This window comes from Citrobacter sp. KTE30 (assembly GCF_000398825.1).
Classification (GTDB): domain Bacteria; phylum Pseudomonadota; class Gammaproteobacteria; order Enterobacterales; family Enterobacteriaceae; genus Citrobacter; species Citrobacter freundii.
In genome coordinates this window covers 938,387-1,399,759 of sequence record NZ_KB976055.1, presented here as the reverse complement: position 1 = coordinate 1,399,759, position 461,373 = coordinate 938,387, and the positions used below count along the sequence as shown (strand labels likewise).

The 461,373-nt window shown below is 52.2% G+C and carries 414 protein-coding genes, 14 tRNA genes, 1 other RNA gene, 4 pseudogenes, 1 riboswitch and 1 other annotated feature (2 of these 435 only partly in view); of the genes and pseudogenes, 226 read left to right on the top strand and 207 right to left on the bottom strand.

Going from position 1 to position 461,373, the window contains the following annotated elements; translation table 11 throughout:
* The 3 genes from WC1_RS16290 to WC1_RS16300 form a co-directional block, all read left to right on the top strand.
* Positions 1–337, top strand: partial view of a pirin family protein gene (locus tag WC1_RS16290; RefSeq protein ID WP_003847027.1) — the end only. 524 nt of this gene lie to the left of the window's left edge; only the last 337 of its 861 coding nucleotides appear in the window; the start codon falls outside the window, past its left edge; the stop codon is at positions 335–337.
* 16 nt (positions 338–353) lie between these two features.
* On the top strand, positions 354–1,031 hold the full coding sequence (locus WC1_RS16295) for an isochorismatase family protein (protein ID WP_016149852.1): 678 nt from the start codon (positions 354–356) through the stop codon (positions 1,029–1,031).
* 149 nt (positions 1,032–1,180) lie between these two features.
* Positions 1,181–1,268 (top strand) — tRNA-Ser (locus WC1_RS16300).
* A 321-nt stretch (positions 1,269–1,589) separates the two neighbouring features.
* On the opposite strand, the gene rlmC is transcribed toward WC1_RS16300, so the two are convergent.
* The 10 genes from rlmC to WC1_RS16350 form a co-directional block, all read right to left on the bottom strand.
* Entirely contained in the window at positions 1,590–2,717 is a 1,128-nt protein-coding gene (gene rlmC / locus WC1_RS16305; RefSeq protein ID WP_016149851.1) for a 23S rRNA (uracil(747)-C(5))-methyltransferase RlmC, read from the bottom strand.
* 41 nt (positions 2,718–2,758) lie between these two features.
* Positions 2,759–3,247, bottom strand: a complete 489-nt coding sequence (locus WC1_RS16310; RefSeq protein WP_003035378.1) for a YbjO family protein — start codon at positions 3,245–3,247, stop codon at positions 2,759–2,761.
* Between the two features lie 59 nt (positions 3,248–3,306).
* Entirely contained in the window at positions 3,307–4,152 is an 846-nt protein-coding gene (gene potI / locus WC1_RS16315) for a putrescine ABC transporter permease PotI (protein WP_003035376.1), read from the bottom strand.
* Positions 4,149–5,102 (bottom strand): putrescine ABC transporter permease PotH, encoded by a 954-nt coding sequence (potH, locus tag WC1_RS16320; RefSeq protein WP_003035374.1) that lies wholly within the window; start codon positions 5,100–5,102, stop codon positions 4,149–4,151. Before potH ends, potI begins: the two co-directional genes overlap by 4 nt.
* A gap of 9 nt (positions 5,103–5,111) precedes the next feature.
* On the bottom strand, positions 5,112–6,245 hold the full coding sequence (gene potG / locus WC1_RS16325; RefSeq protein WP_016149850.1) for a putrescine ABC transporter ATP-binding subunit PotG: 1,134 nt from the start codon (positions 6,243–6,245) through the stop codon (positions 5,112–5,114).
* A gap of 138 nt (positions 6,246–6,383) precedes the next feature.
* The gene (potF, locus tag WC1_RS16330) at positions 6,384–7,496 is read right to left on the bottom strand and encodes a spermidine/putrescine ABC transporter substrate-binding protein PotF (RefSeq protein WP_003035370.1); all 1,113 of its coding nucleotides are present in this window, start codon (positions 7,494–7,496) and stop codon (positions 6,384–6,386) included.
* Positions 7,497–7,929: 433 nt separating this feature from the next.
* Positions 7,930–8,406, bottom strand: a complete 477-nt coding sequence (locus WC1_RS16335) for a type III secretion system chaperone family protein (protein ID WP_003035368.1) — start codon at positions 8,404–8,406, stop codon at positions 7,930–7,932.
* Positions 8,407–8,496: 90 nt separating this feature from the next.
* Positions 8,497–9,399, bottom strand: coding sequence for a 30S ribosomal protein S6--L-glutamate ligase (rimK, locus tag WC1_RS16340; protein WP_003836932.1), 903 nt, complete (start codon positions 9,397–9,399; stop codon positions 8,497–8,499).
* A 59-nt stretch (positions 9,400–9,458) separates the two neighbouring features.
* Entirely contained in the window at positions 9,459–10,181 is a 723-nt protein-coding gene (gene nfsA, locus WC1_RS16345; protein WP_003836934.1) for a nitroreductase NfsA, read from the bottom strand.
* Positions 10,165–10,455 carry a YbjC family protein gene (locus WC1_RS16350; protein WP_003845523.1) on the bottom strand — a complete coding sequence of 97 codons (291 nt, stop codon included), beginning with the start codon at positions 10,453–10,455 and terminating at the stop codon, positions 10,165–10,167. The genes nfsA and WC1_RS16350 overlap by 17 nt, the downstream gene beginning before the upstream one ends.
* Positions 10,456–10,627: 172 nt before the next feature.
* On the opposite strand from WC1_RS16350, the gene WC1_RS16355 reads away from it, so the two are divergent.
* Positions 10,628–10,891: a GrxA family glutaredoxin gene (locus WC1_RS16355; RefSeq protein ID WP_003035358.1), complete on the top strand. Its 264-nt coding sequence runs from the start codon at positions 10,628–10,630 to the stop codon at positions 10,889–10,891.
* A 34-nt stretch (positions 10,892–10,925) separates the two neighbouring features.
* Here WC1_RS16355 and WC1_RS0122645 read toward each other — a convergent pair whose 3' ends face one another.
* Positions 10,926–11,306 carry an inner membrane protein YbjM gene (locus WC1_RS0122645; protein ID WP_003035356.1) on the bottom strand — a complete coding sequence of 127 codons (381 nt, stop codon included), beginning with the start codon at positions 11,304–11,306 and terminating at the stop codon, positions 10,926–10,928.
* A gap of 269 nt (positions 11,307–11,575) precedes the next feature.
* On the opposite strand from WC1_RS0122645, the gene WC1_RS16360 reads away from it, so the two are divergent.
* The 3 genes from WC1_RS16360 to WC1_RS16370 all read left to right on the top strand — a co-directional run bounded on the left by WC1_RS16360 (position 11,576) and on the right by WC1_RS16370 (position 15,944).
* Positions 11,576–13,261 (top strand): aspartate:alanine antiporter, encoded by a 1,686-nt coding sequence (locus WC1_RS16360; protein ID WP_003035354.1) that lies wholly within the window; start codon positions 11,576–11,578, stop codon positions 13,259–13,261.
* A 508-nt stretch (positions 13,262–13,769) separates the two neighbouring features.
* Positions 13,770–14,981, top strand: coding sequence for a multidrug effflux MFS transporter (locus WC1_RS16365; RefSeq protein WP_003845517.1), 1,212 nt, complete (start codon positions 13,770–13,772; stop codon positions 14,979–14,981).
* Between the two features lie 165 nt (positions 14,982–15,146).
* Positions 15,147–15,944 carry an SDR family NAD(P)-dependent oxidoreductase gene (locus WC1_RS16370; protein WP_003845515.1) on the top strand — a complete coding sequence of 266 codons (798 nt, stop codon included), beginning with the start codon at positions 15,147–15,149 and terminating at the stop codon, positions 15,942–15,944.
* 12 nt (positions 15,945–15,956) lie between these two features.
* Here WC1_RS16370 and WC1_RS16375 read toward each other — a convergent pair whose 3' ends face one another.
* Positions 15,957–16,871 (bottom strand): DMT family transporter, encoded by a 915-nt coding sequence (locus WC1_RS16375; RefSeq protein ID WP_016149848.1) that lies wholly within the window; start codon positions 16,869–16,871, stop codon positions 15,957–15,959.
* Positions 16,872–16,973: 102 nt separating this feature from the next.
* On the opposite strand from WC1_RS16375, the gene WC1_RS16380 reads away from it, so the two are divergent.
* Positions 16,974–17,888: a LysR family transcriptional regulator gene (locus tag WC1_RS16380; protein ID WP_003836947.1), complete on the top strand. Its 915-nt coding sequence runs from the start codon at positions 16,974–16,976 to the stop codon at positions 17,886–17,888.
* Between the two features lie 5 nt (positions 17,889–17,893).
* Here WC1_RS16380 and WC1_RS16385 read toward each other — a convergent pair whose 3' ends face one another.
* On the bottom strand, positions 17,894–18,442 hold the full coding sequence (locus WC1_RS16385; protein WP_003035341.1) for a TetR/AcrR family transcriptional regulator: 549 nt from the start codon (positions 18,440–18,442) through the stop codon (positions 17,894–17,896).
* Between the two features lie 85 nt (positions 18,443–18,527).
* Between WC1_RS16385 and WC1_RS16390 the strand changes: the two genes are divergently transcribed.
* The 3 genes from WC1_RS16390 (at position 18,528) to WC1_RS16400 (ending at position 20,940) form a co-directional block, all read left to right on the top strand.
* Positions 18,528–19,736 (top strand): MFS transporter, encoded by a 1,209-nt coding sequence (locus WC1_RS16390; protein WP_032947928.1) that lies wholly within the window; start codon positions 18,528–18,530, stop codon positions 19,734–19,736.
* Positions 19,736–20,551 (top strand): Cof-type HAD-IIB family hydrolase, encoded by an 816-nt coding sequence (locus tag WC1_RS16395; RefSeq protein ID WP_016149846.1) that lies wholly within the window; start codon positions 19,736–19,738, stop codon positions 20,549–20,551. The genes WC1_RS16390 and WC1_RS16395 overlap by 1 nt, the downstream gene beginning before the upstream one ends.
* A gap of 107 nt (positions 20,552–20,658) precedes the next feature.
* The gene (locus tag WC1_RS16400) at positions 20,659–20,940 is read left to right on the top strand and encodes a hypothetical protein (RefSeq protein ID WP_016149845.1); all 282 of its coding nucleotides are present in this window, start codon (positions 20,659–20,661) and stop codon (positions 20,938–20,940) included.
* Between the two features lie 28 nt (positions 20,941–20,968).
* On the opposite strand, the gene WC1_RS16405 is transcribed toward WC1_RS16400, so the two are convergent.
* Positions 20,969–22,201: an MFS transporter gene (locus WC1_RS16405; protein WP_003836956.1), complete on the bottom strand. Its 1,233-nt coding sequence runs from the start codon at positions 22,199–22,201 to the stop codon at positions 20,969–20,971.
* Between the two features lie 298 nt (positions 22,202–22,499).
* Here WC1_RS16405 and ybjG point away from each other — a divergent pair, with 298 nt between their 5' ends.
* Positions 22,500–23,108: an undecaprenyl-diphosphate phosphatase gene (gene ybjG / locus WC1_RS16410; protein ID WP_016149844.1), complete on the top strand. Its 609-nt coding sequence runs from the start codon at positions 22,500–22,502 to the stop codon at positions 23,106–23,108.
* A gap of 64 nt (positions 23,109–23,172) precedes the next feature.
* Entirely contained in the window at positions 23,173–23,931 is a 759-nt protein-coding gene (gene deoR / locus WC1_RS16415) for a DNA-binding transcriptional repressor DeoR (RefSeq protein WP_003836960.1), read from the top strand.
* 44 nt (positions 23,932–23,975) lie between these two features.
* Here deoR and dacC read toward each other — a convergent pair whose 3' ends face one another.
* Positions 23,976–25,178 (bottom strand): serine-type D-Ala-D-Ala carboxypeptidase, encoded by a 1,203-nt coding sequence (gene dacC / locus WC1_RS16420; protein WP_003035316.1) that lies wholly within the window; start codon positions 25,176–25,178, stop codon positions 23,976–23,978.
* Positions 25,179–25,506: 328 nt separating this feature from the next.
* Between dacC and WC1_RS16425 the strand changes: the two genes are divergently transcribed.
* Complete coding sequence (locus WC1_RS16425) at positions 25,507–26,133, top strand: glutathione S-transferase family protein (protein ID WP_016149843.1); 627 nt, start codon at positions 25,507–25,509, stop codon at positions 26,131–26,133.
* Between the two features lie 5 nt (positions 26,134–26,138).
* Here the strand turns inward: WC1_RS16425 and WC1_RS16430 are convergent, their stop codons facing one another.
* Together WC1_RS16430 and bssR are read right to left on the bottom strand one after the other, a co-directional pair.
* A complete protein-coding gene (locus WC1_RS16430; protein ID WP_016149842.1) occupies positions 26,139–27,236 on the bottom strand; it encodes a PQQ-dependent sugar dehydrogenase in 1,098 nt (365 codons plus the stop codon).
* 102 nt (positions 27,237–27,338) lie between these two features.
* Entirely contained in the window at positions 27,339–27,722 is a 384-nt protein-coding gene (bssR, locus tag WC1_RS16435; protein WP_003845496.1) for a biofilm formation regulator BssR, read from the bottom strand.
* Positions 27,723–27,951: 229 nt separating this feature from the next.
* Between bssR and rimO the strand changes: the two genes are divergently transcribed.
* Positions 27,952–29,277 (top strand): 30S ribosomal protein S12 methylthiotransferase RimO, encoded by a 1,326-nt coding sequence (gene rimO / locus WC1_RS16440; protein ID WP_003035305.1) that lies wholly within the window; start codon positions 27,952–27,954, stop codon positions 29,275–29,277.
* A 55-nt stretch (positions 29,278–29,332) separates the two neighbouring features.
* Here rimO and gsiD read toward each other — a convergent pair whose 3' ends face one another.
* From gsiD to WC1_RS16470, 6 genes are all read right to left on the bottom strand, one after another.
* Positions 29,333–30,244, bottom strand: coding sequence for a glutathione ABC transporter permease GsiD (gene gsiD, locus WC1_RS16445; RefSeq protein ID WP_003035302.1), 912 nt, complete (start codon positions 30,242–30,244; stop codon positions 29,333–29,335).
* A 2-nt stretch (positions 30,245–30,246) separates the two neighbouring features.
* Positions 30,247–31,167: a glutathione ABC transporter permease GsiC gene (gene gsiC, locus WC1_RS16450; RefSeq protein WP_003836970.1), complete on the bottom strand. Its 921-nt coding sequence runs from the start codon at positions 31,165–31,167 to the stop codon at positions 30,247–30,249.
* A 46-nt stretch (positions 31,168–31,213) separates the two neighbouring features.
* A complete protein-coding gene (gene gsiB, locus WC1_RS16455) occupies positions 31,214–32,752 on the bottom strand; it encodes a glutathione ABC transporter substrate-binding protein GsiB (protein WP_016149841.1) in 1,539 nt (512 codons plus the stop codon).
* A 28-nt stretch (positions 32,753–32,780) separates the two neighbouring features.
* On the bottom strand, positions 32,781–34,652 hold the full coding sequence (gene gsiA, locus WC1_RS16460; RefSeq protein WP_016149840.1) for a glutathione ABC transporter ATP-binding protein GsiA: 1,872 nt from the start codon (positions 34,650–34,652) through the stop codon (positions 32,781–32,783).
* Positions 34,639–35,604 carry a beta-aspartyl-peptidase gene (gene iaaA / locus WC1_RS16465; protein ID WP_003836974.1) on the bottom strand — a complete coding sequence of 322 codons (966 nt, stop codon included), beginning with the start codon at positions 35,602–35,604 and terminating at the stop codon, positions 34,639–34,641. Before iaaA ends, gsiA begins: the two co-directional genes overlap by 14 nt.
* A 191-nt stretch (positions 35,605–35,795) precedes the next feature.
* Positions 35,796–36,584, bottom strand: coding sequence for an aminoglycoside nucleotidyltransferase ANT9 (locus WC1_RS16470; protein ID WP_016149839.1), 789 nt, complete (start codon positions 36,582–36,584; stop codon positions 35,796–35,798).
* A gap of 175 nt (positions 36,585–36,759) precedes the next feature.
* On the opposite strand from WC1_RS16470, the gene moeA reads away from it, so the two are divergent.
* Positions 36,760–37,995: a molybdopterin molybdotransferase MoeA gene (moeA, locus tag WC1_RS16475; protein WP_003845452.1), complete on the top strand. Its 1,236-nt coding sequence runs from the start codon at positions 36,760–36,762 to the stop codon at positions 37,993–37,995.
* Complete coding sequence (gene moeB, locus WC1_RS16480; RefSeq protein ID WP_016149838.1) at positions 37,995–38,744, top strand: molybdopterin-synthase adenylyltransferase MoeB; 750 nt, start codon at positions 37,995–37,997, stop codon at positions 38,742–38,744. The genes moeA and moeB overlap by 1 nt, the downstream gene beginning before the upstream one ends.
* An 86-nt stretch (positions 38,745–38,830) precedes the next feature.
* On the opposite strand, the gene fsa is transcribed toward moeB, so the two are convergent.
* Complete coding sequence (gene fsa, locus WC1_RS16485) at positions 38,831–39,493, bottom strand: fructose-6-phosphate aldolase (RefSeq protein ID WP_016149837.1); 663 nt, start codon at positions 39,491–39,493, stop codon at positions 38,831–38,833.
* A gap of 132 nt (positions 39,494–39,625) precedes the next feature.
* On the opposite strand from fsa, the gene WC1_RS16490 reads away from it, so the two are divergent.
* The 4 genes from WC1_RS16490 to WC1_RS16505 all read left to right on the top strand — a co-directional run bounded on the left by WC1_RS16490 (position 39,626) and on the right by WC1_RS16505 (position 45,361).
* Positions 39,626–40,525 (top strand): glycyl-radical enzyme activating protein, encoded by a 900-nt coding sequence (locus WC1_RS16490; protein WP_016149836.1) that lies wholly within the window; start codon positions 39,626–39,628, stop codon positions 40,523–40,525.
* 5 nt (positions 40,526–40,530) lie between these two features.
* The gene (locus WC1_RS16495) at positions 40,531–42,963 is read left to right on the top strand and encodes a glycyl radical protein (RefSeq protein WP_003035277.1); all 2,433 of its coding nucleotides are present in this window, start codon (positions 40,531–40,533) and stop codon (positions 42,961–42,963) included.
* 166 nt (positions 42,964–43,129) lie between these two features.
* Positions 43,130–43,945 carry a Cof-type HAD-IIB family hydrolase gene (locus WC1_RS16500; protein WP_003836989.1) on the top strand — a complete coding sequence of 272 codons (816 nt, stop codon included), beginning with the start codon at positions 43,130–43,132 and terminating at the stop codon, positions 43,943–43,945.
* Between the two features lie 153 nt (positions 43,946–44,098).
* Entirely contained in the window at positions 44,099–45,361 is a 1,263-nt protein-coding gene (locus tag WC1_RS16505) for a DUF1479 domain-containing protein (protein WP_016149835.1), read from the top strand.
* A 143-nt stretch (positions 45,362–45,504) separates the two neighbouring features.
* On the opposite strand, the gene WC1_RS16510 is transcribed toward WC1_RS16505, so the two are convergent.
* Positions 45,505–47,100, bottom strand: coding sequence for an ABC-F family ATPase (locus WC1_RS16510; protein ID WP_003035269.1), 1,596 nt, complete (start codon positions 47,098–47,100; stop codon positions 45,505–45,507).
* Between the two features lie 232 nt (positions 47,101–47,332).
* Here WC1_RS16510 and ldtB point away from each other — a divergent pair, with 232 nt between their 5' ends.
* Positions 47,333–48,253 (top strand): L,D-transpeptidase, encoded by a 921-nt coding sequence (gene ldtB, locus WC1_RS16515; protein ID WP_003845438.1) that lies wholly within the window; start codon positions 47,333–47,335, stop codon positions 48,251–48,253.
* Positions 48,254–48,347: 94 nt separating this feature from the next.
* Here ldtB and WC1_RS16520 read toward each other — a convergent pair whose 3' ends face one another.
* Complete coding sequence (locus WC1_RS16520) at positions 48,348–49,457, bottom strand: anion transporter (protein WP_016149833.1); 1,110 nt, start codon at positions 49,455–49,457, stop codon at positions 48,348–48,350.
* The gene (gene mntR / locus WC1_RS16525) at positions 49,454–49,927 is read right to left on the bottom strand and encodes a manganese-binding transcriptional regulator MntR (protein WP_003035264.1); all 474 of its coding nucleotides are present in this window, start codon (positions 49,925–49,927) and stop codon (positions 49,454–49,456) included. Before mntR ends, WC1_RS16520 begins: the two co-directional genes overlap by 4 nt.
* Before the next feature lie 186 nt (positions 49,928–50,113).
* Here mntR and mntS point away from each other — a divergent pair, with 186 nt between their 5' ends.
* Together mntS and WC1_RS16535 are read left to right on the top strand one after the other, a co-directional pair.
* Positions 50,114–50,242, top strand: a complete 129-nt coding sequence (mntS, locus tag WC1_RS16530) for a manganase accumulation protein MntS (RefSeq protein ID WP_003035262.1) — start codon at positions 50,114–50,116, stop codon at positions 50,240–50,242.
* Positions 50,243–50,518: 276 nt separating this feature from the next.
* Complete coding sequence (locus WC1_RS16535; RefSeq protein WP_016149832.1) at positions 50,519–52,105, top strand: phosphoethanolamine transferase; 1,587 nt, start codon at positions 50,519–50,521, stop codon at positions 52,103–52,105.
* Between the two features lie 64 nt (positions 52,106–52,169).
* Here the strand turns inward: WC1_RS16535 and ompX are convergent, their stop codons facing one another.
* Positions 52,170–52,685 carry an outer membrane protein OmpX gene (gene ompX, locus WC1_RS16540; protein ID WP_003035257.1) on the bottom strand — a complete coding sequence of 172 codons (516 nt, stop codon included), beginning with the start codon at positions 52,683–52,685 and terminating at the stop codon, positions 52,170–52,172.
* A gap of 353 nt (positions 52,686–53,038) precedes the next feature.
* Here ompX and rhtA point away from each other — a divergent pair, with 353 nt between their 5' ends.
* The 6 genes from rhtA (at position 53,039) to ybiO (ending at position 59,718) form a co-directional block, all read left to right on the top strand.
* Positions 53,039–53,926 (top strand): threonine/homoserine exporter RhtA, encoded by an 888-nt coding sequence (gene rhtA / locus WC1_RS16545; protein ID WP_003035255.1) that lies wholly within the window; start codon positions 53,039–53,041, stop codon positions 53,924–53,926.
* Between the two features lie 304 nt (positions 53,927–54,230).
* Positions 54,231–54,734, top strand: a complete 504-nt coding sequence (gene dps, locus WC1_RS16550; protein ID WP_003035253.1) for a DNA starvation/stationary phase protection protein Dps — start codon at positions 54,231–54,233, stop codon at positions 54,732–54,734.
* 365 nt (positions 54,735–55,099) lie between these two features.
* The gene (gene glnH, locus WC1_RS16555) at positions 55,100–55,846 is read left to right on the top strand and encodes a glutamine ABC transporter substrate-binding protein GlnH (protein WP_003837002.1); all 747 of its coding nucleotides are present in this window, start codon (positions 55,100–55,102) and stop codon (positions 55,844–55,846) included.
* A gap of 137 nt (positions 55,847–55,983) precedes the next feature.
* Positions 55,984–56,643 (top strand): glutamine ABC transporter permease GlnP, encoded by a 660-nt coding sequence (gene glnP, locus WC1_RS16560; RefSeq protein ID WP_003035248.1) that lies wholly within the window; start codon positions 55,984–55,986, stop codon positions 56,641–56,643.
* Positions 56,640–57,362: a glutamine ABC transporter ATP-binding protein GlnQ gene (glnQ, locus tag WC1_RS16565; RefSeq protein WP_003035246.1), complete on the top strand. Its 723-nt coding sequence runs from the start codon at positions 56,640–56,642 to the stop codon at positions 57,360–57,362. The genes glnP and glnQ overlap by 4 nt, the downstream gene beginning before the upstream one ends.
* A 118-nt stretch (positions 57,363–57,480) precedes the next feature.
* Positions 57,481–59,718: a mechanosensitive channel protein gene (gene ybiO, locus WC1_RS16570; protein ID WP_016149831.1), complete on the top strand. Its 2,238-nt coding sequence runs from the start codon at positions 57,481–57,483 to the stop codon at positions 59,716–59,718.
* Here ybiO and rlmF read toward each other — a convergent pair.
* Positions 59,715–60,641, bottom strand: coding sequence for a 23S rRNA (adenine(1618)-N(6))-methyltransferase RlmF (gene rlmF / locus WC1_RS16575; protein WP_003035241.1), 927 nt, complete (start codon positions 60,639–60,641; stop codon positions 59,715–59,717). The genes ybiO and rlmF overlap by 4 nt on opposite strands.
* Before the next feature lie 210 nt (positions 60,642–60,851).
* Here rlmF and mcbA point away from each other — a divergent pair, with 210 nt between their 5' ends.
* From mcbA to ybiJ, 5 genes are all read left to right on the top strand, one after another.
* On the top strand, positions 60,852–61,112 hold the full coding sequence (mcbA, locus tag WC1_RS16580; RefSeq protein WP_003035239.1) for a DUF1471 family periplasmic protein McbA: 261 nt from the start codon (positions 60,852–60,854) through the stop codon (positions 61,110–61,112).
* A 292-nt stretch (positions 61,113–61,404) separates the two neighbouring features.
* Positions 61,405–63,690, top strand: coding sequence for a catecholate siderophore receptor Fiu (locus WC1_RS16585; protein ID WP_032948053.1), 2,286 nt, complete (start codon positions 61,405–61,407; stop codon positions 63,688–63,690).
* 43 nt (positions 63,691–63,733) lie between these two features.
* The gene (ybiX, locus tag WC1_RS16590; protein WP_003837014.1) at positions 63,734–64,411 is read left to right on the top strand and encodes a PKHD-type hydroxylase YbiX; all 678 of its coding nucleotides are present in this window, start codon (positions 63,734–63,736) and stop codon (positions 64,409–64,411) included.
* 75 nt (positions 64,412–64,486) lie between these two features.
* Positions 64,487–64,753, top strand: coding sequence for a DksA/TraR family C4-type zinc finger protein (locus tag WC1_RS16595; protein ID WP_003035233.1), 267 nt, complete (start codon positions 64,487–64,489; stop codon positions 64,751–64,753).
* 303 nt (positions 64,754–65,056) lie between these two features.
* Positions 65,057–65,317 (top strand): DUF1471 family protein YbiJ, encoded by a 261-nt coding sequence (gene ybiJ / locus WC1_RS16600; RefSeq protein ID WP_003035231.1) that lies wholly within the window; start codon positions 65,057–65,059, stop codon positions 65,315–65,317.
* A gap of 97 nt (positions 65,318–65,414) precedes the next feature.
* Here the strand turns inward: ybiJ and WC1_RS16605 are convergent, their stop codons facing one another.
* The 5 genes from WC1_RS16605 to WC1_RS16625 form a co-directional block, all read right to left on the bottom strand.
* Positions 65,415–66,500 (bottom strand): malate/lactate/ureidoglycolate dehydrogenase, encoded by a 1,086-nt coding sequence (locus WC1_RS16605; RefSeq protein WP_003845417.1) that lies wholly within the window; start codon positions 66,498–66,500, stop codon positions 65,415–65,417.
* A gap of 162 nt (positions 66,501–66,662) precedes the next feature.
* Positions 66,663–67,631 (bottom strand): DNA-binding protein YbiB, encoded by a 969-nt coding sequence (gene ybiB, locus WC1_RS16610; protein WP_003035227.1) that lies wholly within the window; start codon positions 67,629–67,631, stop codon positions 66,663–66,665.
* A gap of 29 nt (positions 67,632–67,660) precedes the next feature.
* A complete protein-coding gene (gene dinG, locus WC1_RS16615) occupies positions 67,661–69,811 on the bottom strand; it encodes an ATP-dependent DNA helicase DinG (RefSeq protein ID WP_003837021.1) in 2,151 nt (716 codons plus the stop codon).
* Between the two features lie 154 nt (positions 69,812–69,965).
* Entirely contained in the window at positions 69,966–71,387 is a 1,422-nt protein-coding gene (locus WC1_RS16620; RefSeq protein WP_003837022.1) for a DASS family sodium-coupled anion symporter, read from the bottom strand.
* A gap of 33 nt (positions 71,388–71,420) precedes the next feature.
* On the bottom strand, positions 71,421–72,773 hold the full coding sequence (locus WC1_RS16625; RefSeq protein WP_016149829.1) for a class-II fumarase/aspartase family protein: 1,353 nt from the start codon (positions 72,771–72,773) through the stop codon (positions 71,421–71,423).
* A 202-nt stretch (positions 72,774–72,975) separates the two neighbouring features.
* On the opposite strand from WC1_RS16625, the gene WC1_RS16630 reads away from it, so the two are divergent.
* The gene (locus WC1_RS16630) at positions 72,976–73,710 is read left to right on the top strand and encodes a GntR family transcriptional regulator (protein WP_016149828.1); all 735 of its coding nucleotides are present in this window, start codon (positions 72,976–72,978) and stop codon (positions 73,708–73,710) included.
* Between the two features lie 68 nt (positions 73,711–73,778).
* On the opposite strand, the gene rhlE is transcribed toward WC1_RS16630, so the two are convergent.
* Positions 73,779–75,122 carry an ATP-dependent RNA helicase RhlE gene (gene rhlE / locus WC1_RS16635; protein WP_016149827.1) on the bottom strand — a complete coding sequence of 448 codons (1,344 nt, stop codon included), beginning with the start codon at positions 75,120–75,122 and terminating at the stop codon, positions 73,779–73,781.
* Between the two features lie 221 nt (positions 75,123–75,343).
* Here rhlE and cecR point away from each other — a divergent pair, with 221 nt between their 5' ends.
* From cecR to WC1_RS16660, 5 genes are read left to right on the top strand one after another with little or no spacing between them, the layout of a single operon-like run.
* The gene (cecR, locus tag WC1_RS16640; RefSeq protein WP_003837027.1) at positions 75,344–76,021 is read left to right on the top strand and encodes a transcriptional regulator CecR; all 678 of its coding nucleotides are present in this window, start codon (positions 75,344–75,346) and stop codon (positions 76,019–76,021) included.
* Positions 76,018–77,013 (top strand): secretion protein HlyD, encoded by a 996-nt coding sequence (hlyD, locus tag WC1_RS16645; RefSeq protein ID WP_016149826.1) that lies wholly within the window; start codon positions 76,018–76,020, stop codon positions 77,011–77,013. The genes cecR and hlyD overlap by 4 nt, the downstream gene beginning before the upstream one ends.
* The gene (locus WC1_RS16650) at positions 77,006–78,742 is read left to right on the top strand and encodes an ATP-binding cassette domain-containing protein (protein WP_016149825.1); all 1,737 of its coding nucleotides are present in this window, start codon (positions 77,006–77,008) and stop codon (positions 78,740–78,742) included. Before hlyD ends, WC1_RS16650 begins: the two co-directional genes overlap by 8 nt.
* Positions 78,735–79,868 (top strand): ABC transporter permease, encoded by a 1,134-nt coding sequence (locus tag WC1_RS16655; protein WP_003035208.1) that lies wholly within the window; start codon positions 78,735–78,737, stop codon positions 79,866–79,868. Before WC1_RS16650 ends, WC1_RS16655 begins: the two co-directional genes overlap by 8 nt.
* A gap of 10 nt (positions 79,869–79,878) precedes the next feature.
* Complete coding sequence (locus WC1_RS16660) at positions 79,879–80,985, top strand: ABC transporter permease (RefSeq protein ID WP_003837035.1); 1,107 nt, start codon at positions 79,879–79,881, stop codon at positions 80,983–80,985.
* On the opposite strand, the gene WC1_RS16665 is transcribed toward WC1_RS16660, so the two are convergent.
* On the bottom strand, positions 80,947–81,357 hold the full coding sequence (locus WC1_RS16665) for a YbhQ family protein (protein WP_003035203.1): 411 nt from the start codon (positions 81,355–81,357) through the stop codon (positions 80,947–80,949). The genes WC1_RS16660 and WC1_RS16665 overlap by 39 nt on opposite strands.
* Positions 81,358–81,488: 131 nt before the next feature.
* Here WC1_RS16665 and WC1_RS16670 point away from each other — a divergent pair, with 131 nt between their 5' ends.
* From WC1_RS16670 to WC1_RS16680, 3 genes are read left to right on the top strand one after another with little or no spacing between them, the layout of a single operon-like run.
* A complete protein-coding gene (locus tag WC1_RS16670) occupies positions 81,489–82,250 on the top strand; it encodes an endonuclease/exonuclease/phosphatase family protein (RefSeq protein WP_003035201.1) in 762 nt (253 codons plus the stop codon).
* A complete protein-coding gene (clsB, locus tag WC1_RS16675) occupies positions 82,247–83,488 on the top strand; it encodes a cardiolipin synthase ClsB (protein WP_003837040.1) in 1,242 nt (413 codons plus the stop codon). The genes WC1_RS16670 and clsB overlap by 4 nt, the downstream gene beginning before the upstream one ends.
* Positions 83,488–84,450 (top strand): lysylphosphatidylglycerol synthase domain-containing protein, encoded by a 963-nt coding sequence (locus WC1_RS16680; RefSeq protein ID WP_016149824.1) that lies wholly within the window; start codon positions 83,488–83,490, stop codon positions 84,448–84,450. Before clsB ends, WC1_RS16680 begins: the two co-directional genes overlap by 1 nt.
* Positions 84,451–84,550: 100 nt before the next feature.
* Here the strand turns inward: WC1_RS16680 and WC1_RS16685 are convergent, their stop codons facing one another.
* The 6 genes from WC1_RS16685 to moaA all read right to left on the bottom strand — a co-directional run bounded on the left by WC1_RS16685 (position 84,551) and on the right by moaA (position 87,998).
* Complete coding sequence (locus WC1_RS16685) at positions 84,551–85,255, bottom strand: Bax inhibitor-1/YccA family protein (RefSeq protein WP_003831536.1); 705 nt, start codon at positions 85,253–85,255, stop codon at positions 84,551–84,553.
* Positions 85,256–85,296: 41 nt separating this feature from the next.
* On the bottom strand, positions 85,297–85,749 hold the full coding sequence (gene moaE, locus WC1_RS16690; RefSeq protein ID WP_003035193.1) for a molybdopterin synthase catalytic subunit MoaE: 453 nt from the start codon (positions 85,747–85,749) through the stop codon (positions 85,297–85,299).
* A 1-nt stretch (position 85,750) separates the two neighbouring features.
* A complete protein-coding gene (gene moaD / locus WC1_RS16695) occupies positions 85,751–85,996 on the bottom strand; it encodes a molybdopterin synthase sulfur carrier subunit (protein ID WP_003837047.1) in 246 nt (81 codons plus the stop codon).
* Positions 85,989–86,474, bottom strand: coding sequence for a cyclic pyranopterin monophosphate synthase MoaC (moaC, locus tag WC1_RS16700; RefSeq protein WP_003035188.1), 486 nt, complete (start codon positions 86,472–86,474; stop codon positions 85,989–85,991). The genes moaD and moaC overlap by 8 nt, the downstream gene beginning before the upstream one ends.
* Before the next feature lie 2 nt (positions 86,475–86,476).
* The gene (gene moaB, locus WC1_RS16705; RefSeq protein WP_003035187.1) at positions 86,477–86,989 is read right to left on the bottom strand and encodes a molybdenum cofactor biosynthesis protein B; all 513 of its coding nucleotides are present in this window, start codon (positions 86,987–86,989) and stop codon (positions 86,477–86,479) included.
* Positions 86,990–87,008: 19 nt separating this feature from the next.
* Positions 87,009–87,998 (bottom strand): GTP 3',8-cyclase MoaA, encoded by a 990-nt coding sequence (moaA, locus tag WC1_RS16710; protein ID WP_032934386.1) that lies wholly within the window; start codon positions 87,996–87,998, stop codon positions 87,009–87,011.
* Positions 87,986–88,131, bottom strand: a riboswitch (molybdenum cofactor riboswitch). It overlaps the preceding gene by 13 nt.
* Positions 88,132–88,460: 329 nt before the next feature.
* Between moaA and yvcK the strand changes: the two genes are divergently transcribed.
* Positions 88,461–89,369: a uridine diphosphate-N-acetylglucosamine-binding protein YvcK gene (yvcK, locus tag WC1_RS16715; protein ID WP_003837052.1), complete on the top strand. Its 909-nt coding sequence runs from the start codon at positions 88,461–88,463 to the stop codon at positions 89,367–89,369.
* Between the two features lie 122 nt (positions 89,370–89,491).
* Here yvcK and uvrB read toward each other — a convergent pair whose 3' ends face one another.
* Positions 89,492–91,513: an excinuclease ABC subunit UvrB gene (uvrB, locus tag WC1_RS16720; RefSeq protein WP_003837055.1), complete on the bottom strand. Its 2,022-nt coding sequence runs from the start codon at positions 91,511–91,513 to the stop codon at positions 89,492–89,494.
* Positions 91,514–91,923: 410 nt separating this feature from the next.
* Between uvrB and WC1_RS24625 the strand changes: the two genes are divergently transcribed.
* A complete protein-coding gene (locus WC1_RS24625; protein WP_136345716.1) occupies positions 91,924–92,271 on the top strand; it encodes a hypothetical protein in 348 nt (115 codons plus the stop codon).
* Positions 92,272–92,282: 11 nt separating this feature from the next.
* The gene (locus tag WC1_RS16725) at positions 92,283–93,005 is read left to right on the top strand and encodes an ABC transporter ATP-binding protein (RefSeq protein WP_003035181.1); all 723 of its coding nucleotides are present in this window, start codon (positions 92,283–92,285) and stop codon (positions 93,003–93,005) included.
* Here the strand turns inward: WC1_RS16725 and bioD are convergent.
* From bioD to bioB, 4 genes are read right to left on the bottom strand one after another with little or no spacing between them, the layout of a single operon-like run.
* Entirely contained in the window at positions 92,971–93,669 is a 699-nt protein-coding gene (gene bioD / locus WC1_RS16730; RefSeq protein ID WP_016149822.1) for a dethiobiotin synthase, read from the bottom strand. The two genes, WC1_RS16725 and bioD, sit on opposite strands and share 35 nt — an antisense overlap.
* Positions 93,662–94,417 (bottom strand): malonyl-ACP O-methyltransferase BioC, encoded by a 756-nt coding sequence (gene bioC / locus WC1_RS16735; protein ID WP_003035177.1) that lies wholly within the window; start codon positions 94,415–94,417, stop codon positions 93,662–93,664. The genes bioD and bioC overlap by 8 nt, the downstream gene beginning before the upstream one ends.
* Entirely contained in the window at positions 94,401–95,558 is a 1,158-nt protein-coding gene (bioF, locus tag WC1_RS16740; protein ID WP_016149821.1) for an 8-amino-7-oxononanoate synthase, read from the bottom strand. The genes bioC and bioF overlap by 17 nt, the downstream gene beginning before the upstream one ends.
* A complete protein-coding gene (gene bioB, locus WC1_RS16745; protein ID WP_003837062.1) occupies positions 95,555–96,595 on the bottom strand; it encodes a biotin synthase BioB in 1,041 nt (346 codons plus the stop codon). Before bioB ends, bioF begins: the two co-directional genes overlap by 4 nt.
* Positions 96,596–96,671: 76 nt before the next feature.
* Here bioB and bioA point away from each other — a divergent pair, with 76 nt between their 5' ends.
* Positions 96,672–97,961, top strand: coding sequence for an adenosylmethionine--8-amino-7-oxononanoate transaminase (gene bioA / locus WC1_RS16750; RefSeq protein WP_016149819.1), 1,290 nt, complete (start codon positions 96,672–96,674; stop codon positions 97,959–97,961).
* Between the two features lie 57 nt (positions 97,962–98,018).
* Entirely contained in the window at positions 98,019–98,495 is a 477-nt protein-coding gene (locus WC1_RS16755; RefSeq protein WP_003845384.1) for a kinase inhibitor, read from the top strand.
* 95 nt (positions 98,496–98,590) lie between these two features.
* On the opposite strand, the gene hutH is transcribed toward WC1_RS16755, so the two are convergent.
* The 5 genes from hutH to hutI form a co-directional block, all read right to left on the bottom strand.
* Positions 98,591–100,111, bottom strand: coding sequence for a histidine ammonia-lyase (gene hutH, locus WC1_RS16760; protein ID WP_016149818.1), 1,521 nt, complete (start codon positions 100,109–100,111; stop codon positions 98,591–98,593).
* 1 nt (position 100,112) lies between these two features.
* Positions 100,113–101,798 (bottom strand): urocanate hydratase, encoded by a 1,686-nt coding sequence (hutU, locus tag WC1_RS16765; protein ID WP_016149817.1) that lies wholly within the window; start codon positions 101,796–101,798, stop codon positions 100,113–100,115.
* Between the two features lie 136 nt (positions 101,799–101,934).
* Positions 101,935–102,654: a histidine utilization repressor gene (locus tag WC1_RS16770; protein WP_003023059.1), complete on the bottom strand. Its 720-nt coding sequence runs from the start codon at positions 102,652–102,654 to the stop codon at positions 101,935–101,937.
* A gap of 87 nt (positions 102,655–102,741) precedes the next feature.
* A complete protein-coding gene (gene hutG, locus WC1_RS16775) occupies positions 102,742–103,683 on the bottom strand; it encodes a formimidoylglutamase (protein ID WP_003837074.1) in 942 nt (313 codons plus the stop codon).
* On the bottom strand, positions 103,680–104,903 hold the full coding sequence (hutI, locus tag WC1_RS16780; protein WP_016149816.1) for an imidazolonepropionase: 1,224 nt from the start codon (positions 104,901–104,903) through the stop codon (positions 103,680–103,682). Before hutI ends, hutG begins: the two co-directional genes overlap by 4 nt.
* Before the next feature lie 224 nt (positions 104,904–105,127).
* On the opposite strand from hutI, the gene WC1_RS16785 reads away from it, so the two are divergent.
* Positions 105,128–106,411, top strand: a complete 1,284-nt coding sequence (locus WC1_RS16785; RefSeq protein WP_032948052.1) for a putative acyl-CoA thioester hydrolase — start codon at positions 105,128–105,130, stop codon at positions 106,409–106,411.
* Between the two features lie 47 nt (positions 106,412–106,458).
* Here WC1_RS16785 and WC1_RS24830 read toward each other — a convergent pair whose 3' ends face one another.
* Together WC1_RS24830 and pgl are read right to left on the bottom strand one after the other, a co-directional pair.
* Positions 106,459–112,164 (bottom strand): hypothetical protein, encoded by a 5,706-nt coding sequence (locus WC1_RS24830; protein WP_196809692.1) that lies wholly within the window; start codon positions 112,162–112,164, stop codon positions 106,459–106,461.
* 317 nt (positions 112,165–112,481) lie between these two features.
* Positions 112,482–113,477 (bottom strand): 6-phosphogluconolactonase, encoded by a 996-nt coding sequence (pgl, locus tag WC1_RS16795; RefSeq protein WP_003023041.1) that lies wholly within the window; start codon positions 113,475–113,477, stop codon positions 112,482–112,484.
* Positions 113,478–113,642: 165 nt separating this feature from the next.
* Between pgl and WC1_RS16800 the strand changes: the two genes are divergently transcribed.
* Positions 113,643–114,461 (top strand): pyridoxal phosphatase, encoded by an 819-nt coding sequence (locus WC1_RS16800; RefSeq protein ID WP_016149813.1) that lies wholly within the window; start codon positions 113,643–113,645, stop codon positions 114,459–114,461.
* Here the strand turns inward: WC1_RS16800 and modC are convergent, their stop codons facing one another.
* From modC to WC1_RS23395, 4 genes are all read right to left on the bottom strand, one after another.
* Positions 114,462–115,520 carry a molybdenum ABC transporter ATP-binding protein ModC gene (gene modC / locus WC1_RS16805; RefSeq protein WP_003837092.1) on the bottom strand — a complete coding sequence of 353 codons (1,059 nt, stop codon included), beginning with the start codon at positions 115,518–115,520 and terminating at the stop codon, positions 114,462–114,464. It lies immediately after the preceding gene.
* A 2-nt stretch (positions 115,521–115,522) separates the two neighbouring features.
* Positions 115,523–116,212, bottom strand: coding sequence for a molybdate ABC transporter permease subunit (gene modB, locus WC1_RS16810; RefSeq protein ID WP_003023032.1), 690 nt, complete (start codon positions 116,210–116,212; stop codon positions 115,523–115,525).
* Positions 116,212–116,985 (bottom strand): molybdate ABC transporter substrate-binding protein, encoded by a 774-nt coding sequence (gene modA, locus WC1_RS16815; RefSeq protein WP_003023029.1) that lies wholly within the window; start codon positions 116,983–116,985, stop codon positions 116,212–116,214. The genes modB and modA overlap by 1 nt, the downstream gene beginning before the upstream one ends.
* Before the next feature lie 199 nt (positions 116,986–117,184).
* Positions 117,185–117,334 carry an AcrZ family multidrug efflux pump-associated protein gene (locus tag WC1_RS23395; RefSeq protein WP_003023026.1) on the bottom strand — a complete coding sequence of 50 codons (150 nt, stop codon included), beginning with the start codon at positions 117,332–117,334 and terminating at the stop codon, positions 117,185–117,187.
* Between the two features lie 130 nt (positions 117,335–117,464).
* On the opposite strand from WC1_RS23395, the gene modE reads away from it, so the two are divergent.
* The 7 genes from modE to gpmA all read left to right on the top strand — a co-directional run bounded on the left by modE (position 117,465) and on the right by gpmA (position 125,254).
* Positions 117,465–118,253, top strand: coding sequence for a molybdenum-dependent transcriptional regulator (gene modE, locus WC1_RS16825; RefSeq protein WP_003023018.1), 789 nt, complete (start codon positions 117,465–117,467; stop codon positions 118,251–118,253).
* Positions 118,254–118,320: 67 nt separating this feature from the next.
* Positions 118,321–119,793 (top strand): molybdate ABC transporter ATP-binding protein ModF, encoded by a 1,473-nt coding sequence (modF, locus tag WC1_RS16830; RefSeq protein WP_016149812.1) that lies wholly within the window; start codon positions 118,321–118,323, stop codon positions 119,791–119,793.
* Positions 119,794–120,010: 217 nt separating this feature from the next.
* Positions 120,011–121,027 carry a UDP-glucose 4-epimerase GalE gene (galE, locus tag WC1_RS16835; protein WP_016149811.1) on the top strand — a complete coding sequence of 339 codons (1,017 nt, stop codon included), beginning with the start codon at positions 120,011–120,013 and terminating at the stop codon, positions 121,025–121,027.
* Positions 121,028–121,036: 9 nt separating this feature from the next.
* Positions 121,037–122,083 carry a galactose-1-phosphate uridylyltransferase gene (gene galT, locus WC1_RS16840; RefSeq protein ID WP_003837102.1) on the top strand — a complete coding sequence of 349 codons (1,047 nt, stop codon included), beginning with the start codon at positions 121,037–121,039 and terminating at the stop codon, positions 122,081–122,083.
* A gap of 3 nt (positions 122,084–122,086) precedes the next feature.
* On the top strand, positions 122,087–123,235 hold the full coding sequence (gene galK / locus WC1_RS16845) for a galactokinase (protein ID WP_016149810.1): 1,149 nt from the start codon (positions 122,087–122,089) through the stop codon (positions 123,233–123,235).
* Positions 123,229–124,269: a galactose-1-epimerase gene (gene galM / locus WC1_RS16850; RefSeq protein WP_016149809.1), complete on the top strand. Its 1,041-nt coding sequence runs from the start codon at positions 123,229–123,231 to the stop codon at positions 124,267–124,269. The genes galK and galM overlap by 7 nt, the downstream gene beginning before the upstream one ends.
* Positions 124,270–124,501: 232 nt before the next feature.
* Positions 124,502–125,254, top strand: coding sequence for a 2,3-diphosphoglycerate-dependent phosphoglycerate mutase (gene gpmA / locus WC1_RS16855; RefSeq protein WP_003022999.1), 753 nt, complete (start codon positions 124,502–124,504; stop codon positions 125,252–125,254).
* 67 nt (positions 125,255–125,321) lie between these two features.
* Here the strand turns inward: gpmA and aroG are convergent, their stop codons facing one another.
* Entirely contained in the window at positions 125,322–126,374 is a 1,053-nt protein-coding gene (gene aroG, locus WC1_RS16860) for a 3-deoxy-7-phosphoheptulonate synthase AroG (RefSeq protein WP_003837108.1), read from the bottom strand.
* Positions 126,375–126,691: 317 nt separating this feature from the next.
* Here aroG and WC1_RS16865 point away from each other — a divergent pair, with 317 nt between their 5' ends.
* Both WC1_RS16865 and zitB read left to right on the top strand, forming a co-directional pair.
* The gene (locus WC1_RS16865) at positions 126,692–127,066 is read left to right on the top strand and encodes a YbgS-like family protein (RefSeq protein ID WP_003022994.1); all 375 of its coding nucleotides are present in this window, start codon (positions 126,692–126,694) and stop codon (positions 127,064–127,066) included.
* Between the two features lie 113 nt (positions 127,067–127,179).
* Positions 127,180–128,121 carry a CDF family zinc transporter ZitB gene (zitB, locus tag WC1_RS16870; RefSeq protein ID WP_003022992.1) on the top strand — a complete coding sequence of 314 codons (942 nt, stop codon included), beginning with the start codon at positions 127,180–127,182 and terminating at the stop codon, positions 128,119–128,121.
* Here the strand turns inward: zitB and pnuC are convergent.
* The 18 genes from pnuC to cydA all read right to left on the bottom strand — a co-directional run bounded on the left by pnuC (position 128,118) and on the right by cydA (position 139,867).
* Positions 128,118–128,837 (bottom strand): nicotinamide riboside transporter PnuC, encoded by a 720-nt coding sequence (gene pnuC / locus WC1_RS16875; RefSeq protein ID WP_003022990.1) that lies wholly within the window; start codon positions 128,835–128,837, stop codon positions 128,118–128,120. The two genes, zitB and pnuC, sit on opposite strands and share 4 nt — an antisense overlap.
* 26 nt (positions 128,838–128,863) lie before the next feature.
* Positions 128,864–129,907, bottom strand: a complete 1,044-nt coding sequence (gene nadA / locus WC1_RS16880) for a quinolinate synthase NadA (RefSeq protein WP_016149808.1) — start codon at positions 129,905–129,907, stop codon at positions 128,864–128,866.
* 281 nt (positions 129,908–130,188) lie between these two features.
* Positions 130,189–130,264, bottom strand: a tRNA-Lys gene (locus tag WC1_RS16885).
* Positions 130,265–130,296: 32 nt separating this feature from the next.
* Positions 130,297–130,372, bottom strand: a tRNA-Lys gene (locus tag WC1_RS16890).
* A gap of 45 nt (positions 130,373–130,417) precedes the next feature.
* Positions 130,418–130,493, bottom strand: a tRNA-Lys gene (locus WC1_RS16895).
* A 3-nt stretch (positions 130,494–130,496) separates the two neighbouring features.
* Positions 130,497–130,572 (bottom strand) — tRNA-Val (locus WC1_RS16900).
* Positions 130,573–130,709: 137 nt separating this feature from the next.
* Positions 130,710–130,785 (bottom strand) — tRNA-Lys (locus WC1_RS16905).
* 165 nt (positions 130,786–130,950) lie between these two features.
* Positions 130,951–131,742: a cell division protein CpoB gene (gene cpoB, locus WC1_RS16910; RefSeq protein ID WP_003847309.1), complete on the bottom strand. Its 792-nt coding sequence runs from the start codon at positions 131,740–131,742 to the stop codon at positions 130,951–130,953.
* 9 nt (positions 131,743–131,751) lie between these two features.
* The gene (gene pal / locus WC1_RS16915; RefSeq protein WP_003022983.1) at positions 131,752–132,270 is read right to left on the bottom strand and encodes a peptidoglycan-associated lipoprotein Pal; all 519 of its coding nucleotides are present in this window, start codon (positions 132,268–132,270) and stop codon (positions 131,752–131,754) included.
* 34 nt (positions 132,271–132,304) lie between these two features.
* Positions 132,305–133,597: a Tol-Pal system beta propeller repeat protein TolB gene (tolB, locus tag WC1_RS16920; protein WP_003022981.1), complete on the bottom strand. Its 1,293-nt coding sequence runs from the start codon at positions 133,595–133,597 to the stop codon at positions 132,305–132,307.
* Between the two features lie 128 nt (positions 133,598–133,725).
* Entirely contained in the window at positions 133,726–134,982 is a 1,257-nt protein-coding gene (gene tolA / locus WC1_RS16925) for a cell envelope integrity protein TolA (protein WP_016149807.1), read from the bottom strand.
* Between the two features lie 64 nt (positions 134,983–135,046).
* Positions 135,047–135,475, bottom strand: coding sequence for a colicin uptake protein TolR (tolR, locus tag WC1_RS16930; protein WP_003022978.1), 429 nt, complete (start codon positions 135,473–135,475; stop codon positions 135,047–135,049).
* A gap of 3 nt (positions 135,476–135,478) precedes the next feature.
* Positions 135,479–136,171 carry a Tol-Pal system protein TolQ gene (gene tolQ / locus WC1_RS16935; RefSeq protein ID WP_003022976.1) on the bottom strand — a complete coding sequence of 231 codons (693 nt, stop codon included), beginning with the start codon at positions 136,169–136,171 and terminating at the stop codon, positions 135,479–135,481.
* On the bottom strand, positions 136,168–136,572 hold the full coding sequence (ybgC, locus tag WC1_RS16940; RefSeq protein ID WP_003835413.1) for a tol-pal system-associated acyl-CoA thioesterase: 405 nt from the start codon (positions 136,570–136,572) through the stop codon (positions 136,168–136,170). Before ybgC ends, tolQ begins: the two co-directional genes overlap by 4 nt.
* 150 nt (positions 136,573–136,722) lie before the next feature.
* A complete protein-coding gene (ybgE, locus tag WC1_RS16945) occupies positions 136,723–137,016 on the bottom strand; it encodes a cyd operon protein YbgE (RefSeq protein WP_003022971.1) in 294 nt (97 codons plus the stop codon).
* Positions 137,016–137,129: a cytochrome bd-I oxidase subunit CydX gene (gene cydX / locus WC1_RS23385; protein WP_003022970.1), complete on the bottom strand. Its 114-nt coding sequence runs from the start codon at positions 137,127–137,129 to the stop codon at positions 137,016–137,018. The genes ybgE and cydX overlap by 1 nt, the downstream gene beginning before the upstream one ends.
* Positions 137,130–137,143: 14 nt before the next feature.
* A complete protein-coding gene (cydB, locus tag WC1_RS16950; protein WP_003022968.1) occupies positions 137,144–138,283 on the bottom strand; it encodes a cytochrome d ubiquinol oxidase subunit II in 1,140 nt (379 codons plus the stop codon).
* A 15-nt stretch (positions 138,284–138,298) separates the two neighbouring features.
* Positions 138,299–139,867: a cytochrome ubiquinol oxidase subunit I gene (gene cydA, locus WC1_RS16955; protein WP_003022965.1), complete on the bottom strand. Its 1,569-nt coding sequence runs from the start codon at positions 139,865–139,867 to the stop codon at positions 138,299–138,301.
* 1,217 nt (positions 139,868–141,084) lie between these two features.
* Here cydA and glmS point away from each other — a divergent pair.
* The 10 genes from glmS (at position 141,085) to cobO (ending at position 152,240) form a co-directional block, all read left to right on the top strand.
* Positions 141,085–141,534, top strand: coding sequence for a methylaspartate mutase subunit S (gene glmS, locus WC1_RS16960; RefSeq protein ID WP_003022963.1), 450 nt, complete (start codon positions 141,085–141,087; stop codon positions 141,532–141,534).
* Positions 141,534–142,922: a methylaspartate mutase accessory protein GlmL gene (gene glmL / locus WC1_RS16965; RefSeq protein ID WP_003835417.1), complete on the top strand. Its 1,389-nt coding sequence runs from the start codon at positions 141,534–141,536 to the stop codon at positions 142,920–142,922. The genes glmS and glmL overlap by 1 nt, the downstream gene beginning before the upstream one ends.
* 18 nt (positions 142,923–142,940) lie before the next feature.
* Positions 142,941–144,386 carry a methylaspartate mutase subunit E gene (locus WC1_RS16970; protein ID WP_003022957.1) on the top strand — a complete coding sequence of 482 codons (1,446 nt, stop codon included), beginning with the start codon at positions 142,941–142,943 and terminating at the stop codon, positions 144,384–144,386.
* Positions 144,386–145,627: a methylaspartate ammonia-lyase gene (locus tag WC1_RS16975; RefSeq protein ID WP_003022953.1), complete on the top strand. Its 1,242-nt coding sequence runs from the start codon at positions 144,386–144,388 to the stop codon at positions 145,625–145,627. Before WC1_RS16970 ends, WC1_RS16975 begins: the two co-directional genes overlap by 1 nt.
* A 3-nt stretch (positions 145,628–145,630) precedes the next feature.
* Positions 145,631–147,001: an acyclic terpene utilization AtuA family protein gene (locus WC1_RS16980; protein WP_003022951.1), complete on the top strand. Its 1,371-nt coding sequence runs from the start codon at positions 145,631–145,633 to the stop codon at positions 146,999–147,001.
* Entirely contained in the window at positions 146,998–147,315 is a 318-nt protein-coding gene (locus WC1_RS16985) for a DUF4387 domain-containing protein (RefSeq protein WP_008320068.1), read from the top strand. Before WC1_RS16980 ends, WC1_RS16985 begins: the two co-directional genes overlap by 4 nt.
* 168 nt (positions 147,316–147,483) lie before the next feature.
* Positions 147,484–148,788, top strand: coding sequence for a dicarboxylate/amino acid:cation symporter (locus WC1_RS16990; RefSeq protein WP_016149806.1), 1,305 nt, complete (start codon positions 147,484–147,486; stop codon positions 148,786–148,788).
* Positions 148,789–148,913: 125 nt separating this feature from the next.
* Complete coding sequence (gene glsA, locus WC1_RS16995) at positions 148,914–149,915, top strand: glutaminase A (protein WP_016149805.1); 1,002 nt, start codon at positions 148,914–148,916, stop codon at positions 149,913–149,915.
* A 60-nt stretch (positions 149,916–149,975) separates the two neighbouring features.
* A complete protein-coding gene (locus WC1_RS17000) occupies positions 149,976–151,628 on the top strand; it encodes a class I fumarate hydratase (protein WP_003835428.1) in 1,653 nt (550 codons plus the stop codon).
* Positions 151,629–151,637: 9 nt separating this feature from the next.
* Positions 151,638–152,240, top strand: a complete 603-nt coding sequence (cobO, locus tag WC1_RS17005; RefSeq protein ID WP_003847316.1) for a cob(I)yrinic acid a,c-diamide adenosyltransferase — start codon at positions 151,638–151,640, stop codon at positions 152,238–152,240.
* A gap of 82 nt (positions 152,241–152,322) precedes the next feature.
* Here the strand turns inward: cobO and WC1_RS17010 are convergent, their stop codons facing one another.
* The gene (locus tag WC1_RS17010) at positions 152,323–153,225 is read right to left on the bottom strand and encodes a LysR substrate-binding domain-containing protein (protein ID WP_003022936.1); all 903 of its coding nucleotides are present in this window, start codon (positions 153,223–153,225) and stop codon (positions 152,323–152,325) included.
* 405 nt (positions 153,226–153,630) lie between these two features.
* Here WC1_RS17010 and cobA point away from each other — a divergent pair, with 405 nt between their 5' ends.
* Positions 153,631–154,419, top strand: coding sequence for a uroporphyrinogen-III C-methyltransferase (gene cobA, locus WC1_RS17015; RefSeq protein ID WP_016149804.1), 789 nt, complete (start codon positions 153,631–153,633; stop codon positions 154,417–154,419).
* On the opposite strand, the gene WC1_RS17020 is transcribed toward cobA, so the two are convergent.
* The 9 genes from WC1_RS17020 to sdhC all read right to left on the bottom strand — a co-directional run bounded on the left by WC1_RS17020 (position 154,398) and on the right by sdhC (position 165,325).
* Entirely contained in the window at positions 154,398–155,291 is an 894-nt protein-coding gene (locus WC1_RS17020) for a PocR ligand-binding domain-containing protein (RefSeq protein ID WP_016149803.1), read from the bottom strand. The genes cobA and WC1_RS17020 overlap by 22 nt on opposite strands.
* 221 nt (positions 155,292–155,512) lie before the next feature.
* Complete coding sequence (gene sucD / locus WC1_RS17025) at positions 155,513–156,382, bottom strand: succinate--CoA ligase subunit alpha (protein WP_003022929.1); 870 nt, start codon at positions 156,380–156,382, stop codon at positions 155,513–155,515.
* On the bottom strand, positions 156,382–157,548 hold the full coding sequence (gene sucC / locus WC1_RS17030; RefSeq protein WP_003022927.1) for an ADP-forming succinate--CoA ligase subunit beta: 1,167 nt from the start codon (positions 157,546–157,548) through the stop codon (positions 156,382–156,384). The genes sucD and sucC overlap by 1 nt, the downstream gene beginning before the upstream one ends.
* Before the next feature lie 90 nt (positions 157,549–157,638).
* Positions 157,639–158,862 (bottom strand): 2-oxoglutarate dehydrogenase complex dihydrolipoyllysine-residue succinyltransferase, encoded by a 1,224-nt coding sequence (gene odhB / locus WC1_RS17035; protein ID WP_003022925.1) that lies wholly within the window; start codon positions 158,860–158,862, stop codon positions 157,639–157,641.
* Between the two features lie 14 nt (positions 158,863–158,876).
* Positions 158,877–161,678, bottom strand: a complete 2,802-nt coding sequence (gene sucA, locus WC1_RS17040; protein ID WP_003847318.1) for a 2-oxoglutarate dehydrogenase E1 component — start codon at positions 161,676–161,678, stop codon at positions 158,877–158,879.
* A gap of 403 nt (positions 161,679–162,081) precedes the next feature.
* A complete protein-coding gene (sdhB, locus tag WC1_RS17045) occupies positions 162,082–162,798 on the bottom strand; it encodes a succinate dehydrogenase iron-sulfur subunit SdhB (protein ID WP_003022921.1) in 717 nt (238 codons plus the stop codon).
* 15 nt (positions 162,799–162,813) lie between these two features.
* Positions 162,814–164,580: a succinate dehydrogenase flavoprotein subunit gene (gene sdhA / locus WC1_RS17050; RefSeq protein WP_003022919.1), complete on the bottom strand. Its 1,767-nt coding sequence runs from the start codon at positions 164,578–164,580 to the stop codon at positions 162,814–162,816.
* Positions 164,580–164,927 (bottom strand): succinate dehydrogenase membrane anchor subunit, encoded by a 348-nt coding sequence (gene sdhD, locus WC1_RS17055; RefSeq protein WP_003022916.1) that lies wholly within the window; start codon positions 164,925–164,927, stop codon positions 164,580–164,582. Before sdhD ends, sdhA begins: the two co-directional genes overlap by 1 nt.
* Complete coding sequence (gene sdhC / locus WC1_RS17060) at positions 164,921–165,325, bottom strand: succinate dehydrogenase cytochrome b556 subunit (protein ID WP_003831406.1); 405 nt, start codon at positions 165,323–165,325, stop codon at positions 164,921–164,923. Before sdhC ends, sdhD begins: the two co-directional genes overlap by 7 nt.
* Before the next feature lie 383 nt (positions 165,326–165,708).
* Between sdhC and WC1_RS24825 the strand changes: the two are divergent.
* The 7 genes and pseudogenes from WC1_RS24825 to WC1_RS17080 all read left to right on the top strand — a co-directional run bounded on the left by WC1_RS24825 (position 165,709) and on the right by WC1_RS17080 (position 171,491).
* Positions 165,709–165,819, top strand: a pseudogene (locus WC1_RS24825) (hypothetical protein).
* Between the two features lie 203 nt (positions 165,820–166,022).
* Positions 166,023–167,306 (top strand): citrate synthase, encoded by a 1,284-nt coding sequence (locus WC1_RS17065; protein WP_003831404.1) that lies wholly within the window; start codon positions 166,023–166,025, stop codon positions 167,304–167,306.
* Positions 167,307–167,526: 220 nt separating this feature from the next.
* On the top strand, positions 167,527–169,266 hold the full coding sequence (gene tssD / locus WC1_RS17070) for a type VI secretion system tube protein TssD (RefSeq protein WP_016149802.1): 1,740 nt from the start codon (positions 167,527–167,529) through the stop codon (positions 169,264–169,266).
* Positions 169,253–169,537 (top strand): bacteriocin immunity protein, encoded by a 285-nt coding sequence (locus tag WC1_RS17075; RefSeq protein WP_016149801.1) that lies wholly within the window; start codon positions 169,253–169,255, stop codon positions 169,535–169,537. The genes tssD and WC1_RS17075 overlap by 14 nt, the downstream gene beginning before the upstream one ends.
* Positions 169,538–169,707: 170 nt before the next feature.
* Positions 169,708–169,842, top strand: coding sequence for a bacteriocin immunity protein (locus tag WC1_RS24905; RefSeq protein WP_231385704.1), 135 nt, complete (start codon positions 169,708–169,710; stop codon positions 169,840–169,842).
* Positions 169,843–169,918: 76 nt separating this feature from the next.
* Positions 169,919–170,322, top strand: a pseudogene (locus tag WC1_RS0122630) (DUF2251 domain-containing protein).
* A 122-nt stretch (positions 170,323–170,444) separates the two neighbouring features.
* Positions 170,445–171,491, top strand: coding sequence for an AbrB family transcriptional regulator (locus tag WC1_RS17080; RefSeq protein ID WP_016149800.1), 1,047 nt, complete (start codon positions 170,445–170,447; stop codon positions 171,489–171,491).
* On the opposite strand, the gene nei is transcribed toward WC1_RS17080, so the two are convergent.
* Genes nei through ybgI form a run of 8 tightly spaced genes read right to left on the bottom strand, consistent with a single transcriptional unit; the run spans position 171,488 to position 177,781 of the window.
* Positions 171,488–172,279, bottom strand: coding sequence for an endonuclease VIII (nei, locus tag WC1_RS17085; RefSeq protein ID WP_016149799.1), 792 nt, complete (start codon positions 172,277–172,279; stop codon positions 171,488–171,490). The two genes, WC1_RS17080 and nei, sit on opposite strands and share 4 nt — an antisense overlap.
* Before the next feature lie 14 nt (positions 172,280–172,293).
* The gene (pcp, locus tag WC1_RS17090) at positions 172,294–172,938 is read right to left on the bottom strand and encodes a pyroglutamyl-peptidase I (protein WP_016149798.1); all 645 of its coding nucleotides are present in this window, start codon (positions 172,936–172,938) and stop codon (positions 172,294–172,296) included.
* 9 nt (positions 172,939–172,947) lie between these two features.
* Positions 172,948–173,943, bottom strand: coding sequence for a DUF979 domain-containing protein (locus tag WC1_RS17095; protein ID WP_003847337.1), 996 nt, complete (start codon positions 173,941–173,943; stop codon positions 172,948–172,950).
* Positions 173,940–174,662, bottom strand: a complete 723-nt coding sequence (locus WC1_RS17100; protein ID WP_003835449.1) for a DUF969 domain-containing protein — start codon at positions 174,660–174,662, stop codon at positions 173,940–173,942. Before WC1_RS17100 ends, WC1_RS17095 begins: the two co-directional genes overlap by 4 nt.
* Positions 174,663–174,715: 53 nt before the next feature.
* A complete protein-coding gene (gene pxpA / locus WC1_RS17105) occupies positions 174,716–175,450 on the bottom strand; it encodes a 5-oxoprolinase subunit PxpA (RefSeq protein WP_016149797.1) in 735 nt (244 codons plus the stop codon).
* Positions 175,440–176,372: a 5-oxoprolinase subunit PxpC gene (gene pxpC, locus WC1_RS17110; protein ID WP_016149796.1), complete on the bottom strand. Its 933-nt coding sequence runs from the start codon at positions 176,370–176,372 to the stop codon at positions 175,440–175,442. Before pxpC ends, pxpA begins: the two co-directional genes overlap by 11 nt.
* On the bottom strand, positions 176,366–177,022 hold the full coding sequence (pxpB, locus tag WC1_RS17115; protein WP_003835457.1) for a 5-oxoprolinase subunit PxpB: 657 nt from the start codon (positions 177,020–177,022) through the stop codon (positions 176,366–176,368). The genes pxpC and pxpB overlap by 7 nt, the downstream gene beginning before the upstream one ends.
* 15 nt (positions 177,023–177,037) lie before the next feature.
* Positions 177,038–177,781, bottom strand: a complete 744-nt coding sequence (gene ybgI / locus WC1_RS17120) for a radiation resistance protein YbgI (protein ID WP_003022887.1) — start codon at positions 177,779–177,781, stop codon at positions 177,038–177,040.
* 289 nt (positions 177,782–178,070) lie between these two features.
* On the opposite strand from ybgI, the gene dtpD reads away from it, so the two are divergent.
* Positions 178,071–179,552, top strand: a complete 1,482-nt coding sequence (gene dtpD, locus WC1_RS17125; RefSeq protein ID WP_003835460.1) for a dipeptide permease DtpD — start codon at positions 178,071–178,073, stop codon at positions 179,550–179,552.
* Positions 179,553–179,602: 50 nt separating this feature from the next.
* On the opposite strand, the gene WC1_RS17130 is transcribed toward dtpD, so the two are convergent.
* The 4 genes from WC1_RS17130 to WC1_RS17145 form a co-directional block, all read right to left on the bottom strand.
* A complete protein-coding gene (locus WC1_RS17130) occupies positions 179,603–180,517 on the bottom strand; it encodes an Rpn family recombination-promoting nuclease/putative transposase (RefSeq protein ID WP_016149795.1) in 915 nt (304 codons plus the stop codon).
* A 160-nt stretch (positions 180,518–180,677) separates the two neighbouring features.
* Positions 180,678–182,096, bottom strand: coding sequence for a deoxyribodipyrimidine photo-lyase (phrB, locus tag WC1_RS17135; RefSeq protein WP_016149794.1), 1,419 nt, complete (start codon positions 182,094–182,096; stop codon positions 180,678–180,680).
* 20 nt (positions 182,097–182,116) lie between these two features.
* Complete coding sequence (locus tag WC1_RS17140) at positions 182,117–183,070, bottom strand: YbgA family protein (RefSeq protein ID WP_003847351.1); 954 nt, start codon at positions 183,068–183,070, stop codon at positions 182,117–182,119.
* Between the two features lie 89 nt (positions 183,071–183,159).
* The gene (locus WC1_RS17145) at positions 183,160–183,366 is read right to left on the bottom strand and encodes a YbfA family protein (RefSeq protein ID WP_003022870.1); all 207 of its coding nucleotides are present in this window, start codon (positions 183,364–183,366) and stop codon (positions 183,160–183,162) included.
* Positions 183,367–183,674: 308 nt separating this feature from the next.
* Here WC1_RS17145 and kdpF point away from each other — a divergent pair, with 308 nt between their 5' ends.
* The 6 genes from kdpF to kdpE are packed head-to-tail and all read left to right on the top strand — an operon-like array spanning position 183,675 to position 191,456.
* The gene (gene kdpF, locus WC1_RS0122625; protein ID WP_001670793.1) at positions 183,675–183,764 is read left to right on the top strand and encodes a K(+)-transporting ATPase subunit F; all 90 of its coding nucleotides are present in this window, start codon (positions 183,675–183,677) and stop codon (positions 183,762–183,764) included.
* The gene (gene kdpA, locus WC1_RS17150; protein ID WP_016149793.1) at positions 183,764–185,443 is read left to right on the top strand and encodes a potassium-transporting ATPase subunit KdpA; all 1,680 of its coding nucleotides are present in this window, start codon (positions 183,764–183,766) and stop codon (positions 185,441–185,443) included. Before kdpF ends, kdpA begins: the two co-directional genes overlap by 1 nt.
* A 20-nt stretch (positions 185,444–185,463) precedes the next feature.
* Positions 185,464–187,512, top strand: coding sequence for a potassium-transporting ATPase subunit KdpB (gene kdpB / locus WC1_RS17155; RefSeq protein ID WP_003022864.1), 2,049 nt, complete (start codon positions 185,464–185,466; stop codon positions 187,510–187,512).
* A gap of 8 nt (positions 187,513–187,520) precedes the next feature.
* Positions 187,521–188,087, top strand: a complete 567-nt coding sequence (gene kdpC / locus WC1_RS17160) for a potassium-transporting ATPase subunit KdpC (protein WP_016149792.1) — start codon at positions 187,521–187,523, stop codon at positions 188,085–188,087.
* A gap of 10 nt (positions 188,088–188,097) precedes the next feature.
* Positions 188,098–190,782 (top strand): two-component system sensor histidine kinase KdpD, encoded by a 2,685-nt coding sequence (gene kdpD / locus WC1_RS17165; RefSeq protein WP_016149791.1) that lies wholly within the window; start codon positions 188,098–188,100, stop codon positions 190,780–190,782.
* Complete coding sequence (gene kdpE, locus WC1_RS17170) at positions 190,779–191,456, top strand: two-component system response regulator KdpE (protein WP_003022856.1); 678 nt, start codon at positions 190,779–190,781, stop codon at positions 191,454–191,456. Before kdpD ends, kdpE begins: the two co-directional genes overlap by 4 nt.
* 100 nt (positions 191,457–191,556) lie before the next feature.
* On the opposite strand, the gene pgm is transcribed toward kdpE, so the two are convergent.
* Both pgm and seqA read right to left on the bottom strand, forming a co-directional pair.
* Complete coding sequence (pgm, locus tag WC1_RS17175; RefSeq protein ID WP_003022854.1) at positions 191,557–193,197, bottom strand: phosphoglucomutase (alpha-D-glucose-1,6-bisphosphate-dependent); 1,641 nt, start codon at positions 193,195–193,197, stop codon at positions 191,557–191,559.
* Between the two features lie 24 nt (positions 193,198–193,221).
* Entirely contained in the window at positions 193,222–193,764 is a 543-nt protein-coding gene (gene seqA, locus WC1_RS17180) for a replication initiation negative regulator SeqA (RefSeq protein ID WP_003022848.1), read from the bottom strand.
* A gap of 194 nt (positions 193,765–193,958) precedes the next feature.
* On the opposite strand from seqA, the gene ybfF reads away from it, so the two are divergent.
* The 9 genes from ybfF (at position 193,959) to WC1_RS17220 (ending at position 201,601) form a co-directional block, all read left to right on the top strand.
* On the top strand, positions 193,959–194,732 hold the full coding sequence (ybfF, locus tag WC1_RS17185) for an esterase (RefSeq protein WP_049014690.1): 774 nt from the start codon (positions 193,959–193,961) through the stop codon (positions 194,730–194,732).
* 128 nt (positions 194,733–194,860) lie between these two features.
* Entirely contained in the window at positions 194,861–195,148 is a 288-nt protein-coding gene (ybfE, locus tag WC1_RS17190; RefSeq protein WP_003022842.1) for a LexA regulated protein, read from the top strand.
* A 155-nt stretch (positions 195,149–195,303) separates the two neighbouring features.
* Positions 195,304–195,834, top strand: a complete 531-nt coding sequence (gene fldA / locus WC1_RS17195) for a flavodoxin FldA (protein ID WP_003022839.1) — start codon at positions 195,304–195,306, stop codon at positions 195,832–195,834.
* Between the two features lie 210 nt (positions 195,835–196,044).
* On the top strand, positions 196,045–196,131 hold the full coding sequence (locus WC1_RS24620) for a ryhB-regulated fur leader peptide (protein WP_049259739.1): 87 nt from the start codon (positions 196,045–196,047) through the stop codon (positions 196,129–196,131).
* Entirely contained in the window at positions 196,124–196,570 is a 447-nt protein-coding gene (fur, locus tag WC1_RS17200) for a ferric iron uptake transcriptional regulator (RefSeq protein ID WP_003022836.1), read from the top strand. The genes WC1_RS24620 and fur overlap by 8 nt, the downstream gene beginning before the upstream one ends.
* Positions 196,571–196,698: 128 nt before the next feature.
* A complete protein-coding gene (tcuR, locus tag WC1_RS17205) occupies positions 196,699–197,625 on the top strand; it encodes a tricarballylate utilization LysR family transcriptional regulator TcuR (protein WP_016149789.1) in 927 nt (308 codons plus the stop codon).
* A gap of 97 nt (positions 197,626–197,722) precedes the next feature.
* Positions 197,723–199,126, top strand: coding sequence for an FAD-dependent tricarballylate dehydrogenase TcuA (gene tcuA / locus WC1_RS17210; RefSeq protein WP_016149788.1), 1,404 nt, complete (start codon positions 197,723–197,725; stop codon positions 199,124–199,126).
* Positions 199,113–200,252, top strand: coding sequence for a tricarballylate utilization 4Fe-4S protein TcuB (gene tcuB / locus WC1_RS17215; protein WP_016149787.1), 1,140 nt, complete (start codon positions 199,113–199,115; stop codon positions 200,250–200,252). The genes tcuA and tcuB overlap by 14 nt, the downstream gene beginning before the upstream one ends.
* 53 nt (positions 200,253–200,305) lie before the next feature.
* Positions 200,306–201,601, top strand: a complete 1,296-nt coding sequence (locus WC1_RS17220; protein WP_003847370.1) for an MFS transporter — start codon at positions 200,306–200,308, stop codon at positions 201,599–201,601.
* A 51-nt stretch (positions 201,602–201,652) separates the two neighbouring features.
* Here the strand turns inward: WC1_RS17220 and chiQ are convergent, their stop codons facing one another.
* The 4 genes from chiQ to nagE form a co-directional block, all read right to left on the bottom strand.
* Positions 201,653–201,985: a ChiQ/YbfN family lipoprotein gene (gene chiQ / locus WC1_RS17225; RefSeq protein ID WP_003022817.1), complete on the bottom strand. Its 333-nt coding sequence runs from the start codon at positions 201,983–201,985 to the stop codon at positions 201,653–201,655.
* Positions 201,986–202,034: 49 nt separating this feature from the next.
* Positions 202,035–203,441 (bottom strand): chitoporin ChiP, encoded by a 1,407-nt coding sequence (chiP, locus tag WC1_RS17230; RefSeq protein WP_003022813.1) that lies wholly within the window; start codon positions 203,439–203,441, stop codon positions 202,035–202,037.
* Between the two features lie 436 nt (positions 203,442–203,877).
* The gene (gene glnS, locus WC1_RS17235; protein ID WP_003022809.1) at positions 203,878–205,545 is read right to left on the bottom strand and encodes a glutamine--tRNA ligase; all 1,668 of its coding nucleotides are present in this window, start codon (positions 205,543–205,545) and stop codon (positions 203,878–203,880) included.
* A gap of 186 nt (positions 205,546–205,731) precedes the next feature.
* A complete protein-coding gene (gene nagE, locus WC1_RS17240; protein ID WP_016149786.1) occupies positions 205,732–207,681 on the bottom strand; it encodes a PTS N-acetyl glucosamine transporter subunit IIABC in 1,950 nt (649 codons plus the stop codon).
* Positions 207,682–208,023: 342 nt separating this feature from the next.
* On the opposite strand from nagE, the gene nagB reads away from it, so the two are divergent.
* The 13 genes from nagB to WC1_RS17305 all read left to right on the top strand — a co-directional run bounded on the left by nagB (position 208,024) and on the right by WC1_RS17305 (position 215,772).
* On the top strand, positions 208,024–208,824 hold the full coding sequence (gene nagB / locus WC1_RS17245) for a glucosamine-6-phosphate deaminase (RefSeq protein WP_003022803.1): 801 nt from the start codon (positions 208,024–208,026) through the stop codon (positions 208,822–208,824).
* Between the two features lie 60 nt (positions 208,825–208,884).
* Positions 208,885–210,033, top strand: a complete 1,149-nt coding sequence (gene nagA, locus WC1_RS17250; RefSeq protein ID WP_003022800.1) for an N-acetylglucosamine-6-phosphate deacetylase — start codon at positions 208,885–208,887, stop codon at positions 210,031–210,033.
* Positions 210,034–210,041: 8 nt separating this feature from the next.
* Complete coding sequence (locus tag WC1_RS17255; RefSeq protein WP_003022796.1) at positions 210,042–211,262, top strand: DNA-binding transcriptional regulator NagC; 1,221 nt, start codon at positions 210,042–210,044, stop codon at positions 211,260–211,262.
* Between the two features lie 167 nt (positions 211,263–211,429).
* Positions 211,430–212,182 carry a ribonucleotide monophosphatase NagD gene (gene nagD / locus WC1_RS17260; RefSeq protein ID WP_003022792.1) on the top strand — a complete coding sequence of 251 codons (753 nt, stop codon included), beginning with the start codon at positions 211,430–211,432 and terminating at the stop codon, positions 212,180–212,182.
* Positions 212,183–212,481: 299 nt separating this feature from the next.
* Positions 212,482–214,146, top strand: coding sequence for an asparagine synthase B (gene asnB / locus WC1_RS17265; protein ID WP_003835552.1), 1,665 nt, complete (start codon positions 212,482–212,484; stop codon positions 214,144–214,146).
* A 224-nt stretch (positions 214,147–214,370) separates the two neighbouring features.
* Positions 214,371–214,447, top strand: a tRNA-Met gene (locus WC1_RS17270).
* Between the two features lie 9 nt (positions 214,448–214,456).
* Positions 214,457–214,541, top strand: a tRNA-Leu gene (locus tag WC1_RS17275).
* A gap of 23 nt (positions 214,542–214,564) precedes the next feature.
* Positions 214,565–214,639, top strand: a tRNA-Gln gene (locus WC1_RS17280).
* A gap of 37 nt (positions 214,640–214,676) precedes the next feature.
* Positions 214,677–214,751: transfer RNA gene (locus tag WC1_RS17285), tRNA-Gln, on the top strand.
* A gap of 21 nt (positions 214,752–214,772) precedes the next feature.
* Positions 214,773–214,849: transfer RNA gene (locus tag WC1_RS17290), tRNA-Met, on the top strand.
* A gap of 43 nt (positions 214,850–214,892) precedes the next feature.
* Positions 214,893–214,967, top strand: a tRNA-Gln gene (locus WC1_RS17295).
* 36 nt (positions 214,968–215,003) lie between these two features.
* A tRNA-Gln gene (locus tag WC1_RS17300) sits at positions 215,004–215,078 on the top strand.
* Positions 215,079–215,199: 121 nt separating this feature from the next.
* Positions 215,200–215,772: a hypothetical protein gene (locus WC1_RS17305; protein ID WP_003835554.1), complete on the top strand. Its 573-nt coding sequence runs from the start codon at positions 215,200–215,202 to the stop codon at positions 215,770–215,772.
* Between the two features lie 5 nt (positions 215,773–215,777).
* Here the strand turns inward: WC1_RS17305 and ubiF are convergent, their stop codons facing one another.
* A complete protein-coding gene (gene ubiF, locus WC1_RS17310) occupies positions 215,778–216,953 on the bottom strand; it encodes a 3-demethoxyubiquinol 3-hydroxylase (protein WP_016149785.1) in 1,176 nt (391 codons plus the stop codon).
* A 145-nt stretch (positions 216,954–217,098) separates the two neighbouring features.
* Here ubiF and miaB point away from each other — a divergent pair, with 145 nt between their 5' ends.
* The 10 genes from miaB to rihA all read left to right on the top strand — a co-directional run bounded on the left by miaB (position 217,099) and on the right by rihA (position 227,520).
* Entirely contained in the window at positions 217,099–218,529 is a 1,431-nt protein-coding gene (miaB, locus tag WC1_RS17315; RefSeq protein ID WP_003022779.1) for a tRNA (N6-isopentenyl adenosine(37)-C2)-methylthiotransferase MiaB, read from the top strand.
* Between the two features lie 206 nt (positions 218,530–218,735).
* Positions 218,736–219,782: a PhoH family protein gene (locus WC1_RS17320; protein WP_003022776.1), complete on the top strand. Its 1,047-nt coding sequence runs from the start codon at positions 218,736–218,738 to the stop codon at positions 219,780–219,782.
* Positions 219,779–220,252: an rRNA maturation RNase YbeY gene (ybeY, locus tag WC1_RS17325; protein ID WP_016149784.1), complete on the top strand. Its 474-nt coding sequence runs from the start codon at positions 219,779–219,781 to the stop codon at positions 220,250–220,252. Before WC1_RS17320 ends, ybeY begins: the two co-directional genes overlap by 4 nt.
* Before the next feature lie 157 nt (positions 220,253–220,409).
* Entirely contained in the window at positions 220,410–221,288 is an 879-nt protein-coding gene (gene corC, locus WC1_RS17330; RefSeq protein ID WP_003847383.1) for a CNNM family magnesium/cobalt transport protein CorC, read from the top strand.
* A 24-nt stretch (positions 221,289–221,312) separates the two neighbouring features.
* Positions 221,313–222,851 (top strand): apolipoprotein N-acyltransferase, encoded by a 1,539-nt coding sequence (lnt, locus tag WC1_RS17335; RefSeq protein ID WP_016149783.1) that lies wholly within the window; start codon positions 221,313–221,315, stop codon positions 222,849–222,851.
* A 409-nt stretch (positions 222,852–223,260) separates the two neighbouring features.
* A complete protein-coding gene (gltI, locus tag WC1_RS17340) occupies positions 223,261–224,169 on the top strand; it encodes a glutamate/aspartate ABC transporter substrate-binding protein GltI (RefSeq protein WP_003022762.1) in 909 nt (302 codons plus the stop codon).
* A 159-nt stretch (positions 224,170–224,328) separates the two neighbouring features.
* Positions 224,329–225,069: a glutamate/aspartate ABC transporter permease GltJ gene (gene gltJ / locus WC1_RS17345; protein WP_003022759.1), complete on the top strand. Its 741-nt coding sequence runs from the start codon at positions 224,329–224,331 to the stop codon at positions 225,067–225,069.
* Positions 225,069–225,743: a glutamate/aspartate ABC transporter permease GltK gene (gltK, locus tag WC1_RS17350; protein ID WP_003022757.1), complete on the top strand. Its 675-nt coding sequence runs from the start codon at positions 225,069–225,071 to the stop codon at positions 225,741–225,743. The genes gltJ and gltK overlap by 1 nt, the downstream gene beginning before the upstream one ends.
* Positions 225,743–226,468 (top strand): glutamate/aspartate ABC transporter ATP-binding protein GltL, encoded by a 726-nt coding sequence (gltL, locus tag WC1_RS17355; RefSeq protein ID WP_003022754.1) that lies wholly within the window; start codon positions 225,743–225,745, stop codon positions 226,466–226,468. The genes gltK and gltL overlap by 1 nt, the downstream gene beginning before the upstream one ends.
* Before the next feature lie 116 nt (positions 226,469–226,584).
* The gene (gene rihA / locus WC1_RS17360) at positions 226,585–227,520 is read left to right on the top strand and encodes a pyrimidine-specific ribonucleoside hydrolase RihA (protein WP_016149782.1); all 936 of its coding nucleotides are present in this window, start codon (positions 226,585–226,587) and stop codon (positions 227,518–227,520) included.
* A gap of 96 nt (positions 227,521–227,616) precedes the next feature.
* Here the strand turns inward: rihA and WC1_RS17365 are convergent, their stop codons facing one another.
* Positions 227,617–228,099, bottom strand: a complete 483-nt coding sequence (locus WC1_RS17365; RefSeq protein ID WP_003022748.1) for a zinc ribbon-containing protein — start codon at positions 228,097–228,099, stop codon at positions 227,617–227,619.
* A gap of 235 nt (positions 228,100–228,334) precedes the next feature.
* On the opposite strand from WC1_RS17365, the gene leuS reads away from it, so the two are divergent.
* The 4 genes from leuS to nadD are packed head-to-tail and all read left to right on the top strand — an operon-like array spanning position 228,335 to position 233,205.
* Positions 228,335–230,917: a leucine--tRNA ligase gene (gene leuS, locus WC1_RS17370; RefSeq protein ID WP_016149781.1), complete on the top strand. Its 2,583-nt coding sequence runs from the start codon at positions 228,335–228,337 to the stop codon at positions 230,915–230,917.
* 14 nt (positions 230,918–230,931) lie between these two features.
* Entirely contained in the window at positions 230,932–231,531 is a 600-nt protein-coding gene (gene lptE, locus WC1_RS17375; RefSeq protein ID WP_016149780.1) for an LPS assembly lipoprotein LptE, read from the top strand.
* Positions 231,531–232,562 (top strand): DNA polymerase III subunit delta, encoded by a 1,032-nt coding sequence (gene holA, locus WC1_RS17380; RefSeq protein WP_003022740.1) that lies wholly within the window; start codon positions 231,531–231,533, stop codon positions 232,560–232,562. The genes lptE and holA overlap by 1 nt, the downstream gene beginning before the upstream one ends.
* A gap of 1 nt (position 232,563) precedes the next feature.
* Positions 232,564–233,205: a nicotinate-nucleotide adenylyltransferase gene (nadD, locus tag WC1_RS17385; protein WP_155849115.1), complete on the top strand. Its 642-nt coding sequence runs from the start codon at positions 232,564–232,566 to the stop codon at positions 233,203–233,205.
* On the opposite strand, the gene cobD is transcribed toward nadD, so the two are convergent.
* Positions 233,180–234,274, bottom strand: a complete 1,095-nt coding sequence (gene cobD, locus WC1_RS17390; protein ID WP_016149778.1) for a threonine-phosphate decarboxylase CobD — start codon at positions 234,272–234,274, stop codon at positions 233,180–233,182. The genes nadD and cobD overlap by 26 nt on opposite strands.
* A 96-nt stretch (positions 234,275–234,370) precedes the next feature.
* On the opposite strand from cobD, the gene WC1_RS17395 reads away from it, so the two are divergent.
* The 10 genes from WC1_RS17395 (at position 234,371) to lipA (ending at position 243,844) form a co-directional block, all read left to right on the top strand.
* Positions 234,371–234,982 (top strand): adenosylcobalamin/alpha-ribazole phosphatase, encoded by a 612-nt coding sequence (locus WC1_RS17395; RefSeq protein ID WP_016149777.1) that lies wholly within the window; start codon positions 234,371–234,373, stop codon positions 234,980–234,982.
* A 254-nt stretch (positions 234,983–235,236) separates the two neighbouring features.
* Entirely contained in the window at positions 235,237–235,554 is a 318-nt protein-coding gene (rsfS, locus tag WC1_RS17400) for a ribosome silencing factor (protein WP_003022728.1), read from the top strand.
* Positions 235,555–235,557: 3 nt separating this feature from the next.
* Positions 235,558–236,025, top strand: a complete 468-nt coding sequence (gene rlmH, locus WC1_RS17405) for a 23S rRNA (pseudouridine(1915)-N(3))-methyltransferase RlmH (RefSeq protein ID WP_003022725.1) — start codon at positions 235,558–235,560, stop codon at positions 236,023–236,025.
* A gap of 30 nt (positions 236,026–236,055) precedes the next feature.
* Complete coding sequence (gene mrdA / locus WC1_RS17410) at positions 236,056–237,957, top strand: peptidoglycan DD-transpeptidase MrdA (RefSeq protein ID WP_003022722.1); 1,902 nt, start codon at positions 236,056–236,058, stop codon at positions 237,955–237,957.
* A 2-nt stretch (positions 237,958–237,959) separates the two neighbouring features.
* A complete protein-coding gene (gene mrdB / locus WC1_RS17415; protein ID WP_003022718.1) occupies positions 237,960–239,072 on the top strand; it encodes a peptidoglycan glycosyltransferase MrdB in 1,113 nt (370 codons plus the stop codon).
* A 10-nt stretch (positions 239,073–239,082) separates the two neighbouring features.
* Positions 239,083–240,192 (top strand): endolytic peptidoglycan transglycosylase RlpA, encoded by a 1,110-nt coding sequence (rlpA, locus tag WC1_RS17420; protein WP_003022715.1) that lies wholly within the window; start codon positions 239,083–239,085, stop codon positions 240,190–240,192.
* A 142-nt stretch (positions 240,193–240,334) separates the two neighbouring features.
* Positions 240,335–241,546, top strand: coding sequence for a D-alanyl-D-alanine carboxypeptidase DacA (gene dacA, locus WC1_RS17425; RefSeq protein WP_003022711.1), 1,212 nt, complete (start codon positions 240,335–240,337; stop codon positions 241,544–241,546).
* A 106-nt stretch (positions 241,547–241,652) separates the two neighbouring features.
* Positions 241,653–241,916: a DUF493 family protein YbeD gene (gene ybeD / locus WC1_RS17430; RefSeq protein WP_003022706.1), complete on the top strand. Its 264-nt coding sequence runs from the start codon at positions 241,653–241,655 to the stop codon at positions 241,914–241,916.
* Positions 241,917–242,030: 114 nt separating this feature from the next.
* A complete protein-coding gene (gene lipB / locus WC1_RS17435) occupies positions 242,031–242,672 on the top strand; it encodes a lipoyl(octanoyl) transferase LipB (RefSeq protein ID WP_003022703.1) in 642 nt (213 codons plus the stop codon).
* A 206-nt stretch (positions 242,673–242,878) separates the two neighbouring features.
* Positions 242,879–243,844: a lipoyl synthase gene (gene lipA / locus WC1_RS17440; protein WP_003022702.1), complete on the top strand. Its 966-nt coding sequence runs from the start codon at positions 242,879–242,881 to the stop codon at positions 243,842–243,844.
* Between the two features lie 98 nt (positions 243,845–243,942).
* On the opposite strand, the gene tatE is transcribed toward lipA, so the two are convergent.
* Positions 243,943–244,146: a twin-arginine translocase subunit TatE gene (tatE, locus tag WC1_RS17445; protein WP_003022699.1), complete on the bottom strand. Its 204-nt coding sequence runs from the start codon at positions 244,144–244,146 to the stop codon at positions 243,943–243,945.
* 128 nt (positions 244,147–244,274) lie between these two features.
* Positions 244,275–245,063: a deaminated glutathione amidase gene (locus tag WC1_RS17450; RefSeq protein ID WP_016149776.1), complete on the bottom strand. Its 789-nt coding sequence runs from the start codon at positions 245,061–245,063 to the stop codon at positions 244,275–244,277.
* A gap of 90 nt (positions 245,064–245,153) precedes the next feature.
* Between WC1_RS17450 and crcB the strand changes: the two genes are divergently transcribed.
* A complete protein-coding gene (crcB, locus tag WC1_RS17455; protein WP_016149775.1) occupies positions 245,154–245,537 on the top strand; it encodes a fluoride efflux transporter CrcB in 384 nt (127 codons plus the stop codon).
* A 52-nt stretch (positions 245,538–245,589) separates the two neighbouring features.
* Here crcB and cspE read toward each other — a convergent pair whose 3' ends face one another.
* Complete coding sequence (gene cspE / locus WC1_RS17460; RefSeq protein ID WP_000034825.1) at positions 245,590–245,799, bottom strand: transcription antiterminator/RNA stability regulator CspE; 210 nt, start codon at positions 245,797–245,799, stop codon at positions 245,590–245,592.
* Between the two features lie 189 nt (positions 245,800–245,988).
* Positions 245,989–246,552, bottom strand: coding sequence for a lipid IV(A) palmitoyltransferase PagP (gene pagP, locus WC1_RS17465; RefSeq protein WP_003835590.1), 564 nt, complete (start codon positions 246,550–246,552; stop codon positions 245,989–245,991).
* Between the two features lie 462 nt (positions 246,553–247,014).
* On the opposite strand from pagP, the gene dcuC reads away from it, so the two are divergent.
* The gene (gene dcuC, locus WC1_RS17470) at positions 247,015–248,400 is read left to right on the top strand and encodes an anaerobic C4-dicarboxylate transporter DcuC (RefSeq protein ID WP_003022136.1); all 1,386 of its coding nucleotides are present in this window, start codon (positions 247,015–247,017) and stop codon (positions 248,398–248,400) included.
* A 116-nt stretch (positions 248,401–248,516) separates the two neighbouring features.
* On the opposite strand, the gene dpiA is transcribed toward dcuC, so the two are convergent.
* Together dpiA and dpiB are read right to left on the bottom strand one after the other, a co-directional pair.
* Positions 248,517–249,197, bottom strand: a complete 681-nt coding sequence (gene dpiA, locus WC1_RS17475) for a two-component response regulator DpiA (protein WP_003022133.1) — start codon at positions 249,195–249,197, stop codon at positions 248,517–248,519.
* Entirely contained in the window at positions 249,166–250,827 is a 1,662-nt protein-coding gene (gene dpiB, locus WC1_RS17480; protein WP_003847410.1) for a sensor histidine kinase DpiB, read from the bottom strand. Before dpiB ends, dpiA begins: the two co-directional genes overlap by 32 nt.
* 389 nt (positions 250,828–251,216) lie before the next feature.
* On the opposite strand from dpiB, the gene citC reads away from it, so the two are divergent.
* The 8 genes from citC (at position 251,217) to rna (ending at position 258,871) form a co-directional block, all read left to right on the top strand.
* Positions 251,217–252,293, top strand: a complete 1,077-nt coding sequence (citC, locus tag WC1_RS17485; protein ID WP_003022129.1) for a [citrate (pro-3S)-lyase] ligase — start codon at positions 251,217–251,219, stop codon at positions 252,291–252,293.
* Positions 252,290–252,586 carry a citrate lyase acyl carrier protein gene (citD, locus tag WC1_RS17490; protein WP_003022125.1) on the top strand — a complete coding sequence of 99 codons (297 nt, stop codon included), beginning with the start codon at positions 252,290–252,292 and terminating at the stop codon, positions 252,584–252,586. The genes citC and citD overlap by 4 nt, the downstream gene beginning before the upstream one ends.
* The gene (locus WC1_RS17495; protein WP_003022123.1) at positions 252,583–253,491 is read left to right on the top strand and encodes an aldolase/citrate lyase family protein; all 909 of its coding nucleotides are present in this window, start codon (positions 252,583–252,585) and stop codon (positions 253,489–253,491) included. The genes citD and WC1_RS17495 overlap by 4 nt, the downstream gene beginning before the upstream one ends.
* 9 nt (positions 253,492–253,500) lie before the next feature.
* Positions 253,501–255,033 carry a citrate lyase subunit alpha gene (gene citF / locus WC1_RS17500; protein WP_003022120.1) on the top strand — a complete coding sequence of 511 codons (1,533 nt, stop codon included), beginning with the start codon at positions 253,501–253,503 and terminating at the stop codon, positions 255,031–255,033.
* Positions 255,034–255,036: 3 nt separating this feature from the next.
* Complete coding sequence (gene citX, locus WC1_RS17505; protein ID WP_016149774.1) at positions 255,037–255,591, top strand: citrate lyase holo-[acyl-carrier protein] synthase; 555 nt, start codon at positions 255,037–255,039, stop codon at positions 255,589–255,591.
* The gene (citG, locus tag WC1_RS17510; RefSeq protein ID WP_003835603.1) at positions 255,560–256,465 is read left to right on the top strand and encodes a triphosphoribosyl-dephospho-CoA synthase CitG; all 906 of its coding nucleotides are present in this window, start codon (positions 255,560–255,562) and stop codon (positions 256,463–256,465) included. The genes citX and citG overlap by 32 nt, the downstream gene beginning before the upstream one ends.
* Positions 256,466–256,490: 25 nt before the next feature.
* Positions 256,491–257,954 carry a citrate/succinate antiporter CitT gene (gene citT / locus WC1_RS17515; protein WP_003022114.1) on the top strand — a complete coding sequence of 488 codons (1,464 nt, stop codon included), beginning with the start codon at positions 256,491–256,493 and terminating at the stop codon, positions 257,952–257,954.
* Positions 257,955–258,064: 110 nt separating this feature from the next.
* The gene (gene rna / locus WC1_RS17520; protein ID WP_016149773.1) at positions 258,065–258,871 is read left to right on the top strand and encodes a ribonuclease I; all 807 of its coding nucleotides are present in this window, start codon (positions 258,065–258,067) and stop codon (positions 258,869–258,871) included.
* Positions 258,872–258,912: 41 nt separating this feature from the next.
* Here the strand turns inward: rna and WC1_RS17525 are convergent, their stop codons facing one another.
* The gene (locus WC1_RS17525; protein WP_003022109.1) at positions 258,913–259,536 is read right to left on the bottom strand and encodes a flavin reductase family protein; all 624 of its coding nucleotides are present in this window, start codon (positions 259,534–259,536) and stop codon (positions 258,913–258,915) included.
* Positions 259,537–259,632: 96 nt separating this feature from the next.
* The gene (locus tag WC1_RS17530) at positions 259,633–260,463 is read right to left on the bottom strand and encodes an alpha/beta fold hydrolase (RefSeq protein ID WP_016149772.1); all 831 of its coding nucleotides are present in this window, start codon (positions 260,461–260,463) and stop codon (positions 259,633–259,635) included.
* 975 nt (positions 260,464–261,438) lie between these two features.
* Between WC1_RS17530 and rnk the strand changes: the two genes are divergently transcribed.
* A complete protein-coding gene (rnk, locus tag WC1_RS17535; protein ID WP_003022104.1) occupies positions 261,439–261,849 on the top strand; it encodes a nucleoside diphosphate kinase regulator in 411 nt (136 codons plus the stop codon).
* A gap of 183 nt (positions 261,850–262,032) precedes the next feature.
* Positions 262,033–262,461 (top strand): universal stress protein UspG, encoded by a 429-nt coding sequence (uspG, locus tag WC1_RS17540; protein WP_003022101.1) that lies wholly within the window; start codon positions 262,033–262,035, stop codon positions 262,459–262,461.
* 69 nt (positions 262,462–262,530) lie between these two features.
* Here the strand turns inward: uspG and WC1_RS17545 are convergent, their stop codons facing one another.
* The 6 genes from WC1_RS17545 to ahpC all read right to left on the bottom strand — a co-directional run bounded on the left by WC1_RS17545 (position 262,531) and on the right by ahpC (position 269,180).
* Positions 262,531–263,298, bottom strand: coding sequence for a dimethyl sulfoxide reductase anchor subunit family protein (locus tag WC1_RS17545; protein WP_016149771.1), 768 nt, complete (start codon positions 263,296–263,298; stop codon positions 262,531–262,533).
* Entirely contained in the window at positions 263,298–263,855 is a 558-nt protein-coding gene (locus WC1_RS17550; protein WP_016149770.1) for a 4Fe-4S dicluster domain-containing protein, read from the bottom strand. The genes WC1_RS17545 and WC1_RS17550 overlap by 1 nt, the downstream gene beginning before the upstream one ends.
* Positions 263,852–266,122 (bottom strand): molybdopterin-dependent oxidoreductase, encoded by a 2,271-nt coding sequence (locus WC1_RS17555; protein ID WP_003835615.1) that lies wholly within the window; start codon positions 266,120–266,122, stop codon positions 263,852–263,854. Before WC1_RS17555 ends, WC1_RS17550 begins: the two co-directional genes overlap by 4 nt.
* Complete coding sequence (locus WC1_RS17560) at positions 266,119–266,673, bottom strand: TorD/DmsD family molecular chaperone (RefSeq protein ID WP_016149769.1); 555 nt, start codon at positions 266,671–266,673, stop codon at positions 266,119–266,121. The genes WC1_RS17555 and WC1_RS17560 overlap by 4 nt, the downstream gene beginning before the upstream one ends.
* A gap of 223 nt (positions 266,674–266,896) precedes the next feature.
* A complete protein-coding gene (gene ahpF, locus WC1_RS17565; RefSeq protein WP_016149768.1) occupies positions 266,897–268,462 on the bottom strand; it encodes an alkyl hydroperoxide reductase subunit F in 1,566 nt (521 codons plus the stop codon).
* 154 nt (positions 268,463–268,616) lie between these two features.
* On the bottom strand, positions 268,617–269,180 hold the full coding sequence (gene ahpC / locus WC1_RS17570; RefSeq protein WP_002894394.1) for an alkyl hydroperoxide reductase subunit C: 564 nt from the start codon (positions 269,178–269,180) through the stop codon (positions 268,617–268,619).
* Positions 269,181–269,546: 366 nt separating this feature from the next.
* Here ahpC and dsbG point away from each other — a divergent pair, with 366 nt between their 5' ends.
* The 4 genes from dsbG to WC1_RS17590 all read left to right on the top strand — a co-directional run bounded on the left by dsbG (position 269,547) and on the right by WC1_RS17590 (position 273,400).
* On the top strand, positions 269,547–270,293 hold the full coding sequence (gene dsbG / locus WC1_RS17575) for a thiol:disulfide interchange protein DsbG (protein WP_016149767.1): 747 nt from the start codon (positions 269,547–269,549) through the stop codon (positions 270,291–270,293).
* Between the two features lie 204 nt (positions 270,294–270,497).
* On the top strand, positions 270,498–271,403 hold the full coding sequence (locus tag WC1_RS17580; RefSeq protein ID WP_016149766.1) for a DNA-binding transcriptional repressor CitR: 906 nt from the start codon (positions 270,498–270,500) through the stop codon (positions 271,401–271,403).
* A 171-nt stretch (positions 271,404–271,574) separates the two neighbouring features.
* Entirely contained in the window at positions 271,575–272,798 is a 1,224-nt protein-coding gene (locus WC1_RS17585; protein ID WP_016149765.1) for a phosphoadenosine phosphosulfate reductase, read from the top strand.
* Entirely contained in the window at positions 272,783–273,400 is a 618-nt protein-coding gene (locus tag WC1_RS17590; protein ID WP_003847426.1) for an IbrB-like domain-containing protein, read from the top strand. The genes WC1_RS17585 and WC1_RS17590 overlap by 16 nt, the downstream gene beginning before the upstream one ends.
* On the opposite strand, the gene WC1_RS17595 is transcribed toward WC1_RS17590, so the two are convergent.
* Complete coding sequence (locus WC1_RS17595) at positions 273,401–274,561, bottom strand: pyridoxal phosphate-dependent aminotransferase (protein WP_016149764.1); 1,161 nt, start codon at positions 274,559–274,561, stop codon at positions 273,401–273,403.
* 131 nt (positions 274,562–274,692) lie between these two features.
* Between WC1_RS17595 and WC1_RS17600 the strand changes: the two genes are divergently transcribed.
* Positions 274,693–275,781 carry an oxidoreductase gene (locus tag WC1_RS17600; protein ID WP_003835631.1) on the top strand — a complete coding sequence of 363 codons (1,089 nt, stop codon included), beginning with the start codon at positions 274,693–274,695 and terminating at the stop codon, positions 275,779–275,781.
* Positions 275,782–275,895: 114 nt separating this feature from the next.
* Here the strand turns inward: WC1_RS17600 and WC1_RS17605 are convergent, their stop codons facing one another.
* The 7 genes from WC1_RS17605 to entC all read right to left on the bottom strand — a co-directional run bounded on the left by WC1_RS17605 (position 275,896) and on the right by entC (position 283,307).
* Complete coding sequence (locus WC1_RS17605) at positions 275,896–276,093, bottom strand: YbdD/YjiX family protein (protein WP_003022064.1); 198 nt, start codon at positions 276,091–276,093, stop codon at positions 275,896–275,898.
* 63 nt (positions 276,094–276,156) lie between these two features.
* The gene (cstA, locus tag WC1_RS17610) at positions 276,157–278,262 is read right to left on the bottom strand and encodes a pyruvate/proton symporter CstA (RefSeq protein WP_003022061.1); all 2,106 of its coding nucleotides are present in this window, start codon (positions 278,260–278,262) and stop codon (positions 276,157–276,159) included.
* Between the two features lie 185 nt (positions 278,263–278,447).
* Positions 278,448–278,861: a proofreading thioesterase EntH gene (gene entH / locus WC1_RS17615; RefSeq protein ID WP_003022055.1), complete on the bottom strand. Its 414-nt coding sequence runs from the start codon at positions 278,859–278,861 to the stop codon at positions 278,448–278,450.
* 2 nt (positions 278,862–278,863) lie between these two features.
* Positions 278,864–279,619 (bottom strand): 2,3-dihydro-2,3-dihydroxybenzoate dehydrogenase EntA, encoded by a 756-nt coding sequence (gene entA / locus WC1_RS17620; RefSeq protein WP_003022049.1) that lies wholly within the window; start codon positions 279,617–279,619, stop codon positions 278,864–278,866.
* Complete coding sequence (locus WC1_RS17625; RefSeq protein WP_003847431.1) at positions 279,619–280,476, bottom strand: isochorismatase; 858 nt, start codon at positions 280,474–280,476, stop codon at positions 279,619–279,621. The genes entA and WC1_RS17625 overlap by 1 nt, the downstream gene beginning before the upstream one ends.
* 13 nt (positions 280,477–280,489) lie before the next feature.
* Entirely contained in the window at positions 280,490–282,100 is a 1,611-nt protein-coding gene (entE, locus tag WC1_RS17630) for a (2,3-dihydroxybenzoyl)adenylate synthase EntE (RefSeq protein WP_003847432.1), read from the bottom strand.
* A 31-nt stretch (positions 282,101–282,131) separates the two neighbouring features.
* Positions 282,132–283,307 (bottom strand): isochorismate synthase EntC, encoded by a 1,176-nt coding sequence (gene entC, locus WC1_RS17635; protein WP_003847433.1) that lies wholly within the window; start codon positions 283,305–283,307, stop codon positions 282,132–282,134.
* 187 nt (positions 283,308–283,494) lie between these two features.
* Here entC and fepB point away from each other — a divergent pair, with 187 nt between their 5' ends.
* Positions 283,495–284,451 carry a Fe2+-enterobactin ABC transporter substrate-binding protein gene (gene fepB / locus WC1_RS17640; RefSeq protein WP_003835643.1) on the top strand — a complete coding sequence of 319 codons (957 nt, stop codon included), beginning with the start codon at positions 283,495–283,497 and terminating at the stop codon, positions 284,449–284,451.
* A gap of 61 nt (positions 284,452–284,512) precedes the next feature.
* On the opposite strand, the gene entS is transcribed toward fepB, so the two are convergent.
* Complete coding sequence (gene entS, locus WC1_RS17645) at positions 284,513–285,748, bottom strand: enterobactin transporter EntS (RefSeq protein ID WP_003847435.1); 1,236 nt, start codon at positions 285,746–285,748, stop codon at positions 284,513–284,515.
* 109 nt (positions 285,749–285,857) lie between these two features.
* Here entS and fepD point away from each other — a divergent pair, with 109 nt between their 5' ends.
* From fepD to fepC, 3 genes are read left to right on the top strand one after another with little or no spacing between them, the layout of a single operon-like run.
* The gene (fepD, locus tag WC1_RS17650; protein ID WP_003835646.1) at positions 285,858–286,865 is read left to right on the top strand and encodes a Fe(3+)-siderophore ABC transporter permease; all 1,008 of its coding nucleotides are present in this window, start codon (positions 285,858–285,860) and stop codon (positions 286,863–286,865) included.
* A complete protein-coding gene (gene fepG, locus WC1_RS17655; RefSeq protein ID WP_003847437.1) occupies positions 286,862–287,854 on the top strand; it encodes an iron-enterobactin ABC transporter permease in 993 nt (330 codons plus the stop codon). The genes fepD and fepG overlap by 4 nt, the downstream gene beginning before the upstream one ends.
* Positions 287,851–288,648: an iron-enterobactin ABC transporter ATP-binding protein gene (fepC, locus tag WC1_RS17660; protein WP_003847439.1), complete on the top strand. Its 798-nt coding sequence runs from the start codon at positions 287,851–287,853 to the stop codon at positions 288,646–288,648. The genes fepG and fepC overlap by 4 nt, the downstream gene beginning before the upstream one ends.
* 46 nt (positions 288,649–288,694) lie before the next feature.
* Here fepC and wzz(fepE) read toward each other — a convergent pair whose 3' ends face one another.
* The 4 genes from wzz(fepE) to fes all read right to left on the bottom strand — a co-directional run bounded on the left by wzz(fepE) (position 288,695) and on the right by fes (position 295,410).
* Entirely contained in the window at positions 288,695–289,828 is a 1,134-nt protein-coding gene (gene wzz(fepE), locus WC1_RS17665) for an LPS O-antigen length regulator Wzz(fepE) (protein WP_003847441.1), read from the bottom strand.
* A gap of 228 nt (positions 289,829–290,056) precedes the next feature.
* Complete coding sequence (gene entF, locus WC1_RS17670) at positions 290,057–293,947, bottom strand: enterobactin non-ribosomal peptide synthetase EntF (RefSeq protein ID WP_016149762.1); 3,891 nt, start codon at positions 293,945–293,947, stop codon at positions 290,057–290,059.
* Positions 293,944–294,162 carry an MbtH family protein gene (locus WC1_RS17675; RefSeq protein WP_016149761.1) on the bottom strand — a complete coding sequence of 73 codons (219 nt, stop codon included), beginning with the start codon at positions 294,160–294,162 and terminating at the stop codon, positions 293,944–293,946. Before WC1_RS17675 ends, entF begins: the two co-directional genes overlap by 4 nt.
* 30 nt (positions 294,163–294,192) lie before the next feature.
* On the bottom strand, positions 294,193–295,410 hold the full coding sequence (gene fes, locus WC1_RS17680; RefSeq protein WP_016149760.1) for an enterochelin esterase: 1,218 nt from the start codon (positions 295,408–295,410) through the stop codon (positions 294,193–294,195).
* A 253-nt stretch (positions 295,411–295,663) separates the two neighbouring features.
* On the opposite strand from fes, the gene WC1_RS17685 reads away from it, so the two are divergent.
* Both WC1_RS17685 and entD read left to right on the top strand, forming a co-directional pair.
* Positions 295,664–297,937: a TonB-dependent siderophore receptor gene (locus WC1_RS17685; protein WP_003835658.1), complete on the top strand. Its 2,274-nt coding sequence runs from the start codon at positions 295,664–295,666 to the stop codon at positions 297,935–297,937.
* A 49-nt stretch (positions 297,938–297,986) separates the two neighbouring features.
* Positions 297,987–298,640 carry an enterobactin synthase subunit EntD gene (gene entD, locus WC1_RS17690; RefSeq protein WP_016149759.1) on the top strand — a complete coding sequence of 218 codons (654 nt, stop codon included), beginning with the start codon at positions 297,987–297,989 and terminating at the stop codon, positions 298,638–298,640.
* Here the strand turns inward: entD and WC1_RS17695 are convergent.
* The gene (locus WC1_RS17695; RefSeq protein WP_016149758.1) at positions 298,615–299,334 is read right to left on the bottom strand and encodes a GNAT family N-acetyltransferase; all 720 of its coding nucleotides are present in this window, start codon (positions 299,332–299,334) and stop codon (positions 298,615–298,617) included. The genes entD and WC1_RS17695 overlap by 26 nt on opposite strands.
* A gap of 142 nt (positions 299,335–299,476) precedes the next feature.
* On the opposite strand from WC1_RS17695, the gene WC1_RS17700 reads away from it, so the two are divergent.
* The gene (locus WC1_RS17700) at positions 299,477–300,595 is read left to right on the top strand and encodes a YbdK family carboxylate-amine ligase (RefSeq protein ID WP_016149757.1); all 1,119 of its coding nucleotides are present in this window, start codon (positions 299,477–299,479) and stop codon (positions 300,593–300,595) included.
* Between the two features lie 66 nt (positions 300,596–300,661).
* Positions 300,662–300,910 carry a DUF1158 domain-containing protein gene (locus WC1_RS17705; RefSeq protein ID WP_016149756.1) on the top strand — a complete coding sequence of 83 codons (249 nt, stop codon included), beginning with the start codon at positions 300,662–300,664 and terminating at the stop codon, positions 300,908–300,910.
* A 21-nt stretch (positions 300,911–300,931) separates the two neighbouring features.
* Here WC1_RS17705 and WC1_RS17710 read toward each other — a convergent pair whose 3' ends face one another.
* Together WC1_RS17710 and WC1_RS17715 are read right to left on the bottom strand one after the other, a co-directional pair.
* Positions 300,932–301,273, bottom strand: coding sequence for a RamA family antibiotic efflux transcriptional regulator (locus WC1_RS17710; protein WP_003021996.1), 342 nt, complete (start codon positions 301,271–301,273; stop codon positions 300,932–300,934).
* Positions 301,274–301,290: 17 nt separating this feature from the next.
* Positions 301,291–302,403, bottom strand: a complete 1,113-nt coding sequence (locus tag WC1_RS17715) for an MBL fold metallo-hydrolase (protein WP_003835671.1) — start codon at positions 302,401–302,403, stop codon at positions 301,291–301,293.
* A gap of 189 nt (positions 302,404–302,592) precedes the next feature.
* Here WC1_RS17715 and WC1_RS17720 point away from each other — a divergent pair, with 189 nt between their 5' ends.
* The 4 genes from WC1_RS17720 to WC1_RS17735 all read left to right on the top strand — a co-directional run bounded on the left by WC1_RS17720 (position 302,593) and on the right by WC1_RS17735 (position 305,624).
* Complete coding sequence (locus WC1_RS17720; protein WP_003835677.1) at positions 302,593–303,174, top strand: TetR/AcrR family transcriptional regulator; 582 nt, start codon at positions 302,593–302,595, stop codon at positions 303,172–303,174.
* On the top strand, positions 303,174–303,542 hold the full coding sequence (locus WC1_RS17725) for an MmcQ/YjbR family DNA-binding protein (RefSeq protein ID WP_016149755.1): 369 nt from the start codon (positions 303,174–303,176) through the stop codon (positions 303,540–303,542). Before WC1_RS17720 ends, WC1_RS17725 begins: the two co-directional genes overlap by 1 nt.
* A 119-nt stretch (positions 303,543–303,661) precedes the next feature.
* Positions 303,662–304,315 (top strand): oxygen-insensitive NAD(P)H nitroreductase, encoded by a 654-nt coding sequence (gene nfsB / locus WC1_RS17730; RefSeq protein WP_003021982.1) that lies wholly within the window; start codon positions 303,662–303,664, stop codon positions 304,313–304,315.
* Positions 304,316–304,379: 64 nt separating this feature from the next.
* Positions 304,380–305,624 (top strand): mechanosensitive ion channel family protein, encoded by a 1,245-nt coding sequence (locus tag WC1_RS17735; protein ID WP_016149754.1) that lies wholly within the window; start codon positions 304,380–304,382, stop codon positions 305,622–305,624.
* A gap of 54 nt (positions 305,625–305,678) precedes the next feature.
* Here the strand turns inward: WC1_RS17735 and pheP are convergent, their stop codons facing one another.
* A complete protein-coding gene (gene pheP, locus WC1_RS17740) occupies positions 305,679–307,073 on the bottom strand; it encodes a phenylalanine transporter (RefSeq protein WP_032947920.1) in 1,395 nt (464 codons plus the stop codon).
* Positions 307,074–307,319: 246 nt separating this feature from the next.
* On the opposite strand from pheP, the gene WC1_RS17745 reads away from it, so the two are divergent.
* From WC1_RS17745 to WC1_RS17755, 3 genes are all read left to right on the top strand, one after another.
* Entirely contained in the window at positions 307,320–308,495 is a 1,176-nt protein-coding gene (locus tag WC1_RS17745) for a coiled-coil domain-containing protein (protein WP_016149752.1), read from the top strand.
* Positions 308,496–309,111: 616 nt separating this feature from the next.
* The gene (locus WC1_RS17750) at positions 309,112–309,690 is read left to right on the top strand and encodes a LuxR C-terminal-related transcriptional regulator (RefSeq protein WP_003835695.1); all 579 of its coding nucleotides are present in this window, start codon (positions 309,112–309,114) and stop codon (positions 309,688–309,690) included.
* A gap of 196 nt (positions 309,691–309,886) precedes the next feature.
* Complete coding sequence (locus tag WC1_RS17755) at positions 309,887–319,225, top strand: autotransporter outer membrane beta-barrel domain-containing protein (protein WP_016149751.1); 9,339 nt, start codon at positions 309,887–309,889, stop codon at positions 319,223–319,225.
* 151 nt (positions 319,226–319,376) lie between these two features.
* Here WC1_RS17755 and WC1_RS17760 read toward each other — a convergent pair whose 3' ends face one another.
* The 6 genes from WC1_RS17760 to rclA form a co-directional block, all read right to left on the bottom strand.
* A complete protein-coding gene (locus WC1_RS17760; protein ID WP_016149750.1) occupies positions 319,377–320,144 on the bottom strand; it encodes a putative bifunctional diguanylate cyclase/phosphodiesterase in 768 nt (255 codons plus the stop codon).
* 100 nt (positions 320,145–320,244) lie between these two features.
* Positions 320,245–320,826, bottom strand: coding sequence for a helix-turn-helix domain-containing protein (locus tag WC1_RS17765; RefSeq protein WP_008319941.1), 582 nt, complete (start codon positions 320,824–320,826; stop codon positions 320,245–320,247).
* Between the two features lie 21 nt (positions 320,827–320,847).
* Complete coding sequence (locus tag WC1_RS17770) at positions 320,848–321,543, bottom strand: flagellar brake protein (RefSeq protein ID WP_003021965.1); 696 nt, start codon at positions 321,541–321,543, stop codon at positions 320,848–320,850.
* A 578-nt stretch (positions 321,544–322,121) separates the two neighbouring features.
* Complete coding sequence (rclC, locus tag WC1_RS17775) at positions 322,122–322,682, bottom strand: reactive chlorine resistance membrane protein RclC (RefSeq protein ID WP_016149749.1); 561 nt, start codon at positions 322,680–322,682, stop codon at positions 322,122–322,124.
* An 11-nt stretch (positions 322,683–322,693) separates the two neighbouring features.
* Positions 322,694–322,924 carry a reactive chlorine resistance periplasmic protein RclB gene (rclB, locus tag WC1_RS17780; RefSeq protein WP_003021959.1) on the bottom strand — a complete coding sequence of 77 codons (231 nt, stop codon included), beginning with the start codon at positions 322,922–322,924 and terminating at the stop codon, positions 322,694–322,696.
* Between the two features lie 170 nt (positions 322,925–323,094).
* Complete coding sequence (gene rclA, locus WC1_RS17785; protein ID WP_003847475.1) at positions 323,095–324,420, bottom strand: reactive chlorine resistance oxidoreductase RclA; 1,326 nt, start codon at positions 324,418–324,420, stop codon at positions 323,095–323,097.
* A 236-nt stretch (positions 324,421–324,656) separates the two neighbouring features.
* Here rclA and rclR point away from each other — a divergent pair, with 236 nt between their 5' ends.
* On the top strand, positions 324,657–325,511 hold the full coding sequence (rclR, locus tag WC1_RS17790) for a reactive chlorine-specific transcriptional regulator RclR (RefSeq protein ID WP_003021953.1): 855 nt from the start codon (positions 324,657–324,659) through the stop codon (positions 325,509–325,511).
* 51 nt (positions 325,512–325,562) lie between these two features.
* Here rclR and WC1_RS17795 read toward each other — a convergent pair whose 3' ends face one another.
* The 4 genes from WC1_RS17795 to WC1_RS17810 all read right to left on the bottom strand — a co-directional run bounded on the left by WC1_RS17795 (position 325,563) and on the right by WC1_RS17810 (position 331,848).
* A complete protein-coding gene (locus WC1_RS17795) occupies positions 325,563–328,706 on the bottom strand; it encodes a CusA/CzcA family heavy metal efflux RND transporter (RefSeq protein ID WP_003835712.1) in 3,144 nt (1,047 codons plus the stop codon).
* Between the two features lie 11 nt (positions 328,707–328,717).
* Positions 328,718–330,010: an efflux RND transporter periplasmic adaptor subunit gene (locus WC1_RS17800; RefSeq protein WP_016149748.1), complete on the bottom strand. Its 1,293-nt coding sequence runs from the start codon at positions 330,008–330,010 to the stop codon at positions 328,718–328,720.
* Between the two features lie 75 nt (positions 330,011–330,085).
* A complete protein-coding gene (gene cusF / locus WC1_RS17805; RefSeq protein ID WP_016149747.1) occupies positions 330,086–330,433 on the bottom strand; it encodes a cation efflux system protein CusF in 348 nt (115 codons plus the stop codon).
* Positions 330,434–330,465: 32 nt separating this feature from the next.
* Positions 330,466–331,848, bottom strand: coding sequence for an efflux transporter outer membrane subunit (locus WC1_RS17810; protein ID WP_016149746.1), 1,383 nt, complete (start codon positions 331,846–331,848; stop codon positions 330,466–330,468).
* 194 nt (positions 331,849–332,042) lie between these two features.
* Between WC1_RS17810 and cusR the strand changes: the two genes are divergently transcribed.
* From cusR to WC1_RS17835, 5 genes are all read left to right on the top strand, one after another.
* Complete coding sequence (gene cusR, locus WC1_RS17815; protein WP_003021940.1) at positions 332,043–332,726, top strand: copper response regulator transcription factor CusR; 684 nt, start codon at positions 332,043–332,045, stop codon at positions 332,724–332,726.
* On the top strand, positions 332,716–334,167 hold the full coding sequence (locus WC1_RS17820; protein ID WP_016149745.1) for a Cu(+)/Ag(+) sensor histidine kinase: 1,452 nt from the start codon (positions 332,716–332,718) through the stop codon (positions 334,165–334,167). The genes cusR and WC1_RS17820 overlap by 11 nt, the downstream gene beginning before the upstream one ends.
* Positions 334,168–334,292: 125 nt before the next feature.
* Positions 334,293–334,619: a hypothetical protein gene (locus WC1_RS17825; protein WP_003835724.1), complete on the top strand. Its 327-nt coding sequence runs from the start codon at positions 334,293–334,295 to the stop codon at positions 334,617–334,619.
* Between the two features lie 372 nt (positions 334,620–334,991).
* A complete protein-coding gene (locus tag WC1_RS17830) occupies positions 334,992–335,498 on the top strand; it encodes a hypothetical protein (protein ID WP_016149744.1) in 507 nt (168 codons plus the stop codon).
* An 83-nt stretch (positions 335,499–335,581) separates the two neighbouring features.
* Positions 335,582–336,385, top strand: a complete 804-nt coding sequence (locus tag WC1_RS17835; RefSeq protein ID WP_016149743.1) for an MBL fold metallo-hydrolase — start codon at positions 335,582–335,584, stop codon at positions 336,383–336,385.
* A gap of 72 nt (positions 336,386–336,457) precedes the next feature.
* On the opposite strand, the gene WC1_RS17840 is transcribed toward WC1_RS17835, so the two are convergent.
* Both WC1_RS17840 and WC1_RS17845 read right to left on the bottom strand, forming a co-directional pair.
* Complete coding sequence (locus tag WC1_RS17840; protein ID WP_016149742.1) at positions 336,458–338,902, bottom strand: trimethylamine-N-oxide reductase 2; 2,445 nt, start codon at positions 338,900–338,902, stop codon at positions 336,458–336,460.
* A 20-nt stretch (positions 338,903–338,922) separates the two neighbouring features.
* Positions 338,923–340,017, bottom strand: coding sequence for a NapC/NirT family cytochrome c (locus tag WC1_RS17845; protein ID WP_016149741.1), 1,095 nt, complete (start codon positions 340,015–340,017; stop codon positions 338,923–338,925).
* 528 nt (positions 340,018–340,545) lie between these two features.
* Between WC1_RS17845 and uspF the strand changes: the two genes are divergently transcribed.
* Complete coding sequence (gene uspF, locus WC1_RS17850) at positions 340,546–340,974, top strand: universal stress protein UspF (RefSeq protein WP_003021923.1); 429 nt, start codon at positions 340,546–340,548, stop codon at positions 340,972–340,974.
* A 478-nt stretch (positions 340,975–341,452) separates the two neighbouring features.
* Here uspF and torD read toward each other — a convergent pair whose 3' ends face one another.
* From torD to torC, 3 genes are read right to left on the bottom strand one after another with little or no spacing between them, the layout of a single operon-like run.
* The gene (gene torD / locus WC1_RS17855; RefSeq protein ID WP_016149740.1) at positions 341,453–342,067 is read right to left on the bottom strand and encodes a molecular chaperone TorD; all 615 of its coding nucleotides are present in this window, start codon (positions 342,065–342,067) and stop codon (positions 341,453–341,455) included.
* Positions 342,064–344,604 carry a trimethylamine-N-oxide reductase TorA gene (gene torA, locus WC1_RS17860; protein ID WP_016149739.1) on the bottom strand — a complete coding sequence of 847 codons (2,541 nt, stop codon included), beginning with the start codon at positions 344,602–344,604 and terminating at the stop codon, positions 342,064–342,066. The genes torD and torA overlap by 4 nt, the downstream gene beginning before the upstream one ends.
* Positions 344,594–345,772 (bottom strand): pentaheme c-type cytochrome TorC, encoded by a 1,179-nt coding sequence (gene torC / locus WC1_RS17865; protein ID WP_003021915.1) that lies wholly within the window; start codon positions 345,770–345,772, stop codon positions 344,594–344,596. The genes torA and torC overlap by 11 nt, the downstream gene beginning before the upstream one ends.
* A 131-nt stretch (positions 345,773–345,903) precedes the next feature.
* On the opposite strand from torC, the gene torR reads away from it, so the two are divergent.
* Positions 345,904–346,596 carry a two-component system response regulator TorR gene (gene torR, locus WC1_RS17870; protein ID WP_003021912.1) on the top strand — a complete coding sequence of 231 codons (693 nt, stop codon included), beginning with the start codon at positions 345,904–345,906 and terminating at the stop codon, positions 346,594–346,596.
* On the opposite strand, the gene torT is transcribed toward torR, so the two are convergent.
* Positions 346,569–347,600: a TMAO reductase system periplasmic protein TorT gene (gene torT, locus WC1_RS17875; protein ID WP_016149738.1), complete on the bottom strand. Its 1,032-nt coding sequence runs from the start codon at positions 347,598–347,600 to the stop codon at positions 346,569–346,571. The two genes, torR and torT, sit on opposite strands and share 28 nt — an antisense overlap.
* Positions 347,601–347,682: 82 nt before the next feature.
* On the opposite strand from torT, the gene torS reads away from it, so the two are divergent.
* On the top strand, positions 347,683–350,448 hold the full coding sequence (gene torS, locus WC1_RS17880) for a TMAO reductase system sensor histidine kinase/response regulator TorS (RefSeq protein ID WP_071599117.1): 2,766 nt from the start codon (positions 347,683–347,685) through the stop codon (positions 350,446–350,448).
* 37 nt (positions 350,449–350,485) lie between these two features.
* Here torS and WC1_RS17885 read toward each other — a convergent pair.
* Positions 350,486–350,562 (bottom strand) — tRNA-Arg (locus WC1_RS17885).
* A gap of 253 nt (positions 350,563–350,815) precedes the next feature.
* On the opposite strand from WC1_RS17885, the gene fimW reads away from it, so the two are divergent.
* The 3 genes from fimW to fimZ all read left to right on the top strand — a co-directional run bounded on the left by fimW (position 350,816) and on the right by fimZ (position 353,737).
* A complete protein-coding gene (gene fimW, locus WC1_RS17890) occupies positions 350,816–351,409 on the top strand; it encodes a fimbria biosynthesis transcriptional regulator FimW (protein ID WP_016149736.1) in 594 nt (197 codons plus the stop codon).
* A 385-nt stretch (positions 351,410–351,794) separates the two neighbouring features.
* A complete protein-coding gene (locus WC1_RS17895; protein ID WP_003021904.1) occupies positions 351,795–352,517 on the top strand; it encodes a fimbria biosynthesis regulator FimY in 723 nt (240 codons plus the stop codon).
* Positions 352,518–353,104: 587 nt separating this feature from the next.
* Complete coding sequence (fimZ, locus tag WC1_RS17900) at positions 353,105–353,737, top strand: fimbria biosynthesis transcriptional regulator FimZ (protein WP_003021902.1); 633 nt, start codon at positions 353,105–353,107, stop codon at positions 353,735–353,737.
* A gap of 49 nt (positions 353,738–353,786) precedes the next feature.
* Here fimZ and sfmF read toward each other — a convergent pair whose 3' ends face one another.
* The 6 genes from sfmF to fimA form a co-directional block, all read right to left on the bottom strand.
* Positions 353,787–354,281: a fimbria assembly protein gene (gene sfmF / locus WC1_RS17905; RefSeq protein WP_086503791.1), complete on the bottom strand. Its 495-nt coding sequence runs from the start codon at positions 354,279–354,281 to the stop codon at positions 353,787–353,789.
* A 34-nt stretch (positions 354,282–354,315) separates the two neighbouring features.
* Entirely contained in the window at positions 354,316–355,323 is a 1,008-nt protein-coding gene (gene fimH, locus WC1_RS17910; protein ID WP_016149735.1) for a type 1 fimbria D-mannose specific adhesin FimH, read from the bottom strand.
* A 4-nt stretch (positions 355,324–355,327) separates the two neighbouring features.
* Positions 355,328–357,949 (bottom strand): fimbrial biogenesis usher protein, encoded by a 2,622-nt coding sequence (locus WC1_RS17915; protein ID WP_016149734.1) that lies wholly within the window; start codon positions 357,947–357,949, stop codon positions 355,328–355,330.
* A gap of 7 nt (positions 357,950–357,956) precedes the next feature.
* On the bottom strand, positions 357,957–358,649 hold the full coding sequence (gene fimC, locus WC1_RS17920) for a type 1 fimbria chaperone FimC (protein ID WP_016149733.1): 693 nt from the start codon (positions 358,647–358,649) through the stop codon (positions 357,957–357,959).
* A gap of 41 nt (positions 358,650–358,690) precedes the next feature.
* A complete protein-coding gene (gene fimI, locus WC1_RS17925) occupies positions 358,691–359,224 on the bottom strand; it encodes a type 1 fimbrial protein subunit FimI (protein WP_003847496.1) in 534 nt (177 codons plus the stop codon).
* 77 nt (positions 359,225–359,301) lie between these two features.
* On the bottom strand, positions 359,302–359,856 hold the full coding sequence (gene fimA, locus WC1_RS17930; protein WP_032947919.1) for a type 1 fimbrial major subunit FimA: 555 nt from the start codon (positions 359,854–359,856) through the stop codon (positions 359,302–359,304).
* 570 nt (positions 359,857–360,426) lie between these two features.
* Between fimA and folD the strand changes: the two genes are divergently transcribed.
* The 3 genes from folD to WC1_RS17945 all read left to right on the top strand — a co-directional run bounded on the left by folD (position 360,427) and on the right by WC1_RS17945 (position 362,157).
* The gene (folD, locus tag WC1_RS17935; protein ID WP_003021887.1) at positions 360,427–361,293 is read left to right on the top strand and encodes a bifunctional methylenetetrahydrofolate dehydrogenase/methenyltetrahydrofolate cyclohydrolase FolD; all 867 of its coding nucleotides are present in this window, start codon (positions 360,427–360,429) and stop codon (positions 361,291–361,293) included.
* 1 nt (position 361,294) lies between these two features.
* Positions 361,295–361,507 carry a ribosome-associated protein YbcJ gene (ybcJ, locus tag WC1_RS17940; RefSeq protein WP_003021885.1) on the top strand — a complete coding sequence of 71 codons (213 nt, stop codon included), beginning with the start codon at positions 361,295–361,297 and terminating at the stop codon, positions 361,505–361,507.
* Positions 361,508–361,632: 125 nt separating this feature from the next.
* Positions 361,633–362,157 (top strand): metal-dependent hydrolase, encoded by a 525-nt coding sequence (locus tag WC1_RS17945; RefSeq protein WP_003835753.1) that lies wholly within the window; start codon positions 361,633–361,635, stop codon positions 362,155–362,157.
* Positions 362,158–362,248: 91 nt separating this feature from the next.
* Here WC1_RS17945 and cysS read toward each other — a convergent pair whose 3' ends face one another.
* A complete protein-coding gene (gene cysS / locus WC1_RS17950) occupies positions 362,249–363,634 on the bottom strand; it encodes a cysteine--tRNA ligase (protein ID WP_016149731.1) in 1,386 nt (461 codons plus the stop codon).
* A 173-nt stretch (positions 363,635–363,807) separates the two neighbouring features.
* Here cysS and ppiB point away from each other — a divergent pair, with 173 nt between their 5' ends.
* The 5 genes from ppiB (at position 363,808) to mnmH (ending at position 368,021) form a co-directional block, all read left to right on the top strand.
* Positions 363,808–364,302 (top strand): peptidylprolyl isomerase B, encoded by a 495-nt coding sequence (ppiB, locus tag WC1_RS17955; RefSeq protein ID WP_003021875.1) that lies wholly within the window; start codon positions 363,808–363,810, stop codon positions 364,300–364,302.
* A 2-nt stretch (positions 364,303–364,304) separates the two neighbouring features.
* Positions 364,305–365,027 carry a UDP-2,3-diacylglucosamine diphosphatase gene (lpxH, locus tag WC1_RS17960; protein ID WP_016149730.1) on the top strand — a complete coding sequence of 241 codons (723 nt, stop codon included), beginning with the start codon at positions 364,305–364,307 and terminating at the stop codon, positions 365,025–365,027.
* 238 nt (positions 365,028–365,265) lie between these two features.
* Positions 365,266–365,775 carry a 5-(carboxyamino)imidazole ribonucleotide mutase gene (purE, locus tag WC1_RS17965; RefSeq protein ID WP_016149729.1) on the top strand — a complete coding sequence of 170 codons (510 nt, stop codon included), beginning with the start codon at positions 365,266–365,268 and terminating at the stop codon, positions 365,773–365,775.
* Positions 365,772–366,839, top strand: coding sequence for a 5-(carboxyamino)imidazole ribonucleotide synthase (purK, locus tag WC1_RS17970; protein WP_003021869.1), 1,068 nt, complete (start codon positions 365,772–365,774; stop codon positions 366,837–366,839). The genes purE and purK overlap by 4 nt, the downstream gene beginning before the upstream one ends.
* 96 nt (positions 366,840–366,935) lie before the next feature.
* Complete coding sequence (mnmH, locus tag WC1_RS17975) at positions 366,936–368,021, top strand: tRNA 2-selenouridine(34) synthase MnmH (protein WP_016149728.1); 1,086 nt, start codon at positions 366,936–366,938, stop codon at positions 368,019–368,021.
* Here mnmH and WC1_RS17980 read toward each other — a convergent pair whose 3' ends face one another.
* The 6 genes from WC1_RS17980 to ybbA form a co-directional block, all read right to left on the bottom strand.
* Entirely contained in the window at positions 368,022–368,681 is a 660-nt protein-coding gene (locus WC1_RS17980) for a methionine ABC transporter permease (RefSeq protein ID WP_003021866.1), read from the bottom strand. It abuts the gene before it with no gap.
* A complete protein-coding gene (gene sfbB / locus WC1_RS17985; RefSeq protein ID WP_003847503.1) occupies positions 368,674–369,690 on the bottom strand; it encodes a virulence-associated ABC transporter ATP-binding protein SfbB in 1,017 nt (338 codons plus the stop codon). Before sfbB ends, WC1_RS17980 begins: the two co-directional genes overlap by 8 nt.
* Before the next feature lie 63 nt (positions 369,691–369,753).
* Positions 369,754–370,584 (bottom strand): MetQ/NlpA family ABC transporter substrate-binding protein, encoded by an 831-nt coding sequence (locus tag WC1_RS17990; RefSeq protein ID WP_003835785.1) that lies wholly within the window; start codon positions 370,582–370,584, stop codon positions 369,754–369,756.
* Positions 370,585–370,853: 269 nt separating this feature from the next.
* Positions 370,854–371,987 carry a porin gene (locus WC1_RS17995; RefSeq protein ID WP_003021860.1) on the bottom strand — a complete coding sequence of 378 codons (1,134 nt, stop codon included), beginning with the start codon at positions 371,985–371,987 and terminating at the stop codon, positions 370,854–370,856.
* A gap of 188 nt (positions 371,988–372,175) precedes the next feature.
* Complete coding sequence (ybbP, locus tag WC1_RS18000) at positions 372,176–374,590, bottom strand: putative ABC transporter permease subunit YbbP (protein ID WP_016149727.1); 2,415 nt, start codon at positions 374,588–374,590, stop codon at positions 372,176–372,178.
* A complete protein-coding gene (gene ybbA / locus WC1_RS18005) occupies positions 374,587–375,273 on the bottom strand; it encodes a putative ABC transporter ATP-binding protein YbbA (RefSeq protein WP_003021853.1) in 687 nt (228 codons plus the stop codon). The genes ybbP and ybbA overlap by 4 nt, the downstream gene beginning before the upstream one ends.
* On the opposite strand from ybbA, the gene tesA reads away from it, so the two are divergent.
* The 3 genes from tesA to WC1_RS18015 are packed head-to-tail and all read left to right on the top strand — an operon-like array spanning position 375,241 to position 377,579.
* Positions 375,241–375,867 (top strand): multifunctional acyl-CoA thioesterase I/protease I/lysophospholipase L1, encoded by a 627-nt coding sequence (gene tesA / locus WC1_RS0122615; RefSeq protein ID WP_003021850.1) that lies wholly within the window; start codon positions 375,241–375,243, stop codon positions 375,865–375,867. The two genes, ybbA and tesA, sit on opposite strands and share 33 nt — an antisense overlap.
* Positions 375,868–375,895: 28 nt before the next feature.
* Positions 375,896–376,666, top strand: coding sequence for an SDR family oxidoreductase (locus WC1_RS18010; RefSeq protein ID WP_016149726.1), 771 nt, complete (start codon positions 375,896–375,898; stop codon positions 376,664–376,666).
* A 58-nt stretch (positions 376,667–376,724) separates the two neighbouring features.
* Complete coding sequence (locus WC1_RS18015) at positions 376,725–377,579, top strand: co-chaperone YbbN (RefSeq protein WP_003847508.1); 855 nt, start codon at positions 376,725–376,727, stop codon at positions 377,577–377,579.
* Positions 377,580–377,657: 78 nt separating this feature from the next.
* Here the strand turns inward: WC1_RS18015 and fetB are convergent, their stop codons facing one another.
* A complete protein-coding gene (gene fetB, locus WC1_RS18020; protein WP_016149725.1) occupies positions 377,658–378,437 on the bottom strand; it encodes an iron efflux ABC transporter permease subunit FetB in 780 nt (259 codons plus the stop codon).
* Entirely contained in the window at positions 378,424–379,101 is a 678-nt protein-coding gene (fetA, locus tag WC1_RS18025; protein ID WP_003835797.1) for an iron efflux ABC transporter ATP-binding subunit FetA, read from the bottom strand. Before fetA ends, fetB begins: the two co-directional genes overlap by 14 nt.
* Positions 379,102–379,235: 134 nt before the next feature.
* Here fetA and WC1_RS18030 point away from each other — a divergent pair, with 134 nt between their 5' ends.
* From WC1_RS18030 to WC1_RS18045, 4 genes are read left to right on the top strand one after another with little or no spacing between them, the layout of a single operon-like run.
* Positions 379,236–380,153: an SPFH domain-containing protein gene (locus WC1_RS18030; RefSeq protein WP_003021835.1), complete on the top strand. Its 918-nt coding sequence runs from the start codon at positions 379,236–379,238 to the stop codon at positions 380,151–380,153.
* Positions 380,150–380,608 (top strand): NfeD family protein, encoded by a 459-nt coding sequence (locus tag WC1_RS18035; protein ID WP_003021832.1) that lies wholly within the window; start codon positions 380,150–380,152, stop codon positions 380,606–380,608. The genes WC1_RS18030 and WC1_RS18035 overlap by 4 nt, the downstream gene beginning before the upstream one ends.
* A gap of 19 nt (positions 380,609–380,627) precedes the next feature.
* On the top strand, positions 380,628–382,772 hold the full coding sequence (locus WC1_RS18040) for a PA5441 family protein (protein ID WP_016149723.1): 2,145 nt from the start codon (positions 380,628–380,630) through the stop codon (positions 382,770–382,772).
* A complete protein-coding gene (locus tag WC1_RS18045; protein ID WP_003835804.1) occupies positions 382,742–383,458 on the top strand; it encodes a DUF3142 domain-containing protein in 717 nt (238 codons plus the stop codon). The genes WC1_RS18040 and WC1_RS18045 overlap by 31 nt, the downstream gene beginning before the upstream one ends.
* Here the strand turns inward: WC1_RS18045 and cueR are convergent.
* Positions 383,455–383,865 carry a Cu(I)-responsive transcriptional regulator gene (cueR, locus tag WC1_RS18050; RefSeq protein ID WP_003021822.1) on the bottom strand — a complete coding sequence of 137 codons (411 nt, stop codon included), beginning with the start codon at positions 383,863–383,865 and terminating at the stop codon, positions 383,455–383,457. The two genes, WC1_RS18045 and cueR, sit on opposite strands and share 4 nt — an antisense overlap.
* A gap of 289 nt (positions 383,866–384,154) precedes the next feature.
* Here cueR and WC1_RS18055 point away from each other — a divergent pair, with 289 nt between their 5' ends.
* From WC1_RS18055 to ybaK, 10 genes are all read left to right on the top strand, one after another.
* Complete coding sequence (locus WC1_RS18055) at positions 384,155–386,299, top strand: TonB-dependent receptor plug domain-containing protein (RefSeq protein ID WP_003021819.1); 2,145 nt, start codon at positions 384,155–384,157, stop codon at positions 386,297–386,299.
* Between the two features lie 2 nt (positions 386,300–386,301).
* The gene (locus WC1_RS18060) at positions 386,302–387,126 is read left to right on the top strand and encodes a heme/hemin ABC transporter substrate-binding protein (protein WP_003835809.1); all 825 of its coding nucleotides are present in this window, start codon (positions 386,302–386,304) and stop codon (positions 387,124–387,126) included.
* 18 nt (positions 387,127–387,144) lie between these two features.
* Positions 387,145–388,482: a heme anaerobic degradation radical SAM methyltransferase ChuW/HutW gene (hutW, locus tag WC1_RS18065; RefSeq protein ID WP_016149722.1), complete on the top strand. Its 1,338-nt coding sequence runs from the start codon at positions 387,145–387,147 to the stop codon at positions 388,480–388,482.
* Positions 388,483–388,494: 12 nt separating this feature from the next.
* Complete coding sequence (gene hutX / locus WC1_RS18070; RefSeq protein WP_003021812.1) at positions 388,495–388,989, top strand: heme utilization cystosolic carrier protein HutX; 495 nt, start codon at positions 388,495–388,497, stop codon at positions 388,987–388,989.
* Positions 388,989–389,612: an anaerobilin reductase gene (gene chuY, locus WC1_RS18075; protein WP_003021809.1), complete on the top strand. Its 624-nt coding sequence runs from the start codon at positions 388,989–388,991 to the stop codon at positions 389,610–389,612. The genes hutX and chuY overlap by 1 nt, the downstream gene beginning before the upstream one ends.
* Before the next feature lie 51 nt (positions 389,613–389,663).
* The gene (locus tag WC1_RS18080) at positions 389,664–390,656 is read left to right on the top strand and encodes a FecCD family ABC transporter permease (RefSeq protein ID WP_003021806.1); all 993 of its coding nucleotides are present in this window, start codon (positions 389,664–389,666) and stop codon (positions 390,654–390,656) included.
* On the top strand, positions 390,653–391,423 hold the full coding sequence (locus WC1_RS18085) for a heme ABC transporter ATP-binding protein (protein ID WP_003835815.1): 771 nt from the start codon (positions 390,653–390,655) through the stop codon (positions 391,421–391,423). The genes WC1_RS18080 and WC1_RS18085 overlap by 4 nt, the downstream gene beginning before the upstream one ends.
* A gap of 146 nt (positions 391,424–391,569) precedes the next feature.
* Positions 391,570–394,071 carry a copper-exporting P-type ATPase CopA gene (gene copA, locus WC1_RS18090; protein ID WP_016149721.1) on the top strand — a complete coding sequence of 834 codons (2,502 nt, stop codon included), beginning with the start codon at positions 391,570–391,572 and terminating at the stop codon, positions 394,069–394,071.
* Positions 394,072–394,171: 100 nt separating this feature from the next.
* Complete coding sequence (locus WC1_RS18095) at positions 394,172–394,966, top strand: TraB/GumN family protein (RefSeq protein ID WP_016149720.1); 795 nt, start codon at positions 394,172–394,174, stop codon at positions 394,964–394,966.
* Between the two features lie 201 nt (positions 394,967–395,167).
* On the top strand, positions 395,168–395,647 hold the full coding sequence (ybaK, locus tag WC1_RS18100) for a Cys-tRNA(Pro)/Cys-tRNA(Cys) deacylase YbaK (protein ID WP_003021794.1): 480 nt from the start codon (positions 395,168–395,170) through the stop codon (positions 395,645–395,647).
* A 107-nt stretch (positions 395,648–395,754) separates the two neighbouring features.
* On the opposite strand, the gene ushA is transcribed toward ybaK, so the two are convergent.
* The gene (ushA, locus tag WC1_RS18105; RefSeq protein ID WP_016149719.1) at positions 395,755–397,407 is read right to left on the bottom strand and encodes a bifunctional UDP-sugar hydrolase/5'-nucleotidase UshA; all 1,653 of its coding nucleotides are present in this window, start codon (positions 397,405–397,407) and stop codon (positions 395,755–395,757) included.
* A 174-nt stretch (positions 397,408–397,581) separates the two neighbouring features.
* Here ushA and fsr point away from each other — a divergent pair, with 174 nt between their 5' ends.
* Both fsr and ybaL read left to right on the top strand, forming a co-directional pair.
* Positions 397,582–398,802, top strand: coding sequence for a fosmidomycin MFS transporter (gene fsr, locus WC1_RS18110; protein ID WP_016149718.1), 1,221 nt, complete (start codon positions 397,582–397,584; stop codon positions 398,800–398,802).
* 225 nt (positions 398,803–399,027) lie between these two features.
* Positions 399,028–400,707 (top strand): YbaL family putative K(+) efflux transporter, encoded by a 1,680-nt coding sequence (gene ybaL, locus WC1_RS18115; RefSeq protein WP_003835904.1) that lies wholly within the window; start codon positions 399,028–399,030, stop codon positions 400,705–400,707.
* Between the two features lie 91 nt (positions 400,708–400,798).
* Here ybaL and gsk read toward each other — a convergent pair whose 3' ends face one another.
* Positions 400,799–402,103, bottom strand: coding sequence for an inosine/guanosine kinase (gsk, locus tag WC1_RS18120; protein WP_003021781.1), 1,305 nt, complete (start codon positions 402,101–402,103; stop codon positions 400,799–400,801).
* Between the two features lie 152 nt (positions 402,104–402,255).
* On the opposite strand from gsk, the gene aes reads away from it, so the two are divergent.
* Entirely contained in the window at positions 402,256–403,215 is a 960-nt protein-coding gene (aes, locus tag WC1_RS18125; RefSeq protein WP_016149717.1) for an acetyl esterase, read from the top strand.
* On the opposite strand, the gene hemH is transcribed toward aes, so the two are convergent.
* The 8 genes from hemH to WC1_RS18165 form a co-directional block, all read right to left on the bottom strand.
* Complete coding sequence (hemH, locus tag WC1_RS18130) at positions 403,212–404,174, bottom strand: ferrochelatase (protein WP_016149716.1); 963 nt, start codon at positions 404,172–404,174, stop codon at positions 403,212–403,214. The genes aes and hemH overlap by 4 nt on opposite strands.
* 163 nt (positions 404,175–404,337) lie before the next feature.
* A complete protein-coding gene (adk, locus tag WC1_RS18135) occupies positions 404,338–404,982 on the bottom strand; it encodes an adenylate kinase (protein WP_003021773.1) in 645 nt (214 codons plus the stop codon).
* 232 nt (positions 404,983–405,214) lie between these two features.
* The gene (gene htpG / locus WC1_RS18140) at positions 405,215–407,089 is read right to left on the bottom strand and encodes a molecular chaperone HtpG (protein WP_003021770.1); all 1,875 of its coding nucleotides are present in this window, start codon (positions 407,087–407,089) and stop codon (positions 405,215–405,217) included.
* Positions 407,090–407,199: 110 nt separating this feature from the next.
* The gene (gene recR, locus WC1_RS18145; protein ID WP_003021767.1) at positions 407,200–407,805 is read right to left on the bottom strand and encodes a recombination mediator RecR; all 606 of its coding nucleotides are present in this window, start codon (positions 407,803–407,805) and stop codon (positions 407,200–407,202) included.
* Positions 407,805–408,134 carry a YbaB/EbfC family nucleoid-associated protein gene (locus WC1_RS18150; RefSeq protein ID WP_003021764.1) on the bottom strand — a complete coding sequence of 110 codons (330 nt, stop codon included), beginning with the start codon at positions 408,132–408,134 and terminating at the stop codon, positions 407,805–407,807. Before WC1_RS18150 ends, recR begins: the two co-directional genes overlap by 1 nt.
* 57 nt (positions 408,135–408,191) lie before the next feature.
* Positions 408,192–410,123 carry a DNA polymerase III subunit gamma/tau gene (dnaX, locus tag WC1_RS18155; protein WP_016149715.1) on the bottom strand — a complete coding sequence of 644 codons (1,932 nt, stop codon included), beginning with the start codon at positions 410,121–410,123 and terminating at the stop codon, positions 408,192–408,194.
* Positions 408,795–408,859, bottom strand: a sequence feature (DnaX frameshifting element). Its footprint overlaps the gene before it by 65 nt.
* Positions 410,124–410,333: 210 nt before the next feature.
* A complete protein-coding gene (gene apt / locus WC1_RS18160; protein WP_003021759.1) occupies positions 410,334–410,885 on the bottom strand; it encodes an adenine phosphoribosyltransferase in 552 nt (183 codons plus the stop codon).
* A 193-nt stretch (positions 410,886–411,078) separates the two neighbouring features.
* Complete coding sequence (locus tag WC1_RS18165) at positions 411,079–411,456, bottom strand: DUF454 family protein (RefSeq protein ID WP_003847534.1); 378 nt, start codon at positions 411,454–411,456, stop codon at positions 411,079–411,081.
* 69 nt (positions 411,457–411,525) lie between these two features.
* Between WC1_RS18165 and priC the strand changes: the two genes are divergently transcribed.
* Both priC and rsmS read left to right on the top strand, forming a co-directional pair.
* On the top strand, positions 411,526–412,053 hold the full coding sequence (gene priC, locus WC1_RS18170; protein ID WP_016149713.1) for a primosomal replication protein N'': 528 nt from the start codon (positions 411,526–411,528) through the stop codon (positions 412,051–412,053).
* Between the two features lie 14 nt (positions 412,054–412,067).
* The gene (gene rsmS / locus WC1_RS23320) at positions 412,068–412,229 is read left to right on the top strand and encodes a pleiotropic regulatory protein RsmS (RefSeq protein ID WP_003021750.1); all 162 of its coding nucleotides are present in this window, start codon (positions 412,068–412,070) and stop codon (positions 412,227–412,229) included.
* A gap of 75 nt (positions 412,230–412,304) precedes the next feature.
* Here rsmS and mscK read toward each other — a convergent pair whose 3' ends face one another.
* Both mscK and acrR read right to left on the bottom strand, forming a co-directional pair.
* Entirely contained in the window at positions 412,305–415,670 is a 3,366-nt protein-coding gene (mscK, locus tag WC1_RS18175) for a mechanosensitive channel MscK (protein ID WP_003835917.1), read from the bottom strand.
* Between the two features lie 126 nt (positions 415,671–415,796).
* Positions 415,797–416,447: a multidrug efflux transporter transcriptional repressor AcrR gene (gene acrR, locus WC1_RS18180; RefSeq protein ID WP_003021744.1), complete on the bottom strand. Its 651-nt coding sequence runs from the start codon at positions 416,445–416,447 to the stop codon at positions 415,797–415,799.
* Positions 416,448–416,588: 141 nt separating this feature from the next.
* Here acrR and acrA point away from each other — a divergent pair, with 141 nt between their 5' ends.
* The 6 genes from acrA (at position 416,589) to WC1_RS18210 (ending at position 423,508) form a co-directional block, all read left to right on the top strand.
* A complete protein-coding gene (gene acrA / locus WC1_RS18185; RefSeq protein ID WP_003835922.1) occupies positions 416,589–417,782 on the top strand; it encodes a multidrug efflux RND transporter periplasmic adaptor subunit AcrA in 1,194 nt (397 codons plus the stop codon).
* Positions 417,783–417,804: 22 nt separating this feature from the next.
* The gene (gene acrB / locus WC1_RS18190; protein WP_003021736.1) at positions 417,805–420,954 is read left to right on the top strand and encodes an efflux RND transporter permease AcrB; all 3,150 of its coding nucleotides are present in this window, start codon (positions 417,805–417,807) and stop codon (positions 420,952–420,954) included.
* Between the two features lie 488 nt (positions 420,955–421,442).
* Entirely contained in the window at positions 421,443–421,817 is a 375-nt protein-coding gene (tomB, locus tag WC1_RS18195; RefSeq protein WP_003021733.1) for an Hha toxicity modulator TomB, read from the top strand.
* Between the two features lie 27 nt (positions 421,818–421,844).
* On the top strand, positions 421,845–422,063 hold the full coding sequence (locus tag WC1_RS18200; protein ID WP_002892050.1) for an HHA domain-containing protein: 219 nt from the start codon (positions 421,845–421,847) through the stop codon (positions 422,061–422,063).
* 306 nt (positions 422,064–422,369) lie between these two features.
* Positions 422,370–422,921, top strand: a complete 552-nt coding sequence (gene maa / locus WC1_RS18205; protein ID WP_016149711.1) for a maltose O-acetyltransferase — start codon at positions 422,370–422,372, stop codon at positions 422,919–422,921.
* Between the two features lie 116 nt (positions 422,922–423,037).
* Positions 423,038–423,508 carry a YlaC family protein gene (locus tag WC1_RS18210; RefSeq protein WP_003021724.1) on the top strand — a complete coding sequence of 157 codons (471 nt, stop codon included), beginning with the start codon at positions 423,038–423,040 and terminating at the stop codon, positions 423,506–423,508.
* A gap of 78 nt (positions 423,509–423,586) precedes the next feature.
* Here WC1_RS18210 and ykgO read toward each other — a convergent pair whose 3' ends face one another.
* Both ykgO and WC1_RS18220 read right to left on the bottom strand, forming a co-directional pair.
* Positions 423,587–423,727, bottom strand: a complete 141-nt coding sequence (ykgO, locus tag WC1_RS18215; RefSeq protein WP_005125190.1) for a type B 50S ribosomal protein L36 — start codon at positions 423,725–423,727, stop codon at positions 423,587–423,589.
* 1 nt (position 423,728) lies between these two features.
* Positions 423,729–423,989: a type B 50S ribosomal protein L31 gene (locus tag WC1_RS18220; protein ID WP_003835926.1), complete on the bottom strand. Its 261-nt coding sequence runs from the start codon at positions 423,987–423,989 to the stop codon at positions 423,729–423,731.
* A 188-nt stretch (positions 423,990–424,177) separates the two neighbouring features.
* On the opposite strand from WC1_RS18220, the pseudogene WC1_RS18225 reads away from it, so the two are divergent.
* Positions 424,178–425,731, top strand: a pseudogene (locus tag WC1_RS18225) (EAL domain-containing protein).
* Positions 425,732–425,782: 51 nt separating this feature from the next.
* Here WC1_RS18225 and WC1_RS18230 read toward each other — a convergent pair.
* A complete protein-coding gene (locus tag WC1_RS18230) occupies positions 425,783–426,136 on the bottom strand; it encodes a DUF1428 domain-containing protein (protein ID WP_003831033.1) in 354 nt (117 codons plus the stop codon).
* A 64-nt stretch (positions 426,137–426,200) separates the two neighbouring features.
* Positions 426,201–426,830 (bottom strand): membrane protein YczE, encoded by a 630-nt coding sequence (locus WC1_RS18235; RefSeq protein WP_016149709.1) that lies wholly within the window; start codon positions 426,828–426,830, stop codon positions 426,201–426,203.
* A gap of 87 nt (positions 426,831–426,917) precedes the next feature.
* On the opposite strand from WC1_RS18235, the gene WC1_RS18240 reads away from it, so the two are divergent.
* On the top strand, positions 426,918–428,345 hold the full coding sequence (locus WC1_RS18240) for a MocR-like transcription factor YczR (protein ID WP_016149708.1): 1,428 nt from the start codon (positions 426,918–426,920) through the stop codon (positions 428,343–428,345).
* Positions 428,346–428,404: 59 nt separating this feature from the next.
* Here the strand turns inward: WC1_RS18240 and WC1_RS18245 are convergent, their stop codons facing one another.
* The 3 genes from WC1_RS18245 to ffs all read right to left on the bottom strand — a co-directional run bounded on the left by WC1_RS18245 (position 428,405) and on the right by ffs (position 429,166).
* Positions 428,405–428,623 (bottom strand): hypothetical protein, encoded by a 219-nt coding sequence (locus WC1_RS18245; protein ID WP_003021701.1) that lies wholly within the window; start codon positions 428,621–428,623, stop codon positions 428,405–428,407.
* Positions 428,620–428,871: a hypothetical protein gene (locus WC1_RS18250; protein WP_003021699.1), complete on the bottom strand. Its 252-nt coding sequence runs from the start codon at positions 428,869–428,871 to the stop codon at positions 428,620–428,622. The genes WC1_RS18245 and WC1_RS18250 overlap by 4 nt, the downstream gene beginning before the upstream one ends.
* A gap of 198 nt (positions 428,872–429,069) precedes the next feature.
* An RNA gene (ffs, locus tag WC1_RS23315) (signal recognition particle sRNA small type) lies at positions 429,070–429,166 on the bottom strand.
* An 84-nt stretch (positions 429,167–429,250) separates the two neighbouring features.
* Between ffs and WC1_RS18255 the strand changes: the two are divergent.
* A pseudogene (locus WC1_RS18255) lies at positions 429,251–429,640 on the top strand (MGMT family protein).
* Positions 429,641–429,671: 31 nt separating this feature from the next.
* Here WC1_RS18255 and WC1_RS18260 read toward each other — a convergent pair.
* Entirely contained in the window at positions 429,672–430,241 is a 570-nt protein-coding gene (locus tag WC1_RS18260) for a YbaY family lipoprotein (protein ID WP_003021666.1), read from the bottom strand.
* 212 nt (positions 430,242–430,453) lie between these two features.
* Between WC1_RS18260 and tesB the strand changes: the two genes are divergently transcribed.
* Complete coding sequence (gene tesB, locus WC1_RS18265) at positions 430,454–431,314, top strand: acyl-CoA thioesterase II (RefSeq protein ID WP_003835934.1); 861 nt, start codon at positions 430,454–430,456, stop codon at positions 431,312–431,314.
* 50 nt (positions 431,315–431,364) lie between these two features.
* Here tesB and amtB read toward each other — a convergent pair whose 3' ends face one another.
* The 5 genes from amtB to WC1_RS18290 form a co-directional block, all read right to left on the bottom strand.
* On the bottom strand, positions 431,365–432,651 hold the full coding sequence (amtB, locus tag WC1_RS18270; protein ID WP_003835936.1) for an ammonium transporter AmtB: 1,287 nt from the start codon (positions 432,649–432,651) through the stop codon (positions 431,365–431,367).
* Positions 432,652–432,682: 31 nt separating this feature from the next.
* Positions 432,683–433,021: a P-II family nitrogen regulator gene (gene glnK / locus WC1_RS18275; RefSeq protein WP_003021657.1), complete on the bottom strand. Its 339-nt coding sequence runs from the start codon at positions 433,019–433,021 to the stop codon at positions 432,683–432,685.
* A 256-nt stretch (positions 433,022–433,277) separates the two neighbouring features.
* Positions 433,278–435,056: a SmdB family multidrug efflux ABC transporter permease/ATP-binding protein gene (locus tag WC1_RS18280; RefSeq protein WP_016149706.1), complete on the bottom strand. Its 1,779-nt coding sequence runs from the start codon at positions 435,054–435,056 to the stop codon at positions 433,278–433,280.
* Entirely contained in the window at positions 435,049–436,821 is a 1,773-nt protein-coding gene (locus tag WC1_RS18285) for a SmdA family multidrug ABC transporter permease/ATP-binding protein (protein ID WP_016149705.1), read from the bottom strand. The genes WC1_RS18280 and WC1_RS18285 overlap by 8 nt, the downstream gene beginning before the upstream one ends.
* Positions 436,822–436,865: 44 nt before the next feature.
* On the bottom strand, positions 436,866–437,324 hold the full coding sequence (locus tag WC1_RS18290) for an Lrp/AsnC family transcriptional regulator (protein WP_003021649.1): 459 nt from the start codon (positions 437,322–437,324) through the stop codon (positions 436,866–436,868).
* 116 nt (positions 437,325–437,440) lie between these two features.
* Here WC1_RS18290 and WC1_RS18295 point away from each other — a divergent pair, with 116 nt between their 5' ends.
* The gene (locus WC1_RS18295; protein WP_016149704.1) at positions 437,441–438,496 is read left to right on the top strand and encodes a PLP-dependent cysteine synthase family protein; all 1,056 of its coding nucleotides are present in this window, start codon (positions 437,441–437,443) and stop codon (positions 438,494–438,496) included.
* Positions 438,497–438,546: 50 nt separating this feature from the next.
* Here the strand turns inward: WC1_RS18295 and cof are convergent, their stop codons facing one another.
* Positions 438,547–439,365 carry an HMP-PP phosphatase gene (cof, locus tag WC1_RS18300; protein ID WP_003021643.1) on the bottom strand — a complete coding sequence of 273 codons (819 nt, stop codon included), beginning with the start codon at positions 439,363–439,365 and terminating at the stop codon, positions 438,547–438,549.
* 100 nt (positions 439,366–439,465) lie between these two features.
* Here cof and WC1_RS18305 point away from each other — a divergent pair, with 100 nt between their 5' ends.
* Complete coding sequence (locus tag WC1_RS18305; protein ID WP_016149703.1) at positions 439,466–441,166, top strand: SgrR family transcriptional regulator; 1,701 nt, start codon at positions 439,466–439,468, stop codon at positions 441,164–441,166.
* 65 nt (positions 441,167–441,231) lie between these two features.
* The gene (gene queC / locus WC1_RS18310) at positions 441,232–441,927 is read left to right on the top strand and encodes a 7-cyano-7-deazaguanine synthase QueC (RefSeq protein ID WP_003021638.1); all 696 of its coding nucleotides are present in this window, start codon (positions 441,232–441,234) and stop codon (positions 441,925–441,927) included.
* Between the two features lie 117 nt (positions 441,928–442,044).
* Here queC and fadM read toward each other — a convergent pair whose 3' ends face one another.
* The 9 genes from fadM to bolA form a co-directional block, all read right to left on the bottom strand.
* Complete coding sequence (gene fadM / locus WC1_RS18315; RefSeq protein ID WP_003021636.1) at positions 442,045–442,443, bottom strand: long-chain acyl-CoA thioesterase FadM; 399 nt, start codon at positions 442,441–442,443, stop codon at positions 442,045–442,047.
* A 102-nt stretch (positions 442,444–442,545) separates the two neighbouring features.
* Complete coding sequence (locus WC1_RS18320) at positions 442,546–442,920, bottom strand: helix-hairpin-helix domain-containing protein (protein ID WP_003021633.1); 375 nt, start codon at positions 442,918–442,920, stop codon at positions 442,546–442,548.
* Positions 442,921–443,066: 146 nt separating this feature from the next.
* Positions 443,067–444,941 carry a peptidylprolyl isomerase gene (gene ppiD / locus WC1_RS18325; RefSeq protein ID WP_016149702.1) on the bottom strand — a complete coding sequence of 625 codons (1,875 nt, stop codon included), beginning with the start codon at positions 444,939–444,941 and terminating at the stop codon, positions 443,067–443,069.
* 267 nt (positions 444,942–445,208) lie between these two features.
* Positions 445,209–445,499 carry a nucleoid-associated protein HU-beta gene (hupB, locus tag WC1_RS18330; protein ID WP_219352570.1) on the bottom strand — a complete coding sequence of 97 codons (291 nt, stop codon included), beginning with the start codon at positions 445,497–445,499 and terminating at the stop codon, positions 445,209–445,211.
* Between the two features lie 190 nt (positions 445,500–445,689).
* On the bottom strand, positions 445,690–448,044 hold the full coding sequence (gene lon / locus WC1_RS18335; protein WP_003021627.1) for an endopeptidase La: 2,355 nt from the start codon (positions 448,042–448,044) through the stop codon (positions 445,690–445,692).
* A 184-nt stretch (positions 448,045–448,228) separates the two neighbouring features.
* Positions 448,229–449,503, bottom strand: a complete 1,275-nt coding sequence (gene clpX / locus WC1_RS18340) for an ATP-dependent protease ATP-binding subunit ClpX (protein ID WP_003831013.1) — start codon at positions 449,501–449,503, stop codon at positions 448,229–448,231.
* A gap of 126 nt (positions 449,504–449,629) precedes the next feature.
* Positions 449,630–450,253, bottom strand: a complete 624-nt coding sequence (gene clpP, locus WC1_RS18345; protein ID WP_003021624.1) for an ATP-dependent Clp endopeptidase proteolytic subunit ClpP — start codon at positions 450,251–450,253, stop codon at positions 449,630–449,632.
* 247 nt (positions 450,254–450,500) lie between these two features.
* Positions 450,501–451,799: a trigger factor gene (gene tig, locus WC1_RS18350; RefSeq protein WP_003021622.1), complete on the bottom strand. Its 1,299-nt coding sequence runs from the start codon at positions 451,797–451,799 to the stop codon at positions 450,501–450,503.
* A gap of 343 nt (positions 451,800–452,142) precedes the next feature.
* Positions 452,143–452,460: a transcriptional regulator BolA gene (gene bolA, locus WC1_RS18355; protein WP_003021619.1), complete on the bottom strand. Its 318-nt coding sequence runs from the start codon at positions 452,458–452,460 to the stop codon at positions 452,143–452,145.
* Positions 452,461–452,765: 305 nt separating this feature from the next.
* On the opposite strand from bolA, the gene WC1_RS18360 reads away from it, so the two are divergent.
* The 8 genes from WC1_RS18360 to WC1_RS18395 all read left to right on the top strand — a co-directional run.
* On the top strand, positions 452,766–453,344 hold the full coding sequence (locus WC1_RS18360) for a lipoprotein (protein ID WP_003021617.1): 579 nt from the start codon (positions 452,766–452,768) through the stop codon (positions 453,342–453,344).
* A 44-nt stretch (positions 453,345–453,388) separates the two neighbouring features.
* Positions 453,389–454,864: a muropeptide MFS transporter AmpG gene (ampG, locus tag WC1_RS18365; RefSeq protein WP_016149701.1), complete on the top strand. Its 1,476-nt coding sequence runs from the start codon at positions 453,389–453,391 to the stop codon at positions 454,862–454,864.
* 458 nt (positions 454,865–455,322) lie between these two features.
* Positions 455,323–456,270 carry a cytochrome o ubiquinol oxidase subunit II gene (gene cyoA, locus WC1_RS18370; protein ID WP_003021613.1) on the top strand — a complete coding sequence of 316 codons (948 nt, stop codon included), beginning with the start codon at positions 455,323–455,325 and terminating at the stop codon, positions 456,268–456,270.
* 19 nt (positions 456,271–456,289) lie between these two features.
* The gene (gene cyoB, locus WC1_RS18375; RefSeq protein WP_003021610.1) at positions 456,290–458,281 is read left to right on the top strand and encodes a cytochrome o ubiquinol oxidase subunit I; all 1,992 of its coding nucleotides are present in this window, start codon (positions 456,290–456,292) and stop codon (positions 458,279–458,281) included.
* Positions 458,271–458,885 carry a cytochrome o ubiquinol oxidase subunit III gene (locus WC1_RS18380; protein ID WP_003831007.1) on the top strand — a complete coding sequence of 205 codons (615 nt, stop codon included), beginning with the start codon at positions 458,271–458,273 and terminating at the stop codon, positions 458,883–458,885. The genes cyoB and WC1_RS18380 overlap by 11 nt, the downstream gene beginning before the upstream one ends.
* On the top strand, positions 458,885–459,214 hold the full coding sequence (locus WC1_RS18385) for a cytochrome o ubiquinol oxidase subunit IV (protein WP_003021607.1): 330 nt from the start codon (positions 458,885–458,887) through the stop codon (positions 459,212–459,214). The genes WC1_RS18380 and WC1_RS18385 overlap by 1 nt, the downstream gene beginning before the upstream one ends.
* Positions 459,215–459,225: 11 nt before the next feature.
* A complete protein-coding gene (cyoE, locus tag WC1_RS18390) occupies positions 459,226–460,116 on the top strand; it encodes a heme o synthase (RefSeq protein WP_003835956.1) in 891 nt (296 codons plus the stop codon).
* A 221-nt stretch (positions 460,117–460,337) separates the two neighbouring features.
* A protein-coding gene (locus WC1_RS18395) for an MFS transporter (RefSeq protein ID WP_016149700.1) crosses the window boundary here: on the top strand, positions 460,338–461,373 show its 5' portion. The gene runs 329 nt beyond the window's last position; only the first 1,036 of its 1,365 coding nucleotides appear in the window; the start codon lies at positions 460,338–460,340; its stop codon lies off the right edge, out of view.

The window sequence follows — 461,373 nt, the reverse complement described above, 5'->3', positions numbered from 1 at the left end:
TACCTTCTCGCCGCTGAACGTTTGGGATATGCGTTTACAACGTAATCATCAGCTCACGTTGTCCCAGCCGGAAGGATGGAGCACTGCGCTGGTGGTATTGAAAGGGAATATCACCGTAAACGGCACTACGTCTGCCAGCGAAGCGCAACTGGTGGTGCTGAGCCAGCAAGGGAAAACGCTGCATATTGAAGCCTCCAGCGACGCCAGCGTGCTACTGCTTTCTGGAGAACCGTTGAACGAGCCGATTGTAGGTTACGGTCCGTTTGTAATGAACACGAAACAAGAAATCGCTGAAGCCGTACGCGATTTTAACTCCGGCCGCTTTGGCCAAATCTGAATCGAAGGAGAAGAATATGTCCAGTCCTGCAAACTTTAATGGTTCACGTCCGGTCATCGATGTAAATGATTCCGTCATGCTGCTTATCGATCATCAGAGCGGGTTGTTCCAGACCGTCGGCGACATGCCAATGCCAGAACTGCGTGCGCGTGCCGCCGCGCTGGCTAAAATGGCGACCCTGGCGAAGATACCGGTGATTACCACGGCATCCGTACCGCAGGGACCTAACGGCCCGCTGATCCCTGAGATCCACGCTAATGCGCCACATGCCCAATACGTGGCGCGTAAAGGCGAAATCAACGCCTGGGATAACGAAGACTTCGTGAAAGCGGTAAAAACAACAGGTCGCAAGACGCTGATTATCGCCGGTACGATTACCAGCGTGTGCATGGCTTTCCCGGCTATCAGCGCGGTTGCGGAAGGCTATAAGGTCTTCGCAGTGATCGACGCTTCCGGTACTTACAGCAAAATGGCGCAGGAAATCACCCTGGCTCGCGTTGTTCAGGCTGGCGTCGTGCCGATGGATACCGCCGCCGTCGCTTCTGAAATTCAGGGCACATGGAACCGTGAAGACGCCGCCGAATGGGCGGAAGTGTATACCAAAGTCTTCCCGGCTTATCAGTTGCTGATCGAGAGCTACAGTAAAGCCCAGGAAGTCGTGACCAACGGCGAAAAACTGGACTCTCAGCGCTAATCTTATCCTCCGCGCCTGCCTGGGCGGAGGAATATGTATATTGCGTAACCAAACGAGAGTTAACACGTAAATTCTGCTTGACCGTTTTAGCGCAACTCCCTATAGTAGCGCCCCGTTGCCCCCCAAGCGGTCAGGCAGCAATACAATATGGTGAGGTGTCCGAGTGGCTGAAGGAGCACGCCTGGAAAGTGTGTATACGGCAACGTATCCGGGGTTCGAATCCCCGCCTCACCGCCATATTTTAAGAAGAGCTCGTACGCAAGTACGGGCTTTTTTTTCGCATGTTGCACAGCCTGGTGGGGATGAGAAGCCCGGACCGGGGTTCGACTACTGGCGCAGCCAGTTGGACAGACTGAGAGCGCAGCGAACAGGCTGCCCGCAGGGCGAGCGAAGCGAGTCAATCCCCGCCTCACCGCCATATTTTAAGAAGAGCTCGTACGCAAGTACGGGCTTTTTTTTCGCATATTGATTTGCCGGATGCGGTGCAAGCACCTTATCCGGCCTACGAATGACGAACAACCTGTAGGCCTGAAAGCTGCGCGCCATCAGGCATAGCAGTTATTGTCGGCTGAGTAGCGTTAACACTTCATAATGCGAGGTGTGCGGGAACATATCGAAAAGCTGAACGCGTTCAATTCGATACCCAGGCAACTCACGAATATCCTTCGCCATGGTTTGCGCATTACAGCTGGAATAAACAATAAAACGCGGTGCCACGCGGGAAAGAAAATCGCACAGCGGTTTCCCAATCCCGCGACGCGGCGGATTCACCAGCACCAGATCCGGAACTTCGCCCTGAGCGGTAGCAAACTGAGTTGAATCCAACGCCTGAAAATGCAGATTCTGCAACCCAAGTTCCTGCGCCGACTGCTTCGCGCAGGTAATCGCCTCTGGCGCGATTTCAATCCCCGTCAGTTTCATTTGCGGTGTAGCGCAGTGCAGACCAAAACCCCCAACGCCGCAAAACAGATCCCACATGTGATTAACCGGGAGCTGTCGCACCCAGCCGCACGCCGTGGCATACAACTGCCCCGCCACCACCGGGTTAGTCTGGAAAAAGCTCTGTGGGCGGATCCACAACGGTACATCGTTAAAGCGTTCCGCCAGCGCCTGTTGTTCCGTCAGGAAGATTTCTGTCTCCCCTTCCATAATCGCCATATGCACCGGCTGAATATTGGCAGTGATCACTTTTAACTGCGGCAGCTGTGCCTGTAACCATGGCAGCGCCGCGCGCAGTTGGGCCAGTTTTGCTTCAGAACGCAGGACAAAACGCAGCATCATGCCGCCATCGAACCGGCTTTCCGTTAACAGCAAATATTTCAGTTCCCCGCGTTTACGCGCAACGTTATAGGGTGTTAATCCTGCTCGGGCGATAAACGGCTTAAGAACGGAAAATACGGGCGCAAAAGACTCAGGGTAGAGCGGACAGTCGCACAAATCCTCCGGCGTACCGTCACGATGCAACATCCCCAGCAACGGTTTTTCCACGCTGCCGCTGACCACCATTTTGGCTTTATTGCGAAACGCGCTTTCCGGACCACTGACCGGCGCGCACCATTCTCCGACCGGATAATCGGCCAGCAGATTCTGTAGATCGGCTGTTTTAGCGAAGAGTTGATCGGCGACAGGCTGTGTTATCCACTGACAGGAGCGACAGCGTTCGGCGTCATAAAGTGCGCACTGCATACAAAGACCTACAAATTAACCGGGGGCCAAGATTATACACGTTATTGCAAACGGAAGAACCGCCTGCTGGACGCAGGAACAAACAGTAGCAGCAATACCAGCATATCCGGCAGTTTTTGCATCACCAGCGTATGCAGGATTTCGCGTCTGGACTCCCCCGCAATACTGAACAGTTCGGGATATCCGTAGCCCAGCGAAGCAGCCCACAGATAGACGCTGGCGATAATCTGGGTCAACAGATAGATCCAGCGTGCCCAGTTCCGTCCTTTTACCAGCGAAAATGCACAGTAAATTTCGATAAATAGCAGCACCAGACTGCCCAGAAACACCAGCGTCAAATTCCAGGTCTGCACACTGCGATGAATAAACTCACTGGTTCCACGAAACCCAAGCGTATTAAAAATCATCAACAGATCGAGACAGCGGATCATAATAATAGCCAGCGCCGCCACCTGCACCAAAGCAGGGACGTTTAAGCGAGCATGTGATGTGGATGATTTCTTAAAAAATCCCAACGCGTCGTCTTCCATGAAAACGGCGCAACCACCACAGCTGCGCCGTATAGACAGGTTGGCAGATTTTAGTTTTTTCAGCCGCGTCTTGCACGTTGGATATCGCGGATCCGTTGTTTTTCTGTTCGCGCCATCAGATACCACGCGATAAATCCGATAATTCCTACCACACCAAGAATCAGCGTTGCCAGCGCGTTGATCTCCGGGTTCACCCCCATACGTACGCTGGAGAACACCAGCATCGGTAACGTTGTGGCGCCAGGACCAGAGACAAAGCTGGCAATAACCAGATCATCGAGTGACAGCGTGAAGGCTAATAGCCAACCGGAAATCACCGCCGGCATAATCATCGGCAGCGTGATGACGAAAAAGACCTTCAGCGGCGTGGCGCCAAGATCCATCGCAGCTTCCTCAATGGAATGATCCAGTTCGCGCAAACGTGAAGAAATCACCACCGCTACGTACGCTGTACAGAAGGTGACGTGCGCCAGCCAGATGGTCAGCATTCCGCGATCAGCCGGCCAGCCGATGGCGTGAGCCAACGCTACAAACAGCAGCAGCAGCGACAAACCGGTAATGACATCTGGCATAACCAGCGGCGCGGTGATCATAAAGGCGAAACCATTCGAACCACGAAAACGACCAAAGCGCACCATTACCACGGCGGCGATGGTACCAAGGATTGCCGCCATCGTCGCAGCGCCTGCGGCAATCGTTAGGCTCATGCCTACGGCGCTTATCATCGCGGTATCGTGAAAAAGCTCGCCATACCAACGCGTTGACCACCCCGCCCAAACCGTCACCAGCTTCGAGCTGTTAAACGAATAGATAACCAACATCAGCATCGGCGCGTACAGGAAGGTAAAGCCAACTACCAGGATAAAAATACGCCACGGCGAGCGAACGACCGGTAAGTTATTCATCCGTGTTCCCCCACGCTTTTTTGCTGATATTTGTGGAACCACATGATCGGCACAATCAGTAACAGCAGCATAATAATGGCGACAGCAGAAGCCACCGGCCAGTCGCGGTTATTGAAAAACTCCTGCCAAAGCACACGGCCAATCATGATACTGTCCGGGCCGCCCAGCAGCTCAGGGATCACAAACTCGCCAACAGCCGGAATAAACACCAGCATTGACCCGGCAATAATCCCGCCCTTGGTCAACGGCACAATCACGCTAAAGAAAGTCTTCAGCGGTCGGGCACCTAAATCCAGCGCCGCTTCCACCAGCGAGTAATCAATACGGGTCAGCGCGGTATAAATCGGCAGCACCATAAAGGGCAAATAGGCGTAAACAATGCCGATATAGACCGCCAGATTGGTGTGCAAAATAGTCAACGGTTGGTCGATGACGCCCAGCCACATTAGAAAGTTGTTCAGGACGCCGTTGTTTTTCAGGATCCCCATCCAGGCATACACGCGAATTAAAAACGAGGTCCAGGACGGTAGGATCACCAGCAACAGCAGAATATTACGCGTTGAGGGTTTACTGTGCGCGACGGCCCATGCCAGCGGGTATCCCAGCAGCAGACAACAGATTGTCGAAATTCCCGCCACCTGTAACGATTGCAGGTAGGCATCGAAATAGAGCGGATCGTCCGTCAGTTGCAGGAAGTTGCCTAAGTTGAGCGTGATGGATAACTGATCGTCAGCCCATGAAACGAGGTCGGTATACGGTGGAATAGCGCGCGCCATTTCAGCCAAACTGATTTTGAAGACGATCAGAAACGGCAGCAGAAACAGGAGCAGCAGCCACACATACGGCAGTGCGATCACCAGCTTGCGCCCGTGCTTCATTTGTAGCCGCGACATAAACAGCCTGAATCGCCCCGCGTTATCCACGCGTGCCGCAGGTTCAAGTGTACTCATCTTCGCTCCTTAAACCGTCAACACCACACAGCTGTCCGCATCCCAACATAAACGGACTTCGTCACCCCAGGTTGGTAACCCTTTACGATAACGATGCTCATTTTGTAGCTGGGCGCTCAACATCTGACCGCTTTTCAAACGTACGTGGTACACTGACAAATCACCCAGATAGGCAATGTGCACCACTTCGCCTACCGCGAAGTTATAACCCTCTGGCGGAGGCGCTTCGCAGAGCATGATTTTTTCCGGACGTAGCGCAACATACACCGGGACGTTATCGACAACAGACGCATCTGCGTCCACTTTCAGCGGATGCACCAGTCCAGGAGACTCAATAATCAGACCATCTTCCTGGCGTTCTTTCAGCAGTCCCTCAAAAACGTTTACCGAACCGATAAACTCTGCGCTGTAACGCGTGGTCGGATGCTCGTAGATCTCTTCTGGCTCACCAATCTGGACAAATTTTCCACGATTCATGATCGCAATACGACCCGCCATCGTCATGGCTTCTTCCTGATCGTGCGTCACCATCACGCAGGTCACACCGACGCGTTCCAGGATATCCACTACCTCCAGTTGCATGCGGTCTCGAAGTTTTTTATCCAGCGCCCCCATTGGTTCATCCAGCAGCAGCAGTTTTGGACGTTTTGCCAGGCTGCGCGCCAATGCCACGCGCTGACGCTGGCCGCCAGAAAGCTGATGTGGTTTGCGTTTAGCGAACTCCTGCATATGCACGAGTCCCAGCATCTCATTCACCCGACTGGCGATTTCAGCCTTCGGCAGTTTGTCCTGCTTGAGACCAAAGGCAATGTTCTGCTCGACAGTCATATGCGGAAACAAGGCGTAGGACTGAAACATCATATTAATTGGACGCAGATAAGGCGGGACATGCGCTAAATCGACGCCATCAAGCATGATTTGCCCGGTAGTCGGCAGTTCAAATCCCGCCAGCATCCGCAGCAGTGTCGATTTGCCACAGCCGGACGCGCCGAGCAGAGCAAATATTTCACCTTTGTAGATAGTAAGATTGACGTCATCAACGGCGTGCTGACCGTCAAATGACTTGGTCAGATTGCGAATTTCAAGCAGCGGGGTCAGCGCCTTGCGGATTTTCGCTTGTGGGCGTGGGGTTGCATCATTCACTCAGGTGCTCTCCGGCATAAAACAAAGAAACGGTGCAAATAACGCACCATAACGGTGCGTATTGCCGGGTTATATGTGTCCGGGCTCAACGCTGCCCGGCAGGCACAAATCCTGCCGGGTCATGTCCCAAACATCGGTTTATTTCCCGCTTTTTACCTTCGTCCATGCGCGGGTACGTACACGATCGATCTTCGGATCCTGTACTTTCAGTGTGAACAACTTAGCTCGCACATCCGCAGGCGGGTAAATACCCGGGTTGTCACGAACTTCAGGGCTGACCAGAGCCGTCGCTTCTTTGTTGGCATTGGCATAAAAAACGTGGTCGGAGATATGCGCAATCACATCAGGGCGCAGCAGGTAGTTGAGGAACTGATAGGCTTCGTCTTTGTTTTTCGCATCGGCAGGCATCGCGAATACGTCAAAGAACGCCATTGCACCTTCTTTAGGAATTGAGAAGGAAATATTGACGCCATTTTTCGCTTCTTTCGCACGGTTTGCTGCCTGCCATACGTCCCCAGCCCAGCCGATTGCAACGCAGGTATCACCGTTTGCCAGGTCGTTGATGTACTGCGAAGAGTGGAAATAGCGAATATTCGGTCGCAGTTTCAACAACAGATCCGTTGCCGGTCCGGTGTAATCATCCGCTTTGGTACTGTTTGGATCTTTACCCAAATAGTTCAGCACCGTGGCGAACACCTCTTCGGGGGCATCAAGGAAAGAGACGCCGCAGCTTTTGAGTTTTTCCAGATTTTCTGGCTTGAGGATCAAATCCCAGCTGTCAACCGGCGCATCCGGCCCCAGCACAGCTTTAACTTTATCCACGTTGTAACCAATACCGGTCGTAGCCCACATATACGGCATCGCAAACTTGTTGTCCGGATCGTGTTTGCCCACCAGCTTCAGCAGTTCAGGATCAAGGTTTTTCCAGCCCGGCAATTTGCTCTTATCCAGCGGTTGGAATACGCCCGCGGTCAGTTGACGCTCAAGGAAGCTGGCGGATGGAACGACAAGGTCAAAGCCGGTACTGCCAGCCATGAGCTTACCTTCCAGCACTTCATTGGAATCAAATACGTCATAGATGACTTTAATTCCGGTCTCTTTTTCAAAATTAGCCACCGTGTCCGGGGCAATATAATCAGACCAGTTATATATATGCAGCGTTTTTTGTTCAGCAGCGAGCGTGCCGGCAGAGACGGCCATCAGAGCACCCGCAACCAGGCCTGATAACCATTTTTTATTTAAGGCGGTCATAATCTCTTTCCTTCTGAAAGTTCGTTAACAAACGAACAAAAATGTCACACTCTAATGATATGCAAGAAACGTGCATATTCTTTCATGCGGCACCGATGTAAAGAGAGACCTCTCCTCACGCCGCTATTGCTCGCTGTCATCCGTCCAGGCATTCAACATACATTGTGGCCGTAGAACAGGTCACAAGGGGCTGTTTAAATGATGACGTTGGTAAGCTTCGCAAGAATAACTTTAGCCAGGAATTGTGGATATAGCCCAGATTAAAAAACGTCTTTTATCAATTTTTTATGCAGGAATTGTCTATGACGTAAAGCGGAAGGCGCTGAATAGAGGTGAATAATTCTTTAATGAAAGGTTAAATACAGAATAAAAACGGGCAATACGCAACCGCTCTGGCAGCGGCTGCGCAATATATGTCCAGATTCAGGAAGAATTAATGGAGGAAATGAATTTCAGCGGTGCTATTCTGCGCATCTTCTTCAGCATTAAATAACAGCTGATGCGCACCGGCTTCAAGGATCACCATCGATATCTGCTCTTCGCTCTGGCGAACAAAACATTCAAACTGCTCAAACGTCACACCCGGCATAACGGATAAAGACTGGCAAACCACCAGTTTTGGCAGATTATCATCCTGCATATCCAGAAAAGCTTTCACCGTCAGTGAGCTGGCATTGATCGCGGACAGATCGGCGGCCAGCGGCAGCAGTGCAGAAGGTCTGACTTCTGCCATCGCGGAAAACAGAATGACGTTATCGACCAAATCAACTTTTGCATCAAAGATGCCGTCAAAATTCTGCATGTGCGGTAAATGCAGCGCCTGACAGGTATCGCATTCAAAAAAACTCATGCCCAGGTCGTCGAGCCATTGACGCAACGTATCCAGAGTGGGAACGACCAGTGATGTCATAATAATGTGCGACCTCTATTGATGAAAAAAATACCGGCACAGCTTACGCAAAAAGAGCGTGTCATACCACGATCGCAATCGATATTGCGCTTAGCCGCCGATTTTAAGGCAAAATTCAGGCGTAGCGTGACGTTCGATCCACTGGATCATCTTGCCAGCTATGTCTATCCCGGTGGTTTTCTCCACTCCTTCCAGCCCCGGAGACGCGTTGACCTCCATGACCAGTGGCCCTCGATCAGCGCGCAGAATATCAACGCCTGCAACGTCCAGGCCCATAGTCCGGGCGGCTTTGAGCGCAATTTCTCTTTCGCGCGGCGTGATACTCGCAATAGTCGCCACACCACCGCGATGGAGATTAGAACGAAAATCGCCCTCTTTAGCCCGTCGTTCAATGGCGGCCACTACTTCGTCGCCCACCACGAAACAGCGGATATCGCGCCCCTTCGCTTCTTTGATATATTCCTGAACCAGGATATGGGCATTCAGCCCACGAAAGGCATCTACCACGCTTTCTGCAGCCTGCCGCGTTTCCGCCAACACCACGCCAATACCCTGGGTGCCTTCAACCAGCTTCACCACCAACGGCGCACCGCCAACCATGTCAATCATGTCGCTGGTATCGTCGGGAGAGTGGGCTATCCCGGTGATGGGTAAATCAATTCCCTGACGCGCCAGCAGCTGTAGCGAACGCAGCTTATCGCGCGCCCGTGTAATCGCTACCGATTCATTCAACGGATAGCTACCCAGCATCTCAAACTGGCGCAGCGCCGCCGTCCCATAAAAGGTAATCGCGGAACCAATCCGCGGGATCACCGCGTCGAAATGGGGAAGCTGACGGCCCTTGTAATGAATAGAAGATGCCGCCGGACTGATGTTCATATAGCAAGAAAGGGGATCGATAACTTCAACCAGGTGACCGCGCTGCATCGCCGCTTCACGCAGGCGTTTACAAGAATAGAGCGTTCCGTCCCGGGACAAAATGGCAATTTTCACCCTGCACCTCTCTGAATGACCTGGTAAAAGCTGGCGTATCATACACTGGGTTAAAATCTTTAGCGCGTGGCCCATCCCTGTTTATGCAAATATTCCAGGATAAAGGGGCGACTTTCTTTAATGATGGTACGGCGAATGTGATCGCTCCAGGTGTCACGACGCGTATTGCTGCCGCGGGTCAGATAGTACTGCGCAAGCTGTTCGTCATACTGCGACAAAACGTCTGTATCGAGCGGCTGATACTGGTTTTCGTGCACAACAAGCGACGCTGGCAGGCGCGGCTTGATATCCGGGTTATCCGCAGGCCAGCCAAGGCACAAACCAAACAGCGGCAGAACGTGCTGCGGCAGCTTCAGCAGTTCGGTGACCGGCTCAATATTGTTACGCAAACCGCCAATGAATACGCCGCCAAGTCCCAGCGACTCTGCCGCCGTCAACGCATTTTGCGCCATCATTGCAGTATCAACCACGCCCAGCAGCAGCTGTTCCGCCAGCCCAAGTTGCGCATCAGGGCAAATCTGCAAATGACGATTAAAATCAGCGCAAAACACCCAGAACTCAGCGGCCTGCGCCACATGCTTTTGGCCGCCAGATAAGGTAGCCAGCGATTCACGCAGAGATTTATCCGTTATACGAACGATCGTCGTGCACTGTAGAAAACTGGAGCTTGACGTTCCCTGAGCGGCGGCAATAATCGCCTCACGCTGTGCATCCGAAATAGCATCATCGGTAAAATGGCGAATGGAACGGTGGCTGCGGAGTAAATCAATGGTTGGTGTCATCTCTTTTGTCTCTGTCTAAATCAGTTGAATCACCGGGTGCGCGTGACATCAGTTGCGGTGCCAGCAGTTGAGCAATACGCCACATCAACGCCACCGCAGCAGGGAGCATCAGCAGTACGCCCAGAAATATCATCACCACGCAGGCTAACGGGCTGTTAAGCGGTGCGGGCAAGGTGAGGTAATCGTTAAGCGATAGCAGCGCCAGCGATAACAAAACCATCCCAATTATTTCCAGCATCAATACGCTTTTGGGTAATACACCAATTGTGCGCATACGCGGCCTCCCGGCGAAATGGCTTTCATTATAAAACGTTCCGGCTTGCCGTGTTTAACAGATATAGCTTGAGGATATCAAAGCAACAGGCTGAACCTGCTTTCCATCCGTCACAAATCGCGGCATCATAACAAGTATTGCCATCCGGCCTGATAAGTTCGAGGAGAAAGAGATGTTTGCCGTTATTTTTGGTCGCCCAGGGTGCCCGTATTGCGTGCGCGCAAAAGAATTAGCAGAAAAATTAAGCAGTGAGCATGACGATTTTAACTTCCGCTACATTGATATCCATGCTGAAGGAATTACCAAAGCAGATCTGGAAAAAACAGTAGGTAAGCCAGTTGAAACCGTTCCGCAGATTTTCGTCGATCAAAAACACATCGGCGGCTGCACGGATTTTGAAGCCTGGGCAAAAGAGAATATGAATCTGTTCGCCTGATAGCTGTTTCTACGCCCTCAGCTTGAGGGCGTCATCAGTTCTTTTTCCGCCGTTGATGCTGATTGAATAAGCTACTGATAAATAAAAAACATAATGCGCCAAGCGCGCACCAAAACACCGCACTAAACAACCACGCCAGCTCTTGCCACAATGAACGCGTCGGCATAAAAACGAAACGCATCAGTAACAGGCAGCACGGCGCCGCCAACATTGCACCAAGAAGGGGTTTGAGTACTTCCCGACGATGGGAAAAAAAGCTTGCTGCAGCACCAGGTAAGATAAAAAACAACAATCCGACCTCAGGATGCCCTGCTGCTCTGAATGCCCCTTTCACGTTCAGCGTTAATGAAAGACACACCACAATAAAGAGCACAAAGCAGCAGACCGCACTCGCCCAACTTTGCTTATGTTTCAATCGTTCCTCCTGACACATTCTCTATCGAACACTCTTTTCGCCCGCAGGCGTCCAGTCAGATAAAGTAACTCGGCATTCCATGCCAAAAACACACCCACACGATTCTTATAGCCGTTGATACGTAATGAGATTAAACTAGCCGCATATATTGTTATGCTGCATTATTCGGGGCTGTGTACGATGCTATCGCCCCTTAATTTCTGGCAAAAACATTAGCGTAAATTGCCATTTCTTTCAATAGCTTACTAGTAAACAAGAAGTTAGTCTCCGTGAATATAAACGTCGCAGATTTGTTAAATGGGAATTACATCCTGTTATTATTTGTGGTCCTGGCTCTGGGCCTGTGTCTGGGCAAATTGCGTCTGGGTTCAGTCCAACTCGGTAATTCCATTGGCGTTTTAGTGGTCTCCCTATTATTAGGTCAGCAGCACTTTAGTATTAACACCGATGCATTAAATCTCGGCTTTATGCTGTTTATTTTTTGCGTCGGCGTCGAAGCCGGCCCCAACTTTTTTTCGATTTTTTTTCGCGATGGGAAAAATTATCTAATGCTTGCTCTGGTGATGGTCGGTAGCGCAATGCTGATCGCCCTGGGGCTGGGTAAGCTATTTGGCTGGGACATCGGCCTGACGGCGGGTATGCTGGCTGGCTCGATGACCTCAACGCCGGTGCTGGTCGGCGCAGGTGACACCTTGCGCCATTCAGGAATGTCAGGAACACAACTTTCAAGCGCTCTCGATAACCTGAGCTTGGGTTACGCCCTCACCTATTTGATTGGTCTGGTCAGTCTGATTGTTGGTGCGCGCTATTTGCCGAAACTTCAGCATCAGGATCTGCAAACCAGCGCCCAACAAATCGCGCGTGAACGGGGCCTGGATACTGATGCCAATCGTAAAGTTTACCTCCCGGTGATTCGCGCCTATCGCGTTGGCCCGGAGCTGGTGGCATGGGCCGATGGTAAAAATCTGCGCGAACTGGGTATTTATCGTCAGACCGGTTGTTACATTGAACGCATCCGTCGCAACGGCATTCTTGCCAACCCGGATGGTGACGCGGTGCTGCAAATGGGCGATGAGATAGCCCTGGTGGGTTATCCGGACGCCCATGCCCGCCTCGATCCCAGCTTCCGTAACGGTAAAGAGGTGTTCGATCGCGATCTGCTCGATATGCGCATCGTCACTGAAGAAATTGTAGTGAAAAACCACAATGCCGTTGGTCGTCGCCTGGCCCAGTTGAAACTGACCGACCACGGTTGTTTCCTGAACCGCGTGATCCGCAGCCAGATTGAAATGCCTATTGATGACAACGTCGTGCTCAACAAAGGTGACGTATTGCAGGTCAGCGGTGATGCTCGTCGCGTGAAAACCATTGCCGATCGTATCGGCTTCATTTCGATTCACAGTCAGGTGACCGATCTGCTGGCCTTCTGCGCCTTCTTTATCATCGGTCTGATGATCGGGATGATCACCTTCCAGTTCAGTAATTTCAGCTTCGGCATCGGGAATGCGGCTGGACTGCTGTTCGCCGGCATCATGCTGGGTTTCCTGCGAGCCAACCATCCAACGTTTGGCTACATCCCACAGGGTGCGCTGAACATGGTGAAAGAGTTTGGCCTGATGGTATTCATGGCTGGTGTCGGTTTAAGCGCAGGCAGTGGCATTGGTAATGGCCTGGGGGCCGTCGGTGGTCAAATGTTGATTGCCGGTCTGGTAGTCAGCCTGGTTCCGGTTGTTATCTGTTTCTTGTTTGGTGCTTACGTATTGCGCATGAACCGCGCCCTGCTGTTTGGCGCCATGATGGGCGCACGTACCTGTGCTCCGGCAATGGAAATCATCAGTGACACCGCACGCAGCAACATCCCTGCGTTAGGCTATGCCGGGACCTACGCGATAGCCAACGTTCTGCTGACATTAGCGGGGACACTCATCGTCATTGTCTGGCCTGGCCTTGGTTAGCGCTGAAATTTACCCTTAAACGAAAATTTTTTGCAGGTAAGCAGAACTTTTCTTCAAGGTGTCAGTCATAACTATTGCCACTGCTTTTCTTTGATGTCCCCAATTTGTGGAGCCCATCAACCCCGCCGTTTTGGTTCAAGGTTGATGGGTTTTTTGTTGCCTGAAATTTACTACTGAAAAAATCAATCACGTACACCAACACCAACACCAACACCAACACCAACACCAACACCAACACCAACACCAACACCAACAGTATGCCCGTATTCGAAGTCAGTGTACTTATGGTTCCTCGTGCTGCCTGGCAATCAAACACAATTAAATTTAACTGGAACCCTACCATCGAAAATTATGGCTATATACCTGTGACTCATATCTCAATTTTTTGAGTCAAAAGTTTGACAGTTCATTTCAACTCTGTTTTATTGCCTACACGATAATTATCCACAACATCTCTATTTAAATAGTGAACTTTTTCATGCTTTTAATTTACTCATGGTGATAAGTAATGAAGCTGCAAACTGTTATTCATAGAAAGAACATAATTTACTTTACTGTCGGCCTGGCCATGTTGACGATAATGGGGATTCTGGGAGTGGACACTTATTTACCTTCAATTCCCGACATCGCAAAAGAATTTGAAAAAAATGTCTCAACCACGCAGTTGTCGATTATGGTTTATACCCTATGCATTGGTTTTGGACAGCTAATTTTTGGTCCATTATCTGATGCTATTGGCCGGCGAAAAATTATGCTTACAGGTGCGGTTATTTATGGCGTGACAACATATTGTCTCACGCTCTCAACCGGTCTGGTTATGTTTCTGGCGATCCGTGTCATACAAGGTCTTTCTATATCAATAACGCTGGTTACAGCAATCAGCGCAGTTCGAGATGTAACTCGTGGTTCAGTGGCCGCGACGCTGTATGCCATCATCATCACTATCGAAGGTGTCGTTCCCATTGCTTCGCCCCTGCTGGGAGGGGTAATTAATGACTTATGGGGATGGCGCGCAATTTTTTTAATGATATGTGGCTATGCTATTATAACGTTAACATACGTTTATTTTAACTTCCCTGAAACACTCAGCCATGAGAGAAGGGTTGCCTATTCATTGAAATCATCATTTAATACGTATAAAGAGATCAGCAAACAACCTCGATTTTATCTACCTTGTCTGTCTCTTGGTCTGTCATTCTCGCTGATTTATTGCTATGTCACAGCCTCCCCATTTATTTTTATGGTTACGTTTGGATACTCATCAACGCAATTTGGTGTGCTTTCATCAATTATTGGAGGCTTCCTACTGCTGGGGGCTGCATTATCAGGTAAACTTCTTAAGAAAAGGTCTGCGCCGCAAATTTTGAATTCGTGGCTGAAAATCATCGCCTCATTTATTGTACTGTGTATTCCATTAATAATACTTAGTTATCACGTCAATATTTTTATATTCTTCTTTATTATCCTGATGTTTGCTGGAGGGATGTTCGAATCACTCTATACCTACCTGACCATGTCCAGCCAGCGCACCAACCTGGGAGCGACCTCTGCGTTGATGGGAGCCGCCTCGCTGGTTATTCCGTCAGTCATCGGAGGTGTCGGTAGTTTTTTAATTGAGCTAAATACCAGCATCTGGATGATGTACTTGCTTTTGATAATTTTGATAATGATATACATGTTAAAGAAATATCAAACACTTACAGTAACTGATCGGCGTTAAAATGAGCTGATAGACATTGCTGCTATAAGATCCATAGCAGCAATGTCCCCGACATAACCTGATTTTTCATCGCTGAGTGAGGTTCCCCGGAAACGCTTTCTCAAATTTGCAGCATGCCCGTTATGGCACATACTTTACTCGGTGCTAAATGGTGATGGGGTTGCTATGTTACTCTCAGGCAAAGTCGCAATGATCTTCGGTGGCAGCGGCGCTATTGGTAGTGCAGTTGCGCATACTATGGCGCGCGAAGGGGCCCATGTGTATCTGGGCGCGCGCCGTCAGGAAAAGCTGGATTGGACCGCCAGTGGCATCCGAACGGCGGGTGGTACAGTCGAAACCTTTATCACCGATGTACTCGACGAGCACAACGCATCGAAGGAAGTTACCCGCCTTGTACAGCAAACCGGTGGAATAGATGTGGTGGTTAACGCAACGGGATTTATGCACGAACAGGGCAAGCGCATCGATGCATTATCCCTCTCTGAGTTTATGAGCGGTATCACCCCTTTTCTTGCGGCGCAGTTCAATATCGCAAAAGCCGTAACGCCGCACATGGGCGGCAATCGAGCAGGCGTTATTCTCACCATCGTTGCGCCCGCAGCCCCGATGGCGATGCCCGGGCATCTCGGCCATATCGTCGGCTGTGCAGGAACAGAGGCTTTTATTAAGGCGCTCGCCAGCGAGACGGGACCAATAAACATTCGTGTCGTCGGCGTGCGGTCGCATGCGATTGTGGATGCTGTAGCGGCTGGCTCCTATACCGGAGAAATTTTCACCGCTAAAGCACAGTCAATGGGTTTAACCGTCGATCAATGGTTAGGGGGGGCGGCGCAAAGTACCATGCTCGCGCGCCTGCCTACGCTTGCACAAATCGCTGAGGTTACAACCTTTCTCGCTTCAGACCATGCCAGCGCCATGACCGCCACAGTGGTAAATATTACCGGGGGCGCCACCATAAGCTAATTTACCCGCTTTTCACGCCACGCGCTGCTGCGAGCCTTTTTTTGCACTCGGACGGGAACACAATGCTATACCGCACATAATAACCAACGCGCTCACCAGATGATATGAATGCAGAGTGACGTGCAAAAACATCACGCTAAATAATCCGCCACTCAATGGGATCAAGTGTGAATAGATCTCTCCACGCGTTGCGCCAATGGCGCTAATCCCTTTGTTCCATAATAGATATGACAGCCACGAAGGAAAAATAACAAGGTATGCCAGCCCAGTCACAACGCCTGTATTGGCATAGCTATTCCATCCCGGCATACCATTGCGTATCAACTCCAAAGCCAGTACCGGAATAAGTACAATCGCACCTAACAGCGCGCTCACTGCGACAAAGGCGTTTCCCTTTACCTCACGCGGTTTAATGCGTAAAAAAGCACAATAGACGGCCCAACTTAACGCTGACCCCATGGTCCAGAAATCGCCCTGATTCAGATGCGCAAATACCCGCGCATTTATCATATCACCCTGCGACACCAGCCATATAACACCAACAGTACTCAGGATCACACCAGCTATATTTCGCGCAGAAATCCGCTCTTTAAAAAAAAACTTATTGATTAACAGTACGAGCGCCGGGGTGGTGGACATATAAATCGCGGCATTAAGCGAGGTTGTATATTGCAAGCCGATATACAACGTTAAGGGGAAAAGAACCTGACCACAAAGCGCAAGGAAGACGATAGTACCAAAGGATTTTTTCATCACCGGCCATTGCTCTGTGACCTGACGAAAATAGAGCGTCATCAATAATAACGCGGTAAATACCCAGCGTGCCGCTGATAAAACGATGGGATTAACTTCAGCGACCAAGAGATGACCAATCACATAATTTCCACCCCAAAAACAGGCAGCCAGACTGAGTAAAAGATAGGGCATATTTGCGCCTTATTGTCAGTTGTACGGTATGACCACAAGGCTACGGCGGCGTGAGAATGAATGCTAATATAACGTTTTTATCCATCTGCATAGATTAAAACTATGAAATTTACGCTAAGGCAACTTGAGTTTTACATCGCGCTTGCAGAAACATTACAAATTTCCAAAGCTGCTGCACGCTGTCATATTTCTCAGTCATCAATGACCATTGCCATGCGGAACCTGGAAGAAGCATTAGACGTGCAGCTATTTGTACGTTATCCCAAAGGTGTGAAGCTCACCGCTGAGGGCGAGCGCTTTCTGGCACATGCCTGCAACATCATCAACAGTAGCCACTCGGCTATTGACGCCCTGCATGACAGGAGCGAAATTCTCACCGGCACGGTGCGCATAGGCATTGCTGAAACGCTCTCTGCCTATCTTATCCCGGATATACTCAACGATATTGAACGACGTTTCCCTTTGCTGGAGATCGTGTTTTATGAAGCTACTGCACCGGAACTGGTACAGGCGCTACGGGAACAAAAGGTCGATTTTTGCCTGCTTCTGACCTCAAATATCAACCATGATAACGACCTGGAGATCGAAACATTTATTCGTTCACAGCGCCGCCTGTGGACGTCTATTGGGCATCCGCTACAGAGCCAGGCATCGATCCGTTTAATAGACGTCGAGAAACTACCATTTTTACTACTGGAAACCGATAAGTACCCTGACGTAATCATCGATTACTGGCAGCAGCGTGGCTATACGCCCAATATCAGTTTTCGCAGCAACTCTTTTGAAGCAATAAGAAGTCTGGTTGCAAAAGGTAGAGGGATAACCATTTTATCCGACCTGGTGTATCGCCCGTGGTCACTGGATGGTCTGCGCGTCATGCACAGAACGATTGATGATTTTATTACTTATATGGATGTCGGGACGGTAAAAATAGCCGCCCGACCGTTGACGCCAGAGGCGGTAAAAGTCATTGATTTTTTACGTCAGGCCGTTACCCGCCTCGACAAACCATTTTGAGGATTTTATCTCTGCGGCAATTCGGCAATACGCTCCACCATCATCAGAATATCTTCTCGCTGCAGCGGTTTTTTATCCGTGACAAAATGCAGCGTCATTCCTTCAATAAACGCATCCAGCGCCCGCGCCGTAACCGGATCAAACCACTGCTCTAACGTTTGTTGGCTGCGTAGCATCCAGTTCTGCATCACCGTTTTCAACGCTGGTTTACGGCTGGCGAAAGCATACAGCTGATACATAAGCTCCATATTATCAGGCGTTGTGACCTGGGAGCCGTAAATCATATCGGTAATCGCATGGCAGGCCGCCTGCGCATCAGCAACGTCGGCAAAAAAATCCTGGTACTGCTGAGACATAGTATGCGTAAAACAGCTGAATGCCTCCAACAGCAGATCATCTATTCCTGCAAAATAATAGGTCATTGAGCCCAGTGGCACCTCGGCAATCATAGCGATTTTACGGTGTGTAACCCCATGAATACCATGGATTACTATCGCCTTAAGGGTGGCCTGAACTATTTTTTCCCGCCGCTGCGGATCGTTTGCACGTCGCACTGCATTTCCTCTTCTTGCATTTGTGTACAAATGTACACAACCTTGCTAATGTTGTCTTCTTTCCTCTTTTCTTTGGCTCGAATTCATGACTGGCATCTCATCACGCAAAGCCTTAAGACGTCGCACCTGGGCGCTGTTCACGTTCTTCTTTTTACCAGGATTATTAATGGCCTCCTGGGCAACGCGTACCCCTGCCATCAGAGATATCCTCTCAATCTCTACCGCCGAAATGGGCGCGGTGCTGTTTGGACTCTCTATTGGTTCGATGAGTGGCATTCTTTGTTCGGCCTGGCTGGTGAAACGATTTGGCACGCGCAAAGTGATCCGCACTACCATGTCATGTGCGGTCATTGGGATGGCTATCCTCAGCGTGGCGCTCTGGCTGCATTCCGCCTGGCTTTTCGCATTTGGTCTGGCCGTGTTTGGCGCCAGTTTTGGCGCAGCAGAAGTGGCCATCAACGTCGAAGGTGCGGCGGTTGAACGCGAAATGAATAAAACCGTGCTGCCGATGATGCATGGTTTTTACAGCCTGGGTACGCTGGCGGGCGCAGGAGTCGGGATGATGCTTACCGCCTTCAGCGTCCCGGCAAACGCGCATATTCTGCTGGCGGCGCTGGTAGCTATCACTCCTATCTTTATCGCCATCAAAGCAATTCCTGACGGCACGGGTAAAAATGCCGCTGATGGTTCTCCCTCCGGTGAAAAAGGACTGCCTTTTTATCGCGATATCCAGTTATTGCTGATTGGCGTCGTGGTGCTCGCAATGGCATTTGCTGAAGGTTCCGCCAACGACTGGCTTCCGCTGCTGATGGTGGACGGTCATGGGTTTAGCCCAACATCAGGCTCTCTGATTTATGCCGGATTTACGCTGGGCATGACCGTTGGCCGCTTTACTGGCGGCTGGTTCATCGACCGCTACAGCCGCGTAACGGTGGTGCGCGCCAGTGCGCTGATGGGCGCTCTCGGGATTAGCCTGATTATTTTTGTCGACAGCTCTTGGGTGGCGGGTGTTTCCGTTATTTTGTGGGGACTCGGTGCATCACTCGGCTTCCCGCTGACCATTTCAGCCGCCAGCGACACCGGCCCTGATGCACCAACCCGCGTCAGCGTTGTCGCAACAACCGGCTATCTGGCGTTCCTGGTTGGACCGCCGCTGCTGGGCTACCTGGGTGAACACTACGGCCTGCGCAGCGCGATGCTGGTGGTGCTGGCGCTGGTGCTTGTCGCCGCCATCATCGCGAAAGCGGTGGCGAAACCGGATCTCAAAAATACCACGGTGATGGAGAACAGCTAATGAGCATCAAATTAATTGCGGTCGACATGGACGGCACATTTTTAAGTGACCAAAAAACCTATAACCGTGAGCGCTTTATGGCGCAATACCGCCAGATGAAAGAACAAGGGATCCGCTTTGTGGTCGCCAGCGGCAACCAATATTATCAGTTAATTTCCTTTTTCCCCGAACTGGCCAGTGAGATCTCATTTGTTGCCGAAAACGGCGGTTGGGTAGTCAGTGAAGGTGAAGATGTTTTTAACGGCGAACTGGCAAAGGATGATTTCCAGGCCATCGTTGAACATCTGCTGACCCGTACGGACATTGATATTATTGCCTGTGGTAAAAGCAGCGCCTACACGCTGAAGCAGTACAGCGATGAACATAAAGCTGTTTCCGCCATGTATTATCATCGTCTCGAATTTGTAGATAATTTTGACAATCTTAACGACGTTTTCTTCAAGTTCGGGCTGAATATTTCCGACGACAGAATCCCACAGGTGCAGGCCGATCTCCACGAGGCGATTGGCGACATTATGGTGCCGGTGCATACCGGCTACGGGAGCATCGATTTAATTATTCCTGGCGTGCATAAGGCAAATGGTCTGCGGTTGCTGCAACAACGCTGGAATATTAACGACGATGAGGTTGTTGTGTTTGGCGATGGTGGAAATGATATTGAAATGCTGCGCCAGGCGGAATTTAGTTTTGCAATGGCCAACGCCCATGAGCCGGTTATCAAGGCGGCGAAATATCGCGCGGGATCGAACAACGAAGAGGGCGTCCTGGATATTATCGACCGCGTGTTAAAGAATGAAGCACCGTTTACGCATTAACGCCTCAGCACAGACGGCAACAAAATGATGGCATGATCTATTCATAATCCGCCTCAAATTAACCCACTGGATTATTACTTCCAGTGAATATTTCAGGTGAGCGGATTATGAAGACAAGTGTACTGATGGCGACATTGTTGCTGGGTTTTGCAGGGTCAGTATTTGCACAAAGCGTTACCGTTGATGTACCAAGCGGTTATAAAGTGGTGATCGTGCCCTCTTCCGTCAGCGTGCCGCAGGCGGTCAACGTGACTACCGCGCCACAAACGGTGTATGTTGCCCCGGCTCCTGCCCCGGCTCCTGTTTATCGCGCACATCCTTATGCGCGACATGTTGCCAGCGTCGGTGAAGGCATGATCATCGAACATCAGATTGACGATCACCACTAAGTTTCTGCTAGGCCCGGGCTACCGGGCTTTAGCCTTCCCGGGAATCCCCTACCCGTTTATCTTTCAGGAAGATCACCATAAGAATCAGCCACAGCACCCCGCTGGCCAGATTGAACAAGCTGAACAAGCCGTTGCCTCCCAGCAGATAAGCGTGTTTACTCAGCTCGATACCAACGGTAAAAATCAGCATCTGCAACATACCCATTGCGGCAGAAACCGTACCTTTACTCATTTCACTGGCAAACAGCGTCAGGCGCACCAGCCCCGCATTCGCCACGCCAATGCCAAACGCATAGATACTCAAACCCGCCGTCATCCATAGATATGCATGAGATGACACCACCGTGGCCGCAGCGGCAATAATCAGGCCAACGGCAATTGGCCAGCCGCCCATGATAATCAGCGAACGCACGGTTTTTCGCGAAGTCAGACGCGCCAGCACCAGGTTACCGGCAATCAGCGCACCAAAAATCGGCACCTGCAACAGGCCATATTCGTAACTACTGAGATGTTCTCCGCTAATGATAATAATCGGAGATTGCGCAATCCACGCCAGTAACGGCAGGCTGACAAAACCCAACGCCAGTGCGCCTGCAACGAAACGCACGTTCCTTAGCACCAACTTATAATCCTTGCCCAGCTCTTTAATGGACAGCTTTTCACCCAGCCTGGTTGCCGTTTCCGGCATCGCGCGTTGCAGACCAAAAAAGGAGATGGCCGCCAGAGCAGCAAACAGGATAAACATCCCTTCCCACGGCAGAACATGTACCCAGGCTGCGCCTACCAACGGACCCAGCAGCGGCGCAATCAGCGCCACGTTTGCCATCAGCGCGGTAATTTTTATGCAGACCGCTTCTTCAAAGGATTCCTGAATGGCGGCGTAACCCACCGCACCAATAAAGCACAGGCTTATCCCCTGCAAAAAACGCAGGAAAGTAAATTGCTCAATATTCTGTGCAAGCAGGGTCGCAAGGCAGGTCACGATGAACCAGAGCACGCCGGTTAACATCACCGGACGACGCCCAACACGATCCGATAGCGGTCCTAACAACCACTGTAAAAACATGCCGCCAGCCAGATAGGCGGTCATGGATGTGGGTACCCAATCTAATCCGGCATTGTATTGCTCCACCACCGCCAACATTCCAGGCTGGATCATATCGTTGCCGATATAAGTAGAGAATTCGTAAAGCACCAGACAGAGAGGGAAAAGTAATGCCTGACGCCCCAAACGGGCGCCTGAAGATAAACGGTTCTGCATGCAGTCTCTTAGCTATAGAAAAATCGCGCAAAGTGTAATAAATGCGCCGTACTGGTGATAGTGAATTATGTGATTTGAAAGCAAAATGCGCACATTTTTACATTCATTTGCTCAAGAAGATTTTGCTTTAAGGTTAATTTAAGTTGAGACCGCTATCATGCTCAATAAGTCTCATTAATTGTCTTAAAAATAGTCATTTAGCAGACAAATAAGACAAGACCGCTTTTTATCCCGTGAAAGCAATTTTATGCTCTCGCTCCCATGGGCCTTTTTAACGATTACACTGAGTCTGGACGTTATGCTGGAAAATCTGAACAACTCACTTTTTTACCTGATCAATGCAACACCCGACTCTGCGCAATGGGCAATTTCGCTCGCCATTTTCATTGCCAAAGATCTGATCAGCATTGTGCCGCTGTTAGCCGTTGTGCTCTGGCTTTGGGGACCGCGTGGTCAGGTTACGCTCCAGCGCCAGTTGGTCATCAAAATGGCCATTGCGTTGACAGTTGGTCTGACGATTTCCTGGCTGATGGGACATCTGTTCCCTCACGATCGCCCGTTTGTAAACCACATCGGTTACAACTTCCTGCATCATGCGGCAGATGATTCTTTCCCGAGTGACCACGGTACGGTTATCTTTACCTTTGCACTGGCCTTCCTGTTCTGGCATCGCCTGTGGACGGGCGCTCTGCTGATGGTCGTTGCCGTGGCGATTGCCTGGTCGCGGGTTTACCTTGGCGTACACTGGCCGCTGGATATGCTGGGCGGATTACTGGCTGGGTTGATCGGCTGTCTGAGCGCCCAGATGATCTGGCAGCGCTTTGGCGCGACCCTGTACCTCGGCTTGCAAACTTGCTATCGCGCCTGCTTCGCCCTCCCCATCCGTAAAGGTTGGGTACGTGACTAACCCACGGTAAAAAGAGTAGTATTAAGCGCGAAACTGAGCACTTATTCTATTCTCCAGGGGAACTATGGAAACTCGACGCGACGAGCGTATTGGTCAATTACTGCAGGCGCTGAAACGCAGCGATAAATTACACCTCAAAGAAGCCGCAACGTTGCTGGGCGTATCTGAGATGACCATTCGTCGCGACCTGAATAATCATGATGCTCCCGTCGTGCTGCTCGGGGGCTATATTGTTCTGGAACCCCGCAGCGCTAACCATTATTTAATCAGCGATCAAAAATCCCGTCTGGTTGATGAAAAACGTCGCGCCGCCCAGCTGGCGGCGAGTCTCGTGCAGGCACATCAGACCATCTTTTTCGATTGCGGTACTACCACACCGTGGATCATTGAAGCGATCGACAATGAACTGCCCTTCACCGCAATCTGCTACTCGTTGAATACGTTTCTGGTGCTGCAGGAAAAACCGCAGTGCCGCGTCATTCTGTGTGGTGGCGAATTCCATGCCAGTAACGCGATTTTTAAACCGCTCGACTTCCAGGAAACGCTGAACAATCTGTGTCCGGATATCGCCTTTTATTCCGCGGCAGGCGTTCATATCGAGAAAGGCGCGACCTGTTTTAATCTGGAAGAACTGCCGGTGAAGCACTGGGCAATGTCGATGGCGCAGCATCACGTTTTGGTGGTCGATCACAGCAAGTTTGGCAAGGTGCGGCCTGCGAGGATGGGGGAATTAAAACGCTTTGATACCATCATCAGTGATAACCGCCCTGACGATGAGTTTGTTGAGTACGCTAAAGCGCAACGTATCACGCTGAAGTATTAAGAGATACTGCCGGACGGCGATTGCGCCATCCGGCATAGGTAAGGTTAAGAGAACCAACCACCAAACCACTGGTGGAATTTCATCATCACAAAGTCCCACATGCGGCTAAAGAAACCACCCTCTTGCACATCCTCCATCACCATCAACGGACGTTGCTCAATGGATTTTCCGTTCAACTGAAAGTCGATAGTGCCCACAACCTGACCTTTCTTCAGCGGTGCTGTTAGCTGTGGTTCAGTCAGGGTAAAGCTGGCCTTCAGGTTTTTGAGCTGGCCACGCGGGATGGTCACAGAACCACCTTCTCCGGCACCCAAATTCACTTCACTCTTATCGCCAAACCATACGCGCTGAGTAACGAAAGTCGCATCCGGCTTGATCGGCGTAACGGTTTCAAAGAAGCGGAAGCCCCAGGTCAGCAGCTTTTCTGACTCATTAAAACGAATACGATCGGTTTTCGCCCCCAGCACCACGGAGATCAGGCGCATATCGCCCTGGGTCGCGGAAGCCACCAGGTTGTATCCCGCCCCGGCAGTGGTCCCGGTTTTCATACCATCCACGTTCAGGTTGGTGCTCCACAACAGACGGTTGCGGTTCGGTTGACGAATTTTATTGAAGGTAAATTCTTTCTCTTTGTGAATAGCATACTCTTCCGGCACATCGTGAATTAACGCCTTCCCGAGCAGCGCCATATCACGTGCGGTACTGAACTGTCCTGCCGCATCCAGACCGTGCACCGTCTGGAAAGTAGTGTTGGTCAGCCCCAGTTTTTTCGCATAGCCGTTCATCAGACCAATAAAGGATTCCTGGCTGCCGGCAACGTAATCAGCGAGTGCAATACAGGCATCGTTACCTGACTGAATGATAACGCCTTTATTCAGATCTGACACCGCAACCTGATCGCCGGGCTTGAGGAACATGACCGACGAACCGCGCAGGGCTGGGTTACCGGTCGCCCAGGCGTCTTTGCCCACGGTGACCATGTCGTTGAGGTTAATTTTTCCGGCCTTCAGCGCCTGCCCAACCACATAGCTGGTCATGATTTTGGTCAGACTGGCAGGATCCAGTTTCTCATCAGCATTACCTTCCGCCAGCACCTTGCCACTGGCGTAATCCATCAGAATCCACGCGCGCGCGTCCACGCTCGGCGGGGCCGTCGGTTGCTCCGCCGCCTGTACGGTCGGCGCCAAAAGGATTAAGAGTGCAGAACCTGCAGCAAAGCTGCGAAGTGAAGAGAAGTATTGCGTCATAAATGCCACCCGAGTATCCATTCCAAAAAACCACGTCATACCACACCGTGTTTACACAAAACCGGCCAAGCGACCTCGACCAACCCATGCAGAAAAAGTCTGATGGATGACGTGTAAAATAAGTGCGGTGAGTAATAACGCACTAACGAGCTTAAAGAAACCGTAAGTTGGTAAAGTTTTTAAAGTTTATGCAATAACGCCGCGCTGCGCTGCTCCTGGCACGATTTTTTTAGACTTTGTTGCGTAAATATTAGGTTTACCCCACCATGTGAGCTAGTCAGATGGCATCTGCAGCCATAAAGCTGCTCAATTAATTTGCGGGGTTACTATGATTACACTGTGGGGTCGCAATAACTCGACCAACGTAAAAAAAGTATTGTGGACGCTCGAGGAACTGGAACTGCCGTATAACCAAATTCTGGCGGGCGGACAGCATGGCGGTAACCGCGATGCCGACTATCTGGCACTAAACCCGAACGGACTGGTCCCGTTGCTACGCGATGATGAAACGGACGTTGTTCTGTGGGAATCCAATACCATTGTCCGCTATCTGGCCGCTCAGTACGGACAAAAACGTTTGTGGATTGACGCTCCGGCCGCGCGCGCCGTCGGCGAAAAATGGATGGACTGGGCAAATCAGACGCTAAGCCCTGCGCATCGGGTTATCTTATTTGGCCTGGTCAGAACACCTGCCGATCAGCGCGATCTAGCGGCCATTGAGGCCAGTAAGCAAGTTTGCGATAACCTGTTTGCCATTCTGGATAACGCGCTGGCAGACCAGTTATGGTTCTCCGGGGCTGAATTTGGCACTGCCGATATCGCTGTGGCACCGTTTATCTATAACCTGTTCAACGTTGGCCTGAGCTGGACCCCGCGCCCGCATCTGGAACGCTGGTATCAACAACTGACCGAGCGCCCGGCGTTTCAAAAAATCGTGATGATCCCGGTTAGCTAAACAAATCAGGGACTCACTTTTAGTAATTCCCCGTCGGACTCGTCGGTTAACACGTACATATAACCGTCTGGTCCGACGCGCACATCTCGGATCCGTTGCCCCCTTTCCTGCAACAGACGACCATCCTCAGTGACCGTATTCCCTTTAACGCTCAGTACGATCACTTCTTTATCTTTCAACGCGCCGATGAACAACTTCTGCCGCCACTGTGGAAAGGTATCGCTATTATAAAAAGCCATTCCGCTGACCGCTGGCGACTTTTCCCAGTAAAAGATGGGTTGTTCCGTGCCAGCAACAATTTGACCTTTTGCTTCGGGAATTTTCAAACCACTGTAGTTAACACCCCAGGTCGCGACAGGCCAACCGTAGTTTTTCCCTTTCTCGGGGATATTAATTTCATCGCCTCCGCGTGGACCATGCTCATTGAGCCACAACACATCACTCCACGGATTCATCGCCATACCCTGCGGGTTGCGGATGCCATACGACCAAATCTCTGCCCGCGCTCCCGCCATGTTCACAAACGGGTTATCCGGTGGAATTTTGCCCTCATCGGTCAGCCGTACGACCTTGCCCTGCAGCTTATCCAGATCCTGGGCGGTAGCGCGTTGATTATTCTCCCCCAGGCCAATAAACAGATAGCCGTTGCCATCAAATACCAGACGTCCACCAAAATGGTTTCCGGTAGAGAGCTTTGGCTGTTGGCGAAAAACGGTCTGAAATCCTTGCAGGTGTTTGAGATCGTCACTCAATCGCCCGTAGCCTACCGCGGTGCCCGCTTTGCCTTCGCGGTCGGCTTCAGCGAAGCTTAGCCACACCCGACGGGATCGTTCAAAGTCCGGAGCTAACACCACATCAAGCAATCCGCCCTGACCATTCGCCCAGACTTTTGGTACGCCGGTTAGCGGGTCGGAAAGCCCTTTATCAGGCTGCCAGAGTCGAAGCTGCCCACCTTTGAGCGTAATGAGCATACCGCGGTTATCGGGTAAAAAAGCCAGTGACCATGGGTGATCGAGTTTGGTTTGCAGCACTTCCACTTTTACCGCGACGGCATAAGAGGAAAATAGCGCAAGTGGGATAGCACAGAGAAAGAGTCGACGCATAACACCTCCTTAATGGCTCTGCATAAAGCGTAGCCAGCAAGGGGAATCACCCCGTCATAATTACATAATCTTAACGAAAAGGGGGAGCGCCCTCCCCCTGATTCAGACGTGTTCCAGCGTTGGGTAAGATTGCAAACTCTGGATACTCAGCGTCAGCGTTGTCAGGCAGTTTTCCAGTTTCTCTGCGTTAACGGCGATAAACGTTGGACAATCATGGTGTCCACTCATAAGACAAACAGCGGCGGCGGCTAACGCCCCTTCAGCACGATGAAGGGCATTCCACTCTTCCTGATCAAGATGCATACCGTGAAGCTGTGATTGTTCGTGCAATTCGCGATTCAGTGCAAAAAAATTATCACGCAGACGATCGCTCTCGCTGACTGACATGTAGCCTTTCGCTTTTCTCAACAGCAGATAAGCGGCAAGTTCGATACGGGCGTTTATCAATTTGTTGAGAAGATCGGTTCTCAGTCTGTCAACAACCATACTTTGTTCCTCCTCTTTCCAACTATGGTGCAACTTAATAGTATGGTTGTTTTTTGAACAAAGTCGTGTCCAGGATCAATCCATCACTTAAAATTAACATAATTTACAAATAATCTTTAATTCCGCGCCCGGCAGGCCGCTGATGGTATGAGATTGCGATACAATTTTTGTTCAGAACTCTGTAGAATCCCTGCCCTGAATATTCCAATAACTGAACACTTTTTACGCTATGAGCAATGTAACCCACCAGCCGAAAATCGGCTTTGTCTCCCTCGGCTGCCCGAAAAACCTCGTCGATTCTGAGCGCATCCTGACCGAACTTCGTACCGAAGGCTATGATGTCGTGCCAAGCTACGACGACGCGGATATGGTTATCGTTAATACCTGCGGCTTTATCGACAGTGCGGTTCAGGAATCCCTGGAAGCAATCGGCGAAGCGCTGAACGAAAACGGCAAGGTGATCGTCACCGGTTGTCTGGGCGCGAAAGTCGATCAAATCCGTGAAGTCCACCCGAAGGTGCTGGAAATCACCGGGCCGCATAGCTACGAGCAGGTTCTGGAGCACGTTCATCATTACGTACCCAAACCAAAGCATAATCCGTTCCTGAGCCTGGTTCCTGAGCAGGGTGTCAAGCTGACTCCGCGCCACTACGCCTATCTGAAGATTTCTGAAGGCTGTAACCACCGCTGTACGTTCTGCATTATTCCATCCATGCGCGGCGATCTGGTGAGCCGTCCGATTGGCGACGTCCTCAGCGAAGCCAAACGTCTGGTCGATGCGGGCGTGAAAGAGATTCTGGTAATCTCTCAGGATACCTCTGCGTACGGTGTGGATGTGAAGCATCGTACCGGTTTCCATAACGGCGAGCCGGTCAAAACCAGCATGGTTGATCTGTGCGAACAGTTATCAAAACTGGGGATCTGGACGCGCCTGCATTACGTCTACCCCTACCCGCACGTTGATGACGTGATCCCGCTGATGGCAGAAGGGAAAATCCTGCCGTATCTGGACATCCCGTTACAGCATGCCAGCCCGCGTATTCTTAAACTGATGAAACGCCCAGGCTCCGTAGACAGACAGCTGGCGCGCATCAAGCAGTGGCGTGAAATCTGCCCTGAACTGACGCTGCGCTCCACCTTCATTGTTGGTTTCCCGGGTGAAACGGAAGAAGACTTCCAGATGTTGCTCGACTTCCTGAAGGAAGCACGTCTGGATCGCGTGGGCTGCTTTAAATACAGCCCGGTAGAAGGCGCTGGTGCTAATGACCTGCCGGATCAAATCCCGGAAGAGGTGAAAGAAGAACGCTGGAACCGCTTTATGCAATTGCAACAGCAGATCTCTGCTGAACGTTTGCAAGAGAAAGTGGGCCGCGAGATTCTGGTTATCGTTGATGAAGTTGACGAAGAAGGCGCAATTGGTCGTAGCATGGCTGATGCTCCGGAAATCGACGGCGCGGTATACCTGAATGGTGAAACCAAGGTGAAACCTGGTGATATCATCCGCGTGAAGGTCGAAAACGCAGATGAATACGATCTGTGGGGTTCACGCGTTTAATAAGCGTAACTCAACCGTAGGCCGGATAAGCGTTACGTCTTATCCGGCCTGTAATTTATCCTTTTATCTTCGGGTCCAGCGCGTCGCGCAGACCATCTCCCAGTAAGTTAAACGCCAGCACCGTCAGGAATATCGCTACCGCCGGGAAAATCGCCACGTGCGGCGCGATCACCATGTCAGCACGCGCTTCATTAAGCATTGCCCCCCACTCCGGCGTCGGCGGCTGTGCGCCTAATCCCAGAAATGACAGGCTCGCGGCAGAGATGATCGACGTGCCAATTCGCATGGTAAAAAAGACCACGATCGATGAAACCGTACCCGGCAGGATATGGTTAAAAATGATAGTCGTATCGCTGGCACCAATACTGCGCGCAGACTCAATAAACGTCTGTTGCTTCAGCACCAGTGTATTTCCGCGCACCAGGCGCGCGAAAGCAGGAATGGAGAAAATGGCCACGGCGATAATCACGTTCGCAATGCCGCTGCCCAGCACGGCGACCACGGCTATCGCCAGCAGAATGCCGGGAAAGGCGAACAGCACATCGCAGATACGCATAATCAGCCGATCCCACCAACCTTCGTAGTATCCCGCCAGCAGACCCAGCACTGTGCCAATCGCCGCGCCAATAAACACGGCAAAGACTCCTGCCGCCAGCGAGATTTGGGCGCCAACCAGCACGCGGCTAAAGATATCTCGTCCCAGAGAATCGACACCAAACCAGTGCAGCATCGACGGCCCATCATTCAAACGGTCATAATCGAAGTAATTTTCGGCATCAAATGGCGTCAACCAGCGAGCAAAAATCGCCACCATGATCAGGAGCAATACAAACAGCCCAGCGAACATCGCCATGTGCTGTCGACGAAAACGACGCCAGAACTCATGCCACGGTGTGCGTATCTGCTCTGGCTTAACAAGGGGCATTGCATTCAAAATCGCCTGTCGGCGCCAGTTAAAAAATCGCATCCTTACTTGTACCTGATAGCCGGATTAATGGCGGCGTAAAGCACATCCACCACTAAGTTGATAAGAATAAACTCCAGAGAAAACAACAGTACCTCGGCCTGAATCACCGGGTAGTCGCGCATTTCGACGGAGTCCACCAGCAGTCGCCCAAGCCCAGGCCAGTTGAACACCTTCTCAACCACGATTGATCCACCAAGCAAAAAGCCAAACTGTAGTCCCATCATGGTGACCACCGGGATCATCGCGTTACGCAGACCATGTTTTAACACCACCCAGGTCTCACTCACCCCTTTAGCCCGCGCGGTGCGCATATAGTCTTCGCTGAGCACATCGACGAACGAGGCGCGGGTAAACCGGGCCAGCACCGCAGCCACCGCCGCGCCCAGAGTAATAGACGGGAGGATATAGTGCAGCCAGGTGTCAGCGCCAACGGTTGGCAACCAGCCAAGCTCAACGGAGAATATCTGCATGAGCAGCATGCCAAGCGCAAACGCCGGGAACGAGATCCCGGTGACCGCCAGCGTCATACTCAACCTGTCCGGCCAGCGATTGCGCCATACGGCTGCAATGATCCCCGCCGTCATACCAAATAACACAGCCCATGCCATACTCGCAATTGTCAGCCATAACGACGGCATAAAACGGCTGGCTATCTCTTCGGAAACCGGGCGACGAGAAACCATCGACGTGCCAAAATCGCCTTGCAACACGTTGGTCATGTAATGCCAGAACTGAATATGCAGCGGTTGGTCCAGACCCAGCTGCTTGCGTACCAGTTCAATCACCTCGGCGTCAGCTTCCGGTCCGGCAATCAGTCGGGCCGGATCGCCGGGTAGCAGGTGAACAAATAAAAACACCAGCACCGCAACAATCAATAGCGTTGGGATCAACCCCAGCAGGCGCTTGAAAACATAGTTAAGCATCACGCTCCCTTCGCCGGCCCCTGGTTAACGGGGCCGAATGAATAGCTTATTTTAAATCCGCATCATCAAAGCTAAATCCGGTGTCCGGCATAATCCAGAACCCGGTCAATCTGGTGCTGTGCGCCGAAATCAGTTTTTCCACTACCAGTGGGATCCACGGCGACTCTTTCCAGATAATATCCTGCGCATCCTTGTACAGCTTCGCTTTCTGCGCTGGATCGTTAGTTTGCAACGCTGCCGCTAAATCACTGTCCACCTGCTTATTGCTATAGAACGCCGTATTAAACAGCGTTGGCGGCCAGTTTTGTGATGCAAATAGCGGTGACAGCGCCCAGTCAGCTTCCCCCGTAGAGGCAGACCAGCCGGTGTAGAACATCCGCACCCCGCTCTCTTTCTGCGCTTTACCCTCTACTTCCGCCGCGCGCTGGCCGGCATCCATCGCTGTTACCTGAGCCTTAACTCCCACCTGCGCCAACTGCTGCTGGGTAAATTGCAGCACTTTCTGCGCGGTACTGTGATTATGCGAAGACCATAGCGTGGTGGTAAAACCGTTCGGATAACCTGCTTCTTTCAGCAGTTCGCGCGCTTTCGCCGGGTCGTATGGCCATGGCGTATAGCTTTGCGCGTAAGCTATCGATGGAGGAAGAACGCCCGTTGCTGGCGTGGCATAACCCGCAAACGCCACTTTCACCAGCGCCTGACGGTTGATGGCATAATTCAACGCCTCGCGCACCTTCGGATTATCGAACGGTTTTTGTGTGACGTTCATGCTGATATAACGCTGCATAATAGACGGACTGGCCACCAGTTCCAGGTTTTTATTCTTCGCCAGTAACGCAGCCTGCTCGTAAGGGATCGGGAAGGCAAACTGCGCTTCCCCGGTCTGCAGCATGGCCGCACGCGTGTTGTTGTCGGTCACCGGACGCCAGGTAATCGTATCCAGCTTTGGCAGCCCTTGCTGCCAGTAACCCGCGAACTTCTTAACCTTCACAAAATCTGTCTGATTCCAGGTATCAAGCTGGTACGGCCCGGTCCCCACAGGGTGGAAACCGATCTCCTTACCGTATTTCTCCAGCGCGGCGGGAGAAATCATTGCCGTTGCCGGATGTGCCAGAATATTGATAAAGGCAGAGAACGGCTGTTTCAGCGTAATATTCACCGTCGACGGATCGACGACTTCGGTTTTATCGATATTCTTATACAGGTTGTAGCGTTTCAGACGGTTTTCCGGATTGCTGGCGCGGTCGAGGTTGGCTTTAACCGCATCGGCGTTGAAGTCGGTGCCATCCTGAAATTTCACGCCCTGACGCAGCTTAAGAGTGTAAGTCAGGCCATCATCAGAAACCGTATAGCTCTCTGCCAGCACATTTTTCAGCTTCATCTCTTTATCAAGACCAAACAGTCCCTGATAAAACGACTTCGCTACCGCCTGCGACAACGTGTCATTCGCGTCATAGGGGTCAAGCGTGGTGAAATTGGATCCTACCGCCACCACCACGTCTTTGGCGGCCCAGCCAGGCGATGTGGCCAGCGCAGAGGCCACTCCCACAGCAACCAGCCATTTCCGAGCAACAATTTTTGTCATGTTATTCTCCTTAAACCCTGCCTGCCTGTTATAAACGCGAAAGCGCATTTTCTGGTTGCCCACGCGCAACATAATGCCCCGGGCCAACTAACTGTAACGACACGGGGGAAATCTCTTCGCCGCGCTTGCGGATATTGCTGGGGATATCATCCGACAACAGCACACGCTGTGGTCGGTGATGCGATGGATCGGCAACTGGTACTGCCGCCATCAGTTTGCGCGTATACGGATGTTGCGGATTTTCAAACACCGCGCGTCGGGGGCCAATCTCAACGATTTGCCCGAGATACATCACCGCCACACGGTGACTGATCCGTTCCACCACCGCCATATCGTGGGAAATAAACAGGTATGCAATTCCCATTTCCCGCTGCAGGTCGAGCAACAGGTTGATAATTTGCCCACGAATTGAAACATCCAGCGCCGAGACAGATTCATCGGCAATAATCACTTTGGGATTGAGTGCCAATGCCCGTGCAATACAGATACGCTGACGCTGACCGCCGGAAAACTCGTGCGGATAGCGCCAGGCATGCTCAGGCAGCAATCCTACGCGTTCCAGCAGCCATGCAACTCGTTTTGACCCCGCATCCCCCTGCAATAACCCATGCACCCGTAGCGGCTCCAGAATGGAATATCCCACCGTCTGACGTGGATCGAGCGAGGCATACGGATCCTGGAAGATAAACTGAATATCCCGACGCAGCGGCTGCAACTTGCTGGCAGCAAGGGTATCAATACGCTGTCCGTTGGAAATGATTTCCCCACGCTGAGACTCAACCAGGCGCAACAGCGCCCGCCCGGTGGTGGATTTCCCACAGCCCGACTCCCCCACCAGCGATAGCGTTTCTCCCGGCCACAGGTCAAAGCTGACGTTTTCCACTGCATGCACCTCGCGAGTTACGCGATTTAGAATGCCGCTACGCAGAGGAAAACGCGTCACCAGGTTACGTACCTGCAAAATTGGCTCGCCTTCAACCACGGTATCCTGTTCGGTCTGTGGCTCTACATGACTGGGATCGTGTAATGAAATAAGCGGGAAACGGCGCGGAAGTTCATGCCCGTTCATTGCCCCAAGCTGCGGCACGGCTGCCAGCAGCGCTTTAGTATAAGGATGCTGGGGAGCGTGAAAAATCTGCTCAACGCTGCCGGTTTCTACCGCCTCGCCCTGATACATCACCAGCACGCGGTCGGCAATATCCGCCACAACGCCCATATCGTGGGTAATAAAGATCACTCCCATCGACATATCCTGCTGCAACACTTTTATCAGTTGCAGGATCTGCGCCTGAATGGTGACATCCAGCGCGGTTGTCGGCTCATCAGCAATTAAAACCGCAGGGCGACACGACAGTGCCATGGCGATCATCACCCGCTGGCGCATACCGCCGGAAAGCTGGTGTGGATAACGCGATAAAATCGCCTTCGCCTCGGGGATACGCACCTGATCGAGCATTCGCTTCGCTTCTACCATCGCCTCTTCGTGACTGGCACCCTGGTGCAAGCGGATAGACTCGGCAATTTGCTCGCCCACGGTAAACACCGGATTAAGCGATGTCATAGGCTCCTGGAAGATCATCGCGATATCCGCACCGCGCACGTGACGCATTTGTGATGCGCTCTGTTCACCCAGCTCAATAACCTGTCGATTACGGCGTCGGAGGAGCATTTCATCGCAGCTCACCTCGCCGCCGGACTGTTCAATCAGACGCATCAGCGACAAGGCGGTCACCGACTTACCAGAACCAGACTCGCCGACTATCGCTAGCGTTTCGCCACGCTTCAGGCGAAATGACAGATTGCGCACTGCGCTGACACGCTGCTGCTCCTGTTCAAAGGCAATATTCAGATTGCTGACTGCCAGCACATCGCTGGCATCAAGCTCATCACTGTGTGGCAACGCTATCTCCTTTTTCCCGATAAATACCGGTGGTTGGCGTATCACCTGCGTATCCCCAGGCGCGGTACATGCCTTCGCTGTTAAACGGCAAAGCGACATTGCCCTCATGATCGATAGCAATTAAACCGCCGCTGCCGCCAAGCGCCGGTAATTTTTCCATCACTACGCGTTCACACGCTTCGGATAAACTCAGACCGCCGTAGTCCATCAACGCCGCAATGTCATAGGCCGCCAAAGCACGAATAAAGACTTCTCCGGTTCCGGTGCAGGAGACTGCCACACTTGCATTATTGGCATAACAGCCTGCGCCAACCAACGGACTGTCACCCACCCGCCCCGGTAATTTATTGGTCATCCCGCCGGTCGATGTTGCTGCCGCCAGATTGCCAAACATATCTAACGCGACCGCACCCACGGTACCCATTTTGTTGTTTTCATCCAGCGGGCTCGCGCTATGGTCCAGCACCGTTTCACCCGCTGTTCGCGCCGCCAGAAGTTGAGCGTAGCGTTCTGGCGTCGAGAAAATATCCGCTGATACGCGCTCCATACCCTGCGCAATGGCAAAGTTTTCAGCCCCTTCACCTATCATCATGACGTGTGGGCTGTGTTCCATTACCAGCCGTGCCGCGAGAATCGGGTTTCGCAGATGGCTTACCCCGGCGACGGCGCCTGCGTTCAGCGTATTACCGTCCATCACACAGGCGTCCAGCTCATGGGTTTCATCACGGGTATACACCGCGCCAATTCCGGCATTAAACAATGGACACTCTTCCAGCAGGCGCACGGCCTCGGTAACGACATCCAGTGCGCTACGACCGTCTTCAAGCATCCGCTGGCCGGTTTCAACGATATCCGACAGCGCCTGTATATAACGCAACTCTTGCTCCTGGCTCAGCTGCGAACGGGTAATAGCCCCTGCGCCGCCGTGAATTGCAATGACTGCTTTACCCATTTTTTTCGTCCATTAGGTGGCAGGTACCGGGGTTATAAATATCAGAATTTCTGTGACTTATTGATTCGATTTTTGAATATAGAAAGATGCAGACGTCATGTAAAGGTTAAGGCCCGTACCTCACCCCCCATCCCATCAGGTTATTTAGATGAGTTAATCAGAAAGGGGATCTTCCAACATCGTTGAATATATTATTCAAGCCGATCGGCAATCTGTTTTTTTGCATAAAACACAAAGTGTTCAACAGACGGCATAGACGCAGCCCAGTTCTTTTTGGTTAACCCCAGGTATTCCGCACGCGCGGCTTGCAGCGTGTCAGCATACTCAACGGGTAATTGCGGTATAAGCCAGGCGGCGGCTTCATCTTTAGCGACAATATTGCCCGTAACCAGGCTGTACCAAATACGCGCCAGAGTAAGGATGATATTTCGCTCGTCACCCTCTAAATCGCCCGTTTTCTGCCACATATCAAGAATATGCCGAAATGTTTGCACGACATCGCTAAAAGGAATGACGTTGAATAACGTCTCAGCGGCTTCACCGAACAACGCTACGCTGGCGCGCCTGGCCTGGGTCAGCAGGATGGAAAGATCAGGATCCACCTGTGTCGGTTCAACAATTCCCGCGCGAATATCGTCACGCAACCATTCGCCAAATTGCATTTCTCTTGACGGTGGGAATTGCCAGGGTACAAGTTGTGAATAGATCACGATGGTCACTTCCAGCGCCCGATATCTATCAACGCTACCAGGCGGGGCTGATATTTCCAGAAAACCCTGCATCAGATCTTTTCTTTGCCGGGTATTAAGTGGCTGCCTAATGGTAACCAGTAAATCGATATCGCTTTGGGGCTTTAAGCCACCTTCAACAGCAGAGCCATACAAATGAACAGCAACCAGGTCGCCCTCGATAATCCGCGCAATCAGTGCACTGGCGGCATTCACCTGTCGTCGAATTGAATCCGGGATAGTCGCAGACATTTAGCCTCCTGGAGAAAAAGCAGAAATCATGAGTCTATACTGCATTTTTCCTGTAGTGCTAATCTCTGGCAGAAAACCTGTATCAGATCTGATCCTAAGCCTGAGGTAGCATACTGTCCGCGTCCATTTTCTGACATAATGAGCGGATTCGATTTTGCCCCGCAGGAGTCTTCTCATGGAATTTACCGCCGGACTGATGCCGCTTGAAACGGCTCTTTCTCAGATGCTTTCGCGTATTACCCCACTCACCGCCGTCGAAACGCTGCCGCTGGTTCAATGCTTTGGCCGCATTCTGGCCACCGACGTCGTCTCCCCGATTGATGTGCCGGGATTCGATAACTCGGCAATGGATGGCTATGCGGTGCGATTAGCCGATTTACAATCAGACCAGCCTCTTGCGGTGGCTGGCAAAGCCTTTGCTGGACAGCCATTTCACGGCGAGTGGCCTGCGGGAACCTGCATCCGTATTATGACCGGAGCCCCGGTGCCTGCCGGTTGTGAAGCCGTGGTAATGCAGGAGCAAACGGAACAAACTGACGACGGTGTGCGTTTTACCTCCGACGTCCGCAGCGGACAAAATATTCGTCTGCGCGGTGAAGATATTGCAAACGGCGCGGTGGTATTCCCCACAGGAACTCGTCTGACAACCGCCGAGCTTCCCGTGCTGGCTTCGCTCGGTATTGCCGAGGTCCCCGTTGTGCGTAAAGTCCGCGTGGCGTTGTTCTCCACCGGTGATGAGCTGCAATTGCCGGGTCAGCCGCTGGGTGACGGGCAGATTTATGACACAAACCGTCTGACCGTTCACCTGATGCTGCAGCAGTTGGGCTGCGAGGTGATCAACTTAGGGATTATTCGCGACAATCCCAACGCGCTGCGGGCCGCATTTATCGAAGCCGACAGCCAGGCCGACGTTGTCATCAGCTCTGGTGGCGTTTCGGTAGGCGAAGCGGATTACACCAAAACCATTCTGGAAGAGCTGGGAGAAATTGCCTTCTGGAAGCTGGCTATCAAACCCGGTAAACCGTTCGCCTTTGGTAAACTGAGCAACAGCTGGTTTTGCGGCCTGCCGGGTAACCCGGTGTCTGCTGCCCTCACCTTTTATCAACTGGTACAACCGCTGCTGGCGAAACTCAGCGGCAACACCGCCTGTGGGTTGCCTCCGCGCCAGCGCGTGCGCACCGCTTCACGCCTGAAGAAAACGCCAGGGCGTCTGGATTTTCAGCGTGGTGTATTGCAGCGTACCGCGGAAGGCGAACTGGAAGTCACTACCACCGGGCACCAGGGCTCGCATATTTTTAGCTCCTTTAGCCAGGGCAATTGCTTTATTGTGCTGGAGCGCGATCGCGGTAACGTTGAGGTCGGAGAATGGGTTGAAGTTGAGCCATTTAACGCACTGTTTGGAGGTCTGTAATGGCAGAACTCAGCGACCAGGAGATGATGCGCTATAACCGGCAAATCATTCTGCGCGGCTTCGATTTCGAAGGTCAGGAAGCGCTCAAAGATGCGCGGGTACTGGTCGTTGGTCTGGGGGGACTGGGATGTGCTGCAACCCAGTACCTTGCTGGTGCTGGCGTCGGGCATTTAACCCTGCTCGACTTTGACACGGTCTCCGTGTCGAACCTCCAACGCCAGACGCTGCACAGCGATGCAACCGTAGGGCAACCAAAAGTGATATCCGCTCGTGACGCGCTAACGCGGATTAACCCTTATATCGCCATTACGCCGGTGAATGCGCTGCTGGACGATAGCGAGATTCACGCGCTTATTGCCGAACACGATTTGGTGCTGGACTGTACGGATAACGTCAGCATCCGCAATCAGCTGAATGCCGGATGCTTTGCCGCCAGAGTTCCGCTGGTTTCCGGTGCAGCAATTCGCATGGAAGGGCAAATTACCGTCTTTACGTATCAGGAAGGCGAGCCCTGCTACCGTTGCCTGAGCCGTTTGTTCGGTGAAAACGCCCTGACCTGCGTAGAAGCCGGAGTGATGGCCCCGCTGATCGGCGTGATCGGCTCGTTACAGGCGATGGAAGCCATTAAGCTGCTGGCAAACTACGGTAAACCGGCATCCGGAAAAATCGTCATGTACGATGCCATGACCTGCCAGTTTCGCGAAATGAAGCTGATGCGTAATCCGGGGTGCGAGGTTTGTAGTCGGTAAAAAAGTCGGGTGGCGGCTTCGCCTTACCCGACCTACAACGGCTCGAACGTAGGCCGGGCAAGCGTTAGCGCCACCCGGCAACAGCATCAGATCGACGTGCGACCGAATGCGCTCTGCCAGTCGTGCTCAAACTTCGCGACGGCAGCATCAACTGCCGGAGAGCTAATCATCTGCTGAGCAACGTCCAGCGGTAGCGTGATGGACTCGCAGCCTGCCAGCAGGCAATCCAGCGCCTGACGCGGCGTTTTAAAACTGGCTGCCAGTACTTTGGCGTGCGGGGCATGCATTTTCAGTAACGTCTGCAGGTCGGTCACCGTCTGAATGCCATCCCCTCCTTGCACATCCACGCGGTTAACGTATGGCGCAACGTATTCCGCACCTGCCAGTGCAGCCAATAACCCTTGAGCTGCACCGTATACCGCAGTACCCAACGTCGGGATCCCTTCTTCTTTCAGCAATTTTATAGCCGCCAGACCTTCTGCTGTTACCGGCACTTTGACCACGATATCAGCAATGATTGCCCGCAGCTTACGCGCATCGCTAACCATCCCTTCGGCGGTGGTCGCCATCACCTGAGCAAACAGACGGCCTTGTCCTCCCATCGCTTCCTGCAGTTGCGGCAGTAGTACTTCCAGCGTCTGATTCCCCGCCGCCACAATACTCGGGTTAGTGGTCACCCCTGCCAGCGGGAAAATGCGCGCCAGAGCTTTTACCGCATCAACGTCAGACGTATCTAAATAGAGTTCCATAACCTTTCCTCAAACGAATAATTAGCATGAATAAAAGGTAGCACGGCGAAACCTCACGGTTAGTTGACGCATGTCAATATAACTTTCATTCGAAAGTAATTTAATCTTTATACGAAAGAAAAGAGGTCGCTTATGATTTTCAATATCCAGCGCTATTCCACGCATGATGGTCCCGGGATCCGTACTGTGGTGTTCCTTAAGGGATGCTCCCTGGGCTGTCGGTGGTGCCAGAATCCGGAAAGTCGCGCCCGTACGCAGGATCTGCTCTATGACGCACGCCTGTGCCTTGATGGTTGCGATCTTTGTGCTCAGGCAGCACCCGCAGTAATTGAGCGGGCACTAAGCGGGTTGCTGATTCATCGCGAAAAACTGACCGATGACGATCTGACGGCGCTGACCCACTGCTGTCCAACGCAGGCGCTAACCGTCTGTGGAGAGGTAAAAAGCGTGGACGAAATCATGGCGACCGTATTGCGTGATAAACCGTTTTACGATCGCAGCGGAGGGGGCCTCACCCTGTCCGGTGGCGAACCGTTTATGCAGCCAGAGCTGGCGGCTTCTTTGCTCAAAGCCAGCCACGACGCAGGCATTCATACCGCAGTGGAAACCTGCCTGCATGTCCCGTGGAAGTATATTGAACCATCATTACCTGACGTCGATCTGTTTCTGGCCGATCTAAAACACGTGGCGGATGCGCCGTTTAAACAGTGGACCGATGGCAGCGCCTCTCGTGTGCTGGAAAATCTAAAAAAACTGGCCGCAGCTGGTAAAAAAATGATTATCCGCGTACCGCTGATCCAGGGATTCAACGCTGAAGAAGCCGCCATCCAGGCCATTACCGATTTTGCTGCCGACGAGCTTCACGTCGGGGAGATTCATTTTTTGCCCTACCACACCCTTGGTATCAACAAATACCACTTACTCAGTCAACCCTACAACGCACCGGATAAACCGCTTGATGCGCCTGCACTGCTCGAATTTGCCCAGCAGTATGCCAGCCTTAAAGGTTTAACCGCGACCCTACGAGGATAATCGCCATGACCACTCTGAAACTGGACACACTCAGCGATCGTATCAAAGCGCATAAAACAGCCCTGATCCATATCGTGAAACCGCCGGTTTGTACCGAGCGCGCCCAGCACTATACCGAGATGTATCAGCAACACCTGGATAAGCCGATCCCGGTACGCCGCGCGCTGGCACTGGCCCATCATCTGGCGGAACGCACCATCTGGATCAAGCATGACGAACTGATTATCGGTAACCAGGCAAGCGAAGTGCGCGCCGCGCCGATCTTCCCGGAATACACCGTCTCCTGGATTGAAAAAGAGATCGACGACCTCGCCGACAGACCGGGCGCAGGCTTTGCGGTAAGCGAAGAGAATAAACGCGTATTACACGAGGTGTGTCCGTGGTGGCGTGGTCAGACCGTGCAGGATCGCTGCTACGGGATGTTCACTGACGAGCAGAAAGGGTTGCTGGAAACCGGCATTATCAAAGCCGAAGGTAATATGACCTCCGGCGACGCACACCTGGCGGTGAACTTCCCGCTACTACTGGAAAAAGGTCTCGACGGCCTGCGCCACAAAGTCGATGAACGTCGCTCCCGCATCAATCTGACGTGTCTGGACGATCTCCACGGCGATCAGTTCCTGAAAGCGATTGATATCGTGCTAGAAGCCGTCACTTTACACATTGAGCGCTTTGCCGCGCTGGCGCGTAAAATGGCATCCACAGAAACGCGCACCAGCCGTCGTGATGAACTGCTGACCATGGCGGAAAACTGTGATGTGATTGCCCATGAGCCACCAAAAACATTCTGGCAGGCGTTGCAGTTATGCTATTTCATCCAGTTGATTCTGCAAATTGAATCTAACGGTCACTCAGTATCGTTTGGCCGTATGGATCAGTACCTCTACCCGTTCTACCGTCGTGACGTAGAACTGAATCAGAGCCTCGATCGTGAGCACGCCATTGAGCTGTTGCACAGCTGCTGGCTGAAACTGCTGGAAGTGAACAAAATCCGTTCCGGCTCCCATTCGAAAGCCTCAGCGGGCAGCCCGCTCTATCAGAACGTAACCATAGGTGGCCAGAACCTGGTCAGCGGTCAGGCGATGGATGCCGTCAACCCGCTCTCCTACGCCATTCTGGAGTCCTGTGGCCGCCTGCGTTCTACTCAGCCAAACTTGAGCGTGCGTTATCACGCGGGGATGAGTAATGACTTCCTTGATGCCTGCGTGCAGGTGATCCGCTGCGGCTTCGGGATGCCAGCCTTTAACAACGATGAAATCGTCATTCCGGAATTCATTAAGCTGGGCATTGAACCGCAAGACGCCTATGACTATGCAGCGATTGGTTGCATCGAAACCGCCGTTGGCGGCAAATGGGGCTACCGCTGCACCGGCATGAGCTTTATTAACTTTGCCCGCGTGATGCTGGCGGCGCTGGAAGGCGGACGCGATGCCACCAGCGGCAAAGTCTTCCTGCCGCAGGAAAAAGCGCTCTCAGCTGGCAACTTCAACAATTTCGATGAAGTGATGGATGCCTGGGATACACAGATTCGCTACTACACGCGTAAATCCATTGAAATCGAGTATGTCGTTGACACCATGCTGGAAGAGAACGTACACGATATTCTGTGCTCCGCGCTGGTAGACGACTGTATCGAACGCGCGAAAAGCATTAAGCAAGGCGGCGCGAAGTATGACTGGGTATCAGGTTTGCAGGTGGGTATCGCCAACCTCGGCAACAGCCTGGCAGCAGTGAAGAAACTGGTCTTTGAACAGGGCGCTATCGGTCAACAACAACTGGCCGCCGCGCTGGCCGATGATTTTGACGGTCTGACCCATGAGCAGTTACGCCAACGGCTAATCAACGGCGCACCAAAATACGGCAACGATGACGATAGCGTTGATACGCTGCTGGCCCGCGCTTATCAGACTTATATCGATGAACTGAAACAGTATCATAATCCGCGTTACGGACGTGGCCCGGTTGGCGGCAATTACTACGCCGGGACCTCGTCTATTTCTGCAAACGTGCCGTTTGGCGCAGCAACGATGGCAACGCCGGATGGCCGTAAAGCACACACTCCACTGGCAGAAGGCGCAAGCCCGGCTTCCGGTACGGACCATCTCGGCCCAACTGCGGTAATTGGCTCGGTGGGTAAACTGCCGACCGGTTCGATTCTCGGTGGCGTGCTGTTAAATCAGAAGCTGAACCCGGCCACGCTGGAAAATGAGTCTGACAAACAAAAGCTGATGATTCTGCTGCGTACCTTCTTTGAAGAGCACAAAGGTTGGCATATTCAGTACAACATCGTTTCTCGTGAAACGCTGCTGGAAGCCAAAAAACACCCGGATCAGTACCGTGATCTGGTGGTGCGTGTAGCGGGTTATTCCGCCTTCTTCACCGCGCTGTCTCCGGATGCACAGGACGATATCATCGCGCGCACTGAACATATGCTGTAACCCTCCCGCCCGGTGGCGCTACGCTTACCGGGCTTACATACTCCCCTTTAGCCAGGTAAGGCGAAGTTGCCACCTGGCGTTTTACTTTCATTCGAAATTAAATTTGTGCTTTAGCTCACATTGTTATTAAAATGTTTCTGGTCGCAGTTATGAGCCAGGAGCATATATGACCATCAAAGTTATCGTCACCGATATGGACGGAACTTTTCTCGACGACGCCAAGCAATACGATCGTGCACGCTTTATGGCGCAGTATCAGGAACTGAAGAAACGAGATATTGAATTTGTCGTGGCAAGCGGCAACCAGTATTACCAGTTGATCTCCTTTTTCCCGCAGCTCAAAGATGAGATCTCTTTTGTCGCCGAGAACGGGGCGCTGGTGTTTGAACATGGCAAACAGCTGTTTCACGGCGAGCTTACGCGCCACGAATCACGCATTGTCATTGGCGAACTGCTCAAAGATAAGCAACTCAACTTTGTGGCCTGTGGACTGCAAAGCGCCTACGTGAGCGAAAATGCCCCAGAGTCCTTTGTCGGTTTGATGTCAAAACACTACCACCGCCTGAAACCCGTCAAGGATTATCAGGATATCGACGATGTGCTGTTCAAGTTCTCGCTGAATTTACCGGACCAACAGATCCCGCTGGTTATCGATCACCTTCATTCTGCTCTCGACGGCATTATGAAGCCCGTCACCAGCGGCTTTGGGTTTATCGACCTGATCATTCCAGGCTTACATAAAGCCAACGGGATCAGCCGTCTGCTAAAACGCTGGAACCTGTCACCGCAAAACGTGGTCGCCATTGGCGACAGTGGCAATGACGCGGAAATGCTGAAGATGGCGCACTACTCTTTCGCCATGGCCAATGCGGCAGAGAGCATCAAAGCGATTGCCCGCTATCAGACCGATGACAATAACCATCAAGGCGCGCTGAACGTAATTCAGGCAGTGCTGGATAACACTTCACCTTTTAACGTCTGATCCTGCCAACCGGGGTATCCCTCATCCCGGTTTTCACTCTTTTTCTATTTTGCTCACACCAGCAGGTTTTTAAACTTGCATTAACCAATTTTTAACTTATATTGTCACTTGCAATCAAATTTAGTTTCGAATGAAAGTTAATGCGAGGTGGTTATGGCTTTTACTTTTACCAGCGACACGTTGCCCGCCGATCACAAAGCGGCAATCCGTCAGATGAAACAGCAACTGCGGGCACAGCTTGGGGATGTTCAGTTGATCTTCAATCAGCTGAGCGATGCCATTGCCACCCGCGTGGCGGAAATCAACGCTCTCAAAGCGCAAAGCTCCCCGGTATGGCCTGTGTTGTCCTATGCGGATATTAAAGCGGGTCGCGTGAGTGCAGAGCAGCGTGAAGAAATTAAGCGTCGCGGATGCGCAGTCATTAAAGGGCATTTCCCCCGCGAACAGGCGCTGGCATGGGATCAGTCGATGCTCGATTACCTGGATCGCAACCATTTTGATGACGTCTACAAAGGGCCGGGCGATAACTTCTTCGGCACCCTGAGCGCATCGCGACCTGAAATCTACCCCATTTACTGGTCCCAGGCGCAGATGCAGGCCCGCCAAAGTGAAGAAATGGCCAATGCCCAGTCGTTCCTCAATCGTCTTTGGACATTTTCAAGCGAAGGTAAACAATGGTTTAACCCGGATGTCAGCGTTATCTACCCTGACCGTATACGCCGCCGTCCGCCGGGAACCACCTCTAAAGGGCTGGGAGCGCATACGGATTCCGGCGCGCTGGAACGCTGGCTGCTGCCTGCGTATCAGCAGGTATTTGCTCATGTTTTCAATGGCAAGCTGGCAGATTACGATCCGTGGCAGGCTGCGCATCGCACCGAAGTAGAAGAGTACACGGTGGATAACACCACCAAATGTTCAGTGTTCCGTACCTTCCAGGGCTGGACTGCGTTGTCCGATATGCTGCCAGGACAGGGATTGTTGCATGTGGTTCCGATTCCTGAAGCGATGGCGTATGTGCTGTTACGCCCATTGCTTGACGATGTGCCGGAAGATGAGCTTTGCGGCGTAGCGCCCGGCAGAGTCCTGCCGATTTCTGCGCAATGGCATCCGTTGCTGATTGAAGCGTTAACCAGCATCCCACAACTGGACGCCGGAGACTCCGTGTGGTGGCATTGCGATGTGATTCACTCCGTCGCGCCTGTCGAAAATCAGCAGGGCTGGGGTAACGTTATGTATATCCCTGCCGCCCCGATGTGCGAAAAAAATCTGGCCTACGCCCACAAAGTGAAAGCTGCGCTGGAAAAAGGCGCATCGCCGGGTGATTTCCCGCGAGAGGATTATGAAACTAACTGGGAAGGACGCTTCACGCTGGAGGATTTGAATATCCACGGTAAACGCGCGCTGGGGATTATTTAATATGTAGCTTACGCAATTTTCCCTAAATATTTCGCGTTACAGGAAGGCGACCAGCCTGTAAATCCCCGGGAGCTTACATAAGTAAGTGACCGGGGTGAACAGGTGCAGCCAACACACCTGTAACACGAAAGACGACGGGTAAATTAACCGTCAATACCTTTACTACGCAGGTAATCTTCGTAGTTGCCGGTGAAGTCGATCACGCGTTCCGGCGTAATCTCAATCACGCGGGTCGCCAGGGAACTGACGAACTCACGGTCGTGAGAAACAAAGATCAACGTGCCCTGATACATTTCCAGCGCCATGTTCAGCGACTCGATAGATTCCATATCCAGGTGGTTGGTCGGTTCATCCATGACCAGGATATTCGGTTTCTGCATCATCAGCTTACCGAAAAGCATGCGTCCTTTTTCACCACCGGAGAGCACTTTTGCAGGTTTCTTGATATCGTCCTGGCTGAACAGCAGACGGCCAAGGAAGCTGCGCACAACCTGCTCATCATCGCCTTCTTGTTTCCACTGGCTCATCCATTCGAAGACGGTCAGATCGTTTTCAAACTCGTATTCATGATCCTGCGCGTAGTAACCCACCTGGGCGTTTTCAGACCACTTAACGGTACCGTTGTCCGGCTGCAAATCGCCAACCAACGTTTTCAGCATGGTGGATTTACCCACGCCGTTGGCACCAATGATGGCAACCTTCTCCCCTACTTCCAGCAGCAGGTTGAAGTTTTTAAACAGCGGACCTTCATCAAAACCTTTCGCCAGCGCTTCCACTTCCAGCGCGTTACGGAACAGTTTCTTATCCTGTTCGAAGCGGATGAACGGGTTCTGACGGCTGGATGCTTTCACTTCGTCGAGCTTGATCTTATCAATCTGACGCGCACGAGAGGTCGCCTGTCGAGATTTAGACGCGTTGGCGCTAAAGCGGCTGACGAAGGATTGCAGATCGGCAATCTGTGCTTTCTTCTTGGCGTTATCGGCCAGCAGACGTTCACGCGCCTGGGTTGCCGCCGTCATGTATTCGTCGTAGTTACCCGGATAAACACGCAGTTCGCCATAGTCCAGATCCGCCATGTGTGTACAGACCATGTTCAGGAAGTGACGGTCGTGCGAAATGATGATCATGGTGCTGTCACGCTCGTTCAGCGTCTGCTCCAGCCAGCGAATGGTGTCGATATCCAGGTTGTTCGTTGGTTCGTCGAGCAGCAGAATGTCCGGGTTAGAGAACAGCGCCTGCGCCAGAAGCACACGCAGCTTCCAGCCGGGCGCGACTTCGCTCATCGGGCCGTAATGCTGTTCTACCGGAATGCCTACGCCCAGCAGCAGTTCACCCGCACGCGCTTCCGCAGAGTAGCCGTCCATTTCGCCATACTGAACTTCGAGATCAGCAACTTTATAGCCGTCTTCTTCGCTCATCTCAGCCAGGGCGTAAATGCGATCGCGCTCCTGCTTCACTTCCCACAGTTCAGCGTGACCCATGATCACGGTGTCAAGCACGGTGAATTCTTCAAAGGCGAATTGATCCTGGCGCAGCTTACCGATACGCTCGTTAGGATCGAGGGAAACGTTACCCAGCGTCGGTTCGAGGTCGCCGCCGAGAATTTTCATAAAAGTGGATTTACCGCTACCGTTCGCGCCAATCAGGCCGTAACGGTTGCCGCCGCCAAATTTGACGGAAATATTTTCAAACAGCGGCTTACTGCCGAACTGCATGGTGACGTTGCTGGAAACTAACACTGGCGTATCCTGAAAGAGAAAGAAATATGTGACAAACCGCTTATTATGCCATAAGTCTGCAAGAAGATCGCGTCTTCATGCGGAAGGGATAAAGTGAAACCAAAAGGAAAAAAATGTGATTTAGTACACATCCGAATTCCTTGTTGCTCAGATTGCACATATAATGCGTGCCCAACACTACATAAATCTCAACCCACTAGCCTGCCTGGCACTGAATCTCGCATACATGAATATGAATATGAAATTAACAACGCTTTTCGCGGCGGCACTCGCAATAGTTGGTTTTTGTAATACCGCTTCAGCCGTCACGTACCCGCTGCCGACCGATGGTAGCCGTTTGATTGGCCAAAACCAGGTCATTACTATTCCTGAAGGCAACACCCAACCGCTGGAGTATTTTGCGGCAGAGTATCAGATGGGTCTGTCTAACATGCTGGAAGCCAACCCGGGCGTGGATACCTTCCTGCCGAAAGGCGGCACCGTGCTGAACATTCCTCAGCAGTTGATCCTGCCGGATACCGTGCATGAAGGTATTGTTATCAACAGCGCTGAAATGCGTCTGTACTACTACCCGAAAGGCACCAACACCGTCATTGTTCTGCCGATCGGTATCGGCCAGTTGGGCAAAGACACGCCAATCAACTGGACCACTAAAGTAGAACGTAAAAAAGCAGGCCCAACCTGGACGCCAACGGCGAAAATGCATGCGGAATACCGCGCTGCAGGCGAGCCGCTGCCAGCCGTTGTTCCGGCGGGTCCGGATAACCCGATGGGACTGTACGCGCTGTATATCGGTCGCCTGTATGCTATCCACGGTACCAATGCTAACTTCGGCGTCGGCTTACGTGTCAGCCACGGTTGCGTACGTCTGCGTAACGACGACATCAAATTCTTGTTTGAAAATGTGCCGGTCGGCACCCGTGTACAGTTTATTGATGAGCCGGTAAAAGCCACTACCGAACCAGACGGTAGCCGTTACATCGAAGTACATAACCCGCTGTCTACGACTGAAGCACAGTTCGAAGGCGGGGAAATTGTACCGATTACCCTGACCAAGAGCATTACCAGCATCACCGGTCAGCCTGACGTCGATCAGGCCGTCGTTGAGCAGGCAGTACAGAACCGTTCTGGTATGCCGGTTCGCCTGAACTAATCTGCTATATATGCCCGATGGCGCTACGCTTATCGGGCCTACCAACACTGTAGGCCGGATTAGGCGCCAGCCGCCATCCGGCACACCACATCAATTACATCATTAGCAACAAACCATAACCCACCAGCGCCGCCCATATCAGCATCGGTACCGAATACCAATGAAAACGCCACCAGATCCGGCGGTCGTTTGCCATCCGTAACGCAATGAGATTCGCCAGCGATCCTGGCAACAGCCCAAAGCCGCCCACATTGACCGCCCAGGCCAGAAGCAGCGTTGGCGGGACGTAGTTCAGCAGCAAAATCGTACTGGGCACATTACTGATAAACTGCGACAGGCCAATGGCGGTCAGCCAAAGTCCCGGCGCTGAAAGCGCGCCAATCTGGTGGGTTATCCCCTGCAGGGCCGGAAGCTGCGTCAGCAAGTGCACATCAATGAACATCGCCATAAACACCAACAGCAGCGTCCAGTCTACGCTGAGGATCACGCTACGAGCCAGCACCATGAACCCTGCCGCCACAATCGCCAGACCCCACAGCTCTTGTTTTAACTCCAGTGCTGCAAGGAAGATGATATACAACACCAGACAGCCCCACACCAGACGCGGTTGCCAGTCAGGTGCGCGCGTACCGGTATGATAGTGCAACGCTTTATTCGGGAAACTGAACCAGCACAGCACCACCAGCGTCAGCATCATGGCCCCCGCAAGCGGCGCCATTTGCCAGGTAAACGCGGTAAACGATAAGCCTGAGCGTCCCCACATCAGAATGTTTTGTGGATTACCTATTGGCGTGAGCAACGATCCGGCGTTAACCGCCAGCGCCTCAAAGATAATCAGGCGATTCACCGGAATAGCGCACAATTTTTTCAGGGTGATGGTCAGCGGAACAACAATAAACAGCGCAACATCGTTGGTCAGAAACGTCGACAACAACGCCGCCGCCAGCACCATAAATATCGCCAGCTGGCGCTCTGTTTTGAAACGGCGGGTCATCTTGCGCCCTAACACATCGAAGTAACCACTTTGCTCCACGCCTTTGGTCAGTAACATCAGGCCACTGAGTGTGATAATTGTGTGCCAGTCAATCGCTCCCGGCCACGACCGGGGTGTAAATGGCGTGAACAGGCTCAGTACAACCCCAACGATGATTAACAGCTGGAAAAAACGATCGCGCTGTAAGGCGCGTAATAAAGGAAAACTCATTCAGAGCCTGTTCCTTGCTGTTGCGTAAACCGGCTAAAAGCCTCCAGCGTTTCCTTACTGACGTGATGTTCCATCCCCTCCGCGTCGCGACGGGCAATTTCCGGACTGATACCTAACATCAACAGGAAATTCTCCACAATCTGATGACGCTCCCGACTTTCCTGAGCCAGTCGTTCACCTTCTGCGGTTAAAAACACGCCTCGCCAGGGGATCATTTCAATCAATCCGACTGAAGCAAGACGCTTAAGCATTTTAGCAACCGTCGGCTGGGAAACCCCAAGCCGTGCGGCCATATCCACCTGGCGCGCTTCACCTACCTCAATAATGAGATCGGAAATCAGCTCTACGTAGTCATCAATCAGCTCACGGCGATGCGCCTCCCGGACCTGACGAAATCCTTCAACGTGTTCTTCGACATTCACCAATTGCGTCACTTTTTTTGTTGTGGGCGTACCTGCGCGACGACTCATTCTGCTTCCTCGTTACTGTGACGCGTTAACGGCATCTGATTAGAGAGCACTCATTGTAAACCAGAGTTGCGCGGGCACAAAAAATTAACGTTTTAGCAATAGCTATATAATATAGCCTGTGCTATATCTGTATATAATAAAGACATCCCTCAAGGATTGATGGGATCGTGAAGTCAGGAGGTTTACATGAATGAATTTAAGAGGTGTATACGCGTGTTTAGCCACTCTCCCTTTAAAGTACGGTTGATGCTGATCTCTATGCTGTGTGACATGATTAACAGCAAACCAGAGAAGGATAAACCTTCAGAAAAATAATGCGGCGTCGCGGTACGCCGCTTCATTTTCCTGCCGTCATCCGGGTACGGTGGTGGTTTTCATCTCAATAACCCTTCTTTTTGTCAGTTTTGCCACGTCCCTCGCAAAACAATTTCTTTGTAGTAGTTGACCTTCTCTTGCGCACACTCTATCTTTTCGCAGCCCTGCATATATTGCGGCTCGCGGATGCGGACCCTATCCCTCTTCTCGCTCTCTCAGGCAGGCAATGACCCTTAGCGCCAGGGTAAGCACATGGCGTTTTTGTAACAGTGGCATATGAATTTAACCCTCAAAGATTCAATCATTGCTCGCAGCCGGGCGATTAGTCCGTGGACTGGCCTCTATTTCTTACAGTCTCTGCTGATCAACCTTGCGCTGGGCTATCCGCTTAGCCTGCTCTATAGCGTTGCTTTCACCTGTATATTAATGCTGATGTGGCGCAGCGCGCCGCGCGCGCAGAAAGTGCTGATTGGCATTTGCTCGCTGATTGCGGCAATGTATTTTCCGTTCGGCCAGGCTTACGGCTCACCGAACTTCAATACCTTGCTGGCGCTGCACTCAACCAATATGGAAGAGTCCACCGAAATCCTGACCATCTTCCCATGGTACAGTTATCTGGTCGGGGTATTTATTTTCGCCCTCGGCGTTATCGCCGTACGTCGTAAAAAAGATGAACAAAAGCGTGGCTGGAACAAGTTCGACAGCGTTTGTTTGCTGTTCAGCGTTGTCGCATTCTTTGTTACCCCGGTACAAAACCTGGCCTGGGGCGGCGTGTTCAAGCTGAAAGACACTGGCTATCCGGTATTCCGCTTTGCCAAGGACGTGATCGTCAATAACAACGAAGTGCTCGACGAACAAGAGCGTATGGCGAAGCTGTCGAGCGTGAAAGACAGTTGGACCGTAACCGCCGTGAAGCCGAAGTATCACACCTACGTCGTGGTGATCGGCGAAAGCGCCCGCCGCGATGCGTTAGGCGCGTTTGGCGGTCACTGGGATAACACCCCGTTTGCCAGCTCTGTTAACGGCTACATCTTTGCGGATTACATTGCTGCCAGCGGTTCAACGCAAAAGTCACTCGGCCTGACGCTGAATCGGGTGGTCGACAATAAGCCCCAGTTCCAGGATAACTTTGTCACTCTGGCCAACCGCGCAGGTTTCCAGACATGGTGGTTTTCCAATCAGGGACAAATTGGTGAATACGACACGGCCATCGCCAGCATTGCAAAACGCGCTGATGAAGTTCAGTTCCTCAAGAACGGTGACTTCGAAGCGGATAAAAATACCCGTGACGAAGCGCTGTTGAAGATGACCGCTCAGGTGCTGGCAACCGAGCGCACTCAGCCGCAGCTCATTGTATTGCATTTAATGGGCTCACATCCGCAGGCCTGCGACCGTACGCAGGGTAAGTACGAGACTTTCGTCCAGTCAAAAGAGACGTCTTGCTACCTGTACACCATGACGCAAACGGATGACCTACTGCGCCAGCTATACGATCAGCTACGTAATAGCGGTACCAGCTTCTCGATGGTCTATTTCTCCGATCATGGCCTCGCGTTTAAAGAACGGGGAAAAGAGGTGCAGTACCTCGCGCATGACGATCAGTTCCAGCAGAATTTCCAGGTACCTTTCATGGTGCTGTCGAGTGATGATAAAGCGCATCGGGTGATTAAGGCCCGTCGATCCGCCAATGATTTCCTCAGTTTTTTCTCGCAGTGGACAGGGATCAGCGCAAAAGAAATCACCAACAGCTACCGCTTTATCTCAGAGAAAAAAGCCGGGCCGGTCTACATCACCAACTTTAAGCTGCAGAAGGTGGACTACAACCACCTTGGTACCGACATCTTCGAGACCAAATCTCGTTAACAGCTCATATTGCAGGCAAAAAAAATCCGCCCCGAGAGGCGGATTTTTCATATCACCGAAGTGATTAGAAGCGGTAACCCACGCCAGCGATCCAGGTGCCAACGTCAACGCTACGAATACGGCTCTGCTCGTAGGAGAAGTCCAGAGCAACGTTTTCGATCGGGTTGAACTGCAGACCAGCACCGTAAGAGAAACCGTAGTCGCTGGTGGTGTGGTTGTCAGCCGGGGATGCTGCGTTCTGGAATTTACCGTAACCAACACCCACTACACCGTAGATGCTTGCCCAGTCGTTCAGACGGTAAGCCGGACCAGCAGTGATGCCGTAGTACTGGGTTTTGTTGTAGTCGCCAGAAGCATCGGTACGATCTTTTTCAGTGTAAGTGAAGGAACCGATAACACCCAGCGGGTTGTTGTCCTGCTCGTAGCGATACTTCAGGTTGAAACCGTTCATTTTGTTCGCTGCGCCCTGAGCATCGCTCTGAGCGTAACCACCGGTAACGGTAGAAGTAGCAGCTACAGCAGTACCTGCGGAGAAAGCCAGAACAGCGGCCAGTGCTGAAAGACATGCAATTTTTTTCATAACCACCTCAAATGTGCTTCAAGTAAATCTTAAGTTTTAAATATACCAAAAATTGATGGGAAACTCTTTGCGATTAGCGATGTCTAATGGGGTCTTTCATGTAACAGAACATTTCAGAAATCCGCTATCTCTTTCAATTAACATCACTTTTCTAAAGTAAAATGCCATTATTGCGCGCACAATATGGCACATTCATCCAGATTATTCCTAATCACGCAGATTATTAATCCATCAGTTTCATGCCATTGTACGGAACTGAGCAATTTTTTTTTCAACGAATACTCAACCGCATGTGTGTATTTCCATTACACTCGCTGTTTTACTTCTATTGACATAATTTGACAGGAGAAAGGATGCCGGGGTCGTCACGTAAAGCGCCAGTCTGGTTGCCTATTTTGGTTTTGCTAATTGCTATGTCCTCCATTCAAAGCGGAGCATCTCTGGCGAAATCGCTGTTCCCGCTCGTCGGCGCGCCGGGCGTTACCGCGTTGCGCCTTGCGTTGGGCACCCTCATCCTTATCGCCTTCTTTAAACCCTGGCGTTTGCGATTCGCCAAAGAACAGCGCCTGCCCCTTCTGTTTTATGGCCTGTCTCTGGGCGGGATGAACTATCTCTTCTATCTGTCAATCCAGACCGTGCCACTGGGAATTGCCGTGGCGCTGGAATTTACCGGCCCGCTGGCGGTAGCGCTGTTTTCATCCCGGCGCCCGGTGGATTTCATTTGGGTTGCACTGGCTGTACTCGGACTGTGGTTCCTGCTGCCATTAGGTCAGGACGTTTCTCACGTCGATTTAACCGGTGCTGCGCTAGCGCTGGGGGCTGGTGCCTGCTGGGCCATCTATATTCTTACCGGGCAGCGAGCCGGGGCGGAACACGGTCCGGCAACCGTCGCAGTAGGGTCATTAATTGCAGCACTGGTATTTGTGCCAATCGGCGCGATCCAGGCTGGTGATGCCCTGTGGCATTGGTCCATTCTGCCGTTAGGCCTGGCCATTGCAGTCCTCTCTACTGCACTTCCCTATTCACTGGAGATGATTGCATTGACGCGCCTGCCGACGCGTACTTTCGGTACATTGATGAGTATGGAACCTGCCCTGGCAGCGGTTTCCGGAATGATCTTCCTCGGTGAAACGCTGACGCTTATCCAGACACTCGCTCTGGGTGCCATTATCGTCGCATCAATGGGCTCTACGCTCACTATTCGTAAAGAGCCACAAATAAAACAAGTCGACGTGAATTAACCACGTAATATTCTGCATGGTTTGCATAATCATGCAGAATATCCAATTGTAAATCTGCGTGATAATAATTCTAAAAAATATAATTTTCTCATCCGCATATTTCATTCAATCTCAAAAATTAACATAAAAATAACACCACGTAAGAAACACAACACTCATTGCATTGATTTTATTTGATATTTTATATCTTCCCCCTTCTTCGCTATTAAAGTGATAGGCAACACCGGAAAAAAAAATCCAAATTTAGCGCTATACTTAATTCCGTTGAAGAGTTGGGACATAACTATCAAGAGGATATGAAAATATGAGTACCGCGAAACTGGTAAAAACAAAAGCATCCGCCCTCCTTTATACCCGCAACGATGTGTCTGATAGCGAAAAGAAAGCGACCGTTGAACTGCTGAATCAGCAAGTAATCCAGTTCATTGACCTGTCATTGATCACCAAACAGGCTCACTGGAACATGCGCGGCGCAAACTTCATTGCGGTACATGAAATGCTGGATGGCTTCCGTACAGCCCTGACCGATCACCTCGACACGATGGCTGAACGCGCCGTACAGTTGGGCGGTGTGGCACTGGGCACAACTCAGGTTATTAATAGCAAAACGCCTCTGAAAAGTTACCCGCTGGATATCCATAGCGTACAGGACCACTTAAAAGAACTGGCTGAACGTTATGCCGTAGTTGCAAACAGCGTACGTAAGGCTATTAGCGAAGCAAAAGACGAAGATACCGCAGATATCTTTACCGCAGCTTCTCGCGACCTCGATAAATTCCTGTGGTTTATCGAAGCCAACATTGAGTAACAGCAGACATAAGAATTACCTATATAACCCTCGCTCCGGCGGGGGTTTTGCACATCTATGGTGCATAACATTGATCGTTCGTCACTCCAAAGTAAATTATTTGTAATAATCACCTCACACAATCGTTAACGAAAGATTGTTTTATCAACAATTTTTACGCTAAATAGTCATACCGTTTGCACCGTGGCTGGTTCGCACCAAATGAGTGCCCCAAAACAGTGCAAATTACTCGCTTTGCCCTACTTATTGTGCAGAGAAACGAGATACCCTCTTGTTAAAACAATGAGTTGCAAAATTGGCACGATTCTTTCATTAAGCCATATGTTCTCGCAGGGGATCGCCCCGTGGATATAAAAGGAAATCCTATGAAGTCTGTATTAAAAGTTTCACTGGCTGCACTTACCCTGGCTTTTGCGGTGTCCTCCCATGCCGCAGACAAGAAACTGGTTGTCGCAACCGACACCGCGTTTGTACCGTTTGAATTCAAACAGGGTGACAAATACGTTGGTTTTGATGTGGATCTGTGGGCTGCCGTTGCCAAAGAATTGAAACTGGATTATGAACTGAAACCAATGGATTTCAGCGGCATCATCCCGGCTCTGCAAACCAAAAACGTCGACCTGGCGCTGGCGGGTATCACCATCACCGATGAGCGTAAAAAAGCGATCGACTTCTCCGATGGCTACTACAAAAGCGGTCTATTAGTGATGGTGAAAGCAAATAACAACGACGTCAAAAGCGTAAAAGATCTGGATGGTAAAGTCGTTGCAGTTAAGAGCGGTACCGGTTCCGTTGATTACGCGAAAGCGAATATCAAAACCAAGGACCTGCGTCAGTTCCCGAACATCGATAACGCCTATATGGAACTGGGCACCAACCGCGCAGACGCCGTGCTGCACGACACACCAAACATTCTTTACTTCATCAAAACAGCTGGCAATGGCCAGTTCAAAGCTGTAGGCGAATCACTGGAAGCCCAGCAGTACGGCATCGCCTTCCCGAAAGGCAGCGACGACCTGCGTGAGAAAGTGAACGGCGCGCTGAAAACGCTGAAAGAGAACGGTACTTACAACGAAATCTACAAAAAATGGTTCGGTACTGAACCTAAATAATAACCGGTAGCGTTGCCCGGTGGCGTGATGCTTACCGGGCCTACGCCTGGATTTTTGAGACCTGTAAGCCGGATAAGCCCAGCGCATCCGGCAAAACGGGCATTTGAATATTTACACCACGGTAACAGGAACGACATATGCAGTTTGACTGGAGTGCCATCTGGCCCGCCATCCCGCTTTTGATTGAAGGCGCCAAAATGACCCTGTGGATCTCGGTCCTCGGTCTGGCTGGCGGTCTGATAATCGGACTTGCAGCAGGGTTTGCGCGCACTTTCGGCGGTTGGATCGCCAACCACGTAGCGCTGGTGTTTATCGAAGTCATTCGCGGTACGCCAATCGTTGTGCAAGTAATGTTTATTTACTTCGCTCTACCAATGGCATTTAACGATTTACGCATTGACCCCTTTAGCGCCGCCGTTGTCACCATCATGATCAACTCCGGTGCCTATATTGCGGAAATCACCCGCGGTGCGGTGCTCTCAATCCATAAAGGATTCAGCGAAGCCGGACTGGCCCTTGGACTTTCACGCACAGAGACTATTCGCCACGTTATTTTGCCTCTCGCGCTGCGTCGTATGCTGCCGCCGCTGGGCAACCAGTGGATCATCAGCATTAAAGATACCTCGCTGTTTATTGTCATTGGCGTCGCTGAACTGACCCGTCAGGGCCAGGAAATCATTGCCGGTAACTTCCGCGCACTGGAAATCTGGAGCGCCGTTGCGGTGTTCTATCTGATCATAACGCTGGTGCTGAGCTTCATTCTGCGTCGTCTGGAAAGAAGGATGAAAATCCTGTGATTGAATTTAAAAACGTTTCTAAGCACTTTGGTCCAACCCAGGTGCTGCACAATATTGACCTGAACATTCAACAGGGTGAAGTAGTGGTGATTATCGGACCGTCAGGATCCGGTAAATCTACCCTGCTACGCTGCATTAACAAACTGGAAGAGATAACCTCTGGAGATCTGATCGTCGACGGTCTGAAAGTGAACGATCCGAAGGTAGACGAGCGGTTAATCCGCCAGGAAGCCGGGATGGTATTTCAGCAGTTCTATCTGTTCCCGCATCTGACGGCGCTGGAAAACGTCATGTTCGGGCCGCAGCGCGTACGCGGGGCGAATAAAGAACAGGCCGAGAAACTGGCGAAAGAACTGCTGGCGAAAGTAGGTCTGGCCGAACGTGCGCATCACTACCCTTCTGAGCTGTCCGGTGGTCAACAACAGCGTGTGGCTATCGCCCGAGCGCTGGCGGTGAAGCCGAAAATGATGCTGTTTGATGAGCCAACCTCTGCGCTTGACCCGGAACTGCGTCATGAGGTTTTGAAAGTTATGCAGGATCTGGCGGAAGAAGGGATGACCATGGTGATTGTGACCCACGAAATCGGTTTTGCCGAGAAAGTGGCTTCACGCCTGATTTTCATTGATAAGGGAAGAATTGCCGAAGACGGTAATCCGCAGGCCCTGATTGAAAATCCGCCCAGCCAACGCTTACAGGAATTCTTGCAGCACGTATCCTGATAGCTCTGCCTCCCTTCGCCCGAAGGGAGGTTTTTCACCAGAATCCTCTCATTTCAATTCTCTCCCGCCCTGACATCTATACTTATCCTTTTGAATTTATTTTCTCATGGGAGGAGTCATGCGCGGGATCCTGTTCATTTTTGTTTGTCTGTTGAGTTTCCCGACTCAGGCGGTGACGATACCTGGCGTCACCACGCCAACATCAACCAACGCGCAAACCACAGCGGCGAAAGAGCCGGATATTGAACAGAAAAAAGCGGCTTACGGCGCACTGGCCGATGTGTTGGAAAATGACGCCTCGCGTCAGGAGCTGATCGGTCAGTTACGCAAAGTGGCCACTGCCCCTCCTGCCGAGCCGGTGCCGACCATTGTCCCGCCCACGTTAACGGAAGAAAAAACGGTACTGGAAAACGTCACGGACGTCACCCGCCACTACGGTGAGGCGCTCTCCAGCCGCTTTGCCCAGCTTTATCGCAATATTACCGATGCCCCGCATAAGACCTTTAATCCGCAAACGTTCACCAATGCTCTGACGCATTTTTTAATGCTGGCGGTGTCAGTGTTCGGTTTTTTCTGGCTGGTTCGCCTGTGCGCGCTACCGTTGTATCGCAAAATGGGACAATGGGCGCGGCGAAAAAACCGCGAACGCAGCAACTGGCTTCAGCTTCCGGCGATGATCGTTGGCGCATTCATTATTGATTTGCTTCTGCTGGCGCTGACATTATTTGTCGGGCAGATACTGAGCGACAAAATGAACGCTGGCAGTCGCACGATCGCCTTTCAGCAAAGCCTGTTTCTCAATGCCTTCGCCCTGATTGAATTCTTCAAGGCCATTTTGCGCCTGATATTTTGCCCAACGGTGGCCGAGCTGCGCCCGTTTAACATTCAGGATGCTGGCGCACGCTACTGGAATCGCCGTTTGAGTTCATTGAGCAGCCTGATTGGCTATGGGCTTATCGTTGCCGTACCCATTATCTCGAATCAGGTCAATGTGCAGGTCGGCGCGATGGCCAACGTCATCATCATGTTATGTATCACGCTATGGGCGCTGTACCTGATTTTCAGAAACAAGAAAGAGATAACGCAGCATTTGCTGAATCTGGCGGAAAGATCCCTCGCTTTTTTCAGTCTGTTTATTCGTGCTTTTGCGTTGGTATGGCATTGGCTGGCCAGCGCCTATTTCATTGTGCTGTTTTTCTTTTCGCTGTTTGATCCGGGCAACAGCCTGAAATTCATGATGGGCGCTACGCTGCGCAGTCTGGTAATCATTGGAATTGCCGCCTTTGTTTCCGGCATGTTTTCCCGCTGGATAGCCAAAACTATTACCCTTTCGCCACACACCCAGCGCAGCTATCCGGAACTGCAAAAGCGGCTGAATGGCTGGCTGTCGACAGCGTTAAGCGTAGCCAGGATCCTGACAGTGTGCGTTGCGGTGATGCTGCTACTGAATGCCTGGGGACTGTTCGACTTCTGGAACTGGCTGCATTACGGCGCAGGAGAAAAAACAGTGGATATCCTGATCCGTATCGCGCTGATTTTATTCTTCTCCGCCATCGGCTGGACGATTCTCGCCAGCCTGATTGAAAATCGTCTGGCTTCCGATATCCACGGTCGTCCGCTGCCCAGCGCTCGTACCCGCACCCTACTGACACTGTTTCGTAACGCACTGGCGGTGATCATCAGCACGATCACCATCATGATTGTGTTGTCGGAAATCGGCGTCAATATCGCCCCCTTACTGGCCGGGGCCGGGGCGCTGGGGCTGGCTATCTCTTTCGGCTCGCAAACGCTGGTAAAAGATATTATTACCGGGATTTTTATTCAGTTTGAAAATGGCATGAACACCGGCGACCTGGTGACCATCGGTCCACTCACCGGTACGGTTGAACGGATGTCCATCCGTTCTGTGGGCGTGCGTCAGGACACCGGGGCGTACCATATCATTCCCTGGTCATCGATAACGACCTTCGCCAACTTTGTGCGTGGCATTGGCTCAGTCGTCGCCAATTACGACGTAGACCGCCATGAGGATGCGGATAAAGCGAATCAGGCGTTGAAAGATGCGGTTGCTGCGGTGATGGAAAAAGATGATATTCGCGGGCTGATTATTGGCGAGCCGTCGTTTGCCGGGATTGTAGGATTAACCAATACAGCATTCACACTACGGGTCTCGTTTACCACCTTGCCGCTGAAGCAGTGGACGGTACGTTTTGCGCTCGACAGCCAGGTGAAGAAATACTTCGATCTGGCCAACATACGCGCCCCGGTACAGACCTATCAAGTGTTGCCTGCACCAGGGAATGGCCCAACATCTGCGGCAAGCGAACCGCTGCCGCCAACCGAGCCAACGCTTTAGCGTTTACGCGCCATAAAACGACGACGCTGATCGTTATCCATAAAGGTCCAGGCAATAAAGCGACTCTGCTTTTGCCCCTGGGCCATCTCTTTCTTGACCACTTTCACCGCGCCCGCATCCGTTAATGCGTGGTACAGCGGAGGCAAGTTCTCGCCGCGAGAAACCAGCGTGGTAAACCACATAACCTGACGGCCAAAAGCCTGGCTTTCGACGATCATTTTTTTGATGAACGCTACTTCGCCGCCTTCACACCACAGCTCCTGCTGTTGTCCGCCAAAGTTCAGCGCATCATCTTTATCTTGCCCCAGATTACGACGTTTACGCTCGCTTCCTGCGCGGGCTGAGGCCGCAGAATCATGGAATGGCGGGTTACACAATGTGGCTTCATACTGCTCATTTTTGTGAATGATACCGTTGAAGATTGCCGAAGCATCTTTCTGACGACGCAGACGAATAGCACGGGTTAACCCCGGATTGCCGTTTATGATCGCCTGAGCGCTGTTAAACGCTTCGCTACTGCTCTCACTGCCCGTGAATCGCCAGCCGTATTCATGCACGCCGATCAGCGGATAAATACAGTTTGCCCCTACGCCTATGTCCAGGATGCTCGCATTTGCCGGAATGGTTCCGCTGGTTTCCCCCAACAGGTCGGCCAGGTGGTGAATGTAGTCAGCACGACCAGGCACCGGCGGGCACAGAAAACCGTCCGGAATATCCCAGTTTTTCACCGCATAAAAATGCGCCAGCAGTGCTTTATTGAGCGCCTTTACTGCCTGCGGATTGGCGAAATCAACACTCTGCTCCCCGCCGGGCGTGAGGGTGAGAAATTGCGTCAGCTCTGGGGTAACCTGGCATAAAGTCGCAAGATCATAACGGCCATTGTGGCGGTTGCGTGGGTGTAATCCCGGTTTCTGGGCGGACATAGCATTCTCCTTTTAACAGCGGCGTAAGATACCCGCATAACGCCACGCGGTAAACACACACAACAAGGAAATTTGATTTTTTACGCCTGTTTGACGCTTTGCTGATTGTTCGAAAAACAGACAGTTCATCACCAGTTTTTTGCGGTAAATGTCATCCGCTGACGACCTAAACTTATCAGGCACACCTGTTGTTTTTCAGAGGATATCACCATGAAGAAATGCCTCACATTACTTGCCGCTACCGTACTTACCGGCATGACATTTGCCTCCTTTGCTGCACAGCCCTACACCAGCCCAGCTACCGGTCAGCTACAAGCTTCCGGCACAGTATCCGCTACCGGCGCCTCTAACCTGAGCGACCTCGAAGACAAGCTGGCAGAGAAAGCGAAAGAGCAAGGGGCAAAAGGCTTTGTTGTTAATTCTGCTGGCGGTAAAAATCAGATGTACGGCACCGCAACTATCTATAAGTAGCCCCTACCTTCTCCCAACTGCATTCGCCCCGAATGCAGTTTTCTGCGCGCTGTTCACTTCATTTTCGGCTCAATTTGTAATCAATGTGTTGGCATTTTGAATCCAATGTAAATAAATGTATTTATTTTTGAATTAATGAATGCTAAAACGTCGTACTGATTAGAAATGATTATTAAAATCATTATCAATTACACATTCATTTTCGCGAGACCTGCAGGGTACAACATCCACAGAGATGTCCCTTCGCGTGAGTGAAACCGTCTACTCAAAAAATAATAAGTCATTAATTAAAATGGATAAAAATCGCAACTTGCCGTCCAGTAGTTTTCATTCACTGACTTTTTTTGCCGGTCTGTGCATTGGCCTGTCTCCGGTAGCCCAGGCTGTCGCAGCAGGCGATCAGGATAAAAAACAAGAAGATACGTTGGTCGTTGAAGCGGCCAAACCTTCGCTGTACGCCCCAACACAGTCTGCCGACCCTAAATTCTCCCGCCCGGTGGCGGATACCACCCGCACCATGACGGTGATTTCTGAGCAGGTGATTAAGGATCAAGGCGCAACAAATTTGACCGATGCGCTGAAAAACGTACCGGGCGTTGGCGCGTTTTTCGCTGGTGAAAACGGCAACTCCACTACCGGTGATGCGGTTTATATGCGTGGCGCGGATACTTCGAACAGTATTTATATCGACGGTGTTCGTGATATCGGCAGCGTCACGCGCGATACCTTCAATACCGAACAGGTCGAAGTGATTAAAGGTCCTTCCGGTACCGACTATGGACGTAGCGCACCGACTGGCTCTATCAATATGATCAGCAAACAACCGCGTACCGACTCAGGAATCGATGCGTCGGCCAGCGTCGGTAGCGCCTGGTTCCGCCGTGGTACGCTGGACATTAACCAGGTTATCGGCGACACCACCGCCGCACGCTTAAACCTGATGGGTGAAAAAACACATGATGCCGGTCGCGACAACGTGAAGAATGAACGTTACGGCGTGGCCCCCTCACTTGCTTTTGGCTTAGGCACCGAGAACAGACTGTATCTGAACTATCTGCACGTTACTCAACACAACACACCGGATGGAGGCATTCCCACCATCGGTCTGCCGGGATATTCTGCGCCTTCCGCAGGGACGTCTGCACTGAATCATTCAGGAAAAGTTGATACGCATAACTTCTACGGCACCAACTCGGATTACGACGATTCGACGACCGATACCGCGACGATGCGTTTTGAACATGACCTGAACGACAGCACCACGATTCGCAACACCACCCGCTGGTCGCGTATTAAACAGGATTATCTGATGACGGCGGTGATGGGCGGTGCGTCTAATATTACGCAACCCACCAGCAGCGTCGACACCTGGACCTGGTCACGCCTGGCAAATACCAAAGATGTCAGTAACAAAATCCTGACCAACCAGACCAACCTGACCTCAAAGTTTTACACGGGATCCATCGGTCACGACATCAGCACTGGCGTGGAGTTGACGCGCGAAACACAAACCAACTATGGCGTAGCCCCGATTACCCCGCCGCCGGTTAATATTTATCATCCCAACAGCGACGTGAATATCGGCGGATTATCGCGTAACGGCGCCAACGCTAACGGGCAAACCGATACCTTTGGCGTATACGCTTTTGATACGCTACAAATTACCCGCGAGTTCGAGCTGAACGGTGGTATTCGCCTCGACAATTACCGCACTGAATATGACAGCGCCACCGCTTGCGGCGCTTCTGGCCGTGGTGCAGTGGCATGTCCGACAGGCGTCGCCAAAGGTTCTCCGGTCACCACCGTGGATACTGCCAAATCAGGCAATCTGGTGAACTGGAAAGCGGGCGCGCTGTATCACCTGACCGATAACGGCAATATCTACATTAACTATGCCGTTTCTCAGCAACCGCCGGGTGGCAGCAACTTTGCCCTTGCTCAGGGCGGAAGCGGTAACAGCGCAAACCGTACCGACTTCAAACCGCAGAAAGCGAAAACCAGCGAGATTGGCACCAAATGGGAGGTGCTGGATAAGCGCCTGCTGTTAACCGCCGCAATTTTCCGCACGGATATTGAGAATGAAGTTGAGCAGAACGACGACGGTACCTATTCCCAGTACGGGGAGAAACGCGTTGAAGGCTACGAGCTCTCGGTAGCAGGCAACATCACCCCCGCATGGCAGATTATTGGAGGTTACACCCAGCAACGCGCAACCATCCACAGCGGTAAAAATGTTGCTCAGGATGGCTCCTCATCCCTGCCGTATACACCGGAACATGCGTTCACGCTGTGGAGCCAGTATCAGGCAACCGACGATGTTTCCGTTGGCGCGGGCGCACGCTACGTGGGCAGTATGCATCGCGGTTCGGACGGCGCCGTGGGTACGCCATCCTACACTGAAGGTTACTGGGTCGCCGACGCCAAACTGGGCTATCGCGTGAATCGCAATCTCGATTTCCAGCTAAACGTCTATAACCTGTTCGACACCGATTATGTATCCTCCATAAACAAGAGTGGATACCGTTATCATCCAGGCGAGCCAAGAACCTTCCTGCTCACCGCCAATATGCATTTCTGATCCATCGCGTGGGGCGAAAGCCCCACTTTCAGGAGAAACACTGATGATGTACCACATTCCCGGCGTTCTGTCGGCGCAGGATGTAGCCTGGTTTCGCGAGCAACTGGACGCTGCCGACTGGGTTGATGGTCGCGCAACCACCGGCGCTCAGGGAGCGCAGGTTAAAAACAACCAGCAGGTAAATACGCAAAGTGAACGCTACGGCGTTTTACAACAGGCGGTACAGACTGCGGTAAATAACAGCGCGCTTTTCTTCGCCGCAGCACTACCGAAAACGCTCTCCACACCGCTGTTTAATCGCTACCAGGACAACGAGACCTATGGTTTTCACGTTGACGGCGCGGTGCGTAGCCATCCGGAGAACGGCTGGATGCGCACAGACCTTTCCGCAACCTTATTCCTGAGTAATCCGGATGATTATGAAGGCGGAGAGCTGCTGGTTAATGACACCTACGGCCAGCATGCGGTGAAGCTTCCGGCAGGCGATCTGGTGCTTTACCCTTCCAGCAGCCTGCACTGCGTCACGCCAGTAACCCATGGCGTTCGTGTGGCGTCCTTTATGTGGGTACAATCGATGATCCGTGACGACAAAAATCGCGCCATGCTTTTTGAACTGGATAAAAACATTCAATCCCTGAAGGCTCGTCATGGAGAGAGCAACGAGATCCTGTCATTACTCAATCTCTACCATAACCTGCTGCGCGAATGGTCTGAAATCTGATACTGCTGGCGCATGGTCGTTTTTCAGCCATCATCTTCGCTATACTTAGTCTGTAGACATCTGCAGGAGGTACACATGGCATCCGGATGGGCAAATGACGACGCAGTTAACGAACAGATCAACAATACTATTGAAGATGCTGTTGCCCGTGCCCGCGGTGAGTTACCGACGGGGGAAAGTCTGTATGAATGCGAAGAATGTGGCAATCCTATCCCTCAGGCCAGACGTGAGGCCGTACCTGGGGTACGCTTGTGCATCACTTGCCAACAGGATAAAGATTCACATAGCGCGGCATTTTCAGGATATAATCGCAGAGGTTCGAAAGATAGCCAGCTACGTTGACTCATCTTTACCAAAAGTTTCAGCGCATACGATTTCCTTTACGAGCACGCTTTTTCGCACTCTGTGTGGCAAAATGTGCCGTTGTTGGTTTCTCTGTAAAGCGCAATGACAAGAACTGTAAATCCCTCGCCTGAATTTATTAATATTCAATAAGTTATTTGTCATTCAATTTTTTTGATTGATGTCGTCAATTCTATTCGATTTTCTCTCACCAAAAAAAACGTGATACTTATCACATCGACGGAACAACGTCTTCTTAAAGAACACTGACTACTAACAGAACAACCCTGCGAGAGATTAATCATGAAAAATATCAAATTTGCTGTTGCTGCCATCGCCCTGTCTACCCTGTCATTTGGCGTTTTCGCTGCCGAGCCGGTTTCCTCCACTCAGGCACAAAGCATGAATAAAATTGGTGTAGTTTCTGCTGATGGCGCCACCACACTGGATGGCCTGGAAGCCAAACTGGCTGAGAAAGCGGCTGCTGCTGGCGCAACTGGTTACAGCATCACTTCCGCTGTCGGTAAAGACAAAATGAGCGGCACCGCGGTTATCTATAAATAACCGAAAGATTACCTGTACGACCCAATGCTCCAACCCTCATTGACCCTGTTTGTTACCCTTTGTTTGCCCGTCCGCCACTGGACGGGCTTTTTTTTGCTTAGTGTTCAAGTCGTTGACGGAATTCCTGCAACACGGCGTCCGGCATGCCTATTTGCAGCGCCGCCTCGCAAATCGCCTGCCAGCTTCCTGCATCCAGCGGAATACCGTGTTCCAGCCGTTCCTCGCGAGTATTCACTTCCCACTCACCTGGCAACAGGATCGGGGCATCTTCAGCATGCGGGGACGCTTTCACCCACTCAGCAAATGCTGCGACCTGGTTGTCGCAGTCCGGCGCGCCGAACAGTTCCGGATTCATAATAATAGTGGTCATACAGTTGATGATGGCGTCCGGGCTGGTCTGCAGGCTCTCTTCATGTGTGGTTTTACCCCCTGAAAGCGCACCACCCATAATTTCGCACATCGCCGCCAGCGCATACCCCTTGTGCTCGGCAAAGGTTAGCAACGATCCCAGCGGAGAAACCTGCATTACCGCAGGATCGGTTGTAGGCATCCCCTCCACATCAATCAGACATCCAGGAGCTACCGGCTCGCCCTTATGCCATGCCACACGGGTTTTGCCAAACGCGATGGCACTGGTTGCATAGTCGAGCAATAGCGGGAAGGTATTTTTACGCGGAAAAACAACGCAGAAGGGGTTAGTGCCAAAACGACTATCGCGGCCATGAAACGGTGCAACCATCGGGATCCCGACCACACTCACAAAATGCACTGAGACAAAACCTGCAGCCGCGCATTGCTCCGCCCAGTAACCAATACGTCCGATATGATGCGAATTATGTAATGCCACGGCGGCGATACCGTGCTGACGAGCTTTTTCAATCCCCAGCGTGATGGCTTCGTGAGCCGCCACCTGACCAAAGGCACAATCGCCATCAAGCGTAATCACCGCCCCCGCATCTTTTACCACTTTGGCATGACGGTTGATTTGCAGATGCCCCAGCGAGAATGAACGAATATAGCTTGGGATCATACCGATGCCGTGGGAGTCGTGACCGGCGAGGTTAGAGGCTATCAGATGATCGGCCACCAGCCGCGCCTCCTGATCATTGCTTCCCATCTGGTGAAAAACGGCCTGGATAAAGGCGTGCAGCGTTGGCACATGGAAGCGATGTCCACTGTTCATTGTTATCTCCTGTTGTGTCGCGTGTTTGTTGTGTTTCTTATTTTTCAACAAACTATGCTGCGCCACGGCGCTCAGGAGGTCAATAAACGTGCAGAAATTTCACGTTGCCGAAAAGAGAAAACCGACAGACCAGGTAAAAGGCCCGTCGGGATAACAAATAAATCAGAAACTTTGCTCGACGCGGGCAAGTCCTTCGGCCAGCGAGGCGGATTCACCGGTTGCCACCAGGCAGCAGGCCATCTGAATTTTCAACGATGCCGGGACCGGCTCACTGCCAGCCAGACAACGCTCAATCCAGCGCGCGGTGGTTTCCGGATCTTTTGCCACCGGCAGCGGTACCGGCTCGTCAGGCATCTCGCTTTGTCGGTCCTGTAACACTCGCACACCGGATGAATCTATCAGGCTTATCTGCGGGCAGCGCTGCGGGTTGGCATACACTTCGCCCTCGGTACCATGCATCAACAGGCCGCGCCCACCGATATCGCCGAAGAACTTCGCCACACGCGAGACGTATTCCGGGTGGGAAACGCTGGAAAGACGCAGCGCCGCATCTTCAGCAAACGGCGTGGCTAATTTAGCCAGCGTGTGCGCACTGTTACGCACGCCCATGCGCCAGCGCATCGCCAGCTGTTTCTCCAGCGGAGGGCACAGCGCGCTCACCGGGATAAACACCGGCTGATGACCATCCAGCTTTGCCTGCGCCTGCCCGGCATGCAGCGTTGGCGTAATCCCCATCAGTTCAAAAATGGTTTCTGTCAGCACGCGGGTTGGATCCTCGCTGACGCCGTGCACTACTACCGGGAAACCGAGCTTATGCAGTAAAATCGCCAGCAGCGGCGTCAAATTCGCCTGCTTGCGTGCACCATTGTAGCTGGGAATGACAATCGGCATGGGTTTGGCTACTGGCGGAGTCAGGCGAATGGTGTGGTTTTGCATCGCTTCGTAAAAGCCCAGCATCTCCGCTTCGCCTTCGCCTTTAATACGTAGCGCAATCAGCACCCCGCCCATCTCAAGATCAGGTACGTCGCCGTTCATCATATGGGTATACAGTCCGCGAGCAGTATCCTTGTCCAGGTCACGCGCGTGATTTTTTCCTCGCCCAATCTCTTTAATGATTTTGCGGTAATCCATCGATAACTCCTTGCCTGTTGCTCGCATCGTTAACGCCGACGGCGGCGCGTGGGTTTCGCTTTTTCTTTTGGTTTTACTATAACGTCTGGCACAGCAGGTTGCTCTATCGGAAATATGGGTAACGCGTTCAGTAAACGCTTGCCATAGTTTTTGGTCAATAAACGTTTGTCATAAATAACCACTTCTCCCCAGCAGCCATGGCTACGGATGAGTCGCCCAACCTGCTGGATCAAATTGAACGACGCCGCGGGCAGGCTCTGCACCTCAAAGGGGTAGCGGTTCAGGCTTTTCAACCACTCGCCCTCGGTGATCACCACCGGGCTGTCGATCGGTGGAAAAGCAATTTTGTGAATATGCACCTGGGTCAGCAGGTCGCCTTTCAAGTCCAGACCTTCAGCGAAAGATTGCAGCCCAACCAGCACGCTGCGCTCGCCGTTGGTCACCCGTTTGCGGTGCAACTCTACCAGTCGATAGCGCGGCTGATCGCCCTGCACCAACAACAGCAGGCGCAGATCGGTAACATGCTCAAGAAAACGCTGCATCGCCCGACCGCTGGCAAAGAGTACCAGCATCCCTTGATGCTTTTTACTTTCCAGCTGTTCGCGGAAATAGGCGGCCATTTCCGCGATATGCTGCTCTTCGTTATCAATTAACGGTTCGTAGCGCATCTGCGGAATGACGATTTTTCCCTGTTCAACGTGATTAAACGGTGAATCCAGCGCAACAAACCGATCCCCTGCTTTTTCCTTCAGACCACTCATCTCCTGCAAACGCGAGAAGCTGTTGAGCGAGCGCAGCGTTGCGGAAGTGACAATAATATGCGGGACGCTACGCCACAGCAGTCGTTCGAGCTGATCGCTCACACGGATCCCCACGCAGTGGAACCAGATGTGGATTTGCCCGTCACGCACCTCGCGCGTCGCCCATTTACTCACCGGCGCGCCTGACGACTGCGCGAGCGATGCCAGCCGCCACAGTTTGCTTTGCGCCTCAAACATGCCCAGCGCCCGGTTCATCTGCAAAATAACCCGATGCAGACGCACAATATCGTGAGTGCCGGTTTTTTCGCTGAGATCGTTGAGGAACAGTTCCGCCAGCCCGCGTAGCATTTCCGTAAGCTTTGCCAGACGCTGACAAATCTCCATCACTTCTGCAGGCAGTTCGCCCATCGCAAAGCGGTGTTCCGCCTCCTGAGTAGCAGGCATATACAGATTAAGAATGTTATTGAGCGATGAAATCAGTTCATACAGCTCTTCACAGTGACCGTTCAGACGCTCGGCATTCGCCAGCGGCGGCGTGGTTTTCGGGCGAAACTGTTCCAGACAGGTCGCCACTAATTTGCAAAACAGATCCAACTGGAGCCGATACCAGGGGGCGCTGATTTCCGCGCTCATCTCCAGCGCATCGCGCGCGACATCCGGCAAATGGTGGCCTTCATCAAGTACCAGCAACAAGTTTTTCGGCTCCGGCAAAACGGCTTCGCTTTCCATCGCCGCCATCACCAGCGCATGATTAGCCACCACCACTTCAGCTTCCTGAATCTCCCGACGGGCGACAAAAAAAGGGCACTCACGGTAGTAGTGACAGTTGCGATTCAGACAGCTAGCTTTATCGGTGCTCAGACGCTGCCAGAGTCCGTCGTCAATGGCGATATCGGTGTGATCGCGCAGCCCGTCCCACTTGTAGCTGTCGAGATCGCCTTTTAACCTGGCGCAGCGCTTTTGTTCTTCCTGGTTGTTGGGCGTTAGGTCATCGTCGAGAAAAGCCAGCAGATCCTGCTGATTGGGTTCAGTACTGGCCAGCGCCGCTAAGTTACGCGGGCAGACATAGCGTCCGCGACCAAACGCGGCGGTAAAACGCAGGTCAGGGATAATTTTGCGCAGCAGCGGTAAATCTTTGCTGTAGATCTGATCCTGCAAAGCGACGTTGGCGGTGCTGACCACCAGCGTTTTTTGCTCTTCACGCGCAATGGCAATACCGGGAATCAGATACGACAGAGTTTTCCCCACCCCGGTCGGCGCTTCAATCGCCAGATGCCGCCCTTCTTCACCTGCCAGCGTTTTCGCGACGTCAGCAATCATCTGCCGCTGCGGCGCACGGGGGATAAAGTCGGGGATCTGTTCCTGAAGCGCCTTATACCAGGCGGCGATTTGCGCTTTTAACGCGGCCGTTAGTGCCATGAGAAAACCTGAAATACTGTATAAACAGCCACTATTGTGGCACATTTCAGGCCCTGGATGTACCTTTTTCCCCCATTCTGGAAAGCGTTTCGCAATTCATTTTTCCTGGCCGGACGGCTGTTCGAGTCCTGTCCGGCCAATAATTCACTGACGTTTAATAGTATCCCAACAGCTTCCACCACAGCATGCCCACGGCAAAAATGATGATCACATTTGCCGTCACCACACAGAGGTTAATTTTGTAAAAGCGCGGTCGTTCAAAATAGCCCTGGGCAAAATAAATGGGGCCAGGTCCACCACCATACTCGGTATTCCCCCACATCAGGTTACTAAAGATACCGAAGCAAATAGCCACCATCATCGGCGGTGCTCCCGCAGCGATCGCCGTGGCCGCGAAAGGGGCATACAGCGCAGCCACATGCCCGGTCGCCGTAGCGAAGAGATAATGGACGTAAATGTAAAGGATCCCCAACACAATAAAGGACTCGATCGCGCCAAAACCCTGAATACCGCTGCCTAACTTTATGGTCATCCATTTAATAAAACCCAGATCGGCAAGCCCTGTCGCCAGACTAATAATGACGCTAAACCAGATCACCGTATCCCAGGCGGCGTGGTCATTAAGCAAACTTTTCCAGCTAACAGCGCCCGAGGCAAACAGATACGCAGCCAATCCCAGCCCGACAGATGTGGCAGACAATCCCGTAATCAAGCTGGTCCCCCAACCAACCAATGCCAGCACAAAACCAAACGCGACCTTTTTCTCATTGCTGCTCATCGAACCGAGCTCACCGAGGGCCTGTTTGCCCATCGCTTTCGCCTCCGGCGTACGCTTAAGCTCGGGATCCAATAATTTATAAACCAATAGCGGCATCAGGCAGAAACAGACCATCGCAGGAACCACTGCGGAAATAAACCATCCGCCCCAGGTTATCTCTATTCCTAATGACGATTTCGCCAGACTCGCTACCAGCGGATTCGCCGCCATCCCGGTGAGAAATATTGCCCCGGTAATCGGCGTAAACTGGAAGCACACCATGGTTAAGAAATCGCCGATACGCTTGCCCGTTGCCCCCGGCGCTGAGCCCAATACATCATTGATGGAACGAGTGATAGGGAAAATAATCCCCCCGGAACGCGCGGTTACTGATGGCATTGCCGGGGCCATAATCAGATCGGAAACCCCCAGTGAGTAAGCGATACCCAGGCTGCTGCCACCAAAGAGCGATAACATTTTATACGCAATACGTTTCCCCAATCCCGAGGTTACAAAACCCAGAGACAAGACGTAGGCACAGAAAATGAGCCATACTGTACCGGATGCAAAACCTGACAATGCTTTTGCCTCTGGCAACGTTTTGGTGAAAATTACCACGCAAAGTGCAATCAACATCACCGCCCCCGAAGGGAGCGGCTGGGTAAGAATCGCGGCTATGGTCGCGGCAAATATCGCGAACATATGCCAGGCCTGAGGCGTCAGACCAGCAGGTACGGGATAAAACCAAATGATCGCGCCTATCGCCAGCGGTATCAGGAACGAGAGAATGGATTTTCCCGTGGCAGAATTTTTTGACATAAAAATATCCTTATTCCGTTAGCCCAAGAGCGTTCATTTCCGCGACATATATCTCGCTAATACCTGATCCACCATTGCTGGCGCCATTCCAAGGTAATTTGCCGGGTCGGTCAGTTCTTCAATCAACTGCGGGTCAAGTCGTTCCGAGACAGATGGCATCGCATTCAGCACGTCCGCTAATCGCCCGCCTTGTTCGTTGACGATGCGGCAAGCGTCGTACACCACATCATGCGCATCCTGACGACCAATGTACGGAGCCAACCCCATCATGACCGCTTCAGCCACAATCAATCCGTTGGTCATACCGAGGTTACGTTTCATCGCCGCTTCATCGACCACCAGCCCCGCCAGCATAAAGTTAGCCTGATGCAATGCCCCCGCGCTGAGAACGAAACTCTCCGGGATAGCAATCCATTCGGCATGCCACGGCCCGGTTGCACGCTCCAGATCTTGCACCATTGCATCAAGCATCAGCCCTGCCTGTTGGCGAACGCCTTTGGCACAGGCCAGCATTAACTCGCTGGAAATAGGGTTGCGTTTCTGCGGCATAGTACTGCTGGCACCGCGTCCTTTAACAAACGGCTCATACAGCTCACCAAACTCGTTTGCTGCCAGCAGCATTACGTCGTAGGCAATCTTGCCCAGCGACCCGGTAATCACCGCTAACAGATTCACCGCCTCGGCGAAACCATCACGCGCAACATGCCATGTGGACGTTGGGATATTCAGCCCAAGCTCTTCCATCATCGCTTTTTGTACCGCCAGCCCTTTATCCCCCAGCGATGCCAGCGTACCGGCGGCACCCGCAAACTCGCCGACCAATACACGAGGACGCGCCTGAGTCAGACGTTCCGCGTGACGTTCAAACATATCCAGCCAGATGGCTGTTTTATAACCGAAGGTCACTGGCAGAGCCTGCTGCAAATGGGTTCTCCCGGCCATCGGCGTATCACGATAACGGCGTGAGAGATCGGCCAGCGTTGCACGAAGTTTGTCCATATCGGACTCAATGAGCGCAAAAGCATCACGAATTTGCAGGACTACAGCAGTGTCCATAATGTCCTGAGTGGTTGCCCCCCAGTGCACATAGCCGCCGGACTCGCCAGCCTGTTTAGAAATCTGGTGCACCAGCGGTAGGATCGGATAACCCACGATTTCGGTTTCATGGCGTAATAAATCAAAATCGAGCGTATCGGCATTACATTTTTCAGCAATTTCCTGCGCCGCAGCCTCAGGTATCACATCGCAGCGTGCCTGGGCTTTAGCTAATGCCACTTCCACTTCCACGTATTTGCGTACCAGCTCGCGATCGTCAAACACCGCGCGCATCGCCGGTGTGCCGAAAGAATCCCTGAACAGAACAGAATCAAGTACATTCGAAGCCATAAATCCCCCTGGAAAATCTGATAGTGATAAGATGCGTGTTTACGGTCGTTTTTTAGATATTCAAACGCCGACACAATGTCCAGACATAATTAAATGTCCGTACATTTGAATGTACGGACATTTATAGTATTCATAAGAAATGTAGGGAATAGTCCGTACAAATTTTCGTGATAAAGATCACTAATATTTTGATGAAACCGCGATGAAAGAATCTCTGTACAAGCGAATAGCACGTGAACTGGCGCAGCAAATTTCGGTGGGGACCTTTGCCCCCGGATCGCTGTTTCCAACGGAAATGGAACTGTGCGAAACATGGCAGGTCAGCCGCCACACCATGCGTGAGGCGTTGAGGGAATTAACAGAGCAAGGTCTGATTTCACGGCGTAAAGGTGCGGGTACTCGCGTTTGCGAACCTAAGGCGAACGGCGTCAATCACCCGCTATCGCATCTTGAGGATCTGTTGCTGCTGGCCAAAAACAATCTGCGCGTCATCAAGAAAATCGATGAGATTGTGGCGGACATAGAGTTGTCCCAGATGATTGGCTGCCCGCCAGGTTCTCGATGGCTGCACATTGCCAGCACTCGCGAAGATGCGCAAAACCCCGACGCACCGATCTGCTGGACGGACAGCTATGCCAGCACGGATTACGCTAAACTGCGCACCTACATCCGTGACGATCCACACTCATTAATCAGCGACTTGATCGAAACGCATTACGGCATCAAAAGCCATGAGGTGCATCAGACTATTACGGCTGTCGGTGTGCCCAAAAAGGTGGCAAAGATCCTCAACGTAGCGCCTGATTCGCCAGCGATGAGAATTGTGCGTCGTTATCTGGACAGGGACGGGAAAGTATTTGAGACGACGATTTCGATTCACCCGGCAGGACGATATACCTGCTCAATCGTGCTGAAATCGCAAAGTTCGGGGGAGTGATTGACCTGTCCGGCCTACACCCTGTGTAGACCGGATAGCGTGTTTATACTGCCAGACAGCAAGGTGAATTACTGGGCGGAAGACGGTTTGCGCGGACGGCGCGGCGGACGAGGCTTATCGCCTGCCGGTTTGCCTTCGCCGCTACGCGGTTTCGCTTTTGGCGCACCGCCATCCTGACGACGCGGCTGTTGGCCACGCCCTGCTCCACCCTGACCACGGCCGCCGCCGCCACGCTGCTGGCGACCATTCTGGATCGGCTCGGCTTTGATGGACGGGTCTGGCTCATAGCCTGGCGTTGCAATACGCGGGATCTCTTTTTTCAGCAGCTTCTCGATGTCGCGCAACAGCTTATGTTCATCGACGCACACCAGAGACAACGCTTCGCCAGTAGCGGCCGCACGACCGGTACGACCAATACGGTGCACGTAATCTTCCGGGACGTTTGGCAACTCGTAGTTCACCACATGCGGCAATTCTTCAATGTCCAGGCCGCGCGCGGCAATATCGGTCGCTACCAGCACGCGAATATCACCGGATTTAAAATCAGCCAGCGCACGTGTACGTGCCCCCTGAGATTTATTACCGTGGATTGCCGCACTGCGGATGCCGTCTTTATTCAGCTGTTCTGCCAGATGGTTCGCGCCATGTTTGGTACGGGTAAACACCAGCACCTGCTGCCAGTTGCCCTGACCAATCATCTGTGACAACAGTTCACGTTTACGTTTTTTATCGACGAAATGAACATGCTGAGTTACCTGCTCGGACGCGGTATTACGACGCGCCACTTCGATTTCCAGCGGGTTATGCAGCAGTTTTTCGGCCAGCGACTTAATGTCATCAGAGAACGTTGCCGAGAACAGCAGGTTCTGACGTTTTGCCGGCAGTTTTGCCAGAACGCGACGAATATCGTGAATAAAGCCCATATCCAGCATGCGGTCAGCTTCATCCAGTACCAGGATCTCCACCTGATCCAGTTTTACCGCATTCTGGTGCTCCAGATCGAGTAAACGACCCGGGGTGGCAATCAGCACATCCACACCGCCACGCAGCTTCATCATCTGCGGGTTAATGCTGACGCCGCCGAAGACCACCAGCGAGCGAATATTCAGATACTTACTGTAATCACGTACGTTTTCGCCAATCTGGGCCGCCAGTTCACGGGTTGGCGTGAGGATCAGCGCACGAACCGGACGACGGCTTTTACCATGCGGCTGATTGGTGATCAGGTGCTGCAACAGCGGCAGGGTAAAACCTGCTGTTTTCCCCGTACCGGTCTGGGCGCTGGCCATCAGATCGCGGCCTTCCAGCACGGCAGGAATAGCCTGCTGCTGAATAGGGGTAGGTTCACGGTAACCCTGCTCGGCAACGGCACGTAAAATTTCAGGGTTTAAACCAAGGGAATCAAAAGACATAACAACTCCGAACCGCCCTGACCGTTACCGGTGTCGTTTTCAGGGAGATACATACAATAGAGATGACAAAAACCACAATGTCATGAAGGGGCGGAGTGTAGCAGTTTTTGTGATGTGCCGCATAAATTATCCCTTCACTGGAAAATAACCGTCCGGACTGGACAAGGCTGCACATCAGTCATATTCTTAATCAATCGATTGATTAAGATCAGAGTCGTGCCATGAATACACCCACCATGACAACCAAAGGTGAACAGGCGAAGAACCAGCTCATTGCCGCCGCATTGGCGCAATTCGGCGAGTATGGTCTGCACGCCACGACGCGCGATATCGCTGCACAGGCCGGGCAAAACATTGCGGCTATCACCTACTATTTTGGCTCAAAAGAGGATTTATATCTCGCCTGCGCCCAGTGGATTGCAGATTTTATCGGCTCACAGTTTCGTCCGCACGCTGCAGAGGCCGAGCGTTTATTCGCTCAGCCAGAACCGGATCGTGGCGCGATGCGTGAACTGATCCTGCGCGCCTGCAAAAATATGATCATGCTGTTAACCCAGGACGACACCGTTAACCTGAGCAAATTTATCTCGCGTGAACAGCTTTCCCCCACTGCGGCTTATCAACTGGTGCACGACCAGGTTATCAATCCGCTGCATACACACCTGACGCGCCTGATTGCCGCCTATACCGGCGGCGATGCCAACGATACCCAAATGATTCTGCATACCCACGCCATACTCGGCGAGGTGCTGGCTTTTCGTCTGGGGAAAGAAACCATTCTGTTGCGTACGGGCTGGTCACAATTTGATGAGGATAAAACCGCGCTGATTGACCAAACGATCACCTGTCACATCGATCTTATTCTGCAAGGTTTAACGCAAAGGAGTCTGGAGTCATGAAAAAACCTGTCGTTCTCGGGCTGGTTATCGCGGCCCTCGTTGCCGTGATTGCCGGTGGAACGTGGTGGTATCAGAGTCGGCAAGATAACAGCCTGACGCTATACGGCAATGTCGATATCCGTAGCGTCAACCTGAGTTTTCGCGTCGGCGGCAGACTGGCCTCGCTGGCGGTTGATGAAGGCGATGCGATTACCGCCGGTCAGGTGCTGGGTAAACTGGACCGCGCACCGTATGAAAACGCATTGATGCAGGCAAAAGCCAACGTTGCCGCCGCGCAGGCGCAATACGATCTGATGCTGGCAGGGTATCGCGAAGAAGAGATCGCGCAAACCGCGGCGGCAGTCAAACAGGCGCAGGCCGCCTATGATTACGCGCAGAATTTTTACAATCGGCAGGTAGGATTGTGGAAAAGCCGTACCATTTCTGCCAACGATCTGGAAAACGCGCGTTCATCTCGCGATCAGGCGTTAGCTTCACTGAAATCCGCGCAGGATAAACTCACGCAATATCGCAGCGGTAATCGTGTGCAGGACATCGAGCAGGCAAAAGCCACGCTCGAACAAGCTCAGGCAGAGCTGGCACAGGCAGAACTTAATTTGCATGATACCACGCTGACCTCGCCATCTGACGGCACGCTTCTCACCCGCGCGGTTGAACCCGGCAGCATGCTGAACGAAGGGAGCACGGTACTGACGCTGTCGCTCACGCGTCCGGTATGGGTCCGCGCCTACGTTGACGAACGCAATCTGAGCCAGGCGCAGCCAGGACGTGAGATCCTGCTCTATACCGACGGTCGCCCGGACAAACCGTATCACGGCAAAATCGGCTTTGTGTCACCAACCGCCGAATTTACGCCGAAAACGGTCGAGACTCCTGATCTGCGCACCGATCTGGTGTATCGCCTGCGAATTGTCGTAACCGACGCGGACGATGCGCTGCGCCAGGGAATGCCGGTAACGATCAAATTCAGTGACGAGGCACGGCATGAATGATGCCGTTATTACGCTCAAAGGGCTGACAAAAAACTTTGCCGGAATGGAAAAACCGGCCGTTGCCCCGCTCGACTGCACCGTGCATGCAGGCTACGTGACCGGACTTGTCGGGCCGGACGGCGCGGGGAAAACCACGTTGATGCGCATGCTGGCGGGATTGTTAAAACCCGATGCCGGAAGTGCTGCGGTGATTGGCTTTGACCCTATCAAGGACGACAGCGCGCTGCATGCGGTACTGGGCTATATGCCGCAGAAATTTGGCCTGTATGAAGATTTAACCGTCATGGAGAACCTCAATCTCTATGCTGATTTGCGTAGCGTCACCGGTGAGGCGCGAGAAAAAACCTTTGCCCGACTACTGGAGTTTACCTCGCTGGGGCCATTTACCGGACGACTGGCCGGCAAACTTTCCGGCGGCATGAAGCAGAAGCTCGGGCTAGCCTGTACGCTGGTCGGCGAACCCAAAGTGTTGCTGCTGGATGAGCCAGGTGTGGGTGTCGACCCAATTTCCCGTCGCGAACTGTGGCAAATGGTCCACGAACTGGCCGGAGACGGCATGCTGATCCTCTGGAGTACGTCGTATCTGGATGAAGCAGAGCAATGCCGTGATGTGCTGCTGATGAACGAAGGCGAATTGTTATACCAGGGCGATCCTACTCAGCTTACGCAAACCATGGCTGGTCGCAGCTTCCTGATGAGCAGTCCGCAGGAAAATAACCGCCGACTGCTACAACGCGCGTTAAAACTACCGCTGGTCAGCGACGGAATGATTCAGGGGAAATCCGTCCGTTTAATCCTGAAAAAAGAGGCGACAGCTCAGCAGATCCAAAACGCTGACGGCATGCCGCAGATAACCATCAATGAAACTGCACCCCGCTTCGAAGATGCCTTTATCGATTTACTCGGCGGAGCCGGAACATCGGAATCCCCGCTGGGCGCTATCCTGCATACCGTAGAAGGCACGCCTGGCGAAACGGTGATCGAAGCCAAAGCGCTGACCAAGAAGTTTGGCGATTTTGCCGCGACCGACCACGTAGACTTTTCCGTACAGCGCGGCGAGATTTTTGGTCTGTTAGGACCCAACGGTGCCGGCAAATCCACCACCTTTAAAATGATGTGCGGCCTGCTGGTCCCCACTTCCGGCAAAGCGCTGGTGCTGGATATGGACCTGAAAGTCAGCTCCGGCAAAGCGCGTCAGCATCTGGGTTATATGGCGCAGAAATTCTCCCTGTACGGTAACCTGACGGTTGAACAAAATCTGCGCTTTTTCTCCGGCGTCTACGGCCTGCGTGGTCGGGCGCAGAAGGAGAAAATCGATCGAATGAGCGAGGCATTTGGCCTGAAGAGTATCGCTTCCCACGCCACCGACGAACTGCCGCTGGGGTTTAAGCAGCGTCTGGCGCTGGCCTGCTCGCTGATGCATGAACCCGACATTCTGTTCCTTGATGAACCCACTTCCGGGGTCGATCCCCTCACCCGTCGTGAGTTCTGGTTGCATATCAACAGCATGGTGGAAAAAGGCGTCACGGTGATGGTGACCACCCACTTTATGGACGAGGCGGAATACTGCGATCGCATCGGGTTGGTGTATCGCGGCAAACTGATTGCCAGCGGAACACCGGACGACCTGAAAGCTCAGGCTGCCGACAGCGACACTCCGGACCCGACCATGGAGCAGGCATTCATTACGCTAATCAATGACTGGGATAAGGAGCATACGCATGAGTAACTCCGCTCTCTCCTGGCGTCGCGTACGTGCGCTGTGCGTGAAAGAGACGCGCCAGATCGTTCGCGATCCCAGCAGTTGGCTGATTGCGGTGGTGATCCCGCTGCTGCTGCTGTTTATCTTCGGCTACGGGATAAACCTCGACTCCAGCAAGCTGCGGGTCGGGATTTTGCTCGAACAGCAAAGCGAAGAGGCGTTGGATTTTACCCATACCATGACCGGCTCGCCGTATATTGACGCCACCATCAGCGATAACCGGCAGGAATTGATTGAAAAAATGCAGGCCGGGCGCATTCGTGGGCTGGTGGTGATCCCTGTGGATTTTGCCCAGCAGATGGCGCGACCTAATGACGTGGCACCGATCCAGGTGATCACCGATGGCAGCGAACCCAATACCGCCAACTTTGTGCAGGGTTATGTCGAAGGCATCTGGCAGATTTGGCAGCAACAGCGGGCGGAAGATCGTGGGGAATCGTTCGAGCCTTTGATCGACGTGCAAACACGCTACTGGTTTAACCCGGCGGCCATCAGCCAGCACTTTATTATTCCCGGGGCGGTAACCATCATCATGACGGTGATTGGCGCGATCCTCACCTCATTAGTGGTGGCGCGCGAATGGGAACGCGGAACCATGGAGGCACTGCTTTCTACCGAAGTCACCCGCGTCGAATTACTGCTGTGTAAACTGATCCCCTATTATTTCCTCGGCATGCTGGCGATGCTGCTGTGTATGCTGGTGTCGGTATTTATTCTTGGCGTGCCCTATCGCGGCTCGTTGCTGATCCTGTTTTTCATTACCAGCCTGTTTCTGCTCAGTACGCTTGGCATGGGGTTGCTTATTTCCACCATCACCCGCAACCAGTTTAACGCCGCGCAGGTCGCGCTGAACGCCGCTTTCCTGCCCTCGATTATGCTGTCAGGTTTTATCTTCCAGATAGACAGCATGCCCGCGATTATCCGGGCGGTAACCTACATTATTCCGGCGCGTTATTTCGTCAGTACCCTGCAAAGCCTGTTTCTGGCGGGAAATATTCCGGTGGTGCTGATTATTAACGTGCTGTTTTTAATCGCTTCGGCGGTGATGTTTATTGGCCTGACGTGGCTTAAAACCAAACGTCGGCTGGATTAAGGGGACGGGCATGTTTCATCGCTTATGGACATTAATTCGCAAAGAGCTGCAATCGCTATTACGCGAACCGCAGACGCGAGCCATTCTGATTTTACCGGTGCTGATTCAGGTGATCCTGTTCCCGTTCGCGGCAACGCTGGAAGTCACCAACGCCACGATCGCTATCTATAACGAAGACAACGGTAAACATTCGGTTGAGCTTACCCAGCGCTTCGCCCGCGCCAGCGCTTTTACGCATGTTCTGCTGCTGAAAAGCCCGCAGGAGATTAAGCCTACCATCGATACGCAAAAAGCCCTGCTGCTGGTGCGCTTCCCGGCCAATTTTTCGCGCAACCTGGACACCTTCCAGCAAGCTCCTATGCAGATTATCCTCGACGGGCGTAACTCCAACAGCGCGCAAATTGCCGCCAATTACCTGCAGCAAATCGTTAAGACGTATCAGCAGGAGCTGATGGACGGCAAGCCGAAACCAAACAACAGCGAGCTGGTCGTGCGTAACTGGTACAACCCGAATCTGGATTATAAATGGTTCGTGGTGCCGTCGCTGATCGCCATGATCACCACTATCGGCGTAATGATCGTCACCTCGCTCTCGGTTGCCCGTGAGCGCGAACAAGGCACGCTGGATCAGCTGCTGGTCTCCCCGCTTACCACCTGGCAGATTTTCATCGGCAAAGCAGTTCCCGCGCTGATTGTGGCCACCTTTCAGGCCACCATTGTGCTGGCAATTGGTATCTGGGCTTATGACATTCCATTTGCCGGTTCACTGGGGTTGTTCTATTTCACAATGGTAATTTACGGGCTGTCGCTGGTCGGCTTTGGTCTGCTGATTTCATCGCTGTGCGCCACCCAGCAGCAAGCGTTTATCGGCGTGTTTGTGTTTATGATGCCGGCGATTTTACTCTCGGGCTACGTCTCACCGGTCGAAAACATGCCGGTCTGGTTGCAGAATCTGACGTGGATAAACCCGATCCGCCATTTTACGGACATCACGAAACAGATTTACCTGAAGGATGCGAGTCTGCAGATTGTCTGGGGAAGTTTGTGGCCGCTGTTGGTGATAGCGGCCACAACCGGCTCAGCGGCGTATGCGATGTTTCGACGTAAGGTGATGTAGCTTTTTGTCTTTCGCCAGCAGCGAGACCACGGCGGGTCCGGCCAGGATCACCAGACCCGCCAGTGCCAGCAAGACGTTGTTTTGCAGCACGCGCGACAGTAACCACAGCACGATCATTGCGGCACCGAAATACCACGTGGTAGTCAGCTCTTCCAGCACATCAGCGACGTCACGCCAGCGTTGTTCATGGTGACGTTGCAAGGCCAGCATTAATAAAACCGTTACGCCGTAAACGACGCATAATCCCAGGCCGACGCGCACCAGCGTGCCGCTCATCCAGCCCATTACCAGCAACGCCACTACCAGTAAATGCAACACAATCTGCCAGCAACTTAGACCCGTTGCGACACGAACACGTTGTTGCCACCTCATGGCTTTTCTCCTGAAGGATTTTCAACTAATTGTTCAGAGTACCGGACTTTACGGAAAATTCCGCAACACTGCATCTTTTTGTGACGATGACTACACTATTTTATTTAGGAAGTGACGCCAACGGGAGGCTCATGAGCGGATCGGGAGTTCAATTTTCATTCAATGTGCTCACCATTAATACTCACAAAGGGTTCACCGCCTTCAACCGGCGTTTTATTTTACCTGAGCTAAGGGAGGCCGTCAGAACGGTCGGTGCAGACATTGTATGCTTGCAGGAAGTGATGGGTGCGCACGAAGCTCATTCGCTGCACATTGAGAACTGGCCGGATACCAGCCACTACGAATTTCTGGCGGACACGATGTGGAGCGACTTCGCCTACGGGCGTAACGCCGTGTACCCGCAGGGACATCACGGTAATGCTGTGCTGTCGCGGTATCCCATTGAGCATTATGAAAATCGTGATGTGTCGGTCGGCGCGAGTGAAAAGCGCGGAGTCCTTTACTGCCGAATCGTACCGCCAATGCTCTCCCACCCCATCCATGTGATGTGTGTGCACCTCGGCCTGCGTGAAGCTCACCGCCAGGCCCAGCTCGCGATGCTGGCAGACTGGGTTAACGCCCTGCCCGACGCGGAGCCGGTGGTGATTGCCGGGGATTTTAACGACTGGCGGCAAACGGCCAATCGCCCGTTGAAAGCCAAAGCTGGCCTTGACGAGATTTTTACCCGCGCCCACGGCCGCCCGGCGCGAACATTTCCGGTGCAGTTTCCCCTGCTGCGTCTGGACAGGATCTATGTGAAAAACGCGAATGCCAGTACCCCAACGACGCTGGCGCTGCGTCACTGGCGACATTTGTCCGATCATGCCCCTCTGAGTGCGGAGATTCATTTATGAAATATGGCTGGCGTGAAGGCAATCAAATTCAACTACTGGAAAACGGCGATCAATTCTACCCCGCCGTCTTTGACGCCATTGAACAGGCGCAGCAAAAAATAATCCTCGAGACCTTTATCTGGTTTGAAGATGCGGTAGGAAAACAGCTGCATGCCGCGTTGCTCGAAGCCGCCCGGCGAGGAATCAAAGCAGAGGTGCTGCTGGATGGCTACGGCTCGCCGGATCTTAGCGACAGTTTTGTCGAAGAGCTCACCGTAGCCGGCGTTGTTTTCCGCTACTACGATCCGCGTCCGCGTCTGTTCGGGATGCGCACTAATCTCTTTCGCCGTATGCATCGCAAAATTGTGGTCATTGATGATCGTGTTGCCTTTGTTGGCGGCATCAATTACTCCGCTGAGCACATGTCTGATTACGGTCCGGAGGCCAAGCAGGATTACGCCGTGCGCGTTGAAGGTCCAGTCGTTGCTGACATTCTGAAATTCGTGCTGGAAAACTTGCCCGGACAGAGTGCTGTACGACGCTGGTGGCGACGTCATCACCGGGCAATCGACAATCATCGCCCCGGCGAAGCGCAGGCGCTGTTCGTCTGGCGCGATAACGAAGAACATCGTGATGATATTGAACGCCACTATCTGAAAATGCTGACCCAGGCACGGCGGGAAGTGATCATCGCCAATGCCTACTTCTTTCCCGGCTATCGCTTTCTGCATGCCCTGCGTAAAGCGGCCCGACGGGGCGTGCGGGTAAAACTCATCGTGCAGGGTGAACCGGATATGCCGATTGTGAAAGTGGGCGCCCGCCTGCTGTACAACTATCTGGTAAAAGGCGGCGTCCATGTCTATGAATACCGCCGTAAACCTCTGCATGGCAAAGTGGCGCTGATGGACGATCACTGGGCGACGGTGGGCTCCAGCAATCTTGATCCACTGAGCCTGTCACTGAATCTGGAGGCAAATCTGATTATTCATGACCGCACGTTTAATCAGACCCTGCGTGACAACCTGAACCCTATTATTGCGCAGGACTGCAAGCGGGTTGATGAATCCATGCTGCCAAAACGCACCTGGTGGAACCTGACCAAGAGCGTACTGGCCTTCCACTTTTTACGCCACTTCCCGGCGCTGGTCGGCTGGCTGCCGGCGCATACCCCGCATCTGGCCGAGGTAGAGCCGCCCGCGCAGCCCGCTCTGGAAACTCAGGACCGTATACAAACAGAGGATGCAGGAGGGAAAACCTGATGGCAAAAAGCCACCGACGCTGGCGGTTAGCGAAAAAGATCCTCACATGGCTGTTTTTTATTGCGGTGATCGTGCTGCTGGTTGTTTATGCCAGCAAGGTCAACTGGCAGGAAGTGTGGACGGTAATTCGCGATTACAATCGGATCGCCCTGCTCAGCGCCGTGGGGTTGGTGATCGTCAGTTATTTACTTTACGGCTGTTATGATCTGCTCGGGCGCTACTACTGCGGCCACAAACTGGCAAAACGCCAGGTCATGCTGGTGTCGTTTATCTGTTACGCCTTCAACCTGACGTTGAGCACCTGGGTGGGTGGTATAGGGATGCGTTATCGCCTTTACTCGCGCCTCGGATTGCCGGGGGGTACAATAACGCGGATTTTTTCGCTGAGTATTACCACTAACTGGCTGGGCTATATTCTGCTGGGCGGTTTTATATTTACCTTCGGCGTCGTCGAACTGCCCGCACACTGGTATATCGATGAAGGCACATTGCGCATCTTAGGCATTGCGCTGCTGCTGATTATTGTTGTTTATCTGTGGTTTTGCGCCTTCGCTAAACATCGTCACATCACCATCAAGGGCCAAAAACTGGTGCTGCCCTCCTGGAAATTTGCCCTCGCGCAAATGACGATATCCAGTGCGAACTGGATGGTAATGGGGGCGATTATCTGGTTGTTGCTCGGTCAGAATATCGATTATTTCTTCGTGCTGGGCGTGCTGCTGGTGAGCAGTATTGCCGGCGTAATCGTGCATATTCCCGCGGGGATCGGCGTGCTGGAAGCGGTGTTTATGGCGCTGCTGGCAGGAGAGGACACGTCTCAGGGAACGATCATTGCTGCCCTGCTCGCGTATCGCGTGTTGTACTATTTTATTCCGCTGCTTCTGGCACTGGTGTGTTATTTGCTGCTGGAGAGTCGGGCAAAAAAGTTGCGGGTAAAAAACGAGAAGGCGATGGCGAAATGATAGTGTATATAGTTCCGGATGCGGCTTAACGCTTTATCCGGCCTACTTTTGATACCAAGCGGTAGGCCGGATAAACGCAGCGCCATCCGGCAACAGAGAATTAACGACGATTGCCGAAAATACGCAGCAGCATCAGGAACAGGTTGATGAAGTCCAGATACAGCGTTAAGGCCCCAAGAATCGCGTATTTACGCAGATTGGAGCTGTCGCGCAGGTCAATCTGCTCACCGATATTTTTCAACTTCTGCGTGTCATAGGCGGTCAGACCAACAAACACAATCACCCCGATATAGGTCACCGCCCACATCAGCGCTTCGCTCTTCAGCCAAAAGTTAACCAGTGAGGCCAGCACAATACCGATCAGCGCCATAAACAGCATATTGCCGAAGCCGCTCAGATCACGTTTGGTGGTGTAGCCATACAAACTCATGATCCCGAACATCCCTCCGGTAACCACAAAGGTGCTGGCTATGGACGAGTAGGTATAGACGATAAAAATGCTTGATAGCGTCAGCCCGGTTAATGCCGAATAGAGCATAAACAGCGTGGTCGCCATACCCGCGCTCAGCCTTTGCACCATACCGGACAGGACGAACACCAGCGCCAGTTGAGCGATGATCAGGCCAAAGAAGGTGATTTTGCTGGAGAAGACAAACATCATCACCGCGGGTGTATTTGCCGCATACCAGGCGATAAACGCCGTCAGCAACAGTCCGCAGGTCATCCAGCCGTACACCTGCGCCATATACGTTTGCAGGCCGGAACGGGCCTGTACAATAGAATCGGATCGTGGGAATCGGTCCATGACAATCTCCTGAATCAGTATGAGCCTACAACTATTGTACTCTACCAGCGTTTTGCTGCTAGCTTATCGCTGTCGCGGGCATCAACCCAGCGCTCACCTTCCGGCGTGGCCTCGCGCTTCCAGAACGGCGCGCGGGTTTTCAGGTAATCCATAATGAACTGCCCGGCATCAAACGCGCTGCTGCGATGCGCACTGGTCACGCCAACAAACACGATTTCGTCACCCGGCCACAGTTCGCCAATGCGATGAATAACCGTCACCCGACCCAGCGGCCAGCGCAAACGCGCTTCGTCGACAATCTCCGCCAGCGCTTTTTCGGTCATTCCCGGATAGTGTTCCAGCGTTAACGCCTTAACGCTGTCACCGAGATTGTGATTGCGTACTTTACCGGTGAAAGTGACCACCGCGCCGTCTTCATCACGCTCTGCCAGCCAGGGATACTCATCCCCGACGCGAAACGGCGCAGGGCCAACAACAATTCGCGTTTCCGCCATCTTAGCCTCCGGTTACCGGTGGGAAGAAAGCAACTTCGTCACCTGAGTTAAGGGGATGGTCAAAATCGACCAGCGTCTGGTTTACCGCCGCCAGCAGCTTGCCGTCTTCCAGCGCCAACGCCCAGCGATCGCTTTTTGCCGCAAGATGCTTGCGCAGCGCTTCTACCGTTGCAAACTCGGCAGCAACCTCTAGCGCATCGGTGTTTACCAGTTCGCGTACCTGAGCAAAGAAGAGAACCTTAATCATGCGCATCTACCTTAAAATCTCCGGACTTGCCGCCGCTTTTTGCCAGCAGACGCACCGGACCAATCACCATATCCTTTTGCACCGCTTTGCACATATCGTAGATGGTCAACGCCGCCACGGAGGCCGCCGTTAACGCTTCCATTTCAACGCCGGTTTTACCGGTCAGGCGACACAGCGTTTCAATCCGTACGCGGTTGTGCTCCGGTTCAGCGTGAAGATTGACTTCCACCTTACTCAGCATCAGCGGATGGCACAGCGGGATAAGATCCCAGGTACGTTTGGCGGCCTGAATACCCGCAATACGCGCCGTGGCGAATACATCACCTTTATGGTGGCTGCCATCGATAATCATCGCCAGCGTTTCGCTACGCATAGTCACGAATGCTTCAGCACGCGCCTCGCGTACAGTTTCCGCTTTGGCGGAGACATCCACCATATGCGCTTCGCCAGCGGCGTTAATATGAGTCAGTTGCGACATACTTATTTCTTCAAATGTGGGTGGAAATTACACGGACGCGTACGGGCATCAAGCTGCGGCGCAATGATATTTTCCCAGGCGGTACGACACGCTTTGGTCGAACCCGGCATGGCGAAAATCAGCGTTTTATTGGCCACTCCGGCAATCGCGCGGGATTGCAGCGTCGCGGTGCCAATCTCTTCAAACGACAGCATACGGAAGACTTCGCCAAACCCTTCAACTTCTCTGTCAAACAGCGGTTGCAGCGCTTCCGGCGCCTGGTCCCCTTCGGTTAACCCGGTACCGCCGGTAATGAGCACTACCTGTACATCATCACTGGCAATCCAGGCAGAAACCTGGGCGCGGATGGCGTAACGGTTTTCTTTGACAATCGCCTTATCGACAATCTGATGACCCGCTTCTTGCGCCGAGTCACGCAGATAATGGCCGGAGGTGTCATCTTCTTCGCCGCGACGGTTGGAAACAGTAAGAATAGCAATGCGTGTCGGGATAAATTCAGCGCTTACCTGACTCATGAAAAACTCCTTTTAGCGATCAGCCGCCAATGTAAGATAAGTTTTGCGTAATACCGGTATTGTTCTGATGCAGGAAATGGGTCTGCTTTTTCTCCAGCAGCGCGGCTGAAATACGTTCTTCCAGCGCCGGCTGCTGAGCGTCATCTTCCAGCAAATCACGCAGGCTTACGCCGCCTTCACCAAATAAACACAGATGAAGCTTGCCAACAGAGGAAACGCGCAGACGATTACAGGTGGCGCAGAAGTCTTTCTCATAAGGCATGATCAGACCAATTTCGCCAACATAATCAGGATGGCAGAAAACCTGAGCCGGGCCGTCGCTGCGCTGTCGGATCTGGTGGATCCAGCCGCGACGCAGCAGCTCATCGCGAAGTACCTGTCCGGAGATATGGTGTTTACGGAAGAGAGAGCTGCCCTCGCCCGTTTCCATCAGTTCAATAAAACGCAGTTGGATTGGCCGAGGTTGGATCCACGCAAGGAAGGTGTCCAGTTGATGATGGTTTACGTCGCGCATCAGCACGGTGTTGACTTTCACTTTTTCAAAACCCGCATCAAAGGCGGCGTCAATGCCTGCCATCACCTGTTGAAACTTGTCCTGCCCGGTAATGGCATGAAACTGACGGGCATCCAGGCTGTCGACGCTGACGTTGAGCGCGGTCAGTCCGGCATCGCGCCAGGCAGCAGCATCGCGAGCCAGACGATAACCATTGGTGGTTACCGCAATCTGACGGATGGCGTCGTTTTCGCGCACGGCGGCGATAATGTCAGTAAAGTCGCGACGCAGTGAAGGTTCGCCCCCTGTCAGACGCACTTTTTCCGTTCCCAGACTGGCGAACGCGCGCGTGACACGGCGAATTTCATCAACGGTCAGAAAGCCGTTATTGGTGACCCCACCGGGCTTATAGCCATCCGGCAGGCAGTAGGTGCAACGAAAGTTACACACATCGGTAATCGACAAACGTAAGTAGTAAAACTTACGTGCGAAAGCATCGGTAAGTTGAGAGCCCATGTACACCTTTCCAAATACGGGAGACGTAGTCATTTCTTCCTGCGCCCTGGTGACAAACTTTTTCAAGTCTTGTCACGGCCAAAGCACCGTATCATTTGACCCAGGTGCAGAGGCTAGAGTGTTTATACTCGTCATACTTCGTGTTGCAGATGCGTTGGCTTCCGGCAACTCAAATTATTAAGAGTACTTAGTGGTTATGCCGATACTAGCGTGTAAATGACGCTTTTGCCATGTACACTTTCGCTATATAAATACATACATAACGACATGATCGTGCAATTTCGCTACAGAATAAGCAAAAATCACAGTTTTGCATTGATATACATCATCTTGCCATCAGGTGGATCTCGCCAGAAAGGAGTAGACCGCAGAAAAAAATTACGGCAGATGCCGACTGGATAATTGCTGAAAACACGCTATTTACGTTACTGTAACGCCGATCAATTGATATCAGGAAAATATATGCGCACTCGCACGCTGGCAGATCTGGACCGCGTTGTCGCTCTCGGCGGAGGGCATGGATTAGGACGCGTTCTCTCCTCACTTTCCCCTCTAGGCTCACGCCTGACGGGTATCGTCACCACCACGGATAACGGCGGCTCGACAGGTCGTATTCGTCGCTCTGAAGGCGGGATAGCCTGGGGAGACATGCGTAACTGTCTGAACCAGTTAATTACCCAGCCCAGCGTCGCATCCGCGATGTTTGAGTACCGTTTTGGCGGGAATGGCGAACTTTCCGGGCATAACCTCGGAAATCTGATGTTAAAAGCGCTCGATCACCTCAGCGTGCGGCCTCTGGAAGCCATCAATTTAATTCGAAGCCTGTTGAAGGTAGATGCGCATTTAATTCCGATGTCGGAGCTGCCGGTGGATTTGATGGCTATCGACGATCAGGGGCATGAAGTCTATGGCGAAGTGAATATCGATCAGCTTACTATCCCGCCTCAGGAGCTAATGCTATCGCCAAAAGTCCCCACCACGCGGGAAGCAGTAGAGGCTATCGCCGAAGCGGATTTGATTCTGATAGGACCAGGCAGTTTTTACACCAGCCTGATGCCGATCCTGTTGCTAGACGAGCTGGCGCAGGCGTTACGTCGCACACCGGCCCCGATGGTCTATATAGGCAATCTGGGGCGCGAATTAAGCCTGCCAGCAGCCAGCCTGACGCTTAGCGATAAGCTGGCCATTATTGAACAGTACGTCGGGAAGAAAGTGATTGATGCGGTAGTAGTGGGTCCGAAAGTGGATGCTTCCGTCGTTACCGACCGCGTTGTCATTCAGGAAGTGCTGGAAGCCAGCGATATTCCCTACCGCCATGACCGCCAGCTATTGCATAGTGCGCTGGAGAAAGCGGTGCAGGCGCTAGGCTAAACGGATTTACCTGATGCGCGGCGCTTATCAGGCCTACCAAACGCTCCGCTCCGACATCCGACCTACGGACGCGATCTTTGCCGTAGGCCGGATAAGGGGTTTACCCCGCATCCGGCACACTCTTACGATGCTGCGATAAACAACTCGCGCAGTTGATGCAACTGGTCGCGGATCGTCGCTGCCTCTTCAAATTCAAGATTCTGCGCATGCTGCATCATCTGCCCTTCCAGCTCGTGAATCTTCTGCTGCAGCGCTTTTGGCGTCATATCCAGTTCCACAACTTCAGACTTCGCGCCTGCGCGTGACTTCCCTTTACCTTTCGCCTTGGTCTTCGCAATATTCTGACCCAGCGCCAGAATATCGACTACTTTCTTATTCAGGCCCTGCGGCGTAATACCGTGCTCTTCGTTGTAGAGTTGCTGTTTCTCACGACGACGTTCGGTTTCACCAATCGCTTTAGCCATTGAGGCGGTAATTTTATCGCCGTAGAGAATAGCCTTACCGTTGATGTTTCGCGCCGCACGACCGATGGTCTGGATAAGCGAACGTTCAGAACGCAGGAATCCTTCTTTGTCTGCGTCCAGAATCGCCACCAGGGAGACCTCAGGCATGTCCAGACCTTCACGTAAAAGGTTGATACCCACCAGCACGTCAAACTCGCCCAGACGCAGGTCACGAATGATTTCCATGCGTTCCACAGTATCGATGTCAGAGTGCAGATAACGCACCCGCTCGCCATGTTCTTCGAGGTATTCTGTGAGGTCTTCTGCCATCCGTTTGGTCAGCGTGGTGACCAGCACACGTTCGTTAATCGCCGCACGGGTGCGGATCTCCGACAGCAGATCGTCAACCTGCGTCGCCACCGGACGCACCTCAATGACCGGATCCAGCAGGCCGGTCGGTCGTACCACCTGATCGACCACTTCATCACCGGATTTCTCCAGCTCATAGTTGCCCGGCGTCGCCGAAACGTAGATAGTTTGCGGAGCCAGCGCCTCGAACTCTTCAAATTTGAGCGGACGGTTATCCAGCGCCGACGGCAGACGGAATCCGTATTCGACCAGGGTTTCTTTACGCGCCCGATCACCGCGATACATGCCGCCAATTTGCGGGATAGTCACGTGGGATTCATCCACCACCAGCAGGCCATCGGCAGGCAGGTAATCAAACAGCGTCGGCGGCGGCTCGCCAGGGCCGCGCCCGGACAGATAGCGGGAGTAGTTTTCAATCCCCGAGCAGTAACCCAGCTCATTCATCATTTCCAAATCGAACTGGGTACGCTGACTTAAGCGCTGTTCTTCCAGCAGTTTGTTATTTGCCAACAGGACTTTACGTCGCTCTGCCAGCTCAACTTTGATTTCTTCCATCGCCTGCACGATACGTTCTCGCGGCGTCACGTAGTGCGTTTTAGGATAGATGGTGTAGCGCGAAATTGTGGATTCGACCTGTCCGGTCAGCGGGTCAAACAGCGATAAACGTTCGACCTCTTCATCAAACAGTTCCACGCGCAGCGCGATGTCATCGGATTCTGCCGGGAAAATGTCGATCACTTCACCGCGCACGCGGAAGGTCCCGCGCTGGAATGCCTGATCGTTGCGGGTATATTGCAGCTCCGCCAGACGACGCAGGATCGCACGCTGGTCGATAATCATCCCCACCGTCAGGTGCAGCATCATTTTCAGGTACAGATCCGGGTCACCCAGACCATAAATCGCCGAAACCGACGCCACGACAACGACATCGCGACGTTCCAGCAGCGCTTTGGTTGCCGACAGGCGCATCTGCTCAATATGTTCGTTGACCGAAGCATCTTTCTCGATGAAGGTGTCAGAACTGGGTACGTAGGCTTCCGGCTGATAATAGTCGTAGTAAGAGACGAAATACTCCACCGCATTATCCGGGAAGAACTCTTTCATCTCACCGTACAGCTGAGCAGCAAGTGTCTTATTGGGGGCCAGCACCATGGTAGGACGCTGCAAGTCCGCAATCACGTTAGCGATGGTGAATGTTTTCCCCGACCCCGTCACCCCCAGTAGCGTCTGATGCGCCAGACCATCCTCCAGACCTTCTTCCAGGCGACGAATCGCCTCAGGCTGATCGCCAGAGGGTTTAAAAGCGGAATTTAGTTTGAACGGTTTACTCATGAGCAGCTACCTGAAGCAATGGGCGGGCAGGTGTGTAATTTTACTCGCAGCCGTATATTTTGCCAGTAAAATATACTGGATGAAAAAACAGTAACGCGCCAGAATATTTCTGTTACCCCAGCAAAATGGCCGTGACTACAGGCTAAAATTTGTCCGCAGGCAAGATAAAACACCAGCAAAAATGTGTTATCCCCAAACCAATGACTTTTTTAACATTTGTCAAGCTACTCGATGAAAGTTTTGTGGCAACGCATGACACTTCTGCGACAGCCATTGCATTTATCTAACATCCTGTAATCTAATGATTATTATCTCGAGCCGTCTTTCGCATCAATTTAGTCGCAGGCCGCGTCTTCTCTCGCTTACATTGTGTTTTCTAACCCTAATACACAAGGTTATCCACAGGAATAGTGGATAACTGCCTCCAGCCCGTATGGACTGTAGCCTGGCAAAAACGTCCTGATGGTCTTTTCTGGTGGGATAAAAAAAAATTATCGCTATTTTTTGATATTTATCAGCTAACGAAGCGACCTCGGATGGCCGAGATCTTGCTCGCATTTTCATCATTTTCCTGCCTGCACCATCACGACACCACCAGGCACTGCCAATGTGCACAAAACAACGTCAGGAATGCGGTCAGTAAGAATTTACCGCCAGCGCTGCACGCCATCCTGCTGTATTTTTCCCCAATTCCGCTTCTGGCAAGAGATTTGCAGTTTTCTCCCGACCACCAGTCCGCGAGGCGGATATCATCATGAGGGAGAAATCTATGTTGAGTCTTCGTGCAGTGAATCACTATTACGGTAATCAACACTCGCTTTGGGATGTCGATCTCGACCTGTTGCCCGGTAAATGTACCGCCGTGCTGGGTCTTCCAGGGATGGGAAAGACTACGCTTGCCAATTGCATCATCGGCAATTTACCGATTGAGAGCGGAACCATGTTCTGGCATCAGGCTGGCGCACCACCTTGCGATCTGCTTCAGATTCCGGCGGCAAAGCGCATTGCACTAGGTATTAACTGTGTATCACAGGAGCGGCGAATTTTTTCGCAGTTGACGGTAGAGGAAAATCTGCACATTGCGCGCCAGGCGGTTGAGGAAAGCGAAGCAATGAACAGCAGCGATATTTACCGCCTGTTTCCACAGCTGTTTGTACTGCGTCAGGCCAAAGGGGTGGCATTGTCGGAGGAAAATCAGCACCAGCTTGCACTCGCCAGCGCGTTGGTCACTCGCCCGCGTCTGCTGATCCTCGATGAGCCCACACGAGGAACAGGCCAGGCGTATATCCACAAACTGGGGAATCTGATTGTGAGGCTAAGCCAGGAGCTTGGCATCACCATTATGCTCGCGGAGCAGAGCCTGCCGTTCATTCGTCGGGTCGCCGACTGCTATTGCTTGTTACATCGTGGCCGCAACGTGGCTCAAGGGCAAATAACACAATTCAGCGACCCGCTAATCAACGACTGGTGGATGCCAGAGACAAAACGCTAAGATCGATATAACGACCTGTCGATGCTTGCTCCGGCTCTTCTGCCAGCCAGGGAATTTCCCCCAGCAGCGGAGCCGCAAGCGCACGCTTTAGCGTCGCCATATATTCAGCATGACGCTTGCCGGGGGGCGTCACATCATTGGCAACCCATCCGGCGAGCGTCAGCCCAGCCTGCTGCACCGCCTGGGCGGTCAAAATGGCATGATTGATACAACCGAGCTTAACGCCAACCACCAGAATCACCGGCAGTTGTTCCTCTTTTACCCAGTCAGAAAAACTCAGCGTTGGCGAAAGCGGCGTAAACCATCCGCCTGCACCTTCCACCAATACCCAGTCAGCCTGTTCTTCAAGCAAGCGTAAGCCCGCAGACATCACGGAGGCCTCAATGGGGCGCCCTTCGTCAGCACTGATGATATGCGGTGAGGTAGGTTCCGCGAAGGTATACGGATTGATGGCTGCATAATCCACTGCTACAACGCTGTTGCGCTGTAGAGCCAGCGCATCGCTGTTTCGCAGACCTTCATCCGTCATTTCACTGCCTGACGCCACCGGCTTATAGCCGACGGTTCGCAATCCCAACTGTCCCGCCGCCTGAAGCAACGCACAGCTGGCGATAGTTTTACCTACTTCAGTGTCCGTCCCGGTGACAAAATACGTGTTAGTCACGTTGAATCACTCCCAAAAAAAGATGATAAGTCAGCGGATATTTCCCCTGCTGACAGGGCCAGGCGAGCTGTAGCTGACGCAGTTGCGAGCGGGTCAGCACACGCTGCTCGCGTCCATCATGCAAATGCGTCGCACCAATACCCTTCAACGAGCGCATGGCGCTCAGCGCATCGTCAAACCACAGCGTGACGGCATGAGACTGGTATTCAACGTCCCAGCCGCACAGCGCGTTTTCCAGTTGCTCCACGGGCAAAAAACGGTTGGCGTGCTCCCGGTCATCAACTGTTCGCCACGCCTGACGAAGTTCCGGCATCGAACCTTGCGCCAGGGTACTAAACGCCACCGTTCCGCCAGGACGCACCACCCGGTATAGCTCGCTTAACGCACCGCGTAGGTCGCTGCACCACTGCACGGCCAGATTGCTCCAGGCCAGGTCGAAAGTGGCAGCGGCCTGCGGAATGGCTTCGATATCCGCCAGCAGATAGTGATGGGCAACATCGTGACGCTGCGCTTCAGCCAGCATTTGCGCCGACAGATCCAACGCACAGACCTCGCTCCCCTGCTCCCGCCAGTAGCGACTCATACGCCCAGGCCCACAGCCCGCGTCCAAAACCCTTGAGAACGCCCGGCCATCGAGTTGTGCCAGTAACGCATCGGCACTCTGACGTTGTAGCTCTGCGTGTTGCTCATAGTGGGTGGCAGCGCGGCCAAACGCGGCGGCAATCGCCTGTTTATTGACCTGTGCCATGCAACACCTCCAGTAGACGATCGATATCCTGCACCTCATGCGCCTGGGTCAGCGTCAGCCGTAATCTGGCCGTACCGGTGGGCACCGTTGGTGGGCGAATTGCCGTCACCCAGCATCCCTGTTGCCGTAACGTCTGTGCCAGTTGCAGGGCTTTATGATTGTCGCCAACGATCAGCGGTTGAATAGCGCTATCTGAATGCGCCAGCGTCAAATCCGTAGTATTCACCCCAGCGCGAAAACGCTGGATCAGCATCGCTAACTTTTCCCGGCGTTCATCGCCTTCACGGCTGCGGATCACCGCCAGCGCGGTGCGTAAGGCCTGCGCCTGCGCCGGAGGCATACTGGTGCTGTAGATCAGATGGCGGGCAAACTGCAACAGATAGTCGGCCACGCTATCAGAACACAGGATCGCCGCACCGCTGACGCCAAACCCTTTGCCAAACGTCACTACGAGCAGCTCAGGTTTCACCTGCTGTCGAGAGCACGAACCACGCCCTTCCTCACCGCTTACGCCAATCCCATGCGCATCATCCACCAGCAGCCACGCGCCCTGCCGTTTCGCCACCGCGTGGATTTCTGCCAGCGGCGCACTATCGCCATCCATGCTGAATACACCTTCAGTGACCACCAGCTGCTGCCCCGGACAGGGGGAAGTCAGCAGACGCTCCAGGTGTTGCGGATCGTTATGGGTAAAGCGACGTAAAACAGCAGGGCTAAGGCTGGCAGCCTCCAACAGCGAGGCATGGCTAAGCCTGTCGGCGACAATGCGATCGTCTTTTTCCATCAATGCGGCTATCACTGCCTGATTAGCGGCAAAACCGGAGATGAACAACAGCGCCCGGGAATAGCCGAGCCACTGCGCCAGCTCTTCTTCCAGCGCCTGATGCGCAACGGAATAACCGCTGACATGGCCCGAGCCGCCACTGCCGACGCCAAAACACTCAGCGCCCTGCTGCCACGCGCAGATAATTTGCGGATGGTGGCTTAAGCCGAGATAGTCGTTGCTGGAGAAATTCAGATACTGACGACCGCCAGCCTGTAACAAGCGACCAGCACCCTGTGTCACTGCATAGCGCCGACGCCACGCATCAGCACGACGACGCGCCGTTAGCGCATCGTCGATTTTTTGCTGCCAGGTCATACGGTTGCCGCGTTGTAGTAATCGTCGGTATCCGGGGTACGCAGCGCCTGCTCCAGACGTTGTTGCTGTTCGTTATCACCCGCCAGTACCGCCGTTTGCTGCGGGTTAAGACCCAGCTTACGGAACAACAATAAATCTTTATCTTCGTTCGGGTTCGGCGTGGTCAGCAGTTTGCAGCCGTAGAAAATCGAGTTGGCCCCGGCCATAAAGCACATTGCCTGGGTTTGTTCGTTCATCTGCTCGCGCCCGGCAGAAAGACGTACGTATGAGGTCGGCATCATGATGCGCGCGACGGCGATAGTACGAATAAAATCAAAAGCATCTACGTCGTCGTTATCGGCAAGCGGCGTGCCCTTCACTTTCACCAGCATGTTGATCGGCACGCTTTCCGGCGGCGTCGGCAGATTCGCTAATTGCAGCAGCAGACCCGCGCGGTCGGTCACCGTTTCACCCAGCCCCACAATCCCGCCGGAGCAAACTTTAATGCCCGCCTCACGCACTTTATCCAGCGTATCCAGGCGCTCCTGATACGAACGGGTGGTAATGATATTGCCGTAAAATTCCGGCGAGGTGTCGAGGTTGTGGTTGTAGTAGTCCAGACCCGCATTGGCCAGGCGCTGGGCCTGAGATTCGTCCAGCGTGCCCAGCGTCATACAGGCTTCCAGCCCCAGTTCTTTCACACCCTGAACCATTTGTTCCAGGTACGGCATATCGCGTTCGTGAGGGTTCTTCCACGCCGCGCCCATGCAAAACCGCGTTGAACCGGCTTGTTTCGCCTTACGTGCAGAGTCCAGAACCTGTTCAACTTCCATCAAACGTTCCGTTTCCAGTCCGGTTTTATAGCGGGAACTTTGCGGGCAGTATTTGCAGTCTTCCGGGCAAGCACCGGTCTTTATCGACAGCAGCGTACTAACTTGTACCTGCCGCGGATCGAAATGCTGACGATGAACCTGCTGCGCTTCAAACAACAGATCCAGCAGCGGTTTTTCAAATAATTCGGTGACTTGCGACATTGTCCAGCGAGAAGAATGAGCCATATTGGTATACGTTTCGTTGTTAGTTTGGTGTAGACTCGTAAACCTAAATCTTTTTAATTTGGTTTACAAGTCGATTATGACAACGGACGATCTTGCGTTTGACCAACGCCATATCTGGCACCCTTACACCTCCATGACCTCCCCGCTGCCGGTTTATCCGGTGACGCGTGCCGAAGGTTGTGAACTGATATTAGCCAGCGGTGAGAAGCTGATTGACGGCATGTCATCCTGGTGGGCGGCAATCCACGGTTACAATCACCCGCAGCTGAATGCCGCGATGAAAACGCAGATTGATGCCATGTCGCACGTGATGTTTGGCGGCATTACCCATGCCCCGGCTATTGCGCTGTGTCGCCAGTTGGTGGCGATGACGCCCGAGGCGCTGGAGTGCGTTTTTCTCGCGGATTCTGGTTCGGTCGCCGTGGAAGTCGCGATGAAAATGGCGCTGCAATACTGGCAGGCCAAAGGTGCATCCCGTCAGCGTTTCCTGACATTTCGTAACGGTTATCACGGCGATACTTTCGGCGCGATGTCGGTCTGCGATCCTGACAACTCGATGCACAGTCTGTGGAAAGGTTATCTACCTGATAACCTGTTTGCGCCCGCTCCGCAAAGCCGGATGGGCGGCGAATGGGACGAACTGGATATGGTGCCTTTTGCCCGTCTGATGGCCGCACATCGCCACGAAATTGCGGCAGTGATCCTTGAGCCGATTGTGCAGGGCGCTGGCGGCATGCGCATGTATCACCCCGAATGGTTAAAGCGCATCCGTAAGATGTGTGACCGGGAAGGCATTTTGCTGATTGCCGATGAAATCGCCACCGGATTTGGTCGCACGGGCAAGCTGTTTGCCTGTGAGCATGCCGATATCACTCCGGACATTTTGTGCCTTGGCAAAGCGTTAACCGGCGGAACGATGACCCTTTCCGCCACCCTGACCACGCGCCTGGTTGCGGAAACCATCAGTAACGGTGAAGCCGGATGTTTTATGCACGGCCCGACTTTCATGGGTAATCCACTGGCCTGCGCCGTCGCCTCTGCCAGCCTGTCGCTGTTCGAAACCGGCGAATGGCGCTCGCAGGTCGCGGCCATTGAAGCGCAGTTGCGTGAAGAACTCGCCCCGGCGGCAGATTCCCGTTGGGTCGCCGACGTGCGCGTGCTTGGTGCCATCGGCGTGATAGAAACCACGCATCCGGTGAATATGGCCGCGTTACAGAAGTTCTTTGTCGAACAGGGCGTGTGGGTAAGACCGTTTGGTAAGCTCATTTATCTGATGCCGCCGTACATCATCAAGCCCGAACAACTGCGTCGTCTGACCCAGGCCGTCAACGAGGCTGTGCGCAATGCAACATTTTTTAGCGATTAATCAGCGGTAAGCTCTACGGTTTCTGGCTACACTTTTTGGCTAACGAGAGGAGTCAGCATGAAACTAATCAGTAACGATCTGCGCGATGGCGAAAAGCTTCCTCATCGCCACGTCTTTAACGGCATGGGATATGACGGGGATAATATTTCCCCGCATCTGGCATGGGATGATGTGCCCGCCGGGACTAAAAGCTTTGTCGTGACCTGTTACGATCCTGATGCGCCAACCGGCTCCGGCTGGTGGCACTGGGTGGTGGTTAACCTGCCTGCAGATACCCGGGTTTTACCACAAGGTTACGGCTCGGGGCTGGTTGCGTTGCCGGAAGGCGTGCTGCAAACACGCACGGATTTTGGTAAAGCCGGTTATGGTGGCGCTGCGCCGCCGAAGGGGGAAAACCACCGCTATATCTTTACGGTTCACGCACTGGATGTGGAGCGTATTGATGTCGATGAGGACGCCAGCGGCGCGATGGTTGGATTTAACGTCCATTTCCACTCGCTCGCCAGCGCTTCTGTTACCGCAATATTTAGCTAAGTTCTGTTATGCCGGATGTCGACTTAGCCTCATCCGGCCTACAAAGCCGGCCGTAAGTCTGATAAGACGCGTCAGCGTCGCCATCAGGCAATTCTCTAGAGAAATTCAGGCAGCAATTTCAGCAACGTTCCTTGCGCTAACAGTTCGGTCGCGCACTCGATATCCGGGGCGAAAAAGCGATCCTGCGTGTAATGAGCAACCTGCTCGCGTAAAGCCTGGCGCGCCTGCTCCAGCAGCGGGCTTGAGGTTAACCCTTCGCGCAGGTCAATCCCCTGACACGCCGCCAGCCACTCTACGGCAATCACGCCGCGCGTATTTGCTGCCATCTCCCACAGTCTGCGCCCCGCCGCCGGAGCCATAGATACGTGATCTTCCTGGTTGGCGGACGTCGGTAAACTGTCTACGCTATGCGGATGCGCCAGCGCTTTGTTCTCACTCGCCAGCGCGGCAGCCGTGACTTGAGCAATCATAAAGCCGGAGTTCACCCCACCGTTTTTCACCAAAAACGGCGGCAGTTGCGACATGTGTTTATCCATCATTAACGCAATGCGTCGCTCCGATAACGAGCCGATTTCCGCAATCGCCAGCGCCAGATTATCTGCCGCCATCGCCACCGGTTCAGCATGGAAGTTGCCGCCAGATATGACATCCCCCTCTTCGGCAAATACCAGCGGGTTGTCGGAAACCGCATTGGCTTCCACCAGCAGAACATCCATCACCTGGCGCATTTGCGTCAGACATGCCCCCATCACCTGTGGCTGACAGCGCAGAGAATACGGATCCTGCACTTTCTCACAGTTATGATGCGACTGCGAAAGCGAGCTGGTGTCGGTCAATACGTGACGATACAGCGTTGCGGCATCAATCTGCCCACGCTGCCCTCGCGCGGCGTGAATACGGGCATCAAACGGACGACGGGAACCCAGCACGGCTTCGGTGGTCAGCGCCCCGCACACCGTTGCAGACGCAAACAGTTCCTGAGCTTCAATTAGCCCACGCAGCGCAAAGGCCGTCGAAGCCTGGGTACCGTTGAGCAACGCCAACCCTTCTTTTGCCTCCAGCGTTATCGGCTCCAGCCCGGCCTTTTTCAGCGCTTCGGTCGCCGGGAGCCATTCACCCTGCCAGCGCGCCTTCCCTTCTCCCAACAGCGTCAAAGACATATGCGCCAGCGGCGCCAGGTCACCCGATGCCCCCACGGAGCCTTTCGCCGGGATCAGCGGATACACCTCGGCATTCACCAGCGCAATCAGCGCTTCAATCACGCTCAGGCGAATACCGGAAAAACCGCGCGCCAGGCTGTTGATTTTCAGCACCATAATCAGACGCACCATCGCGTCGTCCAGCGCCTCGCCGACACCTGCCGCATGGGAAAGCACCAGCGAACGCTGCAAATTCTGCAAATCTTCCGTGGCGATACGGGTCTGGGCCAGCAGGCCAAAGCCGGTATTAATGCCATACGCCGTACGGCCTTCAGCGACAATATTATTGACGCAGGCGACGCTGGCGTTAATAGCATCGATCGCCCCGGCATCCAGACTCAGTTTGACCGGCTGCTGCCAGATTTCACGTAGCTGGATAAAACTCAGATGGCCCGGCGTGAGTGTCATGGTGTTCATATCAGTGTTTCTCCTGCGTCGCGGCAACCATCGGCAAATTCAGCCCTTCTTCGACGGCGCATTCCACCGCAATGTCATATCCGGCGTCGGCGTGACGCATCACCCCGGTCGCCGGATCGTTATGTAAGACCCGGGCGATACGCGCCGCGGCTTCATCGGTGCCATCGCAAACAATCACCATCCCGGCATGCTGAGAGAAGCCCATACCGACCCCGCCACCGTGATGCAGCGACACCCAGGTCGCGCCGCTGGCGGTGTTAAGCAGCGCGTTCAGCAGCGGCCAGTCGGATACGGCGTCTGAACCGTCGCGCATAGCTTCAGTTTCGCGGTTCGGGCTGGCAACAGAACCTGAGTCCAGATGGTCACGGCCAATAACAATTGGCGCGGATACTTCACCGCTGCGCACCATTTCATTAAACGCCAGCCCCAGTTTCTGACGCCACTCTAGGCCGACCCAGCAGATACGCGCCGGTAAACCCTGGAAATTAATCCGCTCACGCGCCATATCCAGCCAGTGATGAAGGTGCTTATCATCTGCCACGATCTCTTTCACTTTGGCATCTGTTTTATAAATATCCTGCGGATCGCCGGACAGCGCCACCCAACGGAACGGGCCAATGCCGCGACAGAACAACGGTCGAATATAAGCAGGTACGAAGCCGGGGAAATCAAAGGCATTTTCCACGCCCATCTCTTTGGCCATCTGGCGAATGTTGTTGCCGTAATCAAACGTTGGCACGCCCATTTTGCTAAACGCCAGCATCGCCTCAACGTGCGTTGCCATTGAACGTTTCGCCGCCTGCACCGTGCCCTGCGGATCGGACACCGCTTTTGCCTGATACTCTTCCCAGCTCCAGCCAGACGGCAGATAACCATGCAGCGGATCGTGGGCGCTGGTCTGGTCGGTGACCATATCCGGGCGCACACCGCGCTTCACCAGTTCCGGCACAACGTCGGCGGCGTTCGCACACAGCGCAATGGAGACCGCTTTACCCTCGCGAGTGTATTTGTCGATACGCGCCAGCGCATCGTCAAGCGATGTCGCCTGCTCGTCCACGTAACGGGTACGCAGACGGAAATCGATTCGGCTTTGCTGGCATTCAATGTTCAGCGAACACGCCCCCGCAAGCGTAGCGGCTAACGGCTGCGCCCCGCCCATACCGCCCAGTCCGGCGGTCAGTACCCAGCGCCCGCTCAGGTTACCCTGATAATGCTGACGCCCGGCCTCAACGAAGGTTTCATAAGTCCCCTGCACGATTCCCTGGCTGCCGATGTAGATCCAGCTCCCGGCGGTCATCTGGCCGTACATCGCCAGCCCTTTGGCGTCCAGTTCGTTGAAGTGTTCCCAGGTAGCCCAATGTGGCACCAGGTTGGAGTTGGCAATCAGCACGCGCGGTGCGTTGTCGTGAGTTTTGAATACGCCTACCGGTTTTCCGGACTGGACCAGCAGCGTCTCATCGGTCTCCAGTTTGGTCAGCGCGTTGACGATGGCGTCATAGCATTCCCAGTCCCGTGCGGCGCGGCCAATCCCGCCGTAAACCACCAGCTCATGCGGATTTTCCGCCACATCGGGATCCAGATTATTCATTAACATGCGCAGCGGCGCTTCGGTCAGCCAGCTTTTGGCCGTTAAGGTGGTGCCGCGTGGGGCACGAATATCCTGCTGACGATATTTGCTATGGGACATGACAGAAAACTCCTCGCGAACGTCGGATAGATAAGTAACATATACTTGTCTATACAAGTCACCGCAAGGATGATTTTAACAATTAAGATACATTTTTATTATATTGCGTCAGCAATCACGGTTTTCATCTCCTGTATCAGGACATAAACCGCCCTTGCAGTCGATAGCGGGAACCAGGGAACAGCAAACGGGCATGAGAGACAATGGATGACGCGGACCAGGTCTTGCGGCGGATCAGCAGGCAGGGATCGTGTTCTTTGATGTTCAGCAGCGCGCACTCTTCGGCGCTGGCACGTACCGCTTCAACAATATGCTCACCTTCGGTCAAGGGGGCTATCAGTGAAAGGTAAGCGTGCGGCGTAGTCTGGCTGTAATCCTGCGCCAGATACTCCGGCACAATTTCGGCATTCACGCAGCGATCTTCAATCTGTACCGGCAGATCGTTCTCGTAGTGCACCATGACAGAGTGAAAAATAGAGGTGCCTTCTTTGACGTTTAATACCAAAGCCTGCTGCGCGTTTGCCCGGGTTCTTTCCAGCGTCAGCACTTCGCACCGGTGCTGATGCTGACGGGCGTTGATTTCATCCGCGATGCTGCGAATTTCAAATAGCGCGGACTGACCTTTTGGCTCGGCGACAAACGTCCCCACGCCCTGCAAACGCACCAGTAAACCTTCATCCGTTAACTCACGCAGCGCCCGGTTGATGGTCATGCGGCTAAAACCATACTGCGCCACCAGCTCTGCCTCAGACGGAATGCGATCGTGAGGCTGCCAGATACCGCTGGCAATTTTTTCGCTGATCTCCTGTTTGACCTTTTCGTAAAAAGGAGCCGGAGCAGAACGGGATGGGAGCATGCGTGAGCCTTCCTTAAGCTAAAAATGTGAGTGGGTACAGTTTACAGGCATTACCCGAACCTGATAAGCGCAACGCCATCAGGTATGTCAGTGCCACCAGTGGGCGATTTGCCAGCCTAATCGCGCCGCAACCCGCGCCGCCCGGCCATCATCGTCAAAGCGTGGATTAAATTCAACCATATCCACCGCCTGTAGTTTACCGCTACGACACAGAGGCTCAATCAGTCTCAGCAGCGTCGCCAACGGTACGCCAAGCGCGGCGGGGGCCGACACACCGGGCATTTCCCACACCGGCAGCACGTCGAGGTCGATTGTCAGATAGATGACATCCAGATTGGCAATGAACTGCGCTAACTGCGCCTGCGCCGTATCACAATGCAGATCCTCCACTACGGTCACACCGAGCCGCTGGGCCTCATCCCAAAGCGCCTGGGTGTTTGCCGCCCGGCTGACGCCGATACAGGCATAGTGAAATTCACGCTGTTGTTCATCGCAAAGCTGCGCCAGCTGGCGAAACGGCGTACCGGATGTAGCCTGCCCGGCATGGCGCAAATCGAGATGCGCATCGAAGTTGACTATCCCCACTTTCGCCTGCGGGAACGCGTCCAGCACACCTGCGCCATGGGCATATGCGGTTTCGTGTCCGCCCCCCAGAACAAAGGTGCGCATATTTTCCTGCTGGCAACGCTGTACCGCATTGTGTAGCGCCTGCTGCGCGCCCTCAAGATCGGGGGCCTGCGCCACAATATTGCCCAGATCCACCAGTCGATGATGCCCATCGTGGCTGGCTAAATTCGCCAGCGCCTTGCGCAGCACATCGGGCGCTCCGGCAGCTCCCGTGCGCCCCTGATTACGTTTAACACCTTCGTCGCAAGCAAACCCGAGCAACGCTATCTGCTCGCGATACATTTCTGGGCTAAACGTCGGGCTCTGGGTGATAGTCTGAAACAGGCGCAGCGCATTCGGCGATTCGGCCCGGTCATCACGTCCCTGCCATAGCGCAGGTGAAGCAGGTTGCCAGTGAGTCATGCTATTTGTCCTTTGAATACGCGTTGGTAGAGCGGGTTGCGCCCGGGTTCATACAGGATCTCAACAGGAAGTGTTGCATCCCACACCACAAAATCGGCCACAAACCCGGCCTTCAATTGACCGTGGGTGGCGTGACGCCCCAGCGCCCGGGCCGCATGACGGGTTACTCCCGCCCATGCTTCTTCCGGCGTTAAGCCAAACTGAACGCAGGCCATATTCATCGCCCAGTGCAGGCTGATAAACGGGCTGGTACCGGGGTTAAAATCTGTCGCTACCGCCATCGGTACCTGATATTGACGCAGCAACGCTACCGGTGGGCGCTGCTGCTCTTTGAGGAAATAGAATGCGCCGGGCAGCAGCACGCCGACCGTACCGCTTTGGCTCATTGCCGCCACGCCCGCTTCATCGAGGTATTCAATATGATCGGCGGATAGTCCGTGGTAGCGGCTTACCAACTGCGCGCCGCCAAGCAATGACAGTTGTTCGACATGGCCTTTAATCGGGATGCCCAGCGCCTGCGCAGCCTGAAACACCCGCTCACTCTGCGCCAACGAAAAACCAACGCTTTCACAGAACAGATCAACGGTCTCAAACAGCCCTTGTTCCCACAGCTGCGGCAAAATGGTCTCGCACACCAGCGTAATATAGCCGTCAGGATCATCTCTGAATTCCGTTGGCGTCGCATGCGCAGCCAACAGCGTCGGGCTGATTTCAACGATATTCTCTGCCGCCAGCGCTGCCACCACGCGCAATATTTTCTCTTCTGTCGGCAAATCCAGGCCGTAGCCGGATTTTATTTCCAACAGCGTAACACCTTCTTTGATCAGCTGTTCCATCCGCTGAAGGGCTACGTGTAAGAGTTGTTCATCCGTGGCGCTGCGGGTCGCCGATACGGTGGCATTGATCCCCCCACCCTGAGCGCTTATCTGCTGGTAGGAGACACCATTTAACCGCTGCTCCCATTCACCTGCGCGGTTTCCGCCAAAGACGAGATGCGTATGGCAATCAATCAGGCCTGGCGTAATCAGCCGGCCCTGCATATCAAAAGTATTGTCATGTGTGAGATATAACGATGATTCCGGGACGATATCGCGAATCTTGCCCTGGCGGACGATCAGCGCGTGACCATCCACCAGCCCATATGGGGTACCACGTTCAGGATCCATAGTCGCCAGACGAACATTGCGCCAGATAACATCATCAGGGAAGAATTGCTGCATTCGACTCACCACTTGTCATAGGTTGTATAGACATTTATTTTTGATTATAGGGATGTTGTCAACCTGAAGAGCCATAATTGTTATCTATTTGTGATATAAAGACTCTCCGCGCCAGACATTGCTGCGATAAAAAACAACTTTTTACCTTTTCGCCTTCCCGTTTCGCTCAACTTAGTATAAAAAAGCAGGCTTTAATGGATAACTTTCAAAGCCCGGAGCAACCTGTGAACATATCATCAGTTTCCCGTCTGGCGCTGGCAATGGCTTTTGGCGTGACGCTGACCGCCTGTAGCTCTACGCCGCCCGATCAAATTCCTTCCGATCAGACCGCGCCAGGTACCTCTTCGCGCCCGATCTTGTCGGCCAATGAAGCGAAAAACTTCGTTGCTGCGCACTATTTTTCCGCGCTGACGCCAAACACCGCGCCATGGAGCCCTTCTTCAATTTCTCTGCCTGCACAACCTGACTTCGTCGTTGGCCCGGCAGGCACTCAGGGCGTAACCCATACCAGCATTCAGGCTGCGGTGGATGCGGCAATTATCAAACGTACGAACAAACGTCAGTACATCGCGATTATGCCGGGCGAGTATCAGGGCACGGTATACATCCCGGCAGCAACGGGTAGCCTGACGCTGTACGGTATGGGCGAAAAACCGCTGGATGTAAAAATTGGCCAGGCCATTGACGGTGACATGAGCACCTCAGACTGGCGTCGTACGGTGAACCCAGGCGGTAAATATATGCCGGGTAAACCTGCGTGGTATATGTTTGATAATTGCCAGAACAAACGTGGCACAAATATTGGTGTGATGTGTTCTGCCGTCGTCTGGTCGCAAAACAACGGTCTGCAATTGCAGAACCTGACCATCGAAAACAACCTGGGTGATAGCGTTGATGCAGGCAACCACCCGGCCGTTGCACTGCGTACCGATGGCGATAAAGTGCAGATCAACAAGGTCAATATTCTGGGTCGTCAGAATACGTTCTTTGTAACCAACAGCGGCGTACAAAACCGCCTGGAAAACGATCGTCAGCCTCGCACGCTGGTAACCAACAGCTACATTGAAGGTGATGTGGATATCGTTTCTGGTCGTGGCGCAGTGGTGTTCGAGAACACCGATTTCCGTGTTGTGAATTCTCGTACGCAGCAGGAAGGTTACGTGTTCGCACCGGCTACTCTGTCAAACATCTACTACGGTTTCCTGGCGATTAATAGCCGCTTCACGGCAAGCGGCGATGGCGTGGCGCAGTTAGGCCGATCGCTGGATGTCGATTCCAACACTAACGGTCAGGTCGTTATCCGTGACAGCGTGATTAACGAAGGCTTTAACATGGCAAAACCATGGGCTGACAGCGTTATCGCAAAACGCCCGTTTGCCGGTAATACCGGTGCGGAAGATGACAAAGGTGAAATCCAGCGCAACCTGAACGACACCAACTTCAACCGCATGTGGGAATACAACAACCGCGGTATCGGTAGCAAAGTGGTTGCCGAGCCGAAGCAGTAACAGCGAAAAGGGATGGCTTACCGCCATCCCTGAATATGTCACTCTTTTTATTGCGCCAGCACTGGCCGGTTGCTGTAAAGGCGGTTGAGTTCTTTTCTGCTGAGTCCGCGTTCTGGAGTCTTGCTTTGAAGTAAATCATCTGCAGGCTGTACAGCGGCAGTTTCATTTTCATTACTCAATGATGGCTCCAAAACATGTGGATCGTTATCATCAAGTTGTGTATCAATCCTATCATGCTCTTGCTTCTTTGCCAGCTCTAACATATCTGACATCAATTTATCCATTGATAACTCCTTTATAAAGGCAGGGTCAGTCATAGGTGTAACTTTAGCATCTAAGAATGTACTTAAAACAGTAGCATCGTGGGTTTCAATAGTCATATTAGTAGTCACTAGATTTGGGATAAACAGTTCCTTGGGCTTTGTCCCTTCAGAAAGACTGTAACTGGTTGACGTAATAGCATTGTCTTTTATTCTTACTACCTGAAGACATCCATTATATATACGATATGCAAGCCCCTCATCAGGTATTAACCCCCCTGGTCCTACTAGCATACGACGATACATAGACAAAAAATCTTCATAACTCGCCTTAATGTTCACCAGACTATTTTTTTTATCGCTCGGCACTTCCATGTCATGGATTACATTAGCAAACTCATTACTGTGCAATAAATATTCAGCCTTTGATTTCAGAATATTAGCCATAGCATCAATTTTTTCTTTCCTATTAAAATTGGGGGCAATAGCCTTAATAGACTTGCTTGGTGTCAATTTATAGCTAGCAACTTTAAAAATATCAGTTTTATTTTTATGTTTATTTATATATTTACTTGCACTTTCATTTATATTTATTTTCACATAGCGAATAAGAGCTTGAGTAAGTATTTCATCTTTTAAATCTGAATTGAGAACTTTATCAACAAATTGGTCATGATAAAGCTCCATAAAAGCAACGCTATCGACCTTATTTTGTAGAGAAGACACTCGCCAAGACTGGAGGCCGTCTATTGACTGAACAGATCCCTTTGGAATATCTGGCGAAAATGAATATTTACCATTATCACCAATTAATAATTTGAGGTTTGTACCAATCGATAGCGATTTTTCAGGCGTCAAATCGGAACTTGGTGCATTTACTGTCTCTTTGACTTTTTGAGACTGGTGCACACCATCTGTTGATATCACGGATTCATCATGACGTTTAATTTTGTCGGTATTCTGGCTATTTTCTACTACTTTTTCATTTTTTTGAATATAAATTTCATTGCTGTTGTTGACACGCGAACGGGAGGACTCCTGTAGACGGCGGATTTCCCGGCCACTCATCGTTTTGCCAATTACATTATTTTCTTGCAATGATTGAGACGGCGCCAAGGTTCGCAGCGGCAACTCCTGCGAAATATTCTCGCTTACCGGTGACAACACGGATTCCACAGAAACAGCTGCTGTGGGTTTATCCGTACCCGTTTTAGGTAGTGAAACATTGTCATCTTGTACAAGAGCATCAATCATATCATCAAGATAATCTCTAGGTCTCGCCACATCCGACAGATCGTCACTTATCTCATTATCACCAAATGCAGAAATGCTACCCAGTGATGGGTCTGAGTACTTTTCTCCAAAAAATTGATTAAATTTCTTCTTGAAATCCGAGTTAGTTTCAATCATTTTAAAATCAAAGTAGGAGTTGCCGTCAGAATTATCACAATTATATTTTTCATCTTGATAAACCTCCAACAAACCGCTGTTCTTTAATCTAAAATTATTAATCACCTCAACAAATTGAGTTTTATCTACCCCCATTTTTTCAAGTATTGAAAGATCATATTTATAAAGTTGAGATTCAATATTCACCTCACTGATATCATCATTTTTAATAACTTCCTGCGCAATACGACCAGTGGGAACAACAACATCAAGTAATACTCTTGAATTGTTAACACTGGTTTTTACTTCCTCTTGCCACATAAATTTATCTTTAAAACTTGTCGTTTCATTAATAACGGGGTAATTAAATTTATTTTTCACATCGATAGTAACATCTGCCCCACTATATCTTTTTTTAACAAATAATTCATTTAGTGGCAAATCAACTCCATTTTTAAACTTTATAGATGTTAGTCCATTTGAACGGAAACCTTCAACGTCGGGAGATAATAGCGATTTTATTTGTACGGTTGATTCATCCTTCAATAGATAAGGAGCACCTGAGTCTACCCTGGATGCAACAAATAAAAGATCTGCCATAAAACGAAGAAAAATTCCGCCTTCACTCTTCAACTCAATATAATTTTCTGCAAGAATATTTCTAACTTCACTCTCATTACTTTTGCAAAACTCAGAAATAACTTTGCTTGAAAAGTTATTGCCATTATTTTTATATTCTTCAAAAACACCCGGAAACTTATTGACAATGGTCATTAATCTCGGATCAAGACCTTTAGTCTCACTATTGATAATGGGAATTCTATTACCAGAATTAATACTGATAATGTTCTCCTGACCAGGATTATTTTCATTTTCCGCTATTTGCGGCTTAAAATAGCTTTCGATCTTGCTAGTAGTACTATCTATCAGCTTTTGCTGAGATATACCTCCAACTTGCTCGCGAAAATCATCCAATTCCGATGGTGTCATGCTTCTTATATAATCAAATCTGTTTTCATTTATTAATGAATCAATATATTCGATAAAACCTTCATGTGAAGAACGGGTTGTTTTTGCCTCCTCTACTTGCTTAAAATACTCATAGAAATGAGAAGCAGCCAACCCTCTCTCATATTTCTTATAAATACAACCAGGAATAGTATAAATCTTACCATTCACCCCCGGTATTTTAAGATCCCCATTGCCAGATATTGGTTTATATTCTGTTGCAAGTTCATCGAACTTACCATTGGAGTCATAAAAATATTTAACCTCGACCTTAAGAAATTTTTTATGTTCTGCATCTCCTTGCTTTTCCAACTTAGTGACACACATACCTTTTTCAGTAAACTCAACACCATCATAGGGGATACTAATTTTTTTAAAAATTGACTTTTGCCGTTCAATTTCTTTAAGCATCTCTTTTTTTTCTGCTCTATCAGAGGTTTTCCTTGCCATTTCCTCAAGAGCATTTACATTTTTTAACGTATATACTTCATTATTAAATGTTATTTTAAACTCAGGGGTATTCGGCTCCACAGGAACAGTTGAACCAGTCGATACTGTAGATGTATTTGATACAATGGTTTCTTTACCAGAATTTAACCCTACAATCAGTGTATCCTCTATAGATTCACTGGCTCGCCCCATTTCTTCTTCGTTTGACAACATATCGATAAACAGATCTTTCTCTACTGGCTCAGTGGCTTGCCCCACTACTGCGTCGGTTGCCAACAGCTCAAAGAGCGGGTCTTCCGCTCCTGATTCACTGGATTGCTCTACTTCTTCTTCACTTGGCAACATATCGATAAACAGGTCTGGCTCACTGGCTTGATTCACTACAGCTTCAGTTGTCTGTGTATCAACAATATGCTCATTCGCTTCAGGCTGACTGGGTTGCCCTACTGTAGCGTTAGTTTTTGCATTTTGTGGTAAATCACTAACCCATTTTAGAAACTCATTAACTCTTTTTGCCTGTTTCTCAGTTGCGCGACATTGTTCTTTAGATTCTTTATTCTGATGATGGCTTAGCGCCATTTCGTTTACAGAAGTTAATTTATCGTCATTAAGCGTGCTGATCTCTCTAAGCGCATGAGATGAAAATGTAAAAGCAGCACCTTTTATATCGACCATTATTTCTATTGACGAAAGCAAATACTTCAACTGACTTTCTCTGGTAATTGCCAGATGATGATATTTTCTGGCTAACTCCCTGTTGCCCGATGTATGTTCTTTACTTGAATACGAGGCATACTTATCCCACGCCATAGCAGATTCTTGTTGTAAAAAAAGAACTTTATCTTTCGGCGATAAGTCATGGTAGTATGACCTCACGACAGAGAAGTCTTTTATAGCATCTTTAACTGCAAAAGACTCAATGTGGTTATCCAGCCAGGCAATTTGCTGTCTTGAACTTTCTCGCTCATATTTGTTTTTAAGTTCGTGAAGCCCAGATATCTTGCTATCTCTCAATTCCCTGAGCGTATTAATACCTTTCTGAGAAAACTCATTTTCTACATTATTGTTTTTAAGACACACCGCAACCATACTCGCCATACTACCGGGTTCTGGTTCTGCTTCGGTGATATTTTTCAACTCTATTTTAAGTGAGATAATTTCTTTACGATATGCTTTATTTTTTAACAGATTCAACTGTCTGGCTAGTTTACCAATCTCTTGTCCGTATTCTAAAGTTTTGGCATCATCATCCGTGATGCCATTATCCTCCAGATGATTGAGTAACTCCTTTTCCTTTCGTTTCAGTTCACTCTTTATTTTTTTTGGATTCAGGGATGCCAGATCCTCTAACTTAGAAATAGCCTTTTTGATATTTTCCGATCTTGACGACAATACTTTAACATCTTGTATATTGCTAAAATCATTACTGTTAACCATGGTACTCAAGGCGGATAGATAGCCAGATTCAGCATATACAGTATCAATATAGTTCTTGAATTTATCACTACTATAAATTGTCGGAAGATATTTTTCCGCATCAGATTGTGATATATTTTCAACCCATCCTTTTTTTATAACATTCTCAATAGCAGCACAACGGAGTTTATCTTTATCTGTCCAGCCTTTCATTGTTTTTGCGGACCAGTCCGTACACAGTGCATCAATCCCTTTCGCGTAGTTTTTTTTAGCCGTAGACCGCGTTAGAGCCTGAGAATCTGCATGGCGTTTACTTTGTTGTAGCGCTTCTATATTCTTTCCATTGGAATAATGGAACATAGAATCGATATTATTCTGCAAATGATACAGCTTATCCTTTCCAAAAAACTCCTTAACATCAGCATCTATTCCTATACCTATAACCCTGGCAGGAACACCACTGCCAAATTCATGAACAAGAGATTTTACATATTCACTGACTTTATTCTCTTGAGAATATCTTGATGTATCCAGAAGTGTGGGGAAGTGTGTCTCTAAAGATTCTTTTCCATATAACACGCCGAGAGGAAGTGCATTATTTTCGTTAAGAATGATATTCTGGCTTTTCTCACGGATAAATAACTTTAAATTCGCAATATTATTTGGCTTGTCAAAAGTACTATATTTTGCCTCAGGCTCCTGCCAGGCAATTATATTATCCCATGAAATGATCTTACCGTTATATTGAATTCCTTTAGTACTGATTAATTTATTTCCTTTACTATCGGTGGCACTTTCAGCAATGAGTGTCATTCTCTCTTTTCTGTCTAACGTTCTGGCAAATGTAGTCCCATCATCCTTCTCGACCAAGGAATAGTGGACCAGAGCATTACCAACATGTTTAGCTGGTACATGTAAATTAAGGGTACCCTTGCCATCACCGCTGCCAGAATCAAGGGTCAAGGTTCCCATGACACTAACCTGCGATTTTAGAGGCACATTAATAGTCGCCGTAGCTTCACTTTTCGGTCGACAATCAGAAAGACGTCGAATGGTGTGACATGTTTCGGCTCTGGAAAGTTTTTGGCCTGATAGATTAGATACAGATTGAATGTTATCCCTAAAGTTGTCTACCGTTTTGTTTCTGTGTAATTGTTTCGGAATTGAATTTTGTACTTCAGGTACAGCGCGACATTGGCTTCCAGCATTCAATAAATAAATTTCGCTCATATTATCCCCCAGAAAATAATCCATTTAACTATCAATGTTTTGAATAAATCACAGCAAGAATATATGTAGAATCTATTCTTTTCACCGTATAGAATCTCATACTCTTTGAATGGAAAATTTCAAAAAACGCTCCATTTTCCGAAAATTTTTTACGCAAAAATTCAGTGATATTTAATGCAGAAAAAAGGAAGAAACTAAATCGTCAGCAGAAACGCAAGTCCAGCCTACTGTAGAAGGGAATTAAACAAGCAGAAACAGTAAAAGTATTTGCAATCAATCTTAAAGATAGCGACGCCCGCTAACGGGCGTCGCTATTGTTAGTACGCGTTAACCACCACCCACATCGGGCCTTGTCCTACCGCGTAACGACCGTTCTCTGTCAACAGTCCTTGTTCGCCTGCAATCTTATACACCGCGATATGGTGCGATTTTTGCCCGGCGGCAATCAGGTATTTTCCGCTGTGATCGATATTAAAACCACGTGGCTGAGTTTCGGTAGGCTGGAAACCCTCTTTAGTCAGTACGCTACCGTCTTCAGACACGCTAAAGACCGTAATCAGGCTGGCGGTGCGATCACAGGCATACAGATGACGCCCATCAGGTGTGATATGAATATCTGCTGCCCAACGGGTATCAGCGAAATCTGCAGGCATCATATCCAGCGTCTGCACACACTCAATTTTTCCGTACGGATCTTTCAGCTCCCAGACATCAACAGAGCTGTTCAGCTCGTTCACACAGTAGGCATATTGCTTATTCGGATGGAACGCCATATGACGCGGGCCCGCGCCTTCCACGGTAGTTACTTCAGCCGGTTCCTGCGCGACCAGATGGCCATCATCGCTTACGTCAAACAGGCAGATACGATCCTGTTTCAACGCCGGAACCCACAGGGTACGGTTATCCGGAGAGATGTTGGCTGAGTGGCAACCATCCAGGCCCTCAACCACGTCAACCAATTCCACCGGCAGGCCATCTTCCAGGCGCGTGACGCTCACGCTGCCAGCGTTATAAGAACCCACGAACACGAAACGTCCCTGATGATCGGTAGAAATATGCGTCGGGCTACCCGGCAGCGCAGACTCTGCCGCGAAGGTCAGCGCACCGTCATCAGGCGCAATACGATAAGCCAACACGCGAAACTCCGGGCGCACGCCAACATAGAGGTAACGCTTATCCGGGCTGACGACCATCGGCTGTACCTGACCCGGCACATCAACCACCTGTGTCAGCGTCAGAGAACCATCGTGATTCAGGCTCCAGACGTGGATTTGCTGACTTTCAGGGCTGGCGGTATAAACGGTTTGCTTCATGAATACTCCTTTGCTTTTTGGCAGGTGGCTGCAATTGCCTGACACACGCCTAAGGTAGACGCTTTTAACGGTGAATGCTTAATTAAGGCTCAGAATTTTGTCCGGCTCCCGTCTCGGTGTACCATTCCAACAGACATAATTCTCAACCTTAATCTGGATAAACCTATGACCGCACGCGTGATTGCCCTGGATTTAGACGGTACCCTCTTGACCCCGAAAAAAACCTTGCTGCCATCCTCTCTCGAAGCGCTCTCGCGCGCCAGAGAAGCAGGCTACCAACTTATCATTGTCACAGGTCGCCATCACGTTGCTATTCATCCTTTTTATCAGGCACTGGCGCTGGATACACCTGCAATTTGCTGTAACGGTACCTATTTGTATGATTATCAAGCAAAAAAGGTGCTGGAATCCGATCCCCTTCAGGTAGACCAGGCATTACAGCTGATCGAAATGCTGGATGAACATCAGATCCACGGGCTGATGTATGTGGATGAGGCCATGCTGTATGAGCGCCCTACCGGGCATGTAGTGCGTACCGCTAACTGGGCACAAACGCTGCCGCCGGAACAGCGCCCGACCTTCACCCAGGTTCCTTCGCTGGCGCAGGCGGCGCATGACGTTAACGCCGTATGGAAATTTGCTCTGACCGACGAAGATATTCCGAAACTGCAGCAGTTTGGCCGGTATGTCGAGCAACATCTGGGGCTGGAGTGTGAATGGTCCTGGCACGATCAGGTCGACATTGCCCGTAAAGGCAACAGTAAAGGACGACGCTTGACCCAGTGGATCGAAGCACAGGGCGGGTCAATGGAAAACGTGATTGCCTTTGGCGATAACTTTAACGATATCAGCATGCTGGAAGCCGCAGGCACTGGCGTGGCGATGGGCAACGCGGATGACGCGGTCAAAGCCCGCGCCAACATCGTGATTGGTGATAACACCACCGACAGCATCGCGAAATTTATCTACTCTCACCTGCTGTAATCAGGCGGTAATCGATACGCTCTTAATTTGCGCGTACAGCCACAGGCCAGGTTTGATACCCAGTTCATCCCTGGCCCATGGGCTGATCTTCGCCCACAGCGTCTTACCGCCCACCTCAAGCTGAACTTCCACCTGACCGTTATCGTCATAGCATTGCGCGACTTTTGCCCGGAGAACATTACGAATACTGGTCTGTTGCGGCGGTTGCAGTACCAATGAAACATCAGAGGCCTGAATACGAATACGCAGCGCGGTTTGCAGCGGTTGTTCCAGCTTGTTGACCCACAGATGCTGATCGCCAAGCGCCAGCGCGGTCATCGCGTAGTGTGGATGATGTTCCAGCACGCTGACTTTCAGAATACTGCTTTGCTGTTCCTTAGGCAGCCAGGGGTGCATCACGCTGCTGCCCCAGACATCTTCCAACGAACCAAACGCTTTGACCTGCCCGTTTTCCAGCACCATCACTTTATCTGCCAGGTGCAAAATCTCATCAAGCGAGTGGCTGACGTACAGCATCGGAATATTAATTTCCCGCGCCAGGCGTTGCAGATAAGGCAGCAGTTCGCGTTTACGCGGTATATCCAGAGAGGCTAACGGCTCATCAAGCAGCAATAACTCAGGCGCGGTCAGCAGCGCCCGACCGATGGCGACACGCTGCTTTTCACCGCCAGAAAGACCGCCTGGCAGACGGTCAAGCAGCGGTTCAATGCCCAACAACGCCACCAGCTTATCAAACTGTCCGGCCATGCTTTTCGCCATTCCGTAACGCAGGTTGCCGCGCACTTTATAGTGCGGGAACAGGCGCGCATCCTGGAAAACATAGCCCACCCGGCGTTTTTCCGGCGTTAAACAGATACCGTTCTCGACGTCGTTTAAGACCCGACCGTTGAGCACGATGCGCCCGGACTGCGGCTGCGTCAGACCACTGATGGCGTTAATCAGTGAGGTTTTGCCCGCACCGGAAACGCCAAAAATAGCGGTGATGCCGCTCGCTGGCAGCGTTTCGTTGAGCGTCAGACAATGCGTCCCCAGCGTCTGGGAGAAATTAAGTTCAAGCATGATTATCGCCCCGTCCGCTCACGGCTAATACGCGCCAGCCATTCAGAAATCAGCAGCGAAATCAGCGCCAACACAATTGAAATGATACATAACCTCGCCGCCGCGCTTTCGCCGCCGGGAGTTTGGATCAGGGTATACATCGCCGAAGGAATGGTGCGGGTTTCACCAGGAATATTGGAAACAAAGGTAATGGTTGCACCAAATTCCCCAAGGGAACGCGCAAACGCCAGCACCGTACCAACAATAATGCCGGGCAGCATCAGCGGTAACGTAATGGTCATAAAGACGCGCCAGCGTCCGGCTCCCAGTGTGCGGGCCGCCTGCTCCAGCTTGACGTCGACACCTTCCAGCGCCAAACGAATAGCCCGCACCATGAGCGGGAAGGACATCACCGCAGCGGCCAGCACCGCCCCACGCCAGCTAAAGGCAAAAGTGATGCCAAACCAGTCGTACAGCCATTCGCCAATGAATCCGCGCCGTCCCATAGAGACCAACAGCAGATACCCCACCACCACAGGCGGCAGAACCAGCGGCAAATGCAGTACGCTGTCGAGCAGCGCTTTGCCTGGGAACTTGCATCGCACCAGTAGCCAGGCAAAGAAGATCCCAAATGGCAGACTAAACAACACGGCCAGGGAAGAAACTTTCAGGCTCAGTATAACGGCCTGCCATTCAGGATCGGTCAGTATCATTACTTGGTCGTAAATCCATAACGTTTAAAGATTTCAGCAGCCTGCGGTCCTTTCAGGTAATCATAGAACGCGCTAACCGTTGCGTTTTTGTGCCCATCAACAATCGCGATAGGGTATTCCACTTTTTTGTGCGAATCTTCCGGGAAGGTCGCCACAACTTTTACGCCCTTGCTGGCGACGGCGTCAGAACCATAGACGATCCCCAGCGGCGCTTCGTTACGCTCTACCAGCGCCAGCGCACCGCGCACGTCTTCAGCAGGAGCCAGTTTCGGGGCCAGGGTATCCCATGCACCCAGTTTTTGCAGCGCTTCTTTGGCATAAATGCCTGCCGGAACATGTTCCGGATCGCCAACAGCCAGGCGCCCACCGTTCAACAGACTGGTCCAGTTGGTTTTGCTGTCGATGGTGAAGTCTTTCTGTGCGCTGGCTTTCGGCGCAACCACCACCAGGCTGTTACCCAACAGCGTTTCACGCGTTGCGGTATCAATCGACTTCTTGTCTACCGCGTAGTCCATCCATTTCTGATCGGCAGAAATAAACAGATCGGCCGGTGCGCCTGCTTCAATCTGACGCGCCAGTGTGGAAGAAGAAGCAAAAGAGGAGACAACATCAACGTTCTTCTCTTTTTTATATTGCGTTGCAATGTCCTGCATCGCGTTGGTCAGCGAAGCCGCTGCGAAAACGGTAATCTTTCCTTCATCCGCCAGCGCATGTCCGGCAACAGTAAGAGAAAGTGTTGCCCCTGCAAACAAGCGTAACCATGTACGTGCCATCTGTAACTCCTTTGCGTTTCGTTATGTAGGCGCAAATATAACGAGTAAACCAGGATTTTCCCAGTGGTTATTGATACCAATTAGAGGTTACACAAAGAAAATATCGGCAGGGAAAGTAGGATCTTGAGAAACTGTAGCGAGAGAAAACGAGTAGGAAGGCAAAAAATATAAACGCCCGACTGAGCGGGCGTTTGGGGAATCAATGATTCTGTCTGGACTGGTCTTTCTGACCGATACCGGAGAAAATGTTGAACACTTCACCCAGTCCGTAAATCAGACCCAGAATGATGGCCATTACCACAGGTACCATGATTACGGCGAATACCAGACTTTTCAATAACTCTAACATGGTCAACTCCAGATATAGTCCTTAGTTGTATTCTAACCACATAACGCAGAAAAGCACTCCCCTTTTGTGCGGTCGGCTTTGCTCAGGCACGGTTTTCCGTCACAATACACTTTTTTGCCAGGAGCTTGTGATGCAGGCCGAAATCCTTCTTACGCTGAAACTTCAGCAAAAACTGTTTGCTGATCCCCGTCGCATTTCTCTGCTTAAGCACATTGCGCTTTCCGGTTCCATCAGTCAGGGCGCGAAGGATGCAGGTATCAGCTACAAAAGCGCCTGGGATGCGATTAACGAAATGAACCAGCTCAGCGAGCAGACGCTGGTTGAACGTGCCACAGGCGGTAAAGGCGGCGGTGGCGCGGTGTTAACGCGCTATGGCCAACGTTTAATCCAGTTATATGATTTACTGGCGCAAATCCAACAAAAAGCTTTTGATGTTTTGAGCGATGACGATGCGCTACCGCTCAACAGCCTGCTGGCAGCTATCTCGCGTTTTTCACTGCAAACCAGCGCCCGTAACCAGTGGTTTGGCACCATTACCGCTCGCGACCACGATCAGGTCCAGCAGCATGTTGACGTCCTGCTGGCCGATGGCGAAACGCGCCTGAAAGTGGCAATCACTGCGCAAAGCGGCGAGCGTCTGGGTCTTGAGGAAGGCAAAGAAGTACTGATTTTGCTGAAAGCGCCGTGGGTGGGAATCACTCAGGACGACGCCATCGCTCAGGCTGCCGATAACCAGTTGCAGGGCACGATTAGCCATATTGAACGCGGTGCGGAACAGTGTGAAGTGCTGATGACGTTGCCAGATGGCCAGACGCTCTGCGCGACGTTGCCGATAGATCAGACCCACACATTAACTGAAGGCGCTAACGTCACAGCATATTTTAATGCTGATAGAGTGATTATCGCCACGCTGTGCTGAGTTGATTGACATCAGCCCGAAGAACACGTATCCCTGTTATTCATCGCTGCAAATAATGGGATACAAAATGTCATCGTTGCAAATTTCGCAAGGCATGTTTCGTCTTAGCGACACAAAAACGCTCCAGTTAAATGCGTTGACGTTAAACGCGGGTGATAGCTGGGCGTTTGTTGGATCTAATGGTAGCGGGAAATCTGCGCTGGCCCGCGCGCTGGCGGGCGAGTTGCCGCTCCTGAAAGGCGAACGCCGCTGCCAGTTCACACGTATTACCCGACTCTCCTTTGAGCAGCTCCAAAAGCTGGTCAGCGACGAGTGGCAGCGGAACAACACCGACCTTCTTAGTCCCGGTGAAGACGACACAGGGCGCACCACCGCAGAAATCATTCAGGATGAGGTCAACGATCCCGCCCGCTGCGCTGCGCTGGCGCAGCAGTTTGGCATTTCAGCCCTACTCAACAGGCGTTTCAAATACCTTTCCACCGGTGAAACACGCAAAACTCTGCTCTGCCAGGCATTAATGTCCACGCCAGATTTGCTGATCCTTGATGAACCCTTTGACGGGCTGGACGTCGCGTCCCGCCGCCAGTTAGCAGAACTGCTCGATGAGCTACACCAGGCCGGTTTAACGCTGGTACTGGTGCTTAATCGCTTTGATGAAATTCCCGAATTCGTGCAGTTTGCCGGCGTGCTTGCCGATTGCACACTGACGGAAACCGGCGCAAAAATCGACCTTCTGCAACAGGCATTAATCGCTCAGCTTGCCCATAGCGAGCGGCTGGAAGGCATCCAGTTACCTGAGCCGGATGAGCCTTCAGTACGCCACACATTGTCAGATAACGAGCCGCGCATTGTGCTTAACGATGGCACCGTCTCGTATAACGATCGCCCTATCCTGCATCATCTGAGCTGGCGGGTAAATCCGGGGGAACACTGGCAAATCGTCGGCCCCAACGGTGCGGGGAAATCAACCCTGCTCAGTTTAATCACCGGCGATCATCCCCAGGGATATAGCAACGACCTGACCCTGTTTGGCCGACGCCGGGGCAGCGGTGAAACTATCTGGGATATCAAAAAACACATTGGCTATGTCAGCAGCAGCCTGCATTTGGATTACCGGGTAAGTACAACAGTTCGCAACGTTATTCTCTCCGGTTATTTCGATTCAATCGGCATTTATCAGGCCGTCTCCGACAGGCAGCACAAGCTGGTACAGCAGTGGCTGGATATTCTTGGCATCGATAAACGTACCGCGGATGCGCCATTTCATAGTCTTTCCTGGGGACAACAGCGGCTGGCATTGATTGTTCGTGCTCTGGTGAAACATCCTACATTGCTGATCCTCGATGAACCCTTGCAAGGATTAGATCCGCTCAACCGCCAACTGATCCGTCGGTTTGTGGATGTCCTGATCGGTGAAGGCGAAACTCAGCTTTTGTTCGTCTCTCATCACGCCGAAGATGCCCCGGCCTGCATTACCCATCGGCTAGAGTTTGTACCCGAGGGAGATATCTACGGCTATCGACAAACCTCTCTGCGTTAATTTTCATGCCAGGGCGTTTATCACGCCCTTTTTTCTGCTTTTTTTTCAGACAATCGCTGTAATAACAACCTAACATAATGATTTATAATAAATTAACTAGCAGCGTCGAGTGAAAATCCTGGAGTGTAAACGATTCCACTAATTTATTCCGTGTCACACTTTTCGCATCTTTGTTATGCTATGGTTATTGCATACCATAGGCTTAACGGAGCGAATTATGAGAGTATTGGTTACAGGTGGTAGCGGTTACATTGGAAGCCACACTTGCGTGCAGTTGCTGAAAAACGGTCACGAGGTGGTGATCCTGGATAATCTCTGCAACAGCAAGCGCAGCGTACTGCCCGTCATTGAGCGTTTAGGCGGCAAGCATCCGACCTTCGTGGAAGGAGACATCCGTAACGAAGCGCTGATAACCGAAATTCTGCACGATCATGCCATTGATACGGTCATCCATTTTGCCGGTTTAAAAGCCGTTGGAGAATCCGTTGCCAAGCCGCTGGAGTACTATGACAACAACGTCAACGGCACTCTGCGTCTGGTGAATGCAATGCGCGCAGCCAACGTGAAAAACTTCATTTTCAGCTCCTCCGCGACCGTCTATGGCGATCAGCCGCAAATTCCTTACGTTGAAAGCTTTCCCACCGGCACGCCACAAAGTCCGTACGGCAAAAGCAAGCTGATGGTGGAACAGATCCTGACCGATCTGCAAAAAGCTCAGCCCGACTGGAGCATTGCCCTGCTGCGCTACTTTAACCCTGTTGGCGCTCATCCGTCAGGAGATATGGGGGAAGATCCGCAAGGTATTCCAAACAACCTGATGCCTTACATCGCGCAGGTTGCCGTTGGCCGCCGCGAGTCTCTTGCCATATTTGGCAATGACTACCCTACTGAAGATGGCACCGGCGTACGCGACTACATCCATGTGATGGATCTCGCCGACGGCCACGTTGCCGCCATGGAAAAACTGGCAGGCATTCAGGGTGTGCATATTTATAACCTCGGTGCAGGCATCGGCAGCAGCGTGCTGGACGTGGTCAACGCCTTCAGCAAAGCCTGTGGTAAACCGGTGAATTACCATTTCGCCCCGCGCCGTGAAGGCGATCTTCCAGCCTACTGGGCTGATGCCAGCAAAGCCGATCGCGAGCTCAACTGGCGCGTGACCCGCACATTGGATGAAATGGCACAAGATACCTGGCACTGGCAGTCACGCCACCCACAGGGATATTCGGATTAAGGACCAATCATGACGCAATTCAATCCTGTCGATCATCCACACCGCCGTTTTAACCCGCTCACCGGGCAGTGGATCCTCGTATCACCGCATCGCGCCAAACGCCCGTGGCAAGGGGCGCAGGAAACTCCGTCTAAGCAGGTACTACCTGCACATGACCCGGACTGCTTCCTGTGCGCTGGCAATACGCGCGTTACCGGCGACAAAAACCCGGATTACACCGGGACCTATGTCTTTACCAATGACTTTGCGGCGCTGATGTCCGATACCCCCGACGCGCCGGACAGTCACGATCCGTTGATGCGCTGCCAGAGCGCGCGCGGTACCAGCCGCGTGATTTGCTTCTCACCCGATCACAGCAAAACGTTGCCGGAACTCAGCGTCCCTGCACTGACAGAAATCGTAAAAACGTGGCAGGAGCAGACCGAAGACTTAGGGAAAACCTATCCCTGGGTGCAGGTATTTGAGAATAAAGGCGCAGCGATGGGGTGCTCGAACCCGCACCCACACGGACAAATTTGGGCCAACAGCTTTTTGCCTAACGAAGCCGAACGTGAAGATCGCCTGCAGAAAGCGTACTTCGCCGAACAAGGCGCGCCAATGCTCGTTGATTACGTCCAGAGAGAACTGGCGGACGGCAGTCGTACGGTCGTAGAAACCGAGCACTGGCTGGCGGTTGTGCCTTACTGGGCCGCGTGGCCGTTCGAAACGCTGCTGCTGCCGAAAGCGCATGTGCTGCGTATTACCGATTTGAGCGACGAACAGCGTGCTGACCTGGCGCTGGCGTTGAAAAAACTGACCAGTCGTTACGACAATCTGTTCCAGTGTTCATTCCCCTACTCCATGGGCTGGCACGGCGCACCGTTTAACGGTGAAGAAAACCAACACTGGCAGTTGCATGCACACTTTTATCCGCCGCTGCTGCGTTCCGCGACTGTGCGTAAATTTATGGTCGGATATGAAATGCTGGCAGAAACCCAGCGCGACCTGACGGCAGAACAAGCGGCTGAACGACTGCGTGCGGTCAGCGACATCCATTTTCGCGAATCCGGAGTTTAAATAATGAGTCTGAAAGAAAAAACACAATCTCTGTTTGCAGAAACATTTGGCTACCCTGCCACCCATACTATTCAGGCACCGGGTCGTGTAAACCTGATCGGCGAACATACCGATTATAACGACGGCTTCGTTCTGCCTTGCGCCATCGACTATCAAACCGTTATCAGTTGTGCGGCACGCGACGATCGAAAAGTCCGCGTGATCGCCGCTGATTACGACAATCAGATTGATGAGTTCTCGCTTGATGCGCCGATTATCGCCCACGACAGCCAGCAGTGGTCAAACTACGTGCGTGGCGTAGTGAAACATCTGCAAAAGCGCAATAACACCTTTGGCGGCGCTGATCTGGTGATCAGCGGTAACGTCCCACAGGGCGCGGGGTTAAGTTCTTCTGCCTCGCTGGAAGTCGCTGTGGGTACGGTATTCCAGCAGCTCTATCATCTGCCGCTCGACGGCGCGCAGATTGCCCTGAACGGTCAGGAAGCTGAAAACCAGTTTGTCGGCTGTAACTGCGGCATTATGGATCAGTTGATCTCGGCACTTGGTAAGAAAGATCATGCGCTACTGATCGACTGCCGAACGCTTGGCACCAAAGCAGTTTCTATGCCTGAGGGCGTAGCGGTGGTGATCATCAACAGTAACTTTAAACGTACGCTGGTCGGTAGCGAATACAACACCCGTCGCGAACAGTGTGAAACCGGCGCGCGTTTCTTCCAGCAGCCAGCGCTGCGTGATGTTAACCTTGAAGCGTTTAACGCCGTCGCCCACGAATTGGATCCGATCGTCGCCAAACGCGTTCGCCACGTGATCACGGAAAATGCGCGTACCGTTGAAGCAGCACAGGCGCTGGAAAAAGGCGACCTGCTGCGTATGGGCCAACTGATGGCGGAATCTCACGCCTCAATGCGCGATGACTTTGAAATTACCGTGCCGCAAATTGATACGCTGGTTGAGATTGTCAAAGCGACCATTGGCGATAAAGGCGGTGTACGCATGACCGGCGGCGGCTTCGGCGGCTGTATAGTGGCGCTGATCCCGCAAGATTTGGTGCCAGCCGTACAGCAAGCTGTCGCTGAGCAGTACGAAGCAAAAACTGGAATTAAAGAAACATTCTACGTCTGCAAACCTTCTCAAGGAGCCGGACAATGTTAAACGAAATCCCCGTGCAGGCTCCGGACGGTCAGCCGTTTCGCCTGCTCACCCTGCGCAATGACGCAGGGATGGTGGTCACGCTGATGGACTGGGGCGCGACCCTACTCTCTGCGCGTATTCCGCTCAGCGATGATAGCGTGCGCGAAGCATTACTCGGTTGTGCCAGCCCGGAACAATACCCGGGACAGGCTGCATTTCTGGGGGCCTCGATTGGTCGCTACGCTAACCGTATCGCCAACAGCCGCTATACATTTGCTGGCGAAACCGTTGAATTAATACCAAGTCAGGGCGACAACCAGCTGCACGGCGGGCCGGACGGTTTTGACAAACGTCGCTGGCAGATAGTCAATCAAAATGACCGCCAGGTGCTGTTCGCCTTAACGTCTGACGATGGCGATCAGGGCTTCCCTGGCCATCTTTGCGCTACCGTGCAGTATCGCCTGACTGACGATAATCGTATTTCGATAACCTACCGCGCCACGGTCGATAAGCCCTGCCCGGTGAATCTGACGAATCACGTTTATTTCAACCTCGACGGTGACAAAACGGATGTGCGCCAACACAAGCTGCAAATCCTCGCCGACGAGTACTTGCCGGTTGATGAAATGGGCATCCCGCACGACGGACTGAAATCCGTCGCTGGTAGCACTTTCGATTTCCGTACGCCTAAGATCATCAGCAGTGAATTTCTTGCCGATGACGATCAGCGCAAGGTAAAAGGTTACGATCACGCCTTCCTGCTCCAGGCACAGGGCAATACGCATACGCCGGTCGCTCGACTGTGGTCCCAGGATGAAAAACTGCAGATGGAGGTCTACACCTCCGCCCCGGCATTACAGTTTTATTCAGGGAATTTCCTCGGCGGTACGCCATCCCGTGGTCCTGATGCCTACGCCGACTGGCAAGGTCTGGCACTGGAAAGCGAGTTCCTGCCGGACAGCCCGAACCATCCGGAATGGCCGCAGCCAGACTGCTTCCTGCGTCCTGGCGAAGAGTATGCCAGCGTGACGGAATACCGGTTTATTCCAGCCTAATCGTTCCCCCTCCCAGGCCCGATGACGTAACGTATCGGGCCTGTTGCTTGTTTATCACAGTAGAACCGCTCAAATCCCCACCGTTCAAAGACAAAATCGCAACCTTGAGTTCACAAGAACCTTACACTGTGGCGCTATTTTCGCTATGGTTATGCGTAAGGATTGCCGCTGACGCATTACGGCAATATAATGAGAATTATTATCATTAAATATGATTTATAGGAGTGAGTGTATGGCTGTAACTAAGCTGGTTCTGGTACGTCACGGTGAAAGTCAGTGGAACAACGAGAACCGTTTTACCGGTTGGTATGACGTTGATCTGTCCGAGAAAGGTGTGGGCGAAGCAAAAGCGGCAGGTAAACTGCTGAAAGAGGAAGGCTACAGCTTCGATTTTGCTTATACCTCTGTGCTGAAACGTGCCATTCACACCCTGTGGAACGTACTGGACGAACTGGATCAGGCCTGGCTGCCGGTTGAGAAATCCTGGAAACTGAACGAACGTCATTACGGCGCGCTGCAGGGTCTGAACAAAGCTGAAACCGCTGAAAAATACGGTGACGAGCAGGTTAAACAATGGCGTCGCGGCTTTGCGGTAACGCCACCGGAACTGACCAAAGATGACGAGCGTTATCCGGGTCACGATCCGCGTTATGCGAAGCTGACCGACAAAGAGTTACCGGTTACCGAAAGCCTGGCGCTGACCATCGATCGCGTTATCCCCTACTGGAACGAAACCATTCTGCCGCGCATGAAAAGCGGTGAGCGTGTGATTATCGCCGCTCACGGTAACTCTCTGCGTGCGCTGGTTAAATACCTGGATAACATGGGCGAAGATGAGATCCTTGAACTGAACATTCCGACCGGCGTACCGCTGGTATATGAGTTCGACGAAAACTTCAAACCGATCAAACACTACTATCTGGGTAACGCTGACGAGATCGCCGCAAAAGCTGCGGCCGTTGCGAACCAGGGTAAAGCGAAGTAATTTCTTCGCGACACATAAAAAAGCGCGGATTATCCGCGCTTTTTTATTTTTCTGGAAGGCTAACGTTTTAACCGCGACGCGCTTTTACCGCATCCGCCAACTGGCGCAGCACCGCATCGGTGTCTTCCCAGCCAATGCAGGCGTCGGTGATGCTCTTACCGTAGGTCAGCGGCTCGCCGCTATCCGGGTTCTGATTACCCTCGACCAGATGGCTTTCGATCATCACGCCAATAATCGCTTTTTCTCCACCAGCGACTTGCCCGCAAACGTCTTTCGCAACATCCATCTGCTTTTTGAACTGCTTGCAGGAGTTGGCATGGCTAAAGTCGATCATCACTTGTGCAGAGAGCCCTGCTTTGATCAGACCTTCTTTCACATCGGCAACGTGCTGAGCGCTGTAGTTAGGTTCTTTGCCCCCGCGCAAAATAATATGGCAATCGCCGTTACCGCTGGTATTTACGATCGCCGAATGACCCCATTTGGTTACAGACAGGAAGCAGTGTGGCGCCCCTGCTGCGTTGATTGCATCAATCGCAACTTTGATCGTGCCATCGGTACCGTTTTTAAAACCAACCGGGCAAGACAGACCTGATGCCAGCTCGCGGTGTACCTGAGATTCAGTGGTACGAGCCCCAATCGCGCCCCAGCTCATCAGATCGGCAAGGTATTGCGGCGTGATCATATCGAGGAACTCACCCGCAGCCGGCAATCCGCTATCGTTGATATCCAGCAGCAATTTACGTGCAATGCGCAGCCCATCGTTGATTTGGAAGCTGTTGTCCATGTGCGGATCGTTGATAAGCCCTTTCCAGCCGACGGTGGTTCGCGGTTTTTCAAAATAGACGCGCATGACAATTTCAAGCTCGCCTTTTAACTCTTCGCGCAGCGCCAGCAGGCGGGCGGCGTACTCTTTAGCGGCTGCCGGATCATGAATAGAGCACGGCCCAATCACCACTAACAGGCGATCATCGCTTCCTTTCAGAATTTTATGAATCGCTTTACGGGCATGAGCCACCGTGTTTGCGGCATTTTCAGTAGCGGGGAATTTTTCCAGCAATGCGACTGGCGGTAATAACTCGTTGATCTCTTTAATGCGTAAATCGTCGTTCTGATAATTCATGATTATTCCAGCGTTGCCATACTTATATAAATGAATGCAATCCCTCCAATCTATATCTTCAGTCATAAAGTGTAAACTGGGTTTTACACTTTGGACGGATTAATCCTGGAATTGGCCAAAAAAACACAATAAAGTAGCGAAAAACGAGATCCAACCTACAATTTATAACTGTAACAGCTTTAATTTTCATAAATTTCAAGATTCTATGCTGGGTTTAATTTCTCAGGCAAAACTATTAACCACATATTGATGATGTAACTGGCACATGCACTGTTGGAAGACGTTATCCGACATATCGACCATAACAGGAGCATATTATGCATATGACAAAGCTGGCTTCACTCTTTCTTACCGCTACACTCAGCCTCGCCAGCGGCGCGGCGCTGGCTGCTGAAACCAATACGCAGTCCAATAACGGCCAGGCAAATTCCTCGGCGGATGCCGGTCAGGTCGCCCCAGACGCACGCGAAAACGTGGCACCAAATAACGTCGACAACAGTAACGTGAATTCGGGTGGCACAATGCTGCACCCGAACGGTTCATCAATGAACCATGAAGGGATGACCAAAGACGAGATGCACAAGAACACCATGTGTAAGGACGGTCGCTGCCCTGATGTGAATAAGAAGGTTGAGACCGGAAACGGCATTAATAATGATGCCGAGACAAAAACTGATGGCACTACGCAGTAACGCTGAAAATAAAGCTAATAACGGGAGAGCAGTAGCTCTCCTTTTTAATTTTATCATCCCAAAAACGGTATGATGGCATACAGTAAAGATGAGAATAACAAAGGGATGGCATAATGGCGCACTCGCATACTCATAATTCCTCTGAGCAACCCAAGGACAATAATGCCCGCCGCTTGATGTTTGCATTCTGCATTACAGCCGGATTTATGTTGGTTGAAGTGGTAGGTGGAATACTTTCAGGTTCACTGGCCTTGCTGGCTGATGCCGGGCATATGCTCACTGATGCCGCAGCGCTCCTTTTCGCGCTGCTGGCCGTCCGGTTTTCCCATCGACCGCCCACAATACGACACACCTTCGGCTGGCTGAGGCTCACGACACTGGCCGCGTTTGTTAATGCCATCGCATTGGTCGTGATCACCATTTTAATCGTCTGGGAAGCCATTGAGCGCTTCCATACGCCCCGCCCCGTGGCAGGCGGCATGATGATGGTTATAGCTGTCGCGGGTTTACTCGCCAACGTGCTGGCTTTTTGGGTTCTACACCGCGGCAGTGAGGAGAAAAACCTGAACGTCCGCGCCGCGGCACTACATGTGATGGGCGATTTACTCGGCTCGGTCGGGGCGATCATCGCTGCGCTTATTATTATCTGGACGGGCTGGACGCCTGCGGACCCGATTCTCTCGATTCTGGTTTCCGTGCTGGTACTGCGCAGCGCCTGGCGACTGTTAAAGGATAGCGTTAATGAATTACTGGAAGGTGCCCCGCTGACGCTGGATATTGCCGCACTGCAGCGCCATCTCAGCCGGGATATCCCCGAAGTCCGCAATGTACACCATGTCCATGTCTGGATGGTGGGTGAAAAACCGGTAATGACGCTGCATGTGCAGGTGATCCCGCCGCACGATCATGATGCCCTGCTGGAACGTATTCAGCATTTCCTTATCCACCACTACCAGATTGAACACGCGACGATCCAGATGGAGTATCAGCCGTGCAATGGGCCGGACTGCCACCTGTACCAAGGCGTGTCCGGCCATTCACATCATCACCATTAATGGGACAGCGCGCGGGAACCCCGCTCACGCGCGCTGTTAATCCACATCCTGCTACCATTCAGGGCGATAACCGTCAGGATCATATACTCCAGCGACATGGCATATACGCCTTGTAGGGCGAAAATCACTACGCTTATTACGTTAATGATCACCCACAGCAGCCAGTTTTCGACGTATTTGCGCGTCATCAGGATCATCGCCGCAATCGACAACACCATCATGCAGGAGTCCCAGAACGGGAATGCATCGGGTTGCAACTCAGGCACAACAACCTGTAATCCTAATGCCTGCATAATGTTCACCGCAATGCGGGTCAGGAATGCAAAGACCGGGTCGATATAGACCGACATCAGACCGATCGCTACCACGCAAGCCGCCAGCCAGCCGATCGCTTTTGGTAACGGCAGCCAGCGAATTTTCAGTTCCGCTTCATGCTGGTTAGTTTGCCTGGACCAGGCATACCAGCCGTAGATGTTGGCGGCAAAGAAGAAAACTTGCAGCAACAGGCTTGCATAGAGCTGGATCTGAAAGAAGATAATCGCAAACAGCGTGACGTTTATCAGGCCGAAGAAGTAATTGCTTATTTTCTCAAGACTCGCCAGACCAATACACAGCAACCCGGCGATCGTCCCCACAGCTTCGATCCACGACAGATCGTAACCGCCAGCGCCGATCGGAATATGTACCAGAATGTTCTGCGTGCTAAAAAAGTCCATCTTTTCCCCCAGAGCAAAAAAATTAATTAAGCTCGAAGTGTAGCCGCAAATTCCAACATGCGGTTTAACGGCAACAACGCCCCTTCTCGCAGCGCAGCATCAACATGTATCTCATGAGCCGCCCCGCCTTGTTCCAGGCCCTCAGCAATCGCCTTGAGGCCGTTCATCGCCATCCACGGACAATGCGCACAGCTGCGACAGGTTGCCCCCTCGCCAGCCGTCGGCGCTTCAAGCAATTCTTTATCCGGAACGGCCTGCTGCATTTTGTAAAAAATGCCCCGGTCAGTCGCCACAATCAGTTGTTGATGCGGTAACGATTTAGCTGCGTTGATTAACTGGCTGGTTGAGCCAACCGCATCGGCCATATCAACGATAGACTGAGGGGACTCCGGGTGCACCAACACCGCAGCATCAGGATAAAGCCCCTTCATGCGTGTTAAAGCCTGAGTTTTAAATTCGTCGTGGACGATACAGGCCCCCTGCCAACAAAGAACGTCTGCACCGGTCTGTTTTTGCACGTAGTTGCCCAGATGTCTGTCCGGAGCCCAGATGATTTTTTCACCTATACTATCAAGGTGCTCAATAAGTTCTACCGCGATACTGGACGTGACAACCCAGTCCGCCCGCGCTTTAACGGCAGCGGAGGTATTGGCGTAAACCACCACGGTACGATCAGGATGCGCATCGCAAAACGCGCTGAAAGCATCAATCGGACAACCCAGATCTAATGAACATTCCGCCTGTAAGGTCGGCATCAGGATGGTCTTTTCCGGGCTGAGGATTTTGGCGGTTTCCCCCATAAACCTCACTCCTGCAACCAACAGCGTAGAGGCAGAATGTTTTGAGCCGAACCGCGCCATCTCCAGAGAATCAGAAATACAGCCACCGGTCTCTTCGGCCAATTGCTGAATTTCAGGATCGGTGTAATAGTGCGCGACCATAACGGCATCACGCTCTTTCAACAGGCGCTTGATTTTTTCACGATAAAATTGCTTTTCATCCACACTCAGCGGGGCTGGCTTCGGCGGAAACGGATAAATTGCTGCTTCTGGATCAAACATCACGCTCATCTTGCTTTCTCGTTTTACTAGCTTAACGAAATAACCGATTAAAAGCGTGACGCACGCCGTATTCGGTTAGATTTGTTTTATATGCTAAACAAGATAGCGGATTGGCGTAAGAAAGTCACAATAATTGCGTGTGATGAATGCCGGATGGCGACTGACGTCTTATCCGGCCTACGTGAATAGTGTCGTCTGTAGGACTGATAAGCGAAGCGCATCAGGCAAGCAGGTTCGAATCGTTGATTCTGCGAATAGCAAAAAGGCGCCTTTAGGGCGCCTTTTTACACTGGTGGGGCGTGCAGGATTCGAACCTGCGACCAATTGATTAAAAGTCAACTGCTCTACCAACTGAGCTAACGCCCCCTTGTGGGGTTTACTTCTTTATACTTTCAGGATGGTGGGTCGTGCAGGATTCGAACCTGCGACCAATTGATTAAAAGTCAACTGCTCTACCAACTGAGCTAACGACCCGCTCGGGTATAACCTGAAAATTTTTACTCGGTACCACCAATAAATTGGTGGGGCGTGCAGGATTCGAACCTGCGACCAATTGATTAAAAGTCAACTGCTCTACCAACTGAGCTAACGCCCCGAGTGGTGGGTGATGACGGGATCGAACCGCCGACCCCCTCCTTGTAAGGGAGGTGCTCTCCCAGCTGAGCTAATCACCCGATACTACGCTGGATACTACTTACTAACTGAGTTAGTGGTGGGTCGTGCAGGATGACTCGACTTCGTCTCGCCCTACGGGCCGTTGCTTACGCAACGTTATCCTTCACGTTTTACAATCGTGTTCCACCTTAGCGATTGGTGGGTCGTGCAGGATTCGAACCTGCGACCAATTGATTAAAAGTCAACTGCTCTACCAACTGAGCTAACGACCCACTTTTTTTGCCGCTTTCGGGCTGTTTGATATCCCTTGGCAACGGCGGCATATATTACTGATTTCAGATTTTAGCGCAACAAAAATTTCGATGTAAATAGCTCAACTGCTTAGGAATCACACGACGCGACCAGAATTAACACGATTTCTGGTCGCATGGTGTTCATTACATCGCGCCAAGGCGTTTTTGCGCTTGTTTCGCGCCATCAGTGCCAGGGTATTTAGTGATAACCTGCTGATAAACGGCTTTAGCTTTTGCTGTGTCACCTTTGTCCTGCATGATGACGCCGACTTTATACATCGCGTCTGCAGCCTTTGGTGATTTCGGGAAGTTTTTAACTACTGAAGCAAAATAGAACGCTGCATCATCTTTTTTCCCCTTGTTGTAATTCAACTGACCCAGCCAGTAATTCGCATTTGGCAGGTAAGTCGAGTCTGGGTACTTTTTGATGAAGTTCTGAAATGCTTCAATCGCATCATCCTGGCGGGATTTATCCTGCACCAGAGCAATGGCCGCATTGTAATCAGTGTTCGCATCGCCAGTCTGCGCCGGGGCTCCTGACGCTGCCGCTGCGCCCGCATCAGGCGTAGGGGTTGCTGCTGCCCCACTCTGATCGCTACCTGCAGACTGCGCCGCAGGCGCACTACCGCTGCCAAGATTATTAATCTGCAACAATATTTGCTTCTGGCGTTCAACAACCTGGTTCAACTGATACTGATTTTCCTGAATTTGACCACGCAGGGAATCAATATCGGACTGATTATCGGAGAGTTGTTGCTGGAGTTGGGTTAAAAGCTGACTGTGAGCGTTAGAAATACGCTCGAGTTGAGTGACACGGTCTTCGACCGAGCCTGAGCCGACACTACTGATTGGCGCCTGAGCAAAAGCGGCCCAAGGGGCCGCTATGCCAACCAGTAACGACAGACTCAACAGATGATGTCTGAAGTTACTGCTCATGCAATTCTCTTAGTAAACCAGTACGGCGCGACGGTTTTTGGCGTAAGCCGCTTCGTCATGACCCAGTACTGCAGGTTTTTCTTTACCGTAAGAAACGATGGAGATCTGGTCAGCAGAAACGCCTTTACCCTGCAGGTACATCTTAACGGCGTTCGCACGACGCTCACCCAGGGAGATGTTGTACTCAGGAGTACCACGTTCGTCCGCATGACCTTCTACGGTGACTTTGTAAGACGGGTTGCTACGCAGGAAGTTAGCGTGAGCATCCAGCATTGCAGCGAAATCAGAACGGATATCGTACTTGTCCAGATCGAAGTAAACGATGTTGTTCTGCTGCAGCTGTTGCATCTGAAGACGCGCTTGCTCTTCAGAAGACATGTTGCCGCTGCCGTTTGCATCCATACCAGTGCCGGCACCCAGCATGCCTTCGCTGCCGTCATTGCTGGCGTTCTTGTTAGAAGAACACGCTGCAATAGCCATAACAGGCAGAGCAATCATCAGCCCTTTCAGCACTTTGTTCAGTTGCATTTCAATGATTCCTTTATTAATCAATTATTTATTATCACAGATACGGCGACCAGGCAGGGAATTTAACCTGTCCATCAGTTGCCGGAAGACGCGCTTTGAAACGCCCATCTGTAGAAACCAAATTCAGCACGGATCCCATCCCCTGAGAAGAGCTGTAGATTACCATAGTGCCGTTAGGTGCCAGACTTGGCGTTTCGTCCAGGAACGTTGACGACAGAACTTGTACGCCACCCGCTACCAGATCTTGTTTGGCAATGTGCTGCTGACCGTTGGCCGAACTTACCATTACCATAAATTTACCGTCGCTGCTCACATCCGCATCCTGGTTTTGCGAACCTTCCCAGGTAATGCGCTGCGGAGCACCGCCGTTGACGTTAACTTTATATACCTGCGGACGACCGGCCTGGTCAGATGTAAAGGCCAGGTTTTGGCTGTCCGGGAACCAGGTCGGTTCCGTGTTGTTGCTACGACCATCCGTCACCTGACGGATCTGACCGGAACCAATGTCCATGACATACAGGTTCAGGCTACCGGTTTTAGACAGGGCAAACGCCAGTTTGCTGCCATCCGGAGAAAACGCAGGCGCACCGTTGTGACGTGGGAACGACGCTACCTGACGAACCGCGCCATTAGACAACGTCTGAATAACCAGTGCAGAACGACCACTCTCGAAGGTTACGTACGCCAGTTTTGAACCGTCCGGAGACCACGCCGGAGACATCAGCGGCTGCGGAGAACGGTGTACCACGAACTGGTTGTAACCATCGTAGTCGGACACACGTAATTCGTACGGGAACTGACCACCGTTGGTCTGAACAACATAAGCGATACGGGTACGGAATGCACCTTTAATGCCAGTCAGTTTTTCAAACACTTCGTCACTTGCAGTATGCCCCGCGTAACGCAGCCACTGCTTGTTCACTTTATAAGTGTTCTGTGCCAGTACGGTACCCGGTGCGCCACCGGTGTCAACCAGCTGATAGGCAACGCTGTAAGAACCATCCGGGTTCGGCGTAACCTGGCCGACGACTACGGCATCAATGCCCAGCGCAGACCAAGCTGCAGGTTGAACTTCCTGCGCGGTACCAGGCTGCTGAGGCAGACGAGAACGGTCTAACGGGTTAAATTTACCGCTGTTACGCAGGTCAGCACCTACGATACCACCGATATCTTCAGGTGCAGCACCCGGTCCTGCCCACTGGAAGGGGACAACACCAATCGGGCGCGCCGAGTCCACCCCCTGGGTGATCTCGATACGTACTTCTGCGTGCAGCACCGCTGCCCACAGCATCAGAAAACCAAATGCTACTCGTAATGCCTGCTTCATCATATCTCCCTTATCTGGACGGAAAGCCCACGATAATTTAGCAGAATGTTAACAAACTCAAATACACAAAACTACCACAACTCAGTATCAACCTTAGACCGTTTCCCCTGATTTCTCAGGGGTCGTTATTACAGTTTGAAGTCCAGTTTGGCATCTTTTACTTTTTCATAAACTGCCTGGCTAGGCGGTTTAGGAATTCTGGCGGTTTTCGCAGCCGTCAGCGCAGCCTGACACAATGCAGGATCCCCACCCTCTTCGGTCACATCCAGTAACAGACCATCGGGTGCTAACTTGATATGTAATACGCAAGATTTACCTGCATACAAATCTGCACCATACAGACGGCTCTGGATCGCATTACGAATTTGAGATGCGTAAGCACTGATATCAGCACCAGATGCACCGCCATTGGCACCACTTGTACCACTATCTTTCGCCGGTTGGCCGTTTCCTTTCGCTCCACCGCCCGATTTCGGTGCATTCTTACCGGAGCTCAGGTCACCCAACAAGTCGTCAACGCCAGAGGCTGCAGCGGCTTTTTCGGCCGCAGCCTTTTTAGCAGCTGCTGCTTTATCTGCCGCAGCTTTCTTATCGGCAGCGGCTTTCTCGGCTGCAGCTTTTTTGTCTGCTGCTGCTTTTTCCGCTGCGGCTTTCTTATCAGCCGCCGCTTTTTCAGCAGCGGCCGCTTTCGCGGCGGCGGCTTTTTCTGCTTTCTCAGCGGCAGCTTTCTCGGCTGCTGCTTGCTTAGCGGCTTCAGCCTGTGCTTTCTTCGCAGCGTCCGCGGCAGCTTTAGCAGCTTGTGCTTCGGCAACTTTCTTCGCATCAGCAGCGGCTTTAGCAGCTTCCGCCTCAGCTTTTTTCTGTGCGTCCGCAGCGGCTTTCTTCGCGGCATCTGCCGCTTGTTTCGCCTGTGCATCAGCTTTAGCCTTCGCGTCTGCAGCAGCCTTCGCCGCAGCTTCTTCAGCCTGTTTCTGTTGCTCTTGCGCTTTCGCGGCGGCGGCTTCAGCTTGCTTCTGCTGTTGCGCCTGTTCGCGCACTTTTTCCTGCGCGGCTAAGCGTTCTTTTTCCAGCTGCTTCAGTCGCTCTTGCTCAGCTGCCTGTTTCTCGCGAAGTTCTTCAGCTTGCTGCTGCGCCTGCTTTTCACGCTGCTCTTCAGCACGTTTCGCGCTTGCCTGCTGTTGCTGCTGCCTGTCGTACTGTTGCACAACGGCGCCAGGATCGACCATAACGGCGTCGATGGACGAACCGCCACCGCCGCCGGCTGAAGCATCAATGTGCTCATCGAACGAACTCCAGATCAGCGCTGCAAATAAAATGACATGCAGCACCGCTGAAATAATTATCGCCCTTTTGAGCTTGTCGTTTTGTTCGGTTGCCTTTGACACTCTCGGTTCCCAAAAAACTGTTCGCCTGTTACGTGCTATCTTTCAAGCCAGCAAAACGCCGTCATCAGATTGGCTGCGTCATCAAGCCAACCGATTTTACGCCTGCACTGTGTAACAAGTTCAGCGCTTTAATTATTTCATCATAAGGCACGTCTTTCGCACCACCGATTAAAAAGACCGTTTTCGGATTGGTCTGCAGGCGACTTTTCGCTTCCGCGATAACCTGCTCCGGCGGCAGTTGATCCATACGATCTTTCTCAACCACCACGCTGTATTGCCCAATACCGGAAACTTCAATAATGACCGGGGGTTCGTCGTTACTGCTGACGGCTTGCGATTCGGTCGCATCCGGCAGGTCGACTTCCACACTCTGCGTAATGATCGGTGCGGTTGCCATAAAGATCAGCAACAGCACCAGCAGTACGTCGAGCAGCGGTACAATATTGATTTCGGACTTGAGTTCGCGACGACCTCGTCCACGCGTTCTGGCCATGGCTTACCCCTTGTTGCTCTCGCTAACGGTAAACGCCTGGCGGTGCAGAATCGCGGTGAACTCTTCCATAAAGTTGTCGTAATTCAGTTCCAGTTTGTTCACGCGCTGGTTCAGACGGTTGTAGGCCATAACCGCCGGGATTGCCGCAAACAGACCGATAGCCGTTGCAATCAACGCTTCCGCGATACCCGGTGCAACCATTTGCAGCGTCGCCTGTTTTACCGCGCCCAGCGCGATAAATGCGTGCATGATCCCCCAAACGGTACCGAACAGACCGATATACGGGCTGATGGAGCCAACGGTTCCGAGGAATGGAATATGCGTTTCCAGCGTTTCCAGCTCACGGTTCATCGAGATACGCATCGCACGGGAAGCACCCTCAACGACCGCTTCCGGCGCGTGGCTATTTGCCCGATGCAAACGGGCAAATTCTTTGAACCCGCTGTAGAAAATTTGTTCTGAGCCAGCCAAATTATCACGACGCCCCTGGCTTTCCTGGTACAGGCGCGACAATTCAATGCCAGACCAGAACTTGTCTTCAAATGCTTCGGCTTCACGTGAAGCAGCATTAAGAATACGGGTCCGCTGGATAATAATGGCCCAGGATGCGATTGAGAAACCAATCAAAATCAACATGATAAGTTTAACCAGAAGGCTTGCCTTCAGGAACAAATCAAGGATATTCATGTCAGTCACTGCTTAAACTCCGCGACAATAGACTTGGGAAGCGCACGAGGCTTCATTTTGAGTGGATCAACGCAAACAATCAGAACTTCGGCTTCATTCAGCACGGTGTTCTCTGCGTTGACAATGCGTTGCGTGAAAACCAAAGAGGTGCCACGCATTGACGTAATTTCGGTTTGAACTTCGAGCATATCGTCGAGCCGGGCAGGCGCAAAATACTCGAGGGTCATCTTGCGCACCACAAAGGCTACACGTTCAGCCAACAGGACCTGCTGACTGAAGTGATGATGACGCAGCATCTCTGTGCGCGCTCTTTCATAAAAAGCGACGTAGCTGGCGTGGTAAACCACCCCACCGGCATCGGTATCTTCATAGTAGACACGAACCGGCCATCGAAACAGCGTTGTATTCACTTTACATCCCGGTAATGCAACAAAAGGTTAGTGCTTTCAAACTTCGCTACTATACGCGCGGGAATGGTGCTTTGGAATGGGGGAAAGTAAACGGAGAGTAAAAAATTATGGGCTTATGCAAGCCCATAAATATTTAAGGATGTTTCTTATTCAAAAGAAGAAGAAAAACAGACCAACAACGAGGACGATATCCGCGATCAGCGGGCAGAAGATACCCTGCCAGTGTACGGCACGAGGACGAAAGCCAACGCCGTGAATGATGCCTGCGCAGACCGCCCACATCAGCAGAAAACCATGCCAGATTTCAAGCTCACTGGTTTTAGCCGCGAAACGTGACGGATCCCAGAATATGCAGCCGGCCAATACGATTGCCAGCACAAATGAAAGCGCCCGCAAGGGGCGCTTGTCCATCGCGTTGTATAACATCGCGATAATATTGGTCATTAGCTATCTTCTTGTCCGGCTTTGCCTGATTCAACGTGCTCAAGCGCCAGCGCTGTGATTATCCCAAATGCACAGGCAAGAAGCGTTCCCAAAATCCATGCGAAATACCACATTTTAAGCTCCTTACTTAGTACAGAGAGTGGGTGTTGCTTTCAATATCTTCTTTAGTGATGCGACCAAACATCTTCCAGTAACACCAGCCGGTGTACAGCAGAATGATCGGTACAAACACACAAGCTACATACGTCATCAGATTCAGCGTCAGCTGGCTGGACGTTGCATCCCACATGGTCAAACTTGCGTTCATCATGGTGCTGGATGGCATCACAAACGGGAACATTGCGATACCGGCAGTCAGGATGATGCATGCTAACGTCAGTGAAGAGAAGACGAATGCCCAGGCCCCTTTCTCCATACGAGAAGTCAGAATGGTCAACAGCGGCAGAACCACGCCCAGTGCAGGAACCAGCCACAGGATAGGTGCATTGTTAAAGTTCACCATCCATGCGCCAGCCACGCGAGCCACTTCTTTGGTCAGCGGGTTGGAGGCGGCATGATGATCCAGGGCTGAGGTCACAACATAACCGTCAATACCGTAAATCACCCATACACCGGCCAGCGCGAAGCAGACCAGAGTCACCAGCGCCGCAACCTGTGAAGTTGCACGAGCACGCAGATGCAGTTCACCTACCGTACGCATCTGCAGATAGGTCGCACCCTGGGTGATGATCATCCCAACGCTCACGACACCAGCCAGCAGACCAAACGGATTCAGCAACTGGAAGAAGTTACCGGTGTAGTACAAACGCATGTAGTCATCTACGTGGAACGGAACCCCTTGCAGCAGGTTGCCGAACGCCACGCCAATCACCAGCGGTGGCACGAAGCTACCAATGAAGATGCCCCAGTCCCACATGTTGCGCCAGCGCATGTCTTCAATCTTGGAGCGGTAATCAAAACCGACCGGACGGAAGAACAAAGACGCCAGTACCAGGATCATCGCCACATAGAAACCGGAGAAAGCAGCGGCATACACCATCGGCCAGGCAGCGAACAGTGCGCCACCCGCGGTGATAAGCCAAACCTGGTTACCGTCCCAGTGCGGGGCGATAGAGTTAATCATAATTCGACGCTCGGTATCATTACGACCGAGGAAACGGGTGAGCATGCCCACCCCCATGTCGAAGCCATCAGTGACCGCGAAACCAATCAGCAGAATGCCAACCAGCAGCCACCAGATAAAACGCAATACTTCATAATCGATCATTTGACGACTCCTGTCTTAGCGTGCCGGCTGAGAAGTCACAGTGGACTGCTCGTAGTGATAACGACCGGTTTTCAGGCTACTCGGCCCAAGGCGTGCGAACTTGAACATCAGATACAGTTCAGCCACCAGGAACAGGGTATACAGGCCGCAAATCAACAGCATCGAGAAGATGAGGTCGCCAGCAGTCAGCGAAGAGTTCGCTACGGCTGTTGGTAACACTTCACCAATCGCCCACGGTTGACGACCGTACTCTGCGACAAACCAACCGGATTCAATAGCAATCCACGGCAGAGGAATCGCGTACAGCGCAGTGCGCAGCAGCCATTTTTTCTCACCGATACGGTTACGAAGCACAGTCCAGAAGGATACCGCGATAATTGCCAGCATCAGGATGCCGCACGCCACCATGATACGGAAAGCGAAGTACAGCGGCGCAACGCGAGGGATAGAATCTTTCGTTGCCTGCTGAATTTGCGCTTCGGTCGCGTCGGTGACGTTATCCGTATAGCGTTTCAGCAGCAGACCATAACCCAGGTCTTTCTTCATGCTGTTGAACTGGTCGCGAACGGCCTGGTCGGTAGTACCAGCACGCAGTTCTTCCAGCAACTGATACGCTTTCATCCCGTTACGGATACGCTCTTCGTGCTGCACCATCAAGTCTTTCAGACCAATGACCGGTGTATCAACAGAGCGGGTGGCGATGATGCCCAGCGCATAAGGAATTTGAATCGCAAAATGGTTTTCCTGCGCATCCTGGTCCGGAATACCGAACAGCGTAAAGGAAGCCGGTGCAGGCTGAGTTTCCCATTCTGCTTCAATCGCTGCGAGTTTGGTTTTCTGCACGTCGCCCATTTCGTAACCAGATTCATCACCCAGAACGATAACAGACAGAATGGCAGCCATACCAAAGCTGGCCGCGATGGCAAAAGAACGTTTAGCAAACGCGAAGTCACGACCGCGCAGCATATAGTAGGAGCTGATACCCAGAACGAACATCGCGCCGCATACATAACCAGATGCCACAGTGTGAACAAATTTCACCTGTGCTACCGGGTTGAGCACCAGTTCAGAGAAGCTCAGCATCTCCATACGCATGGTTTCGAAGTTGAAATCCGCTGCGATTGGGTTCTGCATCCAGCCGTTCGCAACCAGAATCCACAGCGCGGACAGGTTAGAACCCAGGGCCACCAGCCAGGTGACACACATATGCTGGACTTTACCCAAACGGTCCCAGCCGAAGAAGAACAGACCTACAAAGGTGGATTCGAGGAAGAAGGCCATCAAACCTTCGATCGCCAGCGGCGCACCGAAAATATCCCCTACATAGTGGGAGTAGTAAGACCAGTTAGTCCCGAACTGGAACTCCATGGTCAGACCGGTAGCCACACCCAGAGCGAAGTTGATACCAAACAACTTGCCCCAGAACTTGGTCATATCTTTATAAATCTGTTTGCCGGAAAGGACGTAGACCGTTTCCATAATGGCCAGCAAGAACGCCATACCGAGCGTCAGTGGCACAAACAGGAAGTGGTACATCGCGGTCAAGGCAAACTGTAAGCGCGACAGTTCGACTATATCTAACATCATGACTCCTTGCTCATCGCATGAAGACTCCGAGAGTGAACCCCGTTAGAAAGGGTCACACGCATGCCCCAATACAAATTTATCTGCTTCCTTACGCCGCTACTCTTTCTTCTCTTGTGAAGAAAGGACAATGGAGAAAGGTTACAAACATGTTAATAAAACACTCAAATTGATCCCGCAATTATATTACGCCGTAAAATCCTTACAATAAACAGGTTTTTATCGAGACAAATTTGCATTTTTCGATAGTGATCAATTTATAGCTAATTTACCACTTTCAGACCAATTTGATCTGCAGCAATTTAACCTCTTTTGATGCTGTTTTCCAAGTTTTAAACATTGATTTAAATCAATTTTCAAATTTAATGTTAATAGTGTTTAACACTCGCATGACTAGTGAATACGATGTTAACAACATGTTTTTCAATGAGTAATTGCCGTTACTACAAATGATAGGATATTTATTTAAATGTACACGATCTTTTAACCAGCCCGGCTGACAAAATTGATAGCAGATAAAGAATCACTAATGCTAGGTAGCTCACAGTTTTTTGTTTAGCAAGTCATGGACTTGTTATTTCATACAAATTATTCATTTAAATTTTACTTATAATTAACACCGAGATGTAACTATCTCAGCTGGAAGAGAAAACGTTCCACATTGACCGATGCATTGCGTTTGGTGTTCTGCGAGAAAACGCTGGCGTTTCGCTTAAATCATCACTGAAAGTTATCTTTAACGCCCACTCTGCACTTATGTGGCAAAGATTAAATATGCCACAAACATTTCATTATCATTTTTATCCTAAAATTAACAAAAATGAATTGTGACATATAAGATTAAAAAATAAAAAACCGTTACGTCGTTCACAAGTTAATTAGTAATTGTGATTTTTGAAATTATTAAAAACACGACATAAATGGCGCGCATAACAAAATAAGATTTCGATCACAAACATGGCAAGTAATTTATTACCCATTTTTCTAATAAATTAAAACCGGCCAAGAAAATATGATACATCCTACTGATTATAAAGGGATTTTATAACAACCAAATATAACAATCATTTTTCTCAGGATATTTTGAAAATAGATCAATTGCTTCCTTTTTCGCTTCCACAGAAACTCCAACCCTATTAAGAGGTTGTCACAATCCATGTTCTAAATATTAGAAAATAATTTCACTTATTGACCATCAGCCCTACAGAGGATTACCCATGAAGAAATCTACACTTGTTATTGGCGTCATCGGTGCTGACTGCCATGCAGTAGGTAATAAAGTTCTGGATCGCGTTTTTACCGCTCATGATTTTCACGTAATCAACCTCGGGGTGATGGTGAGCCAGGATGAATATATTGATGCTGCGATTGAAACAGGCGCCGATGCCATCGTGGTGTCCTCTATCTACGGTCATGGCGACATTGATTGCCTCGGATTACGTGAGCGCTGCATCGAACGCGGCCTTGGCGACATTCTGCTGTACGTCGGCGGCAACCTGGTCGTCGGTAAACATGACTTCGCCGATGTGGAAGTGAAGTTTAAAGAGATGGGCTTTAACCGGGTCTTCGCCCCCAGTCACGATCTGGAAGATGTTTGCGCGCTTATCACTAATGATATTCACCAACACAATGGCCTCGAACAGCGTTGCCTGGAAGAGGCCATCTGATGCAAACAGTTTCTGTCGATATCGGCTCGACATGGACCAAGGCAGCCCTCTTCGCCCATGAAGGCGAGGATTTAACCCTGATAAACCATGTCCTGACCCCAACCACCACACATCATCTGGCAGACGGTTTTTTTGCCAGCCTGAATCAGGTGCTGAATGTTGCCGATGCTCGCCCGTTACTGAAAAGTGGTGAAGTGCAGTTGAAATACTCCTCCTCAGCGAAAGGTGGGCTTGCCGTTGCAGCAATGGGGCTGGTGCCTTCCATTACGCTGGAATCGGCAAAAGTTACCGCCCATTCGGCAGGAGCGAAAATCGCGCAATATTATTCGTACAAGCTGAACCGTCATGACATCCAGGAGCTGGAGTCATCCCCTCCAGATATTCTGCTGTTTACCGGCGGTACAGATGGTGGCGAAGAAAGTTACGGCCTGGCGAATGCGCATGCGCTGGCAGGCTCAAAGCTTGATTGCGCCATTATCTACGCCGGAAACCGGGACATTCAGGACGAAATACAAACGATTCTGGGACATAAGGATTTGACCACGGTAGACAACATTCTGCCTGACCTCGATCACCCGAATCCGTTTGCCGCACGCCAGGCGATTTGTGATGTGTTCTTGTCACGCATTGTCAAAGGCAAAGGTCTGGACGTCATTGTTGGCGAAACAGGCGAAGAGCCAATGCCGACGCCATGGACGGTATATGAGTTAGTGAAAGCTATTAGCGATTACGACAGCGCATGGAAGGAATTCATGCTGATTGATATGGGCGGAGCCACCACGGATGTCTATTCGGCCAGCGCGAATACCCTCTCCCCCGATACCGTCCTGCATGGTGTTCCTGAACCGTTCGTCAAACGTACCGTAGAAGGCGACCTGGGCATGCGCGTTTCCGCCGTCGTGGTGGGAGAAAGCACGCAGGATATGGTGAAAGTCATCTTCGCCCAACAACCACAGCGCGAGGAAGCGTTTTACCGCTACCTGCGTCACCTGGTTGGGCAACCGGATTACCTGCCACTCAGTGAGGAAGAGAAATATTACGACACCCTGCTGGCAGGTTTATGCGTGGGCTATGCCGCTGAGCGCCACGCGGGCACTAAAAAGCAGGTTTGCACCTGCGTGGGTAACGTGGATTTACAGATGGGTCGCGATCTCACCACCGTACGCAAAGTCGTCGGTTCAGGGGGATGGCTCTCTCGCGCCAGCCAGTTCGATATCCATAACTGGCTCAAATACCGGGAGCTGGACGACCAGGGGAAAAGAATTCTGTTACCGAATCAGTTTGAGTATTACCGCGATTCAAATGGCCTGCTCCCGCTTCTGGCAAACGTCGCCAGGCTGTACCCGCAAGCCGCTGCTCGCACCAGCATTCAGTGTTTAACCCTATAAAACTTAAGGCAGCTACGAATGGAACTTCGAAATAAAAAATTGACCCATGACGAATTCATGACCGAAAGGCATCAGGTATTACAAACCTGGGAAACCGGCAAAGACGTTGAGAACTTCGAAGATGGCGTGAAGTACCAGCAATCAATTCCAGATAAAAAACGCTTCTCCCTTGCCCTGCTGAAAGCCGATCAGGAAGGTAAAACCCTGAGCCAGCCGCGTGCAGGCGTAGCATTAATGGATGAGCATATTGCGCTGCTCAAAACATTGCAGGAAGAGTGCGACCTCCTGCCGAGTACTATCGATGCCTATACCCGTCTGAACCGCTATGAAGAAGCCGCTGTCGGGATCCAGAAATCCATCGAAGCAGGTACTTCCAAGCTGAATGGTTTACCAGTCGTCAATCACGGGGTTGCTGCCTGCCGCCGGATGACTGAATCGCTGGAAAAACCGATCCAGGTTCGCCACGGTACGCCGGATGCGCGCCTGCTGGCAGAAATCGCCATGGCCAGTGGCTTCACCAGCTACGAAGGCGGCGGTATCTCCTACAACATCCCTTACGCCAAACGCGTCACCCTGGAAAAATCCATTCGCGACTGGCAGTACTGCGACCGTCTGATGGGTCTGTACGAAGAGAACGGCATTCGCATCAACCGTGAGCCGTTTGGCCCGCTGACCGGTACCCTGATCCCGCCGTTTATGTCCCACTCGGTGGCGATTATTGAAGGTCTGCTGGCGCTGGAACAAGGCGTGAAATCCATTACGGTCGGCTACGGCCAGGTCGGTAGCCTGACGCAGGATATCGCCGCTATTCAGGCGCTGCGTGAACTGTCCCACGAATACTTCCATAACCATGGCTTCGACGATTACGAACTGAGCACCGTTTTCCACCAGTGGATGGGCGGATTCCCGGAAGATGAAGCGAAAGCCTTCTCTGTTATCGCCTGGGGTGCAGCGGTTGCTGGTATGTCGGGTGCCACAAAAGTGATCACCAAAAGCCCGCACGAAGCGTTCGGTATCCCAACCGCGGCAGCTAACGCCCAGGGTCTGAAAGCGTCACGCCAGATGCTCAACATGGTCAGCGACCAGAAATTCCCGCAGTGCGCTGCTGTGGAGCAGGAAGTTGACCTGATTAAGAGCGAAGTCCGCGCGGTGTTGAAGAAAGTCTTCGAACTGGGCAATGGCGACATTGCGCGCGGTACGGTGCTGGCCTTTGAAGCTGGCGTGCTGGATGTACCTTTCGCTCCTGCCGCCTGTAACGCCGGTAAGATCCTGCCTGTTCGCGATAACACAGGCGCAATCCGTATTCTTGAAGCCGGTGCCGTGCCGCTGCCGAAAGATATTCTCGCCCTGCACCACGACTATGTCGCAGAGCGCGCACATTTTGAAGGCCGCAAGCCTTCTTTCCAGATGGTCATTGATGACATCAACGCCGTATCCCACAGTAAATTAATAGGAAGACCATAATGAAAATCAAAAAGGCCCTTTTCACCGCTGGCTACTCCTCATTTTATTTTGACGATCAGCAGGCCATCAAAAATGGCGCCGGTCATGACGGGTTTATCTACACCGGCGATCCGGTCACGCCTGGATTTACCTCTGTTCGTCAGGCGGGTGAATGTGTTTCCGTACAACTGATTCTGGAAAACGGCGCGGTAGCTGTGGGCGATTGCGCAGCGGTGCAATATTCAGGTGCAGGCGGTCGTGACCCGCTGTTCCTGGCTGAAAACTTCATTCCGTTCCTCAACGACCACATCAAGCCGTTGCTGGAAGGTCGTGACGTTGATTCGTTCCTGACCAACGCCCGTTTCTTTGATGAATTGCGTATTGACGGCCATCTACTGCATACCGCCGTACGTTATGGTCTGTCTCAGGCACTGCTCGACGCGGCGGCACTGGCTACCGGTCGTCTGAAAGCCGAAGTGGTTTGTGATGAATGGCAACTGCCATGCGTTCCGGAAGCCATTCCGTTATTTGGTCAGAGCGGCGACGACCGTTATATCGCCGTCGACAAGATGATCCTCAAAGGTGTGGATGTCCTGCCGCATGCCCTGATCAATAACGTTGAAGAGAAGCTGGGCTTTAAAGGTGAAAAACTGCGTGAGTACGTCCGCTGGTTGTCTAACCGCATCCTGAGCCTGCGCACCAACGAAAGCTATCACCCGACACTGCATATTGATGTCTACGGCACCATTGGTCTGATCTTCGATATGGATCCAGTGCGTTGCGCCGAATACATCGCCAGCCTGGAAGCCGAAGCTCAAGGTCTACCGCTGTACATTGAAGGCCCGGTTGATGCCGGTAACAAGCCGGATCAGATCCGCATGTTAACCGAGATCACTCAGGAGCTGACTCGTCTGGGTTCCGGCGTGAAAATCGTTGCGGATGAATGGTGTAACACCTATCAGGACATCGTGGACTTCACCGACGCGGGCAGTTGCCACATGGTGCAGATTAAAACCCCGGATCTGGGCGGTATTCACAACATCGTTGATGCAGTGCTGTATTGCAACAAACACGGAATGGAAGCCTATCAGGGCGGTACCTGTAACGAAACGGAAATCAGTGCTCGTACCTGCGTACACGTCGCGCTGGCCGCGCGTCCAATGCGCATGCTGATCAAACCGGGTATGGGTTTCGATGAAGGTCTCAACATCGTGTTTAACGAAATGAACCGCACCATCGCGCTGTTGCAAACTAAGGATTAAGAGATGGCACGCACATTTAAGATCTTATCGCCTACGGCTATCCTGGGTTATGGCTTCCCGGAAGAAAGTTTTCGTAAAGCCATGGAAGAGTCACCGGATCTTATTGCTGTTGACGCAGGTTCCTCCGATCCTGGCCCCCACTACCTGGGGGCAGGTAAACCCTTTACTGACAGGGCCGGTGTGAAACGCGATCTGCGCTATATGATTGTGGCAGGCGTTAAGAACAACATCCCGGTAGTGATCGGCACAGCCGGTGGTTCTGGCGCAGCTCCGCATCTGGAGTGGTGTCGCCAAATAATCCATGAGATCGCGCAGGAAGAAAAACTGTCTTTCTCAATGGCGCTAATTCCGTCTGATGTCGACAAAGAAATCGTTCATCAGGCACTGGATAACGGCAAAATCACCGCGCTCGATTTTGTGCCTGAACTGACTCACGAGGCCATTGAAGAGAGCACCTACATTGTCGCGCAGATGGGCGTCGAGCCTTTCCAGCGTGCGCTGAAAGCCGGTGCACAGGTGGTCCTGGGCGGACGAGCCTACGATCCGGCCTGCTTCGCCGCGCTGCCGATTATGCAGGGCTTTGATGAAGGTCTGGCGCTTCATTGCGGTAAGATCCTTGAGTGTGCTGCCATTGCCGCCACCCCTGGCTCCGGCTCCGATTGTGCGATGGGGATTATCGACGACAACGGCTTTACGCTGAAGGCGTTCAATCCCAAGCGTAAGTTCACTGAAACTTCTGCTGCGGCGCACACCCTGTACGAGAAGTCAGATCCTTACTTCCTGCCAGGGCCAGGCGGTGTGCTGAACCTGAAAGCATGCACTTTCACCCAGGTTAACGAGGGTGAAGTGTATGTCAGCGGTTCACGCCATGAAGAAACACCGTATGCGTTGAAACTGGAAGGTGCACGCCAGGTTGGCTTCCGTTGCCTGACCATCGCCGGAACACGCGACCCGATTATGATTGCCGGGATTGACACGATTCTTGAAGAGGTACAGGCAAGCGTTGCACGTAACCTCTCCCTGAATGACGACAGTATCCGCATGACGTTCCACTTGTACGGTAAGAACGGTGTGATGGGCAACCATGAGCCGATGAAAACAGCGGGCCATGAACTGGGAATTTTACTGGATGTCGTTGCGCCGACGCAGGACATCGCCAACAGCGTTTGCTCGCTGGTGCGCTCTACCCTGCTGCACTACGGCTATGAAAATCGCATTGCGACTGCGGGCAACCTCGCCTTCCCGTTCTCGCCATCTGATATTCAGAGTGGACCGGTGTATGAGTTCTCGATCTATCACCTGATTGAAGCGAGCGATGCGCTGCGTTTTGATTTCCACATTGAACAGGTGACGCCAGAAGGAGTTCAGGCATGAAACACTCAATTTGTTCACTGGCACAAGTTATTCGCTCGAAAAACGCCGGACCGTACGAACTGGTTTTAGATATTTTATTTAAAACCCGGGAAGATTATCAGCGCGTAAAACGCTCAGAGCAATTAACACCGCAGCTTATTGCCGGTTTATATAACGTTAAGCCTGACTTTATTCACAATATTGTATGGTTCGATCCGGCGAATGCCGTAAAAATCGTCATGCCGCGCGATATTATTTCCGGCAACGTCGGTGACAATGATGTTTATGGTGCACAGCAACACGCACCATTATTAAGTATTGAGTTCGACTTGTAACAAAAAACACAATAACAACCATTGGGGCACAGAATTCAGCTGTATCACAGTGCTTCGAATTATTCATGCGGTTGGTCACAACAGGCGTGCGTCTAAGCTGCTGTCCAGGCTCAGGCGCACGCCACCCTACACAATTCCAATTACCAACCTTTATCCGATGGAGTACACATGAAGAAAATAAGTTTAACGAAGATGATCATATTAGGCCTGATACTCGGCATGATTGCCGGGGTGGCCATAAATAATATGGCCGCGGCTGAAACAGCAAAATCTTATGCAGCAGACATTTCCATTTTTACCACTATATTCTTACGTATGGTGAAAATGATTATCGCACCATTGGTTATTTCAACTCTGGTTGTGGGTATTGCCAAAATGGGCGATGCTAAAACGCTGGGACGTATATTTTCGAAAACCTTCTTCCTGTTTATTTGCGCGTCATTGCTGTCAATCGCGCTGGGTCTGGTTATCGTAAATATCTTCCAGCCAGGCGCAGGTATCAACTTTGTGCCACATGATATCGGCGCTGTTGCCGCCGTTAAGTCAGAGCCATTCACGCTGAAAGTGTTCATCTCACACGCGGTACCGACCAGTATTGTCGATGCGATGGCGCGTAACGAAATTCTGCAGATCGTCGTGTTCTCAATCTTCCTTGGTTGCAGCCTCGCTGCGATTGGTGAAAAAGCCGACCCTATTGTGAAAGTGCTGGATTCACTGGTGCACGTGATGCTGAAGCTGACGGGTTACGTCATGCTGTTTGCGCCACTGACCGTTTTTGCCGCTATTTCAGGTCTGATTGCCGAACGTGGTCTGGGTGTGATGGTTAGCGCCGGGATCTTCATGGGTGAGTTCTACCTGACGCTGGGTATGCTGTGGGCGATCCTGATTGGCCTGTCTACTATGATCGTCGGGCCTTGCATCGCACGGTTAACTAAATCAATCCTGGAACCCGCTCTGCTGGCCTTTACCACTTCAAGCTCTGAAGCCGCCTTCCCGGGTACGCTGGACAAGCTGGAAAAATTCGGCGTTTCCTCAAAAATCGCCAGCTTCGTTCTGCCTATCGGTTACTCCTTTAACCTGGTCGGCTCCATGGCCTACTGCTCCTTTGCCACCGTCTTTATTGCTCAGGCGTGCAACATCGAACTGAGCATGGGCGAGCAAATTACCATGCTGTTAATTCTGATGCTGACTTCTAAAGGGATGGCGGGTGTACCGCGTGCCTCGATGGTCGTTATCGCCGCTACCCTGAACCAGTTCAACATTCCCGAAGCGGGTTTGATCCTGCTGATGGGCGTCGATCCGTTCCTCGATATGGGTCGTTCCGCTACCAACGTCATGAGTAACGCCATGGGCGCTGCCATTGTGGGCCGTTGGGAAGGCGAACACTTCGGCCAGGGTTGCCGTGGAACTGCGCCAGTGAAGTCACCGGAACAGGTACGCCCGGTTACCGAAACGGAAGTCGCTTTGTCCTGATACTACGTTATTGCCGGATGGCGCTTGCGCTTATCCGGCCTACATAACGTTTAACTATCCGTAGGCCGGATTAGGCGGTACGCCGCCATCCGGCATCAAGATGAGCACACCAACAGGAACGCACAATGAATAAAACAATTATCGGCGTGAGTCTCTTTTCTTTCAGCGTCTTGTTTAGCGCAACCACATTCGCGCAAACCACGCCCGACTACGCCAAGCTGATAGAACAGGCTCATCAGAAGTACAAAAGTAATAACGATGGAAAAGTCGCCGACTACATCCCTGCTCTGGCGACCTATAGCCCGAAAAATTTTGCCATCACCATTGCGACGGTGGACGGCAAGATCTACCAGGTTGGCGATGTTAACAAACCTTTCCCAATGGAATCCCTGAGTAAAGTGTTCACCATGGCGCTCGCCATGGAGCAGCACGGTCCACAGGTAGTGCTGGATAAACTTGGCGCCAATGCCACCGGCATGCCGTTCAACTCAGGTTTGGCCGTTGAACTGACCAAAGGCGCGCCTGAAAACCCACTGGTAAACGCCGGGGCCATGAGCACCGTTAGCCTGATTGAAGCCAAAGACAAAAGCGATCGTTGGAACAAAATCCTCGACAACCTGAACGTCTGGGCCGATGCCACTCTCACCGTAAACGAACCGGTTTTCAAATCTGAAATGGAAACCAACCAGCACAATCAGGCGCTGGCCAAACTGATGGAATCCTATAACAGCTTCTATGGCAACACTGACGAAGCCGTTGAAATTTATACCCGCCAGTGCTCGGTGGATATCACCGTTGAGCAACTGGCCAAAATGGGTGCCGTACTGGCGAACAAAGGCAAATCTCCGTTCAACGGCAAACAGTTGCTGAATGAGAAATATGTTCCACAGGTACTGGCAGAAATGGCAATTGCCGGACTGTACGACGGCAGCGGTAAATGGCTGTACACCGTTGGCATTCCGGCGAAAAGCGGCGTCGGCGGCGGCATGGTTGCCGTCGTCCCAGGCGAATATGCGATTGCGGTCTATTCTCCGCCGCTTGATGAAGCCGGAAACAGCGTTCGTGCCCAGAAAACTATCGAATATGTCGCCGAAGCGACAAAAGCCAACGTCTTTTTAGCCAAATAACTTTACGCCGGATGGCACATTGCTTATCCGGCAAACAATACGAAGAGGTGAGAAGTAAACATGTCTAAACCATTTGTCTGGCAGGAACTCTTTGTTCAGAGTAAAGATAGTACCGAATATGAATTACTCAGTAACCAGCACGTTACGGTAACGGAGTTAGACGGAGAGGAAGTTATCAAGGTTGCACCGGAAGCGTTAACCTTGTTAGCACAGCAGGCGTTTTATGAGGCTTCATTTTTCCTGCGCGCCGGACATTTAAAACAGATTGCCAGCATTTTGCACGACCCACAGGCCAGCGGTAACGATAAGTACGTCGCATTGCAGCTGCTGCGCAATGCAGAGGTTTCAGCTAAAGGTGTACTGCCTAACTGCCAGGACACCGGGACGGCAACCATTGTGGCCAGCAAAGGGCAACATGTCTGGACCGGCGGCGATGACGCCGAAGCCTTAAGCAAAGGCGTGTATACCACCTTCACCGAAAACAATCTGCGTTACTCGCAAAATGCCCCGCTGGACATGTATACCGAGGTCAATACTCAGACAAACCTGCCGGCGCAAATCGACATCAGCGCCACGCCGGGCAATGAATATAAATTCCTGTTCGTCAACAAAGGCGGCGGTTCTGCCAATAAGGCGGCGTTATTCCAGGAAACCAAATCCATTCTGCAGCCGGAAAAGCTCACCGCGTTCCTGATCGAAAAAATGAAATCACTGGGTACAGCCGCTTGTCCGCCGTATCACATCGCTTTTGTGGTTGGGGGCTTATCCGCCGACCAGACGCTGAAAGTCGCCAAACTGGCTTCAACCAAATATTACGATAATCTGCCCACCAGCGGGAACGAGCTGGGCCAGGCGTTCCGTGATACGGCGCTGGAAGCCGAGTTGCTCAATGCCAGCCGTGAGTTTGGCATCGGGGCGCAGTTTGGCGGCAAATACTTTGCCCACGATATTCGCGTAATTCGCTTACCGCGCCACGGCGGCTCCTGCCCAATCGCGATGGCCCTCTCCTGCTCTGCCGACCGCAACATTAAAGCCAAAATTAATAAACACGGTATCTGGCTGGAAAAACTCGAGCATAATCCGGGCAAATTTATCCCCGATTCTCACCGGGTAGAAAACGGCGCCCAGACCGTACAACTGGATCTGAACCGTCCGCTGCGCGAGATCCTGCATGATCTCTCCGCCTTGCCCATTGGTACACGTCTGTCGTTAAGCGGCCCGATTGTTGTGGCTCGCGATATCGCTCACGCGAACATCAAAGCGCGACTGGATAACGGTGAACCGATGCCGGAATACATGAAAAAGCATATCGTTTACTATGCTGGTCCAGCCAAAACCCCGGAAAATCAGGCCTGTGGCTCAATGGGACCCACCACCGGCGGGCGCATGGATGGGTATGTCGATGCTTTCCAGGCACAAGGCGGCAGCCTCATTATGCTCACCAAAGGTAACCGCAGCCAGCAGGTCACTGATGCCTGTCACAAACACGGTGGATTTAGCCTCGGCAGCATTGGCGGTGCCGCCGCCCTACTGGCGCAACAGTACGTGAAGAGTCTGCAGTGTCTTGAATATCCAGAACTGGGAATGGAAGCGGTGTGGATGATGGAAGTTAAAAATATGCCCGCCTTCGTATTAGTGGATGACAAAGGTAATAACTTCTTCAGCCAGTTCGAGCAGCAGCATCGCTGCGCAACTTGTCCGGCAGGGCATTAAGGAGTTTCCATGGAAGCGCGCGCCAATAACGACAGACACCGTCAGCGTCAGCAGAAGCTAAAAGAGCAGGTTGATACCCGCGTAGCGGCTGCAACGGAGAAGAAAGGGATCCTGATTGTCTTCACCGGCAATGGAAAAGGAAAATCCACCGCAGCCTTTGGCACGGCAACGCGCGCAGTGGGTCACGGAAAAACCGTTGGCATCGCGCAGTTTATTAAAGGTCAGTGGGATAATGGTGAGTACAACACACTGCAACCGCTCGGCGTCGAATTCCATATTATGGGTACCGGATTTACCTGGGAAACCCAAAATCGGCAAGCAGATATCGAAGCGGCAACGGTTGTCTGGCAGGAAAGTAAGCGCATGCTGGCTGATGCGCATTACGATCTAGTGGTGCTGGATGAACTCACCTACATGCTGGCTTACCACTATCTGGATACGCAAGAGGTTATCAACGCCATCGAAAATCGTCCTGCCGGTCAGAGCGTTATCGTCACAGGACGCGGATGCCATACGCTGTTACTGGAACTGGCCGATACGGTCAGTGAAATACGCCCGGTCAAACACGCGTTTGACCGCGGTATTCAGGCACAGATTGGGATCGACTGGTAGCCGTTCTTTTGCCGGATAACGATGCTAACGCGTCTTATCCGGCCTACCCATCGTTGTAGGCCTGATAAGGCATAAGCCACCCTCAGGCAGCCGATACTACGGACTTACTGAGCAACCAGTTGCGGAAAATCTGTAAATGCTCGGATTCCGATTTTTCTTCACGCCATGTCATAATAAATCGATTCCCGGTACGCATCGGAACATCGCAAGGAATGACCATATCGCCACTGTCCAGATCGTGCTGAATGGCAAAACGCGGGAGCAGCGCAACGCCCAGATTAGAGCGGACCGCCGCGATCAGCATCGATAACAAATCAAATCTCGGACCTTTATTCACCAACGGACTGCTGACATCTGACAGCGCAAACCATTCCTGCCACCCTTTGATGCGCGTGCTTTGGTGCAATAGCGGGAATTCGTTTAGTAATTCGTTTACCGCCAGTTTTCGTTCCGGTTCGGCCAGCAAACAGCGACTGCATACCGGCAGAATCTCCTCTTCAAACAGGTACTCAACCCCTGACCATGGCGAATAAAAGTCTTCGCGCATGATTGCCGCGTCATACTCTCGATTGAGAAAATCACCAATATTCGCCAGGGAATGAATGTTCACGATAATATCAGGATTAAGTTTGTTAAATTCACGCAGGTTTGGGATCAGCCAGTGCGTGCTGAACGTCGGATTCACCGCCAGCTCAATAACCTGTACAGTCGGCTGCCAGGTCATTATCGTCGTCGTATCTCGTTCAAGCTTATTTAACGTTTCTTTAACGATGCTTAAATAGTGTTTGCCCGCCGCATTTAAAAAAATGCGTTTTTTGGCGTGATTAAATAGCGCGGTATTGAGAAAATCCTCCAGTGCATTTACCTGGCGGAAAACAGCACTTTGTGTTAAAGCCAGCTCTTCAGCTGCCCGGGTATAACTTTCGTGACGCGCAACCACTTCAAAAGTTACCAGCAACTCCGTCTTGGGTATTTTTCCTCTCATAACCTCTTCCATTTGCAGCGTACAAAAATAGTTTAATTTATAAAAAATAATTCAAGACACCCAGATAAGCATCGAGAGTTATATTTTATTTTATCCATTGATGTCATTGATCCAATCCATGATTTACTCACACTGATGACGGGTAAATATTAACCAATAATACTTAAGGGAAACAATAAACACAATTTAAATAAGGTTAAACTTAAGCAAATAGTGCCAATAAGTTCTTAATAATTTTTCAAGTCATCTTGTTTATTGCAGAAAAAACTTTGCGAGATTAATCAATATTATCAATGCGATAATTTTGGATAATTTCACGTTATAACTTACGGGCAAACGACTGCTTTTTATCATTCCTTGATGTAGTTTCTGCCTTTTTTTGTTAGACGTGATAAAGGACACAATGTGAAAACTTTCGGAAAGGTCTGGCTCGTTGGGGCAGGTCCCGGTGATATTTCATTGCTCACCCTCAAAGCAATGATGTGCATTAAACAGGCTGACGTCATTATTTACGATCGGCTGGTCAATCCTAAAATTTTGGAATGGGCATTACCAGATTGCCTGCTTATCAATGCCGGCAAAAACCCAGGCTTCCATTGTGTACCCCAGGATGAAATCAATGCGCTGCTTGTCCAGTATGCCCAAACTCACAATAATATTGTACGCCTGAAAGGTGGCGATCCGTATGTTTTTGGACGCGGGGCTGAAGAAGTTGAGGAGCTCGTCGAGACGGGCATCCCGTTTGAAGTGGTGCCGGGTATCAGCTCAACTATTGGTGGCCTGACCTATGCCGGGATTCCGGTAACACACCGCGATTTCGCCTCGGGATTTCACGTCGTGACCGGCCATACACGGGAGGGCAACCAACAGCAGGACTGGCGTCAACTGGCAAAACTGAATGGTACCCTGGTTATCGTCATGGGTATCGCCAATCTGGCGTTTATCTGTGAGGAATTATTGATGGGTGGAAAATCAGCAGATACGCCTGCAGCGCTAATTATGTCTGCCACCCGCGATAATCAACGCCGACTGACCTGTACGCTCGGTTCACTACTGAGCAAGGCACAGGAAGCTAACATCCTTCCCCCTGCACTGATAGTGATTGGTGATGTGGTAACCCTGAGCGATCGGCTCTCTTTTATCCCTGAAGCCTTTAAGCTGCCAGAAAACCTTTACTGTGACAGTCTGGCATGACGAAAAGACTGGGGCGACGTTTGATGCGCCGCCCGGAAAACGCGGCAAAAGTAGCTGGTTTGTGCGTATTGGAGTTTCCGGGCAATGCTGTCTATGGAATGAACGGGATCGTGCAATAACTCCCCCGCTTTTTGCATTTTTTTCTGATTCACCCAGGTTTTAAAGTTAACGCCCTGCCGTTTCTTAAAAAAACGGCTGAAATAGTTTGCGCTTAAGCAGACGTGAGCTGCTACGGATTCCAGGGATAATTCACCATACAAATTCTCATCGATATAACGCAACGCTGCCAGTAGCTTTTTCTCGTGTCGGGAAGGTTCTGTAAAATAATGACGCATGTAACTGGTCGCTGGGATAACAATCTCATCAGATTGTTGTTGTTCTGTCTCAAAATTATCAATAATAAAATTCAATAAATTTGCTGATGCCACCAGCGTATTATTATCGACTACCGCCACCTGACTCCATTCAGTTTTTATTTTTGGTTCATCCATCCATGAGTATTCATTATCAATAATGATGGTTTTATATTCCTGATATTTTGCCCGCACCTGCCCACAGAGCATAAAACCGTACAGATGCCCCTCGCGAATTAATGGCATAGAAAACAGACTTAGCCCTGCATGACAGCTGAGTATTCTGGGTTTAAGGTGTTTTAATCCTTCAAAAGCACAATACTTGTCACACTTTTGGCAACTCACACAATAGCGTTCATCCGCCCGCATTAATGTGCAGAACGAATTAAAATTATGACAATCTGAGAGAATTTTTCCGGTAACATCAACCACGACGGTGGCTAATCCAGTCGCACTGGAAAATACCTTTGCTATTGAGAAAAAACGTTGTAGGTAATCATCCTGAATTTTCAACGACACGGTATCCTCCGGCATTAATGAAATTAAAGCCGGTAATATGCAGAATTTAATCAAGAGAAAGAATGATGTTCACCGCAAAAAATAATCTCATTTATGCAGATGATTATGAGTAATTTGCAAGATTCAGATAACTAAAAAAAAAGGCCATCATCAGATGGCCAACCATGTCGAAACGGGACCAGCCCTTGACTACGCAGAGAGTCAGGGCTGTTTTTTATTTATTACTTAATAACGGTTTTCAGCGCTTCGCCGATATCGGCCAGGCTACGAACAGTTTTCACGCCTGCAGCTTCCAGCGCAGCGAATTTCTCATCCGCCGTACCTTTCCCACCTGCGATGATCGCACCCGCGTGACCCATACGCTTACCTTTCGGCGCAGTCACACCCGCGATGTAACCCACAACCGGCTTGGTTACATGATCTTTAATGTATGCCGCCGCTTCTTCTTCAGCGCTACCGCCGATCTCACCGATCATGACGATCGCTTCAGTCTGCGGATCTTCCTGGAACAGCTTCAGGATGTCGATGAAGTTAGAACCTGGGATCGGGTCGCCACCAATGCCCACACAGGTGGACTGGCCGAAACCGTAGTCGGTAGTCTGCTTAACCGCTTCATAGGTCAGGGTACCTGAACGGGAAACGATACCCACTTTACCCGGCTTGTGAATGTGGCCCGGCATGATGCCGATTTTGCACTCGCCCGGGGTGATAACACCTGGGCAGTTCGGGCCGATCATGCGCACGCCAGCTTCATCCAGCTTCACCTTCACGGTCAGCATATCCAGCGTCGGAATGCCTTCGGTGATGGTGATGATAAGCTTGATGCCTGCATCGATTGCTTCCAGAATGGAGTCTTTGCAGAACGGTGCCGGAACGTAGATAACGGTGGCGGTAGCGCCAGTCGCTTCTACAGCTTCACGCACGGTGTTGAACACCGGCAGGCCCAGGTGCGTGGTACCGCCTTTACCTGGCGTTACGCCGCCAACCATCTGCGTACCGTAAGCAATCGCTTGTTCGGAGTGGAATGTCCCCTGGCTACCGGTGAAGCCCTGGCAGATAACCTTGGTATCTTTATTAATTAAAACTGACATTATTTCCCCTCCACTGCGGCAACAACCTGCTGAGCTGCATCCGTCAGACTTTTCGCTGCAATAATATTCAGGCCGCTATCAGCCAGTTTTTTCGCGCCGAGTTCAGCGTTGTTACCTTCCAGACGTACCACGACCGGAACGTTTACACCTACTTCTGCTACCGCGCCGATGATACCGTCAGCGATCAGGTCGCAACGTACGATACCGCCGAAGATGTTAACCAGTACGGCTTTAACATTGTCATCAGAGAGGATAATTTTGAACGCTTCGGTTACACGCTCTTTGGTCGCACCGCCACCAACGTCGAGGAAGTTAGCCGGTTCGCCGCCGTGCAGCTTAACGATGTCCATGGTGCCCATTGCCAGGCCCGCACCGTTAACCATGCAACCGATGTTGCCGTCGAGCGCAACGTAGTTCAGTTCCCACTGCGCAGCCTGCGCTTCACGCGGATCTTCCTGAGACTGGTCGCGCATTTCGCGCAGGTCAGCCTGGCGGAACAGCGCGTTGCCGTCAGCACCCAGTTTGCCGTCGAGGCAGATCAGGTCACCCTGCTTGGTGACAACCAGCGGGTTGATTTCGATCAGCGCCAGGTCGCGCTCCAGGAAGATAGTCGCCAGACCCATGAAGATCTTGGTGAACTGCTGAACCTGTTTACCTTCCAGACCCAGTTTGAACGCCAGCTCGCGACCCTGGTAAGGCATCGGGCCTGCCAGCGGATCGAGCGCCACTTTGTGGATCAGGTGCGGGGTTTCTTCCGCTACTTTTTCGATTTCCACGCCGCCTTCGGTAGAGGCCATGAAGACCACGCGACGGGAGCTACGGTCAACAACTGCGCCGAGGTAAAGTTCTTTACCAATGTCGGTCGCGGCTTCAACCAGAATCTGATTTACCGGTTGGCCATGAGCGTCTGTCTGGTAAGTAACCAGACGTTTACCCAGCCAGTGTTCAGCAAAAGCGCGAATGTCTTCTTTGCTGTTCACAACCTTCACACCGCCCGCTTTACCGCGGCCACCAGCGTGAACCTGACATTTCACTACCCACGGGCCAGCGCCGATTTTTGAAGCGGCTTCTTCTGCTTCACGCGGAGTAGTACAGGCATAACCCACCGGTGCCGGTAAGCCATAGCGGGCAAAAAGTTGTTTTGCCTGATATTCATGTAAGTTCATGTGTTCTGTCCATCCTTCAGGTAATCGTTATCTTTTACCCGTAGGTCTGATAAGCATCCAGACCTACGGGGCAGGTGATACTCTTATTAACTACACGTCCAGCAGCAGACGCGTTGGATCTTCCAGCAACTCTTTAATGGTTACCAGGAAGCCTACTGACTCACGACCATCGATCAGACGGTGGTCATAAGACAGCGCCAGATACATCATCGGCAGGATTTCAACCTTGCCGTCTACCGCCATCGGACGATCTTTGATGGCATGCATACCCAGGATGGCGCTCTGCGGTGGGTTGATGATCGGCGTGGACATCAGGGAACCGAACACCCCACCGTTAGTGATGGTGAAGTTACCGCCCGTCAGATCTTCAACCGTCAACTTGCCGTCGCGACCTTTAACTGCCAGTTCTTTAATGTTCTTCTCGATGTCAGCCATACCCAGCAGATCCACATCACGCAGGACCGGCGTGACCAGGCCACGCGGCGTGGAGACCGCCATGCTGACATCAAAGTAGTTGTGATAAACCACGTCATCGCCGTCGATGGACGCGTTCACTTCCGGATAGCGTTTCAGCGCTTCAACAACCGCTTTCACGTAGAAAGACATAAAGCCCAGACGAATACCGTGGCGTTTCTCGAACGCATCACCGTATTGCTTACGCAGGTCCATGATTGGCTTCATGTTGACTTCGTTGAAGGTGGTCAGCATGGCGGTGGAATTTTTCGCTTCCAGCAGACGCTCGGCTACGCGTTTGCGCAGACGGGTCATCGGAACACGTTTTTCGCCACGCGCGCCCAGTTGAGCCTGTGGTGCAGGTGCTGCTGCCGGCGCTTTTGCTTCGGCTTTCGCAGCCGGGGCTTTCGCCAGATGTTTTTCAACATCTTCACGCGTGATACGACCGCCGACACCGGTGCCATTGATAGCGCTGGCTTCAAGGTTATGCTCACCCAGCAGGCGACGGATCGCCGGGCTCAGGGCATCGTTGTTCTGCTCAGCAAGAGACGCCTGCTGGCGCTGTGCCGGAGTAGAATCTTTCTCTTCAGACTTAGCGCTGGTTTCTTTACCGGTGCTGTTGCCTTCACGCAGGCGACCAAGGATCTGGCGAGAAGTGACGGTTGTCCCTTCATCTTCCAGAACCGCATCAAGAATACCGTCCGCTGATGCCGGTACTTCCAGTACCACTTTGTCAGTTTCGATTTCTACCAGTACTTCATCACGACGTACTGCATCGCCCGGTTTTTTGTGCCAGGTTGCAACCGTTGCATCCGCTACGGATTCAGGCAGGTCGGGAACAAGAATATCTACGCTACTCATTATTTATCCTTTATTTAATCGACGTTCAGCGCGTCATTTACCAGATCTTGTTGCTGCTTCTGGTGAACGGACATATACCCTACTGCCGGAGAGGCAGAGGCCGGGCGACCTGCATAACGCAGAGCTGACCCAAATGGAATTACTTCACGGAAATGATGCTGGCTGCAGTACCATGCGCCCTGGTTGAGCGGCTCTTCCTGGCACCAGACAAAATCATGTACATGAGCAAACTGTTTCAGCGCTTCCTGCACCGCTTTATGCGGGAACGGATAGAGCTGTTCGATGCGCACAATGGCAACATCTTTTTGGTCGTTCTTGCGGCGTTGCTCCAGCAGGTCGTAATAAACCTTACCAGAACACATCACGACACGCTTCACGCCTTTCGGATCAAGTTCATCGACTTCGCCAATGGCTGGCAGGAAGGTGCCATTTGCCAGTTCGTCCAGCGTAGACACCGCCAGCGGATGACGCAGCAGCGACTTCGGTGACATCACCACCAGCGGACGGCGCATACCGCGCAGCGCCTGACGACGCAGCATATGGTAAACCTGTGCCGGGGTAGACGGGACGCAAACCTGCATGTTTTGCTCAGCGCAAAGTTGCAGATAACGTTCCAGACGCGCGGAGGAGTGCTCCGGACCCTGACCTTCGTAGCCGTGCGGCAGCAGCATCACCAGACCGCACATACGGCCCCATTTCTGCTCGCCGGAAGAGATGAACTGGTCGATAACCACCTGCGCACCGTTGGCGAAGTCGCCGAATTGCGCTTCCCAGATGGTCAGCGTGCGCGGTTCTGCCGTGGCATAACCGTATTCAAACGCCAGCACCGCTTCTTCAGACAGTACGGAGTCCCATACGCGGAACGTGCCCTGGCCGTTATGCACATGCTGCAGCGGCGTGTAGGTTGAACCGTTCGCCTGGTTATGAATCACTGCGTGACGGTGGAAGAAGGTTCCGCGACCGGAGTCTTCACCCGACAGACGAACCGGAATGCCTTCGTCAACCAGCGTGGCGTAAGCCAGATTCTCTGCACCACCCCAGTCGAATAGCTTCTCGCCTGCGGCCATGGCCTGACGGTCGCCGTAAATTTTGGCAACACGCGACTGCATTTCAACGGCTTCAGGCACGGTGCTGATGCGTTTTGCCAGCTCCTGCAGACGCTTCATCTCAACCTTGTTCGGGTAGCTTTCGTCCCACTCGTGGTTGAGGTACGGCGACCAGGTGAAGGAGTGCATGTTCATTGGACGCCACTCTTTCACCACGCATTCGCCAGCATCCAGCGCATCACGGTACAGATTGACCATTTCGGTCGCATCTTCCAGCGTGGCGACTTTGTCCGCTTCCAGCTTGTCAGCGTAGATTTTACGCGGGGTCGGATGCTTTTTGATTTTCTGATACATCAGCGGCTGGGTTGCGCTCGGCTCGTCGGCTTCGTTGTGGCCGTGACGGCGGTAGCACACCAGATCGATGAACACATCGCGTTTGAAGGTGTTACGGAAATCCAGAGCCAGACGCGTCACGAAAGCGACCGCTTCCGGGTCATCCGCGTTAACGTGGAAGATTGGTGCCTGAACCATCTTACCGATGTCGGTGCAGTACGGCGTAGAACGCGCATCCAACGGGTTAGAGGTAGTAAAGCCAACCTGGTTGTTAATGACGATACGCACGGTACCGCCCACTTCGTAACCACGCGCTTTCGACATGTTCAGGGTTTCCTGAACCACGCCCTGCCCGGTTACCGCCGCATCGCCGTGGATGGTGATTGGCAGTACTTTATTGCTGCTCGGCTCGTCCAGACGATCCAGGCGTGCACGTACGGAGCCGATAACCACCGGGCTAACGATTTCCAGGTGCGACGGGTTAAACGCCAGCGCCAGGTGTACCAGACCGCCTTCGGTTTCGATATCAGACGAGAAGCCCATGTGGTACTTCACGTCACCGGTGCCGAGGTGTTCTTTATGTTTGCCCGCAAATTCGTCGAACAGTTCCTGCGGGCGTTTGCCCAGTACGTTAACCAGAACGTTCAGACGACCACGGTGCGCCATGCCCAGTACCACTTCACGGGTACCACTGTTACCAGCGTGGCGGATCATCTCTTTGAGCATTGGGATTAACGCATCACCGCCTTCCAGCGAGAAGCGTTTCGCGCCCGGGAACTTAGCGCCCAGGTAGCGTTCCAGTCCTTCTGCTGCGGTCAGTTCGCTCAGGAAGCGTTTCTTCTCTTCGCTACTGAATGCGGCACGGCCAGACTCGATACGCTGTTGAAGCCAGCGTTTTTCTTCGGTGCTGGTGATGTGCATATACTCGGCGCCAATTGGGCCGCAGTAGGTTTGTTTCAGCGCAACAACCAGGTCGCTCAGCTTCATGGTGTCTTTGCCGCCGGCAAAAGAACCTACGTTAAAGCTTTCCTGGAAATCCGCATCGGTCAGATCGTGGAAAGACGGGTCCAGATCGGCCACATTTTCTTGCTGCCACAGTCCCAGCGGATCAAGATTCGCATGCTGATGACCGCGGAAACGGTAGGCGTTAATGAGCTGCAGGACTTTAACCTGCTTCACATTGGCATCAGGGTCGGAGATAGAAGAAGAGTAACGTGGAGTAATCAACGCCTGCCGACGGAAATAATCACGTGTTTTTGAGTGGAGTTGATCCGGTTTGACTCCGGTACCAGGTAACTGCTGGAACGTCGAACGCCAGTTAGCATCTACCGAGTCAGGGTCGGTTAAGAAGTCTTCATAGAGCTGTTCTATCCAGCTCTGGTTAGAACCAGAGAGGTAAGAAGAGTCCAACCAGGCTTTCAAAGCGCTGTTCTGCATCGTGATCCCTTAAGCATCTTTTCTGCTTATTTAATACTCTAAATAGATCGCGTTTCAGGAAGGTGGCAAGCTTGCGAATCCCAGGGAGCTTACATCCAGTAAGTGACCAGGGTGAGCAAGTGCAGCCAACGCACATGCAACGTGAACTATGACGAGTATTTCGCCGTGGATACTACCACGCACACCGATGTGCGTGCCGGGGTTCACTTGTTGCGGACTGTCGTGTCATCTGCGTCCGCTAAGGAACCTTTAAAAACTGTCTAATAATCTTCGCTGTTCAGGCTACGACTTCGTTGCGGCCTTGTCTCGCTCTGAACATCTCGATTATTACTACTCATATGGCAGTTTTTAGAGGTTTCCTGTACTACCGGGGAATCACTTCCCCGGCAACCACTACAAAATCTTACGCACTACGTTTGAGCAGCATCGACTTAATATGGCCGATGGCGCGCGTCGGGTTCAGTCCTTTAGGACATACACTGACGCAGTTCATGATGCTATGGCAGCGGAATACGCTGAAAGCGTCACTTAAACCTTCCAGGCGGCTGTCGGTCTCGGTATCGCGGCTATCAATTAAGAAGCGATACGCGGCCAGCAGGCCTGCCGGGCCAATAAACTTGTCCGGATTCCACCAGAATGATGGGCAGGACGTTGAGCAGCATGCACACAAAATACATTCATACAGCCCATCGAGCTTCTCACGCTGCTCAGGCATTTGTAAATGCTCACGAGCCGGCGGATTTTTCCCATTATTCAACAAGTAAGGCTTAATCTTCTCATACTGTGCGTAGAATTGCCCCATGTCTACCACCAAATCGCGCACAACCGGTAAACCCGGCAGCGGGCGAATGACAATTTTCTTGCCCGGCTGATTCAGCGCAGAAATAGGTGTGATACAGGCCAGTCCATTTTTGCCGTTCATATTCAGACCGTCGGAGCCGCAGACCCCTTCACGGCAGGAACGGCGGAACGACAGAGACGGATCTTTTTCTTTCAGCTGCATCAATGCATCCAGCAGCATCATGTCGCGCCCTTCTTCCGCCTCCAGGGTGTAATCCTGCATACGCGGAGCGTCGTCAACATCCGGGTTATAGCGATAAACTGAAAACTCGAGTTTCATTGTCCTGTCTCCGCATTAATAAGTACGAATCTTCGGCGGGAATGCCGGGCGCAGCTTCGGTTCCATATTGACTTGACGTCGCGTCATGGATTCCGACTCTGGCAGGTACAGGGAATGGCACAGCCAGTTTTCATCATCACGTTCCGGGAAGTCGAAGCGGCTATGCGCGCCACGGCTTTCGGTACGGAAGTTTGCAGATACTGCAGTGGCGTACGCGGTCTCCATCAGGTTATCCAACTCCAGACACTCAACGCGCTGGGTGTTGAACTCGCTGGAGGTATCGTCCAGACGGGCATTTTTCAGGCGTTCGCGAATCGCTTTCAGCTCTTCCAGACCTTTCGCCATCGCATCGCCTTCGCGGAATACCGAGAAGTTATGCTGCATACATTCTTGCAGCGCTTTGCGAATCGCCACCGGGTCTTCACCGTTACGGTTACCGTTCCAGCGGTTCAGTCGTGCCAGAGAAGCATCGATTTCATCTTCGGTCGCATCCAGCAGGTCACCCTGCTCAGCGATAGATTCCTGCAGATGCAGACCCACCGCACGACCAAACACCACCAGGTCCAGCAGCGAGTTGCCGCCGAGACGGTTGGCGCCGTGAACCGATACGCAGGCGATTTCGCCTACCGCAAACAGTCCCGGGATCACCACATCTTCGCCCTGCTCATTCACAGTCAGCGCCTGGCCAGTAACTTTGGTCGGAATACCACCCATCATATAGTGGCAGGTTGGGATAACCGGAATCGGCTCTTTGACCGGGTCAACGTGAGCAAAGGTACGAGACAGTTCGAGAATGCCCGGCAGACGGGATTCCAGTACTTCTTTACCCAGGTGGTCGAGTTTCAGTTTGGCGTGCGGACCCCACGGGCCGTCGCAGCCGCGACCTTCACGGATTTCGATCATGATGGAACGCGCCACCACGTCACGACCCGCCAGGTCTTTCGCATTCGGGGCATAACGCTCCATGAAGCGCTCACCGTGTTTGTTCAGCAGGTAGCCACCTTCACCACGGCAGCCTTCTGTGACCAGAACGCCCGCACCGGCGATACCGGTTGGGTGGAACTGCCACATTTCCATATCCTGCACCGGCACGCCAGCGCGGATAGCCATACCAACACCGTCACCAGTATTGATGTGGGCATTGGTGGTGGACTGATAAATACGGCCAGCACCGCCGGTCGCCAGCACGGTCGCACGGGCTTTGAAGTAAACTACCTCACCGGTTTCAATACACAACGCGGTACAACCGACAATCGCGCCATCGGCATTTTTTACCAGATCCAGCGCATACCATTCTGAGAAGATGGTGGTATGGTTTTTCAGGTTCTGCTGATACAGCGTGTGCAACAGCGCATGACCGGTACGGTCTGCCGCTGCCGCAGTACGTGCCGCTTGCTCACCGCCGAAGTTCTTCGACTGGCCGCCAAACGGACGTTGATAAATTGTGCCATTGTCGAGGCGAGAGAACGGCAGCCCCATGTGGTCCAGTTCCAGAATCGCTTCCGGACCGGTTTTACACATATATTCAATAGCGTCCTGGTCACCAATGTAGTCCGACCCTTTAACGGTGTCGTACATGTGCCATTCCCAGTTATCTTCATGGGTATTACCGAGCGCAACGGTGATGCCACCCTGCGCGGATACGGTATGGGAACGGGTTGGGAACACTTTAGAGAGCAGCGCACAAGTCTGCCCGCTCTGGGAAATTTGCAGCGCCGCGCGCATACCTGCGCCGCCGGCACCAATCACAACAGCATCAAATTCTCTGACTGGCAGTTTCATTACACACCCCACACCACAACAAATCCATAAATGACGTAAACCACCAGCGCAACAACGATAGCCAGTTGCAGAATCAGGCGCACAGCCAGAGGTTTAACGTAGTCGGTCAACACCTGCCACATGCCGATCCAGGCATGAATCAAGATGGAGAAAAGTGCCAGCAGGGTGAAGACTTTGGTGAATGCCGATGAGAAGAAACCGGTCCAGACTTCATACGTCAGCTCGCCGCTGGTGGCGAAGAAACCGACCATAAAGATGATGTATAACGTCAGAACGATAGCGGTAGCACGGACCAGAATGAAGTCATGTACGCCGTTGCGTCCTAATGCGGAGGCGTTGCTTACCATACGAGGACTCCTGCGAGAAGTGAAAGCACGACAATAATAACGAAACAAATTTTGGCGGAGCGTGTCCCTGCTTCGAGGGTTTCTTCGATATAGCCAAAATCCATCAACAGATGGCGAATGCCCATTACGGCGTGATATGCCAGCGCAATCAGGATCCCCCACAGAATTAACTCCACAAAGAAGTTATTCATAATGGATGACGCGGTGAGGAAACCTTCAGGGGAGGAAAGGCTGGTACCCAATAACCACAACAGAATCCCGACCGCCACGAAGGTGATCACTCCGGATACGCGATGGAGAATGGACGCTATCGCCGTGATTGGGAACCGGATCGTTTGCAGATCCAGATTGACAGGTCTTTGTTTTTTCACATTTCTTATCATGAATAACGCCCACATGCTGTTCTTATTATTCCCTTTAGACTTCGGGTACAGAAGATGAAGACACCTGTAGCCTGAAAGACGACGGGATTTCCTTCCTCCGGTCTGCGTGCGGGTCAGACAGCGTCCTTACTATAACTACGCGTCATATAAAACACTGCTTCCAGATGCTAAAACGACACGTTACAACGCTGGTTGGCTCGGGATTGCAGGGTATTCCGGAGACCTGGCGGCAGTATAGGACGTTCACAAAATCATTACAATTAACCTACATATAGTTTGTCGGGTTTTATCCCGAACAGTGACATAGGTCACGATAACAACATTATTTTAATTTTTAATCATCTGATTTGACAATCATTAAACAAAGTTGTTACAAACGACACCAGAAAAAGCATATAATGCGTAAAAGTTATGGGGTCACTCTTTCACCGGAGATTTAGTTATGTAACAGTGTGGAAGTATTGACCAATACCTTCAGGACAGTTATTAGTGATAGACAGGTTAAATAATTCGGATTGCTAAGTTCTTGATTTGCAGTTTATTCGCCATAAAAAGACCGTTTTACCTGCAAGCGCCCATAGCTCTGTACCCAGGTCATCCCCTCTTTCGCAGAGCGGCGAGCCAAATAACAAACTGGTAACGGTTTATTGATGCACGAAGGCAAATTTGAGTTCCGGCAGTCTTAAGCAATAAGGCGCTAAGGAGACCGTAAATGGCTGATACTAAAGCAAAACTCACTCTAAATGGTGACGCTGCTATTGAACTGGATGTGCTGAAAGGTACGCTCGGTCAGGACGTTATTGATATTCGTAGCCTTGGCTCAAAAGGGATGTTTACTTTTGACCCAGGTTTCACCTCTACCGCATCCTGCGAATCCAAAATTACTTTCATCGACGGTGACGAAGGTGTTTTGCTGCATCGCGGCTTCCCGATTGACCAGTTGGCGACCGAGTCCAACTATCTGGAAGTGTGTTATATCCTGCTGTACGGCGAAAAACCGACGCAGGAAGAGTACGACGAGTTCAAAACCACAGTCACTCGCCATACCATGATCCACGAGCAGATCACGCGTCTGTTCCACGGTTTCCGCCGCGACTCTCACCCGATGGCCGTTATGTGCGGTGTCACCGGAGCGCTGGCAGCGTTTTATCATGACTCGCTGGATGTAAACAACGCGCGTCACCGTGAAATCGCCGCCTTCCGCCTACTGTCCAAAATGCCAACCATGGCAGCGATGTGCTATAAGTATTCCATCGGGCAGCCGTTCGTTTACCCGCGTAACGATCTCTCCTACGCCGGTAACTTCCTGAACATGATGTTCTCTACGCCGTGCGAAAAATACGAAGTGAATCCGATTCTGGAACGCGCCATGGACCGTATCTTAATCCTGCACGCTGACCACGAACAGAACGCCTCAACCTCTACCGTACGTACCGCGGGCTCTTCTGGCGCTAACCCGTTTGCCTGCATCGCGGCTGGTATCGCTTCCCTGTGGGGACCGGCACACGGCGGCGCAAACGAAGCTGCGCTGAAAATGCTGGAAGAAATCAGCTCTGTTAAACACATTCCGGAATTTGTTCGCCGCGCGAAAGACAAGAATGATTCCTTCCGCCTGATGGGCTTTGGTCACCGTGTTTATAAAAACTATGACCCGCGCGCTACCGTCATGCGTGAAACCTGCCACGAAGTGCTGAAAGAACTGGGCACCAAAGATGATCTGCTGGAAGTGGCGATGGAACTTGAGCACATTGCGCTCAACGACCCATACTTCATCGAGAAGAAACTCTACCCGAACGTAGACTTCTACTCCGGCATAATCCTGAAAGCGATGGGTATTCCGTCCTCCATGTTCACCGTTATCTTCGCCATGGCGCGTACCGTTGGCTGGATTGCACACTGGAACGAAATGCACACCGACGGCATGAAAATCGCCCGTCCGCGTCAGCTGTACACCGGCTACGACAAGCGCGATTTTAAATCTGATATTAAGCGTTAATTGTTCAGGCCACCGGGTAATTCCGGTGGCTTTTCTCAGACCCTGCTCAAATTACCGCATTCATCTCATTAATATTATTCTCATCAGCCAATTCGTCCCATAATACATTTCAGACATGCCCCCCCTTTTATATAGCATCAATCGCCAACGCATAATTTGATTTTTAAATTTATTAGCTATTTAATTCGGCCTTATAAAATACATCTCTGGATTAAATGGCATGGGCGATCTTATTTACCTGAAGATAACAGGTGAACAACAAGGAAATATTTCTTCCGGCTGCGGCACTTCCGCGTCAGTAGGGAATCGCTGGCAGGAAAACCATCCTGATGAGATTTTTGTTTTTTCACTTTCGAATGGATTAGCTAATACTGATTCTGGTATTAATACCCAGCTACTGAACTTCACAAAACTAATTGATAAAAGCACACCATTATTGATTAACGCCATTAATAACAATGAACGTCTGTTTATTGAAATTGATTTATGGAGAATAAACAGATTTGGTAGATGGGAACGCTACTATTATATTCAATTAAGAAATGCGTCGGTAAAAAGCATACAAACCTATGTGGCCCTAAACGAGCTGGATACCGAAGAAATTGCAGTATCGTATGACTATATTCTTTGCAAACACCTGATTGCCAACACTGAGTTTGACTACCTGGCGTTTCCTGCTGAGTACAACCGTTTGTTTATACCACCCCGCCCTCAGCCGGTCAGTACGATAAAACCCATAGTGAAACGCCCTTCTCCCCCTGCACCACACATTCCAGCAGTTACGCCGGTCTATGCTAAATCCTGTCTGAAAGAAAAAGGCTGTACAGACGCGGGGAGCCGTGAAGAATCGGCTGAAAACTTCGGACAGATGGCGGTTTTCGCACAATCTTCCGTCGATGATTGTTGCGGATATGCACAGCCTGCAGAAGCCTCGGCCGCGCTGCCGATCTTAGGTGGGCTGACGCAGGTGTGGGGCGAGTGGTCACTCAGTGGCATGCTCAGCGCCGCACGCGGCGTTCCTTATATCGGAGCGCTAGCTTCCGCGCTGTATATTCCGTCCGCGGGTACGGGCAGCGCACGCGTTCCCGGACGTGATGAGTTCTGGTATGAGGAAGAACTGCGGAAAAAGGCGCTGGTAGGTGACACTGCCACAACCCGGGTTCGTTTTTTCTGGGGAACCGACATTCACGGTAAATCGCAAGTCTACGGCGTGCATACCGGCGAAGGTACTCCTTATGAAAACGTGCGCGTCGCGAATATGCTGTGGAACGATGAACATCATCGCTATGAATTTACGCCTGCCCACGACGCAGACGGGCCGTTAATCACATGGACGCCGGAAAATCCTGCGACGGGTGATGTACCTGAACATACTGGAAACGATGTTCCACCGCTGGATCAGCCAACCATTCTGGTAACACCCATCCCGGATGGCAAAAACGAATACACCACGCCACCGTTCCTTGTGCCGGATGTCGCCGATTTTAACGATTATATTCTGATTTTTCCGGCCGATTCAGGCATTCAGCCGATATATGTATACCTGAAAACAGCCCGGGACGACCCCGGTACAGCAACCGGCCACGGTGAAATTTTATCCGGAAATGGTCGTTGGCTTGAGGCCGCCAGTTCTGGGCTGGGAGCGCCGATACCTGCACAGGTGGCGGATAAGCTGCGAGGAAGAACATTTCGCAACTTTGACCATTTCAGAGAAGAATTCTGGCTTGCGGTGTCAGAATGCCCTGAGCTTATGAAGGATTTTAAACCATCTAACCAAACCCTGATAAGAATGGGGTTGGCACCATATCCTATTCCTTCAGAGCAGGTAGGCGGCAGAACGACTTTTGAACTTCATCACGTAGAAGAAATCCAGCATGGCGGAGAAGTTTTTAATATGGATAATATAAACATTACTACTCCTCGCTTACATATAGGAATACATAAAAATGCTAATAGATAATGAAAAAACCATAAGCGATTACACTGAGTCAGAGTTCATTGCTCTGCTATCTAACTTTTTTGAGAATAAACATGGGCTAAATGCCAAGGATTTTGGTAAATTTATCGATGATCTACAACTACATGTAGTCAAAGTCACCCAGCACCCACTTGGTAATGGACTGATTTTTAATACACCAGATGAGATTGAATGTTCACCCTTGGGAATATTCAAGGAAATAAAAAAATGGAGAGCATCTCATGGCTTAGAGTTATTTAAAGATTCTAAATAAGCTCTGCAAAGAAATTTATTAAAACAGTGAATATATGAATCATCTTAAGCAAAAACTCGAAGACTACACCGAAGCTGAATTCATATGAATTCTCCACAAACCCACGCTACCTGGGAGAAATAGACCGTGAATATTACATCGACTCATTAGTCGATCATTTCGATAAAATCGTGGACCATCCGGAAAGTAATGGATTGATTTTTTATCCCACGGATGACAGGGAAGACAGCCCACAAGGCGTCATTGATGAAATCAAAAGATGGCGTAAGTCCCAGGGACGCTCATCATTTAAACAATCAACCTAAAAATTTTCAAATCAAACACTCGAATTATCAGTGTAAATTATATAACAACGAATATTTATACATGTGGGAATTTAAAATGACGATCACGGTTACGGTTCAAGCTCAACTCATTGTCGGTGAAGACAGGTAATAGAAAGTTTGGCCCCAGAAGGTTCTTACACAGCTGTATTTGAAGATGATGGTCAAACCGGGTACTTCTATGCACTTGATGAATCAGCAGACGGAAATCCTATCAAAGATGCACTGCATATTTACAATGCAGAAGATGTTTCAGATGGGCATATCCCATCAGATGTGAAGATCGGTTGGTCAGAAGACAGTAAGAAATGTGTGTTGCTGATAAATGGTTACCCACACGGCGTCTTTAATTTTGAATCTAAAAATGGATACTGCCGGAGCGGTTTTCCACCTACAATCAGTCAGGAATGGTCTGTCTTTGGGCATGCATGGAATGATGCTGTCGATGATTTATTCAGATAACAGGCATCAATACCCGATCACCGGTTAGTCCGTTTTTATTGATACTTGATATTTTTTTCAGCGGACTTTTTCTCTATGCTGTATCAACACGTTAAACGCAACATATAACTCAGGAGCATGGGATGCCTGTTTTACAGTGGAGCCTGTTGTTTGTGCTATCGCTCCTGCTTTCCCTGCTCTTTCTGCTTATTCATCTTCCAGGACCCTTGCTGCTCGGTTCGATGATCGTCGGCATCATCTTCAGTCTGCGCGGCATCTCTCTGCATCCTCCCCGCTGCACATTTCTTGGCGCGCAGGCGATTCTCGGCTGCATGATTGCCCAAAATCTGACCGGTTCAATCTTCACAACCCTTGCAGCCCACTGGCCGATGGTGATTGTTATCCTGCTGGCAACCCTTATCAGCAGCGCGATAATCGGCTGGCTGCTGGTTCGCTACAGTACGCTACCGGGTAACACCGGCGCATGGGGCTCGTCACCAGGCGGCGCAGCGGCAATGGTGGCGATGGCGCAGGATTATGGTGCAGACATCCGACTGGTGGCGTTTATGCAGTATCTGCGCGTACTGTTGGTGGTCGGCGCGGCGGCGATGGTCACCCGGCTGGTGATGGGCGACCAGGCGCAGGCGGTCAGTGAACAAATCATCTGGTTTCCGCCTCTAAGCGGCAATCTTTTCAGCACTCTGATGCTGGCCGCCGTTGCCGGCACGGCTGGACGCTTACTGCGTATTCCCTCTGGCGTCATGCTATTGCCGATGCTGGTGGGTGCCTTGCTGAATGCAAGCGGAGTGATGGTGATTGAACTGCCGGAATGGCTACTGGCGATAGCCTATATGGCCATCGGCTGGCAAATCGGCCTGGGCTTTGACAAGCAGATATTTTTAATGGCGCTGCGCCCTTTGCCGCAGATCCTGTTGTCCATTTTTTCACTGATGGCTATCTGCGCTGCTATGGCCTGGGGACTGGCGCATTACATGCAGATTGATTTTCTCACTGCCTATCTGGCAACCAGTCCTGGAGGAGTGGATTCTGTTGCGGTGATCGCCGCAGGAAGCCACGCTGATATGGCGCTCATCATGGCGATGCAAACCCTGCGACTGTTCAGCATTTTGTTAACTGGCCCCGCAGTCGCGCGGTTTATTTCGGTGCACGCGCCAAAACGGCCCGCTTAGTGCTGACATCCCGGACACCAGTAAAAAGGTCGCGAGGAGAGCATCGTTTTCTCGATAGTCCCACCACAACGCTCACAGGCTTCGCCGTCCCGATGAAAGACCTTGAAGCGAAACAACGCACCGTGATGTTTATTCTCATCGACCAGCCCGCGGGTATTATAAGACAGGCGCGGAATATCAAGCAGCGCATGTGCCAGTTGATCCAGTTGCTCATCACTAAGCTGCGACGCTTTATGCTGCCCGGTCAACCCAACCTGCCAAAGGATCTCTACCCGCAGGTAGTTACCTAATCCCGCCAGAAAAGCCTGGTCCAGTAGCAGACCAGAAAACTGGCGATTGCAAAAACGCGGAGATAACAGACGCGCTTTAACGTCATCGGGCGTTAAACGTAAATCCAGTACATCCGGCCCTACCCGTTGCAGGAACGGGTGGGTGGCGAGCTGTTCTGGCGTCAGCATTTCGATATCAGACGCGCTATACAGCAGGATAGTTTTGTCTTGCGTTTGCAATCTGACACGGAGTACCCGCGAGGTCTGCGGGATGTTGCCCGTATCCACCACTAGCCACACGCCATAGAGCTGATTGTGACTGTACAGCGTCAGGCCATTGGAAAAATGGGTCAGTAATGCTTTCCCTCGCGTTTCAAGCTGGGTAACGCTCTGCCCAATTAGTTGAGATTCATACGGTTTTAACTGCTCAAAGGCAAACCAGACTTCCGTCAGGGGTTTGCCTTTGACTGCCGCCTCCAGGTTATCCGCCGCGCGGCGGATCTCCGGGCCTTCAGGCATAATACTGTCCTTTGTTAATGTGTTGCGCCGCCCGTCACAGCGATATCGCTTTCCACCTGCAAGGCGGTGGCAATTGCGACTTCCAGCGCCCGGCGTACTGTTTCAGCCGCCATACTTGGCGCCCCGGGATGCTGTGCGGCCTGTTGCGGCAAATAAGGGATGTGAATAAAGCCGCCCTTCACCGCCGGTGCGTCGCGTAGTTTATGCAGCAGGCCATACATCACGTGGTTACACACGAAAGTGCCAGCGGTCTGGGAAACCGAAGCCGGAATTCCCGCGTTGCGCATAGCCATAACCATCGCTTTGATCGGCAGCGTGCTAAACCATGCCGCTGGACCATCGGCTACAACCGGCACATCTACGGGCTGTTGCCCCTGATTATCCGCAATACGCGCATCGTCAACGTTAATCGCCACGCGTTCCACGGTGATATCCGTACGACCACCCGCCTGCCCCACCGCCAGAACCAGCGATGGCGACAGCGCGTCAATCGCGCCATTGAGTACGGCAAGAGACTCGCCAAAGACGCACGGCAGTTGGCGGGCAACGACGCGGCATCCACCGATGATAGCATTATCGAGTCCCGAGACCACTTCCCAGGAAGGGTTAACTGACTCGCCGCCAAAGGGTTCAAATCCCGTGATGAGTACTGTTTTCATCCTGTCACCTTACAAGAACATCAGGAAATACATCAGGAACACGTTGACCAGCAGCAGCAGTATACCGGTTGGCACCTGCGCTTTAATCACCGCATTTTTGTCCGGTAGTTCCAGCAGCGCAGCAGGGACAATGTTAAAGTTCGCCGCCATCGGCGTCATCAGTGTCCCGCAATAACCGGAGAACATACCAATCGCCGCCATTACCGCCGGATTACCGCCGTGTTGCAGAACAAGAATCGGAATACCAATCCCAGCGGTCACGATCGGAAAAGCAGCAAACGCATTGCCCATCACCATAGTCAGCAATGCCATGCCGATGGTGTACACCGCCACTGCGATAAAGCGACTGTCTACCGCCAGATATTCCTGCGTCAGATATGAAATGCCGCTGCCTACGCCCGCTGCCGTAAACAACAGCCCGAGCGTAGCCAGAATCTGTGGCAGGATGAACGCCCAGCCGATGGAGTCCAGCAGACGGCGCGCCTCCTGGATCGGTTGATGCACCCGCTCATGGGTCATTTTTATTGCCATCGCCAGACCAATCAACGAACCTGCGGTCATGGAAAAAAGCGTCACCAGCGTGGCGTGATTACCCGGCCCAAACAGCGCATCCTGTAAGCCCGGAATATGGTTGAACATCAGCACGCCAATAACCGTTACTACCGGGATCGCCAGCGCCGGGAAAAAAAGGCGGTTGCCCAAGCGACTGGCACTTTCTTCGCGCTGTTGCTGCGTCCGTTGATGATAGCTTCCCAGCTTTACGCCGCCGAAACCGGCGATCAGCGCCAGGACGACCACCGCAATACCGACGGCAATATGCACCGCGCGCTTGTCGCCAAACAGCGAGAATGTCCAGTCACCAAGCAGAAACAGTACGCCGTATATACCCCAAAACAGACCAGTGGTGAAGCGACGCGGGTTCGCTTTATCCTGCCAGGACATGACGGCCACAATCAGTAATACCGCGCCCGCCAGCCAGTAGAGATAGCTTTGTTGAAAATTCATTGCGCTTCCCCTTTCGCTGCGGCGTTCGCTTTCGCCACCTCACGTTGCAAATAGCTATCCAGACGCCACAAACGTGTGCCGTGGATCAGGAAAGCACAAATTGCCGTTGGGATCCCCCATAGGGCGATATGCAGCGGTTCGGTCTGGATCCCACCAGACTCCAGCATAAAGTTATGCATGAAGATGATGGCGCCGAAAGCAACAAAGATATCTTCACCGAAAAACAGCCCGACGTTATCAGTCGCCGCTGACATTGCGCGCAGTCGATAGCGTACCGCCCCAGGTATCTCGCCGTGATTTTTCTCAGCGGCCCCTTCCGCCATCGGCGCCAGCAGCGGACGCACCATTTGCGGATGCCCCCCCAGACTGGTGAGTCCTAATGCAGCGGTCGCTTCGCGAATGAACAGATAGACAATCAGCAGGCGGCCGCTGGTAGCGCTGCGGATTTTTGCAATCCACGCCTGCGCACGCTCTTTCAGACCGTGACGTTCCAGCAGACCGATTACCGCCAGTGGGATCAATAAGATAAATGGCAGGTTACGGGTGTTGAGAAAACCTTCACCCAGTTTCTCGAGAATAGTGGCGATAGGCATATGCGCCGCCAGCCCCGTGACAATCCCGGCAATAATAACCACCAATACCGGGTTAAAACGTAAAAGAAATCCGACCACGATGACGGCGATCCCCGTCAATGGCCAGAGAGAAATAGCCTCTCCCATAATTAAATCCCTTATGTTGTTGTGTAATATATTATTGTTTTGTATGAATAAATTTATGCGCTAATTTGAATATTGCATGCTTCAAAGGCGCTACGCAAGCGGCGGGCAAAAGCGAGTGCGTGCTCGCCATCCCCATGAATGCATACCGTCTGGGCAGTCACGCTCGCCCATGTCCCACTTTGGCTTTTTACTCTGCCGGATTGCACCATTTCTAACGTTTGCGCCAACGCCTGCTCTTCATCCTCAATCAGTGCGCCCGGCTGACTACGCGGCACCAGGCTGCCATCGGCCTGATAACCCCGATCGGCAAACACCTCTTGACGCGTTACCAGGCCATAGTGTTCTCCAGCATGAATCAGTTCGCTTCCCGCCAGTCCCACTAAAATCAGCGACGGATCGCAGGCATGAACCGCTTTCGCAATCGCATCAGCCAGTTGAGGATCTTTCGCTGCCTGGTTATAGAGCATGCCATGCGGTTTGACATGATGCATCACACCGCCCTCCGCCCGCGTGATGGCAGCCAGCGCACCAATTTGATACAGCGTCTGCGCATACACCGTTTGCGCAGGCAGGGTCATGGCGCTACGGCCAAAATTTTCCCGATCCGGAAAGCTGGGATGCGCACCTATCGCTACGCCATTTTTTAGCGCTTCGCGCACGCTTGAGAGCATAGTTTGCGCATCGCCTGCGTGAAACCCACAGGCGATGTTGGCCGATGACACCAATTGCAGCAACGCTGCATCGTTCGCACATCCCTCACCGAGGTCTGCATTGAGATCAATTTTCATTGTTAAGCCGCCATGCTAACTGTTCCAGGTAACGCTGCTGGTCGTACCGCGCCTTCAGCGCTTCCTCCAGCGAACACTGCACAAAATGAATCGGTTGACCGAGCGGGATCTGCGCCAGATGATACATATCTGCCTCGATGATACAGGCGATGCGCGGATAACCGCCCGTCGTCTGAGCATCGTTCATCAGCACAATGGGTTGGCCATTATGTGGAACCTGCACCACGCCGGGGAGCAAGCCATGCGACAGCAGCTCGCGATCGGTCGTGCGCGTCAGCGGCTGCCCCTGAAGACGATACCCCATACGGTTACTTTGTGGGCTAAGTTGCCACGGTGAGCGCCAGAACGAAGCCTGCGATACCTCATCAAACTCCTGATATTCAGGTCCGGGCAGCGCACGAATGAGATTACCCCACATCAGTTGCTTAACACCTTGCGGCTCGCTGAATTTCCGGGTAGATACGCCAATCGCCAGTCGATCGCCATCACGCAGTAGACGCCCTTCAAACCCACCAATGCCCACTTTCAGATCGGTACTACGCGAGCCCATCACTTCAGGAACATCAATACCGCCCGCTACCGCCAGATAACTGCGCATGCCATGAAGCGGACGTTTTAGCGTCAGGCGCTGCCCGGCTTTTACCGGTAACCGCCATCCGCTCCACACGGGCGTACGATCCAGATGCGCTTCGCATCCGGCACCGGTCAGGGCAAACCAGCCATCGGCTTCAAACTCCACCACCAGTTGCCCCAGCGTGATTTCCAGCGCTGCGGCATTCGCATCATTACCCACCAGCAGGTTAGCCACGTTCAGCGCCGGTTTATCCAGCGCCCCACAGTGACTGATTCCGGATTGACGAAAACTATGACGTCCCACGTCCTGTACTGAGGTGTACATGCCAGCGCGGATGATGTTTAACATATCCCCTCCTTCTGCGGGACAAAACGCACGGTATCGCCAGCCCGCAACAGAATCGGCTCCTCCCGTTTTGGATCAAATAACGAAACGGAGGTACGCCCAATCAATTGCCACCCGCCAGGCGTGGAAAGCGGGTAGATCCCCGTTTGAGATCCACCGATACCGACAGAACCTGCCGGAACAAGCAAACGCGGTTCCGCACGTCTTGGGGTATGCAGTTGTTCAGGTAAGCTCCCGAGATAGGGGAATCCCGGCTGAAAACCGATAAACCACACCACGTAATCAACCGACGCATGAAGTTCCACAACCTGCTTGTCACTTAATCCGCTGTGCCGGGCGACCTCTGCCAGATCGGGACCGGCCTCACCGCCATAGGTAACAGGAATTTCAATAAAGCGCGAATCCGGCTCCAGTGCTTCGCTCTCTTCCCACCAGCGTTGTAGGCGCTCAATCGCATCCAGCGCCAGCGTTTGCGGGTCGCGCAAGGTCACCGTGATATTGTTCATGCCTGGAATAGCTTCCAGTACATTCGGGGCATCAACCAGACGCTGGGCCAGACGCCAGATGCGTTTCTGAGTCGCCAGCGTAATGGGTGGTTCCAGTTCAAGAACCACTGCCGTTTCACCTAACAGATAACAACGCGCTCGCTGCACTTTCGTCCCTCTTTATTACGCTGGATTAGGAATATCGATAAAAGTCACGTCCAGATCGGTATTTTCATTAAGCCAATCGCTTAATGCGCGAATGCCGCCGCGTTCGGTCGCATGGTGACCGGCAGCATAAAAATGCAGCCCCTGCTCGCGGGCTGAGTGAATGGTTTGCTCTGAAACTTCACCAGTGATAAAAGCGTCGACGCCAAACCGGGCTGCGCTATCAATAAAACTTTGACCGCCCCCCGTACACCAGGCGACGCGCTGAACTTTTTCCGGACCGGTATCACCACACCATAACGGTTTACGGCCTAAACGCGCTTCAATCCACGATGCCAACTCCAGTCCCGGAACCGGCATGGAGAGTTCTCCCCATGGCACCAGCGGTTCGATCTCACCCATCACGGTAATCCCCAACAGCGCGGCCAACTGCGCGTTATTCCCCAGTTCCGGGTGAGCATCCAGCGGCAGGTGCCAGCCATACAGGTTGATATCGTTTTCCAACAGCGTTTTCAGACGATGGCGCTTCATGCCGCGAATTACCGGAGATTCGCCTTTCCAGAAATAACCGTGATGAACGATAACCGCATCGGCCTGCAGGCGCACCGCCTCATCCAGCAGCGCCTGACTTGCGGTCACGCCGGTCACGATTTTATGCACCGTCTCTTTGCCCTCAACCTGCAAACCATTCGGCGCATAGTCGCTAATGGCGGCGCTGTTCAGTTTGTCGTTGATCAGTTGTTCCAGTTCGGTGTTTTTCATCATCGTCCTCGTAGTCATTAATTCTGCCTGCCTAATCAGCAACACAGCTTAGGTTAAAATAGCGTCCTCGCCTGCGTTCGTCGATAGCCATTTCACTGACACATCAAGAAACAATCACACCCGCTTTGAACATGATTTGCTTACCACTACGCGATCCAATTCATGTATATTTATGCAATCAGACAGCATATTGCAAAAATAATCAGATCTGTATCAAAGTTACAACTTTAAGGAAACACACTCGCGCAGTACGCTCAGCCTGTCGCGAGGCATTTACTTCGAGAAAATAATGAATAAACAAGCATCTCAACCACGGGCGATTTATTACGTCGTCGCGCTACAAATCTGGGAATATTTCAGTTTTTACGGCATGCGTGCGCTGCTGATCCTGTATCTCACTAACCAGCTCAAGTACGACGATAATCACGCATATGAACTGTTCAGCGCCTACTGTTCACTGGTCTACGTCACCCCCATTCTCGGGGGATACCTGGCAGATAAAGTGCTCGGTAATCGAATGGCTGTGATGATCGGCGCATTTTTAATGGCGGTGGGACATCTGGTATTGGGCGCAAGCGAAATGGCTCCGGCGTTCCTTTATTTGTCGCTGGCGATCATTGTCTGCGGCTACGGTCTGTTTAAATCCAACATTAGTTGCCTGCTGGGCGAGTTATATCAACCTGAAGATCCGCGTCGCGACGGTGGATTCTCTCTGCTCTACGCAGCCGGTAACATCGGTTCGATCATCGCACCCATTGCCTGCGGATACGTGCAGGAAGAGTACAGCTGGGCGATGGGCTTTGCGCTGGCTGCGATTGGCATGCTGGCAGGGTTGGTGATTTTCTTATGCGGTAATCGCCATTTCGCTCATACCACTGGCGTCAACAAGGCCGTGCTGTGTGCGAAAAAGTATATGCTGCCAAACTGGGCCTGGCTGTTAGTTCTGCTGGTTGCAGCACCGTTACTGATTACCGTCCTGTTCTGGAAAGAGTGGTCCGTTTACGCACTGATTGTTGCCACGGTTATTGGTCTGGCGGTTCTGGCGAAGATTTACCGTCAGGCGCAAACCCAAAAGCAGCGCAAAGAATTGGGGCTTATCGTCACACTGACCTTCTTCAGCTTGCTGTTCTGGGCCTTTGCTCAACAGGGCGGCAGCTCGATTAGCCTGTATATTGACCGCTTCGTAAATCGCGATATTTTGGGATATTCCGTCCCGACCGCGATGTTCCAGTCGGTTAACGCCTTTGCCGTTATGCTGTGCGGTATCGTGCTGGCCTGGGTAGTCAAAGAAAGCGTTGGCGGCAATCGTACCGTACGTATTTGGGGTAAATTCGCCCTTGGCCTCGGTTTAATGAGCGCAGGGTTCTGCATTCTGACCTTAAGCGCCCGCTGGTCCGCAGCTTACGGCCACTCTTCCATGCCGCTGATGGTATTGGGGCTGGCGGTCATGGGCTTTGCCGAACTGTTTATCGACCCGGTGGCGATGTCGCAAATTACGCGTATTGAGATCCCTGGGGTGACTGGCGTATTAACAGGCATTTATATGCTGCTGTCCGGCGCCATCGCCAACTATCTGGCAGGCGTTATCGCCGATCAGACGTCGCAAGGCTCGTTTGATGCAGCAGGCGCTATCAACTACTCCATCAATGCGTATATTGATGTCTTTAGCGAAATTACCTGGGGCGCGCTGGCCTGCGTGGTGTTGGTGCTGCTGATTTGGCTGTACCAGTCGCTTAAGTTCAGAAACCGTCCGCTGGCGGTAGAATCCTGAGTGTAAGGGCCCGATGATGTAATACTATTCGGGCCTGTTTTTTCGGGTAATTACGCATAACTTGCAGCGAGTTCCTCTTCAGTAAGCCCCGTCACTAGTAGTACCATTGCGCGATCTATTCCCTGCTCCAGCATAGTTTGCGCTATACGTAATGCGGCTTCTCGCTTTCCTACTTCTTTGCCTTGTTGTAAACCTTCCTGTAATCCATCTAACCGTAACCGCTCCGCAATAGTCATCAGCCTCTCCTTATGTTGGGGGATCCGTTGCGCCATCTCTTGCATAAACTCATTAAAGCGAGATTCATCGCCGGATCGTAGGATGTAATTAAACATCGCCTGCAGTTGCGTGTCATTAGCGCATCCAGTAAGTAGTAGCGTGGTCAGTTGTTCTATCAGCCCCATCAAATCCCGCTGACGGATATGTTTTTGCATTAATTCCAGCAGCGCCATTCGCCTGTGAGCCATGATCTCATCATCGGGTACCACCGTTATGTCTACCAACGGAAATGCGCTGGAATAAAGCTGTCTTGCCGCCACGGGGTCGGCAAAGGTATCCAGCCAGCACAATGAGTACGGATAGGGGCTTCGGCAGCCATGATAAAACAGCATCGGTATCACCAGCGGCAGTTCCTTGTGCCCTGCGTCCAGATGGCGCTGCATCGCCGCCAGCGCATAACGCAACAGACGAAAAGCCATATGTGGCTCGGCTGAACTTTGATGCTCTATCACCACATAGACATAACCGTCACCGTTGCGTGTGTGCAAAGACCAGAGCACGTCGGAGTAGCGCGAACGTAAATCCGCTTCAATAAAGCTTTCTGACTCCAGTTGCAGCGAATTCAAATCGCAAAGCATCCGCAGTTCAGCTGGCAGGTGAATGTCGAGAAAATCCCGTGCAGTTTCGGGATGATGTAAAAACGTTTTAAACACCGCATCATGCGGGGTGGAGGTCGTTGGCGTCGTCATTAATTTCCGTCATTTTCATTCAGATGACGGAAATTTACTGCTGAGAGAAAACTTGTGCAGCAGGGTATTCACGGTACTGAGCGCACGCTTCAGCGCTAAAATCACCCGACTGCAACATGTTCATTCTGTTGGAAGGTATTACGCAAAATCCACCATGCCTTTACCCTTTACGCGCCGCCTCATATGCCGACAGCGTCGCCAGCCTAGCCTGTTTATGATCCACAATCGGGCGAGGATAACTTAGTGTTACCTGCGCTTTTTCTGCCCACGACCACGGGTCATGAATGGCTTTATCCGGCACGTCGCGCAGTTCCGGCACCCACTGGCGGATAAACTCACCGTCACGGTCGAATTTTTCGCCCTGCGTCGTGGGGTTAAAGATACGGAAATACGGTGCGGCGTCGGTTCCGGTTGAGGCTGCCCACTGCCAGCCGCCGTTATTGGCCGCGAGGTCACCATCAATCAGTTGCGACATGAAATATTGTTCGCCTTTACGCCAGTCAATCAGCAGGTCCTTCACCAAAAAACTGGCGGTAATCATGCGTAATCGATTATGCATCCAGCCCGTGGCGTTGAGCTGACGCATCGCCGCATCCACAATAGGGTAACCCGTACTACCCGTTTTCCAGGCCTGCAAATGCGTCGGATTATTCTGCCATTGCACGCGATCGGTCCAGCGGATAAAGGGTTGATACCGACACAGCGCCGGATGGTAAGTCATCAGATGACGATAAAATTCACGCCAGATAAGCTCGTTCAGCCAGACGCTACCCCTGCCGCCCTCAAGCGCCTGCGGCTGCTCCGCGAGCAGTCGATTCAGGCACTGGCGCGGTGATAGTCCTCCTGTCGCCAGGCTCGCGGATAATCGACTGGTCCCGTCAATCGCTGGAAAATCACGCTGCTGCTCGTATTCTCCCGCCGCCTGCTGGCAAAACTGACGTAATTGCGCGATGGCCAACTTTTCATCTGCCGAAAACCACTGCGCATCAAAATCTTGCTGCGGGTAGCTCAGCGTGATTGATGTTAACGGTGCGTCAAGAGCGCCGCTGTCCCTCATTTTCGGCGCGCTAACGCATTCTGGAATACCGTCTTTAATCCGCTTCAGCCAGGCATTTTTAAACGGCGTGAACACTTTATACATCTCATGATTGCCGGTCATCACCGCCCCCGGGGGCAGGATCACGCTGTCGTCAAACCCTTCGCACACCACCTGAGGTAAGGACTTTTCGACGGCAGCATCACGCTGGCGTTCGTTTATTTCATATTGATAGTTATAAAATAATCGACCGACGTCATGCTGCAGGCAGACACTTTTGATGGTGTCCACGCTGGCCGCAAAATCAGCCACTTCGTAAAACAGTAAAGGGATGCCTTTTTCTGCCAGCGCTGTTTGTAACGCATTCAACTGCGCGCAGGTAAATGCCGCCTGGCGCGGGGCCATATCGTGGGCCTTCCACTGCTCGGGGGTAGCGATATATAACGCCAGCACCTGCGCAGAACGATCCCGACAAGCCGCCGCCAGCGCGAGGTTGTCGTGCAGGCGTAAATCACGCCGAAACCAGACCAAATGGGTGGTCATAACACTCCTGAAGAAAAAACTTAACGCCCGTAGCGCAAACGCAGAGCCTCTGGCCAGGGATTGAAATAGCGCTGCCCGGAGAGATAAGCATCCGGATATTCCGCCATATAGTGTTTGAGTAATGTTATTGGCGCAAGCAGCGGTTGAGTCGAACGTCGATACCCGTCAATGAGAGAGGCCAGCTCCTGCCGCTGACGAGAATTTAATTGCGTACGGAAATAGCCCTGGACATGCATCAGCACGTTGGTATGGTTGCGCCGGGAGGGAAGATGCGCCAGCAAACTCATCAGCCTTAAGCGATACTCAACAAAATAAGCCTGCAAATCTTGCCATTCGCCGATCGCCGCGACAAAACGCCCGAGTTCGCGATAGTCCGGCTGGGAATGGGCCAACAGTAATAGCTTGTAACGGCTGTGATAATCGATTAGTGCTCCGCGCGTTAACCCTTGCTGACGGATACCGTTGAGCTCGTGCAAGGCATAAATGCGCTCAACAAAATTTTCCCGAATCTGCGGGTCGTGCAAACGCCCGTCCTCTTCCACGGGAAGCCAGGGTAACGTCGACATCAGCACAGACGTAAAGATCCCTCGTCCCGCTTTACGGTTGTTTTTGCCTTCCGCGTCGTAGACCCGCACCCGTTCCATACCGCAACTAGGCGATTTTGCACAGACAATATAGCCACACAAATGCTCCAGACGATCGCTTTGTCGCTGACTAAAAGCCGTCATTACGTCTGTCAAATCACCCTCGCGCTTATCACTAAAACGCAGGGAGACAGCCTCGCCCTCTTTGACCAGATGCAGCGCAGGTCTCGGGACCGGTAACCCGATACCCATTTCAGGGCATACGGGTTCGAAAGCGACCCACGGCGACAGTTCTTCCACAGCAAAGGCCAGCCGCTTGTGCCCACCATCATAGCGAACCGCCTCCCCCAACAGACAGGCACTGATACCAACAGGGATTTTCTCGCTCATGATCGCTCCTTTCTCATTCCTGAGATAAGTGTAGCTATCATGAACAAAAAAGCCGCTGATATCAGCGGCTTTTGGGGATTTATTAGCTATCAGTAGAAATCGCAGGTGGCTTTTTCAGCCTGCTCCATCCACACCGGTTTATCACTGGTTTTAGACCAGACGCGGTGCAGGTAGCTGTAAAAACGGGCGCGGTCTTTCCAGAACAACATGACCGGCAGCGCCAGCACGCCCGCCACAACGGCAAAGGTACGGCGCAAGAAAACAATGTGTGCTGGATATTCTTTATAAAAGTCCATAATCCTCTCCCATATATCTGTTCGGTGAATCGCACCGGAAAAATAAACTTGGTTAACTGATGAAAATAATACCGCCTTGTGTGTAATTTTGCTACTCATCCGACCACTTATTTTTATCTATTGATGCTCCGTTTAGCTAAAAACTGTAATTAAGTTACATAAAAGTTAAATTAATACTAATCATTAGTTAAATAATGGTCTTTGCCATTTTTATACTTTTTTTACACCCCACCCACTGATTTTTGCGAAATCTTTGCAAGCAAAAATCTACGCTCTGGTTATCACATTTATGCCACTGGAGGTGCACCGTGAGTGCAGGCGTGATAACCGGCATTGTGCTGGTCTTTTTATTATTAGGTTATTTGGTGTATGCCCTGATTAATGCGGAGGCGTTCTGATGGCGGCCCAAGGATTTTTACTCATTGCCAGTTTCTTGCTGGTGCTGTTTGTCATCGCCAGACCGCTGGGCTTTGGGCTGGCTCGGCTGATCAATAATACGTCCCTGCCGGGCCTGACTGGCGTGGAGAGTTTGCTCTGGCGTGGTCTGGGCATCTCACAGCAGGAGATGAACTGGCGGCAGTATCTGTTGGCGATCCTCGCACTCAATGTACTGGGCCTGCTGGTCCTGTTTTCGATGCTGATGGCGCAAAACCTGCTGCCGTTAAATCCCCAGCAACTGCCAGGGCTTTCGTGGGATCTGGCGCTTAACACCGCGGTAAGTTTTGTCACTAATACCAACTGGCAATCCTACGCTGGTGAAACCACCTTAAGCTACTTCAGCCAGATGGTCGGGCTGACCGTACAAAACTTCCTGTCAGCGGCAACCGGGATTGCGGTGATTTTTGCCCTGACCCGCGCCTTCACGCGCCAGAGTATGAACACCTTGGGCAACGCCTGGGTCGATCTGATTCGCATTACGCTGTGGATCTTGCTCCCCATTGCATTGCTCATTGCGCTGTTCTTCATTCAGCAAGGTGTGCTGCAAAACGTGTTGCCTTATCAGCCCATCACCACCCTTGAAGGGGTTAAACAACTGCTGCCGATGGGGCCCGTCGCCTCACAGGAAGCGATTAAGATGCTTGGCACTAACGGGGGCGGTTTCTTTAACGCTAACTCATCACATCCGTTTGAAAACCCTACCGCGTTGACCAATCTGGTACAGATGCTGGCTATTTTCTTAATTCCTACCGCGCTGTGTTTTGCCTTTGGTGATGTGGTGGGCGATCGTCGCCAGGGACGGACCCTGCTGTGGGCCATGTCGCTGATTTTTGTCATCTGCGTAGCCGTGGTGATGTGGGCCGAAGTTCGGGGCAACCCGCACCTGATGGCATTCGGTGCAGACAGCAATATCAACATGGAAGGCAAAGAGAGCCGCTTTGGCGTGCTGGCCACGAGTCTGTTTTCCGTCGTGACGACAGCGGCATCTTGCGGCGCTGTCGATGCTATGCATGACTCCTTCACCGCACTGGGCGGCATGGTGCCGATGTGGTTAATGCAGATTGGTGAAGTGGTCTTCGGCGGCGTGGGTTCAGGTCTGTACGGCATGCTGCTGTTCGTGCTGCTGGCGGTATTTATCGCCGGGTTAATGATTGGCCGCACACCAGAGTATCTGGGTAAGAAAATCGACGTGCGCGAAATGAAAATGACCGCGTTGGCGATTCTGGTCACCCCTGCGCTGGTCCTGATCGGCACAGCGATCGCCATGATGACCGAAGCTGGCCGCAGCGCCATGCTTAACCCAGGTCCACACGGGTTTAGCGAAGTGCTGTATGCCGTGTCGTCCGCCTCGAACAACAACGGTAGCGCCTTCGCCGGGTTAAGCGCCAACAGCCCGTTCTGGAACTGCCTGCTGGCCTTATGCATGTTCTTCGGTCGCTTCGGCGTGATCATTCCCGTGATGGCGATTGCCGGATCGCTGGTCAGTAAAAAGATCCAGCCAGCCAGCTCCGGCACGCTACCTACCCACGGCGCGCTGTTTGTCGGGTTGTTGATCGGTACGGTGTTACTGGTTGGCGCTCTCACCTTTGTTCCTGCCCTGGCGCTTGGCCCGGTCGCAGAATACCTGTCATTACACTGAGTGATGCGGAGCACATTACTATGAGTCGCAAGCAACTGGCGCTGTTCGAACCCTCTCTGGTCGCACAGGCGCTGATGGACGCCGTGAAAAAATTAAGCCCACATACCCAATGGCGTAATCCGGTGATGTTTATCGTCTGGTTGGGCAGTCTGTTAACGACCCTGTTAACCGTGGCGATGGCAACAGGCCATATGCCGGGTAATCCTTGGTTTACCGGTGCGATAAGTCTGTGGCTGTGGATTACCGTTCTGTTCGCCAACTTTGCTGAAGCGCTGGCGGAAGGACGCAGTAAAGCTCAGGCCAACAGCCTGAAAGGCGTCAAAAAAACCGCCTTTGCCCGCAAGCTTCGCGAGCCGAAATACGGCGCGGCAATGGATCACGTCCCTGCCGATGATTTACGTAAAGGCGATATCGTGCTGGTGGAAGCTGGCGATATTATCCCGTGTGACGGCGAGGTGATCGAAGGCGGCGCGTCGGTAGATGAAAGCGCCATTACCGGTGAATCCGCGCCGGTGATTCGTGAATCCGGTGGTGATTTCGCCTCCGTCACTGGCGGGACTCGCATCCTCTCCGACTGGTTGGTTATCGAATGCAGCGTAAACCCTGGTGAAACGTTCCTCGACCGGATGATCGCCATGGTTGAAGGTGCACAGCGGCGTAAAACGCCCAATGAAATTGCCCTGACGATCCTGTTGATAGCCCTGACCATCGTCTTTCTACTGGCTACGGCCACGCTGTGGCCGTTTTCCGCCTGGGGCGGTAGCGCGGTCAGCGTCACGGTATTGGTTGCGCTGCTGGTGTGTTTAATCCCTACGACGATAGGCGGGCTGCTCTCCGCGATTGGCGTCGCCGGGATGAGCCGCATGTTGGGTGCGAACGTCATTGCCACCAGCGGACGTGCAGTAGAAGCGGCGGGTGACGTGGATGTACTGCTGCTGGATAAAACCGGCACCATTACGCTAGGTAACCGCCAGGCTTCAGATTTTCTGCCCGCCCACGGCGTGGACGAAAAAACGCTGGCCGATGCCGCGCAGCTTTCATCCCTGGCCGATGAAACGCCGGAAGGCCGCAGCATCGTGATTCTGGCTAAACAGCGCTTTAATCTGCGTATACGCGACGTGCAATCGCTGCACGCCACCTTTGTACCGTTTACCGCCCAAAGTCGGATGAGCGGGATCAACATCGACAACCGTATGATCCGCAAAGGGTCGGTCGATGCTATTCGTCGTCACGTCGAAGCCAACGGCGGCCACTTCCCCGCCGACGTTGAGCAGAAGGTCGAAAACGTCGCACGCCTTGGCGCTACGCCGCTGGTGGTTGCTGAAGGCTCCCACGTACTTGGCGTGATTGCCCTGAAAGATATCGTAAAAGGCGGGATTAAAGAGCGTTTTGCCCAGCTGCGTAAAATGGGGATCAAAACGGTGATGATCACCGGTGACAACCGTCTGACCGCCGCCGCAATCGCCGCGGAAGCCGGAGTGGATGACTTCTTAGCCGAAGCCACACCGGAAGCCAAGCTGGCGTTGATTCGTCAGTATCAGGCGGAAGGTCGTCTGGTGGCGATGACCGGCGACGGAACTAACGACGCACCAGCCCTTGCGCAGGCCGATGTGGCAGTTGCCATGAACTCCGGAACCCAGGCAGCGAAAGAAGCGGGCAACATGGTGGACCTCGACTCCAACCCCACCAAACTGATCGAAGTGGTGCACATTGGTAAACAGATGCTGATGACGCGCGGTTCGCTGACCACCTTCAGTATCGCCAACGACGTAGCGAAGTATTTTGCCATTATCCCGGCCGCGTTCGCTGCCACCTACCCGCAGCTCAATGCGCTGAACGTGATGGGGCTGCATTCGCCGGACTCGGCGATCCTCAGCGCGGTTATCTTTAACGCACTGGTTATCGTCTTTCTGATCCCACTGGCGCTGAAAGGCGTGAGTTACAAACCGTTATCCGCTTCCGCGATGCTGCGCCGCAATTTGTGGATCTATGGCCTGGGTGGTCTGGTTGTGCCGTTTATCGGTATCAAAGCAATTGATTTACTGCTGACCCTGCTGGGTCTGGTGTGAGGTTTCTGATGAGTGGATTACGTCCTGCATTATCAACATTGATTTTCCTGATGCTTATCACCGGCGGGGCATACCCGCTGCTGACCACTGCGCTGGGGCAATGGTGGTTTCCCCACCAGGCTAACGGTTCGCTTCTCCGCGAAGGTCAGATTGTTCGCGGCTCCGAGCTCATTGGGCAACAGTTTACCGCTGCCGGTTATTTTCAGGGACGCCCCTCAGCCACAGCGGAAATGCCCTATAATCCAATGGCTTCAGGCGGCAGTAATCTGGCAGCCAGCAACCTGGAACTGGATAAACAGCTGCAAAGCCGGATTGCCGCGCTGCGTGCCGCTAACCCGCAGGCAAATCCTGCCGTTCCGGTAGAGCTGGTAACGGCTTCTTCCAGCGGGCTGGATAACAACCTGACGCCAGCTGCGGTGGCCTGGCAAATCCCCCGCGTGGCGCAGGCTCGCAACCTCAGCGTTGAAGAGGTCACACGCCTGGTTGCACAATACACGCAAAAGCCGTTGGTCAGTTTTATCGGCCAACCGGTGGTGAACCTGGTAGAACTTAATTTAGCGCTGGATAAGCACTGAGAAAAAGGACATGCATAACGAACCCTTACGCCCCGACCCCGATCGCCTGCTGGAGCAGACCACCGCTCCGCACCGGGGAAAACTGAAAATTTTCTTCGGCGCGTGTGCAGGCGTCGGTAAAACCTGGGCCATGCTGGCAGAGGCCCAGCGGCTAAGGGCGCAGGGATTAGATGTGCTGATTGGCGTGGTGGAAACCCACGGACGCAAAGAGACCGCCGCGCTGCTGGACGGTCTCAGCATTCTGCCGCTAAAGCGACAGGCGCGCCATGGTCGTCATATCAGCGAGTTCGATCTCGACGCGGCGCTGGCCCGCCGTCCGGCACTCATTTTGATGGATGAACTGGCGCACAGTAATGCGCCAGGCTCACGCCATCCTAAACGCTGGCAAGATATTGAAGAGCTGCTGGAAGCCGGTATTGACGTTTTTACTACCGTCAACGTGCAGCATCTGGAAAGCCTCAATGATGTGGTCAGCGGCGTCACCGGCATTCAGGTTCGCGAAACCGTCCCCGATCCTTTTTTCGATGCTGCTGACGATGTGGTGCTGGTCGATCTTCCCCCCGACGATTTGCGCCAGCGCCTGAACGAAGGCAAGGTCTATATCGCCGGTCAGGCGGAAAGAGCCATCGAGCATTTCTTTCGCAAAGGTAACTTGATCGCGCTACGTGAGCTGGCCCTGCGCCGCACGGCCGATCGGGTTGACGATCAGATGCGTGCCTGGCGTGGACGTCCGGGAGAGGAGAAAGTCTGGCATACCCGCGACGCCATATTGCTGTGTATTGGACACAACACCGGCAGCGAAAAGCTCGTGCGTGCCGCCGCGCGTCTGGCAGCGCGCCTCGGCAGCGTATGGCATGCAGTGTATGTCGAAACGCCAGCGCTGCACCGACTGCCCGAAAAACAGCGCCGCGCAATTTTAAGCGCCCTGCGATTAGCCCAGGAGCTGGGTGCAGAAACCGCCACCCTTTCCGATCCCGCTGAAGATAAAGCAGTAATCCGCTACGCCCGTGAGCATAATCTGGGAAAAATTGTCCTCGGACGTCCGACCACGCGACGCTGGTGGCGCAGTGATTCCTTTGCTGACAAACTGGCCCATCGCGCACCGGATCTCGACCTGATGATTGTTGCGCTCGACGAACCACCTTCGCGCCCTGTGCTGCAAACTGCAGATAGCCGCACCTTTAAGGATAAGTGGCGGGTTCAAATTCAGGGTTGCGTGGTTGCCGTCGCGCTGTGCGCCATCATTACGTTGATTGCCATGCAGTGGTTGATGGCCTTTGACGCCGCCAACCTGGTGATGGTCTATTTATTGGGTGTGGTGGTTATCGCCCTCTTTTACGGACGCTGGCCGTCAGTGCTGGCAACCTTTATTAACGTTGCCAGCTTCGATCTCTTCTTTATTGCCCCACGCGGTACGCTGGCCGTTTCCGACGTCCAGTACCTGCTTACCTTTGCCGTGATGTTAACGGTAGGGCTGGTTATCGGTAATCTCACCGCCGGAGTGCGTTATCAGGCACGGGTAGCGCGTTATCGTGAACAGCGTACGCGTCATTTATATGAGATGTCGAAAGCGCTGGCCGTCGGACGGAGCCAGCAGGATATCGCCGCCACCAGCGAACAGTTTATTGCCTCAACGTTCCAGGCCCGCAGCCAGGTTTTACTGCCCGGTGAGAACGGTAAGCTGGCCCCTCTCACTCATCAACAGGGCATGACGCCGTGGGATGACGCCATTGCCCAATGGAGCTTTGATAAAGGGCAACCGGCCGGCGCAGGCACTGACACCTTACCCGGTGTGCCATATCAAATTTTACCGTTAAAAAGCGCCGACAAAACGCATGGGTTGCTGGTTGTGGAACCAGGAAATTTACGCCAGCTGATGATCCCCGAACAGCAGCGCCTGCTGGAAACTTTCACTTTACTGGTCGCCAGTGCGCTGGAACGCCTGACGCTCACCGCCAGCGAAGAGCAGGCCCGGTTTGCCAGCGAGCGTGAAAGCATTCGCAATGCCCTGCTCGCCGCCCTTTCCCACGATTTACGCACACCGCTGACGGTGTTGTTTGGTCAGGCAGAGATCTTAACGCTGGATCTGGCAAGTGAAGGATCGCCGCACGCGCGCCAGGCCAGCGAAATTCGCCAGCACGTCCTGAATACGACCCGACTGGTTAATAACCTACTGGATATGGCGCGAATTCAGTCTGGCGGCTTTAATCTTAAGAAAGAGTGGTTAACGCTGGAAGAGGTGGTCGGCAGTGCCCTGCAGATGCTGGAGCCAGGACTCTCTGCTCCTATTAATTTGTCGCTACCCGCGCCGTTGACGCTGATCCACGTCGATGGCCCGCTATTTGAACGGGTGCTGATTAACCTGCTGGAAAACGCTGTTAAATACGCAGGTCCAGCGGCGCAAATCGGTATTGATGCCAGCGTCGATGGTGAGCATCTGCAACTGGACGTCTGGGATAATGGCCCTGGCATTCCATCGGGAATGGAGCAACGAGTTTTTGACAAGTTCTCCCGGGGAAACAAAGAGTCATCTGTACCGGGCGTTGGGCTGGGGCTGGCAATCTGCCAGGCCATTGTGGACGTGCACGGCGGTACAATTTCCGTCCACAATCGCGCACAGGGAGGAGCATGTTTCCGTGTTACACTGCCCCAGGAAATCCCCCCTGAACTTGAAGATTTTCATGAGGATATGTGACGAACGTACTGATTGTTGAAGATGAACAGGCTATCCGTCGCTTTCTGCGCACCGCGCTGGAAGCCGATGGTCTGCGTGTATATGAAGCGGAAACGCTGCAACGTGGTCTGCTGGAAGCCGCCACGCGAAAACCCGATCTCATCATTCTCGATCTCGGTCTGCCGGACGGTGACGGCATTGATTTTATTCGTGACCTGCGACAATGGAGCGCGATACCGGTAATTGTGCTTTCAGCCCGCAGCGAAGAAAGTGATAAAATTGCCGCCCTGGATGCCGGTGCCGATGACTATCTCAGTAAACCCTTTGGTATTGGCGAGCTACAGGCGCGATTGCGCGTGGCATTGCGTCGCCACGCCAGCGGCACGTCTCCCGAGCCGGTGGTGCATTTTTCCAACGTAAAAGTAGATATCGCCGCCCGACTAGTACATCGTGGTGATGAAGAGATTCATTTGACGCCGATTGAGTTTCGCCTGCTAGCGGTACTGCTGAATAATGCCGGAAAGGTACTGACGCAGCGCCAGTTGCTCAATCAGGTTTGGGGACCAAACGCCGTCGAACACAGCCACTATCTGCGAATTTACATGGGACACCTGCGCCAGAAACTGGAACTGGACCCGGCACGTCCGCGTCATTTTCTGACCGAAACCGGGATTGGTTATCGGTTCATGCCATGACGTTAAGTTGAATATAAAAAGCCGGATCAGCGTATTTGCTGTCCGGCTTTTTCATTATTCATGCCGAATAGCGACGCTAGCGTCTTATCCGGCCTACGGTTTACGCGTTCTTCAGCACTTCGCTGACGATCTCAACCGCTTCTTTTTCGATCTGCTTGCGATGTTCTTCACCGAGGAAGCTTTCGCAGTAGATCTTGTAAGCGTCTTCCGTACCAGAAGGACGCGCGGCAAACCAGCCGTTGTCAGTCATCACTTTCAGACCGCCGATAGAAGCGCCGTTGCCCGGTGCAGCCGTCAGACGCGCGGTGATCGGGTCGCCCGCCAGCGTACTGGCGCTCACCATTTCCGGAGACAGCTTAGACAGCGCCGCTTTCTGCGCGGAGGTCGCGCTTGCCTGCAGGCGGTTGTAGCTCGGTGCGCCAAAGCGAGCAGCCAGTTCGTTGTAGTGCTCCTGCGGGTTCTTACCGGTCACCGCGGTAATTTCTGCCGCCAGCAGGCACATGATGATGCCGTCTTTGTCGGTTGACCACGGTGTACCGTCGAAACGCAGGAAAGATGCCCCCGCGCTCTCTTCCCCACCAAAGCCAAAACTGCCGTCAAACAGACCGTCAACAAACCATTTAAAGCCAACCGGCACTTCAACCAGTTTACGCCCTAAATCATTCACTACACGGTCAATCATCGCCGATGACACCAGCGTCTTACCGACGGCAACATCTTTGCCCCACTGCGGACGATGCTGGAACAGGTAGTTGATCGCCACCGCCAGATAGTGGTTCGGATTCATCAGCCCTGCCGGGGTGACGATACCGTGACGGTCGTAGTCTGGGTCATTGGCAAAGGCCAGATCGAACTTGTCGCGCAGCGCCAGCAGCCCCGCCATCGCACACTCGGAGGAGCAGTCCATGCGGATTGCGCCATCTTTGTCGAGATGCATAAAGCGGAAAGTCTGATCAACGTGATCGTTAACGATAGTCAGGTTCAGGTTGTAGTGCTTAGCAATACGCTTCCAGTATTCGATACCGGAACCGCCCAGCGGATCGACACCCAGCGTCAGACCCGCTTTCTGGATCGCCGCCATGTCTACGATGTCAGCCAGTCCTTCAACAAACGGCTGAACCAGATCCTGCTCTTTCACATGACCAGATGCCAGCGCAGCGTCCAGCGACATACGCTTCACGCCTTGCAGACCTGCCGCCAGCAGCGCGTTGGCTCTGTCTTCCACCACTTTGGTGACATTGGTGTCTGCCGGACCACCGTTTGGCGGGTTGTATTTAATGCCGCCATCTTCCGGCGGGTTGTGGGACGGCGTGATCACAATGCCGTCAGCCAGCGGGCCGCCTTTTTTGTTGTGGACCAGGATAGCGTTCGATACAGCAGGGGTTGGCGTAAAGCCGTTATTTTCCTGCACGATGACGTCAACACCGTTCGCCGCCAGCACTTCCAGTACAGAGATAAAAGCCGGTTCAGACAGCGCGTGGGTATCCTTGCCCACATAGCACGGGCCAGTAATCCCGTTTTTCGCACGTTCTTCAGCAATCGCCTGGGCGATAGCCAGAATATGCGGCTCATTAAAACTATGACGACCTGCACTGCCGCGATGTCCGGACGTACCGAACTTAACAGCGTGCTCAGCGTTCCCTGCCGTTGGTTTCAGTACATAGTACTGTGCCGTCAGTTGGGCGACGTTAATCAAATCACTCTGTTGCGCAGGTTGACCTGCACGATTGTGGATTGCCATTGCCTGGTCCTTCTAATGCAAGGATTAAATTGTTCCGCAAACCTTTTCAATCAATTCCGCAGGGAATTGCATTGACTGCATGATGTGTTCAACCATGCTGCATTTACGGCCGGTATTGGTATTGGTGATCACCCAGTACGGCGTGCCTGGCACGTGCTTCGGTTTGGTTTGATTACCATTTTTCAGCAGCGTCTGTTCATCAGCTGCAAAATAAACACGCGTACGACCATGCAACGATTCCGTTGCTTCGGCGAACGCGTTTTGATCCAGTGAATAGAGTGTAGACAGCACCAGCATAAAGCGATTTACTGCTTTCTTCTGTTCCGCGTATTCGTCGGACAGCAGCAGCTCACGCATCGCGCGCACTTTATCTTTTACGGGGTTAACCGGCTTGGCTTCCACGACAGGTTGCACAGCGCGGACTTCTTTGACTATCGGAGTGACAGGCTGTGATGCGGCGGAAAATTTCAACATACGCCGTAAAATGTCGGATGCGCTCTCGCCAATATGCTTGGTGTGGCTGGCAATATAGCTATAGAGTTCATCATCAACTTCAATCGTTTTCATCTTAATCCAGTGCAGTGTTTAGCTGAATACAAGTTGTCGGGGTAAACACACGTAGTGTAAAGGCAAATCCCAACAGCGGATAGCGTCAAGCCTGGTGGCCAGCAAAACTCAGAGTAACCGTAGTTGTTGCAGCCATGTGGCAGAATGGTCAACATGATACCCTAACCCGTGAGTGTGAAAAAAAGAACTTTGCCATGAAATTGAATATCCGAGCGCAATCTGCGCAAAACCTGCACAATAATTCTCCCATCGTCCTGGTTCACGGCTTGTTTGGCAGTCTGGATAACCTGGGGATCCTGGCACGCGATCTAGTAACCGACTATGACATCATCCAGGTCGATATGCGAAACCATGGCCTCTCCCCTCGTTCACCTGAGATGAATTATCCGGCCATGGCGCAAGATCTGCTGGATACGCTGGACGATCGGCAGATCGAAAAAGCGATCTTTATTGGCCACTCGATGGGCGGTAAAGCTGTCATGGCGCTGACTGCGCTGGCTCCGGAACGTGTCGAACGGCTGGTCGCCATCGACATTGCTCCCGTTGACTACCATGTTCGCCGCCACGATGAGATTTTTGCGGCAATCAATGCCGTAACCGATGCACAAGCGTCCTCACGCCAGCAGGCGGCAAGCGTCATGCGCCAGCACCTGCAAGAGGAAGGTGTTATCCAGTTTCTGCTGAAATCCTTTGTTGACGGCGAGTGGCGCTTTAACGTTCCCGTATTGTGGGATCAATATCCGCATATCGTCGGTTGGGAAACCATTCCTGCGTGGGAGCATCCGGCGCTGTTTATCCCAGGCGGCAACTCACCGTATGTTACCGAAGCGTATCGCGAACAACTGCTGGCGCAATTCCCACAAGCTCGTGCGCACGTTATAGCAGGCGCCGGGCATTGGGTGCATGCCGAAAAACCGGAGGCGGTGCTGCGCGCCATCCGTCGTTATCTGAGCGAGCAGGCTAACTGATTAAAAACTCAGCGTCTGCGCGCGATTACGCGCGCGGGCGTTGGCGTGTCTCCCCTGCTGATGTATTATGGCGCGCTATCCATCCGGGCAGACGCCTGGCTGATTGTTTCCCCGAAGTCACCAAGATCATGGCCAAAGAACAAACGGACCGTACGACATTAGATCTGTTCGCGCAGGAGCGTCGCCCGGGACGACCCAAAACTAATCCGCTCTCGCGTGATGAACAGTTACGTATTAATAAACGTAATCAGCTTAAGCGTGACAAAGTTCGCGGGCTTAAGCGTGTCGAACTGAAACTGAACGCTGATGCCGTTGACGCTCTGAACGAGCTGGCTGAGGCACGCAACATGAGTCGCAGTGAACTGATCGAAGAGATGCTGATGAACCAACTCAGCGCATTGCGCGGTCAGGCATAGTCTGAATTTCTGCTCTAAATCATAAATCGTGTAGCACAGAGTGCAGTCCTGCGTGTTTGCTGTTTCCGCATGCCAGACTGTTCTGCTATGATTGCCCTTATCCGTGGGCAATGCGCCACCACCATTTCAATAAGTTTCAAGAGGTTATTTTACTCATGGCAATCACTGGCATCTTTTTCGGCAGCGACACCGGTAATACCGAAAACATCGCAAAAATGATTCAAAAACAGCTTGGTAAAGACGTTGCCGATGTTCATGACATTGCAAAAAGCAGCAAAGAAGACCTCGAAGGGTATGACATTCTGCTGCTCGGCATCCCAACCTGGTACTACGGTGAAGCGCAGTGCGACTGGGACGACTTCTTCCCTACCCTCGAAGACATTGATTTTAACGGCAAACTGGTTGCATTGTTCGGCTGTGGCGACCAGGAAGATTACGCAGAATATTTCTGCGATGCGTTAGGGACCATTCGCGACATCATCGAACCGCGCGGCGCAACCATCGTTGGTCACTGGCCAACGGCGGGTTATCACTTTGAAGCGTCCAAAGGTCTGGCTGACGACGACCATTTTGTCGGTCTGGCTATCGATGAAGATCGCCAACCTGAACTGACCGCAGAACGCGTAGAAAAATGGGTTAAGCAGATCTCTGAAGAGCTGCACCTCGACGAAATCATTAATGCCTGATTTCGTGTGGCGCAGATTTCCATCTGCGCCGCATCAATAGATAAAACCAATCAAAATAATTGCTACAAATTTGTAACTTTTTCGTCTGACCCTGTACAATGGCTGGATGCCAATCGGGTGTTGCACAGTGTGTTTGTCGGCGATACCACGTTTTGATTAACAATATATGCCAGAGACTTGCAGTTTTCATTTAGCCATGGCAGTTCTATAATGAATCGCATTATCTCAAGTGCAATTTCTGTCACTTCTGTTAATGAAGTGAATCGTTTAGCTACAGGACAGATTCCGCATGACTGACAACAATACCGCATTAAAGAAGGCTGGCCTGAAAGTAACGCTTCCTCGTTTAAAAATTCTGGAAGTTCTTCAGGAACCGGATAACCATCACGTCAGTGCGGAAGACTTATACAAACGCCTGATCGATATGGGTGAAGAAATTGGTCTGGCGACCGTGTATCGCGTGCTGAACCAGTTTGATGATGCCGGTATCGTGACCCGCCATAATTTTGAAGGTGGTAAATCCGTCTTCGAATTGACTCAACAGCATCATCACGATCACCTCATCTGCCTTGACTGCGGCAAAGTGGTCGAGTTCAGCGATGATTCCATCGAAGCCCGCCAACGTGAGATTGCGGCTAAACATGGCATTCGCTTAACTAACCATAGCCTCTATCTTTACGGTCACTGTGCCGAAGGCGATTGCCGCGAAGATGAGCACGCCCACGACGGCAAATAATGTAATGCTTTCTGAAAAGCCAACCATCCGGTTGGCTTTTTTTATGGGCGTTACCTGCCCTTTTCCCCTTCCCTCCGCTCCTGTGTTGCTTTAATGTAAAAATCAATTGCCCCTTCCGGAGAGTCGAAATGGAACTTCGCCAGCTACGCTATTTTGTGCGCATTGTAGAAACCGGCAGCATGGGTAGCGCGGCGCTCGATCTCAATATCGGGGTTTCGGCACTCAGCCAGCAAATGTCGCGTCTGGAAAACGAACTCGCTATTCGCCTGCTGCAGCGCACTTCGCGAGGCGTGACACCCACCAGCGCCGGACTGGCTTTTTACTCCCAGGCGCAGCTGGCGCTCCGTCACGCAGACGATGCAATCCTCGCCGCGCGTGAATCCCGGCTTTCCGGGCACGTCAGCGTCGGCATGGCTCCCAGTACCGCTTCAGTTCTCGGTATGCCTTTTATTCACGCCATGCGGGAAAGCTATAGCGATGTTCGCCTGCATGTGGTGGAAAGTCTCTCTGGTAATCTGGAACGGATGATTAATACCCGCCAGATTGATCTGGCTGTGGTGTTTCAAAAAGAAAAGATCCTGCGCTGGAGTGCCAGACCGATTCTCGAAGAACGGCTGTTTTTGATTGGGACCCATGCCCTACTGGCTGATATTACCGATGACAATATTGCCCCAGCCCAGTTGGCGAGTATTCCATTGATAATGCCCAGCCCAGGCCACGGTCTGCGCGGCAGGCTGGAAGCAATTTGTCAGGAACACTCGCTGAACATTGAGATCGCTACAGAAATTGATGGTCTGGCGCTGCTGATGCGCGCCGTGCGCAGTGGCATTGGCGCCACTCTTCAACCCGGAGCGGCGATTTCCCATCTCGATAAAGAGACGCTAAGAGTGATCGGCGTCCATAATCCGATACTTAGCCGCCCCAACTTTCTGGTGAGCCTCTCTGACGATGAGCTCACCCCGGCGGGCCTCGCAGCCCGCGTGGTGCTGACGAAAGTGATGCATCAACTGGTGGAAGCAGGAAGCTGGCCAGGTGCCATCCTTTACAATAACTAAAACCCTCTTTAGCACTACGTCATAGCGCCAGCACAAGCCGTTCGCATACATTTCAATTACAAATTTAACAATTAGTTAAATGGTAATGGAGTATACGATGGTTGATGTTCTGGTGATTGGCGGTGGCAATGCTGCCTTATGCGCTGCCCTTACCGCCCGGGAGCAAGGCGCTTCCGTTTTACTACTCGAAGCGGCTCCCCGGGAATGGCGTGGGGGAAATTCCCAACACACGCGTAACCTGCGCTGTATGCATGATGCACCGCAGGATGTGCTGGTGGAAAGCTATCCGGAAGAGGAGTTCTGGCAAGATCTGCAGCGCGTCACGGAAGGAAATACCAACGAAGCCCTGGCTCGTCTGGTGATCCGCACCTCTTCACAGTGTCGCGACTGGATGCGCCGACACGGCGTCAATTTTCAACCTCCTCTCTCTGGCGCTTTACACGTGGCGCGAACCAACGCCTTTTTTATGGGCGGTGGCAAGGCCCTGGTGAATGCCTATTATCGCAGCGCAGAAAAACTGGGAGTGCAGATCCGCTATAACACCCCCGTTCAGGCGCTTGAACTGCGTAATGGCGAGTTCGTGGCGGCGCTGGCAGGTGAAGAGCGCATCACAGCTAAATCCTGCGTGCTTGCCGCGGGCGGGTTTGAGTCTAACCGCGAATGGCTGCGAGAAGCGTGGGGAGAGAACGAGCGCGGCGAATGGCCTGCAGATAACTTTCTGATTCGCGGTACGCGCTTTAACCAGGGCGTACTGCTCAAATTTATGATCGATGCCGGAGCCGACATCATCGGCGAACCCTCCCAGTCACACTGCGTAGCCATTGACGCCAGAGCGCCATTATATGACGGCGGGATTTGTACCCGCGTGGACTGTGTTTCGCTCGGCATAGTCGTCAACCGTGACGCTGAGCGTTTTTATGATGAAGGCGAAGATTTCTGGCCCAAACGCTACGCCATTTGGGGACGACTGGTCGCCCAACAGCCCGGGCAGATTGGCTACTCCATTATCGACAGTAAAGCCATCGGCCACTTCATGCCTCCGGTCTTTCCTGGCGCACAGGCCAATACGCTGGCGGAACTGGCTCATCAGTTGGGGCTGAATGGCGAACACTTTACCCACACCGTGACGGAGTACAACAACGCCTGCCAGCCCGGCCAGTTCAACCATACCATTCTGGATAACTGCACGACAAAAGCGTTAACCCCCGCGAAGACACACTGGGCGCGACCACTGGACCAGCCGCCTTACTACGGCTATGCCCTGCGGCCAGGGATCACCTTCACCTATCTCGGGTTAAAAGTAAATGAACGCGCTGCCGTACACTTTGCCGGGCAGCCAAGCCGCAACCTGTTCGTCGCCGGAGAGATGATGGCGGGCAACGTGCTGGGTAAGGGCTACACCGCAGGCGTGGGCATGTCAATCGGTACCACTTTTGGCCGTATTGCCGGAAAAGAAGCCGCGCTGGCCGCACGTAAGGAGACTCGTCATGAGGCAGCTTGAGAAACTGATTATCGACACGCAAATTATCACCGAACCGGAAGCGGAAGTTGAACGCGTGATGCAGGTCTGCAACGCCTGTCGCTATTGTGAAGGATTTTGCGCCGTGTTCCCGGCAATGACGCAGCGCCTGGAATTCGGTAAAGCGGATATCAATTATCTGGCAAACTTGTGCCATAACTGCGGTGCCTGCCTGCACGCCTGTCAGTATGCCCCGCCTCATGAGTTTGCCATCAACGTGCAGAAGGCGATGGCAGAAGTCCGGCTTGAAACCTATCAGCACTACGCGCAACCCGCGGCCTTTGGCGCGCTTTATCGTCGCGCAGGCGTCACCGTGACGCTGGCGCTGGTTTTCAGTCTGATCCTGTTTTTACTGCTCGCCATGGGGTTAAAAGGCTCGTTACTCCATCCTCCGCTGGCCGGAGATTTCTACCAAATTTTCCCGCATAACCTGCTGGCCTGGATGTTTGGTTCGGTATTTATTCTGGCGATAGGTCTGCTGATGGCGGGCGTTATCCGCTTCTGGCGCGAGATTTCTCCCGGTATGCCACGTTCCGTCGAAATTGCTGAAGCTTCACACGATGCGCTGACACTAAAGTATCTCGATGGTGGGCACGGTAAAGGTTGTAATGAAGCAGATGATGCCTTCACTCTGATGCGCCGCCGTTTTCATCACTTCACTTTCTACGGTTTTCTGCTCTGCTTTGCCGCCACCGTGGTGGCGACGGGCTATCACTATTTCGCAGGTATAGAAGCACCCTATCCGTTCTTCAGCGTTCCGGTCATGCTGGGCACGTTGGGTGGCATTGGCCTGGTTGTCGGCCCGGCTGGCTTGCTATGGCTCAATCTCAAGCGCTCACCGCTACATGGCGACGCACGGCAAAAACCGATGGATCGCGGTTTTATTTTGCTGCTGCTGCTGACCAGTCTGACCGGTTTAGCCCTGCTGGCAGGAAGAGACTCGTCCTGGATGGCTATTTTGCTCGCCATTCACCTCGGCGTGGTCATGGCGCTCTTTCTGACCATTCCTTACGGAAAATTTGCCCATGGATTTTACCGCTGCGCAGCCTTACTCAAGTGGGCGATTGAGAAACGGCGCGGCAAACAGGCGGGGGTCACAGACAACTAACCCGCACACTCTTACCTCTATAAATATTATGATAAGACAGTGGAGCAAACCCAATGACACAACAACCATCGCGCGCCGGAACTTTCGGCGCAATACTGCGGGTAACCAGCGGTAATTTTCTCGAACAGTTCGACTTTTTTCTGTTCGGGTTTTACGCCACCTATATTGCAAAGACCTTCTTTCCCGCGGAGAGTGAATTTGCCGGGCTAATGTTAACTTTCGCCGTTTTTGGCTCGGGTTTCTTAATGCGACCCGTTGGCGCCATTGTGCTGGGTGCTTACATCGACAGAATTGGTCGTCGTAAAGGCCTGATGGTGACGCTGGCGATTATGGGCTGCGGTACCCTGCTGATAGCCCTTGTACCTGGCTATCACAGTATTGGCCTGCTGGCTCCCGTGCTGGTATTACTTGGACGATTATTACAGGGATTTTCTGCAGGCGTAGAGTTAGGCGGTGTCTCGGTTTATCTTTCGGAAATCGCCACGCCTGGCAATAAAGGCTTCTACACCAGTTGGCAGTCGGCCAGTCAACAGGTCGCCATTGTGGTGGCGGCGCTGATTGGTTACTGTCTGAACGCTACCCTGGGACACGATCAGATCTCGGAATGGGGCTGGCGAATTCCCTTCTTTATTGGTTGCATGATTATTCCTTTGATCTTCGTGCTCCGCCGCTCGCTGCAGGAAACAGACGCATTTTTACAACGCACGCACCGCCCCGACACTCGGGAAATTTTCACCACTATCGTCAAAAACTGGCGTCTTATCGCTGCAGGTACGCTGCTGGTGGCGATGACCACAACGACATTTTACTTCATCACCGTCTACACCCCGACCTACGGCAGGGCTGTACTCCACCTGAGCGCTCGCGACAGCCTGGTGGTCACCATGCTGGTCGGTATTTCTAACTTTATCTGGCTGCCCATTGGCGGGGCAATTTCTGACCGAATTGGTCGTCGTCCGGTGTTAATGGGGATTACCGTACTCGCTCTGATCACCACCTGGCCGGTAATGCACTGGCTCACCGCCGCGCCAGATTTCACTCGCATGACATTGGTCCTGCTTTGGTTCTCATTCTTTTTTGGTATGTATAACGGGGCGATGGTAGCCGCACTCACCGAGGTGATGCCGGTCTATGTGCGTACGGTAGGCTTTTCACTGGCATTCAGTCTTGCCACGGCGATTTTTGGCGGCCTAACGCCGGTCATATCCACGGCACTGGTTCAGCTAACCGGGGATAAAAGCTCACCGGGATGGTGGCTGATGTGCGCGGCACTTTGCGGACTCGCCGCCACGGCAATGCTGTTTGTCCGGCTAAGTCGGGGTTATCAACCAGTGGAAAATAAGCTCTGAAATGCAAACGGGCGGAAAATTCTCCGCCCGTTGTCTTTTTCATTTTTTGAATTACTGTGCGGCATTCTTGCTGCGAATTTCCTGCCAGACTTTATCGCAATCAGCATTAACGGCCTGATCGTTACCCGTACGCGTGGCCTGGATACACTGCTGATAATCCAGCACGCGTACGCTTTCTTCATTGGCAAACTGCTGGTGCTGTTTTTCTTTCTTCAGTACATTCAACACGCTTTGGCAGGCTTCTATTTTTTCCGGCGATCCTTGAGCGGTATTAATACACGCGCTGTAGGCTTCTTTCAGACGGCTGTCTTCTTTCGGTGCAGGGGATTGCGTACAAGCCACCAGCCCTGATGCCATAACGGCGATGAGTATCAGTTTTTTCATAGCACGTTCCTCAACGAGGCGGCAGGCGCACGGCCTGCCGCTATTGGCATTAGAAGATAGTGAACGGAGCAATAACGATGAATTTCACGTCGCGCTCATCCTGGAAGATGTTGCCGTAACCACCACCCCAGCTCGGAATATCTGAATGGTTGTCGTACTGGGTGAAGTGCAGTTTAAACATAGTGCCCTTCGCACGACCATCCTGCAGGGTGTAAACCGCATCCAGGCTGTAAGAAGATTCTTCGATAGTGCGGTTTTTGTCGTAGTACGCATCCGGGTTGAGCTGCCAGGTAGCGGGTTTGGCATCCCATGCGTAAACGTAGGACGCGCCCACTGCCCAGCCCGGCAGGTTCCAGTTCTTCAGGTCATACATTGCGCCGAAGAAGACTGCCTTTTCGCCGTTGGCGTTGAAGTCAGAACGGTTATCCCACCACACGTCCAGGCGACCGTTTGATGAGGCGTAGGTCGGGGTCATACGCTGCAGGAAGTAGCCTTGCTGCCCATCTGCTTTAACCCATGTGCCTTCCAGACGCAGGTCAACCACTTCCGCTACTTTATAACCGAAGGTCAGCGCCTGCAGCCAGGCCGTGCCGTCATAAATATCGTTCACGGTGCGATCGTCAACTTTGTCACGTGCGCCGTAGAATTGATAGCTGGTAGTAAACGGGTTACCGCCTAAATCGAATTTGTAGCTGGCTTTGGCGAAGTACTGATCGACGTAGCCTTCAGACTGACCAAATGCCGCTTCCAGCAACAGGTTATTTTTGAAGTCATATTTCGCGCCGATTGAATGCAGGTAATCAACGCTGGTCTTTTTATCAGCCTGATAGAATTTATCGACTTCGGTGTGCCACGGCGCTTTATATTCGTTAGCCCACATATAGGAGAAGCTTAGTGCGCCAGCATCACCATAGTCGAAGTTGGCACCGGCTTCAGCCCCCTGATAGGTACCTGGCATAAAGCTCCAGTGCGGTGCCAGCAGAGTCTGCCCGGTTGGTTGAATGTAACCGGCACGCGCCCAGGTTGGGCCGTATTTAAATTTAGCTGCTGCTTTATAAAGGCTAATCCCGCTCTTATCGCCGGAGTAATCCTCGTCATAGCCTTTATTTTTGGAAGAGAATGCGATTTCGTTTGGATGGCCGCTTTCGCTACTTTCGTTCATTTCAATAGCGGTAAATGCTGCGATATCAATACCAAACATATCGGCCGCATAACCGGACTGGAAGTCGAGGTTAGCGTTCCAGGTGGAGTGAGAAAGGTTGGTTTTGTATTTGTCATGATCGGTCACATCTTTACGGTCACGCTCACGCTGCCAGTAATAGATGCCGCCGGTTAAGGTTGAGTCATCAATAAATCCTTCGGCGTGTGCCTGCGGAGCGACAACAAAACCCGACATTGCTGTGATACCGGCGATAGCCAGCGCCAGCGTACTACGTTTGCCACTAAACGTACGCATATGTTAATCCTCTTTGACATAAAAATGCTGCCGATAAAAGCGGTCAGCGAAAAACAAAAAAATTAGAAAAGTAGCGCTAAGAAAACCTCAGTGACTACAATGAATAGACTATTTTTCGCGACGCGAATTATCAATCTCTTTCTGTAACGAGTATGTAATAGTATGAGCAACCGCACATATTTCATTGCTTTCTGTTACATTTTCATTGGGAGATAAAAAAGCGTTGATAAAATGAAAAAATCGCTTGTTTTCCATAGAGATGAAATCGGTTTCAGCCCATTTCACATTGAGGTAAGTTATTTAAACGTAAAAACATTCAGCCGATTTATTATTACAGGCATGTAATTAATTCGCTGCGCAAACGGAGCCTGTCAAACGGTTTTTTTGCGAAAAAAAACGCCGCATGAAGCGGCGTTTAGAGAGGATGTGTTGCGACTTATTCGCCCGCTTTAGCCCACGTATCACGCAGACCAACGGTACGGTTAAACACCAGCTTGTCAGCCGTTGCATAACGGCTGTCCAGGCAGAAGTAACCTTCACGCTCAAACTGGAACGCTTTACCTGCAACCGCAGCCTGCAGCGACGGCTCACCGTAACCCTGCTTAATGACCAGCGATTCTGGGTTAATAACGGACAGGAAGTCTTCCGCCGCACCTGGGTTTGGCACGCTAAACAGACGGTCGTACAGACGGATTTCAATCGGTAGCGCATGGGACGCGCTCACCCAGTGAATAACGCCTTTAACTTTACGACCATCGGCCGGATCTTTGCTCAGGGTGTCAGCATCGTAGGTGCAGAAAATGGTGGTTATCTTCCCTTCTGCATCTTTCTCAACACGTTCGGCCTTGATCACGTAAGCATTACGCAGACGTACTTCTTTACCCATCACCAGACGCTTGTACTGTTTGTTCGCTTCTTCGCGGAAGTCTGCGCGATCGATCCAAATTTCACCGCTAAACGGCACTTCACGGCTGCCCATTTCCGGTTTATTCGGATGGTTAGGCATAGTGACCAGCTCGCTTTCGCCCTGCGGGTAGTTTTCGATAACCAGTTTCACCGGATCGATAACCGCCATCGCGCGCGGAGCATTTTCGTTCAGATCTTCGCGGATGCAGGATTCCAGAGAAGCGATCTCAATGGTGTTGTCCTGTTTGGTCACGCCAATGCGTTTGCAGAACTCACGGATCGCGGCAGCGGTGTAACCGCGACGACGCAGACCAGAGATCGTCGGCATACGCGGATCGTCCCAGCCTTCAACGTGCTTGTCGGTCACCAGCAGGTTCAGCTTGCGCTTGGACATCACGGTGTATTCCAGATTCAGGCGCGAGAATTCGTACTGGCGCGGATGAACCGGAATGGTGATGTTGTCCAGCACCCAGTCGTACAGACGACGGTTATCCTGGAACTCCAGCGTACAAAGTGAATGCGTAATGCCTTCCAGCGCATCGCTGATGCAGTGGGTAAAGTCGTACATCGGGTAGATGCACCACTTGTTGCCGGTCTGATGGTGTTCGGCGAACTTAATGCGGTACAGCACTGGATCGCGCATCACGATAAACGGCGAAGCCATATCGATTTTCGCACGCAGGCAGGCCTTACCTTCTTCAAAGCCACCGGTACGCATTTTTTCGAACAGCGCCAGGTTCTCTTCAACGCTACGATCGCGGTACGGGCTGTTTTTACCTGGCTGAGTCAACGTGCCACGGTATTCGCGGATTTCGTCCGCTGACAGTTCGTCAACGTACGCCAGCCCTTTATTAATAAGCTCTACCGCATAGGCGTGAAGCTGATCGAAGTAATCCGAAGAGTAGCGAATGTCGCCAGTCCAGTGGAAACCTAACCATTCAACGTCGTTTTTAATCGACTCAACGTACTCGATATCTTCTTTAACCGGGTTCGTATCATCAAAACGCAGGTTGCACTGGCCCTGGTAATCTTGCGCAATGCCAAAGTTCAGACAAATGGATTTCGCGTGGCCAATGTGCAGATAGCCATTTGGCTCCGGCGGAAAACGGGTATGGATAGTGGTGTGCTTACCACTGGCCAGATCTTCATCGATGATCTGACGAATAAAGTTACTCGGGCGGGCTTCAGCCTCACTCATCGTGGATTCCTCAAAGCGTAAACAACGTATAACGGAGTATGATCTTATAAGCGACGTCAGGAGACAACTATTAGTTGCACAAAAAAGCTGTTCAGCAGGAGATATGAGGGCATTTGCTGCAAAAAAAAGCGGCGGAGGACTATCCCCCGCCGCTTAAGGCACTTAACTCACTTTACTCAGGAGCAGTTACTTACCTTTAATCTCATACAGTGGTGTTTGACCGGCAACCACATGACCTTCGGCTTTAATGACCAGAGCGCCGAAATCATCGCTGTTGCTGCACACAACCGGGCTTATCATAGAACGTGCGTTAGCGTTCAGGAACTCCAGATCCATTTCCAGAATCGGTTGGCCTGCAGTAACTTCCGCACCTTCTTCAACCAGACGCTTAAAGCCTTTACCTTCCAGCGCGACGGTGTCGATGCCCATATGGACCACGATTTCCGCGCCTTTAACAGTTTCCAGGCAGAACGCGTGGTTAGTGTTGAAGATTTTCACGATGGTGCCCGCAGCCGGAGCAACCACAATTTTATCCGTTGGTTTCACCGCCACGCCGTCACCTACAGCTTTGCTGGCGAAGGCTTCATCAGGAACCTGCTCCAGCGCAACTACGTCACCGGTAATCGGAGAAACCAGCGCTTCAACGGTGACTGCATTCGCTACCGCCTGCGGTTTTGCTACCGGAGCCGCTGCTGCTGGCGCACTTTCACCAGACGCTGCTGCCACCGGGCCACGCGCGACAACTTTCTTCATTTCGTCGCCGATGGATTCAGCTTTCGCACCCACGATGACCTGAATTGTTTGCTTATTCAGCTTAACGACACCCGATGCTCCTAAACGTTTACACATCGCATCGTTTACGCGACCGGAGTCGGCAACGGTCAGACGCAGACGAGTGATACAGGCATCAATCGCTTTCAGGTTATCAGTGCCACCAACCGCTGCAATGTAGCTGGTTGCCAGTTGAGCCAAACCTTCTTCAGTGTTGCTGTTGGCTTCTTCAGTAACGATATCGTCTTCTTTATCTTCGCGGCCCGGCGTTTTCAGGTTAAACATACGAATAACCGCGCTGAACAACACAAAGTAGATAACGAAGAACACCAGACCCATCACCACCAGCATCCAGACGTTCTGGCTTGCTGCCGGCAGGTTGTACATCAACACGTAGTCGATAGCACCTGCGGAGAAGGAGAAGCCTGCGTGGATCCCCAGCAGTGTTGCAACGAACAGGCTGATACCCGTTAACAGTGCGTGCAGGAGGTACAGCAGCGGAGCCAGGAACATGAACAGGAATTCCAGCGGCTCGGTAACACCGGTCAGGAACGCGGTGATCGCAACGGACAGCAGCATACCGCCAACCATCGGACGACGTGCTTTCGGAGCCGCGAAGTACATCGCCAGCGCCGCACCCGGCAGACCAAACATCATGATCGGGAAGAAGCCAGACATGAACATACCCGCAGTGCCGTCACCCGCGTAGAAGCGGTTGATGTCACCGTGGAATACGGTACCTGCAGCGTTAGTAAATTCGCCAATCTGGAACCAGGCGATAGTATTCAGCACCTGATGCAGACCGGTTGGGATCAGCAGACGGTTGATGAAACCAAAGATACCGGAACCCAGCGCGCCAGCGCCCACGATCCACTCACCACCCGCATGGATGGCATTCTGTACCGGTGGCCATACGTAACCGAAGATAGCAGCCAACACCAGACAGAAGAAGCCCGTGGCGATCGGCACGAAGCGTTTGCCGCCAAAGAAGCTCAGGAAGTCAGGCAGTTTGATACCAGACCAGCGGTTATACACGGCACCGCCGACCAGACCGGTGATGATACCAGCCAGCACGCCCATATTGATTGCAGGGTTAATGGTAACCATTGCTTTGGTCAATATGAAATAACCGACCGCACCTGCCAGCGCTGCTGCACCTGCGCTGTCTTTTGACCAGCTGGAAGCAACACCGATCGCAAATATTAACGCGAGGTTATCAAAGATGGCCCCACCCGCTTGCGCGATGAAGGGTACGTTAAGTAAATCTGGTTGGCCGAATCGCAGCAGCAGTGCCGCGACTGGCAGCACAGCGATGGGGAGCTGTAACGCCCTACCCAGCCGCTGGAAAAAACCTAAAATATTCATTTTATTCCCCCTACGAGACCCCGATTAGGCTTCTTTGAAGCCATATTTTTATTGTGTGACCATTCCTGACAGCAAGATTCTGGAACAACGATATTAACCATTCATCTACATTCAGAGTGTGTGAAAAATTAATTCGTATCGCAAATTAAACGCGTGTTTTTTGTGATTTCAGTCACCAAATATCGTTATTAACCCTCCCTTCCACTGGCTAACTACGAAAACTTATTTTATCATTCAAAAAATCGAAACGGATTGATCCTTACCGATGCAAAACCAGGTTACGCTTAATACTGCACAGAGACTCAATCCGCCAATTGCTTACATTTACTTTTGAGGTGAAGAATGAGACTGATCCCCCTGAATACCGCTGAACAAGTCGGCAAATGGGCTGCTCGCCATATCGTTAACCGTATTAACGCGTTCAAACCAACGGCAGATCGTCCGTTCGTTCTGGGCCTGCCGACTGGCGGTACTCCGCTGACAGCTTATAAAGCATTGGTTGAAATGCACAAAGCGGGCCAGGTGAGCTTCAAGCATGTTGTTACTTTCAATATGGACGAATATGTTGGCCTGCCGAAAGAGCATCCGGAAAGCTACCACAGCTTTATGCACCGCAATTTCTTTGATCACGTTGATATTCCAGCAGAAAACATCAACCTCCTCAATGGTAATGCGCCGGATATTGATGCAGAATGCCGTCAGTATGAAGAAAAAATCCGTTCTTACGGTAAAATCCACCTGTTTATGGGCGGTGTAGGCAACGATGGTCACATCGCGTTCAACGAACCGGCTTCCTCTTTGGCTTCCCGTACCCGTATCAAAACGTTGACTCACGACACACGTGTTGCTAACTCACGCTTCTTTGACGGCGACGTAAGCCAGGTGCCTAAATATGCGCTGACCGTTGGCGTGGGTACCCTGCTGGATGCCGAAGAGGTGATGATCCTGGTTCTGGGCCACCAGAAAGCACAGGCGCTGCAAGCCGCCGTTGAAGGCAACGTTAACCACATGTGGACCATCAGTTGCCTGCAGTTGCATCCAAAAGCCGTTGTGGTCTGCGATGAGCCTTCCACCATGGAACTGAAAGTGAAGACGCTGAAATACTTCAACGAGTTAGAAGCGGAAAATATTAAAGGTCTGTAATTGATGTCTCCGCCCTGTCGATGAGTTGCAGGGCGGCATTTTTTGAAATCGGGGGTCGGAATGTATGCTTTAACCCAGGGCCGGATCTTTACCGGTCACGAAATTCTTGATGACCATGCGATTGTTGTCGCCAATGGCCTGATTGACAGCGTTTGCCCACTGGCTGAGTTACCGTCAGGAATTGAACAGCGCTCACTGAATGGGGCCATTGTTTCCCCCGGTTTTATTGATGTACAGCTAAACGGCTGCGGCGGTGTACAGTTTAACGATACGGCAGAAGCCGTGACCGTTGAAACGCTGGAAATCATGCAGAAAGCCAATGAAAAATCTGGCTGCACCAACTATTTACCAACGCTTATCACCACCAGCGATGACCTGATGAAACAGGGTGTTCGCGTGATGCGTGAATACCTGGCGAAACACCCGAATCAGGCATTAGGACTTCATCTTGAAGGCCCGTGGCTGAACCTTGTGAAAAAAGGTACCCATAATCCTGGATTTGTCCGTCAGCCGGACGCTGCGTTGGTTGATTTCCTGTGCGATAATGCGGATGTGATCACCAAAGTCACACTGGCACCAGAAATGGTCCCGGTAGAGGTCATCACCAAACTGGTTAATGCCGGTATCGTGGTTTCTGCGGGTCACTCCAATGCAACGGTCAAAGAAGCCAAAATCGGTTTCCGCGCAGGCATCAGCTTTGCGACCCATTTGTTCAACGCGATGCCGTACATTACCGGTCGTGAACCAGGTCTGGCGGGCGCAATTCTTGATGAAGCCGATATCTACTGCGGTATCATCGCCGATGGCCTGCACGTTGATTACGTTAACATTCGTAATGCTAAGCGCCTGAAAGGCGACAAGCTGTGCCTGGTCACTGACGCGACCGCGCCAGCAGGTGCAAACATTGAACAGTTCATTTTCGCTGGTAAAACAATATACTACCGCAATGGACTGTGTGTTGATGAGAACGGTACGTTGAGCGGTTCATCATTAACCATGATTGAGGGTGTACGCAATCTGGTCGAACATGCGAATATCGCTCTCGACGAAGTCCTGCGCATGGCAACGCTCTACCCTGCTCGCGCCATTGGCGTCGACAAACAACTCGGCAGTATCGCGCCAGGCAAAGTAGCCAACCTGACTGCGTTCACGCACGACTTTAAAATTATCAAGACCATCGTTAATGGCAACGAGGTCGTTACTGAGTAAGAGAAAGAATGACACCAGGCGGACAAGCTCAAATAGGTAATGTTGATCTCGTAAAACAGCTTAACAGCGCGGCGGTTTATCGCCTGATTGACCAGCATGGGCCAATCTCGCGAATTCAAATTGCCGAGCAAAGCCAGCTTGCCCCCGCCAGCGTAACCAAAATTACGCGTCAGTTGATCGAACGCGGGCTGATCAAAGAAGTCGATCAGCAGGCCTCCACCGGGGGCCGCCGCGCTATCTCTATCGTCACAGAAACCCGCAATTTCCACGCCATTGGCGTACGCCTGGGTCGCCACGATACGACGCTCACTCTCTATGATATGAGCAGTAAAGTGGTCGCCGAAGAGCATTACCCTCTCCCGGAGCGCACCCAGGAAACGCTGGAATATGCACTGCTCAACACCATTGCCATCTTTATTGAGAGCTGCCAGCGGAAAATCCGCGAGTTGATCGCAATTTCTGTCATTCTGCCAGGCCTTGTCGATCCTGAAAGCGGCGTCATCCGCTATATGCCACACATTCAGGTCGAAAACTGGGGGCTGGTCGAAGCGCTCGAAAAACGCTTCAAAGTTACCTGCTTTGTTGGCCACGATATTCGCAGCCTGGCGCTGGCTGAGCACTATTTCGGGGCAAGCCAGGATTGCGAAGACTCCATTTTGGTGCGAGTGCACCGCGGAACCGGCGCGGGAATTATTTCCAATGGCCGCATTTTCATCGGTCGCAATGGCAACGTCGGTGAAATTGGTCATATTCAGGTTGAGCCGCTGGGTGAGCGCTGTCACTGCGGTAATTTCGGCTGTCTGGAAACCATTGCGGCCAACGCCTCTATCGAACACCGCGTACAAAACTTGCTAAAGCAAGGCTATCCAAGCCGGCTCACGCTGGATGATTGCAGTATCAAAGCCATCTGTAAGGCAGCGAATAAAGGCGATAATCTGGCAGCAGAAGTCATCGAGCATGTTGGCCGCCATCTGGGTAAAACCATCGCTATCGCCATCAACCTCTTTAATCCGCAGAAAATCGTCATTGCGGGCGAAATTACCGAGGCTGATAAAGTACTGCTGCCTGCAATAGAAAGCTGTATCAACACGCAGGCGTTGAAGGCGTTTCGCCATAATTTACCGGTGGTTCGGTCCACGCTGGATCACCGCTCCGCCATTGGCGCCTTTGCGCTGGTGAAACGCGCAATGCTTAACGGGACTTTGCTGCAACGTTTGCTGGAAAGCTAATACACGTCATCCTTCAAGCTGCCTCTGCGTTAGCTGCATCTGCTCACCCCGGTCACTTACTTCCAGTAAGCTCCGGAGGTTCGCAGACTTGCCGCCTTGATGCGACTCGAATGATGTAGTGTATTTTGTGTATAGTAATGCCTTCTTTTTTTAATGTCGGATTGTCCATGGCCATTAAGAATGTAATTTGTGATATCGACGGCGTGCTGATGCACGACAATGTTGCTGTACCGGGTGCGGCAGAATTTCTGACTGGGATCCTGGAAAAAGGTCTGCCGTTAGTCCTGCTGACTAACTACCCTTCGCAGACCGGGCAAGATCTGGCAAACCGCTTCGCCACCGCAGGTGTGAATGTCCCTGATAGCGTCTTTTATACTTCCGCGATGGCTACCGCTGATTTTCTTCGTCGCCAGGAAGGAAAAAAGGCCTATGTGGTTGGTGAAGGCGCGTTAATTCACGAACTGTATAAAGCTGGATTTACCATTACCGACGTGAACCCCGATTTTGTGATTGTTGGCGAGACGCGTTCCTATAACTGGGACATGATGCATAAAGCGGCGTATTTTGTCGCCAACGGCGCTCGTTTTATCGCCACTAACCCGGATACCCACGGTCGCGGCTTTTATCCCGCCTGTGGAGCACTCTGTGCCGGTATTGAGAAGATCTCAGGTCGTAAACCATTTTATGTCGGCAAACCCAGCCCGTGGATTATTCGCGCGGCGCTCAACAAAATGCAGGCGCACTCAGAAGAAACCGTCATTGTTGGCGACAACCTGCGCACCGATATTTTGGCAGGTTTTCAGGCTGGTCTGGAAACTATCCTGGTACTGTCTGGCGTATCCAAGCTCGATGATATTGACAACATGCCGTTCAGACCAAGCTGGATTTACCCGTCTGTTGCTGAAATTGATGTGATTTGATTCGCAGGCCGGATAAGACATGAGTTCATCTTATTCGGCAATTTTGCTGCGTTATTGCCGGATGGCGGCGTCATCGTCTTATCCGCCCCACGAAGTCCCTCCATTCAATAAAACCGCCATAAAACTGTCGATTCATCAATAAACACGTCTATTCTGTAATCTTTTTTCACCAATCCACAATGACCATTGCAGTTTTTATTTTCTGACCCGCAATTCGCTTGCGCCCTCTTCCGCTTTGCGGCATTTTCTTTATCAAGCAAACATAAAAAGCATCACGCAACAGGTTAACGGAGAAGGTTATGTGTTCTATTTTTGGCGTATTCGATATTAAAACTGACGCAGTTGAACTGCGTAAAAAAGCCCTGGAATTGTCTCGTCTGATGCGCCATCGCGGCCCGGACTGGTCGGGTATTTATGCCAGTGATAACGCCATTCTGGCACACGAACGTCTGTCCATCGTCGACGTCAACGCCGGTGCTCAGCCGCTGTACAACGTGAAGAAAACGCATATCCTGGCGGTTAACGGTGAAATTTATAACCACCAGGCGCTGCGCGCTGAGTACGGCGATCGCTATCAGTTCCAGACCGGTTCCGACTGCGAAGTTATCCTCGCGCTGTATCAGGAAAAAGGCCCAGAGTTTCTGGATGATCTGCAAGGCATGTTTGCTTTTGCCCTGTATGACAGCGAGCAGGACGCTTATCTGATCGGTCGCGATCATATTGGGATCATCCCGCTGTATATGGGTTACGACGAACACGGTAACTTCTATGTTGCGTCTGAAATGAAAGCGCTGGTTCCTGTCTGCCGCACAATCAAAGAATTCCCGGCCGGTAGTTATTTATGGAGTAAAGACGGCGAAATTCGTCAGTACTACCAGCGCGACTGGTTTGAATACGATGCAGTCAAAGACAACGTTACCGATAAAAACGAGCTGCGCCAGGCGCTGGAAGATGCGGTGAAAAGCCACCTGATGTCAGATGTTCCTTATGGAGTACTGCTGTCCGGCGGTCTGGATTCATCCGTCATTTCCGCGATCACTAAAAAATACGCGGCACGCCGTGTTGAAGATCAGGAACGTAGCGAAGCCTGGTGGCCACAGCTGCACTCCTTCGCCGTCGGCCTGGAAGGCGCTCCGGATCTGAAAGCTGCGCAAGAGGTGGCAAACCATTTGGGTACCGTGCACCACGAGATCCACTTCACCGTGCAGGAAGGTCTGGATGCTATCCGCGACGTGATTTATCACATCGAAACTTACGATGTCACGACGATTCGCGCCTCGACGCCAATGTACTTAATGTCGCGTAAAATTAAAGCGATGGGCATTAAAATGGTGCTGTCGGGCGAAGGTTCGGACGAAGTATTTGGCGGTTATCTCTATTTCCACAAAGCGCCAGATGCAAAAGAACTGCACGAAGAAACCGTGCGCAAGCTGCAGGCACTGCATATGTTCGACTGCGCCCGTGCCAACAAAGCGATGTCAGCCTGGGGCGTGGAGGCACGCGTGCCGTTTCTGGATAAGAAATTCCTTGATGTGGCGATGCGCATCAACCCGCAGGACAAAATGTGCGGCAACGGCAAAATGGAAAAACACGTTCTGCGCGAATGTTTTGAGTCCTACCTGCCAGCAAGCGTCGCATGGCGTCAGAAAGAGCAGTTCTCTGACGGTGTCGGTTACAGCTGGATTGATACACTGAAAGAAGTCGCTGCTGAACAAGTTTCTGACCAACAACTGGAAACCGCCAGCTTCCGTTTCCCATACAACACGCCATCATCTAAAGAAGCGTATTTGTACCGTGAGATTTTCGAAGAGTTGTTCCCGGTTGCGAGCGCTGCGGAATGTGTGCCTGGCGGACCGTCTGTAGCCTGTTCTTCCGCTAAAGCGATCGAATGGGATGAAGCGTTTAAAACCATGAACGATCCGTCTGGTCGTGCGGTTGGCGTACACCAGTCCGCTTATAAATAAGTTAATCCTGAGAAAAGGGCCCTGCGGGGCTCTTTTTTTATGTCTGTTTTCTGTGCAAAAAAACAATTAATAACTAATAATTGCCGAATATTGCGTCATGCTGTTCGCAACCTAACCAAACAGTCACATTCCAGCTATTTTCAATGAAAAAGGGGTTGACGCTTCAAGGCTCAATACGCATAATGCGCCCCGCAACGCCGATAAGGTTACGCGAAAAAAAAGATGGCTACGTAGCTCAGCTGGTTAGAGCACATCACTCATAATGATGGGGTCACAGGTTCGAATCCCGTCGTAGCCACCATCTTTTTTTGCGGGAGTGGCGAAATTGGTAGACGCACCAGATTTAGGTTCTGGCGCCGCAAGGTGTGCGAGTTCAAGTCTCGCCTCCCGCACCATTCACCCGTAAGCGTTGCACGGATGGGGTATCGCCAAGCGGTAAGGCACCGGTTTTTGATACCGGCATTCCCTGGTTCGAATCCAGGTACCCCAGCCATTTTTTCTTCGATATAGCGGTTCACCGCAACGGTCATTGGGGTATCGCCAAGCGGTAAGGCACCGGTTTTTGATACCGGCATTCCCTGGTTCGAATCCAGGTACCCCAGCCATCGAAGAATATGATAGTATCTGGCTACGTAGCTCAGCTGGTTAGAGCACATCACTCATAATGATGGGGTCACAGGTTCGAATCCCGTCGTAGCCACCATATTAAGGACGTATCGACTCGTTCGGTAAATCCAAAAAATTGTTGGGGTATCGCCAAGCGGTAAGGCTCTGGTTTCTGATACCAGCATTCCGAGGTTCGAATCCTCGTACCCCAGCCAATTTCAAAAAGTCGTCCACTTTGTGGGTGCACCCGTTGGGGTATCGCCAAGCGGTAAGGCTCTGGTTTCTGATACCAGCATTCCGAGGTTCGAATCCTCGTACCCCAGCCATATTAAAAAAGCTCGCTTCGGCGAGCTTTTTGCTTTTATAAAATCCTAAAAACACCCTCTCCTGCACAAGCGCCCAAAAGCTTAATGCTAGAATGCCTTTTTTGCACAAAAGGAGCTTGTGATGAATTATCAGATTTTCCCTCTGTTTTTCATGCGAATAACTGCCCTGTTGTTTTTTCTTCTCGCGGTTGGTCTCAGCTTTATCGGCATTTCGTCACTGATAACCTACTTCGTTCTGATTGGCATCGTATTCCCGGTTATTGTGTCAATGCATCTTCACCGACTTAATGAAGCCGGTACGGCCTTAACGCTGACGGAGAATACTCAGTGGATGGTCTATATCCACGGCTTTCCCGCTCAGGAACAGCGATCTGTACTGAAAAATCCCTGCTTCTTTTCACAAGCACGGCTTCGCCAGTTTTTTATCTATGGGTTTAGCGGCAAGCTCTGCCTGCAAATTGCCTGTATTGCCATACTGGCGCATGATTATGCCAATGGGGGAAATACGGTTGCGGCGCTGTTTGTGCTGGCTTGCCTGCTCATCTTCGCAGGTATTAGCACCAGAGCTTTGTATTGCGTTGCCACTCATCAATGGCAATGTGAAACCCTGACAACCAACACCGGAAGTGTTTGGTATCAGGGGTTCTTTCCAGGTAAGGAAGGTAGAGAAACTCTGTTTTCGCGTCTGGTTTAACGGCACTACAACCCTAACGCATACTTCAGTGCCTGACGTTTCAGTACGCCAGCGCGCTCTGCGGCCATGAGCCCGAGATTGCGCATGATACGCAGCGGCTGCAGGTTATTGCTGAATCCGGCGTAGAACAGATCCATACCGCTTTGCATGATGAAATTGTCAGTCATACGGCGATTCTGATAACGCTTGAGCACCGGCTGACTGGCCCAGGATTCACCGTAGCTGCGCGCATTCACCAGCACATCAATCAACGCATCGACATCACGAAAACCCAGATTAACGCCCTGCCCCGCCAGTGGGTGAATGGTATGCGCGGCGTCACCTACCAGCGCCAGCCCCGGTTGCACATATTGCAGCGCGTGACGACGCGTAAGCGGGAATGCCCCCGCAGCCACAGGCGTCACGTTGCCCAGTCGAGACGGGAAATGTTTGGCAATCTCCATCTGCAGTTGGGGCATGCTCAGACTTTGCAACTGGCGGATGCGCGCTGGTGAGTCGTACCACACCAGCGAGGCCCAGTTATCGAACAACGGTAAAAACGCGCGCGGACCGTCAGGGGTAAATTGCTGCCAGGTGCTGTCTCCCGGTGAATTCTCGCATTGCACGGTAATCAACATACAGGACTGCGCATACTGCCAGGCATGAATGCCAATCCCAGCCATTTTCCGCACCTGAGAATTTGCACCATCCGCACCGATAACCAGCTTCGCGCTGATTTTTTCACCGTCTGCCAGTTCAAGTTCATGCCGATCGTGATGTTGATGCAAAGAGAGAAGCGACGCCGGCACACGCAGCGTAACTTTAGGGTGATCTTCCAGCGCCTGCCAGAGCGCCTGTTGCAGGACCGTGTTCTCCACCATATAGCCCAACAAAGGCAGCTTAAGCTCGGCGGCATCAAACATCACATGGGCATTTTCCCATTCCCATGTTTCCAGACGACGGTAAGGATGGCTACGCATTCCCTGAACCGTATCCCAGACGCCCAGCCCTTTCAGCAACGACACGGAGGCGGAGCTAATGGCCGAAATTCTGACATCAGGCTGTCCGCCAGCAACAAACGGCGCAGGAGCGGCATGTTCAATCACCGTTACCGAAAATCCATGCTGCGCCAGTCCCAGCGCCAGCGCGCCGCCGACCATCCCCCCGCCGACAATGGCAATTTCCGTTGGTTGATTTGTCATGGTCAATTTTCCAGTTACATGTATTTTGTAAGTTTACAGGATTTTTTACCCCTTGAGGCTGACATCCGTCATACTGGTCACAACCGCGCCAAAGCAGTACACTATGCGCCCTGCATTTCAGCCACAATTTCGCAAGAGCAAGTCGATGACCAAAAAACTCCATATTAAAACCTGGGGCTGTCAGATGAACGAATACGATTCATCGAAGATGGCCGATCTGCTGGATGCCACTCATGGGTATCAACTGACTGACGTGGCGGAAGAAGCGGATGTGCTGCTGCTGAATACCTGCTCAATCCGTGAGAAGGCTCAGGAAAAAGTGTTCCATCAACTGGGCCGCTGGAAACTGTTAAAAGAGAAAAATCCCAAGCTCATCATTGGGGTCGGTGGCTGTGTTGCATCTCAGGAAGGCGATCATATTCGCCAGCGCGCGCATTACGTCGATATTATTTTTGGGCCGCAAACGCTGCATCGCCTGCCGGAAATGATCAACAAAGTGCGTGGAAGCACGACCCGTAGCCCGGTGGTTGATATCAGTTTCCCGGAGATCGAAAAGTTCGACCGCCTGCCGGAACCTCGTGCTGAAGGTCCAAGCGCGTTTGTGTCCATCATGGAAGGTTGTAATAAATATTGTACTTACTGCGTGGTTCCCTACACCCGCGGTGAGGAAGTCAGCCGTCCGGCGGATGATATTCTGTTTGAAATCGCCCAGCTTGCAGCCCAAGGCGTGCGTGAAGTGAACCTGCTGGGGCAAAACGTGAACGCCTGGCGTGGTGAAAACTACGACGGCACGATCGGATCCTTTGCCGATCTGCTGCGTCTGGTAGCAGCAATCGACGGCATTGATCGTATCCGCTTCACCACCAGTCATCCGATCGAATTCACCGATGATATCGTTGAAGTTTATCGCGATACGCCAGAGCTGGTGAGCTTCCTGCACCTGCCGGTACAGAGCGGCTCAGACCGTGTACTGAACCTGATGGGACGTACCCACACGGCGCTGGAATACAAAGCGATCATCCGCAAACTGCGCGCTGCGCGTCCGGATATCCAGATTAGCTCCGACTTCATCGTTGGCTTCCCAGGTGAAACCACGCAGGATTTCGAGCAGACCATGAAGCTGATCGCTGACGTCAATTTTGACATGAGCTACAGCTTTATCTTCTCTGCGCGTCCTGGCACCCCTGCCGCCGATATGGTTGATGACGTACCAGAAGAAGAGAAGAAACAGCGTCTGTACATTCTACAGGAGCGTATTAACCAGCAAGCTATGGCCTGGAGCCGTCGTATGGTTGGTACGACCCAGCGCATCCTGGTTGAAGGCACATCGCGTAAGAGCATTATGGAACTGTCAGGGCGTACCGAAAATAACCGCGTGGTGAACTTTGAAGGTACCCCGGATATGGTCGGTAAGTTTGTGGATGTTGAAATTACCGATGTCTGGACGAACTCCCTGCGCGGCAAAGTGGTGCGTACCGAAGACGAAATGGGCCTGCGCATCGCAGAATCCCCTGAATCGGTCATTGCGCGTACCCGCAAAGAAAACGATCTGGGTGTTGGTATTTATCAGCCTTAGTCCTGTTGAAAAACGTAAAAAAGGCCCGATACCGCTACACTTATCGGGCCTACACTTCTGGGCTCGCTGTCCCGGCGGGCCTTGTAATCAGCCCTGGCATCCCCATATTTATTGCAATGCTTGCGCCTTTCCCCCATGGCGTGAATAATTTCCTTAGATGCCGGTAAATGTTCAGCGTCCGGCGAGACATGCATAAGAGGAACAGTTTGAACATAGACACTCGCGAAATCACCCTTGAACCCGCAGACAACGCCCGCCTGTTGAGCCTTTGCGGCCCATTTGATGACAACATCAAACAGCTGGAACGTCGCCTCGGCATCGAAATTAACCGCCGTGATAACCACTTTAAACTGACCGGCCGCCCAATTTGCGTCACCGCTGCGGCAGATATTTTACGTAGTCTGTACGTCGATACCGCCCCAATGCGCGGTCAGACGCAGGACATCGAGCCTGAACAAATTCATCTGGCGATCAAAGAAGCGCGTGTGCTTGAGCAAAGCGCAGACAGCGTGCCTGAATTTGGCAAAGCGGTGAACATCAAAACCAAGCGCGGGGTAATTAAGCCGCGTACGCCGAACCAGGCACAGTACATTGCGAATATCCTCGATCACGACATCACCTTCGGCGTTGGCCCTGCGGGTACGGGTAAAACGTATCTCGCTGTTGCCGCTGCGGTTGATGCGCTTGAGCGTCAGGAGATCCGTCGTATTCTGCTGACCCGTCCGGCAGTGGAAGCGGGCGAAAAACTGGGATTCCTGCCGGGGGATCTCAGCCAGAAAGTCGATCCCTATTTACGACCGCTGTATGACGCGCTGTTCGAAATGCTCGGTTTTGAGAAGGTTGAAAAGCTGATTGAACGTAACGTCATTGAAGTTGCACCGCTGGCCTATATGCGCGGACGTACACTCAACGATGCGTTCATCATTCTTGATGAGAGCCAGAACACCACCATCGAACAGATGAAAATGTTCCTGACCCGTATCGGCTTTAACTCCAAAGCGGTTATCACCGGCGATATCACCCAGATTGACCTGCCGCGTAGCACCAAGTCCGGTCTGCGTCATGCCATTGAAGTGCTGGCTGAGGTCGACGAGATTAGTTTTAATTTCTTCCATAGCGAAGACGTGGTTCGCCATCCGGTGGTGGCTCGTATCGTCACGGCGTATGAAGCCTGGGAAGAAGCAGAACAGAAACGTAAAGCCGAGCAGGCTGCAGAACGCAAGCGCGAAGCTCAGGAGCAGGAACAAAAATGAGTCAGGTTATTCTCGATTTACAGCTGGCATGTGAAGACGAATCCGGTTTACCCACAGAAAGTCAGTTTCAGGGGTGGCTGGATGCGGTGATCCCGCCGTTTCAGGAAGAGTCTGAAGTAACCATTCGTCTGGTCGATGACGCGGAAAGCCATGAGCTCAACCTGACCTATCGCGGGAAAGATAAATCCACCAACGTGCTCTCTTTCCCGTTTGAAGCCCCGCCAGGCATTGAGATGCCGCTGCTGGGTGATTTGATCATCTGCCGTCAGGTCGTCGAGAAAGAAGCGCAGGAACAAGGTAAGCCGCTTGAGGCCCACTGGGCGCACATGGTGGTGCACGGAAGCTTGCATTTACTCGGCTACGACCATATTGAAGACGATGAAGCGGAAGAAATGGAATCCCTCGAAACAGAGATTATGCTTGCTCTGGGCTATGAGGATCCGTACATTGCCGAGAAGATTGCAGAATAGTAGCTTGCCGGATGGCGCCGCTTGCGCCTTATCCGGCCTACATTCATGCCTTTCGTAGGCCTGATAAGCGTTGCGCATCAGGCAAAACATGCCGTCAACAGCTGAGTATACGCATGACGCGCTTTGTATTAACTAACATGAGAACCCATACGACGCCATGAGCGACGACAATTCACACAGTAGTGACACCTTAAACAGCAAAAAGGGATTTTTTTCCCTGTTACTGAGCCAACTTTTCCACGGTGAACCGAAAAACCGCGACGAACTGTTGGAGCTGATCCGTGATTCCGGGCAAAACGACCTTATCGATGAAGATACGCGCGATATGCTCGAAGGGGTAATGGATATTGCGGACCAACGCGTGCGCGACATCATGATCCCTCGCTCTCAGATGATTACCCTGAAACGCAACCAGACCCTGGATGAATGTCTCGATGTCATTATCGAGTCTGCTCACTCGCGTTTCCCGGTGATTAGCGAAGACAAGGATCACATTGAAGGGATTCTGATGGCCAAAGATTTGCTGCCGTTTATGCGCAGCGATGCCGAAGCCTTCAGCATGGAGAAAGTGTTACGCCAGGCGGTTGTCGTACCTGAAAGCAAGCGGGTTGACCGCATGCTGAAAGAGTTCCGCTCCCAGCGTTATCATATGGCTATCGTCATCGACGAGTTTGGCGGTGTCTCAGGTCTGGTGACCATTGAGGACATCCTTGAACTGATTGTCGGTGAAATTGAAGATGAGTACGACGAAGAAGACGATATTGATTTCCGTCAGCTCAGTCGCCACACCTGGACTATTCGCGCGCTGGCATCGATTGAAGACTTCAACGAAGCTTTCGGGACCCACTTTAGCGACGAAGAAGTCGATACCATTGGCGGGCTGGTCATGCAGGCCTTTGGTCATCTGCCCGCGCGTGGGGAAACTATCGACATTGATGGTTACCAGTTTAAAGTGGCAATGGCCGACAGCCGCCGTATTATTCAGGTTCATGTCAGAATTCCGGACGACTCACCCCAGCCAAAACTGGACGAATAAACCCGAAACTGGATCTAAGACTACATGGCATTTGCCCCATTAATTGAACGCCAGCGCATTCGCCTGCTGCTGGCGTTATTATTCGGTGCCTGCGGGACACTGGCTTTCTCACCGTATGACATCTGGCCCGCTGCGATTGTTTCGCTGATGGGCCTGCAGGCTCTCACCTTCAACCGCCGTCCGCTCCAGTCTGCCGCTATCGGCTATTTCTGGGGACTGGGACTATTTGGCTCAGGCATCAACTGGGTTTACGTCAGTATCGCGCAGTTTGGCGGTATGCCCGGCCCGGTTAACATTTTCCTCGTGGTTCTGCTTGCCGCATACCTTTCCCTCTACACCGGTCTGTTTGCTGGCGTGTTGGCGCGCTTGTGGCCGAAAACCACCTGGCTGCGGGTGGCAATTGCCGCGCCGGTAGTCTGGCAAATCACGGAATTCCTGCGCGGTTGGGTACTGACCGGCTTCCCGTGGCTGCAGTTCGGTTATAGCCAGATCGACGGTCCGTTAAAGGGGCTGGCGCCGGTAATGGGCGTTGAGGCGATTAACTTCCTGCTGATGATGGTTAGCGGCCTGTTGGCGCTGGCGCTGGTGACACGTAACTGGAAGCCGCTGGTTGCCGCACTCGTGCTCTTTGCTCTGCCTTTTCCACTGCGCTATATCCAGTGGTACACGCTTGAGCCGGAAAAAACCACCCAGGTCTCGATGGTGCAGGGCGACATTCCGCAGTCGCTTAAATGGGATGAAGGTCAGTTACTCAACACCCTGAAGATTTATCTCGACGCCACCCAACCCGAGATGGGCAAATCACAGCTAATCATCTGGCCAGAATCTGCTATTCCGGATCTGGAAATTAACCAGCAGCGTTTTCTGAGCATGATGGATGACCTGCTGAAATCGAAAAACAGCACACTGATTACCGGTATCGTGGACGCGCGTCTGAACAAGCAGAATCGTTACGACACCTACAACACCATCATCACACTGGGTAAAGACAGTCCATACAGCTACGACTCCAGAAACCGCTACAACAAAAACCATCTGGTACCGTTTGGCGAGTTTGTCCCGCTGGAATCAATCCTGCGACCGTTAGCGCCGTTCTTTGACCTGCCAATGTCTTCGTTCAGCCGTGGCCCGTACGTACAGCCACAGTTGCATGCACACGGCTTTAAGCTGACCGCTGCCATTTGCTACGAAATCATTCTTGGCGAACAGGTTCGGGATAACTTCCGTCCGGATACGGACTACCTGCTGACTATCTCCAACGATGCCTGGTTTGGTAAGTCTATTGGCCCGTGGCAGCACTTCCAGATGGCGCGGATGCGTTCCCTTGAGCTGGCGCGCCCCTTGCTGCGTAGCACCAACAATGGTATTACGGCGGTGATTGGTCCTCAGGGTGAGATTCAGGCGATGATCCCGCAGTTTACCCGTCAGGTGCTGACCACCAGCGTGACGCCAACCACGGGCCTGACCCCTTATGCCCGTACCGGTAACTGGCCGCTCTGGCTGCTGACTGCACTGTTTGGCTTTGGCGCAGTGGTAATGAGCCTGCGCCAACGTCGCAAATAAAACAGTGCCCCATCAAATTCAGGCCGGATAAGGCGGTACGCCGCCATCCGGCCGTTGTGCAGCATCTTGCCTGATGGCGCTACGCTTATCAGGCCAACTCCCCTCCAAAAGACCATTCTGGCACGTCTATTGCTTTGTTCTACAAGGCAAACGCTGTTTTGGCTGAATGTGCAACCTGGTCGCACCAAAGTTGAGCGCCGGTAGCACCTGAAAAGTGCAACAAGATATATTTGCCCCCAAATGGTGCGGCGCACTTCGCAAAAATAAACAATAACACAGCAAATTCTTTACATTCATCCAAACTAAATGTTAACAAACACATACAAGACTGCACGTTTTAGTAGCAAACAATAACAACATCACAATGGGTATCAATGCGTCCCTGGCGCAGACGATAAAGGAGTTGGATATGCAATTACGTAAGCTCGCCACTGCCATGCTGGTCATGGGAATGTCCGCCGGTCTGGCGCACGCAGAAGACGCAGCACCCGCGGCAGGCAGCACGCTGGATAAGATCGCCAAAAATGGCGTGATCGTTGTCGGTCACCGTGAATCATCGGTACCGTTTTCTTACTACGATAATCAGCAAAAAGTGGTCGGTTATTCACAGGATTACTCCAACGCGATCGTTGAAGCGGTGAAGAAAAAGCTGAACAAGCCCGATCTGCAGGTAAAACTGATCCCGATTACTTCACAAAACCGTATCCCGCTGCTGCAAAACGGCACCTTCGACTTTGAATGTGGATCCACCACCAACAACGTCGAGCGCCAGAAACAAGCAGCCTTCTCTGACACCATTTTCGTTGTCGGTACCCGTCTGCTGGCGAAAAAAGGCGGCGACGTCAAAGATTTCGCTGACCTGAAAGGCAAAGCCGTGGTCGTGACTTCAGGTACCACCTCAGAAGTGCTGCTGCACAAGCTGAACGAAGAACAAAAAATGGATATGCGCATCATCAGCGCGAAAGACCATGGTGACTCTTTCCGTACTCTGGAAAGCGGTCGTGCTGTTGCCTTTATGATGGATGACGCCCTGCTGGCTGGCGAACGCGCGAAAGCGAAGAAACCAGACAACTGGGAGATCGTTGGCAAGCCACAATCTCAGGAAGCCTACGGCTGCATGCTGCGTAAAGATGACCCTGAGTTCAAAAAGCTGATGGACGACACTATCGCCAAGGCGCAGACCTCAGGCGAAGCTGAGAAATGGTTTGATAAGTGGTTTAAAAATCCAATTCCACCGAAGAACCTGAACATGAATTTCGAACTGTCAGACGAGATGAAAGCCCTGTTCAAAGAACCGAATGATAAAGCGCTTAACTAACTAAAATAAATGGGAGGCTTCCCCTCCCTCTCGATTGTTACTCGGCACGGACAGACTATAAGCCTGATGGTCGTTCCCCATCAGGCCTGAAAACCGCAAAACGCCGAATAACAATCTTCGAGGGTAGCGCTGCTACCCTTTTTTTTCTGGAGTAGATTTATGTCTATAGACTGGAACTGGGGTATTTTTTTACAACAGGCCCCGTTCGGCAACACCACCTATCTCGGCTGGCTCTGGAGTGGTTTCCAGGTCACGGTCGCGTTATCTATCACCGCCTGGATTATCGCTTTCCTCATAGGCTCTTTATTCGGCATCTTACGTACCGTCCCAAATCGTTTCCTTTCCGGGATCGGCACGCTATACGTTGAGCTGTTTCGTAACGTTCCGCTCATCGTTCAGTTCTTTACCTGGTATCTGGTCATTCCTGAACTGCTGCCGGAAAACATTGGCATGTGGTTCAAGTCGGAACTGGATCCCAACATTCAGTTCTTCCTCTCATCCATGCTTTGTCTGGGGCTGTTTACCGCCGCGCGCGTCTGTGAGCAGGTTCGCGCCGCGATTCAGTCCCTGCCTCGCGGGCAAAAAAACGCCGCGCTGGCGATGGGGCTGACTTTGCCGCAGGCCTACCGCTATGTGCTGCTGCCAAACGCATACCGCGTGATTGTTCCGCCAATGACCTCAGAGATGATGAACCTGGTGAAGAACTCCGCGATCGCCTCCACCATCGGCCTGGTCGATATGGCGGCGCAGGCGGGAAAACTACTGGATTACTCCGCCCACGCATGGGAATCGTTTACCGCCATCACGCTGGCCTACGTCCTGATTAACGCCGTCATCATGCTGGTGATGAATCTCGTCGAACGCAAAATCCGCCTGCCTGGCAATTTGGGAGGCAAATAATGTACGAATTTGACTGGAGTTCTATCGTCCCTTCCCTGCCGTATCTGCTGGACGGGCTGATCATCACCCTGAAAATCACCGTTACGGCAGTCGTCATTGGTATTGTCTGGGGAACCATCCTTGCAGTAATGCGTCTGTCCAGCTTCGCGCCGATTGCCTGGTTTGCGAAAGGCTACGTCAACGTATTTCGTTCTATTCCGCTGGTCATGGTGCTGCTGTGGTTCTACCTGATTGTGCCCGGCTTTTTGCAAAACGTACTGGGTCTGTCGCCTAAAACCGATATTCGCCTGATCTCAGCGATGGTCGCGTTTTCGATGTTTGAAGCTGCGTACTATTCCGAGATTATCCGTGCCGGTATCCAGAGTATTTCTCGTGGGCAATCCAGCGCCGCGCTGGCGCTGGGGATGACACACTGGCAGTCGATGAAGCTGATCATTCTGCCACAGGCCTTCCGCGCGATGGTACCACTGCTGCTGACCCAGGGCATCGTACTATTCCAGGATACCTCGCTGGTCTATGTATTGAGTCTGGCAGACTTCTTCCGTACCGCCTCCACCATTGGCGAGCGTGACGGCACACAGGTTGAAATGATCCTGTTTGCTGGCGCCGTTTATTTTGTATTCAGTCTGAGCGCATCGTTGTTGGTCAGCTATTTGAAGAAAAGGACAGTTTAATGATTACCCTGAAAAATGTTTCTAAATGGTATGGTCACTTTCAGGTGCTGACCGACTGCTCCACGGAAGTGAAAAAAGGTGAAGTGGTGGTGGTTTGCGGCCCGTCAGGTTCAGGTAAATCAACGCTTATCAAAACGGTGAACGGGCTGGAGCCGGTGCAACAGGGCGTCATCACCGTTGATGGTACCGTGGTGAATGATAAAAAAACCGATCTGGCCAAACTGCGCTCTCGTGTTGGTATGGTGTTCCAGCACTTTGAACTGTTCCCGCATCTGTCGATCATTGAGAACCTTACTTTGGCGCAGGTAAAAGTGCTTAAGCGCGATAAAAAGCCGGCCCGCGACAAAGCGCAAAAGTTACTGGAACGCGTTGGCCTGTCGGCACATGCCGAGAAGTTCCCCGCCCAGCTATCCGGGGGCCAGCAACAGCGTGTCGCCATCGCCCGGGCGCTGTGTATGGATCCTATCGCCATGCTGTTTGACGAACCGACATCGGCGCTTGATCCTGAAATGATCAACGAAGTACTGGACGTTATGGTTGAACTGGCCAATGAAGGGATGACCATGATGGTGGTGACCCATGAAATGGGCTTTGCGCGTAAAGTGGCGAACCGGGTGATCTTCATGGATGAAGGGAAAATTGTTGAAGACTCACCAAAAGAAGAGTTCTTCGCTAATCCGAAATCGGACCGCGCCAAAGACTTCCTCGCGAAAATCCTGCACTAATCTTGCTGGCGCGCATCTCCATGTGCGCGCCACTTCACGCTTTATCCCTTCGCCTCTCGAAACACATACAGCCCAGCGTTAACCTTGTCACAAAGTCCCACTTACAAGGAGCAACAATGGCACTTCCGATCCTGTTTGATTGCGATCCAGGTCATGACGACGCTATCGCAATTGTTCTCGCCCTCGCCTCACCTGAACTGGATGTGAAAGCGATAACCTCGTCAGCCGGGAATCAGACTCCCGACAAAACGCTGCGTAACGTATTGCGCATGCTGACGTTGCTCAAGCGTACGGATATTCCCGTCGCCGGTGGCGCTGTGAAACCACTGATGCGCGATCTGATTATCGCCGATAACGTCCATGGCGAGAGTGGGCTGGATGGTCCGGCGCTGCCGGAACCCACTTTTGCTCCACAAGACTGTACCGCTGTGGAACTGATGGCGAAAACCCTGCGTGAAAGCCCGGAACCGATGACGATTGTCTCCACCGGCCCGCAAACTAACGTGGCATTGCTACTGAATAGCCATCCTGAGCTGCACGCCAAAATCGACCGTATCGTGATTATGGGTGGTGCAATGGGCCTCGGAAACTGGACACCCGCCGCCGAGTTCAACATCTTTGTGGATCCCGAAGCCGCGGAGATCGTATTCCAGTCGGGTATTCGGGTGGTGATGGCTGGTCTGGACGTGACGCATAAAGCGCAAATACATCGTGAAGATACCGAACGGTTCCGCGCTATTGGCAATCCTGTTTCAACGATCGTTGCTGAACTACTCGATTTCTTCTTTGAATATCACAAAGACGAAAAATGGGGATTCATCGGCGCACCGCTGCATGACCCATGTACCATTGCCTGGCTGCTGAAACCTGAACTGTTTACCACCGTTGAACGCTGGGTTGGCGTGGAAACTCAGGGGAAATATACCCAGGGAATGACCGTGGTGGACTACTACTTCCTGAGCGGCAATAAGCCAAACGCCACCGTGATGGTAGATGTTGATCGCCAGGGGTTTGTCGATTTGCTGGCAGAACGGCTGAAGTTTTACGCATAATACACGCCGGATGGCGCTAACGCTTATCCGGCCTACAAAATCGTGCAATTTGTAGGCCGGATAAGACGCTTTGCGTCGCCATCCGGCAATAAGCAATTACGGTTCAAACGGTCGGCGCTGAAACTGATCGTGTCCGCATTTCGGACACAGCGGCAGCACATCCGGGGTGTAAACCGCTAAATGGAAGTGGCACTTCTCGCAGACCAGATTACCTAATCCGACCACCTCGCCGCTGTGATAAACACCGTGATGACTGAGGTCCTGGAACACTTCGCGCCATTCGAGCTGCGTTTTATCGGTAATATCGGCCAGTTCCTGCCAGATACTCTCCTTGATAACCCGCATAAAGACGCTGTCTGTCTCCTCATCGAGACTTTCTTCATAGCTCAGAGCAAACTCTTCCAGGTCACGTCTGACGGCCCGAGTGAGCTCTTCCACCTCGGTTCGCGTTAACTCCCCGGTCTGCATAACTCGTTGACGCGCCTGCTCCACCAACGCATCGATATCGCGTTCGCCATTACGCAGACGTTCGCTCAGTGAAGCTACCAGTTCACGGTAATATTGAGCAACCTTGTTCATCGCTTCGCCTCCTGGGTCGTTAACTGTCTATAATAATAGACGTTATTTACACTACGCTTTGCAAGACTGTCCACAGAGTGTGTAAATTCGTGCAAGAATTATCCTTGCGGGAATTCAACGCTGAATGCGCGAAAGGCTGTTTTGGCGCGGGCGTTTGGGCTATGCTATGCGGATCTGAAACACCACATCTAGAGCTACGTTTGTAGCTGTATTGAAAACAGGACCACTGGCTGCCATGCAAGAGCAATACCGCCCGGAAGAGATAGAATCCAAAGTACAGCTTCACTGGGATGAGAAGCGCACATTTGAAGTTACCGAAGACGAGAGCAAAGAGAAGTATTACTGCCTGTCTATGCTTCCCTATCCTTCTGGTCGACTACACATGGGCCACGTACGTAACTACACCATCGGTGACGTGATCGCCCGCTACCAGCGCATGCTGGGCAAAAACGTACTGCAGCCAATTGGCTGGGATGCGTTCGGTCTGCCAGCAGAAGGTGCTGCGGTTAAAAACAACACCGCGCCGGCACCGTGGACGTACGACAACATCGCATACATGAAAAACCAGCTCAAAATGCTGGGTTTCGGTTACGACTGGAGCCGTGAGCTGGCGACCTGCACCCCGGAATATTACCGTTGGGAACAGAAATTCTTCACCGAACTGTACAAAAAAGGCCTGGTGTACAAGAAAACGTCTGCGGTCAACTGGTGCCCGAATGACCAGACCGTACTGGCGAACGAACAGGTTATCGACGGATGCTGCTGGCGTTGTGATACCAAAGTCGAGCGTAAAGAGATCCCGCAGTGGTTCATCAAAATTACCGCTTACGCTGACGAACTGCTGCGTGACCTGGATAACCTGGATCACTGGCCTGACACCGTGAAAACGATGCAGCGCAACTGGATTGGCCGTTCTGAAGGCGTAGAAATCACCTTCGATGTGAACGATTACGACAACACGCTGACCGTTTACACAACCCGTCCGGACACCTTTATGGGTGCGACCTATCTGGCCGTTGCCGCAGGTCACCCGCTGGCGCAGAAAGCCGCTGCAAATAACCCGGAACTAGCCGCCTTCATTGACGAATGCCGCAACACCAAGGTTGCTGAAGCCGAAATGGCAACCATGGAGAAGAAAGGCGTCGACACGGGCTTTAAAGCCGTTCACCCGCTGACTGGCGAAGAGATCCCGGTTTGGGCAGCAAACTTCGTCCTGATGGAATACGGTACGGGCGCAGTCATGGCCGTTCCGGGCCACGATCAGCGCGATTACGAGTTTGCGACTAAATATGGCCTGACCATCAAGCCAGTAATTCTGACCGCTGAAGGCGCAGAGCCGGATCTGTCCGAACAAGCTCTGACCGAAAAAGGGGTGCTGTTTAACTCCGGTGAGTTTGACGGCCTCGACTTCGAAGCAGCCTTCAATGCCATTGCTGACAAGCTGGTGTCTCTTGGCGTGGGTGAGCGTAAAGTGAACTACCGTCTGCGTGACTGGGGTGTTTCCCGTCAGCGTTACTGGGGCGCGCCGATTCCGATGGTGACATTGGAAGACGGTACCGTACTGCCGACGCCAGAAGACCAGTTGCCGGTTATTCTGCCGGAAGACGTGGTTATGGATGGTATTACCAGCCCAATCAAAGCCGATCCGGAGTGGGCAAAAACCACCGTTAACGGCATGCCTGCACTGCGCGAAACCGACACTTTCGATACTTTTATGGAATCCTCCTGGTACTACGCGCGCTACACCTGCCCGCAGTACAACGAAGGGATGCTGGATCCAGAAGCTGCAAACTACTGGCTTCCGGTTGATATCTACATTGGTGGTATTGAACACGCCATCATGCACCTGCTCTACTTCCGCTTCTTCCACAAGCTGATGCGCGATGCGGGTATGGTCAACTCTGACGAACCGGCTAAACAGCTGCTGTGCCAGGGTATGGTGCTGGCCGATGCGTTCTATTACGTTGGTGCAAACGGTGAGCGTAACTGGGTTTCTCCGGTTGATGCCATCGTTGAGCGCGACGAGAAAGGTCGTATCGTCAAAGCTCAGGACGCAGAAGGCCATGAACTGGTGTATACCGGCATGAGCAAAATGTCCAAGTCGAAAAATAACGGTATCGACCCGCAGGTTATGGTTGAACGTTACGGCGCCGACACCGTACGTCTGTTCATGATGTTCGCTTCTCCGGCTGATATGACGCTGGAATGGCAAGAATCCGGCGTTGAAGGGGCGAACCGCTTCCTGAAACGTGTCTGGAAGCTGGTTTACGAACATACCTCCAAAGGTGATGTAGCTGAACTGAACGTTGATGTGTTGAGCGAAGACCAAAAAGCGTTGCGTCGCGACGTGCATAAAACCATTGCTAAAGTGACCGATGATATTGGTCGTCGTCAGACCTTTAACACCGCAATTGCGGCGATTATGGAGCTGATGAACAAGCTGGCGAAAGCACCGCAGGAAGACGAGCAGGACCGCGCCCTGATGCAGGAAGCGCTGCTGGCCGTTGTACGCATGCTCAACCCGTTCACCCCACACGTTTGCTTCACGATGTGGCAGGCGCTGAAAGGCGAAGGCGATATCGACAATGCGCCGTGGCCGGTAGCTGACGAAGCCGCAATGGTTGAAGACTCGACGTTGGTTGTTGTTCAGGTGAACGGTAAAGTCCGTGGCAAAATTACCGTTCCGGTAAATGCGACAGAAGAACAGGTTCGTGAACGTGCTGGCCAGGAGCATCTGGTGGCAAAATATCTTGATGGCGTTACCGTACGTAAAGTGATTTATGTACCGGGTAAACTCCTCAATCTGGTCGTTGGCTAAGCGCGGGAGGAAGCGTGCGACTTCTGACAACATTGTTGTTATCTCTGGCGGTGCTTGTCACCGCCGGGTGTGGCTGGCATCTGCGTAGTACTACGCAGGTTCCACCCTCAATGAAAACCATGATCCTGAACTCTGGCGATCCGAACGGCCCGTTAAGCCGTGCGGTCCGTAACCAGCTGCGTCTGAACGGTGTGACGCTGCTTGAAGACGGTACAATGCGTAAAGATGTGACGTCTTTACGTCTTGGCGCGGTCAGCATTTCGCAGGATACGGCGTCGGTATTCCAGAACGGTCAAACGGCTGAATACCAGATGGTGATGTCCGTAAGCGCTACCGTGCTGATTCCAGGACATGATATTTACCCTATCAGCGCAAAAGTTTATCGTTCGTTCTTTGACAACCCACAGGCTGCACTGGCGAAGGATAACGAGCAGGAGATGATCGTAAAAGAGATGTATGACAAAGCGGCTGAACAGTTAATTCGTAAGCTGCCAAGCATACATCTGGCTGATACTCTGTCATCCAATGCTGATGATGATGCTAAGCCAGCTGCGACAAAAGCCGCAGAGCCTGCGTCATCTCCGGCGCGTGTCTCCACCACGCTGGGTAACTGATGCTCAAGTTGTACCCTGAACAACTCCGCGCACAGCTCAATGAAGGGCTGCGCGCGGCGTATTTGCTCTTAGGTAACGATCCCCTCTTATTGCAGGAAAGCCAGGATGCCATCCGTCAGGCTGCTGCCACACAAGGGTTCGAAGAACACCACGCCTTCACTCTGGACAACAGCACCGACTGGGGAGAGATTTTTTCACTCTGCCAGGCGATGAGCCTGTTTGCCAACCGTCAAACCCTGCTCCTGCAACTGCCTGAAAATGGCCCCAATGCCGCCATTAACGAACAGCTCGCTTCACTCGTCACACTGCTACATAACGACCTGCTGCTGATTGTTCGTGGTAACAAGCTGACTAAAGCGCAGGAAAACGCCGCATGGTATACCGGACTTGCCAATAATGCGGTGCAGGTCAGCTGCCAGACGCCGGAGCAAGCACAGCTCCCACGTTGGGTCGCCGCGAGGGCTAAACTCAATAACCTGCAACTGGATGACGCAGCCAATCAGCTGTTGTGCTATTGCTATGAAGGTAACCTGTTAGCACTGGCGCAAGCGCTGGAACGGTTAGCATTGCTTTGGCCTGATGGCAAACTAACGCTGCCTCGCGTAGAAAAAGCCGTTAACGATGCGGCGCACTTTACCCCGTTCCACTGGGTGGATGCGCTGCTGATGGGCAAAAGCAAACGCGCGCTGCACATTCTGCAACAGCTACGTCTGGAAGGCAGTGAGCCGGTTATTTTGCTGCGTACGATACAGCGTGAATTGCTGTTGCTGGTCAACCTAAAACGGCAGTCGGCGAATACCCCCTTGCGCACGTTGTTTGATAAACACCGGGTGTGGCAAAATCGCCGAGGCATGATGGGTGATGCGCTAAACCGGCTGAACCCGGCACAGCTGCGTCAGGCGGTAACGCTGTTAACGCGTACGGAAATTACGCTTAAACAAGACTATGGTCAGTCAGTGTGGGCGGAACTTGAGGGACTGTCCCTTTTGCTCTGCCATAAATCACTGGCCGATGTTTTTATTGATGGTTGATATGAAATCATTGCAGGCTCTGTTCGGCGGCACCTTTGATCCGGTGCATTATGGTCATCTTAAACCGGTTGAAATTCTGGCGAATCTGATTGGTCTTTCCCGGGTCATCATCATGCCCAATAACGTGCCGCCGCATCGTGCGCAGCCTGAAGCGTCCGGTGAGCAACGTAAGCGCATGGTTGAACTGGCCATTGCTGATAAACCGCTGTTTTCCCTGGATGAACGCGAAATGAAACGCGACACGGCCTCCTACACCGCGCAAACGCTAAAAGAGTGGCGCGAGGAACAAGGCCCGAATGTGCCGTTAGCGTTTATCATTGGTCAGGATTCGCTGCTGACCTTCCCTTCCTGGCACGACTACCACACGATTCTGGATAATACCCATCTCATCGTATGCCGACGTCCAGGTTATCCTCTCGAAATGACGCAGGAAAAGCACCAGCAATGGCTGGAAGATCACCTGACTCATTCGCCGGATGACCTGCACAACCTGCCTTGCGGGAAAATCTACCTGGCCGAAACGCCGTGGTTCAACATCTCCGCCACGCTCATTCGCGAGCGACTGGAAAAAGGCGAGCCGTGCGACGACCTGATGCCAGGCGCAGTGCTTGACTATATTAATCAGCAGGGGTTGTACCGCTAAGCGTGTTGTTTAATGCCGCCAGCAGGCGGTCATTTTCTTCCTGACTGCGAACAGCAACTCGGTAATAACGCGCGTCCAACCCAGGGTAATTGGCACAACTGCGAATCAAGACATGCTGTTCCAGCAACATCCGTTGCAAATCAATATCCGCGCGATCGCAGCGTAATAAACGATAATTTGCCTGGCCGGGATACACCGTCAGGCCGGGCAGGTTTTGTAGCAGCTGCTCAAACCGCGCTCCCTCTTGTTCCAGCCATTTCCACGTCGCCTGCTGATAAGCGCTGTCGCGTAAAATAATCTCGCCGGCCAGAGCAGCAAACGCATTAATTGACCACGGCATTTGTCGGCTGCGCATTTGTACAACGGCCTGCTCGTTACTGTTGACCAGATACCCCAGACGCAGCCCCGGTATCGCATAGAACTTGGTGAGCGAGCGCAGCACCCAAATATGCGGGTTATCCCGAAGTAGCGGAATAAACCCCGGCTCCCCGGCAATAAAATCGATAAACGCTTCATCAAGGATCAGATTGATCCCAAGCCGCTCACAACGTAAGGCAATCTCACGTAGCAGGCGGTTATCCGGTAGTAACCCGGTGGGGTTGTTGGGCGTGCAGAGAAACAGGCAGTCCAGCTCTGAGGTTAACGCATCGAGGATCGCATCGGTAAGCTGCCAGCCATCGTCTTCGCGCAGCGCAAACTCATGGATCGTACAGTCTCCCCATTGCAGCGCCCGACGATATTCAGCAAACCCAGGCGTCACGATCATCGCGTGACGTGGCTTCAGGCCATCTACCAGGGTAAAAATAGACTCGGTCTCACCGTTTCCGGCCAGGATCCACGAGGCCGGAATCTGATGATGCTCCGCCAGCGCTGCATGCAGTTGCGCGTAATCGACATCCGGGTAACGCTCCGCGCAGTCCATATTGTCGATAATTGCGCGTTTTAAACCTGCTGGCATACCCAGCGGATTAATATTTGCGCTAAAATCCAGCAATTGCTCAGGCGAGACGCCCAACAGTTCGGCGGCTTCTCGGGTATTACCACCATGCGCGCTCTTCAATAAAGACATCGTGCCGCTCCACGTAAAAAAAGGTATTTTAGTGAAAAATCTCTGCGCAATCAGGGCAAACATCATGTTTTGTGCGAATAACCCCAAGAGGAAAAAATGAGACTCTGGTTGGTACGTCATGGCGAAACTGAAGCCAACGTCGCGGGTTTATATAGCGGCCACGCTCCCACACCACTAACAGAACGGGGAATAGCTCAGGCGCAAACGCTGAGTACGCTGTTACGCGATGTGCCTGTCGACAACGTTCTGTGCAGCGAGCTGGAGCGCGCCCGCCATACAACGCAGTTGATCTTAGGCGATCGCGAGATTCCTGTGCGTAACATGCCTGAGCTCAATGAGATGTTTTTTGGCGACTGGGAAATGCGCCACCATCGCGATCTGGCGCGCGAAGACGCCGAAAACTACGCCGTGTGGTGTAACGACTGGCAGAACGCGACGCCCACTAATGGCGAAGGTTTTCAGGCATTTTCCCTGCGCGTGGAACGCTTCATTGCTCAACTCGATGATTACAAAATGTGCCAAAACCTGCTGGTAGTGAGCCATCAGGGTGTATTGAGCGTGTTGATCGCCCGTTTGTTGTCCATGCCGGCAGCAGCAATGTGGCATTTTCGCGTCGAACAAGGTTGCTGGAGCGCGATTGATTTTTGCGACGATTTTGCGGTTCTGAAAGTACTTAACAGCCGGGCTGTATGGCACGACGGAGAGTGAAAGCACTGTTTTTTCTGCCGAAGGGCTTCTCTCCCATTGACACCCCATGACAGGCTGTTATTCTCCGCAACCTGACTTTTCCCGCCCTTCAGAGCTTTGCAGAAATTGTTTTACAAAAATGGCGATGCATTCTGCGGCGTGGGGTGGGATGATAGCGCACTTCACAAGCGCTTTCGGAGACATTTGTCCCGATATCGCCTCTGGTTCAGGTATACTAACAGACGTTTTTAATTCTTTTCACCCAGGGGGAACACTTGCAGGGTAAAGCACTTCAGGATTTTGTAATCGACAAAATTGATGACCTGAAAGGTCAAGACATCATCGCCTTAGACGTTCAGGGCAAATCCAGCATCACTGATTGCATGATTATCTGTACTGGCACGTCCAGCCGTCATGTAATGTCTATCGCAGACCACGTTGTTCAGGAGTCCCGCACTGCTGGTCTGCTGCCGCTCGGCGTAGAAGGCGAGAACGTCGCAGACTGGATCGTCGTTGACCTCGGTGATGTGATTGTCCACGTGATGCAGGAAGAAAGCCGTCGCCTGTATGAACTGGAAAAACTCTGGAGTTAATGCGTGAAGCTGCAACTTGTCGCTGTGGGTACGAAAATGCCTGACTGGGTGCAAACCGGTTTTACGGAGTATCTCCGTCGGTTTCCGAAAGATATGCCCTTTGAGCTGATCGAAATCCCGGCAGGAAAACGCGGCAAGAACGCGGATATTAAACGCATTCTCGACAAAGAGGGTGAACAGATGCTGGCTGCAGCAGGCAAAAACCGCATCGTCACCCTTGATATCCCTGGCAAACCCTGGGACACGCCGCAGCTGGCGACCGAACTGGAACGCTGGAAACTGGACGGTCGTGACGTCAGTTTGTTGATTGGTGGGCCGGAAGGTCTTTCTCCTGCCTGTAAAGCAGCAGCGGAACAAAGCTGGTCACTCTCAGCGTTAACCCTTCCTCACCCTCTTGTTCGGGTTCTGGTTGCGGAGAGTCTGTACAGGGCGTGGAGCATTACCACCAACCATCCTTATCACCGTGAGTGATCATTGATTCTTGAGTAGATTAAGCAGCGGATGAAACTACAGAATTCTTTTCGCGACTATTCGGCTGAGTCTGCGCTGTTTGTGCGCCGGGCGCTGGTCGCTTTTTTGGGGATTTTGCTGCTCACCGGCGTGCTGATCGCCAATCTTTATAATCTGCAAATCGTTCGCTTTACTGATTATCAGACTCGCTCGAACGAAAACCGCATCAAACTGGTGCCTATCGCCCCCAGTCGCGGCATCATTTATGACCGTAACGGAATTCCGCTCGCCCTTAACCGCACCATTTATCAGATAGAAATGATGCCAGAAAAGGTCGACAACGTTCAGGATACCCTCGACGCGCTGCGTAACGTCGTAGACCTGACGGACGATGACATTGCCGCTTTTAAAAAAGAGCGCGCCCGTTCACACCGTTTCACATCCATTCCGGTAAAAACTAACCTGAGTGAAGTTCAGGTCGCACGCTTTGCCGTTAATCAATATCGCTTTCCTGGCGTCGAAGTTAAAGGTTATAAACGCCGCTACTACCCCTACGGCTCTGCGCTGACCCATGTCATTGGCTACGTATCAAAAATCAACGATAAAGACGTAGACCGCCTGGACAAAGACGGCAAACTGGCTAACTACGCGGCGACGCACGACATCGGCAAGCTGGGTATTGAACGTTATTACGAAGATGTACTTCACGGCCAGACCGGTTATGAAGAGGTTGAGGTGAACAACCGCGGCCGCGTCATTCGCCAGCTGAAAGAAGTGGCGCCGCAGGCCGGGCACGATATCTATCTCACCCTCGATTTGAAACTCCAGCAGTACATTGAAACGCTGCTGGCGGGCAGTCGCGCCGCCGTGGTGGTTACCGACCCGCGTACCGGCGGCGTTCTCGCGCTGGTGTCCATGCCGAGCTACGACCCGAACCTGTTTGTCGATGGTATCTCCAGTAAAGATTACTCCGGGTTGCTCAATGACCCGAACACCCCATTGGTTAACCGCGCCACGCAGGGTGTTTACCCTCCTGCTTCGACAGTTAAACCTTACGTCGCGGTTTCTGCATTAAGTGCAGGTGTCATCACCCGCAATACTGGTCTGTTCGATCCAGGTTGGTGGCAATTACCGGGCTCTGAAAAACGTTACCGTGACTGGAAAAAATGGGGGCACGGCCATCTGAACATCACCCGTTCTCTGGAAGAGTCGGCGGATACGTTTTTCTATCAAATCGCCTATGATATGGGGATAGACCGACTTTCAGAGTGGATGAGCAAATTCGGCTACGGCAAATATACGGGTATCGATCTCGCTGAAGAACGCTCCGGCAATATGCCTACCCGCGAGTGGAAGCAAAAACGGTTTAAAAAGCCATGGTACCAGGGTGATACCATTCCGGTCGGCATCGGTCAGGGTTACTGGACTGCAACCCCAATCCAGATGAGTAAAGCGCTGATGATCCTTATCAACGACGGTTTGATAAAAGTTCCGCATCTGTTGATGAGCACGGCAGAAAATGGCAAGCAGGTTCCGTGGGTACAGCCGCACGAACCGCCCGTTGGTGATATTCATTCTGGATACTGGGAAATCGCGAAAGACGGCATGTACGGTGTAGCAAACCGCCCTAACGGTACTGCGCACAAGTATTTCGCTAGCGCGCCTTACAAAATTGCGGCGAAATCCGGTACTGCCCAGGTCTTTGGCCTGAAAGCCAATGAAACCTATAACGCGCACAAGATCGCCGAGCGCTTACGTGACCACAAGCTGATGACGGCCTTCGCACCCTATGATAAGCCCCAGGTTGCTGTCGCCATAATCCTTGAAAACGGTGGCGCGGGCCCGGCTGTGGGTACCATTATGCGCCAGATCCTTGACCACATTATGTTGGGCGACAACAACACCAATCTGCCTGCAGAAAACCCCGCGGTTGCAGCAGCGGAGGACCAATAATCGTGACGGATAATCCGAACAAAAAAACATTCTGGGACAAAATCCACATCGATCCCACGATGTTGCTTATTTTGCTGGCGCTGCTGGTTTACAGCTCGCTGGTCATCTGGAGTGCCAGCGGCCAGGATATCGGCATGATGGAGCGCAAGGTCGGCCAGATCGCAATGGGCCTGGTCATCATGGTGGTGATGGCGCAAATCCCGCCCCGGGTTTATGAAGGCTGGGCACCCTATCTCTATATTTTCTGCATCATCCTGTTGGTGGCGGTAGATGCCTTCGGCGCGATATCCAAAGGGGCACAGCGCTGGCTGGATTTGGGTATTGTGCGTTTTCAGCCTTCCGAAATTGCCAAGATTGCCGTGCCGCTGATGGTCGCACGCTTCATCAACCGTGATGTTTGCCCGCCATCGCTAAAAAATACCGCCATTGCACTGGTGCTGATATTTATGCCCACCCTGCTGGTGGCCGCTCAGCCTGACCTCGGTACCTCAATACTGGTCGCCCTTTCCGGTCTGTTTGTTCTGTTCCTTTCTGGTTTAAGCTGGCGTTTAATCGGTGTTGCGGTGGTTCTGGTTGCGGCGTTTATCCCGATACTGTGGTTCTTCCTGATGCATGATTACCAGCGTCAGCGCGTCATGATGTTGCTCGATCCGGAAACCGATCCACTGGGTGCGGGTTATCATATTATTCAGTCTAAAATTGCTATTGGCTCCGGCGGTCTACGCGGCAAGGGCTGGCTGCACGGTACGCAGTCGCAGCTTGAATTTTTACCCGAACGTCACACGGACTTTATCTTCGCGGTACTAGCAGAAGAGCTGGGTCTGGTAGGGATCTTAATTCTGCTTGCGCTGTACATTTTGCTGATTATGCGCGGATTATGGATCGCTGCCCACGCGCAAACCACCTTTGGTCGCGTCATGGCAGGTGGTTTAATGTTGATATTATTCGTTTATGTCTTCGTAAATATTGGTATGGTGAGCGGTATTCTGCCCGTGGTTGGCGTTCCTCTCCCACTGGTCAGTTACGGAGGCTCGGCACTTATCGTGCTGATGGCCGGGTTCGGGATTGTTATGTCGATCCACACCCATAGAAAAATGTTGTCGAAAAGCGTGTAAGGGGTACGCAATGCGTAAGCAGTGGCTTGGTATCTGCATCGCAGCAGGAATGCTCGCGGCGTGTTCGAGTGATGATGGTCAGCAACAGGGTGCTGTCGCGCCGCAGCCTGCGGTGTGCAATGGTCCGATTGTTGAAATCAGCGGGGCCGATCCGCGCTTTGAACCCCTGAACCCAACGGCGAATCAGGACTATCAGCGTGATGGTAAGAGCTACAAAATCGTCCAGGATCCTTCCCGCTTTAGCCAGGCAGGACTTGCCGCTATCTATGATGCGGAACCCGGAAGCAACTTAACCGCGTCTGGTGAAGCGTTCGACCCGATGCAACTGACCGCAGCGCATCCCACGCTGCCAGTCCCAAGCTATGCCAGAGTAACTAACCTGGCAAACGGCAGGATGATTGTCGTGCGCATAAACGATCGCGGCCCTTATGGCAACGATCGCGTGATTTCACTTTCACGTGCAGCAGCAGACCGTCTGAATACCTCCAACAACACCAAAGTGCGTATCGACCCGATCATCGTCGCCCAGGATGGTTCATTGTCCGGTCCGGGTATGGCGTGTACGACAGTCGCAAAGCAAACCTATGCCCTGCCCGCGCGTCCTGATTTAAGCGGTGGCGGTAATATGGGAAGTATGCCTTCGCCATCGGATGCGGGTCAGCCGCAAGGCGATATTCGTCCGATCAGCAATTCCACGCTGAAAAGCGATGATCCAACCGGTGCGCCAGTGAACAGCGGTGGATTCCTCGGTGCACCAACCACCCTCGCCGCAGGCGTGCTGGAAGGTAGCGAGCCGACTCCGGCTCCGCAACCGACCATCACCGCACCGGCAACACCAACCGCACCAGCAGCAACACCAGCCGCCGTCGCGGCACCTGCTCCAGCGGCAGTAGCCAACGGACGTTACGTGGTTCAGGTTGGCGCAGTCAGCGAGCAGTCGCGTGCGCAGCAGTATCAAAAACGTTTAAGCCAGCAGTTTGGCGTTCCTGGTCGGGTGGTACAAAATGGCGCAGTCTGGCGTATCCAGATGGGGCCGTTCGCCAGCAAAGCTGAAGCCTCCACATTGCAGCAGCGTCTTCAATCCGAGGCGCAATTACAGTCCTTCATCACCGGCGTGTAATAACGTAAATCAGGTATCTGAACTGTCAGTTTCTGTAAATGACATTAACAAAGTCACGCGGAAAGTCAGATGCCTGCCCGTTTTGCATTTGCTATAGTAGGGCACTTTTTTAAATTTCATCACGGACGTCGTAGTTCAGACCATGAAGACCACTTTTTCCGCTCGTTTCGTGCAGCGTATGGCGCTCACCGCGGCTCTCTGCGCAGCTTCTCTCTCTGCTGCCCATGCCGATGACCTGAATATTAAAACCATGATCCCGGGTGTTCCGCAGATCGATGCGGAGTCATATATCCTGATTGATTACAATTCAGGCAAAGTTCTGGCAGAACAGAACGCAGACACTCGCCGCGACCCCGCCAGTCTGACCAAAATGATGACCAGCTACGTCATCGGCCAGGCGATGAAAGCCGGCAAGTTCAAAGAAACCGATCTGGTCACTGTCGGCAATGACGCCTGGGCTACAGGTAACCCGGTGTTTAAAGGTTCATCGTTGATGTTCCTGAAACCTGGAATGCAGGTTCCTGTTTCCCAGCTAATCCGTGGTATCAACCTACAATCCGGGAATGACGCGTGTGTGGCAATGGCGGACTTCGCAGCCGGTAGCCAGGATGCTTTCGTCGGTCTGATGAACAGCTATGTGAACGCGCTGGGCCTGAAAAATACCCACTTCCAGACCGTTCATGGTCTCGATGCTGACGGTCAGTACAGCTCGGCTCGCGACATGGCGATGATTGGCCAGGCGCTGATTCGTGACGTACCTAACGAATACTCTATCTATAAAGAAAAAGAGTTCACCTTTAACGGCATTCGTCAGTTAAACCGCAACGGCTTGCTGTGGGATAACAGCCTGAATGTCGACGGTATCAAAACCGGTCATACCGACAAAGCTGGCTATAACCTCGTTGCATCCGCAACCGAAGGTCAGATGCGTCTGATCTCTGCCGTCATGGGTGGCCGCACCTATAAAGGTCGTGAAACCGAAAGTAAAAAACTGCTGACCTGGGGCTTCCGTTTCTTTGAAACCGTGAATCCACTGAAAGTCGGTAAAGAGTTTGCTTCAGAACCGGCCTGGTTTGGTAACACCGATCGCGCATCGTTAGGCGTAGATAAAGATGTCTACCTGACTATTCCGCGCGGCCGCATGAAAGATCTGAAAGCAAGCTATGTGCTGAACACCACAGAACTGCATGCACCGCTGCAGAAAAACCAGGTTGTTGGCACCATCAACTTCCAGTTGGATGGCAAAACCATCGAACAGCGCCCGCTGGTAGTCCTGCAGGAAATCCCTGAAGGCAACTTCTTTGGGAAAATCATTGATTACATTAAATTAATGTTCCATCACTGGTTTGGCTAAAAATCGAACACTTGAAAGTGTGATTTACGTCCCCATATACTAGGTATCCAGATAACTCCCACACGCTGTGGGAGTTATTATTTATTGATGTAACGCCGGAGCTGACATGAAAACCAAACTTAACGAACTGCTTGAATTCCCTACTCCATTTACTTACAAAGTAATGGGGCAGGCGTTGCCTGAGCTGGTTGATCAGGTGGTTGAAGTGGTACAGCGCCATGCGCCAGGTGATTACTCTCCGACGGTAAAACCGAGCAGCAAAGGCAACTACCACTCGGTCTCAATCACTATTACTGCTACACACATTGAGCAGGTTGAAACGCTGTACGAAGAATTAGGTAATATCGATATCGTACGCATGGTACTGTAAAAACCTGTTGGTTACCCGCTGCATCCCCGCTCGGGTAACCCCTCCCTCCTGTGATATACTTTTCCCCCTCTTTTATATTCTCTACTCTATGTGAGTATCTACGGAGATGCCGTTTTGTATCAGGATAAAATTCTGGTCCGCCAGCTCGGTCTTCAACCTTACGAGCCAGTTTCTCTGGCCATGCACGAATTCACCGATACCCGCGATGAAAACAGTTATGACGAAATCTGGCTGGTAGAGCATTATCCTGTTTTTACCCAGGGTCAGGCAGGTAAAGCAGAGCACGTACTGATGCCGGGCGATATTCCGGTGATCCAGAGCGATCGTGGCGGCCAGGTGACCTACCACGGGCCGGGCCAGCAGGTCATGTATGTGCTGTTGAATCTGAAGCGTCGCAAACTTGGCGTTCGTGAACTGGTTACGCTGCTGGAACAAACCGTCGTCAATACACTTGCGGAAATCGGCATTGATGCCCACCCGCGAGCCGATGCGCCTGGCGTATACGTCGGGGAGAAGAAAATCTGCTCTTTGGGATTACGTATTCGTAGAGGATGTTCGTTTCACGGCTTAGCGCTCAACGTGGATATGGATTTATCGCCTTTCCTGCGTATCAATCCTTGTGGTTACGCCGGAATGGAGATGGCGAAAGTATCGCAGTGGGATAGCGCAGCCACGACCGAGAGCGTTCGCCCACGCCTGCTGGCCAACATATTAGCGCTGTTGGGTAACCCACCGCACGAGTACGTTGCAGACTGAAAATACGGTCATACTTTGCCACGGCAAATGTTGTGGCAAATGGCACAAAACAACAACTATTTTACATTTTGCCAGCCTGTCAGGCTGCTTTCTGGCCCGTTTCAATGATATACTGCGTATCACTAATTCAAAAATAGTTGATAAATGCAACATTCCCTTGAATTGAAACGCTTTCCTTCGTAATTCGCAACTGGAACACGCAAGCTATGAGTAAACCCATTGTGATGGAACGCGGTGTTAAATACCGCGATGCCGATAAGATGGCTCTTATCCCGGTAAAAAATGTGGCAACAGAGCGTGAAGCCCTGCTGCGTAAACCGGAATGGATGAAAATAAAACTGCCAGCGGACTCCACTCGCATCCAGGGCATCAAAGCGGCAATGCGCAAAAATGGCCTGCACTCTGTCTGCGAAGAAGCTTCCTGCCCTAACCTGGCTGAATGTTTCAATCACGGAACCGCAACCTTTATGATCCTCGGCGCAATCTGTACCCGCCGTTGCCCATTCTGTGACGTTGCCCATGGCCGTCCGGTTGCTCCGGATGCTAACGAGCCGTTAAAACTTGCTCAGACGATTGCTGACATGGCGCTGCGCTATGTCGTCATTACCTCCGTTGACCGCGACGATCTGCGTGACGGCGGCGCTCAGCACTTTGCTGACTGTATCACCGCTATTCGTGAGAAAAGCCCGTCGATTAAAATCGAAACGCTGGTGCCTGACTTCCGTGGTCGTATGGATCGCGCGTTGGATATCCTCACCGCCACGCCGCCAGACGTGTTTAACCACAACCTCGAAAACGTACCGCGTATTTATCGCAATGTACGTCCGGGGGCAGACTACAACTGGTCACTGAAGCTTCTGGAACGTTTCAAGGAAGCGCACCCGGAGATTCCGACTAAATCAGGTCTGATGGTTGGTTTGGGCGAAACCAATGCAGAAATCATTGAGGTCATGCGTGACCTGCGCAGTCATGGCGTGACCATGCTGACGCTGGGGCAGTATTTACAGCCAAGCCGTCACCACCTGCCGGTTCAACGCTATGTAAGCCCGGATGAGTTCGATGAGATGAAAGCCGAAGCTATGGCCATGGGCTTTACCCATGCAGCCTGCGGTCCATTCGTTCGCTCTTCATACCATGCAGACATGCAGGCCAAAGGGCTGGAAGTGAAGTAATCGTGTAATACTCACTTACATATCAGTAATAAAAAAACCGGCAAATTGCCGGTTTTTTTTCATGCAGAGTATGCAGTATGAGCATCATGCTCCTGACATTACTCTTTATGAGAAAGCTTCTCAGCCTGAACGCTACCATCAGCATCTTTCTTAGCATCGGCATTATCGTCGTTCATTGCTTTCTTGAAGCCCTTGATTGCCGTTCCCAGGTCTCCACCCAGTGTACGTAACTTCTTGGTACCAAACAGCAGAACAACCAGTGCGGCAACCACCAGCAGTTTGGTAATACTAATCTCACCCATAGATACCTTCTTCACTTAAACCAGGCTGCATAAAGCGCCATATTAACCTGAGAATATTAACGGCCTTTCGACGCGCGCACACAATAGCAATCTGTAACAAGGTGAATCAAGCCTTGTTTAAAAAAACGTCATAATAATTGCGGTGGCGCAAAACGTCGGTTACTTAACACCGGAAGTTGTGCTCTGACCTGCCTTACCCGCTCTGCAGAAACCTCGGCCATAATTAGTGCAGGCGTTTCCGCCGCAGCAGCAATGGTCACACCAAAAGGGTCGATGACCCGGCTTTGGCCGATATTCTTATTACCGCACTCTCCCGCCGCAATCAGGTAACACGTTGCATCTAACGCTCTTGCAGCCAAAAGCGTAGACCAGTGATGCTCTTTAAGCGATCCCCGTACCCAGGCTGCGGGTAATACGAGAATTTCCGCTCCCTGCAATGCGTGCGCCAGCGCCAGCTCAGGGAAGCGCAGATCATAACAGGTCATTAACCCTACTTTTAACCCGCCTACGTCCAGCAGCGGCGCTATGGCGTCCCCTGCATCCACATTTCGTGACTCCTGAATCGAAAAGGCGTCGTAGAGATGTAATTTAGCGTAATGGGCAACTACCTGACCTGCCCGTAGCGCCACCAGCATGTTAAACGCCCGTCCAGGCACAGAGGGAACATGAATCGTCAGGATTGTCGTCATCTCGTTTTGCGCGCTTTCTCGCAGCAAGCGCGTCAAAAACCCGCCTTCCAACAATTGAGCTGATTTCACTGACAGGTCAGGGTCCAGATCGTCACGGGCCAGAAGCGCTTCCGGTAATACCAGTAACGATGCCCCCTCTCCCGCAGCCTGAGACATCAGTAAAACGCAGGTTTCTGCATTTTTTTCCCATGAAGGTCCCACGGCAAATTGCCCTGCTGCAACGAACATATTCCCTCCAGAAAACGTTGTTAGGCTCGCCAACCACGATTATTCAGCGTTACACTCATCCTATATACAATCAAATAGCAGGATTACGCAGTGTTACAACTCCTTTTAGCGGTTTTTATCGGTGGTGGTACAGGTAGTGTAGCAAGATGGATGTTGAGCATGAGGTTTAACCCGCTACATCAGGCCATTCCATTCGGTACGCTGGCTGCAAACTTACTTGGCGCATTTATCATTGGTATGGGTCTGGCATGGTTTAATCGCATGACAAACATTGATCCAATGTGGAAGGTACTGATTACAACTGGCTTTTGCGGGGGACTAACAACATTTTCCACTTTCTCGGCCGAGGTGGTGTTTTTGCTACAGGAAGGACGCTTTGGTTGGGCTATGGTGAATGTGCTGGCGAATCTGCTGGGATCATTTGCGATGACCGCCCTGGCATTCTGGCTGGTTTCGGCCTCTCCCGCACACTGAGGCGAAAAAAAACCCGCAATTAAGCGGGTTTTGAATGCTTGCTGTCGTATGCTTACAGAGCGATTACGTTTGCAGCAGAAGGGCCTTTGGCACCGTTAGTGATTTCAAACTCTACACGCTGACCTTCAGCCAGAGTTTTAAAACCATTGGTCTGGATTGCAGAGAAGTGTACGAACACGTCTTTGCTGCCATCTTCCGGAGTAATGAAACCGAATCCTTTGGATTCATTAAACCACTTAACGTTACCTTTAATCTTAGACATCAAAATTACCTTTACATGAAAAATAGACACAAATGCTGTGTCGGGTATCAGTACAACAATTGTGGTGCACTTTGTCCAGTCGAACTTTATCAAAAAGTGATAAATGTCGCGTTATTTTTCAGTTAACGCTGTTATCACACTGTTTTAAAAAGACTTTTTAATAATCCATCTGACAATACAGGTAGTCCATCAAAACTGGAAACGCATCCACGCAAAGTAGACGTTACCGTTGTTGTACGTTCCCGGAATGTAGGTCATCTGGAACGTTGCCGGACCATACCCTATCGATGCCAGCGGTAACAGTACGGGTACCGGAATGTAGTTCCAGTTATCACGCGCGGTAAAACCGGCGGTAAAACCGAGACCTGTATGGAAATTTTCATCGGCCAGCGGTCGCCAGGTTTTTTCCCAGCCATAACCACCAATGGGCTCCCATTTATTGTAGGAATCCTTAAAGGCCATTATATAAAGTCCGTGCCAGTTACCTTTATCATCCCAACGGGATTGACCAAATCCTGCCCCCCACGGGCGTTCATTGTAGCGATCCGTTTTTTCTTTATCGTAGGCAAAGCGTGCATGCCAGGTAATAGCCGGTATATACAAATCATAATGTTCCGGCTGCTGCCAGGTTTCACTGACGTTGTCTTTAAAAGTAGCGAACCAGCCTTTATCTTCAGCTGCGCCCTGGGGAATGAAAGCTAACTGAATAAAAAGAAATGAAAAAATGAGAAAATATCGTTTAGCGACAATCACAACTTAATTACCGTCCTGGGATTTATTATTAATTGTAGCAAACCCAACCTTAATGTTAGCTTAACAAAAATGCGCAGCTAAAAAATCAGAATATTCCTCAGCATGTAATTTTTAAGATAATTAGCCCTTAATTTATTGAGCCATCTCATAGGAACTATTTTCTCTTTATTGCCAATAAATTGTTCTTTCCTCCGGGAAAAGTTAAATAACATTACAATAAATTAACAATTAAGAATCAATATCACCACAAAACACACACACCGTCGCTGCACTTCACAGTTTTTTATTGTGAGATTCTTTTTTTAACCACGATGCTGAAAAAACGGCTAAGCCATCGCTTGAATCCGTATTTTTATTGATTTTAATCAGCAAGAGTAATCGGTTTATTAGGCACATTCTGTCACCACTTTTTACTTTTTTTAGTTTTTTTACTTTCTGGGCAGCAATGCGACAGGGGAAACGATGTTGACATTTATTGAACTCCTTATTGGAGTTGTGGTTATTGTGGGTGTAGCGCGCTACATCATTAAAGGTTATTCCGCGACAGGCGTACTGTTTGTTGGCGGTCTGGTTTTGCTGATTATCAGTGCGCTGATGGGGCATAAAGTGTTGCCATCCAGCGCGGCATCGACGGGCTATACGGCAACAGACATTGTTGAATATATTAAAATTTTGCTGATGAGCCGTGGTGGCGATCTCGGCATGATGATCATGATGCTGTGTGGTTTTGCCGCCTATATGACCCATATTGGCGCGAACGATATGGTCGTTAAGCTGGCCTCCAAGCCCCTTCAATACATCAACTCTCCTTACCTGCTAATGATTGCCGCCTATTTTGTCGCCTGCCTGATGTCACTGGCGGTTTCTTCAGCAACCGGTCTGGGCGTATTGCTGATGGCAACACTGTTCCCGGTCATGGTTAACGTTGGAATCAGCCGTGGCGCTGCAGCGGCTATTTGTGCCTCCCCTGCTGCAATTATTCTTTCACCAACATCCGGTGATGTGGTGCTGGCGGCAAAAGCTGCGGAAATGCCGCTGATCGATTTCGCCTTTAAAACCACGCTGCCAATTTCCATTGCCGCCATCATTGCTATGGCGATTGCCCACTTTTTCTGGCAGCGTTTTCTGGATAAAAAAGAGAACATTTCTCATGAAATGTTAGATGTGGCTGAAATCACCACGACTGCCCCGTCATTTTACGCCATTCTGCCGTTTACCCCGATCGTTGGCGTCCTGATTTTTGATGGTAAATGGGGCCCGCAGCTGCACATCATTACGATTCTGGTTCTGTGCATGCTCATCGCGGCTATTCTGGAGTTCGTACGTGGGTTCAACACCCAAAAGGTTTTCTCTGGTCTGGAAGTCGCTTACCGTGGCATGGCGGATGCCTTTGCTAACGTGGTGATGTTGTTAGTCGCTGCGGGTGTTTTTGCCCAGGGTCTGAGCACAATCGGCTTTATTCAGAGTCTGATTTCTATCGCCACCTCGTTTGGTTCAGCGAGCATTATCTTGATGATGGTGCTGGTGATCCTGACTATGTTGGCGGCAATGACTACGGGTTCCGGTAACGCCCCGTTCTACGCCTTCGTTGAGATGATCCCTAAGCTGGCGCATTCTTCCGGCATTAACCCGGCTTACCTTGTTATCCCGATGCTGCAGGCGTCAAACCTTGGGCGCACCATCTCCCCGGTCTCCGGCGTGGTTGTCGCTGTAGCAGGTATGGCAAAGATTTCTCCGTTCGAAGTGGTGAAACGTACTTCGGTTCCGGTTCTGGTTGGACTGCTGGTGGTGATTATCGCAACTGAAGTGATGGTACCAGGTTCTTCTTCAGCCGTCGTTGGCGGCTGATACTCAGTGAAATTTAGGCCGGATTAGGCATCTACGCCGCATCCGGCATTTAAACCGCACCATTGCCGGATGTCGATGCTAAAGCATCTTATCCGGCCTACGTCAGAAATCAGCATTTAGCCGCCATGATAAATACGCTGCGGCCTACCCACCTTACCGTGAATAATCTCCGCAATAATCAAATGACGGCTGGCACAGTACTCCAGGTAGCGTCTGGAAGTCGTTCGGCTGATGGTAAGCGCCTGGGCGATCGTTTCCGCAGTATGGTGTACCGTCGGGTCGGCGAATAATTTCAACACTGCATTCAGTGTTAACGCATCAATCCCGGTCGGTAAATCCCCTTTCGGTTCGCCCCGCGCGTAGGCATTAAACATTTCATCAATCTGCTTTTGGCTGGCGCTGTCATTCCCCGCCAACATGCGTCGACGTTGCTGATAACGCGTCAGGGTCTGCCCCAGCCGCTCGTAGGCAATGGGTTTGACCAGGTAATCAAACGCACCGCTGCGCACGGCCTCGGAGACCGTTTCCATATCGCTGGCCGCCGTGGTAAACACTACGCCGCCCGGATAGCGCGCCTGGGTCAGCTCATGCAGCAACGTAATTCCCTTGCCGTCCGGCAAGTAGTTATCGAGCAGTATCAGACCGGGCTTAAAACGCTCAATCATCATCCTCGCCTGCTCAAGATTACCCGCCAGCCATATCTGGCTGAAACCGGGTATATGGCGGATATATTCAGCATGCATTTCCGCCAGTAGCGTTTCATCCTCAACGATCAACAGCGTTAATGGTTCCGTCATTATTTTTTTTCACTTTCGGAAGAAATAAAGAAAATAAGGTACCGCAAGGGGAGTTATCTTCGAGCGTAATCACCCCGTCACAGCGCCTCACATAACTTGCAATTAGATACAAACCGATGCCATGTTCACCTGGTTCATCGGTACGGGTGCTCACACCCTGTTCAAATATTTTCTCACGCAATGCTTCCGGCACACCGCATCCCTGATCGGCAACTTCGATGATCACGTCATCCCCTTCATCGCTCAAATAGAGCTCTACGACATTGTTGCCTTGCTGGGTGCGCAAGCTCGCTTCGAATGCATTATCAAGCAGATTGCCAACAATTGCTGCAAACTCTGTGCTATCCAGCCCCTCGGGGAGTTGATGCAGTTGGCTCCCCGGAACGATAGTCATGGTGAGGCCCAGTTCCCGCGCGCGCTGCACCTTGCCAAACAACAGACCGGCGACCTGACGATCGGCAAACGCGCCACGCAGGCTGTCAATCAGTTGCTGTTGCGCCTGGGATTCTCCCTGCACCATGGCCAGAACCTTGTCATATTCTTTCATTTGCAGCAGGCCATTGATAGTCGACATCCAGTTCAGGTGCTCATGACGCAGCGTTCTCAGGCTCTCTACATACTGTTTGATCTGCGTTAATTGCGCATTAAGGGTAGCAATTTCATCTTTACTACGAAAACTGATGATTGCCCCAAGCAGTTCGTCACCAGAGCGAATCGCTTCACGGTTGGCGATAACGCTCAGGCCATTAAAGTTTACCATCGCATCCTGTCGTTTTTCCGCAATCTGTTGGGTGAAAAAGTCCGCTGGCTGAACCACCTCACTCACCGGTTTTCCAAGCCACTTTCGCCCTGGTGAAGACAGCCCCAGCATTTTCCTCGCACTGCGGTTTATTGCGGTGATATATCCATCAGGATCCACGGCAATCAATCCTTCATATACCGAGCTGAACAACGCTTCCTGCTGACGTACCACCCGCGCAATTTGTTTCGGTTCCATACCCAACATCTGCCGACGAATATGGGCAGCGAAAAACCAGGAGAGCAGCATAAGTACCAACAACAGCAAGATAAACACACCGGCCATCGGGAGTAAGAAATCCGATCGCCAGCTATCGATTTTGCTGATCAGATAACCAATTGAGACTACGCCAATGATTTTGCCATCGTCATCAAAGATGGGCGTTTTAGCGCGCATTGCCATCCCGATGGACCCTTTACCGGTAATAAAGTAGCTCTCCCCTTTTTCCAGCGCACCGGGTTTGGTGAACTGCATCGGGTAGCCAATTTTTTCCGGGTTCGGATGATATAGACGAATGGAGTTGGTATCCCCGATAACCACATAGTCGAAGTCAGTTCCGCTCTGCAGTTTGTCGGCAATCGTCGCCAAACGCTTGTAATCACGATGTTTAACCGCCGTAATGATACTCTCGTTAGAGGCGATGATTTTGGCCTGGTTCATTGCCATATCGCGGACATGCGCGGCCAGATAATCTTCGAAGCTGGCGGTAAAGTATTGTGCCAGGGCGGCGATGATAAAAACAGAAACGACCAAAATAAGCAGAAAGATGCGTAAAGGAAACGCCAGGCTGCGGAAAAAAGGAAACCGTGTTTTATTTTTCTGCTCAGCCATATATCTTCCTCATCCACGTTACCCGAAACTTATTTCTCATTGTAGTTGTAATAGAAATGTTTTATTTACACGTTACGGTATAAAACAAGATCGTTGCAGATTCCCCACTTTAAATCAATTAAACAAATTAAAACCACACGCTATTTCGAGGTTAAATTAATTAAAAAACTTAAAACCATAAAACACATTAAAACCTTCTAACTTATTGTGAAATAAATCAAAAATTACCTCCAAAATACCCCTTACGATGTATGCAGCAGGGAAAAAAAGAAATACTCCGTAATAAAAAACCATTCCCTTCAATTGCAAACAAAACGTTATCAGGTTGCTAAGCAGAGCAACAAAAACAGAAACCCAGTAACAAATATAGCATCGGGGCTCTATTCACTATGTTCGGTAATAATATATTCACGCAAGTTAAACGCTCAGAAAATAAAAAGATGGCGGCTATCACGCAATTTCTGAAAGAGAATGATTTGAGCGTTGACACCACCGTCGAAGTATTTATCACCGTCACCCGTGACGACCGCCTGATTGCCTGCGGCGGTATCGCTGGGAATATTATTAAATGTGTCGCCATCTGCGAATCCGTACGGGGCGAAGGCTTAGCGCTGACGCTGGCGACCGAGTTAATCAACCTCGCCTATGAGCGCCACTGTACGCACCTCTTCATCTATACCAAAACCGAGTACGAATCGCTGTTTAAACAGTGTGGCTTTTCTACGCTGACCAGCGTTCCCGGCATTATGGTGCTGATGGAAAACAGCACCACGCGTCTGAAACGTTACGCTGAATCTCTGGCAAAACAGCGTCGTGAAGGGAAAAAAATTGGTTGCATCGTCATGAACGCCAACCCCTTCACCAACGGACATCGTTTTCTGATCCAACAGGCGGCCGCACAATGTGACTGGCTGCATCTGTTTTTGGTCAAAGAGGATACCTCACGGTTTCCGTATGAAGACCGGTTGGATCTGGTGCTTAAAGGGACAAAAGATATTCCACGTTTAACCGTGCATCGCGGTTCGGAATACATCATTTCCCGCGCCACGTTCCCGTGCTACTTCATCAAAGAGCAGAGCGTTATTAACCACTGCTACACCGAAATAGACCTGAAAATCTTCCGCCAGTACCTGGCACCGGCTCTCGGCGTTACACATCGTTTCGTCGGTACCGAGCCGTATTGCACCGTCACCTCCCAGTACAACAACGATATGCGCTACTGGCTGGAGACCCCAACGCTTCCCGCCCCACCGATTGAACTGGTGGAAATTGAGCGGCTGTGCTTCCAGGAGATGCCGATTTCCGCCTCTTGGGTGCGCAAGTTGCTGGTTAAAAAAGATCTCACGGCTATCGCATCCCTGGTCCCTGACGCCACGCTGCACTATCTGCAAAGCATGGTTGAACGAGCCTCATCAGGTGCGGCAGTCCGCCAAAATACCCCCGCATTAGCAACAGGTGAAAAATGAAAATAAACCAGGCAGCCGTCGCAGGCACACTCGAGTCCGGTGATGTGATGATTCGCATCGCCCCACTCGATTCGCAGGATATTGACCTGCAGGTTAACAGTAGCGTCGAAAAACAGTTCGGTGATGCCATCCGGACCACCATCCTGGACGTTCTGTCCCGCTACAACGTACGCGGCGTGCAATTAAATGTTGATGATAAAGGCGCACTGGACTGCATTTTACGTGCGCGACTGGAAGCACTACTGGCCCGCGCTGGCGGTATTCCGGCACTGCCATGGGAGGATTGCCAGTGATTTCCGCATCTTTGCAACAACGTAAAACCCGTACTCGCCGCAGCATGTTGTTCGTACCGGGTGCCAATGCCGCCATGGTCAGCAACTCGTTCATCTACCCGGCAGATGCACTGATGTTCGACCTGGAAGACTCCGTCGCGTTGCGTGAAAAAGATACCGCTCGCCGCATGGTGTACCACGCGCTGCAGCATCCGCTGTATCACGACGTTGAAACCATCGTGCGTGTAAACGCCCTCGACTCCGAATGGGGCATCAACGACCTTGAAGCAGTGGTACGCGGCGGTGCTGACATCGTACGTTTACCGAAGACCGATACCGCGCAGGATGTCATCGACATCGAAAGTGAAATTCTGCGCATCGAGAACGCCTGTGGCCGTGAACCCGGCAGCACCGGCCTGTTAGCCGCCATTGAGTCGCCGTTAGGCATTACCCGTGCGGTAGAAATTGCCCACGCTTCCGAGCGCCTGATCGGTATTGCTCTGGGTGCGGAAGATTATGTGCGTAACCTGCGCACTGAACGCTCGCCAGAGGGTACTGAACTGCTGTTTGCCCGCTGCTCTATTTTGCAGGCTGCACGTTCTGCCGGTATTCAGGCGTTCGACACCGTGTATTCCGATGCCAACAACGAAGCAGGTTTCCTGCACGAAGCCGCACACATCAAGCAGTTGGGTTTTGACGGCAAGTCGCTCATCAACCCGCGCCAGATCGAACTCCTGCATAACCTGTACGCCCCGACGCGCAAAGAGCTGGCTCACGCCCGTTTGGTCGTAGAAGCCGCTGAAGCCGCTGCCCGCGAAGGTCGTGGAGTGGTTTCCCTGAACGGCAAAATGGTCGACAGCCCGGTTATCGAGCGCGCCCTTCTGGTTATCTCCCGTGCAGAACTTTCCGGCATTCGCGAAGAATAAGGCAAAAAAATGACGCAGAAAATCGAACAGTCTCAACGCCAGGATCGCGTGGCGACCTGGAGCCGTCATGCAGAAAGTGAGCTTTCCGCTTATCAGAGCACCGCAAAAGTAGAACTACAGGCGCAAAAACCGCGCGACAAAAAGCTGTGCGCTAACCTGGAAGACGCCATTCGTCGTTCGGGTTTACAGGATGGCATGACCATCTCTTTCCACCACGCTTTTCGCGGTGGCGATCTGACCATTAACCTGGTGATGGACGCCATCGCCAGTATGGGTTTCAAAAACCTGACGCTGGCCTCCAGCTCTCTGAGCGATTGCCATGCTCCGCTGGTTGAGCACATCCGTCAGGGCGTGGTCAGCCGTATTTATACCTCCGGGTTGCGTGGCCCGCTGGCGGAAGAGATCTCCCGTGGCCTGCTGGCCGAACCGGTACAGATTCACTCCCACGGTGGACGTGTACACTTGGTACAAAGCGGCGAACTCAGCATTGATGTGGCGTTCCTCGGCGTACCGTCCTGCGACCAGTTTGGTAACGCCAACGGTTATACCGGTAAAGCATGCTGCGGCTCACTGGGCTATGCCCGCGTAGACGCCGAAAACGCGAAACAGGTTGTCCTGCTGACTGAACAACTGCTGACCTATCCACATAACCCGGCCAGCATTACACAGGATCAGGTAGATCTGATCGTGCAGATCGATCAGGTCGGCGATGCGGACAAAATCGGTGCTGATGCGACCCGCATGACCACTAACCCGCGTGAACTGTTAATCGCCCGTAGCGCGGCAGAGGTCATTGCTAACTCCGGCTACTTCAATGAAGGCTTCTCACTGCAGACAGGCACCGGCGGCGCTTCTCTGGCCGTGACGCGTTTCCTGGAAGACAAAATGCGCAGCCGCGATATCCGTGCTGACTTCGCGCTGGGCGGCATCACCGCCACCATCGTGGATCTGCATGAAAAAGGCCTGATTCGCAAACTGCTGGACGTGCAGAGCTTCGACCGTAACGCGGCTGAGTCCTTGGCCCGCAACCCAAACCACATTGAAATCAGTGCAAACCAGTATGCCAACTGGGGTTCAAAAGGCGCATCCGTTGACCGTCTGGATGTGGTGGTACTGAGCGCATTAGAAGTAGACACCAACTTCAATGTGAACGTACTGACCGGTTCTGACGGCGTACTGCGAGGCGCATCCGGCGGACACTGTGATACGGCTGTGGCCGCAGCGCTTTCCATCATCGTCGCACCGCTGGTTCGCGGACGCATCCCGACGCTGGTTGATAACGTGCTGACCTGCGTAACCCCTGGCTCCAGCGTTGACATTCTGGTCACTGACCACGGTATCGCCGTCAACCCTGCACGTCCGGAACTGGCAGAACGACTGAAAGAAGCCGGTATGAAAGTGGTGTCCATTGAATGGCTGCGCGAACGTGCACAGCAACTCACCGGTCAGCCACGCGCTATCGAATTCACTGACCGCGTGATTGCCGTTGTGCGTTATCGCGACGGTTCAGTGATTGACGTTGTGCATCAGGTGAAGGAATAAGCCATGCGCCTGCTCCCTGAACTCGCCACCCAACACGCGGTTTCGATTCCCGAGCTGCTCGCCAGCCGCGATGAGAGACAAGCAAGGCAACAGGACTGGCTGACACGCCACTCTGCACCACTGGTCTCGTTTACCGTAGTCGCACCGGGTCCGATTAAAGACAGCGAATTAACCCGTCGCATCTTTAATCACGGCGTAACCGCCTTGCTCGCGCTGGCGGAACAATCTGCCTGGATTGTCAGGGAGCAAACAGCGCTGGTTTCTGCCAGCGGTCCAGAAGGTCTTTTGTCTATTGAGGCTCCGGCCCACGACCTCAAGCTCGCCACGATTGAACTTGAGCATTCACACCCGCTGGGACGGCTATGGGACATCGATGTCCTGACCCCTGAAGGGGAAATTCTGTCCCGGCGTCATTTCGCACTCCCTGCCCGCCGCTGTCTGCTGTGCGAGCAAAGTGCTGCCGACTGTGCGCGGGGTAAAACCCACGCACTTTCCGACTTACTCACTCAGATGGAGGCACTGCTGCATGATGCCGATTCCCGCAACATCAACCAATAATGCAGTCCTTCCTCTGGATCTGCCTGATGCTTACGCAACGCTCGCGTGGCGCGCCATGCTGACTGAAGTCAACCTGTCACCCAAACCCGGTCTGGTAGATCGTATTAACAACGGCGCGCATAAAGATATGGCGCTGGAAGATTTTCATCGCAGCGCCGAGGCTATTCAGGCCTGGCTGCCACGTTTTATTGAATATGGGGCGTTTAGCGCACAGCTGTCGCCTGAGGATGTATTGAAAGGACTGCGCCCGCTGGGCATGGCCTGCGAAGCTGATATGTTCCGCGCCACCGCTGGGGTGAATACCCACAAAGGCAGCATCTTTTCTCTGGGCCTGCTGTGCGCCGCCATTGGCCGCCTGCACCAGCTCCAACTAACTGTTACCGCTGAAACCATTTGCTCTACGGCAGCAACATTTTGCCGTGGTCTGACCGAGCGCGAACTGCGCCAGAACAATCAACAACTCACGGCAGGCCAACGTCTTTATCAGCAACTGGGATTAACCGGCGCACGGGGCGAAGCCGAAGCGGGATACCCGCTAGTCATCCAGCATGCCCTGCCGCACTACCGCGCACTGCTGACTCAGGGCCGCGACCCTGAACTGGCGTTACTCGACACTTTATTGCTGCTGATGTCTATCAACGGCGACACCAACGTGGCTTCACGTGGCGGCGCAGAAGGTCTGCGTTGGCTACAGCAGCAGGCCACCGCCCTGATGCAGCAAGGGGGGATTCGTACCCCTGCCGATCTCGAATACCTACACCAGTTCGACCAACAGTGCATTGAACGCAACCTCAGTCCCGGAGGCTGCGCCGATCTGCTGATCGTCACCTGGTTCTTAGCTCAGATTTCACAAGTTCATCATTATCACAATTAAAGATCCTTTCCGGAGAATCACACACATGTCTTTAGCAAAAGATAAAATATGGAAGTTACTGGCCCCATTGGTCGTAATGGGCGTCATGTTTCTTATCCCCGTCCCTGATGGAATGCCTCCACAGGCCTGGCACTACTTTGCCGTGTTTGTGGCGATGATCGTCGGTATGATCCTCGAGCCAATTCCGGCAACAGCGATCAGCTTTATCGCCGTAACGATCTGCGTTATCGGCAGCAACTATCTGCTGTTTGATGCTTCAGAACTGGCCGACCCGGCATTTAAAGCGGGTAAGCAAGCGCTGAAATGGGGTCTGGCGGGCTTCTCCAGCACCACCGTGTGGTTGGTGTTTGGTGCGTTTATCTTCGCACTGGGTTATGAAGTCACCGGTCTGGGTCGTCGTATCGCGCTGTTTCTGGTGAAATTTATGGGTAAACGCACCCTGACGCTGGGCTATGCGATTGTTATCATCGACATTCTGCTGGCGCCGTTTACACCGTCTAACACCGCGCGTACCGGTGGTACCGTATTCCCGGTTATCAAAAACCTGCCACCGCTGTTTAAATCATTCCCGAACGATCCTTCCGCGCGCCGTATCGGCGGATACCTGATGTGGATGATGGTAATCAGTACCAGCCTGAGCTCCTCTATGTTCGTGACCGGCGCTGCGCCAAACGTACTGGGTCTGGAATTCGTCAACAAAATTGCCGGTATTCAAATCAGCTGGCTGCAATGGTTCCTCAGCTTCCTGCCGGTCGGTATTATTTTGCTGATCGTTGCTCCGTGGTTGTCATACGTTCTGTACAAACCAGAAGTCACTCACAGTGCTGAAGTTGCCGCATGGGCCGGTGATGAACTGAAAGGCATGGGTAAACTGACCCGTAAAGAGATAACGCTGATCGGTCTGGTTCTGCTCAGCCTGGGCCTGTGGGTCTTCGGTGGTAAACTGATTGATGCAACCGCAGTGGGTTTGCTTGCTGTCTCCCTGATGCTGGCGCTGCACGTGGTACCGTGGAAAGACATTACCCGCTATAACAGCGCATGGAACACCCTGGTTAACCTCGCCACGCTGGTCGTTATGGCGAATGGTTTAACCCGTTCAGGCTTCATCGACTGGTTCGCCAACACCATGAGCACGCACCTGGAAGGCTTCTCGCCTAACGCGACCGTAATCGTGCTGGTGCTGGTGTTCTACTTTGCTCACTACCTGTTTGCCAGCCTTTCTGCACACACTGCCACCATGCTGCCGGTTATTCTGGCTGTCGGTAAAGGTATCCCGGGCGTGCCAATGGAACACCTGTGTATCCTGCTGGTACTGTCCATCGGTATCATGGGCTGTCTGACTCCATATGCAACAGGCCCTGGCGTTATCATCTACGGATGTGGTTATGTGAAGTCCAAAGACTACTGGCGTCTGGGTGCTATCTTCGGCGTTATCTACATCTCTATGCTTCTGCTGGTCGGCTGGCCGATTCTGGCAATGTGGAGCTAATCATTTCGGTTCACACCTGATGAAAATGATGCCAGTCAGCTAAACCTGACTGGCATTTTTTATGATTAAATAGATGATATTCAGAATTTATATAAGTATCCGAAATCATCATGACATCAACATGGCGTTATTCTTCGTTGCTGGCAGCACTCCTGCTGCCGGTTTCTGCAGCTCAGGCCGATGAACTTCAGGCAAAACAGTACGCTGATTTTGACAGCTACGTGCTGGCCCTCTCCTGGCAAACCGGATTTTGTCAGAGCCAACACGAGCGTAATCGTCAGGAGCCTGACGAATGTCGTTTACAAAAAGAGAGCGCAGACAAAGCGGATTTCCTGACCGTTCACGGTTTATGGCCCAGCCTGCCTAAATCCATTGCCGCCCGTGGAGTCGACAACCGCCGCTGGATGCGTTTTGGCTGCGCGACTCGCCCTATTCCCAACCTGCCTGAAGCACGTGCCAGCCGTAAATGCGCGGCCCCCGAAACCGGGCTGTCGCTGGAAAGCGCAGCAAAACTCAGCGCCGTAATGCCCGGCGCTGGAGGGAGATCCTGTCTGGAACGTTACGAGTATGCCAAACATGGCGCGTGTTTCGGTTTTGATCCCGACGCGTACTTTGGCACGATGGTACGGCTGAATAATGAGGTTAAGAACAGCGAGGTGGGCAAATTCCTGGCGGAAAACTACGGCAAAACTGTCAGCCGTAACGCATTTGACGCCGCAGTTGCCAAAAGCTGGGGCAAAGAGAACGTCAAAGCTGTGAAGCTAAGCTGCCACGGCAATCCGGCGTATCTCACTGAGATCCAGTTATCCCTGAAAGCCGACAACATCAACCAGACGTTATCTGCACGGTCATTCTTACCGCAACCGCATCCGGGTAGCTGCGGTAAACAGTTTATTATCGACAAAGTGGGATATTGAAACTTGCGACCGACGCTGCAAGCTGGCGTCGGTCCGTAAGCTCAGCGTTTTGCTCGTGCATCCGGGCGAACTAAATCAAAACGGTGTGTTTCACTGATCGAATAATACGCCGTTGGCCCACCTGCACGCAGTACCGGCTTCGCTTTCGCCGTCTGATAGATGCCGTCTTCCAGGAGTGTTTCATCAATGTGGATGCCCACCACTTCCCCCAATACCAGCCAGGTATCAACCGGTGAGCCATCAGCGGTAGTCAGTTGCAGGCTTTGCGATAAGCGACACTCAAAATTGACCGGGCTTTGCGCCACGCGCGGCACGTTGACTATCCGGCTATCTGCTTTACTAAGCCCGGCGGCAAAAAACTCGTCCTCACCGTGCGGCAAGCTGGCTGACGTTTCGTTCATCGCAGTGGCCAGCTCAAGAGTCGTCAGGTTCCAGACAAATTCACCGGTTTCGATAATATTCTGCACGCTGTCTTTCCAGCCGCTGCTAGCGAAACCGATAATCGGCGGATGATAGTTAAAACAGTTAAAGAAACTGTATGGTGCCAGATTGTGCCGACCATTGCCGTCACGCGACGCAATCCAGCCAATCGGGCGCGGTCCAATGATGGCATTTAGCGGGTCATGCGGTAAGCCGTGTCCCTGTGACGGTTGATAGAAATACATAGCGTTCCCTGTTGAAGTTAACGTCAGCGCAGCACAAATTATGCTTCGCTCATCCCCCTGGAAAAAGAAGATCAGCGTAGAACAATCTGCCAACGATTACGACTGAATAAAGTTGAGCAGGTCACCGTTGATCTGTTGTTTATGGGTGGTGCAAATGCCATGCGAGCCGCCGACATATACCTTCAACTGCGAATCAGGCAGTATTTCCGCCGCGATCTTTCCGCAGGTTTCAAACGGGACAATCTGATCGTCATCACCGTGGATCACCAGCGTCGGGATGGTCATCTTTTTGAGGTCCTCACGCAGATCTGTTTCCGAAAACGCGTGGATACAGTCGTACAACGCTTTGATGGAACCTTGTAAACCCTGTTCAACAAAACTTTCCCCGACGGCTTTCGACTCTTTTGCGCCAGGACGGTTGTAGCCATAGAATGCAGCGGTTAATTCATAGAAAAAGGCGGCGCGATCGTTCACAACCCCCTCACGGATGCCATCGAATACCTCTTTCGGCACGCCATTTGGATTAAAGTCAGTCTTGATCATGATGGGCGTCACCGCGCCAATTAACACCGCTTTTGCCACCCGCTGCGTCCCATGCCGGCCAATATAACGAGCCACTTCCCCACCGCCGGTAGAGTGTCCGACATGGACGGCATCTTTAAGATTGAGATGCGCGGTAAGTTCAGCCAGATCGTCAGCATACTGATCCATATTGTGACCATCCCAGGGTTGGGCCGAACGCCCATGGCCACGCCTGTCATGGGCGATCACACGAAATCCTTTCGACCCGAGGAACAACATCTGATCCTCAAACGCATCTGCCGTCAGCGGCCAACCATGACTGAAGACAATGGGCTGTCCACTTCCCCAGTCTTTAAAATGCAAATAGCTGCCGTCTTTCAAAGTAAGTTTGTCGTACTGGCTCATGAGATCTCCTGTCGCGGAACACTGAGTTGTTTGACGCGCCCGCAGCGAGCGCTTAAAAAGCATAATGCAAATTGGAGAACGATCACGTTTTTCGGCTAAAATCACACCATACGCGTAATGCTTGTCAGTTAACGAACCGAAGGTAATGAATCTGTTGCCTCTGGTGTATTGTTCCGTTCACCTTATGTTTTTCACTTATCTGAAACCATACTGCCTGTGAACGTGTTAAGGGTACTATCGCCGTACCCTTAACAATCCCGGCTCCCGGCGGGAAAATTGTTGCTGCGCAATACCCTCCGCTTATTCCTCCAGGCTACCGGGCCGGGCGCGAGGAAACATCCCTGTAAAGCGCGCCCTGAGCCAGCATCCATGCTGGCTCTCCCGGCCTTGCGGAAACACGTCGGCAATTTTCAGCCGGACCAGCCCACACCTGACCAACTGTATTTTTTGTTTAAACAGCAAAACAGATTGAGCTGGAAGTCAGAGCGTTGCAGCGATGACACCGGTCCGGCTGAAAATCGATGAGGCGTTGACGGTTGACCGGGTCTGCCCGCAGGGATGCGGGCAGAGGGGACGGCCTGCAGGGACGCAGGCTCGGCCCCGACCCGACAGGCAGACGGCATAAGACGAATGAATCGCGTAGCGACGATTTTCCCGCCGGGAGCCTGGGTTGCAAGGGAGGCGGCGGCGAGCCTCCCTTGCCCGTTCACGGGGGCTGTGCCTCAGACAAGTGATGCCGCTGAGGTGAACGGAACCCTGAGCCGGGATCACATGTTCCCCATAATGCTTAACTGACTGACATTACACCATACGCGACAATATTGATGATTTGCCTGAATGTGAACTAAATCACTTCAAACATGGGGTAAGTCTCAGTATCATCATAAAAGCTAAACCCTTGCCGCCTGACGGTGAGGGTTTTCTTTTGGGATTATTTACCTGCGCACCCGCAGTATCGACGACATGGAGTAATAAATGTCCAGACCAACTATCATCATTAACGACCTCGATGCGGAACGCATTGACCGCCTGTTGGAGCAACCTGCGTTTGCTGGTTTACCGATTGCCGACGCCCTTAACGCCGAGCTGGATCGTGCCCAAATGTGTTCTCCAGAAACCATGCCGCACGATGTCGTGACCATGAACAGCCGCGTGAAATTCCGCAATCTGAGTGATGGCGAAGTCCGTGTGCGTACCCTGGTGTATCCGGCCACTATGACTGACAGCAGCACACAGCTTTCGGTAATGGCACCTGTCGGCGCTGCACTTTTGGGGCTGCGCGTTGGTGATACCATTCACTGGGAACTGCCAGGCGGGACCTCAACGCACCTCGAAGTTATTGAGCTTGAGTACCAGCCTGAAGCTGCAGGCGACTACCTGCGCTAACTCTGTCTTATCAAAGCCACTCGCTTTATCTTACAGGGGATGCATCCGCATCCTCTTTCCGGTTAGATCTCCCTGCTCCTCGCTTTCTTTCATGTTCGCAAAACATAAATCTGTGTCGTGACTGACAGAATCATTTTTAATACTATGCTGTTATGTGTTCATGTAATGACAAGGAGAATGTTTATGTACAACACAATCATAATGCCTGTTGATGTATTCGAAATGGAACTGAGCGACAAGGCTATTCGCCATGCAGAATTTCTGGCCCAGGATAAAGGGGTTATCCATCTGCTGCATGTGCTGCCAGGCTCAGCGAGCCTAAGTCTGCATCGCTTTGCCGCTGACGTTCGTCGTTTTGAAGAGCATCTGCAACACGAAGCGGAAACCCGTCTGCAAACGATGGTCGGTCACTTCAGCATCGATCCTTCCCGTATTAAGCAACACGTCCGCTTTGGCAGCGTCCGTGACGTGGTCAACGAGTTGGGTGAAGAGTTGAATGCAGATGTCGTTGTCATTGGGTCGCGTAACCCATCAATCAGCACCCATCTGCTCGGCTCAAACGCTTCCAGCGTTGTCCGTCACGCGACTTTGCCAGTGCTGGTTGTTCGTTAACTGCCACTGATTCGCTAAAGAAAACCCCTGCCAGGTTAACGCCTGACAGGGGTTTTTATTACCTCACGATCAATACAAATGACCGATATTCACGATGGTGCTGATCGTATCGCCAAAGAACGTCAGACGACTCAGGAATATGCCAACAAACAGCAGGACAAAAATCGCTTTTGCGCGACGCTCTCCCTGACGGCTTAGCACAAAGGCCACCGCCAGACAGACCAGACTCGCCAGATAAAGCGGCGACGTCAGCCAGGCATGCGCCGTCATCTGCATGATAGTGCCGCCGCTTAGCCAGATAATGGGCGCGGCGATCATGACCGCCATACACACAACAATCCCCTGGCGCAATGCGGCAACGGCAGGTGCAAGGTTAAGCAGTGGAATCGCCGCACACCCCATCACCCACACCGTGATAAAGAACAACAGCATTGTCAGACCGTTGGCTATCGCCACCATTGCCGGGGCAGCATAGGTCATCCCCTGCACCGCCACCAGCGCGATACCGAGAACAGAGGCCAGAACAGCTGGCGCTTTGTGCCCTTTTGCCAAAAACGTCACCCCGACCGCCGCACCGTATAAGGTTGCGCCAAGAATTTCACGGCTCAGCCAGGCGTGCTGCAGGTTAATCAGGGCATCGTAGGCGCGATCCGGATGTGCAAGGTGCAGGATCGCTGCAACGGACGCCACCGCCAGAACCAGCCCACTTACCAGCCAGTACAGGCGTTTGCTTTCCAGTTTTCCTTGCAGCGTGCGTAGCGTCAGAATGAGCGTGATCCCAACCGACATCTGGCTCAATACGGTAAAAATAACCAGCGGAAGTTCATACTTTTCCATTACTTGCCCTCCGGCTGCTTCGGCTGACGCGCAAGGATAAAACGCGTGCCAGGATTAAGCTGCGGCATACGCGGGAATCCCGGCGGATACTGTACGGCATTGTCAGGTATAGGATCGGCATCCAGATCGATAAGCGTCAGCGCACCTACCGGACAGGCATTCACGCAAGCCGGTTGCATACCAACATCAAGGCGCTCGTAGCACATGCTGCATTTTTCCGCTTTATTCGTCTCCTCATTAAAACGCGGCGCACCGTATGGGCAGTTGCGGATACAGTTTTTGCATCCAATACAGCGCTCTGGGTTATGCACCACGACACCATCTTCACGCTTGGTGTACGCCTCTACCGGACACGCCGCCAGACAGGCCGGGTTTTCGCAGTGGTTACAGGCCAGCGAATAGAACGCCCGCTCTTCATGCGGATAAATTTCTTTATCCAGCGGGTAGACATAGCGCCAGAAACGTTCAGGTTCCAACTGGTTAAAACTCTTACACGCCATTGCACAGCCACGGCAGCCGATGCATTTATCGCTATTAACTAAAAACGCGCGTCTCATGCCGCTGCTCCTTTACTGATCAAAATGATGTCCGCAAACTGACTGTGGATAGCCGCACCTGGCGCACCGGTTTTCATCAACCCCATATCGGCTGGGGTATCTGCCACCACGTTTTGAACGTTGTATTTCCGTTTCGGGAACCACGCCTCGTACATCACCAGGAAATCTTCCGGAACGTTAGCGGTCACCTTCGCACGCAGTTCTACTTCACCTACGGTGTTAAACACTTTCACCAGGTCGTTTTCGGCAATGCCTCTTTTTTCTGCGGAAATCGGATGCATATAGACAAACGGCTCCGGATAGAAGACCTGCATCCAGTCAAGGTTGATAAATTGGGAATGGATACCGAACTGCACATGCGGTGTAAACAAGTGGAATGGCAGCGTGCTTTTCGCCTCCGGTTTGTATTCCGGCAGCGCCGTATGGCCATTTTTCTCACACAGCTCAGATCTGAACTCAAACTTTCCTGAGGGGGTTTTAAATTTGCGGTCATACCAGGCCGCAGAACTCGGCAAAATGGCTTTTTTCGGGCCATCCAGTAAGTCATCCCATGAGGAGATGCCAAACATTTTGGCCATTCCGTCATTGAATTCCTGGTCCAGCCAACGCTTATGATTGAACTCCTGCGGGAATGTGCAAGAACCCGGCTCCAGCTTGTTGATTGTGCGGGAAAGTAAAACGGCGATTTCCAGATCGCATTTTGCCTCGTACATTGGCTTAATTGCAGGCTGGTTGATTGAGAGCCAGTAGTGCCAATATGAGGCGTCTACGTTCCACTCTTCAAAGGCCGTGGTGACAGGCAAAACGATATCGGCATGCTGGACGGTCTCGTTAAAGAACTGATCGGCACAGACCACCATTTCCAGTTTTTCGAATGCTTTTTCCATCTTGCTGCGATCAAAATCCTGAGCAAACGGGTTCTTACAGGCAACCCAAAGCATTCGGACAGGCGGCTCGTTGGCTTCCAGAATTCCCTTGGCGGTCTGGTTGATATTCAATGAGCGATCGGAATACTGTGCGACTTCCCCCGCAGAACCAAACTCGCTGGTAGTTCCCGCTGCACCTGGCATACCGATGGAGCCTACCGGTGGCTTCTGCAGCATGGCATTGTAGTTAAAGCCCCAGGTATGCAGGTGGCCGTAGCGAGCGCCACCGCCTTCAATGCCAATATTGCCGGTCATTGCCACAAAGGCATCGATCGCCCGTACGTTAGCGCCGCCGTTAACATGACGCTGCATGCCGTAGCCAATCCACACGGTAGCAGGGTTAACCGCGGTAAATTCTTCCGCCAACTGGCGAATAACATCCGCCGACAGCCCGCAAATCTCAGACGCCCACTCTACGGTAACGCTGTTGCGCAGATAGGCTTCGAATTCCGGGTAACCATGGGAATAGTTGTTGACGAAATCCTGGTCCACCAGACCTTTATCCACCAAATGACGTGCCATACCCAGCGCCAGCGCACCATCAGAACCAGGACGAACGCGTAAATAGAGATCGGCTTTCGCAGCGGTCTGGGTTAACAGCGGATCGATAACGACCACTTTCGCCCCTTTCTCCCGCGCCTGGTAGATATACTTCATGGTGTGCATAGAGCACCAGGCCGGGTTAGCGCCCCAGATAATGATGTATTTTGCTTTCACAAAATCTTCCGGGTCGTTACACCACATATCACCCATATCGTAGTTCTGGGCATCGATACCGGCTGGCCAGCAAGGTGTTCCGGCAAAACGCGTGGTGTAACCCAGCGAAGACATCATCCCTTCAACCGCATAGTTCAATACCCCAAATTTGCCGGAATATTTGGTCATCGCCAGACCCAGCATTGAACCGTCTTTCTTTTTAATCTCCAGCATCTTGGTCGCAATGCGCTGCATTGCTTCGTCCCAGGAAATACGACGCCAGTTCCCACTGCCGCGAACATCCTGAACCATCGGATATTTAATGCGATCCGGGCTGTATACCCGACGCGGGTAGCTCAGTCCCTTCACACACGGAGTTCCATGCGTAAACGTTGACTCAGGCGCACCCTCCACAAAGGTGATGACGTCATCCTTCACCCAGGTTTTCAGGCTACAAGTGTCATAGCAGTTACGCGGACAGGCGTTACGATAGATTTTGTAGGTTTTGGGGTTAAATGGAATGGGCGGTTGCGCCAATGCACAACGTGAAGTCAGCAATCCCCCTGGCAGGGCTGCGACCGTGCCAAGGGCAATCAACCCTTTCAAAAATGAACGTCTGTTCAGAACTCCCGGTTCATTACTCATATTGATACTCTCGTTTTTAATTCATCAAGCCAAGAAGACAATCTTCCAGCTACGTTTTTCAACGTGGCGGTTTGTGCATTTATATTTATTTTTTCTATATACTCGGGCACCCACACCGCGACATACTCAGATGCATATCGAGTAAGGGTCACCTGGTATTCTGACGATGCTCTGGCATTAGCTGATAATAAAACCGCCAATTCCAATACACAGGAAATATGATCATCCAGAATATTATTCACGACACTTATAGATAACCCTATATTTGCCATGAATTCCCGAATGCTAAGGGTTGATTTACCCATTACAAGGGCATCTTCTTCAAGATAAACCGAGGCAAACGGCGCGGCCTTTAACTTCTGCGGTCCGACAAACAGCGCATTGAAGTCGTACTCCGCTTCCAGCCACTCCTGCTCTGTTAGCGCCGAGGCATTTGTATCTAAAGCTGAATAAGCCGCTTTCAGCGTGCAATTATCGTGAGAGATAAAAAAATCACGTAACAATAACCCTGTCGATTCAAAGATCGTCAGGGTTTCATATATTTCACCCATGAATTAACCAACCATTTATTCACACAACAAATGAAAAAATAATGCAGGTTAATATAATAAAGATAACGCCCTCTCTTTCTTTGATGAAAATAATGATCAGGCTAATTAAGTGAATGTTTTATACGGTTTATTGTTTCAAGAATTGACAATGTGAGTATATGGAAATAAAAAACCGCCAGCGGATGACTGGCGGTTTTGGCATTGCAGGTGAGTCTTACTCTTTTTATGCTACTGTCGTGCGAATCAGATAATCAAACGAACTCAACGAGGCCTTCGCGCCTTCACCGGTCGCGATGATAATCTGCTTATACGGTACGGTGGTGCAGTCACCGGCAGCGAAAACACCTTTCACGCTGGTTTCGCACTTGGCATCGATGATGATTTCACCCATGCGATTACGTTCAACGGCGCCTTCCAGCCAGTTGGTGTTCGGCAGCAGACCAATCTGTACAAAGATACCGGCCAGTTCCACATTGTGAACATCCCCGCTCACGCGGTCACGATACTCCAGGCCAATGACCTTGCTGCCATCGCCTTTCACTTCTGTCGTTTGCGCGTTCAGAATGATGTCGATATTTTTCAGGCTGCGAAGCTTATTCTGCAGCACCTGGTCTGCCTTCATTTCAGGAGCAAACTCCAGCAGCGTCACATGTTCAACAATACCTGCCAGGTCGATAGCCGCTTCAACGCCGGAGTTACCGCCGCCAATTACCGCAACACGCTTACCTTTAAACAGCGGACCATCACAGTGCGGGCAATAGGTTACACCTTTGGTGCGATACTGATCTTCACCCGGAACGTTCATGTTGCGCCATTTCGCGCCGGTGGCGATGATAATGCTACGTGCTTTCAGCACCGCGCCGGAGGCTGTTTCAATCTGATGCAAACCGCCTTCCTGCGCTGCCGGGATCAGTTTGCTTGCGCTCTGGCTGTCGATCACATCGACATCATAATCATCAACGTGTGCTTTCAGCGCACCTGCCAGTTTCTGACCTTCAGTTTTCGGTACTGAGATGTAGTTTTCAATATCAACGGTATCAAGAACCTGACCGCCAAAACGTTCGCCCATCAGACCGGTGCGAATGCCTTTACGTGCAGAGTACACCGCTGCCGCCGCCCCCGCAGGACCAGAACCGACAATCAACACGTCATAAGCATCGCGCTTATTCAGTTCTTCAGCCGCACGTTTTTCTGCGCCGGTATCCACTTTCGCCACGATCTCAGTCAGCGTCATACGACCCTGGCCGAACTCTTTGCCGTTCATAAATACCGCCGGAACGCCCATCACGTTACGATCGGTGATTTCGTTCTGGAATGTACCGCCGTCAATCGCCGTATGTTTGATACGTGGGTTCAGTACCGACATCAGGTTCAACGCCTGCACTACGTCCGGGCAGTTGTGGCAGGAGAGCGAATAATAGGTTTCAAATTCAAAATCACCGTCGAGATCGCGGATCTGCTCCAGCAACGCCTGTGCCTCTTTTGACGGGTGACCGCCGGTCCACAGCAGAGCCAGCACCAGAGAGGTAAACTCATGACCCAGCGGAGAACCGGCAAAACGCGGTCCCTGGTGAGAACCGGGATTGGTAATCAGGAACGATGGCTTACGCACCGCCAGAGTATTGTCTTCTTTAAAGGTGACTTTTTCTGACAGTTCAGCAATTTCAGTCAGCAGTTCCTTGATTTCTGCCGATTTAGCGCTGTCATCCAGCGTAGCAATCAGCTCAACAGGTTTGGTCAGTTTCTCAAGATAAGCCCTGAGCTGGGTTTTCATATTTGTGTCGAGCATTATTCTTCCCTCTCTGAAAACATCATCATGCAAGCCGATTTTGCGGGACTGCATTAATGCAACTTGCGTCATGGTGCTGGAATAAAACAGGCGCAGATTTGCGCCTGTGGAATGCCGGATGCACTACGTTTATCCGGCCTACAAATTATGCGACTTAAATCTTACCAACCAGGTCCAGAGATGGAGCTAAGGTTGCTTCACCTTCTTTCCATTTCGCCGGGCAAACTTCACCTGGGTGAGAAGCGACATACTGTGCAGCTTTAATTTTACGCAGCAGGTCAGATGCATCACGGCCGATACCTTCAGCAGTAACTTCGATTGCCTGGATGATACCCTGCGGGTCAACAACGAAGGTTGCGCGGTCAGCCAGACCTTCATCTTCACGCATGTTGTCGAAGTTACGGGTCAGGGCGCCAGTCGGGTCGCCGATCATCGCGTATTTGATTTTAGCGATGGTCTCAGAGCTGCTGTGCCATGCTTTGTGGGTGAAGTGGGTATCAGTAGATACGGAATACACATCTACGCCCAGTTTCTGCAGTTCTTCGTAATGGTCTGCAACGTCACCCAGTTCGGTCGGGCATACGAAAGTAAAGTCAGCCGGGTAGAAGAAGAAGACGCTCCAGCGACCTTCGGTATCTTTCTCGGTTACTTCGATGAACTCACCGTTTTTGAACGCCTGGTTTTTGAAAGGTTTAATTTTGGTATTAATCAAAGACATCTGTACTTCCTCCGTGTTTTCGTTGAGAGATAAGTTAACGAAAATCTCTTAGCAGGGCTAATGCGTTTCCTTTATCAAATCAATAAGCGTTAACTAACAACTTACTCAATCGAACCTAAAAGACAAAAGTAAAAAAGGCCCCCTATGCAGGGAGCCTCATTACCCGAGCTACCCGCAGGTAACGTCAGTGCCAGCAGGGCTGGCTATGTGTTGCGCTCTACATTACCTTAACAAAGGTCGTAACAGCGATTGGGATTACATCACCCAACTCAAGAAAGGGCAATCGACGGACCGTCGATCTTACCTATGGCTGCGATAGGTTTTGCAATTAAGCCCCCTTTCCTGCTGATTTTATAAGGAAAATCAATGTTTAAACGTACCTTACTTTTAACCCTGCTCCCTGCCGTGGTGCATGCCGAAGAACTGCCTGCTCCCGTTAAAGCTATTGAGAAACAGGGCATTACCATCCTGAAGCCTTTCGATGCTCCGGGTGGAATGAAAGGCTATCTGGGAAAATACCAGGACATGGGGGTCACTATCTATGTCACGCCTGATGGTAAACATGCCATCTCCGGCTACATGTATAATGAAAAAGGCGAAAACCTCAGTAATTCGCTCATAGAAAAAGAGATCTATGCCCCTGCCGGACGTGAAATGTGGCAGCGAATGGAAAAAGCGTCGTGGATTCTGGACGGGAAAAAAGAGGCACCGGTTATTGTGTACGTGTTTGCCGATCCCTTCTGTCCCTATTGTAAACAGTTCTGGCAGCAGGCGCGTCCGTGGGTAGAATCCGGTAAAGTTCAGTTGCGTACATTATTGGTTGGCGTAATTAAACCTGAAAGTCCGGCCACCGCCGCTGCAATTCTGGCAACCAAAGATCCGGCCAAAACCTGGCATGACTATGAGGCATCCGGTGGGAAAATGAAGCTGGAAATCCCGGCTTCGGTCCCTGCGGAGCAAATGAAGTTACTGAATATCAACCAAAAGTTGATGGATGATTTGGGGGCCAATGTAACGCCGGCTATCTATTACATGAGTAAAGACGATACGTTACAACAGGAAGTAGGCTTACCGGATAAAGAAAAATTAAACATTATCATGGGAAATAAATAAAAGTAACAAGATGAGTGATTGTTATCGTTCTCATATCAATCACTCATTTAAATTAACTTTCCTGCTGAAAATTACGCAACTTGTGCTATTTTAGCTAAAGTTAATTATTCATTAAGCACACAAACATAAATTTCAAGAATAACTACCATTTAAACTATTCCACAATTGAATTTTTCACTACATTACCATCACAGGAAGGTACGCATGGCTAACCTCTATGACCTCAAAAAGTTCGATCTCAACCTGTTGATTATATTTGAATGCATATATCAACATTTGAGCATCAGCAAGGCTGCAGAAACGCTGTACATCACGCCATCAGCTGTAAGTCAGTCATTGCAACGACTGCGTACGCAGTTTAACGACCCTTTATTTATTCGCTCCGGCAAAGGTATTACGCCCACGGTGACGGGTATTAATCTTCATCATCATCTTGAGCAAAACCTGAATCACCTGGAGCAAACAATAAGCATCATGCATGGTGCCCAGCTGAAAAATAAATTCATTATTTACAGCCCACAACTTACAACCACCGTAAATGTGACGACATTAATTCATGCTCTGGTACAAGATTCAGATATTGAAGTGGAACATCACGATATCTTAATGTCGGCAGAAACTGCTGAAAACATACTGGCTTACCGCAAGGCCGACATGGTGGTTACGATGATGCCGGTCCATAACCGTTCCGTCGTTTGCATCCCTTTTAAGACTATCGAGAGTGTTTTGATTTGTAGAAAAGACCATCCCAGAATGAATGACTCAAGCACCCTGCAACAAATTATGCAAGAGCAATTCACCTTCTTACTCACCGAAGAGAAAGGTATTAAAGAATGTCAATCACAAGCCAATACTTTTTTTGTTAATCGTAAGATTGGATTTAGTAGCGATTCTCTGACATCAATCGTTAATATTATTTCCAGCACGGATATTATTGGCCTGATTCCTAAATTAATGTACGATCACTATGCGACTGCACTTAATCTCAAAGAGATTAGTGTTGACTTTAATCTACCCAGCGTCCAGCTATTTTTAATGTATAACAGGGCGTCGCTTAACAACAAAGCATTCGCTGCATATATAAATCAAATCTCCTCAGAAGGTCTGTAAATCGTATTGCAACTTCTCATCAGTACATTTAATTCATTTTCAGAATGTAACAAGGCAACACATATAAATTAAATATATATTTAAATATTGCATACTATATAAATTGGCATATCGTAATAATGTGCATCTCTTATTAATACAAACAATAAAAATCTCTGATATGGTCTTGATATGTCTGTTTATAAAATACCATTGAATCAAAACGTTCTCGAAGCCGCACAGGATCGTATCGCCTGGACGCTTGAGGCTCTGCCACGCATTTGCGTTTCTTTCTCTGGAGGTAAAGATTCGGGGCTGATGTTACATCTAACCGCCGCCATTGCCCGCCAGTTACAGAAAAAAATAAACGTCTTGTTTATCGACTGGGAGGCGCAGTTTTCCTGCACTATCGATTATATCCAGGCGCTGCGCGAGAGTTATTCCGATGTCATCGAAAATTTCTATTGGGTGGCATTACCGCTGACGACGCAGAATTCACTGTCACAATTTCAACCCGAATGGCAGTGTTGGGAGCCGGGTACGCAATGGGTTCGCCAGCCGCCCGCAGATGCCATAACCGATCCTGAATATTTCTCCTTCTATCAACCCGGCATGACCTTTGAACAATTTGTTCGTGAGTTCGCTGACTGGTTTTCGCAGAAACGACCGGCTGCCATGATGGTGGGCATCCGCGCCGATGAGTCATATAACCGCTTTGTTGCCATTGCCAACTCGCAAAAGCAGCGTTTTGCCGATGACAAGCCGTGGACGACTGCAGCACCTGGTGGACACACCTGGTATATTTACCCGCTGTATGACTGGAAAACAGCCGACATCTGGACGTGGTTTGCGAAGTCAAAATTGCCGTGTAACCCCCTGTATAATCTGATGTACCAGGCCGGGGTCCCGACACGATATATGCGCATTTGCGAACCCTTTGGCCCGGAACAGCGTCAGGGATTATGGCTATATCATGTCATTGAACCCGAGCGCTGGGCGGCTATGTGCGCCCGTGTCAGCGGTGTTAAAAGCGGGGGGATTTATGCCGGTCATGACAACCATTTTTACGGTCATCGGAAAATACTTAAACCAGAGCATTTAAGCTGGCAGGAATATGCCATGCTGCTATTGAACAGCATGCCGGAGACTACCGCAGAGCATTACCGCAATAAAATCGCCGTCTATTTGCAGTGGTATAAGAAAAAAGGCATGGATAATATCCCGCAAACTCAGGAAAGCGATATTGGTTCGAAAGATATTCCTTCATGGCGACGTATCTGCAAAGTCCTGTTGAATAATGATTACTGGTGTCGGGCACTTTCATTCAGTCCAACGAAACCCAAAAACTACCAACGCTATAACGAACGTATGAAAACAAAACGCCAGGAATGGGGAATCTTATGCAACACCGACTAACTCACGAACTCCTCGGCTTTCTTTCTGGCCTGTCAGAAGAAGAACGAATTGAAGCCATCAATGAATTCAGGCGGGCGATACACAGCGTCAGTCCCTTTCGCAAGGAACCCGTAGATTGCGTACTTTGGGTTAAAAATGATCACATTTCACCCAATGACTACAACCCCAATAACGTTGCGCCACCGGAGAAAAAGCTGCTGCTGAAGTCCCTTGAAGCAGACGGGTTTACACAGCCCATTGTGGTGGTTCACTCAACGGCAGAGGAATACGAAATTGTCGACGGTTTCCACCGCCACGAGTTAGGTAAAGCCAAAGCCTCACTGAGGCCCAGGCTTAAAGGATACCTGCCGGTTGCCTGTTTAGAACGAGAACGCCAAGAGCGTATGGCGGCGACCATTCGCCACAACCGCGCCCGTGGGCGTCATCAAATCCACGCCATGTCCGAGATTGTCCGCGAGCTATCGCAACTGGGATGGAGTGAAGAAAGAATTAGCAAGGATCTCGGCATGGACAACGACGAGGTGTTACGCCTGAAGCAAATCAACGGTCTGCAAGAGTTGTTCGCCGACCGTCGATTCTCCAAAGCCTGGACGGTGAAATAGCTACAGCGACACCAGACGTTCAGCTGCTGCTAACAGCGTCGATTCTTGCTTGGCAAAACAGAGACGAATCAGTTTATGCGGGAAAGGATCGGCGCAAAACACCGACAGCGGTATCGCCGCAACGCCCACTTCAGTGGTCAGCCACTGGCAAAATTCCACGTCGTTAAGCGTGGAAACGGCGCTGAAATCGACCAGCAGAAAATACGTGCCTTCACACGGCAGAATTTCCAGTCGGCTGTCACGCAGCGCGTTCACCAACACGTCGCGTTTTTTCTGATAAAACGCAGGCAGCTCGCGATAGTGTGCAGGATCTTCTCGTAGCATATCCGCCAGTGCCAACTGAGCCGGCGTGTTGACAGAAAACGTCAGATACTGGTGTACCTTGCGTAACTCAGAGCTAATGGCTGCTGGCGCAACGCAGTAGCCAATCTTCCAGCCGGTCATATGGTAGGTCTTACCAAACGATGAAACAGCAACAGCGCGTTCCCGCAGCTCTGAATGTGCCAGCACACTGGCATGCCCTTGCCTGGCGAAACAGATATGCTCATAAACTTCGTCGCTGATGACAAAGATCTCGCGTTCTTTAATTGCTTGCCACAGCGCGTCAAAATCGGCCTGATGCCACACGGTGGCAGAAGGATTATGTGGCGTGTTCAGGATAACCAATCGGGTACGGTCGCTGAGTAAGGCACTAAAAGCCTGCCAGTCGACGCGAAAAGACGGTGGTTGCAGCGCGATACGTTTAACCACCCCGCCGGATAATTCAACCGCAGGCGCATAGCTGTCGTAGCTCGGGTCAAAACAAATCACCTCATCACCTGGGCGCACCAGCGCAGTGATCGCGGCATACAGCGCTTCTGTGGCCCCCGCCGTGATGGTCACTTCACTATTCGCGTCGGGTTTGTAGCCGTACAGGTCTGCCGTTTTATCCGCGATGGCTTCGCGCAGCGGCTGCACGCCCGTCATCGGTGCATACTGGTTTGCACCGTGCGCGACGTGATACGCCAGACGCTCCTGCAAAAAGAGCGGACCGTCAAAATCAGGAAATCCCTGCGAGAGATTAATGGCCTGATGCTGCTGCGCCAGCGCACTCATTTGCGTGAAGATAGTAGTGCCCAGGTTAGGCAGTTTGCTTTGCGGAATCAGCGGGTTATTACTCATTATTGTTATCCCAGCGTGTGATGTTGTGGTTGAAGCCACTATAACACGATGCTAGTATTTGGCAATCAAGACGTTCAGACGTCTATATAAAAATAACCTGCCTGGACAGGACAGCCAAAGGACAACACAACATGAGTAATACAGAGATTCGCGTCGTCACCGGCCCGGCCAACTATTTTTCCCATCCCGGCAGCCTGTCGAGACTCAACGATTTTTTCACTACCGACCAACTTTCACGCGCCGTGTGGGTTTATGGTGAGCGCGCTATCGATGCGGCCCGCCCTTATCTGCCAGAGACATTTCATCTCGCCGAGGCTAAGCGCCTGCTGTTTACGGGACATTGCAGCGAAACCGATGTTGCTCAACTGGCAAAAGAGTCGGGAGATAATCGCAGCGTGGTGATTGGCGTGGGCGGAGGAACATTGCTCGACACCGCTAAAGCGTTGGCCCGTCGTCTGGATCTGCCGTTTGTCGGTATTCCTACGATTGCGGCGACCTGCGCCGCCTGGACGCCGCTCTCCGTCTGGTATAACGATGCAGGCCAGGCGCTGCATTTTGAAATTTTCCCTGATGCCAATTTCCTCGTTCTGGTCGAACCCGAGATCGTTCTCAATGCGCCAGAGGAATATCTACTGGCGGGGATCGGCGACACGCTGGCGAAGTGGTACGAGGCCGTCGTGCTTGCGCCTCAGCCAGAAAACCTGCCATTAACTGTTCGTCTGGGTATAGATGCCGCGCAGACGATCCGCGACGTCCTGCTGGAAAGCAGCGAGCAGGCGCTGACAGATAAACAACAAGGCTCGTTAAGCCGCACGTTTTGCGATGTAGTGGATGCGATTATTGCCGGAGGCGGCATGGTTGGTGGTCTGGGCGAGCGCTACACCCGCGTGGCGGCGGCGCATTCTGTTCACAATGGCCTGACCGTCCTCCCACAAACAGAGAAGTTTTTACATGGCACTAAAGTGGCGTACGGCATCCTGGTGCAGAGTGCGTTGTTGGGTCAAGATGCCGTGCTGGCGCAGTTAATTACCGCCTATCAGCGCTTCAACCTGCCCACCCGATTAGCTCAACTGGACGTGGACATCAATAATCGCGCAGAAATCGACAAAGTGATTACGCACACCCTGCGCCCGGTGGAGTCCATTCACGCCCTGCCGGTAACGTTAACGCCGGAGACACTGCGCGCAGCATTCGAAAAGGTAGAGTCGTTTACAGTATGATTAGAGTATGGGATGCCTGATGGCGGCTTCGCCTTATCAGGCCTACGACGACTAATTATAACGGCAAATGCGATGTTGTAGGCCGGATAAGCGTCAGCGCCATCCGGCAAAAAATCAACAGCACTTCGCGCCGCCTTTCCCCCCATATCGCGCATCCTGGCGCTCGCGGAAAAATTCTTCGTAGGTCATTGGCGTTTGGTCCGGATGCGTGACGCGCATATGTTCAACATAGTTGTCGTAATCCGGCACACCTATCATTAACCGGGCGGTTTGACCTAAATACTTCCCGGCTTTGGCGAGTGTTTCAAACATAGTGATTCCCTGTCGTACAAACGCCCTCCCCATTCAGGAGAGGGCTCATTGGTTAAGAGAATATTAGTGCGCGCCTTTCGCCTGCGCCACGATCTCTTCGACATTCTCAGGCATCGGCTCGTACGGCGTCTCTTTCGAAGTTGGTTTGTCCTCTTTCAATGCTGCCAGCGCAGTTTTGATGGAGAACAGACCCAGCACCACAACGACTACCATGAAGAAGATGGTGAGACCCGCATCCAGGCGGTTGTTAAACACCAGCTGCGTCAGCTGCGACTGGGTGTACTGCGCCGGAATGTTACCGCTGTCGATCATCGCCTGGAATTTGTTGGCGATAGCGAGGAAGCCGATTTTTGCATCCGGGCTAAACGCTTTCTGCCAGCCAGCGGTCAGGGTACAAATCAGCAGCCAGGCGGTTGGGACCAGTGCCACCCACGCGTAGCGCTGGCGTTTCATCTTGAACAGCACCACAGCACAGAGCATCAACGCCATACCTGCCAGCATCTGGTTGGCGATACCAAACAGCGGCCACAGGGTATTAATACCACCCAGAGGATCCACCACGCCCTGGTGTAAAAAGTAACCCCAGGCCAGTACGCACAGCGCCGTCGCCAGCAGGTTCGCAGGCAACGAATCGGTACGTTTCAGGCCCGGTGACACCACGCCCAGCAAGTCCTGCAGCATAAAGCGCGCAGCGCGTGTACCGGCATCAACCGCCGTCAAAATAAACAAAGCTTCAAACAGAATGGCGAAGTGATACCAGAACGCCACATCCATCATGCCACCCAGTGCGCCATGCAGAATGTACGCCATCCCGACGGCCAGCGTCGGCGCACCACCTGCGCGGGAGATAATGGATTGCTCACCCACTTCATTGGCGATTTGGTGCAGAGTATCTGGCGTAATAGCAAAGCCCCAACTACTGACTACCTGTGCTGCAGAAGCCACTACATCAACCGTGCCCGCAGGAGCCAGCACCGCCATCGGGCTGTTCATCGCAAAGTACACGCCCGGATCGATGATGCACGCGGAAACCAGCGCCATAATGGCGACAAAGGATTCCATCAGCATTCCGCCGTAGCCGATAAAGCAAGCCTGCCCTTCATTCGCCAGCATCTTCGGCGTGGTTCCGGAGGAGATCAGCGCATGGAAGCCAGATACCGCACCGCATGCAATGGTGATAAACAGGAACGGGAACAGGTTACCGGTCCAGACCGGGCCAGTACCGTCAACAAACTTGGTCAGAGCTGGCATGGTCAGCGTCGGACGCATGATCAGAATCCCTACCGCCAGACCAACAATGGTGCCGATTTTCAGGAAGGTAGAGAGGTAATCACGCGGGGCCAACAGCAGCCACACCGGCAGCACGGCGGCGACAAAACCGTAGCCCACCAGCATCCAGGTCAGCTGTACGCCGGTAAAGTCAAAGTACGGTGCCCAGGTCGGGCTTTCCGCTACCCAGCCGCCGGAAATAATGGCAAACACCAGGAATACCAGACCAATAACCGACACTTCACCAATGCGGCCCGGGCGCAGATAGCGCAGGTAAATCCCCATAAAAATCGCCAGCGGGATAGTGAACGCTACGGTGTAAGTTCCCCACGGGCTGTGGGTCAGCGCTTTCACGACAATCATCGCCAGTACCGCGAGGATAATCACCATGATCATAAAACAGGCTACCAGCGCAATAACACCCGCCGTTGGGCCCATCTCTTCTTTCACCAGTTCGCCAAGGGAACGACCATCGCGACGGGTAGAAACAAACAGCACCATGAAGTCCTGCACCGCCCCTGCCAGTACCACCCCGGCGAGCAGCCAGATCATACCCGGCAGATAGCCCATTTGCGCCGCCAGCACCGGTCCAACTAACGGACCCGCTCCGGCAATCGCCGCAAAATGGTGACCAAACAGTACTTTTTTATCGGTGGGTACATAATCCAGACCATCGTTATGACGCACGGCTGGCGTCATACGCGTCGGGTCCAGCGCCAGTACATTTTTCGCGATGTACAGGCCGTAGAAACGGTAAGCGATAAGGTAGACACAGACTGACGCCACGACTATCCACAACGCGTTGATCTGTTCACCACGATTTAACGCAATATATCCCAGGGCAAATGCTCCGATAACGGAGAGCAATGTCCAGAGGAGGTATTTCCCTGATTTATTCATAGTTGTTGTCCGTTTGCGTGATCCAGAAAGATGTTACATTTTGTTTCTATAACATCTTTCCTGATTTTAACAACCTGACAACCACATAAACCTGAGACATAACTGACTATTTACATTGCATTGTTAACTGGATCACTTCATTTACCTGTTAACTCTGCAATTTCATTTTACTTTGCCGGGTAACCTCACCCCATCACCGCCGTGCCTAAACGGCAGGTGCAGCAGCGTCGTCCCTGCTCATCAAAGATGACGATTTCCCAGCTTTGATTTTGACGCCCAAGATGCAACGGCTGACAAACGCCGCGTACTTTCCCCTGCGATACCGCCCGATGATGCGTGGCGTTTAGTTCCGTCCCCACCACACACTGCCCGTCGCGCGTCATCAGATAACCCGCCATCGAACCCAACGTTTCCGCCAGGGCCGCCGACGCGCCGCCATGCAGCAGGCCAAACGGCTGATGCGTTCGGCTATCCACCGGCATTTCGGCTTCCAGCACATCATCACCCAGTCGTGTATAGACCATTCCCAGATGCGCCACCATCGTGTTCTGACTGGTGGCATTGAGTTCATCCAGCGTCAAATGACGTTTCCAGATCATCGTCATGCCCCCAGCGTGGAACCGCCGTCCACCACGATATCCTGTAATGTAATGTGGCTGGCCAGATCGGAAGCGAGGAATAAAATAGTGTTGGTGATCTCTTGCGGCCGGGCGATTTTCCCCAGCGGAATCCCAAGCTTAAACTGCTCGCCAAATCCACGAATGCGCTGTTGCTCCGCGTCATCGCTGACCCACAGCGTACGCTGCATGTCGGTATCGGTCGAACCCGGAGAAACCACGTTACAACGCACACCGCTGCCTGCCAGTTCAAGTCCGACGGTCAGCGCCAGGCTTTTCAACGCGGCCTTTGAGGCACCGTAAGCACTCATGCCGATACGCGGCGTGTGCGCCGCATCCGACGCGACGGTCACGATCGCCCCGCCCTGCTGGCGACGAAACTGCGCCATCGTCTGCTGAAACAGATTGAACGCCCCGCCAACGTTAACCGCAAACGTCTGCTGCCACTCCTCAGCGCTTAGCGCATCGGTGGCACCCATACGCAAAATACCTGCGGCATTGACCAACACATCCAAACGCTCGCGCGCTTTGAGGACGCGCTGGCACACCTCAGCTACCTGTCCGGCATTCGCCACATCCAGCACTTCGGTCGTAAACGGGTAGTTATCCTGAGGAAATTCGCGATCGAATCCAGTCACCTCAGCACCTGCATTCGCAAACGCCAGCGCCGTGGTGTAGCCAATCCCTTTTCCCGCCCCGGTTACCCAGACGGTTTTCCCGGCAAAATCAAATCCGGCCATTACTTCACCTCGCGGGAGAGCAGCGCCCACCATGCGTCAATGGTCGGTTTTTTCGCCAACATCACGAAATCAATGTCACCATGAACCTTACGCCAGCGCGCCGCCAGCGCCATCATGCGCACGGAATCCAGCCCATAGTCGATCAGGTTTTCGTCATCCATCGGCTCTTCGGACTCATCCAGCAGCGGCAGAATAACGCTGCGCAACGCATCTTTACTGGCCGGAACCGGCGTCGGTAATAATTCCTGGGTCATAACCACACGCCCGGAACGTCCCGCCACGTATTTCAGCGACATCAAGTGTTCATCACGGCTAAAGTCCGCCAGCGCATCGGCAACCATAAACGGCTTGATGTCACGCATGAAAGCGTCAGTTGCGGTGGTCATACAGCCAATATGCGCATACACCCCGGTAATGATCAGTTGATTACGCCCGGTTTCCTTGAGCATCTGTTCAAGCGGGGAGCGATGAAATGCGCTATAACGCCATTTCACCAGAATGGTATCCGCTTCATCCGGCGCCAGCGCCTCAACAATCTTTTGTTGTTCCGGCGAACGCGTCAGGCCCGGTCCCCACATATCATTGAGCAGAGCGCGGTCTTCATCACTCTGCTCTTTCGGTTGAGCGGTGTAATACACCGGAATATTATGCTCTTTGCAGTACTGGCGCAGCGCGGCGATGTTCGCGACGACCTGCTCCATCATCGGACAGTTATCGCCCCAAAAGCCGATAAAATAATCCTGCATGTCGTGGATCAGCAGCGCGGCGCGTTCAGGGTCAAATGCCCAGTCGACTTTGTTCACCGGAATATCGAGCGCCGTTGGTAGCGCATAAGCCTGCAGTTTAGGAATTGCCATTTCTATTTCTCCTTCAGGCCAGTGAACGTGATGCCAGCCACTGACGTAATTGTTTTTTATCTACCTTCCCCACTGGAGTCAGCGGTAATGACTCAACGCACTCAACACGATCGGGTAATTTGAATTCCGCCACACCCTGTTCGCGCAGAAAACGGCGCACCTGAACCGCGCGCAGCGGCTCTTTTACCACTAGCCAGGCACAGCTTTTCTCGCCCATCAGTTCGTCATCCATACTGACCAGCGCTGCATGGATAACCATTGGATGGCGCAGCAGCAGGTTTTCAATCTCTTCAGCAGCGATCTTCTCCCCGCCGCGGTTGATCTGATCCTTTTCGCGTCCCTGAACGGTGATGTAGCCATCCGGATCGATAGCGATCAGATCGCCGGAACAGTAAAAGCCGTTGGCGTCAAAGGCGCTGGCATTATGCTCAGGGCTTTTGAAATAACCACGGAAGGTGTACGGACCACGTGTCATCAAGCGTCCGGTCTCTCCCTGGGCTAAGGGGTTGCCGTCAGCGTCTGCTACCCAGACTTCATCATCAGGACACATCGGGCGCCCCTGGGTATTGATGATGCGCTCAGGACTGTCGTCCAGACGGGTGTAGTTCACCAGCCCTTCCGCCATGCCGAAGACCTGCTGCAACTGGCAGCCAATCTCAGCCGGAATACGCGCCGCAAGCGTGGCGGAAAGTCTCGCTCCACCGACCTGTAGCAGTTTCAGCGAAGCCAGTTGCGCATTGCTGCCCCACTCCGCAATCGCCTGCAACCACAGGCTCACCGCAGGTGGCACCAGCGCCGTGACGTTAACCTGATGCTGTTCAATCAGCGGGAAACACAGGGTAGCGCTAGGGTCGGCCGCCAGCACGACGGTGCCGCCGGCCAGGAACACACCCAGCGCGCCTGGCGAACTCATGGCGTAGTTATGCGCCGCCGGGATTGCGCATAAATAACGCGTTTCCCCGGTGAAGCGGCAAATCTCATTGCTGCGACGCACGCTGTAGTAGTAATCGTTATGAGTGCGAGGAATCAGCTTTGGCGTCCCGGTCGTCCCGCCGGAAAGCTGGAAGTACGCCACCTCATCAGCGGGCGACGGTGTAGCCGTAAAATCAGTCGCAGGTTGGCTTATCGCCGTTTGCAGATTGTGTTCACCTTCGTCGTTGTGCAGTTGCACCACGCGCACTGAATTGTGTTCGGCCACAAAAGCGTTTAGAAAATCGTCCCCGCTAAACAGCGTATGCTGGCGATCGGCAATCAGCAGCGCCGGTTCAATCTGTTTGGCATAGGCGTTGAGTTCGTTACGCTGATGGCTGAACAGGGCCAACACCGGAGCTACGCCCAGCTTGAGTAACGCAAAGAAGGTGATATACAGCTCAGCCACATTGCCCAGTTGTACCAGCGCGGTTTCACCGGGTTTAATCCCTTGGCGACGCAAACTGCAGGCTAGATTGTTAGCGGCCTGATTCAGCTGGCGATAGCTCAGATGGCGTTCACCATCAATAACCGCCGTATGGTCGCTGTCGGCGTGACGGGTCAGAATGTCGGTCAGCGGCAAATCCTGCCAGTAACCTTTTTCACGATACCTGCGGGCAAACTCTTCCGGCCAGCGGGTGAATGGAATACTCATTATTGCTCCTTAAAACCAGTCCACAAGGCTCTTAATGCAGTCCAAAAACATTCAACATCGTGGAGAGCTTGGCCCCCGTTTCACGCCATTCCGCAACCGGGGAAGAGGCTGGAACAATTCCTGCTCCGGCAAAAAAACGCACCTGATTGCGCAGCAGCTTCGCACAGCGGATCGTCACTACCCACTCACCGTTACCTTCGGCATCACACCAGCCGACAATACCGCCGAACAGTTCGCGATCGAACGGCTCCAGCTCGGCGATAAGTTTGCGCGCAACCTGATGTGGGAAGCCGCTCAGCGCAGGCGTCGGGTGCAGCAGGCACGCCAGCGTCAGGGCGTTTTCCTGCGCGTTGGCTTTACCTTCAAACGGCGTGCCGAGGTGCCAGAGCGTCGGCGTAGTAACCAGCTGCGGAGAAGAAGGCAGTTGCAGTTCACGGCTGCGATCGCGCAATATCGTTTTCATAGCTTGCGTCACCAGTTCGTGCTCATGGCGGTCCTTCTCAGATGCCAGCAGGCGGATCCCTGCTTCGCGATCCAGCACATCATCAGGCTGACGACGTGCAGAGCCCGCCAGCGGCAGAGAACTGAAACGCTCGCCTTCTTTGCGCAGAAGCAATTCCGGGCTGGCACCAATCAATACGCCGCCGTCTTCAATCGGCACATGGAAGTTGTAGCTCGCTGGATTTTGCGCCACCAGACGCTCCAGCAGCGCACCACTGTCAATGTTGGCATCGGTGGTGATATCGATCAGGCGTGACAACACCACTTTGTCGACTTCCGGAGTAGACGTCAGCGCAGCCGCCCGGGCGACCATATCTTCAAAAAAGTCCTGTTCCGGGATCGATTTACGTTCCACGACGTTCAGCGACTGATGCGCGGTAAAGTAACGTGATGATTGCTGCTTCGCCGTACGAGAAAAGCTCTGCCACGATTGGGGAATAAACAGCGATGATGGCTGGCGGGTATCAAAGGGAATCGCCCCGACCATGACAGGATTCGCGATACCCTGTGATTTGGCATCAGCAAACAGTGTGTTCATTTTTTGTTGGAAAGGGCTGTCTGGCGAATCGCCATCAATTGCCGGTTCCGCATAGCGGGCGAAGCATCCTGACGTCGTAAAACTACGGTACGGCGACATAAAGAAAAAACTGTCGGGAGCGAGCGTCGGCATAGTCTGCGTTTTTTCCTCGGCCAGTGACGTATCCATATCATCCTCCAAAAATGATAAAGGCTCTAATAATGATTATCATTTATATTTTCGGTCGCTAACCTAAAAGTAAAGCGGCGGTATGTCAACTCTTGTGGTAGCACAATGTGCGACTTTGGCTTGCATCCTTGCTCGCTAACAATGAAAATGAGAAGCATTACTTATAATGATAACAGGAAGCTGATTCGTGAGTCTCCCCTCTTTTTGCCGCACAGTGCTCTTACTGGCAGGTTTATCTCTTTCAGGAATTTCTTCAGGTCACGCCGCCGACTGGCCGCGTCAGGTTACTGACAGCCGCGGCACGCATACGCTGGAGCATAAACCGCAGCGAATTGTCTCCACCAGCGTGACCCTCACCGGTTCGCTGCTGGCGATTGATGCCCCGGTCATCGCCAGCGGTGCCACTACGCCGAACAATCGCATCGGCGATGCGCAGGGCTTTTTACGCCAGTGGAGCGAAGTGGCAAAAGAACGCAAACTGAGCCGCCTGTATATCGGCGAACCGAGCGCTGAGGCCGTCGCAGCTCAAATGCCGGATTTGATTCTGGTAAGCGCCACCGGGGGCGATTCTGCCCTCGCGCTGTACGATCAGCTGTCCACCATTGCGCCAACGCTCATCATTAATTACGACGATAAAAGCTGGCAGTCGCTGCTGACCCAGTTAGGTGAAATTACCGGTCAGGAGCAACAGGCTGCTGCGCGTATTGCCGAGTTTGATAAGCAACTACAGGCAGTTAAGCAACGTATTACCCTGCCACCACAGCCGGTCAGCGCGCTGGTATATACCGCCGCGGCGCACAGCGCCAACCTGTGGACGCCTGAGTCAGCGCAAGGCAAGCTGATGGAGCAGTTAGGGTTCACGCTGGCAACGCTGCCTGCCAACTTGCATACCAGCCAAAGTCAGGGCAAACGCCACGATATCATCCAGCTTGGCGGTGAGAACCTGGCGGCAGGCCTGAACGGCGAAGCGCTGTTCCTGTTTGCTGGCGACAGCAAAGATGCCGATGCTATTTACGCTAATCCGCTTCTGGCGCATCTGCCAGCCGTGCAAAATAAACGTGTTTATGCCCTGGGTACGGAAACCTTCCGTCTCGACTACTACAGCGCAATGCTGCTGCTGCAACGTCTGTCGGCTCTGTTTTAATTGCCAGCGCCGGATGCGGCTAACGCCTTATCCGGCCTACAATCCGTAGAGCACAACGCGATCAGACATTCACGGGGACTTGCCGGAATCGGCGCACTTCTCCCAACAACAGCAGCAGTAAAAGACCGACAATCACCAGCCCAAACCCACTCACGCTTGCCGAAGCAACCGGCGTCATCATCGCGCCCAGACCACCTAACAACGCCGCGCCAATCGCATCGCCGGTGACGTTCTGTGCGGTCCACAAACCATTAATTCGCCCGAGCATCGCTTCCGGCGTCTGCGTCTGTAACAGGGTGTACTGCAACAAAGAGCTGACCGCACTCAACCAACCGAACAGCGCCAGACAAACCACACCAAGCTGCCAAATGGGCATCAAGCCAAACAGACCGATAGCCAGAAATGAAGCCACGGTCGATGCCAGCATGATCAGTCCCGGACGAAGACTGTGCGCCAGTTGTCCGCTGGTCAATGCACCCACGGCTGCCCCCAGCGGAATAGCCGCATACAGCAGGCCAATTTGCGCACTCGACATGTGCCAGTTAATCGCCAACGCCGGATACAGCACGCGCACGGCGCTCGCCATGGTTAACAGACCACCGAGCAGTGCAATGCCGCCAATCAGTGGGCTGGCAAGCAGAAAGCGGAATGCTGCCAGCAGCGATTTCAGCGGATGCTCACGCGGCTGCGGCGGAGGCGGCAACGCGGGAAGACTCAGCAACGGTAGTAAGGTAATGAAGGTCCCCGCCGCCGCCAGTCCGTAGTTCCAGGCCACGCCGCCGGTCGCGAGCAACACCCCGCCAAGCATCGGCGAAATTACCGATCCCAGACGTACCGTCAGCATGGTAATCGCCCCGGCCTGCATCAGATTCTCCCGCCCGACCAGCGCTGGCGTCGCTGCCAGTAAAGCAGTCACGCCCAGCGAAGCAAAGAAACCGTCCCATAAGCCAAGCAGATAAATTGCCAGTAACGACGGTTCGGGAAGTAACGCATTCAAACACAGGCCAATAAAGCCAATGCCACAGGTACCACGCGCCAGCAGGATCACTTTTTTACGCTCATAGCGGTCGGCCAGCACACCGCCCACCATCAGGCCAATAAACATTGCACTGCCGGTCAGCGTCACCGACAAACCGACCTGCCAGGTCGACTGGGTCATCATCTGGATTTGAACCGGAACCGCGACGCCGAGTAGCCCCAGAGAGACAATGGAAATAAAACGGGCGAGGAAGACTGCACGAAATGCAGGGTGGGTCTTTAACAGGCTGAGATTGAGCAGCCATGATTGTCGATTCATTACAGAGCCTTACCAGGTACTTTTTCAATATCCATTCGATGGCTGCACATGCTAACATATCCAAATAAGATCGATAACGATAATTACTATCATTATCAGGGAAGTTGATATGTCATGCTCTGTTTCCGCGACACGCGCCTTCGCCGTGCCCGGACTATTGTTATTACTTGTTCTGACCACGGTATTAAGTCTGGTTATTGGCGCCAAGTCGCTACCTGCCTCCGTGGTGCTGGATGCGCTCACCGGCAGTTGTCAAAGCGCTGATTGCACCATCGTGCTTGACGCGCGACTCCCACGCACGCTGGCGGGGCTGCTCGCCGGTGGTGCGCTGGGCCTGGCTGGCGCATTAATGCAAACGCTCACGCGTAATCCTCTCGCCGATCCCGGCATTCTGGGTGTCAACTCCGGTGCCAGCTTCGCTATTGTGCTGGGCGCCGCGCTGTTCGGCTTTTCCTCTGCGCAAGAGCAACTGCTGATGGCCTTTTGCGGTGCGCTGGCTGCGTCGCTGATCGTAGCTTTTACCGGTAGTCAGGGCGGTGGGCAGTTAAGCCCGGTACGTTTGACGCTGGCGGGCGTTGCCCTGGGCGCGGTGCTGGAAGGATTATCCACCGGCATCGCCCTGCTCAACCCGGACGTTTACGATCAGTTGCGTTTCTGGCAAGCTGGCTCACTGGATATCCGCAGCCTGCAAACGCTGAAGGTTGTATTGGTACCAGTACTGATTGCCGCGGCTGTCGCACTGTTCCTCAGTCGCGCCCTGAATAGCCTGAGCCTCGGGAGCGACACAGCTACCGCGCTTGGTAGTAAAGTCGCTCGCACACAGTTTATTGGCCTGCTGGTGATTACCGTACTGTGCGGCAGCGCGACCGCGATTGTCGGTCCTATCGCCTTTATCGGCCTGATGATACCTCACATGGCGCGCTGGCTGGTGGGGGCGGATCACCGCTGGTCACTGCCCGTCACCCTGCTGGCAACCCCTTCTCTGTTACTGATTGCCGATATCATCGGTCGCCTGATTGTTCCCGGCGAGCTGCGCGTGTCGGTGGTCAGCGCTTTCATCGGCGCGCCGGTGCTTATCTTTCTGGTACGCCGTAAATCGCGCGGGGGTGGCGCATGATGCACCTCTCCCGCCGCCTGATAATCAGCAGCCTGCTGCTGGTTGCAGGTTGTCTCGTCATTGGTTTATGGAGCCTGCGTAGCGGCGTTGTTACGCTGGAAACCCAGCAAATTATTGCCGCCCTGCTCGGCGATGCGCCGCGCAGTATTACCCTGGTGGTGACCGAATGGCGTTTGCCACGCGTGCTCATGGCGCTATTGATTGGCGCAGCGCTCGGCGTGAGCGGCGCAATATTTCAGTCGCTGATGCGTAACCCGCTGGGTAGCCCGGATGTGATGGGTTTCAATACCGGGGCCTGGAGCGGTGTGCTGGTGGCAATGGTGCTGTTCGGACAGCATCTTACCGTGATCGCACTGGCAGCCATGCTCGGTGGGATCCTGACTTCTCTGGTGGTCTGGGCGCTCGCCTGGCGCAATGGGATCGACACCTTCCGGCTAATTATTATTGGTATCGGCATACGCGCCATGCTGGTGGCGTTCAACACCTGGCTACTGCTGAAAGCATCATTAGAAACCGCGCTAACGGCTGGACTGTGGAACGCTGGATCGCTCAATGGCCTGACCTGGGCCAAAACCTGGCCGTCTGCCCCGCTGATTATCATCATGCTGGTATGCGCCACATTGCTGGTACGCCGGATGCGCTTACTGGAAATGGGTGATGACAGTGCCTGTGCGCTTGGTGTCAGCGTTGAGCGCTCGCGTCTGATGATGATGCTGGTTGCGGTTGTACTGACCGCTGCCGCCACCGCGCTGGCGGGTCCTATCTCGTTTATTGCCCTTGTCGCGCCGCATATCGCGCGACGTATAAGCGGCACATCGCGCTGGGGATTAACCCTGTCAGCGCTGTGCGGCGCGTTGCTGCTGTTGATGGCGGATTTATGCGCCCAACAGCTGTTTATGCCTTATCAGCTTCCGGTGGGCGTTGTCACCGTAAGCCTCGGCGGTATTTATCTTATCGTCTTGTTAATTCAGGAGTCCCGCAAAAAATGACCGAATCAGTAGCCCGTTTGCGTGGCGACCAGTTAACGCTGGGTTATGGCAAGTTTACCGTGGCGGAAAACCTCAATGTGTCGATTCCCGACGGTCACTTCACCGCGATTATCGGGCCAAATGGCTGCGGGAAATCGACATTGCTGCGCACGCTTAGTCGCCTGATGACGCCCGCGAACGGCAAGGTCTGGCTCGACGGCGAACATATTCAACACTATGCCAGCAAGGAAGTCGCCCGACGAATAGGTTTGCTGGCGCAAAACGCCACCACGCCGGGAGATATTACGGTACAGGAGCTGGTTGCCCGCGGGCGCTATCCGCACCAGCCGCTGTTTACCCGCTGGCGGCAAGAGGATGAAATTGCGGTCTCAAACGCCATGCAGGCGACGGGTATCACCCACCTGGCATCACAAAGTGTGGATACCCTTTCCGGCGGACAACGTCAACGTGCATGGATTGCGATGGTGCTGGCGCAGGAAACGTCGATTATGCTGCTTGATGAACCCACCACCTGGCTGGATATCAGTCATCAGATCGATCTGCTGGAACTGCTGAGTGACTTAAACCGGGAAAAAGGCTACACGCTGGCCGCCGTTTTGCACGACCTGAATCAGGCCTGCCGCTATGCGACGCATCTGATTGCGCTGCGAGATGGAAAAATTATTGCCGAGGGTGCACCGAAAGAGATCGTCACCGCGCAGCTTATTGAAAAAATCTATGGACTGCGCTGTATGATTATCGACGATCCAGTTGCCGGAACGCCGTTAGTAGTGCCGCTTGGACGCAGCAAATAACACGCGTTATCGTAAGGCGGCTGGCTTGCCGCCATACGATAATTCATCACACCAGTTGCTGATCAATAAACGTCATTTTTTGCTTACGCGACACCATGGCATAGTTCAGCAGAACGCCACCACACGCCACCATTCCACCCAGTAATGCGGCCAGAATAACGATCATTGATTTAGCCGGACCATCTTTTTTCACCGGCAGCGAAGGCGTAAGTTGATATTTAAACGGTGTGAATTTTACGTCGCTCACATTCATCGCTAACAGTTGCTCAACGTGATACTGCCGATTACGTAATTCACCGTTAATTTCAGCAACATCCGTTACTGATTTTTCTATTTCTAATTTACGTTCGATGCCGTCAGCACCCAGTGAAATAGAGAAATCGGGATCATCCTTCACCGCCTGGCCATTACTGTAGACCGGCTTTTTAATCCCGGCGGCATTGGCAATCTCCAGCGAGTAGTTCAGTCGTTGGATATTTGCTTCCAGTTGATTCTTGAGTCTGACGCGATCCATCTCCAGCCTTTCTTTCTCGAAGCTGGTTTTGATGGATAGTTTATTGCGAATATCTTCCAGCGTTTCTTTCACTACAATATCAGAAATATACTGGATATATCCCTTCAGCACAGACTGGGCTTCTTCGGCTAGCGGCGCGGTAAAACTCAGCGTCCATGCGGTATACAGCGAAGTTTCGTTCTTCTTACCCAGGTTAGTATCAACCGCTTTCATTTTCTCACTAAGCCTGACAATTGCCTGATGCAACTCCATTTCGTCGATATCAGCGCCTTTCAATTGATCCATCACGTAAGGTGAAGAGCGCAGATACTCTTCTAACAATGAAGGCGACTGGAATTTTTTGATAAACAGGTTAAACACATCACCACGGCTAACGCTAATATCCATATCCAGCACGCGCAATTTGGTCAACATATTCTCGAGACTCTGCCACTGAACCGGTTCTGCGGGGGTCACGATTGCCTGACTGGTCCATTTTTGCGGAAGCAGGAAAGATACCAGAATCCCCACACAAGCAAAGGCGAAAACGGTCGCTATAATTTTCGTTCTTGCTCGCCATAAGATTTCGATTAGGTTCACTAAATCGATTTCATTTGCGTTTGCCGCTGGCTGAGGATAGCCAGTAAATTCCGAAACGTTATCTTGCTTAATATTTAATGATGACATGTTGCGTGACCTGAAAACTTTCCTAAAAGAAAAACATTCCTGTGGGAGAAGTCTACCAGCTAGTCAGAATTATCCGAAACACTCTTTGCGCTTGTCGCCCTACCAAAAATTATATTCGGAATTTATTCACCCCTTTCATCACCTTGCACCGCACAAAAACAACAACTCCACAACATATTTTTTACATTGTAGAGCTGTTCGATCACCGCGATTGCAATATTCGTCTTGTTACACAGATTTATTAATCAGCGTATTTATTACAGGTCCTATCGCCTCAAACGCGGTGGGGGAAATAATATCAACATGCGCGCAGTCGTGGCGGTAAACATCCAGACTGGATATCCACGGGGCCCAGCTACGTTCAGGGCTGACACCCGGCACTAAGGTACGCTCAGCAACGAACAACGTGGCGTGACCTGCAAACGGCACGCTGTGCGCCGTGGTGAGCAGGCGAACCGCATCGGCGTAGTTGCCTTCGATAGCGTTAAATAAGCCCTCTGACGCATTCCCCTGCTGCGCCGCCAGAAACGCTTCGCGTTCACGCTCGATCTCCGCCAGCACCGCTGGATCCAGCCCATTGGCCTCTTTTTCTTGCCAGTTTTGCGTCTCTGGCGGCCAGGTATCCAACAGACCGAGGAATGCAACCGTCTCTCCTCTGGCATGTAAGCGCGCGGCGATCCCCTGTGCCAGCGTGCCGCCCAGCGAATAACCTAATAAATAGTAAGGTCCGTGAGGTTGTTGACTGAGCAGCGTTGCCAGGTGATGTTCGCATACCGAGTCGAGATTTTCCGCCGTCTGCATCGGGCCATCCGGTCGTGGCGACTGAATACCCATAATCGACCACTGAGGGCTGAGATAGCGCGACAGCACGCTAAACTGCCAGGCAAAACCCGACGCCGGATGGAAGCAGAACAACGTTGGGCCGTGACTTTCACGCAGTGGCAATAGCGTCTCGAATCCCAGACGCTGCGACTGTTCATCATCATTGCTCTCCAGCAATGCGCTCAGTTGTTCCACGGTGGAAGCCACCATAATCTGCCCGGGCGTCACCTGACGCTCAAAAATGCGGCTCAACTGCGCTGCCAGCTTCATCGCCAGCAGCGAATGCCCACCAAGCGCAAAGAAATCAGCCTCTACATCATTCACCTCACAATCCAGTAAGGCCGCAAAAGACTGCGCGATGGTGGTCTCAGTCCCTGCTCGCGGTGCGCGCCCGGAAACACGCGACGTCAACTGCGGCATCGGTAGCGCTTTACGATCCAGTTTACCGTTCGCGCTAAGCGGCAACTCCGCCAGTTGTAACAATACCGTCGGAACCATGTGCGCAGGCAGTTTTTCGCGCAGACGTTCCCGCAACACAGCCGTATCCAGCGGCAAACCCGATTGCGACACCAGATACCCCACCAGTTGGCGCGCATCGCCGCCTGTCGCCGCAGCCTGGTTGAATACGCAGGCATGGGCAACGGCATGCTCGACATCAGGCAACTGCTGCATCACCCGGTCAATCTCGCCGAGCTCAATGCGCTGTCCACGAATTTTAAGCTGGTCATCGCTGCGCCCGAGGTATTCCACCGCGCCATTTTCCAGCCAGCGCGCCACATCTCCGGTACGGTACATACGTTCACCGACGTTAAACGGATCGGCGATAAAGCGGCTCGCCGTCAGATCCGGACGCCCCAGATAGCCTTGCGCCAGTTGGATCCCCGTCAGATACAGGTCGCCCGCTACGCCGAAAGGCACCGGGCGCATCATGGCATCCAGAATGCGTAAACCGGTATTCCAAACCGGATAGCCAATCGGTACGCTGTTGCCGGTTACGGCAGCGAGATCTTCTCCCCAGGCCGGATACCAGCTCACATCGACCGCAGCTTCCGTTGGTCCGTACAAATTGTGCAGTGGCGCATGAGTCAACTGCTCCCACTCACGGCATAAATCGGCTGGCAAGGCTTCGCCGCTGCAAAATACCCGTTTCAGAGAGGCACAACTCTCCCGCGCGGTTTCCGGCGTCAGTGAAGCGACAAAAGCGGCCAACATAGAGGGGACAAAGTGCGTGGTCGTCACCCCATAACGGGCAAAGAACTGTTGCATCGCCAGCGGATCGCGGTGCGCTTCAGGTTCTGCCATGACCAGTTTTGCCCCGGCAATAAACGGCCAGAAAAACTCCCATACCGAGACGTCAAAACTGCATGGCGTTTTTTGCGCCACCACATCATCTGCGGTCAGCGGATAGTGATTTTGCATCCACAGCAGACGGTTAACGATGGCGGTTTGCCCAACCATCACCCCTTTTGGTCTACCGGTAGAACCGGAAGTAAAAATGATATAGGCCGTATGATTGGGTTGAGATAGCGCCAACGGAGCAGCATCTTCTGCTGGCAGCGGCGAGTCATAGCAGAGACTTTCCAGCCCTGGGATATCGCTAAAACGCGCCAGTTGCTCTTCAGTCGCTATCAACAATTTTGGCTTCGCGTCTTCGAGCATCATCCGCAGGCGATCGTCCGGGTATCCGGTATCCAACGGCAGCCAGGCAGCTCCGGCTTCCACAATACCGTGCAGCGCCAGCGTCAGGAACACAGAACGCGGTAATGCCACAGCTACGCTGTCGCCAGGACGGACGCCGCGTTCGCGCAGAAGGCTCGCCAGCGCCACGACCTGCTGGCGCATTTCGCGATAGCTAAACTGATAACGGGCATCGGCCAGCGCCGGGGCATCCGGCGTTTTATCGGCCTGCTGTGTCACCAGTGCGCTAAGCGTAGTGAACGGGATCTCCACGGTCGTGTCGTTAATCTTCGCCAGCCGCTCATGTTCTGTAGGCAACAGCATCCCGGCGTCGCCGCAGCATAGCGACGGATTGTCAGCAAACTGCTCGATAAGCCCGATTAAACGCGAGGCATGCTGCGCCAGCGTTTCTGCATCGTAGCGCTGTTTATTGGCCAGGATTTCAATACTCAGCCCGCCGTTTTCATCCGGGAACAACGCCAGTTCAAGATCGTTCACCGGTCCTGTCGCCAGCGTATGAGTTTGCGCCTGAACGCCGGGAATATTCAGATGATAGTCGAATATTTTCACGTTCAGCACCGGGCCAAACAGCGGCTCTGCACCGGCTGCACGCCCGCTGTCGCGAACGATTTGTTCGGCATCATAACGTTGATGCCGACGCATTTTCTTCAACTGTCCGGCCAGTCGTTGTGCAAGCGCAGGCAAGTTTTCTGCCGCATCCAGCCTCACACCAAATGGCAGAACGTTTAAAACCGGTCCAGTGGACGTCAACGCCGCCGAGCCCATGCGCCGCATAAAGATAAACCCGGCGGCATAATCCATTCGGCTGCATAAACGTCCCAGCCACAATGCCACCAGCGCGAGGGCCAGATCCGCACGCTGAACGTCAGGCATGCGTGCCGCAAGCCGGCGAAACGCTCCTTCAGGCGCGGTTAACTTCATGCGAATAATATCCGCGCTGGCCGAGCGTCCCGGCAACGGATTGTTCGACAGCGAAGCAGGAGGTGGGAGTTGCTTTCGCTGCTCGCGCCAGAAGGCGCCGTCCCGTTGCCAGGCATCACTTTGACGGTACTGTTGATACTCTTCCACCACCTCGTCGAACGGCGTAAAAGGCGAGTCTGGCGTAGACTCGCCATGTAGCCATGCGCGATAGATTGCGGCTATCTGGCGGGTAATAGCCGGGAAGCTGAAGCCATCGACCAGCAAATGATGGTAACGCTGATACCAATACCAACGTTTATCTCCCACCTGTAAAAGCTGGTGAAAAACCAGCGGCTTATTGCCGTCAGCACGTATGTCCTGCTGCAGGTCTGCCTGCATCAACGCACGCGCCGCCTCATGTGGGTTGGATTTTTCGCGCAGATCGATGATTTCGGGTTGCGCAAAAGTGAGCGCAGGATCCACCCATTGCCAGACCTCGCCGTTATCTTCGCTAAACTGCATTCGCAAGGTATCGGCCTGCTCCAGGCCCGCCACAACCGCTTTCGCCAGCAACAACGCGTCCAGTTCGCCGGTTAATTCTACGTAGTGCGCCACGCTCCACGCCGAGGGCAATGTGGAGAGTTTTTCCGCCATCCAGATCCCCGGCTGAGCCGCCACTAACGGTAAACGCTGAGTCATGGAGCCTCCTGCACATCGACATAGTTCGCGGGCGTCAGCGTGGTCCAGTTTGCATCCAGCCATTGCTGGCAGGCTTCCTGGGATTGGGGTCCGCAAGCAATTTGCCAACCAGCAGGAAGTGAACACTGCTGCGGCCAAAGGCTAAACTGACGTTGGGGATTTTGCAGAATGTAAAACTGGCCCTGCGGATTATCGAAGGGGTTACTGAATTCCATACTCAACTCCTGTCGTGGAACGTCGTCCGGTTAAATCGTGTCGGTAAGCGGTTGCCAGAGCGTCATTAGCCCTTGCATCAGACCGCCGCGCCAACAAAGCGCATCGTGTCCACCATCAACCTGACGCCAGAAAATAGACTGTGGCGCAGAAGGTAACTGGGCATATAACGCCTGATTAGCGCGATAAATAATGGGCTCGCGGATCCCCGCTTCCAGGACAATACGCAGTCCCTGAGCGCTGATGGTCCCGGTCTTCAGTTGCTCGACGATCGCTCCGTCCTGACCACCACCACGATGCGGCCACCAGTAAGAGCCCGACTGGCTAAGAACACAGCCAAAGCGCGCGGGCCAGTTCAGCCCGGCATACAGCGATGACAACCCGCCAAAACTTTGTCCGGCGACCACAGTACGCTGCGGATCGTCACTGAATGCGGTCGTCGTCTTCACCAGCGGCAACAGCTCCTCTTGTACCGCCAACCAAAAATCCGCGTTACACGGCAGTTCGCGGCTACGGTGAGCCGTGTCGATGGCATCAATCAGGAGATAAACGGCAGGAGGAAGGTGTCCACGATGCGTAAGTGAAGTTAGCGCAGGCCAGACCGGCATACTCTGTGCCCAAAACTGCCCATCCAGCAGGATAGCCAGCGGACGAGATTCCGCTTGGGCCTCTCCGGTGGTAAATACCCATACGCGACGCGTATTTCCAAGCCTGGCGCTACGCCATTGCAGGCAAACTGCGGGTGAATCGGGGTTTTCAGGTCGATCCCATCCGGGCTGTACGGGCGCCTCCGGCATTTCCAGCGCAGACACCGCATGGCCGCGACCGCCCTGCCAGCTCTGCGGATTAAGGGGATCGGCAATGGCCTGCGGCAGCAATTGCCGCCAGCCTTCACGCAGTACGCTTCGGTCAGGCGCTGCGCCCACCGCCAGCGAGGAAAAGATATCGTTTCGTGTTGTCGGGATAAAACAGTAGCTGCCGCGCCAGTTGGCGCTGAGAGAAACACGCCAGCACCAAACATTTGTTCCATCAATGCGTTGCATCGACTGAGGGGTAGCGTTTTGATGATGATCGGTGACGCCAGTGATATAGACCCACACGCGATGAATGGCTGACTCTTTCTCCGTTCCCTGCGGGTCACGCCACCAGAAGGTTACCCGATAATTTCCGTTGTCTTCACGCTCCCACTCCGGACCTTTTTTTGACTGCCACCACGCCTCGCTTCCCATCTTTAACGTCGTCACCGCCATAACCCCATGTTTATTGTGAAATTTTATGATTTAGCGTGAAATATATTGATAATATTATTGATAACTATTTGCATTTGCAATAGCGTATTGTCGCGCTGTGGGAAGCGCGCACAGTTTTTCACCACTTATAAACCGACCTGGCGCTGCGTACTTTTTCTGGAATGGATAGTTTACGCAGATGCGGGCGACATCAGACCAAATGCCGCACCGAGGCACATTGGTACTCGTGGCTAAAAGAACAGCAGGACATACAATGAACAACAAGATTCATTCACTGGCCTTATTGGTCAATTTAGGGATTTACGGGGTAGCCCTGCCAGCAATGGCAGAAGATCAAACCGATAGCGTAGCTGTCTCTCATGAAGACACTATCGTCGTTACCGCCGCCCAGCAGAACCTACAGGCGCCGGGCGTTTCAACCATTACCGCTGATGAAATTCGTAAGAACCCTCCCGCTCGCGATGTGTCGGAAATCATCCGTACCATGCCCGGCGTTAACCTGACCGGTAACTCAACCAGCGGTCAGCGCGGCAACAACCGCCAGATCGATATTCGCGGCATGGGGCCAGAAAACACCCTGATTTTGATCGACGGTAAACCGGTTACCAGCCGTAACTCCGTACGCCAGGGCTGGCGCGGCGAGCGTGATACCCGCGGCGATACCGCCTGGGTTCCACCGGAAATGATTGAGCGTATTGAAGTGCTGCGCGGTCCTGCCGCGGCACGCTATGGCAATGGCGCAGCTGGCGGCGTGGTGAATATCATCACCAAAAAAGGCAGCAATGAATGGCACGGTTCCTGGGATACCTATTTCAACGCCCCGGAACACAAAGACGAAGGATCGACCAAGCGCACCAACTTTAGCCTGAATGGTCCAATGGGTGGGGATTTCAGCTTCCGCCTGTACGGTAATCTCGATAAAACCCAGGCCGACGCATGGGACATCAACCAGGGTCATCAGTCAGAACGTACCGGCACATATTCAAATACCTTACCAGCCGGTCGTGAAGGGGTGATCAACAAAGACATTAACGGTGTGGTTCGCTGGGATTTCGCCCCACTCCAGTCACTGGAACTGGAAGCCGGTTATAGCCGTCAGGGCAACCTGTATGCGGGCGACACTCAAAACACTAACACCAACCAACTGGTGAAAGATAACTACGGGAAAGAGACCAACCGTCTTTACCGTCAGAACTATTCTCTGACCTGGAATGGCGGCTGGGATAACGGCGTCACCACCAGCAACTGGGTACAGTACGAACATACGCGTAACTCCCGTACGCCTGAAGGTCTGGCGGGCGGTACTGAGGGTATCTTCGACCCGAATGCGTCACAAAAATATCTCGATGCCGACCTGAGTGACGTCATGCTGCACAGTGAAGTCAGCATTCCGTTAGATCTGCTGGTCAACCAAAACCTGACGCTTGGTACCGAATGGAACCAGCAACGCATGAAGGACATGTTGTCCAATTCACAGACCTTTATGGGCGGTGATATTCCAGGTTCGAGCAGTACCAACCGTAGCCCATACTCAGACGCGGAGATTTTCTCTCTGTTTGCTGAAAACAACATGGAACTGACCGACAGCACCATGTTGACGCCGGGTCTGCGTTTCGACCACCACAGCATCGTTGGTGACAACTGGAGCCCATCTCTGAACCTGTCCCAGGGTCTGGGTGATGACTTCACGCTGAAGATGGGGATTGCGCGAGCCTATAAAGCACCAAGCCTGTACCAGCTCAACCCGAACTACATTCTGTACAGCAAAGGCCAGGGTTGCTACGCCACCGGTTCCGCGACGGGCATTGGTTGCTACATGATGGGCAACGATGACCTGAAGGCCGAAACCAGTATCAACAAAGAGATTGGTCTTGAGTTCAAACGTGACGGCTGGCTGGCCGGGGTAACCTGGTTCCGTAACGATTACCGCAACAAGATTGAAGCGGGTACGGTACCGTTCGACAGAACGTCTATCACCAGCAAAGGGAAGACGACTTACACTGATATCTATCAGTGGGAAAACATTCCTAAAGCAGTGGTTGAGGGTCTGGAGGGTACGTTGAACGTACCGGTTAGCGAAACCGTTAACTGGACCAACAACATTACCTACATGCTGCAAAGTAAGAATAAAGAGACCGGCGAGCGCTTGTCGATTATTCCTGAATACACGCTGAACTCAACGCTGAGCTGGCAGGCGCGTGAAGATTTATCGCTGCAGTCAACCTTCACCTGGTACGGTAAACAGCAGCCGAAGAAATACGATTACCAGGGTAAACCGGTAACCGGTAGTTCGGCGAGTGAAGTCAGCCCGTACAGCATCGTCGGCCTGAGCGCGACCTGGGATGTGACGAAAAATGTCAGCCTGACTGGCGGCGTGGATAACGTCTTCGACAAACGTCTGTGGCGTGAAGGCAATGCCCAGACCACGGGCGATATTGTAACCGGGAACTATATGGCGGGCGCTGGCGCGCACACCTATAACGAACCGGGCCGGACGTGGTTCATGAGCGTTAATACGCACTTCTGATAACGTTTCTCCCTCTCCTCGCTACGGGGAGAGGGAAACAATAACGACGATGCACACAACGCACACAACGCTCACTTTCGCAGACCACACGCTGCACATTGTCGAGTTCGATCCCGACACCTTCCAAGAGCACGACCTGTTCTGGCTCCCCCACCATACTCAGCTTCAATCCTGTGGGCGTAAGCGTAAAGCTGAGCACTTAGCGGGGCGTATTGCCGCAGTACATGCATTACGTGAATACGGTATCAAAACTGTGCCTGGCATCGGCGGGCAGCGACAACCGCTGTGGCCACAAAAGTTGTTTGGCAGCATCAGCCACAGTACGTCAACTGCGCTGGCGGTGATATCGACGCATCCCGTCGGACTGGATATAGAAGCTATTTTTACGCGGCAAACCGCAGTTGAGCTGACTGGCGGCATTATCGATAACTGTGAACAACGAATTTTACAGCTCAGTCCTTTGCCCTTTCCGCTCGCCTTAACCTTGGCGTTTTCCGCCAAAGAGAGCGTGTATAAAACATTTTCCGCGCAGGCATCAGAGCTGCCGGGTTTTGCCAGCGCCAAAATAATTGCACTCACAGCGACACACTTAACGGTGCAAATCACCCCGTCATTTTCGCAAAACCTCGCCGGACAGGAAGTTAATGTTCGCTGGTTTCAGCATGATGAAAACATCATTACTCTGTGTGAAGCGACTTTGTAACAAAGTCAGCCATTGACCGGCGTTGCCGCCCATGTTCATCAAAGTTCTCCGCCGCCAGCCAGCGCTGTAACACGGCGTCACACTGGGGCCATTCGCCGTCAATCATCGATAACCAGTCGCTGTCGCGATTGCGACCCTTGCGCACAATCTTCTGGCGAAAGCGTCCTTCGAAGATAAACCCAAGGCGCTCCGCTGCCCGTCGAGAAGCGGTGTTCAAAGAATCGCATTTCCACTCCACGCGACGATAACCCAACGCAAACGCCTGGCGCAGCAGCAGCCAGATGCTTTCGGTGCCAAGTACCGTATTTTTCATGCGCGGTGACCAGGTCACATGACCAATTTCGACCGAACCGTGCTCTCGTTCGATCGCCATAAAACACACCAGTCCGACGGCACGTCCGAAACGCTGCTCAATGACGGCATAGGGAACCAGAGAGGAATCAGTGGATTTCCCCTCAACCCAACAAGCTGCAGCCTCAACGCTTGTGGGGCGAGAGCTTGCAAGCCAGGTCCAGTCGCGATCGTCCGGTGCCTGCGCGTAAGCATCAAACAGATCGGCGGCATGGCTGTCGGCATCCAGAGGAACCAGTCGACAATATTGACCGACAAGCATTTCCCGTGGCAGTACGGCAGCGCCATTCCAGTCCGGCACAACATCGCCGACGGTCTGCCCATAAAGATTTATTTCCGGCACGATTCAACCCCAGTTGCGAAGTAAAAAATAGTTATAACACCGGCCATTTCACCTTCAAAGCGTCACCAGGGAATATCTGACAACGAACAGAAAATCAGCCGTCCTTCTATACTGATTAAAAATCAACGCTGAAGAGAGTCTTATGCCACTTCCCGATTTTCATGTTTCTGACCCTTTCACGTTAGGCATTGAACTGGAAATGCAGGTGGTCAATCCTCCGGGCTACGACCTGAGCCAGGATTCTTCCCGGCTGATTGACGCCGTAAAGCCGCTGCTTACCGCCGGAGAAGTCAAGCACGATATCACGGAAAGTATGCTGGAGATGGCGACCGGAGTTTGTCGCAATATCGACCAGGCGAGTGCTGAATTATCCGCTATGCAGCAGATAATCACGCGGGTTGCTGCAGAGCAGCACCTCGCCATTTGTGGCGGGGGTACGCATCCATTTCAAAAATGGCAACGTCAGGAAGTCTGCGATGACGAACGCTATCGGCGTAACCTGGAAAACTTCGGTTATCTCATTCAGCAGGCGACGGTATTTGGCCAGCATGTGCATATCGGCTGCGCAAACGGCGACGATGCCATATACCTTCTGCACGGCCTGTCGCGATTTGTTCCGCATTTTATTGCGCTCTCTGCCGCTTCACCTTATATGCAGACGTCCGACACGCGGTTTGCCTGCGCGCGACTGAATATATTCTCCGGATTTCCCGATAATGGCCCGATGCCATGGGTGAATAACTGGCAGGAATTCGAGGGGCTATTCCGTCGACTGGCTTACACCAGCATGATTGATAGTATTAAAGATTTACACTGGGATATCCGTCCCAGCCCGCACTTTGGCACGGTAGAGGTTCGGGTAATGGATACGCCACTGACCCTTGATCATGCGGTCAATATGGCAGGGCTTATTCAGGCTACCACCCACTGGTTACTCACCAAACGTCCGTTCAAGCACCAGGAGCGTGATTACCTGTTGTATAAATTCAATCGTTTTCAGGCCTGTCGCTTTGGTATGGCGGGAATCATCACCGACGTCAATACCGGCGACGGTTGTCGCTTGTCAGATGACACATTGCGACTACTGGAGAATGTTACTGTCTCTGCGGATAAAGTGGGCGCGGCCAGCGCGATTGAAGCCTTGCATCTGCAGGTTAAGCATGGTCATGACGAGGCGCAAAACATGCGTGACTTCGTCGCCGAAGGCGGGTCGCTGAGTGGTCTGGTGAAAAAACATTGTGAGATTTGGGCCGGGCTGTAAGCGTGGCGTTTGCGTTGCCCACAGAGATCCCGGACAATGGCTTTTTAACTCAAGTTTAACAATACCATGAAACACCCGCTTGAATCACTGATGACCGCCGCCGGGATCCTGTTGCTGGCATTTTTGTCCTGTCTGCTGCTGCCCGCCCCCTCAGTTGGCCTGGTACTGGCGCAAAAACTCGTGGCCACCTTTCATTTGATGGATCTCAACCAGTTTTATACTTTGCTGTTTTGTCTATGGTTTTTACTGCTGGGGGTGGTTGAGTATTTCGTTTTGCGCTTCATCTGGCGGCGCTGGTTCTCGCTGGCGGATTAGGCCCGCGAGAACCCTTAGCTGTTAATGCGTTCGGCTATGATTTTCTTTGCGATAAGCGCCCGGCGGCTGGCTGAACGTACGGGTGAAAATACGCGTAAAGGTCTGCTGCGAATCGAATCCGTATTTCAAACAGATGTCGTACACTTTCTGGTCGGTATCGCGTAGATCGCGCGCGGCCAGTAGCAGCTTGCGTTCCCGAATGTAACGCCCGAGGCTTTCGCCTTTATACTGCATAAAAAGACGCTGCAGGTGCCATTTTGAATATCCCGCATGGCGTGCAATATCATCAATGCGCAATGGTTGATTCAAATTATCATCAATCCATTCAACAATCGTATCAATTACCTGAGCAGAAATCGTCATCATGCTCTCCCCTGTATTCATTGAGTCACCTGTTGCCACCAGGCCGTAAACAGTTGGTCCGGTGCGGACAGTATTACCGGTTCACCCAGCATTGGCGTCAGCAATCGGTAATCGTAACGACGGCTGGCAAGCGCCAGTCGTTTGTAAGGATCATCCCAGGTATGTTTCGCCAGAACGAAACGACCTGCATGCCCTGGTAGAACGGCTTTCGCATGCAGATCGACCGCAGCCTGTGCCGTCTCTTCCGGCATCATGTGAATAAACTTCCAGTCATGGTCATACTGGCCGTTCTCCATAATCGCCAAATCAACCGAGCCAAACTGCTCGCCGATGGCTTTAAAATGCGGTCCATAGCCGGAATCGCCGCTGTAATAAACGTTCTGCTCCGGCGTTTCAAACATGAAACTCGCCCATAGCGTCTGATTGCGCTTGATGCCTCTCCCCGAAAAATGACGGGCTGGCAACGCATGAACGATCAGCGAATCCGTTACTCTGATGGATTGATTCCAGTCCATCTCGTCGATTATCTCGCCGCGCATTCCCCAATAACGTAGATGTGACCCTACGCCAAGCGGCGTAATCACCCGCTTAATTTTCGGCATTAACGCCTTGATCGTAGCGAGATCCAGATGGTCATAGTGATCGTGCGAGATAATGAGCAGATCGATCTCCGGCATCGTCTGTGCGGACCACGGATAATCACCGGCAAAGGCTTTGTTCAGGAATGAAAGCGGTGCAGCATAGTTGCTAAACACGGGATCGATCAGGATACGTTGACCCGCCAGCTGCAAATACCACGAAGAGTGACCCAGCCAGACAAGCGTGTCCTGCTCTGGAGATAACCCGGCGAGATCGGTCGCCACCAATGGCAACGGATGTGCTGGCCGCGCATTTTCGCGCTTAGCGACCAAAAACTCCCACCAGGCAGCCAGCATACTTTTGTTGCCGGTATAGCCCGGTGTTGGTACCTGGTTATGAAACTGTCCATCACGATAGTGCGGTGACTGTTCAACCTGACTCAGCTGTGCCCCTTTCGGTGCCTGACCAAACCCGGCATTGAGTAAAAACGGTAAACTTGCAGCTGCGCCAATGAGCATAATAACAACCACACAAACTGTGAGACGCTTCATATCCTGACCTTAAACACGCCCCCTTTCCGCTGGTTTGCGTGACTGACTCTTGATTATGAGTGAGTAAGCACTCATTATAGAAATCGAAAGTTCGCCGTCAAGATGATTTTCAATCTTTGACATTCACCGTTGCGGTGCTGCAAAGGCCGTGATTCAATCATGCTTTTTACAACTTAAGGGTAAAGTGTAGTGGCTCGTCCGAAGAGTGAAGACAAAAAATTGGCATTACTGGAAGCTGCAACCACAGCATTTGCACAATCAGGTATTGCGGCGTCTACCGCCGTAATTGCCCGCAATGCAGGTGTTGCGGAGGGAACGTTGTTTCGCTATTTCGCGACCAAAGATGATTTAATCAACGAGCTTTACCTCTTTTTAAAGCACGATCTCTGTCAGTCGATGATGGCAAATCTGGATCGCTCCGTGACCGATGCCAAAACCATGACTCACTATATCTGGAACAGCTACATTAGCTGGGGCCTGAACCATACCTGTGGGCATCGCACGATTCGCCAGTTAGCCGTTAGCGAGAAAATCAGCAAAGAAACAGAACAGCAGGCCGACGATATGTTCCCGGAACTGCGCGATCTTTGTCATCGCTCCGTGCGACCTGAGTTTATGTCTGACGAATATCGAGCTTTCGGCGATGGCCTTTTTCTCTCTTTGGCGGAAACCACCATGGAGTTCGCAGCCCGCGACTCTGCCCGGGCCAAGGAATACATATCGATGGGATTTGAAGCGATGTGGCGCGCGCTAACCCGCGAGGAACAATAATGGACGGCCTGACCCTGCCTACCTGTGCGAAACGCCTTGCGCTCGAACTACCTTTTACCGAACACTGCTGGCCATTCGGCCCGGAATACGATGTATTCAAGGTTGGCGGTAAAATTTTTATGCTGGTCACGGAGCTTCGCGGACGTCCGCTTATTAACCTGAAATCCGATCCGCAAAAATCACTGTTAAACCAGCAGATCTACCCCAGCATTAAACCCGGCTATCACATGAATAAAAAGCACTGGATCTCGGTCTATCCGGGCGACGACATTACCGAGTCATTACTGGCAGAGCTGGTGAATGATTCCTGGCACCGCGTCGTTGACGGCTTGCCGAAGCGGGATCAAAAACGCCTGCGTCCAGACTGATTTATCGTTAACCCCGATAAGTGTTTTTGCATTTTCCTGTCTTATCTTTTTCCTGCTAACCCTGTACCCTGCTGAAACAAAACGTACCCGCAGGGTATAAAAAACCACCAGGAGTAGTTATGGATATTGTTTCTGTCGCCTTAAAACGTTACTCCACTAAGGCATTCGATCCGACTAAAAAACTGACCGCTGAGCAGGCCGAAAAATTAAAAACGCTGCTGCAGTTTAGCCCATCCAGCACCAACTCTCAGCCATGGCATTTTATCGTTGCCAGCACTGATGAAGGTAAAGCGCGTGTGGCCAAATCCGCAGCCGGCGGCTTTGTGTTCAACGAACGTAAAATGCTGGATGCTTCCCACGTAGTAGTGTTCTGCGCCAAAACGGCGATGGACGACGCGTGGCTGGAGCGCGTGGTGGATCAGGAAGAGAGCGATGGCCGCTTCGCCACCCCTGAAGCTAAAGCTGCAAACCACAAAGGTCGTACCTTCTTTGCTGATATGCATCGCAAAGAACTGAAAGATGACAACCACTGGATGGCAAAACAGGTGTATCTGAACGTTGGTAACTTCCTGCTGGGCGTTGCAGCAATGGGTCTGGATGCAGTGCCGATCGAAGGCTTTGATGCGGCGGTGATGGATGCAGAGTTTGGTCTGAAAGAAAAAGGTTTCACCAGCGTAGTGGTGGTCCCGGTGGGTCATCACAGCGTAGAAGATTTCAACGCCGCGCTGCCGAAATCCCGTCTGCCGCTGGAAACAACGCTGACGGAAGTCTAGTCCCCGCATTTGCATAAGCTCCGCACAGCGGTCATCATAGACCGCTGTTTATTAAGGAGACGTTATGCAGGAATTGATATCTCAGGTAGAAGAACTCGGCATTGAAATAAATCACACTACCTCGCTGGTGATGATTTTTGGCATTATTTTTATCACCGCCATTATTGTTCACGTTATTTTGCACTGGGTGGTATTACGCGCATTTGAAAAACGCGCCAGCACCAGTTCCCGTCTGTGGTTGCAAATTATCACGCAGAACAAATTATTCCACCGCCTGGCGTTTACGCTGCAAGGTATCATCGTCAATATACAGGCCACTCTCTGGCTACAAAAAGGCAGTGAAGCGGCAGATATATTAGTGACTTGCGCACAGCTGTGGATCATGATGTACGCCCTGCTGTCCCTGTTTTCTCTGCTGGACGTTATTCTTAACCTGTCACAAAAGCTCCCAGCCGCATCCCAATTACCCTTAAAAGGTATATTTCAGGGTATCAAACTGATCGCCGCCATCCTGGTCGGGATCCTGATGATTTCCCTGCTGATAGGTCAATCGCCGGCAATACTGATAAGCGGCCTGGGTGCCATGGCAGCCGTGCTAATGCTGGTGTTTAAAGACCCGATTCTCGGTCTGGTGGCCGGAATACAGCTCTCGGCCAACGACATGCTTAAGCTTGGCGACTGGCTGGAAATGCCGAAATACGGTGCAGACGGTGCTGTTATCGATATTGGTTTAACCACCGTCAAAGTGCGCAACTGGGATAACACCATCACCACGATCCCCACCTGGTCACTGGTATCAGACTCTTTTAAAAACTGGAGCGGAATGTCGGCTTCAGGTGGTCGGAGAATTAAACGCAGCATCAGCATTGATGCCACCAGTATCCATTTTCTTGATGATGATGAGCGTCAGCGACTGCATAAAGCACACCTGCTGAAACCGTATTTGACCACGCGTCACCAGGAAATCGACGCGTGGAATCAGCAATTAGATGCGCCTGAATCGGTATTGAATCACCGCCAAATGACCAATATTGGCACCTTCCGCGCTTATCTGAACGAATATTTGCGTCATCACCCGCGTATTCGCAAAGATATGACGTTAATGGTGCGCCAGCTTGCGCCAGACGATCACGGATTACCAATCGAAATTTATGCTTTTACCAATACGGTGGTCTGGCTGGAATATGAAAGTATTCAGGCTGATATCTTCGACCATATCTTTGCCGTGGTCGAAGAGTTTGGCCTGCGCATTCATCAGTCGCCTACCGGAAACGATATTCGCGCACTGTCTGGCGCGTTTCAGCGTTAATCTGCAGAATAGATAAATCACCGATCTCATCACCAGGATGAGATCGGTAGAAACTTAGCGGGACTTACGACGCAGCAGTTTGAAGGCCACAAACAAGAAAATGATCCACACTGGCAGCAGGATAGCTGACAGGCGCATCTCATCTATCGTACACATCAGCACCAGGATCATGCCAAGGAAAGCAATACACAGGTAGTTCCCTGCTGGATACAGCAGCGCTTTAAACTGTGTGTCACGTCCCTTGCGACGCATCGCCGCCCGGAATCGCAGATGTGCCAGGCAGATCATAATCCAGTTCAGCAGCAGCGTCGCCACCACCAGCGCCATCAGCAGGCTAAAGGCCTTTTGCGGCAGCACATAGTTGATCAGTACCACCAGCGACGTAATAGCACCGGAAAGGATCAGTGAATTCACCGGTACGCCGCGACGGCTGACGCGGGTTAAGAACTTCGGCGCGTTCCCCTGAACCGAGAGACCAAATAGCATACGACTGTTAGAGTAGACGCCACTGTTATACACCGACAGCGAAGCCACCAGGATGACAAAGTTCAGCGCAGAAGCCACCACGTTGCTATCAAGATTATGGAAAATCATCACAAACGGGCTGCTGTTGGATTTCACTTCCACCCACGGGTATAGCGCCAACAGCACCACCAGAGAACCGATGTAAAACAGCAGGATACGGTACACCACCTGGTTTACCGCCTTTGGAATGCTTTTCTGCGGATCCTGCGCTTCCGCGGCGGTAATCCCGATAAGCTCCAGCCCGCCAAAGGAGAACATAATCACTGCCAGCGACAGAATTAATCCATTCCAGCCGGTAGCAAAAAAGCCGTTGTAACGCCACAGGTTATCGATGCTTGCATGTTCCCCGCCGTTACCGGAAAACAGCATCCACACGCCAAAACCTATCATGCCGATAATGGCCAGCACTTTAATCAGTGCGAACCAGAATTCCGTTTCGCCATACAGACGTACGTTGACCAGATTGACGGCGTTGATGATCACGAAGAATGCCGCGGCCCAAATCCAGGTCGGGACATCGGGCAGCCAGTACTGCATATAGATCCCGGCCGCTGTCAGTTCCGCCATACCGACCAGCACAAACATCACCCAGTAGTTCCAACCGGACAGAAAACCCGCGAACGGTCCCCAGTATTTATAGGCAAAGTGGGCAAAGGATCCGGAAACGGGTTCTTCCACTACCATTTCGCCCAGTTGACGCATAATCAAAAAAGCGATGATCCCGGCCACACCGTAACCCAGTAACACCGCAGGTCCCGCCATCTGAATAGCCGGGCCAATGCCTAAAAACAGGCCCGTACCAATTGCACCGCCCAGTGCAATTAACTGAATATGGCGGTTTTGCAACCCTCGTTGAAGCGTCGGCTCATTTGTTGACGCGGCATCAGACACGCTGGTGTCAGATGCAGTTGACGCGTTTTTCACGCCCTTCCCCTGTGTCGTTTTTATTGAAGGGGCTTCTTTTAACATTTCAACCTGGTTGTCGCAAGGCGCAATAAGGACCTGCTATGCCCGTAGCATTGCGTTTGTTCATAATTACGGTGAATTATTCTGGACGAAAAGGCATGACAGGCCACAGAATGCGCTTTACTGTTTTTCTAACATTTTCAAACGGGTGAACCAGCTGTGTTTCAGGCACTCGTTTTTGAGTCAGGCCAGGCAACGACTGTCATGAATAAGATCATCAAACGACTGGAAATCATCAAAAGCGCTATTGAACTGGAAGATGAGGAGATTATTTTCCAGCAGGTGGCGCATCTTAAAAATGAACCTTTGTCAGTCGTACCTGGCACCATTGTGCAGGCGATCGAAGAACGACGTTTTAGTGATGCCCTGCGTGAAATCTCGGCCTGGCTGCAATCTCAACGGGCAGTCTCTACGTGGCAGGATCCAGCCATTGCCGCCAGTAAGCTGGAACTCAAAGCGCTCGAAACACAGCTGCGTGATCTGATCGATAAGCGCAACACGCGCATTCAAATCCTCGATGATTTCAACGATCTGTATCACCTCCGTCTTGGACCGCTGATGAGCCGCATTCTCGAACTGCGTAAACAGCTCGCCGCCAGCGCCCAGCGCAAACAGGAAGCGGAGCGAAAACGCCGGGAAAAAGACTATCAATCCTGCCAGCACTATATTTCCCAGGCTGTTGATCAACTGGCAAGGCTCAAGCAGCACTGGATGAACCAGAATTCAGATTCGCGCGAATCGGTGGAAACACGCCAACGTATTCAGCAACAAACGGAACTGATTACCGCCCTTCTGGCGGAGATTCGTGAGTTGGAAAACGACTTTTCTCGCCAGGACGACAGCGCAACCCGTCAGGCACAGGAAGAGGCCAGCCATGAATATGATGAATATCAGGAGCAGCAGCAGGATGCGCAGCATCGTTTTAGCCGTGACCAGCGGCTTTCCTCTGATGAACGTAATGAGCTAAAACGCCTGTGGCGTCAGGCCAGCCGTCTTTGCCACCCGGACGTGGTAGCCGATGATCTGAAAGAGAAAGCGCATCAGATGATGGTGCAGCTTAACCAGGCACGCCAAAATGCCGATCTTGCCGCCGTCCGGGCGCTACTAACTCAATTGCAAAGCGGCCTCGAACCGATGATGGCGAGTGACCGATTGAACGATTTGCAGCATTTACGCAGCAAAATACAACAGCTCAGAGAACACATTAACGCGCTGCTGAAAGAGATTACCGAACTGGAAGCGGAGAACGCCTGGCGGCTTGCCACCTCCGTGACAGATAAAGAGGCCTACTTCTCCGATCAACAACGGGCGCTTACGGAAATCCGCAATACGCTGGAACAACAGGTGCAACAGGTTGAGCAGGAGCTGTTGGCGGGCTAAGCGCTATCGCTAGCGCATTAAGACAAAATGATACCTGCAAGCCAGATTTCAACATTAGGCACAAAAAGACCAAAAAAGGATAAAACACTAATAACTTGCTTTAACGCAGGAATATCATCTGGAATAATACTATTTTTAGCCGATAGGTGTAAATTCGGCAATATTTCCCTCTTCTCCTAACCTTCCACCTCCTGTGTCCTGGCCAGGATTAAGAATTCTCCTACCCTCAATTAATCCCATGAAGAAAAATAAGTATCTTATTGAAATTAAAGCCATTACATATAAATACCTTTCTTTAACCCTAGGAATACCCTGCCTTTATACAAACCTCCTTCTTATTATTATCCCGATCCATAAGCGAAATCTATCAATCATTTACTCAGAGCTGAAATAAACGATTTATCTTAAATTTTAACAAAGTGTAATATCCACTTTAAGGATAGTTAATGATTCTAATTAATACAGAGAATTTCTGTTTGATCTGGAATTAATAAGGATACGTTCACAGCACAGAACGTTATACGAGATTTAATTAACATTTCACGCGTCGCAAGAAACTCTTTTTTAACCTAAAAAAAGAGGCGACTGCTTGCACCAAAATTTCAAGGAGATCGTTATGTCAAAAGCTATTTTTTTGGGTGACTCAATTTACCCTTGGCTAGGCATGCGAGAAATCCTACGTGGCTCATCATTATTTATTGATATCACGTACTACTCCTCCCAGACACTTTCTGCTGTCAAAATGCTCCCTTATGAAACGGATTGCATCATCATTAATCCTGACAAATCAGATTTTTTAAAATATGCCAGGATTATCCGCAACATGGCTTTACGACCTGTCACCAAAATTATTGTTTTGGCAGATGAAGCTACCTTTGCCATTTTTCAAACCGTTTGCGGGAAGAACATGCAATTTCTCGATCAAGACACCAGCCTTGATCAGCTATTACAGACCGTCACACGTATCACGCAAAACAAAAAACAACAAAGTATCAAAGAACTACACACAAAAATTACAGCTAACGAATTTAACGTAATGATGATGCTTGCACGAGGATGGTCACTGACACAAATCGCCGGGGCATCACAAAAAAGTGAAAAAACCATCGGGGCGTACAAAAGCAATATTGCCAGAAAACTCGGCAAAAATAACACCCGGCTCAAGTACACCATTTCCCACTATAGCCAGCCGTAACTGACTTATTTAAGGACAATTATCACGGTTATTATTTAAAGAGGTTTTCTTTCGACTCGCTTTTTTAATTCCGCATCGCACGGAAGGGAACCCTATTTCCAAAATCCATTACCGGGTAGCACATCCGCGTGCCAACCATAGCCAACAACTCAACGTATTAACACATACATAACAGGAATGTAGACAAGGGTTATATATGAACAAAGTTTACAGCATTATTTGGAACGCGGCGCTCGGTATCTGGGTGGTCGTTTCTGAATTAACGAAAGGAAAGAAAAAAAGCAGTTCGCGTAAAACTGTCGCCGTACTGGCAGCTGGCGCATTAAGCGGTGCTTCATTGCTGGCTTCTGCAGCCCAGATTACCGCAACGGGTGAACACGATATTCATGAAGACTTCAAGACAGGTATTTCCGCTGGGGTTTATGAGGGTATCCACGACTACGGCTTCTTATATGAAGATAACACAACTGGTCAGGCACTGAATATCAGTGGTGCAATCCCAACATTTAGCCCGGGTCAAAGCGGCGTTGTTGAATCAACCACTATCCGGGAACTGCTGGAAAGCGGCAAAATCACCCTGCTGGCGACCAGCCCTGACCAGAGCGTAAAAACCATTACCAACTCTGAAGAACTGGCGGAATACCTGACTTACAACCAGTCGTCAACGCCTTCGCAGAGCACAGAATTTGATATCAACGATCCGGCGTTTCCCGGCGAAAAAACGACCATCAAAGTCTTTGATACCAATGAGTTAAATGGTTTTCTTACCGAAGCGCAAGTCGGCGATGCGGTATTAAACACCTTTGATGCTCAGAAATCAGAAATCTATAAGCAATTTGGTATCGCACTGGCGACAAATGGCTCCATTGCCAATCTGAATATTGGCAACGACACCCTCAATGTGCGTGACAAAGCCAATACCATTGAAATGCTGGCAAAAGATTCCTCGCTGCTGGAAGCACAAGGTACTGCAAGCCAGGTGAACTGGCAGTCAGATAACTATATAAAATTTAACGCAGCCCCGGTGATCCCTGAAAAAACGTTCACCGGTTCAGCGCAAACCTCCGTGTTTGGCGATGAATTTTCGCTGATGACCTATGGCTATGACGAGGATGGTCAGGTCGTCAAAACCGGGGAGCGCACATTTACCATTACCAACACACAAGAACTGGCCGAATTCAATGACTGGCTGTTGGGCAAAAGCGACGACGCGGCACTCAACCCTGATGGTGAAAAAGTCAGCCAAATCCAGCTGTGGATAGATGCGGAGGAAGTCACAACCGTCACCGCAGCACAAACAAAGTACGCTGGGCTGATTGAAAATCTGCTCACCTCCGGTAAGCCAGCTGACATACTCAGCTGGGATTACGACGTCTGGACCGACGGTTTGTCACATACCAACAACGCGACCGCTGGCCGTGGTGAGTTACATGCCATCTACGCCAACGGCGCAGGCACCTCAGGCACCTTGAACAAAGACGCGATTATTGCCGTTGACGGCAGTATTAATGGCGTGATGAAAGCCATTAATGGTGGGGTTATCACTAACCTTGGTGAGCTGAACGCATTACGCACGTCTACCGGGCAAAGCCTGGCGATTGGCATGCTGGCAAAAGACGCGACGGCAACCAACAACGGGATCATCAACTCCGGGCTGTTTATTGATAAAGACGGCAACCAAAACGTCAACAGCTATGGCGCATTTGGTATGCAGGGGCAAGGCGCCAGTCAAATCACCAACGAAGGCACCATCAACCAGGCGATCACCACCGATAACTTCGGTACCGCTTCTGCCGCCGATCCTTGGAGTAAGGACAAACCCGCTGGCGAGCTGACGCTGGCCATTGGTATGCAACTGTCTGACAATGCTCAAGGGGTCAACAACGGCGATATCAACGTCGTGGACGGGCGCAAAAACGGTGCATCCTATGCGAAAGGCACCGCCTATGGCGTAGAAGTCGCCGACAACGCCACCTTTACCAACAGCGCAGGTGCCTCTATTTATCTTGGCCGTAACGCAAGTGATCCGTCTAAAGATGTCACCATGGCAGGCGGTTCCAGCCTGAGCGCCGGGATCATGACCAAGAGCGCCAAAGAGGTGATTAACAACGGCCTTATCACGCTGGGAACCGGCGTACGTAACGCCGCGGGTATGCTGATTGGTAACGCGACCGGCAACGTCATCAATACCGGTAATATCGTGATCAATGGCGATTCCAGCGCGGGGAGTAGCAGGAACTACGGTATCACCGTGCGTGACAGCGGCGCGGAAAATAATCAGGAAATCCGCAACGACGGCAAGATTAACGTCAACGGCACCAACAACGTCGGCATCCACGTCAGCGCAACTAACAAAAATGCCGAAGCCACGACCAGCGCTTCAGGCTCTATCGTAGTTGATGGTGAAGGTAGTGTCGGTAACCGTAACTATGCCGTCTGGGCTGAAGGTGGCAAAGTTGGAAAGGCAGTGGTCAACGTCTATTCCAACATCACGCTAAACAAAGCCGGGAACATCGGCGTACACGTGCGTGATAACGCCGTCGCTAACGTCGACAGCCTGAGTAGCCCGGCATTCAACAGCACCGATCAGATTGGCTATTACCTGTATGGTCAAGGCGCGACCGCCAATATTGGTCAGGCGGTAATGAATGACAACGGGCAAGATCGCACCACCATTTTCCGTATTGCCAATGGTGCAATGCTGGCCGGTAACACCACCACTCCTGACGGTCAGGCCAGCTCTAACCTTGACCTGACCTTAAGCGGCGAACAGTCCGTTGGCGTATTAGCGACGGGCACAGGCAGTAGTGTGGATACCGGCGAAGCCACGTTCACCGTGCAGGGCACCGACTCCGCAGCGCTGCTGGTTGAAGGCGGCGCCACAGGTAACATCAGCGATAAAACCACCATCAATTTAACCGGTGAAAGAACCATTGCCGGGGTAGTGGACGGTCAGGCTCACCAGTTGAATGGCAACGCAGAAGGTAGCGCCACTCCGACCATCCTCACCTCAAACGCAAAAATCACTTCAGAAGCCAGCGGCAACAAGGTTATTGCCTATGTGGCAAGGAACCAGGGCAGCCTGATCCTCGATACCCAGGCAATTATCGATCTTGCCAGCACCGACAGCATTGGTGTTAACGTGCAACAAGGCGGGAGTTTAACCAATAACGCGACCGCTGCCTTACATGTGAGTAACGGCATTGGCGTACAAGCTTCGGGTTCGAACGCACAGATTAAAAAACTGGGTCAGATTCAAGTCGATGATGGAACCGCAGGAGTTCTGCTGACCAACGGCGCCAGCCTGAATATTACTGGTAATACTGGCGATGCCATCACCACCAATGGCACTGCTGACGGTATTCGCCTGGACACAGGGGCCGGTAAGCTGGCTGCCAAAGGGGTGATTATTAGTGCCAAAGGTACTGGCGCGGGCATTCAAAACGATGCCAACAATACCGATATCACACTCAATGATGTCACCATCAATGCCAACGACGGTCCGGGGATCCGTACCAGCGTCGCGTTAAACATGAAAGATGGCCTGAATAACATTCTGAACGTTAACGGTAAAGGTACCGGCTTCGCCTTTGAGCAGCGCAATGGTGACGCAGTGACAGGCAATCTGACCATCGGTAAAGGCTATACCGTTGAGGTGCATAACAGCGAAGGCAGCGGTATCCGCGCCAATACGGACGGTAAGGTCACCACCAATGCCAATATCAACGTCTACGACAGCGCAGGTGGTTCTGCAATCATCGCTAAAAATGTTAGCGCAATAGCCAATAGCGGAAAAATTATCTCTGTCAGCACCACCGCACCCGTTATTGATGCCAGCGGTGACAGCAATAAAAAAATCACCAATACCGGTACCCTTCAGGCTATCAACGATACGGCAGTGGCGATTCAATCTGGCAAGGGCAATGACACCATTGATATCAGCCAGGGTATCACCAGTGGCGTGATCAACACTGGAGAAGGCAAGGACACCTTTAACTGGCAAAGCGGAACCTTTGCGGGCGAGGTGAATTTCGCCGGAACCGACGGCAACAATAAAGCCAACATCGGCAATGTGACGCTGGATAAAACGCGCCATATCACTACCGAAGCCGGCAGTGGCAACGCCCTCACCTTCACCAATACACACGGTAACAGTGCGAAAATTGGCAGTCTGAGCAGCGATAACCTGACCACCGGTACCAACATCGGCACGGGTTGGGACTCACTGACCATTAGCGGTTCAAGTGCAGATATGCGCATCGTCGATCGTCTGCAACTGGCAAGTAAAACCATTGCGGTTACCAATGGCGCAACGCTGCGTACCGGCGATCACGGCGAGTCCACCAGCACTGCCGCGACCATCGCTGACTACAATGTGACGACTCAGGGTGCAGGCAGCCGGGTCATCTTTGACACGCAGGGCGACACGACGGCTGCGCAGATCTATAACGGCGTCATCAGCGGTGATGGGAAGTTTGAACGCGCGGCAGGCGGCACCACTGTCTTTACCGCCAACAACACCTATACCGGCTCCACCACTATTGATCAAACCGGTACTCTGCAGTTGGGTGACGGCGGAAATACAGGCGGAGTCAACGCCGTGTCTGACATCATCGACAATGGCGTGCTGGCGATTAATCGGGCCGATGATGTGCTGCTTGGCGGCGTAATCTCCGGGATCGGTGCTTTACAGCAGATTGGTAACGGTATTACTCGCCTGACGGGCAATAACACCTATACCGGCGACACGACCGTCACCAGCGGTACGCTACTGGTGAAAGGGAATCAGAGTGCCGCGACGGGTGTGACCAAAGTAAGCGGTACGGCGACGCTGGGGGGTAACGGGGTGATCGGCGGCGACGTGCTGATGAACGATGCCTCTACCCTCAGCGCCGGTGACGGCGGTGCGGGTACGTTATCCATTAACGGTAATCTGCAGCTTGGCAGCAAAACGACCTCCGCTTTCGAACTGGGTCAAGCCTATACGCCAGGCGGCGCGCTAAACGATCTGATTAACGTCGCAGGCGATCTGCAACTGGACGGGACTCTGGACGTCACCACTTCACAGGGTGGTAACTTCGGACCGGGCGTGTACCGTATCTATAACTACGGTGGCACGCTGGATAACCAGACGCTGGAATTAGGCGCGATACCGAATAGCCAGGATAAGAGCAATATTTTTGTTCAAACCTCCATCGACAAACAGGTCAACCTGGTGAATGCCAACGGCGTTACCCTGCAGTTCTGGGACGGCGCAACCGTTAATCAGAGCCACGGCGCGTCGGGCATTGAAGGCGACAGCAAAATTGACGGTGGCGATGGCAAATGGATGGCAATCGGCAGTCAGGGTGATAACAACTGGACCACCGCAACCGGTGAGGGTAACGCCCCTTGGGCACAGAAGTCCTTCGCCGTCTTCACCACCAAAGGCGGTACCGTTACCGTGGATAACGCCGCGGGAGAAATTAACTTCTCCGGAGCACAGTTTGATGCCGATGGCTATGTCGTTAAAGGCGATGCGCTTAACGCGTATGCCACCACGGAAAACGCGACCCACGCAGGCCAGACGCCGGGGACTGGCGAACTGCTGGTGCGCGTTGGCGCTGGTGGCGCGGGGCAAAACTATACCGCGACCATTGAGTCCGTTATCCGCGAGGCCAGTACTGCTGACAAGCTGACGCTGGTGAAAACCGACCTTGGCCGTCTGATCCTCAGCGGTGACAACGAATATCGCGGCGGCACGCGCATTGATGGCGGCACGTTGCAGATCTCCTCCGACAGCAATCTCGGCCAGAGCGGAACTGACCTGGCCATCAATAACGGTTCAACGCTGCAACTGGGCGCGGACCTGACCAGCAATCGCACCATTGAGCTGGGAGCGAATGAGAATGCTGCGGTGTTTGACCTTAATTCGCACCACTTCACGCCAACCGGTGAGATTACCGGCGAGGGTAAACTGAAAGTCACCAGCAGCTCTAGCGATGCGGGCAGCACCTTGTCGCTCGACCGCGCAAACAGCTACAAAGGCGACACCGAAATTGCCGGTACCGGAAACGCCAACAATGTGACGGTCAACGTCAGCAAAACCGGAGCCTTTGGCAGTAATGAAAGCAGCACCGTGAACGTCAATAAGGGTGCGACGCTCAATGTCAGCGGGACAGATACCAGCCTGAAATCCCTGACTATGAACATCGCCGACAGCCTGTTAACGCTGGCGGATAACGTCACCGCCGCAAGCGCAATGCTGAACCTGACGGGCACGGCGAAAGCGGTGTTAACCAACAACGCCAGTGCGGGCAACGCGACGGTTAACGTGTCAAAAGACAGTACCCTGGCGCTGGAAGAAAATGCCAGCGGGGGCAATGCCACCGTGAATAACAGCGGACTGATGACCTTTGCTGACTATGCGATGGCAGAGAACACCGTCGTTAAAAACCTGGTGGGCGGTAAGGTCGATATCAGCGCAGTCGACAGCGCAACGTCTATCGGCTCGTTGTCCGGCGCGGGTAATGTCGAACTGGGCAATAAAGAACTGTCGCTGGGTAATCTGCATCTTGATGACACCATCAGCGGTATTATCAGCGGCAACGACGGCAGCCTGGTGAAAATCGGTGACGGTACGTTGACGCTGACCGGCGATAACACTTACACCGGCACCACAGACGTCAATGAAGGCGTGCTGCTGGTCAACGGTAATCAGTCTGCGGCTACCGGCCAGGTGACGGTGAAATCCGGGGCAACGCTCGGCGGTAACGGTATTATCGGCGGCGCGGTTGATGTGCTGGACGACGCGCATATTACCGCGGGTGCAGCTATCAACAGTGTGGGTAAACTCACTACCGGTTCTCTGACGCTCAGTGATAATGCCCAACTGGATTATCAGTTTGGTCAGGCTTATACCCCGGGCGGTGCCTTCAACGACTTGATTGACGTAAATGGCGATCTGACGCTCGACGGTAAGCTCAACATTGAAACCTCACCAGGTGGAAGCTTTGATGTGGGCGTTTACCGCGTCATCAACTACACCGGCACATTGACCAACAATGTGATGGATATTGCTAACGCACCGGAAGCAGCTGACAGCCTGTACGTGCAGACATCGGTGAAAAATCAGGTCAACCTGGTCAACCACGCCGGACTGACGCTGCGCTTCTGGGACGGCACCGGCGGTGAGAATGGCGAGCTGAAAAATAACGGCGTCATTAACGGCGGCGACGGTATCTGGCAATCCAGCCAGGGTAACGACAACTGGACCACCGATGAATCGACGCCAGAAGGCGCGTTGAACGCACCGTTTACCGATGCCGCATTCGCCGTCTTCCAGGGTGAAGCGGGCAACGTAACCGTCGATAACAGCAAAGGCGATGTCATCATCAGCGGCGCGCAGTTTGCCACCGATGGTTATCGTGTGGGCGGCGAAGCCATTACCACCGACACGGCAAACACCCTGATTCGTGTCGGCGATGGCACAGTAGACGGCGCCAGTTACACCGCCACTATCGACAGCGTTATCCGCGGTACCGGCGGCCTGAATAAAGGCGATCTCGGTACGCTGATTCTCACCGGCGACAATACTTACAGCGGTGGCACCACCATCACCTCAGGGACGCTGCAGGTGGCGGGTGATACCAACCTGGGTGCGGCAGATACGGGAATTACCTTTAATGGCGGTACGCTGAAGTATGGCGAAGCGTTTGATACTGCCCGTCAGGTGACGCTGGAATCCGGCGGCGGGACATTCGACACCAACGGGCATGACGTTTCTCTGCTGACGGAAGTCGAAGGTAACGGTCAACTGACCAAAACCGGTAAAGGCTCCCTCACCCTGACGCTGGATAACACCTACACCGGTGGCACCACCATCGAACAAGGTGTTTTACAACTGGGTAACGGCGGTGATATTGGCAGCATTCAGGGGGATGTCGTTGATAACGGCGTACTCAACGTCAATCGTGGCGATACCCTGGCGCTGACCGGCAATATCAGTGGTAAAGGCCAGTTGCATCAGACCGGTAGCGGCATTACCGAGCTGCAAGGTGAAAACAGCTACAGCGGCGCTACGTTGATCGCCAACGGCGTGCTGCAAGCGGGTAATACCAACACCCTGAGTAGCGCATCACACCACTATGTAGTCGCAGACACCACGTTGAACACGCAGGGCTATAACCAGACGGTAGCGGGCCTGAGCAACGGTGGCGATGTCTCGCTCATCGGTCAGCAGACTGGCACAACCTTAACCGTCAAAGGGGATTACACCGGCGAAAAAGGGACTATCAACATGGCAGCTATCCAGAATGGTAGCGGAGCAGGCATTGCCGACCGTCTGATTATCGATGGCGGTAAAGCCAGCGGTAGCACACTGCTGGATGTCGATGGCTCTGGTCTTGGCGCGCCGACCATTGGGGATGGTATCGAAGTGGTGACTGCGCTCAATGGCGCAACCACAACCGCGCAAACGTCGCGGGATGCCTTCCATCTTGCCGCCGATCGTATGGCTGCAGGTGCGTTTGAGTACCAACTACATGCGGGTAATGCTCAGGGCCAGGGTGAAAACTGGTATCTGAGAAGTGAATACCGTCCAGAAACCATGCTGTATTCTGGCCTCGCCAGCGTAGTACGTCAGGGTGATATTAGCCTGTTAGGTAACATGCACCAACGTATGGGGGACGAGGTTAAACCGGGCATTGATGAAGACAATCGCGCCTGGGCAAGAATGATTGGCTACTCCGGTAAAACCAAACTGGATGATGCGGCCGGTACGCAAACCAGCTCCCATACCATGGGTATCCAGGTCGGCGTTGATATGTATGCTAACGAAAGCTGGAAAGCCGGGATGTATACCAGCATCCTTGATATCGACAGCAACGTGAAAGGCACGAAGACAGGCAGCGATGGCAAAGGCGGTAACATCGACGACAACGCATTTTACGTCGGTGGCTATGCGACCTGGTTCTCGGGTGACGGTATGTATGTTGATAACGTCCTGCAGTACGGTAACCATAAATCCCGCCTGGCGGCGACCGGTAACAACGGCTCGTATACCGTCAGAGGCAACACGCTGACGGCGTCGACAGAGGTGGGTAAATCGTTCCGTTTAGGCGCCAGCGCATGGAGTCTGGAGCCTCAGGCTCAGTTGATCTACCAATACAGCGACTTTGATAACAGCACGCTGGATGGTGTGACCCCAACGAAAGTGAAAATGGATACCGCAGACTCCTTTACCGCGCGTCTGGGCGTGCGTCTGGTCGCTGACTATGACACCAACCATGGCAAATTCCAGCCGTACGGCAGGGTTAACGTCTGGCAGGGTCTGGGTTCAAAAGACAAAACGCACTTTAGCAATGCGGTAGCCACTACTACGCTGGAATCTTCACAGCAGTACTCCAGCACTGAAGTTGCAGCCGGCCTGTCATGGTCTATCGACAGAAACCTGCAGGTCTACGGTGAGCTGGGTACGCAATTCAGCAACGGCGGCAGTAAGTCGCAAGTCGAAGCGCCGGTCAATGCCTCTATCGGCTTTAAGAAATCGTTCTAAGCTGACATAAAGTCGCCAGCCTCCTGTTCAGCAGGGGGCTTTTTTTTGCTTATAGTATTACAGGGGTGCTGATGCGCGACGCGTATCAGGCCTACAGACTTACCAGCAATGTGGAACAATCAAGGGATTGGGAAACGTAAATACGGAGGGATTAACGATTATATTGCGCTAAGAGTGAAGGGATCTCTTGTGCCTGCACCGGGGGAGAAATGAAAAAGCCTTGAATTTTGTCACAACCAATCTGCATCAACCGGTCCAGTTGGGACTGGGTTTCCACCCCTTCGGCAAGGACTTCGATACCAAAATTATGCGCCAGTGAAATAATACCCTCAACAATCTTTGTCGATCGGGTGTCGGGTTCAATGCCAGTTACAAATTCTTTATCAATTTTTAAGGTATCAAAAGGATATTTCAACAGGTAATTAAGATTAGCATGCCCGGTTCCAAAATCATCAAGCGCAAGCTTGACCCCTATCGCCTTTAATTCCGTCATATTTTTAGCCGCAATCTGACTGTCGTACAGCGGTGATGTTTCGGTGACCTCTATTTGGCATCGATGGACCGGCAATCCGGAGGTGGCAAGATTTTGTCTGACGCGTTGGGGTAACAGAGGATCGCAGAATTCAAGCGCGGAAATATTGACGGATAATACAATGGGGTCAGGCCAGGAAGTTGCAACATCCCACGGAGAGTGAGTAACCATATCTTCAATTGAAATAATATTGCCGCTATCTTCCAGTAACGTAATAAAAACATCGGGAGAGATCATACCCATCTGAGGACTATTCCAACGCATTAATGCTTCAAATCCACTTATACGCTGGGCATGTAAATTGAAAATAGGCTGATAAACCATATAAAGTTGACTGGTATTCAAAGCCTTTTCAAGCGCAGTTAGCACCTCATTGGAATTAAACATTCCCCTCTCCCTCTACAAATCATAACATTAAAAACCAGTCAAAATCACTCCCGAATTGTATCTACTATTAGGTGTATTACATCAGAAAAGAATGGTCAGGTTAGGGTAAAAAAGACATACGATGGGTAAATCTGACAATTAACTTATTTAAATCAGAGGTATTGGTCAGGCCAAGCTTGGCGACGACTCTCATCTTATGTGCCTGAATCGTTTTATAGTTCAGGCTAACTAACTCAGAAATTTCTTTGGCTGTATAACCACTTACCAGTAAGTTCAGGATCTGCTGCTCTCTTTCGGTTAATCTTTTCTGCGAACGATACAGTCGGGGGTTCCATTTCCCGACTGATAATGTCGCCAATTGACCAAAATCACGCAATGAAGATTTTTCAGTCAAAACTATTATTTTTTCGACATATAATAACTCTACGCATAATTTCGCCACCAAACTATCAGCAACAATCACCACGACGTTATTATAAAATTTGAATCGGTTTTTATTCAAAAACTGAACAATGTCCGAACACGCATGTTCATTATCGATGATATTAAAAACCATGGTTTGATGCTGGCATAATGATGACTGATGCAACATATCCTCAAACTGGAATGTTTGTATCGGTACATGTTTGCTGGTGAGGTAGGCAAACATACCATTGCCCACAAAATTATCACTGCCACACATCAACATCCTGTTCACCGTTCCTTATAAGCTTCTAATCTTGTTACTCATTAAAAATTTAATAATAATTTTCTCGACTTCAGTTTCTTCACGACGATTTTTAAAATCAAACTCACACGAGATCTGATGACAGGAATACAACTGGTTATCCTCATCAAACTCATTGATCAGGACGACATCGATCACTTTTAAGTCCAGTTGTAAACTGCCAAATGTATCGAAATCCAGAGATGCATTTTTAATCACCGCATCTTTATAAAGAAAACGGGCGTTTACATCTTTAACGATTAACGCACAACCACCCTGCGAGATATTTTTAATCTTGAAAGAGTAGTTTTCTCCATTTTTGTAACGACCAAAACAGAAAAAGTCATACCCCTTCATGAAGGAAAAACGCTGATTTTGTCTCTGCTGGGCAAAGAAAATCAAATCCGGTATGAGGTAGGATAATCCTACTTCTGCACCTGCTGATGGGGTTTGCTCGAATCTGGCACTAAATTTCACAATCCCGCTTTCGCTGTGCAGGATAAAGTATTGGACCTTTTCAGGAACAATGTCTTCGTGCCAGGAAATAACAAACCGCTCGAAATCAACCTTCTCTAACTGCGTGATAACGCTACTGTTTTCACATAACACTTCCAGTTTCGTTTTCTTGTGCAGCTCTTCACGAAGGGTAGCTATGATTTCAAACTTATCTTCCTTTGCTAATCCAAAGCTCATTCTAAAACCCTTATTTCCATATTTAAGATATGTCTCGCGTTTGGTTACTCACAAAACGCGAGATCAGCATCCACCCCTGGTGCTTAATTACCATAGTGGATTCCATGTCGAACAGTTGGTTAAAAATTAAGTTTTTAACTATCTTTAGCCATTTATTGATACGTAAAAACATTTAATCAAAGTTAATTCTAGCTGAAGTCATGCCTAAAACCATGCGAACGTGTTGATTAATTATAACAAAAGTGCATAACAATTTTTTTTAAAGTGTCATTTTGAGATAACAAATAGCAAGAATTGCACAGAAAAAAACAGAGAAAAATGAATGGATTTTGATGGAGGAACTACGCAATATGCGAACTGGTGCGCTATCGAAAGAAGAAAGAAGATGCTTACGTCACTATATTATTAATCAGTAATATAAGTCCGACTGGTTATTGTGGCAAAGCGAATCATTGTATTTCATGTATAACATAAATTTCCCTTAGGGCAGAAAAAAAGGCCAGCGTCCTGCTGGCCCGGTAATTACCGAATCGAACTATAGTGGCTTACTGTCTTGCAGAGGGTACAACGTTAAAAATTCAATACTTTTGCTTAATAATTGATCGGGAAGAATCCGCGATGATCATCACCGCTCCCGCCAACATTAACGTATCTTTTAACACCAACCGTCCAGCGCCTGACAAGTACGGAAATCCGTGGTGTAAATCACCCAGCGGCATCACCCATGCTTCTGGTGTGGTTATTAAAAATGATAAAGTTACAATTGGTGTGGCAAATGCCAGAACGCCGCCAATTAATCCCAGCCAACGGCTAACAGGATTAGCCAGCACCAGCAAAGCGATAAGAACTTCGACTACGCCCAGGCCATTTGAGAACGTATACGTGTTATTCGCCGTCTGCCATTCACGCTCCTGCGGTTTGAATTCACCTTCGTGGGTTAAATGTTGTTTGTATTCTTCTGGATGCTCATAAAAAAATGACATTACCGGACTATTGGCGACAAACGGCGTAATGCTGTCGGCTTCGTAAGGTACAAATTTTAATAACCCAATCCAGATAAAAACAATCGCGATACTCAGGCGAATCAAGGTTAATCCAACCCTATCACCTTTGCCCAATATACGAAGATATTTTTCCATTCCAGCTCTCCTCACTTGTACAAAATTGCCGTTGCGTGAGTGCTGCTATCAATACGCATTGAGGTAATTTTCCAGGAAGTCGCTTTCTTTTCCTGTGCCAGTTTCGCAATGGCATCTTCCACCACGGAAGGAGTGCCAGACACAGCTGATACGCTAACGTGGGCAACCTCGGTTTGCGCTAACACGGAAAATGTCACCGGAGCAGTCAGTAATGCAGTCATTAGTAACGTAGTTTTAAACATGTTCATTTCTATTCCCATTAACAAGTTATTTCAGTGGAAATATAATAAAACATGTCACTTTATTTTATTTCATCCGTAACGCCAAAATAACTGTCAATTAGTATCAGGAAGTATAAAAACAAATAAAAAAGCCCCACACGGGTGGGGCAAATATGTAGACTACGCTATTATTATTTAATGAGAGAAAAGAGATCGTTTAGTGATTCGCTCATGCTTGGATGGGTAAATATTTGGTCACGCAATGTGGTATAAGGTAACCCCGCATCCATAACCGTCTTGATGATATTAATCATTTCATGAGAATCCACGCACAGCAGCGACACACCTAATATTTGTTTCGTTTCGCTATCCACCACCGCTTTAAGTACGCCACGGGTATCATTCATCACCCGCGCACGCGGGATAGCCGCTACCGGCAACGTCACGACCTGCACCGCCGCACCACTGGCACGAGCCTGTTCTTCAGTCATTCCGACGCGGGAAAGCGGCGGCGTCATAAAGACGGAATATGGTACATTTTGACGATCACCCGTGTTACGTACCCCCTCGCCTAGCAGGTTGTCGCGCACAATACGGAAGTCATCCAGCGAGATATAGGTAAATTGTAATCCACCAGTGACATCGCCCATTGCCCATATGTTATCTGCCGAGGTACGTAGATATTTATTTACAATAATGGCACCACGGTCGTTTACATCTACACCCGCATTCTGCAGCTGCAGATTTTCAGTCGCCGGTTTGCGACCCGATGCCACCAGCAGCACATCCACCGTCTGGGTACCTTCCGGCATGTGCAGCTGTACTGCACCATCGTGAGAGGAGACAGACTGCACGTTGGCATTGAGGATCAGCTCAACGCCTTGGTCGCGTAAAATGTTGGCGATAGTGTCAGCAATATCCCGGTCTTCACGAGGCAAAAACTGCGGAGCTGCTTCATAAATAGTGACTTTGCTACCAAAGTTGGCAAACATCGATGCGAATTCAACGCCGATATACCCACCGCCCAAAATGCCCAGACGCTCGGGACGTTGCGTCAAATTCAACAACCCGGTGCTGTCAAATACGCCAGGCGTCGTGGTTAATCCCTCAACGTTCGGAATCGTTGACTGGGCACCAGTATTAATAAAGATTTTCTCGCCGCTCAGTTCAACCTCACCTGTTGGCTGTACGACCCGCACTGTATGGTTATCAATGAATTCAGCACGACCTTCAATCACATCCACGTTTTCCAGATCGGCAAGATTGTGGAAGTTTTTATCGCGCAGAAAACTGACAACGGAGGTCTTGCGCTGCATCGCTGCGGCAAAGTCATGCTGAAGTTCAGCATCGTGTACCAGGGTTTTGGTGGGAATGCAGCCGATATTGATGCATGTCCCACCATACATGGTGTTTGACTGTTCAATAATCGCTACCCGCCAACCCGTTTTGGCCAGTGTTGCCGCCAGCGTTTTACCCGCTTTACCAAATCCGATAACAATCGCCTGATACTGATTCATGCTGTCTCTCCGCCATGTCACTGTTCGTTTGTTGAACTGAATTATAGGTTTAGCGATGCACGAACAATGTATCCATAACGCGCCAATTACTGTCAAATCGTCTAAAAAACCGCTCTTTCCCTTCCACTCAACTTATTGAGAAATTAAACTAATACCATAAAATTATTAATAAAATTATGTGTGATAGCGTTGTTGTCATCTCAATTAGCATTAGCAAAAACTGCCCAGGAGTCTTCATGGACGCACTTAGCCGATTACTTATGCTTAACGACCCGCAGGGCTCGATTGATCAAAACTGCCTGTTGAGCAGGGACTGGCAACTGCCGCATGCGGCGGGTGAACTGTCCGTTATTCGCTGGCATACGGTAACCCAGGGATTCGCTCAACTGGATATGCCTGACGGAACATCTTCCACATTACGCCCTGGAACAATAGTCATTCTGCCGCAAAACTCCGCGCATCGTCTGTGCCAGACAGGGGAAGAACAAACGCATATTGTCTGCGGGAGCCTGCGATTACAGGCATCTTCACGCTATTTTTTAACCGCGCTTCCGGAAGTATTATTACTGGCGCCTGAGGAGAACAGCCCAGTCAGCCATTGGCTGAAGGCCATGATTGCGCTAATGCAGGAGGAATACATCAACGACCTGCCTGGCTCCAGCATCGTTTGCAGCCAGCAATGCGCTACGCTGTTCGCGTTAACCGTTCGCGAGTGGCTCGCCCAGTCGACACCCGCTAAAAATGTGCTGAATTTACTGCTGCACCCCAGGCTTGGATCCGTTGTATTCATGATGCTGGAGTCACCGGCTTTTGCCTGGACCGTCGAAGAACTGGCAAAACGAGCACATATGTCGCGGGCCAGCTTCGCACAGCTATTCCGTGAAGTATCAAACTCCACGCCGCTGGCGGTGTTAACCGCGCTGCGCCTGCAGTTCGCAGCCCAGATGCTATCGCGCGGTACACAGCCGTTAATCGTTATTGCCGAGTCGGTGGGTTACGCCAGCGAATCGTCGTTTCATAAAGTCTTTTTACGGGAATTTGGCTGCACGCCGGGCGAGTACCGCAAACGCGTGAAAGCGTTGACGGTATAACGCAACGCCTGCTTCGGCAGTAAAACCGAGGCAGACGAGCGCTTCAGGGCATTACTTTTGGTGGCGATGCCTGTGCAGCCACATCAGCTTATAAGCGGCCGGAATAATGAACAGAGAGAGCAATGGTGCGGTGATCATGCCGCCAATCATCGGCGCGGCTATGCGGCTCATGACTTCTGAGCCAGCTCCCGTCCCCCACAATATAGGTAACAGACCTGCAATAATCACCGCCACGGTCATCGCTTTCGGGCGCACGCGCAGCACAGCACCGTGATATAACGCTTCATCCAGCTTATCCGCCGTAAAGGTTTGCGGATTTTCCAACGCAGGTTCGGCTTCAATAGCGTGGCGCAAGTACATCAGCATCACCACGCCAAACTCCGCAGCAACACCTGCCAGGGCGATAAATCCGGTTCCGGTTGCAACCGACATATGGAACCCCATCCAGTAAAGGAACCAGATGCCGCCCACCAGCGCAAAAGGCACACTGGTGATAATCAGCAGCGCTTCACCAAAGCGACGGAAGGCCAGATAAAGCAGAACGAAGATTATCATCAGCGTCATCGGCACCATCAGTTTGAGCTTATGACTGGCGCGCTCAAGCAGCTCGAACTGCCCGGAAAACGCCACGCTGGTCCCCGGCTTTAACTGTACGTTTTCAGCGATCGCTTTTTTCAGATCGTTCACCACTGAGACCATGTCACGATCGCGGGCGTCGATGTAAATCCAGCTGGTTGGTCGCGCATCTTCGGTTTTCAGCATCGAAGGCCCCGAAACCACCGTCACGTCGGCGACATCCGCCAGCGTGATTTGCTGTTTCATGGGCGTCAGAATGGGCAGATTACGCAGCGCTTCCGGGCTATCACGATAGCTCTGCGCATAGCGAAGGTTAATCGGATAACGTGCAATCCCTTCCACCGTTTCGCCGACCATTGCGCCTCCGACCGCAGAGGTGACAAACAGTTGCACCGCGCCGACGGTCATTCCGTACCGGGCCGCTTTCTCCCGATTAATATCCACATTGATATAGCGCCCCCCGACCAGGCGCTCAGCCAGCGCCGAAGAGACGCCCGGCACGGTTCTGGCCACCTCTTCAATTTGCTCCGCCGTGGCGTCGATATCTGCCAGAACGTTACCTGACACCTTAATGCCAATTGGGCTTTTGATCCCCGTAGAGAGCATGTCGATACGGTTACGAATCGGCGGAACCCACAGATTCGCCAGTCCCGGCAAGCGTACGGTTTTATCCAGCTCGGCAATGATTTTGTCCATCGTCATCCCCGGACGCCACTGGTCCTGCGGCTTCAGTTGGATCGTCGTTTCAACCATTTCCAGCGGTGCTGAGTCTGTTGCGGTTTCTGCCTTACCTGTTTTACCAAACACGCGCGCCACTTCCGGAACGGTCATGATCAGCTTGTCGGTTTTTTGCAGCATGTCCGCTGCCTGCGCCGCTGAGATCCCCGGCAATGTCGAAGGCATATACAGCAGGTCGCCTTCGTTAATCTGCGGCAGGAATTCACCACCGACTTTATTCAGCGGGTAGATAACCGTCAGTATTGAAAGCACCGCCACCAGGATGGTGGTCTTGGGCCAGTGCAATACCTTCAGCAATAGCGGATGGTAAATACGGATCAGGAAACGGTTAAGCGGGTTGCTGCTTTCTGCAGGTATTTTTCCGCGGATCCAGAATCCCATCAGGATTGGAATAACCACGATGGCCAGAAACGCCGCACCTGCCATGGCATACGTTTTGGTGAACGCCAGCGGCCCGAACAGTCGCCCCTCTTGCCCCTCAAGCGTGAAAATAGGGATAAACGACAATGTGATAATCAGCAGGCTGATGAACAATGCCGGGCCGACTTCTACCGAGGCGTCAGTAATGACCTTCCAGCGCGTTGCGTTATCCAGCTTTTCATGCGGATGCTGATGCCCCCACTCTTCCAGCCGCTTATGGGCGTTTTCAATCATCACGATGGCGGCATCGACCATCGCCCCGACGGCAATGGCAATGCCCCCCAGCGACATGATATTGGCGTTCAGCCCCTGGAAATGCATCACGATGAACGCGATACACAGCCCCAGCGGCAGGGAAATAATCGCCACCAGCGCAGAACGCAGATGCCACAGGAACAATGCACACACCAGCGCAACAACGATAAACTCTTCCAGCAGCTTGTAGCTCAGGTTATCAATGGCGCGGTCAATGAGCTGACTGCGATCGTATGTTGTAACTATTTCTACGCCTTCCGGCAGGCTACTTTTCAGCGTATCGAGCTTGGCTTTAACCGCGGAGATCACCTCACGCGCATTTTTACCGGACCGCAGAATAACCACCCCGCCCGCCACTTCGCCTTCGCCATTCAGTTCGGCGATCCCACGGCGCATTTCCGGCCCAATCTGTACGCGCGCCACATCGCGCAGGTAAACAGGTACACCGTCGGCCCCTGTTTTCAGGACGATGTTATTGAAATCATCGAGCGTTTGCAGATATCCACTGGCGCGGACCATATATTCCGCTTCAGCCATCTCAACAGATGAGCCGCCCGCTTCCTGATTCGACGTATCCAGCGCCGATTTCACGTCCGCCAGACTGATGCCATATTGCGTCAGCTTCATTGGATCAATAACGACCTGATACTGTTTAACCACGCCGCCTACCGAGGCGACTTCCGCCACGTTGGGAATCGTTTTTAACTCATACTTTAAAAACCAGTCCTGAAGAGAACGTAATTCCGCCAGATCGTGTTTCCCGCTGCGATCCACCAGCGCGTACTCAAATATCCAGCCGACACCCGTGGCGTCCGGTCCCATTTCCGCGCTAACGCCAGCCGGCAATTTTCCCTGAACCTGGTTGAGGTACTCCAGTACGCGCGAGCGCGCCCAGTAAGGATCGGTACCATCTTCGAAAATGACGTACACGTAGGAATCGCCAAACTGCGAGAAACCGCGCACAGTTTTCGCGCCTGGTACCGACAGCATGGTGGTGGTCAGCGGATAGGTCACCTGATTTTCAACAATTTGCGGCGCCTGACCCGGATAGCTGGTTTTGACGATCACCTGAACATCAGAGAGATCGGGCAGCGCATCAACCGGGGTATTGATGATGGTCCAGGTTCCCCAAATACTGAGAAACAGCGCCCCCATCATCACCAGAAAACGGTTTGCCACCGAGCGGCGGATAATCCATTCAATCATTTATCATATCCTCAGTGTGAATGGGTAGCCTGGGCTGGCATGGCGGCTGCGTCTTGCGTCTTACTGTTCTGGGCGCGCATACGGTCCAGTGCGCCAGAGATATTCGCTTCGGAATCAATCAGGAACAGACCGCTGGAAACCACTTTTTCGCCTTCGGTCAGGCCGGAGCGGATAGCCGTCAGCCCTTGAGATTCATGGAATACCGCAACTTGTTTCGGCACAAATCGGCCTTCGTTATCAACGGTGATTACCCGCTGCTCGGTACCCGTATCAATTAGCGCTTTAGACGGGATCAGCAGCATTGGCTCGCTTTGTGTTTTCAGTTGCAGGTAAGCATTCATCCCGGGCTTGAGCGCCTCGTCAGGATTATCGACCTGTAAACGGAGCTGGAGCGTACGCGTGGTAGCATCAACGCTGGGTAAGATACTCCACTTGCTGATGGTGAAAGGCTTATCCGGCCAGGCGGGCACGGTGATGGTAAATTGCGAGGCGTCTTTAATCAGCCAGGCGATAGATTCCGGGACCGACGCGCTGACCCATACCGGGTCCATACCCTGAATTTTCGCGACCACATTGTCTTTGGAAATGTTCATACCCGTACGCAAATCGAATGCGGTGATCACCCCATCAATAGGCGCTTTCAGGGTAAAGCGGGTCTGAATTTTACGCGTCGATTTTAAGCGCTGAATATCCGCTTCAGGCATTCCAGCCAGACGTAATCTTTCCAGAATTCCTTCCACCTGCGTCGCGCTGCCGCCAGTTTCTCGCAGCAATAAATATTCGCTCTGCGCCTCAACCCAATCAGGAATAGTCAGGTCGATCAGCGGCGCGCCTTGTTTAATTTTGTCCCCCACGGTCAGTGGGTAAACCTTCTCGATAAAGCCCGCTGAGCGTGCCTGGACAATAACAAACTGGTATTCGTTATAACTAACGTTGGCCGGAAAAGTTTGCGCGTAGTGCAGTGGTCCACGACGCACTGGCTCTGTTTTCAGCCCCAGGTTCTGGGTCTGTGTAGGATCGATGCGCACGCCTGGTGATGACGCGTTCGCGGTCTCTTCATCGGCATATTTCGGGATCAGATCCATATCCATAAATGGCGATTTACCCGGTTTATCAAAACGCGTGTTTGGGTACATGGGGTCGTACCAAAACAACACTTTTCTGGCTTCTTTTGGCGAAGCCTGCCCGGTTTCAGCTGTTGCTTTTGCGGATGAATAATAAGTATAAATACCGGCAGAAATAACCCCACCGGCAATCATGCCAGCGAGAATAAGCGCGGTATTTTTAATATTTAAAGACGCCATAGTGATTTCCATTGCGCGATAGTCTCACCCGCGTTCGCAAAACCCGGGCAAGAATAAAAGAGACCAACGAGAACGTTATTTACTGATGTGAATATCGCGTAACACAGAGAGATTTCCCTGCTGAACAAACGTAAACGCGACCTTATCGCCTGGCTTAATATCATCAGCCTTCGTATCGGCAACCAGTGTAAAACGCATCGTCATGGCTGGCCAGTTCACCGCAGGGATAGGATCATGCTTGATCGTAATCTTTTTACTTTCCATATCAACAGCTTCAATCACCCCGGTAGCGCTAATGAGTTGTTCCTGTTGAGCCGCTGGCTGCATATTCATCATCTCACCATGCTGATGCTCATTGGCCTGAGCGTTAAACATGATCATAGAGAAAAGACTAAACAGCACAGCTTTGGCGGTAGTATTCATAATTGATGCTCCTGAAAGGTTAATATTAAGGATTACTCCACCCAACCGCCGCCTAAGGCAGCAAACAGCTTAATTTCATTAACCTGTTGGGCGTAATTAAGATCGAGCAGCGATTGCCGCGTAGCGAATAAAGAACGTTCTGCGTCTAATACTTCGATATAGCTAACTGCACCATTCTGATAAAGCGCTCTGGCGCGTTGTAGTGTGATTTGCAATGAATCCAGATAACGCTGCTGCCCGCTAATTTGATCGGCAATGCTTTGGCGCAACACCAGTGCATCCGCCACTTCTTTAAACGCGTTCTGAATTTTTTGTTCGTAATTCACTACCGACTGTTGCTGGCGAATTTCTGCCAGGTCGAGATTGGACTGATTACGTCCAGCGTTGAATATTGGAATATCTATTTTGGGGACAAAATTCCACATGCCGCTGGCGGCATTAAATAAACTGGAAAGATCGCTGCTGCTACTGGACACGGAACTGGTCAACGTTATAGACGGAAAAAATGCCGCTCGCGCAGCACCGATATTGGCATTTGCCGCCAATAATCCGTGCTCAGCTTCCATAATATCCGGGCGCTGCAGCAGTATTTGCGACGAGAGCGATGGCGGCAGCGTTACCGGTTTAATATCCCCACGGCTGCGCGCGTGGTCATCAGGTAATTTCCCGTATGTACCCAGCAACAGCTGCAGCGCGTTATTGGCCTGCGCCAGATCACCTTTACGCTTGGCAATTTCGCTACGCGTACTTTCGATCACACCGCGCGCTTGTTCCAACGCCAGTACGTTGGTGCTACCGGTTACCAATTGCTTCTCTACAAAAGCGTAAGAGCGCTGGTAGTTTTGCAGCGTTTCTTCAGCAACTTGCAACTGCGCGTAAGCCAGACGCTGATTAAAATAACTTTGCGACACGTTGGAGATTAATGAGATATGCACCGCCCGACGCGCTTCTTCGCTGGCAAAGAAATTCTGTCGCTCAGCTTCACTCATATTTTTTAGCCGCCCAAAGAAATCCAGGTCGAAACTAAGATTGAGTTCAGCTTCGAATTCACGTTCGGTGCTGCTATCACCTTTTAATTTACCGCTGTATGTACCACTGGAGCCTGCCGTGAGTTGCGGGTAGCGGTCAGCGTCCGTGACGCCATATTGCGCTCTCGCTTCCTGAACTTTTAGCACAGCCATACGTAAATCGCGGTTATTAACCAACGCCTCGCCAATCAGCGCCTTTACCTGGGAGTCAACGAAGAAGGTCCGCCAGCCCGTGTCCTGATATTCACCTTGAGCCGATACCAGGGCATTCTGGCTTAAAGAAAATTGCTGCGGCACCGGCAAAGCCGGGCGCTGATAGTCCGGCGCCAATGAACAACCGGCGAGCACGAATATAGCGCTGAGAGTAAGAAGCTTAAATTTGCTCATAGTTCTTCTCGTCCTGACCGGACTGATGTCCCTAAAATGTGTAGGAATTTATAGTGCTGTACTTTAACCAAGTGACTCTGTTTAACCGGTGACAGGAAAATGACAAAACTGTCATTTTCCCAATAACCGATTGCTATCCGATCCCGCTTCCCTAGAATTGAAAGTCCGCACACCAGTGCGAGAAGGAGAATGCGATGAAGGTTTTGATAGTCGAAGATGAGAAAAAAACCGGTGAATACCTGACAAAAGGCCTGACGGAAGCGGGTTTTGTCGTGGATTTAGCGGATAACGGCCTGAACGGGTATCACCTGGCGATGACCGGCGATTACGACCTGCTCATACTCGACATCATGCTGCCGGATGTAAACGGCTGGGATATCGTGCGGATGCTGCGTTCCGCCAACAAAGGAATGCCCATTCTTCTCCTCACCGCACTGGGTACCATTGAACATCGGGTTAAAGGTCTGGAATTGGGTGCTGATGATTACCTGGTTAAACCGTTTGCCTTCGCCGAACTGCTGGCACGGGTCAGAACGCTGTTGCGTCGAGGCGCGGCGGTGATTGTCGAAAGCCAGTTTCAGGTCGCGGATTTAATGGTCGATCTGGTCAGCAGAAAAGTTACCCGCAGCGGTACGCGCATCACTCTGACCAGCAAAGAGTTTACGCTGCTTGAGTTTTTCCTGCGCCATCAGGGGGAAGTTTTACCCCGCTCGCTGATCGCCTCCCAGGTCTGGGATATGAATTTTGACAGCGATACTAATGCCATCGACGTCGCCGTTAAGCGTCTGCGCGCCAAAATTGATAACGATTATGAGCCGAAACTGATTCAGACCGTGCGCGGCGTGGGATATATGCTTGAGGTTCCTGATGGCCAGTAAACGATGGCGGCGCCCTTTTTCACTGGCGACACGACTAACCTTTTTTATCAGCCTGGCGACAATTGCTTCATTTTTCGCCTTTGCATGGATAATGATCCACTCCGTGAAAGTCCACTTCGCCGAGCAGGACATCAATGATTTACAAGAGATTAGCACCACGCTGGAGCGGATTATTAACCAGCCTAACGAGCCAGAATCACGCCGACTGGAAACGCTAAAAAATGTGGTGGCGGGTTACTCGAACGTCATTATTTCTCTGGTAGATAGCAACCAGAAGGCCATTTTTCATTCGCCCAATGCGCCGGATCTCCGGCAATTTATCGCCAGCGCAAGGCCGGATAAAAATGCTCATGCCAGCGACGTTTTTATTATCTCAGGCCCTACACTGCAAACCTCCAGACATATCCACGGACAGAAAACATCGTCTAACTGGCGAATGATTCGCCTGCCGGTAGGAAAGCTTGCCGATGGAAAACCAGCGTATACGCTGTATCTGGCGTTATCGATCGATTTTCACCTGCACTATATTAACGATCTGAAAAACAAGTTAATTATGACGGCTTCGCTGATTAGCATCATGATTGTTTTTATCGTGCTGTTCGCCGTATACAAAGGCCATGAACCGATCCGTAATGTTAGTCGTCGCATCCAAAATATCACCTCGAAAGATCTCGATGTCCGTCTAGATCCGCAGGCTGTGCCTATTGAACTGGAACAACTGGTTAGTTCGTTTAATCACATGCTCGAACGCATCGAGGACGTATTTAAACGTCAGTCGAACTTCTCGGCGGATATTGCCCATGAGATCCGCACGCCAATAACTAACCTCGTCACCCAAACGGAAATTGCGCTCAGCCAGACCCGCAGCCAAAAAGAACTGGAAGATGTGCTGTATTCCAATCTCGAAGAGTTTGGCCGAATGTCGAAAATGGTGAGTGATATGCTGTTTCTGGCGCAGGCAGATAACAATCAGCTGATCCCAGAAAAAAAAGCGCTCAATCTGGCTGATGAGGTCGGTAAAGTGTTCGACTTTTTCGAAGCCTGGGCAGAGGAGCGTGAGGTTGGTTTACGGTTTGAAGGACGTGCATGCTGGGTTTCAGGCGACCCATTAATGTTACGCCGGGCAATGAGTAACCTGCTGTCAAATGCCATGCGCTATACGCCAAAAGGTGAGTCGGTAACCGTGCGGGTGAAAGAGGCGGATGGTCTGGTCCAGATAGTCGTTGAGAATCCCGGCCCCCCCATTCCCCCGCAACATCTTCCGCGACTCTTTGACCGCTTTTATCGAGTGGACCCTTCACGGCAGCGTAAAGGCGAAGGCAGCGGTATTGGTCTGGCGATTGTGAAATCGATTGTGATTGCCCATCACGGAAAAGTCTCGGTAACTTCCAATCCTTATGTCACTCGCTTTATTCTGACGCTTCCCAAGCACGCGATGTAATTTATGGTGATGACGCTTATACCTGTCATCACCTATTCTCTGACACAACCGTCATAATCCTGTCACGCCACTGACAGTCCCCATTAATTATACTTTCTTCCGTAAACCCAAACAGGAGAAATATGATGAATAAGATGTCCTCTTTTTTAGCTATCGCGTTTTTTATTTCAGTTGGCGTTAATGCGGCAGAAACACCTAAAGTGCATCAACAGGCCGCAATGGCTCATGAAATGATGAATAACAGTGATGCCTCTGCACATCAACAAATGGCGCAGGCACATGCCTCGCAGGCAAATAATTCATCGTCAACACCAACCAATGCGCAATCATTTTCACAAATGAATGAACATGAAAAAGCAATGGTTGTTCACCAATCAGTAAATAACGGCCATTCATTTGCTCATGAGATACAGGCCGAGCAGCACCGCGCACAGATCTCCACTCAAGGGTAAAGACGAGCTGTATTGACGACAATATCCATAAATACGCTAAGTTTGAATATTGTGGACTACTCTCCCCGTGCAGGCCTGTTTATATACAAGCCTGCATCCTTGTTCATCGTTAATGTCAATATTAATAATTCATTAAATCTCCCATTAAAAAGTAAAAACCTTTTAACTCTTTATTCAGATTGTGTGAAAATCGTAAATCAACTACTTATTATGTTGCGTATCACAACATTTATCACCTCACCCTAATTATAAATTAGGATTCCCCCTGGTATGCGTCGTTAATATTTAATGGGAAACTGCCGTCGTCGTAAAAATGACAGCCAAAAAGTTCGTATTCCTATAAATAAACTTAATGATGATAGTGAGTGAAAAATGAATAAACGTCTGCTGACCCTCCTGGTCCTTGGTCTGACAACGGCCACAACGGCATATGCAATTACCCCGGCAATGCAGAAAAAATATGAACGTTCAGGTTGTACGCAAATGAGCGAACTCAATGGTTGTGATGTGAACAAATCCTATCAGTGGAACCACGATCATGGCTTTATCGAGAGCGATAACAGCCAGCAAAATCGTCATCATCGCCATGGTGAAGAGCAGCAAAATACCACAGGCCGGGATAACCACGATAATGCGGGTATTGATGGCAAATTCAGCGGAAATTACGTGGCCAAATTTGCCAATGGTCAACGCAGCGTTGATATTCACGTCGAAGATTCCGGCGTTTACGTCAATGGTAAGGAAGTGCGTGACGTAAATACCTATAAGGATACGATGACCTTCCGCGTCGGTTATGCCACTTACACCATTAAAACAAATGGTCGCGGTAGCTGGAATGACAGCGATGCAGGAAACGCTGGCAAAATTGTGCGTGAATAACAGATACCGCTAAAGAGCGCTGCGATCACAGCACCCTCAAAAGCCATGCATTACAGTATGCTGTTTTAATACTGGAGTCAGACATGGCTTTGACCCTCACAGTGCTGCTTGAAAACCGACGTGCTGCTGGCGCTGGAAAAACATTACTGGCAAAGCCTGGATTAAGTCTGTTAGTTCAGGATGAAACGACCACAATATTGTTTGATACCGGGCCGGATGGCAGCTTCATGCATAACGCTGCACAAATGGGCGTGGACCTGACGCACTTAACCGCCGTGGTGCTGTCGCACGGCCATTACGATCACTGCGGCGGCGTGCCGTGGCTTGCGGATAACAGCCGTATCATTTGTCATCCCCAAATAGCCTGTGAACGATACGCCTCAGTTACGGTTGCGGGAACACCACGAAAAATTAAAAAACTCTCGCATGATAACAACTACTCTCGATTCATCATGGAATACACCCGCGAGCCGCTGGCTATCAGCGATCGCTTTTTGTGGTCCGGGGAAATTAGCGTTCCCACGCCACAATCCTATGGTGTGATTAGCGAGAAAACACTCCAACCAGATTACATCAGTGACGAAGGCGTGTTGATCTATAAATCTGAACGCGGGTTAGTCATCATTACTGGTTGCGGGCATCGGGGAATAGAGAACATCGTACGCCATTGCCAGAAAATCACAGGGGTTAACCAAATTTATGCCCTGGTCGGTGGGTTTCATTTACGTGCTGCCTCCCCCGCTAAGCTATGGCGGACCCGACAATTTATTAAGCAACAGCAACCCGAAAAACTACTCGGCTGTCATTGCACTGGTTCATGGGGTCGATTGTGGCTACCGGGAACTGACGCACCGGCAACGGGAGATGTGATTGAGCTGGCTGAGTAACAACAGTAAAACATTGCCCAAACAGTGATAAAAAACGGGAGCCTTACGGCCCCCGTTTATCAGCCATCATCATTACATGGTGACAATTGCTGGCTCATCAAAGACGGTGAGTTTTGGCGCTTCACCGGTGAATTTTTCTGCATATACAAGGCTGGTATTCCCCGCACAGCCATTCGCCAGCCGTGAGGTTGGGATATCCGCCGTCAGCACGTTCGCGCCGCCATTTTTACAGATACCGTTTTCAATATCCGGCCATGCGCCTTCATGGATACAGATGATTCCCGGTTTGATACCGTCGCTGACGTGCGCCCCCACCAGAACCTGTCCGCGAGCATTCCATACACGAACCAGATCGCCCTCGACAATCCCTCTGGCTTTCGCGTCATCCGGATGAATCGTCACCGGTTCACGATTGGCAATCGCGTATTCTTTACGCAGCGACGCGTAGTTCAGTTGGCTATGCAGACGATGTGCCGGGTGCGCCGTCAGTAGCTGCAGCTGATCTTTATCCGCAGTTCCTTTCCATTCATCCGGTTCAATCCAGGACGCATGCGGCGGACAGTCTTTATACTGATAGCCTTCAATCGTTTTCGAGTAGATTTCTATCTTGCCGCTCGGCGTTCCCAGCGCATTCATCACCGGATCGCTGCGGAAATCCGCGTAGCGCACATATTTGTTATTCTTTTCATTCTCACGCATTTCGATCAGTTTATTCTGCTGCCAGAACGCGTTGAACTGAGGCATGGCGACACGCTGGGCGCGGGCGGCTTTTTGCGCGACGTCATAGAACTGCTTCAGCCACGCCATTTCGTCTTTGCCTTCGGTGTAGACCGCCTTACCACCCGGCTTGAGCATCTCAGCCAGATCGGCAAATACGTCAAAATCACTACGCGCTTCAAACTGCGGCGCGATGACCTGCTTCATAGGCACCAGATGCTGGTTACTGTAATCACCGGTCATGGTCAGATCATTACGCTCAAACGAGGTGGTGATTGGCAGAACGATATCGGCGTGTTTGGCCGCTGCGGTCCAGTAACACTCAGAGATGACAACCAGTTCAGGCTTCTGCCAGGCTTTGATTAAGCGGTTGGTATCCTGATGATGGGTAAAGTTAGCGCCACCCGCCCACCAGATCATTTTGATATCCGGGAAGGTTTGCTCTTTACCGTTATGCTGATATTTGCCGCCTGGGTTTTCCAGCGCCTCGACAATTCGCGCTACCGGCAGGCTGGTCACCGCATCGGAAACCGCCCAGTCGTTGCCAGCAGATGATCCCCCCTCAATTTTGGCGGAAATTGCTGGCAATACCCCACCGGTGCGTGTTGGGTTACCGCCGTTAGAATAGTGATAAGAGAACCCGAAACCACCGCCTTCGGTACCAATTTGCCCCAGCATCGCCGCCAGAGTCACCAGCATCCAGTGTTTTTGCTCACCGTATTGCTGACGCTGAATCCCCCAGCCTGCCATGAGCATGGTTTTGTTGCTGGAGAAAATTTCCGCCAGCTTTTCCAGTTGCTCAGCAGGCACGCCACACACGCCAGATGCCCACTCGGTGGTTTTCTCAATTTTGTCGCTCTTGCCGAGCAGGTACTCTTCAAACTGCGGATATCCAGTGGTGTATTTTTCCAGGAAGGCTTTGTCGTGAAGATTTTTCTTCACCAGCGTGTGGGCGATCCCTAACATCATCGCCACATCGGTCCCCATATGTGGCGCAATCCAGGTCGCATTATCACCAAAGAACTCGATGGTTTCAGAACGCATCGGATCGATGGCGATGACGCTTTTCCCTGATTTTTTCAGCAGATTAAAGTATTCAATCCCCTGTTCATCCGTGCTGCTCCAGGCAATTTTGAGGGTATTGAGCGGGTTCATCCCCCACAGCACCACGACCTGACTGTGCTCTAGCACCATCGGCCAGGTGGTTTGCTGCTCATAGACTTCAACCGATCCCACAACGTAAGGCATGATCACCTGCGCGGCCCCGGTTGAATAATCTCCGGTATGACCGGCGTAGCCACCGGCCATGCTCATATAGCGTTGCAGTAGGGTTTGCGCCTTATGCAGAACGCCGCTGGAGCGCCAGCCATAGGAACCGGCAAATATTGAGGACGGGCCATAGCTGCTACGGATCCGGCTATGCTGCTCGTGAATGAGCTTCAGCGCTTGTTCCCAACTCACGCGCACGAAAGGATCGTTACCACGTTTACCATCCGCTTTACCCGGGTTTTCCAGATAGCTTTTGCGCACCATCGGATACTTAACGCGGATATTGGTATGAACCTGATCCGGCGCGGTTTGCTGTAATGAGTTCGGCACCGTTTTCGGCAACGCACCTTTTGAGGAAACCACTTTGCCGTCTTTGACTTCCACGTATACCGCACCCCAACGTGCTGCCGTCAGGATTGCCCCACCATTCTGGCCTTCGGCCCAGGCCGGCATTGGGATCACCGAAGAAATCGCCATTGTCCCGGTTGCCGCGCCAGCCGTCTTGATAAAGTCACGTCTTGTGAGTTTCATGATTTCTCCTGATTTATCGCTTATTTGTTCATGTCTTTCGCGTTGTACTGGAAGTAACGGCTCAGGATATCCAGTTCGTTTTCACTGATATTGGTACGAGCACCCATCCCTTTTGCCACAGAAGGCCAGGCGTTGAGCGTGAAATGATTCGCCGGAATTGGCGCATGACAACCCGCGCAGTACACATTGTCGAGTTTGCGTGCGTAATCCCACATGGGTTCGCGGCTGGCGAGAGCGGAACCGCTCCATTCGCCCTGCAGCACGACATCTCGCCACGCATTGCCGTAGTCATCTTTTTTCCAGTCGGAGAGGATCTTCAGCGACTGCTGACCTTTTTCACTCAGGCTGGCAAGAATCAAACGCTGCCCTGCTGCGTAGTAAATAACCTGTTCACTTCCCTGCATCTGGCTACCGCGAATCTCGACCAGTCGCACGTTGTCCGTTGTTTTCAGAACCTGCATTTTTGTTGCCGGGTAAACGGTTCCCAGATCGCCAAGCGCGGTATTGCTTACGGCATAAAGCTCAGTTGCCGAGGCTGGAGTAGAGGCTGACTGCGCTTCAAGCCCTTTAAGCGCACTGTCATCCATTTTTATTTCAGGTGGGAAATGGGCGACGCCTTTATGGCAATCAATACAGGTTTGCTTTTCCGCGATGCCCATTTTGTGCATCTTCTGGGCATCCGCGCTTTGTGCAGCAAGATCCATGGCGTCCATACTATGGCAGCTACGGCAGGTCGCAGAATCACTCGCCTTGAGCTGTGCCCAGACGGTTTGCGCCATCTCCAGACGATGTTCTTCAAATTTTTCCGGGGTATCGATTTTTTTGGTTATGAACTGGTGATAAACATCTTTTGAAGCCCGCAGCTTAGCCACCAGATAATCCAGCCCGCCCTCCGGGATATGACAGTCCGCGCACTCTGCGCGAATGCCTTTCTGATTCTGGAAGTGAACCGAGCCGGTATATTCCTCGTAGGGTGCCTGCATCGTATGGCACGACAAACAAAATTCCGTGCTTGAGGTTTTGTGCAATGTCCATTGCCCTGCCAAAACAATAACTGCACCAAGAACAATGCACAGCAGCATCGTCCATATGATAGTTTTATTTATTTTTCTCATCTTTTATTTCCATCAGACGAATACCCTTTTAGAGGTAGACAATAAATATACTAAAGCAGCTACTTATTGATATTCATCAAGCGAAGAGAGAAATAAGAATCAGCCAACGGGTAAGTTTGAAGGGGCTCGCATAATTAATGAGAACGAAATGTAAATATCAAATTTCGTTTAAAATTAGAATATTAAACCAAACATAAAGCTTGATTAACTATTAATTACACAAACATCAGAATAAAAGTTTGATAAAGATTAAAAGCTGCTGAAATTAATCCCTTGGCGGCAATCGTTATATAATTAAATATATAATGAAAACACATAAAAAAGAACCCTTTTCTGTTTTTTGATTACACGTATTAATGAAGATACCTGTCTTACAGTTTTGCTCACATATACATATACGGCCAGACATGCGACACACACATTTCATTGACGCACATTTATGCACGTAACCTTGATCTGGTCACTTATTATACAAAGACGACTTTCGCTACACTCAGAGTAGAGGTAAACAAACAGGAGGTAGTGAATATGTATCGCTCAATTCTGGTGCCCATCGATATCTCTGAAACCGATTTAACTCGCCATGTTGTTCCACAGGTTCAGGCGCATGCCAAAACCGCGAAGGTTCACTTTTTAGCCGTTATTCCTACCGTTCCGTTCTATGCCTCGCTAGGGCTAGCCTACTCTACCGAATTTCCGGACAGAAGTGGTCTGCAGGCCAAGGCCAGCGAAAAACTCGAAGAGATTATTAAGCAGTTCAATATTCCTGCAGGCAGGAGTCAAACTCATGTCGTTTACGGCCCGCCGAAGGATCAGATCCTCAAGTTGGCAGAGGCGGTGGACGCCGAGCTTATCGTCATCGCCTCACATAAACCCGGTTTTAGCACTTATCTGCTGGGTTCAACGGCAGCAGCCGTGGTACGCCACGCGAAATGTCCGGTGCTGGTTGTACGGTGAGAGGATTAAAACGGGAGCGAATGTGCTAATGCCATTCAGTTCACGAAGATGAATGACCATGGAAATAACTGAGAGTGGAACAGCCATAACGAGGTCATCGCTTCAACGCCCTGATTTCCAGTTAAATCTGTTTTGCTGTTCAGCGATTTTCAAATAAAAGCGCAAGAGGTCAAGTGTGGACTGGTCCGGCTGAAAATTGCCGACGTGTTTCCGTAAGGCCGGGAGAACCCGCAGGGATGCGGGTTCAGGGCGCGTTTTACAGGGATGTTGCCTCGCGCCCGGCCCGGTAGCCTGAAGGAATAAGCGGAGGGTATTGCGCAGCAACAATTTTCCCGCCGGGAGCCGGGATTGTTAAGGGTACGGCGATAGTACCCTTAACACGTTCACAGGCAGTATCGTTTCAGAGAGGTGAAAAACATAAGGTGAACGTAGCAATACGACGGAGGCAACAGATTCATTACCTCCGGATGTGCTGCTCTCAGCGCTGATTATCCAGCCTGACCAATGCCAGCAACAGCTGACTTAGCGCGCCGTAAAAACCAAAGTCATCATACCGACAGCATTTAGTGGTGAACTCCGGTAACCAGCGTAACAGCCCTGCCAGCGTTTCTCTGCGCAACGCATCAACCTGCTGATGACGCGGTCCTGCCTCTGCCAGGGAAAAATGCAGATGGCTCAGCAGTTCGATAAAAATCGCCAGATGATCGGCTGACTCGCTAAACGTATCGCTTACCTGCATGCCCGCATCAGATAATAGTTGTTTAATGACCCCATAGTTTGGCCCTCCTTCAAGATGAGCCGACGCATAGGGTAACGCCGCGTGTTTATCCGACATCAGGAACAGGCTGCAAAAATCAGCTGCCAGTTCCAGAGTAGCGTCTTCACGCGCCTTCAGCGCAGCAATTTTTTCCTCCAGCAAAAGGACCTGCGCCTCAAGCAGCGGCTCACCTTTGAGCACCGCGAACCACTCAGCCATTTCGCTGGACTGTAAAAGCGCCAGGCTTTCATCGTCACGCTCCCGGGAAAACAACTGCGCCAGCCAGGCGTACACGCAGGCCATTTGTTCTGTTGTCAGGGAAAAGTGTTTCGTCATGACGTCACCTGCTCAGCCGGGACATATTCACACTGCGCCACCATTTTTATCGGGCCACTGAACGCCGTCACGTTATCCACCTTGCCGGTATACTTCTCAATTTCCACCAGCGTAGTATGGGCGCTGGTCGCCTGCGCCAGCTGAGACGTGCCGATATCTATCGTTAACACGTTCGGATTGCCGTATTTACACAGCGCTCCGATTTCTCCACCGTTATCAGGATCGTACCAGGCACCTTCATGGATGCGCGCCACGCCCGGCGAGTAGAGATCGGAGACAACCGCCCCGGCCAGCACTTGTCCACGCGCGTTAAATACACGAACTATATCGCCGTTGCGGATCCCCCTGACGCTGGCATCCTGCGGGTTGATAAACACCGGCTCTTTGCCACTTACCGCATAATGCTTACGCAGCGCTTCGGACTCGCAGAGCTGTGAATGCAGACGGAAATCCGGGTGCACGGATTGCAAATGTAGCGGCCAACGCTGCGATCCGGGTCCTCCGTGTGAGCGTTCGATTTTCTCAAACCACATCGGATGCCCCTGGCAATCGTCATATTGCATATCGGCAATGGTTTTCGAATATATCTCGATCAAACCGCTCGGCGTGCCCAGCGGTTCAAGGTCGGGATCTTCACGGAAGGCCTGATGACGAACAAACATCTGCGGATGTTCGAATTCAACGTACTCTTGCTGATTCCAGAAAACGTCGAAGGCCGGAAGATGAACGCCGCGTCCCTTCCCTTGCTGGCTTCCTTCCTGCCAGATGCGCTTCAACCAGCCTATCTCATCCAGCCCTTCAGTGAACGCTTCTTCACGGTTAAAGCGGCGGCAAAGATCGCGGAAAATATCGAAATCATTACGCGCTTCAAACTGCGGCTGCACCAACTGCTTCATGGCGATAATTCCGCGGTTGGAGTGGTTGCCATATTGGTCAAGATCGTTACGTTCAAACTGGGTCGTCGCCGGCAATACGATGTCGGCGAATCGACAGGTCGACGTCCACTGATTATCGATGGCGATGACGGTTTCCAGCTTACGCCATCCCTCAATAATGCGATTAATCTGCTGGTGACGATGGAAAGGGTTGGTCCCGGCAAAAACGCACATCTTCAGCGGCGGTAACTTAACGGTTTTGCCGTTCCAGTTAATGTTTTTGCCCGGCTCCAGAATCGCATCGATAAAACGCGCGATCGGAATAGTACTGCTGTAGCCCTTATAATCGGTGCTGTCATGCACAGGAGGCACGGTGGTGGAGCCAGAAAAACCGCTCAGGATAATCCCTTTACGCCCCGGGGTGCCCGCACCGTTGTAATGCCAGCCAAAGCCAAAGCCGCCGCCGGGTAAACCGATTTGTCCGAGCATCGAGGCCAGCACCACGATCATCCACGCCCACTGTTCCCCATGCTGCATACGCTGCACGCACCAGCCGGCAATAATTTGCGTTCTGCCGCCCGCCATCTGCCGCGCCAGTTCACGAATCGTATCTGCATCAATTCCGCAGATTTTTTCCGCCCACTGGGCATCTTTAGGCTGTCCGTCACTTTCGCCCAGCAGATAAGGCAGAAATTGCTCAAACCCAACGCAGTAGTTATCGAGGAAATGCTTATCGTAGAGCTTCTCGGTATACAGCGTGTGTGCCAACGCCAGCTGTAGCGGCACATCAGCCTGCGGGTTCACGGCGATGTGCTTAACCTTGTCGCGGCCCAGATAGTCATGCGTTGAGGTGACGACCGGGTCAACGCTGATGACCGAAATCTCACCCCGCGCCACTTTATCCTTCAGTTGCTCGTAGTATTCGTAGACATCATGATCCGGACACCACCAGTTCGCCTGCTGGTTTTTGATGAGATCGGAACCCCACAGCACAATGGTTTTGCTGTTTTCTAGTACCAACGGCCAGGAGGTCTGCTGCTCATATACCTCCATTGACCCTACCACGCGCGGCAGAATGACCTGAGCGGCGCCGGTGGAATAGTCTCCCCCGGTACTCACGCTGTTGCCATGCAGCGCAATGGCACGTGCCAGCATCCCGGAAGCATTGTGGAACATCCCGGTCGATTGCCAGCCGCTGGCAGTCAGCAGCGCGCTCGGACCATAGGTCTTCTGAATGCGTTCCAGCTCCTGGTAGAAGAAGTCCAGCGCTTCATCCCACGAAACGCGTACAAAGCGGTTATCTCCGCGCTGATTGGTATCGCTCTGATGGCGCTTACGCAACCAGTCCACGCGGACCATCGGGTAGCGAATACGCGCTCCACCGTGTACGTGATCCGGGAGTCCGGCGATCATTTTTGACGGGTATTTATCATGCTCAAACGGTTTGGCCTCAATAAAACGACCATCAACCACGGTGGCACGGATAGCCCCCCAGTGAGAACCGGTCAGAATCCCCTCTTTGACGCCAGTGCCCTGGACTTCTGCGGCGTTGGCGCTACGCGGCGTGAGCAGCGAAGGCCCTAACATACCAGCTACGGTCAAGCCCCCCAGCTGCATTAGAAAACGTCGGCGAGATGCCTGAAAGAGATCGTTATTTTTCATTGCTTTCTCCCTTATCGCCATGCGGCTTATCCGTAGTGTCAGAGGCATTCATCTGCAAATATTTCAGTAAGGTACGTTCTTCACGTTTATCCAGACTGGTAAAGCCAATCATGCCGTTCAACGTGCCAATCCAACCGTTAGCATCAAAGTGTTCTTTCTCTGGCGCGCCGTGGCATTGGTTACAGGTTCCGTTATAGAGCGAGTCGGCATAAGCCCAGATAGGTTTGATGTCGTTGACCATATCGCCCTTCTGCATCCAGGCGGTGGCCTGCAATTTACTCCATGGCGTATTCGTTTCCGCAACGGTGGTTTGCTCCAGCGTCTTCACGTGCTGCTGGATGTCGCCACGAATGGAAGCCACAAAAATGCGCTTGCCCGGCAATTGCGCCAACACGCGCTGACGCCCATTACTCTCGGTCCAGCCCACAATTTCAATTTGCAGCCAGTCACCGTCACGCTTTAACACTTTCACTTCAGAAGCGGGCAGCAGTGAGCCTGCAGGTTCTTTATCACCTTTGGCGGCATAAATAGGTTTGATGTCCAGAGAATAGAGCGTCTCGCCATCGTCGTTTGCATTGGCGCGTAACTGATCAAACTGCTTACGGAAACCGCTACTCATATCGGGAAGCTGATGCGCAATACCTTTATGGCAGTCGATACAGGATTGGTTGTCCTTGGCCGCAATCTTCATCTGGCGCGCAGCTTCAGGATGCTGTTTAGCGTGGTCCATCGCATCATAGTCATGACAAGAACGACAGGTCGCGGAGTTGTTCTCCTTCATTCGCGCCCATTCGCGCTCCGCCAGCTCAGCGCGTTTGGCTTCGAATTTCTCTGGAGTATCAATAGAGTGGGCAACAAAGGTTTGGTAAATATCGTTGCTGGCCTCCAGCTTACGTTTCACCATGCCTGGAATATCGGATGGAATGTGGCAGTCATGACATTCTGCGCGTACCCCGGAGGCATTCTGAAAATGCGCAGACTGTTTATATTCTTCGTAAACCGGCTGCATACTGTGGCAGCTCACGCAAAACTCGGTAGAACTGGTTAATTTAATACCAACGTGCGGCAAGACGATCAGCGCAATACCGACCACAATCCCGATAACGACCAGCGCCAACACTGACCAACGTGCGCTCGGTCTGAGCAGCGCCCTCCATAGTTTCCGCATAATAGCCCCTGTAATCTTATGGTTTAGTTACAGAGGATCTTATTTCTCAAATGTGAACAGCAACACTGGTCAGGATGAATGACTTACGGCAAAATGTGAACAGATATGAACAGAAAGAGCACGCCATCAGGATGTCGCATCACATTGTAATTGTTGAAGATGAACCCGTCACCCAGGCGAGGTTACAGGCATACTTTGAACAGGAGGGTTACCACGTCTCGGTCACCGCCAGCGCTACAGGCCTACGTGAAATCATGTCACAACATCCTGTCGATCTTATTCTGTTGGATATCAACCTCCCGGACGAAAATGGCTTAATGCTGACCCGTGCCCTGCGCGAACGCTCAACGGTAGGGATCATTCTGGTGACGGGTCGTAGCGATCAAATTGACCGGATCGTTGGCCTGGAAATGGGTGCTGATGATTATGTCACCAAGCCGCTGGAGCTACGTGAACTGGTGGTTCGGGTTAAAAATTTGCTCTGGCGTATCGATCTTGCCCGCCAGGCACAGCCGGAGACCAAAGATAACTGCTATCAGTTTGCCGGATACTGTCTGAATGTCTCCCGGCATACCCTGGAGCTGGGCGATGAGACGATCAAACTCACCCGCGCCGAGTATGAAATGCTGGTCGCCTTTGTCACCAATCCGGGGGAAATTCTCAGCCGCGAACGTTTACTGCGTATGCTTTCGGCACGACGGGTAGACAATCCAGACTTACGCACCGTGGATGTATTGATCCGCCGTTTGCGCCATAAGCTACGGGCTGATTTACTGGTGACGCAGCACGGCGAAGGTTATTTTTTAGCGGCCGACGTGTACTGATACAGATAAACCGGACGGAACCCGCCAGGAGAAAGTGAGCGCTGAACATGCTGGCTGTCGACATTTTTCGGGGTGAGCACCAGGATCGGCGGACTGATATTTTCCGGCACCGGTTGCCCTTGTAATACTCTGATAGCCTGTTGAATCGCCAGTTCACCTTGCCAGACCATTTGATCGCTGGCAGCCATAATGATTCTTTCGCGTTTAAGTCCGCGGTACACCTGATGCGACAGGTAAAAAGAGACCACGGTTAGCGGCGTCCCCTGATTCCGCTTCTCTCCCATCGCTGCTTCCGCTGCAATTGCTGTACCGGCAACCACATCGACATCCGGGTGACGTTCAAGCATTTCTTGTAACAGGTTGCGCTGAACTTCAATATCATTATCCCCCAACGCCACATCCACGATGTGCACCTGACTACCGGCAATCGCCTGACGGAATCCTGCCACCATTTCGCGGCTGCCTCCGGCGTCATCAGGTCCGGGCAATAATAAAACCTTTAACGGTTTTCCCGCGCTCCACTTAACCAGATAGCGACCTGGCTGGTAACCCATCTGGAACCATGGAACTCCAACCCGGGCTTTCACCGTCGGATCGTGTATCGCATTCACTACCTCAATGACCGGCAACGTACCAACCTGCGCCTGCAAATCCGGAAAAGTCGTTGTGCTGCTGCCCAATAAAATGGCATCCGCTCCCCACTGCTGGCACTGGGCGATTTGTGTTTTTTGCGTGGTGAACTGACGATACCCTCCCGCCTCAAACACCTTCAGGCTTACTCCATATTTTTTTGCCGCCTCAAGCATGCCGTAATTCACGGAGAGCCAATAGGAATCTTTCAGACTGGGATACAACGCGCACAGTTTCCACACTCGGCTTGCGGTCACGGCCACGTGCGATTCCGGTACTGCCTGCTGCGTATCCTGCCAGCGCAGCAGTGCGGCCCCGGCCGCGTGACTTAAGCCGAGAAAAAGTGTGATAAGCAGGAAAACCAATACGCGCATGATAGCCTCAACATTGATAAGGCTTTATCCTAGTTGCTTTCCTCTTTTGGACTCAACCTTTTTAATCTGTGGCGACCAGACAGTGAATTTATCTCTGACCAAACGACTGTGGATAGGCTTTGCGCTGATGGCGGCACTGACTCTTATCAGTACGCTGACAGGCTGGTATAACCTGCGTTTTGTCAGCCAGGTTGAGCAGGCCAATACCCAGGCGCTAATTCCAACCATGGATATGGCACGCCAGCTCAGCGAGGCCAGTGCCTGGGAACTGTTTTCAGCACAAAATCTAACCACTGCAGACAATGAAAATATGTGGCTGGCTCAGGGGAGAATGCTAACCGCCCAGAGTCTGAAAATAACCACATTACTCAAAACTCTTCGTGAACAAGGCTTTGATACCTCGGCCATTGAACAACAGGAAAAAGAGATCGCCCAGTCGTTAAGCCATCAGGGGGAGATGGTTGGCGAACGCCTGAAATTACGCGCTCAACAGCAACAACTTAGCCAGAAAATTATTGAGGCCACCGCTGACGTTGCCGAAATGGCGCGCGGCCAGGCCAGCAATGCAGCTACTTCGGCGGGCGCCACGCAGGCAAGCATTTATGATTTAATTGAGAGTCATCAGGGGCAAGCGGCTGAACACGCGTTGGACAGGCTCATCGATATCGATCTGGAATATTATAACCAGATGAATGAGCTGCGCCTGAGCGCGCTACGCGTGCAGCAAATGGTGATGAATCTGGGGAATAACCAGGCGCAGAATAACCTGGCTGCGCTGGAAACTCAGTTGAATGCCGCCGTCAGAGTGCTTCACCGCCGACAAATACGTATTGAAGATCCGGTGGTGCGCACTCAGGTGGCCGACACCGTCAATACGATTAGCCGTTATATTGAGCTGCTGTCCCTGTATCGCCAGGATAATGACATCACGACCCAATTGCAGATCTTATCGCAGAATAATATCGAACAATTTACCCGTTTCAGTAGCGAAGTCAGCCAGTTGGTGGAAATCATCGGCCAACGCAATCAAAGCGGACTCGCGCATCTCAAACAGGCCAGCCAGCGCGGGCAACACTTGCTGCTGCTGTTAGGTGGCGTGTCATTATGTTTGCTGATTCTTATACTTTGGCGTGTGGTTTATCGCTCAGTCACACGCCCACTGGCACAGCAAACCCAGGCGTTGCAGCGTCTACTTGAGGGGGATATTGACTCCCCCTTTCCGGAAACCGCAGGCGTTCGCGAGCTGGATACCATCGGGCGGTTGATGGATGCCTTTCGCAGTAGCGTTCACGCCCTCAATAACCATCGCAAACATCTGGCCGCACAGGTTAAAGCTCGCACCGCCGAGCTGCATTCTATGGTATCTGAACACCGGCAGGCCCGTGCAGAAGCTGAAAAAGCTAACCAGGCAAAATCGGCGTTTCTTGCCGCCATGAGTCATGAAATACGCACTCCGTTGTATGGTATCCTCGGCACTGCACAGTTGCTCTCAGACAATCCCGCCCTGGCACAGCATCGGGAAAATCTACGCGCAATCACCGACTCGGGCGAGTCTCTGCTGACCATCCTCAACGATATCCTCGACTATTCCGCCATCGAAGCCGGTGGAAAGAATGTGGCGATAGGCGATGAGCCTTTTGAACCCAAACCCTTGCTGGAAAGTACGCTTCAACTCATGAACAGCCGCGTTAGCGGTCGCCCGGTCGTGCTGGTTGCGGATTTTGCCGATGACGTTCCCGCTTCCCTGCGTGGCGATCCGCGCCGTATCCGGCAAATCATTACTAACTTATTAAACAACGCACTACGCTTTACCGATCGAGGACACATTATCCTGCGTAGTCGGCGTGAAGATCAGGACTGGTATGTTGAGGTTGAGGATACAGGATGCGGAATTGACCCTGCCCGTCAGCACGATATTTTTCAGCCGTTCGTTCAGGTAAGCGGTAAACGCGGAGGAACCGGGCTCGGACTCACCATCAGCGCCAGTCTCGCCAAGGCAATGCAGGGAGAACTAAGCGTTACCAGCACACCCGGCGTCGGGAGTTGTTTTCAGCTGCGTCTGCCATTGCGGGCAACCACGATGCCCGTCATTAAACCCGCACAACGCTCCATATCGTTACAGGGCTTACGCTTATTGCTTATCGAGGATAATCCTCTTACGCAGCGCATCAGCACAGAAATGCTCACTCTCAATGGCGCACAGGTCACCGCTGTCGACTGTGCCGAGGAGGCGTTAAGCCTGTTGCGGGAAGATGCCAGCTTTAATGCTGCTCTGGTTGATTTCGATCTTCCTGATATCGACGGGATCACGCTGGCGCAGCAGTTAGCCCACGACTATCCGGCACTTAACCTGATCGGCTTTAGCGCACACGTCATCGACGAAACGCTAAACCAAAGAACCAGTACCCTGTTTCTCGGCATTATTCAAAAACCGGTTCCCCGGGATGAACTCAGTCGACTTATTACGCATTATCTGCACGCCAACGAGTCTCTCCCGCTTGCATCAGACAATGACAACAAACGGTTAGATTTTCAGCAACTGGCTGGGGATATCCAGGTCATGGGATGGCAAAAGGTGCACGAATGGTTAGCGCTCTTTAAGCAACACACCCTTCCTTTATTAGATGAAATTGACACGGCGCGAGATTTAAATGAGCGCGAGCAGATAAAACGTCTGGCACATCAGCTCAAAAGCAGCTGCGCCAGCATGGGAATGCGCTCAGCCAGCACGATGTGTGCAGCACTTGAACAGCAGCCGTTGGGTGATTTTTCACTCAGAGAGGAGATCCAACAAAGTCTTTATGAGTTAGAACATTGGCTGGAAGCAGAAAAACCGTCCCGCGCGTAACGGTGCGTTGAAGCTGAGCATAGGGACTAACTTTGAATGGTACGCCCTGTAGGATTCGAACCTACGACCTACGGCTTAGAAGGCCGTTGCTCTATCCAACTGAGCTAAGGGCGCATTGCGAAGTGATTACTTCATGCAGATGAAACGCGTGAATTATACGGTCAGCGTCTGCTGAGTCAATGCCTTTTATTTCAGTTGCTGGCGAAGTGTACGAATGTTGATTTTTTCTGCTTGTTCAAGGGTATCCAGGAAATCACCTGGTAACAACTCAGCCCACGAAACGCCAGATTTAAGGATACATGTATTTAGAATATTTATGATTTTGCTTAACATTCCCTTACCCCTCCAGTGGTTCAGGAACTCTTTAATGTTAAGTATCGCCATCAAGGAAGAAAACAGTCACTTCGAACATGGACTGAAAATCATCATCTCCCATCTGGCAAATCAGTGGCATCAGGAGATCTGCTTTTTACCTGTCGAGAATATCGATCGCGCTGACATCGCGTTTATCTCCCTGGATGAAGATTGGCTCAGCGCCGATTGCTATCAGATTCCGATCCATACCCGCCGCCAACACCGGGTTGTCATCTGCAACAGAAATGATAAAGATAAGCTGATGTTCCGGCCCTGCCTGTACATGTTGCCGCTGATCTATCGAGAAGATGACGTTGAGGAAATGACTAAAAAATTAGTCCCCATCCTGCAAAAACGTGCGCTGCGCAGCAACGTGCCTGCAACTATCTGCCATTACTGCACTACCCGCAACTTTTCTGTCGACGAACGCAAGTTCTTAATGTTTCTCGCCAGCGGATATACCTTAGCCGAAACGGCTCACTTACTCTCAATAAGCGATCTTCAGGCCAAAGCGACCCGCCGCGGCATAATGAAAAAGCTGCATGTGAAAAACGATCAGCAATTCTTAAGATACATCCGCGCCCATCTGAATTTTCTACAAAATTAGACGGGGTATCTCTGCCTAATTTTTATTGAGAAATATCTCATCCTCGATTAAGTATCGACTCCTACTGTACCTATCCTCTGCCTGCCAGAATAATCCAGCCATACTATTTCCGGGGTAACAGAAAGACACACCCGGTAATATTTTATCTAATATCAGAGAGAGGTTGAACTGGATAAAACGATCTTTTGGGCATTGAGTAAGACATCAGAAAACTTCCGGCAGATTATTCTGATGGGATACGCAATTGCCAGTCTGATGATTGTTGAAGTACTGAAACCCAACGGCACAAGGACATTGACCTTTACGCTGGCAAAAATTTGGGTCAGGGATGTTTATAGTCAGCAATTTATCCAGACCTGCCGCAACAGAAATGGAATGGAAAAGGATGCACAGCGCAAAACGCCGGGACCGCTATCGCCGCATACGAAACACTAACTGTACCTGGCAATATCCCCACTGTACCTCACAAGTATTTGACCGGCTCGAGTATCTGGCGCAAAAACTCGAATACACATTACCGGACGACACTATATCTCAGGCGATAATTACAACAGACTACTACCTGGCCTACGCGTTAAGTCGACATTTATTCTCAGGCACACGTACGGCGGTCTTCCAGAGCGTTGAGTCGGCCTTACCCAGCATGCAAGAACCAGTAATTAGCCAGTTAGTGATTGACATAGAAAGCTTAACACTCCCCTATTTCGATATACTTGAACGTTTGCGCCAGCTAATTAAGCAGCGTAATGACATCCAGATCTTCATAATGCTTTCAAGTCGTGATGAAGACCTGACTACCTTTATTTCACTATCCGGTCCATTTTATATCCTATCACGCAATTTACGCCTTCCGGAGGTGCGTCACGCCTTATTATCGCCGGTTCCTGACTATATTCATTCCAGACGCATAAATCAGCTCGATTGGGAGATGATTGCCTTACTTTTACAAGGTAACTCCTTAAAAAAGATTGCATTGTTACAAACACAACCTTACCACCGTATCATCTATCGCCTGAACCAATTGATTACGCGCCTGGGGTTACCCAGCAGACAACGCTTTTTGCATCTGATACACCGCCTCAACGTTACCTCTCTTCATTTAATTTAACACCATAACCCTATGTGCGATAAGATTTTTTAGGAAACTACTTATTCTTGAATAAGAAAAAAGATCTAATTTTTACAAATATTTAATATTTACAACTATTCCTGGTATTATGCCTGGTGCCACTGTCACACTTAACCTTACTGATTCTGTGCATTTCAATATAAAAAAGCCTAATTGCAGTCTTAACAAAACCTAAACAATTGGTTTATTGTATCGTTTTTACTATTTAAAAAAAATTTTCAATCTGCCATAATTCGAACTGCAGATAAATACTACCAATAGTCATTAACACATCTGGATCTTTCAGAATATCCTAACTGACATTAACAACCGGGATGTTGTAAGTCTTTTCCGAAAGAACAGAGCAGGTATAATCCCCACAGTTTCCTGATTAATTGTTAGTTTTCCCGGTGTGAAATGGATTTTCCACAAATTCATTGTTCTGCAGAAGAACAACCGAATAAACAAGGATGAAATAATATTTATTCGGTTTTCCCGCAGAACAATTCTTGGCTATTTGACAATATTATAACGCCTGATGTTTTATCAAATTCGCAAGATACGCAAACAGTTTGAGGCATACAACAATGAAACCAGCATCCGTTATCATTATGGACGAACACCCTATTGTCAGAATGTCGATAGAAGTACTACTCGAGAAAAACAGTAATATTCAGGTAGTATTGAAAACCGACGACAGCCGTACGGCAATAGAACACCTGCGCACATACCCGGTCGATCTTGTCATCCTGGATATTGAACTACCTGGTTCGGATGGATTTACATTACTCAAGAGAATAAAGTCTCTGCAGGAGAAAACTCGGGTGCTGTTTCTCTCTTCTAAATCGGAGTCTTTTTATGCCGGGCGTGCTATCCGGGCCGGTGCAAATGGTTTTGTCAGTAAACGAAAGGATCTCAATGATATCTACAATGCAGTAAAAATGATTTTATCGGGATATTCTTTTTTCCCGTCGGATACCCTTAATTTCATTAACAATATAAACGCACAAAAAGGTGTGCTGAATGACATGCCGCTCTCTAACCGCGAGGTTACGGTTTTGCGTTATCTGGCAAACGGTCTGTCCAATAAGGAAATTGCTGAACAGTTGTTACTCAGCAATAAAACGATTAGCGCTCACAAGGCGAATATCTACTCCAAGCTCGGGTTGCACACCATCGTTGAGCTGATCGATTATGCAAAAATGCATGAGTTAATGTAATAACACTCCCGGCGAGATGTCGTTCGGGAGCGTTTTGTCAGCTTATTGATTAGTTATAGTTAATCATAAACGTGGCATCAGCCCTGGCGACGCCAGGCTGAACTCCATCGGCTAACGCGATATAGTTGGCGAAAAAGGTCAGCGTGGCATTGCCGTTCTCATCAATCCCCACGGCCTGGCTCGCCTGTTCGAGCGGTAATCGCGTACGATCGCTGTCGTGCAGTTCAATCGCCACCTTTTGCGCCATGACCGCATCATCAAGCGCCAACAGCGTCGTGCCCGGAGCCGGAGTACCGGAAAACGTTATCGACGCGGATCCCGGCGGGCAACCTTCAAGCTTCAGCGTAAACGCGACCGGTTGAGTGGTATCTCCGCTGGTCTGAAGCTGCTTTGTCGGCCAGGTCCCCAACTCCACCGACTTATTGCTGTCGCTGGCAATCACCGCACAGGTAAAGTCCACCACGTTGCCACGCAGCTCAATATTGATTTCCCCCAGCGACGAGGCGGCATGGCCCAACGAACTGAATGTTAGCAGGGACACCATCGCCAGAAGCGCCCCTGCGAATGGTGTTTGCTTGTTAGTCATAATCCACTCGCAGATAGCCACGAGCCGTAAAAGGCCCTTCGGTAGGTTTATTCCCCGTCACGCTGACCGGCCATGCCCGAATACCGACCCTGGCTGCGGCGTTATCATCCAATTGAAATGGGATATTGCTGGACAAATTGTTAGGCGTCAGCGGGTTACCACTGCTATCGGCGACGATAAAACCTAAATCCGGGTTGTCAGAAACCATCATTTGTCCGGTGGCTTTCTCAGCCTCTACACGCATGGTCAAGTAGGCCTGTGCGGCGACGTTGGTGCATTTTATCGCCACGGTTTTGGTCTGCGGATTAATGCCTTCGGGCCGGTTTCCTGCCCCCGCCTTGCTAAACAACGATGCGCCAATATCGCCAAAATCAAACTCAACAATCTGCCCGGCGTTCACTTCACAGTTTTGTGGAACCTCCACCTTACCGCTGTAGCTGATGGTGTACACCGGCGTGCTTAGTGCATCTCCGGTACTGGTCGTGACATAGACGCTGAACATCGTCTGACGCGGAATCGGAACCATGTTAATAAACGAGCGGATCACTTTGAGTTTAAACACCAGCTTTGAATCCATTACGCCAAAAGGCTGCTGCTTAGGTACGTTGGGGTGAGTCCCCATACGGATATAGCTACGCGGGGGATAAAACAGCCCGGCATAGCTGTCGGTGATGCTCATGGCTCCCAGCAGGTAGTCATTGAGCTTCAGGTACTGAAAACCGCCCTCGGTACTTTGAACAGGAAGTTCAGTGACATAACTTCGGTAGGTGTAATCAACCGTCGTTCCGGCCGGACAGGTGGCATTCACGCCAATCCAGCCCGATTTTTCCGGTAACGTTACCACCTGTCCCGGCTGGTTGTTGCTGCTGTTAAAGACATTCGACAGATCGTAAAAAACATCCGTTGGCGTGCCATTCGAGTTATGGCAGACCGTCGCCCATGACGAATGGGCCATCAGCAGTAAGGCGCTTCCCAGTAACAAACCCGTTTGTCTTTTCATCGTATTATTCCTGTCGTGCCGTTGGAGATTCGCACGTCACGTTCGTGAGCGTCACCGCCTGTTTCAGACTCTCCTCAGGCAAGGCATAGCGCGCCACGCAGCGAGCGTTTGCGCCTTCCCCCCATTGGATCAGCAACTCGCCTTTTAGCGGCAGACCACTGAGATAAATTTGCCCGTCTTCGCCCACCATACTGGTCACGCCGCTGGCGTTTTCCCGCACAATAGAGCCAAACGGCACGGGTTTACCGGCATATTTGGCGGTAATCAGCGCCCGCACACCGATTCGTGTATCAAACGCCGCTCGCACCAGCGCCCCTTGCGTTGGTACTACGCTGCTGACGTTATTTTCCACATCGGTATTGTTGTTCATGGAATTGGTGTCTAACGCGACGCGGTTATAGCGATAGACGGTGGCATACGGCATCACCGCGTATCCACGCCAGTCGGTTTGAACGCCGGTCTGGTTTTCTATCCGCACACCCTGTGCGCCAGGCGCTTTAATCAGCACGTTGGTATCACCCAGAGGCTGACTGAGCGTAATGCCATCCGCATGCCCCACCACGCCGCCAGAGAGTTGCCAGTTGTAGTCATGCTGATCGCGATCGTAGTTGTATCCCACGCCCAGCGTGCCATAGGCCGCCTGCCAGTTGGCGCTGGCGTTTCCGCTGTAGCCATTGGTGCTGCTGTGCCCCTGATTCACGCTGTAGCTCAGGTTGCGTCCATCCAGCAACGTACCGCCGATCCCGCTCTGCCAGCTGTTTTGTCCATTGCTATTACGGTTAGCATTAAAGGTGGCGTAGGTGCGATCGAAGGCGCTATCTCGCGAGTAGCGCCGTCCGCTCAGCAGGCTGAACGGTATTGACATATTGAACGCGACAATACGGTCGGTGTCGGAGATGCCAACCGATTCATTCCACGACCAGGAGAGTGAATAGCTAATACCTTGCCAGCCGCTGGCATAGCCCAGTTGATACCAGGTATTGGTGTCTGAGGTATTCCAGTACGTTTGCTGACTACCCGAGACATACAGCGATCCGTAATCCCCCAGATTCTGCGAAATGTTTATCTGGAAACGGCCCTTTTTGCTGTAGCTCAGGTTGTGGTAACTCTTCACATCGGGCACATCGTGGCGATTGCCCTCGCTGTCGTATTCGTACTCATAGCCTTCCATACTGCGATACGCCACATCGTCGAGGGTATAGAAACCACGCGTAGAGTAGCGATATCCCAACAACTGAAAGTTGGTGCCAAAATTGTTCAGCGATTTCGCATATAGAAAACGCAATGACTGCCCCTGATGCGTACTGTCATCCGCCAGTTGGCTGCGGGCATGGGTCAGATCGACAGAAACCGCCCCCCAGTCCCCCAGGTTTCGGCCGGTGCCTAAAACTACCGCCGTGTAGCGGGAGGCCAACTGCGTACCGCCGTAAGCGGTGTAGCCTTCTGGTAACCCAGCAATTAATGTTCCCTGGAAAAAGAATGGAGAAGATTGTTGGCTATTGCCGCTGCGAAAATCCCCTGCGACCACGTCATATTTGAAACGCCCTTCTCGTTGTAACAAGGGAACCGTGGAGTACGGCACCGTATAGCGCTGTTGGCTGCCGTCCTTTTCGTCCACCGTCACCTCAAGGTCACCGCTGGATGACGTCGGGTTGAGATCGGTTATCGAGAAAGCGCCCGGTGAAACATAGCTTTGATAAATCACATAGCCATTCTGACGAATGGTTAGCTTTGCCGCTGTTCGCGCAATACCGCGAACGGTAGGCGCGTAACCCTGTAAGCTATCGGGATACATACTGTCTGAGGAATAGAGCCGCGCCCCGCGAAATCCGACGCTGTCAAAAACGTCGTTGCCGGTGTTGCTGTCACCCATCACCAGCTCGCCCTTCAGCGGGATAATCGCGCGCTGAAGCCATGTGCCGATGTTTTTCCAGCTTTGTGAGTGATATCCGTCACCTTTGGAATAGCTCCATGCGCCGTTATTTCTCAAGCGCCAGGGGCCATAGTTCAGGCCACTGAGCATACTTAAGAAATAGCTGTCCGTATCACTCCCGCGACTGCCGGTGAAACTGTAGTTAACCAGCGCGGCCGGGATGCCTTCATCCCACTCTTCCGGTGGAATATAGCCACGCGCGCTGTTTAACATCGACGCCTGCGGCAGGCTGACGTTTAGTCGCAGGGTAGAAAAATCAAACGCAATCTCGCTGCCTGGAATCGCCTCAGGTAGATTGATGCAGGTATCGTTCGCATCCTTATTGAGTGCCGGAAACGCGGCGATATTGACACCAAGGCGCTTCACCCAGTCGAGCCCAAAGCACGGCATCAGCCCACCGGACTTCTCCCCGGCTTTTCCCGCGCTGGTCGTAAAGCGAATATCCTGAGTAGCCACAAACTCATCGTTGCGCCAGATATCCACGCGATAAACACCTTCAGGCTGGTGATTACCTTTTTCAAAACGTGATAAATCCGCCACGGTTGCCGTATCCGCAGATAAAAAGGCCGGATTAAAATAGCTTTCACCATGGCTTAAAGAGGGAAAGAGCGCCGCCAGCGTGGACAACGCCACCCCCACCAGCGGTGGCGTAACCCCCGGAAACAGGCCAGGAAAATACGTTGTCTTATTCATCGTTATCTCAACGCACGCTAACCGTTTGGGCCGGGGTCACAGCGCCATAATCATTGACCGTCTGGAACGTAACGTTGCCCTGCACGCCTGTTGGCAACAGAACCTGCGCATCGCTTTTCGGTGCAACCATCACGTTATCGACCTTCGTTTTCCCCACGTTGAGATTGACCAACGTGACGTAATACGCTGACGGATTGTTAATTTTCAGGTGGTTGCCGGAACGGGAGAATTTCAGCATCCCGGGCGCATCTTCCGGAATTTGCGGCAAATTATTCGGACGGACAAAAAGCTTGATGCGGGACAGAATCGCCAATTGCAGAACGTTTTTGCCCTCAAGGCTGTTTTTATTGACTGACGGAATGGCTTTTACGTTCATCCAGAACAGCGACTCACGATCTTTGGGCAACGGAACACCTGCATAGATAATACGCAACGTGTTTTCGCTTTTGGGCTCGCTGACAAACAACGGAGGCGTAACCACAAACGATGTTTCTTTAACACCTGCGCTATTCTCAATCCATGAATTGACCAGGTAACGTTCTTTGGTATCACTATTGCTAATAGACAGTGACGTTTGTTTGGCATCGGCTGGATAAATAACACGGGTAGCGCCTAATGCAATGCCTCCGGCAGCCTGAACACTGGCAACAGGAAATAAGAATAGTAAAAGGATAAAACCTGATTTTAGATAATTAAACATAGCTACAAATACCTTTGGTGTGATTATCGTTGGGAAATAAATCAGGGATAAACCAACGTAAACCACACGTCTGAACGAAGCGTTCCCGGCGTTATATTTTCCGAGACAGCCCGATAACGAGCAGTGAAATGAAACGTCATCTCTTGCGTTATAATCGGCGCATAATGAAGCGGCAGCGCATTCGGAATAATTTGCCGTTGGCGCTGGTCAAATAACGCCAGGCCGATCCCCGAAGCCGCAGACGCATCTCCACTGGCAAGGAAAACCTGCGGATCTTCCGCTGGCGTCACGCCTGCAAACGCAATCCCAACGTGGTCATAAACATCGGAGCTGCATGACGTTAAGCGCAGTGAAAACGGCACGCTGGTAGAGGCAAAGCTCCCCGTCCCGGAGAAAGCATTGGTGCGATACTGCCCCATTTGCACCCGCAAATTTTGGCTGTCAGTAGCGACCGTGCAGGCACCATTGACGAGCTGCCCCCGTAAGTGAAGGCGGCCACTTTCCAGTATTACCGTATGTGCAAACACAGGCAGTACGCACAGCATTCCCGCCAGCGCCACGCCTTTCCCTATCATCTGCCGCATCCTTCATCATCCCCGGAAATTGCCTCATCCAGTGAGGCGAACGTCATCCTTGCGCAAATCAAAACGGCTTATTCGTACTTCATGATGAACGTCGCGTCGGCATTTGCCTGACCCGGCGTAGCGCTGGTGGCAGTGGCTTTGTAACGCGCAGAGAAACGCAGGGTGTTGGTTCCTTCTACCAGCGCCTGAGCGGTAGAGAAGGTGGCTCCATCCGGCTTCAGCGCGGTGGACGTGTTGTCCAGAATTTCGATACCTACACCGCCAGCAGTAGTGGTGTTATTCCCTGAAGAAACAGCCAACAGAGCCGAGTTGGTGGCATCTGCCTGACCAGAGAAAGCAACGGCTGCGGTTGCAGCAACTTTCGGATCACAATCGTTCAGCACGATGGAGAACGGAATTTGTGCCGTTGTATCACCTACTGCGGCAAAACTGGCAGTACGATACTGGCCTAAGGTGACAACCTGATCGGATGACTGAGTACTGACTGCACAGGCTGCATTGACCAGTTCACCTTCAAAATGCACAGTACCGCCGCTCACACTTACCGGATCGGCTGCAACCGCAGCACCTGCGACTAACATCAGGCTGGCAATAACAGAAGAGGTCATTAATTTACGTTTCATGGATTTCCCTTGAATTACACACATCCGGCTCCAGCATCCTGCGGGATCCGTTTTCATTATCGACATTAAATGTCAGGCTAATTATCTCTGCATCCTGTAAAGATATATATCGCAAGAGAATTAGCTAACCTTTTACCCCGACTCTCCTGAGTATTTGATTTACTAATTATCCTTCGCGAATATGACTATTCGTCACAGCGATAAATTAAACATTTCAATTAATGAAAAATACCTGCAAATCCTTTTAATAGCCCTGGCTAATTCTTAATGGGATCTAAGAAAAGTCTTGGTTAATATTACCTAAATGCCGCCGTAATAGTACGTAACAGTCTGGTTTATGAAGCATTACCCATAAAGAACCCAGGGTGATGAGATGTTTCATTCACGTTAATTTTAATTAGCATGCTTACTATTTATTCGTAAGGCTTCAGCCTTTGTGCTGACACCATTTGCAGCCCGTGACGGCCTGGCGCACATAAAAACGCAAACGAAAACTGACAGCACGTCCCGCTTCTGACAAAATAGTGGCATCCCCTTCGATTTAACGTAACAGACGGAATCCTCTCTCTGATGGCAGCAAAGATTATTGACGGTAAAACGATTGCGCAGCAGGTGCGCTCTGAGGTTGCTCAAAAAGTTCAGGCGCGTTTAGCGGCTGGATTACGCGCCCCAGGCCTGGCTGTTGTGCTGGTAGGCAGCAATCCGGCTTCGCAAATTTACGTCGCGAGTAAACGCAAAGCCTGCGACGAAGTGGGGTTCGTCTCCCGCTCCTATGACCTGCCCGAAACCACCAGCGAGGCGGAGCTTCTTGAGCTGATCGATACGCTCAATGCAGATACCACCATCGACGGTATTCTGGTACAACTGCCGTTACCTGCCGGTATCGACAACGTTAAAGTGCTGGAGCGTATTGCACCGGATAAAGACGTTGACGGTTTTCATCCGTATAACGTCGGTCGCCTGTGCCAGCGTGCGCCGCGCCTGCGTCCTTGTACCCCGCGCGGTATTGTGACTCTGCTTGAGCGTTACAACATCGACACCTACGGCCTTAATGCGGTCGTCATTGGCGCTTCAAACATCGTCGGTCGCCCAATGAGCATGGAACTGCTGCTGGCTGGCTGCACCACCACCGTCACCCATCGCTTCACCAAAGATCTGCGTCGCCACGTTGAGCATGCTGACCTGCTAATTGTTGCCGTCGGTAAACCGGGCTTTATTCCTGGCGAGTGGATTAAAGAAGGTGCGATTGTGATTGATGTCGGCATCAACCGTCTGGAGAATGGTAAGGTTGTTGGCGATGTGGTCTTTGAAGATGCTGCCGCACGCGCGTCATATATCACGCCGGTCCCCGGCGGCGTAGGCCCAATGACGGTCGCCACACTTATCGAAAACACGCTGCAGGCGTGTGTTGAATATCATGATGTAAAGGACGTTTAAGATGGCCACATTTTCACTGGGTAAACACCCGCATGTTGAACTCTGCGATCTGCTGAAGCTGGAAGGTTGGAGCGAAAGCGGCGCCCAGGCAAAAATTGCTATTGGCGAAGGGTTGGTGAAGGTCGATGGCGTTGTTGAAACGCGTAAACGATGCAAAATCGTTGCCGGACAGACCGTGAGCTTTGAAGGTCACAGCATTAGCGTCGTGGCGTGACCCTAAGTGCCGGATGAGGTAAACACCGTATCCGGCCACTTCTCCCTCTCGTTTTCAGATAATGACTTCATCCCCGCTTCACAGTGAACTGTTAGCATGTTGTTTTTCCACACGAAGCGATCATCATGCCCACTATTGTTACCCATGCAGCCGTTCCGCTCTGTTTAGGGTTAGGTCTCGGACTTAAAGTCATCCCCCCACGATTACTGTTTGCTGGCGTCGTTCTGGCTATGCTGCCAGATGCCGATGTGTTGTCATTTAAGTTCGGTGTCGCCTATGGCAATGTGTTTGGCCACCGGGGATTTACCCACTCACTGCTGTTCGCCTTCGTGGTACCGCTGCTCTGCGTGTTGATTGGCCGACGATGGTTTAAGGCGGGATTGATTCGCTGCTGGCTATTCCTGACGGTTTCACTGCTGTCACACAGTCTGCTGGATTCCGTTACGACAGGCGGCAAAGGCGTCGGCTGGCTGTGGCCATGGTCGGATGAACGCTTCTTTGCACCGTGGCAGGTGATTAAAGTCGCCCCGTTTGCGCTATCACGCTACGCCACACCGTATGGGCATCAGGTAATAACTTCAGAGTTGATGTGGGTATGGCTGCCGGCCGTTATGATGATGGGTGTGCTGTGGTGGTACAAACGTCATTAATAGTGCCTGATGGCGCTACGCTTATCAGGCCTACCGATCATTCCATCGTAGGCCGGATAAGGCGTAAGCCGCCATCCGGCAATATAGAGCGTTACTTACGACGCCAGGTGGTGCCCTGCGGGCCGTCTTCCAGCACGATGCCCATCTCATTGAGACGGTCACGCGCGGCATCAGCTGCCGCCCAGTCTTTCGCTTTACGCGCATCTAAGCGCTGTTGGATTAACGCTTCAATTTCAGCAACTTCACCGTCATCCGCCTGCGCCCCGCTTTGCAGGAACGCTTCCGGATCCTGTTCCAGCAGTCCCAGCACGCAGGAGAGCTTGCGCAGATGCGCAGCCATACCGTTAGCCGCCGCCATATCTTCACCCTTCAGGCGGTTAACTTCACGCGCCATATCAAACAGCACGGAGTAAGCTTCCGGCGTGTTGAAGTCATCGTCCATCGCTTCAATGAAACGTGCTTCAAAGGCCTCGCCACCCGCAGGGGCAACGGATTTGTCGGTACCGCGCAGTGCAGTGTACAGACGCTCCAGCGCAGAACGCGCCTGTTTCAGGTTCTCTTCGCTGTAGTTGAGCTGGCTACGATAGTGACCCGACATCAGGAAGTAGCGAATGGTTTCGGCGTCGTAGTATTTCAGCACATCGCGCACGGTAAAGAAGTTGCCCAGCGATTTAGACATTTTCTCGCGGTCAACCATCACCATCCCGGAGTGCATCCAGTAATTAACGTACTCACCGTCATGCGCACAGGTGGACTGCGCGATTTCGTTTTCATGATGCGGGAACATCAGGTCCGAACCGCCGCCGTGAATATCGAAATGGTTACCAAGTTGTTTGCAGTTCATCGCCGAACATTCGATGTGCCAGCCCGGACGACCTGCGCCCCATGGAGACGGCCAGCTCGGCTCGCCTTCTTTGGACATTTTCCACAGCACGAAGTCCATCGGGTTACGCTTCACATCAACCACGTCAACGCGAGCACCCGCCTGCAGCTGATCCAGATCCTGGCGTGACAGCTGACCGTAGTTCGGGTCAGTCGGCACGTCGAACATCACGTCGCCGTTATCAGCAACGTAAGCGTGACCTTTGGCAATCAGCTGCTCAGTGATTTCGATAATTTCAGCGATATGGTGCGTAGCGCGCGGCTCCAGATCCGGGCGCAGGATATTCAGCGCATCGAAATCGCTATGCATTTCCGCGATCATTCTGTCGACCAACGCGACAAAGCTTTCACCGTTTTCATTCGCGCGCTTGATGATTTTGTCATCAATATCGGTAATGTTGCGTACATACTTCAGCTTATAGCCGAGGAAGCGCAGGTAGCGCGCGACGACGTCGAAAGAAACAAAGGTACGTCCGTGGCCAATATGACAGAGATCGTAAACGGTAATACCACACACGTACATGCCGACTTCCCCAGCATGAATAGGTTTGAATTCCTCTTTTTGGCGCGTCAGTGTATTAAAGATTTTTAACATCGAAGATTCCGTGTAGACGTGTGTGGATAGTAAAGTCTGTATAATACCCATAATTTAGACCGGAAGCAGCACACTTTGCGAGGTGATCACAGCTTACGGTTATGCTATAACACACCCCTAACTCTGACCCCTGACGGGGTCGAAGCACCAATCTATCGGAACAGGATGCAAAAATGGTTACTTTCCACACTAATCACGGCGATATCGTAATCAAAACGTTTGATGATAAAGCGCCTGAAACAGTTAAAAACTTCCTGGACTACTGCCGCGAAGGTTTTTACAACAACACCATTTTCCACCGTGTTATTAACGGTTTCATGATCCAGGGCGGCGGTTTCGAGCCAGGCATGAAGCAAAAAGCCACGAAAGAAGCGATCAAAAACGAAGCGAACAACGGTCTGAAAAACACCCGTGGTACGCTGGCAATGGCGCGTACTCAGGCTCCGCACTCCGCAACCGCACAGTTCTTCATCAACGTTGCTGACAACGACTTCCTGAACTTCTCCGGCGAAAGCATGCAGGGTTGGGGTTACTGCGTGTTCGCTGAAGTTGTTGAAGGCATGGACGTGGTTGATAAAATCAAAGGCGTTTCCACCGGTCGCAGCGGTATGCACCAGGATGTGCCAAAAGAAGACGTTATCATCGAAAACGTGACCGTCAGCGAGTAATCGTGGCGACACTGTTTATTGCAGATCTTCATCTCTGCACAGAAGAACCGGCGATCACCGCCGGTTTTCTGCGTTTTTTAGCCGGAGATGCGCGAAAGGCCGATGCGCTATACATTCTCGGCGACCTGTTTGAAGCCTGGATTGGCGATGACGACCCGAATCCGCTGCATCATGAAATGGCCGCAGCGATAAAATCACTGACTGATTCCGGCGTCCCCTGCTTTTTTATTCACGGCAACCGTGATTTTCTGCTCGGCAAACGTTTTGCCCGTGCGAGCGGCATGACCTTGCTTCCCGAAGAAAAAGTGCTCGACCTGTATGGCCGCAAGGTGCTGATCATGCATGGCGACACCTTATGCACCGACGACGCAGGCTATCAGGCGTTTCGCGCCAAAGTACATCAACCCTGGCTACAGAAGCTGTTTCTCGCCCTGCCCCTGTTTGTTCGCCAGCGCATTGCCGCAAAAATGCGCGCCAACAGTAAAGCCGCCAACAGCAGTAAATCGCTGGAAATCATGGATGTGAATCCGCAGGCCGTGATTAACGAGATGGAAAAACATCAGGTCCAGTGGTTAATTCACGGACATACACACCGTCCGGCTGTCCACGAACTCACGGCCAATGAGCAACCCGCTTTCCGCGTGGTATTAGGCGCATGGCATACCGAAGGCTCAATGGTAAAAGTCACGTCCAGCGACGTTGAGCTAATCGCGTTTCCGTTTTAATTCTGCAGATATCCAGTTCCTCTTTACACAAAACTATTCGAGTTGCATCGAGGCGGCAAATCTGTGAATCCCCAGGAGCTTACAAAAGTAAGTGACTGGGGTGAGCAGATGCAGCCAACAAAGAGGCAGCTTGAAGAGTAAAGTGTAAAGCGCGCAATCGTTTTCCTTGAAGGTTAATTATGCTATTCTCTGTGGCCTCAAAAGTCGAGTGTAGTGCACCACAGGAGTTTTCAGACGCATGTCTTCCCGCAATAATCCGGCGCGTGTCGCCATCGTGATGGGGTCCAAAAGCGACTGGGCTACCATGCAGTTCGCCACCGAAATCTTCGAAATCCTGGACGTTCCGCATCATGTTGAAGTCGTCTCCGCCCACCGCACCCCAGACAAATTGTTCAGCTTCGCCGAAAGCGCTGAAGAGAACGGTTATCAGGTGATTATTGCCGGAGCCGGTGGCGCAGCGCATTTGCCTGGCATGATTGCGGCGAAAACGCTGGTGCCTGTTTTAGGCGTTCCGGTGCAAAGCGCAGCGTTGAGCGGCGTAGATAGCCTCTACTCCATTGTTCAAATGCCTCGTGGTATTCCCGTTGGAACACTGGCGATCGGCAAAGCGGGTGCGGCCAATGCGGCCCTACTGGCAGCGCAAATTCTGGCTACACACGACAACGCATTACACCAGCGTCTGGACGACTGGCGCAAAGCACAAACCGATGAGGTACTGGAGAATCCGGACCCGCGAGGTGCGGCATGAAGCAGGTCTGCGTACTCGGTAACGGTCAGCTAGGACGCATGCTGCGCCAGGCCGGCGAGCCGCTGGGCATTGCGGTCTGGCCCGTCGGGCTGGACGCTGAACCGGCTGCTGTCCCTTTTCAGCAAAGCGTGATCACCGCAGAGATTGAGCGCTGGCCGGAAACGGCGCTCACTCGCGAACTGGCGCGCCACCCGGCGTTTGTTAACCGCGACGTCTTCCCGATTATTGCCGACCGTCTGACGCAAAAGCAGCTTTTTGACAAGCTCGGTCTGGCGACCGCGCCGTGGCAACTGCTGGCAGATAAAAGCGAATGGTCTGCGGTATTCGACAAACTCGGCGAGCTGGCGATCGTCAAGCGTCGCGTCGGCGGCTATGACGGTCGTGGACAGTGGCGTTTGCGCGCAAATGAAACCGCACAACTGCCGGATGATTGCTATGGCGAGTGCATTGTCGAGCGAGGAATCAACTTCTCTGGCGAAGTCTCACTGGTTGGCGCTCGGGCGCATGACGGCAGCACCGTTTTCTATCCCCTGACCCATAACCTGCATCAGGACGGTATTCTGCGCACCAGCGTGGTGTTCCCGCAGGCTAACGCCAGACAGCAGGCACAGGCTGAAGCGATGCTCTCCGCCATCATGCAGGAGCTGGGCTATGTCGGCGTGATGGCGATGGAGTGTTTCATCACCCCGGAAGGTCTGCTGATCAACGAACTGGCTCCGCGCGTGCACAACAGCGGGCACTGGACGCAAAACGGCGCCAGCATTAGCCAGTTTGAGCTGCACCTGCGTGCCATTACCAACCTGCCGTTACCGACGCCGGTGGTGAACCATCCTTCGGTGATGGTAAACCTGATTGGTAGCGACCTGAACTACGACTGGCTGAAGCTGCCGCTGGTACACCTGCACTGGTATGACAAAGAAGTGCGTGAAGGGCGTAAGGTGGGTCACCTGAACCTGAGCGACAGCGATACCGCGCGCCTTAGCGCGACACTGGAAGCGCTTATCCCCCTGCTGCCGCCGGAATATGCCAGCGGTATTATCTGGGCGCAGTCAAAGCTGAAATAAGCCATTAATGCCGGGGAATGGATTTTATCCTTCCCCGGCCCCTCCCCTGGCGCGTAAAATCCCCTCCATTGCTGTTTTGTATTTTCAGGATCAAACATGAACGATGGAACGGACTATCGCGCAATTCTGCTCGCTGGTACGCCTTTAATCGATGTACGCGCCCCCGTCGAATTTCAGCAGGGCGCCATGCCGGGCGCAATAAACCTTCCCTTAATGAACGATGACGAACGTGCTGCCGTGGGTACCTGTTACAAACGTCAGGGGCCTGAGGCCGCCCTCGCGCTCGGCCATCAACTGGTCTGTGGCGAGACTCGCCAGCAACGCATGAAGGCCTGGCTGAATGCCTGTCGTCAAAATCCTGCGGGCTACTTATGCTGCGCGCGCGGCGGCCAGCGTTCGCACATTGTGCAGCAATGGCTGCACGAGTCCGGTACTGACTACCCGCTAATACAAGGCGGTTATAAAGCATTGCGTCAGGCGGCGATTCAACTGACTGAAGAGCTAGTGCAAAAACCGATCGTCTTAATTGGCGGCTGTACCGGGAACGGTAAAACGCAGCTGGTGCAACAGCAGCCAAACGGTGTGGATCTCGAAGGTCTGGCGCACCATCGCGGTTCCTCATTTGGTCGCACCGTCGAACCGCAGCTGAGCCAGGCAAGCTTTGAAAACCTGCTGGCGGTCGAAATGCTGAAAACCGACAGCCGTCAGGATCTGCGTCTGTGGGTACTTGAGGACGAAGGCCGCATGATCGGCGCTAATCATCTGCCCGAATGTTTGCGCGAACGCATGAGCCAGGCCGCTATTGCGGTGGTGGACGATCCTTTTGAGCTACGGCTGGAGCGGCTGCGCGAAGAGTATTTTGTGCGCATGCACCACGATTTCACTCACGCTTATGGCGAGAGTCAGGGCTGGCAGGAGTACAGCGAGTATCTGCACCACGGTCTGTTTGCTATCCGCCGTCGTCTGGGTTTGCAACGTTTTGCCGAGCTGACCACCCTGCTCGACGTGGCTCTGCGCGAACAGCAGGCAACGGGCAGCACCGACGCGCATATGAGCTGGCTGGTACCGTTGCTCAACGAGTATTACGACCCGATGTATCGCTATCAGCTGGAAAAGAAAGCCGCGAAAATCGTCTTTCGCGGCTCATGGCAGGAGGTGGCTGACTGGCTTAGCGTACAGTAATCAATGTCTGTCGCGCTTGTCTGCGCGTTTCGCCAACCAGTCGCCCAGCACCTGAACGACCTGCACCAGAATAATCAGCGCCACCACGGTGACGATCATGACCTGGGTTTCGTAGCGGTAATAACCAAAGCGAATCGCCAGGTCGCCGACTCCACCGCCGCCAACGATACCGGCCATTGCGGAGTAACCGATCAGACTCACCAGCGTTATCGTCAGCCCACGCAGCAGACCCGCGCTCGCCTCCGGTAACAGAACGGTGCAGATGATGCGCATCGGGCTGGCGCCAAACGCTTCCGCCGCCTCGATAATGCCTTTATCGACTTCACGTAGCGCGCTATCAACCAGACGGGCATAGAAAGCAATTGCTGCTACCGACAGCGGAACCGACGCCGCGATGGGTCCAATGGTATTGCCGAGCAAAAACTGGGTTAGCGGCAACAACAGAACCAGCAGGATCACAAACGGCACCGAGCGGATAATATTCACCAGCACGGAGCTGAGCAGATACACAAAACGGTTCTGCCAGAATAAATGCCGGTCGGTAACGAAAATAAGAAAACCGAGCGGCAGACCGCCAATAATCGCCAACAGCGTAGAGATGCTCAGCATCTGGAAGGTTTCATTAAACGCCAGCGTCAAATCAGGCAATAAATCATCCACGAATCACCTCCACCTGTGCAGTACGTTGACGAATATGTTCCACGGCGACATCCACCGCAGAAGGGTTATGCGGCGCGGTCAGTTGCACCACCAGAATCCCCAGCGCACGTTCGCCGATATATTCAATTTTGCCGTGCAGAATGTTCACCGCCACGCCAAATTTAACCGCCACTTCTGACAACACCGGCTGTTCTGCCGAATCACCGATGAACAGAATTTTTAGCAACTGGCCAGGCAGATGCTGGCGCAGACGGTCGGGTAACGTCAGATTGAGGGTATGCGACACCAGTTGCTGAGTGAAAGCGTGCTGCGGGTGAGCAAAAACATCAAACACCTCGCCAGACTCCACTACCTTGCCACCGGACATCACCGCCACGCGATCGCAAATGGATTTGATCACGTTCATCTCATGGGTGATCAGCACGATCGTGATCCCCAACTGTTGGTTGATCTGCTTAAGCAACGCCAGAATCGTGGCCGAGGTTTCGAGATCTAACGCGGAAGTGGGTTCATCACACAGCAGCACATCCGGGTGATTGGCAATTGCGCGGGCAATACCCACACGCTGCTTTTGCCCACCGCTGAGCTGAACCGGAAAGCGGTTCGCCTTGTCTGACAGCCCCACCAGCGACAGAATTTCGCTCACGCGCGGGCCAATTTTACTGCGTTCCCATCCGGCAGCCTTCAGGCTAAAGGCGACGTTTTGCGCCACGGTACGGGTATGCATCAGATTAAAATGTTGAAAAATCATCCCGATACGCTGACGGGCTTTACGTAGATGCGCGCCTTCCAGTGCGGAAATTTCTACGCCGTTCACCTTAACGCTTCCCTGGCTCGGACGCGTTAAGGCGTTCAGGGTGCGCAGCAGCGTACTTTTTCCCGCGCCGCTGGTCCCGACAATGCCAAATATCTCACCTGCGCCAATGCGCAAGCTAACGTCATCAACCGCCCGGGTTGATGCTCCACGGCCTGCGCTAAAATCCACGCAAACTTTCTCAATCTCAATCATAGCCACCTCAGAAATGCGAAAAGGGCAGTCGTCGCTGCCCCTGTTAACCCTTGTGCGCAGCGATTATTGGGCTACCGACATCCATTCCGGTTTCTGGAAGGCGCTGTAGATATTTTGCGGATCGTCGATCACCGCACGATACGCCGGAGATTTCACCGCCTCGACAATATCTTTCGCAAATGGTTTATCCGCATCTTCACTGCGTACCGCGATGATATTTTTCAGATTTTCGTCCAGGTGTTCCTGCTTGATGGCGCTGGCGAGATCCAGTTTTGCCGCTACGGCAAAGTTGCCGTTGACCAGCGCACCGGTCACACCGTCCAGCGTACGCGGCAGCTGTGCCGCTTCCAGCGGTTTAAACACCAGCCCTTTCGGGTTGCTGGCAATATCGCGCTCGGAGGCTTTAGTTGGATCGATGTTATCTTTGATGGTGATAAGGCCAATAGACTGCAGAAAACGCAGACCGCGAGCCAGGTTGGTGGGATCGTTGGAAAGCGTGATCACATCCCCTTTTTTCAACTCATCCAGGCTTTTGATTTTATGTGAGTAAAAACCCATCCCGGCTGTCGGGACCACAATCAGCTTGCTCAGCTTCAGGCCTTTATCGGCGGTGAATTTGTCAAAGTAGAGTGAATGCTGGAACAGGTTAGCATCGATGCTGCCATTGGAGAGCGCCATGTTAGGTTGCACGTAGTCGCTGAATTCGCGCACTACTACCTTATAGCCTTTCTCTTTCAGCGTAGGGGCAATGGCTTGTTTTACCATATCGCCGTACGGCCCAGGTGCGACGCCAAATACGATGGTGTGCGGATCACTGTTCGCATGAGCAAATTGTAATCCACAGGCCAGTAACAGCGCCCCGGTCGCGACGCGTAAACTCTGACGCAATCCCATAATCTCTCCATTTTAACGTTGTGGTGTCATGTCTCACGCCGTTCTTGCGGCGTTGTTCTTGTTGGCCTGTTAACAGGCTGATTGTTAACATGACACAGATCACAACCTGCTGTCCTTGAAATTATTTCATGATGTTGCAGAGTGTGTTTTTAAATGTGAGAAGGCATGAAAAAGCCGGATGTCGGCACAAGTGCCTTATCCGGCCTACAAATAACGCGATCCCCCTGCTCTCGTAGGCCCGATAAACGCATCGGGCGGCAGGCGTTCGATTAGAAGTCGTAACGCAGACGCACCAGGTTCATGTCGCCCAGATTGTCGGTGCTGGAGGTGAAGACGTGTTCGTAATCCACACGGAAACCGTAATCCAGCTGGAAGCTGATACCCACACCGTTGTCGGTACGCAGGTAGTTACGGCCATTCACGTATTCAATACGATCGCCCATAAAGTATGGCTGCACGGATTTCAGCGCATACTGGCCAACCGGGAAGGTGTATCCCGCAAAGTATTCCAGACCCCAGGCGTCACCGGCAAAATAGTCATTAACAGAGACTTTTTTGGTGGTCATGAAGTTTTGATACCAACCGCCGCCCAGCGAGAAGGTCCAGTTGTCCGGTTTCCAGCTCAGCGCAGTACCGACGATGTTTTGATCGTAGGTTTTGCTGGTGTTGCCACGCATTTCCGCGCGGGTGTAGTTCCACGCCGTACCCCAGGTCAGGTCATCGGTGATGTGATAATCCACACCCAGGGAGCCGCCGCCTTTACGTTTGTAGCGCAAACCGTTGTTCGGGTTGTAGTCATCGCTGAACAGATAAGACGCGTAAAGATCAACATCGCCTACCGTATTTTTATACTTCAGTGACTTACGTGTACGATAGGAACCGTCGTAGTCGCCATTGATACCGTTACCTGGCGCCTGGCCAATCATGTCGTAGTCCCAGATATCCGTTTTCGCACCCACCACATCATAGTAAATGCTGTTCTGTTGACCGAAGGTCAGCGTACCCCAGGTCGCGCTCTTCAGACCGGTGTACAGCATACGACGCGTAGTATCGTTGGCGCCGTTAGCATAGTGATTGTCCCAGTTGAACATCGCCGGGAAGTTAACGCCCAGCTCGTAATAGCTCACCCAGCTGATGTCATCAAACAGATAGTAGTCAGCAGCGAAGCGGAAACGCGTTCCACCGTCGAAGCCATTACGTTTGTAGCCATTCTTACCATCGTCACCGGCCATATTCTGGAACTGCGGACGAATACTCCCGCCGACGGTGAAATTAAGACGGCTCAGCGGGTTGCCCGCCTGCGGATCTTGTTTCAGGACCGTGATTTCCGCCTGGGAGGCGAAAGTCGTTAATGCCACTGCTGCGCCGATCGATACCGCCAGCGCCGTTTTTTTTATAGTCATTATTTGTACCTTGATAGATAGCCTGCCAATTATTCAGCATACAAATATTAACGTTTATTAATACACTCGTGTTGTCGGGTTTTTATTGTTCTGTGCTGTTAAATATCAATGAGTTATCATTTTGTGCTACATAGATAAAAAAACGCACCGATTTAAAAAAACCGGTGCGTAATCATCACGAATATGAATTAACTGCTGAACTGACGGAACAGCGCTTTGCCTTTAAGAAGACGTGAACCGAGCCATCCGCCGCAGAGAGAGAGCAGCAATGCCCCACAAAGCGGCAACACAACCCACAGCCGCCAGTCTGGCTCCCAGGGGAAATCAAACACGCGGGTTTGCAGCACCGCCAGCGCAGTTTCCGCCCCGATGGCCGCCACCAGTCCGGCGACCATCCCGAGCATCGCGAACTCGCACCACAGCGTGGTACGCAGCAACTTCTTACCCGCTCCCAGCGTGCGCCAGACCACCAGTTCCTGATGACGCTGACGCATCCCGACCTGCACCTGCGCCAATAGCAGCAACATACCGCAAGCGGTGACCAGCACTACCATCACCTCCAGCGCGCGGCTCACCTGCTCCAGCACCTGACTCACCTGTTTGAGAATGGCACCAATATCCAGCAGGCTGATAGTCGGGAATTCGCGGTTAAGCTGCGTCAGCATGCCGTTGCCGTTCTCCCAGCGAAAGCTGGTTAACCAGCTTTGTGGCTGAGCATCCAGCGCGCCGGAAGGGAAGATAAAGAAAAAGTTTGGTCGCAGGCTTTCCCAGTCCACTTTGCGCAGACTGCTGACCGTAGCGCTGAAATCCTGGGTATCCCCCATAAAGGTCACCCGATCGCCAAGCTTAACGCTCAGTCGTTTCGCCAGCCCCTCTTCCATCGACACTTCGCCCGCTTTTGGCGGCCAGCTCCCGGCAACGATCGGGTTATGATCCGGGCGGGTATCCTGCCAGGTCAGATTAAGCTCGCGGTTCAGCGCTTCATCCTGATTGCCTTCGGTCGATTTCTCATTGATCGCCGTCAGACGGGCCCGCACTATCGGGTAGAACGACTCCGGGATCACCTGATGCTCAGCAAGGAAAGCCTTCAGCGGAGCCACCTGCTCAGTGGCAATGTTGATCAGAAAATAGTTTGGACTTTCCGGCGGCATTTGCTGCTGCCAGCGGTCGAGGAGATCGCCGCGCAGCACCAGCAACAGCGCCAGCAGCATAAAGGACAGCGAAAATGCCGACAGTTGACTCAGCGTTGACCACGGCTGGCGCAACAGCCGGCTGACCGCCAAACGCAGCGGCAGCGAGGTCAGCGTCAGACCACGCAGCAGGTTAAGCAACATCCAGCCCAACACACCGCACAGCAGCGCCAGCACCACAGCCCCGGCCAGTACCGCCCACAGCAGCATACTTCCGCCCATCAATCCGGCCAGCAGCGCAACCACAACTATCGTTGCTACGGGCAGATAGACCTTAAGCGGCCAGACGTTTGCCACCACGTCGCGACGCAGTACCCGCAGCGGCTGCGTCGCCAGCAGCAAGCGATAAGGGCGTAGCCCCACCAGCAGAGAAATGACGGTCATCGTACCGAGTGCCCACAGCCACGGCCACAGGCTGGCGGGCGGCAGCTCACCGGGCAGAACTGGCTTCAGTAATACCACCAGCACCCGCTCAAATAACAGCCCGAACAGCCCGCCGGTCATGCCAGAAAGCGTCAGCACCATCAGCCACTGGCCGATAATCAGCTTGCGCAGCTGCGCCCTGCCCGCGCCGAGCGTTTTTAATATCGCCACCAAATCGTAACGACTGCGACAGTAATGATTCATCGCCACGGCAACGGCAGCAACCGCCAGCAGTAGCGTTAACAGTGCCGACAGCAGCAGGAACTGTTGCGAACGCTCCAGTGATTTCCCCAACGCCCCTTCATCCTGCTCCAGCCCATACCAACGCTGTTCTGGCTTTAACTGCGGAAGCAGCCATTTTTCATAGGCTTCCAGTTGCTGTGGCGTACCACCAAATTTATAGCGCCAGGTCACACGGCTTCCCGGCTGGACCGCCGCCGTTTTTTCGACATCCGCCATGTTCATCATCAGGCGCGGCGCTATCTGGAAGGGATTAAAACCGGAATCCGGTTCCTGCACCACTTCTCCGGCGATGCGCAGGGTGGCATCGCCAACGTCGATGGAATCACCGATTTTTAAGTTGAGTAGCGCCATCAGACGCGGGGCCAACAGCACTGAGCCCGGCTGCGGTTTCAGCCCCGGCGGATTGGTTTGCAGCGTGCCGTACATCGGATACACATCATCCACTGCTTTGACGTTCGCCAGCTGCGGCGTATCCCGGGCAAAGGTCATGGTGGCAAAGGTTAGCTGTTCACCCACCTTCAGACCACGCTGTCGCGCCTCGTCAATCCACGCTTTCGGCACAGCGCGCGAACTTTGCAGCGACCGGTCCCCCGCCATAAACTCACGGCTTTGCTGGCTCAGCCCTTTTTCCATGCGATCGCTGATATTGCCCAGCGCCAGTACACAGGCCACCGCCAGGCTTAACGCCAGCCAGACAATCAGTAATGAAGGCGAGCGCCATTCGCGCCAGAACCAGCGTGCAATCATGCCTCCTCCTGCAACTGTCCGTTCACCAGGCGTAAACGCCTATCGCAACGCGCCGCCAGCTGCGGGTCATGGGTCACCAGAATCAGGGTGGTACCGTGTTCCCGGTTCAGAGAAAACAGCAGGTCGGCGATTTTGTCTCCGGTCTGGCGGTCCAGATTGCCCGTTGGTTCATCGGCAAACAGCACGTCAGGGCGTCCGTTAAACGCCCGTGCCAGCGCTACGCGTTGCTGCTCCCCGCCGGAAAGCTGGGCCGGAAGATGATCAAGACGTTTTCCCAACCCCAGTTGCTCCAGCAGCGTTTTTGCCCCGTCACGACTTTTTCCGCTATTTTCGCCGCGTAGCAGCGCGGGTAGTTCGACGTTTTCCAGCGCGTTGAGGGTTGGAATTAACATGAATGACTGGAAGACAAAACCCACGTGCCGCGCCCGCAGCTGCGCCCGGGCTTCTTCGTCCATAGTGTGCAGCGCCTGCCCCACCAGGCTGACTTCACCGCTGGAGCCATCGTCCAGCCCGGCGAGGATCGCCAGCAGCGTGGATTTCCCCGATCCCGACTCGCCAATCAACGCAATGGTCTCGGCGCGTTTGACAACCAGTTCAACTCCGGTAAGGATGGATAGCTCTTGATCACCCTGACCGACGGATTTCTTAAGATGATGAACTTCAACAATGTTTTCCGCTGGCATTGGCCTTTCCTGTTCCTGGTCCTGTTAACTTTCCGCGCCGCCGCTGCGGACACGTTATTAATTCTGGGTGACAGCCTGAGCGCCGGATACCGTATGTCCGCCAGCGCCGCGTGGCCTGCGCTACTTAATGATAAATGGCAAACCAAAACGCCAGTGGTGAATGCCAGCATTAGCGGCGACACCTCGCAGCAAGGTCTGGCCCGTCTACCTGCATTACTCAAGCAGCACCAGCCGCGCTGGGTGCTGGTCGAACTTGGCGGTAACGATGGCCTGCGCGGCTTTGCGCCTGCGCAAACCGAACAAACCCTGCGCACGATTCTGCAGGATGTCAAAGCGGCAAATGCCGAACCGCTGCTGATGCAAATTCGTCTGCCGGCAAACTATGGCCGCCGTTATAATGAAACCTTTAGCGCGATTTATCCAAAGCTCGCCAAAGAGTTTGATATTCCTCTGCTGCCATTTTTTATGGAAGAGGTTTATCTGAAACCCCAGTGGATGCAGGATGATGGTATTCATCCTAACCGTGACGCTCAGCCGTTTATTGCCGACTGGATGGCGCAACATCTCACTCCTCTAGTAAATCACGACTCATAAAACAACGGAGATCCTGACAGGTAAAGTTATGCAAAAATCGGTCTTAATAACAGGATGTTCCAGCGGAATCGGTCTGGAAAGCGCGCTTGAACTAAAGCGCCAGGGTTTTCAAATTCTGGCAGGCTGTCGCAAACCTGACGATGTCGCGCGTATGAACAGTATGGGATTCACTGGCATATTGCTGGATCTGGATTCACCCGAAAGCGTGGATCGTGCCGCCGATGAAGTGATCGCCCTGACCGATAATCGTTTATATGGGATCTTTAACAACGCCGGATACGGTGTCTATGGTCCCCTGCCCACCATCAGCCGTGAACAGATGGAACAGCAATTTTCCGCCAACTTCTTTGGCGCACATCAGCTTACCATGCGCCTGTTGCCCGCTATGCTCCCTCACGGCGAAGGACGTATCGTGATGACCTCATCGGTGATGGGATTGATCTCAACGCCGGGACGCGGCGCCTATGCCGCCAGCAAATATGCGCTGGAAGCCTGGTCCGACGCGCTGCGTATGGAACTGCGCCACAGCGGCATTAAGGTCAGCCTGATTGAGCCCGGCCCCATCCGTACCCGCTTTACCGAAAACGTCAACCAGACCCAGAGCGATGCTCCCGTGGAAAACCCCGGCATTGCCGCGCGTTTTACGCTGGGACCAGAAGCGGTTGTCGCCAAAGTACGTCATGCATTTGAGAGCGATAAACCAAAGCTACGTTATCCGGTTACGCTGGTGACCTGGGCAGTGATGCTACTTAAACGCCTGTTGCCAGGCCGCATAATGGACAAAATTTTACAGGGTTGAGTTGAAGCACGCGCGTCAGCCCCCATGTAACAAGAAATCGACAAAAGAGAGTAACTCCATGTCCACACAGAATATTGTTAACATTAACGAATCGAACCTGCAGCAGACCCTTGAACAGTCGATGACCACGCCGGTCCTGTTCTATTTTTGGTCTGAGCGCAGCCAGCACTGCCTGCAATTGACGCCGGTACTGGAGAGCCTTGCCGCCCAGTACAACGGTCAGTTTATTCTCGCCAAGCTCGACTGCGACGCCGAGCAGATGATCGCTTCTCAGTTTGGCCTGCGCGCCATCCCTACCGTTTATCTGTTCCAGAACGGTCAGCCAGTAGACGGATTCCAGGGCCCGCAGCCGGAAGAGGTTATCCGCGCGCTGCTGGAAAAAGTGTTGCCGAGCGAAGAAGAGCTGAAAGCGCGTCAGGCTATCGAGTTCATCGAAGCCGGTAATCACGCGGATGCACTGCCGCTGCTGAAAGAAGCCTGGCAGATCTCCAACCAGAGCAGCGAAATTGGCCTGCTGCTGGCGGAAACGCAAATCGCCCTCAATCGTTCTGACGATGCCGAAGCGGTGCTGAAAACCATTCCGTTGCAGGATCAGGACACCCGCTATCAGGGACTGGTGGCGCAGATAGAACTGCTGAAGCAGGCGGCGGATACGCCGGAAATCCAACAGCTGCAGCAGCAAGTCGCCAGCAATCCGCAGGATGCGGCGCTGGCAACTCAACTAGCCATCCAGTTACATCAGGTCGGACGTAACGAGGAATCACTGGAACTGCTGTTCAGCCACCTGAAGAAAGATCTCACTGCTGCCGACGGTCAGGCACGTAAGACCTTCCAGGAGATCCTTGCCGCACTCGGAACCGGCGATGCGCTGGCCTCAAAATACCGCCGCCAACTGTACGCACTGTTGTACTAATCCGTTTGATTTTGCCCGATGGCGCTTGCGCTTATCGGGCATACAAATTCTACCAATACCGATCCCTCCGGCATCACATCACGTCTTCTTCAAATGCGTTACGACTAATTGGTGGCGCGAATTATAGAACTTCCGATAAGTCAGGTAGCAGGCAATAATGGTCGACAGGCTGGCGGTAGAAAGCAGCATAAACGTCACCATAATCTGATACTTAATCGCTTTTACTGGATCAATACCCGCGAAGATCAACCCGGACATCATCCCCGGTAAACTCACCAGCCCTACCGTTTTTGCAGAGTCGATCGTTGGGATCAACGAGGCGCGAATGCTGTCGCGAATCAGCGCCGCAGAGGCCACTTTCGGCGTCGCGCCGAGGCTAAGTTTTTCCTGAATTTGCTGCTGTTCGCTGTTAAACCGCTGTCCCAGATTGTTGTAACACAGCCCCACTGCCACCATCGCATTGCCTGCAATCATGCCGGAGATCGGGATGACCTGCATCGGCGTGAACTCGATAGAGCCAGACAAAACCAGCACCGCCAGCGTTAGCCCCGCCCCCACCGTGATAGCGATAAACGACGAGAGGAAAGCTTTATCAATATATTTACTGCGCTTTTGTGCGTTATAAGCCGCGTTAAAGCAGATAAACAGCACCATCAGTAAGGTCAGAATACTGTGGTTAACGCCAAAAATATATTTCAGCACATAGCCGACGATAATCAGCTGAACCACTGCCCGGCAAACGCTCCAGAGAATATCTTTCTCCAGCGCCAGTTTTTCTTTGTGGCTAATCAGGATCGCCACCACCACCAGCATCATCGCTAATGCCAGGGACTCATTGGTAATATTATGCTCGTTCATTGCGTGCTTCCTGCATTTCTCCGGCGTGCGGTTGAAGGGTTATGACATTATCCGCATGCGTAATTTCATCTTTGTCGTGCGTCACCCACAGCACCGCAATATTCTTATCGCGAACATAGTGGTGAATTAATTCGTTCACATTACGTTTATTAGCCTCATCCAGCGCGCTGGTGATTTCATCAAGCAGCAGAATTTTGGGCAGAAACTGCAAATTACGAATTAGCGAGACGCGCTGCTTCTCGCCACCGGACAGCTCATTTATGCTTTTTCTGAGGATCGTCTCGGGGAGATCAAAACGGGCCAGATCGCTCAGAAACGCATCCGGCTCCGGACGTTTGTTACGGATTTGCCAGGGGAAAATGAGGTTGTCGTAAACGGTGTCACCAAACAAAGCAGGCGTTTGCGCACAATAGGAGACCTGCTGGCGATACGTTTCCGGCTTGAGGGTATTGATCTCCTTGCCTTCAAAGAGAATTTCACCGGCAGTCGGACTCATTAATGACGCCACAATCTTGAGTAACGTACTTTTCCCACAGCCGGACTGGCCGGTAATCAACTTAAATTCTCCGGCGCGGAGATCAAAACAGATGTTATTGAGAACCTGCGTCTCACCAGCCTGCCATGCGACATTTTTTAACTGAAGCAAAATACTGCTTTCTTCCATTACCCATTCCTTTTTTACATCTTTCGTTCAGACAGTCTATCCCTGTAATTTATTATAAGGGAGCCCACCTTGATAAATCGGGTATAATTTGATTAATGAGGCAGTAAAGGACAGCACAACAGGAGGTTTCATCAATGCTCATTTTTATTCCTATTCTTATTTTTGTCGCGCTGGTGATCGTCGGCGCTGGCGTCAAAATCGTCCCGCAGGGATATCAGTGGACGGTAGAGCGTTTTGGCCGTTACACCAAAACCCTGCAACCGGGTTTAAGCCTTGTTGTGCCGTTCATGGACCGCATTGGTCGTAAGATCAACATGATGGAACAGGTGCTTGATATCCCTTCTCAGGAAGTCATCTCCAAAGATAACGCCAACGTCGCAATTGATGCCGTGTGCTTTATTCAGGTGATCGACGCGCCGAAAGCCGCCTATGAAGTCAGCAACCTGGAACTGGCGATTATCAACCTGACCATGACCAACATTCGTACCGTTCTCGGTTCGATGGAACTCGATGAAATGCTTTCCCAACGCGACAACATCAACACGCGCCTGCTGCATATTGTTGATGAAGCCACGAATCCCTGGGGCATCAAAATCACCCGTATCGAGATCCGCGACGTGCGTCCTCCGGCAGAACTTATCGACGCGATGAACGCGCAGATGAAAGCCGAACGTACCAAGCGCGCCTACATTCTTGAGGCCGAAGGGATTCGTCAGGCAGAAATCGTCAAGGCCGAAGGTGAGAAACAGTCGAAGATCCTTAAAGCGGAAGGTGAACGCCAGTCCGCGTTTTTACAGGCTGAAGCGCGTGAACGTTCAGCAGAAGCCGAAGCTCGCGCAACGCAGATGGTGTCTGAGGCCATTGCCGCTGGGGATATTCAGGCAGTGAACTACTTCGTGGCGCAGAAATACACTGAAGCGCTGCAGCATATCGGCTCGTCGAATAACAGCAAAGTGGTGATGATGCCGCTGGATGCCAGCAGCCTGATGGGCTCTATTGCCGGGATCGCCGAACTGGTTAAGGACAGCGCCAGCGAGCGGAAAAAATCATGATAGCGATGATTCTGGTGCATCCGCACATCTTCTGGCTCAGCCTCGGCGGTTTGCTACTCGCCGCCGAGATGCTGGGCGGTAACGGCTATCTGCTGTGGAGCGGCGTAGCGGCGGTAATTACCGGTCTGGTCGTCTGGCTCGTTCCGCTAGACTGGGCGTGGCAGGGGGCGATGTTCGCCGTCCTCACCCTGCTGGCGGCGTGGCTGTGGTGGAAATGGCTGGCAAGGCGCGTTCAGGAGCAGAAACCCGCCGACAGCCATCTTAACCAGCGCGGACAGCAGCTGGTTGGCCGACGATTTATTCTGGAAACCGCCCTGGTCAATGGTCGCGGACACATGCGCGTCGGCGACAGTTCCTGGCCCGTTAGCGCCAGCGACGATTTGAGCGCCGGTACGCAGGTTGAAGTCATTGCCGTTGAAGGGATAACCCTGATTATTAAAGCGGTATCACATTAAAAAGACAGGAAATAAGACTATGGTCAGGAAGACACCCCTTGCCTTTGCCCTTTGCACATTACTGACCGCCGCCCCGCAGGCATTCGCCTCTTTCGATATGGAAGACTGCAAATGGAGCGACGACAGCTGCCTGCTGAAAGGCACGCCAACCTTTAACCCTGAAAACGACAGCCGCGACAACCTGCTGCGGCTGCTGAGCCAGGAAAAATCATTTGCTCTGCCGGTGCAATCAATGCCAGCGGATATCACCCGCTCCCGGGATTTCTATTTTGCCTATCACCCGCAATGGGATGAGGCAACCTCGCAGCCAGCCGCTGCTCCGGCATCCGCCGCAGACAGCCCACTCTCCCGACAGATGGCCGAACTGAACATTAGCGCAGACGAAATAAACGTCAACGACGCTGAGCTTGAGAACCGTCATGTTTCGAATAACACCGAGAGCGTCAGCGCATTTTTTGCCGCACTGCTGGCCGACTCGACGTTAACAGCGGAACAGCGCCAGGCCTTAGCCCAGGCGCGTACGGGGCTGCTATCCGGGGCAACCCGCGAGCAAATTGAGTCTTCACTTGCCACCCTCCCGGCTGATTCACCGGCTCAGTCCTATAAAAATTATCTGGCCGCAGCTGCCAGTTTCTATGCCGGTGATTATGCCAGCGCCGAACGGGATTTCACTCAGCTTGCCAAAAGTGAGCGCCCGTGGCTGGCAGAGACCGCGCAATACATGCTGATGCGTGCGGCGTTGAACAAGAGCAGCCAGAACAGCGTGGGCGAATACGGCGATTTTGATATTGCAAAAATTAACCGCGAGGACGCGACTCAGGCTCAGACGCAGGCGCAAGCCTATCTGCAACGTTACCCGCAAGGCCTGTATGCCGACTCCGCGCGCGGTATGCTGCGTCGCATCAACTGGTATTTACAGGCGTGGCCGCAGCTGGCCGGGTTGTATGAGCAGACGCTCCAGCAGTCGGCTGACGCTCGGCAACTGCGAGAAATAGTCATCGAATACGATAATGTCTACGGTATGGCGTTCTACGAACAGTCCGTGGTGGAAGCATTCCCCGATGCGCCGCTTGTCAGCTATATCGAACTGCTGCGCGCGCTGCGTCTGGATAACAACAGTAAACCCACGCTGACCCAGGCGCAGCTCGATGCCAGCAAACCGGTGTTTGAGCAGAGCCAAAAACTGCCGCTATGGCGCGATCTGCAACTGAATCTGTGGCTGGCGACGGAGAACTACGCGGCGATTATTCAGGCAGTTACGCCAGCGCAGAAACTCGCCATTCACGATACCCTCGCCTTCAGCGAACAAGTGCTGTACGGCGAAGCGCTGATGGGCCAGAAGAACTGGAGCGCGGCGCGTGATTTCTGGCTGCAGTTGCTAAAACTCAGCCAGGACAACGAACAGCAGCAGTATTTACAGGCTAAGCTCGCCGCAACGCTGGTTTATAGCGGCGACGTGGCGGCGGTATTTGCCCCAGAAAGCGCAGTAACCAACCTGCGTTTTCGCTCGCAGATACTGAAAACACAGGCCTCGCCTGAACTGCTGCGCCAGCAGGCCATCCATGGACCTAACAATGAAGAGCGTACCATCGCCCTGCATACGCTGCTGGTACGCGATCTTACCGAAAACCGCTTTGGCGACTGGTTGAATGACAGAAAACTGGCCAGCGCCATTACTCCGCCGGTTATTGGCGACGCGTTTGATGACGTTAATCTGAGTATTTTCGACTGGAACGGCGACGCTGCCGAGCGCGGTTACACCTGTCGCAGCCTCAATGAAACGGTAACGGTATTGAGCAAAAAAGCGGATGATGCCCACGCGCTGAACTGCTTAGGCGAATTCTTCCGCACCACGCAAACCCACGTCGATTTGTGGAAAAACAGTGCTGGCAACGACGTTCTTGAATCAGCAATATCGCGCAAGGAGCCGTTCGGTCAGTTCGACAGGCAACGCTACTATCAGCAGGTGATCACTTCGCCGAAAGCAGAGGTTGAAGACAAGAGCTTCGCGCTGTATCGCGCCATCATGTGCTATGCGCCGTCAGGCTCTAACGAGTGCGGCGGTGAGGAAGTGGATAAACTGCAGCGTAAAGGCTGGTTCACCCAACTGAAAACGCAGTATCCGGGAAGTCCGTGGGCGCAAAAACTCAAATACTACTGGTAACCGCGCTGCTGACAGGCCAGCCGCAGGCGGCGGATATCGTCGCCGCCCGTGAGCATCCGGCCTTCTGGCTGTGGTCCGGCGTGAAGGCCAGTGACGAACTGAAAGACGCGCAAACGGTCTATCTGCATCAGGGTGAGGTGCTGGTTCGTTCGGGTAACGTGGTTTTCCAGCGTCTCGGGCTGCCGGTCAGCCGCCTGTCTTTTCCCTCGATCTGGCTGACCGTGCGCTTTACCACGCTCGACGTACCGGAGGCGATCCCGGCTCGCATCATAAGATTGATGCAACGCTGGCAGACCGCCGGGAATCATGTGCTCGGCCTGCAGGTTGATTTTGACGCGGCGACCCATCAGCTTGCCGATTACGCCCGCTTTCTGCAGCAATTACGCCAACAGTTACCGGCCGAGTTTGCACTTGGCGTGACTGGACTTCTGGATTGGGCAAAAACGGGCGACGTCGCCACGCTGAATGCGCTGGCGGTCGATGAACTGGTGGTCCAGAGCTATCAGGGCCGTCATACGGTAACGAATTATCAGGCGTATCTGCCCGCACTCAGTCGTCTGCGCATTCCGTTTAAGCTGGGGCTGGTGCAAAACGGTAGCCGGGACCCGCAGGCTGAAGCGCAGCTTGAGAAATCCCCGTGGTACCGCGGGACGGTGGTATTTATGCTTAATCCCCCTCGCCGTTAAGCCTTCGCTTTATGGTGGCAGCAGCCGGAGAGGTTATCAATGATCGGGCATTCGGCGCTGTCATCGCCAGGGCAACTCTCCGCCAGTGCCAGCAAATGCAAGCGCATGGCCTGCAGCTCGCTGATATGCCGCTCAATGTCCGCGACCTTTTCTAAGGTACGCTTTTTCACATCTGCGCTATGACGCGCCGGATCGTTAAACAGATTCACCAGTTCGCCGCACTCTTCGAGATTAAAACCCACCTGGCGTGCCTGGCGCAGCAGCGTAAGTTCATTCAGATGCTGTTGGTTGTATGTGCGATAGCCATTTTCGCTACGCAGCGGCGGCGTCACTAAGCCTTTTTCTTCATAAAAGCGTATCGCTTTGCTGGTCAAACCGGTTCTTTTCGCAACATCGCTAATATTCACATTTCCCCCGCGGATCTTGTTGGTACTGAGCCCATTATAGCCCAGATTATCCTAATGATTGACCCGAGAACCCTGCACATTTCCCACCCTCACCGCAATGCACAAATCCTTTTAATTCACATTGTTATATCCGATTCAGATCACATTTATGCATTTAATGACTGCACGAAATTGACTCAAATCAAAAGATATATTGGTTCTACATCTTTCATCTTGAACAAAGGGAAACAATTTTATATATAAACGCGAATGATAATGATGATCATTTACATTCAATAAAGGTTCTCTTATGTTGCCACGGAATAACCAAAGGCCATTTATTCTTTCAGCCCTGACATTATGCATGTCCGGCGCCGCTTTTGCCGCTACCTCTCCAACACACGCTTCTACGTCCGACGAAGACACGGTTATCGTCACGGCTAACCGCACAGAAAGTAGTCTTTGGGATAGCCCGGCAACCATCCAGGTTATCGATCGCCAGACACTGCAAAACTCCACCAGCGTTTCTATTGCTGATGATTTACAAGATATTCCCGGCGTCGAAGTCACCGATAACGCCCTCGCAGGGCGGAAACAAATTCGTATCCGTGGCGAAGCGTCTTCGCGGGTGCTGATTTTGATCGACGGCCAGGTCGTCAGTTACCAACGTGCCGGACAAAACTACGGAGCCGGTTTGCTGATTGACGAATCCGCGCTGGAACGGATTGAAGTGGTCAAAGGCCCTTATTCTGTCCTCTACGGTTCGCAGGCGATTGGCGGTGTCGTAAACTTTATTACCAAAAAAGGCGGTGATAAGCCTCTCGGCGGCAGCGTTAAGGCTGTTTATAACTCCGCAACGGCAGGATGGGAAGAGTCGGCAGCGGCCTGGGGCAGCATCGGAAACTTTGACTACCGCATCAATGGCAGCTATTCCGACCAGGGGGACCGCGATACGCCTGACGGAAGATTGCCCAACACCAACTTCCGTAATAACGGCCAGGGCGTATGGCTGGGTTACAACTTCGATCGCCACAAAATTGGGCTCTCCCTCGATCGCTACAAACTGTCTACTCAAACCTGGTTTGACGATCCAGAGGGCCAGTTCGACGACTTTAGCGTCAAAATACCTAAGCTGGAACGCGAGAAAATCGGTCTTTTCTACGACTACGCGGCCGATGGGGATTACCTGAAGAACATCCATGTTGACGCATACAGCCAGACAATAGAGCGCAAATTTGAAAACCGGGTCAAAACGACCCAGGTTATCCCCAGCCCGATGATTAAAGCGCTGACGGTCAGCAATCAGACCAATACCAACGACAAACAGTATACCCAAGGGGTAACGCTACAGAGCAACTTCTCCCTGCCTGCTAACAACGAGCTGGTGATTGGCACTCAATATCAGCATGACAAAATAAAACAGGACACGGACGGCAGTACGCGCCAGACCGCAGCTACCGGCTTCTTCGATACGCAAACACGTACCCTGTCATACAACGAAGCGGAGCAAAGCAACACCTCATTGTTCGCGCAAAACGACTGGCGCTTTGCCGATGACTGGACGTGGACCGTAGGCGCACGCCAGTACTGGCTGTCTTCGAAGCTCAAGCGCAACGATACGCAAACCCTGCAAAGCAGCGGCAGCACCTGGCAATCCACCGGAGGAAATTCCGTTCACGATGATGAACTGGTGACCTCAACCAGCCTACGCTATTCCGGTTTTAAAGATCTTGAACTTCGGGCTGCATATGCCCAAGGCTATGTCTTCCCCACGCTGACTCAGCTGTTTATGCAGACGTCCGCAGGCGGCAGCGTAACCTACGGCAACCCAAACCTGAAGGCGGAACACTCGAATAACTATGAGCTGGGTGCACGGTATAAAGGGAATATGTGGCTGATTGACGGCGCCATTTATTACTCCGAAGCCAAAGACTATATCGCCAGCCTGGCCTGTTCAGGTCAACCCGTATGCAGCGGTAATACCACCTCTTCACGGGGCGGCTATTACTACTACGACAACATCGATCGGGCCAAAACCTGGGGCATGGAACTCACCGCAGAATACAACGGCTGGGCAGTTTCACCTTACCTGAGCGGTAATCTCATTCGCCGTCAGTACGAAGGCAATACCCTTAAAACCTGGGATACCGGCGAACCCACTCTGACCGGGCGCGTCGGCCTGAAACATACCTGGTTGATGAACGCCGCTAACCTGACGTCCGATGTTTTTATCCGCGCGGCGTCCAGCGCCAAAGATAATACCGGCACCACAGAAATCAACTACCCAGGCTGGGCCACGCTTAACCTTGCATTCAACACCGAGTTCGGTCCGCAGGATCAGTATCAGGTCAACCTCGCGCTCAACAACCTGACCGACAAGCGTTACAGAACCGCGCATGAATCTATTCCAGACGCTGGTTTCAATGCCGCCGTTGGCTTTGCGTGGAATTTCTGACGATGAAAAAACTCTTGATTGGCTTACTGAGCCTCGCCTGCGTTTTCAGTGCCCAGTCCGCCGACCGCCTGGTGGTGGCGGGCGGCTCTCTTAGCGAACTGATATACGCCATGGGCATCGGCAACCGGGTGGTCGGCGTTGATGAAACCACCTCGTATCCACCCGAAACTGCCGCACTCCCGCATATCGGCTACTGGAAGCAGTTAAGCAGCGAGGGCATTTTATCGCTGCATCCGGACAGCTTTATCACCTGGCAGGATGCTGGCCCTCAAATCGTGTTGGATCAGTTGCGGGCGCAAAAAGTTAACGTCGTGACGTTGCCGCGCGTACCGGCCACCGTCGAACAGATGTACGCCAACATTCGGGAACTGGCTCAAACCCTGCGCATTCCCGAACAAGGTGAGACGTTGATCGATCGCATACGTCAACGTCTGGATCGCGTTCAGCACAACGTGGCAGCGAAAAATGCGCCGGTCAAAGCCATGTTCATTCTCTCCGCTGGCGGCAGCGCGCCACAGGTCGCCGGAAAAGGCAGCGTTGCCGATGCCATTATGACCCTCGCAGGCGCACAAAATGTCGCCACTCACGCACAGTACAAAAGCTACAGCGCGGAATCGCTGATCGCCGCCAACCCAGAGGTGATCGTGGTGACGTCGCAAATGGTGGATGGCGGTCTGGCTCGTCTGAGCGCGATTGCCGGGATTACCCACACTGCGGCCTGGAAAAACCAGCGCATTGTGGCGATTGACCAGGCGCTGATTCTGGGTATGGGGCCGCGCGTCGCCGATGCGGTTGAAGCCCTGCACCAGCAATTCTGGCCTCACTAACTGGATTTATAAAGAACAATGAAAACTGAACACTCGCTGGATCTCACCGCGCATTTTGCGCTCGAGGGAAGTCAGCCATTTAAGGATCGCCGCGCCACGATGCCCTGGCGTGGGGCGATCCCGGTTGCCAAAGAGCTATTGTCACAAACCTGGCAGGAGGTCATCAGCCAGCCAACCCCACCGCGGAAACGGTTGGTGTACTTGCATATCCCTTTCTGTGCAACACATTGTACTTTCTGCGGTTTTTATCAAAACCGCTTTGAAGAGGATCACTGCGCCCGCTACACCAACGCGCTATTACGCGAAATAGAGATGGAAGCCGATAGCGCATTGCATCAGTCGGCCCCAATTCACGCCGTCTATTTTGGCGGCGGTACACCGTCTGCGCTGTCGGCACGGGATCTGGCCAGAATCATCACCGCACTACGTGACAAGCTACCGCTGGCGCCGGACTGCGAAATCACCATTGAGGGGCGGGTACTCAATTTTGACGATGCGCGAATAGATGCCTGCCTTGACGCTGGCGCCAATCGATTTTCGATCGGCATTCAGTCATTTAACAGCCGGATCCGCAAGAAAATGGCGCGCACTTCGGACGGCCCGACCGCGATGGCCTTTATGCAGGGGTTGGTAAAACGGGATCGAGCCGCCGTGGTCTGCGATCTGCTGTTTGGTCTGCCAGGACAGGACGCAAAGGTGTGGGGCGAGGATCTGGCGATTGCCCGCGACATCGGCCTCGACGGCGTAGATCTTTATGCTCTGAATCTGCTCCCTAATACACCGCTTGGCAAAGCGGTTGAAACCGGGCGCACAACGGTTCCCTCTCCTGCCGAACGTCGCGACCTCTATCTTCAGGGCTGCGATTTTATGGACAGCGCGGGCTGGCGCTGCATCAGCAACAGCCACTGGGCGCGCACCACACGGGAACGCAATCTGTACAACCTGCTGATTAAACAGGGCGCAGACTGTCTGGCATTCGGCTCTGGCGCAGGAGGGTCAGTCAATGGCTATTCCTGGATGGTCGAGCGCAATCTGACCACATGGCATGAATCCATCGCCGCCGGAAAAAAACCGCTCATGATGATGATGCGCACCGCCGAGCGTGGTTTCCAGTGGCGACACACCCTCCAGGCCGGCATTGAAACGGCCCGCGTCCCGCTGGATGAACTGACGCCTCATGCACAAAAACTGGCCCCGCTACTGACCCAGTGGCATCACGCAGGACTGACGCGAGATGCCAGCACCTGTGTACGCCTGACCAATGAAGGGCGTTTTTGGGCGAGCAATATTTTGCAGTCTCTTGATGAACTGATTCAAACACTTAACGCGCCGCGTATTGCGGTAGAGCAACCATAAAAGGAGTGAAGTATGAGCCATGTCTCTTTACAGGATTTTTTGAAAACTGAGCCGGACGGTACGCTGGAAGCTATCGCAGCCCAGTACAACACCACGCTGCTGGAGGTGGTGAAAAACCTCCCCTCCCCGACGCTGGTTTCCGGCGATCAATTTGATACCGTCTGGGAAACCGTCAGCGAATGGGGCAAAGTCACCACCCTGGTCCATACTGCTGATGTCATACTGGAATTCACGGGTGAATTACCTTCAGGATTCCACCGCCACGGTTACTTCAACCTGCGCGGCAAAAAAGGCATGACCGGTCATATCAAGGCAGAAAACTGCACACATATCGCCCTGATTGAACGCAAATTTATGGGCATGGACACCGCGTCCATTCTCTTCTTTAACCAGGCGGGTAGCGCTATGTTCAAAATTTTCCTCGGTCGGGATGAGCATCGTCAGCTACTGGCCGACCAGGTCAGCGCCTTTCACGCGCTGTCTTCATCCTTAAAGGAACATGCCTGATGGCTCCATGGCTCATTTTTGGTGCAGGTGGTAGCGGCGTCGGCGCGAAAACACTGGCACTCGCACTGGCGGAACAACGTCCGGTGATTGCCGTCGTTCGCAACGCGCAGGTCGCTGCCGGGTTGCAGGAAAAAGGTGTGCAGGTCTTCATTGGCGACGCCTGCGACAGCCAGGTCACCGCCTGTGCCTGTCGCGCAGCGGGTCAACATGCCACGGTGATCTCCTCCATGGGCGGTGCCCAGGATTATCTGGCGCACAGAACCGTCATTGATGAAGCAGAAAAAGCGGAGATCAAACGCATGATTCTGGTGACTTCGCTTGGCTGTGGCGACAGTTGGCCCTTTTTGTCCCCACGCGCCAGGGCGGCATTTGGTCAGGCGGTACGCGAAAAATCGTTGGCTGAAAGCTGGCTACAAACCAGTCAACTGGACTACGCCATTCTCCGCCCCGGCGGTTTGCTGAACGGTGCAGCCACAGGTCAGGCGCAACGGATACAGGCCGAGGAGTGCCATGGTTTTGTGATGCGTGCAGATGTTGCAAGGCACATTCACGAACTGGCTACAGCCCCGTCACTCAATAACCAGATTTACAGTTTGGTTGAGCCAGGACTGAAACCCGCGTAAACCCCTCGCGGCGCGGGAACTTCGCGCCGCAAAGACGTTATGGAGCGTTGCGTGCTTAAGGACTCGCTTTCTTCCGTCAGCATTCTGACGGGTCTTTCTCTGTTGTTGGTCGCTCTGATGCTCTTCGGAGCCAGCCAGGGGGCGCTGAACATTAGCTTCAGCGCGCTGTTCAACGACGAATACCGTGACATCTGGTTGAACATCCGTTTGCCCCGTGTGTTGCTGGCCGTTCTGGTAGGCGCAGCGCTGGCAACGGCAGGGGTTATAATGCAGGGGCTTTTTCGCAATCCGATGGCCGATCCTGGCCTGCTTGGTGTCAGTAGCGGCTCCGCGCTGATGGTCGGTATCGCGATAGTTATCCCCTTTTCGTTTCCCGTGGTGCTGGTGCTGTATGAGCAGATGATTTTTGCCGTCGCGGGCAGCATGGTGGTCTGCACGATTATTTTCCTGATAAGCCAGCGTCATAGCCACGGCGGAATGATGCAACTACTGTTAGCCGGTATCGCTATCAATGCTTTGTGCGGTTCGGCTATTGGCGTACTGAGCTATGTGGGCGATGAGCAACAGCTACGTCAACTTACGCTGTGGATGATGGGCAATCTCGGCCAGGCCCAGTGGCCAACGCTGCTGGTTGCCAGTACCTTTGTTCTTCCAGCCATTGCTGTCACCGTCTGTATGGCGGGCACGCTTAATTTGCTGCAATTGGGTGATGAAGAGGCGCATTACCTCGGCGTGAACGTCAAACGTAAGCGCCAGCAGTTACTGTTGCTCAGCTCGCTACTGGTTGGTGCTGCCGTTTCCGTCAGCGGCGTAATTGGTTTTATTGGCCTGGTGATCCCACATCTGATCAGAATGACTACCGGCGCCGATCATCGCTGGTTGATTCCCTGCTCTACGCTGGCGGGCGCCTGTCTACTCCTTATTGCCGATACGCTGGCCCGCACTCTGGTGCAGCCTGCCGAAATGCCCGTTGGTCTGTTAACCAGCCTGATCGGAGGACCGTATTTTCTGTGGTTAATACTGCGTAGCCGGAGGGTGTCATGATCGTTGCTGAAAATCTGGTTTACCACATTCAGGGCAGACGATTGACCGATGATGTTTCCCTGACGCTACCTGAAGGAGAGATTATCGCGATTCTGGGCCCGAATGGCGCCGGGAAATCAACGCTGCTCCGCCAGCTCACGGGTTATCTGCAACCTCACAGTGGGCGCTGTAGCTTATTCGGCAAGCCGCTGAACGAATGGTCAATCACCGAGCTGGCAAAAACCCGTGCCGTGATGCGCCAGAACAGTCATATGGCCTTCCCGTTTAGCGTGCAGGAGGTTATCCGCATGGGCAGGCATCCGTATCGCACGCGCAATACGGGCGATGAAACGGAACACATCATGACGTTGTGCGACTGCCAGGCGCTGGCCGCGCGCGATTACCGGCATCTGTCGGGAGGAGAACAACAGCGGGTACAGCTGGCACGTCTGCTGGTTCAGCTTTGGGAGCCCGAGCCTCGGCCCAAATGGTTATTTCTCGATGAACCTACCTCCGCCCTGGATATTCACCACCAGCAGCACCTTTTTCGTCTGCTGCGTCGCCTGGTGCGTGAACGGCAGTTTAGCGTCTGCTGCGTCCTGCACGATCTCAACCTCGCAGCGCGTTATGCCGACCGCGTGGTATTGATGGAACGCGGCAGGATTGTTGATAACGGGTATCCGCAGGATGTCCTGAAGCAACGGGCGCTGAACGCGCTGTATGGTGCCGATCTCACGGTCATAAATGAACCGGAGCATCGAACGCCGCTTATCGTTCTCAATCAATAACAGACCGGGAACGCTCTGAGGTGACGTTCCCGTTTTTTCCCCTTCGCCCCTTTTTTCATCTTTTCTAAAAACACCCTTGACCTTCCCCTTGCTGGAAGGTTTAACCTTTATCACAGTCAGTTAAACCTGCAATGAAGGAGTTGGTTATGTCTCAAACAATCGATCTAACCCTGGACGGTTTGTCCTGTGGTCACTGCGTAAAACGCGTTAAAGAAAGTCTGGAACAACGTCCGGATGTTGAGCAAGCGGATGTCTCCGTGACAGAGGCGCATGTTACCGGGAGCGCCAGCGCAGAAGCGCTGATTGAAACCATCAAACAAGCCGGTTACGGCGCGGAGTTAAGCCACCCAAAGGCTAAACCGCTGACGGAGTCATCAATCCCGTCGGAAGCACTGGCAGCGGTCCCTTCCGAGCTTCCGGCAGCTACGGCTGATGATGACAGCCAACAGTTGCTGTTAAACGGCATGAGCTGCGCCAGTTGTGTGACCCGTGTACAAAATGCATTGCAAAGCGTACCGGGTGTCACCCAGGCACGGGTAAACCTGGCGGAACGCACTGCGCTGGTAATGGGCAGTGCCTCCGCCGCAGATTTAGTGCAGGCGGTGGAAAAAGCAGGCTACGGCGCAGAAGCCATTGAAGATGATGCTAAGCGCCGCGAGCGTCAGCAAGAAACCGCCGTGGCAACCATGAAACGTTTTCGCTGGCAGGCAGCCGTCGCGCTGCTGCTGGGTATCCCTGTCATGGTATGGGGAATGATTGGCGACAACATGATGGTGAGCGATGACAACCGCAGCCTGTGGCTGACGATTGGTCTGGCAACGCTTGCGGTGATGGTTTTCGCGGGCGGTCACTTTTACCGCAATGCGTGGAAAAGCCTGATGAACGGCACCGCGACTATGGATACGTTGGTCGCGCTGGGTACAGGGGTGGCATGGCTCTATTCCATGAGCGTCAACCTCTGGCCGCAATGGTTCCCGATGGAAGCGCGACACCTCTATTATGAAGCCAGCGCCATGATTATTGGTCTGATTAACCTCGGACACATGCTGGAAGCGCGGGCTCGCCAGCGCTCGTCCAAAGCACTGGAAAAACTGCTTGATCTGACGCCACCGACCGCACGCGTCGTTACTGACGAAGGTGAAAAGAACGTGCCGCTGGCAGACGTTCAGGCGGGAATGTTGTTGCGCCTGACCACCGGCGACCGCGTGCCAGTCGATGGAGAAATTACGCAGGGCGAAGCCTGGCTGGATGAAGCGATGCTGACCGGTGAGCCGATTCCGCAACAAAAAGGTGAAGGCGATAGCGTCCACGCCGGTACGGTCGTACAGGACGGCAGTGTGCTGTTTCGCGCCAGCGCCGTTGGCAGCCACACCACGCTGTCACGCATTATCCGTATGGTGCGTCAAGCGCAAAGCAGCAAACCGGAAATTGGCAAACTGGCCGACCGTATCTCCTCGGTGTTCGTTCCGGTCGTGGTCGCCATTGCGCTGGTCAGTGCGGCTATCTGGTATTTCTTTGGACCAGCACCGCAGATTGTCTATACGCTGGTCATTGCCACCACCGTTCTGATTATCGCCTGCCCTTGTGCGTTGGGTCTGGCAACGCCGATGTCGATTATTTCCGGCGTGGGGCGTGCCGCTGAGTTTGGGGTACTGGTACGCGATGCCGATGCGCTGCAGCGCGCCAGCACGCTCGATACTCTCGTCTTTGATAAGACCGGGACGCTGACTGAAGGCAAACCGCAGGTTGTCGCCATCAAAACGTTTGGCAACACCGATGAAGCGTGGGCAATTCGTCTGGCTGCAGCCCTTGAACAGGGTTCCAGCCACCCGCTGGCAAGGGCGATTCTGGACAAAGCTGGCGATGTCTCGCTGCCGCAGGTCAACGGTTTCCGTACGCTGCGCGGGTTAGGCGTCAGTGGCGAGACCGAAGGTCATACGTTGCTGCTGGGAAATCAGGCTCTGCTCAATGAACAGCAGGTTGATACCACTGAAATGGAAGCTGAAATCACCGCTCAGGCTTCCCAGGGTTCAACTCCGGTCCTGTTGGCGATTGATGGTAAAGCGGCGGCGCTGTTAGCGGTTCGTGATCCACTGCGTAGCGACAGCGTGGCAGCGCTCCAGCGCCTGCACCGCGCCGGGTATCGTTTGGTGATGCTGACCGGCGACAACCCAACGACCGCCAACGCCATTGCCAAAGAGGCGGGTATTGACGAGGTGATTGCGGGTGTTCTGCCGGACGGTAAGGCCGAGGCGATCAAGCGTCTGCAGAGCCAGGGGCGTCAGGTCGCCATGGTCGGTGACGGTATCAACGATGCGCCTGCGCTGGCTCAGGCCGATGTAGGGATCGCCATGGGTGGCGGCAGCGATGTGGCGATTGAAACAGCCGCGATTACGCTGATGCGTCATAGCCTGATGGGCGTTGCGGATGCGCTGTCTATCTCCCGGGCAACGCTACGCAATATGAAGCAGAACCTGCTCGGCGCGTTTATCTACAACAGCATCGGCATCCCGGTTGCCGCTGGGATCCTGTGGCCGTTCACCGGCACGCTGCTCAACCCGGTAGTCGCCGGGGCGGCGATGGCGCTTTCTTCCATCACCGTGGTAAGCAACGCGAACCGACTGCTGCGCTTCAAACCTAAAGAGTAACCCTTTACCGGATGGCGCTATCAACTGCGCCATCCGGCAATTCACACATTGCGACTTTTCCGGCCACGCGCTAGCATGGTTCTCCACTTAGGGAGGTCGTATGGATTTGTTATACCGGGTAAAAGCATTATGGTCTGCACTGCGCGGCAACCACTATACCTGGCCTGCCATCGACATCTCTTTGCCCGGCAACCGCCATTTTCATCTGATTGGCAGCATTCACATGGGCAGCCGCGATATGGCGCCTCTGCCTGCCAAATTACTCAAAAAGCTCAAGCATGCCGATGCGCTGATTGTCGAAGCGGATGTTTCCGGTGACGACGCGCCGTTTGCCAACCTTCCGATCTTTGCTGCACTCGAAGAACGTCTCAGCCCGGAGCAGTTAGAAAACCTGCGTAAAGTCACCAACGAACTGGGCATTTCCCCATCCCTGTTATCTACTCAGCCGTTGTGGCAAATTGCCATGGTATTACAGGCAACGCAGGCACAGCAGCTAGGGCTGCGAGCGGAATACGGGATTGATTATCAACTGTTGAATGCGGCTAAACAGGCGCATAAACCGATAATCGAACTGGAAGGCGCATCCAGTCAAATCGAGCTGTTATGTCAGTTGCCTGATAACGGACTGGCCCTGTTGGACGATACTCTGACGCATTGGCATACCAATGCCAGACTGCTCCAGCAGATGATGGGCTGGTGGCTTGAAACGCCACCGCACAATAGCGAACTGACGCTTCCCAATACCTTTAGCCAGTCGTTGTATGACGTATTGATGCATCAACGCAACACAGCCTGGCGCGATCGGCTCAGAGCGATGCCTGCTGGTCACTACGTCGTGGCCGTTGGCGCGCTGCATTTATACGGAGAAGGAAATTTGCCGGAGATGTTACGGTAAAAAAAATGGCCAATATCTCTATTGGCCCGTCAAAGAGGAATTTCATCATTATTATGATCCCGGCGCTTAAAGCGTCGGTGTAGTTCGATTGTCGCTCAAAGTCATCATCCTGCCAATACTATTGCGCAAGATGGTACTATTTTTTAGACAGACATCAGGCGTATGCTTGAGTCGTATTTTGTCTGGGCCAGGAAAATTGCTATGACACCCGCCGTTAAATTACTCGAAAAAAACAAAATTTCTTTCCAGATCCACACCTACGATCACGATCCGTCCGAGACGAACTTTGGTGATGAAGTGGTGCGAAAGTTAGGTCTGAACGCGGACCAGGTTTACAAAACGCTGCTGGTTGCCGTGAATGGCGACATGAAGCATCTGGCGGTCGCCGTCACACCGGTAGCAGGTCAACTGGATCTCAAAAAGGTTGCCAAAGCATTGGGTGCCAAAAAGGTCGATATGGCCGATCCCATGGTCGCGCAACGCACTACCGGCTATCTGGTAGGCGGTATTAGCCCGCTGGGGCAGAAAAAAAGATTGCCGACGCTTATCGACGCGCCTGCTCAAACGTTTGACACCATTTATGTTTCCGGCGGCAAACGCGGGCTGGATATCGAACTGGCAGCGAGCGATCTGGCGAAAATTCTGGATGCGAAATTCGCCGATATCGCCCGCCGGGATTAAGCGGTTATAGAATGAATGCCTGATGGCGCGCAGCTTTAAGGCCTACAAATCGCACTGACCTGTAGGCCGGATAAGGTGCCAGCACCGCCATCCGGCACTCCGCCCTGTTACTGCCAGCTCACCTCACCCTTCGGCTCATACGCACTGGCATCCAGCGGTGAGTTCTTCTGTACGTACTCTTTCAGCACTTCCGCATCAATAAACCCGGTATTCACATAGCCTGGTTTGTTATCAATGCGCGGATAGCCATCACCGCCGGTGGCGTTGAAGCTCAGCGTTGCCATACGATAGGTTTTGGCTGGGTCAACAGGTTCGCCTTTGATTTTCAAATCGTTAAGTTTGCCGTCTTTCGCTACAAAGCTGACGTTGGCAAACTGCGGGTAGGCTCCGGAGTCCGGCTTCATTTGCGCCACCGCGGTCAGATAATCAATCACTTCTTTCCCGCTCATATCGGCGTACACCACGATGTTGCCAAACGGCTGTACCTTCAGCACGCTCTTATAGGTGATATCGCCGCCTTCGATGGAGTCACGGATACCGCCGCCGCTCATCACGCCAAAATCAGCGCTGGTTCGCGCCATTTGCGCAGCCAGCAGCAAGTGGCCCATATTGGTTTGCACGAAACGGACTTTGCTACGGTCGCCTTCGAGGCGCGCATTGACGCTACCGATTTTCACGTCGAGCTGCGCTTTACCTTTATTCTGGAACGGCGTCAGCAGCGAAAGCATTTGCTGATTTTCAACAATCTCCGGGGTGTAGAGTACGCGCTCACTTTTACCGTTGTCCCAGGTCACTTTTTTCTTCAGATTAACGGGTATGAGCTGGTAGTTAACCATTTTCATTTCGCCGTTACGGAACTCAAAGTCCGCCCGGCCCACGTATTTCCCCCACTCGTGTGCCTGTACAATCCAGATCCCATTTTGCTTATCTGGCGCACACGGCGTACCCGGTACGTAATCAACCTGCTTCTTATTTTCCGCAGCCATACACACCGGATCCTGCGAGTGGCCACCGACAATCATCGCCAGCGAACCTGCTGGCAGGCTGCGCGCCATTTCGACATCGCCAGGGGCGTTTGAGCCGTGGTTGCCGTTGTCATAATGTCCCATATGGGTGGTCGCGATAATGATGTCTGGCTTTTCACCCATATTCAGTTCCTGAATAACCAGTTTGGCTTCATCAGCAGGTTTACGGAATTCGATATCGGTAAAGAACTCGGGGTTGCCAATTTTCGCCGTATCGTCAGTGGTTAAACCAAGTACGGCAATTTTTAAATCCTGGCGCTTAAAGATGGCCCACGGTTTAAATAAACGCTCGCCGGAGCTTTTCTGATAAATGTTGGCCGAGAGAAACGGAAATTTGGACCATTTTTCCTGCTGGCGCAATACGCTAAGCGGATTATCAAACTCGTGGTTTCCGACCGCCATCGCGTCATAGCCAATCAGGTTCATCCCGCGAAAATCAGGTTCCGCATCCTGCAGATCGGACTCCGGTACGCCGGTATTAATATCACCACCAGAAAGCAGCAGTACGCTGCCCCCTTCCTCAGCCACCTCTTTACGAATACCGTCCACCAGCGTTTTTTGCGCCGCCAGTCCGTATTCCCCATATTCGCTACGCCAGAAGTGACCGTGATGATCGTTGGTATGCAGAATGGTAATTTTGTAGGTTTTATCTTTTTCGTACGCTTGCGCTGGCTGACCTGCCAGCGTAAATGCGGCTAATAACGCCAGCGCCACGCCCCGTTTTAAAAACTTCATATTTCTCTCCCTGAGCCAAAATCAACGACTGAAATTACAATGATATGAAATAATAGTCGAAAATGTTTTCAGAAATGAGACTTCCTTCAAACACCTTCCGCAGGTATGTTAGTCAGGTAATAATAACAAAATAGATTACCCTCATAATCGCAACCCAAACAGAAGTGACTTTCTATGGCAATAAGTGAACCAACCCAGCCTGTGGCTGGCGCGTCAGCGTCGGTTGCTAAAGCACGCACCTCATTTGGCATTTTAGGAGCGATCAGCCTCTCCCATTTGCTAAACGATATGATTCAGTCGCTGATCCTGGCGATTTATCCGCTATTGCAGTCAGAGTTCTCGCTGACGTTTATGCAGATCGGGATGATCACCCTAACCTTCCAGCTAGCTTCTTCGCTGCTGCAACCGGTGGTGGGTTACTGGACGGACAAATACCCGATGCCGTGGTCGCTGCCCATAGGAATGTGCTTCACGCTGAGCGGGCTTGTTTTGCTGGCCATGGCCGGCAGCTTCCATATGGTGCTGCTCGCCGCGGCGCTGGTTGGCACCGGCTCTTCGGTATTCCACCCGGAATCGTCCCGCGTGGCGCGTATGGCCTCCGGTGGTCGCCACGGCCTTGCACAGTCGATTTTCCAGGTTGGCGGCAACTTCGGCAGCTCACTGGGACCGTTGCTGGCGGCTGTCATCATTGCGCCATATGGTAAGGGTAATGTGGCCTGGTTTGTGCTGGCCGCGCTATTAGCGATTGTCGTCCTGGCGCAAATCAGCCGTTGGTATGCCGCGCAGCATCGGATGAGTAAAGGAAAGCCGAAGGTCGCTATAGTTAATCCGTTGCCGCGTAATAAAGTGGTGCTGGCTGTAAGCATCCTGCTGATACTGATTTTCTCCAAATACTTCTATATGGCAAGCATCAGCAGCTATTACACCTTTTATCTGATGCAAAAATTCGGATTATCGGTACAAAACGCCCAGTTTCACCTGTTTGCCTTCCTGTTTGCCGTCGCGGCCGGGACGGTGATTGGCGGACCATTAGGCGATAAAATTGGCAGAAAATATGTTATTTGGGGGTCTATCCTCGGCGTTGCGCCATTTACCCTCGTTTTACCCTACGCAACGCTGGAATGGACCGGGATTTTAACCGTGATCATTGGTTTTATCCTCGCATCGGCGTTTTCTGCCATTCTGGTTTACGCACAGGAGTTGCTTCCTGGGCGTATCGGCATGGTTTCTGGGTTATTTTTCGGTTTTGCCTTCGGCATGGGTGGCTTGGGAGCCGCGGTGTTAGGGCTGATTGCCGACCATACCAGTATCGATTTGGTCTACAAAATATGTGCTTTCCTGCCACTTCTGGGGATACTGACCATATTCTTACCTGATAACCGACATAAAGCCTGATTTTCTGACGGCCAAAGGTAAACTTTGGTCGTCATCACTTACAGTGACCATCAGCGTTTGCCTCAAACATCCCCTCGTAGTTTTCCGATCCGTGCTTTTTTTCCTTTAAAATCCTGTTTTCTTCAAAATTCAATAATTATTCATAAACATAAACATTAAAATTGTCATAAACTATTACTCGCAGTTTGGGTTTTTAGGATCATCACAGCAACCAAAGGAGACGGAATGCATCACGCCACCCCGCTTATCACCACCATTGTCGGCGGCCTTGTACTCGCTTTTATATTAGGCATGATTGCCAATAAACTACGTATTTCTCCTCTGGTGGGATATCTGTTAGCGGGCGTTCTGGCCGGTCCATTTACACCTGGTTTTGTTGCTGATACTAAGCTCGCGCCTGAACTGGCCGAGCTTGGCGTTATTCTGCTGATGTTCGGCGTCGGGCTGCACTTTTCCCTGAAGGATTTGATGGCGGTAAAGTCAATCGCCATTCCCGGCGCGATTGCCCAGATAGCAGTGGCAACGCTGCTGGGTATGGCGCTTTCAGCTGTATTAGGCTGGTCGCTGATGGTGGGGATCGTGTTTGGTCTGTGTCTTTCAACCGCCAGCACCGTGGTGCTACTGCGTGCGCTTGAAGAACGACAGCTCATTGACAGCCAGCGCGGGCAAATTGCCATTGGCTGGCTGATTGTCGAAGATCTGATGATGGTACTGACGCTGGTTCTCCTGCCAGCCGTCGCCGGAATGTTGGAAAAAGAAGATGTCGGCTTCGCTTCGCTGGCTGTCGATATGGGCATTACCATCGGTAAGGTGGTGGCGTTTATCGCGATTATGATGCTGGTGGGTCGTCGCCTGGTACCGTGGATTATGGCCCGCAGCGCCGCAACCGGTTCACGCGAACTGTTTACCCTCTCAGTCCTCGCCCTCGCCTTAGGTATCGCCTTCGGCGCAGTAGAGCTGTTCGATGTCTCCTTTGCACTGGGCGCGTTCTTCGCCGGTATGGTGCTGAATGAATCTGAGCTGAGCCACCGTGCGGCGCATGACACCCTGCCGCTGCGCGATGCGTTCGCCGTGCTGTTCTTCGTTTCCGTCGGAATGCTGTTCGATCCGTTAGTCCTGATCCAGCAGCCGTTGGCAGTACTGGGCACGCTGGCGATTATCATCTTTGGTAAATCCCTTGCCGCCTATTTCCTGGTGCGCATGTTTGGTCACTCTCAACGCACGGCGCTCACCATTGCCACCAGTCTGGCGCAAATTGGTGAATTTGCCTTTATCCTGGCGGGTCTGGGAATGGCGTTAAACCTGCTGCCGCAGGCCGGACAGAATCTGGTGCTGGCAGGGGCAATCCTGTCCATAATGCTCAACCCGGTGCTGTTCGCGGTGTTAGAAAAATATCTCGCCAAAACAGAAACGCTGGAAGAGCAGACTCTGGAAGAGGCTATCGAAGAAGAGAAGCAAATTCCGGTGGATATCTGCAATCACGCCCTGCTGGTTGGCTTTGGTCGCGTCGGCAGCCTGCTGGGTGAGAAATTGATGGCTGCCGGGATCCCGCTGGTGGTTATCGAAACCTCACGTACCCGGGTGGATGAACTGCGCGAGCGTGGGATCCGCGCGGTGCTGGGAAATGCCGCTAACGAAGAGATCATGAATCTGGCGCATCTGGATTGCGCACGCTGGCTGTTGCTAACCATTCCGAATGGCTATGAAGCGGGTGAAATTGTCGCTTCCGCTCGTGAGAAGTGCCCGTCGATTGAGATTATCGCCCGCGCACATTATGACGATGAGGTGGAATATATTACTGAGCGCGGAGCCAATCAGGTCGTCATGGGCGAGCGTGAAATCGCCCGTACCATGCTGGAGCTAATTGAAACGCCGCCTGCCGGTGAAGTTGCTACCGCCAGTTAATGTTACGTGCCGGATGGCGGCGTAAAACGCCTTATCCGGCCTGCTATTGCTACGCGTAGGCCCGATAAGCGTAGCGCCATCGGGCAAGAACTCAGCGATCCCAGTACGACTCTTCGAGACTGTCTTCACGTTCCGGCAAACCGCGCGTCAGGCGCGGTGAATGCTGGTTCAGCACCTGGTAACTCACGCGGTTAGCATATTTACACACCTGGGCTAGCGACGAATAGGTCAGCCAGGTGAACTTGTGCTTGCTGGAGTTAGGCACGTTACTGCGGTGATAGCTGTTGGCAGTAATATCATGCAGCAATGCCGCCAGCGCGCCGTCGCCAGCACCGTTGGTATTCATTATCTTTTCTGGCCCGCCCATATACGGTGCAATGTGCGAATACACACGCAGCGGATTGGTACAGTCTTTATGGCGCATGGCGCGGCTGAATTCGTACTGATTGAATTCGGCAATCGCTCCAGGCAGCAGCGGATGCTGGGTTTTACGTTTGACTTCTTCTTCCGTAAAGCCCGCCATATACAGACCCGCCGGACCCGCAGTGCACAGCACCAGATCCACCCAGTCCAGCGCCTTGTCAGACGCCAGCAGCGGATCGTTCTCGCCGGTCAGCGCTTCAGCCTCTTCTTCATTCATCGCCAGAATAGAGACATGCTCTTTGAGGAATGCCTGCCACCATTGCGGGTTATCGGCAATGACGAATTTGGTGCCCAGCGTCAGTACCACCGGCACATTGTGTTTTTTAGCGTATTCAATCGCCTTCATGGTCGCTTCCGGCATCGGCTCGCCCGGCTCGCAGCGCACCAGATAGGACGTCAGCACCAACGCGGACGCTCCGGCAATCACCGACTCAGGGATGCTATCCGCCCGTAGCTTATTCATATGCCCAGGGCTGATTGCGAAGGTACGCTCTCCGGATTCACCAATCAGCGTAAAGCAACGACCAATCGGTCCATTAACGCCTTGTAGGTAGTTCAGATCGGTACGGCTGGAGGTATTGCATAAATAGCGGTACGCATAGCTGCCAATCTCGATATTGCTGCACATCACGCCCAGCAGCACCGAGCGGTCATCCGCCAGCACGGAGTAGTTGTGCATCGTGTTACCGATCGTACCGCCCGCAAACTGATGGGTGATCAAATTTTCACGCACCAGTTCCTGATAGAGCGCTTCTGCGACATCATCGGCGATCACCAGAGAATGCCCGGCGCTTAATCCATAACGTTTTACAAAGTCATCATCCACTTTGGCTTCAATATCCACCAGCGTCTGGTCGATGCCCACCACCCAGGCTGCGCTGGTTTCATTTTCTGGCTGAATTTGTTGCAACAACGGATCGCGCGCGCTGACGGGAAAATAGTGTTTGGATTTACGTTTACCGGGAAATTTCATGGTCGATTTTACGGGTGGTTAACTGAGCGATGCATGGTAGCACATTCCCTGCTGCGCATGCGATGCGACGCTGAGTTTCAATATCGGACGGTGAGATCGCAGTTTATCCGGGATTAATTTCTACAATAACTCACCTTCACAAGGAGCGTTTTATGAAGCCGGAAAACAAAATCCCCGTACTCGACAAAATTTCGGATGAAATGAAAAGCGTGGTGAATTTTCATCGCGACGATTTGCCGCCGTGGCCCGCTGCCGATGACTTCGTGGCCCAGCGCCAACACTACATTCATGAGCGGCGGCTGTGGAATGCCGATGCCCCGCAGATGCATACCCGAGAATGCGTGATTTCTACCGCGTGCGGCCCCGTTGCCACACGCATCTACGCTCCGCAGCCCCAAAGCCAGGCCACGCTGTATTACCTGCACGGCGGCGGTTTTATTCTCGGTAATCTGGATACCCATGACCGTATTATGCGTTTACTTGCGCATTACACCCAGTGCACGGTGATCGGCATCGACTATTCGCTGGCGCCGGAGGCCCGCTACCCACAAGCCATCGAAGAGATCGTCGCCGTCTGCCAGTACTATCATCAACATGCTGGCGACTATTCCCTCAATATCAATACGATTGGTTTTGCGGGCGATTCCGCCGGAGCCATGCTGGCGCTTGCCAGCGCGCTGTGGCTGCGGGATAAACGCATTGCCTGCGGCAAGGTGGCTGGCGTGCTGTTGTGGTATGGGCTTTACGGGCTACAGGATTCACTGAGCCGACGGCTGATGGGCGGAGCGTGGGATGGGTTAACCCGCGAGGACTTGCAGATGTATGAAAACGCGTACCTACGTAGCGCTGACGATCGCGAGTCACCGTACTATTGCCTGTTTAATAACGACCTGACGCGTGACGTGCCGCCGTGTTTTATCGCCGGCGCGGAGTTCGATCCACTGATTGACGATAGCCGCTTATTATTCCAGACGTTACAGGCGCATCAGCAGCCCTGCCAGTACAAAATGTATCCCGGTACGCTGCACGCCTTCCTGCACCATTCGCGGGTGATGAAAACCGCCGATGAAGCTCTGCAGGACGGCGCGCGTTTCTTTAAGCAACAGCTTTAGCGGTAGGCGGCGGTCAGTTTAACCATCATTTCGATATGTTCCGGTGTGGCATTCAACGCCGGAATATACTCATATTGCTTACCGCCAGCCTCAAGGAAAATCTCCCGGTTTTGCACCGCTATCTCTTCCAGCGTTTCGAGGCAATCAGCCGCGAAGCCCGGACACATAACCTGGATATGTCGGGTTCCTTTCTCCGCCAGCATTTTTAACGTTTCGTCGGTATACGGCGTCAGCCAGGGTTCGCGGCCAAAGCGAGACTGGAAGGTCATCATGACTTTTTCCGGCGGCAGACCAAGCGCTGAAACCAGCTCACGCGTCGTATCGCGACAGCGCTGCGGGTAGTCATCGCCTTCATCGGCGTAGCGCTGCGGAATGCCGTGGTAGGAGAGCAGCAGTAAATCAGGTTCGCCATGTTGAGCGAATGAATCCCGGGCACTCTTGGCCAGCGCATCAATGTAGCTGCTGTCATCGGCGTAATCACGAATAAAAGAGACGCTGGGAATACCACGTTTACGCGCTAAGATGCGCGCCAGCTCGTCCCAGACTGCTGCAACCGTCGAACAGGAATATTGCGGGTACAGCGGTAACACCACCATATGTTCCACTCCGCTTGCCAACAGTTCATCGACCGCGCTTTCGAGCGATGGCGAACCGTAGCTCATCCCCAGCGCGACAGGGGTATCAGGCAGACGTTGTGCCAGCGCCTGCTGTTGCGCCTTGCTGTAGACCATCAGCGGGGAACCGTCTTCCATCCAGATTGACTGGTACAGCTTTGCCACACGCGGCGCTCGCAGCGGCAAAATCACACCGCGCAGCAGCGGCCACCACAGTGTAGGGGACGTATCAACTACGCGTGGATCGCTTAAAAACTGGCGCAGGTAGCGCTTAACGGCTTCGGGAGTTGGGGCATCGGGAGTGCCGAGGTTTGCCAGCAGGATACCGGTTTTCGTCTGACGCATTACCGCCTCTTATCGATTCAAATTGTTGATAATTGTAGCGGAAAAGCGGTAAAGAAGAACTAATTGCTGTGAAAGGTAAGACGAGAATTTGCCTGATGGCGATGCGCTTATCAGGCCTACGAGATAATGGCAGACCTGATAAGAGGTTTATTACGCGAAAAAATTAGCCGAGGATTTTTTCCAGCGCTGCGCGCACGTCAGCAACTGCCTGAGTGCCATCAACTTTCGCGTATTTGGTGTTACCCGCCTGCGCTTCTTTAGAGTAGTAGCCAATCAGCGGTGCGGTCATCTGATGGTATTCCACCAGGCGCTTACGTACGGTCTCTTCCTGATCGTCTTTACGGGTGGTCAGCTCTTCGCCGGTCACGTCGTCTTTGCCTTCAACCTTAGGCGGGTTGAATTTGATGTGGTAAACGCGGCCAGAAGCAGCGTGTACGCGGCGACCGACGATACGGTCAACGATCAGTTCGTCAGGTACGTCAAACTCCAGAACGTAGTCCACGTTGATGCCCGCTTCTTTCATGGCGTCTGCCTGCGGAATAGTACGCGGGAAGCCATCAAGCAGGAAACCATTACGGCAGTCTTCCTGAGCAATACGCTCTTTTACCAGCGCGATCACCAGCTCATCAGTCACCAGCTTACCGGCGTCCATGATGTCTTTCGCTTGTTTGCCCAGCTCGGAGCCAGATTTCACGGCGGCACGCAGCATATCACCGGTGGAGATTTGCGGAATACCATACTTCTCCATGATGAACTGAGCCTGAGTTCCTTTACCCGCGCCCGGAGCGCCAAGCAGAATGATACGCATTACGAAAATCCCCTTAAAGGTTGTCGATATTTTTTAAAAAGCGCTAAACGATACCACCATCACGCAATTGGCTCAAGGAAGGTAGTCTGCGCTGAAACGGTTAATGGCGGGAAAATTGAAAATAAGGAAAGAAATTGCCGGATGGCGGTGTAAACACCTTATCCGGCCTACGATCAAAAAGATGTTGTAGGCCGGATAAGCGTTAGCGCCATCCGGCATTACATTACAGGTATCAGGATACCAGCAACTGGTTCATACGACGAATGAACTGGTTCGGGTCTTCCAGCGTGCCGCGCTCGGCAAACAGCGCCTGATCCAGCAGCAGCTCAACCCACTCTTTGAACTGTGCTTCGTCCTGAGTATCCGCCGTGCGTTTTACCAGCACGTGGTCCGGGTTCAGTTCAAAGATATATTTCACTTCCGGTACGGCCTGGCCCGCAGCGGCAAACAGTTTCGCCATCTGGGTGCTCATTTCATCCGCATCGGTGGTAACGATGGCTGGCGTGTCGGTCAGACGGTGAGTCAGACGCACTTCTTTCACGCGGTCACCCAACAGGGTTTTCACACGCTCAACGAACGGCGTCAGCGCTTTTTCCGCTTCTTTTGCCGATTCGTCAACTTCATCCGCCAGCTTGTCGATGGACTCGTCAGCTTTAGCAACGGACTGGAATGCCTTACCGTCGAACTCGGTCAGGTAGTTCATCATCCACTCATCGATGCGGTCAGAAAGCAGCAGCACTTCGATGCCTTTCTTACGCAGCAGTTCCAGGTGCGGGCTGCTCTTCGCCGCCGCATAGCTGTCTGCAGTGATGTAGTAGATTTTCTCCTGCCCTTCTTTCATTCGCGACACGTAATCTTCCAGCGACACGGTTTGCGCGGAGGAGTCAGTGTGCGTAGACGCGAAGCGCATCAGTTTAGCGATCGTTTCCTGGTTGGCGTGGTCTTCCGCCGGGCCTTCTTTCAGCACCAGGCCGAACTGCTTCCAGAAGGTCTGGTATTTTTCCGCGTCGTCTTTCGCCAGTTTTTCCAGCATCTGCAGTACGCGTTTGGTCAGCGCGCTGCGCAGGTTACGGGTGACGGTGCTGTCCTGCAGGATCTCGCGAGAAACGTTCAGCGGCAGATCGTTGGAATCTATCAGACCGCGGACAAAGCGCAGGTAGTTCGGCATGAACTGCTCGGCATCGTCCATGATGAAGACACGCTGGACGTACAGTTTCAGACCATGCTTGTGATCGCGGTTCCACATATCCCACGGCGCCTGCGACGGGATATACAGCAGGCTGGTGTACTCCTGCTTACCTTCCACACGGTTGTGGCTCCAGGTCAGCGGGTCAGTGAAGTCGTGGGCGATGTGCTTGTAGAATTCGTTGTACTCGTCGTCTTTGATTTCCGACTTGTTACGGGTCCACAGCGCCTGCGCCTTGTTGATTTTTTCCCAGGAAACCACGGTCTCGCCGTCTTTCTCTTCGGATTTTTCGATCTCTACCGGCAGCGCAATATGGTCGGAATATTTGCTGATGATGGAACGTACGCGCCAGTCATCGAGGAACTCGTCTTCGCCTTCACGCAGATGCAGAGTAATTTCGGTACCACGGTCTTCTTTGGTAATATCAGCAACGGTGTACTCGCCTTCGCCCGCAGATTCCCAGAACACGCCGTTTTCCGGTTTATCACCCGCAGCACGGGTACGCACGGTGACTTTGTCCGCCACGATGAAGGCAGAGTAGAAACCAACCCCGAACTGACCGATCAACTGGCTGTCTTTCGCCTGATCGGAGCCCATAGATTCGAGGAAAGATTTGGTGCCGGATTTCGCAATGGTCCCCAGATGATCGATAACGTCATCACGGTTCATCCCCACGCCGTTATCGGCAATGGTCAACGTACGCTTATCTTTATCGAAGGAAACACGCACACGCAGCTCACCGTCACCTTCATACAGGTCCGGGTTAGACAGTGCGCGGAAACGCAGCTTGTCTGCCGCATCCGAGGCGTTAGAGATAAGCTCACGCAGGAAGATTTCTTTATTGGAATACAGAGAATGGATCATCAGGTGCAGAAGCTGTTTTACTTCTGACTGAAAACCACGAGTTTCTTGTCCTTTCATGTAGATCTACCTCAACAATGCCATATTCAATGGTAAAAACACGTTGAGGGTGAAATGGGGACAAGCGGGAAGGATTTCAAGCGGAAGCCGCCGTCGCGGCCTCCGTTTGTTCAGAATTTAATCTTGTGTCGTCCTGCCAGAGAGTGCGACAGCGTGGTGCCATCGACCATTTCCAGCTCGCCGCCTACCGGAACGCCATGGGCGATACGGCTGGCTTCAACGCCATATTGCATGCAAAGCTCAGCAATATAGTTGGCGGTCGCCTCTCCTTCGACCGTGGGATTGGTCGCCAGAATCAGTTCGTTGATTTGCTCAGACGCCAGTCGCTGTTCAAGACGATCCAGCCCGATATCATCAGGCCCGATACCGTCCAGCGGCGACAGGTGTCCCATCAGCACGAAGTAACGTCCGGAAAATTGCCCGGTTTGCTCAATGGCGTAGATGTCCGCCGGACTCTCCACCACGCAAATCTGACCGTTTTCCTGGCGACGCGGGTTCGAACAGATGTTGCAGACGTCTTGCTCTGTGAAGGTGCGGCAATCGGCACAGTGGCCGATTTCCGACATCGCCTTCGTTAACGCCTGCGCCAGACGCATCCCGCCGCTGCGATCGCGCTGAAGCAGCGTGAACGCCATGCGCTGCGCCGACTTCGGGCCAACGCCCGGCAGACAGCGCAGTGCTTCCATAAGCTGAGTTAACAGCGGGCTGGTTTGCATCAGAACGGCATCTTAAAGCCAGGCGGCAGCTGCATTCCGGAAGAAACAGAGGCCATCTTCTCTTTCTGCGTCTCTTCAATGCGACGCGCCGCGTCGTTGAATGCCGCAGCAACCAGGTCTTCCAGCATCTCTTTGTCGTCTTCCAGCAGGCTTGGATCGATCTCCACGCGACGGCAGTTATGCGCGCCGTTGATGGTCACTTTTACCAGACCCGCGCCAGATTCGCCGGTCACTTCCAGCTTGGCGACTTCTTCCTGCATCTGCTGCATTTTTTCTTGCATCTGCTGGGCCTGTTTCATCAGGTTACCCAGACCGCCTTTACCAAACATAGGCTTCTCTCTCAATCACGTTAAGGGATGACGACCGTCAAACCATTAGGCTGACGATCAAATGGGGCGAATACTCTCTTCGTCCAGCTCCGCATCGAAAAAACGACGCAGCGTCTGGATGTTATTATCCGCAATAATCGACTCACGCGCCTGCGCGAGCTTCTCTTCATAAATGGCCTGACGCCACTCCAGCGGCGTACGCACCGCAGGATTATCATCTTCAACGATGGTCAATTCAACCGTTGACCCCGTTAAGGAACTCAGTGCTTCGGCCAGTTTTTGCTGCGCGCCGCTGGAATTAAGGTGTCGCTGCGTGGAACGCAGGTGCAGGCAAACCACGTTGCCATTCTCTTCTTTCCAGGCATTAAGCGCCACCTGCTCTACCAGTTTAGGCAGCGAGAGCTGGCTCACCTGGGCGGCCCACGGGTCGCGTTCAATGGCTTCAGCCGCAAGCTTTGCCGCCAGTTCCGGCGTTTTTTCATGCTCGAGCGCTTTTTTCAGCGCTTTCGGCGTGGCGACGACTTCTTTGACTTCTGCAACAGGATTGGTCGCTTTCCAGCGATACGCTTCTTTCTTCGCCGGTGCTTTTTCCAGCGCAGAGACTGCCGGACGCGCCTGAACACGTTCCGACACCGAAGCCAGTCTTTCCAGCGCAGCATTATTCACCGGCCGCGCGCGGGAAGCGGCTGCCGGTTCACTCTTTTTTGCTTTGGTTGCTCCCTGAGCACGTTGCAGTTGACTGCGCGCCGCCAGCACCTGACTGGTGGCATCGGAAAGCGGCACATTCTGTTGCTGTTGCGCTGGCGCAGGTTGCTGCTGTGGCACCTGCTTCGGGGTCATTACCGCTGTGGGTGCGACCGGGGCAAACGACTGGCGCGGGACTTCAGGTTCCGGGAGCGGCATGCACGGATGAAAAGCCAGCGCACGCAGCAGCGTCATTTCGACGCCCATTCGCCTGTCCGGCGCATACGGCAGTTCTTTGCGCCCAATTAACAGGGTCTGGTAGTAAAGCTGCACATCGGTAGGCGGTACAATTCGCGCCAGTTCACGCATACGCTGTTCAATGGCGGCCATATCGCTACCGAGCGCAGCAGGTGAAAGCTGAACCATGGCAATACGATGCAGCAAAGCCGACATCTCAACCAGCAGCGCTTCCCATTCGATACCACGCGCGGCAGCGTCGTTCACCAGCGTCATCACGCGTTCGCCGTCCGCAGCCACAACCGCTTCAACAAGCGAGAGCGCCTGGTCGTCGTCCAGCGTGCCGAGCATGGTGCTGACCGCGTCGGTCGAGACCTGACCATCACCGCTGGCAATCGCCTGATCGGTCAGGCTTAGCGCATCGCGCAGGCTGCCGTCCGCGGCACGAGCCAGCAGTTGCAGCGCACGCGGTTCATGGGCGATATGCTCTTCTTTGAGAATATGCTCAAGCTGATGGCGAATCTGTTCGACATCCAGCGCTTTAAGATGGAATTGCAGACAGCGCGACAGGATGGTCACCGGCAGCTTCTGCGGATCGGTGGTCGCCAGCAGGAATTTGACGTGCGCGGGCGGCTCTTCGAGCGTTTTCAGCAAGGCGTTAAAACTGTGGCGCGACAGCATGTGCACTTCGTCGATCAAATAGACCTTAAAGCGACCGCGCACGGGCGCATACTGAACGTTATCCAGCAGATCGCGAGTATCTTCGACTTTGGTGCGTGAGGCGGCATCGATTTCAATCAAATCGACAAAACGCCCCTGCTCAATTTCCCGGCAGTTATCGCACACGCCGCACGGCGTAGCGGTGATGCCAGTTTCACAGTTTAATCCCTTCGCCAGCAAGCGGGCGATAGAGGTTTTTCCGACGCCACGGGTCCCGGAAAACAAATAAGCATGATGAATACGCCCTAACGACAAGCCGTTCGCCAGTGCCGTCAGCACATGTTCCTGGCCGACGACGTCAGCAAAGGTTTGTGGGCGCCATTTTCGGGCTAAGACCTGATAACTCATTGGCAGGCTCTGAAAGGCTGGAGGGTGGATTCACAGGAGGGTAATGCTAACACAACCTCGCAGCAACGGCGAGGTTGACACGTTATATTCGGGCGTTATCGTTGCAGTCAGTTTGGTTTCGGGCAGCGCACAGAAACCGGAGCGTACACGCAGTACGTGAGGATTTCGAGCACTGACCGGGGCCAAAATGGCAAAAAAGATAGCCCTAAATTAGTGGCCCGGGAATGGAACCAGGCTATAACAGGTCAGCCCCTGCTTTTCCAGACGCTGCTCGCCGCCCAGATCAAACAAGTTAATGATAAAGGCAGCATCGGTCACTTCGCCACCCAGACGGCGGATCAGCTTCACGGTCGCTTCAATCGTGCCGCCAGTTGCCAGAAGATCGTCCACAACCAGGACTTTATCACCCGGTTTGATGGCATCAACGTGGATTTCCAGCTGATCGGTGCCGTACTCCAGCTCATAGGTCTCAGCAATAACTTCACGCGGAAGCTTACGCGGTTTGCGTACCGGAACAAAGCCGACGCCCAGCCCCAACGCTACCGGCGCGCCAAACAGGAAGCCACGCGCTTCGGTGCCAACCACTTTAGTGATCCCCGCATTTTTGTAGCGCTCAACCAGCAATTCAATGCTGAGGGCGTAGGCTTTCGGATCTTCCAGTAAACTGGTGACATCACGGAAAAGAATGCCCGGTTTTGGGTAGTCGTGGATGCTTTTGATGCTATTTTTGAGAAACTCAAGCTGCTGTGCAGTCGCGGTCATAAGTTTGTGCCTGATTAATACAGTATTACTTCACGGCGCACTATACACTTCATCCTCGACGTATCTTGAATGATTTTGTGTCTATATTAGGGCCAAGGTTACACTTGGTTAACCTTTGACCATCTGCGCCTGTGCTCGAAAACGGTCGAATTTACTGGCTGCGAGAGACAATTGCAACAGCGATTATTGCGCTTTACTGCTTTTGTTGTTTTTCATCAATCACCGGGATCCGCCACATAAAAATCAGTAAACAGGCGAGAATAACCAGCAGCAGGCCGCGTACCCACATCATATTGACCAGCCAGAGGGAAATAGCAAACGTCACCAGAATCAACAAAATAGCGCGCGGTTTTGCTCCCGGCGGCATCGCGCGATGTTTTTGCCAGTGACGCAGATACCCGCCGAACCACGAACGGTAAAGCAACCAGTCGTGAAAACGCGGCGATGAGCGGGCAAAACACCAGGCGGCCAGCAGTATAAACGGCGTCGTCGGCAACAGAGGCAATACTACGCCCAGCGTACCTAGCACTACCGCTATCCAGCCAATGATGATTAGAATAATGCGTTGCATAATATCAGTACTTAACACAGAGAATCGCTACTTTAGCATAACAGTTCTCATTTTCATCGGAGTGTTGTTGTGAAAACCGCCATGCTGTTACAGACGCTCGAAAACCAGCTTAACCGCCTGCGACAGCGTTGTGCTCCGCTGGCGCACCACACAACGCTTAGCGCCCGCTTTGACAGGCATCTGTTTCACACGCGCAGCACATTGCTGCAGGCCTGCCTGGATGAAGCTGACGATAATCTTACTGCCCTACGTCGCGCCGTTGAGCAGCAACAACTACCACAAATCACCTGGCTTGCGGAACACCTTGCCTCACAGTTAGAGGCGATTTCACGTGAAACTGCCAGTTGGTCGCTACGCGAGTGGGACAGCGCATCTCCAGGTCTGGCGCGCTGGCAGCGCAAGCGGGTCCAACATCAGGAGTTTGAACGCCGTCTGGTTGAAATGACGCGTGAACGCAAAGAGCGTCTGGCTCAGGCTACCGGCTTTGCAGAACAGCAAAGACTGCATCGTGAAGTAGAAGCATTCGAGGCGCGACTGGCGCGCTGCCGTCATGCTCTGGCAAGAATAGAAAACGTGTTGGCGCGTTTAACCCGTTAATCCCCGGAGAATTTATGTCATTAGAGAACGCCCCGGACGAGGTCAAACTGGCCGTCGATTTGATTGTTTTACTTGAGGAAAATCAGGTTGCACCTGAAACCGTACTGAAGGCGCTGGAGATTGTTAAACGGGATTACGAAAAGAAACAGCTCTCTTCTTCAAAAAACGCGCTATAGCTGAAATGCCTGATAGCGTTGCACTTACCAGGCCTACGAATGAATCGAAGCTCGCAGGCCTGATGAGTTTTTCTATTAACCTACCGAAGGCGTCGGATCATCACCTTTAATGATGTCACGCTTAACCTCGGTCACGGTGTCGCCCTTCGCGTTGTGCAGGTGCACTTCAAGCTGGTTAAAGGCGATATCAATGTCGTTTTCACGGCACAAACGATCGACCGCACGGTTCAGTTCATCAACCGTGTGACTACGATCGCGCAGTTCACGCACGTATAAACGCAGTTCATGATCCAGCGTGCTGGCGCCGAAGGCGGTAAAGAACACAGCAGGCTCCGGATCGTGCATCACTTTCGGGTGTTCCATCGCCGCCTGCAGCAGCACTTTCTTCACTTTGTCCAGATCCGAACCGTAGGCCACGCCGATGCGGATCACCAGACGCGTGGTGGTATCGGAAAGCGACCAGTTGATCAAACGCTCCGTCACAAAGGCTTTGTTCGGGATGATCACCTCTTTGCGATCGAAGTCGGTAATGGTGGTGGCACGGATACGGATCTTGCTGACCGTTCCTGAGAACGTACCGATAGTCACGGTATCGCCGATGCGGACCGGGCGTTCAAACAGAATAATCAGACCCGAAACAAAGTTACCGAAGATTTCCTGCAAACCAAAACCAAGACCAACCGACAGGGCTGCTGCCAGCCACTGTAGCTTATCCCACGAAACACCGAGCGATCCGAAGACCGTCATCGCGCCGATGGCGATGATCGCGTAGTTAAGGATCGTGGTGATCGCATACGAAGCGCCCTGACGCATCTTCAGTCGCGAGAGCACCAGCACTTCCAACAGGCCGGGTAAGTTACGGATCAGCGCCCACGCGACCATTGAGGCAATAATCGCAAACAGCAGGCTACCCATGGTGACGTCTTTCACCACTGCCGCACCCGCTTCGGTACCGTTGTAATGCCAGAGCGTAATGCTGTCGAGATAGCTGAACACGGTGATCAAATCAGACCAAATGGCCCAGAACAAGACACCAAACAGGGCAACCATCACCAGCATAGTTATACGCAGCGTTTGCTGGTTAACCTGCTCAAGCGCGATGGTCGGTTCTTCCTGCGGTTCGGCACCTTCCGCTCCTTCTTTCACCAGGTTCTGACGACGCGCCAGCGCACGACGCCAGGCGATACGGCGTGCCGCGACGCTCAACCCACGCAGCACGGTCTGGTACAGCAGGTTCCAGAGAATGACCAGATAAACCGTTTCAATCCAGCGTCCCGCCAGACGCAGCGTGGTGTAGAAATAGCCGGTCGCCGTCAGCACCATTAATGCTATCGGGATAATAGACAGCACGGTAATCGTCACCAGACGCAGACCATGCGACTCTTTATCACGCCAGCTTTCGCGGCACATTGGCCATACCAGGAAGGCGATCAGCAGCAGGTTGAGGAAAATCACCACCTGACCCAGCACATCGTCCATCAGATTGAGCGGTGACAGTTCAGCAATGACCGACCAAAAATTAAGCGGCAACAGCGCCAGGCTAATACGCACGATTTGGCGGCGCCAATGGCTAGTTTGTTTTGCTGGCATACCAAAATGACGAATTGCCACGCCATCTTTTTCCAGCACCTTCCAGCACAAACCAAACACCAGCCAGAAGACTGTCATCTTCTTACTGAACGCCCACAGTAGGTCGCTGATATTCAACTGCATGGTAAGCAGAATCAGACCTACCGCAAGGATAATCAGGCACGCCGGCAAGGCTCTGATGAGATCGATCAGAATCGCTTTTGGCGTGTTGAGCTGACTGTCATTACGCAGGTTACCCACCGCAGCGGCTAATTTCGCCTGATACTCTTTCAACCATTTCAGACGCCAGCGGATTAACCCGGCAATGAGCAGCAGCGGCAATCCCGCCAGGAACGCAATAAATACTGCGGGCCACGCTTTTTCCCAGTTCACCGTGATTTTCATCGACTTAAACTGGTCTTTAAGCGTTTGCGGGAAAGCTTTGATCCAGTCCCAGTCCATCGGACGGTTACTGTTAACCCAGAAAATCTGCTGCGTGAGGATCCCTTTCAGGTTTTTCGACACGCTCATTAACTGCTGCTGGTTAATTTGCAGATTAATCGCCATCATCAGCTGGTTGCCCAGTTGCTTATTGAGCTGATCCAACAGTTCACGACGCATATCCACAACCTGCAGTAAGGCATCATGGACTTCGCCGTTAACTTCGTTGCTGTGCCCTTCTTCCAGTTTGGCGACAAACGCATCATTCTGGAACAGCGCGTCGCGCTGCTGGTTGACCTCGAACTGCTCCAGACGCAAGTCGGCGATCCGGTTGGTCATATCGGCAAGTTCATCCGCCGACGGCAGCGTTTGTTGTTGCTGATACAGAATACGCGACAGCAGCAGACTGCCTTTCAGAACGGCGATCTGTTCTTTAATGTTGCGTTCGGATTGCAGCGCGCGGTCAAGCCAGTTTTTGACTTTGATATTTTGCTGCATCAGGCTGTTGCCGTTTTCGGTCGCGGCAATCAGACGCTGGCTGAGCTGATGGTTAACATCAAGCTCCTGCTTCACTAACGGATTGGACTGAATACGCTCGGCTTCATCCGGCGTGACTGCTTCCTGCGCCGTTTTTTCGGTTAACGTCAGTCGCTTGCTGTTCACCGCTTCCTGCAGGAGCTGGAGCTGATGCTCAAGGCGGTTACTGTTCGCCGTCACGTAATCACGTTGTTTTTGCAAGGTATCTTGCAAAATCGTATTACCTTCAAGGCTCTTACGCTGTTGGTCGATCTGCGCATTCAGCAGCGCCTGCTGCGCCTGTAACAGCACCTGCTGGCTGGGGCGTAAAGCACCTTCGCCTACATTAGTGCCATCAAGTCGGTTGCGGATTTGCTGCATCTGCTGCGACGCGGTGTACATCGCATTTTGTACGCGCTCTGGCTGAGTCTGGAGCGACACCAGCTGGCTGTTATACGTGGCCAGATCGTTTTGCGAGCTTTGCAGGTCATCGAGCACCTGCGCGACGCGTGACTCAAGCTGTCGTAAGGAAAGCGTGCTCAGCGTTTTTCGCGTTTCGTCGTCATTGTCGACATCGCTGAGCGAATTTAGCGCATCCGTCGCCTGGCGCATTTTCTCCGGCGCCTGGGCCACTTTCTGGCGAAGCTGTACGGTCTCATCTTTCACGCGATCGATTTTATCCAGCGTGGCGATAGTATCGATGAGATCCTGTTGGACCAGCTTATCCTGCGCGGAGAGATCTTTTTGTTTACTCAGTGCGTCCAGTTGGCTCTGAATATCTGCTTTCGTCGGCAGTTCACCACTCTGTTGCGCCCGCGCAAATGCAGATGACTGGCAGGATAACAATAGAATGAAGAAAAGTATGCTAATAGCAATTACATGCTGTGAACGTTTATAGAGCTGCAACATAGTCATGAGAATGAATGTTTCTGAACCGGGAAAGTGACCGGAAATAGTCAAGCGGCAAGAATATCACGGCTGTGACCGGCAGAATAGCAGCAGGCAAAACGACCAGGAGAATTCCTGGTGCAGAATGGCAAACTAGCTTGTCTCTCCTGCCTGCAGGCGCAAGCTTGGGCAAAGCAGACACATCTCCAGCAGCACCGCCACGTACTGACGAGCCTCATTCTTCAGATCAAACGATTCGGGAGCAAATAACCAGTTCTCCATGATCCCGGAAATATAGCTACGCATTAACACCGCTACACGACGTGTGTTCAGGTTTTCCGGCAACATGTTGACATCCATACAGTGGCGTAACGTTTTTTCTATACGGTCATAGTTTTCCAGACACAGGCTACGTTCGACTAACTGAACTGATGCTATTTCCCCGACAAATTCGCATTTGTGGAATATAATCTCCATCAATAAACGTCGGCGTTCTTCTGTCACGGTAGTTTCAAGAACGTAAATTAAAATTTCTCTTAATACTGATAGTGGATCGTCAGGGAATTTTGCCTGATACTCAGTCTCTAACTCATCAATGTTAGGTTTTGCTAGCTCCCAGATTTCACTGAATAAATCCGATTTGTTTTTGAAATGCCAATAGATTGCACCGCGCGTCACACCAGCGGCTTTTGCGATCTCAGCCAGCGAGGTGGATGAGACCCCTTGTTGCGAAAACATACGCAGAGCGACATCAAGAATGTGTTGTCGTGTTTCCTGTGCTTGTTGTTTGGTTTTTCGTGCCATAGGTCAGTGAATTTACAGGCGTTAGATTTACATACATTTGTGAATGTATGTACCATAGCACGACGATAATATAAACGCAGCAATGGGTTTATGGGCTTTAAGCCATTGATCAATTTGAAATCGGACACTCGAGGTTTACATATGAACAAAAACAGAGGGTTAACGCCTCTGGCAGTCGTTCTGATGCTCTCAGGCAGCTTAGCGCTAACAGGATGTGACGACAAACAGGCCCAACAAGGGGGCCAGCAAATGCCAGAGGTTGGAGTTGTTACGCTCAAAACTGAACCTCTACAGATCACAACCGAACTTCCGGGTCGCACCAGTGCGTTTCGTATTGCTGAAGTTCGTCCTCAGGTTAGCGGGATTATCCTGAAACGTAATTTCACGGAAGGTGGTGACATCGAAGCGGGTGTATCTCTCTATCAGATTGATCCTGCTACTTACCAGGCCGCTTATGAAAGTGCAAAAGGCGATCTGGCTAAAGCACAAGCCGCAGCAAACATTGCTCAACTGACGGTGAAACGTTATCAGAAACTGTTGGGTACTAAGTACATCAGCCAACAGGACTACGATAGCGCGTTGGCTGACGCACAGCAGGCAAACGCCGCCGTTGTTGCCGCGAAAGCCGCGGTAGAAACTGCACGCATCAATCTGGCTTACACCAAAGTGACGTCACCGATCAGCGGTCGCATTGGTAAATCATCCGTTACGGAAGGCGCTCTGGTGCAAAACGGTCAGGCGACCGCACTGGCGACCGTTCAGCAGTTGGATCCCATCTATGTAGACGTGACGCAGTCAAGCAACGACTTCCTGCGCCTGAAACAAGAGCTGGCCAACGGCACGCTGAAGCAAGAAAACGGTAAAGCGAAAGTCGAACTGGTGACCAATGACGGCATTAAATACCCGCAGTCCGGTACGCTGGAATTTTCTGATGTGACGGTAGATCAAACCACTGGGTCGATTACGTTACGCGCAATTTTCCCGAACCCGGATCATACCTTACTGCCGGGTATGTTCGTCCGCGCACGTCTGGAAGAAGGGATTAACCCAACTGCATTATTGGTTCCACAGCAAGGCGTTACCCGCACACCGCGTGGCGATGCCAGTGCATTGGTTATCGGTGCAGACAACAAAGTTGAAACTCGTCAAATTGTCGCCGCACAAGCGATTGGCGACAAATGGTTAGTCACTGATGGACTTAAGCCGGGCGACCGCGTGATTGTTACTGGGCTGCAGAAAGTACGTCCTGGCGCGCAGGTAAAAGCGCAGGAAATCACCGCTGATAACAACCAGCAAGGCCAAAGCGGTAGCCAGCCTGAACAGTCCAAGTCTTAACTTAAACAGGAGCCGTTAAGACATGCCTAATTTCTTTATCGATCGCCCAATATTTGCGTGGGTGATCGCCATTATTATCATGTTGGCAGGGGGGCTCGCGATCCTCAAATTGCCGGTAGCGCAATATCCGACTATTGCACCGCCAGCAGTGACGATCTCCGCGACCTATCCTGGCGCTGATGCCAAAACAGTACAGGATACTGTTACGCAGGTTATCGAACAGAATATGAACGGTATCGATAACCTGATGTACATGTCCTCAAACAGTGACTCCACGGGTACCGTGCAGATCACCCTGACCTTCCAGTCTGGTACTGATGCGGATATCGCACAGGTACAGGTGCAGAACAAACTGCAGCTGGCCATGCCGTTGCTGCCTCAGGAAGTACAGCAGCAAGGGGTTAGCGTTGAGAAGTCATCCAGCAGCTTCCTGATGGTTGTCGGTGTTATCAACACCAACGGCACCATGACGCAGGAGGATATTTCCGACTACGTTGGCGCCAACATGAAGGATGCCATTAGCCGTACTTCAGGCGTGGGCGACGTTCAGCTGTTTGGTTCTCAGTATGCGATGCGTATCTGGATGGATCCGAACAAACTGAACAACTTCCAGCTGACACCGGTTGATGTAATCAGTGCCATCAAAGCGCAGAACGCCCAGGTTGCAGCCGGTCAGTTAGGTGGTACGCCGCCGGTGAAAGGTCAGCAGCTTAACGCATCGATCATTGCGCAAACCCGTCTGACCTCCGCTGATGAGTTCGGCAAAATCCTGCTGAAAGTGAATCAGGATGGTTCCCAGGTTCGTCTGCGTGACGTAGCGAAAGTGGAACTGGGCGGTGAGAACTACGACATCATTGCGAAGTTCAACGGTAAACCGGCATCCGGTCTGGGTATCAAGCTGGCAACAGGTGCTAACGCCCTGGACACCGCAAACGCTATCCGCGAAGAACTGAAGAAGATGGAGCCGTTCTTCCCGTCAGGTCTGAAGATCGTTTACCCGTATGACACCACGCCGTTCGTGAAAATTTCTATTCACGAAGTAGTGAAAACGCTGGCAGAAGCAATCATCCTCGTGTTCCTGGTAATGTATCTGTTCCTGCAGAACTTCCGCGCGACGCTGATTCCGACTATCGCCGTGCCGGTGGTACTCTTGGGTACATTTGCCGTCCTGGCGATTTTCGGCTTCTCAATAAATACCCTGACGATGTTCGGGATGGTGCTCGCCATCGGCCTGCTGGTGGATGACGCCATCGTGGTGGTCGAGAACGTTGAACGTGTAATGGCTGAGGAAGGACTACCGCCGAAGGAAGCAACGCGAAAATCGATGGGCCAGATTCAGGGCGCATTGGTGGGTATCGCGATGGTGCTGTCAGCGGTATTTATCCCAATGGCGTTCTTCGGGGGGTCGACCGGTGCAATTTACCGTCAGTTCTCCATCACCATTGTTTCCGCGATGGCGCTGTCTGTACTGGTGGCATTGATTCTGACCCCTGCCCTGTGTGCGACCATGCTCAAACCGATTGCTAAAGGCGATCACGGAGAAGGCAAAAAAGGCTTCTTCGGCTGGTTTAACCGCATGTTCGATAAGAGCACGCATCATTATACCGATAGCGTGGGCGGTATTCTGCGCAGCACCGGTCGTTATCTGGCGCTGTATCTGATTATCGTTGTGGGCATGGCCTATCTGTTCGTTCGTCTGCCAAGTTCGTTCCTGCCAGATGAAGACCAGGGGGTATTCCTGTCTATGGCTCAGCTGCCAGCGGGTGCGACGCAAGAGCGTACCCAGAAGGTACTGGACGAAATGACGGATTACTACCTGACCAAGGAAAAAGCGAACGTTGAATCGGTGTTTGCCGTTAACGGTTTCGGTTTTGCTGGTCGTGGTCAGAACACCGGCATCGCGTTCGTTTCTCTGAAAGACTGGAGTGAACGTCCTGGCGAAGAGAACAAGGTTGAAGCGATTACTCAGCGTGCAATGGGCGCATTCTCGCAGATTAAAGACGCGATGGTCTTTGCCTTTAACCTGCCAGCGATTGTGGAGTTAGGGACCGCAACCGGTTTTGACTTCCAGTTGATTGACCAGGCGGGTCTGGGCCATGAGAAGCTGACTCAGGCGCGTAACCAACTGTTTGGTGAAGTCGCGAAGCATCCTGATCTGTTGGTCGGTGTTCGTCCTAACGGTCTGGAAGATACGCCGCAGTTCAAGATCGATATCGATCAGGAAAAAGCGCAGGCTCTGGGCGTTTCCATTAGTGATATTAATACAACGCTGGGTGCAGCATGGGGCGGAAGCTACGTGAATGACTTCATCGACCGTGGTCGTGTGAAGAAAGTTTACGTCATGTCTGAAGCGAAATACCGTATGTTGCCGGAAGATATTGGAAACTGGTATGTCCGCGGTAGCGATGGACAGATGGTACCGTTCTCCGCCTTCTCTACCTCACGTTGGGAATACGGTTCGCCGCGTCTGGAACGCTATAACGGTTTGCCTTCCATGGAAATCTTAGGCCAGGCCGCTCCGGGTAAAAGTACCGGTGAAGCCATGGCGATGATGGAGCAACTGGCCAGCAAACTGCCATCCGGTATCGGTTATGACTGGACCGGTATGTCCTACCAGGAACGACTGTCCGGCAACCAGGCTCCTGCCTTGTATGCCATTTCACTGATCGTCGTATTCTTGTGTCTGGCAGCGTTGTACGAGAGCTGGTCAATTCCGTTCTCCGTAATGCTGGTTGTACCGCTGGGTGTTATCGGTGCATTGCTGGCAGCAACGTTCCGCGGCCTGACCAACGACGTTTACTTCCAGGTAGGCCTGCTTACAACCATTGGGTTGTCGGCGAAGAACGCGATACTTATCGTCGAATTCGCCAAAGACTTGATGGATAAAGAGGGTAAAGGTCTGATAGAGGCGACGCTGGACGCAGTACGCATGCGTTTACGTCCAATCCTGATGACGTCACTGGCCTTTATTCTGGGCGTAATGCCGCTGGTCATCAGCTCCGGCGCAGGCTCCGGTGCGCAGAACGCCGTTGGTACTGGCGTAATGGGTGGGATGGTGACGGCAACCGTGTTGGCGATCTTCTTTGTTCCGGTGTTCTTTGTGGTGGTACGCCGCCGCTTTAGCCGCAAAAATGAAGATATTGAGCATAGCCACTCAGTAGAGCATCATTGATACATCTCTAAAGATAAGGCCGCGCAAGCGGCCTTTTTTCTGGAAAAATCATAAAAATCACTTATTGCCATTCCGTTTATTTTCTATCGGGTAAATAAGCGATATAATCCTTGCAGCCTTAAAGGCTATTCTTAAAAAAACAGCGAGAGTTCTTATTTACTTTAATAAATATTAAGATTAATCCTATCCACTGGTTTTCATTGTCGGTTGTTGCCTTTCGTTGCTAAACCTAAACAAGATAACCCGATGATTGCCCGAAGAATAAAGAAACTGTCCCATTTCGAATTGCGGCATTTATCTGTTAAAATGTAAAAATGACGTAGCATCATAATTTTACATAATTGTAATTTTTCGTGATATGACGATGAAATCTTTTTTAGAGTAGATTATAGTTAAATCATCAGGAGTCGCGGGCAAGTTCCAGGTAGTTGTTGTATCCATCCCGAAAGGTGTTCGGTTAGTTTAAGCCACTAAGAAGGGGATGCGTTATGGATGAATACTCACCCAAAAGACATGATATCGCGCAGCTTAAATTTCTCTGCGAAACTCTGTATCATGACTGTCTTGCAAACCTTGAACAAAGTAACCATGGCTGGGTTAATGACCCTACCTCTGCAACCAGCTTGCAGCTCAATGAACTGATAGAGCATATTGCAACCTTCGCACTTAATTATAAAATTAAGTACAATGAGGACAATAAGCTGATCGCGCAGATAGATGAATACCTGGATGACACTTTTATGTTGTTCAGCAGTTATGGTATTAATACGCAGGATCTGCAGAAATGGCGGAAGTCAGGTAATCGACTGTTTCGCTGTTTTGTCAATGCCACCAGGGCTAATCCTGTTAGTTTGTCTTGTTAAAAATTATTACAATCATAGGTAAGAGTTATGTCCGATAAACCATTAACTAAAACAGATTATTTGATGCGCCTGCGACGTTGCCAGACAATTGATACGCTAGAGCGCGTTATTGAAAAAAATAAATATGAATTGTCCGACAACGAACTGGCTGTATTTTACTCAGCAGCAGATCATCGCCTTGCTGAATTGACCATGAATAAGCTTTACGACAAGATTCCAACTTCTGTTTGGAAATTCATTCGCTAATTGCACTCAAGGTTAAGTCAGGTATAGCGGCACATTTGTCTGGCTGACCGTTTTCGTATTTATACCTGTCATACTTCAAGTTGCATGTGCGTTGGCTTTCCTCGCTCACCCTAGTCACGTACTAATGTACGCTCCCAGGGATTCGCTGCGTCGCCGCCTTCCTGCAACTCGAATTATTTAAGGTATACAATGGTTATTTAATTCAAATCACGTGACAATGATCACAGCAAAGAAGCGGGAACGTTCCCCTTGCTTGCATTACGTTTTACTGTGCTGAAATAACCTTCAGTACACAGGGAAATCGTAATGCGTAATGAAAAGCAAAAAATGATCGCCGGCGAATACTATCGCCCGGCAGATGAAACGCTGCGCAGTGACCGACTACGCGCTCGTCAGTTGATCCATCGCTACAATCTCACCGCTCCCGATGAAAAAAATGAGCGTCAGGCATTCCTGCATGATCTGTTAGGTCAGAGTGAGGGTGCCTATATTGAACCCTCTTTCCGGTGTGATTACGGTTATAACATCTATCTTGGTAAAGACTTTTACGCTAATTTCGACTGCGTTATGCTCGACGTCTGTCCAATTCATATTGGCGACAACTGCATGCTGGCACCTGGCGTTCATATCTATACCGCGACCCATCCGCTGGATGCTACCGAGCGCAACAGTGGCCTTGAGTTCGGAAAGCCCGTGACTATCGGCAATAATGTCTGGATAGGTGGCCGTGCAGTGATCAATCCTGGCGTCACGCTGGGCGATAACGTGGTTGTGGCATCAGGCGCAGTAGTCACTAAAAGCGTTCCAGCGAACACCGTAGTTGGGGGCAATCCCGCAAGGATTATCAAAACGCTGTGATCTTAAATGTAACTGTTATGCTAAATTGCGGTTAATCTGTTACTTTCTTCAAAGGGTATCCCCTTTTAAAATAGGGCGATCCCTCCTGAATTTTGCAGATATCACGAAGGCAAGAGATGACAGAAATACAGCGCCTGCTTACTGAAACAATCGACGACTTAAATATTCGCGAGAAGCGCGACAACAAACCGCGCTTTAGCATCAGCTTTATTCGCAAACACCCTGGGCTGTTTATCGGCATGTATGTTGCCTGGTTTGCCACGCTGGCGGTGATGCTACAGTCAGAAACGTTAGTCGATTCAGTATGGCTGCTGGTGGTACTGTTCGTTGTACTCAACGGCTTTTTCTTTTTCGACGTTGCGCCACGGTACCGCTTTGAAGATATCGACGTTCTGGATTTTAGAGTTTGCTATAACGGAGAATGGTACAACACGCGCTTTGTCCCCTCCTCGCTCATCGATACTATCCTGCACTCACCGTCCGTGGATAGCGAACATAAAGCACAGCTGCAAAAGATGATATCGCGCAAAGGCGAACTCTCGTTTTACGATGTCTTTACGCTTACCCGCGCCCAGACCACCCAGTAACGGCATCTCAGCGCAGATAAAAAAAGTGCGTTCCTGCCCAGGCAACGCACTTTAATCCCTGAAATGCTGGCAAAGAAACTAACGTCTCTTTTTACGCCCCTGTACTGCTTTAAAGCGCGGATTCGTTTTGCAGATAACGTACAAACGCCCTTTGCGTTTTACTATCTGGCAGTCAGGATGGCGCTGTTTTGCGCTGCGAAGTGAATTGAGTACCTGCATTTTAACTCCGCTTAACGCCAATAAAATGACCAAAACGTTTTTGGAAACGTGCTGCACTACCTTCATTATCAAAGGTTTTTTGTTTCCCGGTATAATACGGATGCGATTTAGAAGAGATATCGAGGGTCACGTACGGGTACATTTCCCCCTCAAACTCAATTTCACGCTCAGTCTTAATGGTCGAACCGACCTTAAAGAATTCATTGGCACTGGTATCGTGAAACACCACGGTACGGTAAAAAGGATGAATATCCGGTTTCATGGCAACCTCGATTTGTTACGTTATAACATAACCAACAAAATACACCACTCTTGTACAAACCACAACCTGATTTACGCTACAGGGAGTTAAACGGGATGATAAGTGGCCGTAAATATATGATGTCAATCGAATAGCTTTTCGGGGTTTCAGATATACTTTCCCTACGCTGTGTAAATAAGGATATCACTGTGACAACACGACATCTGATAAGCCTGGTGACTGGGGTACTGTTCCTTTCCATCCTCGCGCCTGTAGGTTTAAGCCTGTGACTTGCACATCGTCAGGTCGAAACGAAATTTATCGATGAACTCGACATGTTTTCAACACGAGTCGCATTACGTACGGAACGCGTAGGCGAGCAGGCGAAAAAAGCATTACGCCATATTGAAGCATTTCAGGGGGTGCCTTGTAGTGATGAGCATCTGCTGGAAATGCGTCGTTTGTCATATAGCTATCGCTATATTCAGGAAGTGCTGTACCTCAAAGATAACGTTCCGCAATGCTCATCTCTGGAAAAAAGAAGCCAGGCAGACGCATTTCCACCCGCAATGAAAGTCACTCCTGATGGATATCGCGCATGGCTTACCACGCAAAATGATTTGGGCATCAAGCGCTTTATGGCAGCATTAGGGAGCGAACATTATATTGTGATGGTCGATCCGGGTTCTTTCATTGACGTCATCCCGTTTGGCTCATGGCCGATTGAAGTGACTATCATTGGCACCACGCGCAACGTCGTGGTTGCCAGTAGCGCCGATCTGCCATCGGACGTTTTGCAGCATATACAGCAAGAACGATCGATTACCCATTTTAACAAAGATGGCAGCATTTATAACGCCCGCCCCTTTCCTGAGTTGGGCATCACGATCGTAACCTGGGCGTCTACCCTGCCATTGCAAAAAACCTGGCACCGCCAGGCGCTGATCTGGCTCCCGGCAGGCATTCTTATCGGCTTGCTCACCGCCGCCTTTGTTTTGCGTATTTTGCGCCGCTTACAGTCGCCCCATCATCAGTTGCAGGACGCTATCCAGCATCGGGACATCAAAGTCCACTATCAACCAATTATCTCGCTCAAAACGGGGAAAGTGGTTGGGGCAGAGGCGCTGGCTCGCTGGCAGCAGGCCGATGGGAGTTATCTGTCACCTGAAATTTTCGTCGCGCTGGCGCATGAAACCGGGCTGACAGAGTCCCTCACCCGGTTGATTATTGAAAGCGTATTTGAAGATTTAGGCAAATGGCTGCGTCAGCATCCTGAGCAGCATATATCCATCAACCTTGAGTCAGCCGATCTGTCCTCCGAAACGCTTCCAGCCCTGTTAAGCCAGAAGGTGAACCACTGGCAACTTAAGCCTGCGCAAATCGCGCTGGAGCTAACTGAACGCGAATTTGCTGACCCAAAAAACAGCGCGCCGTTTATTGCCAAATACCGTCAGGCGGGTCATTCAATCTATATTGATGACTTTGGTACCGGCTATTCCAGCCTGAGTTATTTGCAGGATCTGGATGTAGACATTCTGAAGATAGACAAATCGTTCGTCGATGCACTGGAGTACAACAACGTCACGCCGCATATCATCGAGATAGCAAAAGCGCTGAAACTTGAGATGGTGGCGGAAGGTATCGAAACCGAGAATCAGGAAACCTGGCTACGCAAGCACGGAGTGCAGTACGGTCAAGGCTGGCTTTACAGCAAAGCGCTGCCGAAAACGGAATTTATACTGTGGGCAGAAAAACGGCTTTAACATGGCTGTTGATGTTGAGATGGCTGGCGGCACGCCGCACAGCCAGTCACATCACTCTTCCATAATGGGCGCAAATCCACCGTAGATCATTCGCTTGCCATCAAATGGCATAGATTCACCGAATTCCTTCATACGGGGATCGGACATCATCTTCTGATTCGCCGCGTCGCGGACCTCTTTGGAAGGGTATTCAATCCAGCTGAATACCACTTCTTCATGATCCTGCGCTTTCACAGCCATGCGAAAATCGGTCAATTTGCCGTCGGGGACATCATCTGCCCAGCACTCCACCACGCGCAATGCACCGAACTCCTTGAAAAGCGGAGCTGCTTTTGCCGCCATCGCAATGTACGCCTCCTTGTTTTCAGCGGGTACGGCAACCACAAAGCCATCAACATACTTCATGAGAAAAACCTCCGAAGTGTACTGCGCGGCAAGCCGATTCCGGCCGCGTCAGTCGAGGTTAAGTTTAGTCGCCAGCAGTCGATCGCGCCCCAGGCGTATTCTTGATGCGAATACGTGCCTGCGGCTGATGGCGAAACCACGGCAAGCAAAGCTGAATGAGCGGTCCGATAGCCAAGGCATACAGCACCGTACCAACCCCCACTGTTCCTCCCAGCAACCAACCGATAAGCAGCACCGACACTTCAATTGCGGTTCGAATTCGTCGTACTGGCCAGCCGGTACGTGCGTGGATACCGGTCATCAGACCATCACGCGGACCGGCGCCAAAACCGGCACCAATGTACAGGCTGGTTGCTAACGCATTCAAGATCACCGCTGACACCAACAGCCCGCTGCGCGCCAGCAGGGATTCAAATCCCGGAATCACCAGCAGCGCGGCATCTGCCGCCAGCCCGATCATAATCACGTTGCTCAACGTGCCAAACCCTGGACGCTGGCGCAGCGGTATCCACGCCAGCAGTACCAACACACCCACGGCAATGATCACCACGCCAATATTCATCGACAATAAATTGGCCACGCCCAGGTGAAACACGTTCCACGGATCGGCCCCTAAATCGGCACGGACAAACATCGCCGTCGACACACCGTACAGCGTCAGCCCGATAAACAGCTGAAGTAAACGACGCAGCATGCTTTTCCCCTCTCACTCTCAGATAACTTTCATCATCACCGCAATTGGCACTATGATTAATGTCCAGTTTTCAAAAAGTGGACTGCTATGTCATCACGCCGTTACGGAAGCCAGTCTTTGCAGCGCCTGCTCGGACACTGGCAGGAAAACCCCTCACGAACGCCCATCTGGCGACAGCTGGCAGAAGCGTTACGTCTGCTGATCCTTGATGGTCGACTGGCGCTGGATAGTCGCTTACCCGGCGAACGCGAGCTCGCTGCCGTTCTGCAAGTGAGCCGAACCACCGTCGCCAGCGCCATGGCGCAACTGCGTGAAGAGGGATATCTGGAAAGCCGTCATGGGAGCGGCTCACGGGTGATCCTGCCGGAACACATTCGTCATGTGCCTACACGAACCAGTACCGGTACAGCGCTGGATTTGTCCACGGCGGCGCTGAGTGCCGGTCCCGAAATTCACCATGCTTACCAACAAGCGCTGTTTGCGATGCCGCAGCATTTGCTGAGTTCCGGGTATCTACCACAGGGACTGGCGGTTTTGCGTGAATCCATCGCCCGGCATTATTGCGAACGCGGACTCCCGACGCAGCCCGATGAGATTATGGTCGTGAACGGCGCGGTCAGTGGCCTGGCGCTGATCCTGCGTTTACTCACCGGCCCTGGCGATCGCGTGGTGGTCGATCATCCCACGTATCCGCTGGCGATTGCCGCGATTCAAGGCGCATCATGTCGTCCCGTCGGTGTGTCGCTGCCCGAACACGGTTGGGATACGGCAGGTCTGGTCGCCACCATCGCGCAAACCGCACCGAGAATGGCCTATCTGATGCCAGACTTTCACAATCCGACCGGGCGTTGCATGGACGCTGCAACTCGCCAGGTCGTGGCAGATATTGCTGAAAGGACCCGCACCACGCTGGTGATTGATGAGACCATGGTGAACCTGTGGTATGACGCCCCACCACCACCGCCGCTTGCCGCATTCAACCGCGATGCGCCGATCATCCTGCTGGGATCTGCCGGGAAAAGCTTTTGGGGAGGATTACGCCTGGGCTGGATTCGGGCGTCGGCGCGAACCATTGCAGCGCTGGTACAAACTCGCGACACCTTCGATTTAGGCTCCCCGGTGCTTGAACAACTCGCCACCAGCTGGCTGCTGGATAATGCCGCCGACTTTCTTCCTGACAGAAGACGGCTACTCACATCGCAGCGAGATCTGTGCTCGGATCTGATGAACGCACATTTCCCGGAGTGGCAGTTTACCCAGCCACAGGGAGGACTCTCTTTTTGGGTTGAACTGCCCGATACGCTGGCAACGCTATTCGCTACGCGCGCCGAAATCGCAGGCATTCAGTTGGGAACCGGTACGCGTTTCGGTCTTGATGGTGCATTTGACCGCTTTTTGCGTATGCCCTTCACATTACCGGATGACACAACGCGTGCCGCCTTCCGGGTGTTGCAACCCATTTGGGATAACCTGCGTTTGCAGTCCAGCAGCGGGAAAATACGTAAAATAATCTAAACGACGAGTCAAAGGACTCGTCCTTGAATGCCGTGATGGACGAGGATGTCCCGGCAATATTACCGCTGAGGAGGAACCGGAAACCCCTTCAGAGAAATCACGAAATTCTCACCGTCTTTCTTAATTTTTGCCCCGGCATCACACCAGTCGGAGGCAATACGGAAGAACTCATCGCTGCCGACGTTCCAGCTCAGACGAACATGTTTCACATAACCGGAACGTAGCATTTCACAGGCTTCGCCATAATTACAGGCGGTTGAGAGCGGTTGTTGTTTCATTTTTTCTTCTTCAGTAGTCTTCGCAATGCTTTGATTTCTTTAGGAGTCAGTGCTTCAACCACGGATTCTTCCGTATGCTGGCTATCGATATCCTCAGCGGAGACTCCCGCCTCTTCAACGGCGGAAAACGCGATCAGCAGTAGTTTTTCCGTCGCGATACTTAAATTTTCACTATGCACTTCAGCGTAATGGCGAAGCTTTTCTTTTAGCGCCTCATCAATTTTGACATTCAATACAGCGGTCGACATCGTAGAAAATCCTTGTGGTCAGCCAAAACACACCGAATGTAAGACCCTGTCGTTACAGTGCGATGGCGGCGGCAAAAGCATCAAATAACATCCCCGAAACACATTGACAGCATTTGATGACATTAAAATGACAATACGATGACAAAGAAAAGAAGATAAACAGAAGGAAAATTGCCGGACGGCAGAATTGGGTGGGGGCCCTGCCAGCTACATCCCGGCACACACGTCATCTGCCTTGGCTGCTTCCTTCCGGACCTGACCTGGTAAACAGAGTAGTGTTGCGGGAGAACCAACAGAGCCCCCATTGAGAGCGTTGTTAACCAACGCGCAGGCGCATTATCACTGCTGCACCCTGTAATTGCAACCCATCCAGCATCGGATGCTGTTTTCTTGTGCAATGCGGCTTCACTCCTTCGCCGTTCAGCATTATGCTGGAGGATTAGCGCAGGAATAAATGATGGATATACAAGACACTTTCCCCCAACGCGTCTGGCAAATCGTCGCGTCAATCCCCGAAGGTTTCGTCACCACCTATGGCGATGTTGCCAGGCTTGCCGGTTCGCCGCGTGCTGCGCGTCAGGTAGGCGGCGTGCTTAAGCGTCTCCCCGAAGGCAGCACTTTGCCCTGGCATCGGGTGGTTAATCGTCATGGTGCCATTTCGCTGACAGGCCCCGACCAGCAACGGCAGCGCCAGGCGTTGCTGGCTGAAGGAATAGTGGTTTCAGGAAGCGGACAGATCGATTTACAGCGCTATCGCTGGGTGTACTAACCCTCTCTGGGCGGAGAGGGTTACGACTGCCTTAGTACTGTGTGGGAGCAGGGACGGCAGAAGACGGATTCACCTGGGTTGGTGACGTTGACGGCACCGTGGTGGCAGCCCCACCGCTCGCCTGAACCGGTACTGCCGTTTGCTGTACAGGGACCAGCGTCAGGTCAGCTTTTGTCCCCCCCTGATTAATGACCGTCTGCACGGTATCAGTAATGAAGACCAGTTTGTCATTAACCGTAATTGCCGCACTTAGCAGAATACGGGCGTTAGGTTGAATATCAGCCGGGTTAAACGGTAATACGAAGCTGAATGGCGCCTGTTTACCCTCAGTACGGACCGCTTTTTGCGACAGCACTTTTGACGGTGCATCGGCCAGTGAAGCATCTGACAGCGTTACGGTCAGCACCGCATCAGGTGGCAAGGCCACTTTCTGGCGGATCCATACTGTACCGGAGACATTAGGCTGCTGAATTTTAGACTGTGTGTCAGCAATTGACGTATTAGGGCTTGGCGCAGGTGTCTGAATATCCGCGCTTTTATCGGCGCAGGCTGCCAGAGCGACCGCAACCGCTAAACCACTTACCATGTGCACGAGTTTCATTAAATTCTCCTTTTCATCTATGCACCAGCGAGAACTTTCCTCGCCAGAAGAGTGGTTAACAAAAACATAACGTGACTAAGTGTGGCACAAGATAGCTGTTTTTGCCTGTAATAGGCCTTTAATTCAGACAATTGCACCCATCGGACCACTTTCAAAATTGCGTTATACTCTGCCTACCTCGCTGCGAGAACGATATAACCTGGAGAGCACGTATGAGTCTGGCGCTGAAAAATTTGCTGACATTGTTAAATCTGGAAAAAATTGAAGAAGGACTCTTTCGGGGCCAAAGTGAAGACTTAGGGTTACGTCAGGTTTTTGGGGGACAGGTTGTCGGTCAGGCGCTGTATGCCGCAAAGGAAACCGTACCAGAAGAGCGTCTGGTCCATTCCTTTCACAGCTACTTTTTACGCCCCGGCGATAGCCAAAAGCCCATCATCTATGATGTAGAAGTCCTGCGTGATGGTAACAGCTTCAGCGCACGCCGCGTTGCCGCAATCCAGAATGGTAAACCTATTTTTTACATGACAGCCTCTTTCCAGGCGCCGGAAGACGGATTTGAACATCAGAAAACCATGCCAGATGCGCCGAGTCCCGATGAGCTTAAATCAGAAACAGAAATTGCCCGCTCAGTGGCGCATTTGCTGCCGCCGCTGTTGAAAGAAAAATTTATCAACGATCGTCCATTGGAAGTGCGTCCGGTTGAATTTCATAACCCCTTAAAAGGTCACGTCGCACCTCCGGCGCGCCAGGTTTGGATCCGCGCAAACGGCGAGCTGCAGGACGATCTGCGCGTCCATCAATATCTGCTGGGTTATGCTTCAGACCTGAACTTCCTGCCTGTTGCGCTGCAGCCGTACGGAATTGGTTTTCTGGAAAAAGGGATTCAGATCGCCACCATTGACCACTCCATGTGGTTCCACCGTCCGTTCAATATCAATGAGTGGTTGTTGTATAACGTCGAGAGTACTTCGGCCTCCGGTGCCCGGGGTTTTGTACGCGGGGAGTTTTATACGCAGGACGGCGTGCTGGTCGCCTCTACCGTGCAGGAAGGGGTAATGCGTAATCGTAATTGAGAATTACCGGATGGCGGCGCAAAAGCGTTGCCATCCGGCAGATTGAAACATCAAGCGTTGTAAGCGTTCTCGCCGTGGCTGTTCACATCCAGACCTTCGCGTTCCTGCTCTTCCGGTACACGCAGACCCACCGTCATATCCGCCAGCTTATAGCCAATGAAAGCCACCACACCGGACCAGACGATGGTAATCGCCACGCTTTCCAGTTGCACCAGCAGCTGATGCCCCATGGTCACGCCCTCGGCAAAGCCCACGCCGCCCAGAGAGCTGGCAGCGAACACCCCGGTCAGGATGCAGCCGACAATGCCGCACACGCCGTGCACGCCAAACACATCACACGGATCGTCCACGCGCAGAATACGCTTCAGGATGGTCACACCCCACAGGCCAGCCAGTCCCGCAACGACACCAATAATCAGCGCGCCGCCGACACCAATATAGCCACATGCCGGTGTTACCCCCACCAGACCCGCAATAGCACCAGAACACGCGCCCAGCAGGGACGGTTTGCCACGCAGCGCCCATTCACCGAAGATCCATCCGAGGATGGCTGCGGCGGTGGCGACCACGGTATTGACGAAGGCCAGTGCGGCAATCTCATTCGCCGTTCCCGCTGAACCGGCGTTAAAGCCAAACCAACCAATATAGAGAATAGCGGTACCGGTGAAGACCATCGGCAGGTTATGCGGTTTAAAGGCTTCTTTGCCAAAACCGACGCGTTTGCCAATCAGATACGCACCAACCAGACCGGCAATCGCCGCGTTGATATGCACGACTGTTCCGCCGGCAAAATCCAACGCACCGTGGGAAGCCAGCAAGCCGCCGCCCCAGACCATATGGGCAATGGGGATGTACGACAACGTTAACCATACCACTACAAAAATCAGCACCGCAGAGAAGCGAATACGTTCAGCCAGCGCCCCGACAATCAGCCCAACGGTGATGCAGGCGAAAGAACCCTGAAAAGCAACGTGAATGTACTGGTAGAAGCTCCCCGTGACCGCCGTCAGCGCGATGTTCTTCAACAATACCCAGTTGAAGTTGCCGAAGAAATTATTCCCTTCGCCAAAGGCCAGTGAGTAGCCATAAACCACCCATAGAATACAAACCAGAGCGAATGTCACCGTCACCTGAGTCAGCATCGACAGCACGTTCTTACCGCGAATCAAACCGCCGTAGAACAACGCAATGCCAGGGATAGTCATAAACAGCACCAGCGCGGTACAGATCATCATAAAAGCGTTATCTGCTTTATCCGCAACCGCCGGTGCCGCCATTGCCAGTCCCGGCAGTAGCGCCAGTGAAGCAATACCTGTTTTCATCGTTGCTATCTTCATTTTTTGGTTTCCTATCACTGTGTGCCAGAAGTTACAGTGCGGCTTCGTCGGCTTCGCCGGTACGAATACGAATCACACGTTGCAGCTCGGCGACGAAGATTTTGCCGTCGCCAATTTTTCCGGTGTATGCCGCTTTACTGATGACATCAATCACGCCATCCAGTTGGTCGTCGGCAATCGCCACATCAATCTTCACCTTTGGCAGAAAATTGACGCTATATTCAGCCCCGCGGTACAGCTCAGCATGACCTTTCTGTCGGCCAAAGCCCTTCACTTCGGTGACGGTCAGCCCCTGAATACCAATAGACGACAGTGCTTCACGGACGTCTTCCAGTTTGAACGGTTTGATTACCACGGTAACCAGCTTCATAGATCCCCTCCAGTCAGAATTCAGTAGTGGCTGCAGATACACGAGAGGAATATTGCAAGGGGTGTGCCAGGAATGAAAAACGCGGAATAATTCAGGCTTGCAGGGTATTGCTGGGGGAGAAAAAGAAAAAACGCACTATGACGGTGCATAGTGCGTTACATTTTTGCACCAGATTGTTGATTGCCGGATGGCGGCGTAAACGCCTTATCCGGCCTACAAAACCGCGTTGACCGTAGGCGTGATAAGCGCAGCGCCATCAGGCGATAACCGAATCCTCATGTGCGCTGGCCGCCAGCTCTTCACCCGCCAGTTGCAGCTGATACATCTGCCAGTAACGGCCTTGCGCCGCCAGTAGTTGCTGGTGCGTACCACGCTCAACCGCCTGCCCGCGATGCAGCACCAGAATGGTATCCGCATCGACAATCGTCGATAACCGATGTGCAATCACTACCAACGTGGTGTGTTCACGTACCGCCGCCAGCGCGTGCTGAATGGCCTGTTCAGTACCGGAATCAATACTGGCAGTGGCTTCATCGAGGATCAGTACCTGCGGCGTTTCCACCAATACCCGCGCCAGCGCCAGCAGCTGTTTCTGCCCAACGGAGAGATTATTGCCCTGCTCGCCCAGCCGGGTATGGATCCCCTCGCTCAGCCCCCGCGCCAGTGCTGCCAGTTGCACAGTCTCCAGAGCCTGCCAGACCCGCTCTTCTGAGATATCACGACCCAGCGTGACGTTGGCCAGGAAGGTATCCGCCATCACCACCGGATCCTGCTGCACCATCGCGATGCCCTGACGTAACGCACTGTGGCTCAGAGAAGACAGCGGACGTCCGTCAAGGCGGATTTCGCCCTGCGTCAACGGGTAGTAACCCATCAGCAGACTGGCCAGCGTACTTTTGCCGCTACCGGTGTGTCCGACCAAGGCTACAAAGCTGCGCGAAGGCACGGACAGACTGATGTTTTGCAGCACCAGATTGTCGTCACGATAGGCAAATGAAACGTTATCCACCTCAATGTCCCCGCTTTTGAGCGGGCGATCGTCTTCACCATAGCGCTGACGAGGCCCGTCCATCAGTTCGAACACTCGCTCACCGGCGACAACCGCCTGCTGCAGCATGGATTGCTGGGTGGTCAGCTCGATCAGCGGTTCGTTCAAACGGCCGAGGTAGCTGATAAACGCGTACAGCACGCCAACCTCAATGGAGCTGCCAGAGGTAAAGCTGAACAACATCAGCAAACCGCAGAGGATCAGCGCCGAGAAAAGGCTCAGCAGCGGGCGCAGCAAAAAGCCATCCAGTCGCAGGGTTTGCATACGCGCCATATAGTGCGAGCGGCTGGCCTCCCCCATTCTCTCGCCAAATCGCGCCTGCTGGCGGAACTGCTGGATAACGCTCATGCCGTTGATGACTTCGTTAAAGCCATCGTTAATATCCGCCAGATAAGCGCGCACCCGACGCACAATCGGGGTGCTGTAGCGTTGATAAATCACCATCACCACCATCACCGCCGGGAAAATGGCCATCGCCACCAGCGCCATACGCCACTCGAGGCTGAACATCGCCACCAGCATGGCACCGATTAAGGCCGCGCTGCGCAGAACCGTTGCGACCACCGTCACGTACAGGTCGCGAATAACTTCGGTGTCATTGGTCACACGTGAGATAAGCTGCCCGACGGGCTGAGTATCAAAGGCGCTGAGCGGCTGGCGCAGCGCAGCGTCCATTACGTCAGTGCGTAACTGTTGTACGACGCCAACCGCCGCCTGGTTAAACAACAACGACTGCGCGTAATGCAGGCCTGCCGCCAGCAGTTGCAGACCGACATAGGCCGCAACCAGCCCGACAACCATCGCCAACGGCAGATTGTTCTTCGCCACCATGTTATCAATAAAATAGCTAATCAACAGCGGACCGCTGACTTCCGCCGCAGCCGCCACCCACAGCATAACTACCGCAATCGCCAACTGTTTTCGCCATGGTGAACCATACGCCAGCAATCTTTTCAGGGTCGGCCATAGTTGCCCAAAACTACGCATTAGCCGCCTCCTCGTTTATTTCTGGCGCATCAGACAGCGCCGCTTCCAGTTGCTGATAGCGGTACATATCGCGATACCAGCCGGGCTGTTGCACTAAAGATTCATGCTCACCGCGCTGGGCAATATGCCCATGCTGCATCACGATAATCTCGTTAGCTTCCGTCAGAGCCGATAAACGGTGGGCGCTGATAATCACGGTTCTGCCTTCGCCCCACTGACGCAGGTTATGCAGGATCTGATGCTCGGTACGACCATCTACCGCCGATAACGCATCATCCAGAATCAGGATTTCAGCGTTCAGCAGTAGCGCTCGGGCGATAGAAATACGCTGTTTTTGTCCACCAGACAGCATCACCCCACGTTCGCCCACTTCGGTGTCATAGCCCTGAGGAAGACGTAAAATATCTTCATGAACGCTGGCAAGGCGCGCCACATGCTCGATCTCTGCCTGGGTGGCCTGCGGGCGTCCTAAGGCGATGTTATTGCCGACGGTATCGGAAAACAGGAATGGCGTCTGGCTGACAACCGCCAGTCGGCTGCGCCAGCTATCCAGCTGTAAGCGCGTTAATGGGATATCATGAAAGCGTACATCGCCTTGGGTGATATCAAAATGACGCTGGATCAGCGACAGCACCGTACTTTTCCCCGCGCCGGTCGGACCACAGATGCCCAGCATCTGCCCTGGTTTAAGCTGAAAATTCACATTTTCCAGCGCCGGGTGGGTGGTTTGCGGGTAACAAAATTCGCGAATCGCTACCGCCAGCTCGCCGCGTCCTTCCGGCACCAGTTCAGTACCGTCATCCACTACCGGCGCTTCTGCCAGCATGGCGCGAATTCGGCTATACGCGGCGCTGCCGCGCTCGACGATGTTAAACATCCATGCCAGCGCCAGCATCGGCCAAATCATCAGACCGAGATACATCATAAAGCTGGTGAGCTGGCCGAGCGTCAGCGAACCGTGCACCACCATCCAGCTTCCCCCGGCAATCGCCAGCAGGTTAGCCATCCCAATGGCGATATAAATCGTGGGATCAAAGCGGGCGTCAATGCGCGCCACGCGCAGGTTTTTCTTACCTGTATCTTCAGCATCAGCGGCAAATAATGCCGACTGCCGATCCTCCAGACCAAAGGCCTTGATCATACGAATACTGGTCAGGCTTTCCTGAGTACGATCGTTGAGGCTGGAAAACGCCGCCTGCGCCAGCTTAAAGCGGTTATGGAGTCGATCACCGTAACGTTTGATCATTATCGCCATCACCGGCATCGGCAGCAGCGCAATCAACGTTAGTTGCCAGCTTATCTGCGTTGACATCACGATCAGCACCGCACATCCCATGACCAGCGAATCTACAAGCGTCAGTACGCCTTCCCCGGCGGCGAATACCACGCGGTCAACATCGTTAGTTGCACGCGCCATCAGATCGCCAGTGCGGTGACGCAGATAAAACTCTGGATGCTGACGACTCAACTGACGGTAATAATCTTCCCGCAGCTCAACTGCCAGTTGGTAGGATGCGCCAAACAGCAGCACGCGCCAGACATAGCGCAGTAAATAAACTACCACGGCGATCAGAGCAATGGTTCCCACCCACATCAGCAGCCGCTCGGTGGTGAAGCGTTGTGTCGTTACGCCATCCACAATGATCCCCACCACTTTCGGCGGAATAAGCTGAAGGATAGCGATGATGATAAGCAGGGCCACCGCCCCGAGGTAGCGACGCCACTCCCGGCGGAAGTACCAGCTTAATTGAGCAAATAATCGCACGCGTTATGTCCTGACAAAATTTCCGGCAATAAGCGCCGGGAGAATTATTCAATAGGGAGAGCAGTTGTGTATTTAATCTGTTCCATAGCAAAGCTGGAGGTGACGTCAGACAGGCCCGGTACGCTGTTCACCAGGCGCTTATAAAATTCATCGTAGCTTTTCATATCAGCGACCTGCACTCGCATCAGGTAATCATACTCCCCTGCCATACGCCAGAACCCCAGAACCTCGGGCATTCCGGTCACTTCAGTGACAAAGCGGCAATACCATTCGCTGCTGTGATGCTGAGTTTTGATCAGCACAAACGCGGTTAAGCCCAGCCCCAGTTTTTCCGGATCCAGCAAGGCGACTCTGCCCAGCAGAACACCGTCATCCTCGAGCCGTTTGAGGCGTTTCCAACAGGGAGTGGTAGTCAGATTAACGGCATCTGCTAACGCCTGCAAAGAAAGGGTGCAGTCCTGTTGCAGTAAGCCAAGCAGCTTACGGTCAATTTTGTCTAGCATATCCACTCCACAGAGAAGAATTTTCTACTTACATTCTATTTTAAAGGCTAAATGGCAACAATTTTTTCCGTGCTTTTCGCTATTCTGGGCACAAAATGACAAACGGATATCTATTAATGATGAATAGCTCCTGGGTTAAAAACGCCATCAATGAAATCAACGCGGATTATCAGCGTTCTGCAGATACGCATCTCATTCGTCTGTCGCTACCGGCGTTTCCGGGCATTCAGATCTATTTAAAAGATGAGAGCACGCATCCGACCGGGAGCCTGAAGCATCGTCTGGCGCGCTCACTGTTTCTGTACGGATTGTGCAATGGCTGGATCAAAGAAGGCACCACCATCATTGAATCATCGTCCGGTTCAACGGCGGTATCTGAGGCTTATTTCGCTCGACTGTTAGGGCTGCCGTTTATTGCCGTCATGCCTTCCTGTACGGCGAAACGTAAAGTTGAACAGATTGAATTTTACGGCGGTCGCTGTCATTTCGTGCAAAGCGCCTGCGAAATCTACGCGGCCTCTGAACAATTGGCGCGTGAACTGAACGGTCATTACATGGACCAGTTCACTTATGCTGAGCGCGCCACCGACTGGCGTGGCAATAATAATATTGCCGACAGCATCTTTCGTCAGATGCAGTGCGAGCCCAACCCCGTTCCCCGCCATATCGTGATGAGCGCCGGCACCGGCGGCACCTCAGCAACCATTGGCCGCTATATCCGCTGTCAGGGCTACGATACTCGCCTGATGGTAGTGGATCCGGAGAATTCGGTTTTTCTGCCCTTCTGGCAGGATCGCGATGCGACATTGCGCAGCCCGGTAGGAAGCAAAATTGAAGGTATCGGGCGTCCGCGCGTAGAACCCTCTTTCATTCCTGATGTGGTCGATGAAATGCTGCGCGTGCCGGATGCCGCCAGCGTGGCTACCGCGCACTGGCTGGAAACGCAGTTGGGTCGTAAAGTCGGTGCCTCAACCGGCACCAACATGTGGGGAACGCTGCAACTTGCCGCGCGCATGCGCAATGCCGGAGAAACCGGTTCACTGGTGACGCTGCTCTGCGACAGCGGTGAACGCTATCTGGAAACCTACTACAACCCGCAATGGGTTGACGCGCACATCGGTGATTTAACGCCGTGGAAAGCGGAACTTGCCCAGTTGCTGAATACACACTAAGCAGACAAAAAAAAGCCAGACGCGAAGTCTGGCTTGCTGGAAGGGATCTCTCATTCGGGGGAATAAGGTAGATGCGGATTGTCCAGCCAATGCGTCAAAAAGTGTGACACCGCCTGATTACGGCAATGTCCAATCACCGATAAATGAGGCAGTTCAGCCATCAGTTGCGGCATTGCGTTACCCATAATCAGGCCGCGCCCAACGCTGCCTAACATTTCGCGATCGTTCATAGCATCGCCAAACGCCATACACTCGGACATTGAATATCCTAAGTGGTCACTCAATACCGCCAGCGCGGATCCTTTGTTACAGCCCAGCGGTAGTACCTCAAGGCAATCAACCGCGGAGAAACAGAGATTCGCCTGTTCTCCCAGCGCTTCATTCAGTTGAATGCGCAACTGGATCAGAGACTCATGATCGCCGCAGAAACAGATCTTCGTTACCTGATGAGCCGGAATACGTTTCACATCGACGATCTGGTAGCGAAATCCGCTATACACATGCGCCTGTAGCAGCGAGGGGATCTCTTGTCCGGTAAACCAACCGTTGTCATTAAAGACATGCATGCTGGCGGTGGTATCCCATTTCTGATGTAACACGATATCCGCAACATTCGGATCCAGATCCTGACGGTGCAACACATCGCCCTCAAGAGAGTGAATGCGCGTGCCGTTACCGGTGATCAAAAAGGCGTCCAGTGAGATAGAACCCAAAATGTGGCGCATTTCCAGCACATGGCGGCCAGTGGCAAATGTCAGAGTGATATCGCGTTCACGCAGGCGCGCCAGCGTTGAAAGCGTTTCGTCACCTAAATGGTGATTCGGCATCAAAAGGGTGCCATCCATATCAAATGCAGCCAGACGAGCCATTTCTTTCTCCACACTGTGACGCGGTTAACTTGTGATTCAGTATCACCTGAGATATACGGAAGTAATAGTGAATAGATAAAATGAATTGTTCCGGGTTTATATGAGATTGTTGAATCGCCTGAACCAGTACCAACGCCTGTGGCAGCCTTCGAACGGCGAACCGCAGTCGGTGACCGTCGGGGAACTGGCCGAACGCTGTTTTTGCAGTGAGCGCCACGTGCGTACCCTGCTGAAGCAAGCGCAGTATGCTGGCTGGCTGGAGTGGCACGCCCAGTCTGGGCGTGGGAAACGCGGGCAATTACGCTTTTTGGTGACGCCGGATTCCCTACGCAACACCATGATGGAACAGGCGCTGCAAAAGGGAGAACAGCTTAGCGTGCTGGAACTCGCTCAGTTAGCACCGGGAGAATTAAGAACGTTGCTACAACCGTTTATGGGCGGCCAATGGCAAAATGACACGCCAACCCTGCGTATCCCCTATTACCGCCCGCTTGACCCTTTGCACCCTGGATTTCTCCCCGGTCGCGCGGAGCAACACCTCGCTGGACAAGTTTTCTCTGGCCTGACCCGATTTGACAGCACTACGCAACGTCCCTGTGGAGACTTAGCCCACCACTGGAATATCTCCGCTGACGGCCTGCGCTGGGATTTCTATATTCGTTCCACCCTGCATTGGCATAACGGCGATACGGTAAGCAGCACGCAGCTACATCAACAGTTGCTGAAGCTGTTAGAGTTACCTGCGCTGAATAAGCTATTTATCAGCGTAAAGCGCATTGAGGTTACGCATCCCCAGTGTCTGACCTTTATTCTGCATCGTCCCGACTTCTGGCTGGCGCACCGTCTGGCGAGCTACAGCAGTCACCTGGCGCATCCTGAGCACCCGTTTGTGGGGACCGGCCCGTTCCGGTTGACACTGTTTACTCCTGAGCTGGTGCGTATCGAGAGTCACGATCACTACCATCTGAGTCATCCGCTGCTAAAAGCCATTGAATACTGGATAACCCCGCAGCTCTTCTCCCAGGATTTGGGCACCAGCTGCCGCCATCCGGTGCAAATTGCGATTGGTAAACCCGAAGAGTTACCTATGCTAAGCCAGGTAAGCAGCGGCATCAGCCTTGGTTTTTGCTATCTCACACTCAGAAAAAGCGCGCACCTGAATACGCAGCAGGCTCGTCGACTGGTCGATATTATCCACCGTTCTTCCCTGCTACAAACGCTTGAAGTGGATGAAAATCTGATCACGCCAAGCAATGCACTGCTGCCCGGATGGAGTATCCCGCACTGGGATGAACTCGACGAGGTAGCATTACCGGAAAAGCTGACGCTGGCTTATCATCTGCCGGTAGAACTTCACGCTATGGCTGAACAGCTTTGCCATGCGTTGGCTCTGCTCGGCTGTGAATTAACGCTTATTTTTCATAATGCTAAAAACTGGGATGGCAATCATCCCCTAGCCCAGGCCGACCTGATGATGGGCGACAGGCTGATTGGTGAAGCACCTGAATATACTCTCGAACAGTGGTTGCGCTGCGATCAGCTCTGGTCACATGTATTGAGTGCGCCAGCATACACACATCTGCAAACGACCCTGGATGCCCTACAAATCCAGGCCGATGAGGACGATCGCCACGCGGCTTTACAACAAGTTTTCGCCACGCTAATGCATGACGCTACCCTGACGCCACTCTTCAATTATCACTATCGCATCAGCGCGCCACCAGGGGTGAACGGCGTACGCCTGAATCCTCGTGGCTGGTTCGAATTTACCGAAGCCTGGTTGCCACCTCCTTCAGCGTGAAGAAGCTGGTCGGCGACACGCCCAGGCGCTACCATAAGGGCTTCGTTATTTTGTCAGGAAAAGCCATGAAACGTGCCGTTGTTGTATTCAGTGGAGGTCAGGACTCCACGACTTGTCTGGCGCAAGCGCTGCATCAGTATGATGAAGTGCACTGCGTGACCTTTGATTATGGTCAGCGCCATCGCGCTGAGATTGATGTCGCACGTGACCTGGCCTTAAAACTTGGCGCACGCGCGCACAAAGTGCTTGATGTCACGCTGCTCAGTGAACTGGCTGTCAGCAGCCTGACCCGCGATAATATTCCGGTACCCGATTACGAACCGGATGCGAACGGCATTCCCAATACCTTTGTGCCAGGACGCAATATTCTGTTCTTAACGCTAGCAGCAATTTACGCGTACCAGGTACAGGCAGAGGCTGTCATTACCGGCGTTTGTGAAACGGATTTCTCTGGATACCCGGACTGTCGCGATGAGTTCGTCAAAGCCCTGAACCATGCCGTAAGCCTGGGGATGGCGAAAGATATTCGCTTTGAAACCCCACTGATGTGGATCGATAAAGCCGAAACCTGGGCGTTGGCTGATTACTGGGGCAAGCTGGACCTGGTACGCGAAGAAACACTAACTTGCTATAACGGCATCAAAGGTGACGGTTGCGGTCACTGTGCGGCGTGTAATCTGCGTGCCAACGGCCTGAACCATTATCTGGCGGATAAACCGGCAGTGATGGCGGCAATGAAGCAGAAAACCGGCCTGAAATAATTGAGTGAATAGTGCCGGATGGCGGCGTAAACGCCTTATCCGGCCTACCGACAGCATTCATCGTACACAATATCGCCCGTAGGCCTGATAAGCGAAGCGCCATCAGGCAACGTTGAGCTACTGCACCATCTGCTCCAGTTTTTCGCGTAACTCCCCTTCCAGCGGCAGCGCTTTTTGCGTTTTCAAATCAATACAGACGAAGGTAATCAACGCGTCGGCCACTACCTGCCCTTCCGGTTCCAGGGTAATTGTCTGGTTTAACACCCCGCTTTTGCCATTTAGCTGTTGCACCTGACTAGTGATGGTCAGCAGGTCGCTTAGCACCGCTGGACGACGGTAGTTAATATTTATATTCACGACCACAAAAGCGATGTTATGTGCAGTCATCCATTGAAAGCTGTCGCTGTTTTCCAGACCATCCCAGCGGGCTTCTTCCAAAAACTCGAGATAGCGGGCGTTGTTGACGTGCTGATAGACATCAAGATGAAAACCACGGACTTTGATTTGTGTTTGCATAGCGCAGGAACCTTACGTTTTTATAGGAATATATTCAGGGTAGTGAGGCCATAACTGGTATGACCTCTCTAGTCTGGCAAATTTTCAGCGCTGTGCAAGTTATTAAAGTGTTAAAACTGCCAAATTACGCTCCACCAGCGAACTGCCCATACCCGGTACCTGCTTTAAGTCCTCCACCGTTTTAAACGGTCCGTACTCCTCACGATAGCTCACAATCGCCTGCGCTTTCTTCAGACCTACGCCATTCATGACTCGCGCTAAATCCTCCGCAGAAGCGCTGTTGATGCTTACCCTGGTGCCTTCATCGTCGCTTGCTTTAGCGGGCAGTGTGGCTTTGCTTTGTGCCGCCCCTGAGTTTTCCGCTTTGGTTTGTGTCGCCTGGCTTTTGGCGACAGGCTCAGCCGCCAATGCAGTTTGGGCCATACCAGCGCAGGTCAATGAAAGAGTGATAAGCAGGGCTTTGATTCCATGTTTCATACTGTTTTCTCCTTGTTTGTTAACAGTGGAATCACGATAGCGAGGTGCAGAACGGCAGACAAACGGCAAATATCAGAAATGGAAAAGGCCGCGAAAGCGGCCTTTGGTAGATACAACTTTTTGCAATTTTTTGCGAACTGCCTCGGTTATTGCTGCTGTTCCAGCGCATCACCGATTTTAATTTTTGCGGCTTTACGCAGGTTGCTCATCAGCGCTTCGAAGACAATCTGCGCGTTGTTCTGAGTGATCCCCTGAACCATCGCTTTCTTCTGCGCTTCAGGCATAGAACCGGCTTTCACCTCGTCCAGCGCCAACAGAACAACGTTACCCTGCATGTCGTTCGCTACGCCGTAGCTCGGCTTGTCTTTCGCCGGCAGGCTCAGACCAAAGGCAGCCTGGCTCAACGGATCCTGACCCGTACGGCTCAGCGTTTTTGCCTCGCCAAAGCTCAGACCCGCAGCTTTCATCGCTTCATCGCCTTTACCGGCTTTCAGATCCGCCAGCAGTTTATCGGCATCAAGCTTAGCCTGCTGCTCTGCTTTATTGTGCTTAACGAGCGCAGTTACCTGCTCTTTCACTTCAGCCAGTGGCTTCACGGCTTCGGCTTTGTGCTCTGCAATACGCAGCACGAACGCGCGATCGCCATCCACGGTGATGATATCGGAGTTACTGCCAGGTGTACCGTTCTCGCCAACCAGACCACCATTGAAAATGATGTCAGCGACTGGTTTGAAATTCAGTTCTTCCGGCAGGCTGTCACGGCTAAACCAGCCCGTTTCAACCGCTTTCATACCTGCTGCCTGCTCTGCACCCGCCAGAGATTCGTTATCGTTGCTGGCCGCATCGCTGACTTTCTGTTGCAGCGCATAGTAGGCATCCAGCGCTTTTTCCTGCTTCACTTTTGCCGCAATGTCGTCACGGGCTTCGCTCAGCGGTTTAACCTGTGCAGGCTGTACGTCGTCAAGACGCGCAACGAGGAAACCAACGGAAGACTTAATTACGCCAGACAGTTGGCCTTTTTCTTTCAGACCGGCATTTTTCAGCTCATCCGGGGTGGTTGAATCTTCCAGCCATCCCATATCGCCGCCTTTACGGGCAGAGATGATATCGGCAGATTTTTCTTTCGCCAGCGCAGCAAAGTCACCGCCTTTATTCAGCTCGTCCAGTACCGCTTTGGCTTCATCTTCAGTTTTGGTCTGAATGATGCTATAGCGGTTACGCTGCGGCTGAGTGAACTGATCCTGATGCTGGTCATAGTAAGACTGAATATCAGCATCGCTGGCCGTCTCCTGCATAGCAGCAGCATCCAGCTTGATGTAGCTCACGCGGAACTGTTCCGGCGTCATAAAGTTGTTTTTATTCTGCTCGTAGTAGCTGGCAACTTCCTGCTCGGTAACAGACTGCTTCGCGGCCAGTGCGTTAACGTCAATCGTCGCCTCGCGCACGATCCGCTGCTGTGCGACCAGCGCCGCCAGTTCGTCCGTTTCGCCTTTCAGCATAAAGTCCGTACCGGCAACGCCGTTAATCAGCTGCTGGGTAGTAAGCTGATTACGTAATGCCTGAGCGTACTGGTCTGCGGTCATGCCCATCTGATTAACAATTGCGTTATAGCGGTTGTTATCAAATTTACCGTCGACCTGGAAAGCAGGCGTGGCAAAAATAGCCTGTTTAATCTGATCGTCGCTGATGTTGAGCTTAAGCTCGCGGGAATACTGATCCAGCAGCGCTTCGTCAACAAGACGATTCAGCACCTGCTGACGCAGCGTTTTCATGTAACCTTCGTTCGCGGCCAGCTCGGAGTATTGATCGCCCAGCTGTTGCTGCATGCGGTTACGTTCGCTGTTGAACGCATTCTCGAACTGCCCGCGGCTGATCTCCTGGCCATTCACTTTGGCGGCGAAGTTATTGCCCCCGCCAATCAGGTAACCACTCACGCCGGTCAAAATGAACGACACGATAATGATACCGAAAATAATCTTGAGCACGAGACTGTTAGCAGCCGTGCGTAAGCTGTCCATCATGGTGTAACCACACTCCGCTGTAGATGACTATACGCGTTATCTCTAAAGCCGCCTGCGCGTTGACACAACAACGGCGGCAAGGATTTTGAGTATATATGCTTCACGCAGCATAGCGTTTCCTGAACGCTGCGCACAAAGGCCTATTGTGACAAGAAACAGGGGTAATTGTCAGCCCACAACACGTAGAAAGTACCGGAATTACAAATAAAAAAGGCACATCAGTCGATGCGCCCTTGTACTTCGTCACATCCCCAAAGGGGAAATCACTTAGTTTACCGCGTCTTTCAGTGCTTTACCTGCACGGAAGCCCGGTACTTTAGCCGCGGCAATGGTGATCTCTTTACCTGTTTGCGGGTTGCGACCAGTACGGGCAGCACGCTCTTTAACGGCAAAAGTACCAAAACCTACCAGCGCTACGTCATCACCTTCTTTCAGAGATTCGGTAACAGAAGCAATAATTGCATCTAACGCACGTCCAGCCGCAGCTTTAGAGATATCAGCCCCTGCAGCAATTTTGTCGATCAGTTGAGATTTATTCACTCTTCTCTTCCTCTTTATAATTTATATCGCACCTGAATCCTTCAAAGTGCGACCGCGCAGCAGTTATATCAGGCCTGCCATGCCCTTACAACACCCGTTAATGATGGCAAGCCTAATCCGTCATCTAAATTAGCTATACAAAAAAAGGCTGGCAAGCCCGAAATGGCCTGCCAGCCCTGTTTTTATTAATGCTCTTTGCGCGAGGTCACTATTTTGCCGTCACAACCTGCATTCCAGAGGGTTCATTTTGCAACGCAAGAGCCAGAACTTCCTCAATGCGTTTCACCGGATGGATGTCCAGATCGGCAATTACGTTATCCGGAATCTCTTCCAGGTCACGTTTGTTCTCATCAGGAATTAAGACCGTTTTAATACCGCCACGGTGTGCCGCCAGCAGTTTTTCTTTCAAACCACCGATTGGCAGAACCTGACCACGCAGGGTGATCTCGCCGGTCATCGCCACGTCGGCGCGAACCGGGTTACCGGTAAGACAAGAAACCAGCGCGGTACACATGGCAATACCCGCACTTGGGCCATCTTTCGGCGTCGCTCCTTCAGGTACGTGAACGTGAATGTCGCGTTTTTCGTAAAAGTCCGGATTAATACCCAGTTTTTCCGCACGCGCACGTACCACGGTCAGTGCAGCCTGAATAGATTCCTGCATGACTTCACCCAGAGAACCGGTGTAGGTCAGTTTACCTTTACCCGGTACGCAGGCGGTTTCGATGGTCAACAGATCGCCGCCCACTTCCGTCCACGCCAGGCCGGTTACCTGACCAACGCGGTTTTCGTTGTCCGCGCGGCCATAATCAAAGCGCTGTACGCCCAGATAGTCGTGCAGATTATCGCCATTGATCTCGATATGTTTCAGCGACTTGTCGAGCAACAGCTGTTTCACCGCTTTACGGCACAGTTTGGAGATTTCGCGCTCCAGACTACGCACGCCCGCTTCACGGGTGTAGTAACGAATAATGCCTACAATGGCGCTATCGTCGACCGTCAGCTCACCTTTTTTCAGCGCGTTACGCTCAATCTGTTTCGGCAACAGGTGACGTTTTGCAATATTCAGCTTCTCGTCTTCGGTATAACCGGACAGACGGATCACTTCCATACGATCCAGCAACGGCGCCGGAATATTCATGGAGTTAGAGGTCGCAACGAACATCACGTCGCTGAGATCGTAGTCCACTTCCAGGTAGTGATCGCTGAACGCCACGTTCTGCTCTGGATCCAGCACCTCAAGCAGTGCGGAAGCCGGATCGCCACGCATGTCGGAAGACATTTTGTCGATCTCATCAAGCAGGAACAGCGGGTTTTTAACACCCACTTTAGCCATTTTCTGGATCAGTTTACCCGGCATAGAACCGATATAGGTCCGGCGGTGACCGCGAATTTCAGCCTCATCACGCACGCCGCCCAGCGCCATACGGATGTATTTACGCCCAGTCGCCTTGGCGATGGACTGCCCCAGAGAAGTTTTACCTACCCCCGGCGGCCCAACCAGACACAGGATCGGTCCCTTGATTTTGTTCACACGGCTTTGAACCGCGAGATACTCAAGGATACGATCTTTGACGCGTTCCAGACCGTAATGGTCGGTATCGAGGATTTCCTGCGCCTGACGCAGGTCTTTTTTGACCTTGCTACGCGCATTCCACGGTACCTGAACCATCCAGTCGATGTAGCCACGCACTACGGTCGCTTCCGCCGACATCGGAGACATCATTTTCAGCTTCTGCAGTTCCGCTTCCGCTTTCTCTTTTGCCTCTTTCGGCATTTTCGCCGCGTCGATCTTACGCTTCAGCGCTTCGTTTTCGTCCGGCGCATCGTCCATCTCGCCGAGCTCTTTCTGAATAGCTTTCATCTGCTCGTTCAGATAGTACTCACGCTGGGATTTTTCCATCTGCTTTTTCACACGGTTGCGAATGCGTTTCTCAACCTGCAGCAGATCGATTTCAGACTCCATCATCGCCATCAGATATTCCAGACGTTCGTTAACGTCGGACATCTCCAGCACGGACTGTTTGTCAGCCAGCTTCAGCGGCATGTGCGCTGCGATGGTGTCCGCCAGACGTGCAGGATCGTCGATGCTGTTCAGCGACGTCAGCACTTCTGGTGGGATTTTCTTGTTCAGCTTGATGTAGCCTTCGAACTGGCTGATAGCAGTACGCACCAGCACTTCCTGTTCGCGCTCATCAATAGCAGGCGAGTCAAGGTACTCTGCTTTCGCAGAGAAATGCTCGCCGTTGTCAGACAGCGCTGAAATACGCGCGCGCTGTAACCCCTCGACCAGCACTTTTACGGTGCCGTCAGGCAGTTTCAGCATCTGCAAAATAGAGGCCACGGTCCCGACGGTGAAAAGATCGTTTACACCCGGCTCATCCGTTGACGCTTCTTTCTGTGCGACCAGCATGATTTTTTTATCATGGTCCATAGCCGCTTCCAGACAACGGATAGATTTTTCCCGCCCTACAAATAAGGGTATGACCATGTGCGGATAAACCACCACATCGCGCAACGGCAATACGGGGATTTCAATGCGTTCAGAACGCTCAGGATTCATAGAGCTCTCTCTTAGTTTAGTTTCCGCCAGGTAATCAGGTGGTACGACTGTGCTTCACACCACCTTTAACATGTATGTCAGTATATGGGGATGTTTCCCACACATTCAACGCCATGTTTACGGAAAAATAAAAGGGGAGATAAAATCCCCCCTTTTTAATTAAATGTCTGTATGAATTGATGAATTATTCGCCAGATGCCTGCTGTGCTTCCGGCTTACCGTAAATCAGCAATGGCTTGCTCTGGCCGCCAATCACCGACTCGTCGATCACCACTTTTTCGACGTCTTCCATAGAAGGCAGATCGTACATGGTGTCAAGCAGCGCGGCTTCGACGATAGAACGCAGACCACGGGCACCGGTTTTACGCGCCATCGCTTTCTTGGCGATCGCATCCAGCGCTTCCTCACGGAACTCCAGATCAACACCTTCAAGATTGAACAACGCCTGGTACTGCTTGGTCAGGGCATTTTTCGGCTCTTTGAGGATCTGAATCAGCGCTTCTTCACTCAGTTCGCTCAGGGTTGCCACAACCGGCAGACGACCAATGAACTCAGGGATCAGACCAAATTTGATCAGATCTTCCGGTTCGACCTGCGACAGCAGTTCACCTTCGCTGGCTTTATCAGACTGTGCTTTTACCGTTGCGCCAAAACCAATGCCGGAGCCAGTTTCAACACGGTTAGCAATCACTTTATCCAGACCGGCAAAGGCACCACCGCAGATAAACAGGATCTTGGAGGTATCAACCTGCAGGAATTCCTGCTGAGGATGTTTACGACCACCCTGCGGCGGAACGGCGGCAACCGTACCTTCGATCAGTTTCAACAGCGCCTGCTGTACGCCTTCGCCGGAAACGTCACGGGTAATGGACGGGTTGTCAGACTTACGAGAAATCTTGTCGATTTCATCGATATAGACGATCCCACGCTGTGCTTTCTGCACGTCGTAATCGCACTTCTGCAACAGTTTCTGAATAATATTTTCAACATCTTCACCCACATAACCGGCTTCGGTCAGCGTGGTGGCGTCGGCCATAGTGAACGGAACGTCCAGCAGGCGCGCCAGCGTTTCAGCCAGCAGCGTTTTACCGGAACCCGTCGGACCAATCAGCAGGATGTTACTTTTGCCCAACTCAACCCCATTGCTGGTGTCGCCGTTGCGCAGACGTTTGTAATGGTTGTATACCGCGACCGCCAGCACTTTCTTCGCCTGCTCCTGACCGATAACGTAATCGTCCAGGTGGTTGCGAATTTCATGTGGCGTCGGCAGCGCACTGCGTTCACGGTGCGGTGCTACTTCCTTAATCTCTTCGCGAATGATGTCGTTGCATAAATCAACACATTCGTCGCAGATATACACGGATGGACCGGCAATCAGCTTACGCACTTCATGCTGGCTTTTGCCGCAAAAAGAGCAGTACAACAATTTGCCCGAGCCATCTTTGCGTTTATCTGTCATGGGTCAAAACCTCTTCTTTGTTCTTTGTGCCGCACACGACGACGCAAATGCCATTCTCAGGCGCAAGACGCTAGTCAGCGTTGTGCCGCTCCAGGTAATTATAGCGGCACACCTGCGCACTGGGCATTAATTACGATGGGTCAAAATCGAGTCGACCAGACCGTACTCTACCGCTTCAGAAGCGGAGAGGAAGCGATCGCGCTCGGTATCACGTTCAATCTGCTCAAGAGATTGACCCGTATGATGCGCCATAAGTTCGTTCATGCGCCCTTTTACCTTCAGGATTTCACGGGCATGAATTTCAATATCCGTTGCCTGGCCCTGGTAACCGCCCAGAGGCTGGTGGATCATGACGCGAGAGTTAGGCAGGCAAAAACGTTTGCCTTTCGCCCCGGCGGTCAGCAGGAACGCCCCCATTGAGGCCGCCTGGCCCATACAAATGGTGCTGACGTCCGGCTTAATAAACTGCATGGTGTCATAGATAGACATCCCGGCAGTGATCACTCCACCAGGGGAGTTGATGTACAGGTAGATATCTTTTTCTGGGTTTTCTGCTTCCAGGAACAGCATCTGCGCCACGATCAGGTTAGCCATATGGTCTTCGACCTGGCCGGTCAGAAAAATGACGCGTTCCTTAAGTAGACGAGAATAGATATCAAAAGAGCGCTCACCACGTGAGGTCTGTTCAATGACCATCGGCACCAGCGCCATATGGGGTGCAAAGTTATCTCGTTCGCCGCTGTATGACATTTCCGTCTCCTGGATAAAATTTGAAAAAACCTGCTGTGCTGATTGTAACCTTATGGACGGATTATCAGCTAGTCCCTCAGTAATGGGTACGACATCGCCATAATTCAAGCATAACAATCTTTTGTTGTAACGCTAACACTGAAACGCTGTTTTCGCACTCTTCCCATGCAAAATGCGTGACAAAAAAAAACCCGCCACCAAAAGGTGACGGGCTTGCGTACGAAATTCGAGCTAAAAAAGCGACGAATTACGCCTGCTGGTTCATCAGCTCGTTGAAGGAAGTGGCTTTTTCAGTCACTTTCGCTTTCGCCAGAACGGCTTCAACAGCCTGCTCTTCCAGAGCGACGTTACGCATGTTGTCCATCAGCTCTTTATTTTTGCTGTAGAACTCAACCACTTCTTTCGGATCTTCGTAAGCAGAAGCCATCTCTTCGATCAGGCCTTTAACGCGATCTTCGTCAGCTTTCAGTTCGTTTGTGCGAATCACTTCGCCCAGCAGCAGACCAACAACTACGCGACGCTTAGCCTGTTCTTCGAACAGTTCACGCGGCAGTTCCAGAGCTTGTTTCTCGTTGCCGCCGAAACGCTGTGCAGCCTGACGACGCAGAACGTCGATTTCGCTGTCGATCAGCGCAGCCGGAACGTCGATGTCGTTAGCTTTTACCAGACCTTCGATCGCCTGAGACTTAACGCGGTTACGCACAGCGCCTTTCAGCTCGCGTTCCATGTTTTTGCGTACTTCAGCGCGCAGACCTGCTACGGAACCATCTTCAACGCCGAAACGTTTGATGAATTCTTCAGTCAGTTCCGGCAGTTCGCGTTCTTCAACTTTCTTCAGGTTGATAACGAACTTAGCGGCTTTACCTTTCAGGTTTTCAGCGTGGTACTCTTCCGGGAAAGTCACGTCGATAGTGAACTCTTCGCCAGCTTTGTGGCCTTTAACGCCTTCTTCAAAGCCTGGGATCATACGACCCTGGCCCATCGCCAGTACGAAGTCAGACGCTTTGCCGCCTTCGAACTCTTCGCCGTCTACAGAACCGGTGAAGTCGATGGTTACACGGTCTTCTGCATCAGCAGCGCCGTCTTTGTCTTTCCAGGTAGCCTGCTGCTTACGCAGGGTATCCAGCATCACGTCAACGTCAGCGTCGGTGACTTCAACAACCGGTTTTTCAACTTCGATTGCTTCCAGACCAGTCAGCTCAACTTCCGGGTAAACTTCGAACTCTACCGCGTAAGTAAAATCTTCACCCAGTTTGTATTCGCCCGGAACGTAGTTCGGTGCGCCAGCCGGATTGATTTTTTCTTTGATGATCGCGTCAACGAAGTTGCGGCTCATCAGGTCGCCCAGAACGTCCTGGCGAACAGATGCGCCATAACGCTGAGCAACAACATTCATCGGTACTTTTCCTTTGCGGAAACCGTCAATACGCACTTTCTTCGCTACGTTGACCAGCTCGCTTTTCACAGCGGTCTCGATGCTGTCAGCAGCGATAGTAATCGTTACACGGCGGCCAAGGCCTTGAGTGGTTTCAACTGAAACTTGCATCTTGTTACCTCAAAAAATCACAGTGCTCGGTCAACTCTTCTCCGCAAGCACAGGTTGTTGGCTTCGCGGAACTGGGATGTTCTCATAAGCAATCACATTCCCTGTCGTCAGAATCATCCCGAAGACATTCCGAAAAATAAGACGCGCATTATAGCGGCATCACTTTTATGAGTCGAGAACGGTTATCGCGCGTTGCTGCGGCTTTTTTCACAATTCCCGGCTAATTTTTGTCTGAATACTGTACGACTGCCCCAGAATTCAGACAAAACAAAACGGCCCGCAGGCCGTTTTCACATAATCTGTAGCAACATACTGGAAAAGCGTCGGTTGTTGCAAATCCGTTTTACGCGATGCTTCCCGCCCCACGACACGGAGGCGATGCAAAAATCGTATCCTGCAACGCTTCCCACTCCTTAATGGTGTAGGTATGCAGGGCAAGAGCATGAACGGTTGTGGAAAGCTCCGCCGTTAACGTGCTGTAAATCATCCGATGACGATTAAGAAAACGTTCACCTGTAAAGCGATCGCTAACCAGCACAACCTTAAAGTGGCTTTCAGAACCAGCCGGGACATTGTGACGATAGCTTTCATCCACAACTTCGAGGAACACGGGTTCGAACGCTGCCCTTAATTTTTCTTCTATTTGCTCACGAATCATCATGAAATTTTCCTCCGACAACGCTGAGATGTCACCCATCCCTTTAAATACTAGCCGCTTTTACCGTTTTCATTACACCTTAGCAACAAAAAATTAGCGCTTGTCTGATTTTCTCAGCCAAACGGATGAAGTTCACTGAATCCTCACTTCGATTTATTGCAAAAAGTCCGTTTATGGTCTCCACAAAGTCATAAAACGGACAACACAATGAATTTACATGCGTTACCCACTTCCCCTCATCGTTGGCGATGTTATGATGGCGGGAATTTTCTCTAACCATACAATTTAGATTCGCTGAGAGCCCTGGCATGTTTAAAAAAATCCTCTTCCCGTTAGTCGCGATGTTCATGTTAGCTGGATGCGCAACGCCGCCGACCACTATTGAAGTCTCCCCGAAAATTACCCTGCCACAGCAGGACCCAAGCCTGATGGGCGTGACCGTTAGCATCAACGGTGCCGACCAGCGTCAGGATCAAGCGCTGGCAAAAGTCACCCGCGACAACCAGCTGGTTACGCTGACTGCGTCCCGCGATCTGCGCTTCCTGCTGCAAGAAGTACTGGAAAAACAGATGACCGCACGCGGTTATATGATTGGACCAAACGGCGCTGTAAACCTGCAAATCATTGTTAGCCAGCTGTACGCTGACGTGTCTCAGGGTAGCGTGCGCTATAACATTGCCACCAAAGCAGATATCGCCATCATTGCGACCGCTGCTAACGGCAACAAGATGACCAAAAACTACCGCGCAAGCTATTCTGTTGAAGGCGCACTGCAAGCCTCTAACAAAAATATCGCTGACGCCGTTAACAGCGTGCTGACCGACACCATCGCTGATATGTCTCAGGACACCAGCGTTCACGATTTCATCAAGCAGAACGCTCGTTAATTTCTGCCCATATGGCCCGGCGTTCGTCGGGCCTATAGAAGCCCATGTCCAGTCATTACTTACGTATTTTTCAGCAACCACGCTCAGCTATCCTGCTTATTCTGGGGTTCGCCTCCGGTTTACCGCTCGCACTCACCTCCGGTACGCTTCAGGCGTGGATGACGGTCGAGAATATCGATCTTAAAACCATCGGTTTCTTTTCCCTGGTAGGTCAGGCCTACGTATTTAAGTTTCTCTGGTCCCCGTTGATGGACCGTTACACGCCACCGTTTTTAGGTCGACGTCGCGGCTGGCTGCTGGCGACCCAGGTGCTGTTGTTAATTTCTATCGCCGCGATGGGCTTTCTGGAGCCTGGCACACAGTTACGCTGGATGGCCGCACTCGCAGTGGTGATCGCTTTTTGCTCGGCCTCGCAGGATATCGTCTTTGATGCCTGGAAAACCGACGTGTTGCCCGCAGAAGAGCGCGGCACCGGCGCTGCTATCAGCGTGCTGGGCTATCGATTAGGGATGCTGGTTTCAGGCGGACTGGCCCTGTGGATGGCCGATCGCTGGCTGGGCTGGCAAGGGATGTACTGGCTGATGGCAGCGCTGTTGATTCCTTGTATCATCGCCACCCTGTTAGCACCTGAACCGACTGACACCATTCCGGTACCTAAAACGCTGGAACAGGCGGTTGCGGCTCCGCTGCGCGACTTCTTTGGTCGTAACAACGCCTGGCTTATCCTGCTGCTTATTGTGCTGTATAAGCTCGGGGATGCCTTCGCCATGAGCCTGACCACCACCTTTTTGATCCGCGGCGTTGGATTTGATGCGGGTGAGGTTGGTGTGGTGAATAAAACGCTCGGGCTTCTGGCAACCATCGTTGGTGCATTGTACGGCGGGATCCTGATGCAGCGCCTTTCGCTGTTCCGCGCATTGCTGATATTTGGCATTCTGCAAGGGGCGTCAAATGCAGGCTACTGGCTATTGTCCATCACTGACAAACACATGTTCAGTATGGCGGCCGCCGTCTTCTTTGAAAACCTGTGTGGCGGAATGGGCACGGCGGCGTTTGTCGCTTTATTAATGACGCTGTGCAATAAGTCCTTCTCAGCGACCCAGTTCGCCCTGCTCTCCGCGCTTTCAGCCGTTGGTCGCGTTTATGTTGGCCCGGTGGCGGGTTGGTTTGTCGAAGCACACGGCTGGCCGACATTTTATCTGTTCTCCGTGTTTGCAGCGATCCCCGGCCTCATACTGCTGCTGGTATGTCGCCAGACCCTGGAACATAGCTGGCAAAATGAAAGCTTTATTCCGCGTACGGAATTTCGTGGAGCGTACAGTCTGGCATTAATGACGTTGGTAGTGGGCTGCTGCCTGCTGCTGGCTTGGCTGCTGCTGTTAACCATGAATGCGCTGGATTACACCAACTTCTCCTTCCTGCCGGAACTGCTTGAAGTCTCGGTGGCGGTCGCGGTCTGCGGGGTGATTTTTGGCGGATTGCTGGATTATCTGGCTCTGCGCAAAAACCGTCTGGCGTAAAAAACCGTATTAATAAGCCGTTGTAATCACCTTGCGTAATTATAACGGCTAAATAAACAACAATTGATAAAAATAATATTTGTTATTTTGTGCGCCAAAGAATTTGGAAATTATTGACGCCTTTTATATATTTTATTTTCCTTACTCGATTCAGCCACTACAGATTTATTTTTTGTTCCCAGATTGTCTTTTTATTGATAATCAATTGTTAAACAATTGTTTTATTTTCGTATTGGTTATACCAATTACCCTCAGCCTGTCCCCCGCCTGCCTGCTTTCGTTATAACGTGATGTTGCAACAGGTTCTTAAAGTCAAAGCGACATATATTGCAACATATGTGACATGCACGGCAGAACCCAGTAACACAGATCCAAGGATGTTTACAGTAATGTAACCTTCCCGTAAAATGCCCTCACACTTTAAACGCCACCCGGTCCCGTGGAATTGAGGTCGTTAAATGAGACTCAGGAAATACAATAAAAGTTTGGGATGGTTGTCATTAATTGCAGGCACTGCGTTACTCAGTGGCTGTAATTCTGCGCTGCTTGACCCTAAAGGACAGATTGGACTGGAACAACGTTCACTGATACTGACGGCATTTGGCCTGATGTTGATTGTCGTTATTCCTGCCATCTTGATGGCTGTTGGTTTTGCCTGGAAGTATCGTGCAAGCAATAAAGATGCGAAGTACAGCCCGAACTGGTCACACTCCAATAAAGTGGAAGCTGTGGTCTGGACGGTGCCGATCTTAATCATCATTTTCCTTGCCGTTTTGACCTGGAAAACCACTCACGCTCTTGAGCCAAGCAAACCGCTGGCGCATGACGAGAAGCCCATTACCATCGAAGTGGTTTCCATGGACTGGAAATGGTTCTTCATCTATCCGGAACAAGGTATCGCTACCGTGAATGAAATCGCCTTCCCGGCGAATACTCCGGTTGAGTTCAAAGTGACATCCAACTCCGTGATGAACTCCTTCTTTATCCCGCGTCTGGGTAGCCAAATTTATGCCATGGCCGGTATGCAGACTCGACTGCATCTGATCGCCAACGAAGTCGGTACTTATGATGGTATCTCCGCAAGCTATAGCGGACCAGGCTTCTCCGGTATGAAGTTCAAGGCTATCGCAACAAAGGACCGCGCCGAATTCGACCAATGGGTTGCTAAAGCTAAACAGTCCACAAACACCATGAGCGACATGGCTGCGTTCGAGAAAGTGGCTGTGCCAAGCGAATACAACCAGGTGGAATACTTCTCCAACGTGAAACCCGATTTGTTTAAAGATGTTATTAACAAATTTATGGCTCACGGTAAGAGCATGGACATGACCCAACCCGAAGGTGAGCACAACGCACACGAAGGCATGGAAGGCATGGACATGAGCCACGCGGAATCCGCTCACTAAGGGGCCGAGGAAGAATACGATGTTCGGAAAATTGACGCTGGATGCAGTGCCGTTCCATGAACCCATTGTCATGGTTACGATCGCTGCCATTATCATCGGTGGTGCGGCCTTACTGGGCCTAATCACTTACTTCGGTAAGTGGACCTACCTGTGGAAAGAGTGGCTGACTTCGGTTGACCACAAACGCCTTGGCATCATGTATGTCATTGTTGCAATCGTCATGTTGATTCGTGGCTTTGCCGACGCCATCATGATGCGTAGTCAGCAAGCGCTGGCTTCTGCGGGTGAAGCGGGCTTCCTGCCTCCTCACCACTACGATCAGATCTTCACGGCTCACGGCGTGATTATGATCTTCTTCGTGGCAATGCCATTTGTTATCGGTCTGATGAACCTGGTGGTTCCACTGCAGATCGGTGCACGTGACGTTGCATTCCCGTTCCTGAACAACCTGAGCTTCTGGTTCACCGTTGTCGGCGTAATCCTGGTTAACCTGTCTCTGGGCGTAGGTGAATTCGCACAGACCGGTTGGCTGGCGTATCCGCCGCTCTCGGGAATAGAGTACAGTCCAAGCGTCGGGGTCGATTATTGGATATGGGCAGTCCAGTTGTCCGGTATTGGTACAACCCTGACCGGTATCAACTTCTTTGTGACCATCATTAAGATGCGTGCGCCAGGAATGACCATGTTCAAGATGCCGGTATTCAGCTGGGCGTCTCTGTGCGCGAACATCCTGATTATCGCCTCTTTCCCAATCCTGACGGTTACCGTCGCGTTGCTGACCCTGGATCGCTATCTGGGTACCCATTTCTTTACCAACGATATGGGCGGCAACATGATGATGTACATCAACCTGATTTGGGCCTGGGGCCATCCGGAAGTGTACATCCTGGTTCTGCCGGTCTTCGGGGTGTTCTCCGAAATCGCAGCAACCTTCTCACGTAAACGTCTGTTTGGTTACACCTCGCTGGTGTGGGCAACCGTGTGTATCACCGTTCTGTCGTTCGTTGTTTGGCTGCACCACTTCTTCACCATGGGTGCAGGCGCTAACGTAAACGCCTTCTTCGGTATTACCACCATGATTATCGCCATCCCGACCGGGGTGAAGATCTTCAACTGGCTGTTCACCATGTATCAGGGCCGTATCGTATTCCACTCAGCGATGCTGTGGACGATTGGCTTTATCGTGACCTTCTCAGTCGGCGGCATGACCGGCGTACTGTTGGCGGTTCCGGGCGCAGACTTCGTACTGCACAACAGTCTGTTCCTGATTGCGCACTTCCATAACGTTATCATCGGCGGCGTCGTATTTGGCTGCTTCGCAGGTATGACCTACTGGTGGCCAAAAGCGTTTGGCTTCACGCTGAACGAAACCTGGGGTAAACGCGCATTCTGGTTCTGGATCATCGGCTTCTTCGTGGCATTTATGCCGCTGTACGTGCTGGGCTTCATGGGTATGACCCGTCGTCTCAGCCAGCAGATTGACCCACAGTTCCATCCGATGCTGGTCGTTGCCGCCTGCGGTGCCGCGCTGATTGCATTGGGTATCCTGTGCCAGCTGATTCAGATCTACGTTTCTATTCGCGACCGCGAGCAGAACCGTGACCTGACCGGTGACCCATGGGGTGGTCGTACGCTGGAGTGGGCAACATCTTCCCCGCCTCCGTTCTATAACTTTGCCGTTGTGCCGCACGTTCACGAGCGTGATGCCTTCTGGGAAATGAAAGAAAAAGGTGAAGCGTACAAGCAGCCTGCGCACTATGAAGAAATTCATATGCCGAAGAACAGCGGTGCCGGTATCGTCATTACCGCCTTCGCAACACTGTTTGGTTTCGCCATGATCTGGCATATCTGGTGGCTGGCGATTGCAAGCTTCGCAGGCATGATCATCAGCTGGATTGTGAAAAGCTTTGATGAAGACGTCGATTACTACGTGCCGGTCCCGGAAGTCGAAAAACTGGAAAACCAGCATTTCGATGAGATTACTAAGGCAGGGCTGAAAAATGGCAACTGATACTTTAACGCACGCGACTGCCCACGCGCACGAACACGGGCACCACGATGCAGGCCAGACCAAGATCTTCGGATTCTGGGTCTACCTGATGAGCGACTGCATTCTGTTCTCTATTCTGTTTGCAACCTATGCCGTTCTGGTGAACGGCACCGCAGGTGGCCCAACAGGTAAAGACATTTTTGAACTGCCGTTCGTTCTGGTTGAAACATTCCTGCTGTTATTCAGCTCCATTACTTACGGTATGGCAGCGATTGCCATGTACAAGAACAACAAGAGCCAGGTTATCTCCTGGCTGGCGTTGACCTTCTTGTTCGGTGCCGGATTCATCGGGATGGAACTCTATGAATTCCATCACCTGATTGTTAACGGCATGGGCCCGGATCGTAGCGGTTTCCTGTCTGCGTTCTTCGCGCTGGTCGGCACGCACGGTCTGCACGTCACCTCCGGTCTTATCTGGATGGCGGTTCTGATGGTGCAAGTCGCTCGTCGCGGCCTGACCAGTACTAACCGTACCCGCATCATGTGCCTGAGCCTGTTCTGGCACTTCCTGGATGTGGTATGGATCTGTGTGTTCACTGTTGTTTATCTGATGGGGGCGATGTAATGAGTCATGCTAACGAGAGCGGCGGCGCATCCCATGGCAGCGTAAAAACCTACATGACAGGTTTTATCCTGTCGATCATCCTGACGGTTATTCCGTTCTGGATGGTGATGACAGGTTCTGCCTCTCCGGCCGTCATTCTGGGAACTATTCTGGCAATGGCAGTGGTACAGATTCTGGTGCACCTGGTGTGCTTCCTGCACATGAATAGCAAATCTGATGAAGGTTGGAACATGACGGCCTTTGTCTTTACTGTGCTAATCATCGCCATCCTGGTTGTGGGCTCCATCTGGATTATGTGGAACCTTAACTACAACATGATGATGCACTAAGAGCGGCGATTATGATGTTTAAGCAATACCTGCAAGTAACGAAACCAGGCATCATCTTTGGCAACCTGATCTCGGTGATTGGGGGGTTCCTGCTGGCCTCGAAAGGCAGCATTGATTATCCCCTGTTTATCTACACGCTGGTTGGGGTGTCACTGGTTGTGGCGTCGGGTTGTGTATTTAACAACTACATCGACAGGGATATCGACAGGAAGATGGAGAGGACCAAAAACCGCGTGCTGGTTAAAGGTCTGATTTCCCCTGCGGTCTCACTGGTATACGCCACCCTGCTGGGTATTGCTGGCTTTATGCTGCTGTGGTTTGGCGCGAACCCTCTGGCCTGCTGGCTGGGGGTAATGGGCTTCGTGGTCTATGTGGGCGTCTATAGCCTGTACATGAAGCGCCATTCCGTTTATGGCACGCTGATTGGCTCACTCTCCGGCGCTGCGCCGCCGGTGATTGGCTACTGCGCCGTAACCGGTGAGTTCGATAGCGGTGCGCTGATTCTGCTGGCTATTTTCAGCCTGTGGCAGATGCCGCACTCTTACGCGATTGCGATTTTCCGCTTTAAGGATTATCAGGCTGCCAACATCCCAGTACTGCCGGTGGTGAAAGGCATTTCAGTCGCGAAAAACCATATCACGCTGTATATCATCGCATTTGCTATCGCCACGCTGATGCTAACCCTGGGCGGCTATGCAGGTTATAAATACCTGATTGTTGCTGCGGCGGTGAGCGTCTGGTGGTTGGGCATGGCGCTGCGCGGTTATAAAGTGGAAGATGACAAAGTCTGGGCGCGCAAGCTGTTCGGTTTCTCCATCATCGCCATTACCGCGCTTTCCGTGATGATGTCCGTCGACTTTATGGTGCCAAACTCGCAGAACCTGCTGACTTACGTCTGGTAAGTTAATCGTCACATCTTCTATGCCGGATGGCGGCTGACGCCTTATCCGGCCTACAAAAAAGCACATTGCTTGTAGGCCGGATAAGATACGTGAGTATCGTCATCCGGCATTTTCGTTTCCAGCCGACTCCCCTCACAACCCCAACATTTGTTAATAAAGCGCATATTTACCCAGCCTGCTTAGCGCTTTACACTAGGCGCGAAATTAATACAGAGGTGGGAATGAACGATTACAAAATGACGCCCGGTGAGTTGCGCGCCACCTGGGGTTTAGGGACCGTATTCTCGTTGCGCATGCTTGGCATGTTTATGGTTCTACCGGTTCTGACCACGTACGGTATGGCGCTACAGGGCGCCAGCGAAGCGTTGATTGGCCTTGCCATCGGCATTTACGGCCTGGCGCAAGCCGTCTTCCAGATCCCCTTTGGTCTGCTCTCTGACCGCATTGGTCGTAAGCCGCTTATTGTCGGCGGGCTGGCGGTATTCGTTCTCGGCAGCGTGATTGCCGCGCTCTCCGATTCAATCTGGGGCATTATTCTTGGTCGCGCATTGCAAGGTTCCGGAGCAATTGCCGCGGCCGTGATGGCGCTGCTTTCCGACTTAACCCGCGAGCAAAACCGCACCAAAGCGATGGCGTTTATCGGCGTCAGCTTCGGTATCACATTTGCCATTGCGATGGTGCTGGGGCCGATCGTTACCCATGCGCTGGGGCTACACGCGCTGTTCTGGATGATTGCCGCCCTTGCCACCACGGGTATCGTGCTGACCATTTGGGTCGTTCCCAATAGCACCAGCCACGTACTAAACCGCGAGTCGGGCATGGTAAAAGGCAGCTTCAGCAAAGTGCTGGCGGAGCCCAAACTGCTGAAGCTCAATTTCGGCATCATGTGCCTGCACATTTTGCTGATGTCCACTTTCGTCGCGTTACCAGGACAACTGGCGAAAGCCGGTTTCCCCGCCGCAGAACACTGGAAAATTTATCTGGTGACGATGCTGCTGTCCTTTGTTTCCGTGGTGCCGTTCATCATTTACGCCGAAGTAAAGCGCCGGATGAAACGCGTATTCCTCGCCTGCGTGTTACTGATCCTTATTGCAGAGATTGTATTGTGGAGCGCTAACGTGCGTTTCTGGGGCCTGATTGCGGGCGTGCAGATTTTCTTCCTCGCCTTCAACCTGATGGAAGCCCTCCTCCCCTCGCTTATCAGCAAAGAATCGCCTGCGGGTTACAAAGGCACGGCGATGGGTGTCTATTCCACCA

Coding starts and splice junctions, on each gene's coding strand:
- WC1_RS16535 (WP_016149832.1), top strand. CDS start 50,519: ATGAATTTAACCCTCAAAGATTCAATCATTGCTCGCAGCCGGGCGATT.
- WC1_RS17080 (WP_016149800.1), top strand. CDS start 170,445: ATGCCTGTTTTACAGTGGAGCCTGTTGTTTGTGCTATCGCTCCTGCTT.
- WC1_RS17735 (WP_016149754.1), top strand. CDS start 304,380: ATGCAGGAATTGATATCTCAGGTAGAAGAACTCGGCATTGAAATAAAT.
- dsbG (WP_016149767.1), top strand. CDS start 269,547: ATGTTTAAACGTACCTTACTTTTAACCCTGCTCCCTGCCGTGGTGCAT.
- cobO (WP_003847316.1), top strand. CDS start 151,638: ATGGAAGCGCGCGCCAATAACGACAGACACCGTCAGCGTCAGCAGAAG.
- gltL (WP_003022754.1), top strand. CDS start 225,743: ATGATTACCCTGAAAAATGTTTCTAAATGGTATGGTCACTTTCAGGTG.
- copA (WP_016149721.1), top strand. CDS start 391,570: ATGTCTCAAACAATCGATCTAACCCTGGACGGTTTGTCCTGTGGTCAC.
- WC1_RS16365 (WP_003845517.1), top strand. CDS start 13,770: ATGAAGCTGCAAACTGTTATTCATAGAAAGAACATAATTTACTTTACT.
- WC1_RS18235 (WP_016149709.1), bottom strand. CDS start 426,830: ATGCTGCGTCGTTTACTTCAGCTGTTTATCGGGCTGACGCTGTACGGT.
- bioF (WP_016149821.1), bottom strand. CDS start 95,558: ATGACCTGGCAGCAAAAAATCGACGATGCGCTAACGGCGCGTCGTCGT.
- WC1_RS16650 (WP_016149825.1), top strand. CDS start 77,006: ATGAATGATGCCGTTATTACGCTCAAAGGGCTGACAAAAAACTTTGCC.
- sfmF (WP_086503791.1), bottom strand. CDS start 354,281: ATGGTGTCCCTGCTAACATTCAGTTCGTTGGGCCATGCCGCCTCGTCG.
- WC1_RS16670 (WP_003035201.1), top strand. CDS start 81,489: ATGAGCGGATCGGGAGTTCAATTTTCATTCAATGTGCTCACCATTAAT.
- moaD (WP_003837047.1), bottom strand. CDS start 85,996: ATGATTAAGGTTCTCTTCTTTGCTCAGGTACGCGAACTGGTAAACACC.
- WC1_RS17545 (WP_016149771.1), bottom strand. CDS start 263,298: ATGGAAAAGTATGAACTTCCGCTGGTTATTTTTACCGTATTGAGCCAG.
- potH (WP_003035374.1), bottom strand. CDS start 5,102: ATGAGTACACTTGAACCTGCGGCACGCGTGGATAACGCGGGGCGATTC.
- WC1_RS16770 (WP_003023059.1), bottom strand. CDS start 102,654: ATGCTCCCATCCCGTTCTGCTCCGGCTCCTTTTTACGAAAAGGTCAAA.
- WC1_RS17000 (WP_003835428.1), top strand. CDS start 149,976: ATGTCTAAACCATTTGTCTGGCAGGAACTCTTTGTTCAGAGTAAAGAT.
- modC (WP_003837092.1), bottom strand. CDS start 115,520: ATGCTTGAACTTAATTTCTCCCAGACGCTGGGGACGCATTGTCTGACG.
- WC1_RS18200 (WP_002892050.1), top strand. CDS start 421,845: ATGTCCGATAAACCATTAACTAAAACAGATTATTTGATGCGCCTGCGA.
- WC1_RS17835 (WP_016149743.1), top strand. CDS start 335,582: ATGGCTTTGACCCTCACAGTGCTGCTTGAAAACCGACGTGCTGCTGGC.
- rlmC (WP_016149851.1), bottom strand. CDS start 2,717: ATGCAGTGCGCACTTTATGACGCCGAACGCTGTCGCTCCTGTCAGTGG.
- WC1_RS16985 (WP_008320068.1), top strand. CDS start 146,998: ATGAAACACTCAATTTGTTCACTGGCACAAGTTATTCGCTCGAAAAAC.
- ybiO (WP_016149831.1), top strand. CDS start 57,481: ATGCGCGGGATCCTGTTCATTTTTGTTTGTCTGTTGAGTTTCCCGACT.
- rclC (WP_016149749.1), bottom strand. CDS start 322,682: ATGGAAAAATATCTTCGTATATTGGGCAAAGGTGATAGGGTTGGATTA.
- WC1_RS16665 (WP_003035203.1), bottom strand. CDS start 81,357: ATGAGGTGGCAACAACGTGTTCGTGTCGCAACGGGTCTAAGTTGCTGG.
- entS (WP_003847435.1), bottom strand. CDS start 285,748: ATGAATCGACAATCATGGCTGCTCAATCTCAGCCTGTTAAAGACCCAC.
- WC1_RS17700 (WP_016149757.1), top strand. CDS start 299,477: ATGCCACTTCCCGATTTTCATGTTTCTGACCCTTTCACGTTAGGCATT.
- modA (WP_003023029.1), bottom strand. CDS start 116,985: ATGGCACGTACATGGTTACGCTTGTTTGCAGGGGCAACACTTTCTCTT.
- tolR (WP_003022978.1), bottom strand. CDS start 135,475: ATGGCCAGAACGCGTGGACGAGGTCGTCGCGAACTCAAGTCCGAAATC.
- WC1_RS18385 (WP_003021607.1), top strand. CDS start 458,885: ATGAGTCATGCTAACGAGAGCGGCGGCGCATCCCATGGCAGCGTAAAA.
- galK (WP_016149810.1), top strand. CDS start 122,087: ATGAGTCTGAAAGAAAAAACACAATCTCTGTTTGCAGAAACATTTGGC.
- WC1_RS16470 (WP_016149839.1), bottom strand. CDS start 36,584: ATGTCTGCGACTATCCCGGATTCAATTCGACGACAGGTGAATGCCGCC.
- rimO (WP_003035305.1), top strand. CDS start 27,952: ATGAGCAATGTAACCCACCAGCCGAAAATCGGCTTTGTCTCCCTCGGC.
- hemH (WP_016149716.1), bottom strand. CDS start 404,174: ATGCGTCAGACGAAAACCGGTATCCTGCTGGCAAACCTCGGCACTCCC.
- cysS (WP_016149731.1), bottom strand. CDS start 363,634: ATGTTAAAAATCTTTAATACACTGACGCGCCAAAAAGAGGAATTCAAA.
- WC1_RS17130 (WP_016149795.1), bottom strand. CDS start 180,517: ATGACGACGCCAACGACCTCCACCCCGCATGATGCGGTGTTTAAAACG.
- WC1_RS17395 (WP_016149777.1), top strand. CDS start 234,371: ATGAGACTCTGGTTGGTACGTCATGGCGAAACTGAAGCCAACGTCGCG.
- fepG (WP_003847437.1), top strand. CDS start 286,862: ATGATGCACCTCTCCCGCCGCCTGATAATCAGCAGCCTGCTGCTGGTT.
- WC1_RS17590 (WP_003847426.1), top strand. CDS start 272,783: ATGCAACACCGACTAACTCACGAACTCCTCGGCTTTCTTTCTGGCCTG.
- nagE (WP_016149786.1), bottom strand. CDS start 207,681: ATGAATATTTTAGGTTTTTTCCAGCGGCTGGGTAGGGCGTTACAGCTC.
- amtB (WP_003835936.1), bottom strand. CDS start 432,651: ATGAAGATAGCAACGATGAAAACAGGTATTGCTTCACTGGCGCTACTG.
- WC1_RS17750 (WP_003835695.1), top strand. CDS start 309,112: ATGTCAAAAGCTATTTTTTTGGGTGACTCAATTTACCCTTGGCTAGGC.
- WC1_RS17710 (WP_003021996.1), bottom strand. CDS start 301,273: ATGACGATTTCTGCTCAGGTAATTGATACGATTGTTGAATGGATTGAT.
- WC1_RS16520 (WP_016149833.1), bottom strand. CDS start 49,457: ATGAGTTTTCCTTTATTACGCGCCTTACAGCGCGATCGTTTTTTCCAG.
- WC1_RS16685 (WP_003831536.1), bottom strand. CDS start 85,255: ATGGACCGATTCCCACGATCCGATTCTATTGTACAGGCCCGTTCCGGC.
- citD (WP_003022125.1), top strand. CDS start 252,290: ATGAAAATAAACCAGGCAGCCGTCGCAGGCACACTCGAGTCCGGTGAT.
- WC1_RS18165 (WP_003847534.1), bottom strand. CDS start 411,456: ATGCAACGCATTATTCTAATCATCATTGGCTGGATAGCGGTAGTGCTA.
- moaC (WP_003035188.1), bottom strand. CDS start 86,474: ATGTCGCAACTGACTCATATTAACGCCGCTGGCGAAGCGCATATGGTG.
- WC1_RS17725 (WP_016149755.1), top strand. CDS start 303,174: ATGGACGGCCTGACCCTGCCTACCTGTGCGAAACGCCTTGCGCTCGAA.
- WC1_RS17840 (WP_016149742.1), bottom strand. CDS start 338,902: ATGAAACTCACAAGACGTGACTTTATCAAGACGGCTGGCGCGGCAACC.
- pal (WP_003022983.1), bottom strand. CDS start 132,270: ATGCAACTGAACAAAGTGCTGAAAGGGCTGATGATTGCTCTGCCTGTT.
- corC (WP_003847383.1), top strand. CDS start 220,410: ATGAGCGACGACAATTCACACAGTAGTGACACCTTAAACAGCAAAAAG.
- chiQ (WP_003022817.1), bottom strand. CDS start 201,985: ATGAAAAAACTGATACTCATCGCCGTTATGGCATCAGGGCTGGTGGCT.
- ldtB (WP_003845438.1), top strand. CDS start 47,333: ATGAATATGAAATTAACAACGCTTTTCGCGGCGGCACTCGCAATAGTT.
- fimZ (WP_003021902.1), top strand. CDS start 353,105: ATGAAACCAGCATCCGTTATCATTATGGACGAACACCCTATTGTCAGA.
- fepD (WP_003835646.1), top strand. CDS start 285,858: ATGTCATGCTCTGTTTCCGCGACACGCGCCTTCGCCGTGCCCGGACTA.
- cusF (WP_016149747.1), bottom strand. CDS start 330,433: ATGAATACTACCGCCAAAGCTGTGCTGTTTAGTCTTTTCTCTATGATC.
- tesB (WP_003835934.1), top strand. CDS start 430,454: ATGAGTCTGGCGCTGAAAAATTTGCTGACATTGTTAAATCTGGAAAAA.
- bolA (WP_003021619.1), bottom strand. CDS start 452,460: ATGATGATTCGTGAGCAAATAGAAGAAAAATTAAGGGCAGCGTTCGAA.
- glmS (WP_003022963.1), top strand. CDS start 141,085: ATGAAGAAATCTACACTTGTTATTGGCGTCATCGGTGCTGACTGCCAT.
- tesA (WP_003021850.1), top strand. CDS start 375,241: ATGATGAACTTCAACAATGTTTTCCGCTGGCATTGGCCTTTCCTGTTC.
- mnmH (WP_016149728.1), top strand. CDS start 366,936: ATGAACGATGGAACGGACTATCGCGCAATTCTGCTCGCTGGTACGCCT.
- WC1_RS16405 (WP_003836956.1), bottom strand. CDS start 22,201: ATGCAGAACCGTTTATCTTCAGGCGCCCGTTTGGGGCGTCAGGCATTA.
- WC1_RS18060 (WP_003835809.1), top strand. CDS start 386,302: ATGAAAAAACTCTTGATTGGCTTACTGAGCCTCGCCTGCGTTTTCAGT.
- bioC (WP_003035177.1), bottom strand. CDS start 94,417: ATGGCACAGGTCAATAAACAGGCGATTGCCGCCGCGTTTGGCCGCGCT.
- ompX (WP_003035257.1), bottom strand. CDS start 52,685: ATGAAAAAAATTGCATGTCTTTCAGCACTGGCCGCTGTTCTGGCTTTC.
- WC1_RS18010 (WP_016149726.1), top strand. CDS start 375,896: ATGCAAAAATCGGTCTTAATAACAGGATGTTCCAGCGGAATCGGTCTG.
- cydB (WP_003022968.1), bottom strand. CDS start 138,283: ATGATCGATTATGAAGTATTGCGTTTTATCTGGTGGCTGCTGGTTGGC.
- WC1_RS17145 (WP_003022870.1), bottom strand. CDS start 183,366: ATGGACTTTTATAAAGAATATCCAGCACACATTGTTTTCTTGCGCCGT.
- dinG (WP_003837021.1), bottom strand. CDS start 69,811: ATGGCACTAACGGCCGCGTTAAAAGCGCAAATCGCCGCCTGGTATAAG.
- dacC (WP_003035316.1), bottom strand. CDS start 25,178: ATGACGCAATACTTCTCTTCACTTCGCAGCTTTGCTGCAGGTTCTGCA.
- WC1_RS16295 (WP_016149852.1), top strand. CDS start 354: ATGTCCAGTCCTGCAAACTTTAATGGTTCACGTCCGGTCATCGATGTA.
- aroG (WP_003837108.1), bottom strand. CDS start 126,374: ATGAATTATCAGAACGACGATTTACGCATTAAAGAGATCAACGAGTTA.
- ybjG (WP_016149844.1), top strand. CDS start 22,500: ATGCTGGAAAATCTGAACAACTCACTTTTTTACCTGATCAATGCAACA.
- rhlE (WP_016149827.1), bottom strand. CDS start 75,122: ATGTCTTTTGATTCCCTTGGTTTAAACCCTGAAATTTTACGTGCCGTT.
- yvcK (WP_003837052.1), top strand. CDS start 88,461: ATGCGCACTCGCACGCTGGCAGATCTGGACCGCGTTGTCGCTCTCGGC.
- fetA (WP_003835797.1), bottom strand. CDS start 379,101: ATGGAAGAAAGCAGTATTTTGCTTCAGTTAAAAAATGTCGCATGGCAG.
- WC1_RS16980 (WP_003022951.1), top strand. CDS start 145,631: ATGGCACGCACATTTAAGATCTTATCGCCTACGGCTATCCTGGGTTAT.
- entE (WP_003847432.1), bottom strand. CDS start 282,100: ATGAGTATTCCATTCACCCGCTGGCCGGAAGAGTTTGCCCGCAGGTAT.
- cstA (WP_003022061.1), bottom strand. CDS start 278,262: ATGAATAAATCAGGGAAATACCTCCTCTGGACATTGCTCTCCGTTATC.
- WC1_RS17685 (WP_003835658.1), top strand. CDS start 295,664: ATGAACAACAAGATTCATTCACTGGCCTTATTGGTCAATTTAGGGATT.
- ampG (WP_016149701.1), top strand. CDS start 453,389: ATGTCCAGTCATTACTTACGTATTTTTCAGCAACCACGCTCAGCTATC.
- glnK (WP_003021657.1), bottom strand. CDS start 433,021: ATGAAGCTGGTTACCGTGGTAATCAAACCGTTCAAACTGGAAGACGTC.
- WC1_RS18280 (WP_016149706.1), bottom strand. CDS start 435,056: ATGCGTAGTTTTGGGCAACTATGGCCGACCCTGAAAAGATTGCTGGCG.
- WC1_RS18245 (WP_003021701.1), bottom strand. CDS start 428,623: ATGAAACAACAACCGCTCTCAACCGCCTGTAATTATGGCGAAGCCTGT.
- kdpA (WP_016149793.1), top strand. CDS start 183,764: ATGGCGGCCCAAGGATTTTTACTCATTGCCAGTTTCTTGCTGGTGCTG.
- mntR (WP_003035264.1), bottom strand. CDS start 49,927: ATGAGTCGTCGCGCAGGTACGCCCACAACAAAAAAAGTGACGCAATTG.
- uspG (WP_003022101.1), top strand. CDS start 262,033: ATGTACAACACAATCATAATGCCTGTTGATGTATTCGAAATGGAACTG.
- WC1_RS16725 (WP_003035181.1), top strand. CDS start 92,283: ATGTTGAGTCTTCGTGCAGTGAATCACTATTACGGTAATCAACACTCG.
- bssR (WP_003845496.1), bottom strand. CDS start 27,722: ATGGTTGTTGACAGACTGAGAACCGATCTTCTCAACAAATTGATAAAC.
- ybcJ (WP_003021885.1), top strand. CDS start 361,295: ATGGCCACATTTTCACTGGGTAAACACCCGCATGTTGAACTCTGCGAT.
- mscK (WP_003835917.1), bottom strand. CDS start 415,670: ATGACTATGTTGCAGCTCTATAAACGTTCACAGCATGTAATTGCTATT.
- WC1_RS16375 (WP_016149848.1), bottom strand. CDS start 16,871: ATGCCCTATCTTTTACTCAGTCTGGCTGCCTGTTTTTGGGGTGGAAAT.
- entA (WP_003022049.1), bottom strand. CDS start 279,619: ATGGCCGGATTTGATTTTGCCGGGAAAACCGTCTGGGTAACCGGGGCG.
- torT (WP_016149738.1), bottom strand. CDS start 347,600: ATGCGCGTATTGGTTTTCCTGCTTATCACACTTTTTCTCGGCTTAAGT.
- acrR (WP_003021744.1), bottom strand. CDS start 416,447: ATGGCACGAAAAACCAAACAACAAGCACAGGAAACACGACAACACATT.
- WC1_RS17530 (WP_016149772.1), bottom strand. CDS start 260,463: ATGAGCCAGTACGACAAACTTACTTTGAAAGACGGCAGCTATTTGCAT.
- uvrB (WP_003837055.1), bottom strand. CDS start 91,513: ATGAGTAAACCGTTCAAACTAAATTCCGCTTTTAAACCCTCTGGCGAT.
- cyoE (WP_003835956.1), top strand. CDS start 459,226: ATGATGTTTAAGCAATACCTGCAAGTAACGAAACCAGGCATCATCTTT.
- WC1_RS18040 (WP_016149723.1), top strand. CDS start 380,628: ATGGTCAGGAAGACACCCCTTGCCTTTGCCCTTTGCACATTACTGACC.
- dtpD (WP_003835460.1), top strand. CDS start 178,071: ATGAATAAACAAGCATCTCAACCACGGGCGATTTATTACGTCGTCGCG.
- pxpA (WP_016149797.1), bottom strand. CDS start 175,450: ATGAAAATTGATCTCAATGCAGACCTCGGTGAGGGATGTGCGAACGAT.
- WC1_RS18015 (WP_003847508.1), top strand. CDS start 376,725: ATGTCCACACAGAATATTGTTAACATTAACGAATCGAACCTGCAGCAG.
- torD (WP_016149740.1), bottom strand. CDS start 342,067: ATGACGAAACACTTTTCCCTGACAACAGAACAAATGGCCTGCGTGTAC.
- gpmA (WP_003022999.1), top strand. CDS start 124,502: ATGGCTGTAACTAAGCTGGTTCTGGTACGTCACGGTGAAAGTCAGTGG.
- nfsA (WP_003836934.1), bottom strand. CDS start 10,181: ATGACACCAACCATTGATTTACTCCGCAGCCACCGTTCCATTCGCCAT.
- hutH (WP_016149818.1), bottom strand. CDS start 100,111: ATGAACACCATGACACTCACGCCGGGCCATCTGAGTTTTATCCAGCTA.
- citT (WP_003022114.1), top strand. CDS start 256,491: ATGTCTTTAGCAAAAGATAAAATATGGAAGTTACTGGCCCCATTGGTC.
- purE (WP_016149729.1), top strand. CDS start 365,266: ATGTCTTCCCGCAATAATCCGGCGCGTGTCGCCATCGTGATGGGGTCC.
- ybbA (WP_003021853.1), bottom strand. CDS start 375,273: ATGCCAGCGGAAAACATTGTTGAAGTTCATCATCTTAAGAAATCCGTC.
- pgm (WP_003022854.1), bottom strand. CDS start 193,197: ATGGCAATCCACAATCGTGCAGGTCAACCTGCGCAACAGAGTGATTTG.
- hutG (WP_003837074.1), bottom strand. CDS start 103,683: ATGACTCACTGGCAACCTGCTTCACCTGCGCTATGGCAGGGACGTGAT.
- WC1_RS17945 (WP_003835753.1), top strand. CDS start 361,633: ATGCCCACTATTGTTACCCATGCAGCCGTTCCGCTCTGTTTAGGGTTA.
- WC1_RS17010 (WP_003022936.1), bottom strand. CDS start 153,225: ATGAGAGGAAAAATACCCAAGACGGAGTTGCTGGTAACTTTTGAAGTG.
- cydX (WP_003022970.1), bottom strand. CDS start 137,129: ATGTGGTATTTCGCATGGATTTTGGGAACGCTTCTTGCCTGTGCATTT.
- fsa (WP_016149837.1), bottom strand. CDS start 39,493: ATGGAACTCTATTTAGATACGTCTGACGTTGATGCGGTAAAAGCTCTG.
- citX (WP_016149774.1), top strand. CDS start 255,037: ATGCGCCTGCTCCCTGAACTCGCCACCCAACACGCGGTTTCGATTCCC.
- WC1_RS16800 (WP_016149813.1), top strand. CDS start 113,643: ATGACCGCACGCGTGATTGCCCTGGATTTAGACGGTACCCTCTTGACC.
- sucD (WP_003022929.1), bottom strand. CDS start 156,382: ATGTCAGTTTTAATTAATAAAGATACCAAGGTTATCTGCCAGGGCTTC.
- WC1_RS16335 (WP_003035368.1), bottom strand. CDS start 8,406: ATGACATCACTGGTCGTTCCCACTCTGGATACGTTGCGTCAATGGCTC.
- tolB (WP_003022981.1), bottom strand. CDS start 133,597: ATGAAGCAGGCATTACGAGTAGCATTTGGTTTTCTGATGCTGTGGGCA.
- chiP (WP_003022813.1), bottom strand. CDS start 203,441: ATGCGTACGTTTAGTGGCAAACGTAGTACGCTGGCGCTGGCTATCGCC.
- citF (WP_003022120.1), top strand. CDS start 253,501: ATGACGCAGAAAATCGAACAGTCTCAACGCCAGGATCGCGTGGCGACC.
- purK (WP_003021869.1), top strand. CDS start 365,772: ATGAAGCAGGTCTGCGTACTCGGTAACGGTCAGCTAGGACGCATGCTG.
- cpoB (WP_003847309.1), bottom strand. CDS start 131,742: ATGAGCAGTAACTTCAGACATCATCTGTTGAGTCTGTCGTTACTGGTT.
- WC1_RS23395 (WP_003023026.1), bottom strand. CDS start 117,334: ATGTTAGAGTTATTGAAAAGTCTGGTATTCGCCGTAATCATGGTACCT.
- WC1_RS16865 (WP_003022994.1), top strand. CDS start 126,692: ATGCATATGACAAAGCTGGCTTCACTCTTTCTTACCGCTACACTCAGC.
- ybiX (WP_003837014.1), top strand. CDS start 63,734: ATGATGTACCACATTCCCGGCGTTCTGTCGGCGCAGGATGTAGCCTGG.
- galT (WP_003837102.1), top strand. CDS start 121,037: ATGACGCAATTCAATCCTGTCGATCATCCACACCGCCGTTTTAACCCG.
- cspE (WP_000034825.1), bottom strand. CDS start 245,799: ATGTCTAAGATTAAAGGTAACGTTAAGTGGTTTAATGAATCCAAAGGA.
- cydA (WP_003022965.1), bottom strand. CDS start 139,867: ATGTTAGATATAGTCGAACTGTCGCGCTTACAGTTTGCCTTGACCGCG.
- recR (WP_003021767.1), bottom strand. CDS start 407,805: ATGCAAACCAGCCCGCTGTTAACTCAGCTTATGGAAGCACTGCGCTGT.
- gltK (WP_003022757.1), top strand. CDS start 225,069: ATGTACGAATTTGACTGGAGTTCTATCGTCCCTTCCCTGCCGTATCTG.
- WC1_RS18320 (WP_003021633.1), bottom strand. CDS start 442,920: ATGAAACATGGAATCAAAGCCCTGCTTATCACTCTTTCATTGACCTGC.
- WC1_RS17065 (WP_003831404.1), top strand. CDS start 166,023: ATGGCTGATACTAAAGCAAAACTCACTCTAAATGGTGACGCTGCTATT.
- entH (WP_003022055.1), bottom strand. CDS start 278,861: ATGATCTGGAAACGTCATTTGACGCTGGATGAACTCAATGCCACCAGT.
- WC1_RS16990 (WP_016149806.1), top strand. CDS start 147,484: ATGAAGAAAATAAGTTTAACGAAGATGATCATATTAGGCCTGATACTC.
- rlpA (WP_003022715.1), top strand. CDS start 239,083: ATGCGTAAGCAGTGGCTTGGTATCTGCATCGCAGCAGGAATGCTCGCG.
- WC1_RS16495 (WP_003035277.1), top strand. CDS start 40,531: ATGACCACTCTGAAACTGGACACACTCAGCGATCGTATCAAAGCGCAT.
- galM (WP_016149809.1), top strand. CDS start 123,229: ATGTTAAACGAAATCCCCGTGCAGGCTCCGGACGGTCAGCCGTTTCGC.
- WC1_RS18035 (WP_003021832.1), top strand. CDS start 380,150: ATGATAGCGATGATTCTGGTGCATCCGCACATCTTCTGGCTCAGCCTC.
- rclR (WP_003021953.1), top strand. CDS start 324,657: ATGGACGCACTTAGCCGATTACTTATGCTTAACGACCCGCAGGGCTCG.
- WC1_RS17140 (WP_003847351.1), bottom strand. CDS start 183,070: ATGAGCGAGAAAATCCCTGTTGGTATCAGTGCCTGTCTGTTGGGGGAG.
- WC1_RS18055 (WP_003021819.1), top strand. CDS start 384,155: ATGTTGCCACGGAATAACCAAAGGCCATTTATTCTTTCAGCCCTGACA.
- WC1_RS17845 (WP_016149741.1), bottom strand. CDS start 340,017: ATGAGAAAAATAAATAAAACTATCATATGGACGATGCTGCTGTGCATT.
- fimC (WP_016149733.1), bottom strand. CDS start 358,649: ATGTTTAATTATCTAAAATCAGGTTTTATCCTTTTACTATTCTTATTT.
- nfsB (WP_003021982.1), top strand. CDS start 303,662: ATGGATATTGTTTCTGTCGCCTTAAAACGTTACTCCACTAAGGCATTC.
- WC1_RS16630 (WP_016149828.1), top strand. CDS start 72,976: ATGAAAGAATCTCTGTACAAGCGAATAGCACGTGAACTGGCGCAGCAA.
- ybiJ (WP_003035231.1), top strand. CDS start 65,057: ATGAAAAATATCAAATTTGCTGTTGCTGCCATCGCCCTGTCTACCCTG.
- WC1_RS17820 (WP_016149745.1), top strand. CDS start 332,716: ATGGCCAGTAAACGATGGCGGCGCCCTTTTTCACTGGCGACACGACTA.
- fur (WP_003022836.1), top strand. CDS start 196,124: ATGACTGACAACAATACCGCATTAAAGAAGGCTGGCCTGAAAGTAACG.
- seqA (WP_003022848.1), bottom strand. CDS start 193,764: ATGAAAACGATTGAAGTTGATGATGAACTCTATAGCTATATTGCCAGC.
- ybbP (WP_016149727.1), bottom strand. CDS start 374,590: ATGATTGCACGCTGGTTCTGGCGCGAATGGCGCTCGCCTTCATTACTG.
- glnH (WP_003837002.1), top strand. CDS start 55,100: ATGAAGTCTGTATTAAAAGTTTCACTGGCTGCACTTACCCTGGCTTTT.
- fimA (WP_032947919.1), bottom strand. CDS start 359,856: ATGAAACGTAAATTAATGACCTCTTCTGTTATTGCCAGCCTGATGTTA.
- WC1_RS18210 (WP_003021724.1), top strand. CDS start 423,038: ATGACAGAAATACAGCGCCTGCTTACTGAAACAATCGACGACTTAAAT.
- WC1_RS17800 (WP_016149748.1), bottom strand. CDS start 330,010: ATGGCGTCTTTAAATATTAAAAATACCGCGCTTATTCTCGCTGGCATG.
- dnaX (WP_016149715.1), bottom strand. CDS start 410,123: ATGAGTTATCAGGTCTTAGCCCGAAAATGGCGCCCACAAACCTTTGCT.
- mrdA (WP_003022722.1), top strand. CDS start 236,056: ATGAAACTACAGAATTCTTTTCGCGACTATTCGGCTGAGTCTGCGCTG.
- WC1_RS16350 (WP_003845523.1), bottom strand. CDS start 10,455: ATGCGCACAATTGGTGTATTACCCAAAAGCGTATTGATGCTGGAAATA.
- tssD (WP_016149802.1), top strand. CDS start 167,527: ATGGGCGATCTTATTTACCTGAAGATAACAGGTGAACAACAAGGAAAT.
- glsA (WP_016149805.1), top strand. CDS start 148,914: ATGAATAAAACAATTATCGGCGTGAGTCTCTTTTCTTTCAGCGTCTTG.
- nei (WP_016149799.1), bottom strand. CDS start 172,279: ATGCCTGAAGGCCCGGAGATCCGCCGCGCGGCGGATAACCTGGAGGCG.
- WC1_RS17450 (WP_016149776.1), bottom strand. CDS start 245,063: ATGTTCGTTGCAGCAGGGCAATTTGCCGTGGGACCTTCATGGGAAAAA.
- potI (WP_003035376.1), bottom strand. CDS start 4,152: ATGAATAACTTACCGGTCGTTCGCTCGCCGTGGCGTATTTTTATCCTG.
- WC1_RS17585 (WP_016149765.1), top strand. CDS start 271,575: ATGTCTGTTTATAAAATACCATTGAATCAAAACGTTCTCGAAGCCGCA.
- WC1_RS16390 (WP_032947928.1), top strand. CDS start 18,528: ATGACTGGCATCTCATCACGCAAAGCCTTAAGACGTCGCACCTGGGCG.
- WC1_RS16755 (WP_003845384.1), top strand. CDS start 98,019: ATGAAACTAATCAGTAACGATCTGCGCGATGGCGAAAAGCTTCCTCAT.
- asnB (WP_003835552.1), top strand. CDS start 212,482: ATGTGTTCTATTTTTGGCGTATTCGATATTAAAACTGACGCAGTTGAA.
- adk (WP_003021773.1), bottom strand. CDS start 404,982: ATGCGTATCATTCTGCTTGGCGCTCCGGGCGCGGGTAAAGGAACTCAG.
- aes (WP_016149717.1), top strand. CDS start 402,256: ATGAAGCCGGAAAACAAAATCCCCGTACTCGACAAAATTTCGGATGAA.
- WC1_RS16975 (WP_003022953.1), top strand. CDS start 144,386: ATGAAAATCAAAAAGGCCCTTTTCACCGCTGGCTACTCCTCATTTTAT.
- hutW (WP_016149722.1), top strand. CDS start 387,145: ATGAAAACTGAACACTCGCTGGATCTCACCGCGCATTTTGCGCTCGAG.
- WC1_RS18220 (WP_003835926.1), bottom strand. CDS start 423,989: ATGAAACCGGATATTCATCCTTTTTACCGTACCGTGGTGTTTCACGAT.
- cusR (WP_003021940.1), top strand. CDS start 332,043: ATGAAGGTTTTGATAGTCGAAGATGAGAAAAAAACCGGTGAATACCTG.
- WC1_RS18305 (WP_016149703.1), top strand. CDS start 439,466: ATGAGATTGTTGAATCGCCTGAACCAGTACCAACGCCTGTGGCAGCCT.
- sdhD (WP_003022916.1), bottom strand. CDS start 164,927: ATGGTAAGCAACGCCTCCGCATTAGGACGCAACGGCGTACATGACTTC.
- WC1_RS16585 (WP_032948053.1), top strand. CDS start 61,405: ATGGATAAAAATCGCAACTTGCCGTCCAGTAGTTTTCATTCACTGACT.
- WC1_RS17715 (WP_003835671.1), bottom strand. CDS start 302,403: ATGAAGCGTCTCACAGTTTGTGTGGTTGTTATTATGCTCATTGGCGCA.
- sucC (WP_003022927.1), bottom strand. CDS start 157,548: ATGAACTTACATGAATATCAGGCAAAACAACTTTTTGCCCGCTATGGC.
- WC1_RS17760 (WP_016149750.1), bottom strand. CDS start 320,144: ATGTTTAATTCCAATGAGGTGCTAACTGCGCTTGAAAAGGCTTTGAAT.
- kdpC (WP_016149792.1), top strand. CDS start 187,521: ATGAGTGGATTACGTCCTGCATTATCAACATTGATTTTCCTGATGCTT.
- hutU (WP_016149817.1), bottom strand. CDS start 101,798: ATGTCCCATAGCAAATATCGTCAGCAGGATATTCGTGCCCCACGCGGC.
- torA (WP_016149739.1), bottom strand. CDS start 344,604: ATGAAAAATAACGATCTCTTTCAGGCATCTCGCCGACGTTTTCTAATG.
- WC1_RS18260 (WP_003021666.1), bottom strand. CDS start 430,241: ATGAAACTCGTGCACATGGTAAGTGGTTTAGCGGTTGCGGTCGCTCTG.
- rihA (WP_016149782.1), top strand. CDS start 226,585: ATGGCACTTCCGATCCTGTTTGATTGCGATCCAGGTCATGACGACGCT.
- dacA (WP_003022711.1), top strand. CDS start 240,335: ATGAAGACCACTTTTTCCGCTCGTTTCGTGCAGCGTATGGCGCTCACC.
- sucA (WP_003847318.1), bottom strand. CDS start 161,678: ATGCAGAACAGCGCTTTGAAAGCCTGGTTGGACTCTTCTTACCTCTCT.
- WC1_RS17795 (WP_003835712.1), bottom strand. CDS start 328,706: ATGATTGAATGGATTATCCGCCGCTCGGTGGCAAACCGTTTTCTGGTG.
- maa (WP_016149711.1), top strand. CDS start 422,370: ATGCGTAATGAAAAGCAAAAAATGATCGCCGGCGAATACTATCGCCCG.
- tomB (WP_003021733.1), top strand. CDS start 421,443: ATGGATGAATACTCACCCAAAAGACATGATATCGCGCAGCTTAAATTT.
- tatE (WP_003022699.1), bottom strand. CDS start 244,146: ATGGGTGAGATTAGTATTACCAAACTGCTGGTGGTTGCCGCACTGGTT.
- pnuC (WP_003022990.1), bottom strand. CDS start 128,837: ATGGACTTTTTTAGCACGCAGAACATTCTGGTACATATTCCGATCGGC.
- WC1_RS18380 (WP_003831007.1), top strand. CDS start 458,271: ATGGCAACTGATACTTTAACGCACGCGACTGCCCACGCGCACGAACAC.
- sdhC (WP_003831406.1), bottom strand. CDS start 165,325: ATGTGGGCGTTATTCATGATAAGAAATGTGAAAAAACAAAGACCTGTC.
- clpX (WP_003831013.1), bottom strand. CDS start 449,503: ATGACAGATAAACGCAAAGATGGCTCGGGCAAATTGTTGTACTGCTCT.
- potF (WP_003035370.1), bottom strand. CDS start 7,496: ATGACCGCCTTAAATAAAAAATGGTTATCAGGCCTGGTTGCGGGTGCT.
- chuY (WP_003021809.1), top strand. CDS start 388,989: ATGGCTCCATGGCTCATTTTTGGTGCAGGTGGTAGCGGCGTCGGCGCG.
- WC1_RS17605 (WP_003022064.1), bottom strand. CDS start 276,093: ATGTTTGAAACACTCGCCAAAGCCGGGAAGTATTTAGGTCAAACCGCC.
- nagA (WP_003022800.1), top strand. CDS start 208,885: ATGTATGCTTTAACCCAGGGCCGGATCTTTACCGGTCACGAAATTCTT.
- lipA (WP_003022702.1), top strand. CDS start 242,879: ATGAGTAAACCCATTGTGATGGAACGCGGTGTTAAATACCGCGATGCC.
- WC1_RS18150 (WP_003021764.1), bottom strand. CDS start 408,134: ATGTTTGGTAAAGGCGGTCTGGGTAACCTGATGAAACAGGCCCAGCAG.
- fadM (WP_003021636.1), bottom strand. CDS start 442,443: ATGCAAACACAAATCAAAGTCCGTGGTTTTCATCTTGATGTCTATCAG.
- acrA (WP_003835922.1), top strand. CDS start 416,589: ATGAACAAAAACAGAGGGTTAACGCCTCTGGCAGTCGTTCTGATGCTC.
- mntS (WP_003035262.1), top strand. CDS start 50,114: ATGAATGAATTTAAGAGGTGTATACGCGTGTTTAGCCACTCTCCCTTT.
- fimW (WP_016149736.1), top strand. CDS start 350,816: ATGTTAAGTATCGCCATCAAGGAAGAAAACAGTCACTTCGAACATGGA.
- tcuR (WP_016149789.1), top strand. CDS start 196,699: ATGGAACTTCGCCAGCTACGCTATTTTGTGCGCATTGTAGAAACCGGC.
- rna (WP_016149773.1), top strand. CDS start 258,065: ATGACATCAACATGGCGTTATTCTTCGTTGCTGGCAGCACTCCTGCTG.
- ybgE (WP_003022971.1), bottom strand. CDS start 137,016: ATGACCAATATTATCGCGATGTTATACAACGCGATGGACAAGCGCCCC.
- cobD (WP_016149778.1), bottom strand. CDS start 234,274: ATGTCTTTATTGAAGAGCGCGCATGGTGGTAATACCCGAGAAGCCGCC.
- deoR (WP_003836960.1), top strand. CDS start 23,173: ATGGAAACTCGACGCGACGAGCGTATTGGTCAATTACTGCAGGCGCTG.
- WC1_RS17755 (WP_016149751.1), top strand. CDS start 309,887: ATGAACAAAGTTTACAGCATTATTTGGAACGCGGCGCTCGGTATCTGG.
- tcuB (WP_016149787.1), top strand. CDS start 199,113: ATGAGGCAGCTTGAGAAACTGATTATCGACACGCAAATTATCACCGAA.
- WC1_RS17675 (WP_016149761.1), bottom strand. CDS start 294,162: ATGGAATTCAGTAACCCCTTCGATAATCCGCAGGGCCAGTTTTACATT.
- cyoB (WP_003021610.1), top strand. CDS start 456,290: ATGTTCGGAAAATTGACGCTGGATGCAGTGCCGTTCCATGAACCCATT.
- odhB (WP_003022925.1), bottom strand. CDS start 158,862: ATGAGTAGCGTAGATATTCTTGTTCCCGACCTGCCTGAATCCGTAGCG.
- lnt (WP_016149783.1), top strand. CDS start 221,313: ATGGCATTTGCCCCATTAATTGAACGCCAGCGCATTCGCCTGCTGCTG.
- gsiC (WP_003836970.1), bottom strand. CDS start 31,167: ATGCTTAACTATGTTTTCAAGCGCCTGCTGGGGTTGATCCCAACGCTA.
- WC1_RS16355 (WP_003035358.1), top strand. CDS start 10,628: ATGTTTGCCGTTATTTTTGGTCGCCCAGGGTGCCCGTATTGCGTGCGC.
- WC1_RS17595 (WP_016149764.1), bottom strand. CDS start 274,561: ATGAGTAATAACCCGCTGATTCCGCAAAGCAAACTGCCTAACCTGGGC.
- WC1_RS18230 (WP_003831033.1), bottom strand. CDS start 426,136: ATGAAGTATGTTGATGGCTTTGTGGTTGCCGTACCCGCTGAAAACAAG.
- WC1_RS16395 (WP_016149846.1), top strand. CDS start 19,736: ATGAGCATCAAATTAATTGCGGTCGACATGGACGGCACATTTTTAAGT.
- WC1_RS17075 (WP_016149801.1), top strand. CDS start 169,253: ATGCTAATAGATAATGAAAAAACCATAAGCGATTACACTGAGTCAGAG.
- WC1_RS17765 (WP_008319941.1), bottom strand. CDS start 320,826: ATGTGTGGCAGTGATAATTTTGTGGGCAATGGTATGTTTGCCTACCTC.
- WC1_RS17220 (WP_003847370.1), top strand. CDS start 200,306: ATGACACAACAACCATCGCGCGCCGGAACTTTCGGCGCAATACTGCGG.
- holA (WP_003022740.1), top strand. CDS start 231,531: ATGCTCAAGTTGTACCCTGAACAACTCCGCGCACAGCTCAATGAAGGG.
- cof (WP_003021643.1), bottom strand. CDS start 439,365: ATGGCTCGTCTGGCTGCATTTGATATGGATGGCACCCTTTTGATGCCG.
- gsiB (WP_016149841.1), bottom strand. CDS start 32,752: ATGACAAAAATTGTTGCTCGGAAATGGCTGGTTGCTGTGGGAGTGGCC.
- WC1_RS17895 (WP_003021904.1), top strand. CDS start 351,795: ATGCACAGCGCAAAACGCCGGGACCGCTATCGCCGCATACGAAACACT.
- rnk (WP_003022104.1), top strand. CDS start 261,439: ATGTCCAGACCAACTATCATCATTAACGACCTCGATGCGGAACGCATT.
- WC1_RS16505 (WP_016149835.1), top strand. CDS start 44,099: ATGGCTTTTACTTTTACCAGCGACACGTTGCCCGCCGATCACAAAGCG.
- moeA (WP_003845452.1), top strand. CDS start 36,760: ATGGAATTTACCGCCGGACTGATGCCGCTTGAAACGGCTCTTTCTCAG.
- rhtA (WP_003035255.1), top strand. CDS start 53,039: ATGCCGGGGTCGTCACGTAAAGCGCCAGTCTGGTTGCCTATTTTGGTT.
- phrB (WP_016149794.1), bottom strand. CDS start 182,096: ATGACCACCCATTTGGTCTGGTTTCGGCGTGATTTACGCCTGCACGAC.
- kdpD (WP_016149791.1), top strand. CDS start 188,098: ATGCATAACGAACCCTTACGCCCCGACCCCGATCGCCTGCTGGAGCAG.
- queC (WP_003021638.1), top strand. CDS start 441,232: ATGAAACGTGCCGTTGTTGTATTCAGTGGAGGTCAGGACTCCACGACT.
- moaE (WP_003035193.1), bottom strand. CDS start 85,749: ATGGCGGAAACGCGAATTGTTGTTGGCCCTGCGCCGTTTCGCGTCGGG.
- WC1_RS16655 (WP_003035208.1), top strand. CDS start 78,735: ATGAGTAACTCCGCTCTCTCCTGGCGTCGCGTACGTGCGCTGTGCGTG.
- WC1_RS17095 (WP_003847337.1), bottom strand. CDS start 173,943: ATGAATTTTCAACAAAGCTATCTCTACTGGCTGGCGGGCGCGGTATTA.
- pxpC (WP_016149796.1), bottom strand. CDS start 176,372: ATGTTAAACATCATCCGCGCTGGCATGTACACCTCAGTACAGGACGTG.
- sdhB (WP_003022921.1), bottom strand. CDS start 162,798: ATGAAACTCGAGTTTTCAGTTTATCGCTATAACCCGGATGTTGACGAC.
- hutI (WP_016149816.1), bottom strand. CDS start 104,903: ATGCAGCAATTCTTCCCTGATGATGTTATCTGGCGCAATGTTCGTCTG.
- fldA (WP_003022839.1), top strand. CDS start 195,304: ATGGCAATCACTGGCATCTTTTTCGGCAGCGACACCGGTAATACCGAA.
- moaA (WP_032934386.1), bottom strand. CDS start 87,998: ATGGGCTCTCAACTTACCGATGCTTTCGCACGTAAGTTTTACTACTTA.
- WC1_RS16430 (WP_016149842.1), bottom strand. CDS start 27,236: ATGCGTCGACTCTTTCTCTGTGCTATCCCACTTGCGCTATTTTCCTCT.
- glnP (WP_003035248.1), top strand. CDS start 55,984: ATGCAGTTTGACTGGAGTGCCATCTGGCCCGCCATCCCGCTTTTGATT.
- htpG (WP_003021770.1), bottom strand. CDS start 407,089: ATGAAAGGACAAGAAACTCGTGGTTTTCAGTCAGAAGTAAAACAGCTT.
- ahpC (WP_002894394.1), bottom strand. CDS start 269,180: ATGTCTTTGATTAATACCAAAATTAAACCTTTCAAAAACCAGGCGTTC.
- modF (WP_016149812.1), top strand. CDS start 118,321: ATGTCATCGTTGCAAATTTCGCAAGGCATGTTTCGTCTTAGCGACACA.
- WC1_RS17555 (WP_003835615.1), bottom strand. CDS start 266,122: ATGAGTAATGAACCGGGAGTTCTGAACAGACGTTCATTTTTGAAAGGG.
- WC1_RS17365 (WP_003022748.1), bottom strand. CDS start 228,099: ATGAACAAGGTTGCTCAATATTACCGTGAACTGGTAGCTTCACTGAGC.
- gltI (WP_003022762.1), top strand. CDS start 223,261: ATGCAATTACGTAAGCTCGCCACTGCCATGCTGGTCATGGGAATGTCC.
- WC1_RS17770 (WP_003021965.1), bottom strand. CDS start 321,543: ATGAGCTTTGGATTAGCAAAGGAAGATAAGTTTGAAATCATAGCTACC.
- ybeD (WP_003022706.1), top strand. CDS start 241,653: ATGAAAACCAAACTTAACGAACTGCTTGAATTCCCTACTCCATTTACT.
- WC1_RS17550 (WP_016149770.1), bottom strand. CDS start 263,855: ATGAGACGCGCGTTTTTAGTTAATAGCGATAAATGCATCGGCTGCCGT.
- dcuC (WP_003022136.1), top strand. CDS start 247,015: ATGTTGACATTTATTGAACTCCTTATTGGAGTTGTGGTTATTGTGGGT.
- rsmS (WP_003021750.1), top strand. CDS start 412,068: ATGTCATTAGAGAACGCCCCGGACGAGGTCAAACTGGCCGTCGATTTG.
- galE (WP_016149811.1), top strand. CDS start 120,011: ATGAGAGTATTGGTTACAGGTGGTAGCGGTTACATTGGAAGCCACACT.
- iaaA (WP_003836974.1), bottom strand. CDS start 35,604: ATGGGTAAAGCAGTCATTGCAATTCACGGCGGCGCAGGGGCTATTACC.
- moaB (WP_003035187.1), bottom strand. CDS start 86,989: ATGAGTCAGGTAAGCGCTGAATTTATCCCGACACGCATTGCTATTCTT.
- rclB (WP_003021959.1), bottom strand. CDS start 322,924: ATGTTTAAAACTACGTTACTAATGACTGCATTACTGACTGCTCCGGTG.
- uspF (WP_003021923.1), top strand. CDS start 340,546: ATGTATCGCTCAATTCTGGTGCCCATCGATATCTCTGAAACCGATTTA.
- WC1_RS17825 (WP_003835724.1), top strand. CDS start 334,293: ATGAATAAGATGTCCTCTTTTTTAGCTATCGCGTTTTTTATTTCAGTT.
- cecR (WP_003837027.1), top strand. CDS start 75,344: ATGAATACACCCACCATGACAACCAAAGGTGAACAGGCGAAGAACCAG.
- hutX (WP_003021812.1), top strand. CDS start 388,495: ATGAGCCATGTCTCTTTACAGGATTTTTTGAAAACTGAGCCGGACGGT.
- moeB (WP_016149838.1), top strand. CDS start 37,995: ATGGCAGAACTCAGCGACCAGGAGATGATGCGCTATAACCGGCAAATC.
- modE (WP_003023018.1), top strand. CDS start 117,465: ATGCAGGCCGAAATCCTTCTTACGCTGAAACTTCAGCAAAAACTGTTT.
- lon (WP_003021627.1), bottom strand. CDS start 448,044: ATGAATCCTGAGCGTTCTGAACGCATTGAAATCCCCGTATTGCCGTTG.
- WC1_RS18095 (WP_016149720.1), top strand. CDS start 394,172: ATGGATTTGTTATACCGGGTAAAAGCATTATGGTCTGCACTGCGCGGC.
- WC1_RS18250 (WP_003021699.1), bottom strand. CDS start 428,871: ATGTCGACCGCTGTATTGAATGTCAAAATTGATGAGGCGCTAAAAGAA.
- WC1_RS16310 (WP_003035378.1), bottom strand. CDS start 3,247: ATGGAAGACGACGCGTTGGGATTTTTTAAGAAATCATCCACATCACAT.
- WC1_RS17995 (WP_003021860.1), bottom strand. CDS start 371,987: ATGACTATAAAAAAAACGGCGCTGGCGGTATCGATCGGCGCAGCAGTG.
- dpiB (WP_003847410.1), bottom strand. CDS start 250,827: ATGGCTGAGCAGAAAAATAAAACACGGTTTCCTTTTTTCCGCAGCCTG.
- zitB (WP_003022992.1), top strand. CDS start 127,180: ATGGCGCACTCGCATACTCATAATTCCTCTGAGCAACCCAAGGACAAT.
- bioA (WP_016149819.1), top strand. CDS start 96,672: ATGACAACGGACGATCTTGCGTTTGACCAACGCCATATCTGGCACCCT.
- WC1_RS16425 (WP_016149843.1), top strand. CDS start 25,507: ATGATTACACTGTGGGGTCGCAATAACTCGACCAACGTAAAAAAAGTA.
- pgl (WP_003023041.1), bottom strand. CDS start 113,477: ATGAAGCAAACCGTTTATACCGCCAGCCCTGAAAGTCAGCAAATCCAC.
- ushA (WP_016149719.1), bottom strand. CDS start 397,407: ATGAAGTTTTTAAAACGGGGCGTGGCGCTGGCGTTATTAGCCGCATTT.
- WC1_RS16620 (WP_003837022.1), bottom strand. CDS start 71,387: ATGTCAAAAAATTCTGCCACGGGAAAATCCATTCTCTCGTTCCTGATA.
- WC1_RS16500 (WP_003836989.1), top strand. CDS start 43,130: ATGACCATCAAAGTTATCGTCACCGATATGGACGGAACTTTTCTCGAC.
- WC1_RS17745 (WP_016149752.1), top strand. CDS start 307,320: ATGAATAAGATCATCAAACGACTGGAAATCATCAAAAGCGCTATTGAA.
- WC1_RS17705 (WP_016149756.1), top strand. CDS start 300,662: ATGAAACACCCGCTTGAATCACTGATGACCGCCGCCGGGATCCTGTTG.
- WC1_RS17810 (WP_016149746.1), bottom strand. CDS start 331,848: ATGAGCAAATTTAAGCTTCTTACTCTCAGCGCTATATTCGTGCTCGCC.
- gsk (WP_003021781.1), bottom strand. CDS start 402,103: ATGAAATTTCCCGGTAAACGTAAATCCAAACACTATTTTCCCGTCAGC.
- WC1_RS16660 (WP_003837035.1), top strand. CDS start 79,879: ATGTTTCATCGCTTATGGACATTAATTCGCAAAGAGCTGCAATCGCTA.
- ybfF (WP_049014690.1), top strand. CDS start 193,959: ATGAAATTGAATATCCGAGCGCAATCTGCGCAAAACCTGCACAATAAT.
- nagD (WP_003022792.1), top strand. CDS start 211,430: ATGGCCATTAAGAATGTAATTTGTGATATCGACGGCGTGCTGATGCAC.
- glnS (WP_003022809.1), bottom strand. CDS start 205,545: ATGAGTGAGGCTGAAGCCCGCCCGAGTAACTTTATTCGTCAGATCATC.
- WC1_RS17305 (WP_003835554.1), top strand. CDS start 215,200: ATGAATTATCAGATTTTCCCTCTGTTTTTCATGCGAATAACTGCCCTG.
- WC1_RS18295 (WP_016149704.1), top strand. CDS start 437,441: ATGATGAATAGCTCCTGGGTTAAAAACGCCATCAATGAAATCAACGCG.
- leuS (WP_016149781.1), top strand. CDS start 228,335: ATGCAAGAGCAATACCGCCCGGAAGAGATAGAATCCAAAGTACAGCTT.
- clsB (WP_003837040.1), top strand. CDS start 82,247: ATGAAATATGGCTGGCGTGAAGGCAATCAAATTCAACTACTGGAAAAC.
- WC1_RS17100 (WP_003835449.1), bottom strand. CDS start 174,662: ATGGGAGAGGCTATTTCTCTCTGGCCATTGACGGGGATCGCCGTCATC.
- kdpB (WP_003022864.1), top strand. CDS start 185,464: ATGAGTCGCAAGCAACTGGCGCTGTTCGAACCCTCTCTGGTCGCACAG.
- WC1_RS18290 (WP_003021649.1), bottom strand. CDS start 437,324: ATGCTAGACAAAATTGACCGTAAGCTGCTTGGCTTACTGCAACAGGAC.
- WC1_RS24830 (WP_196809692.1), bottom strand. CDS start 112,164: ATGAGCGAAATTTATTTATTGAATGCTGGAAGCCAATGTCGCGCTGTA.
- pcp (WP_016149798.1), bottom strand. CDS start 172,938: ATGAAAACAGTACTCATCACGGGATTTGAACCCTTTGGCGGCGAGTCA.
- modB (WP_003023032.1), bottom strand. CDS start 116,212: ATGATACTGACCGATCCTGAATGGCAGGCCGTTATACTGAGCCTGAAA.
- rclA (WP_003847475.1), bottom strand. CDS start 324,420: ATGAATCAGTATCAGGCGATTGTTATCGGATTTGGTAAAGCGGGTAAA.
- WC1_RS16490 (WP_016149836.1), top strand. CDS start 39,626: ATGATTTTCAATATCCAGCGCTATTCCACGCATGATGGTCCCGGGATC.
- torR (WP_003021912.1), top strand. CDS start 345,904: ATGTCGCATCACATTGTAATTGTTGAAGATGAACCCGTCACCCAGGCG.
- citC (WP_003022129.1), top strand. CDS start 251,217: ATGTTCGGTAATAATATATTCACGCAAGTTAAACGCTCAGAAAATAAA.
- ppiB (WP_003021875.1), top strand. CDS start 363,808: ATGGTTACTTTCCACACTAATCACGGCGATATCGTAATCAAAACGTTT.
- apt (WP_003021759.1), bottom strand. CDS start 410,885: ATGACCGCGACTGCACAGCAGCTTGAGTTTCTCAAAAATAGCATCAAA.
- WC1_RS24620 (WP_049259739.1), top strand. CDS start 196,045: ATGAATCGCATTATCTCAAGTGCAATTTCTGTCACTTCTGTTAATGAA.
- WC1_RS17915 (WP_016149734.1), bottom strand. CDS start 357,949: ATGAATAAGACAACGTATTTTCCTGGCCTGTTTCCGGGGGTTACGCCA.
- ybgI (WP_003022887.1), bottom strand. CDS start 177,781: ATGAAAAACACCGAACTGGAACAACTGATCAACGACAAACTGAACAGC.
- fepC (WP_003847439.1), top strand. CDS start 287,851: ATGACCGAATCAGTAGCCCGTTTGCGTGGCGACCAGTTAACGCTGGGT.
- nadA (WP_016149808.1), bottom strand. CDS start 129,907: ATGAGCGTGATGTTTGATCCAGAAGCAGCAATTTATCCGTTTCCGCCG.
- WC1_RS17525 (WP_003022109.1), bottom strand. CDS start 259,536: ATGTATTTCTATCAACCGTCACAGGGACACGGCTTACCGCATGACCCG.
- citG (WP_003835603.1), top strand. CDS start 255,560: ATGATGCCGATTCCCGCAACATCAACCAATAATGCAGTCCTTCCTCTG.
- torC (WP_003021915.1), bottom strand. CDS start 345,772: ATGCGGAAACTATGGAGGGCGCTGCTCAGACCGAGCGCACGTTGGTCA.
- fimH (WP_016149735.1), bottom strand. CDS start 355,323: ATGAAAAGACAAACGGGTTTGTTACTGGGAAGCGCCTTACTGCTGATG.
- WC1_RS16970 (WP_003022957.1), top strand. CDS start 142,941: ATGGAACTTCGAAATAAAAAATTGACCCATGACGAATTCATGACCGAA.
- WC1_RS16400 (WP_016149845.1), top strand. CDS start 20,659: ATGAAGACAAGTGTACTGATGGCGACATTGTTGCTGGGTTTTGCAGGG.
- glmL (WP_003835417.1), top strand. CDS start 141,534: ATGCAAACAGTTTCTGTCGATATCGGCTCGACATGGACCAAGGCAGCC.
- ybaL (WP_003835904.1), top strand. CDS start 399,028: ATGCATCACGCCACCCCGCTTATCACCACCATTGTCGGCGGCCTTGTA.
- WC1_RS16680 (WP_016149824.1), top strand. CDS start 83,488: ATGGCAAAAAGCCACCGACGCTGGCGGTTAGCGAAAAAGATCCTCACA.
- WC1_RS18085 (WP_003835815.1), top strand. CDS start 390,653: ATGATCGTTGCTGAAAATCTGGTTTACCACATTCAGGGCAGACGATTG.
- sfbB (WP_003847503.1), bottom strand. CDS start 369,690: ATGATTGAGATTGAGAAAGTTTGCGTGGATTTTAGCGCAGGCCGTGGA.
- gsiD (WP_003035302.1), bottom strand. CDS start 30,244: ATGCGATTTTTTAACTGGCGCCGACAGGCGATTTTGAATGCAATGCCC.
- tig (WP_003021622.1), bottom strand. CDS start 451,799: ATGCAAGTTTCAGTTGAAACCACTCAAGGCCTTGGCCGCCGTGTAACG.
- nagB (WP_003022803.1), top strand. CDS start 208,024: ATGAGACTGATCCCCCTGAATACCGCTGAACAAGTCGGCAAATGGGCT.
- mcbA (WP_003035239.1), top strand. CDS start 60,852: ATGAAGAAATGCCTCACATTACTTGCCGCTACCGTACTTACCGGCATG.
- nadD (WP_155849115.1), top strand. CDS start 232,564: ATGAAATCATTGCAGGCTCTGTTCGGCGGCACCTTTGATCCGGTGCAT.
- WC1_RS16605 (WP_003845417.1), bottom strand. CDS start 66,500: ATGAACAGTGGACATCGCTTCCATGTGCCAACGCTGCACGCCTTTATC.
- bioB (WP_003837062.1), bottom strand. CDS start 96,595: ATGGCTCATTCTTCTCGCTGGACAATGTCGCAAGTCACCGAATTATTT.
- gltJ (WP_003022759.1), top strand. CDS start 224,329: ATGTCTATAGACTGGAACTGGGGTATTTTTTTACAACAGGCCCCGTTC.
- WC1_RS16595 (WP_003035233.1), top strand. CDS start 64,487: ATGGCATCCGGATGGGCAAATGACGACGCAGTTAACGAACAGATCAAC.
- entC (WP_003847433.1), bottom strand. CDS start 283,307: ATGGATACGTCACTGGCCGAGGAAAAAACGCAGACTATGCCGACGCTC.
- tcuA (WP_016149788.1), top strand. CDS start 197,723: ATGGTTGATGTTCTGGTGATTGGCGGTGGCAATGCTGCCTTATGCGCT.
- clpP (WP_003021624.1), bottom strand. CDS start 450,253: ATGTCATACAGCGGCGAACGAGATAACTTTGCACCCCATATGGCGCTG.
- WC1_RS16370 (WP_003845515.1), top strand. CDS start 15,147: ATGTTACTCTCAGGCAAAGTCGCAATGATCTTCGGTGGCAGCGGCGCT.
- entD (WP_016149759.1), top strand. CDS start 297,987: ATGCACACAACGCACACAACGCTCACTTTCGCAGACCACACGCTGCAC.
- ubiF (WP_016149785.1), bottom strand. CDS start 216,953: ATGACAAATCAACCAACGGAAATTGCCATTGTCGGCGGGGGGATGGTC.
- WC1_RS16625 (WP_016149829.1), bottom strand. CDS start 72,773: ATGGCTTCGAATGTACTTGATTCTGTTCTGTTCAGGGATTCTTTCGGC.
- WC1_RS17990 (WP_003835785.1), bottom strand. CDS start 370,584: ATGGGATTGCGTCAGAGTTTACGCGTCGCGACCGGGGCGCTGTTACTG.
- ybeY (WP_016149784.1), top strand. CDS start 219,779: ATGAGTCAGGTTATTCTCGATTTACAGCTGGCATGTGAAGACGAATCC.
- WC1_RS17625 (WP_003847431.1), bottom strand. CDS start 280,476: ATGGCAATTCCTAAACTGCAGGCTTATGCGCTACCAACGGCGCTCGAT.
- fimI (WP_003847496.1), bottom strand. CDS start 359,224: ATGATAGGGAAAGGCGTGGCGCTGGCGGGAATGCTGTGCGTACTGCCT.
- miaB (WP_003022779.1), top strand. CDS start 217,099: ATGACCAAAAAACTCCATATTAAAACCTGGGGCTGTCAGATGAACGAA.
- fetB (WP_016149725.1), bottom strand. CDS start 378,437: ATGAACGAGCATAATATTACCAATGAGTCCCTGGCATTAGCGATGATG.
- WC1_RS18240 (WP_016149708.1), top strand. CDS start 426,918: ATGTCATCACGCCGTTACGGAAGCCAGTCTTTGCAGCGCCTGCTCGGA.
- hlyD (WP_016149826.1), top strand. CDS start 76,018: ATGAAAAAACCTGTCGTTCTCGGGCTGGTTATCGCGGCCCTCGTTGCC.
- acrB (WP_003021736.1), top strand. CDS start 417,805: ATGCCTAATTTCTTTATCGATCGCCCAATATTTGCGTGGGTGATCGCC.
- ybaK (WP_003021794.1), top strand. CDS start 395,168: ATGACACCCGCCGTTAAATTACTCGAAAAAAACAAAATTTCTTTCCAG.
- WC1_RS17560 (WP_016149769.1), bottom strand. CDS start 266,673: ATGGGTGAAATATATGAAACCCTGACGATCTTTGAATCGACAGGGTTA.
- WC1_RS18030 (WP_003021835.1), top strand. CDS start 379,236: ATGCTCATTTTTATTCCTATTCTTATTTTTGTCGCGCTGGTGATCGTC.
- ybfE (WP_003022842.1), top strand. CDS start 194,861: ATGGCCAAAGAACAAACGGACCGTACGACATTAGATCTGTTCGCGCAG.
- ppiD (WP_016149702.1), bottom strand. CDS start 444,941: ATGATGGACAGCTTACGCACGGCTGCTAACAGTCTCGTGCTCAAGATT.
- cyoA (WP_003021613.1), top strand. CDS start 455,323: ATGAGACTCAGGAAATACAATAAAAGTTTGGGATGGTTGTCATTAATT.
- ahpF (WP_016149768.1), bottom strand. CDS start 268,462: ATGCTCGACACAAATATGAAAACCCAGCTCAGGGCTTATCTTGAGAAA.
- sdhA (WP_003022919.1), bottom strand. CDS start 164,580: ATGAAACTGCCAGTCAGAGAATTTGATGCTGTTGTGATTGGTGCCGGC.
- WC1_RS16380 (WP_003836947.1), top strand. CDS start 16,974: ATGAAATTTACGCTAAGGCAACTTGAGTTTTACATCGCGCTTGCAGAA.
- WC1_RS17255 (WP_003022796.1), top strand. CDS start 210,042: ATGACACCAGGCGGACAAGCTCAAATAGGTAATGTTGATCTCGTAAAA.
- WC1_RS18360 (WP_003021617.1), top strand. CDS start 452,766: ATGTTTAAAAAAATCCTCTTCCCGTTAGTCGCGATGTTCATGTTAGCT.
- WC1_RS17830 (WP_016149744.1), top strand. CDS start 334,992: ATGAATAAACGTCTGCTGACCCTCCTGGTCCTTGGTCTGACAACGGCC.
- WC1_RS17580 (WP_016149766.1), top strand. CDS start 270,498: ATGGCTAACCTCTATGACCTCAAAAAGTTCGATCTCAACCTGTTGATT.
- rlmF (WP_003035241.1), bottom strand. CDS start 60,641: ATGTCCGCCCAGAAACCGGGATTACACCCACGCAACCGCCACAATGGC.
- dps (WP_003035253.1), top strand. CDS start 54,231: ATGAGTACCGCGAAACTGGTAAAAACAAAAGCATCCGCCCTCCTTTAT.
- WC1_RS17600 (WP_003835631.1), top strand. CDS start 274,693: ATGAGTAATACAGAGATTCGCGTCGTCACCGGCCCGGCCAACTATTTT.
- fsr (WP_016149718.1), top strand. CDS start 397,582: ATGGCAATAAGTGAACCAACCCAGCCTGTGGCTGGCGCGTCAGCGTCG.
- entF (WP_016149762.1), bottom strand. CDS start 293,947: ATGACTCAGCGTTTACCGTTAGTGGCGGCTCAGCCGGGGATCTGGATG.
- ykgO (WP_005125190.1), bottom strand. CDS start 423,727: ATGCAGGTACTCAATTCACTTCGCAGCGCAAAACAGCGCCATCCTGAC.
- ybiB (WP_003035227.1), bottom strand. CDS start 67,631: ATGGATTACCGCAAAATCATTAAAGAGATTGGGCGAGGAAAAAATCAC.
- folD (WP_003021887.1), top strand. CDS start 360,427: ATGGCAGCAAAGATTATTGACGGTAAAACGATTGCGCAGCAGGTGCGC.
- dpiA (WP_003022133.1), bottom strand. CDS start 249,197: ATGACGGAACCATTAACGCTGTTGATCGTTGAGGATGAAACGCTACTG.
- fes (WP_016149760.1), bottom strand. CDS start 295,410: ATGGCGGTGACGACGTTAAAGATGGGAAGCGAGGCGTGGTGGCAGTCA.